This window comes from Klebsiella sp. BIGb0407 (genome assembly GCF_024807845.1).
Lineage (GTDB): Bacteria > Pseudomonadota > Gammaproteobacteria > Enterobacterales > Enterobacteriaceae > JGM124.
Map to the genome: position 1 here is coordinate 692,059 of NZ_JANUEQ010000001.1, position 461,373 is coordinate 1,153,431.

The window sequence follows — 461,373 nt, forward strand, 5'->3', positions numbered from 1 at the left end:
ACTTATCATACCTGGATTCAGTAATTTAGAAAAATCGCTATTGACAATTAACCGCTGAACCAGTTTACTAGTACGAAAGTTCACTTGGATTAAAAAGGTATCTGAAATGAAAGCGATGATTTCTGTAACTCGTGGTTGGCGTACTTCCTGAATCAGGACGGCGCGCGCATTCATGCTATTTGCTAGCACAGATATCAGCCCGCCCTATTGCGGGCTTTTTTTTGAACAAAATTTGAGAAATAACATGCAACCACAAAAACCAACACTTGAATTATTCAGCAGCGAAGCAACTTATTGTGAAAATCCTACGGCCCTGTTCCATAAACTTTGTGGAACCCGTCCGGCAACGTTATTGCTGGAGTCTGCGGATATTGACAGTAAAAACGATTTAAAAAGCCTGTTACTGGTCGACAGCGCTTTACGAATTACCGCTATGGGTCAAATCGTTACTCTGCAAGCCTTAACCGTTAATGGCGCAGCCCTGCTTCCTCTGCTGGATGCCGTTCTGCCCGATGAAGTGACGAACGAAAAACTGTCTGATGGCCGTATCCTGCGTTTCCCTGCCGTCAGCGCACTGTTAGATGAAGATGCCCGTCTGTGCTCTCTGTCAGTATTCGATGCTTTTCGTTTACTACAAGAGCTGGTGATTGTGCCAGCAGCCGACCGCGAGGCAATGTTTTTCGGCGGGCTATTTGCCTATGACCTGGTCGCCGGTTTTGAAGACTTACCGGCATTGAAGCAAGATAACAGCTGCCCGGATTACTGCTTCTATCTGGCTGAAACCTTACTGATTATCGATCATCAGAAACAACAGACTAAAATTCAGGCAAGTCTGTTCACACCGATTGAAAGTGAAAGGCAGCGTCTGCAGGAACGCACGTCTCAGTTACGCCAGCAAATGGCTGAGCCTTTAGAGGCAGTTCCGGTGCAAGTCGTGGCAAATATGCGCTGTGATGTGAATCAAAGCGATGAAGCCTTTGGTGCCGTGGTGCGTCAAATGCAGAAGTCGATTCGTGCCGGAGAGATTTTCCAGGTCGTCCCGTCACGCCGTTTTTCACTGCCCTGTCCGTCGCCATTGGCTGCCTATCAGACGCTGAAAAAGAGCAATCCAAGTCCTTATATGTTCTTTATGCAGGATAATGATTTCACCCTGTTTGGTGCCTCTCCGGAAAGCTCACTGAAATATGATGCCAGCAATCGCCAAATTGAAATTTATCCGATAGCCGGTACCCGTCCTCGTGGGCGTCGTGCTGACGGTTCTTTAGATCGTGATCTCGACAGTCGTATTGAGCTGGAAATGCGTACCGACCAAAAAGAGCTGTCTGAACATCTGATGCTAGTTGACCTGGCCCGTAACGATCTGGCACGTATCTGTACGCCAGGAAGCCGTTACGTCGCTGATTTAACCAAAGTAGACCGCTACTCTTTTGTTATGCACCTGGTATCACGCGTGGTGGGTGAACTGAGCCACAACCTGGATGCCTTACATGCCTATCGCGCCTGTATGAATATGGGTACCTTAAGCGGCGCACCTAAAGTTCGCGCGATGCAATTAATTGCTGAAGCGGAAGGCGTTCGTCGGGGCAGCTACGGCGGTGCTGTAGGTTATTTCACAGCAGCCGGAACACTGGATACCTGTATTGTTATTCGTTCAGCTTATGTTGAAGCAGGCGTGGCAACCGTTCAAGCCGGAGCCGGTGTCGTACTGGACTCCGACCCGCAGTCAGAAGCCGATGAAACCCGTAATAAAGCGCGCGCGGTATTGCGTGCGATTGCCAGTGCCCACCATGCTCAGGAGAGTTTCTAATGGCTGACATTCTGCTGCTCGATAATATCGACTCATTTACTTATAACCTGGCAGATCAGCTGCGTGGCAGCGGGCACCATGTGGTGATTTATCGCAACCATGTCCCGGCACAACTGTTAATTGACCGCCTGGCGACGATGAATAATCCTGTGCTGATGCTTTCTCCGGGCCCGGGCGTGCCAAGTGAAGCTGGCTGTATGCCTGAGCTTCTGACGCGTTTACGGGGGCGACTGCCTATCATCGGCATTTGCCTGGGGCATCAGGCCATTGTTGAAGCCTACGGTGGCTATGTGGGTCAGGCGGGTGAGATCCTGCATGGTAAAGCCTCAGCGATTACGCATGACGGAGAAGCGATGTTCGCAGGCTTGCCTAATCCGCTCCCGGTGGCTCGTTATCACTCCCTGGTGGGAAGCAATATTCCTGCCGGACTAACGATTAATGCTCAGTTTGACGGCATGGTCATGGCGGTACGTCACGAAGTGGATCGTGTCGTTGGTTTTCAGTTCCATCCTGAGTCTATCCTGACTACCCAGGGAGCTCGCTTACTGGAACAGACGCTTGACTGGGCGTTACTGAAACTCAAACAGACCAATAGCACACAGCCTATTCTTGATAAGCTATATCAAGGACAAACGCTGGAACGGGAAGAAAGCCATCAGCTATTTTCTGCAATTGTGCGTGGCGAATTAAAGCCAGAACAATTAGCCGCAGCCCTGGTCAGTATGAAAGTTCGTGGTGAGCATCCACTTGAGATAGCCGGTGCTGCCAGTGCATTACTGGAACATGCTGCCGCATTCCCGACCCCGGACTATGAATTTACCGATATTGTCGGCACCGGTGGCGACGGCAGTAACAGTATTAATATTTCCACCGCCAGCGCCTTTGTTGCAGCGGCAGTAGGAATGAAAGTAGCGAAACACGGCAACCGCAGCGTTTCCAGCCGCTCAGGATCGTCCGATTTACTCGCAGCATTTGGTATTAATCTCGATATGAGTGCTGACGCATCACGTCATGCGCTGGATGAACTGGGAATTTGCTTTTTATTCGCCCCTAAATATCATTCAGGTTTCCGCCATGCGATGCCGGTCCGCCAGCAGCTGAAAACCCGCACGCTGTTCAATGTGCTGGGGCCATTGATTAACCCGGCACGTCCCCCGCTCGCCCTGATTGGTGTCTATAGCCCGGACCTGGTACTGCCGATTGCTGAAACCTTGCGTATGTTAGGCTATAAACGTGCCGCCGTGGTCCATAGTGGTGGGATGGATGAAGTTTCACTTCATGCTGATACCCAGGTTGCTGAGTTGAATAACGGCGAAATCAAAAGCTATACCCTGACGGCAGAGGATTTCGGGCTGGAGCCTTATGTTCAGGAAGCGCTGGCTGGCGGCACACCAGAAGAAAACCGTGATATTCTAACCCGACTGCTGCAGGGCAACGGTGAACTCGCCCATGAGTCAGCGGTCGCTGCCAATGTGGCGATGCTAATGCGTATCCATGGTCATGAAGATTTACGAGCAAATGCCCGACAGGTTCTGGAAGTGATTCGTAGTGGAGCGGCCTACTCAAAGGTAACTGCTCTGGCTGGAAGAGGATAAGCCAATGCAAGAGACTGTATTAACGAAAATCGTTGCGGATAAAGCGCTATGGGTCACCGCACGGAAAGAACAACAGCCACTGGACAGTTTTAAGAACAAGCTGGTCGCGACCGAGCGTGATTTTTATCGGGCGCTACGCGGGCCACGTACGGTCTTTATTCTCGAATGTAAAAAAGCGTCACCTTCTAAAGGCGTTATACGTGAGAATTTTGACCCGCAGCAGATAGCAAATGTCTATAAGCATTATGCCTCGGCAGTGTCCGTCCTGACGGACGAAAAGTACTTTCAGGGCAGCTTCGACTACCTGCCGATTGTCAGCCAGGTGGTCACGCAACCGGTTCTGTGCAAAGACTTTATTATTGACCCGTATCAGATTTATTTAGCGCGTTTTTATCAGGCAGATGCTTGCTTACTGATGCTCTCAGTGCTCGATGATGAACAGTATTTAGCCCTGGCTGCCGTTGCTCACAGCCTGAATATGGGTGTGCTGACTGAAGTCAGCAACGAAGCTGAGCTGGAACGCGCCATTGCGCTTAAAGCAAAAGTGGTCGGTATTAATAACCGTGATTTACGCGATTTATCAATCACCCTTGACCGTACTCGTCAACTGGCTCCGCGCCTGCCACGTGATGTCACGGTTATCAGTGAGTCCGGTATTAATCATTATGCCCAGGTCCGTGAACTCAGCCATTACGCGAACGGCTTTTTAATTGGCTCAGCATTGATGAGCGAACCCAATCTGACCCATGCCGTACGTCGTGTGTTGCTGGGCGCGAATAAGGTCTGCGGCCTGACCCGCGCTGAAGATGCCATGGCTGCCTACAGTGCCGGTGCCATTTACGGTGGTCTGATTTTTGTTCCCACATCACCGCGTCTGGTGAATGAGCAACAAGCCGCTACCGTTATTGCTGCTGCCCCGCTCAGTTATGTTGGTGTGTTCCGTAATCAATCAGTGGAAGACATTGTAGAGAAAGTTACCACGCTCGGACTGTCAGCTGTTCAGTTACATGGTACCGAAAACCAGGCCTGGATCACCGCCCTGCGCCAGGCTCTGCCAGCGACGGTTGAAATCTGGAAAGCACTCAGTGTCGATAACAGCTTGCCAGAACGCAACCTGCAGTACGTTGATAAGTATCTGCTGGATAATGGTCAGGGCGGAAGCGGTCAGCGCTTTGACTGGGGCCTGCTTGCAGGTCAGTCGCTGGACAATGTTCTGCTGGCCGGTGGACTGAATGAAAGTAATTGCTCGAGCGCGGCACAAACAGGCTGTGCCGGGCTGGATTTCAATTCTGGTGTTGAAACAGCGCCAGGTATTAAAGATGCTAACAAGCTGGCAGCCGTCTTCCAGACGCTGCGGGCTTACTAAGGAAACCAAGCGATGACATTACTGAATCCCTATTTTGGCGAATTTGGCGGTATGTATGTACCGCAGATCCTGATGCCCGCTTTGCGTCAGCTCGAAGAAGCTTTTGTAGCTGCACAATCGGATGCTGAATTTCAGGCCGAATTTACTGACTTACTGAAAAATTACGCCGGTCGCCCTACCGCACTGACCAAATGTCGTAATTTAACCGCTAACACTCGCAGTACGCTGTATCTTAAACGTGAAGATTTACTGCACGGTGGTGCGCACAAGACTAACCAAGTGCTGGGACAGGCACTGCTGGCAAAGCGGATGGGTAAAACTGAAATCATCGCTGAAACGGGCGCCGGTCAGCATGGCGTTGCCTCGGCACTGGCTTCGGCGCTGCTGGGCCTGAAATGCCGTATTTATATGGGCGCTAAAGACGTCGAGCGTCAGTCACCGAACGTATTCCGTATGCGTTTGATGGGGGCTGAGGTTATTCCGGTTCACAGCGGCTCCTCCACCCTGAAAGATGCCTGTAATGAAGCCTTACGTGACTGGTCTGGTAGTTATGAGACCGCTCACTACATGTTGGGTACCGCAGCGGGTCCACATCCTTACCCGACTATTGTGCGTGAGTTCCAGCGCATGATAGGTGAAGAAACTAAAGCGCAGATCCTCGAAAAAGAAGGTCGCCTGCCGGATGCGGTTATCGCCTGTATTGGTGGCGGCTCGAATGCCATTGGTATGTTCGCAGACTTTATCGATGAAACTGCGGTTAAGTTGATTGGGGTTGAACCCGGTGGTCACGGTATCGAAACCGGCGAGCATGGTGCGCCTCTGAAACATGGTCGTGTAGGTATCTATTTCGGTATGAAATCACCGATGATGCAGACCGAAGATGGCCAGATTGAAGAGTCTTACTCTATTTCAGCCGGTCTCGACTTCCCGTCAGTCGGCCCTCAGCACGCCTATTTGAACAGTATCGGTCGGGCTGATTACGTTTCAATCACCGACAATGAAGCACTTGAAGCATTTAAAGCGTTATCTCGCAAAGAAGGGATTATCCCGGCCCTCGAGTCTTCACATGCTTTGGCCCATGCCCTGAAAATGATCAACGAGAATCCGGAAAAAGAACAACTGTTAGTGGTGAACCTCTCTGGTCGCGGCGACAAAGATATTTTCACCGTCCACGACATTCTGAAAGCACGAGGTGAAATCTAATGGAACGTTATCATCAACTGTTTAAGCAGCTAAAAGACAAAAAAGAAGGCGCGTTTGTTCCCTTTGTGACGCTGGGGGATCCTAATCCTGAGCTGTCATTGCGGATTATTGATGCGCTGGTTGAAGGTGGTGCTGATGCCCTGGAACTGGGTATTCCTTTCTCCGATCCGCTGGCAGACGGTCCGACGATTCAGGATGCCGCCTTGCGTGCTTTTGCATCCGGCGTCAATCCGGCCCAGTGCTTTGAAATGCTGGCTGCTATTCGCCAAAAATACCCGACAATCCCAATTGGTCTGCTAATGTATGCCAATCTGGTATTCAGCCCGGGTATCGAGGCTTTTTACGCCAAATGTGCCGCTGTCGGCGTTGACTCCGTTCTGGTGGCCGATGTCCCTGTGGAAGAGTCGAAAGAGTTTCGTACTGCTGCTCTGGGGCATGAGGTTGCGCCTATCTTTATCTGCCCGCCAAATGCCGATGATGCTTTACTTCGTGAAATAGCTTCACATGGTCGGGGTTATACCTACCTGGTTTCCAGGGCTGGAGTCACGGGTGCTGAAAGCCGCGCTCAACTGCCGCTTCATCATCTGATAGACAAGCTGACCGAATACCATGCAGCCCCTCCTCTCCTTGGTTTTGGTATTTCAGAGCCATCACAGGTACGTGAGGCTATTCAGGCGGGAGCTGCGGGCGCTATTTCTGGTTCAGCCATTGTGAAGATTATTGAAAATAACCTTGATAATCCTGAGCAGATGCTAACCCTGTTAAAACAGTTTGTGGTTGAGATGAAAGCGGCAACCCGATAGTTAATCTTTCAGATTCTATAATAATAAAGCGGGTAAAAGAGACAACGTCACTTTTACCCGCTTTAACAAGAGAAACAGTACACTTTTCTTCTTATATTCAGAAACCCTCCCCCCCCCTCATTAATAAGCGCGCTAAATAATTCTCGTTACTTATAGTCGTAAAACATCGATAATTATAGACTCACTCTATGACTCTGTTTCTGCTCGTCAGTAATACCAAAACTTGAAAACATAACAGGTGTTAATGTCCTCAGAATCAGCGTGTGCGCAACAGAATGGCATGCGAGTTTCATATCGGCGGCAATTTCTCATTTAAGATAAATAATCGTAAGCATTTGGGAAAAATATTAATGAATGATAGCTCAGATGTAATGTATCGACTTCTGGTTCAGAGCGTAGTTGACTATGCCATTTATATGCTAAAACCGGATGGTACTATTGTTAACTGGAATACAGGCGCACAGCGTGCCAAAGGCTACCTGCCGGAAGAAATCATTGGTAAAAACTTTAGCTGCTTTTACAGTGAACAGGAACAACAAGAAGGCCTGCCTCAATATGGTCTGAGTATCGCACGCAAAACCGGGCGTTATGAGAACCAGGGCTGGCGTTACCGTAAAGATGGCAGCACCTTCTGGGCACATGTTGCTATTGATGCTATCCGTAATGACCAGGGCGAACTGCTAGGATTTGCCAAGGTAACCCGAGACTGTACTGAACTACACGACTACGAACAATCGTTGCGTGAGGCCCGAGAACTGGCGGAAGTTTACAGTGAAAAAATGGCCTCACTGTCTATTTTTCACGATACGATAGTCTCTCATATTCCTTCCAGCGTGATCATTGAAGATGTCATGACCCGGAAGATTTTACTGATGAATAACCGGGCACAGCGTCTGCTTGGTGGAGAAAAAAACGATTTTATCGGTAAGTCACTGTCAGAATCGATGCCTTCTTCAATCGGCGAGTATTTTGCGCAGCTTTCAGATGTCGCACAGCGTAAAGAAGGCACTCATCGAAACAAATGTCTGTTAAATAGCACTGAGGGTGACCGTGTTATCGATACCTCAGCTTCAGTGATCCGTGGAACAGATACCAGCCATAATTATGTATTACTTATGACGGATGATATTACCGAGCAGCATGCCGCCGACTCGCGTATTCGCCATATGGCCTACCACGACAATCTTACTAATCTTCCTAACCGCGTGCTGTTTAGCCAGCGACTAAATGAAGCTCTGGAAATTGCTTTACAGACTCGCACAATTTGCGCGGTTCTTTGTCTCGATCTGGATCACTTCAAACACGTTAATGACACGCTGGGTCATCATGTCGGTGATATGCTGCTGCGTGCTGTCGCAGTACGTCTGCGGAGTACGCTTCGTGAACAAGATACACTGGCGCGTACAGGTGGAGATGAGTTCTCCGTGGTTCTGCCCAATCTTAATCAAAGGGAAGAGGCTGACAGCGTAGCCAGCAGGCTGATTGAAATCATCCGCGCGCCGTTTGATGTCGAAGGCTATATGCTTTCCGTCGGATTAAGTGTCGGTATTGTTATCGTCGAGCCAGGAAATTGCGAACAAAGTCGTCTTCTGCGCTGCGCCGATATGGCGTTATATGAAGCCAAACGTAACGGGCGTAACCGTTTCGAGTATTTCACTGAAACGCTGGAAGAAGAGGCTGAAAAGCGTCATCTGATTGAGAACGACCTGCGAGAAGCGATTCATAGCGGTCAGTTTAAACTTTACTACCAGCCAATTACTAACTGTCAGAATACCGAGATTATTGGTTATGAAGCGCTTATGCGCTGGCACCATCCGGAAAGAGGTCTCATCATGCCGGATGACTTTATCCCCGTAGCAGAAGAAACGGGCCTTATCCATACTTTAGGCGCATATGCTTTGCATGAAGCCTGTCGTGAAGCCGCCAGTTGGCCGACGACGCAAAGCGTCGCCGTTAATCTTTCGCCATTACAGTTTAAAAGCAATACCCTGCTTTCAGTCATAGAAGCCGCATTAAGAAAATCGGGGCTGGCACCCGAGCGTCTGGAAGTGGAGATAACAGAATCAGTCCTGCTGGATAATTCCTCAGATAATATTGATGTTCTGAAACGGCTGAAAGCACTCGGGGTACAAATAGCCCTGGATGATTTTGGTACCGGTTATTCATCGCTCAGTTATATGCGTTCCTTCCCGTTCGATAAAATTAAAATCGATAAATCGTTTATTAGCGATATGCACTATAGCCGTGAATCTCTGGCTATTATTCGGGCGATAACCGGTATGAGCAGCAGCCTGGATATTAAAATAACCGCAGAAGGTGTGGAAAATATTGAGCAGTTTGAACAACTGAAAAAAGAAGGTTGTACTCTGTTCCAGGGTTACTACTTTGGTTATCCGCAGCCACCGGACAGACGTTTAGAAATGTTATGATTTGTTTATCCGGATACGTTTTGAGCAAAAAAACATTAACCTGATATTGCTAAAAAGGTCGCATTAGCGACCTTTAAAATTCATTGCGATATTAATTCAAGCGAATTTATCAATATGTTCGCTATATCTTGCGGATTGCTCAGCTAAACCATTTAATGCAGATGGCGATGGCATTTTTACCCATATTGAGGCAAAAATACGAGACTCCTCCACGGCCTTTTCAGCATGAGAACGCAACTCCGGACTCATGATATCAAGGATTTCTTGAACAGTTCTCATATTAATCTCCTGCTGATGACTTAGTTCGTTTACAGACTTCTACGAAAAGATTCTATGATTGCAGAACATTATTGACTGCTCGCCTGAACTGACTGATTTTGAGATCAGCTATTACGCTCTGTCTGAGCATGTCATGTTGCGCGCTCGCCTCACCGATAGCATGGCCGGTGTTCCGATGTGGCCCATCAAAGAATTCCCCGAAAACGATCTGCTTGTCTCGTCGCCAGGCTGAGAATCTTTTCCGCGAGCTGAAAAAGGCTGTCGACTCTATTGATGCGGGAATTGAACATACCGCCATTAGGTTTATTAGCTGACGCTTCATATCGGCCAGTTTAATGCATGGGAAAATACCGACGATTGGTTGTTCTGATGCTTGCATGTCACTGGGCTGACTTGGATTAACCTGCCAGCCGATGTGACGGAGAATTACATTGATTACTTTTATTTAATTATCTGATTGTAATATAGAAAAGCCATTTTCTTAGAGATTCCATTACCTCAAACCACCTCTTTTAAGCCTATGATTTCCATGTCTATTACTTTAGTTTTGGAGAATGACTTTGTGAGTGTACCGCAAGCATTGTTCAAGATATCGTGAGCAAAGAGCTGATGTTATAAAAACTCGAAAATGAATTCGGGCATTATTATCAGTCAAATTTTTTCCTGATTAACACGTGCAGAAAGCTCCTGATGGTTTTCTTTTCTTTCGCTATAGCGGTCGGCCAGATAGTCAGTATGTCCTTTAAGGAGTAACGTAATTTTGAACAACTCTTCGACAACATCAACAATCCTGTCATACCAGGCTGACGGTTTCATACGCCCCTCGTCGTCAAACTCCTGCCATGCTTTCGGCACAGATGACTGATTGGGGATCGTGAACATTCGCATCCAGCGACCAAGTATGCGCATTTGATTTACCGTATTGAATGACTGCGAACCACCACAGGCCTGCATCACGGCCAGGGTTTTCCCCTGTGATGGACGAACCGCACCTTCACTCAGGGGTATCCAGTCAATCTGTGCCTTCATCACCGAGCTCATGGCTCCATGCCTTTCTGGAGAACTCCAGACCATTCCGTCACACCACCTCACCAGTTCGCGCAGCTCGAGCACCTTGAGATGACTCTCGGGTGCATCATCAGGTAGCGGCAAACCTGAAGGGTTAAAAATTTTCACTTCTGCGCCCATCTGTGTCAGTAATCGCCCGGCTTCTTCGGCAGCAAAACGGCTATAGGATCGCTGCCTTACCGAACCGTACAGGATGAGAGTACGTGGCATTGTTTCAGTATTGCCCGACAGCTTGCTGGCAATCGCATTATCAAAACATCCCAGTTTGATTGCTGGTAAGTACATCATAAAAACCCATTTTATAAACCGTGCTTTAAATAACATCACATATGAAATATCATATGTGATGTTATTTAAATTGAGGTTAAGCATGATTCAGCCTGTTCAGCTTTTTAAACTGCTCGCCGATGAAACGCGTTCGACTATCGTGATGCTTCTCAGGGAATCCGGCGAGATGTGCGTCTGTGATATCTGCGGGGCAACAGCTGAGTCTCAGCCCAAAATTTCACGCCACATGGCACTATTGCGTGAGTCAGGGTTGGTCATCGACCGCCGGGAAGGAAAATGGGTACATTACCGACTGTCGCCACATATGCCTGCATGGGCGGCAGGTATTATTGATACAGCCTGGAATTGTGAACGAGAAAATATACGTAAGAAAATCAGTAGCGCCGTATTGGTTTCCTGCTGAAATAATATGCATATGAATAAACATATATAATGAGGTCCTGATGTTACTGGCAGGTATTATTTTTTTGTTCACTCTCATACTGGTTATCTGGCAACCCAGGGGACTGGGGATCGGCTGGAGCGCCATGTTGGGTGCAGGTCTGGCATTACTCTCTGGGGTTGTTCATCTGGGAGATATTCCGGTGGTCTGGCAGATTGTGTGGAATGCGACTGCCACCTTCATTGCTGTGATCATTATCAGTCTACTGCTTGATGAATCCGGTTTCTTTGAATGGGTCGCGCTGCATGTTGCCCGCTGGGGAAATGGTCGGGGACGATTGCTTTTTACCTGGATTGTGTTGCTTGGTGCTATGGTCGCGGCGCTCTTTGCCAATGATGGTGCAGCACTGATCCTGACACCTATCGTCATTGCCATGCTGCTTGCCCTGGGATTCAGCCGGGCGGCAACCCTGGCGTTTGTTATGGCAGCAGGATTTATCGCCGATATCGCAAGCTTACCGCTGATTGTTTCAAACCTGGTAAACATTGTCTCTGCGGATTTCTTTAAGCTTGGTTTCTCTGAATATGCAGCCGTGATGGTGCCAGTTAACCTGGTAGCGATTGCAATAACATTGGTAATGCTACATTTGTTTTTCCGCAGAGACATTCCCGCCGTTTACGACGTTTCTCTGTTGAAAGAACCGAAAGATGCGATACGTGATATGAATACCTTTCGAGCCGGCTGGCTGGTTCTGGTATTGCTTCTGCTGGGTTTTTTCGGATTAGAGCCTATGGGGGTTCCGGTCAGTTTGGTCGCTGCAACTGGCGCATTTATCCTGTTTGTCGTTGCAAAAAAAGGCTATGCCATTGATACGGGAAAAGTGATGCGCAGTGCACCCTGGCAAATCGTTATCTTCTCGCTTGGGATGTATCTGGTGGTCTACGGCTTACGAAATGCCGGTCTTACCCACTATCTCTCGTCCTTGCTGAATGAGCTGGCAGAGCATGGATTGTGGGCAGCTACGCTGGGAACCGGCTTCCTGACAGCCTTCCTGTCATCGGTGATGAATAATATGCCCACTGTGCTTGTCGGGGCTCTGTCGATTGATGGCAGCGCCGCAACCGGTGTTATCAAAGAGGCGATGATTTATGCCAATGTCATAGGCAGCGACCTGGGCCCTAAAATTACACCTATTGGCAGTCTGGCTACGTTGCTGTGGCTTCATGTACTGGCACAGAAAAATATCAAAATTACCTGGGGATATTACTTCCGGGTGGGCATTGTGATGACAATACCAGTGCTGTTTGTCACTTTGGCCGCGCTGGCAGTGCGGCTTTCCGTCACTCTGTAATGAGATACTGATATGAGCAATATAACCATCTATCACAATCCAGCCTGTGGAACTTCACGCAACACGCTTGAGATGATCCGTAATAGCGGTGTTGAGCCAACAATTATCTATTACCTGGATACCCCGCCGTTGCGCGGTGAACTAGTAAAGCTCATTGCGGATATGGATATTTCGGTACGAGCAGTGCTGCGAAAAAATGTTGAACCCTATGAAAAACTGGATCTTGCGGAAGACCGGTTTACTGACGACCAGTTAATCAATTTTATGTTGCAATATCCTGTTCTGATCAACCGTCCCATCGTAGTGACCCCACTGGGAACCCTGTTATGCCGACCTTCTGAAACAGTGCTGAATATTCTTCCTGATGTACAGAACGGCGCGTTTACAAAAAAAGGACGGTGAGAAAGTTACGGATGAAAAGGGGCAAAGACTTAACTAAATATCATCCTGATAATGAAGGGCGCGTGGACTCGCCCTTTTTACAACAGTCATCCGGGTATTAGTAAGCCACGATATCCTAGTCTTCAACTTCCGTATTCTGTTCTTAGATGTGTGCTTTTGGCTCGAAGCTGACACGTTGAATGGGCTGAAAGTCCGCTGTGAGCGAAAAGCGGACATTGCTAACAAGCAGGCTTTAAATCATCGTTATTAAAAGGCCTGTCTACATCTCCGTAACCCGCGTATCAGCAATGGTTTCTGCAAAGCCCTTTCCAAATAATCCGGCTGGCGTCTGGAATCCAGGAGACGATTCTCCGGCTAAGATACGGCGTGCCGCCTCAGCAGCAGCCATTGCAGTAAAACTGTAGCCATTTACTGTATCCAGCAGGAGGCGCAAGGTGTTGCCTTCAGCATTCACAATTTCCGCTACAGCCTGATAACGGTTGTTTTCACGCTCCTGAACGGTCGGCCCATCCGGAAGTTCTGCCTGAACTCCCTGCGGGAAACCTTCTCCGGTGACGTGTACAAAGGTTTCGATATCAGCGATGCCTGTTGCTTTCCAAACAGTGATGAGATCAGGCAGTGTAACGGGAAAACAGGCTTGTGACCCTTTGCCAAAATCGATGTCTTTAAGCTCAGAGGACTCGCGCTGCAGCAAGTGGCCTTTCCGGCGAACCAAGCACTCAGTTGAGACATTCTCTGTTGCACTAACCACCGATCCGCGCGACATCGATCCGGTGACATTCAATGCTAGTGAAATGTGGACAGGTTTATTGATCCTTGCAGCGGCATGAGCAGCCAGACATCCCAGCATCGCCACGCTCCCTCCACAGCCGGGTAGCAGCATCACGCCTGCTTCAAATGCCGGCTTATCCAGTGTTTCTGCAAGCTGATAGCTGTCCAGTTCGGCCGCCACATCCATATAATGACGCTTTTGACGGATTGCGGCTTCCATCAACGGCCGTGCGGTATACATATACGGACCGGCGCAGTTAATAACAGCGTGAATGTCGGCCAACGCCTTATCAATGAGGTCAGGATCATCCAGCCCGAATACGCGAAAGGGGAGGTTTTTCTCTGATGCCATTTCTGCAAGTTTTTGCTGGTTGCGACCGGCAATAATTATCTGAAGTCCAGCGTCTAATGCGTGCTGCACGATCATGCTACCGGTATAACCTGTTGCGCCATAAATCATCAGTTTTTTCATTTAATCATTTTTCCTGACTGAGGTGACAAAGTAAGAGGGACCTGAAGCTATTATCATTCCTGATTAACGATTGCTGTTACTACCCGTGTTGCCAGCTTTTATAGACAAACTCGAGGCTGTAACCATCAGGATCCCTGACCTGGGTTGCGTAATAGCGTGGGTCATAGTGCAACTGCGCACCCGGCGGATGAATTTCTGTAGCACCCGCTGCGATAGCCTCTTTGTAAGCCTGATTTACCATGGCTTCAGAATCCGCCACGAACCCTATATGAACAGCATCCGGGGAGGGTGTGCCCGATCTGAGCCAGAAAAAAATTCGTCCGTTGGCACCGAATCCCTTTAAGTCAGGATGACCCGAGGGCCCTTCGCTGCCTTCATAGTCGTGGCGGTTGACGATGCCCAGTACAGGAAGCACTGTGTTGTAGAAGGCAACCGAACGATTAATGTCACTTACGGTAATAAAGATGTGGTCCAGCATAAAATACTCCGTGATCAGATGTTATAGCCGCCAGACACTTCAATGCTTTGCGCATTGATCCAGCCACTGTCAGAAGAAAGCAGGGATACAATCACTCGCGCGACCTCTTCAGGTTCGCCAACACGTCCCAGTGCGGTTTGTGAGGCGAGTAAGTTTTCAAATTCATCATTAAGCCCGCCACCCAACTCTGTGCGAATTGCCCCCGGAGAGACGGCATTAACCCGAATGCCGCGCTCACCAAATTCTTTCGCCATATAGCGGGTCAGGACTTCAAGGCCGCCTTTGAAAGTGGCGTAAGGTGCAACACCCGCAGTAGCTACTCGTGTGGTAGCACTGGTGATATTGACGATGGCGGCATCGTGACGCAGTAAGGGAAGTAATGTCTGCGTGAGGAAGAAAGGTCCTTTTAGATGCACAGTCATCAGGTTGTCGAACTGCGTTTCAGTCACGTTCTCAATTGGAGCATATAGCCCATATCCTGCATTATTAACCAGACCGTCAAGACCCGCATCACGCCAGCGGCTTAGCATGGTCTGTTTTAGATCTGAACAGAAACCTGCAAAGCTGTCAGAATTGCCCACGTCCAGCTTTAACGCGATGGCTTCTCCACCTTCCGCCTTGATTCGGTCCACAACCTTGTCAGCGGCTTCCGGCTGGCTGTTCCAGGTCAAAATCACCCGGTATCCACGACTGGCGCAGGCTAAGGCGGTACTGGCACCAATACCACGGCTGCCGCCGGTGATCAGGATATTTTTCATAAAAACCTCTTCGATATCAGGATGTCGAAGTACAGGTTACTCGTATGTGGTGTGTCTGGCTGATGCGATCCTCTTTCGAAGTTGCCTAATCCTGCCTGTCTCTTGTTGTCTTCGGGGGGACGTGTTATCAATCGGGCATGGAAACACAATTACAAAAATTACGCTTGCTGACTTCCGGCGCGGATAATCAACGCACCGAGACTGGCATTCCACGAGTGGCAATGGTGCAGGGAGAAATCCCTGAACACAGATTGTCTGCCGTATATGAACCGATGATTAATCTCATTCTGACGGGCTCAAAAAGCATGACGGTTGGGGACAGAACTCTGCGCTATGATCCAGCGACTTACTTTGTCATGTCAGTGGATTTACCGGCGGTAGGCCAGGTCTTTGCCGATGAACATACCCATGCGCCCTATCTTGCCGTCAGCCTGACCCCTGAACCGGAAATACTCGCGACTTTGCTGGCAGGTTTTCCAGATTCTGGTATTTCAAATCACTGCCATACCGGATTTTCAGTCGCGCCAGTGACGCCAGAATTACTGGATGCGTGGTTACGAATGCTCAGCCTGATGAATAAGCCGGACGAAATTATCGCTCTGGCCCCGGTTTATGAACGCGAAATTCTGTTCCGGGTTCTTCAGGGGCCGCTGGGCTGGATGCTACGTGATATCGCAACACCGGACACTTATCTTGCACGCATCCACAAAGCGATTAACTGGTTAAAGCAGAACTATATGCAGTCGGTTCGGGTTAAAGAACTGGCAGAAATGGCTGCGATGAGTGTTTCTGCATTCCACAGACATTTCCGTTCGGTAACAGCGTTAAGCCCGGTGCAGTATCAAAAAAGAATGCGCCTGATGCAGGCACGGCTCAGACTTTCCTCTTCAGGTGAGAGTGTAACGACAATTGCTTTGTCTGTGGGGTATCAGAGCCATACTCAGTTTAGCCGGGAATACGCGCGCCAGTTTGGCCGCTCGCCCACCGCCGATATACGCTATCTATTTCGCGGCAGTCAATCTGAGTGAGGTTGTAAAACACTGAGGTTATTATCTGGAAAAGTTTACTCCAGGTTACGGCTGTCATATTCAATCTGTGCATCTGTAACAGCCGGGCTGTATTTAACAGTCCAGTTATATAAAGCCTGAAAGGGTATTTCAAGCGTTCGGCCGAGAGGTGTAATGCTGTACTCAACCCCGACCTGAGAGGTCGGGATAACACGACGCCCGACAATGCCGTTGCGTTCAAGTTTGCGCAAACACTGTGTTAACGATTTTTGCGTTATACCGTCCATGTTTCTTTTTATCTCATTGAAGCGAAGGGGTTCCTTGCAAAGTAATGAGAGAATGAGAATGGACCATTTATCTGTAATCTGGTCCAGCAAAAGACGGCTGGAAATCTGGTCTTCACATAGCAAACCAGAGACTACCTTTGAGTCTGTTTGTTTACTTTTTAACGGTGGCATGCAGTTTACCTCAGTATACCTGGTTGATACTTAGTGCCTGATTGACACTAAGTATCCATTGTATACCATCATAACTCCATTAAATAAGGAGTTAACTATGCCATCGAAAACACTGACTGAGAGTGAAAGTAAAACTGCGATCACAGAATCCCTGTATCAGTACGCTGCAGGAATTGATATGAAAGACCCGATCCTGATTGCTTCGGTTTTTACACCGGATGCGGTATCTGATTTCAGGCCAGCTGCAGCAAAAGCGGATTTTGATTATCCCGTTCTGAAAGGAAGGGAGACCATTACTTCGGCTCTGATGAGTTCCCTTAGCTCGCTTTTGACGACCCACTCGGTAAGCAATTCCCGCGTCTTCATTGAAGGAGACAAAGCAAAAATTGACGCACTGGTCGAAGCACAGCATGTCCCTAAATCAGATGCATCCCGTCATTACTTAATGAAAAATCGATACGACGTTGAGCTGGAAAAACATAACGGACAATGGCTCATCAGTTGCATTACGGTGGATAATATCTGGAGGAGTGGCGATCCTGCGGTTTTGGCGGAGATTTGAGCCGATAGCGTGGGATATTATCGTCGGTTAGAAAATTGTAATTGACAGACTCGTGTTGACTAATCCCCTTAAGAAGGTTGATGGTGAGAAATTTTTCCTACCATCAATATTCTTTTTCAGATATGGCTTGGTTCTTCGCATAGAATGCGTGACCTGCTCTCCGTTGACCCACACAAACTGTGATTAGCTACTTCCGCTGTTGGCACAGAGCAGACTTTTAAATAAAACTGCGGCTACATCAATGTGTGATACTTTTCATCGAAACATACTAATTCTTTTTTACAGAAAATTTGTTGTACAAACTACACACAGCCACATCATAAACGATCGCAACCTGTTTTCTATCCACTCCATTAGCGATTAGCCTTCCGCTCCGATCCCATTGTTCTCTCTACAATCAGCTCGTGCTCCATTTCTGCCAGTGCACCATGATATGAAATATAAATCTCCCCATAAGGCTGGATGTATCAATGCTGTCGGTAAGACCACGAAAGTGAATATTTCGGTTGCGGAGTTCATCCACCAGTAATACTTACACTTGGACACAGCTCAAAAACGATGACCGATCGGCACAATGATACGAGAGGAAAAGAATGGAAAAAACTGGCCGTTTTGTGACCAGTTTTACAGAAGAGTTTTGCAGAAGACCTTAGAAGGTATAACCCGCACCGAACATAAACACCCAAGGATTGATCTTGGTATCAATGCTTTGGTGATTATTCGGGCCCGCATCAAAGCGTACTTTGGTGTCGATATTGATATACCAGACCGACATGTTCAGCATCCAGTTTTTATCCAGCATATAGTCCATACCGACCTGACCCGCAGCGCCCCATGAGTTTTTAACACTCAGATTGGTTAAACCAAGATCTTTACCCGTTTCGTTGAATTTATTATCAAAGAACATGGTGTAGTTGATACCGGCGCCAACATAAGGGCGTAATTTACTGGTCGCGTCACCAAAGTACCATTGCGCCATCAAAGTCGGCGGTAACTGACGTACGGTCGCAATGGTACCGGTCGGACCGAGGCCCACTCTGTGACGGAAAGGTGTTGCTGCTAATAACTCGACACCAAAGTTGTCCGTCACCATGTAATCGAAGGTCAGACCCAGTTGGGTGTTATTGTCGATATTGAATTCACCCAAGCCCAGTACATTGTCTGAGCTGGCGCTTGGACGTACGGTCGCCGTCCCTGCACGCATAAAGAAATCACCAGCCTGATGCGCTTCAGCTACACCCGATAAACCCATCAACGCCACTAATGCCAAAGACAACTTTTTCATATCCATCCCTTTTATGTGGTTATTTTAAGCGCCCCCAATATACGGATAAACATATGTAAAGTGATCTGACAATCGTCACACTTTATAGTCTAATTTAACATTCATTGATCCAGGTTAATTTACCCGCAAACTCAGCGGACCAGGAACATATGACCAGGATCAATAAACGGCATCTGTTGGCATCCTGGCGATAACTTTTTTCGTCTTTCGCGTGATGGATATATAATGGAAAGGATTTATCGGTATCGGCGTGCTATCCCGAACAATATTTACACCTGCTGACAAAGCGCGAATAAAACCTGAGATAAACTGTGCCAGAGGATATTAACCGGCGACAAATGCAGTAAATTTAACTGTACAGAACAGGGGGTTAAGGATGTCAGCGCCCCTCAACCAGGGTACAATTACCCGTTGATTTATAACCGCAAGCTATACCGAGGAGAGTGCATGTCTATCACGGCAGGTTCTGTGTACCGTGACACGGGAAATTTCTTACGCCATCAGTTCATAACAATTCTACTGATTGCACTACTTTGCGCCTTGATATCGGTGTTATTCGGCAATGCTCTTTCGCCCGGAGAACAGCAAATGGCCATTCTGAGTGAAGGCGACAATTTATCAGGTAGCGGTGGTCTGTTTGACCTGATTCAGAATATGACACCCGAGCAGCAGCGTGTGCTATTAAAAGCATCCGCCGTGTCAACGTTTTCGGGTCTCATTGGTAACGCTATTCTGGCAGGCAGTATGCTGGTATTAATGCAAATTGTCTCTGCGGGTCAGCGAGTCAGTGCATTACGTGCCATTGGTGCTGCCGCACCGGTGCTGCCAAAAATGCTGATCCTGATCTTTATCACCACCTTACTGGTACAGATTGGTATTATGTTTGTGGTGGTACCAGGCGTCCTGTTTGCCATTGTATTGTCACTGGCACCGGTCATTCTGGTTCAGGACAAAGCGGGTATTTTCCAGTCAATGCGTCAGAGCGTTAAGCTGGCATGGGCTAATATGCGTCTGGTAACACCCGCCGTTGTGCTCTGGTTAGCCGCTAAGACAGCACTATTGTTAATGGTCTCATCTTTTGCTGCGTTTTCACCGGAAGTGGGTGCTGTTATCGCCAATACCATAAGCAATTTGATTTCTGCCGTTTTGCTTATCTACTTATTCCGCCTGTTTATGCTGATTCGCCCCTAATCTTTTCGACGCCTGACTTCTTTCAGGTCAGGCGTCATCTGTTAACGGAACCTATTTATGAAGCAGTTTCTCGACTTCCTGCCGCTAATCGTTTTTTTTGTTTTCTACAAAATGTACGATATCTATGCTGGCACCTGGGCCCTGATCATCGCCACCGGTATTGCTCTGATTTATAGCTGGTACAGATACCGTAAAGTAGAAAAAATGACGCTGGTCACTTTCATTATGGTGGCAGTATTCGGCAGTCTGACGATTTATTTCCATAATCCTGAATTTATCAAATGGAAAGTCACTATCATCTACGCGCTGTTTGCCATCGCTTTGCTGTTTACTCAGTTTGTGATGAAGAAAGTGCTTATCCAGAGCATTCTCGGCAAAGAGTTAACCCTGCCTGCCCAGGTATGGGCTCGGCTTAACGTCGCCTGGTCACTGTTCTTTATCTTCTGCGGCCTGCTTAATATCTATGTCGCTTTCTGGTTATCGGAGAGTCTCTGGATAAACTTCAAGGTCTTTGGCTTGACGGCAATGATGCTGGTATTTACGCTATTAAGCGGAGTTTATATTTACCGTCATATGCAGCCACAGGATAAGAAAGAATGACTGATGAATTACCGCGCGGCGATTTAGTTCTACGCACCCTGGCAATGCCTGCCGACACCAATGCCAATGGCGATATTTTTGGCGGCTGGCTGATGTCGCAGATGGATCTCGGTGGTGCGATTCAGGCTAAAGAGATAGCGCACGGGCGTGTCGTTACCGTACGTGTCGACGGTATGACATTTCTCAAACCTGTCGCCGTCGGCGATGTGGTGTGCTGTTATGCCAGCTGTATTAAACGCGGAAAAACCTCGATCACTATCAATATTGAAGTGTGGATCAAAAAAGTCGCCAGTGAACCTATTGGCCAGCGTTATAAAGCGACTGAAGCGGTGTTTATCTATGTCGCGGTAGACCATGAGGGTAAACCACGCCCTCTGCCAGCCGTCAGTTAAGCTTAACGCCCAAAGCGGGTTGTACCTTATCAGTACAACCCGTTTATTTCCCCCACTACTCTCATAAAAAAAGTCACATAAATAAAATGATATCAGCCGCACTCAATAACGTTAAAATAATAAGGTTATTATCACGCTGATTGTAATACCCTTAATTATAATATGTTGATACAGTATGAATTAACATTAATTAATTTTTCTTAATATATCTTTATTAAACTATTATCCCACTCTGTTTTAGACAATAATTACATTTTTCGAGTAAGTAATTAACGGGTTTGATAATGACACCCTCTGCGCGTTGTTTTTTATTATTAGGTTCCTCACTGATAAGTTTTCCAAGCGCTGCGAGCCAGCTGTCTGATATCACCATCCTAACGCCCACTGAAACCCGACAAGTGAAGTTTTCAGTAAATGACAAGCAGTCTGATTCACGCCCGGGTAAACACTACAATCTGGCTGAATTAGAAAAAAAAGGGCTGCGGGTTAAAGTCTCTGCCGGTCAGCAAATTAGCGCTGTTTCAGGAACCACATCATCAAGTAAAGCGCTGGTTCGCACCGGGTTACTCAAAGAAGCCAGGCTTCAGAAAGTTGCGATGGCACAGCGCCCGGAGTCCTCATTCAGTCAGCAGATTCAGCGTTCAGGTCAGGATGTTGAAATATTACTTCGTCGTCTGACCCAGCGCCCGCTCTATCATGACAGATATCTGCGCACGCGACAGATTGCCCTGAATACCTTAATGGAACAGTTAGGTAAACCCTATCTCTGGGGTGGCGCTTCACCTCTCAGCGGTTTTGATTGTAGCGGACTTATTTATTTTGCTTATAAAGATCATATTAAGCGCCCTTTCCCACGAACAGCCAGAGGCATGTTTCATCTGACCGACGCCAAAATTATTCGTTCCAGCGAACTGGAACCCGGTGATTTAGTCTTCTTCCAGATACGCCAGGATTATGTTGATCACGTTGGTGTCTATATTGGCGATAATCAGTTTATTCAGTCACCCAGAACCGGGTTAGATATCCGTATCAGCAAACTCAGTGATAATTACTGGCAAAATCATTATGTCGGTGCCCGACGGGTGATGACGCCAGATAATATCTATTAATCATATTATTAATCAGTTTATTTACCACGCAGAATATTCAGCAGATAATTACTGACAGCGATTCAGACAAAGATAAACACAGAGTCCCGGATGAGTATTTTCAAACTTAATCTTCCCTCCGTGTAATTCGGTTATCGCCTTTACTAGTGAAAGTCCCAGTCCGTAGCCGTTACTTGAATAACGCTTATCCAGCCGCTCAAAAGGTTCAATCGCTTTACCTTGCAAGTCGTCAGGAATACCCGGCCCCTGGTCTGATACATATAAGGTTAACCAGCCATGATAGAAACGATATCCCAGGGTGATGACTCTGCCATCCGCCGCATATTTAAGTGCATTTTCTATCAGATTAGCGAGTGCCTGAAAAACCAGACTTCTGTCGATAAACAGCCGGATATCCGTCTTCGGTTCAATCACTAATGAACAAAAGCGATTTTCCGCCAAGGGTTGATAATACTCGGCCACATCCTGCAATAACCTGTGGGCTGAACAGTCGCCCAGTTGATGGATACAGCGTCCACTCTCGATTTCGCTAATGCGCATCACATTTCTGAATAAGGTCAAGATAGTTTGTACCTCATTCACCGCACTATCTATCTCAATCCTGCTTTGATCGGTTAAATCTTCTCTTTCTGACAGGGAATAAAGTCGGTTATGAAGATGCGTTAACGGGGTGCGTAGTTCATGGGCAATATGCCCGGCATTGTTCCGCACCTGCTCCATCAACCGTTCAATGCGTTCCAGATTCTGATTAATATCGGCACTCAAGGCATCAAAGTCATTACGATAAGCAGACTGTGGCATACGCACATGTTTATCGCCGTTACTGTATTTGTTCAGCGCCTCGCGTATTTCCCGGGCGATATGCAAGCTCCGCAGACTGAACTGACGGCTGACATAAAGACAAATCAGTAAGACAATAAATACGCCAGCTCCGGCAACCAGCGGGATGGTTTTGACCCTTTCGAGCATAGGTAAGATATGATAACCACGAAATAAGATACCGCCGTCATCAAGCAGCACAGAAAGCCCGACTAAATTATCATGGTCGTCTTGCTGAATGATTTTTTTCAGGCAGGAGACATCCATCCCGCAGCCACCAGTATTCTGTTGCTGGAGCGCCATTGAGTGGTAAACAATGTTGCCGTGAGGGTCAATCAACAATACCTGCGCCAGATTATCGCTGTGCTCCAGAGATTCGCGACTAATCTGAGCCTGCATTAGCGGAGTACTTTTTAATGAGGACTTGATGGAGTAATCATAAATATCATTAACAATGACATCGTGGACATGGCCGCGAATCAGAGACTCAATCAATTTACTTGAGCCCATCATACTGGCTATCGCCACGATTAAAAAAAGAAAGACAATCGTCATTCCCTGACGGAAATTAGCCGTTTGCAAGAAATCGGGATAATGACTGGCGCCCAGTACCTGCCACTGACGTACTTTCAGGGTACAGTAACGCATACAGGTCCGGCAGCCATTACAAAGGGTTAATACTTTTGTGGACATATTCAGCGCTTCTCGACGTGTTCCAGATAGTACCCTACCGATCTCAGGGTTTTAATCAGAGGAGTGTCAAAGCCCTTATCCACTTTGGACCGCAGTTTAGACATATGAACATCAATAAGGTTAGTTTGCGGGTCAAACTGATATCCCCATACCCGCTCAAGCAGATGAGTACGGCTGGCAACTTTGTCGGGGGTTTCCATCAGTAATAATAATAACTTAAGCTCTTTATCTGTCAGATCGATGGGTTTCCCTGCGCGCCATACTTTACGTTCAAGGCAATCAACGGTTAAATCAGCAAAAGTTAACAACGTACTTTTAGGCGTATTACGCTTATCACGACCGACGATAATATCTAATCGCAAGCGTAGCTCGTCAAAATTGAATGGTTTACCCAGGTAATCTTCCGCGCCCAGCTCAAGGCCCATAACTCTGTCAATATCCCGATCCAGGGCTGACAGTAACATTACCGGGGGATGGCTCATCACCTGTAATTCGCGAAGGACCGTAAAACCATCCATTCCAGGCAACATCCTGTCTAACAGAATAACGTCATAGGTCGCGTCCTGAATGGCCGTTAAGGCATGCGTTCCATCATGAATTATCTGGCAGCTGTGTCCATGCGTATGTAATTTTTCATCCAGCCAGCGACAAAGAATTGAGTCATCGTCAACTATCAAAACACGCATATTATCCCCAAATAAATAAAGTGTTTTCGATATCTAAAACACTGATGCTATGCAGAGCCGTTTGATAACGACTTTGCTAATTTGATTGTATTATTATGGAAAGGATAATAACAATCATTATCACTTAATAGCAAGATGTAACATTTCCATTACGCCTTCGCTATATACAAAACTTAAAACGCCAGCTCCCGCACCACCACCGCAGAGAGATATTTCCATAAACTCCAGGCAAGGATCTGCGATTGACCTTCCAGCGCCAGGGTTCCGGGCTGAACCTGAAGCGGTGCTTTCGTTCCGGGTTCGAGGCGCAGTAACACCCGATATACCGCCTGCTCAGGGACAATTTCACGCTGCTGATTAGTCAGGGCTGCAATATCGCCGCCATATACTGAGGCCAGTTCCGCAACAGAACGGAGATCGGTGACTGCGGTCTGTTCAATCTCGACCACCTCACCTTGCAAACCTGGCAGAGAACTCTGTTTTGAATAGAAAGTTCCTTTCGCGCCAGGGCTCAGGCGAAGCCAGTCTTTTTCTCTGACCAGGGCTTCAACCATTGCACCTTCAGGATGTGTCACCGTTGCCAGCCATTCTCCCTGCGCCAGCCATTCACCCGCACTGAGTGGATTAGCCAGATCGGCCACGCGGCCATCAAAGGGGGAGCGAATAATCAGGGAATCCTGTTGTTCAGAAAGCACCTGCTGATGTTTTAGCGCGGCTTCACGTTCCTTTCTGATGCGCTGATGCGTCTGCAATGTCTGGCGGTTAAGCGTCTGATAATCTTGCTGCCAGCCAAGGGTTTGTAGCTGTCTTGTCAGGTTTTCATTCTGCTGAACCATATCATCTGTATGCAGAATAAACAGGACATCGCCTTTCGCGACCTGCTGTCCTGGCAACACCTTGATCTGTTCAATTTTTGCCGGCATCGGCATATATAAACTACCCTGCTGTTCGGCCCGTATCAGGCCTGGCGCATAGACCGTATGCTGCCAGGGAAAGAGAAAAATCAGCAGCAGCAAACTCGCCGCGCTGAGGGTCAGTATCATCTGACGGTTCATACGATAATCCTTACGACGCCCATGCCAGGCCCGCAGTTCATTGATAATCGGGACAATAACGAAGTAACCAATTTCAACGGCAAATAACAGAATACCCAGCACCTTGAAAGTCATGTGATAGACCAGCAAGGCAATCCCGGTAAACAAAAAAAGTCGGTAAACCCAGGTCGAAAATGCATAGCACGTTAGCGACCGCCTTAACCAGTCCGGCATCGCTTCAGGAGGTTCATCCTTGAGGCCAAACAGCAGTTCTCTGAGTTTCCAGCGACCAACAGCAAACCCCCTCTGCTGCAGGTTGCCGACCCCTAAGGCATCTGAGAGCAAAAAATAACCATCAAAGCGCATCAAAGGGCTGAGGTTAACCGCCAGGGTCATTATCCAGGTGGTGGTCGCCAGCATAAACGCCGCGCTGCGTAACATGCCATCAGGCAGGAAACTCCATGCCAGAGTCGCCCAGGCGGCAATCGCCAGTTCGGTCATCATGCCCGCGGCACCAATGGCTAACCGCTGTTTACGGCTGGCGAGTTTCCACGCTGACGAGGTGTCGGTGTACAAGACAGGCATCATCACCAGCAGTGCAATGCCAAGACTACTGACCTTACCTCCGTAGCGTTTGCAGGTATAAGCATGCCCCAGTTCGTGAATAAACTTCGTCAGGCTGAGGGTTATCCCCGCTAACAGCGCCCCTTCGAGGGTAAAAAAGTGGAGAAAAGTATGGCGAAAGGTTTCCCACTGGCGACTGGCAAACAGCAGCCCGGTTAGTCCGGCAAAAAATGTCGTTAACCAGAAAAATTTGCTATAAAACAACGATACCCATGGCAGGCTACGTTTCAGAAAAGCGTCAGGGTGCAAGATAGGAATGCGTAAAAACAGATAATTATGCAGCGCATAGCTCCACCATGAACGTTTTGCCGCGGCTTTCTGTCGCGTGAACTGAGCAACGGTTTCATCATCCACCTTCCAGGTCAGAGCGTGGGTCTGAAGAAACTCTGAAAATGAACGAATATCCTCGCGATCGATTTCAACCGGCAGTTGCTGATTAACCCGCGTGATAATGGCGTTCGCATCCCCGAGTGACCAGTGGGAAAGTAACGCTTTTTCCAGCCAGCCAATACGGTAATAACGATCCCGTAAAGGATCCTCCAGGGTCCAACTGGGTGCCCCCTTCCAGTCTGTCGGGCCAGGGTGAAGAATTAACTCATCCCTTAATGGAGCAACGAGCAAAGCGTCAGCGTTCATGCTCAGACCCCAAGCCAGACACGTAACGATGACCAGGGTTTACGCATCAAGTAGGCAATCAGTACCGTTCTTTCGCCATAGATTTTTGCCGTCCCTTTCAGACCCACTCTGACTACCGATTCTGGCTGATTAAACTCCGCCAGAAGGCGATACGCCATCACATTCTCAGCGTCAGGCGTTGCACGATAGCCAATCTGAGTTAATGCGGCATTTTGTGGTGAGTTCGGTGCAACATTGAGGAATAAGCGCACTTCTGCGCCGTTTTCCAGCGCGATGGCATCCCCGGCTGGCAGCTGTATTTCAAGCTGGGTATCACTTGGGTCGGCAACCATCATAATTCGCTCCCCGACCGAGACTGATCGTCCCAGTAAATCCGTGGCATTATCAAATATCACTATGCCGTCACGGGGTGACTTAAGTGCCATACGTGCCAGTTGAGATTCAACAAACTTCATTTCACTCTGCATCTGCTGGCGACGGCTGGCAAGTACCGCGAGCTGAGCCTTGGCATCTGCATCACTTAGCGCCATCTGCTGGGCCTGACGATACTGGGCCTCGGCGCTGGCAAATTGCTGACGGGCGTTTTCTCGCTGGTTGAGTAATTCACGGGCATCGAGGCTGACCAGGACATCACCCTTAGCAACAGGTTGATTAGGTTTAACCTCAAGAACATCCACCACGCCAGAAAGCGGCGCACGCAGTATGGTGGGTTTATTCGCCACCACTTCCGCGGGTGCCAGTACCGATTGCCGAACCGGGATCAGCATGATTAAAGCCAAAGCAACGCCAATTACCAGCCCCTTTCGCTTTATCCGGGGGCCGGTTCTGCTACTTTTTGGCTGACGAGAAAGACTCTGCCAGGCATGACCATAGGCATCGGCTAACTGCTCCAGCAGGAGTTTTTCAGGCTCCGACCATAGCGCATCTTTTAGCAGGACTAAGCTCAGTTCCCCGCCTTTCCCCTGATGGGGAAGCGGTATCCAGAGTCCGTTTTCTGGCAAATACTCCTGCCAGAATTGACCGTCCTCAACGGAAAGGTCATTCGCCCTGACGGCGGTTATTTTGTGGAAAGTCTGCTGCCACTGACGACAAAGTGCGGAAAAGCCACGACAAAACGGGGCGTGACTGTCCACGCTGGAAACCCCTGAAGCCGCCACTATTTTACCCGCGACTCCGTCCCAGAGAATCGCCTGACGATAGTTCGTCAGGCGATGGGTCTCATTGACCATAAAAAAGGCCAGACTCTCGCGGCTGTCCAGCGCCCGCATGCGGCGCTGGAGCTGTAAGAGTTCCGCAAGCGGCTGTAGAGGATTACTCATTCACCGATGACTCCGCTGGAACGAAACGCGCTTCACCACTCATACCGGGAAGCAGCCCTTCACTGGCATGGGTGATTTTACCGAAGACTTTCACTGACTGACTCACCGGTTCAATAGAAGACGAGATACGGCTTATTTCAGCGCTGTAGGTTTGTCCGGTTTCGTCCAGGGTGACGGTAAACGGCGTGCCTGTTTTCAACCACACCAGCCAGCGTGACGGCACAATGGATTCCAGTTCAAAAGCGCTGTCGTCATAGATAGCCAGCAGTTCTTTACCTTCAGGAACGGTTTCCCATTGACGTACGCGCGCCTCTGTCACCCGGCCATTGAAAGGAGCGACGATGTTACAACGCTTTAGCATTGCACGGTTCACGCCACCTTCCGCCTGGGCCATCGACAACGCCGCACGCGCCTCATCGACATCAGACACGCTGATAGCATTGAGTTTATCCAGCCGGTTAGCAACAGAGACTTTTTTACGTGCGGCCTGTTCGGCCGCGTTTGAGTAATTAAGTTTCTGCTGTAATACCGTGCAGTCGAAGGTCAGCAGGGTTTGCCCCTGCTTAAAACTGTCACCTTCTTTGACATGAAGCTCATTGACGCGAGCGGCGATACCACTGGACAGCATGGTCTGTTTCACGGCACTCAACTGGACCCGAACGGGATCCAGTTGAGACTCAGCCAGACCTGCTATCGGCAGCAAACAGGCTGCCAATATCAGAAGTCTCATTCCGCGACTCCGGAAAGCGACTCAAGGTTATTCCACATATCATCGATGCGGTTAACCTGATTGGTGCGCGTTGTGGCCTGCGGCCTGCTCATAACAACAGGCTTATTGGCAGCAACAGGCAGGCTGACCGGTTGCTGACCGATGAGCAACGGCTGACTTACCGCTACCGGCGCGGTACGGGCGACTGGCGCAGGTACGGTTACCGGTGCAGCCAGGGTTACCGGTGCGCTGGAGAGCTGCATAGAGACTTTTGCCAGCTGACCTTTTTCAATCTGCTGCGTGGTACTCCCGATGCTGGCGCTCAATGAGGCAAGGCTAGTGCCATTGATATTATCCGGCAATACATCCAGCCCGGCTGCCTGATAGACGGTGCCCAGCGCATCCTGCATGCTGGCAAAACTACGGTCACGGGCACGGGTGGTCAGAATGGTTTCAGTGCTGATTTGCACTTGTTCCATCTGCGTCGCCGCCTGGTTACGGTAGCTTTGATCGGTCTGGTTCAGAATACCCCTTTGTACCCGTGCCAGTTCCTGATAACGCTCGAACATCTGAGTACTCTGCTGGTATTCCTGCCAAGCCACGTTCACTTGGGTCAGAACCGCCATGCGTAATGCCTGACGTCTGACTTCTGCCAGTGACTCACCTGCTTCACCGGCATTTTTGACCGAAGACCAGGAGAGAACATTCAGCAAGTTGCCGCTGACCTGCACACCGGCGCTTGCCCAGTTACGGTTAACCAGGTAATCGTTGCTGTCGCCGTTAATACCGGCAAACAGTGACACGCCTGGCAGTAAGCGGGTTAATGAGCGACGGGTATCGAGCACGGCATTACGGGCTAAATAGGTCTCTTCACGAATTTCAGGTCGTTTGACCATCGCAAAGTTCTCTAAGTCACCCAGGGTGTAAGGCAGCTTGATCTGAACCAGACTGCTTTGCTCAGGAGAAACCACGGTAAAACTGCTTGCTGGCGGCAGGTTCATCAGCGCAGCCAGACGTGATTTCGCCAGCACCAGATCGCTGTCAACCACTTCCAGCTGACGGACCATCTCCAGCATATTTTTCTGGAAACGCAGTGACTCCACCGGCGGCAGCAGACGCTCACGTTCAGTTTGACGGGCAAAGGCCAGTGACTGACGCGCTTTAACTAAAGCCTGGGTAACTTCAGGTTGCAAACGCTGGGCCGTAGCGGCTTCCCAGTAGGTGGTGCGCACCTGACGGGTAATATCTGCCACCACTTTACGACGGCGTTCTTCTGCCGCTAAGGTTTTGTTCGCCTGTATTTTGGCATTAAAGTAGCTAATACCAAAGTCCAGCACGTTCCAGCTCATGGTCAGGTCTGCGGTACGCAGTGTCATATCCTGGCTGGTTGATGCCTCCAGTGACTGCTTACCGGTGGTCACCGACTGGCTACTCGATGCCGCGACATTGCTTCGCGTGACCATACCTGCCTGTGCAGCCAGTTTAGGCAGCATATCCAGTTGAGCGATGCCCAGCAGGTTATCTTCAATCGCTTGTTCCATCAGGGCAACGCGCTGCTGAAGGTTGTATTTTAATGAGCGAGCCAGCGCCTCATCGAGCGTAATAACACCGCGAACCGGCTCTTGATCGGCATACATTTGTGTCCGATCGCTGAGCGCCTGGCTAATCTGCTCATCCATCGTCACAGGTTCAGGACGCACGGCGCAGCCTGCCAGGAATAAAGCACTGGCTATCGCTGTCATTTTAAGACCGCGTTTTGCCCAGCCGTTTGCCTTATGTTGTTCAAACTTAGAATGACCCACCAGAGTACTCCCTATTATTGTTTTTAAATTAATCATGATGCTTGTGCAGGTTGTGCTGCGGAGGCTGACATTTCCAGAGAGGCTTTAAGTAAAGCGTCACTGTCCCCTTGTCCCGCGGCGAGTGTTTTAGAAATGGCATCTTTAGCAGGTAAGACTGCCTCAAAAGTCGCCCGTACCTCGTGGGATACAGTATCTTTAGGTAATGCAGACTGAATTGAAGCGACCGACAACGGCTCTCTTAAGGTCAGTAACAGAACAGATCCATCAGCACGAATCAGTCTGAGCTGGATTTGCCCAACCTGAGGCGCTTGCGTCTTGTCCATTTTCAGCTCGCCCGTAGCCGGGTCGAACTGAAGCCACTCGGGTAATGGGCGACCATTCGCCAGACGGGCATCGATAAACTCCCCCTGACCGGCAACAGAATGGATCTGAATATTCGCAGTCACAGGCTCCCAGTAATCAACCGTCCCGGTGCTATGCGCTTTGTGGGTTAACCCTTTGAAGTCGACTTTTTCAAGCTCGGGTAACTGACCAAACTGAATCGGGTTTAAAGACCAGGGAGACGCGGCTAAATCCAGCGGACCTGTGGCTAAATGCGTTGTACGGGACAGGTCAGTGATCTCAGAGGAGGCCACATTGAGGCCAAGTGACTCTGCAAGTGAGGCATAAATACTGTCTGTACCCCCTGTTGCTGTCGGGAATAATCCGACGGTCGAGGTGAACTCAACATGACTGACGGGCCGGGTCTCAACGTCCAGAGTCAGAACGATACTGGCTGACTCACCCTGAGCATCAGTCGCCGTGAGCGTCATGGTATAGCTACCATCGGTAGTCGGTGTTCCTGATAAGGTATGCGTCGCTGGATTAAAGCTTAAACCTTCAGGTAAGCCATCAATCTGCCATGTCAGCGTTTTATCCTCGACATCAGTGAATAAGTCTTCCGGGAAGGTCAGACTATAGTCCGTGTCTTGTGTCGCGCCCGGTAAAATCAGACTATCAACGCTTGCTTCTGGTGGGCTGTTTACCGCTATAACGGTTACCGCTGTTTTCAGGTCAGGCTGGGTGCTGTCCTGACCACCGCCACTGTCCTGAACCGAGCTCAAGGTGATATTTCTTACACCTTCTGTCGGGTTATTGCTGGTATGGGAATAGCGGATACCTTCAATCACTGATGCTGGGGCAGAGATACTGCTCGCGCTGCTCAAGGTGAGCGTAGCGTTGCCGTCAACGACTGAGACCGTCCAGGCATAGCCGCTGGACGTGGTGCCGCTGCCATTGACTAAGGAAATAGCGGTGCCATCGAGGTATAACTGTTCGCTCGCACCGTCTTTCAGACCACCGACGGTGACGCTAATACTGCGAATAGCCTGGCCCGCTTCAACCGTATCAACGCTGACATCGGTGTAAAGCGGCGTCGGCGTACCCCCTTCAGTAAACTGGGTATCGCTCCCGGTTCCGGTCACGACTGGCGGGTTATTGACCGCCTGAACCGTCACGGTTGAGGCAAGATTCAGAACGCTGCTGTCTTTCCCCCCCAGGTCAGTACCGCCATTATCCTGAATACTGGTCAGGGTAACGGTACGCGTCCCGGCAGTCGGGTCATTACTGTCATGGCTGTAGGTTAATCCGTCCACCAGAGAGGCTAATGCCAGACCCTCGCTGTTGCTGACGGTGACAGTAACGACATCCCCTTGCACAGTTACCTGATAGTCATAGCCATTAACGGTTTTACCGTTACCGGCAATCAAAGCGATTTCCGTGCCATCAAGCGTCAGTTTTTCATGCGCACCGTCAACCACACCTGAAACCGTCAGGGTCGTATTGATAAAGGTCTGCCCGGCTTCAATGGTGCTGGCCTGGCTATCTTTAAAGATACCGGCAGGCGTGCCGCCTTCAACATAGGTGCCATTCACTGGCGTGGTGGTCAGGGTTGGCGCATCGTTAATGGTCGTGACCGCCAAGGATAAAGTGACACTGTCACTCGCACCATAACTGTCGGTAACCTTCAGGTTTAAGGCAATCGCATTCCCGGGATCGGCACCCGCATGGGTATAGGTAATTTGCTGCAGAACCTGGTTCGCCAGCTCGGTGCTGACGCTGGAGGTAAAGACCAGGGTCAGTGTTCCCTGGCTATTCACAAAATCGGCTATTGCTTTGCCATCAAACATGACTTTCCCGTCTTGTAACGAGAGACCATTAGCTTCACTCAGACCAAAATTATCGTCTGCGCTGGCGTTGTCGCGGCCCAAAGTAATGGTGGCACCCTGATAGTTTCCTTTACCTTCATTCAGCTCGTCATATTCAGCATCATTAAGCGTAATACCCCCGGTCAGTGGCAGCGTTTCGCCTTCGGTATACTCAATAGCAATAGCGTCAACTAACCGATCAGACAGCGAAACAACGCTGTTGTCGCCAAGGACGATAAGGCTGCCATTTTTACCGGAGATAATCAGGCCGGCATCTTTAAGTCCCGGAGTCTGGCTGCTGTCTATTGTCTGTTTTAAGTTCAGGCTGCCATCACTTTCCACCAGGTAACGGCTGACGCTGCCAGTGGACTGGGTGACATAGAGGGTCTTTCCGTCTTCAGACAAGGCCACAGAAGCTATCTGGCTAAGGTTGGTTTGCTGGCTGACAAAATCCAATTTGCCCGTCGCCGAGTCGAAGCTATACAGGCTAATACTGCTGCCAGTGGTAACCACTATCTGCTTACCGTCAGCTGAGACCGTCAGACTGGCGTTATCATTAATACTGGCAGATCCCTGACCATCACGAATATAAGCCACGTCTTGCAGGCTGCCGTTATCCTGAACCTGATAGACAATCAGAGTATTAGCAACAGTTTCGGAAGCCGGATCGGTTAACACATAGACGTAGTTGCCGACGGCTTTAATCTCAACGGCGGTAAACAGATAAGGTGCTGTCCCGGTGGCACCGGAAATTTCCTGAGTCCGGGTATATGCCCCTGACTCGCTATCCTGGGTATACACTTTCAGGCCTGAGTAGTTACCATCGACGACATAGACCGTTTTACCATCAGCTGAAAGGGCAAAGTCGCTGACATTCTGGGTTTCGAGGGTGCCGACTTTAGTCAAACCTTCGGTGGTGGAGAAAATCGTCAGGCTATTGCCTGAATCGGCCAGCACCAGCACATGACTGCCATCCTGGCTGACTTCCACTGACTCAATCGCGCCCGACGAGACTTCAACCGTTTGCTGATAAACCCATTTGCCGTCTGTCGTCTGGCGCTGGAATACCGCCATATTGCCGTCACTGCCAGCGACATAGAGCGTTTTACCATCCTGACTCAACGCGCTAGTGACAACGTCACTAACACCCGGGATATCACCGATGACTTCACCGCTGACCAGATGGCTATTATCCAGACCCGCGCCCAGAATCGGGGCCGCGTTATCAACAATCGTCACCTTCGCCGTTGCCGCTAACAGGCTGGTATCATCCCCGCCGCCATTATCCTGAACGCTGACGGAAACGGTGCGCACACCCGCAGTTTTGACCTCATTACTGTTGCTATAGCGCGACTGTTCAATCAAGGCAGCGGTTTGTGCTCCGGTGAGTCCTTCCTTAAAGGTCAGGCTCAGCGTGGTGGCGCCATCCTCAACGGTTACGGTGTAAGCATGGCCGCCTGACGTGGTGCCGCTGCCTGCGGTCAGGGCAATCTCAGTGCCGTCGATGGTCAGGCGCTCATTGCTGCCATCTTTCACGCCGTCAATATTAAAGGTCACGCTCGACATCGACTGGTTTTTCTCTACCGCCGAGATAGCAAGGCTTCCAAATAATTCAGCCTGATTACCGCTGACGGTATAGTTACTGCTGACGCCTGAGCCATTAATGACAGGTGCGTCATTGACACCCACCACCTTGACCGTGCCCTTAATACTGAGTTCGGTCTTATCCTGGCCGTCATCCGCGGTACCGCCATTATCCTGGATTGACGTCAGGGTAAGGGTACGTGAACCTTCGGTTGGATCGTTGCTGGTATTGGTATAGGTGATTTCTGACAGCATTTTGGCTGTCGCTTCAGTGGATAAACCACCGTCAGAATAAAGCTCTACCGTTGCAACACCGTCTACCACAGAGACGCTGTAGGAAATGCCCTGCTGAGTAACAGCGCTATTCCCATCAGTTAACGCAATGGTCGTGCCATCGATATGGAGTACTTCGCTGCTGCCATCCTGAATACCTGAAACAGTCAGCGAAATAGAGGTAATCGCCTGGCCGTTTTCACCGGTCGAGACCACCACATCTTTAAACACCACCGCGCCATCACCTTTTTCAGTGTACTGGCTCTGATTATCCCCGGCGGTTAAGGTTGGGGCTTTGTTCGTGAGGCCGACTTCCACTTCGCTACGAATAGAAACAGCGGTGGTATCGACCCCATTATTTGCCACACCACCGTTATCTTTGACCGCGGTGATCGTCACGACACGTGTGCCCGCCGTGGGCGTTTCACTGTAATCAGAAGCCCCGTTGCGATAAGAAATACTCTGTACCAAAGCGGCCAGCGCCTCGGACGGTATTTCATTGCTTTCAATCGTTACGGTGGCTACACCATCAACCACTGAGACGCGGGTATTGACGGAGTAATACACCGTCTCAACCGTGCCATCTTCACCCGTGACCTGATATTCCACGCCGCCGGAGCCCGTTGCGCCATCAGTTAATACAGTATAAGCGCCGCCAATCACCAGTATTTCGCGATCGCCGTCCTGAATATTGTCTACGGTCAGGGTGATTTCGCTGATAGTCTGCTCGGTTTCACCCGCAGAAAGTTCTACATTATCAAACAGCTTAGTCGGACCACCGCCGCTGATATAAGTGACATCTTTCCCTTCTGCCACCAGAGAAGGCGGGTTATTGATTTCAGTCACATTCAGCAGCAGGCTAATACTGCTGGAGACATATTTATCGGCAACCGACAGGGTTAAGCCAATTTTACTGCCCGGCATATCGCTGGTATTGGTATAAGTGAGGCGCTGTAGTACTTCATTCGCGGTGGCGGTATCAACATCTGCGGTATAGGTTAAGACCAGCTTGCCGTCAGTCGTTATAAAGGTCGCTATCTGGTTACCATTCAGGGTCAGAATACCGTTTTCCAACGCAAGTCCGTCGCCACTGGTAAAACCAAAGGTATCGACCGCCTGGTTCCCTGTCGTTCTTTCCAGGGTCAGCACCGCACCGTTATAGTTACCCTTCCCGCTATTCAGCACATCATATTCAGCATCATTAAGCTGGATAGCCTGAGTAATATTGACGGTTTCCAGCTCGGTATAGTCAACGTTAACGCTGCCCGCACTGGCCATACTCAAGCCCATAGTGCCGAAGAACAGATGGCGTCCACCATAAATCGACTTACCGTCCGCACTGACAACAAAGCGCGACATACCGTCAGCTACCGTGACTTTTTCACTAAACTGGGGGATGCCACTGGCATCAATTTTATAGATAGCCAGCGTGGTCGACCCGGCACCTGCCATAAATAAGGTACTGCCATCGCCGGACAACACCAGCGTATGGGGGTACTGGTTAAGCACCTCGTAGGCATCAGAGGCATTAACATACTGAGCGCTGTTGCTGGTACTGTCATAATGCAGTGTGGTGAGGAAGCCGTTACTGGTGGTGAGGTAGATATATCCGTTATCCGAGACTTCAAGACCATTAATACCATTCATGGCATTGCTGTTGATATTGGTCGCCAGCGTCTCAGTGGTACCTGATGCATCGGTCCAGGCGACTGTGGTACCGGTACGAATTATCTGACCGGCGTAGCTCAGTTCCCCGTTGGCGTCCGGCTGATAAATACTGACGCGTGAAGCGCCGATAATATAGACATTTCCCCGAGCATCGACTTCCACCTCGATGGCGGTACCGAGCCCGGTGGCTGGCAGATAGTTATCAATAGCCGTGAGTTCGCCATTATCGCCGATCTGATAGCTATAGAGCGTGGTCGCCGATAAGGCATATAACCTGTTGCCTTGTTCTGATACTTTCAGATCGAGCACTTTTTCGGGAATATCAGCAACCGAGCCAATAAATGTCAGGCCACCCGACTCATTGACACTGAAAACACTGACCGAGTAAGCAGTCGCACTTCCCGTATCGGTATAACCCGTCATATACAGCAGACTGCCATCTGCCGAGGTGGTGATAGAGGTAACGTTTTTTAAACCATCAACTTCAATACCGTTACTGTCATCACCATCGTTGACGGTGCCTTGAGTAAAGGCCTGAATTTGCGTCAGCTCACCGGTTTTCGTATCACGGCTGTAGACAAACAGAGTACCGGTACCATTCGGACCATTCACATTACTGCTGCTATTTGCTGCAACAATCAGCAGACTGCCGTCTTTTGATAGCGTGATACTGTTAACATACTGATTAAACCCTTCGAGTTTGCCATCGCTGGTATAGGCCAGGGTGCTAACATCGGCACTCAGATTCGGCGCCTGGTTGTTTGCCTCTTCAACCGTGATGACCCGAAGCGTGACGTCTCTTGAGGTAGAAACATTAGACTCGTCGGTAACGGTGACGGTGACGGTGTAATCCTTCGCAACCGAGGAGGTTCCCTTCAGGGTTAAGGTCTCTGCGTCAAAGACTATTCCCTCAGGCAAGCCCGAGACTGACCAGCTCAGACTATCGCCATAGAGGCTATCCGGGTCGGTGAACAGGCTGCTATTCAGCGTGGTGCTATAAGCGCTCCCTACAGTGGCATTACTGAGTTGTGAAGAGACAGCCTCGTTTACCACCGGTGCCCGGTTATCGATCTGGGCCACTTCTAAACTACGTTCAATCGTCGCACTGCCGCCCGAGGCATCGGTGACGGTGATAGTCAGCGTAAAGGTGCCGGTTTCCAGCGCCTGTCCTGACAAAGTTCGCGTATCCGGGTCAAAGGTAATCCCTTTCGGCAAGCCCGTGACGCTCCAGGTCAGGTTATCGCCATCTTCATCACTGAATAATCCGGAAAATAGCGTAAAGCTGTAGCCGGTTTCACTGATGGCTTTGTCCAGATTATAGCCGGTCGCCGCGTCAGTATTCACTTGCGGTACGGTGTTAACGCGAACCGTGGTAACCAGCGCCTGGCTGGTGAGCTCACCGTCACTGACCGTTACGCTGAGCTGAATAAAGCTCCCTGGCGTTGCGGCATTATTGCTGTAAGTCAGCTGCTGAAGAACCTGATTGGCGACGTTTTTGGTGACATCACCGGTGAAAGTGATAGTCACTTTACCTTCACCATTAGTCGCTACCGTGGCGATAGCTTGGTTATCAAGCGAAATCACGCCATTGCTGTAGTTCAGATTATTGGCATTAGTAAAACCAAAGGTGCCGCTATTGCTGTCGGCACTGACTGTAATCTGACTGCCAATATAATTTCCCTGTCCATCACTGAGAACATCATTATTACTATCAGAGAGAGTCATACCCTGGGCAAACTCGACCGGACTTCCCTTGGTCATGGTCTGAGCCAGGGTGTAACGGGTGATCCCATTTTCCTGGGTTATCAGTACCGAAAGCCCGTCTTTAGAGACGGCAATATCTTTTCCTTTAATATCGGACAGCGTATTCAGTGCGGTCAGCCCGCCACTCGCCGCCACCGCGTAGGTATGCAGAGTGCCACTATTGTCATTAACATACAGTAACTTACCATCAGCACTCAGGGCAATACTGCCAATATCATCAAATGATCTTGACTCAACCTCTGTGAGCGTTGTTCCACTCAGTTGATAAACGCTGAGGGTATTCTCATCAGGGTTAGCCACATACAGATACTGCCCGTCAGCTGAAACTGCCAGACTAAAATCGACACTCTGGTAACCAAAGCCATCAACAATCAGTGAGGCAACGGTGGTTAGTCGACCGTCCGCCTGACGCTGATAAGCATAAATAGTGTGATCCCCTGAGGAATAAGCGACATAGACCATATCGCCGCGGCTAATAATAATCCCGTTGCGATCGTTACTACCTGAAGAGCCTGGCGCTCGGTCTAAATAACTCAGTTCACCGGTGGTGGTATCGCGGGTAAAAATAGCGACGTCGTTCCAGTGGGTGCCAACGTAAAGATAAGCTCCATCATCAGATAAGGCCAGTCCGCCGCTAATCTCTCCATTGCTACTACTGTAGGTATTACTGAGAACCAGATTATTGCTGGCATCAAGGCTAAACATATAGATGTTTTCGCCGCCATCAATCGCATATACCCCCTGCCCACTCGGTGCAGTGACCAGTTCAGTCACCGTCCCCATCCCCTCAACCGCTAAAGTTTTCACCAGTGACAGATTGCCGCTGCCATCCACCATAAACAGCGAGATATTCCCTTTCCCGGCAACATAAGCATATTGTCCGTCTGCGGAATAACTCACCTGTCCCTGCTCGCCAATGCCTGGCAAGGCTACAGTGCCACCGGACTCAAGACCATGTCCGTCATTCACCACCGGCGCGACATTAATTTTACTGTCAATATCAACGGTGGCAGAAATGCCGATATCGGTGGTATCGAGCTCATCACTCAAGGAGACCAGCGTGACGGTTACCGAACCACTTTCCACCGTGGTATCCAGGGCTTTATAGGCGATATTATCGATAAGTTTGGCAATATCATCCGGACTATAGGCTTCAGATGAAGCGATACTGAGCGTCAGGGTCGTAACTCCGCCGCTGACAGACACCTGATAGGAATAGCCATTGTCTGCGGTTTCAGAGGTGCCCGTCTGTAAGGCAATAGTCGAACCATCAATCACTAATGCCTGATTACTCCCGCTGGTACTGACCTTAATCACCAGCTCAGTCAGCTCTTCTTTATCTCCGGCACTGATCACCTTTACGCCGGAAAACAGATCGACATTTTGCGGCGAACTGCCTTCATTAATCGTCAGGGTGCTCTTCGAGCCCGTAGCAACAATGCCAGGATTCCAGTCAGTTGCATCAATCACTTGCTCTGCTGTCGCCACGGCGGCAGCATCAAACATCATTCGGGGTTCCAGCGCCCAGGCTTGCAGCACAGAACGACGCTCAGCGCCGGTTTTAGAACGGGAATAACTCATAGTCTGATATCCTGTAAGTCAATAATCGTAATAGCCATTACTTTACGAGCCGGACAAAACTGCTCTGCTGCTGAAGCTCTTCCACAATGGAGGCTAAACGTTCGGTCATTTTATTTTCTGATTCGACAAAGTTAGCGCCGTTGAAATAACTCAGATCGCTACTTTTAACCGCACACTTATTCAGTCCGGTACCGGCGATACGACGGAAGGCTGAAGCGCTAGGTACCTGACCATCCTCATCTTCTGCATCATCAGTACCGGTGACTATCAGGAAAAACCGCAGGTCGCGTGCCCGGAAACTGTCACAGAGATCGGCGAAGCGCTGAGTGATTAATGTCTCATCATTACAGCCATCAGTTTCTCCCTGACAGCCATCAACCGCCTGACCGTTGTAAGCGTTGTAGCCGTCACTGTCGAACCAGCGCATATCCGTGGAGTTCACCAGCAGAACAATGGCTTTCACTCTGTCGCTTTTGCCTTCACTGAAATCTTTCGGCAGGCTGTCAGGCAGTCCCCAGCCTTCTTCACCGCGGAAATTGGGTGCCAGAGCCATAGCCGCCCAGCCCATCGCGATGGCAAAGTTGACGTTAAACCCGGCGGTCATTTCGCTCAGCCGTTCGGAGATTTTATTCAGATCGTTACTCAGCGGTAGCAGTGGCGCGACCGGACAGCCATGGTCAACAATCAGGAAACGGGTGTCGTTAACACCGCCCGCCTGACCAAACATCGGGTTAGGACCGACCCAGGAAATGTTGTAGTTAATCGAGGAGTTAACCGGCAGATCGTGGCGGTAATAGATACCAAACTGACCACCAGGCGCTTCGTCCCAGAAGTAATTGTCTTTTCTGTCCAGCCCGCGAAACAGACAAAGTCGGTTATAGCGACGGTCAGGCATGCGACGATCCGCCAGGCTACCGTAACCGGCCTGGAATAAGGTAGTGAGTTCGATAGGATTCAGAGCGCCAGGTTGCCCCCACTCACGAATGCGGTTGGTATGATCCGGGTCATAAACGTTGACGCTTTGGCTATAGGGCACCAGCGATAGCCAGGCATTGTCATTACTGTTGACTAACGCCTGGGCAAAACTGTTTCCCATGCGGCGTAGTGCGGCCATATTGGCGCCATTTTCAGTTAAGGTATTAGGTATTGCCAGAGCCACTTCCAGCGAGGCGGTACGTACCTCCGCCTGAGAGAGAATTTCCTGCATCACACTGTTAAATTTGAGTAAGTCAGGAGCAGAATTAAATGATACCGACACGGTATAGGTCTGCTTTGCGCCGTCATCTTCACCGCGAACCACAGTGACATTCTCTCGCGTTATCTGAGAGGAGAGCTTCGTGTTCATCCCCAGATTATGGGCAACATACTGATACGCGAGCTCAGCCATATCCTGCTCGTCAAAGGTTTGGTTCTCAGTATGGCTCACGACCACCTGATTGCCGATGGCCCATGCCGCGGCATCGGTTGCACGCTTGATTTGCGCCGCATCACCGGTGGCATTGATGGTATCAACAACAAAGGCACCACTCAGCAGTAATCCCATAGTGCCTAATACCAGAAAGGCGGTACCTGCTCCCTCTTCCTGGCGATACAACTGTGCTATTGAACGACGTATTTTGCTTAAGCGTTGTCTGATGGCCATCACTCGTTCTCTCCCAGCCCGGCTTCCTGAGCCAGGGTCTCATCTAACTTAATTACCCCAGCCGCAACACGATTAGTGGTAGAAGCATCAAGTAATCCGCTGAGTGTCAGTCCACCGAGCAGGCTGACGTCGCTGCCCTGACGGCAGATTTCAACGACAATCATCGAAATATTGGGGCTGCCTTTCTCAGCATCACGTTCAGGTAAACTTCCCGGCCACTGCATACCGTTAATCGCGGTATTGCCCTGGCATAAATCGGTAGCGTTACCGCGTGACAGTTGCCAGTAAACCTCACCGTTCTGCCTGACGTTACTGAGCAACATTTGATAGCTGTGATTAGCATCGTCAGGCATCACTGAATCCTGTAGTCCCTGGAGCCCTTTTTCCGTCAGCTCTGACTGATAGCTCAATACTGAGGCTATTGCGCCAACCCGCTGCTCCATACGTTCCCGTTCCAGACTGACGGTGTAGAGATCGGCGAACACACCCGCCACAGCAAGAATGATGGGAAAGGCCAGAGCGGTCTCTAAGGCGGTAATTCCCCGTTCGCGCCTTAAAAACTGTTTAATCTTGCTCATACATCAATTCCGTACCGAAGACATGTTTGTACTGATAGCGAAAGGCTTCACCCAAGGAGAGCACTTCCGGCAGTGGCGTCAGAAACGATTTTTTGATCTGCACGGTCACAGACCACACCGGCAAATTACTTTCCGTCTCTTCTTCCTCTTCCTCTTCTTCGGTCGCAATAGCCAGGCCACCAAGGTGACTGAGATTGTCAAAATGCAGCACGCTGACCGTCAGGTCTTCGTTGTTGAGATAGCCATACGACGAATCAACAATGCGTGACTTCAGGTTATCGGCCATTTGCGTGGTGGTGCTGGCTTTCAAATCATCCAGGCGGAAACTCTGTACCGACTTATCCAGCGCAACGCTGCCGACGCCTACCACTAAGCCCACTCTGACCAGCTCAAACAGCATCATCACTCCAACGAGTACCACCGGGGTGAGAAACGCCACCTCCGTTGCTATAACGCCCAGGTTTTGCTGCCAGCGCTGACGTAGATTCCGGACAATCATTGCTTGATGTCGCTTAACTGCAACGGACTGCGGCTGGCGAGCAGCAAGCTACTGCCGCGGCTCTGAGGCTGTTTTAACTCATCTGCACGCTGACTTAAGGTATTCATCAGCCCCTCAACGCGATCGGGGCTGGCAATGGCTGATAAGGTGTCGTGAGCCGCCTCAGTGTCGCCCTGGTAGAGATACGCGAGGGCTAAATTCAACTGAGCACCGGGGGTTGAACTGTCCGTGGTACGCAACAGCTCAATCGCTTTAGCCGGTTCCGCGCTGTTAAGCCAGGAAAGCGCCATATTATTCAGAGCGGAGGTATTCGACGGGTCACTCTGCAAGGCTTTATCAAACTGAATGCGCGCTTCAGGGTGTTTACCGCTGGCATCCAGCACCACCCCGGCACCGTTCAGCGCTATGGCATTCTGCGGGTCCAGCTTAAGCGCACAGTCAAGATCGCGCTGGGCAAGCTGGGTACGTCCTAAGGCTATTTGCGCGCGCGCCATTCCCAGGCACAGAGCCAGTGATTCATTTTTTTCCATTTTTTGGGTATCACCACTGAGTTGCTGGCGAGCACGCGAATAGATACCTAAAGTTTCTTGCGGCGACTTCACCGCGCTGGCAACGCTGCCATACTCAATCAGTTCTTTGCCCGCGAGGTTCCCCCGGCTGTCGAGGCGCGCGTAAACTTCCGTCGACGCTTCCAGACGCCCCTGATCGCGCAGTAAACGGGCCAGTTTCAGCCCTTCTTCTTTTGACCCTTGCTGAATCTGACTGCCCGCACAACCTGCCAGCACAACACCACAGATAAGCAAGGAAAATGCCCGGACAATGCTCAATTTATTCACTCTTTCTATCCTCTGGGTAATAAGGGTCTTAACTTGACATCAGACGGATGACCCGCAGTAATGCAGGGGCCGCCATGATGGCAATAATAGGGGGGAGTATCAGTCCCATGAGCGGGACGCTCAGCTGCGCGGGCAGCTTTCCAGCTTTTTCTTCCAGACGGAGAATCAAGGTTTTACGACTTTCATCGGCGATGGTTCTGAGTGCCTGTGAAAGCGGCGTACCGTAACGTTCCGCTTGCAGCAGGGTCGCCACCATGTTTTCTATTTCAGGAACACGCGTTCTCTCAGCCAGGTGCGATAAGGCCAGAGTTCTGTCGGACAGAATTTGCAGCTCTGCCGAGGTATAGCGCAGTTCATCCGCCATTTCCGGGGCGGAAAGCCCGAGCTCTTTAGACACCACATGCAATACACGTCCGATAGGCAAACCTGCTTCAGCGCAGACCACCATCAGATCCAATGCATCAGGAACGGAACGTCCAAGCTTTGCCCCTCGCGTCACAGCGCGATGTCTGAGCCACCATTCAGGCGCCAGGCTACCGACCAGGAAACCAATCAACCCTCCAGCAAGCCCGGTTAACCCCATGCGATCGGCCGGTGCCACAAAACCAAAAACCAGTATCAGTACGGCGAATAATCCACAGGCAAATTTACCGATAACAAACCAGCCAACCGCTTCACTGCGACGAAAACCGGCCAGGTCAAGCATCTGACGAAATTTTTTACGGTCTTTCTCGGCACCCGCCAGACGTTCGCCCTGCTCTGCCAAAGGGAGCAGTATTTTTTCAAGCGCTGGCGACAATTCGGTTCCCTGTCCTCTGAGAATCGAATCCTCAATGCTCTCTTGGGCAGCCTCAGTTTTGGGTAAGTGAGGCGCTAATCTCTGATGTAATTTACGTACACGCTCTTTACTTCCCAGACGTCTGGCAAACCACAATCCGGCAATAATCAGAAGTACAGCTAATATCAATAGCGGGTCATTTAGCAGCATTGTCTTTTCTCTTACGCTATCCGTTTAACCATGAAAAATGTCACCAGCATGCCTAAGCTGACGCTACATACCGCGTAGATCAGAACCGATGTCCCGACCGGGTCGGAAAACAGAAAGGTAAAGTCCTCGGGTGATTTGAAATACATATAGGTCAGACAGCAGGGAAACAGCGCCGCGACTATTTTTGCGGAAGCGCGAGATTCTGAGGTTTTTGACAGTACCTTCAGCCCCAGTTCACGCCGTTCACGCAGAGTCGTTGCCAGACGTTCAAGGGTATCGCCCAGACGCCCACCCGCTTCCTGGTTGATAATCAGAATCACCACAAAGAAGCGGAACTCTGCCATCGGCACGCGTTCTGCTGCGGCCTGAATCACCTGGCGGAAGGGAATGCCCAGTTTCAGCCAGTTATCGATGGTACGAAACTCGTGAGCCAGAGGGCCGGTAAGATGCTCGGCCACCATGGCAAAGGTATTGGCGACCGGTACACCGGCGCGGGCGGCCCTGACTATGGCATCGATAGCATCAGGTAAACTCTCACGCAGCAGGCGCAGATGTTTCTGCAAGGCGGCGCGGAACAACAGCCAGCCTGTCACACCCGCAAACAGTAGCGAGAACAAGAGTCCTGCCGTCAGCGGTAAGGGGGTACGCTGACCGACAGACATGCCAATAGCCAGGCTGATAGCACCGAGAACAATCAGGCGAGGACGCAAGGTGCTGCGCCAGCCGATAAAATCCAGTTGATCCCAGATAACCGACAAACTTTGCCCAATCAGCGGTACGCGACTGAAAGGCGAAGTCTGCGACTCTTTGAGAATAGACAACGGTGAGTCCTGACCTGAATCCAGCGCACTGTCCTGCAAAATTTGACGCAATCTACGCTCACGCTGTAGCCGTAGCTGGCGCTGATTACGGACATAATTCAGCGTCAGACACAGAAGCAATACGCTTAGAAAGACTAAGACTGTCAGTATATTAATAAGATTCAGAGTCATGAAAGCATCCTTATATCAGGCATCTAACAGATGAGCCTTGTCAGTAAAGAACTGAGGACGCTGCACATGCTGGATATATTCTCCCGTTAACAGACCTGTAGCCGCATTGGTGCCCGTCACCTGGAAAGTGAAAAGATCCTGCATCTGGATAATTTCTTCTTCCATGCCGCAAAGTTCACTGATTGAGACCACGCGTCTGATACCGTCACGCATACGCTCAATCTGCACTATCAGATGAACAGCACTGGCGATTTGACGTCTGATAGCCATCAGCGGAAGTTGCATACTGGCCATCATCACCATGTTTTCCAGACGCTGAATGGCATCACGCGTGGTATTAGCGTGAACCGTACACAGCGATCCATCATGACCGGTGTTCATCGCCTGGAGCATGTCAAAACACTCGCCTCCCCTGACCTCACCCAGGATGATACGGTCGGGACGCATACGCAGGGCGTTACGCATCAGGTCACGCTGATCGACTTTACCGGAGCCTTCAGCACTCACCGGGCGCGTCTCCAGACGCACCACATGCTCTTGCTGTAATTGCAGTTCAGCGGCATCTTCAATGGTAATTATGCGATCGGTGGTACCAATTTTTTGCGATAACGCATTGAGTAGCGTGGTTTTACCGGCACCGGTACCGCCAGACACAATCACATTCACTCGCGCCTGCATCGCTTTATTCAGCACACTCGCCATAGCAGGAGACATACAACGCGCATCCGCCAGGGATTCCAGCGAGAGATTGCGACGCATAAACTTACGAATCGATATCGTCGTACCGTCGATGGCTAAGGGATAAGTGATCACGTTGACACGGCTGCCATCAGGCAGACGCGCATCCACCATGGGGCTGGCTTCATCGATGCGTCTTCCTACCGCAGCAGCAATACGTTGCGCGGTATTAAAAACATGCTCTTCATCGATAAAGGTGATTTGTGACAGTTCAAGCTTGCCAAAACGCTCAATAAAGACCTGATTAGCACCGTTAACCAAAATATCGTTAACCGTATCATCAGCCAGTAATGGCTGAATCGGGCCGATACCGGTCATTTCGTCGAGCATTTCATGGCTCAGCGCCAGCTCTTCCTGGCGAGAGAGCTGGAGACGCTCAGCATCACAAATGGTACGGATTACCGACTGTATCTGAGTCAGAAGACCGTCACGTCCCATTCCTGCGGCTTTACCCGCATCAATTTGATCGTAAAGCCGGGCACGAATAATTCTGCGCTGGGCATTACGGCTTTCATTCTGCTGAACGCTTGCAGCCGTGGCGGATGCCCGGGATTCGCTCACCTTGCTCTCAGAGACGGGTGCCGCAGTGGTCTCCGGGTTGGCAGCTGTCGTTTGTGTCACAACTTCACGGACAACTGCCTGATTTTTACGCCTTAACATGACTTATCTTCTCCCCGGATACTTAAGCGCGGCGCAGCAGCGTAGAGAACCAGTGCTTTTTAGCCGGTTCCAGGCGCTGACCACAGGCCAGTTGACTTAACTCTCTTAACGCTTGTAACCAGGGTTGAGAGGCATGAATATCCAGCGCACCTAGCGCCAGACTGCGGGCAAGGGTATTACCAGCATGGGGCAAGGTAATATCGATGGGACGACCAACAATTTGTTCAAATTCCGTCTTGCTCAAAGGTGGGTTGTTTGAAAAATGGCACTGATTATTGACCAGCAGTAAACGCTGACCTTCGCTTTCATCGCCAATATCATGAAGAATACTGCGCAGATTACGGGCATCTTGCAGAGTCAGTTCAGTGACCAGAATACGCAAGTCGGCATAGGTCAGTACGTCAAGCGCACCAGCCGGGAATGAGCAAGGCAGATCCCAGACAACCTGGTTAAACATCCGGCACAAAGCACCGCCAAGATTGAGTACCGTATCAGCATCAACCTCATTGTCAGTCCGACGGACGGGTTTTTGCGCTAACAGATGAAGGCGATTATCGACCTTAATCATGGCACGCTGTAATAACTGGCTATCCAGCGCCTCGGTAGTGAGTACCGCAGCCAGCCCCGCATCTTCATCCTGACCCAGCAGTAACAGCTGGTCGCCATTACGTCGGTCGAAATCAACCAGGCCAGTCGGTAAATGGCGCTCAGTCGCCAGCAGATAACTTAACCCAGCCGCCACAGTACTGGTTCCGACGCCGCCACTGACTCCGGCTATCGCGACGGTTCTTCCCAGACGGGCATATTCTGAACCGGTATGCATCCCTTTACACTTTGCCAAGGCTGCAGACAGTTGATCCAGCGCGTAAGGCTTAACCAAATACTCGGTAATACCCAGTTGCAGCAATGAACGGTATAGACCTACGTCCTGCGCATTACCGGTGACAATGACCTGGCACTCTGGTCCGCAAATAGCCAGCAGCACTTCCAGAGCGGGTAGCGGCCAGGGCTCACCCTCAATATCGACAATTAACATCTGCGGCGGCAGATTCAACTCACACCAGGCGCGGGCCGCATTAAGACCGCCGCTGGCGACCGGCGCTTCCGGATATTTAAGTCGTGACAGCGAATCGCGTAATGCCACTGCTTCTGGCTCACTGAAAGCAAATGCAGCAATCAGCGGACCCTGTTCCTCACTGCTTATTCCGGAGGAAACTTTTACATCACTCATATCGTCTCCCTGGAATTAGTCTTCGCTAAAATCAATGTTGATCAGAGTCTTAACTCTGTCAGTCTGATAGCGTTCAATGGCATTAACCGCAGCAACGCCATCAGCCCCATCAAGCGTACGAGCCTGAATCAGGTCCTTCGGCTCTGCGACCATCATCGCGAGGTTATTTTGTGTAGCACAGCCCAGATAGCCAACGCTGTCGTAGGGTTTAACCATCAGTAATCCCGGGTCATTAATCTGGCAGCGTGAGGTTTGCACCGCGATGGCCTGGGAAATAACTTGTAAATCACCCTGACCAGTGCCCGCAGTGATACGACGCTCTATCTTAATTTTTTTAGGGTTGGCACCCGCACTCTCCAGCGCCTTCGCTAACCGACCGGCGAGCTGCTCACCGCGGACAGAATAAGGAGTCAGAATCAACGTCTGGGCTGTCAGTCGTCCCTGTTTACTCAGTAGCTCGTTAAGTGCACTCAGCGAGGCAGGCTTCAGGCCCTGCCCGTTGGTGGCAGCCTGTAGATTTACCGATAAAGCACTAGGTTTGGCAGTAACCGGGGCGACTACCGGCTGATCAAAACGCTGCATACGGATATCGTTTAACGCTCTGTCAGTACAACCAGACAGAATGATAACCATCAGCCCGCCCGCTAGCGGCGCGGCAAATTTCTTGTTCACTCGCAGTATGGAGTTCATGACGTTATCCTGAATCATTAGTAGAGGTAACCAACAGCGCCATAGCTCGGCGTAACCGCATCAAGGGCTTTAATTCCCTGGCCTGGGGTTTGCAACTGCCCGGCATTCACTGGCTCAACGACATAGGCCGTGGCGATAATGACCAGTTCAGTTTCCTCATGTTTGGTCGCTTCGTTATCGAAGATCTTGCCCATCACCGGAATATCACTGGCCCCCGGAACACCGGTGACCGTCTGGCTGTTGGAACTACGTAACATGCCCGCTAAAGCAAAACTCTGGCCACTGGCTAACTCAACGGTCGTATCAGCGCGGCGTACGGTTAAAGCCGGAATGACCGATCCCCCTTCGAGGGTGACTTGTCCCACAGAGGTCAGCTCACTGACTTCCGGTGCAATGTGTAAGCTAATACGGTTGGCTGATAACAAGGTCGGCGTCATACGCAAAATTACGCCATATGATTTATATTCGATGCTGACGTTATTATTGGTTATCAGAACGATAGGCACTTCACCACCGGCTGCAAATGCAGCAGTTTCACCTGAGATTGCGGTGAGATTAGGCTCAGCTAATACCGTCGCCATATTCTGCTGAACCATGGCAGACAGCAGGCTGCTTAATGAACCGTCAGCCCCTGAGGTGTTAAAGCCCAGCGCACCACTTCCTTCTACACCGGTAAATTTATTAGTGCTGGAGTCAAAGAAATTAGACAGCGTGCCGGAATTAAAGCCGATGGTTGAATTACCGAGATTCAGGGATGAATTCCAGTTAAAACCCAGCTCGTGGGTTAATTTGCGGGAAACTTCAACCACACGAACACGGATATTAATCTGAGATGGGGTTCTAATTTTAAGCTGATTAACCACGTTTGGAGAGCTTTCGCTCGTACCGCCAAGGTCGCTATTTCCGCCGCCACCTCTGCTCCCACGTCCGATCGAGGTTTTGATATAGGTCTGAACGCTATCGATAACCTTTTTGGCATCCTGCGGGGTATCCACACTGCCCCGAACGATCACACCACTTGGAATACCGGCTTCAAGTGAAATATCGGCCTCCGGGAACTCACGCTTTAGCCGCTCAGAGAGTGCTTTTAAATCGTGTTCCACGACAATGCGAATAGCCGTAATCACGTTGCCATTTTGGTCTATTGCGTACAGCGTTGTAGTACCAACCGACTTGCCATAGACAAACAGGTTACCCGGTGATGGAAGTTCAAAGCTTGCCACTTCAGGATCTGCAATAAGAATACTGTCAGGTAAGTCCTTGAGCTGTAACATCCGTCCCTGGTTGACGATAAGTTTAACAATAGTGGACTCTTGTACCTCTGCGATATTCCTGGATGCAGCAGGCAGGCTCCATCCGGCCAGCAGGCAGGCGCTCGCCAGCAGTAAAACTGCTGTGCAAACGTCTCGTCTGAAAGCAAAAAACATTTTCATCTGGGCATTTCCATTTAGGGTTTAATTTGTTCACACAATTTCAGAGCGACGTTCACCACTCGATATCGTTTACTGAGCGGGAAAAACTTTATTTTCTTTCTTCTCACCACGGAATAATTTCACTTCATAGCCACTGCCTACTCCGTTGTAGATATCGGTACTATCGCTAAGTGTGGTCACCCTGCCCGCTTGCTGGTCTTCGGACTCGCTATCAGCGCCACTTCGTAGCGACAAATGCAGTAAACCTATCTCTTTAGCCACAGCCAGCACCTCTGCTTGCTCCGGGGTGACTTCTACCGTTACCGTCTGGTAAAGCGCCTGACGAGGTCTGGAACTATTATTGGTGTTATCGGGATTATCGACGTCCTGGCGGGGGCGAACATCGGCATTACTGTCGGCATCATTATTCAGTGCCAGTACGCGCAGATCGTTCACAATCGTTTGCGCGGCAAGTCGCGGTAGAGCCGCTGAATTACTTGGGCGTGATGTTTCCTGTTGGTCGGATTTACGCAGGCTAAGAATAATGTCGACACGATCTCCTGCATTCACTAAACCTGAGTTACTGGCTACCGCATTAGTCGGAATAGAAATGGCACGCATGCCTTTACCCAGTACAGCGGAAATAAAACCGGGTTCATTCGGTCTGACGACCAGGCTATTATTTAACGCAGTTCCGGCAAGTACCGGCTTACGTACTGTGGCACCAAAGAGTTGTGACTCTTTATCCTGACCATTGATAAAATAGAAGCTCCTCGAGACAGGTTTTTCCGTTTCTTCCCAGCGTACTGAGGCTATATCAATAAAATCGCCGGGATTAAGGTCTTTATCCGCCACTAAAACCATTTTTTTAGGTACAGGTATTTGAACCTGTTGTTGGACTGGCGCTGGAGTAGATAATTGACTACGCACAAAAAGAGCAACAATAGCGGCAAAAATACATGCCCCTGACAATAATATTGTCGAGTTTATTTTCTTCTTCATATTGTATTCTAGTGTTCCCGGTCAAACAGTAAGGCTATTTAGAGGTACTCATCATAATTGAAACCACCTGCATATTGCCGTAGCTATACCTTCCCTGCTGCAGAGATTATCTGCATCACTTATAGGGCTTTATAACCGGCCTGCAAATAGACTTAATTATTCAGGATATATAAGGCAAAATTAAAATATAAGCGGCTCCGGCACTGATCGCTATTCCATAAGGAATACCCTGAGCAAGTTCAGGTGATAGCACTGGTGGTAATGCTAATTTAATTTTGAATTTTTTATTAATACCGTTTATTCCTGTGGTTATTATGGTGGGGAGTATATTCAACAGCGGTAACGCTATCGCTAATACACCGCCAACTAATGCGGTTACCATAATAAAGGTTATCTGCTGACCATAACCTACCCAGAGGCAAAGCACTGCCATTAATTTGACGTCTCCGGCCCCCAACCTTCCAGTAAGAAAAAGCAGAAACCCCACCAGAAATACTATGCTGGCACCTGGTAAATCTTTATAGATAATTGATAGCGGCGCATTATTAATCGTGATATCCCAAACTCTGATAGCAATCCAGCCGAGTAAAATAATAAATACTGCTCGATTTGGTATACGGCGCCCTAAAAGGTCACTGAAAGAACACCATATTAAACAACTTGCCAGATACAGAATTTGAGCACTAAGCCCTAAGTCCGCCATTACTTATTGGTAATAGAGCCAGGAGCTGATGTTCCTGAACCAGAAATCTGATCGGCAATCTGACGGAATTTTTCAGTCAGCGCTGTAACAAATACTCCGTCACTACCAAAAATAGCGCCGATAGCGGCGGCCATTGCTGCTGCTAAAATGCCGTACTCAATCGCGGTGACGCCACTTTCGTCTTGTAGAAACGCTTTCAGTTTTGTTATCCCGATTTTCATCTTATGACCTCACGATTAGTACACCCTTAGCGGGTAGATTAAAGGCTAATATTAGCGATGCGTAATAATGAGAGTAATTATCATTAACATCAAGTTAAATTACATTAACTTTTTTTAATCTTTTTGAACCTAAGCGATAACGAGTAACCCTATATTTTTTAAAGTTTTTAAACATAGCAATGGCTATATTGAACGAACTCACAGCGTTAAACGTTAAGGATTACAGGGGTATGATTTGGTTATTTTATCGCCTGCGAGCAGCATTACTCTTCAGACACCATTGAACCAAACTGAATTTCTCGGAATGAATGAAAGATTACGGAGGGGAAAGTTAAAGCAAACCCGCACTGCAAGCCAATGCGGGTTCAGGTTGTTATTCTAAGGAAGAGCCGCCATCGATACGGAAGACAATATTCACAACGATACCCTGAGCAGGTTTTCCACTTTCATAGCGCCACTTTCTCATGGCCTGCTTCACTTCACGTTCAAACATATTGCGTGGTTTGGCGGAGAGGATCTCCACATTACGCACGCCACCGTCTGCATCGACATCAAATTTAACACTGACCCGACCTTCCTGACGTAAGGCAAAGGCACGTGGTGGATACTGGGGCTCATTGCGTGACACTGCACGCGGACCACTGGTGACAGAAGCTGATGGTGCCTTAGCAGCTGATGGAACTGGAGCCGCTGCCTGTGCTGGTGGCGCCTGGGTAACCGGAGCTGTCTGAGCGGGTTCAGCCGCTTTTGGCGTCGGTTTAGTCACCGGTTTTGGCGGTACCACTTTTTTCACGGGCTCCGGTTTAGGCTTTGGTTTTGGCTTCGGCTTTTCGATAACCACAGGCACCTCTTTCGGCGGCTCCGGTATCGGTTCGGGTTCCGGCTCTGGTTCTGGCTCTGGTTCTACTACAGGCTCCGGTGGCGGTGGCGGCTCCACGACTTCGGGTGCTGGGGGTTCCAGAGCTGACGGTGCTACCATACTGACACTGATAACCTGCGCCGGTGCCTGAGCGGGTAGTTCAACGACATGATTCACCGAGACATAAAGAAGCCCGGTGATAACGGCACCGTGAAGGGTGACGGACAGTACAGTTGACCACGGAAAGCGGTGAGGTAAATCAAGGTGCATTGACGTCATAATGTTTTCAATTTAGCCAGGAGAAGGTAATTCTAAATGCAAATAGCAATCATATTCAACAACGCAGAGATTAAAACATGTTTCTTTGTTCCTCTCCGGGTGATAAACCAGCATATGACCGATGAAATTTAACAGGCCGTTTATTTTTTATTTGCAGTTCAGTTACCATTAACTTACTGTATTTTCATCTCTAATCGACTCTGGAACTGCATATGTTATACGTTATTTTTGCTCAGGATACTGCGAATTCTCTGGAAAAGCGTCTTGCAGCCCGCCCCGCTCATCTGGCGCGTTTACAATCACTGCGTGATGAAGGTCGTTTACTGACCGCAGGTCCACTTCCCGCGGTAGACAGTAATGACCCAGGTGCAGCAGGTTTTACCGGTTCAACCGTAATTGCAGAATTCGCGTCACTGACCGAAGCTCAAGCCTGGGCTGATAGCGACCCTTATGTTGACGCAGGCGTTTATGAAAGTGTAGTGGTAAAACCGTTCAAAAAGGTTTTCTGATAGCACAATAAAAAAAGGCCTATCATTACGATAGGCCTGCGATTAGCTCGGTTATATATGCGTTCATTCTATTGGCTCACCCTTCTCAGCCCATTTTCGCGTTACTGCAAGTAGTGCCAGTAGCTGGTCTTTATCAATCTCAATATATCCGCTGTTATTAGACAGTGAGATAACCTCCCCGTCTTGCATTACGCTAAAACCAGGCGCATTTTCAGTGTCAAATATAGTCATAATTCCACCTCTGAACGGTCATACAAACAAAATAACCATACCAATCTAAAGGATATTACAGCTTCCACAATCAGACGCTTCTTATGTTCAGAATATTTTTTAGTAAACCATTAACTCCTTGCCTCTCAGAGCGTCTCTCATTTTCCACAAACTGTTTTAGCTTTAAAACTGGAACAGTTCTGAATTCTCTGTAAACTACCGGTCTCTCGTACTAGCTATGTGGACTAAAAAATGAATTTCTCGTCAATTGAAGATGTCAGAAATCGTATTGATCAAATTGACTGTGATTTGGTTAAATTGGTAGCAAAACGGGGTGAATGTGTCAAAGCCGCTTCGGTGTTCAAAACCGATAGTTCAGCTGTTCGTGCTCCAGAGAGAGTTCAGCAGGTAATAGATAAAGTACGTAAGCAGGCAGCTGACGAGGACCTTTCTGAAGACATCATTGAAAAAGTCTATCGAGCCATGATCGATGCATTTATCGATTATGAGCTCGAGCAATATAATCAGCTACAACAAGAAAAGAGCTAATATCGTCGGTCTGACAGGTAAGGTACGCTATGACCTGTTAGAGATGTACACTCAATATTTTCAGAGAAAAACGATGCCACTTATTTCACAACGCGTAGAGTCTGCCCGCAACGGCACCAATGACAAGGTCATTGGTCGAATGAAATCAGGCTGGGCCGTTATGGGCGATGTACAATTTCTGCAGGGCTACTGCCTTCTTTTACCCGACCCCGTGGTACCGAGCCTGAATGATTTGGATACCGAAGCGAGAAAACAATATCTTCTTGATATGGCAAGCCTGGGCGATGCCGTTCTGGCGGCAACCAATGCACTGCGAATGAATTACGAAATTCTCGGGAATTCAGAACCAGAACTCCACTGCCATATATTCCCGCGTTATGCCTCTGAAGAGGAACACAGAAGAAAGATGCCGGTTTGGTTTTACGACTGGAAAACGGCAACGCCCTACTCTGAACAGCAACACGGGGAATTACGACAGCGCATTGCCCGACAATTAGACGAATCAGGTCATTAATAAAATTACAGCTTATAATATAATAGAAATGAATATTCTTCCAAAACTGGCGATGATTACATGGTTCCTTTAAAATTATCACGCCAGGTTTTTGGCGATACTTTGTATTTTTCTTTGAATAATTTACTGAATAAAGAATGATTCACAAAGCCACATAGCCAGGATATTTGTTCTATTCTTAACGTTCTGTTATTTTCTAATAGTTCCCGCGCTGCATTTAAACGTACACTTTTAATCACCAGCATCACCGATGTACTCTGTTCATTAAATGCCCGGTCAAGACTGGCTCTTGAACAACGGAGTATTTTAGATATTGAATCTGGTGATAATTCATGCTGACCGAAGTGCTGTTTAATATACGATTTAGCGCTATTGAAAATATGATTCTGTTTGCCTTCTGAAATCATACCTCGTTCTTTAGCCACATCTGCCATCATCAACAGCGCCATATGGTGAAGGTTATCAACGATGAGCGCTGTCTCTTTAGAATTTAAACTAGCTCGTTGGTTATCCAAAAGTAACATATGGGACTTCAGAAACTTTGCCAGATGATGATTATCCAGAGAAATAGCATGCTGGTCCAGTTTACTGGTAAGAATTGTTTTTATCTGATCACTATGTGGAATAATATAAAGCTCTTTGACCTGTGTAGACTGATACTGGCAATAATCATCACGCAGATGCAGTATTAATTTCCCCTGATCAACTTGAGTATTTTTGTTGTGTTCCCGACCATTAATTATTTGGTTCCCTTGAGTAATCATGGAAATATAAATCATCGGGTCCTTCGCTTTGTGGGGATCGAAGATAATGTCATTCTTTGAACCAAAGGCGCTGCAATAATGTCCCATTACTCCGGATATTGTTTTATGCACCGCAATAATATCTTCTGGCCGTCTATTATCTACTACATCGATACCATAGCAGCTAAGATTAGCGGCTATCTGGCTAACGCGCTCTTCTGGTTCAATATCTTTAGCATTCAGGACATGTGGAACGTAAAGCGCCGAAGGTCTGGGCATAGTGGTTTGCTATCCAAAGTTCTTTTCAGGTGAAATGCATTGTCCCTTCAATATAAGAATAATCTCACTGAAAATCTACGGAAACGAATCCGGATAGCAATAATTTTACATACTTTTTTCAAATAACGATAATTTCGTTGTTTATCAAATAGTCAGGTTATTTTGGTTTTCTACGCCCCCTCTGTAAAGCATTCCCGATACAAGTAACGCGGAATACCCGCGACGTCGGGGCGAAAAACATATAAATCCCCGGCATCCGGAAAGTCAGCCAGTTCCGAGGGGGTCATAGCGAAACGTGCGGTGGTAATAAATAAGGTATCCAGATTCGCCCCACCAAAACAGCAACTGGTAGGCCGTGGTACCGGCATCAGGAGATGATTGCTCAACTGCCCTTCGCTGTCATAGCGTAACAGGCATCCGCCATTAAACTGACATACCCACAATCCTCCAGCCCGGTCCAGAGCTATGCCATCCGGGCGACCGAGTTCGGCAGGGGTCCGGGCAAAGAGCATCACTGCGCCGAGCTCTCCCTCAGCTGAATAGGTGGTGCGAAAGATTGAGCGAGCAATAGAATCGACAAAAAATAGCGTGCCCCCATCTTCCGACCAGGCCAGACCATTGGGTAGCGCCACGCCCTGGAGAATAATTCGGGCATTGAGTTCACTGTCATAGCGGTACAGCGCGCCCGCTCTGCGATTCGGACCTTCATCCATAAGGCCGGTGACAAAGCGTCCCTGAGGATCACAAGCGCCATCGTTGAAGCGATAACTTGCCCCTTCACATATGGCAGGTGTGCGCCAGTATACCTCTTTGGTTTTCACATTAAGCATGCCAGTACTGGTATTTTCTGTGAAGATGAGATTACCCGTATCAGTCAGACTCAAGGCACCGATTCGTGCCGCCGATTGATAAAGGGTTTCAACCCGAGCCTGTGGGCGTAACACCTTAATCTCTCCTCCAGAGATATCGATGAAGTACAGAAGTCCGTTACGCTCATCCCACACCGGACTCTCACCAAGAGAGGCGCGAATTGATGCGACCTTGTGTACGTCTCCTTGATTATTCATCACCGAACTCCTTGATAAGCGGCCAGTTCCGGGCTATGTCGTCAACGCTATCACAGGCGACCCGGCCCAGATTGACAGGATAATCCACGCCCGGGTTCTCACAAAAACGCGTTGCGGTGAACTGACCATTGCTGGCCCGCAGAATGACGCCCGTGTCATGGCACAGAGCGCTTGCGAGATACAGTACGCCAGGCGCTACCCACTCAGGCTTAAGGTTGTCGGGGGGTTGAGTGACTCCCCACATACGGGTTTTGGCAACAGGTGATATCGCATTGACCAGTATCCCGTGCGGTGCACCTTCCATACTTAAGGCATTCATAATGCCCACTTGCGCCATTTTGCTGGCGGCATAAGCCGTCAGACCTGGCTGGGCATACTGCTGGTACATAGCGCGATCGGATGTATTCAGCACGACTCGTGCGGACGAAGAGTTTTTGAGGTGTTCCCAGGCATGCTTGCAAAGCCAGACAGGTGCACGCACGTTAATGCCAAGGGCGCGCTCAAGAAAATCACTCTCCTGCTCCTCAATAGACTGATAACCAACCCAGCCAGCATTGTGGATCAGAATATCCAGCGCGCCAAAGTGCGTAATGGCCAGACTGACAAGTTGCTGGCAGCTAGCTTCATCATCAAGTTGTCCACTGTGTGTTATGAGTTGTCCGTTAGCGGCCAGCAGACTGTTCGCCGCTTCAGCGATAATGCTATCGTCAGCCCCCTCACCCACTCTGTCAGTACCGAGATCGCTGGCAACAACATTCACTCCACGGTCGAGCAAAGCTTGGACATAGGCTAGTCCTAGTCCCTGCGCGGCACCCGTGACGATAGCAACCTTACCCTTGAAAATCCCGTCTGTTTGAAATTGGTCCGACACCATCTGGTTTCTCCTTCAATCTGAAAACCATGATGATGGAAGCACTGCTCTCGCAGGTAAAATATATTATTTATACTAAATTAAGATCTAAATTGTCTTAATTGGCATGGATGATGCCATTGAAGTACGTACTTCATCGATAAGCCTGTCCCGGATAACGCAGGAATCATGCTCTCGCCATCCCATCAGCAACTCTACATAGCGCAATTCATCAGGAGCATCTACCTCAATGGGCCTGAACATCACGTCCTTGCGGCTATCCTGTGCCAGTGAAGCGGGCAAGAGTGCAATACCGAAATCACCCGCTACCAGCGCTATTAGCGTCTGGAGTTGACGTGCCTGCTGGGCAATACGCGGTACGAAGCCTGCTGCCTTGCAAAGTTCAATAAGCTGATCGTGAAAGCCCTGTCCCAGATGCCGGGGTGATAAGACAAAGGCATCGTCTTGCAAAGCGGCCAGTGGGATAGTTTTACTGCCTGCAAGACGATGGCTTACTGGCAACGCCACAACAATCGGCTCACGGAAAATAGTCTCAAATCGTAAGCCCGGTGCTGTTCTGCCGGATAACCTCATAAATCCGATGTCTGCACGGCCATCTTCGAGTGCTTGTACCTGCTCTTGCGTTGTCGCCTCGTGCATTGTGAAAGCGATGGCTGGGTATATGTTGCGGAAACGTCGCAGAACATCCAATAGTGCACTGTAGGGCGCGATATTGATGAAGGTCAGGGTAAGATGTCCTTCAATTCCTTGTGAAATTCGCCGGGTCTGCTCCACACTCTCATCAAGTAGATTCAATATCTTCCGTGATGACTCCAAAAAAGCCGTGCCTGCAGGTGTAAGAGATACGCGCCGATTGGTACGTTCGAACAGCGCCGCACCTATCCCCTCTTCCAGCCGGCGAATAGCCTGGCTCAAAGGGGGTTGCGCCATATGCAGCCTTTTCGCCGCACGGTTAAAATGCAGCTCTTCTGCGACGGCAATAAACTGGTGAAGCAGTCGGGTTTCAATCATAAGAGTGACATCATGTGATTATTAATATTTAATCCCGGGCGACTATTCACCGGGGCGGACACGGTAGGTTTTATAGGTTCGCTCCCGATGCTCCTCTTCGGTTCTTTCAGGATGAAGGTGATAGCTGGGTGCCAGTATTTTACTGACTTTCTCAACGGTAAGCAGAATGATGTTTCTCACCACGTATTCGGCGGTAAGCCTGTGGGATAATGACGACTTGAGTCGCAGGTAGTTTTCATCATCCGGAGTATATAACCGTGCGGTTCCGGTGATTTTAAATCCGCTCTGACTGAATATATCAACGAGACTAAAACAAACCGCCGGGTTATTTTTTATATTTCTTACGCTGACCGGTGAAGCAATATCCGCAATAACAATATGCTCGTCATCATATAAAGAGAAGATCTCTTTAGGAGAGACGTTGGGTTTTCCTTCTTTATTTGCTGTCGCCAGCCAACAGAGTACGGATTTGTCTACACAAGACTTAACATCTGCATTCATTTTCATAGCAACTCGATTTTTATCAAAAAAAACATAATAGTAGTACTACATGTCTTTAACAATACGGTATTCCTCGAGCTCCTGCCTAAGACAAATTTTCGTCACTATTCGGCATCATCAGGTTTATTGGTTGATGATTTATGTCATGCTTCACTTGCCAGCCACTTTGTCACAGTTTAACTTGATAACAATGCCGGAAGGCTGAAGGCTCAGAGGAACGCTGGAAAGGATTTAAGAAGGCAAAAAAGACGTTTAACGATAAAAGCCACACAAAAACACGGCGTTTAGCCGGTTTTTGTGACAATTATCGATCATGGATGGCAAACAACAACGAATTACGCTGATGGTTGATTGAGTGCTTACGAATAGCGTAAATACGCAAGTTACGGCGGGACTGACTTTCCAGCCAGCGTGCTCTGCGGCGTTGATTTTGACGCTGCATACGCCAGCGCCCGACTTCAGTTCTGCTACGTCTCATTTTTATAACTCTATTTTTCGAAGAAGACCCGCTATTATAGATCCATCCATCGGGCAAGCCACTCGTTTTAGGTATTATTTTGATATATAAAAGAGACAACTCTGCCTGTTCGCTTGTTTTTCACGCTTTAACGGGATTTTTTAGCGTATGACAACTATTTTTAGCATAATAAGCTGGCTCATCATTCTGGGATACTGGCTGATCATCGCTGCTGTCACGGTGCGCATCTTGATGAAGCGTCGTCAGGCGACGTCAACCATGACTTGGTTGCTGATTATTCACATTCTGCCCTTGGTCGGAGTCGTGACTTATTTGCTTATCGGTGAACTTCATCTGGGCAAAAAACGTGCTGAACGCGCCCGGGCCATGTGGCCGTCAACTCAAAAGTGGCTTCAGGATCTGAAGGAATACGATCGTATTTTCGCCAAAGACAACAGCGACGTTGCCAGCAATCTCTTTAAACTCTGTGAACACCGCCAGGGAATTGCCGGTATTAAAGGCAACCAGCTGCAATTATTCACTGAGTCAGAAGACACCATGAACGCGATGATCCGGGATATTCAGCTGGCCCGGCATAAAATCGAGATGGTGTTTTATATCTGGCAACCCGGCGGTATGGCAGATCAGGTGGCAGAAGCGCTGATGGCAGCGGCCAGAAGAGGTATTCACTGTCGTCTGATGCTCGACTCAGCGGGAAGCAAAGACTTTTTCCGTAGTCCCTGGGCGAAAAAAATGCGCACCGCGGGAGTTGAAGTGGTCGAGGCATTAAAAGTGAATCTGATGCGTGCTTTCCTGCGCCGTATGGATTTACGTCAACACCGTAAAATGGTGATGATAGACAACTTTATCTCTTATACCGGCAGTATGAATATGGTTGACCCTCGCTACTTTAAACAAGATGCGGACGTCGGTCAGTGGATAGATTTAATGGCCCGTATGGAAGGCCCTATCACTAGCGCAATGGGGATTGTTTACTCTTGCGACTGGGAAGTTGAAACCGGTCAGCGTATCCTCCCTCCACCGCCAGACCAGAATATTATGCCGTTTGAAGAGGCGACCGGACATACTATTCACACTATTGCTTCAGGCCCTGGTTTCCCGGAAGACCTTATTCATCAGGCGTTGCTGACTGCCACTTATTCGGCGCGGAAATATTTAATTATGACCACGCCTTATCTGGTTCCGAGTGATGACTTACTGCATGCTATTTGTGCCGCGGCACAACGTGGTGTAGAAGTCAGTATCATTCTGCCACGCAAAAATGACTCCGTTCTGGTGGACTGGGCAAGTCGAGCCTTCTTTGGCGAATTACTGGAAGCGGGCGTAAAAATTTATCAGTTTGAAGGCGGGCTGTTACATACCAAGAGTATTCTGGTCGACGGTCAGCTTAGTCTGGTCGGAACGGTTAACCTCGATATGCGTAGTTTGTGGCTTAACCTGGAAATTACCCTGGTCATTGATGATACCGGTTTTGCCAGTGATTTGGCTGCGGTACAGAGTGACTATATTTCTCGTTCACGACTGCTTGACCCGGAAGAGTGGAAGAAACGGCCATTCTGGCACCGCGTCACCGAGCGACTATTTTACTTCTTTAGTCCATTACTGTAGAAGTGGCAACCAAAGCATCCGAATAAGTGAGTATAGAGATGGAATCCGATATGGACTTAAATAACCGCCTGACTGAAGACGAAACATTAGAGCAGGCGTACGATATTTTTCTTGAACTGGCAGGTGATAATCTCGATCCGGCAGATATCATTTTATTTAACTTACAGTTTGAAGAGCGCGGTGGCGCTGAGCTGTTTGACCCAGCAGAAGACTGGAGCGAACATGTCGATTTCGACCTAAACCCGGACTTCTTTGCTGAAGTGGTTATCGGCCTCGCTGAAAGTGACGGTGAAGAAATTAATGATATCTTCGCGCGCGTTCTGTTATGCCGTGAGAAAGATCATAAGTTATGCCATATCCTGTGGCGTGAATAACGACCCGCAGATACCCGAAGGGGGAAACCATGGTTTCCCCCTTCTCTTTTGTACGTCTTATTTCTTCTCCGGCACCGGTAAATGTTCACCGCAGGTTTTACAGTAGTGTGCGCTGGGCTCGTGTTCATCCTCATGGCAGCGGACACAAGCTCTGAGACGATTTTTCTTCTGCATGTCTTGTGACATTTGTGCCGTCAGAATACCTGTCGGGATCGCCACCACTGAGTAACCCACTAATATCAGCACTGATGCCATAAAACGCCCGAATGCGGTATGGGGAACAATATCGCCGTAACCTACCGTTGTCACCGTGACTATCGCCCAATAGACCGATGCCCCCAGACTATCAAAACCGTTGGTCTGCCCTTCTATTCCAAACATCATCGCACCTGATGCTACCATCACCACAATGATAAACGAGAAGAACAGGATCAGCTGGTGGCTGGCGTTAACAATGCTTTGCTTCAGGCTTTGCAAGGCTGGCATATAACGGAGCAACTTCAGAATACGTAACACACGGATGGCACGCATCGAGCGCCAGGCAAAATAATAATGGACCGAGAATTCTGGCCACAACCACAACACATAAAGCGGTATCGTGGTGGCGAGATCAATAAAGCCCCAGAAGCTAAAGATATACCGTGCGGGTTTAGGCCAGCTGATCACCCTCAGAATATATTCAAGCGTAAACATCAGGGTAAAAAACAGTTCTACGCCAATAAAAATGTACCATTCATCCAGACTAAGGGAGGTATCTTTACCGATACTGGATTCAATAAAAATAACCACTACACTCAGTAGCGCCAATACGCCACAGAAGGCTTCCACGCATCGTCCTGAGCGTGTTGCCGGGTCAAAAAGATAACGATACATCAGATGGCGAAGTGATGAAAAATGCCTGCGCACAGGGGGCCTCACAGATAAAAAGACCAGCGATAATGACTGGTCAAAGATGTCCAGTAAACGGAATTGATGTGAGGGTTATTAAACGCTGAAAAACAACGGATTGGTAGTGATTATTAGTATGTGGCTCAGTGTGGCATAAAGTGATGCGCTGTTCAGGATATATCATCGAACCCTGAGGGTATATCCCTTGAATATACCCTTAATCAGTAGCGATTTATACGACAGGATCTTTATGTGTCATCGTCATCAGCGTTTTATCATTAAGGCTGTATTTGCGCATAATGACGACCAGTAAGGCGACCAGCACCGCCGGGCAAACGGTGAATAGCAGTCTGATCATCTCCAGTGCAGAATCAGATTGTGCTGTCGCCCCGCCCACATAGTTGCCCCAGGCAAGCAGGTAACCAACCAGCGCCCCACCAATAGCAATACCTAATTTAATCGCAAACAGATTGGTCGAGAAGACGATACCACTCAGTTTCTTGCCACTCTTTTTCTCTATCGCATCAACAATGTCAGACAACATACTCCACTGCAAAGGTGTCGCAGCCAGCTGGATAATATTAATAATAATAACCAGGGCAAAGATGGTAATGACATTGCTCCCCGGAATAAAATACATCCCTAAAAGTAATAATGCTTCAAGTAACATCGCGGCCTTGAAGCCTTTCACTTTATCGATATTCTTAAACACACGCGCAGAAATCATGGCCCCAAAGACACCTGATGCTAATGTCGCAGTCAGCAACATGCTGGCGAGTTCTGGCCGATTCATGACGCTGTTCACAAAGTACAGCGTGGTACCGCCCTTGAATAATACCGCGACCAGATTAACGACATTCAGAGCAAAAAGAATGCGCCAGTCTTTATTTGCGGCCAGGGTTTTAAGATCATCGAGAATACTGTTCTTTTTGGCTAATTCAATATCGGTAGTAAAGCGTTCTTTGGTCAGACCAAAGCAAATGAAAAAGAGGATGATACTGAGTGTTCCCATCACCATCATGGTATAAAAATAGCCATTTTGTAGATTGCCTTTGCCGAGATAAGCAACCAATGGCAAAGCCGTGATAGAAACAATCAGTCCACCAAAGGTACTGAGAGCAAAGCGCCATGATTGCAAAGAAACACGCTCTCTTGAATCATTAGAGATATTATTGATCATGGCACAGTAAGGCACATTAATCGAAGTATACACCAGCGATAATAAGGTATAGGAAACATATGCATAAATAAGTTTCCCGCCGTAGCTCAGATCCGGTGTATAAAAGGTTAAACAGCACAGAACACCAAAGGGAATAGCAAACCATAATAAATAGGGACGGAACTGACCAAATTTAGTTTTGGTTCTGTCGGCAACCGCACCCATTAATACATCCGTAACCGCATCCACAACACGCACTACAAGAAACATCGTCCCCATATGCGCGGGGCTCAAACCAAAAATATCGGTATAAAAATAGGCCATAAATAGCATGACAGTCTGCCAGACTAAATTACAACCGGTGTCGCCAAGACCATAGCTTATTTTTTCTTTTACACTTATTGGCGTGCTGTTCATAAAGACTCCATCGGGTCATCGGATAAAAATAACAAACTCACTTTTTACGTTTTATAAGTTATTGCTAAGTCTGTTTTCGTTATGTATAAATAATCCCGTCTAATATAAGAAGAGTGTACTCAGTGAGTGACGAATCTCCCGTTTTTGAAAAAATACCCGTCAGGACCGGCGAGCTGTTTACTTTCCGCGCCGACTCTCTCAATGATTTCAATGGCATAGAAGTTGTTCCCCATTATCATATGATGCACGAGTTAATGTGGTTCAGACAATCTGGGGGTAGCTTCACCCTGGGTAGTGAAAAAATAACAATTAAAAACAATAGCCTGGTCTTTGTTCCTGCGTTAATGATCCACGAAATGAGCTTACCTGCACAAAGCCAGCATGTCCGTTATCTGCTGCAGTTTGAAAAAGAGTGGCTGGAAGAGTACGACCTGGCGTCCGACTCATTACAGTGCGGCGCGGTCGCGATCCTTGGTGATAAAGATGCCGATCGCCTTGAAACCTTGTTTAACTGGTGTGGAGAATTCACGGATTTTACAGACCCCCTTTTCCGCTCATTAATTAAAAACATCTTACTGCATGCCTTCAATGAACTGAAAACATCGGTTCACATCACTGAAAGAACCAATAATGATCATCTTGCTGAACTGATTAACTTCTTGAAGGACATAGATAAAACAGAAAATTATGAAATCACCACCGAGGCCGCTGCAATAGCCTGCAACTGGTCGAAGTCCTGGTTTTCAAAAATATTTAAAATGACCTTCGGCATTAGTTTTAAAAAATTTATGCTTCTGAGGAAACTGAATATTGCCATAACCTTATTGACGAATACCGACCTGCGAATAAGTGATATTTCTGAACGCTCAGGTTTTACCGATAGCGCTTATTTTTGCCTCAAATTTCGTGAAATGATGAACAATACCCCTCTTTCTTTCCGTGAAAAAGTAAGAACCACGACTCAGGTAGGTAAAGAACGAATCGCTCATAAAACGCTATAATTCATTTTTTCAGGATTATTTAATCCGTCATGATATTAGCGATTCTTTTTTCTGTGAATATGATCACCTGTTGTGTAGACACTTCTTATATTATGCGACCGGGTTTTATATACCGACTCATCATCAGCGACGCTAAAATTTCTGGTATCAAAAATCGTTAATTACAGCTAAGAGTAATCACGTATGATCCAGAATCCTATCTTTAAAGGCTTTAATCCCGACCCCTGTATTTGTCGTAAAGGTGATGATTATTATGTCGCCGTCTCCTCATTTGAATGGTTTCCTGGTATCCCGGTTTATCATTCGAGAGATCTGAAAAACTGGCAGCTTTTGACTCACGTGTTATCTGACGATCTGAAACCCAATCTTCGTAACCTGCCGTCCGCGAAAGGCGTCTGGGCACCCAGCCTGACCTGGTGCGAAGCGGAAGAATGCTTCTACGTCATTTATGGCGTGATGAACTCGATGAACTCCCGCTATTTTGACGTCGATAACTATTTAATTACCGCCAAAGAGATAACCGGTCCGTGGAGTGAACCCGTTTATCTTCATTCTGCCGGGTTTGATGCTTCAATATTGCACGATACTGATGGCCGAAAATGGATTGTTTCACTGGAATGGGAAACTCGCCCTAAATATGAAAAACCCGGTGCCATTTGCCTGGTGGAATATTCCCCCACCGAGCAGAGCATTGTTGGTTTACCTCAACGCATCTGGCACGGAGGAACGGACCGCGGCTGCATTGAAGCGCCTCATCTCACCAGACGGGGTGATTATTACTATTTGATGACCGCTGAAGGGGGAACCGGATACGGACATGCGGTGACAATGGGGCGAGCAAAAAACGTCCGGGGTCCCTATGAAAGTGACCCGCAAAACCCTATTTTAACCTCCTGGGGAGAGAATTTTAATGAGCGGCATGATGCTAACCACCTCAAGCCTCATTATTTTAATCCTGAAACCTATCTGCAAAAGGCCGGACACGGCAGCTATATTGATACCCCGGAGGGTGAAGTCTATCTGGTCCATCTTTGCAGCCGCCCGTTCCGCGAGGAGCTATGCTGCACTCTGGGGCGGGAAACCGCAATTCAGGAAATGGAATGGACAGCGGATAACTGGTTAAGATTAAAAGGCGGCGGAAATATAGCCCGGCATTTTGTCAATGAATCAAATTTACCGTTCTACCCCTTCCCGGTGAAAGCAACCACCGATGATTTTGACCAGGCCGAATTTGATGTGAGTTATTATTCACCGCGCATTGATTTCAGGCGCTTTGCCTCACTGCAGAAATGCCCGGGCAGCGTGACATTAACAGGCCAGGAATCATTAAGTTCAACGCATTCCGTCAGCCTGCTCGCAAAAAAATTAACCTCCGTTTACAGTACTATCACCACTAAACTGACGTTCTCGCCACAGATCTATCAGCACAGTGCTGGTCTCGTGCTGTATTACGATAATATGAACTATCTCTTTCTGCATCAGACCTGGCAGGAGTCCACCGCAGAGTCAGTATTATCGGTGATTCATATCAATAATGGTCAGAGGCATGACATCAGCATTCCTGTCCCGATAACTCAGGAGCCTGTTTATCTCCAGATGCGTATTGAGGGACGAGAAATTACCTGTTATTGGTCTTATTCTGACGGGAATTTCAAGCCGATTGGAGAGTACTACGATACCCGGGTCTTTTCAGACGAACATAGTCAGTATGGTGAGTTTACGGGGGCATTTTTCGGTCTTGCCTGCGTGGATTCGATGACCCATCAAAAAGAAGCCCGGTTTGATTTCTTGCGCTATGAGGCTGATGAAACCCGCCTTATCGACTAAAGACGGTGAATAACGCAGTTCAATAACAAAAACCCTTGCCTCTGCGAGCCTGAGACAAGGGTTTAATTAACAGATTTTCTTCGCGCCTTTCAGGCTATAACGGATCAATCTTCAGACAAGAAACCGCATGGCGGAAACTACCTTCCAGCACCGGGCGGGTGATTGCACATTCCGGCCCGGCTATCGGACAGCGGGTGCGGAATACACATCCAGATGGGGGATTAATCGGTGAAGGTAATTCCCCCTCCAGTAGCTGGATAACCTTATTCTTCTCTAAATCAGGATCCGGTATCGGCACCGCAGACATCAGGGCTTTGGTGTAGGGGTGAAGCGGATTACGGTAGACCTCGTCATAGGTTCCCAGCTCCACCGCATGCCCCAGATACATCACCAGGACGCGATCTGAAATATGTTTTACCACAGCCAGGTCATGGGCAATAAAAATTAACGATAAGCCCATTTCACGCTGCAGCTGCTGTAACAAGTTAACCACCTGGGCCTGAATTGAAACATCCAGGGCTGAGACAGGTTCATCACAAATAATCAGCTTAGGTTCCAGAATAAGCGCGCGGGCAATACCGATACGCTGACACTGACCGCCAGAAAATTCATGCGGATAGCGGTTAATCAAGTTAGGCAGCAGACCCACTTTCATCATCATCGCTTTTACGCGCTCTTGTACTTCTTTGCGCGGCATATGCGGATGATAGGTCATCAGCGGTTCGGCAATGATATCGCCGATATTCATACGCGGATTCAGGGACGCCAGCGGATCCTGGAAGATCATCTGAATATCGCTGCGCACTTCACGCCATTGCGCAGGATTCATACCCAGTAAATCTTTACCGAGCCAGGCAACTCGCCCTTCGGTGGCTTTTACCAGACCGATAATCGCACGGGCAAAGGTTGATTTACCGCAACCCGACTCCCCTACTACTCCGAGAGTTTCACCTTCATACAGTCGTAGCGAGACACCATCAACCGCTTTCAGCGTTTTGGCGGGTTTCCAGAACCACTGTTTACCGTCTTTGATAGTGAAGTGAACTTTTAAGTCTTTGACTTCCAGCAGCACTTTTCTTTCTTCGGCGAGGGTACTCATGCTAACTCCTCCACGGTTCTAAAGCAGGAACGCAAACGACCTTCACCAAACATTTCTAATGGCGGAGCGGTGGTGCATTTTTCCATCGCATACGGACAGCGAGGCTGGAAAGGACAACCTGAGGGGAGACGTAATAAATTCGGTGGATTACCCGGGATGGTCTGTAATGCTTCGCCTTCAGTATCAAGACGCGGTACGGCATTGAGCAGACCAATAGAATAAGGGTGTACAGGGTTATAAAATACCTCCCGCGCAGTACCGTATTCCATGGTACGGCCAGCATACATCACCAGCACTTTATCGCAAATCCCCGCAACTACCCCTAAGTCATGGGTTATCATAATAATCGCAGTATTAAATTCACGTTTTAGCTCATTCAACAGCGTCATGATTTGCGCCTGAACGGTAACGTCCAGCGCCGTTGTCGGTTCATCCGCAATCAGCAGTTTTGGCCGGCATAATAGCGCCATGGCTATCATGACACGCTGACGCATCCCGCCGGAAAATTCATGCGGGTACATCGCCATACGCTTACGGGCTTCCGGCATTTTTACCGCATCGAGCATTTGCAGCGATTCTTCAAATGCCTGAGCCTTGCTCATTTTTTTATGCAGTATCAGGACTTCCATCAGCTGTTCACCGACCCGCATATAGGGGTTTAGCGACGTCATCGGATCCTGGAAAATCATGGCTATCTGCTCAGCACGCAGACGGTTCAACTGGGCTTCGGGAATATTAAGCAGTTCACCGCCATTAAATTTAGCAGAGCCACCCACATGTCCATTCGCCGCTAATAAACCCATTAGTGCAAACGCGGTTTGTGATTTACCGGAACCCGACTCGCCAACAATACCCAGCGTTTCGCCTGCCGACAGACTAAAATTCAAATTATTAACTGCTGTGACATCACCGTCAGGAGTAGAGAAACTGACCCGGAGATCTTTCACATCCAGTATTACGTCTTTTTGATTAAGCAAAGTGGTCTTCGCTGAGGTGTTTATTATGCTCATAGCGGACCTCCTTATCTGTCTTTCGGGTCGAGGGCATCACGCAAGCCATCGCCGATAAAGTTGAAACAAAACAGTGTCACGACGAGGAAACTTGCCGGAAACAGCAGTAACCATGGGGACACTTCCATCGAGTTTGCACCATCACTGAGTAAGGCTCCCCAGCTACTGAGTGGCTCCTGTGTTCCCAGACCAAGGAAGCTCAGGAAAGATTCAAACAGGATCATGCTCGGCACCAGCAGAGAGGCATAAACCACTACCACACCCAGTACGTTAGGAACGATATGGCGCACAACAATCTTGAAGGTGGAAACGCCACCAACCTGCGCTGCTTCAATAAACTCTTTGCGTTTAAGGCTCAAGGTCTGACCGCGGACAATACGCGCCATATCCAGCCAGGAAACCATCCCTATTGCCACAAAGATCAGCAGGATATTTTGTCCAAAGAAGGTGACGAGCAAAATGACAAAGAACATAAACGGGAAAGAGTTGAGTATTTCCAGCAAACGCATCATTACCGAGTCAGTTTTTCCGCCTACATAACCGGCCAGCGAACCGTAAAGGGTACCGACCAATACAGCCACTAACGCTGCAGCCACGCCGACCATCAGAGAGATACGTCCGCCAATAGCGACGCGCACCAGCAAATCACGGCCTGATGAGTCTGTACCAAAATAGTGCCCGCTTTCCATCTCGGGTGCCGCCGACATCATGCCAAAGTCTGCATCAAAGTAAGTGAATGATGACAGCATCGGGGCAAAGGTGACAAACAAAGCGATGAGAAATAAAATCCCTAAGCTGGTCACTGCCGCACGGTTATGGATAAAACGACGGCGAGCATCTTGCCAGAGACTACGTCCCTCTACCTCCAGCTGTTCGCTGAAGTTACCGACAGCCTCGGTATTTTTCTTGATTAACATTATTGCCACTCCAGCATTAGTATCGGATTTTCGGATCGATAACGGCGTATAACACGTCGACGATAGCGTTAAACAGAATCGTCAGCGCGCCGACCAAGATGGTCAGGCTTAAAACCAGTGAGTAATCACGGTTTAGCGCACCGTTAACAAATAGCTGGCCGATACCCGGCAAGCCAAAGATAGTTTCAATAACCATCGAACCGGTAATAATACCGACAAATGCAGGACCTAAATAAGAGAGGACTGGCAGTAAAGCGGGTTTCAGTGCATGACGCAAAATGATGCGCCGCATGGGTAAACCTTTCGCTCTTGCCGTTCGTATGAAATTAGAGTGCAGCACTTCTATCATTGAGCCACGTGTAATACGCGCAATGCTCGCGATATAAGCCAGCGACAGTGCGGTCATCGGCAGAATGATATATTTCGTTGCGCCACCGTTCCAGCCGCCCCCGGGGAGCCACTTAAGATCGATAGCGAATATCAGTACCAACAGCGGTGCGACGACGAAACTGGGAATAACGACCCCCGTCATGGCAAAGCCCATCACGGTAAAATCCCATTTCGTATTTTGCTTCAGCGCGGCCACCACCCCAGCCGAGACGCCGAGCACAAGAGCCATTAAGAATGCAGCCAGCCCAAGTTTAGCGGAGACCGGGAAACTCGCAGCGACTAAATCATTTACTGAATAGTCTTTGTATTTAAATGACGGCCCAAAATCACCGTGCCCCAGCTGTTTTAAATAACTGAAATACTGGAGATAAACCGGATCATTTAAATGATACTTCGCTTCAATATTCGCCAGTACTTCTGGCGGCAGCGCGCGTTCGCCGGTAAATGGACTTCCCGGAGCCAGACGCATCATAAAGAAGGAAATAGTTATAAGAATAAAGAGCGTCGGAATCGCTTCCAAACAACGACGTAGAATAAATTTTAACATTGCCCGTACCTTCCGGCCTGTGCCTTTTTATACCTTAAATAATTCGAGTTGCATGTAGGCGCTGAGTAAATTTTGTCGATGAGCATAGTTACCCTATGTGATTCGGCAAAATTTATGAAAGCAACACCCAGGCAACTTGAAGTATAACGGGTATAGTGCGATGTAAATAAGACACGATGGGATAGCCTGAATTCCCGTGTTTAAATACACGGCAGACTATCCCACGATTTGCCATTAATGTTTGATAATGTACAGATCTTTCACGTAAACATTATCTTGTGGATCCTGACCGGTGTAACCACCAACCCAAGGCTTAACCAGGCGGGCGTTGACATAATAGAATACCGGAACAATGGCAGAATCTTTATCCGCCTGCTGTTCGGCTTTGTTATAGAATTCTGAACGTTGCTCTTCAGAAGTTGCGGCCAAGGCTGATTCAACCAGCTTATCGAATTCAGCGCTCTTATAACCGGTGAAGTTATTAGAGCTATCAGATTTCAGCGCATTCAGGAATGAAGTTGGTTCGTTGTAGTCAGCACACCATGCTGCACGGGCAACATCATAGTTACCTTCACGACGGGAAGAGAGGAAAGTTTTCCATTCCTGGTTCTCAAGCTTCACATCCACACCTAAGTTCTTCTTCCAGATAGCAGATGCGGCAATCGCCAGCTTCTTATGCAGATCCGAGGTGTTATACAGAAGGTTGAAAGTCAGCGGTTTATCTTTGGTGTAACCCGCTTCAGCCAGCAATTTCTTGGCTTCTTCGTTACGTTTTTCTTGTGTCCAGCCAAACCACTCTGGCTCAGTCAGAGTCGCGCCATCGATATAAGGAGGCGTGAAACCATAGGCCGGTAAATCGCCCTGATTTTTAACTTTATTCACGATGATATCGCGATCCATGGCCAGTTTCAGCGCGGTACGAACACGCGGGTCAGTAAATGGCGCTTTGGCGTTATTCACTTCATAGTAATAGGTGCACAGGTATGGAGATACGCGCACCTCTTCAGGAATTTCTTTTTTCAGCTTCTGGAACAGTTCAATCGGCATATTGTTATACGTCATGTCGATTTCGCCGCTGCGATAACGGTTAACATCCGTCACTTCCGAAGCGATAGGCAGGTAAGTCACCTGGTCAATCACGGTTTTAGCGTTATCCCAGTATTCCGGGTTACGCTCAAGTACGATACGCTCGTTAACAACCCAGTCTTTTAATTTATAAGCGCCGTTAGTAATGATATTCCCCGGCTGGGTCCATTTTTCATTGTATTTTTCAACTGCGCGTTGTGGCACCGGAGACATTGATGGGTGAACGAGGAGTTTATAGAAATAAGGAACGGGCTCATCCAGTGTGACTTCAAGAGTATGGTCATCAATAGCTTTTACACCGAGATCGCTGATCGGTTTTTTACCAGCAATAATATCATCGATATTCGCAAGATGGCCGTACTGTAAATAACTGGAATACGGAGAAGCGGTATTTGGATCCGCCAGACGACGCCAGCTATAAACAAAATCATTAGCGGTAACAGGCTGGCCGTCAGACCATTTAGCATCTTTACGCAGATGGAAAGTCCAGACCTTACCGTCTTTATTTTCCCATTTCTCGGCTACGCCGGGAACAGGTTTTCCATCCAGACCGCTGAGAACCAGGCCTTCAAAAATATCACGGCTGATATTGGACTCTGGTACACCTTCAATTTTATGCGGGTCAAGAGACTGAACCTCGGATCCGTTGTTACGCACCAGAGTTTGTTTCTCAGCCAGAGTGACACCTGCCGGAACGTTGGCAGCCATCGCTACATTGCCAGTAATCAGCGCACTCACAATGCTCACTGCAATTAAGCTTTTTTTAGAAATAATTGTCATATTGTTGGTACCCCACTCATTATAATTGTCGATCAATTCGTCAACTTGTTGTTACCCATTTGGCGTTACCTTTCGAAAAGATTTACCTTAAGTAAGGATAACTGGCCGGTACTGCTTGCTATCATCGACTTTATTTCCGGGTCGTTCTTATGACGACCTCATCGTCAATATCTTGTTACCCATCGATTGCGTGGTCGCGGATAATAAATAGACTATTCCATAGACCAAAAAGCGTCTGAGGTATCATTCTCAACCAAAAAGCAATCATTTCGGAGAGAATTATTTTGCACGAAAAGTACCAAAAGCATGGCGTCGTCGCCAATACAATTTGCAGATTTGTTAAGTAATTCTCTTTATTTTTCTTGTAAGGAGAGATGATAAACAACGAATAAGTTTAAATGTTATTTAAAATCAATAATATATGAAATATTTTCTAATGTAAAAAAAGTAACATGGCTGAATAGCCTAATATTGGCGAATTTCCCGAAACGGTTATTTTTTAGCATTTTGTGTCGTTATAACAGATGAATCACTTATATCATTTCAGCCTGAAATTATTTACTTCCGGATGCTACGCAGAGGCAGCATCCGGAAGACCGCTAATACGAGAGGATAATCACCTGAGCCCTGTCACATTACCCTACCAGTCCCGGGAAAATAGATTTTACCCCAGTCACGATAAATTCAATGCCCAGTGACATCAGCAATAAGCCCATAATTCGGGTTATTACGTTGATACCTGTCTGCCCTAACATGCGAACCAGCCAAGGGGCTATGCGGAACAGCGCCCAACAGCTAAAGGCGAACAGTGCAATCGCCAAGGTAAAGCCCAGTAAATGCCACCAGTCGTTATAACGGACACCCCAGACAATGGTTGAGCTAATCGCCCCCGGTCCTGCCATTAAGGGCAAAGCAAGCGGGACAACGCCAACGCTGTCACGAATGACGCTTTCCGACTTCTCCTGTTTGTTCTGTTTATCCTCTCCCAGCTTACCGCTGATCATTGACATCGCAATGGTCACCACCAGGATGCCACCCGCAATCCTGAACGAATCAATTGAGATACCAAAAAGTTGCAAAATACCGTTGCCGAGAAATAACGAGGTCCAGAGTATTATCGCCACTGAAAGGTTGGCAGTGAGATTGGTTTTATTTCTGGCCGCTGCCGTCTGGTAGCTGGTCATACTGATAAAAACCGGAATAATACCCACCGGGTTGACTAAGGCAAACAGCCCGATAAAAAATTTAACATAAGTGGAAAAATCTAAAACAGATTCTGTCACACGTAACTCCACATAGTGAAAATGGCTGTAAAGACTCGCGTAATGTAATAGAAAACACCCACCAGGGCTATATCCTTAATTATATATAGCCAGGCGCACTCCGATCATAAGCAGATAGGATACATTTGTTGCCACAGCGTTAAATTCTAGCCGCGAAAAGTTAATCAATTTGTAATCATTTTTCTACGCTTTTTCAAAGACCTGGATAATGGCTGCTGAATGGAGTCAGCAATATGATTATGTGATTTAGATCACATAATGTGTTTCAAAAAATCGCTAGTCTTGATAGCAAGTTAAAGGGAATAACAGAGTGAGTATCCTAATCCACTGAATCGAGCTTTTTTAGTAAATACGCAGAATATTTAATAAAATTTCATTAACATTTTTTTATTAACACATTATCTTTGTTTGCTGACTATACTTTCGGTTTGCACTGCTTATTGACTAAAAAAGTTTAACAAAATCAGGAGAGCATTATGGCTGTTACTAATATCGCGGAACTGAACGCCCTTGTAGAGCGCGTGAAGAAAGCTCAGCGTGAATATGCCAATTTCACTCAAGAACAAGTTGATAAAATTTTTCGGGCAGCTGCACTGGCCGCAGCGGATGCGCGTATCCCACTGGCAAAACTTGCCGTTGCAGAATCAGGCATGGGTATTGTTGAAGACAAGGTTATAAAAAACCACTTTGCTTCTGAATATATCTACAATGCCTATAAAGATGAAAAAACCTGTGGTGTACTGTCTGAAGATGACACTTTCGGTACTATCACTATCGCTGAACCTATCGGCATCATCTGCGGGATTGTTCCAACCACTAACCCAACCTCCACCGCTATCTTTAAATCTTTAATCAGCCTTAAAACACGTAACGCTATCATCTTCTCTCCACACCCACGTGCTAAAGATGCGACCAATAAAGCCGCTGATATCGTACTGCAAGCAGCGATTGCTGCAGGTGCGCCAAAAGATCTGATCGGTTGGATCGACCAACCTTCTGTTGAACTCTCTAACGCTCTGATGCACCACCCGGATATCAATATGATTCTGGCTACCGGTGGTCCTGGTATGGTTAAAGCAGCGTACAGCTCTGGTAAACCAGCAATCGGTGTAGGTGCAGGTAATACCCCGGTAGTGATTGATGAAACTGCGGATATCAAACGCGCAGTTGCGTCTATTCTGATGTCAAAAACCTTCGATAACGGCGTTATCTGTGCTTCTGAGCAGTCAGTTATCGTTGTTGATGAAGTCTATGCAGCAGTGCGTAAGCGTTTTGAAGAACACGGCGGCTATTTACTGCAAGGTAAAGAGCTGAAAGCTGTTCAGGATATCATTCTGAAAAATGGTGCACTCAATGCCGCTATTGTTGGGCAACCGGCACCAAAAATTGCTGAACTTGCAGGCTTTACAGTACCAGCAAACACCAAAATTCTGATTGGTGAAGTCACTGACGTTGATGAATCTGAGCCTTTTGCTCATGAGAAACTGTCACCAACACTGGCAATGTATCGTGCGAAAAACTTCGATGATGCCGTTGTGAAAGCAGAAAAACTGGTTGAGATGGGTGGTATTGGCCATACTTCTTGCCTGTACACTGACCAGGATAACCAGCCAGAGCGCGTGAAATTCTTTGGCGATAAAATGAAGACTGCACGTATCCTGATTAACACCCCTGCTTCTCAGGGTGGTATCGGTGACCTGTATAACTTCAAACTGGCTCCTTCTCTGACACTGGGTTGTGGTTCCTGGGGTGGTAACTCCATTTCTGAGAACGTAGGTCCAAAACACCTGATCAACAAAAAAACCGTGGCTAAGAGAGCAGAGAATATGCTGTGGCATAAACTTCCGAAATCTATCTACTTCCGCCGTGGTTCATTGCCAATCGCGCTGGACGAAGTGATTACTGACGGTCATAAACGTGCTCTGATTGTTACCGACCGTTTCTTATTCAATAACGGTTATGCTGACCAAATCACTTCTGTCTTAAAAGCAGCTGGTGTTGAAACTGAAGTCTTCTTCGAAGTAGAAGCTGACCCAACGCTGACAGTCGTCCGTAAAGGTGCTGAATTAGCGCATTCCTTTAAACCAGATGTGATTATCGCTCTGGGTGGTGGTTCACCGATGGATGCCGCTAAAATCATGTGGGTAATGTACGAGCATCCGGAAACTCACTTTGAAGACTTGGCGCTGCGCTTTATGGATATCCGTAAACGTATCCATAAATTCCCGAAAATGGGTGTTAAAGCCAAGATGATTGCCGTGACTACTACTTCAGGTACCGGCTCAGAAGTGACACCGTTTGCCGTAGTAACCGACGATGCAACCGGACAAAAATATCCACTGGCTGACTACGCGTTGACCCCAGACATGGCGATTGTTGATGCCAACCTGGTTATGGATATGCCAAAATCACTGTGTGCCTTCGGTGGTCTGGATGCCGTGACTCACGCCCTGGAAGCTTATGTTTCTGTACTGGCGAGTGAGTTCTCTGATGGTCAGGCACTGCAAGCGCTGAAATTGCTTAAAGAAAACCTGCCTAACTCTTATAAGTTTGGTGCTAAAGATCCTGTTGCACGTGAACGTGTTCATAGTGCAGCGACTATCGCCGGGATTGCGTTTGCTAACGCCTTCTTAGGGGTATGTCACTCAATGGCGCATAAACTGGGTTCACAGTTCCATATTCCTCATGGTCTGTCGAACGCCCTGCTTATCTCAAACGTTATCCGCTATAACGCGAATGATAATCCAACTAAGCAGACCGCTTTCAGTCAGTACGACCGTCCACAAGCCCGTCGTCGTTACTCTGAAGTGGCTGACCATTTGGGTCTGACAGCACCAGGTGACAAAACTGCAGTCAAAATTGAAAAACTGCTCGCCTGGCTGGAAGAAATTAAAGCAGAACTGGGCATCCCTAAATCTATCCGTGAAGCGGGTGTTCAGGAAGCTGACTTCCTGGCCCATGTCGACAAACTGTCTGAAGATGCATTCGATGACCAGTGTACCGGTGCGAACCCACGTTATCCGCTGATTTCTGAACTGAAACAGATACTGCTGGATACCTACTACGGTCGTGACTTTGTTGAAGGTGTTGAAGAGGTTAAAGAAGCCGCTCCTGCCCCTAAAGCTGAGAGAAAGACCAAGAAATAATGCCTGATTAATGGCGATGGCGATGTCGCCATCATAGTTAAAACCCCGAATATCGTTTACGGTATTCGGGGTTTGTTGTTTCTGAAGTTCAAGAAACTGTCACCGGATAATATCTGCGTCACCAATGGTCAGGTAAGAAAAAAATCCTCAACGGGCGCAACACGGGCAGGTTTATTCATCCGGATATCCCATTAGCTCGACATCAGTTACTGGAACGCCATAACCCCGCACATCGCCTCTGACAGGCAGTCCTACCTTTCCCTGACATACAGTCAAGTATGGGGGTAATAAAACTCAGAATTAGATACGGACTGATATACCGATACAGGGGTCTCAGGTAACCGTAGCCTGCATTACAGCTATTCTTATAGGTATCAGTAGAGACCTTCTGAAGGCCTCTCCTTATACTGTACAGCGCTCTTTAGATAACCATTAGCCTGAGAGAAGGGAGGAGAAAACAGTGCGACCACACTCCCCTCAATCTCCTTTACGGCCTGTCTCAATCTGAATATCACGCAGAGAACCTTTAACCAGCGCTTCTTTATAATGTTTACGGCATACAGAGACATAGCGCTCGTTACCGCCGATGACCACCTGTTCCCCTTCATTATAAGGACGACCTTCACTGTCCAGCCTTAATACCATCCCTGCTTTACGTCCACAGAAACAAATGGTTTTAAGCTCAACTAACTTGTCAGAAAGCGCTAACAGATAGTGGCTGCCAGTAAATAGCTCACCACGGAAATCAGTCCGTAATCCGTAGCATAAAACGGGAATAGATAATTCATCGACTACATCAGACAAGGAATAAACTTGCGAACGGGTTAAGAACTGACATTCATCAACTAATACACAGTGCAGCGGCGAGGATAAATGTTCAGCACGGATCTCAGCATATAAGTCGGTTGTCTGATGATAAAGTTTAGCAGGCGAAGCAAGACCAATACGTGAACTGACTTTACCGATACCAAAACGGTTATCTATCTCGGCGGTATAAACCAGTGTTCTCATACCTCTTTCCTGATAATTGTAAGAGGATTGTAATAGTGCCGTCGATTTACCGGCATTCATTGCCGAGTAGTAAAAATAGAGTTGTGCCATTACGCTTTTCACCTGAGTCTAAATTGAAATGTCTTTGTCAGATTGTATCACAGCGTTTATCGCCTAAATAATGCGGCGTGCCCACATACGCAGAGTTTAGCCAGATAATGAGTATAGATAACCACCAAGCACTTGAGGGTAACGGTAAGTTACTTGATTCACGAAGGCCGGACTCGGGTGTTCAAGTATTGGGTCACCCCAGGATAAATCATTCTCTGATATATAAATCCGGGGTTATCGCGCTCATTATACAAAGCCAGTAATTATGTTGAATTGTAACAATAACTAAAAAAGGGTTTAATTTTAAGCTCCCAGCATGAGGAATTAGCGAAATTCTTTTCTTTTGTAAACGGTTTCCAGTTCTCTATTCCTATAATAGTTCAGTATTATATTTATCATCCAATGCTAAATTCAGTCACATGTTTTGCCCTGTAGTTCAAAGTCGTAATGGTTAAAAAACGCATTCTCCGAGCAGCTGATTCAGGAAAACTCCTGGCAATTTAAGTTATCGACATTTAAAAATGGCGTATATATCTGTTTATTTTTATCCAACGCCATTATTTCCTATTGCAGAACTGAAATTAAGGCTCTATTATTATCCCAACAAACCCCAATAAATGATCTAGAGATAACTAAAATGAGCGAAGCACTTAAAATTCTGAACAACATCCGTACACTGCGTGCACAAGCAAGAGAATGTACTCTTGAAACTCTGGAAGAAATGCTGGAGAAATTAGAAGTTGTTGTTAATGAGCGTCGTGAAGAAGAAAACGCTGCAGCAGCTGAAATTGAAGAGCGCACTCGTAAATTACAGCAATATCGCGAAATGCTGATTGCTGATGGTATTGACCCGAACGAATTACTGAACAGCATGGCTGCAGTTAAAACTGCCGGTAAAGGCAAACGTGCTGCTCGTCCAGCTAAATACCATTATATCGATGAAAACGGCGAGAACAAAACCTGGACTGGCCAGGGTCGTACTCCTGCTATCATCAAAAAAGCAATGGATGAACAAGGTAAATCACTGGATGATTTCCTGCTCTAATATCCTAAGTGCTGCTTATTAAAATCCCGCCCCGGCGGGATTTTTCATTTTCAGATATACCTGCAAGAGACTTCCTGAAACAAACCAGAGCACTCAAAAAACCACTGCGTTATCAGCCTGCCAGACGACTACTGAGCCCTCACCTCTCTTGCCACATCCCCCTCTGATTAGGTTTCCTCAATAAATACTCTCCCACCGGGCATTTATCAGTCAGTTCTGTGTAGAAATAATAATACGAAGATAGAAACAATAAGTAATATTTATCACGCGATCTCTCTCCAGCATTTTATCTTTTATATCCGAATTTCCGTTGATGGCAGCCCTTGTATCCCTACTTATTATCTGGATAATTATGATTATGACTACTTTCCAGACCAAATTATCCTCAGCAAACACCGATATGAGAGCCAGATTCTCAGACATAATGATGAAATCAGTATCACAAAAGTAATATCAGGACGCGTTGAAATATGCCGGCATATTGGATATCAGACAATTCTTCATAACAGCACAACATTCAGATAACATCCTATGAGAGGTAGCGAACCCTTCCCTTAGCCTCAATACTTTTGCCAGGAGCCACTTTTTCACTCATGAAGAGCTAATCGTTGTCAGGCTATTATTCCTCACTCAATGAATAGAAATAATAATCCCCGCACTGAAAGCAAACAGCCGGAAATCTAACTAATAAGTGGTATTTTTAGATAGGATATCCTGACTGCTAATGATTTTGACAGATGTCAGGATCCAGCAAACTTTACAAAAGTAGAACTCTGGCAACTTATGTATCACTGATATATAACTTTCAATGCTAGTTTTTCCCGCTACTAATTACCTTTTACTATGATACCTGCTACTGATAATAACCCTGTAGCTGGCTATCAACCAACTTGGGTTACCGATACAACTGTGGAATATCATGACATATAACGTCAGAATAATCCGTAAAGCTTAAAATATGACGGATATAACATTGGTGCTGAAAATGTTATACCCGTCATATTGATTCCGGCATAAGTCAGGAGAATTCTCTCTTACCTGTAAAAATTGAGCAGGCGCACAGTTAATGGGAAGGATACCAGGAATGACAGAAACTACCGGCCAGGGCATATCGACGGCTGTGGTCGCTACAGAGCGGTTTTTCGCCCGGTTACAGCCGCTATGGTAATGAGATGTTACTTCCCCGCACATCCGGAACAAATAATAGCTTTTTTTCTGCAGCAGTTTTTACACAACAGTAAACTTTTAAGGTGAATAAGCAGTCTCTTTTATTCACAACTTTTTAGAAATAGCTCCTTGAATCAGATAATGCATTTATCCATCATCGTTTCATACTAATAACGGTTTATTTAATACACTGACAGGCAAGCCATCACATACAGGGTGACAATTTTAGGGTGCAGCGGTGCTGAATGAGAGAACGACGACATGACGGGTAAAAAAAACGTGGTCAGCCTTCACGGACTAACCACGTTATCGATTCAAGTTACCTGCGGAGGTTTAACGCGGGTGACTTGAAGAGAGACGGGGATACTTAACTTACTTCTGGCTGCCCAGAGTAGTTTTCAGCCAGGCTTTAAAATCTTCACCCAGCGTTTTGTGACGAATACCATACTCAACAAAAGCCTGCATATAACCTAGCTTATTACCACAGTCATGGCTGACGCCTTTCATGTGATAGGCTTCAACGGTTTCTTTCTCCATTAACATCGCAATAGAGTCAGTCAGCTGAATTTCATCGCCTGCGCCAGGAGGTGTTTTCGACAGTAGCGGCCAGATACCCGCGCTCAGGACATAACGCCCGACCACGGACAGATTAGAAGGTGCTTCATCTGCTTTAGGTTTTTCGACGATACCAACCATAGGTACGCTGTCACCGGCAGAAAGCTCTGCGCCCTGACAATCGACAACACCGTATGCAGTAACATCAGCCACTGGCTCAACCATTATCTGGCTGCGTCCACTTTCATCAAAGCGACTGATCATCTCTGCCAGGTTATCACGGGACAGATCGGATTCAAATTCATCTAAAATTACGTCAGGCAGGATCACCGCAACCGGCTCATCACCGACAACCGGATGAGCACATAAAACAGCATGTCCTAATCCTTTAGCCAGTCCCTGACGGACCTGCATGATGGTGACATGTGGTGGACAGATAGACTGAACTTCTTCCAGCAACTGGCGCTTAACGCGCTTTTCAAGCATGGCTTCCAGCTCAAAGCTGGTATCAAAATGGTTCTCAATGGAGTTCTTTGATGAATGAGTAACCAGGACAATCTCTGTAATACCAGCTGCAATACACTCATTCACTACATATTGAATTAGCGGTTTATCCACCAGAGGCAGCATTTCTTTAGGAATTGCTTTAGTTGCTGGCAACATACGCGTGCCTAATCCCGCTACAGGGATAACAGCTTTTGTTACTTTAGAATTAATCGCAGCCATCAAAAATCTCCAGGACCGTTTAAGTTTTTAGGCTTGGTATAAATATCAAAAAGACATGTGATTATATCAGTTTTCGCGTTAAACGCTGCCGTTAATCCATGTCGCTATTAATTTAGGATAAATACGAAAAAACGTCGCAGATATTACCACCCGCTCATAAGTCCGTATAAGACTAATTACGCTTTAGTGTCTGACCGTTCACTCTGTAGACAACATTAAGCGTAAATGCCCCCCGCTACCCCAAATCTGACAGTGCCAGGAGTCACATTGCTGACTCATTTGGTTGGGATAGGCATTATTCAGCGTCCCCAGAGGGAGCCCGCTGGTTAACTCTGAGTGTTGATTATCAATACTCAGAGTGGCATTCAGCCCCGCAGAGATGAGTATTAAATTACGTTGCTCGCGATGATAATAGCCGATTAAAAGTGGAAACTGCCCAGTCAGATTCGCCTGACGCAGCAACATATTAAGCTGTTTCAGTAGCCGTCCTAATTCTGGTAATCGCTGATGCCGTTGCACTAACTGATCTTGTAATACCCGGTTAAACAAGACCCGGAGTAATAGTGCCGCTAATACGCCATTATCGCCACTGCGGGTAACATCGAGGCAATAAAAGGCTAAGTCGACTTCAGAGAGTGGAGCAATATCAAGCACTAACCCAGGTTTATCAATGGAGAGCAACTGCCGATAGTTAATTCGACACTGGGCAACAATTTGCTGCACCGGAGGCTGAAGCTCTTTCAGAAGTTTAGATGCAGCTATAGGATCCCGGGCCAGAGCATCCCAGTCTTCAAATAACCGTTCTTGTTCATCGAGCCTGGAACCAAACATAATCGGATAGAGACAAGAGAAAACCGCCTCCCTTAATCGGTCAAAGTCACTCAGCGGCCTTAATAAAACATCCTGTACTCCCAGACGCAGAGATTTCGCTATTTCTGACATATTACTGGCCGAAGAAATCACTAAAATGGGGAGTTCAGTATCGAGAAGACGAATTTGCTCTATCAACTCGAGGCCTGACATTTTTGGCATCGCGAGATCGCAAATCAGTAAATCAGGTTTTTGTTCGTGAAATAACGCCAGAGCACTGACCCCCTCTGATGCGACCCGAGGTATCGCACCCAATGAAGAAAAATAGTTCTCCAGCACTAAGCCGAAGGCGGTATCTCCATCGGCTATGAGGATCTCTTTTCCTTCTAGTGGCCGTCGCATGAGTTATCCTCAGGGTGAAAGTAACTCGGCTGACGCATAACGCAGTACTCACTTTCATTGATACTGACAGGGCCAAATGTGAAACCAAAAAATCCAGTCATGAAGACAGACACAAAAACATGCTCATTTTCTATTTTCCCCTGTGCCCCGCATATTGACATTACTACGCCCATTCTGAATACCACAGGCACGTTTCCCGTGGGCAAATGCCTGCTGAGGAAATGCCACAGGCCTGGCCCCAGTATAAAAACAGGAAAGGTCTGTCGAAGCAGTATAATGATTGTAGTACTAAATTGACTCTCAAGTACGTCTGATAGCGTAAACAACAAAAAATCTACGGCACGGCCGTGAGCAGGGCGAATATTTTTATCGTATACAGCGGGGGTGGGTTCAATTCCTGGATAAATTAATAGCGCCAGCAATAAATAATCAGACGTATCTGTTTTACAGCAATGGAACAAATGAGAATGAGAGCCGTTATGCTTTATAATATCATGCATAGGGGCATGAAAAAACCACTGTGAGTCTTTCAAAATGGGAAGCTCCTTGCTAAATAACACACGCATCCTGCGTATCAAGATTAAGAAATAGCCCGAGTCCAGATTTTGTACGGAAACTACACTAAAGCTGTCAACTTCGTTAATCTTATTGTAGTTATTATTGACTACAGTCACATTTACCAGGTTTTGTTTTCCGGTTACAACCACTGGCGGGTAAAGCCAGTCATCTCTCACCTGTCTCATTATGTCTCAGTTATTTTTCTTGCTAATCATTCAGTGACGGCAAAGTCACTGCTCAGTTAATATAGTGTCTGCCATTGTCTGTAAATAACTTTATCCAGGAGATGCAATAATGCGACTGTGTCCATGTGACAGTGGTTTAGAGTATAGCCTATGTTGCCAGCCTTATCTCGATGCCAGCCAGCTACCCGCGCAGGCTGTGCAGTTAATGCGCTCCCGTTATACGGCGTTTGTTCTACATAATGCTGGTTATTTAGTCACTAGCTGGCATCCGGCTCGCCGTTACTCGAGCTTAGAATCAGAACTTTCCGAGGGCTTTGGTTCTGCAGAATGGCTGGGTCTGACCATCTATGAAGAAGCTTGTGGTAAAGAGGATAATGAAGCTTATGTCAGTTTTGTTGCCCGTTTCCAAGAAAACGGCAACCTTACAGCCATAATTGAACGTTCTCGTTTCCTTAAAGAAAACGACCGATGGTATTATGTCGACGGCATACGTCCGTCTTTTGGTCGTAATGATGCCTGCCCATGCGGTTCAGGCAAAAAATTTAAAAAATGCTGTGGGTAGTTATTTATGCTCTGAAACATTCATCTTGCCAATAGAGACAAAGTGAAATGCGACAATAATGCCTTCATTGGGCTGAACGCACGTAACACCCTGGCAACCTGATGTATCACGGGTATAATCCCATCAAAAGTATTATCGTTTTGCAGACACTCTAACAGGACTTACCATTCCATGCAGGCATTACAACGTAAAGTTCTCCGCACTATCTGCCCTGACCAAAAAGGTCTGATCGCGCGTATCACGAACATTTGCTATAAACACGAACTGAACATCGTGCAAAATAATGAGTTCGTTGATCATCGTACCGGGCGGTTCTTTATGCGCACCGAACTTGAAGGCATTTTCAATGACACAACATTACTTGCCGATCTCGACAGTGCATTACCAGAGGGTTCTGTTCGCGAACTGACACCTGCTGGCAAGCGCCGTATTGTGATTCTGGTGACAAAAGAAGCGCATTGCCTCGGCGATTTAATGATGAAAGCCATCTACGGCGGTTTGGATGTTGAAATCGCTGCGGTTATTGGCAACCATGAAACTCTGCGTACCCTGGTTGAGCGTTTTGATATTCCATTCCAGTTAGTCAGCCATGAAGGTATGACGCGAATTGAGCATGATGCCCTGATGGCAGAGGCGATTGAAGCCTGGAAACCTGATTATGTGGTACTGGCTAAATATATGCGGGTGTTATCACCTGAATTTGTTTCTCGCTTCCCGAACCAAATCATTAATATTCACCACTCGTTCTTACCAGCCTTTATCGGTGCACGTCCGTATCATCAGGCTTATGAACGCGGTGTGAAAATTATTGGCGCTACTGCACACTACGTAAATGATAATCTGGATGAAGGTCCAATTATTATGCAGGACGTTATTCATGTTGATCACAGCTATAGCGCTGATGACATGATGCGTGCCGGTCGCGATGTAGAAAAGAACGTCCTCAGCCGTGCACTTTATCAGGTTCTGACTCAGCGGGTCTTTGTCTACGGTAACCGTACGATTATTCTGTAACCTCTTTTATAGCGAACTGTTTATACGGGCAGCAGTCCGGGCAAAAAAACGGCAAACAGTTCATTTTATTACTATAAAGTCTTTACAGGGGCGCATCGTTTGATATGATGCGCCCGCTTTGCAACGTGTCTGGCCTGTAAAGTGCATTACCCTGTGGTGGGGTTCCCGAGCGGCCAAAGGGAGCAGACTGTAAATCTGCCGTCATCGACTTCGAAGGTTCGAATCCTTCCCCCACCACCATTCCTTTTGTTACTCACTTCTCTCTCCGACCGTTTATCAAATTCAATCGTGCTTTTGCGCAATACTATGTCATCGGTAACCTATTATACTTCTTAGTTATTGAGCTAAATAAGAGGGTTACCCGTGCAGAAAATCGTCATTATTGCCAATGGTGCTGCTTATGGCAGTGAATCGCTGTTTAATAGTTTACGTCTGGCCATTGCGCTCGGGGAGCAAACCCCACCTCCGGAAGTAAAACTATTTTTAATGTCTGATGCTGTCACTGCCGGAATAGGCGGGCAAAAACCTGTCGAGGGTTACAATATTCAGCAGATGCTTGAAATATTAATCGCACAAGGTGCGCAGGTAAAATTATGCAAAACCTGCGCCGATGGCCGTGGTATCACCGCCCTGCCGCTTGTCGATGGTGTAGAAATTGGAACCCTAGGAGAGCTGGCTCAGTGGGTTGTTGCTGCTAATAACGTATTAACGTTTTAGACAACATTAGCGGGATTTCAGGTCATCATCTGCTTTATGCCGGGCAATCAGTGCCCGGTCATCACAGCGAATCTGGTATTAAGGGAGCTGCGTTATATGGTTACGTACTTCTCTCGCAAGTTCAGTCACCCCTTCGTCGTGCATTCCGCGTTCTTTCAAAGCCTCTTCAAGTGAAAATAAATATTGTGCATTACTGCCCAGCGGGCCAGTAGCTGTGGCAATCAGGGGAGCAATTGTCTCGCTACGTGAGTCCGCCGCATATAGCGGGTGTTTTGAGTCCATAATAAAGACCAGAGCGTTCACCTGCCGCCCATCGTCCAGCTGAAGCGGACACCAGGTTGGCAGATAACAGCCGGTTATCATTTCACGCTTCCAGACCAGAGCCAGTTCATCTTCCAGTTCGTTATCAGGAAGGCGAAACGCCAGCCCGGTTGTTTCCCCGCCTGCGGTCAACCCAAGCATTCTGCCTGGAAGGCATGCCGTTCCGCGTCCGGCAGTCAGACGTAAGCAAAAATCACGATGCCAGCCGGTAAGCGTTGCAGGTTCTGCCTCTTCGTATTCAAACGCTGGATTCCATATTAAAGAACCATATCCAAACAACCATATCGGCCCCTGGTCAGGACGCCCGGCAAGGGTGGCAGCCAGAGAAGCTGACCGTTGCTCAGGGCTCCATAATATTGATTCCTCAATGTCACCAAAAGCGGTCTTACAATCTGCTTTCATTAAGAAATCTCTGGTTAACACGCGACGCCTCCATCACAACAAATATCCCTTTACTGAAAGGTATTGAACTATCCTGCTCAATTGACTGATAAAATGACCATAATCAATTAACTGGTGAGAATCAATGTCAAATATGCGCTATATTTCAATTTTCGCACATTAGGATCCGGTAAACTATTGCTCCCGGCAACAGATTATTCCATAGCCGTCTGGCCAGCGCATGAAAATAATGCTATTCCTGAAAAAGAGTGAAATATTCGGGTATTTATCTGCTGCTACACTTCAGTCATCACCCTGCGGACCACCTTAATCAGTACAGATAGCAGCTAAAGTAAGGACGAATTCGCTTACTCCGGATTCAATTCGCGTCTTGTCAGAAGACACCAGAAACGTTCTTATTTTGCGTTAATAAAAAACATATCATTATGTTTTAATTGAATTAATAATCAAACATTAGTGTTTATAGCGATTTAATTTAAAAACCATGCAAAAGCAGTAAAAAAAAGTAAATTTTTGAGTAAAAAAGTCCTTTTTTTGCTATATTGTTACACTTAAAAACACAGATACAGCAAACAAACTCGTTATCATCTGCAGAAATGGAGTCGTTTAATGTCAAAAACACAACACGAGCCGGTAAAAACCCGCCACAAGGAGAGTTCTCTCATTTTCCCGGTACTCGCCCTGGCAGTGCTGGCAATGTGGGGTTCGAGCCAGTCTCTGCTAGCGGTCGTTGGGATCAACATTTTAGCCCTGGTCGCTATTCTGACCAGTGCCTTCAGCGTAGTACGCCATGCGGATGTTCTGGCACACCGCCTTGGTGAGCCCTATGGGTCACTTATTCTTAGCTTATCGGTGGTTATTCTTGAGGTCAGCCTGATATCAGCTCTCATGGCGACCGGTGATGCCGCTCCGACCTTGATGCGTGACACGCTTTATTCCATCATTATGATTGTTACCGGTGGTTTAGTCGGCTTTTCCTTATTACTGGGTGGCCGTAAATTTGCCACACAGTATCTGAACCTGTTTGGACTTAAGCAGTACCTGATAGCCCTATTCCCACTCGCTATTATCGTCCTGGTGTTCCCTATGGCTCTGCCAGCAGGAAACTTTTCGACGGGCCAGGCACTGTTAGTCGCCTTAATTTCTGCGGCTATGTATGGCGTGTTTCTGTTAATTCAGACCAAAACTCATCAGAGTTTATTTATCTATGATCACGAAGATGAAAGTGATGACGGAGACCCGCACCACGGTAAGCCGTCAGCCCACAGTTCAAAATGGCATACTGCCTGGCTGATTGTACATCTGATTGCGGTTATTGCCGTTACCAAGATGAATGCTAACCCTCTGGAGTTTTTACTGAGCAGCCTCAGTGCGCCTGAGCAGTTTACTGGCTTCCTTATCGCGTTACTGATCCTCTCTCCTGAAGGTCTTGGTGCCCTGCGAGCCGTACTGAATAACCAAGTACAGCGTGCAATGAACCTGTTCTTTGGTTCAGTACTGGCGACGATTTCACTGACAGTCCCGGCGGTAACCATTATCGCGATGATAACCGGGAACGAAATAGTCTTCGCATTAGGTAACCCACAGATGGTCGTGATGGTATCAGCCCTGGTACTGTGCCAGATTTCATTTTCAACAGGCCGTACCAACGTCCTCAATGGTTCAGCGCATTTAGCGTTATTTGCCGCTTACCTGATGACTATTTTTGCCTGATTAGTCCGACGGGCAAAAAAAAGCCCTTGTCATATATTATGGCAAGGGCTTTTTTGTATCATCAGCGAACAGAATTAGTTGCTGGTATCCAGCTCATCAAAGTTTTTTACCAGGTCATCGATAGCTTTAATCTGGCTCAGGAAGCCTTCCAGTTTCGCAAGCGGCAGAGCAGAAGGACCATCACACAGGGCATTTGCTGGATCAGGATGCGCTTCAATAAATAAGCCAGCCAGACCCGTAGCCATACCGGCTCGTGCCAGTTCAGCAACCTGTGCACGACGACCGCTGGACGCCGCACCGAACGGGTCGCGGCATTGCAGCGCATGGGTAACGTCAAAAATGACTGGCGCACCGTTAGAAACCTGTTTCATCACGCTAAAGCCCAGCATATCAACAACCAGGTTGTCATAACCGAACTGTGTACCACGGTCACATAAAATAACCTTGTCATTACCGCCTTCAGCGAACTTATCAACGATATTACCCATTTGTCCCGGGCTGACAAACTGAGGTTTCTTAACGTTAATCACCGCGCCAGTTTTCGCCATAGCTTCTACCAGGTCTGTCTGGCGAGCCAAAAATGCGGGCAGCTGAATGACATCAACGACTTCAGCAACAGGTTGAGCCTGTGAACTTTCATGTACGTCGGTGATGATTTTCACACCAAAGGTGTCTTTCAGTTCCTGGAAGATTTTCATCCCTTCTTCCAGGCCCGGACCACGGTAAGAATGAATTGATGAACGGTTAGCTTTATCAAATGACGCTTTAAATACGTACGGGATACCCAGTTTCTGCGTTACCTGGACATAGTGTTCGCAGATGCGCATCGCCAGGTCACGTGACTCAAGCACATTCATCCCGCCAAACAGGACAAATGGCAGGTCGTTTGCGACTTTGATATCACCAATGTTAATCACTTTCTGTTTCATATCTTCGCCTTAATTAGGTGTGCGCTTAATGAAGAGTTATCTGCTTATGTGCAATAGCATTAATTTGCACTTTGATCATGTCACTGATCGGGTCTTCGGGGCATTGCTCAATAAAATAGTTTAAATCATTAAGCGCTACATGTTCGCAGTCCAGCTGCGCATAAATCAGACCACGATCGCGAATTTCATAGGGATCTTCAGGATTGAATTGCAGCAATACTTCACTAACGCGAAGAGCCTGCTCCATCTGTCGTTCTTCCATCAGTGAGGATTTTAACGTATCCAGTAATTTGCGGATCACTTCTGCGTTATCCGACTCTTCGAGGTCTTCTTCATATAATTCAGCTGTCGGGCTGACATTGCCTTTCAACCAGACTTCGAGTGTGTGCTCATCAAGCGTATCGCCGTTAAACGGATTAATCAGCCACATTTCGCCGTCCATCCAGTCTGCGCGCAAAATGAGCTGTGTCGGGAAAATAACCGGCATAAGCGGGATATTCAGCTGATCGGCGACCCATAATAAAATAGCCCCCAGCGATACAGCACTGCCCTGTCGCTGTTTTAATACATTATCCAGCCATAACGCATCCGAGAGGCGATAAACGCCACTCGCATCTTTAAATCCCCACGAGCCATAAAATAGCTCAAGCAGTTTTTGAAGTTGTATATCCGGATGCTGACCTTCACAGATTTCTTCACGTGCCAGTGCAACCAGCTGACTGAGCTGCCGATTAACCTCGGCGACTGGGAAGTCATCACGAATCAATTGTGAAACTAAAATCATGCCTTCACAAAGTGGAGCCTGATTAAATTCGAAATCGGCTAACGACTTCATACTTACCCCAATAACGATATTTTAGTGGTGGTGAATGCAAGGAGGACGTGTGCACCACCGGTCCAGACAAATAGCAAACCTGTACCCTGCGGGTATATATACCTATTGGTTTTACTGATATTTGCTGACCAATAAATTCCAAAGTAGCATAAATAATAACGCTAAATACTTCGTCAGTCAGCTAACAGCAACGTAATCACGATAAACCAATAGCGAAAGCCAGTATTTCTGGTCTAAAAAGCACATTTGGTTTAATGATCTGTCTTTATTATGGAATATATCGCCCAGATGTCAGACGCTCATTATCCCCATAATCTTTGCCAGTACTTACGTCTTCAAAACCGGCATTGAGAAACAACTGACGCACAACTGCACCTTGCTGCCACCCATGTTCCAGAATCAACCAGCCATTCGGTTCAAGAAAATCACGCGCCTGACTGACCAGAATTTCAATATCAGCCAGACCATGATTCTCAGCAACCAGCGCACTTTTAGGTTCAAAGCGCACATCGCCCTCTGAAAGATGAGGATCGTCACTGTCAATATAGGGCGGATTACTGACTATCAAAGCAAACCGTTCAGCCCCAAGCGCGCTAAACCAATGGCTTTGTAACATCTTTACGTTGGTGACAGCCAGAAATTCGGCATTACTCTGTGCCAGAGCGACGGCTTCAGGCACAACATCTAATGCTGTGACCTGACAATCCGGACGTTCAGTCGCCAGCGCCAACGCTATCGCCCCGGTGCCGGTTCCTAAATCCAGGATATGACAAGGATGAGAAGGCAGGCAGGTTAACGCATGCTCTATCAGGCATTCAGTGTCAGGGCGTGGGATCAGGGTTGCAGGAGAAACGCGCAAAGGAAGTGACCAGAACTCTCGCTCCCCAATCAGATAAGCAACAGGCTCTCCCTTAATCCGACGAGCCAGCAAGATTTCCAGCTGGCTGTACTGCAAATCGGTCAGGGCCGTTTCCGAAAACGCGAGAATAAATGTGCGGGATTTACCTGTCACAAACCCCAGCAGAATTTGGGCATCACGTTTTGGGCTGTCACTGCCTTCAAGCTGCGTAACCGCATTGGTTATCCAGGTCTGAAAATCCATTAGTCCTGCTCGGACAATGCGGCCAGCTGGTCTGCCTGGAATTCCTGGACTATCGGCTCTATCAGGGGATCGATTTTCCCTTCCATCACTTCATCAAGACGGTAAAGCGTGAGGTTGATACGATGGTCAGTAACCCGTCCCTGCGGGAAGTTATAGGTCCGGTTACGGTCTGAGCGGTCACCTGAACCTAACAGATTCCGGCGTGTGGATGCCTCTTCCTGATGACGTTTTGCCATTTCAGCAGCATGAATACGCGCCCCTAATACCGAGAGTGCTTTTGCTTTGTTTTTATGCTGAGAACGTTCATCCTGGCATTCCACCACGATACCGGTCGGTAAGTGGGTAATACGAATAGCTGAATCGGTGGTGTTTACGTGCTGTCCACCCGCGCCTGAGGAGCGGAAGGTATCGATACGTAAATCGCCCGGATTGATATCCGGTAATTCTGCTTCAGGGATTTCTGGCATGACAGCAACGGTACAAGCAGAGGTATGAATACGCCCCTGTGATTCAGTCGCCGGAACACGCTGAACACGATGACCGCCTGACTCAAACTTCAGCCGGCCATAGACGCCATCACCGCTAATTTTAGCGATCACTTCTTTAAAGCCGCCGTGTTCACCTTCGTTGGCACTGATGACCTCGACACGCCAGCGGCGAGCTTCAGCATAGCGGCTGTACATACGGAACAGATCGCCCGCAAACAGCGCGGCTTCATCGCCCCCGGTACCGGCTCGAACTTCGACAAACGCATTACGCTCATCATCAGGATCTTTTGGCAGTAACAGTACTTGTAACTGTTGCTCTAATTCCTCACTGCTGGCTTTAGCCTGGTTCAATTCTTCCTGCGCCATTTCGCGCATTTCCGGATCGCTGAGCATGCTTTCAGCCGTCTCAATGTCTTCCTGTACTTGACGCCATTGCAGGAAACAAGCAGATACGTCACTTAACTGTGCATATTCACGCGACAACGCACGAAAACGATCCTGGTCGGCGATAGTTTTCGCGTCGCCCAGCAGGGCCTGAACTTCTTCGTGGCGTTCTTGTAAGGCTTCCAGTTTAGCAACAATAGAAGGCTTCATAGGCGGTGTTTCACCTTGTAATAAGAGTTATTGGATTAATCCAGCCCGAGGCTGTTACGCAGGATTTGCAGACGCTCATGGTCACCGTCACGGGCGGCCTGCGTCAGGGATTTTGTTGGGGTATGAATCAAACGATTGGTCAGTTTCCATGCCAGTTCCTGAAGCACAGCTTCAGCATCGCCGCCTTGCTGTAAGGAGGCAAGAGCCCTGGCAGTGAGATCGTCGCGAATCTCTTCAGCCTGCTGACGATATTCACGGATGGTCTCAGACGCATTCTGCGCCCGTAACCATGCCATAAACTCACCGGATTCCTGCGCCACAATCGTTTCAGCTTGCACGGCGGCAGCCTGGCGCTGGGCGAGGTTAGTCTGAATAATAGCCTGCAGATCGTCCACGCTATAAAGGTAGACGTTAGGAAGTTTACCCACTTCAGGCTCTACGTCCCGAGGTACGGCAATATCCACGAGGAGCATTGGCTGATTGCGACGCGTTTTTAATGCACGTTCAACCATGCCTTTACCCATAATAGGTAACGGACTGGCTGTTGAGCTAATTACGATATCTGCATCAGCTAAACGCACATCTATTTCACTCAAGCTAATAACCTCAGCCCCGACTTCGTTTGCTAAAAACTGTGCACGATCGCGTGTACGGTTAGCAATAATCATTTTTTTGACATCATGCTCACGCAGGTGACGAGCAACCAGTTCAATGGTTTCCCCTGCGCCGACCAGCATGACAGTAACCTCTGAGAGTGACTCAAAAATTTGTCGGGCCAGAGTACAGGCAGCAAAAGCAACGGATACCGCACTAGCACCAATATCGGTCTCGGTTCTGACGCGTTTGGCCACCGAGAACGACTTCTGGAACATGCGTTCGAGTTCACCTGAAAGGGCTTGTCCTTTCTGCGAGTCAGCGAAGGCTTTTTTTACCTGCCCGAGGATCTGCGGCTCACCGAGAACCAGTGAGTCCAGCCCACTGGCAACACGCATTAAGTGGCTGACGGCATCATTGCCTTTATACCAGTACAGGCTTTTACGTACTTCATCTTCATTGAGGTTATGGTAATTACATAGCCATTTAACCAGTTGTTCATGAAGGTTTTCTTGCTGTTCAACGCTCAGATAAAGCTCTGTTCGGTTACACGTAGACAGCACTACCCCACCCTGCACCAAAGGCTGGGCAAGCAGACTTCCCAGCGCCTGGTCGAGCGTATCCGGCGAAAACGTGACACGCTCTCGCAGCGATACTGGTGCTGTCTTGTGGTTAATTCCTAGTGCTAACAGGCTCATATCGCAATCTGAGTAAGACTTAATGTTGATAAGGATTTCTGAACGCATCATACAGGATGCGCGCGACCAATAAAAGAGAACAGCACATAGCAGCACTCTCCGCTTATTTATGATTTAAGACAATATGATGGTAGACGCACCCTATTACTGTCGTTAGCATAAATGATATTCGCCCAAATGTATTAATGGATGAGCTGACAATATGTTAATTACAGAACTTCGTCTGAAACACCTTCTGCCCCTCGCCAGTTTAATACTGACGGCTTGTACAATTAATTCACCGACTGGCCCCGGCAAGAGCCCTGATTCACCCGAATGGCGACAACATCAGCAAGAAGTACAGAAAATTACGCAATATCAAACGCGGGGTGCTTTTGCTTATCTGACTGATGACCAAAAAATCTATGCCCGCTTTAACTGGCAGCAAACCGGCCCGGAACGCTACCGCTTACTGCTGACCAACCCATTAGGCAGCACCGAGCTTGAACTGAATGTTCAGCCAGACCTGGTGCAGCTCACTACAAGTGATGGTAAACGCCACACTACTGAGGATGCCGAACGCACTCTGGCACAACTGACCGGGATGCCGATTCCATTGAACAGCTTACGCCAGTGGATACTCGGCCTGCCCGGCGAAGCAACAGATTATCGTCTCGATGACCAATATCGTTTAAAAGAGCTTAGCTATAAACAAGAAGGAAAAAACTGGAAGGTGGTTTATAGCGGCTACGACAGCAAAATATCACCCGCCCTACCCTCAAATATGGAACTCAGCACCGGTACAGTGCGTATTAAATTAAAAATGGATAACTGGACGGTTGCCCCATGATAACGCGCTGGCCATCACCGGCCAAAATAAATCTGTTTCTTTATATCACCGGGCGGCGTGAGGATGGTTACCATAATTTGCAGACCTTGTTTCAGTTTCTGGACTACGGTGACACCCTGACTGTAGAACTTCGTCAGGATGGTAAAATTTGCCTGACCTCGCCATTACCCGGCGTGGATGATGCTGATAACCTGATTATCCGCGCAGCGCAGCTGCTGATGGCTTTTACCAAGGCAAAAGGAACGCTTCCCAAGGGGGCGGGCGCAAGCCTTGGGGTTGAAAAACGGCTGCCGATGGGCGGCGGGCTGGGCGGCGGTTCATCCAACGCGGCCACCACCCTGGTGGTATTGAACAGACTCTGGAATACGGAATGTAGCGAAGATGAGCTGGCTGAATTAGGCCGTCAGCTAGGCGCAGATGTTCCGGTATTTGTACGGGGTCATGCAGCCTTTGCCGAAGGTGTCGGTGAAGAGCTGACACCCGTGAACCCGGAAGAGAAATGGTATCTGGTTGCCCACCCTAATGTCAGTGTTTCTACCCCGGCAATTTTCGCCGATCCTGACTTACCGCGCAAAACGCCCGCCAGGTCAATCGATACCTTACTAAATTGTGAATTTAGCAACGATTGTGAGGTTATCGTAAGAAATCGGTTTTGCGAGGTTGATGCACTGCTTTCCTGGCTGTTAGAATACGCTCCGTCACGCCTGACTGGTACCGGCGCTTGTGTGTTTTCAGAATTTGACACCGAGCACGCTGCAAGACAGGTGCTTAAGCAGGCCCCGGCTTGGCTACATGGGTTTGTTGCGCGAGGTGTTAACCTTTCGCCACTGCACCAGGCTTTATCCGGGCAGGCTAAGCATTGGTGACAACGTCACCTTGTTTCAGACGTTGCATCGTGCTTTTTTAAATACATCGCATGGATGGGTGCTACCCTTCCCGCACATTTTGCGGTAGTCACCATCCACCACTGGACGCATCTGAGGTTCTTCTCGTGCCTGATATGAAGCTTTTTGCTGGTAACGCTATCCCGGAACTAGCACAACGTATTGCCAACCGCCTGTACACCTCTCTTGGTGACGCCGCCGTCAGTCGCTTTAGCGACGGTGAGGTAAGCGTACAAATCAATGAAAATGTACGCGGAGGTGATATATTCATCATCCAGTCCACTTGTGCTCCCACAAACGACAACCTGATGGAATTAGTTGTCATGGTCGATGCTCTGCGTCGCGCTTCGGCCGGCCGCATCACCGCCGTTATTCCGTATTTTGGTTATGCCCGTCAAGACCGCCGTGTGCGCTCTGCTCGCGTTCCCATCACCGCGAAAGTTGTGGCTGACTTCCTGTCAAACGTCGGCGTTGACCGCGTACTGACAGTGGATTTGCACGCAGAGCAAATCCAGGGTTTCTTTGATGTCCCGGTTGATAACGTCTTCGGCAGCCCTATTCTGCTGGAAGATATGCTACAAATCGGTCTTGAGAACCCAATCGTTGTTTCCCCGGATATCGGTGGCGTTGTGCGTGCTCGTGCTATTGCGAAGCTGCTCAATGATACTGATATGGCTATCATCGATAAACGCCGCCCGCGCGCCAACGTCTCCCAGGTGATGCATATCATTGGTGACGTTTCTGGCCGTGACTGCGTACTGGTTGATGATATGATTGATACCGGTGGAACACTGTGTAAAGCCGCTGAAGCCCTGAAAGAACGTGGTGCAAAACGCGTATTTGCTTACGCCACACACCCTATCTTCTCTGGCAATGCAGTGCACAATCTGCGCAATTCAGTGATTGACGAAGTTATTGTCTGTGACACTATTCCGTTGTCAGCAGAAATTAAAGCTCTGCCTAATGTTCGTACTCTGACCCTGTCAGGTATGCTGGCCGAAGCTATTCGCCGTATCAGCAACGAAGAGTCTATCTCTGCGATGTTTGAGCATTAATCAAACGGTGTTTAAGCCCGCTACTTTGTAGCGGGTTTTTTATTTCCGCCTGCCTGCAAATAAAATCCCTTGCTGTTGTATTTCTTCCAATCTGAACTTATCGTCTGGGTCATCATATTCGTTTTCAGAATAAGAGTGAGCCTGCGTGAAATTTATCGAGTCTAGTATCCGGGACGTAATCTATGGCGAGAATGTCAGCATCGTCAGACCTGCCAATATTTATGAATGCGAACTCGGTGATAACGTTTTTATCGGCCCTTTCGTTGAGATTCAGAAAGGATGCGTGATAGGCAGCGGCAGCCGGATCCAGTCACACACCTTTATCTGCGAAAATGTCACTCTCGGCCAGAATTGTTTTATTGGCCATAACGTAACTTTCGCAAACGATCTGTTTCATTCAGGCGCACCGGACCCTTCCCCCCAGAACTGGCTGGCTATTTCTCTTGGGGATTCTGTGACAGTCGGAAGCGGTGCAACGATTCTGACACCCTTTATATGCAGTGGAACGGTAATAGGTGCAGGATCTGTGGTGGTAAAACCCATTAAGATAAAGGGTATTTATGCAGGTAACCCGGCAAAACTCATCCGTACATTATGAAAAAACGTAAAAATCCGTAGCCCCGACCAGCGAGATTACGGATTTTTGTAACAGCCACGTGTTTTGCTGATCAATGCGCTCAGTATTGCTACTGACGGGAAGCTCAATCAGTGACCGTTTCGACGACAGCGTTTATCGAAGTGACGAACCCAGAAATAGCGATCGTTGATTTGTTCACGACCACCAATACGTGCCCCTGCGAGCCACACAACTGCGCCAACAAAGATGGCTAATACTGCACCAGAAGCCACCTCTGGGGGTAAACTAAACTGCGGTACATGGTTCATAACGGCTCCGACAAACCCAAGAACCATTACCACCAGGCCCAATCCCATAAAGATATTGCCACACATTGATGCACTTTGACGTTTCATAACCCACCTCCGTTAAATACCGGGCTGACGGACTAAACAATAATGTCTTTAATAATCTTTACAGTAGTATAGCCGAGGTCAGACCTCAGGCTTGCGGGACAGATCACAGTTACGGGCTAAACTAAATTTATCTTTCTGTGCTCTAAGAGAACCATTATTGCACTTTGTCAACCGGACGCCAGCACAGTAAACTATCCGGCTCTGAACCGTTTTGTCAGGAAGTTAATGTGAGCATTAAATTAATTGTTGGTCTGGCTAACCCGGGCGCGGAATATGCGGCCACCCGGCATAATGCTGGGGCATGGTATGTCGATTTACTGGCAGACAGACATAACCAGCCGTTAAAAGAAGAAGCTAAATTTTATGGTTACACGGCGCGCCTTAATATTGATGGTGAAGATGTCCGCCTGTTAGTCCCTACCACCTTTATGAATCTGAGCGGTAAAGCCGTCAGTGCCATGGCGAATTTTTATCGTATTCAGCCAGAAGAGATCCTCGTTGCCCACGATGAGCTGGATTTACCCCCGGGTGTGGCAAAATTTAAACTGGGTGGCGGACACGGCGGTCACAACGGGTTGAAAGATATCATCAGCAAACTGGGTAATAACCCCGGCTTTCACCGCTTACGCATCGGTATTGGCCATCCGGGTGATAAAAACAAAGTCGTCGGCTTTGTGCTCGGCAAACCGCCACTCAGTGAGCAAAAGCTGATTGATGATGCGATTGATGAAGCAACGCGCTGTACCGATGTCTGGCTAAAAGAAGGCTTAATCAAAGCTACTAACCGTTTACACACCTTTAAAGCCCAGTAAATGCGCTGTTTAGTGACAGAGAAAAGCATTTCTGCGCCCGATTATCCGGCTTTAAGTGTATAATAGATAAAGTTGACTACATTTCTTCAATGAAAACAAACTAATTCATTGATTATAAATATATAAAGGTGATTTAAACCATGGGATTCAAATGCGGTATTGTTGGTTTACCAAACGTCGGTAAATCCACCCTGTTCAACGCGCTCACTCAAGCTGGCATCGAAGCAGCCAACTTCCCTTTCTGTACTATTGAGCCGAACACCGGTGTAGTACCTATGCCGGACCCGCGTCTGGACAAACTGGCTGAAATCGTGAAACCACAGCGTATTCTGCCAACCACCATGGAATTCGTCGATATCGCCGGTCTGGTAAAAGGTGCTTCTAAAGGTGAAGGCCTGGGTAACCAGTTCCTGACCAATATCCGTGAAACTGAAGCTATCGGCCATGTGGTTCGCTGCTTTGAAGATGACAATGTCATTCACGTTGCCGGTAAAGTTGACCCAGCTGAAGATATCGACATCATTAATACCGAACTGGCACTGGCCGATCTCGATACCTGCGAACGCGCCCTGCACCGGGTTCAGAAAAAAGCCAAAGGTGGCGATAAGGACGCAAAAGCCGAGCAAGCTGCGCTGGAAAAATGTCTGCCACATCTGAGCAATGCCGGTATGCTGCGATCCCTGAATTTGACTGAAGAAGATAAAGCCGCCATTCGCTATCTGAGTTTCCTGACTCTGAAACCAACGATGTACATCGCCAACGTCAACGAAGATGGCTATGAGAACAATCCATTCCTCGATAAAGTGCGTGAAATTGCCGCCGCTGAAGGGTCTGTAGTGGTTGCTGTATGCGCGGCTGTTGAGTCTGATATTGCCGAACTCGACGATGCCGATCGCGCAGAGTTCATGGCTGAAATGGGTATCGAAGAACCTGGCCTGAACCGTGTGATCCGTGCCGGTTACGCCCTGCTCAATCTGCAAACTTACTTCACTGCTGGCGTTAAAGAAGTCCGCGCCTGGACCATCCCTGTCGGCGCTACCGCACCACAAGCCGCAGGTAAAATTCATACCGACTTTGAAAAAGGCTTTATCCGCGCCCAGACCATCGCCTATGAAGACTTTATCACCTACAAAGGCGAACAAGGTGCTAAAGAAGCCGGTAAAATGCGTGCAGAAGGCAAAGAGTACATCGTTAAAGATGGCGATGTGATGAACTTCTTGTTTAACGTCTAAAAATCAATAATTTGATAATAATCAGTGCGTTAATTTAGAAAGAATGCCGTTTTTTTATTTCCGCGTACAAACCCGCGTACAAACTGGGCGGCGCTAGAAAGGGAAAACGGTAGCGATTAAGAGAAAGCTGGCTCTGTTATGGGGTCGGCTTTTTTATTGGCCTTTCTGTCTCAATTTTTGTGTGTAAACCTCATCAGTGCGTCTTACTCTGCACTTCAACAAAAACCAAGATTTACCCCACTACAAGCCCTGCCCTTTTACCCGCTGCCACACTCTATCTCCTGTCCACTCCCCCATTAAATAGCTTCAGACTGAAATAGGTATCTATTCCTGATGCCAAGGGAAAACTCATTGCCCAGCACCTGAACTCGATACAAAACGCCATCAACTGTATTTCAGTGAAACAGCATAAATAATTTCATATCGCTTGGTTCGCAAATCACAAACTGCCGATGATTAACGCGATGAATACTCATCGAACCTTAAAGAGGGTAATGAAATGAATTTTGATAAAAAAATTGAGATCGCCAAACATCATCAAGCACTTCAGGCTAAAAAGAATGCACACTATATTACTGCTGTAAAATTATTAATCGTACTGATTCAAAGATATCCTGAGCTCGATTCAGCTACTATCAAAAAAATTATCGTTAATTTGTTTTTTGAGAGTAATGTGAAAATTTACAAAAGACACTCCTTAAATGGCGATTGGACACATCTCTCTCACTTAACTTGTTTAGAGTTAGGTGCTAAAGAATTCGTACCGGGGCTATTACTCATAGACAAACAGTACTTTGAAGAAATCTTTACTGAGGCAGCGGATCGGCTAACCGAACCTGATTATTTCTGCAATATCGCGTTTAATCTTGCTGAGGCAGAGAAAACAGTAGGATTTGAACTGACCTCTGAATCGCCGGTATCTGGAAGTCAGGAGTTGATCATAAAAGATAAAAGAATTGCTGAACTTGAAGTTCAGAATGAAAAATTAATGTTGCAAACCAAAACACTACCTGAAAGTTCAGCTAATTATACAAAAATCAGAGAAGAAATAATCTCCGTTGGATTCACTTTATTACTTAATCAGCGCATTAAAATAAAGCACTCTGATATCAGTAAATTAACTGCTCCAGATATAACAAATGCAATCTTCGAGAACGCTAATTCTTACTGGCCCGTGAATGGCGTCCCTAGAGAGTACGACACTGCACTAAACATAATAAGAGATGTATTCAGCATTGGGGATCTTAAAAAACCTGTAAATCTCGAGATAAAACGGACAACCCCGAGAAACAAAAGAAAAACAAGAAAAAAAACACTTTAATTTCATAACAATAAAGAAGGTCACTAGTGACCTTCTGAAGGTACACACGACATCTGAGTCCTCCTTGATTACTCTTTCTCCACCTTGTTACCTCTGATTTCAGGAGCCTTTATGGAGTATAAAAGTAGCTTTTCCGACAACGTGCCCTTTTTCCATGAACCACAACGTATTATTCGTATTAATGCCATGCTCATACTACTGGCTGTGAGTCGGACAACTCTTTGGCGATGGGTTAAACAAGGTTATTTTCCCGAACCTCACAAAATGCAAGGAAAAACACTAGGCTGGACCGTCAAGCAGTACCATGACTGGCTGAGCAAGCAGCTATGAGGTTTATCGCTTTCATTACAGCCGGTTTTTAACCGGCTTTTTTATTGATAAAAAAGAATGCAACAAGTTTAAACAAGAGTACTTCAATCAAACGGTACTGAGACGAAGAAAAATGACAGCTAACACCGTGAATAATCCTGAAAAATTAAACATACATCAGCCGTCAGACGCATCGGTAATTAATAATATATACCCTTTTCGCTGTTCTGAGGGGTATATCAAGGCCAGAGGGAAATACCCTTACAACGGTGTTCTCTGGAATGTGCTTCATCCTGAGAGTGAATACCTTCCGAATATCATGAAAGCCATTTTTGACTGTGTAAATCAGGCTTACCAGCTCAGTTCCAGAATACTTGCCATACGCTATGATTTACACCTCCACAAATATTCTGATGATAATCAGGTTATATCGGATTTTTGTAAGCAGCTCAGAAAACTTGTCAGATCCCATTACCCTAAATCCTTTTTCAGCATATTCTGGGTTCGGGAACAAGACAAATCAGCATCACAACATTACCACTGTGTTGTTATAATGGATGGAAACCATATTAGAACCCCATACTATCTAAGCCAGTTGGTGTCAGAAGCTTGGCAAGTTGTCAGTCAAGGTAAAGTTTGGTTTCCTGCTGACTCATACTATCTGGTTGATAGAAAAAAGATGAATACACTGAGTAGGTTATTACTGAGACTCAGCTATTTTGCCAAACGAAAAAGTAAAACTCAGATAAAAAGTTATATCCCATTATTTGGGCAGAAGTATTATCGCTGTTTAAAAAAACGGCACTCAAAGAGCCAGCGCTTAAAAAAATGCCAGCCTCCGGCAGGAATTCACTCGCCTTTGCCGGGAGCACTAGATGTTTTATTTGAAGATGAATCTAAAAGCCCTGTGATATCACAAGATAAAATGCAAATGGTTGTGGGCAGTCAAAACAAAATATCGTATATCCGCCGTCTGCTTGCTCTTTACAAGTTTAAAGAATTACCTCGAAAGCCCGCTCTCTCTGCTCATTGGCTAAGACATTTTGACAGCTACTACAGTAAATATTGGCCCTGTGGTATCAGCGTTGCACAATATGCCCACTGGCATTATCTCAACCCTGCTACAGCAAGACGCTATCTTTGTAATTATCCGGCAGCCCTAGTCTCTCCTGCTGTATTAAGACACTTTCTACAGAGGGTCTCATGATGAATTATTTGCACCTCGTCAACAGCCTGCGCCTGGCAAAAATGCCCAAATACTGGAGGCCGAAAAAATGGCCTAGCGAGTACCGGGTCGATGAAATCACCGGTTTGGAATATCGCCCGTTAACTCCTACTGAACAAAAACTCAAACATCAGCATATTCATCCCCTGCCCGACTCTTTAGAAATGCTTTTTGCCAGCTTTCTAAAACCAGCCATAAAGCGCGACAGAAGAGCACAAGACTATGATCGAAAACGTGGCACCTGGCGGATTGACTGGCCGTATCATAAACAGAACTATCGTCGGGAAGCGATTCTCTATGGCACAACCCAAACTGAATATGCTGAATGCCACCATCTTTGCCAAAGACGGGCCTGGGCTATGCTCCACGCGTCAGGTGGCGCATCAATAAAAGCATTATTCTGGGTCTATCACCGCCACCAGCTACAACTCGAACAGCATGAAAATGGTATGGATGTGGAAACCTATATTGAAAAATATCAGTTGTCACAACGTTCAGCTGCTCGCCAATTATTGCGTAAGCCAATGGGCGAATACTGGTCACGTTGCTTCGATATTTATTACCAAGGCTGGTGGCCTAAAGGCTATACCGTCAGTGATTTTGCCTGTGCTGCCAAATTGAAACAAACAACAGTGAGACAATATTTATTTGATTTCCCACCGGGGCTTTTTGATCCCATGTTGGTTAAACCCTATCTGTAGCCCCCGACTAAGAAATGCTCCCTTTGAGAAGAACGTGATACAACAAAATGAAGGTCTCTTTTTTACGATATTACGCAAAAAGTGAATATAAACGACAGAATAACAGGGATAAATCTGTTTATTGCGCTAAAGATGGTCCCCCTCTTTTTTTACTCTATCCCCCGAAAAATAGACAAAACGGTAAACATCGTATATCCGGATAGAGGATTATTTTGTTAATGCATTAAATTTTATTCATTATTTTTACTTTCTAAACCAAAGTGGTCCCCTAAAAAATGGACCATGATTAGCGGAAGGAGGGATCATTTTACTGAGGGAGTCCTAACAACCAATGACGATGACCAATCTCAATATCATGGATGCAATCTTGTACTATAGTTTGAGTCATTACGGGAAAGGTTGCAGGATTCATTTCATGATAATTGCGTAATTGGATCTGACTTGACTACCCATTTGCATTTTACTTGGCGATCGCTTGCAAAATCTGAACGTACACATTTACAGGCGTGAACGTCTGTTGTGTGCCAGTAGCGAATTTTTCTAACGTCGCTGATGTATTAAGCAATGGAGAACAGGTCATATTTATAAATTGACTCGTACGCTAAATTTTACAGGAACATTTCCGATAATCATTACTACCTCCATTGATCTTTTGAGCGCATGTCCATTTGTACGGCTGGCGGCAGTGCCGGTGACCTTTTCCGAAACTGTCCTCGATGTCACAGGGCCCGAAGGACCTTTGAAAGGGACGTTACTCACTCAAAGTTCAAAACCAACCGTCGTAGTCCTTATCGCTGCAGGCTCCGGGCCAACCGATAAGGATGGAAATTTAAGATCTGTCAAGGATAACAAATGACAATGGAATCACCTGAAATCCAGCTCAAAGCGCTGAATAATGCTTTACGTCGTTTACGTGGGGCCTGTTCCGCACTTGATGGCGAGGAGCTTGATGAAAAATTACTTGAGGTCATGCGACGACTGCTGCTTGCAGAGGTACTCGCAGATACCTGGATTGTGGCGATAGGCGGCTCGCAAGGGGCGGGTAAAACGACGCTGATGGCGAGCCTGTATGACCTGAATCATGACAGTAGCGGCTGGTTACGCAGCAATGAAGGTCGCGGCGAGAAAATGCCGGTACTGATCCTCGAGAGTCGTGAGACTAAAGTGGCGCAGGGTTATGTTCGCCGCCTGATCGAAACTGGAAATGATTTGATGCTGGAGGATGTCAGCGTCGACGTCAACGAGTTTCAGCGCGCGGTCTGCGATCCTGATGCCGGGGATTTACTACCGATATTGAAAGTACCTCAGCGTTATTTTATCCGCAATAACCAGGCCTGGTTACTGCTGCCTGGCTATGAAAAACAAGAACGTGAGAATCGTGAATGGCAGGAACTGATGCGTCAGGCGATGATCGCGGCAGGCGGTTGTATCATCGTGACCGACGAGACTCGATTAGCAAACCAGCAGCAGCTAGAAATCGTCAAAGATATGCTGGAAAAAGAGCTTAAGAATTGTAAACCTTATATTGTCATCTCCAAGACAGAAGCGTATCGCCATAATCCGCAACGGCAAGCTGAATTAAGAAAAAGCGCGGCTGAAACCTTCAATGTCTCTGCCGAATATATGGATAACAACATTATTTTAACCGGCACCGATGATCCGGAATACATAACAGAATGGATGCCGCACCTACGCCGGGCCATTGACGACCTTAACTTTTCCGGACAAACCAACCGCTCTCTCCAGTTAACCCACCTTACTGGGATTGTCAGTAAGGATCTGCCGCGCGTTATGAATATGATCCGCACCCAGTCACGTCTGTATTATCACAGTGATAAAGGTGGCCAAGACGATGGCAGTCAGGTGCTGGCCGAGGCTCTGGAAGTGTTTGACAGCGCCGTGCAGGAACTGCGGGAAGAGCACACCGAAAAGGTGAAAACGTGCATCGCTAAAACCTTTGAAGCAGCGAAGGAGAATATGGACCGCAGGCTAGTCAAGGATCATGAGGGATTTGCAAACTGGCTATCGAATGCATTTGATACCACCAGTGAGACGAAAGGTAAATTGCAGAAACTGGTTCAGAATTCATGGCAGGACGCATCAACTGATTTCTTCGACGACTATGTGAACAGTCTGCAACAATTGACAGCGGCAAAACTCAAGCCCATACCAAACGGCAACGATCGCCAAAACTTGCCTGCATCACCGAAGCTGGAGAAGCTGGTAGCACTTGGCTATATGAATAGCGCCGGACAGCCAGTGCAGCACGAACAGCTGGATGCGGAAAAAATAATTAATATCAAAATGTTGCTAAATCATGGCGCTACGTCGAATACGCAAAACACCACGGTGATGAATAAACAGTTCAGGAAAAGCGTGGAATTGATCCCGGTGCTCTCACTGGAGTACACCCGCCTTGTGTACGCCATGCCTGAGATTTGCAAAGAGTTGCGGCCCTACGTCACGTTTGAGCAGGACGATGGCGAGACATACGCAGGTAACGTCGCAGCAGAAGGGATTCAAACCCTCAATGCAGGGGTTGATCTTGGCAAGACCGCAATAAAATCACTGGCGGCGGTGCTGGTGATTGACGTTGTCAGCGACGGCAATTCCGATATACTCGGCGCGTTATTTGGAGAGGATCAGCCTTCCATTGACCCGACGGATTCATCTATTCCCCCAGCACCGGTGATAATGCATCCTGTTGCCATTGCGGTAACCGCTGTTGTGGCGGCAGCCTATGTGACTGTGGCTGCGGTAACGCGAATGCGCACCTTCGAAAAAAAAGCGAGCACCCAAGCACACGTCATGCTTGCCAGCGTTCATGACCACCATATTGAGCATTTACGCAATCAGTTCGATGATACGATGAAAGCAGCGCGTAAGCGGATTAGCGAAACGTTACGTGCGCGTTATCATATGGATGAAATGCTGATGCGCAAAGATCGGCTCGCGAAAGCTATTGCCGACGTCAATGCACTTGCCGACGACCTACGTACTGAACTAGGATCATCGGCTTCGGGTCTGCAAGTGTTAATCACCAGTCATGGTGAGTAAGATGACGTCTGGAAAGGCTATCGATTACTGGCAGCAGTTAGAGTCACGACAGTTGGAATGGGCTTTTCGCGCCTACGATCGGCTGATTAAGACATTAAGTCATGACGTTCAGGAAAGGATACAGCTCAGGGAAAGGGAAAGCGATGCCAAGCCGTATGTAGTCATCTTCGGTAAGACGCAGGTCGGAAAAACCACCTTACTGCTTGATCTGATGGGAATCGATCTGCAGCAGATGGTAACGCTATCGCACGTGCTGCGTGGCGGGAGGGAAGCCGGGAAATCGGCCACCGCCACCGCCATGGAATATTGTCGTTCAACGGACCAGCGCTGGGGATTGTTTATACAATCTAAAACACGCTGGTTTGTCTCTGACAGCGATATGACAGAAGCCTTAGCGCAGCTCAGAAAGCAGATGGAACAAGGCAAACTGGTTATTAATTCCCCCTGTATTGTGCATATTCCGGGGCGTTTTTTCAGGATACAAACTTCGGGGGCGCCCAGCGTGCGCATTCTGGATCTGCCTGGCGATAATCCCGCGAATGCACAAGAGCAAAAGCATGTCAATCAAATGGCGAAGACCTATCTTCCCTTCGCTGATTTGGTGCTGTTGATTGGTCGTGGCGACGATTTGAGTTTTCTTCAGCCAGAGGTTATCACCCTGCCGGGTATCGAGGATTGGCAAGCGATGCCGCACCGGTTTCGCATTGTGACCACCTACTCTTACTCTGCCCAGTCGGTGAAGACTCTGATTCGCAATGATTCAGCTTTCGATATCGCGCAGTTACGTCAACGTCTTATCGAACAGATCGAACGTTTTAACAGCCTTAGCGATGCAGCGAAAAACCAGAACCTCTATTTCCCACTTGAGTTTGGCAGCAGCTGGTTGAGTATGGCAGAAAAAGATAGCGTTCTGTATGCCCGGGTTGCCCCAATGGTTAACCGCTTGCGTAGCGAACTGCTGGAACAGATTGCGGCATCGACCAGTCCGCTCGGACGGCTGCGCAGCACCCTGGATACCCACCTCAGCGTTAAATATATTCAGGAGAAAAAAACAGAGGTAATCGAAAGAGAACTTTTGGGGCTAAAAAAACAGCAACAAGAGACAGAAACTACACTGACGACCTGGGAAAAGGCGATGGCCCGGTCGCAAGAAAAAATAGACCAAACGGGCAGGTTATTAAAAGATAACTCGTTATCTATCAGCCGACGGCTTATCGATAAAACCGCGGAAAAGGCCGCTGTAATTAAATTGTCAGCAGAGTACAAAAGCGAAAAATGCACGACTCTACACCGTATGATTGCCGACTATTGCAGTGAAATTAAAAATATCCAGTTGGCCGTAGCAAGTCAGTCAATATACTGGCAAAAAGTGACCCGCAAGAATATTGAACCTACGCGGCAGGCGGTGCAGGAGATTCTTGATGAAAAGTTCAGTGCTATTCGCTATACGCTCAATGACTATTGGATCGACGCCTATCTAAGTTCGGATAATTATTCATCGGATAAAAACAGAGTCATCCATGCCGCCGATAATGCCAAAGCGGAAGTCATTCGGTTGTGGACGTCACAATGGATGGCGGCCGCAGAGAACGTCTTGAATGAGTGCAAAAGCGAATTCACCAAGGAAGAGAGGACTCTCGATATGTTGCAGGTAGAGAAAGATAAATCCATACGGCGAAAGACATCGCTTGAGCAACAGCTCACCTCGCACAAGGATGATTTAAAGAAAATCGCTACGGACTCAAAGGAGGATCTTGCTCGCTGTAAGAGGTTTGTACACTTTCTTGATGAAGAGTATCTCAACACCTTAAATGAGCGACTGGATTCAGCCTTTCAGGAACGTGACGACTGTGATGCGCTATTACAAATTTTATCCTGCGTAGCGTTGAAAAATCAGCGGGAAGATTTAATGAATTTAACTGAAAAGTATTCTGGATAAGACATGAACGTGAACAGTGAAATAAAAAATAAAGAAAAATCGCTCGCCGAGTTAATGGTAAAAATACTTAAGGAGCCGCTCAATCCCCTTGAGAGTTCGTTAAAAAAACTCAATACAGACGTTCTGGATACCAAAGATAAAGTTGAAGAAATCAATGATGCCATTAATACGATAGGCGCAAACACTGAAGAAATCATTAATCCGCTAAAAAGATCGTTACGTGAGCTGCAAGATGACGATATTCCTGGGGTGATAAGTAAACTGCGGGAGTTTATTTCGACGCAGGTCGAAGAAAAAAAACAGGATATTAGCGCCGTGCTTAGCCAACAATCGGCGCACTATGATAGCCAGCTGAAAGCCGCGACCGGTGAGGTTTTTGAAAAACTGTCGGATGTTCTTGGACAGCAAAATGAGAGTGTCCAGGTAGCAATACAGCAGTATCAGCAAACGGGTATCGACAGCACTGAGGTCTTGTTGCAGCAACTGCTGACTGCTAACCACTCCCTAGAGAAGGCCTGCGCCGCGAATGCCAGCGAGCAACAGTCGACGCGAGAGCGTGACCAGCGGTTGGCTGAATGGCTGGAAAGTGTCATTCTAGCCCAGCAACAAATAAAGCAGTCGATAAGCGAACTTGACCAGCAGCTAAAGGGCATGAGTCAAGGTGTACAAACTATGCGGGCCACGCTCGCGGAACGGCTGGAAAGTGATCGGCGGGAAGTGTTAAGCAGCCTTGAAACGCTGTCCACCGACGTCCAGGCAGCATTGGTGCAGCATTTGACCCCACCAACCCAGGCTATTGAGTCTCTGCAAACCAGCCAGCAGGCGTTGACCGAGGCAGTGAGTCAGCAAAAGAGCTATCTGGAAGCGCAAATTGCCGCAAGTCAGGGCAGATTTCGCTACGTTGTCATCATTTTTGCATTATTTACCACCTCGACGCTGGCGTATATTGGCTATGACATCTGGAAGAATTTAGCTCCCTGACAGGGCGAAAGAATGCATGGTGTCTAACGCGACAGAGCTATTATATTTTTAGTTGTGTATAGGGTTAGACAAGCCCTTTATTTAATGTTAGAAAATCAATTGTTTAATATTAATTGGTGTTAAATTAGACAAAAGCCGTTTTTTCGTTCCACATATTAACTGGGCGGCTCAAGGAAGGGAAAAACGGTAGTAATTAAGAGGAAGCTGGCTCTTTATGAACTGAACCCCAAAACCTGGACGGTTTATTTAATAAGTAGCCTGACACTCAGTCGGTAAGCCATCTGACAGAGCCATCCGAGACCCAATTTTATTCGACCTGTGTTCCAGCACGTTATATACGTTTCAACATCCTTTTCCAGATCCTCCACCGTCCTGTAGCGCTTCCGGTACTACATCTCTGTCTTCAGGTAGCCGAAGAAATTCTCCATCACAGCATTATCTAGGCAGTTTCCTTTGCGTGACATACTCTGTTGTATGTAAGCGTCACTGGTCTAAAATATCGCCCGCTAACCCTTGCCCGACTCTTTAGAAATGCTGTTTGCCAACTTTCAACAACCAGCCATTAAGCTCAACAGAAGAGCACAGGACTATAACCGGAAACGTTGCACCTGGTGGATTGACTGGCCGTACCATAAACAGAACTATCGTCGGGAAACGATTCTCTACGGCATAACTCAGGCCGAATATGCTCAATGTCATCATCTTTGCCAGAGGCGGGCATGGACTATACTTCACAGCTCTGGTGGCGCGTCTATAAAAGCACTATTTTGGGTTTACCATCGCCACCAGCTACAAAGGGAACAGTGTGAAACGGGCTCGATGTTGAGGCTTATATTGAAAAATACCAGTTATCACAACGTTCAGCATTTCGCCAATTATCACGAAAGCACATGAACGCATACTGGTCTCGCGGCTTCGATATTTATTACCATGGCTGGTGGCCTAAAGGCTATACCGTCAGTGATTTTTCCTGTGCTGCCAAACCGAAAGAAACTACCGTCCGCCAATACCTGTTTGACTTCCCACCCGGTCTTTTTAACCCCATGCTGCTAAAACCTTATCTATAATCGTCTCACCTTTAGAAGTGATCCCCTAGTGCAGAACATAATGCGACACAATAGTGGGCGTTTTTTATAATTTTGCTCTAATAAAATGAATGTAAGTGACTGAATAATTGATGTATGCATACTTGTTTATATCAAAGTGATCCTCTTTTTATTTTAACCCATAGTCTAAAAAGTAGAGTAGCGGTAAACAACGCAGTTGATTACAAAGGGGATCACTCTCTTAATTAATTGAATTAATTTGATAATATTCATTTTATGGCAAAAGTCTTCCGCTAAAAAACACAGTGACATTGAGGGGATCACGGATCACTCGGTAAGAAGTATTCCGCTGTAAGAAAGAATGGGTTATATGGGTATCAGAAATGTCACTTTTGCAATCTTGTACTATAGTCTGAGTGATCATGGTAAAGGTTGCTCACATCAACATCACTGTGAATATCGGCTGAATAAACCAGCGTTAGCTGTACGGAAAAATGGTAAACGGATAGTTTGATCCATAAAGAGACCGTGCAATATAGCAATATTATATTTCCTTTAACGCCTCCTGTTACTTATTAGCGGCCACCAGGATTTTCATATGAAAAAAAACCTTATCTTTCTGTTACTTGCAGTATCTTCTGCCCATGCAGCGAGTTTTGATTGCACAAAAGCATCCAGTAAGGCTGAAAAACTCATTTGCAGCACTCCCTCACTCTCGCAAGCCGATGATCGGTTATATCAAGATTATCTAAAGGCAAAACAGCTCACAGGGAATAGCCCTGAATTTAAAAATCTCACTAAACAGAATTGGAAAAAGCGCGAGCAATGCACAACCGTGACATGCCTCGCTGATTGGTATACCGACTCATCCATGAAATATAAGCAGTTATTATCAGATGAAAACAGTAACGTCTGTATCGATACTGGTGACAGTGTAACGTTGAATGGTTTAATGATAAGAATGACCTACCCCGGGCCACCTAATTATGAAAGCATTGAAGATGGGGATGAACCAGAAACCTACTTTGTCTTAAAACCTGACACACCTATCGATTGTGCGATTGATTCCCCCCAGTACGGCAGTAAGAAGCTTATGCAGCTTGTGGTGAAATCTGATGATTATAAAAAGTATCAGCATCTTGTCGGAGGAAAAGTCACCGTCAGCGGTATACTTTTATATGCAGAAACTGGACATCACCATACGCCTTTAGTGATTGAGGTAAAATCAATCAAAGCGGCTGGCAGTTAATGGGACGCACTTTCTACGAAAGTCATGCCGTTCGCCCGATATCGATTTCTATAAAAAGAAATGATGATGTGATAACGACCGGTAACACCAGCAAAGAAATATAAGTTAGCGATACCGAAAAATGGCAGACTCTGATAGATATTAATTTTCTCATCGTTTTCTAAAACATCGTTTCAGGACATTACCTGACGTACTATTCTGCGTAAAATCAGAATTAACTCAATATGGTGGAATGCTTTGCTATGGCTGGTGTAAAAAAAACGCACCTGACTGAAACCGATATTATCAGTAAATTTATCCTTCCGGCAGTTAAAAAGGCGGGTTGGGATGATTTGACGCAAATCTGTCAGGAAATAAAACTACGTAATAGCAACACCCCCTATTATAAAGGTTAACTGATCGCAATGAGCAAGACACCAGAACGAACCTCAAGGACAGCATATCGTACCCCATAGCTGTTAGTCACAAACAATGTACTGGTCGACCTAGTATTCTCTCTGTTTACAATACGGCGACGCCGTACCATATCCTCTGAATCTCTTGAGATGGCAGAAAGATGACAAACTTAATCGCCAATATAATTACAGAATCATAGAAATCAGACGAAACGCTATGACTGAACAATCCAGCGTTCATACAAGTGGAATATATGGCCGCACTAAATGCTGCGAATCAGAGTATCACCGTTAATGTTACAAACATGACACCTCCGACAATTGGCTGCTCAGTTACTTACAAGGTTCTAAAAGTACGAGTAAAGTAAACATTCAGCTTCTTTATCGGAACATTAATGCTGATGTCTTTATTCTGGCTACCCGAAACATTACCTGCTGAAAAACGCTCGCAAGCCTCCGTAACCAGAGCCTTTCACTACTACTATGCATTACTCACCAACGCCAGATACATGCTGTTTACGCTATGCCTGACGTTCTACTACGTTGCAGCCTACGCCTTTATCACCGGCTCTCCGTTTGTGTACATCACGGACTTCGGTGTTGACCCGCAGCATTACGGTTGGCTGTTTGCAGTAAACATTGTTGGATTGATGGCGGTGAGCATGGTCACCAGACGTCTGGTTCACCGCTATCTACTGGAAGCGTTGCTCAGGAATGCCGTATTCATCGCCACTATTGCCGCAATAGTGCTGGCGGTCACCACCGGCCTGGGTGTGGGTGGAATTACCGTGATTGTCGGCGATATGTTCATGTTCTTCTCTATGAATGGTATCATCGCGGCGACATCCACGGCATGCGCTCTGGACGCAGTGCCTAATGTGACTGGCTCCGCGTCGGCGCTAATGGGGGTATTACAATACGGCAGCGGAATCATTTCTTCACTGCTTCTCGCTCTGTTCAGTGACGGCACACCATGGACGATGGGCTGGATAATTGCGTTGTTTACAGCAGCCAGCGCCCTGATGGCACTGACCGTTCAGATAAAAAAATAAAACGTCGTTATTGATGCCAGACGACACTTTCGTCCAGAGATACCCGCCCTTCCCTGTAGCTCAGGGAGGGATGAGTTTTATCTGGGATCCCAAAAGAAATACCGTAAAGCAGCCTGAAACCTTCAGGCATATTCAATAGCCTACGCACCGTTTGGGCAAAATAACTCAGCACTGCCTGTGGAACGCCTGCGTAACCTCGAGCTGCCAGAGAAAGCAGGAATGTCTGCACATACATACCGGCGTCCGAGGCTACGCGAACGTTGTCCCCTACAGCAAGAATGAACAGCAGGGCAACATGAGGCGCGCCGAAAAACCTCACATTACGCTCGACCACTTCTGAGCGACTTAAGTTATCCCCCCGCGCCGCGCCCAGTGCCTGATAGTACGAGCGCCCCTGCTCCGAAGCCCGTTGCCTGAATAGCTCGGGATAAGCTTCTTTATCAAACGTAAAATCAAGACTGTAGTTCCCCGCACTCAGATCTTCCGTCAGTGCGTGGCTTAATTCACGAAGTTTATCTCCTGCAACGATATGCAGGGACCAGGGTTGAGTATTGCAGTTGGATGGTGCGCATTGCGCTTCGAGCAAAATGTCTTTGAAGATATCGCTGGGGATAGGAGATGGAAGAAAGGCTCTTGCCGAGTACCTATTTTTTACTACCTCGCTAAATGTTGGCTCTTGCGAACTCATTTGCTTCTCCGCCTGAAAGTAATTTGAAGTGAATGATTCACACTCTCCCGATCCATCCTGTCATATCAGGCTCATCGTTTTCATTCCCGGTTCCAGATTAGGTCTATGAATTCCATTCATAGCGTCTATTTAAGCAGCGTAATTATCTTTAACCGCAACTTCGTTAATCTGGGTTTATCGCGTGAATACGCAAGCGGAAAGTGGTTACAGCTGATGGACACACCCCAGCCTGTACGGCTGGGGTGTCATCGGAGGCTAACTAAATATTCTTATTGAAGAAGACGTCTAACTTTTGCATCGCCTGGTCAACGTATTTTGGCACCCAATACGTCTCGATATGGGTAGCGCCATCGATCAGGAAGAGTTCTTTGTCCTTCGTACCGGTGGCCTTCGCGAACGCATCTTCAGTCATATAGAGCGTATCCGCTTTTGAACCGGCAATCATCAGCAGCGGTTTATTGATGAGATTGATATGGTCCGTTACGTCAAAGCTCATCAAATCCAGAAGACTGCTGGTGGTGTATTTAAACTTGGAGTTCGGGTGCGCGTGGGTTTTCCATTAGTACTCGTAGTCCTGGCGATACAAGGCAAAAGGTAATTTAGCAATCTTTGCATCAGTCAGGTTGGCATCGCCGGAGTAAAGCACTTCTCCTCCGGCTGCTTCCTGAGCACGTGCGTCAGAAGCCTACTGAAGACGCTGCTGGATAGTATCCAGCTGTGAATCCTGCATACCGTTGCGGCGCACAAGGCCTGAATTAAACATGCTGATGGTTGCTATCGATTTGAACCGCTTGTCTGTTTCAGCCGCAACAACTGAATACCCGCCGCCTCCGCAAATACCCAGCAGACCAAGGCGGGCGGTATCTACACCAGGAGACTGACTGATGTAGTCAGCCATGCAGTGGATATCCTCAATGCGATCAGCGGGTTTATCCACGCTGCGAGGCATCCCACCGCTGGCACCATGATAAGCCGCGTCGGCGGTAATAGTGATGTAGCCCTGCTCGGCGAGACGCTGGGCATACAACCCGGCGACCTGCTCTTTTACGCCACCATTAGGATGTGCAACTACCCTGACACTGAGGGCTCACTGAGCGTGGCAGTTTCGACTATCACGGCAAAGCGCGATTCTGCTGACCACTGATCTGTTGTTTTGTCTGCTCCGGGCACCGGTTTTCCCTCTGATTTAGCCTGATTACGCCAGTTATACAAGGTAGCTTCGGATATTCCTTCCATCTGTGCAACAGCAGTGACGGTCATATTGTAGGGCGGTAGCAGTTTTGCCAGTATTCCGGTTTTTCGTTCAGGGGAAACACGTTTCATTTGTTACTCCACACCCTCAAATTGTTTTTTAGAGAGATGGGCAACTACCCTGACACTGAGGGGCCCCGTTCAGGGACAAAATCGTTATCGCCACCAAGTTTGGCTGGAACATTGACCAACAGACGGGGAAGCGTCTACCTAGCCTTAATAGCAGGCGAAGCATATCAGGCAGAGCGTCGACAATATGCTCAAACGCCTGCGTACCGATCGCATCGATTTACTGTATCAACACCGGGTTGAGGATGTTGCTGCGAGAGCAGGATACTATAGGTGGCATATTCAGCGGATTTTTGTACATGTAAATAAAATAGTAAAAGGAATGTATATTCGAGATAAAAAAGGGATGTTGTAAGATTATACAACACACCCTTTATTTCCATCGTAATAACTGAACCCACTAAATTTCATTACTATTTATAATCAGCTCTCCGCTTCCAATTTTTCGGAATGAGGGCCTCTCCAGACTCTCTAGTCCAACGTTGTTTAGTTGCTTTAACATAGCGCGTGTCATCTACAAAATATGCGTGCTCTAATAATATAACCTGTAAACCTTCCTCCCTATTGACCTCCTCAAAAAGAAAATCAATATGTTTTCTCATTGCTCGGAAATCTTCATCATTAGAGTCAATTTCAGTTTCATCGATACCATTTATTTCATCGTCTGTGTCATCGCTGATGCGTATTCCTCCAGTTGAATTAGAGAAATAGGGTCTGCTCAACTGATCTAAAATCAGTATACCAGGCACGGGACGTTCTTCTTTTGAAAAATAACGTTGCAAACCAAATGATAAAGCTATATGTACAGCTAAGTAATTTTGGTCAGACCCAACATCAGCCATTGATAATATCGATCCATAAGGGCCTTTTTCTACAAGACTAACTTTAGGCTCTCTGGAGGAGAATAATATTTCAGCATTTGTACACGGTTCTTCTTTCGGTAGCATTTGAAATGCTAGATTAGAAAAATTTGAAATCAAATTCTCTGCTCTTTGTAATCTTACCCTTCTGTTATCCGCATCAACAACAGACTCTAAATTATATATCTCATCTTGCAAACTACTTACGTCTTTTGCTGGTTGTAATAATCTATCATCTAAAGTCTCAAGAAAATAACTGGCTTTGCCTCGAAAATAAGCATGCACTTGAGCTAAATTAGTTAATTTTTCTCCATCTTGTATTTGTGATAGTTTTGATGCAATTGTCGCATCAAGTTCCCTAAGTTTTAAACTTAGATTAATCTCCTCTTCAGAAAGACTATCCATCTGCAAATTAAGATGAGGCTTGATTCTTCCAACCTCACTGCTCTCAGTGTTTAAAACTTCTAGTGAGTGTTTTATCTTTTGAGCAACTTCGATACCTTTAGTAGTTTCAGATTGACAGATAGGGCATTGTGAAGGGATTTCTAACAAATTTAAATGCTCGGCTATCTTTAACTTCTCGTGCTGTTTTGAAATGGTATATTGATAATCGTTAGATTCTTTTAATGTCATCAACATTGCACGTTTTTTACGTTTTGTTTGGTTGAGCTCATGTAGAATATTTTTTCGGACTTCATGCAATTCTGAAAAATTACTTTCATCTGGATAATTTAAGTCATCACGAGAAGCGGCCATAATATTATTTAATACAGAAATAAGTTCATTCTCGTCTGCATCAAATAAATCCCTCTCAGATAACAATCCTATTTGATGAGCTTCACTTAAAAGAACCCGTAGACGTTGCTTTAGTAAGCTATCTTTTGAACGGCGAGCTTCTTCTCTGCTAGTTTCAATTTCAAGAATTTTACGAAGCTGACGTAACCGTTTTTCAGCAGTGACCGAAGCCTCTGAACTTACCCCTAAAAAATAAGGAAGAGTTGAAATAATTGCTTGAGATTTTTTATTATCATCTAAGCCATGAAAAAGTACAGTTTCACTATCTATAACTTCTTTAGTAACAAAGATGTATGGTGTAATATGCCGAACTGTAGCTTTCTCCGTAGCATATCTATTATCTTTTAAAGAGTTTTCCAAATCACCAATTTGAAAAGCACGCTCTAAACTAGCCTTTGCTGCAGATACTGTTGTACGCCCTTCAAGTTCTTTAATATTCTTTGGTATTGAAAGATCTCGCCCCGACGTGATATACATACAATCACTTGTTTTTTTACCCACGGGAGGGATTTGGCGGCACACGATTAATTGGTCATTACCTTTTGACCATCTTACTCCCACAACAATACAGTGGCGCTTAATATAAGCTGGCAATTCACATGAAGAAGATCCAAGACAGTAATCAATTGCTTTTATTATTGCAGATTTTCCTGTTCCTGAAGCACCAGTAATGATATTAACTTTCCCAACATCAAGCTGAATCTCCCGAAATAAATCATCAACTCCAAAAAAAAAGATCCTTTCTATATTCCATCTATTCATAACGTAAGTCCCATAGCTTCAAAAGTAGCCCTTGTAGATCCCATTTCAGAAAACCAATATGATAATAATTTTATTTTCTTTAAGGATAGACTATTATTTTTAATTAAACGTCCCACGTTGATTGTCTTTCCATCAATTGTTCCATCAGCATTTAAACTCAATAGACTTGAAATACATCCAAATCTAATAGCTTCAGTTGTAATACCTAATGTAGAGTTTACCCGCTTAGTTAAATCATTAAGAACGGACGGGTTGCGTTCCAACCAAACAAGCAATCCAGTCTTTATATTACATCCTAAAAATGTTGAATTTAAGTCTTCTGATAAAACGATAGGAAGAACTAAATAAATCAGAGGAATTTCAGGATTTTTACCAACGGAAGAATTATATGATTCACAAAATCCTGACAATAGAAATGAGCAAAAAGCAGGATTTGTCTCAGCATATATGTCGTGAGCTATAATCATTTTCCATCCCTTAATAAACCTTTATAATCAGGATGCCACCCAACTTTTAAATCTATGGATAATAGTTGATAAGTTCCACGTACATAATAGCTGGCGTTCCAGTTTGGTGCAAAAGAACGTATCTGGGTATGAGCCATGTCAAAAGACCATCGAAACAACTGATAACCCTGTTCTTCTTTATAATGACCTTCACAATCTTCACATTCCTCTGCCATTCTTTCATACCTATCCGACCATGTTTCGAGTAATAATCTATCGTATTGATCTATTCTGGCCGCCATATCCAATCTTTCAATGCACCATTTATGCCGTTGAGATCTTGCTCTCCACTCTTCACGAGTAGCTTGTGAAATATCGACTTTCTTTCCTTTGATAAGCTCTATTTGGTTTACAATCATTGAATGCGGTTTATAGTCATTAGGCAAAAGTACATTTTCAAAATCGACGCTTAACTCATCCCTTTCAAGCTCACCAGATATTTCTGATAACCTTTGTTGAACTTCAAGTTTATATATAATTCTTTCTCTTTTGCCGCACAAAGAGAATATTACCTGAAGATCCCACCACTCCAATAATTTTTGACATATTAAATCACGTTTATGCGGGGGGAAATTTGTTAATTTGCTAGCTATATCTTCACTAATATTTGATATATTTTTTTCATTTTCAAATATAAAAACCTTACTCAAAAACTCTTTCTGCATATCTTTTTGTAGTTCTAAAAATGACTTACATTCATTATACCGCTGAGCATGAGCTAATGGCATTTTTTTTTGAGTTAATGATCTTTCATGCTCTTCTTTAACTCGAGCCGCTTCCTCTAAAAGTTTTACTAGTAATAATTTGCGGTTAGAATTTTCTTGAGTTAAAACAAACAACTCACTTTTATTACCTATTGGTGCAACAGTAATTAATTGAAGTTTTGTTTCATCTAAATTTATTTTAGGTAAAAGATCTATCCAAACCTTAAATGTTTTCCATAACAATGTAGATGATATCGTTACTGAGGCTGGATTTGGCTTAATAGAATGCTTTAACTGAGTTAAAAAATTTTCACCATTGGCTGAAATCTCAACGTCATCTAAACGTTCAAGACAAAGAGCGGCATCATCATGTTTGTTATCGAGTATTGCTTTAAGGGCATAGAGAGACTGGTAATAAAAACCAAGTGCTGCTCCTTCTGCAGCATGGTTCACTGCTTTACTCATACTCTTCCTCCCTCCTAAAACCTAAAACCTTCTATATCCCTAATGAAAAGCTTTATTGAAAGAGTTCAGAAAATTTTAGTTTTAGATATATATGAAATGAGCTAAGACATAATGGCATTGATGATAACTCAGCATACTAACTAAATGTACTTGATTTTAGTAATAAGTTGATATTGCTCCATAAGTTCACCATTTTTTACGATTTATCATAGAAGCAACACTACCTTAACGCTTTCAAAAAAAATGTTAACCTGTTGATTGTATTTTATTTTTATGATCTATGCTGTGCTATAGCCCTACCTTAAGGGCCAGACTAAAATCGACTCTTAGTGTTTACGCTTGCAAGCCTCTATTGATGATTTGGTGAACTTTATCATGCTCTAACTTATCTATACTATCCCCGTACCATTGCATCATCTTCCTCCGCCCATCCAGACACAACGCATGGTTGTACGTCCCATATATCGCGTTCTTATCGACATGCGCAAGCTGGGTTTCAATCCATGCCGTATTGAACCCTTCCTCATGCAAAATCGTACTCATCGTGTGGTGGAAACCATGCCCCGTTACCTTCCCTGTATATCCAATCCGCTTGAACACCTGATTAATACTCGCTTCGCTCATCGTTTTGCGAGGATCATTACGCCCAGGAAACACCATAGGATATAGCCCAGACATCACTTTAAGCTGCTGTACGATCTTTAGCGCTTGGGTAGAGAGAGGTACAAGGTGAGGCCGTTTCATCTTCATTCGATCGGCAGGAATTTCCCACACCGCTTTCTCAAGATCAAACTCACTCCAGAAAGCCCCTCGAAGCTCGCCGGTGCGAACTCCCGTAAGGATCAGCAAACGTGCGGCAAGAACAACTAACGGGCTGCCTGTATAGTCTGAGAGAGCTTTAAAGAAGTCTGGTAACTCCTCAACTGTAAGGAAGGGATAATACTTCGATTCATGTCCTGACATCGCGCTGGTTAGATCCGCTGCAGGATTGTATTCCGCACGACCAGTAACGATGCCGTAACGAAAGACTTCGCTGCAGCGCTGGCGAACCTTCTTGCCTTCTCTGTCGCACCACAGCTTTCCATTCGGCGCAGCACATTCAGCAGAACAAGAGGCTTAATTTCGTCGACAGGTCGCTGACAGATATAGGGGAAAATATCTTTATTAAAGGCCTCCAGAATGTCAGAAGCATACCCTTCTGACCATCTGCTCACCTTCGTACGGTGCCACTCAAGCGTTACAGACAGGAACGTATTATTGAGTTGCACATCGCGAACCAGCTTTTCTTCTTTCTTGGCAAACGATGGTTCGATACCCTCAGCCAGCTTTTTCTTGGCTTCATTACGCAGTGCCCTCGCTTGTGCAAGGGACACTGCTGGATAGACCCCAAAAGCCATACGCTTCTCTATTCCATTGAAGCGATATTTTATCTGACAGTATCGTGAACCAGAGGGAACAACCTCAAGATACAAACCAGCACCATCTGCCAGCTTGTAGGCTTTCTCTCTAGGTTTAGCTGCATCTACCTGTCGCACATTTAGCTTCATTGGGGGCATCGCCCTGGACCGAACACAGAATTCCCCCAGTTATGTCCCCAACTGTAACTTGATTCCGGTTGAGTCCAGTTTGATAACAGGAGATAAAATACAGGCTAGAAACAGCATGATACGGGCTTTAAGTTGATTTCGGTAGACTTGGGAAGAGTTTGAACTGGTGCGATACTAGGAACAAAACACAACCAATCAGATTATTGAATTATATGTAATTTTCCATGTTATTCTTTGATAGACATCCCCAAAAGTACCCCCGTAAGATTTTCTGCTCCACCACCAGATCACAAAAAAGCTTTGGCGTGGTAATCACACGCTTACGAGGTACCTATTAGGTCGAAATTCTAAGTTACAGAAGATACTTACAAACAATTAAACTCATTCAGCAGAAGAATTCACCAATATGTATATAGTTAGTCTCTTTCATCAGCATTCTTTGAGATCTTCTACCAAGGCTTGATTATACAGAGCAAACCGTAACAGCTTTACAACAACCAGTTCTAAAAATTCATTAACCTGCTCAAAGTTTTTAAGACTACTATCAATTTCATAGTTGTTACCATGTGCGATATTGCTTCTCAAAGCATATAATTTCGACCATAGTTTTTTACTGTTCATATTTCCAAAGAATGAAGCATGGTCAACAGCCCCATTTAAATTAAATAATAAACTAATCTTTCTCTCAAGTTGTTTTGTAATACTTAAACCATCTTGGTTTGTTAATAATGCCTCAAGAATAGAGAAATAAGAAAGAGTTAGCAAGCTACTGTTCCTTATTATATAAGTTGTATTTTTATACAACTCAAGAATTCGCTTGTAATGGTTTTCACCCCCCAATGAAACCACACAATTAAATATCTTAGACAATTCGTCTAAATCTTTTTTATAGTAAGTTGTTGTTTCCCTTTGAGTTTGTTCCCCCATCCAGTATAGCCCTTCATTCGACATCATTGAATACATAGCTAGGGAATTATGATTTGTATCAGCATAAACACCATTCATGCCCAATAAAATTTTGGGCTGCATCAATGCACAAGCCAACTCTAAATCTGGTATTAATTTATTAAATCCATTATACAATATAATGTAGGGTGTAAAGGTTTCATCAGATTGCCATGATACCGAACCATCGATTTCTGAAACGCTTTTCTTCGCTCCTAAAGGAATAATCAATTTAGAAAAATACCCGGCATCCTTTATCATTTTCTGGAATGCAGTCTTTTCAAACTCAGTGCCTTTAGAAATTGTTATAGTTTCAGAAAGTTTAAAAGGAAGGCATTCTTCAGCAATAGCGATATTTGATGTTATTATTAGAAATCCAGTATCATTCATTTATAAAACCCCTTTAGAATGTTTCATTATTTCACAATGCATCATAACACTAAATGAATAAAAACAGGAACTCCCAAATGAACGTAAATATTGCTTAGCACTGCGAAAATTAGAATGCCGCCAGAACACGGCCTTCATGACATACTAAAAATGTAGTTGACCTATTTTGTATACCTGATAGACATTAAATACCTTAGAAGCAAGAAATCATCTGGTGCTTGTATATCTAAGTAACCATCTTCTTTCATATAACATTGAGCAATTCGCTCATGTCCTAACGCTTCTGGAGGTAACGGGTGAGTCGCGAATGAGTTATGGAGCACATATAGCCCATCCAGAAGGTGCTCTCTGTATTCATTTTTTTGAGCCGTGTTGACTTTTGGAAAAATAGAATCCTCCGCAGGTGTGAAGGTCTGAAAAACAATAGGTGCAGATGGATTATCTGCTAGAGCCCTTAATTTCCCCCAAGTAGCCAAACTGCTATAAATCACAGCGCTAACATCCGAGAATTCTGGTGTACAAAATAACCCCATGTCAATTTCAGTATTTTCATTTTTTATAGCTGTATTAACATTATAAGAAATTACTTCTTTTGCATTGGTTGCTATCGTTGCTTCTTCATCATGATATAAACCGTACATTGCAGCAAAAATCGGTCTACTGGCTGCAAAATGAGAGAAAGGTCTATCAAATGATGCAATTGCAATTACAAACGGTTTATTCTTACAATGCTCTAATTTTGAATAACGGTCTCTTAACTTCCTCACTTTACTCATAAAACTATTTGTTAATCGAATAGCTGCCTGAGAGTTGAATTCGTTAAAATCCCCAGGCTTGGCATTACTATCAAAACTATGGGCTGGCTGCCCTCCTGCTGCCGGTAATGCAATAGTTGCTTCAATACAAAACTCATGTTCTTTGACCATTACAAAATCAGGTGCGTCAAATGAAAAATCAGAAACATGCCCTAATTCTTTCATGTATGCGTGCAAGTACAGTTCCCATAGACAAGGCTCAAAAGTAGTCTGGAATTCTTTTACAAATTTATTATCTCTGTCCTGAAAATCTCTTGCCCACTCACTTAACACATCACGTTCAGCCCAATATTCTTCTTCTTTTATTAATTTATATATTGGGTGCTGTTTATCTAAATCAACCACATCTGTAAATAAATTCATTTTAATTCCTTAGAAGAAACGCAGCGAATGAACTGTAAATTCATATAGGTAATTTATAAATCTGTGATAATTGCCTGTGTATACTCATCAACTGTACTGCTATGTTTCATTCATTTCCATTACTATCTCTCCTCATTTTTGCGAAAAAAAGTACTGTAATGTGTTACACAAATTAGCAAATCATACCGTTCTCTATGAAATAAAATTCTCTTAACAATTTACTTTTCCAAAATTGACTCTTTACATGGCTGGTCAAGGTTCAAAGGGATAACGCTTAAGTTACAGATGGAAGCAACTGTAACTTAGAGCGCGTACACAAAAAAAACCCGCTGGCGGTGCCGGTGGGTGACAAGTTTTGACAGGTGCATCCAACGATGCTGTACCTGAAGTTTTCTGAAGCGGTAGCGGTTGACACTTTCTCTTGGTAAGCCATAACAAGCTGAAACCTGCCCTGCTTCGCATCAGGACTAACAAAAGCTAACCGCCGGGTTCAACAAATCTCAACTGCAACCTTTACACATTGGCTTCAGCTTTTGCTTGTGGGCGTTAGGATTCATTAGGTTGGATTGACACTTTTCCCTGTTTCTCGCGAAAAAGTGTCAAGTTAAAGGGGTTTAGTCTGGAGGGGTTTACAGTTTTTCGCCTGCCAGCAGACAGAGCGACATTAACCCTGTTTCGTTCCAGTCGTCATGGATATCGGGACGCACTGTGGCAACATAGGCCAGCTCGGAACGGAGGAAACGTAAAGCGCCCGCTACACAGTCTTTGCCATAGGAATCGAACTTAACACCTTAATGCGACACGAAATAAACAAAACTCGCTAGACCAGATAACATTCTGTGTCGAGCATCAGTTTTCTAGCGTCACTTGTCGACATTCACACTATCTTTCCTCTGATTAAGTTGGTTGTATTGAGCATAAAAATAACATCCAAAATAATTACCGTCCCACCCCAAAATCAACCTGAACCACATTTCCCAAGGCAACCTGCTCCGGCTGGACTAAATGCTGAATAAAGTCCCCCCACTCCAGAAATAACTGTTCGACTTTGGCTGCGCGTTTTCCCGCTTGATAAGTGGCCACCAACCGATCGCGTTTAGCATGGTTTAAGGCGAGTTCAATAATAGATTCATTGGCATCCAGATACTCGCCGCAGCCGCTGGCAAAGGTGCGGCGTAAATCGTGGCAAGTGAACGGCTCCGACTGCGGCATATACAAGTTCTTTACCCGCTCCAGCAACCAGCGCAGACTATTGCCGTCAATATGCCCTTTTCCATTGTCATGGGAGCGAATGGCTTCAAAAACAAATTCACTGCCTGTGCTGATAGTTCTTTGCCGGGCAATAATGCTCAAAGCTAGGGGATGAAGCGTTATGGTATGGCTTTTGCCATTTTTGCTACGTTCAGCGGGAATAATCCATTTATTACCAATAATTTCCTCCCACTTTATCTCGCAGGCTTCACTTCTTCTGGCCCCGGTCAATAAAATCAATTTCAGGCAATTTGCCTGAGCGGGATGCGCAGCGGTTTCGCTCAAGCCATGCCACAGATCCGCCACTTCTTCTCGTTCCAGCCACCGTTGGCGGGGGGCCGCCGCAGTCGCTCCAATATCACTGGGGCGTATTGTTCTGGATGGATTAATGCTTATCACGCCGGTATTAACCGCGTAGTCCATACTTTGTTGCAGAATAGTGAGTGCTTTTTTAGTGCCTGAAGTGGTACGTTTTCTCAGTTTGGTGAGATGGTTAAACAGAAGACTTCTACTCAAGTCAGTCACCCGTAATTTATGAAGATCGACCATATAAACAGCATAGGTGTGATTATAGGCTTCGGCGCTACGGAATTTAAGGGGTTTGGCAATCGCCTTCCAGGCCATCCACTCACTATACAATGCGGCAAAAGTTGGGACAGTACTGGCTTTGAATTTATCCGCGCGCATAACGGAAATAGGATCTAAACCGGCTTTAAGAACCGCCATCGCCTGGGTATGGGCTTTACGGGCATCGGTCAGTGTCATGGAGGGGTAACTTCCCAACGTCATCTTTTTAGCTTTGCCTGCATACTGAAAACGATAGAGCCACGTCTTGGCGGCACAGTCTGGACGCACTTCGATGTACAAGCCAGCACCCGCCCCGCTGGAGACGACTAGCACCTTACGTTTGTCGTCCTCAGATTTCAGATTAGCTATCTCTCTATCAGTTTTCAGTGCCATAAATTCACCTGTATATGTACCCACAAAAAGCCCGTTTTACGCGTACAAACTGGAGTACAAAATAAACGTGGCTAGGGGTGATTATCGGTGAAACAGCATGAGATAACAAGAGACATCAACTTATTGATAGTTAATGTTTTTATTAAACAATTTGAGATATTACGCAACAGGGTGAAAATGACTAAATTGCAACTTCTTGTTCAACGTTTAAGAGTTGATAACTTAAATACTATCAGTGTGTTGAGTTAACGAAAGCTAACCCTGTTATGGGGTTAGCTTTTTTATTGGTTTTTTGCCACGATTTCGTGCGCAAATCCAATCCTTGACGAAGCGGAAGGCTTAACACTGATATTATAGCCGCCGATTGACGGCAATAATCTGCTTGTCATGTTCAAATGTATGGGGTTTAAGCCGGGTTTGACGAAAATCATTTTCGGCGATTTTATTACAGTGTGCCAGCCAGCTACAGGATTGACAGGCTGTGCGTATCTCGCCGGATAAAAATGCCCGGCGCAGACGTTTGACATTGTTGGCATCAAACACAATCCTGTGCCCCGGGCTGAGATCCTCATCTAACAGTCGGCCTATATCGGCTAATGCCTGACCGTCAATTTCACTGGAATGGTCGTCCGCACAGTGGAAATCAGGCTGGCAGAGCATGGGCTGGCAAACATCATCGGCTCCGGCCACAATCACCGCCTCTTCTCCACGCGACAGTCTGCGCACAATACGATTAAAGTTAAGCGAAAAGTCCGGAGTGTAGCCGTTTCCTTTATAGGTTAAAAGGCAGAGTAAATGATGGCCACGCAGTCGAATTGTCATTTATCTGTCATCCTGGAGGTCAGGAGAGCGGGCTCGAATAGCCTCAGAAATCTGGTCACCCGACTTGAGGATCCTGACAATAAGTGGAACCAGTAACGCGAGTAAATTCTTGTCCAGACCTCGTGCACGTTGCGCCATGCGCACCTCGTCAAAAAGGGTGCGGATCATCGGAATAAAACGCAAAGAAAGCGAGATAGCCAAAGCAATTTGCGCCGCGGGTACCCAGCGTGGTGCAGAGCGCAACAGCCTCATAATACCCTCGACAAACTCGCTTGACCGGGTCGTGGTGGTCACAAGGTGGGCTGCCAGAATAAGGCAGGCGAAGCGGATGAGAATAAAGATAGCCAATGAGAGTTCAATAATGAGCCACTGGAAAATAAATATGGCTGTCAGAACAGGTATTGCAGGTCGGATCCCTTGTAAAATCTGGCGCCAGCCTAAGCCTGCCGCCCAATAGCCCAGTAAAAGAAGGCCGCTGGCCGCGGCTAACCACTCCCAGCGTTCAAATACAAATACCACGGAACAATAGACGGCTAAGCAGACGATTTTTAAGGCTGGTGTCGCCCGATGAACAGCGCTGCTGCCTGGAAGATAGCTATCGGATATCACGCATATTCCTCAATATAGCTATCAAGCACGGTATCTGGCGAGCCATCGTGCTTGATTCCGCCCCCGGCGATATGGATAACTCTGTTAAACCGGCGCAGCAGCTCCAAATCATGGGTAATCATCACGACCTGCTGAGAAAGGCTATCAATAGCGTCAATCAGCATTCGTTTATTTTTCAGGTCCAGAAGCGTAGTCGGTTCGTCAAAGACAATCACTCGGGGCTTCATAACCAATACCCCCGCCAAGGCAACCATTTGACGTTCCCCACCGCTGAGCTGATGGGCAAAACGGTTAAGCAGAGGGCCAAGTTTGAAACGCGTGACCACTTCATCCAGGCGTTGGTTCATTTCTGTCGGCGATAAGCGCAGATTTTTAAGGCCGAACCTGAGGTCTTCCTCCACGACAGGATAGACGATTTGATTGTCGGGATTTTGAAAAACAAAGCCTACCTCGCGGCGACGCGCCTTGACGTCCTGCTGACCATTGTAGTTAATGTGTCCGGAGGTCGGTATCTCTAGCCCATTGAGTAATTTAGCAAAAGTGCTTTTACCTGAACCATTTAACCCGATGATACCGACGCGTTTTTCATCAATTGTGGTGGATATGTTTTGCAGTAAAAAACGATGGTCTTTTTTTACTGCGACCTCAGTAAACTCAAACATACCCAGTTTTTCTCGTGTTATTCATTATTCCTGCCAAATATCGGTATTCAGGACTTAGCGCTGATAAGGGGGTAAGACCGGCGTACCGAAAGGGTCACACCCGCGGCAATCGTAGCTTTAATAATATCGCCGATTAAAAATGGCGTACTGCCCAAGGCAACGACGCCGACCGGAAGATGAGATACCGCAGCATTCCATGGAATACCAATCAGATAGATAATGCCTATTCCACCTGTGCAGATGGCGACAAAGGCGATAGCAAAGTTCAGCCGCAGCCAAAAACGCTCAACCAGCCAACCCACTACCGCGGCGCAGAAGATCCACCCGAGTAAATAACCTCCGCTTGGACCAAAAAAGACCCCAAATCCTCCTCGACCACCGGACAACAGCGGTAAACCCACGCTGACCAGGACAACAAAAAGCACCATAGAGAGCGCGCCACGCCGCGCACCAAGAATACTTCCCGCAAGCATCGGGCCCAAGGTTTGCGCCGTAATCGGCACGCCGATAGCCGGTAGCTGAATCGGGGGGAAAATACCGAGCACGGTAGTCAGTGCCGCAAACATAGCCATAAAAACAATATCCCTGGTATTCACACCGACACTCTCTTATCTCTCATCATATTTTTATGTTCCTTAACCTAACCAAGGGACAATTCAGCTACGCTGCGATCGGCTAGCCAAATGTTACTTTGCCTTTTCCCCATCAGGTAAGAGAAAAGTATGCAAACAATCATACATAGTTGTAAACTAATAAATCAATATTAGGTTTACAATATAGCCCTTCCCTTTTAACTGGCAAACGGCTTTATGGCCATTAAGTAGAATGACTGTCTATGGATATCCAGCATCACCCCTTTTCCCAGTTGCTGTTAAATCGCCACTCGTGTCGGGATTTTTTACCTGAGGCTGTTCCCCAAAGCGTAATAAAAAAAATGATAGCGCTGGCGCGAGCAGCTCCGAGCGGCGCTAACTTGCAGCCCGGCAAATTTCATGCATTGACAGGTGAACCCCTGGGACACCTAGTCAGAGAATTGGCCGATTTTAGCGCCAGTAACCCACCTGAACCCGTCTCTTATAGCTATTTCCCTCAGCCTATGCCGGGCGAGTTGAAGCTGCGCCAGCGGGAAGCGGGCTACGCGCTTTATGGTGCTTTAAATATTCAACGTCGTGATATCGCCGCACGTAAACAACAGTTTGCCGCAAATTACCGTTTTTTTGATGCGCCAGTGGGCATAGTAGTGACCATCGACAAAGAGATGGGATCAGGATGTTTTATGGATCTAGGCATGTTTATGATGAGCTTCTTGATGCTAGCCGAAAGCGCCGGCTACAGCAGTTGCGTGATTGGTGCATTGAGCAACTATGGAGCAGCAATCCACCGGTTATTGTCTTTGCCTGCCGATGAACAAGTGGTGTGCGGGATTGCTTTAGGCCGAGCCAACCACCAGGCCGCGGTCAATCAATTCCGCACCAGCCGAATAGCGCTGGAAGATTTTGCCACCTTTCAAGGATTTAAGCGTCGGGAGATACAGTGACAAGCTTAATTCACTATCACGGCCTGCCGATTGAACAGGCTCATGGCGATACACCCCGGGCTCTGCAATTACTTGCAGAGCTATGCGACAAGCAACGCAGCTTTCGCGCTCTGCAGCAGTCACCCTGGATAACCCCTCTGGAAGGCTATCACTATATCGAGTGTTCCACCGGGGGTACCAGTGGTGCAGCCAAAATTATTCGTCGTCACTGGGATTCATGGCAATGCTCTTTCAGGGTTAACCAGAGCCACTTTAATCTCAGCATCGACGATCGTTATGCGGTATTTGGCGAGTTAAATCATTCTCTGGCGCTGTATGCAATCTGCGAGTCAATCGCGTTAGGTCTTCCCGTAGAGGTTCTTAGCCGTATGCGCCCACGCTCCCAGCTAGCCCGGCTTATCGGGAGCGGCGTTACAGTACTCTATATTACGCCGACTCAACTGCGTTTATTAATCGCGGCCGGTGAACCTTGCCCTCATGTACGTCTGATCCTCTGCGGCGGGAGTAAGCTCGATGTCCGACTGCTTGAACAAACCAAGCAGAACTTTCCAAATGCGCGTATTCATGAGTTTTACGGTGCCTCTGAAACCAGTTTTATCACGCTCAGTGACAGCAATACGCCGCCGGGCTCAGTAGGAAAAGCCTATCCCGGCGTGGATATTATCATCAAGAATATCTCTCAGCAGGTCGGGGAAGTTTGGCTGAAAAGTCCCTATTTATTTGAAAACTATGCACAGGGAAGCAGCGATGAAACCCGCTATTGCGCAGGCTATATCACCGTCGGGGAAATGGGGCGCCTCGATAGCTCAGGCAATCTGTGGCTTTATGGCCGTAAAAGCCGCATGGTCACATCCGCAGACAGTAATGTTTATCCCGAGCGGGTTGAAGCCCTGTTAAGTCAGCTAACAGGCTCTTTATGCGCCGTGATTGCCCGTCCGGACAGGCTACGAGGGTGGGTATTATGGGCTTATATACAAGGCACCCTGAGTGACGGACAAGAGCAAAGCCTCCGTCAGGCCATTCGCCAGCAGCTAGGCAGCATCATGGAGCCGAAAAAGTTCTTTGGGCTGACGTGCTTTCCACAGTTACCCTCAGGCAAGCCTGATTTGCAAAAACTTGAGGCAGGGTTAACTTTATGAGCGTGATCATTGCCGCCCGCAGAACCGCTGTGGTGCCGCGCGGAGGGGCATTTCAACATCTTTCCGTCTACCAACTAGCCGCGCCTGTTATCCAGAGCTTACTGGAACAGAGCGGTATCGCCCCCCAGGAGGTTGATCAGATTATTGTCGCCAATAGTCTTGCAGGTGGGGGTAACACGGCCAGACTGGTTGGATTAGCCGCCGGGATCCCGCAGGTATCGGGTATCTCGATTGATACCCAGTGTACCGGAGGGCTGGAGGCTCTGAGGCTGGCCTCAGCATTAGTGGATGCCGGTGCTGCCGAGATTGTCATCGCTGGTGGCGCTGAAAGCTACTCACGCAGGCCGCTGCGGGCGAAAACCTTTGCCGATGGACGTACGCCTGAGTTTTATTTACGTCCCGCTTTTACCCCGTTTCCCGACAGGGATCCCGATATGACCGAAGCGGCTGAGGCCCTCGCCGCCCGCTTTGGTATCACTCGCCAACAGCAAGATGACTATGCCATCGCCAGCCACAGTAAAGCGCTGTCATCCCGAGCGGATCTGACCGCTGAGATAGAACCGCTGGAAGCAATAGACATGGATGTTTACACCCGCAAGTTGGGGAGTAAATTAGCCGCCCGTTCACCCATACTGGCGGGCAGCGTCAGCCTGGCCTCCACGGCGATTGAAGCTGATGGAGCAGCTTTTTGTCTGGTCGTTTCCCAAGCCGTGGCTAAAAAACTCAACATCGGTTTTATGGCGGAAATTAGCCACTACGTCAGTGTTGGTGCCGATATTAATCTACCGGGCCATGCACCCGTCGCCGCGATAAACCAGCTCTTTGCAGACCGGCCACAAACGGACAGGCGGCGCTGCATCGTTGAGATGATGGAAGCCTATGCCGTGCAAGCTATCGTCTGCCTGAATGAAACCAGGTTAAATCATCATCGAGCGAATCTTGCGGGCGGCGCTCTGGCGCGCGGCCACCCGATTGGTGCCTCCGGGACTATTCTGGCCTGTCGCCTGTTCCATGGTTTAAAAACCGCCGACTATGGGCAGGGGATCTGCGCGATTGCCGGTGCCGGTGGGCTGGGAGCAGCCATGTTGCTCACGGCTAAAAACTGACTACCCCCCTTCATTCAGCACAACCGTAATGACAGAAAATATCGGCAGATGTAGGTATTTTTAATATTTCTGTGGGCTAACAGGGGCAACCTGCTCCTGTTCGATCCAGGGTAGATTCGCCAGATCGTTGTAGAGTGCTAAAATAGCTGGATAGTGTCTTGCTGATTCAAGCGCCTGCATTAATTCAACTACCGGTTTATCAACGAGTTCGTCATCAGCCTGAATCCGTGCTTGCACCTCCACCCCATAAGGTATGGCTGGGTAACCCTGATACTGAGTGGGAGCGGATGATCGAACTTGAACTGAGGCCTAATCCACTGATAGTTGATTCTCTTCTTCACCAAGTCAAACTGTCTCAATTAATCATTTTTTTGAGACAGTTTGTATGCCGATTAAATCCCCTCTTAACTGCTCCAATTTAGCGATTTCGCTAGCGAGTGGCGGTAGTATCCGTGTGCTGGAAGATAAGGGCGCAATCTACGGTTTGATGTATTCCAGTACCGGGTTTGAAACGGGCAACAAACTGCTTATATTGCCCAATTCAATCTATGATTATGTCGCTTCCCTGCCTGCCGAAGCAGACAAACACAAATTGACTTGAGCCCTACCAGCCCTTATAGATAAGCGTAATGCTATAAAATTTCTGGAAAGTTAGCTTATGCACTCGCAGGATCCTCTTCAGCAAGCCGTTAGTGCTTCGGTAAAAAAATCACTGACTTTCGATGTGTTGTATCAGGTTATCAGGCCGGATATATCAGCCTTTGTCGCGGTTAGTGTGAAGCTCCCTTTAAAAAATCTGGATGACTGGGAACGGGCGATCCGCTACGCGATTTCATCCTCACTGCAAAGCGCTCGTTCTTCACGGGCACGGTTTAATCATGTCACGATGGGTTCTCTCCGCTGGCTGGATATCTGCAGTGCTGATGGTTTCAGGCGGGAGGCAGCATTACGAACATTATCAGGTGGGGCACCCGGCAGTTTTTTATTTGCTCTGGTGGTTCGCAGGCTTAATGACTGGGTTCCTCAGGTAAGGGAAGCGGCACGTGACGCATTACCTCTACTTGCTGAATATTCGGATCCGGAGATTATCGTTGATGTCCTGTTTGCCATATTTCCCTGCTGGTCTTCATGGGGAAGAATGGGGGATGCAGAAAAAAATACTCTGCTACACATTCTCTTAACAGAGAAAGTGGCCGAGTCTCTTACAAGGCGGTTGATCTCGTCAACACAGGGGCCTGCTGCCAGGGTATTTATGCAAGCCGGCCGGACAACTGCCCTGGATGCCTTTTTGACTGAGATCGCGGGCTCAGCGGTTCAACCTTCTCTGCGAGCCAAAGCTTATCGCTGCCAGTTTGAGAGAAGATTTGTCTGGGCTGAGGGAGTGACCTGGCAGTGGATTGATAAAGCCTATGGTATCAAACGTAGTGTCCCGGTTTTAAAAGAGCGAAGGATAGACACCGTAAAACCATTTATTGAGAATTTAAGAATGGCAGCAACTGACCGCTCGCCTGTAGTACGTCGTATCGCGGGTGAAATGCTCATTAAAGAACTGGCTAATATCGGAGATGAGGCGTTCAGACTGGCAACATTGCTGGCATCGGATACATCACCCTCAGTCGCAGAACGTGGAAGGTATGCGCTGGCCGATTTAGAGAAGCAGATTTAATTCGGTAATACTGACATTCTATTATTTAATATAAAATCCCGTTTCATTTTAACTATCGAAATGAACTCGATATTACCGCTCATCAATATCATGTTAGATTTTCCGGAATATTCACATTAAGGCTGCATATTTTCTTATTGGTTATTCACGTTACGCAACCGTTTACTATAATCAAATAGTTTGAGTATAAAACCTTCAGGCTCACTCAATGCGACCTGAAGGCTGTTTCAAAAATCAGAAACCCGGCTCGTAATATGAGGGTTTACACTGGATATAATACAAACCTTAAGCACCAAAAAATCAAAGCGCATTGTTTAAGATCATATCATTTAATTAATGCGTTATAGATGACTAACCCTTTTCCACTCCCTTCATTGAAACCTATTATAAGATCTTTCCAAAACATATAAGAATATTTCTTAGTATTTGTATGAATACTTCCTGTATTCACAATAGCAATAACCCACACCATGATTACGAAAATATTGATATTCTTTAGGTTATCAATAGGTTTGAGGTATCAGATGCAGGAAGCTGAGGTTAAACAGGGTCTGTCTTTATAGTAAAAGCATCGCTCTTGTATGATGATGATTTTTAATCATTATGTTTATTAAAGAAGTACCATTTATGATGTTTACCCACTTTGATTCTAATCACCTGACCACACTCCTCAAGGGGTAAGAGCAAGTGCCTGACTTTATATATCGACATTTCACATTTATCGGCTAGTTCACGTGTCAGAAGCCCATCAGGTTGATGTTCCTTTAGTACGTAAAGAATATCTTCTTGTTCTGGTACATTTACCCCAGAGAAATCATTGATGCCCATCGCGTTCATTAATGCCTTTAAACTTTCAATAGCAGTACCGGAACTTTGATGAGAATCAAAGTTCGAGGATGCCGTAGCAATTTTCATGAGCCTATACCTTACGTCATTCAACCAAATTAATAATAGTATAAATTGCTGCAATCTAAACAGCAATATAAGCTTAGTATTTTGATTTATATAGCACATTCATCTGTTTATTAACTTTGCCATCACAATTACTTTTGAGATATAAAAATTATTTTTTTATTCCTCATAGAAATAAAAACGATTAAACACCACTCTTAGATGCATGATCTCTTTGATTGAAAAAAAATAAAACATGTCAGAACGACAATAAAAAACCTAGCATACAGTAAGTTAACTTCCAATGTCGTACATTACATTTCATAAATCTTCAGCAGACAATCTGATAGTGCTGTTTGATAATTGATGATCATGACGGTATTACAAATCAAAACAGCCATAACAAGCGTAGTTTTTACAACCAAAAAAACAATAAAATGCAGAACAAACACAATGTCAGGGAATTTAATTTATTATCAACAATAAGAATATTTAACAATATTTAAAACAGCTAGCCCCTGCCTTTACCAAAACTATATGCGATAATAGCATTTAATCACACCATCTTAGTAACAAAAGTCATAAAAATGTTATCCGCACCGCTAAAATTTAAAAACATATTTTAATTTAACGCGCAAACGGTTACTTACTATTATAGTGGCCAGGAATATTCAGTTTATTAATCGCGATTTATCTTATCGCCTAAGATAACTTTTCATTGGTATCGATATATTAACTTCCGATATTATTTTTCATAGCAACATTCATCATTAAAATTAACCGTAAAGTTAAGCAATAACCGGACGAGTGAACCGCTGTCAGCCATTCACTCATACTTACGGTTCTGCTTTATGCAGACGGTTCTCAGACACTCAGCCCCCCATCCAGCACCAAAGTTTGCCCGGTCATATATTGACTCCCCTCACCGATTAAAAAAGCCACGGTCTGGAGCACATCGTCAGTTTCTCCCAGTCGGCGCAAAGGAATGGACTGGCGTAGCTGTTTTAATTTTTCTTTCGGGATATCGTCCAGCATCTCAGTGCGGATAAGTCCTGGCGCGATACAGTTCACCCTGATGCCAAAGCGCGCTACTTCCAGCGCCAGTGAACGGGCCATTCCGCTCATCGCTGCTTTACTCGCAGCATAGGCGGTCTGGCCGATATTCCCTTTCAACGCACTGACCGATGACATCAGCACAACAGAGCCTCGTTTCTGCATCAGCATGGCCGGGAGCAGGATGCGGTTCCAGTTAATCAGCGAGATAACATTGGTTTCCAGCACTTCACGCCAGAGCGCGGCATCCTGATGAATATGCAGTCCGTCCCGGGCGACACCGGCGTTATGGATTATCGCTTCCGGTGCCCCCCACTTCGCCAAAAACGTTTGCGCCAGTAGCTCGACGCGCGACTCATCATTACCGTCACAGGATACTCCCTGTACCCAGTGATGGGTATTACCCTCAGCAGCCTGAGCCTGAGTCTCGTGGATAGCGCCTTCGTTACGGCCGGTAAACACCACGTTGTAGTTTTCCCTTAACCCTGTGACCAGCGCCCGACCAATACCCTTACTGCCTCCGGTAATCAGTATCCATTTTCTGTCCATATTAGTTGCCTGACTCATTAACGATATGCTGACAGAGTTCACCTACGGTGATAGCCGGGTTTTGGATAAACCAGTCTGCTTCGAGGGTTACGCTGTATTCACGTTTTGCCAGTACCATTAGTTCAACGTAGTCGAGACTGTCTAATTTCAATCGCACCAGCGGCGTCTTTTCATCGACCTCATCAGGCTCCAGATCTTTGGCATCACAAATCATTTCACAAACTTTTTCCACAACTTCATCATATACAGACATAAACTTTCCTTAATTATCAATGTTTAATTGGACCAACTTTTAACGTAACGACATTTGTCATCACCAAGTCATTCAGCTGTGCGCAAGCAGCAATTCGCACGATCGCCCCCTGCTCAATCTCACCAACTACCAGTGAGGGCAGTAGCCAGAGTGAGAGCGATTCGGGTGAAACAGGCAACTGCTGTTCAAGAAGACGCGTATCGAATACCACTTCCTGATGCGTTTGCAGTACCGGATAATGCGTAAAAATTTGCTGCAACGAGGTATCTTCCTGACCCAGCAACGCCGCGATATTCTCCTGGCGTAGCAGCGCGCTATCGCAAATTAACTGGCGAAAAAGCAGGGCATCGAGAAACTGCCATAGCCCCAGATCAGGCCAGGCTTTGCTGAAGTGGGATTGCAGCGAGAGTAGTGTCTCAGCCGTTATTTTTCCGGGCTGTTTGCCCTGCAAGGGTTCTGGTGCAGCGGCAAGACTCATCTGACATGACATACACACATCATCGCTGTGCGAATGGCTGACTGATGCGCTCGCCAGGATCCGATTTTTTGCGACTCCCGGCGTGAGCTGCCAGTCCGTCTCGCACCAGAGTGGCTTGCGCAGGCGAACCTGACACTTCAGATAACCTTTAGTGTCCATTAGCGAGTGGGGTAACCCCGTCTGAACAGCGCGCTTCACATCCAGCAGCGCACGCATCCCGTGGACGCTCAGCTTGCTCCCCCCCATGGCGCGCGCAGCCTCAAGGCTGAAATGAATAGGATTGTTATCACCCGAAAATGCCGCCCACTGCTGGGCATCGGTAAGGGTGTAGGGCAAGGTTCTCACGCGTGTTTCTCCAGAATCAGCGCTGCGTTTGCACCACCAAAACCGAAGCTAAGATTCAGCGCCCGACGAATTTCTCCCTGACGATGGCCTTCGGAAATATAGTCCAGATCGCATAGCGGGTCGGGTTGGGTTAAGTGTGCTGTCGCGGGCATGATGCCGGTTGCCATCGCTTGCAGGCAGACGATGGTTTCAAAACTTCCTGCGGCAGCAATCAGATGTCCGGAGTAAGCTTTAGTGCTGGAAATCGGGATCCGATAGGCTTCTTCCCCCAATGCCTTTTTCAGCGACTGGGTTTCATTAGTGTCGTTAAGTGTGGTCGACGTACCATGAGCGTTAATATAGTCAAGATCCGCAGGCTTAAGGCCTGCACTGTCTAGCGCCCAGCGAATAGTCTGCTCACGTGCCACGCAGTCTTCTGCCGGAGAAGTGAAATCTACCGCGTCCGAGAAATTGGCATAACCGGTCACTTCTGCAAGGATAGTGGCTCCACGCTCGAGTGCACTTTCACGCTCTTCCAGGCACAGTACCGCGCCGCCCTCAGACAGGACAAAGCCACTGCGGTTCAGGCTAAACGGGCAACTCGCCTGCTCCGGCGATTCCGTTTCCCGGCTCAGGGCGCCTAGCACATCAATATTCCAGATAGCACAAACACTGGTTAATGACTCCCCGGCACCTGCCAGCATCATACTGGCGCGCCCTGAACGAATGGCCTCAAAGGCCTCACCAATCGCAATAGTACCGGTGGCACACGCCGCGACCGGCGTATTTTGATATCCGCGTAAATTCCATAGCTGACTACAGGCTGCGGTGGTGACATTCGGCATAGAGAAAAAACAGTTAAACGGAGAAGAGACGCCGGTCCTGTCGAATTCGGGTGCAGCCAGATAGCTTTCATCCAGACCCGCCCAGCCAGTACCGATGATGGCACCGCACATCAGAGGATCGTAGAACGCAGCGGGTAATTCACCGGCGAAAGCCATCGCCATGGCTTCCCGCGCGGCAGCCAGAGCCAGACGAGCATGGCGTGGCAGACGTCGACGAATCACGGCAGGAACTCCCTTAAGGCTGGGTTCGTTTTCCACCAGCCCAAGAAAATGGGTGTGGATATCATGGGACGACAGATCGACATAACTGTAGCCATGACGATAATCCATAATGGCCTGCCAGCTTTCGGCAGCATTATTACCAAGGGGAGTCACCGCGCCATAGCCGGTTATCACCACGCGATTAGGAGATTTACTGTGACGCATTCTGGGATGTCCTCTGTTGTGAATTATTGCCGCCCTGCGCCAGCCATAGCTGTAAAGTGGCATAAAGGTAGTCGTACTGGTTTTGCGCAAGACTATTCTGCACATCAAGCAGTGCATCCTGGGCATTAAGTAGGGTCTGGTAATCCACGGCCCCTGCACGGTAGCGACTTTCGGTAAGGGTCAGACGCTGCTGGCCCAGTAATAGTGACTGCTGGAGGCTTTCACGCTGCTCGTTAGCGCTCAGTCGTTTTTCCATCGCGTTATCCACTTCTGACAACGCGGTATAAGCCGTACGACGGAAATTCACCGCCTCTTGCTGCACCTGCAAGCTGGCTTGCTCCACAGTGAGCTGTACTGTATTCCACTGAATAAAGGGGACACCAACGCTGCCGCCGACAACCCGTAGCGGATCGTTAAACCACTGGTTAAAAATCTGACTTCCGGCACTTAACGTTCCCTCTAATGAAAGCGTCGGATAGAAGCTCAGGCGCGCCGCGTCCGATCCTGCTAATGCTGCACGCAAACGGGACTCTGCGGCCTGCAGGTCAGGCCGGCTGGCAAGTACCACCAGCGGTGTGACAGTATCAATGGCAACCTGCTGATGCAGATCTAAAGTCTGAGCCTCATCGCTATGCTGGGCCGGAGGACGATTAAGAAGTAGTGCCAGCGCATTGCGCGAAATCGCGAGCTGTTGCTTTAATTTCAACAACGTATTCTGGCGATTAATGACAACCTGCCGGGACTGCAGGACATCCAGCAGACTAATTTTTCCTGCTCGTTGCCAGGACTCTATTTGAGTCAGCGTCAGTTTCGCTATCTCCAGACTGCTTTTCTGGTAATCAACCTGCTGATTAAGCATGGCAATATTCCAGTAAAGCTGAGCCGTGGTATCAATAGTGGACAGAATCGTTGCCTGGTAGTCCTGTTCGCTGGAAATCGCATCCCATTCACTTTTCTCACGCACCCGCGCCAGTTTTCCCCAGAGATCCAACTCATAGCTCAGGGACAAAGAAGTACTGTAATTTTCCCGGGAACTGCCACTTTTTAACGACTGTGAACTGGAGCCCGTACTGCTAAGGCTGACATCCGGGCTGATATTGGTTTGCGCTAATCCGGCCGCAATTCGTGCCTGTTTAAGGGTCAAGGCAGCAGTAGCCAGATCGTTATTTGTTTCCAGCACCTGCCCTATGACTCTTGAGAGTCTTGGATCGTCGAAACGATCCCACCAGCGGTTATTTATAGTCTCTGAGGAGTCTCTGCCAGGCTCTTCGCTACGCTGCCAGTTGTCAGGAACCGACAGCAGCGGACGCTGGTACTCGCTGCGCGTCAGATTTCCGCAGCCAGCCAGCAAACCCATGAATATGAATAAAATCAGCGGTTTCATTCTCGTGCCAGCGCCTCCGTAGGATTCAGGCGTGCCGCCCTACGCGCCGGGAAATAGCCGAAACTCAGACCAATCAAGGCGGAAAACCCACAGGCCAGAGCAACGGGTTGCCAGGTGAAGGCCAGGGAAAACTCCTGCGTTAACAGGGCAAACAGGCTACCGACCGCCCAGGATCCTAAAACACCTGCCAGCCCGCCAATCGAGCAGATCATGACTGCCTCAATTAAAAACTGATGCATAATATCGGAGGGGCGTGCGCCTACGGAGAGTCGGATACCAATCTCGTGGGTTCGTTCGGTCACCGAAACCAGCATGATATTCATCACCCCGACGCCCCCAACCAGCAGGGAAATCGCCGCAATGGCTGTGACCAGTAGCGACATAGAGTCGGAGGTTTTTTGCAGTGCCTTGGAGAGCTGATCGTCGGTTTGAACAAAGAAATCTTTTTTACCGTGTTCACGGACCAGATGCCTTTCCGCTCTTTGTGCTGCCTGCTGTGGTGACAAAGTATCCTGAAAACGCAGGGTCAGTGCCTCCAGCGGTTTATCGCCAGAAATACGCTGGAGCAGTGAAGTGTAGGGGATCCATGCCGACATAAAACCACCGACCACCTTCGGTCCCGGCTTACTCGCGACACCAATCACTCGCCAGGGCGCACCGGCGATTTGAACTATTTTATCCAGCGGATCTTCATTTCCAGGGAATAACGCCTCTTTGCTGATTCCATCCAGTACCAGTACGGGTTCCCGGTCATCGACATCGCGTCCCGTAAAACCGTTACCGTGGCTAAAGCGAACACCCTGTAATGAGAAATAGTCGGCCGAAACGCCGGTCAGCAGAATGGAAGACTCAAGTCCGTTACTCACGATAGTCGTCATACTAGTCACTATCGGCGATACGCCGGATACCCATGACTGTTTATCCAGGCTACTGACATCATCCAGCGACAGGGCACGTTCCATATCGGGTCGGTTACTGCCCCAGCCGGTACCGGGGCGAATTTCGAGGGTGGTATTACCGAGTTTGCCAATTTCGTTCATGATGGCCTGTCGGGCCCCCTCTCCTACCGCCATTGAGGAGACGACGGATGCGATACCGATAATAATTCCCAGCATTGAAAGAAAGGCACGCATACGGTGACCCAGTAACGAGCGCCACGCCATGCGTAGCGACTCTCCCACGCTGCGTAATAATGAAGCACGGCCATTATCCTGAACCTCGGGCAAACGCTGAATATGACAACTTACAGCCTGGCGCTGCACATCATCAGCAATAATGTTCCCGTCGCTAATTTCAACGATCCGCTGTGCCTGACGAGCCACGTCACGATCGTGAGTTACGATGATAATCGTGTGTCCGTCAGCATTAAGCTGGTGCAACACATCCATCAGAGCCCGGCCACTGGTACTATCCAGGGCTCCGGTAGGTTCATCAGCAAGAATAATTTGCGCACCATTAATCAGTGCCCGGCAAACGCTGACTCGCTGTTGCTGTCCGCCTGAAAGTTGGGCCGGTTTATGCTGCAGACGGGTTTCAATCCCCAGCTTTCCTGCCAGCAGGGCAATGCGTGCATGACGTTCAGCTGCAGGCATCGCGGTGTAGAGCGCCGGGATAGCAATATTCTCTTCTGCCGTTAAATAAGGCATCAGATGATAACGCTGAAAAATAAATCCAAGCCAGCGGCTGCGTAGTTCAGCGAGCGCCGCGTTATCGGCCTGATGGATAGCAATCTCGTTAATATAAACTTCGCCACTACTGGGTTTATCCAGACAGCCAATAATATTCATCAAGGTTGATTTGCCTGAACCGGAGGCGCCCATGATCGCAACCATCTCACCGGGCATCACGGTCAGAGAGACTGATTTGAGCACCGGGATCGTCTGCATCCCGGCAGTGAAAGAGCGGGTGACATCTTTCAGTACGATAATTGGCTTAGTCATCAGGCCGCCCCCGCATCCTGAAGAATAACCACGCGTTCACCGGGCTCAACGCCCTCAAGCACCTCAGCATACTGACGATCGTTAATCCCTATACGGACGGTTCTTTCCTCACTCCCTTTCTCATTTTGTACCCTCACCTGATAGAGAGCATCTCCCAGAGAGCGTCCGAGGGCAGCAACCGGTATACGCGTCACCTGATTTGCCTGGGCGATACGAATAAACACCTGAGCGGTCATGGAGGTTTTCAGTAAGCGCTGATGATTATCAACTTCAAAGGTGCCGTTATAATAAATAGCGCTACTTTGCTGATTGCTGGCAGCACTACGGTTATTTTGTTCTTCAAGTGCCTCCAGGGGGGCGGGCTGAACATAACCAAGCTGTCCTTCATAGCGTGTTTTAGGATCGGCGATAACGTAAAACCAAAGCGGCTGGCCCGGATGGATTTTCTGAATATCCGCTTCAGAAATGCGCGTTTGCACCTGCATTTTATCAAGATCGGCAAGCACCAGAATCGTGGGTGCAATTTGCGAGGAGACGATGGTTTGTCCTTCATGCGTGACAATACCCAGTACTTCTCCGTCCACCGGGGCAACAATTCGGGTATAACCGAGGTTGGCGCTGGCAGTTTGTACACTCATTTGCGCCTGGATAATCTGCGCTTCATTGACCGCTATCTGCTGAACCTGCGCGTCATACTGGGCCTGAGCCTGTTCGAAATCGCTGTTAATCCCCGAACCATCGCGTTTCATCGCTTTTTCACGTGCCAGTGCTTTGCGGTACTGCACCAGGCTGGCCTCAGAGGCCAGTTTCTGCGCTTTGGCTATAGAGAGTTGCGCGGTGGCATTACGTAGCTCCGAAAGTTGCAGAGTTGGGTCAATTTCGGCTAATAACTGCCCTTTTTTTACCCGTTCCCCCTGCTGCACGTACAGCTGGCGTAGCTGACCGCTGACCTGGGCACCGACACTGACCTGAACGGCAGGTTTAATAATACCGCTCGCCAGTACCACCTTCTCAATATCACCTCGATCGAGAACCGTAGTATCAAGTGATTCAGCGGTAACCGGCTGCGCTCGCGGGTAAAAAATGGTAGTGATAATCGCCAGGATAACAGCCAGCACAAACAGCAATATCTTAGGGCGACGCAAAAACTCTTGCATTATTGACACTCCACTTCCTGCCCGACATCGCGCAGTTCACCTTCACTCAGGCGATAAATGCGACTGAAGTGGTGCAAAATCGACTCGCTGTGTGTCACTACAATCAGGGTTTTACCCTGCTCACGGCAATGCTGACACAATGAATCAATCACTGCCTGTGCGGTTTCATCATCCAGATTGGCGGTGGGTTCATCGAACAGCAAAATAGGACGCGTGCTGTAGAGAGCTCTTGTCAGCATCAGGCGCTGACGCTGGCCCAGAGATAGTGCCGAGTGGCTTTCGCGGATCAACGCTTCCATTCCGCCAGGCAATGCCTGAACCACCGGTTGCAGGGACATTTTACTGACCAGCGCTTCCACTCGACTACGGTCGCTGTCACTGTACCAGGGATCAAACAAAGTAATGTTTTGCAGGACGGAGGCGTTAAACAAAATGTCTTCCTGGCTCTGCAGCCAGATTTGTGACGCCAGCTGCTTGCTGCTCACTTCGTTATCGTTCAGTAAAATTTGTCCACTCTGCGGATTAAAAAGTCCGGCCATCAGTCGCAGTAATGTACTTTTCCCGGCACCCGAATCACCAATGATCGCAATTTGCTCTCCGGGTTCGAGAGTGAGATCAATGCCATTTAATACTGGCCTTTGTGGGCTATAGTGAAAACTCACCCGATCGAATCTCAGCCGAGGAGTACTGTCCCCGCAGCGAGGCGTGAAAACGGGTAAATCAAACTTCTGCTTCATAAACAAGCCCTGTGCACGCGTATCAATCACATGTAACTGTGATTTGCTGATCACCGCATAGAACATGCGCGTAACATAAGAAGCAAAGATCTGGCGTAAAAAACTGTAGGCGAAGAAGTCACCCAGCGAAATCTGTTTAGCCTGCACAAGCGGCAATACCACCAGCATAAAGACCACCATTTCAATACTGCCGGTCAGCTGGTACAGGCCTTCTTTAACTTGCTGATAGACTTTCTGGCGCTGGAGGCAGGTGAAAAAATCATGGGATAACCGGGCAAACTGCGATTTACGCTGCATCTCCAGCCCGCCGGTTTTGATGGTTAATACCCCCTGCAGGGTCTCCATAAAGAAATCATTCAGTGTTGCACTTTTAAGCTGTAGCTGTTGTGTGTACCAGCGATCGCGGAATATCGCCCAGACGCTAATCAGCCCCATTACCATCACTCCGACCACAGAAATCAGTGCCAGAACCGGGGAAATCCAGAACATGATACCGAGAGCGATGACACAAATAATCCAGTCCGAGCGCAGGCCGTTATCCAGCTCGATTTTTTGTAGCATTCCGCTCTGCCAGGCAATAAAGCGGCTGAAAATATCCCCTGGCGCTCGTTTTTCAAAAAAGTGCAGCGGATTATTCAGTAACCGGGAAAATCCAATGTTGCTATTTAACAGAACAAAGCGCCGGATGAAGCGTTCGCTAATGATCCTGACCCCTAATGCTAATAGCGTGGAGACAACAAAAGCTAAAATAAACCACAGATAAGGAAATGGCGTATTTCGGGTGTCAGAGAACGCATCGTTGATTGCACTACTGACCATGGTTGGCATCAAAAATAGCGTGAGCGACACCAGGAAAGTTAATAGCATCAGCTTATAAATGCCGGGTACCGCCGCAGTCTCTTTCAGACTCATCGCCCGGGGCATTTCTTCCTGTATCCCAGCGAGAACAGGATCCGCGTTTGTGATTGCTGCGGCGGGGTCTTCAAGGATCAGCGCATAACCGCTAATCTCTTTTTTTAATGCCGAGAACGGTAACCACTGCTGGCCAATCGCCGGATTCATCACGCATACGTAGTCCCCTTTGCGCCAGGCCAGCAAAACATAGTGACTGGCACCGTAGTGCAAAATAGACGGGAACGGCAGCGCATGGAGTTCATCGTGATCGAACAAAACCGGGGCGGTCGCAATACCGACCTGTTGCAGAATGACGGATAAATCACTCAATGAAGTCCCATGATCGGAGGCAGGGAAAATTTCCCGCAATGCCGGGAGAGAGCAGGCTATATTTTGTGTTTGTGCCAGCATTGAAATACAGGAGAGACCACACTCATTGGTCTCTTCCTGAAATACCATATCAGGGATAATTGTGTTCATCATTATGCGTCAGTGATTAATAAAATAGAGCGAGTGACTGTGCCATAACAGCCAATCCTGCGGATAATCACGCAGGGTGTTTTCGATAATTACAGGTAAATTTTTTGTGACTTCTTTAGGCGTTAACGGGGAATATATTTTTATTTTTATTCCTTGCTGATAATAGAGGTGATAAAAAACCACCTGTGCCGAGACAATACGTGAAAATCGCTGTACGCCGTTGTGTAATTTCGCAGGACGACCAAATATCCGGCAGGCTATTTTTCCGGACTGAGCCTCGTGGGTCTGCACGGTATAGTCGGCAGGAATATCCGGAAAAATAATCATATTTTCCTGCCCCTCCGAGACGTTAGCCATTAATGTCATTAAAGTACTGGCCAGTGAGGTATTATCCTGATGGATAGAGCAATACGAGAGCGCAACGCCGCCCAGATGACGACTGGCAAGGGTATAGCTTTCAGCACTGGAAGAGACCACTACACTGGCTTTTCTTGCCCCGACTCCGGCACCGACTATCGCCGCCAAAATATCTGAGACACAATGCAATGGCGCGAGAACAATCGGTGTCTTTTGTGCCGCCAGAGGGGCAACGACAGTATCAAGCTCTGTGATACAAGCCTGTATCTGAGCCAGTGCAGCAGGATGTTGTCCCCAGGTTGCTCCCATCTCCAGCAGCTGACGGCGCATCGCTATCCATCCGGCATCAATTTGTCCTTCAGCACCGGTCAGGCAACGGTAGTTTTGTGTTGCCACAGCAGTACGTCCACGGTATTTGCGGCCCACTAATCGCAACTGACACAGGACATGCACGACGTTGATCAAAAGCGGCATAGGTATATAACGCATCATCCTGCGCATCGTTTTTTGGCTGACATCCGTCAAAGGTAAGTGATAGCTGGTAAGCTTTGCGCACCATTTTCTGACGCTAAAGACGCTCCAGACCACCAAAAAACGTATCAAGATCACTCCTTAGTCTGAGTGAGTAGCTGACGCATATAGTCGCCAAATTCAGGAAACTGACGATCCTTCGCGACAACGACTTTTTTATTAATAATAAATAGCGGTGTCGCATTGATTTCATAGAGTCTGGTGATACTTGCCATATATTCCAGCCGATCGGTAACGGCTTTGCTCTGGCGAGTCTGATGATATTTCGTAACATCAATATTATTTTTTTCCAGCCAACTGTTGAGTTCATTATCATCAGTTAAGTTAATCCCCCGAGTCATCACGGCATTAAATGCCCGATCGCGCATTTCGCGCTCCAGACCCATCACTTCGAGAGTGGCAAAAACCGGCGCATACACTGCAAGGCCATTTCTTTCAGCATTAATATGAATGACTTCAAAAGTAATATCTTCTGGAAGCGTGGCGGCGAATGTTTCAATATCCTCTTCATTCGCTGCACAGTAGTGACAGCCATAGGACATCACTTCAATAATACTGTTCTCATTTTTTATTGGACTACTGGCAACGGTTGCGCTATCAATTTTGCGCAGCATTTCAACCGAGTTATTCGCCTGTGAAAAGGTGTTAAATACAAAAACATGGTAACACAGCACGGTAATCAGTGACGAAATTAACGCCACCAGAAACGTGTAACCAACAGCGGTAATAGGTTTGATCTTCATACTGGTAATTGATTCTCAAAAATAATATTTATACCCTGAATAATTCAAGGTGCTATACAGGTTAAAAAAGACTGTCGATGGGTATAAATACACGACTGATTTAACGTGATAAACGCCAGCAAGACTAAGGTGTAGCGAGCATTAATATATGGAGAGTACTCTCTCCATATATTAAGCTAGCTGCGTACTTAGTTTGGTATTACACACATACCTTTAGCAGCATTTTTCATGGTCACTGTAGAGTTACCATGTTTATCAACACAGGTGGTCACTTCTTTACAAGAATTAGCACCACCAACGCCCACTAGTTCGTAAGAACTGGTACAAGTATCTTTACAAGTTCCACCAATAATAGACGCTGCTTCAACCATACTTAATTTTTTCATTTGTGATTTCCTTAACCTTTTATATTAAAATACATTAATTTAATTGCACTTACCTACTGGCTTAATTATTCGCCAGTAATTCTTTCGATGTCATCTTTCACGCAAGATTATGCGCTAGGCGTCTCAATGATCTGTTTGAAAATACTAAATAACTCGACATTATTTTTAGCATTCAATTTTTTCATCAGTTCCCTTTTACAGCGACTCAAGCGACGAACATCAATTTCTTGCTCAGCGGAAATCTGTGATAATGACTTCCCTTTGAGTATTTCTTCCATTAACCACCAGTCATCACCAGAGATACTGTTATTAAAATCTCTCTTCAGCCAGGCCTGGCGGGTATAATTAATTAATGAATGGCTAAAGAATACTTTTTCTTCTGCCGAAGAGTCAGTGTTCTGAATAAATCTTAACAAATCATCCAGTGATTCATGCTTCAATAACCAGCTTGCCTCAGGGAAAATAGTATGCAGTGCAAAAAATAGCGAAATATTATTTTTCCCCAATAACAGAACCAGCTGCTGATTTTTCTCGCAGTAGCACTCTTTAATGGTATGCAATGCGTTAATACGCTCATCCGGTAAACTATCAATATCACAGAGGATACAACGTTGTTCATCTTCCTGTGCGGGCAGACGGAGTGTATCGATTAATTGAGAAAAAGCTTCAAATTTTGAGAATGCAAATTTTTCTTCACATGGCGAAAAATCGGCTACCATAGAGCGTACACCTTCAGTGAAAAAGATGTTTTTTGCGTAAATAAAAAAATGGCGGCTCATATTTAACCAACTTAATTCTGTGTTACTGATAATTTAAGGTGTAATTCGCGGTTGCGCGAAAAGCACCAGTTTGTAAGGTTTTATTACTCAAAGCATCCGGTTCGCCTTCCACAAAAGCCTTAAAATTTAACTGCATATGACCGTCAGAAATAGCCAGAGCAGTGGTCGGTGTATTCAACAAAATGGCTGTACCATCATTTTCTTCAAAACCAATTCCAATCCCACTGGCAGAATTGGGTGAGACCGGCGTTATCGCCAGGCGATTGGCCATAGAGCCATTTTCCATGCCACTAAAGGTTACCGTGACAGAATTAAAGACCGCCTTACTGCAACCTTCTAACTCAATAACAAATTCTTCAGGTGCTGATTTCTCATACGTATAAAGCGTACGGGTTGATATCTGATTAAAATCCACCGTAATACTTTTCGACGAAGGGACAATGCTGCAACTCTGGGCAACCACGACGCCCTTAAACTTTAAATCGCCACCAATCAGATCGCCGATAGCCTGCACCGGAGTCGCCATTGATATTGAATAGACAAATATTATTGATGCGATTATCTGACGCATATTGCCCCCTTACTGAAACTCAGCGACCACGGTGGCCGATGCCTGAAACTCACCTTCAAGAACATCGGTTCCGGAGTTCGCAATTGGTGCAGCGGTCAGATTCCAGGTACCCTGGTTATTTACAAAACCCGGGATATCATAAAAGGTATTCGCAGCAACTAATTTCCCCGCTGAATCTTTCATGATAATTCCAAGATTTGAACGATCGACGCTTCCAGTCGTACCCAAATAGTCGTGATTAAAACTGGCAGTATCTGCCTGCTTAATTCCCATGCGAATATTCAATTTGCCTGTTGCGAAACTTCCACCTTCGCACTTAACTTTTATGGGTACAGCCTGACTGTAATTACTGCCATTAAGCAATGAGCCCGATCCTGGGATGGTCTTAAAATCAACCGTGATAGGTGAACCTGAATTGACAATGCATTTATCCGGAACCGTAATAACACCAGAGTTTATCGAAACAATGGCCATAGGCGTTGCACTCATTGCTGTGGTGTAATTTCCCACACGACCATAAAGTTTAGCGAGTTCAGCCCCACTCAGGTTGATACCATTGATAATGGGTTTGGTGATCATAAACGTCACTTTACCCTTAGCACCGGAAGCAAACGAATCGTCCATCCTTACGCTTGGTGGTGTACAGGCATTCTGATTCACAGCGTTCGACAGATTATTAAAGGGTACTGAAATGTCACGCTGTACGTTACCGCCAATGTAAATATCAATTTTCACATCCATATAATCATTGAGTTTTAAATAACCTGCGGTCTTTCCCGGCTGAAGTATCGAAGCAGTCGCCGTATAATAAACCGGCTCTTTAGTCATATTTCTTGAGCAACTGATCACAGCGGAATATACCGTACCTAAATCAAATTGGTTAAGAACCGTGGCCCCAGCCCTGTTATTCGTAATATTCGTATTGCTGATATTAATGTTATACATTTTAGGACCACCTACCGGCGTAATTTCTCCTTCAATCACGGCACTGCTTTGCAGAGAGAATAAAACGCCACAGAGAAAAATAGCGACGCGAGACTTCCGCCCGATCATTATTGTCGCCATTACTGATACTCCATTTTTAAACGTAGCAGCCCGTTAAAATGACCGGCAGTCACGGTTTGGCCGGTTGACTCCAGCGCCGCATGAAAAATCTGACTACTATCTCCGGATTTCACCAGAAACGGCGACTGGGTTTGGTTAATATCCATCGCTCGCTGGTTAGTGTCCAACAGACGAATACCCGCGCCTGATGTTGTCCCTGTCAGGTGCAATAGCTGAGAGTTGTTCTCGTCAGAATCGCCGACCATCGTCATCTGCACAGCCTGTTCGGCATTGTTGGTGTAGCTGTGTTTATTGTCGCCGATGGTTTTTGCCGAGCCGCTGTCGCGCGCCTGAGAGGCACCTTTCAGACAATCTCTGAATTCAACACGAACCTGCGCAGGCAGGCTACGGTCACCTGACTGATGAAAAGTACCCGCACTCATTTCACCCAGATCTACCGTTTGCAAACGACTCTCGGGAGCCAGTACACAAGGAGAAGCATAAACAGAACCATGGAAAATCACGTTACCGCTATCTTCGCTTTGATGTGTCTGATCCTTATGCTGAGGTAATGTCGGAACATTAATATCGGCCATCGTGGACTGACTGGTACTGAACAGAAACAGAGCTAATAGCGTTAAACGTATTTTCATCATCAGGTTCCTCTCTTTACTCTTGCTGTGCTGGCGGTAAAGCTTTACAAGTATTGCCTTCACAGTGATATTTCAGTTCAGGGTGACCGCCGTAGTCATTGACGTACATCATGGTAAAATCACCAATGCCAGCATCGGTTACGCTAAATTCCAGGTCAGATTTTGGTGCAATCATGATTCCCGGAAACTCCGTTATTTTGTCGCCCTTGATGCGGTTCAGGCTAATAATGGTGATGTGGTAAGGTGTCGGGTTTTGGGCATTCATCTTGTTACCCATTTTTTGAAACACCACCTGATCCTGCCAAACCTCACTTTTGCTTTTTGGTATAATTGGCGTCGGACGATAAAACAGCTTAATCCGCGATTGCATTGCTAATTGCAGTACGTTCGGCTTATCTGGTTTCGGTGGGATCTCACGCACGTTTAAATAAAACAAACTTTCGCGATCCTGAGGTAACTGGTTAATACCATCAGTTTTAGTGACGCGCGCAACGCCCTTCTGGCCACCATTAATTCGCTGTAACGGCGGTAACACCAGCAGTGGAGAGGTAATTTTATTACCTTTGCTGTCTTCCACCCATGACTGAGCCAGGAAAGGAATATCCGGGCTGGTATTGCTCAAATTCGCGCTCGCCGAGCTGTCTTTACCGGTGATCACTAACCGGGTACGATCCAGTGATACCCCTGCCTGTGCGCTACTACTTACGGCTGCCAGTATCAGAATCCCCATCCAGCAGCGCTTATTATTTGCTATGTTCATTTTTAGCCTTTAATTACAGTGACTGTCATTTACAGGGCAATAATGCTGCTGTCGAACGACGTTCTATAGTAGGAGGAATGGTTACCTGGCACTGTGTTTTCCCGTTCCAGATAACTTTTAACGCTTCAAGCGGATTAATCCCTGCCAGCCATGTTTCCCCGCCTTCCATGACCATTCCCACGCTTACACCATCGGCATTGAAAACCTCAGCACCAAATGGTGGATAGGTACCGTCAGCCAGACGAATAATCCCCATCATTTTCTCACCTTTCGCCATACCGAAAGCCTGATAACCGATGGCTCCCTCTGTCAGGGTCGAGGTACTGATTGCTTTTGCCGGTTCAATCGAATCGGACATAGCGTCAACGTCAACACGGGTATCAAAACTATTATAGCTAACGATGTCAGGAACAACGGCGATACCAAAATTATTGGTTCTTGATTTACCATCATTCAGTGGAACATCTCCGACACCGTTGGTATTAACCATCACGCGCGCGGTATTAAGTGTGGCCCCACCATTGTGAAGAGCTGCACCGTGGCGCGTCGCTGTGAAGCCACCTCGCAGAGTCGTACCCAGAGATGCATAGCCATTCTGCTGATAGCTGGCGTTGCTGTTGATCTCAGCATATTGCGCGCGGCGTTGGTAATAGCCGTCGAAATTGGCATTGCCGCTTTGACTTGCACCGGCACGCACCTGCCACAGATTGTTGTAGTCGCTATTATCGGCATAGGACAGCATCGGGCTGCTTTTGCCGTTATTGGTCTGGATATCCAGTCCTGCCCATCTACTGTCGCCAACCGGAATAGAAAGTGAGAGCGAGATAGAGTCGTCTTTACGCCCCTGATAATAAGAACGGTAGGCCGAAATATTCGTCGTTATTCCACGGATATCACCAATATTAAATGCGCGCCCCACGGAAACACCGTAACGATTCTGGCTTCCTTGATTCCAGTAGTTCTGGTGGGTATAGGTCAAGAAGACCGTGGTCGCTTTACCCGGCTCATTAGCCCAGAACGTTTTATTCCCGGTAATGGTGTAGACTTCTTTTTCACGACCCAAGCCGTCATATCCTTCATAGCGTTCGTTCAAATATTGCGAGAAAGAACGAAAATCTTGCTCAGCAAAACGGTATCCTGCAAAGGTAATCGAGCTGTTATATTCGTCGAACGTTTTCGCATAACTGAGCTTATATGCCATACCTTTAATACGGTTTTGCGTAGGCTGCCGACTAAAGGACTGAATGACATCCGCAGAGATAGCACCGAGCACGCTAAGATCCCGGCCAAGACCGATGGAAATAGCGGAATAGTTAGACCCGGCAGTTTGTAATCCACCAAACAGCGACCAGGCATTGGTGAGCCCCCAGGAGAAATCACCGGATGCAAATCCCGGTCCCTGTAATTTATGGCTATAGCGCGACGGTGCGCCCATGGCCAGGTTATAGCGAACATAACCCGGACGGGTAAGATAAGGAATATTGGCGGTGTTGACCTGGAAGGTAGACACGGAACCGTCCTGATCTTCTACCTGAACATCCAGTGTCCCTCGCACAGAACTACGTAAATCCTGAATATTAAACGGCCCGGCGGGAACCGTTGTTTCGTAAATAATACGTCCGTTCTGGCTTACCGTAACTTTGGCGTTAGTTTTAGCTACACCACGAATTTCCGGCGCGTAGCCTTGCAGATTTGGGGGCAGCTGACGCTCGTCTGTGACCAGATTAAGCCCGGTAAAACGCACCGTATCAAAGACTTGGGAATTGAGATAGATCTCACCTGCCGTCAACTTCGCTGCCATCATTGGCAGCGGTCGATAAGCGTAGATCTGATTCATATTAAAATCGAACTGATGCTGTGCACTGTAATAGCTGGTCTGGTATTCACCTCGTAAACGCCAGGGGCCGAGGTTCGCCCCAGTCTGCCCATAACCACTCATGCTGCTGTAGTTTTCGTGTGCGTCAAATTGCCGGGTATATTGCCCGGTCAGACTATAATCAAATAAAAAGCCACCTATCCCCTGGTCCCAGCGTTCCGGAGGCGTCCAGTTTGGATCGTTATATTTCATCCAGGCTTGCGGAATAGAAATATCCAATTCTCCAGCATAGTTAGTCAGAGTACTACCAGGAAGACTGAGCACGTTATAGCAATCGGTATGCGGCTGCTCTACTTTTAATAATGCCTCTTCTTTTAAGGCTAATTTTGACAGTATTTCACCGTTAATACAGGCCTGGGTATGCTTATCATCTTTCGTTGCCAGATAACGAACCTTTTTCTGTCCTATTGCCTGGCCATTGACTTTTATATCCAACAGATATTCACCCGCTGGTACATAGTTATCGGTTGCAAAACGTGTTAAATCGACATTACCGCGATCGGCAGCATCCAGGACATCAGTATTGAACTCCACATCTGCTGCGGCATAAGCCATAGGAGAACAACAGAATATAAGGATCTGAGAGAGGATTATATTTATTGTTATTTTTAGTTCTGCGGACATAACTATTCATCCCCGATCATTCAATAAAATATCGCGTGCAGTGAACACATTAAAATGAGAATCAATGCTTGTTTTTAGTTATAATCCATAAAGAAATTGGTAACAGCATAAAACTCACCGGCTTTAATATGTCTGTGAATAGGTACCAGTGAAGCGGTAAACCTCAGAGTATTATTTTTATCGCTAAATAAATATCCCGAAGAACGCTCACCAAAAGTTAACAGCTCTCCACGTTGATCGTAAATCTGTATTCCAAATCCTTCACCTTCACCTGAAGGCATAAGCACTGTCGAATCATTGATTGAAACATTACCGTTAAAAGTAATAGTGGCAAAAGCAACAGAGGTTGATGGATTTTGACTACCAAAAGACTGGCAGCCCACTAAATGAATTAAAAAAGGGCGGGTCAACTTAGTCTCTTGATTCAGGTTAATATCGCGAGCGGATACATTACCAAACTCAACCCACAAATCTCGTGACTTTGGATCTATATCACAGGCGGCAGCAACCAGTTCGCCGGAAAGAGCTAATTCCCCGGGAGTTGTAATATCAGCACTCAAAGCATGTCCGGAAAAGAGCAGTACGGATATAAATAATGCCAGCCGTTTATTTTTCTCTGTACCCTTAGCCATACTCAGAATTCCATATAATATGGTATCTAGCTTACAATGCGGGGAATACACCCCGCATACGATATTTCAAAATCGATTATTGATAAGCGATAGTGAAATTGATAGTTGATTTAAAATCACCGGCGGTTACAACAGGTGCTGTACCGTCAGCTGATTTAGCTTCAGCTTTCAGAATAGCAACGAAAGGAATAATACTATTACCGTTAACCAGGGTAACAGGAGTTGTAGCTGCGCCCCAAGTTACGTCCTGGCTCGCGCTGTCTTTCAGAACGATACCTGCACCAGCTGCAGAACCAGAAGTAAATGCTGCCAGGCTAGCATCAGCAGGGCTAACAACAGTTGGGGTATAAGAAACAACAGCTGTTTTAGCTACAGTAGTATCGCAATACTGTAGTTCGATATTTTTAGTTTCAGTTGCCTGACCGCCATTCTGCAGCAGAGAAACTGGAACCTGACCGAAATCAACAGTTACCGGGCTTGATGATGGTGCTAAACCGCAAGCGGTATTAACCAGTTCACCTTGAAGTTCAATCACGCCAGAGGTGGTATCAGTAACAGCAGCCATTGCAGACATAGAGCCAAGAACCGCAGTTAATGCAACAGCCATAGCAACTTTATTCAGTTTCATAGAGAATTCCCGCATTTAAATTTTTTATCATAAAAGAGTAAGGAGCTATAACATTATTTCGGTATATTCCGGCAATAATCCTCAACTCTCTACACCCTCGAAAACCCGTTTCAATAATTACGTTTGTTAATATTAATTATTGCCAGATCCCCTTGTCGAAATAAATATTACCAAGCATTTCCTTACGTAAAAAGAAATAGATTTACCAGGGAATAAATAAAAAATTTAACCTCGCGAACCTGGTGAGCCCAGAAAATTAACTCGCGGCCAATTGGGATATATCCTAAAAACAACCCTGTTAGTTAAACAATAGCGAAACAAATTTCAGATTTATGGGTTAAATAATTGTGAAACAGATCTCCACTTATTAACAAACCACCCCGCCACTCAAGAAACATAAAAAAAACCAAAGCAGTTCAAAAACTTCATCATATTTATAACATACTGACGCAGATCAACAATTATGACATTAATTAATAAAATAATCACAAACTACTTAGCAACTCATTAACATCTCTCTCTGGCCAATCGTTAAATTCCGTCTGTTACTGATGGCTTTTAAATAATAACCCGGGCAATTACCGGTCGTATTCCGAACACATAAATTCAATGCGAAAACCAATTAAAAAACATTAATTTCAATATGATAGACAATATCCGACAATTCAATTATCACAATTGCCCTGCTACGTTCACCTGGCAACTCCAGCTCATTACAGCGGTATGCTCCTGACCGTCTATTGCCGCCATAACTCCGCTCAAAAACCTGAAAAATTGATCTAATCATTGTTATGGGCTTAATAGATTAATTCCTCTATTTGGCAAATTTGATTCAGTTCGGCCCACCGTCAGATGTCCATACAGAAAAAACCACTCTCACGACAATCTGCGCCGGGAAAAATCATGTTTAATCACCAGAGATCAGAAAACTATTGGCAACATATTCGCAAGACGATTGTCCGCAGGGAATCAAAGAGAAGTAAATCCGGAAAGTACTCATAAAGGAGGGCGTTAAATATGTCGTTGATAGCGTTTTAGCCGCCAATAACGGACTCATTCCATAATAATGCGGAGTGAGTCCGTTATTTAAGTGAGAAAATACAAACCTGGAATATTGTTCCCCTGCTCTCGTTAACGGCTACATCAGGATGTTAGCCAGCCAAGTGGCACCATTACCAGTTGCGGGAACAGCACCAGCAGGAACAGCACGATAAACTGCGCCAGCACAAACGGCCAGACGCCCATAATGGCCTGATTCATCGGCAGCTGTGCTATCCCTCGCACCACATTGAGCACATTCCCTGCCGGCGGTGTGAGTAAGCCAATCGCGTTATTCATGATAAACAGAATACCGAAGTAGACCGGGTCAATCCCCGCCTGAATCACCACCGGCAGTAACACCGGGGTCAGGATCAGAATGGTCGGGGTAAAATCCATAAACATGCCGATAAGAATGATAATACCCATCATCACCAGCAGCATCAGCGTCGGGCTGTCGCTCAGCGGTAACAGCATCTGGGCAAAGGCCGCCGGAATATTGGCCACGGTTATCATATAAGCCGACAGCATGGCAGCCGCCACCATCAGCATAATCACCGCCGTCATATTGGCAGCATTGGCAACCAGCTTATAGAAATTATGAAGTTTGATTTCACGGTAGATAAAGCAGCCGACAAACAGCGAATAGACTGAAGCCACTACCGCTGCTTCGGTCGGGGTAAATATCCCCATCCGCAGGCCGACAATAATAATCACCGGCAGCATCAGAGCCCAGATACTGCGTCCGGTCTCTTTTAAACGCTCGCGCATCGGCATTTTAGGGTAGACCTTCAGGCTGCCCTCTTTGCCGGACTTACGCATCAGGATATTCCAGGTGACAATTAACGCCAGTGCCATCAATAACCCTGGCACAATCCCGGCCATAAACAGCTTGGTGATAGAGACGTTGCCAATGATCCCGAACAGAATAAGCCCTACCGAAGGCGGCAGTACCGGGGCAATCACGCCCCCGGCACCTATCAGCCCGGCAGATCGTGCCGGGTCATAGCCTCCGGCTTTCATCATCGGTAACAGCATCGCGGCCAGCGCCGCGGTATCGGCCACCGCTGAACCGGAAAGGCTGGCCATAATCAGCGCGGCAAAGACCACCACATAACCCAGCCCGCCGGGAATATGCCCGACCCAGGCAACGGCGAGGTTAACAATACGTTTTGAGATCCCGCCCGCCAGCATAAACTCACCGGCCAGCAGGAAGAAGGGAATCGCCAGCAGCGCAAAGTTATCGGCTCCCGGAATAATGGTCTGGATGATAATCTGCGGGTCAAACATCCCCTGCGCCAGCATCAGAACCACGCCACTGAGTAACAAGGCAAAAGCCACCGGAACCCCGAGCGCCAGAGTCCCCAGCAATGTAATGACAAATAATCCGATAATCATAGTTTTTCCTGCTAAAAGATAAGGAAGCAGTCGGGTAATCAGACAGATAGCGGTGCGCTATCGTCAGAGGCTATTTATTGCGTACGGCCATGGAGTATTCAGCCTCATCAACGCGGCCCATTAGCAGGCGGACAATATTGTTCAGGCAGATAATGCCCATGCTGGCGGAGGAGAGATAAATCACGCCGTAGACCATCAGCAGCGGGATCTCACTGACGGGCGCGGGGTCGTCGGAAAAAATATCGTGCTGCATCCAGAAGCCATAAAACATCAGCGCGCAGCAGATAAAGACCAGCAGCTGGCTGACACCCCAGCAGACTTTTCTTGAGCTTTTCGGCAGCAGGACCTGGACGGTATCCACGCTCAGATGCTTCTGGTTGCGGGAGGCGACAATCGCGCCGAGGAAAATCACCCAGAAAAAGCAGAACCGGGAGAGTTCGTCTGAAATAGGAAAACCGGAATGAAAACCGTAACGCATAATCACGTTACCAAACACCATCACCATCATGCAGACCATGCACAGCACCATGACCGCTTCCAGTGCTTTAAAGAAAAGATTAATCAGCCACTGCATACTCTCTCCGGGAATATTATTCCGTCACACCCATCCCTGAGACGCCGCTATCTGCTGACGTCTCAGGGCAGAATTACTCAGACTTTTATTTTAAGGACTGGCGAACCTTGTCTCTTTCGGCAACGAAGTTTTCCACAAACTCAGCGCCGATAATCTTGGTGTGCTTGTCGAATACCGGCTGTACCACGGCGCGGATTTTTTCCATTTCTTCAGGGGATAAGGTGCTGATTTTCATGCCGTGTTTGGCCAGTTCCGTCAGGGCGTTATCCACCTGGCTTATCTCCTGCTCACGCTGGAAGGTCCGCGTCTCTTCTGCGGCTTCTCTGACTATCGCCTGCTGTTCCGGGCTAAGGGAGTCGAACCATTTTTTGGAGACCACCAGCGCAACCGGGGTATAGACGTGGTTAGTGGTGGTGAGGTTATTTTCCACTTCGTAGACTTTGTTCTGGTACATATCCACCACCGGGTGCTCGTGTCCGTCAAGAACGCCGGTCTCCAGGGCGGTAAACACTTCCGAGTAAGCCAGCGGCACCGGGTTAATGCCCATTGCCTGGAAGCTGTCGATAGCCACTTTGGTTGGCATCACGCGGATTTTCAGGCCTTTCATATCTTCCAGTGAGTTCACCGGATGCTTGTTATTGGCCAGGTCACGGAAAGCGCCGCCACTCCAGGTCAGGGGGTACATACGCATGCTGTAGAGGCTTTCGAGCATTTTCTGCCCGACCGGGCCATCGAGGACTTGAGCGGCTTCCGCATCGCTCTGGAACAGGAACGGGAAATCAAAGATTTGCAACTCTTTCTGACGTCCGGCTAACGGCGATAAGGCCCCCATATAGAATTGCTGGGTGTCACTCTGGATTGCCTGGAGCATCTGCTGTTCAGACCCGAGGGTGCCGGAGCTGAAGACATCGATCTTAATCTCGCCGTTACTTTTTTCTTTCACCGTATCGACAAAACGTTGCATGGCGATACCGCGTGGATGCGTGTCGGTGAAGGAGTGTCCCAGACGGGCGGTCTTAACGTCATTCGCAGAGACCGTCATGGCCGTCATCAGCGTGCTGAATGCCAGACCGCCTGCCAGAACCCACTTATTAATATTTTTATAGTTTATTAACGACATAAATAACCTCGGATTTATTGAATATATTTTTCTTAAATGACTCAGATACAATTAATATATGAGCCATAAACTCATTATCTTTTTATAAATGACAGGGATGAGTGAATAGTTAATTAACCAATACTAAGGCCTTGACGCCGTGCCATCCGGTGTTCGGGCCATTGTCCAGGACGGAATACCGCCTTCACAGGGATATTTCGCGGCTTTAGCTTCATCAATATCAATGCCAAGGCCGGGCTTATCGTTCAGATAAGCATAACCCCGGTCAATTTCCGGACAGCCCGGGAAGACATCACGCAATGCCTCATTCATTGGCGTGTATTCCTGAACACCGAGATTAGGAGAACTCATATCCAGATGCATATTGGCGCAGACGCCCACAGGAGAGATATCCCCCGGGCCGTGCCAGGCTGTACGCACGCCATTCAGTTCGCTGTAAATCGCGAGTTTCTTCGCGGGCGTAATACCGCCGATAGTACTGACATGACAGCGGATATAATCGATCAGTTTATTATCAATCAGTGGCTTCCACTCATTGACGTTAACAAACAGCTCGCCCATTGCTATCGGGGTTGAGGATTGCTGACGTAGCATTTTCAGCCAGTCGATATTTTCCGGTGCGACCGGATCTTCAAGATAGAAGAGCTGATATTGTTCCAGTGTTTTTGCCAGATTAATCGCCGTCACGGGTGTGACGCGTTCATGGACGTCATGAATAAACTCGATACCGAAACCCAGTTTATTACGCAGATGGTCAAATAAACGTGGAACACTTTTGGCGTAGGCGTCCGGGTCAAAATAGATACCCGGGGTTTTGCTGCGTGGTGAGCGTTTTGGCAGAATATTTTTCGCACGCGCCAGTTGAGTGGCAATCAGTTTAAGATCGTCAGTGCCAGCACCGCCGTACATCCCCATCTGACAGCGGACATACTGGTAGCCCTCTTCCATTCTGGCGCGAATATTATCTTCTACTTCGATTTCATCGCCACCATCGGTATGACAGTACAATGGAATACCGTCACGACACTTGCCACCTAACAGGTCATAAACCGGCATTCCTGCAAGTTTACCTTTGATATCCCACAGCGCCATATCTACGCCAGACAGGGCATTATTCATAATAGGTCCGTTACGCCAGTAACCACTCACCGCCGCAGACTGCCAGATATCCTCAATACGCGTCGGATCTTTGCCCGTCAAAAATGGTGCCATATATTCATCAATAGCACTTTTCACGGCAAAAATGCGCTGGGTAAAGGTTGCACATCCCAGACCATAGAGACCCGGCTGGTTGGTTTCGACTTTCACAATGGCCAGATCGATCCCACCGGGTGCTGTCAGAATCGTTTTTACATTGGTAATTTTCAGGTTACTCACTCGCATTCCTCAGTTCTGCAAATTGACTGCACACCACATTTGTTGTGAATTAGATTACAACAACCTGTAAGTCGTCCTACATATTTACGCTTTTATATCACGCTTAATCTTAGGAGGAATGTTAAATATTCTATTCTGTGACATGGATCAACAGAATCGATAAGTCATAATTATTACCATATAAATCATATACGTATATTTTTTATTGTACGTTTCACAGATTTTTTATTATCATAAATGTGAAATTATCAGTATGATATTTCTTTTTATTTCACATAAAAACAAGAAAGCTGTCATACATATTTTTGGCGGGGGAGTAAGAAGAGATATGCAGTGGGTATCTGGCCTGAACGGCCGGTGTACTGACAGCTAAGCGTTCAGGTATACTTGTCCTGACAGGCCGTTTATTGCTTTAAATGATATATTTTGTGGTGTTTCATCACCTACAGGGATGCCTGAATTGAGTATAAAATCCATTCAAAAACAAAATGTCGTGAATGAAGTTTATGAGCAGATAAGCGCAAAATTACTGGATGGCAGCTGGATGCCCGGCAATCGTCTGCCCTCTGAAGCTGAACTGACCGTTTCCTTTAATGTCAGCCGAGTTAGCGTCCGCAGTGCGGTTCAGCGCTTTCGCGATCTGGGTATTGTGGTGACTCGCCAGGGTAGCGGCAGCTATGTCAGCGACAGCTTCACTCCCCAGATGTTGAGCAAAAATCCTCGCCCGGTTATGCATCTCAGTCGCGAGGAGTTTCACGATATGATGATTTTTCGCCAGACCGTCGAATTTAAATGCGTTGAACTTGCCGTTATTCATGCCACCGATGAGGATATTATTCAGCTTGAACAAGCGCTGAATAATATGCTTATCAATAAAGGCGACTATAAAAAATACTCAGAAGCCGACTACGAGTTTCACCTGGCTATTGTCCGGGCATCGCACAATAGCGTGTTTTACAACGTGATGAACTCGATTAAAGATATCTATTACTATTACCTGGAAGAGCTTAATCGCGCCCTGGGTATTACACTTGAAAGTGTGGAAGCCCATATCAAAGTATACCGGTCAATTAAAGAGCGCGACGCCAGTGCCGCGGTAAAAGTTCTCAATGAAGCGATGTCAGAAAATGTCACAGCGATTGAAAAGATAAAGTCTGAAGTCACTACTCAGCCAGATACGCAGCAGATGAAAAAGGCATAGCAATAGGCTGGGAGTGATACCCGAAATCTATTGCTTGCCCGCCCGCTTTTGTCCTTCATCTCTTCCCGGCGACATCTATGTCAGCCTGAGCTGCCTATACGGCAGCTTAGAAATATGCTTAATAAAATCAAGCCACACAATTACGGTTAAACAGAATAAACTAGAGCCTGGTGAATGAAGACAGCTTGTGTCCCTGACCCAATATAAAATTGACAGGTCAGTGTCTGAAAAAGTAGCCAGAGACCTACAGAACTCACAGACTGACTAAAAGGATATTTCAGTGCAATATAGCAAACTGGGTAACAGCGACCTGAACGTTTCACGCATTTGTCTGGGCTGTATGGGGTTTGGTGACGCACTTACCGGACAGCATAGCTGGACGCTGAATGAAGCAGAAAGCGCGGATATTATTCGCTATGCCCTTTCTAAGGGGATCAACTTCTTTGACACCGCCATCGCTTATCAGGCAGGTTCCAGCGAGCGCTATGTCGGTAAAGCTTTACGCTCTATGGCAAAGCGCGAAGAAGTGGTAGTCGCGACAAAATATCTTCCCCGCTCGGCGCAGCAGATTGCTGAAGGGGTCAGCGGCAAGCAGGCAATAGCCCTCTCACTCGACCAGAGCCTGCAAAATCTGGGTATGGATTATATCGATCTCTATATCTGTCATATGTGGGACAACAACACCCCGATACTCGAGGTGCTTGAAGCCCTGCACAATGCGGTGAAATCCGGTAAGGTGCGCGCTATTGGTATCTCAAACTGCTACGCATGGCAGCTTGCCAAAGCCAATGCGCTGGCAGTGCATGAGGGCCTGACGCCCTTTGTCTCGGTCCAGAGTCATTACAATTTGATTATGCGTGAGGATGAACGCGAACTGTTTGGTTTATGTGCGGAAGAGAATATCGCCATGACCCCTTACAGCGCGCTGGCGAGCGGCCGTCTTTCCCGCCTGACACAGACCAGCACCAAACGCGCGGATGAAGATAACTTCGCCAAAGGGAAATACGATAATACCGCCGAGCAGGACGCGCCGATTATCCAGCGGGTTGCCGAACTCGCCCAACAACGCCAGGTGTCCATGACTGAGATATCGCTGGCGTGGTTGCTGACGAAAGTCACAGCACCCGTAGTGGGGGCAACCAAAAAACATCATATTGACGGTGCGGTTAAAGCCGTTGACCTGATACTGAGTGAAGAAGAGGTTCGCTATCTGGAAGCCTGTTACCAGCCACATTCTCTTACCGGTGTGATGGCACAAAACCGACCTCAGGCCACTTTGAAATAATCAAGGCTGCGTCTGACTGGTTCAGTAACACCAGTCAGACTCTATGCTGTCGACAATAAACTCGATAAACGCACGGGTTTTAGCTGGAATGAGTTTGCCTGGCGGCATCAGCGCATGGAGACTGCCTTCCTCGATACTCTGCCATTCCGGCAATATGTGCACCAGGTTTCCCCGACCGATCTCTTCCCGTGTCAGCCATGCGGGTATAAGGGCAATACCCAGGCCATCTGTTGCCGCCTGTAGCAGGGCTTCCACATTATCAGACTGAAGCGGTCCTCGTGGCCGGATAATGCTTTTCTGACTGCCATTGCTCAGCACCCAGTCAGGCCAGTCCGCATGATTAACATAACCCAGACAACTGTGGGAGAGGAGCAGATCCGGATAGTCAGGAATGCCATGAATCCTGATATAGTCTGGTGAGGCAAAGAGCTGATAGCGGAACCGTGCCAGGCCTCTGGATACCAGCGTACTGTCAGTCAGCTTACCGGCACCGATAACCATATCGAAGCCTTCCGCCATGATATCCACCTGACGATCGCTAAAACGGATATCCAGGTGGATATCAGGATAACGGCGAATAAAACTCCGTAATCGGGGAACCAGCCATCGCCGGCCAAATGTGGCAGGAAGAGAGATTTTCAGACTCCCGCGCGGCATAGCCGCCAGCTCACTGACTTCAAGCCGGGCGTTATTCAGTTCATCGAGCAGGCCTTTAACGCGTTTGAAAAAAAACTCACCCGCTTCGGTCAGAGCGACATGGCGCGTGGTTCTGGCAAGCAGGCAGATACCCAGCCGAGTTTCAAGCTGTCTGATACGACGAGAAATCACAGTAGCGTCTCTGCCAAGCGCCCTTCCTGCCCCGGCAAAGCCACGATTCTCAACCACCGCAATAAAGGCGGTCAGCTCTTCGATATTCAGCGTTTCATCATATCCCTGCATTTTTTGCATTAAACTCATTCATCTGATGGTGATTATCAACCTCGGTACGGGTGATAAAATGCTGACAACAGAGACAGTATGGGTAAGGTTCCTGGAACCTGTCAAACTGGACTGTTGAGATGAACGATATCGGCTCATCAAGATACAAGCCTCCGAACGGAGGTTTTTTTATGAATGATGGAATAGAGCATGCCATCCCTGTCAAACTTTTTATCGAGCCCTCTCACTGTGTGAGTTGCTACGGACATGAATGCGATTAAAACTGCTTCACAGCTGATGGTTTACATCGGTCTTTTTCTGATAGCACAATTCCTGGTACTTCACCTTACCCTGCCCTTACCTGCCAATATTGTCGGTATGATGATGATGCTGGTTTTTCTGGTCTCCGGTATTCTTCCGGTACGCTTTGTCAAAGCGGGGTCAGCCTGGCTGCTGTCTGAAATGTTACTATTTTTCGTTCCGGCAGTGGTTGCTATTATCAATTACTTCAATGTGTTAGAGAAATTCGGCATCAGAATTTTTGCGGTCATCATTCTCAGTACGATTCTGGTGCTGGGCTGTACTGCGTTTGTCGTCGATAAATTGTTCATCTATGAGAACCGTAAAGCCCATGACTGACTTGATCTTGCAGTTCGGTTCTCTGGCCGTAACGCTGGTTGTCTATTATATCAACAAAAAGATATATAAAAGGTACCCCAGGTTATTGTTGATGCCGCTGTTACTCACGCCAGCCGTGTTGATAGGGATCATATTAGCCTCATCGCTGCCCTGGCGTGATTATATCGGCGAGTCGCACTGGCTTCTCTGGTTACTCGGACCGGCCACCATCGCATTTGCCGTCCCGGTCTATGAAAATACCCGTATGATCCGCAAACACTGGCTATCAATAACCGCGGGGGTTTTTACTGCCATTATCGTAGCATCCACCAGTTCGGTCTGGCTTGCCAGAGCCTTACAGTTGCCCGATGAGCTACAACGTACCCTGGTGGTTCGTTCGGTGACCACCCCCTTTGCGCTGTCGGCGGTACAAACCTTCGGTGGTCAGCCCGATCTGGCCGCTTTTTTTGTCGCGCTGACCGGAGTATGTGGATTTGCCGTGGGTGATTTTATCTTTCTGAGGTTAGCCATACGAAGTGGCGGTGCGATTGGGGCCGGATTTGGCGCGGCCTCTCATGGGGCGGGCACAGCGCGCTCTTATCAACTGGGTCAGGAACAAGGGGTTGTCGCAAGCCTGGTCATGATGTTGTCCGGTATCCTGATGGTAATAGGCTCCCCTCTGCTCAAAAACCTACTCTTTTAACCCGGAGGCCCGAAAACAGGCCTCGCGGTAACAATAGAGATAACGCGTTATATCAGCAGATAACTGAGTCCCGAAAAGGCCACCATACCAACAATTATCGTGGCAAACAGGCTGCGGGTGATAATACCTGCCAATATCGCAGCAATAGCTGCCAGCAGTGAAATACTGAGACCTCCACTGGTCAGAGCCGGTTTACCGAGCAGTTCAGCAGTAACAATCGCCGCCATCATCGCTGCGGGAATAAAACCCAGCCACTGCTGTAGGCCCGGAGCCAGTCGGAAGCGGGATAACAGTAAAATCGGGACTGTGCGCATCAAGGCGGTGACCAGCGCTGAAATCAGAATTGCGAGGAGAATATTTCTTTCCATCTTAGGATCTCTCTTTGCCGGATAATCTTAAACCCAGGGTCGCCAGGCTTGCAGCCACCGAGGCTGCGACAATCACTACGATGCTCATATCCGTTTTACCCGCCATCACTAATGTTATCAGCACGGCAACAATGATACTTAATGTTTCCAGCATCTTACGCTGACTGGCATACCACATAGCCAGCACCAGACCGATAAACATTGAGACCAGGCTAAAACTTAGCCCTTCCATTAAAGAGGCGGGCAATGATGAAGCCAGTTCTGCCCCAATCACACAGGCAAGGATCCAGTTCAGCCAGGCCGCCAGGTTAAGTCCGGACATCCAGGAGCAGGAGACTGAACCTCGCTCACTCCCTTGTTGCACCGCGACGCCGAAAGTCTCATCAGTCAGCAGTAGCCCGCTGGTTATTTTTTGCAACGAGGTATAGTCGCGAAAAAAGAGACTCATGGCCGAGCTCATTAACAAATAGCGGAGATTCACCAGCAGTACGCTCAGAACTACCGAGGCCACTTCAGCGCCAGCAGCCCACAATGAATAAAACATTAACTGCGCCGATCCGGCATATAACACACCGGCCAGTAACGCGGTATCCAGGGTGCTAAACCCTGATAATGTACCTATTGCACCAGCGGCAAAACCAATACTCCAGTAGCCGGGAATAGTGGGTAGACAAGCTACCACTCCCGCTCTGAATTCCGCCCTGCCCTTATCATTCGGTAGACTTTTTGTTATCAACATCAAATAATCTCATTCTGGTTACTGAAGGGTAATATTAAGAAATTGCCAGAACCGTGATAGTAAAATCCTGCGCATTGGTGAAAATTTTGATGATTAAAGGATGTCTGTTTGATGAAAAAAGTGCGGGATAAAATTAATCTCTGGCATGACAGTAAGCTGTATGGCGGGATGGAGATCCTGCGAGCGTCCTGCTATGAACACAGCTATCCCGCGCATTTTCATGATGAGTATGTGATTGCGGCTTTTGCGCGAGGCTCACAGCGAACCCGGATTTGTCGCGAGCGTGGCGTGGCCTCCGCCGGTACTGTGATGGTCATAATGCCCGGTGAAGTTCATACCGGCGAGGCAGTCCAGCGTGATGAAGGCTGGGATTACTGTGCCTTTTATCCGTCAGCTACTCTGATTAACGAAGTCGCCGAAACGGTCATTGGCGGGCGCGGTGAGGTCAATTTCGGTGGCGAGGGGATGCGCCACGATCCGCTGATGGCACAAAAAATGTTACAGGCTTCTGCCCGGCTGAGTGCGAATAGCGACCCTTTAGAAAAAGAGTGTCTGATGTATCAGGTACTGAATATGCTGGTCGGGCGTTACGGTGAACGTAACACTCATGGCGAAGTCACCAAAATACTGAGAGCGGATATTCGCCGGGCAATCGAGTTTTTACATTGCGCATACCAGCAACCTCTGATCGTCAAAGAGATTGCCGATGTGGCAGGACTGAGCGAGTTTTACTTTATGCGGACCTTTCAGGCTCAGACCGGCTTATCGGTCCATCAGTATCTGACCCAGATCCGTCTGGTAAAAGCCAAAGGATTACTGGCCAGAGGTTTGGATGCCGCTCAAGTCGCGACCGATGTGGGTTTTTACGATCAAAGTCACTTGATTAAATATTTTCGTATGCACTTTGGTACCACGCCGGGAGTCTTTGCGACAGCATCACTTTAGGGGCTAACCCAGCCTTTCAAATAACGTATTAATATGAATATCAACCACATCGAGTGCCGGAATAGAAAGCTCAGCGTCCGCGAATATCAGTGGGAGCTCAGTACAGCCAAGGATAATCGCCTCGATGCCCTCATCCTGATACATCCGCTCAGTAATCTCCAGGAAACGCTCGCGGGTTTGAGTGTTTATGATGCCTCTTTCAAGCTCATCGTGGATCTTCTGTGCAATAAAGTCGATTTCATCGCTGGCGGGAATAATGACCCGGATACCGGCGTCAATAAACGGCTGTTTGAAAAAATCAGCCTCCATCGTAAACCTTGTCCCCAGCAGCCCGACCTTTTTTAATTTCTGAGTTTTAACTTCGGTACAAGTGGAATCGATAATACTGACCAGCGGCACGGAGGTTGTTGCCTGAAGCTCATGGAAGACGATGTGGGGTGTATTTCCCGTCAGGGCAATGACTTCAGCGCCAGCAGCCTCGAGATTAGCCACGGCTTTTGCCAGGTAATTTGTCAGCGCGACGTAGTTTTTCTCCGCACACATCGCCAGCACATCATAGACGTTGATGCTTTCGATAGTCAGGCTGGGGAAAAAATGCTCACCTTTGCGTGCATTTGCCTCGTAGACAAATTTACGGTAGTACAGCAGGGTTGATTCAGGGCCGGTGCCACCGATAAGTCCGAGTTTTTTCATTTTCACCTCAATAATTGTCTGCACACTGACGACGAAAAATCGCCGCCAGGATCGATGAGTAAAATAAAAAACATGCAGTTTCTTTTCAATTGAATAAAATAGAATCCAGCTTTCAATTTTGGTGAATATATGGATATATCAGACTTTAAAACCGTTATTGCTCTGACTGAAACAGGCAGTATCACCTCTGCCGCCAGAGAGCTCTGTCGCGTCCCCTCGGCTATCACTACCCGGATACAAAACCTGGAAAGTAAACTCAGTACCGTGCTGTTTATCAAAGCGGAGAGGCGGTTTATTCCCACGCCGACAGGACAGCAACTGTATGAACATGCCCTGAAGATAGTGGAGCTGGTAAACCAGGCCGAGCAGCAGGCGGCAAAGCCGCAACCCGGTGGTCGATTCAGGCTGGGAGCACTCGACAGTATGGCGGCCACACGTTTACCCGCCCCGCTTTCAGCGCTTTATCGTCAGTATCATGGCATGACTATTGAACTGGTGACGGGCATTAGTCGGGTATTGCATGAGTCGGTAATAAACCACGAGCTGGATGCGGCATTTATTGCCGATGTTCCTGCTGATGAACGACTTGAACGTCTGGCGGTATTTACCGAAGAGTTAGTGATTATTGCCCCGGCTGGTTACCCGCCTATCCGGACAGCCGGTGCCCTGAAGGAAAGTACCCTGCTGGTTTTTCGCGATGGCTGTTCCTATCGTGACAGGCTGACAAACTGGCTCAGAAAAGCAGAGGTTAAGCCGTATCGTCTGGCTGAAATGTCGTCCTATCATGCGATTCTTGGCGGTGTAAGCGCGGGAATGGGCGTCGGAATCGTACCCAGAACGCTACTGAGTACATTCCCGGCACTGGATTTAATTACCCTGCATCCTTTTGAACAGTCAAGCAGCCAGGTGACCACTGAACTGGTATGGCGTAAAAAGGGAATGACCGCCAATACCCGGGCGCTAATCGATGTCATCGCTTCACAAGGCTTCCCTCAGATAGCCACTCATCAGGAGTAAAGGGCTTCCCTGCCCGGACCCTCTATCCCAGGCGATACTTCATCACCAGAACAGGCAAAGCAAAAAGCAGTGTGAGGAGATTTGCCGCACTTATCGCCAGATCGTTAATCAACAAGCCATAGCAAAACCACAGTGTCAGGCCGCAGACAAACATGGCGTACATCAGACCTGAAATACCCTGAGTATTACGGGTTTTTATCACCTTAATGGCCTGCGGTAAAAATGATAATGTCGTTAAGCTTGCTGCTACATAACCGATGACAGAAGTCCACTCCATGTTTACGCCTTGAGTTCAGAATTGCTTTTGATATGAAGATTAACCGGCTCAAGATCTGCCGGAGTCTCACGTTTACGGTATTTATCCAGCAGATGGATCTGTACTTTTCTCAGCATATCCCCATTCAGTTTATAGAGCCGGAAATAGAGGAATAGCGTGACAAGGAAGAAAAATGCCGGTAAGGCAATCATCAGAAACTCCATACCGAGAACCGTGCTGGCACTTTGTTCGATATTCGGCACATAGCCAATCAGGCCGAGTACCAGGGCTATAAAAAAGGCCGCGACTGCCGATCCGCCTTTAACCACCATGGTTTGCACCGAGAAAGCGATACTTTCACAGCGAACATTAAGCTTGTACTCACCGTAATCGACAGTATCCGCCACCATAATCACCTGCAATACCCAGAACAGCGCCGTGCCGACATTGAGTAAGATCCCTGCCAGTGAAATCAACCAGATACTGTAGTTCCCTGAGAGGGCTATCCATAATAATACGCCGCCGCCCAGAATCGGCAGTATCGAGGCTCCTGCCCACAGAACCCGCCGCGATAAGGTTTTTACCAGGCGGGTGAAAAAGACCAGTGTCAGTAAGTTGGCGGCTCCCGCATAAGACATGTAATACGGGAATAAATCAGCATTACCAATAACATAGGTGAAATAATAAATTGCAAAACCAGAAATAATATTTGACGCTATATTGTAAGCCAGTGCCATTCCCAGCAGGCAAGAAAGCTGATCGTTTTTATAGATCAACGCCACAATGGCTTTTAATCCCAGCTGGCTGCTATCCGCAGTCGCATCATTATCCGATGAATAGACTTCTTTAACGTTACGCAGTGTGATGATGGTGGAAACCACAAAGAAGGCGATCAGCACCAGGGTAAACATCTGGAAACCGAACCCCCTGTCTTCTCCCCCGACATAGTGAACAAAGGGTAAGGTGACGCCCGCCGTGACAAAGCCAGCAAGACTGGCAAAAAAGCGTGGAAAAGGAACCAGTTGTTCTCTCTCGCGTTTATCCAGCGTAATGGTCGGCACCATCGACCAGAAGGGAATATCCATCAGCGTGTAAGTCATACCCCAGAGAATATAGGTGACACAAACGAACACTACTTGCGTGGTGCCTTCAAACAGATGAGCGCTGAACAGTAAAAAAAGGACGATGGAGTTAGTAATAGTCCCGAGCAGTATCCAGGGTTTGAATTTTCCCCAGCGAGAACGGGTGCAGTTAACTATCCAGCCCATTATCGGGTCGGTTACCGCATCCCAGATTCGTGCGACCAGGAAGAGCCCTCCCACCAGACCGACGGATAAACCAACAATATCGGTGTAGTAGTACATCAGGTACATGTAGACAATACCTATAGCGAAATCTTTACCAAACGCCCCAAATCCATAACTGAGTTTTGTTGTAATTGATATGCTCATATAGGGTACAGGGTCGCTGTTACCAGCGCCCTCCTTCTGTTATTAGATATGTCAGGTGCCGGGTAATCTACCCGGCGTTTGGTCATTATGCGCGATGCAGCCATGCGGGGAGCCAGTCCCCGTGTGCCGCAATCAGGTCATCGACCAGAGCATAGATCTCTTCAATACCCAGCACTGCAGAGGTATGAGGGTCAAGCATCGTGGCATGATAAACACGGTCGCGATTTTCGGTTAAAATGGCCTCTGTCAGTAATGTTTGCACATTGATATTGGTTTGCATTAATGCCGCCAGATGAGAAGGCAGAGTGCCAATATGGGTCGGTTGAATACCATTGGCATCCACCAGGCAAGGCACCTCAACGCAACATCCTTGCGGCAGGTTTTCGATCAGATTGTCGTTGCGCACGTTACCGTAAATAACGCTTGGCTCCCCGGTCCACAGCGCATTCATAATTGTGCTGGCATATTCCCGGGAAGGTTTGATATCGATACGCTCTGCGGTTTTGTACTCTTCCAGCTCTTTGCGCCAGGTGGCTAACTGCTCAACGCAACGTTTCGGATATTCGTCCAACGGCACTTTATAGCGCTCAATCAAATCCTCGCGCCCCGGTTTAATAAACCACGGCGTATATTCGGCAAAGTGTTCAGAAGACTCGGTAACAAAATAGCCCAGCTTTTTAAACATTTCATAGCGAACGATATTTTCACAACGCGGATTATCGTGGATATTGGGTTTCGGCGCCTGGCCGGATTCGTAGGCTTGCAGCAAATCAGGATAGATACTGACATACTCACCCTGGTCATTTTTCTTCTCAAGGTAGAGATAAAAAGCCATATGGTTGATTCCCGCGCTTTGATAACGTAGCAACGCCGGATCAATAGCTAAATCACGAGCCAGTTCCTCGGCGGTTCCCTGGACTGAGTGACACAGGCCTACCTGTTTAATATGCGGATAGCGGGCATACATCGCCCAGGTATTCATCGCCATCGGGTTTACATAATTGAGCATGGTGGCATCCGGGCAGACTTCGGTCATGTCTTCACAGATCTGCCATAAGTGCGGAATGGTACGTAACGCTCGCATGATACCGCCCGGGCCTAAAGTATCGGCGATAGTTTGCTCCAGCCCATGCTGTTTACAGACAGCAAAATCCGTCACAGTGCAAGGTTCATAGCCGCCAATCTGGAAAGCAACGACCACAAAATCGGCACCTTGGAGCGCGGCTTTTTGGTTCGTGTGACAGGTGATTTTCCCATTCGCGCCAGAGGAGTCCATCAACTTACGAACCACAATATGTGACTCTTCGAGGCGGGTTTCATCAATATCCATCAGGGCAATATGAGCTGATTTCAGTGCCGGGCGATGAAAAACATCACCGAGGATATTTTTAACAAAAATAGTTGAGCCTGCGCCGATAAAGGTAATTTTAGGTGCTGACATTTTCTTTCTCCGAGTGACAGATTAACCATCTCAGAGTGGCATGCAAACGGATGCTTCTCTTCCCTGTTCTGGACTGAGCATTCCGGAAAGTTCAGATTAATTTCACTGGGAGGGTTTATCTGAACTTTCCGGAAGTTTTAGCCAGGAAAGAAGAGAATTCAGAATATTTAGATGAATAATAAGCCTGAAACTCAGCCAGGTTCACAACGTAGTTCTCTTACCTGTGCGACAATTCCTGATGATTCAGGAATCGGAGAATAGAATGGATATCAGCTCAGCCGCCCTGCCGCCCGACCCGCATATGTGCAGTAGCACCGATAGCCACACCCGCAGCCCCATGTCGCTCTATTCCGAATACCAGCGCATGGATATTGAGCTACGCGTGCCCCATCTGATGGAGTCCTGCCACTGGCATGGCCAGGTCGAAGTGAATGTGCCTTTTGACGGTGACGTGGAATATCTGATTAACAATGAAGTGGTGCGGATCAAACAAGGACATATCACACTATTCTGGGCCTGTACCCCCCATCAGTTAACGCGCCCTGGCGACTGCCAGAAGATGGCGATTATTAACCTGCCGATGCACCTGTTTCTCTCCTGGCCACTCGACAGACAGCTTATCAATCATATTACCCATGGGCTGGTGATTCGCTCACTGACCGCGCAGCAGTTAAGCCCTTTTGAAGTCCTGCGCTGGCAGCAGGAGCTAAACAGCCCGAATGCGCAAATCCGTCAGTTAACGGTCGACGAAATTGGCCTGATGCTGAAGCGCCTGAGTTTGTCGGGCTGGGAACCCATTTGCGTCAATAAAATGACCCGGATCCGCAGTAAAGGTAATAATGTGTCGCGCCATGCGCAGTTTTATGTCAGTCAGATGCTGGAGTTTATTGGCGCCAGTTTTGATCAGGCACTCACCATTGAGCAAGTAGCCGAACATGTAAAACTGAATCCCAACTATGCCATGGGCATTTTTCAGCGTGTCATGCAGTTAACCATGAAGCAATATATCACTGCGATGCGCATTAACCATGTGCGCGCCCTGTTAAGCGATACTGACAAATCCATCCTCGATATCGCCCTGACGGCAGGATTTCATTCCAGCAGCAGTTTCTACAGCACCTTTAATAAATATGTCGGTATGTCACCACAGAATTATCGCAAGCTGCGGCAGCTAAAAAATACCCGATACACGGCAGAGCAAGGGTTTAGCGAGTCTGATTGATAAATTGATATAACAAGCGATAAAAGACAGTCGCTATAATCTATTTATGTTCTCCGTAAAAAAGCCGATAATGGGGAAAATATTCAAGACACGAAGACATATGCCAAGAAAAAAACTGCATCTGCGCACGCTCATGCTGATGTTATCTGTCGGAGGAATTCTGCTTACGTCCCTGTTATTACTCAGTGGACTGACGCTTTTCCAGAAGGGCGATATTGAAAATCGATTACTCGAGAACAACTTGGCTTATGCTCGAAAACTGGCAGATACCACTGACAGATATCTGGCGACTGCTCAGCGAGAACTGGCTTTCAGCGCCAGTCAGATAGGCTCGCTTAACGACCGGGAGCATTTGAAAAGTGAAGCCGAAAGACTACGCTTGCAGTCAGGCTTTTTCAATTCAGTTGTGATAGTAGATGACAAGGCAGTTATTGCTGCCGCCTCTCCTGAAAGCCTGCAATTGGTCGGGGTGAAACTGCACTCGAATGAGTCAAAGAAAGCCCTGACAACGAGAAAACTTTTTATCTCTGAGCCCTTCTTCTCCGCTGCGGGTAATTATGTTGTCTTTATCTCGCAGCCTTTATTCGATAAGGCCGGTGACTATATCGGTTTTATCGGTGGCAGCATCTATCTTCAGAAAGAAAGTATGCTCAGTGATATTCTGAGCATGCATTTTTATGAGAAAAGTACCGATGTTAGCGTTATCAATAATGACGGCAAGGTGATATTTAATCGTGACCCGACATTAGTGAAAGGCGAGCTTGATTTTATTCCCGGTTTGCAAACCCAGAAAATCACCGACCCAAATGGCCACTTCTTCAGCGAGGATAAAAGTGGCAGCAATCTTGTCGGCTATGCCAGCCTGAAACAAGCGGACTGGAAGGTCGTTATCTCGGGAGCCTCAGAAAGCGTCTCGCGGATCCTGATGCAGACAGCCGTCAATTCATTCTGGTTTACCCTGGTGATTGTCTTGATAACTATCACCGTGGTGACCATTTTTGCTGCCAAAATTTCCACACCGCTGGAAAAACTCGCAAACTTAACGCAAGAAGAAGATAGCGAGACCGCAGCAAAAAAACTGGCCAAAATTAAAGTCTGGTACCAGGAAGCGGAACATCTCAAACAGGCTCTCAATCAGCATCTGTCGAACATCACCAAGAGGGTAAATGCCCTCAACGATGAAACCATGACGGACACCCTTACCGGTCTGTATAACCGTAAAGGGTTTAGTACGCTATTAAAACGCTATGCGAACTCCAGCGAGCATTGCGTTATCGCTATTGATATTGACCATTTTAAGAAAGTGAATGACCAGTATGGTCATGATGGTGGGGATGCGGTGCTGATTAAATTCAGCGAAAGACTCTATAATCTGAGTACCCGTAAACAGGTAGTCTGTCGATTTGGTGGTGAAGAGTTTGTTATATTGCTGCCTTATACCGAACTTGAAGACGCGGCGGTAATTGCTGAACATATTCGTGTTGAGATCGAAAACACTGAGTTTCCGTATCACCATAAAGTCACTGTTTCATTGGGCGTAGCCAGTTTTACTGATAACGAAAATGATGTATATACCGCACTGCGTAAAGCTGATTTAGCCCTGTATGAAGCTAAGTTTTCGGGTAGAAACAAAGTTGTCGTCAGTAAACCTCAAGGTTTTTTCCACGTATGAAATAGAGTGACGGGAAGGACCATGGTACAGTGCAGTTTCGAGACTGGGTGACAGGCCCTTTTGCAAATCAGGCAATCGTTAATGCCCTTCAGGACAACATATGAGCAATGAAATCCCATTAAAATTTTATGATATTGTCGACGAATACGCGACCGAATCGGCGAAACCCGTTAGCGAAGAAGAACGTGACTCTCTGGCACACTATTTCCAGCTATTGATCACACGTTTAATGAATAACGAAGAAATCAGCGAAGAAACTCAGCAAGAGATAGCGAGTGAAGCGGGTATCAATGACCAGCGCATTGATGATATCGCGACCTTTTTAAATCAATGGGGTAATGAATAGTTCCCGTTGGTGACAATGATTACTCGCTCCCCCGCTACTATCAAATAACAGCGGGGAAGCCTCTCACCACTTAGTGATTACTCGAAGAATGCTTCAGGGTTATCAGCCAGTGAGATAAAGTTTTTACTGTTTTTATCCAGGGTGCGGATCCCACCACTTTCAATATCATAGACCCAGCCATGTAACCGGATGGCATTGTTACGCAGGCCCACAGCAACACAAGGATGGGTTTTAATATTATTCAGCTGCGCAATGACGTTTTCTTCCACCATGGCGTTAACTTTATCAGTTTCATTATCCCAGTGTTTTTTGTCCACCACCGCTTTTGCGGCATCGGCATAGTGTAACCAGTGAGCAACAGCAGGCATTGGATCCAGGCACTGACAGGATGCAATCGCTTTCATCGCACCGCAATTCGAGTGTCCGCAAATCACAATATCCGTCACGCCCAGAGCAACAACCGCATACTCAATCGTTGCCGATACGCCACCGGGTTCAGGTCCGAATGAAGGTACAATATTACCGGCATTACGTATAACAAACAGCTGACCAGGATCTTGCTGGGTCACCAGCTCGGGAACCAGGCGGCTATCCGAACAGGAAATAAACAGCGCTTTAGGGTTCTGACTGGAAGCCAGACTGCGGAATAGCTCTTTACGCTCCGGGAAGACCTCTTTTTGAAAATTGAGGAAACCTTCAATGATATGTTGCATAGCACGTTCTCTTTTTTTCAAATTTCGGTCTTATCATAATGCTAACATTCTGCCCGGCAACCCTTCCGTGTGAAAAAATCCATTTGCAGAGCACCGACAGGCTATGTATTCGCATCCAATGACAAATATTCTGCCTGTCAGTGCGCGGTAACGGGCGCAGATTTACTGTTGTTTTACCCACAATAACTCTTCGGTCGCAAATCCTAGCTGACTGGCGATGCGCAGATAATTAAGCTTTACCGTATCCGGGATTGTCGGCGTACGTGACAAGATCCATAAATAATCACGATTGGGTCCGCTCACCAGCGCATACTGATAGTTGTCGTCCAGCGCGATAATATTATAGCCACCATAGAATGGGCCGAAGAACGAGACTTTCAGTGCACCAGTGGTAGCGGCTCCGGTGAAGTAAGCTTTGCCTTCACTTTCACTCCATTTATTACTTTTTGGATTGTAGCCACGGTTCAGAACGCTGATACCGCCATCATTCCGCTCGCCATAAGTGGCCGTCACCTGTTCCAGCCCACGTTCAAAGCGATTTTCAAGTCGGGCTATTTCATACCATTTACCCAGGTAGCGGCTGGCATCAAACCCAGTAATCGGCTCGACACCTTTTGGTGGCGTCGGTGATTTACAAGCTACCAGCGACAGCGCAATAACCCCTGCGGTCAATACAGGCCATAACTTCATATGAACTCCTTTAATTAACACTCTCGGGCATCAGTAAAGGATATTTTTACCCTTTAGCCAGTCCGTGTGGACAGTATAGGGGGAAAAATGCCCCTGCTGTGTCGCCTTTCAGAAATCTTACCAGGATTATTGCATTTAAACTTAGACAAATTAAATTGTTTGTGTAAGTTTTGAAGGAGTGATTACGCCGCACTGTCCGTAACGAGGGTGAGACTCATGAGCACAATGCCATCCATCATCACAAAATTTACTGAGTACTACGCTGAGCTGGAAAATCAACCTCCTCTGGCGTTGACAACGCTCTATCACCTTGATGCAGAGCTCACCGACCCCTTTGGTAAACATCAGGGGCTGTTTGCCATTCAGACCTATTTCGCTCAACTGCTGACCCATGTCAGACACTGCCACTTTTCTATCAATAGCCTGATTCACAACGACCAACGGTTTACTGTCACCTGGACCATGAGCTGGTCACACCCGCGGATATCAGGGGGCAAAACGCTGTTGCTGGAGGGATGCTCAATAGCAGAGATAAAGGACGATCTGATTATTCGTCAGAGGGATTACTATGATGCCGGGGAAATGCTCTACGAACATCTGCCGCTACTGGGCTGGGCCATTCGCCGGGTAAAACGGAGACTACGCTCATGATGACCGTGCTGATTACCGGTGCCAGCTCAGGTATTGGTGCCGGGCTGGCAAAATCCTGGGCCAGCGATGGCTGGCATGTCATCGCCTGTGGGCGCGATAGCGAGAGGCTCAAGGCTCTGCAGACATTCAGCCCTAATATTACTCCGCTCGAGTTTGATATGACCGACAGACAGTCTTGTCACCAGGCACTCTCTAAGCGTCAGGCCGATTTAGTTATTCTTTGTGCAGGAAGTTGTGAGTATCTGGAGCACGGCCTGATTGACGCAGCTCTGGTTGAACGTGTGATGGCAACCAATTTCCAGGGTCCGGTAAACTGCCTCGCCGCGCTGCAAGCACAGCTGGTACCCGGCAACCATGTGGTACTGGTGAGTTCGATGGCTCACTGGCTCCCCTTTCCACGCGCCGAAGCCTATGGTGCATCAAAAGCAGCCCTGAGCTGGTTTGCCAGTAGCTTACGTCTGGACTGGGAGCCCAAGGGTATTGCTATTACGGTCGTATCACCCGGTTTTGTCGATACGCCGCTCACCCGTAAAAATGATTTTCCCATGCCTGGTCTTGTCAGTATTGAACAAGCCGTGAAAGCAATTCGTCGTGGTATTACAAAGAAAAAGACAGATATCGTTTTTCCGACCACGCTGGGTCTGCCGCTTCGCCTGTTATCCGCGCTTCCTGCCCTTATGCAGCGCGCAATATTACGCAGGATGGTGCGATCATGAAGATAGCGATTATTGGCAGCGGAATTGCCGGTCTGACCTGTGCATGGCGGCTGGCAGGTCATCATCAGGTAACGCTTTTTGAAGCACAAAGCACCTTGGGCGGGCATACGGCGACGGTTGATGTCACAACGCAGCAGGGAGTTTTTGCCATTGATACGGGATTTATTGTCTATAACGACCGTACCTACCCGCGCTTTATGGGTTTACTCAGTGAACTGGGTATCCGCGGGCAAAAGACGGAGATGAGTTTCTCGGTACATAATCCACAAAGCGGGCTGGAGTATAACGGCCATACACTGTTATCACTGTTTGCCCAACGCCGGAATCTTTTTAATCCTGAATTCTGGCGGTTTCTGAAAGAGACTCTGCGCTTTAATAAACTGGCCAAAAAGACGCTTGCCGAAGGTGTCGATGACTATGCCACGCTGCAATCATTCCTCGACAAGCATCATTTTAGCGCCTTTTTCGCACGTCATTACATCCTGCCAATGGGCGCGGCTATTTGGTCATCTTCACTTCAGGAAATCCGTAGTTTCCCTCTGCCGCTGTTTTTACGCTTCTTTGAGCATCATGGCTTGCTGGATATTACTCAACGTCCGCAGTGGTACGTGGTGCCTGGGGGTTCCCGCGAGTATATTCGGGCTATCCAGACGCAACTGGGTGACCGTCTTACCCTGCACCTCAACTCACCGGTTAAACAGGTTATTCGACATCCAGACGGTATCGAGATCAAGCTGGCGGGATCCACTCAACAATTTGAAGGGGTTATCTTCGCCTGTCACTCGGCACAGGCGCTGGCGATGCTGGAACAACCCAGCCTCGCTGAGCAGGAGATCCTTGGCGATATTGGCTGGCAGCGTAATGAAGTGGTACTGCACAGTGATGCCGGCTGGCTTCCGGTTCGTAAGGCGGCCTGGGCAAGCTGGAATTATCGGCTGAGTGAACAAGACCAGGCCAGCGCCTGTGTCACTTACAACATGAATATTTTACAGGGGTTAGCGAAAGAAGCGCCGTTGTTCTGCGTTACGCTAAATCCTGATGCCAGGATTGATGAAAGCAAAATCTGGCAGCGCTTTGTCTACGAACATCCGCTGTTTAATCCGACCAGCTGGCATGCCCAGGCCAGGCGCGGCGAGATTAACGGCCAGCAGCGTAGCTGGTTCTGTGGGGCTTACTGGTATAACGGATTTCATGAGGATGGCGTCCGTAGCGCCCTGGATGTTGTTCAGGCGATAGCCTCGGTAAAGGGACAGTAACATGAACAGTTGCCTCTATCAGGGCGTTTTACGCCATCGACGTTTCAGCCCTAAAACACACTGTTTCCGCTACCGCATGTTTATGGCCTGGCTCGATCTGGATGAACTGGAGGGGCTGAAATCGGTTGGCATCCGCCGCAATCGATTTGCCGCAGCGTCATTTTATGATGTTGACTATCCCTTGGGTAGTCCGCTTAAAGAGCAGGTTCTGAACCGTCTGGAAAATCTGACCGGTGAGCGCCCGGCAGGTCGGGTCATGCTACTCACTCAGTTACGCTATTTTGGGTTTCATTTTAACCCGGTCAATTTTTATTACTGCTACGAGCCATCCGGGCTATTACGCTGGATACTGACTGAGGTTCGCAACACGCCCTGGAATGAACGGCATTATTATGCTGTCGATGGCCAACAGGCAAAGCCTATGGAAAAAGCCTTTCATGTTTCGCCCTTTAATCCGATGGATATGGTTTATCACTGGCGTTTCAATAGTCCCGATAAAACGCTGCAGATGCATATCGAAAATCATCAGGAGAGCAAGGTATTTGACGCAACCCTGGTGCTCACCCGTGAGCCGCTGACGCGCATGACACTGCGGGCATTACTGCGACGCATTCCCCTGATGACGCTAAAAACCGTCTTCGCTATTTACTGGCAAGCGCTGCGCCTGTGGCTCAAGCGCGTACCTATTCACAGCCACCCTAAGAGTAAGAGTGAACGCTTATGACTAACTCTAGCTTTGCGTTTGAACCCGCCGTTGCGCGCAACGTCCGCGTCGCCCGCCGCCTACTCTTTCGTCTGTTAAACGATATTCGTGGGAGCGCTGTTACGGTTTATGAAGGAGAGCAGACATTTGAATTTGGCGAACGTTCTGCGGCACTGCATGCGGATATCCGCATTCTCGATCCGGTGGTTTACTGGCGGCTGTTAACCGGAGGGAGCATTGCTGCCGCGGAAACCTGGATGGAGGGCAAATGGGACTCGCATCAATTAACGCAGTTATTACACATTTTAGCGCTTAACAGCAAAGTAATGGGACGTCTGGAAAGTGGTTTTCGACTATTAGGCCGCCCGATTGAGCTGATACGTCACTGGATGCGACGTAACCATCGCCAGCAAGCACGGGAAAATATTGCTGCTCATTACGATCTCGGCAATGCGTTTTATGCCTCTTTTCTTGATGATGAATTGCTCTACTCCAGTGCACTTTTCACGACAAAAGAACAAAGTCTCGCCGATGCGCAAAAAGTCAAAATGGATCGTTTGTGCCAGCAGCTGGATCTCAGTTCTGAGGACCATTTACTAGAGATTGGGACTGGCTGGGGGGCAATGGCAGAATATGCTGCGCGTTACTATGGCTGCCGGGTAACCACCACCACATTATCCCGTGAGCAATATATCTGGGCAACTGACAGGATTGCCCGGGCGGGTTTACAGAACCAAGTGCAGGTCTTACTGTGCGACTACCGTGACCTGACCGGAAAATATGACAAGCTGGTATCGATAGAAATGATTGAGGCTGTAGGAAAACGTTATCTGCCCGCCTTCTTTCAGACTTGTCAGGAACGCCTGAGACCGGGTGGGAAAATGGCTATCCAGGCCATCACCATTCAGGATCAACGTTACCGCGACTACAGTAAAAGCGTTGACTTTATTCAGCGTTATATCTTCCCCGGCGGTTTTTTACCGAGTCTCACGGCGATGAACCAGCTGATGACCCGACACACCGACTTTGTGGTTCGTAATCTGTTTGATATGGGACCTGACTATGCCCGGACGCTGGAACACTGGCGGCAGCGTTTTATTCAGGCCTGGCCGGAGATAGAAAAACTCGGCTTTGATGAGCGCTTCCGGCGGATGTGGCTCTACTACTTAAGTTACTGCGAAGCCGGGTTTAATGCCCGAACCATCAGTGTCGTACAACTGACTGCAGAACGTGTATGAAACGCCCGGGCCAACTGATACTGGTCACGATTGGATTCGATATCTACTGGACGCTGGTAGTGATATTTCGCGAGCGAGGCCTCTTTTTATGGCTGGTTCTGGCGATACTGGCCTTTCTTAAGTTATCCCACAGACAGCGTCGTTATGCCTTGCTGCTGACAGTATGTGGCTGCGCCCTCGACATCGTCTGGGTATTGACCGGGCTGATGACATTTAACAGCGAAGCGCTGCTCCCTCTGTGGATGGTGGCGCTATGGTTAATGTTCTCAACGGTCTGGACCTGGCTTTCCAGCATCAGCACGTTATCCTGGAACAAACTGGTGCTGCTAGCCACCCTCGGGGGCCCGATAGCCTATGCTATCGGTGAACATCTTGGGGCAATTACCTTTCTGATGCCGGTCTGGCAGGTATTCAGCCTGATGCTAGCTGGATGGCTGATTCTGATGCTGTTTTTTCATCTGCTGATGAGGAGAACATCATGCGCACCTTAGCCCTGACTCTGTTATGGCTGGTGGTTGTGAGCCCATCAGCCCGGGCTGCCGACTGGTTAAACTGGCGCTCTGTGGGCAGCGCGACTTTTAGCTGGGGCCCCTTTACGCTTTATACCTCTCAGTTGCTCACGCCCTCGGGGCACTATGACGGTCCTGACCAGCACCAGGCGCTGGTTATTACCTATCAGCGGGAGATCGATGGTGAAGATCTGGTCGATGCCACCCGCGACCAGTGGCAGGCCCTGGGTATTCTGAAGCAAGAACCTCAAAGCGAATCCTGGCTAAGCATGCTGAAAACTCTCTGGCCTGACGTGAACCCGGGTAGTCAGCTGGCTTTTGTTTTTAGCTCTCAGCAAGGGCAATTCTGGTATCGCGCCAGTGCAGCACAAAAAACCTTTACCCCATTGGGCCCGCACCAGTCCGCGTTGTTTAGCCGCCAGTTTCTGGCTATCTGGCTGAGCCCACACACACAATACCCTGAACTGCGTAAGCAACTGATCGGAGGCGAAAAATGAAGCGTATTCTGAAGTCTGGTCTCGCAATGATAATGCTGCTGGCGGGTTGTAGTACCGAGGTCAAAGAGTACCAGGGCCAGCAGCCCGAGCTTGATATCTTCCACTATTTTCAGGGTAAAACAGAAGCCTGGGGTATGGTGCAGGATCGAAGTGGTAAACAGCTACGCCGCTTTCATGTGGATATTAAGGGTGAAGTCGTCGGTGATACCCTGACGCTCAATGAGCAATTTGTTTATAACGACGGTGAGAAGCAGCAGCGAATATGGCGTATCCAGCGTACCGGCACCGATAGTTTTCAGGGTACGGCTGGTGATATTGAAGGTATAGCTATCGGTCAGGCTGCAGGGAATGCCTTTAACTGGCGCTATAGCATGAATATCACGGCTGACGGTAAGACCTGGTTGCTTAACTTCGATGACTGGATGTATCTGCAAGACGATAAGCATTTGTTTAATAAAACAGAAATGAAGAAATTTGGTGTGACTGTTGCCACTGTCACCTTATTCTTCACCCGCAAAGGATCCTGAGAGGTGCATATCATGAGTACTCAGCCTGTTATTGGAATCAGTGGATGTCTGACCGGCTCTACCGTGCGTTTTGACGGCGGGCATAAACGTACCGGCTTTGTAATGGATGTGCTGGCACCCTGGGTGAGTTTTAAATCCGTCTGTCCGGAAATGGCGATTGGACTGCCCTCTCCTCGCCCGGCATTACGCCTGGTTCAGGACAGTCGCGATGCAATATCTATACGCTTTACCCAGTCACCTCATGAAGATTTAACCGACAGAATGCAGGCTTTCACCGCTTCGTATCTGCCACAACTTGAGAGTATTGCCGGCTTTATCGTCTGCGCGAAATCCCCGAGCTGCGGTATGGAACGGGTCCGCCTCTATGATGAGAAAGGCAATCGCGGTCGCAAAGAAGGAACCGGCCTGTTTACTCAAGCCCTGCTGGAAGCCTATCCCTGGCTACCGGTAGAGGAAGACGGTCGTCTGCATGACCCGATGCTGAGAGAAAACTTTATTGAACGTGTTTTCGCCCTGCACGCGCTGAATACGCTGCGTAAAAATGGGCTTACCCGAAGTTCACTGCTGGACTTTCATAGCCGCTATAAACTTCAGCTTCTGTCGCATAACCCGGCGGGGCAGCGTGAACTAGGTGCCTTTATCGCCTCACTATATCAGTGGTATGATCTGGGGGCATTTTTCGTGGCCTATCGTGACAAGCTAATGACATTGTTGAAAAAAAATGCTTCCCGGAAAAGCCACACGAATGTCTTAATGCATATTCAGGGTTACTTCCGAAACCAGCTGAATTCACGTCAACGAAGCGAGTTAAGCGAGGTGATCCTTCACTATCGCGCCGGATTTTTACCGATACTCGCGCCGATTACCTTGCTGAAGCACTATCTTGCCGAATATCCGGATGACTATTTACTGACGCAAAACTACTTCGATCCCTACCCGAAAGATTTAGCCTTGCGTCTCACTATCAATTAAACACCGACTCAGCCCCTGGCAACGACCACCTTGCCGGGGCTTCCTCCGGCCTCCACCAGACGATGAGCCTCAATCAGCTGTGCGGCATTAAACGGGCTCAGAGTATGCGAAACCGTGGAGCGTAAAACTCCGCTGTCCACCAGGGCAGCCACTTCATTGAGGATCTGATGCTGGACTATCAGATCTGCGGTACCCAATAGCGGGCGGGTAAACACCATTTCCCAGTGGACAGAGACACTTTTCACCTTGAATGGGGTGATATCCAGGCTATCGTGATCGTCAATGATCGCTATCTGACCGTGAGGGGTGATGATTTCAGCCAGCTCCAGCAAATGGACGGCTGTGTGCGACAGGGCAGCAATATTATTCACAGGAGGAATAGCCAGCGCCTTAATTTGTTCAGGTAATGGCTGTCGGTGGTCAATCACATGGTGGGCACCTAATGCCAGGCACCAGTCGCGGCTGGCTTGATGTGAGGCCGTGGCGATTACCGTCAGGCCCGTTAAGCGCCGGGCAAGTTGAATAAGCATGGATCCCACGCCTCCGGCACCGCCAAGGACTAACAGACTCCCGGCACCCGCAGGTTTACCTGGCACAACACCCAGACGCTCAAAGAGCAGTTGCCAGGCCGTTAATGAAGTGAGCGGCAGCGCTGCTGCTCCGCCAAAACTGAGTGTCTCAGGCATATGACCAACAATACGTTCATCCACTAAATGAAACTGAGCATTACTCCCACTGCGGTTAAAGGTTCCCGCGTAATAAACCTGCTGCCCAGGTTTGAATAAAGTCACGCATTCCCCGACCTCTTCAACAATGCCTGCAGCATCCCAGCCCAGGATATTGACGCTATCAGGGACACTCACCAGCCCGACACGAATTTTCGTATCAACAGGATTAACGGAAACCGCCTGTACCGCCACCAGCACGTCATGAGGCCCCGGCAGTGGACGAGGAAGCTCAATACCGATCAGGCAGTCAGCATCAGACAGTACCGAGTGACGGTAAAAACCAATTGCGCTCATGGAAAGCGATGAGGTTGTCATACTTGAGCCTCCAGCACCTGCTGCACGATATTTTCGATGAATAGAGCGGGTTTATACTGCTTGTGAAATGCAAAATAGGTCATGACATACTCCTGAGCGATCCCGGTGATATGTGCAGACAATATAAATACTCTGATTAAAGAAAAAGTAGCCTTAAGTTCCTTGATATACGGAACTTATTGTCCGGAATTAAAGCTAAACACCAGGTGAGAAGAACGGACTTGAGAGAGAGGATAATCAGTGAGGAACTGACCAGCGCAGCGGCTGGTCAGCAGGTTTATCGGTGTTCAGGGCTGTTTCAGGTATTGCAATAGCACCAGACGCCCGTCGCTCCAGGTATTATCTGGCACAGGGAGAGCCAAATCGTCGAGTTTTTCCCCCTTTGAGAGCAGTAAAACCAGAGCAACGTTACCGGTACGGCGATGTTTATCCAGCCACTGGGGAAAATTTTCTGCCGTCGTGAAACGGTTTTCGTTACCCGGATAGGCCAGCCCGTATTCCAGTTCACCCTGGGAGTCATATAAATCGATATCACTGCGTTTCATCTGCCAGGCAATGCCGGAAGCAACCCCGGTATTATCGGCCAGAATATACTGACTCTCTGCCAGCTGCGGACGTATCACCTCAATAAATGCCTGCGGTTGCTTTGAGTGCACCACTGTATCCGGAATAACGGATCCGACTAGCAACGCAATGCCCAGCGGACAACAAGAAGCCCAGAACCAGCGACGTTCACTGTGAAACAGCGTCACCGCCCCGACCATCGCCCAGATAAGAAACGCCAGGCCACCGAGCATGACTTTATTCACCTCACGGGTATCATAAAGGGCAAATTTCGCCGGTCCCCAGGGAGCCAGAGCAACGAGCACAATAACGAAACAAATAATGCCAAATACCAGATTCAGCCAGCCATTAACCCGTAAGGTTCGCGCCTTATTTTTGGCCAGTATTACCGCATGACGTGCCATTAAAATCGACAGCGGCACAAAGCAAGGCAGGATATAGGTCAGGAGCTTGCCTTTAGCGATACTGAAAAATAGTAACGGCATGATGACCCAGCCGAGTAAATAGAAGGCAGCATTTTGTGTACTACGCTCCTGAAATCCGCGTTTCAGCGCCCCGGGTAATAAGCCTAACCACGGCATACAACCGACAATGAAAATAGGAAGGTAATACCAGAACGGCGATTTATGCTGAGCATCATCCTCAGCAAAACGCTGGATATGCTCAACCCAGAAGAAATAATGCCAGTAATCAGGTTCAGCTCTGGCAATGGCCAGAGCCCAGGGTAAGACAATCAGAACCGCACAGATCACGGCTATCGGGCCAAATAAGAACAGCTCCTTCCAGCGCTTCTGCAGTACGACCCAGGGCAATACGCTAATAACCGGGATAGCAAGCGCGAGAAATCCTTTACTCATCACTCCTAATCCACAGGCAAAACCGAGCAGAATATAGCCTCCGACCTTCTCTGCTGTGGTACTTGCAGTACTGGCAGCCCAAAAACAGCACATTGCTGCCGTCAGGCATAAGGTCACCATCGGATCGAGCACCGCATAAGTTCCGACGCTATACACCAGGAAGAACGTCAGGAAAATGACAGCGGATAATACCGCCACAGCCCTGTCACGCCACATACGAAATGCAAGCCCAGCAATCAATATAGCGCTGAGAGAAATGCAGAATACTGACCCAAAACGGACAGCAAAATTATTATGTCCGAAGATAAACTGGCTCAGTGTGTTTATCCAGTAACCTAAGATGGGCTTTTCAAAATAACGGAGGTCCAGAAAATGGGGCACAACCCAATTCCCTGATAGCAACATTTCGCGGCTGATCTCTGCATAGCGTGTCTCATCCGGCTGCCATAATCCTCTGGCATCCAGGGGCACTAAATATAATAAGGCAAAGCAAAGACCAAACGCCATTCCATACTTGACTAAGGATTTCATCTATCAAAACTCGATACGTTATTGTCAGCCTGGTCGTCCCTGCCAGGAATAAAAAAAACAGCAGCCATAAAACGTCACTATCGCCAGGGTATAAAGTAACCACTGCCAACAGGCACTAAGCATCTTATTTTTCGCTATTATGGACAGGTTACTACTAATATTGTTCCGCCAGAAAATAAAAAATATTTTTTTACAACCTAAGGATGAATTAAGAATAAAAAATAATTTTCACTCATATAGTACCGGGGTTTATTACCCGGCGTCTGCGGACAAAATAATATGATTCACTGAGAGTAATTTAAACGGTTGCTAAATAAACAGCAGGATAATAAATATTATTTTTATTTGCGCTGGATTTTTACTGAATAATAGACTACGTAGAATTTTCTCAAATAAAGCTCTTCACCTTGATGGTGAAGAGCTTATTCTTTCTATTTTTTATCGACTTGGTAGAAAATATGCTTCCCGAACGGATCAATTTCATACCCGGTGACTTCAACCCTGACCGGTTCAAAAATAGTCGAGTGCGCAATCATCACCGCGGGCATTTGGTCATGCATCATCTGTTGCGCCTGCTGATAGATAACCGCCCTTTTGCTTTGGTCGCTTTCGGTTCTGGCTTCTTCAATCAGTTTATCGAACGGCGCATAACACCATTTCGCTGAGTTAGACCCACCTTTTGCCGCCGTACAGGTAAACAGAGGTCCAAAGAAGTTGTCCGGGTCTCCGGTTGCGGTGGTCCAGCCCATTAAGGCCGCCTGGTGATCACCATTCTTCAGACGCTGTAAATATTCACCCCATTCATAGGTGACAATTTTGGCATTCACGCCGACCTTCTTCCAGTCTGCCTGAATCATCTCCGCCATACGACGAGCGTTAGGATTATAGGGCCGCTGAACCGGCATCGCCCAGAGATCAACCGTTGTCGCCGGGTCATAACCCGCTTCGATTAATAATGCTTTCGCGCCCTCAGGGTCGTAGGCATAGTCTTCCAGTTTATCATCTGCACTCCACACGCCTGGCGGGAGCAGGTTTTTAGCCTGAGTGCCACTGCCATTAAATACCGCTTCAATTATCGCCGGTTTATTGATTGCCATTGCCAGCGCCTGGCGAACTTTCACATTATCAAACGGCGCTTTTTGGGTATTAAAAGATAAGAAACCGGTATTCAGGCCAGACTTACTCATCAGATTAATATTTTTGTTTTCCTTCATCCGTGGTAAATCCGCAGGATTCGGGAAGGGCATCACCTGGCACTCATTTTTTTCCATTTTTGCATAACGAATAGCCGCATCAGGTGTGATAGAGAAAACCAGACGATCGAGTTTAGCTTTACCTTCCCAGTATTCCGGGAAAGCCGTATAGAGAATACGCGAATCCTTTTGATACTGTTTGAGCTCAAAAGGCCCGGTACCAATAGGCTCCATATCGACACGCTCCGGTGCCCCGGCTTTCATCATCTCATCAGCGTATTCTGCAGAAAGAATAGAAGCAAAATACCATCCCAGCGCGGCAATAAACGGTGAGTCAGGTCGCGATAAGGTGAAACGCACGGTATTATCGTCAACTTTATCGATACTGGTAATCAGCTTAGCAAATTCCATACTGTTGAAATTTGAATAGTTCCCATTTGAGACTTTATGGTACGGGTGCTGAGGATCTTTTTGTCGCATAAACGAGAAAATAACGTCATCGGCATTGAAATCGCGAGTCGGCTTAAAAAATTTATTGCTCTGGAACTTCACATCTTTACGCAGGTGGAAAGTATATTCTTTACCATCCTCGCTGATATCCCAGCTTTCAGCCAGGCTCGGAATTAATTCTGTGGTACCGACTTTGAAGTCCACCAGCCGATTATAAATCGGTACTGCGCTGGCATCGACGCTGGTTCCAGAGGTATATAGCTGTGGATTAAAGTTTTCCGGCGAACCTTCAGAGCAAAAAACCAGAGTATTAGCAGCAACACTGGCGCTGAATGTTAAGGCTGTTACGGTCATTGCAAGAGTAGTTATCTTTGTTCTCATCTCTGTCCCTAATTCTGTAATCCACAAGAAAAAAATAAAAGTCCTTGCCATAAATAACATTAAATTCAGATACTGAGGTACTGCTATTTTTAATAAGGACCCAATTATGTCGTCTCCGTTACAGTTTCAGCTGACACAACGCTTCTTTCGTTATTTAGCCATAACCAGTCAGAGCGACCCGCGGGTTAATACGTTACCCAGCACTCCAGGCCAAAAAGAAATGGCAAAATTACTGGCAGAGGAATTACAGGGTCTGGGGCTGGACGATATTATTATTGATGAATTTGCCACGGTAACGGCAGTAAGAAAAGGTAATGTTGTTGGCGCGCCAAAAATTGGTTTTATAACCCATATTGATACCGTAGATGTAGGATTATCAGCTGAAATTCATCCGCAAATATTGTCTTTTACCGGCAGCGACCTCTGTCTGAATCCACAGGAAGATATTTGGTTAAAAACCGCTGAGCATCCGGAAATATTGCGTTATAGCGGCGAAGAAATTATTTTCAGCGATGGCACCAGCGTACTGGGTGCAGATAATAAAGCCGCGGTCACCGTAGTCATGACATTGCTGGAAAATTTAGCCGCAACCGATAAGGTCGGGGATATTGTTGTAGCCTTTGTCCCTGACGAAGAAATCGGTTTATGTGGCGCTAAAGCGCTTGATTTGGCAAGATTTGATGTCGATTTTGCCTGGACCATTGACTGCTGCGAAATAGGCGAAGTGGTCTATGAAAACTTCAATGCCGCCCAGGCTGAAATCACCTTTACCGGTGTCACCAGCCATCCGATGTCAGCCAAAGGGGTGCTGGTTAACCCTCTGCTGATGGCCACAGATTACATCAGCCACTTTGACCGCCAACAAACGCCGGAACACACTGAGGGCCGGGAAGGTTATATCTGGTTTAATGGGCTGGTAGCCAGCCAGAGCGAAGCTGTACTCAAAGCCAATATTCGTGATTTTGATTTAGCGCGTTTCGCTGAAAGAAAGCAGCAAATTATCGACCTGGCAGAAAAATTTGCCTCACAGTATCCTACTGCTGGCGTCAAATATACGATAAGCGATACCTACAGTAATATCAGCAATGCTATTACCGATGATCGCCGTGCTATTGATTTGATATTTACCGCGCTGGATGAACTGAATATTCCGGCTAAAGTTATCCCAATGCGTGGAGGAACGGATGGCGCCGCGCTGTCCGCGAAAGGTTTATTAACGCCAAACTTCTTTACCGGTGCACATAATTTCCACTCGCGCTTTGAGTTTCTGCCTCTCAGTTCTTTTGAAGCCTCTTATCAAGTGGCACGAAAACTTTGTTTGTTAGCGGCTAAATAAAAAATCACCTGCTCTGTATTCTAATCCAGAGCAGGTGTCTTATTTCATCTGAGCGTAAATTCCCAACCACTTTCCCCGGCCACCAGCCAGTGCGTCAGCCCTATCTGATTAAGAAACACGTCGTCATGTGAAACCACCAGCAAGGTGCCTGAGTACTGGTTCAGCAATAGCTCTAATGCTTGCAGAGAAACCAGATCGAGATGGTTACTCGGCTCATCGAGCAGTAAGCAGGATGCAGGCGGATCGGCATAAATCACGGTCGCCAGGGCGGCTTTAAGCTGCTCTCCGCCACTGAGCTGGCCGCAAGGTAATAAAATGCGCGTGGCATCAAGCCCGAGCTGCGCCAGTTGCATACGTAGCTGAGACTCCCCGGCCTGAGTATTAACGGCAAGTAACTGTTCCAGCACATTCAGCCTTGGGTCAAGCAGCGAGAGTTGCTGGTCAAGACAGGCGATAATTCCCCGAATATCGCATTCCCCCCGAACAGGGCTTAACTGGCCTGCGAGGATTTTGAGTAACGTCGATTTGCCACAACCGTTCGGTCCCCTGACCCCTATCCGCTGCCCGCCATAAATCGTCAGGTCCAGCTTATCGTATGGCGCGGGGGCAAAAGGCAGCCGGATATCGGTGAGTCTGGCAACCTGATGTGACAAACCCGAAAAGGCGGAATAGCCGTGCATCACAATCTGGGGCGCTTTCTCAATATTTTGGGCGGCATTCTGCACCTGCAAATTGAGCTGAGATTGTGTTTCTGCCGCCTGTTTCTCTTGCTTACCGCTTGATGCCTCACTGCGCCCCTTTTGGCGACCGAGTAAAATCTTCGCCTGATTGGCCTCTTTACCGAGACGATTGCCGCGGGACTGACGCTTTTCAAGCCGTTCACGTTTATCGCGTAACCCTTGTTCTTGCCGTTTACGCTCGATTTTAAGATGTTCCAGCTGCTGTACCGCTGCGGCAGTTTCCCGGGCTTTTATTTGCTGGTAAATATCATAGTTACCGCCGTAACTGTTTAACCCGAGCGAGGAGAGTTCAACTATTCTCTCCATCTGCTGGAGTAAGCGCCTGTCATGGCTGATGACCAGCAAGCCACGGGGCCAGCAAGCTAACTGCTGCATCAAGGCCTCACGGCTGGCACTGTCCAGATGGTTAGTCGGCTCATCGAGAATTAAAAAGTCCGGGTCAGAGAGCATGGCACCGCTTAAGGCCACCCGCATGGCTTCGCCACCGCTGAGCCTGCTGGTAGCCGTTTCGGGTGAAAGATAATCCAGCCCTGCTGCAGCAAGCTGAATTTGCAGGCGCGGCCGGATATCCCAGTTATCTGCCACTAAATCAAAATCAGTCTGACAGGTACTCCCGGCCTCAATCCGGGTCAGGGCCGCAAGCTGCACATCAACACCGGCCAGCATCGCCACGGTCTGATAGTGCTGCGGTGACAGATGCTGCGCCAGATACCGGACCTTCTCTGCGCCATAGCACGCCCCGGCGGTCGGCTTAACGACGCCTGCGAGAATTCGCGCAAGCATACTTTTACCGACGCCATTGCGCCCCACCATACCGGTATGGCGAGCATCAAACTGAGCATTGAGATGAGAAAAAAGAGGCTTGCCGTCCGGCAAAACCAAAGAGACGCCTTCCAGCGTCAGCAACGTATTCGTCATGGGATAACCCTAAAATTAATGCACCAATTCAACTCCCGAAAGGAGCGGAGAACAGACCGTCAAGGCTGACGGTGGGCATTAATTGCGCATTGGACGAATACCTCTGAGGAAAAGTGATGACCCGGTGATGATAAAAGATTCAATATCCACTCGTCAAATGATGGGTAACTGAAAATCTGTCAATACAGCTCACCAGTACCGTTTTTTCCTGGATGAAACGGTACTGGTTAAAGGGTAATCGGCCTGGCTATTTGTCCTTTAACGGGAAATGTGGTCTGCCACTGTTATAAAACCGCCAGCCAGCCACCGTCGACATAGATGATCTGCCCGTTAACATAGTCTGATGCCGAAGATGAGAGGAAAATCGCTGCGCCGATTAAGTCTTTTGGATCGCCCCAACGCTGGGATGGATTACTGCTTTTCACCCAGCGATCGAAGTCCGGATCCTCAACTAAAGCCTTATTCATGTCGGTCTGAATGTAACCCGGACCAATCGCATTGGTCTGAATATTAAACTGCGCCCACTCGGCAGCCATGGCACAGGTGAGCATTTTCACCCCACCTTTTGCTGCCGTATAAGGTGCCACGGTTGGACGCGCGGCCTGACTGGTCAGTGAACCCATATTAATAATTTTGCCACCCTGGCCACGGGCTATCATCCGTTTAGCCGCTGCACGCGCGACAATAAAGGCACTGGTCAGGTTGGTATCTATCACTTTCTGCCAGTTTTCCAGCTCCATTTCCACCAGCGGTTTGCGGTACTGAATACCCGCATTATTGACTAAAATATCAATCTCAATTCCCTGAGCATCAAATTCGGCAAAAACGATTTCCACTGCGACTTCATCCGTGACATCAAAAACGGATCCCTGAACGTCATAGCCCTCACTACGAAGCTGGTCAACGGCATTTTGCAGTCCGACGCCCTTTGAATTATTGAGGATCACGCGTGCTCCAGCCGATGCCAGTCCCTGGGCATAAGCCAGACCAAGGCCACGAGCCGACCCGGTAACCAGTGCGGTTTTGCCCTTGAGATCAAATAATGCATGCATAGCCTTTCCCTCTTATATTTATTATAAAATATGTATGACAACTTAGGGTTAAGAGCATGATTTCCGCCGGGTAAAAAATCAACGTTCCGAATTGATTTCTGCAAACAGGATCACAAAATAGATTTCCGCATACAAAAAAACACATTAACTTAATGATTTTTAAATATTTTAATTCCATGGGAGAATAAAAATTTCACTCACATATAAATTCACGCCATATGACAGAGACCAGAAAACCCATTTAATATGTAGGACAACATGAGTTTTTTCATGGTCGCCTCTCTGCTGTTATATACTGGCATCACGCAGTCTGAAATCTCGATACAGGATAATTCTGGTGAACATGAAGTCCACGCAAAAACAGAATGTTGTTAATGATGTCTTCGAACAGTTACGGCAACAATTAATCGACGGAAACTGGGCTCCCGGCAGCCGTTTACCCTCGGAACAGGAGCTATGCGCTACGTTAAATGTCAGCCGGGTCAGTGTTCGTAGCGCGGTGCAACGATTACGGGATTTGGGGGTGGTTATCACTCGCCAGGGCAGCGGGAGTTATATCAGCGAAGATTTTACCCCGCAGACGCTGAACAACAGATTGCGTCCAGTGATGAATCTCAGCAAAGAAGAGTTTCACGATATGATGGTATTCCGCCAGACGGTGGAATTTAAATGCATGGAGCTCGCGGTTATTCATGCCACGGCCGAGGATATTCTTGCCCTCGAACAAGCGCTTAACCGGATGCTGGTGAATAAAAATGATTATAAAAAATATTCAGAAGCCGATTTCGACTTTCATCTGGCGATTGCCAAAGCATCACAAAACAAAGTGTTTTATAACGTGATGTTGTCGATAAAAGAAAGCTATTACTACTACCTGGAAGAGTTGAACCGTGCGCTGGGTATTACTCTGGAAAGCGTTGATACCCATATACAGGTCTACCTGGCCCTGAAGAACAGAGATGCCTCAACCGCGGTACAGGTTCTGGGTGAAACGATGGCAGAGAATCTTATCGCGATTGAAAGAATCAATCAGACGGAACCCACGAATAACCGGGGCTGATAAGCCCCGGCGATTAAATCAGGCAAGTGAACTTAGAACTGCCACTGTGCACCGACATTGTAGTGAGTCTGAGCGCCATCTTTATGCGCGAAACGGCTGCCCACTGAGGTATAAAGGTTAACATTCTCGGTCGCCAGCCACTGAACGCCAACGGTTGAACGACCAAAGTCTTTATCCGCTTTACCGACATTAACGCTACGGCTGACACCATCGGCCTGGTCTTGAACGGTAAAGCTGGATTTCAGACCGTCACCCATTTCACGTACCCAGGCAACTGTCGCATAAGGCTGGAGTGACATGGTGTTGCTGAAGTCAACTTTGCCATATAAACGCCAGCCCAGACTCGCTTCTACAGAGTTCAGATTCTGTTTCTCATAACGGACGCCGGTGCGCAGGTCACCGTTATCGTTAAAGCCGTTGACGCGGTAGTGAGCATAGTCCAGTCCGACCGTCGGGCCTGCACGAACCGCGCTATAGGAGAAGTCATATCCGCCACTGAGGCGAGCGGTAAAGAACTGTGCATTGGTATGCGCATCCAAATGGTTATCCAGCAGGACCGGGCCATTGTTTGCTTGTAGGAAGACCGAGCGGCGAGTATCGATAGATGATGTTCCCGCGCTCACTTCACTGCCTAACCATGTCGGGCCAGCTTGATTATATAAACCGTAGAGACCGACCTGCCAGGTATCGCTGTCCAGGTGACCATCGCGATCCAGTTTATCTTTGTTACGCAACAAACTTAAAGAACCACCGACCGTCAGCTCTTCTGCCAGCTGGTAATCCACCAGCCCATAGAGCATTGCCTGGCGGGAACGTTGCTGAGGTTCTTTATCAAAACCACTTGATGGATACGCGGTTCCTTCGACACCGACAACGGTATCAAGCGTACCGACACTGCGGGTGCCATTTTGCAGTACCAGCCAGCGCTTATCGGTTAAGTCTTTGACCGACTCACGTTGACGTTTCAGGCTGTCCTGTAAGGCATCCTGCATCGCGGCTGCAGAATAGGCAGAGTGCAGCAGATCGGTATTGGATGATTCCAGTAACAGGCGGGTGACCAGGCGAGAAACATCGCGCAGACGCTCACCAATACGCTCCTGGCCTAAGGCACTGTTCAGGAAAGCTTCATTATCACGCGTCGGATTGTGCCAGGTTGCGCCGCCGGGGATAGCCGGGTTATCGGTTTGGGTATAACCGTCTAAGTCGCCGAGATCCCAGTTGGTTGCTTCCAGGTAGAGAACCGGAATATCAAACGCGTTATTAAAGCTATCGCCGTCACTACAACAACCGGTTCCGGCAGGATAAGCAGGGTCACCGCCCGGGTTGGTGGTGATATCGATATTTAACTCTTTGCCAATCCGCAGCATTTGATCGCGCAGCTTGCCTAGCTCAGGATTAGCCACACTATTGTCACCAGCATGAGCATAGAGTTTATCGCCCGTCACCATACTGTCGATATTGATCATCCCTTTCAGGTTATCAACGCCGTTTTGGGCAATCAGTTCCCGAACCATGGCTTCTGAGCCAATCAAGCCTTCTTCTTCTGCACCAAAGGCGGCAAAGACCAAGGTTTTTTCAGTCTGAATACCGCTCAGGTTACGCGCCACTTCGGTCAGGACCGAGGCACCGGATCCATTATCATCGACACCTTGCAGTGTCGGGCGACCGAAATAGGTATCAAAGTGAGCCCCGGTAATAATGTAGTCGCTGCTCAAGCCGGTATTATAGGCGAGGACGTTTTGCGATGAGCGCACGGCTCCGCCACGAACAGTATAGCTAAAGTCCTGACGTGTGGTGGTATAGCCCACTCCCATGCGCTCTTCCATCCAGTTTGCCGCACCCGCAAAGTTTGCGGTACCGCTATAACGCCCCGGATAATCATTAATCAGGGTATCTAAGGTCTCACGAGCATAACTGCCATTTTCATACGCCAGGGCAGGTAAAGACGCACAGGCTAACCCTACTGCAACAGCCACTTGCTTCAACATTATTGCCACTCCATTTCTTTTTATTTTGTTTAAAAATCACAAATATCACAAACTTTATCCTTAATTGTATATTTTTTACATATGGACACACAATCGAAACAAATGTGTGCTGGTAGATATGCAAATCATGAAATATCAATAGTTTAAGTATGTTATTTCAGGTTTAATCATTCAAGTTGGCGTTCTATCTGGTTTTCATCAGAAAGAGCAGTGATATTGGCTGCCGATAAGAAGAAGTGACGGATGGAGTGAGTCAGAAAAAAACTTTTTCGCGGTTAAATCCTGCGTATAAACTGCATAAAAATGGCGAGTCATTGTGCTAAAAAATTCAAAAAACCGTTTCATCTACTTGATAATCAATAATTTCTCTTCATGGTATTAAATATACTTATGATGCATTAATTGATAGCAGAACAGCTTGAGTAATTTAAACCTTTTACTGACGACTTCCTCGACCATCAGGCCCAGGTCAGCTTATTTCTCAGATTGGTCGTAGTGGCTAATTGCCCGTCCAGGGTAATCACAATAGCCTCCATACCTTCTATATTATTGACGGTTTCCAAAATACGTCGCGGATCCTGGCCAAAGAGTCTGGTGGTGTAGATATCACAATCCAAAGATTTATCAGCAATAATGGTTAAGGAAGCCACATTGTTGTCGACAGGATAGCCAGTGTGGCTATCAAAAATGTGGTGATACTGATTGCCGTTATGCTCAAACGTCCGTTCATAGATACCGGAAGTCACGACCGACTGGTTTCTTATTTTTACGCTGGCAATGCAGTGGCCCCTTGGCAGAAAAGGGTTTTGTATACCGACATCCCAGTTCGGGTTTTGTTTGGGTGAGTTGCCATAAACCAGCAGGTTGCCACCAATATCGATCATCGCGGAAACAGGGTCTTTTCCTTTGAAAAAATCCATCACCTTATCGCTGAAATATCCTTTGGCAATGGCACCTAAGTCTATTTCCATGCCGTTTCTGGCAAAAAATACCGACTGACGGCCGTCGTCCAGCAGGATACTGGCGGGATCTAAGCGGCCCAATACTCGCCCAATCTCTGCCTCGCCGGGAACCCTTGCTTCCTGAAAGCCAATACGCCAGAGCTTAATTAACGGGCCAATCGCAATATTTAAAAAACTATTGGGTTCGAGACTATGCTCTCTGCCTGTTTTGATTAATTCATACAGGTCACTATCAACGGCTACAGGTGCATGCATTGCCGTTTTTTTGAGATCTGATAATTGCGACAGATCCGAGTTAGCACTAAAAACCTGTTCGTAATGTTTTAACATGCAACCCGCTTCTGCTAACCATCTCTCAGCCTGATGTCCCTTAAAATAAAGGCGAATTTTGGTTCCCATCATATCTAATACTTGGGTGCCCTCTGTCATTAATCCCCCTTTCCATACCATGCGTGCTCGGTGGTATCTTTGTAGCGCACAAATGAATCCAGTAATTCTTGCTCCATAGTGGAAAGAGCCCTGCTACTGTGATGTGCGATAAAATAATCTAAGTTCAATTGTTCAATCGGCAAGGCATAGATATTGTATTTCGCAGGGCAAGGCTCGACAGCCAGACTTTCAGGAACAAAAGTCACGCCAACACCCGCCATGGCAAGATGTTTTACGGTGGTGATTTCACCACTTTCTAAAATAATAGTGGGTTTTATTTTATAAATATTCAATAAGTGATCGACTTGCGCCCTGATGGAAGATCCTTTCGACGTTAACACCAGTTTTTGCCGTAATAAGTCTTCCAGCGCAATACTCCGGGGTGCAATTACCGCGGTATTTTCCTGGAAAAGTTCGCAGGATGTGGGAATAACCGCAGAATATCCATGCTTTCCCCAAGTAACCACCAGCAGATTTTCAGCAATATTGCTCGAGTTTTGCCCAATCAAAAAATCTATCTCGCCTTTTAAAAGCCGCTGTTCGTTATTTTCCTGTATATCTTCTATCAGCTCTATCTGACATTCGGGATGATGGAGCAAAAACTTTGGCAGAAAAAGCGGGATAAGATAGGTGCCGATACTGGCTAATATGCCAATTTTCAAAGTCTTTTTATGCAAATCTGTAATAGCCGTGATCTGCCGACGCATATTGGCGTGAACGCTCTCGAGTGAACCCAGATAATCATAGTAAATCTTGCCCTGTTCAGTTAAACGATAAGGCAGTTCATTGCGGTTGATAATCTGGCAATTTAATTCGTTTTCAACTCGTTTAATCACCTGGGTTAAATAAGGCTGAGAAATATAGAGGGACTCGGCAGCCTTGGTGTAATTACTAAATTTTAACAAGGCATTAATATAATATAAGACATGTTGATTATAATATTTTGACATCTTTTCTTCGTCTCACTCCCTCATTTATGCATCATAACAAATTACTTATTAAGTATTAAAATATAGCTATTAGATAGCTTTTTCATACTGTGTTAAAACCATAATCAGAAAGTGAATATTATTTTTACAGTATAGGAAATCCTAAATATGAACTACTTAGCCATTGTTGGCACCAACTCGAGGGTGTCAACAAACCGCCTGTTACTGCAATTCATCAAAGAGCACTTTAAACAAGAGGCTCAGATTGAACTATTTGAAATCAAAGATCTACCTGCTTTTTACGAAGCAAAAGATAACCAGACTCCTCTAGAAGTCGAAGCGCTGTCGGCAAAAATCGCTCAGGCTGATGGCGTGATTATTGCGACCCCGGAGTATGACCATGCTATCCCGGCAGTGCTGAAAAGTGCGCTGGAGTGGATCAGTTATACCAGTCAGGCGCTTACCGACAAACCCGTCCTGATCGTCGGGGCTTCCCATGGCGCCTTGGGTTCCTCACGCGCACAGGCCCATCTTCGACAGATCCTCGACTCCCCGGAACTTGCGGCGCGTATTATGCCGAGCAGCGAATTCCTGTTAGGTAAATCACAGGTCGCCTTTAATGCCAGCGGTAACTTAATCGATGAACAAAAGCGGGCTGAACTCGATGAGATTTTTAGAGAATTTGTGCTGTTTACCCGACTGATAACAAAACTCTTATCGGAAAAAGTTGCGATAAAAAAAGCTAAAAAATACGCATGGCAAACTCAGGAGGCGTGAAAAAATGAAATTTACCGCGATCGTTGGAACCACGTCTCCAAAGTCCTATAACCGGACTCTGCTTCAGTTCATGCAAGCGCATTTTAAAGACAAAGCAGAAATTGAACTGTTAGAAATCCAGGATGTTCCCCTATTCAACCAGGATAATCCCTCAAATAGCCCGGCTCTGTTAAATATTAACCAAAAAATTATGGCCAGTGACGGGGTGATTATTGCTACCCCGGAATACAACCACTCTATTCCTTCGAGCTTAAAGAGCTTGCTTGAATGGCTGAGCTACGAGCTTCACCCTCTTGATGGTAAGCCTGTGATGATCCTGGGGGCTTCCATTGATTCCCAGGGCTCCTCCCGTGCTCAGCTGCATCTACGGCAGATACTGGATGCGCCGGGGGTTAATGCGAATGTGATGCCCGGATACGAATTCTTACTTGGCCATGCTCAACAGGCTTTTGATGATAACGGCCAGTTGAGCAACCAGGGCACTATCGACTTTCTGGAGATCTGCTTCTTACGCTTTATGCGTTTTGCCAGAATCTCGAACCAGCTCAATGAAGAAGAGGACTTCTCTTTCGCACCGGGCACCTATGAAGTCCAGGCCCTTGGCCACGGTGGCGCGCTGCCAATGAAGGTTTCCTTCAGCGAAAAGAAAATTGAGCGCATTGATATCGACACGGCCGGTGAGACAGAAGGTCTGGCCGATGTGGTGTTTATCAGGATCCCTGACAAAATTATCGAAGGGCAAACGCTTAATGTGGATGCACTGTCGGGTGCCTCGGAGACCAGTAATGCCGTGATTGATGGCGTTGCCAGGGCGGTTAAACTGGCCGGTGTGAACCCTGATATCTTAAAAAAACGCCCGAAACCCGCCAGCAGTTTGAATCGCGGTGATGAAGAGTTTACCTGTGATGTGGTGGTGATTGGCGGCGGCGGCGCGGGTTTAAGTGCAGCGGCAACCGTCTTACAGGCAGGCAAGAGCGCCATCGTCCTGGAAAAATACCCGGCCGTGGGGGGCAATACTATCCGTACCGGGGGGCCTATTAACGCCGCTGACCCTGAGTGGCAGAGAACCTTTGACGAAAACCCTGGTGAAAGACATACCATTGAGACCTTAATCAGCACGGATGAAAATGAGATTCACCCGGAGTATCTGGCAGATTTCAGGGCTCTGAAAAATGAATTCGCTCGCTACCAGCAACAATTTGGCAGCAATAAAGGGTATCTGTTTGACTCTCACCTGCTTCACAGAATGCAGACCTATTTCGGCGGTAAGCGTACTGACCTTGAAGGAAATAGCATTTACGGGCAATACGACCTGGTTCGGGTGTTAACAGACCATGCGCTGGAAAGTGTCAAATGGCTTGAGAGTATCGGCGTTGAGTATGACAAGGATATTGTCTTTGCCCCGGTGGGAGCACTCTGGCGCCGCGGTCATAAACCTGTCAAAAAGTATGGCACCGCGTTTATTCTGGCACTAAGCAAACATATAGAAGCGCTGTCAGGAACTATTCTGACCGATAGTCCGGCAAAGGAATTTCTTATTGAAGAGGGAGAAATAAAAGGGGTAATTGCTCGCGGTGCGAACGGACAAAAAATTACCGTTCATGCCAAAGCGGTGGTCCTGGCGTCAGGGGGTTTTGGTGCGAATACGCAGATGCTCAAACAGTACAACACCTACTGGAGCCATATTGCCGATGATATCAAGACAACCAATTCAAGTGCCATGACCGGGGACGGAATTCTTCTTGGTCAGTCTGTCGGCGCAGGCTTAACGGGGATGGGCTTTACTCAAATGATGCCCGTCGCAGACCCGAATACCGGTGAGCTCTTCAGTGGTCTTCAAGTTCCACCGGAAAATTTCGTGATTGTGAACAAACAAGGAAAGCGTTTCATCAATGAATTCGCCGGGCGAGACGTGCTGACCAAAGCGGCACTCGCCGAAGGTGGCCTGTTCTATCTGATTGCTGATGATGAGATAAAGAAAACCGCGGCAAATACCAGCCAGGAGAAAATTGACCGCCAGGTTGAAGCCGGTACTCTGTTTAAAGCCGATACACTTGCAGAGTTAGCGCTTAAGGTCGGCATGGTTCCTGAAGTGCTGATAGATACCGTTAATAAATATAACAGCTATGTAGAAGCAGGAGCTGACCCTGAATTCCACAAAGATACTTTTAGTTTAAAAGTGGAAAAAGCCCCTTTCTATGCCACACCGAGACAACCCGCGGTTCACCACACAATGGGCGGACTTAAGATTGATACCGCTACCCGGGTTCTGGATGACAACAACCAACCCATCAAGAACCTGTATGCTGCGGGTGAAGTCGCCGGCGGCATTCATGCGGGTAACCGACTGGGCGGTAATGCGTTAGCCGATATCTTTACTTTTGGCCGAATTGCCGGAAAAACGGCGATAAATGAAATGAAATAGCGCATAACAAATAGAGTCAGAGAGGCCGAGTAATACCCGCCCTCTCTGACTTCGTAGACATGTACGCTCTTGCATTTTAATCGGCTAACACATTTTGCCTTTTCAGCTCTTCATTAACGCTGTTATTAATCCCGACTAAATCTGCCGCAATATCTCCTTTACAGTTGGCGAAAATTTTATTAAAGCCATCGGCGGTAATTTGTCTTACCGGGATCCAGTTGGGGATTTGTGGCATATAACGCCCATCCCGGGCATAGGTTTCGGCAAATACTTCCCAGCCGGGATCTTCCCGGTAATCTTTAATATTCAGTTTTTTATTCACCGGCAGTCTGACAATCGGCATCGATGTACTCCCAGCTGCCATACCTATTTCCTGTCCTTCCGGTGAAATAATAAATTCGAGAAATTTATTAGCAGCAGATTTATTTTTACTGGTTTTCATTAAAAAAGCCGTAGTGCCTTCAGCCATTGAAATACTCCCGTCCGGTCCCGCTGGCGGAGCAATAACCCGGTATTTTCCTTTGCCCGGATCTTTATCAAACAGCGCAATATGATAGGGTCCGGATGAATACATACCAGACTGCCCGGAACGGAATGAAACGTTCGCATCAGCGGTAGTATGGTTAATCGCGCCCGGCTGAGCGGTACCCTCGCACACCATACCACGTAAGAATGCCATTGCTTCTGCGGCTTGCTTACTGTCCAGTGCCCCTTTAAATTTACCTGGCTGGGTTTCAGTTAAATAATGTCCTCCTGCCTGCCAGAGATAAGAAGAAGAAAAAGAGCTGGCATAACCTCGGGTTGTCGACAGCGGCATGGTAAAACCATAGGTATCATTTTTGCCGTTGCCATCCGGGTCATCAAAGGTAAAAGCATAGGCAACTTTTTTAATCTCATCCCAGGTTTTGGGCGGCTGCAAACCTAATTTATCCAGCCAGTCGGTACGAATAAACAGGGCATAGGTATGGGCGGAAGTCGGCACGCCGTAATATTTTCCATCTGGTAACTGAGTCGATTTCCAGGCCGCCGGATAAATATCATCTCCGCCCTTTAATTTAGAGGGATCAATTTCATCAATAATCCCCAGCTGGGCTAACTGCCCGACGACAATCGCATCATTAAACACCACGTCAGGTAAAGCGTTGCCCGTTGCGGCCCGTGCCAGTCGCTGATCAAAATCAGTCACGGCATTAAAATAATTAATGGTAATGCCGGTATTTTCTTTAAATTTATCGGCGAGTTGCTGGTAAATAACTTTTGAGTCGTTACTCGCTCTGATCCAGACACTCAATTCTTCAGCTACTGTTACAGGGGAAATAGATAATGCTACGGCGATTCCAAGCGCTTTCGTTTTTAATTTCATCATGTCATTCCTGTTTTCCGTAAATAACAAATAAATACAAGATCGGAAAAATGATAAAATTGCATTTCATATTTATCAATATGCTGTTTTATAAATATGAATTTAATACCAGGCACTGTGCTTTGAATCACTATTAATTTTTTGGCTGATTTTTTAACTCACTGATATGAATACTTATACCCTATTAACCCCTTTTCCCCGACTGAAGGTTACCCTGAGGAAAAAGGGCTTATTCTGTGATGGCGGTTACATCGCTACCTGTCTGGCACTTTCCGCACGTAACCAGTTATAGAGCAGCTGACCATCCTGCGTCATTTCACTGTCCGAGCGAATACAGAGGTGGTAATTACGCCCGTCATCCAGCGGCAAGTCCCAGAGTTTAACCAGTTCGCCGCTTTCAAGGTAAGGGGTTATCAGCGGCTCACGCATCAGGGCACAGCCCAACCCAGCCTGAACCGCAGCCAGTGTCAGTAAGCCATCTTCAAACATTGGCCCGCTGCGACGAACGGGGCGACGAACGTTTTGTTGAAGAAACCACTGATTCCAGCTGGTACGCTCCTCATCATGCAGTAATGGCATTTGTAGTAACTGTTCCGGCGTATCGATATGACCATGTACGCGAATAAACTCGCGGCTGGCAACCGGAACCATTTTCCCGGAGATCAAGGGTTCTGTCTGATAGCCTGTCCACTGCCCGCTGCCAAAGCGAATCGACATGTCTGAAGCATCACTCAGGTAGTTACGGTGATTAGCGTAAATCACGTTGATCTCAATTTGCGGATTAGCACGCATAAATACCGGTAAACGAGGGATAAACCAGCCCATACCAAACAGCGGGATCAGGCTGATGGTCACTTGCCGGGTTTGAACCTGCTCCACCAGATGCTCTGTCGCCTGCCGCAATACGCTAAATGCAGTCCGGATCGAACGGTAGTACTCCCGTCCCTGGACACTCAGCACCAGCCCACGACCGTGACGTTCGGTCAGGGGTAATTGCAGGAAATCTTCCAGCATACGTAGCTGATGACTGACCGCCGAAGGCGATATATCCAGCTCTTGTGCGGCAAGGGTTATGCTGCCGGTGCGCGCAATAGCTTCAAAAGCACGTACCGCACGCAGAGGAGGATCGTTGGCCAGTTGGCCTTCCTGACGTAAACCTGGTGCCGCTGATTGTTCTGTTTTTTTCATATGATGACTTCATTAAGGTTAATGAGTTGTATCATGATTTTAAAATACCTTTAAAATCAATAAAGTAATAACCATACAAAACATAATAAGAAAGAAGATATCCGTATTTCACAATTTAATTCAATTATCGGATGGTAGCCGAAAATAGAGCAATTCTGTGAGTCAATTTTGGATACGTTAATACAACAACTCATCAATGGCATCATGCTGGGTAGTATTTATGCCTTAATAGCCCTTGGCTACACCATGGTCTACGGCATCCTGCGCATTATTAACTTTGCTCATGGCGATATTTTAATGGTGGGGGCGCTAACCACCCTTTCGACAATGCATATGCTGGAAAGCTATTTTCCTGCCTTGTCGCCGCTGGTTCACCTGATTCTGGCACTCCCCATTGCCATGCTGGTCTGTGCCTTGCTGGCAATGGCGGTGGAACGTTTTGCTTATCGGCGGCTGCGTAATGCCCCGCGCCTGGCTCCGTTGATTTCGGGGATTGGCGTCTCCGTCCTGCTGCAAACCATCGCCATGATTATCTGGACGCGTAATCCGCTGATGTTTCCGCAAGTCCTGTCCATGGATCCTATTGCTATCACATCGGGTAGTGAAGGACACCCCCCGGCCATTATCACCATTACCGGCATAGTCACTATTAGTCTGGCTCTCCTGGTCATGGTTGGTCTGTGGCTGCTGGTGGAATACACCCGTCTCGGTCGCGGTATGCGTGCGGTCGCGGAAAACCCTCGGGTTGCCAGCCTGATGGGGGTTAACCCAAACCGCATTATTAGTCTGACTTTTGCAGTTGGCGGTATTTTCGCGGCGCTGGCGGGCGTGATGATGGCCAGTAATTACGGCAGCGCCAACTTTTCCATGGGCTTTTTACCCGGCATAAAAGCTTTCACCGCCGCGGTACTCGGCGGGATCGGTAATATTCGTGGTGCCATGGTAGGCGGTATTTTACTAGGCGTGATTGAAGCCTTAGGAGCAGGTTATCTCGGCCAGCTCAGTAATGGCGTGTTCGGCAGTAATTATCAGGATGTTTTCGCTTTTATCGTCTTGATTCTGGTACTGGTCTTCCGCCCTGCGGGCATTCTGGGTGAGCGCGTAGCGCATCGGGCATAGGATTTTAGATGACAACATTATCAATCAAGTCTGCAACGCCATTCTGGCGTCGTCTCAACGTCGGACTCGCACTGTTTATTATTGCTGTAGCTGTTGCCCCGATGGTTGCCGGGCAGCTAGGCGGCAATTACTGGGTCAGGGTCATTGACTTCGCCCTGCTCTATATCATGCTGGCTCTCGGGTTAAATATCGTCGTCGGCTATGCAGGCCTGCTGGATATGGGCTTTGTCGCCTTTTATGCCGTCGGTGCCTATATCGCAGCATTACTGGCTTCTCCGCACTTACTGGACGCCTTTCCCGCCCTGCAAGCCTGGCTGCCGGATGGCTTACATACCTCTTACTGGATAATCGTGCCGGTCGCCGCGGTGCTGGCAGCAATCTGTGGGATCCTGCTCGGTGCTCCGACGCTGAAATTACGCGGTGATTATCTGGCGATTGTCACGCTGGGCTTTGGCGAAATCATCCGCATTTTGCTACGTAACCTCGATCGCCCGGTCAATATTACCAATGGTGCTAAGGGGATTTCTGGCATTGATACGCTTTCACTGTTTGGCGTCAAATTCAGCGGCGTACAGCACTGGTTTGGTTTCAAAATTCCGTCGCTGTGGCTGTGGTACTACCTGCTGGTTCTGCTGATTGTCTTGATTATTTTTATCTGCCTGCGCCTGCAAAATTCCCGAATTGGCCGCGCCTGGCATGCTATTCGTGAAGATGAAGATGTCGCTCGTGCAATGGGGATTAACGTCCGTAACTACAAGTTACTGGCGTTTGCCATCGGCGCTACTTTTGGCGGCGTGGCGGGGGCATTATTCGCCGCGTTCCAGGGCTTTGTTTCACCGGAATCCTTCACCCTGCAAGAATCCATTGCGGTTCTGGCGATGGTTGTCCTCGGAGGCATGGGGCATATACCGGGCGTGATCCTCGGCGCCATATTACTCACCGCCCTACCTGAACTGCTGCGCAGTCAGGCGGCTCCACTCCAGCAGACGCTGTTTGGTAGCGTACTCATTGATCCTGAGATTTTACGCCAGTTGTTCTACGGCCTGGCGCTGGTACTGGTGATGCTCTATCGCCCGGCGGGGATCTGGCCGGCACGTTCCGGAGGGATTAAAGCATGAGTTTATTAACCATTAATGGCGTCAGCAAACGGTTTGGTGGAGTCCAGGCGGTTGATAACGTTTCGCTCAATATCAAAGCCGGTGAGATTTATGGCTTGATTGGCCCCAATGGCGCAGGAAAAACCACCTGTTTTAATCTTATTACCGGGCTGTACGCCGCGGACAGTGGCAGTTTTTCCCTGGATGGCAGTGCCTATTCACCCAGGAATGTTGAGAAAGTCACACAGGCCGGAATAGCCCGAACCTTTCAGAACGTGCGGTTATTTAACCAGATGTCTGTGCTGGAAAATGTCATGGTCGGTCGCCATGTGCGTACCCGTAATGGCCTGTGGGCTGTACTGACACAAAATAAACAGGCACGCCTGGAAGAAGCCGAGACCCGCGAACAGGCCTGGCGCTGGCTGGAATATACCGGTATTGCCAAATTTGCTGACTACCGGGCCTGCGATTTGGCCTATGGCCACCAGCGTCGCCTGGAAATAGCCCGCGCGCTGGCAACTGACCCGCTATTACTGGCGCTGGACGAACCGGCTGCCGGAATGAATGCCGCGGAAAAAGTCGCCCTCGGCGAACTGCTGAAACATATTCGTGATGACGGTAAGACACTGCTGATGATTGAGCATGATGTCAAACTGGTGATGAGCATTTGTGACAGTGTCACCGTGCTGGATTATGGCAAAGTCATTGCCAGCGGTACGCCTGATGTCGTGCGCCGCGATCCGCTGGTGATCAGCGCCTGGCTGGGAGGACAAAAACATGACTAAGCCTTTACTCCAGGTTCAGCAACTTGGTGTGCATTACGGCGGTATTCAGGCGGTACGTGATGTCTCTTTCACTCTTAATGAAGGAGAACAAGGCACCTTGATTGGCGCCAATGGTGCCGGGAAAAGTTCGACCGTACGTGCGATTACCGGTCTTGAACCCTTTAGCGGTGAGATCTGGTTTCAGGGCCATGCCGTCGCCCGCCAAAAACCTGAAGACTTATTACGTGACGGACTGGTGATGGTGCCGGAAGGTCGCGGGATTTTTGCCCGTATGACGGTGATGGAAAACCTCCAGATGGGTGCCTGGTTGCGCCGTGATAGTCATGCAGTGAAGGACGAAATCGAGGCTATTTTTAGCCGTTTCCCGCGTCTGGAAGAGCGTCAGCATCAGCTGGCAGGGCTGTTATCCGGTGGGGAGCAACAACTGCTGGCGCTTAACCGTGCCCTACTGAGTCGCCCACGATTATTGATCCTCGATGAGCCATCGATGGGGCTGGCGCCGGTGATGATAGAAAATATTTTCAAGGTGATAGCCACCTTACGCGAACAAGGCGTGAGCTTATTACTGATCGAGCAAAATGCCCGTCTGGCGCTGGAAGTAACGGACAGAGCCTGGGTGATGGACAGCGGTTCCATTGTTCATCATGGCGACTCGCAAACCCTGCTTGCCGACGACAGCATTGCACAATATTACCTGGGCGAAATACCTGCCTGACCTCCAACAAATAGCAAGGACACATGATGAAAAAATTAACGCTTAGTGCATTAAGTGCAGCCATTGTGGTGGCCGGGTTTACCACCTTCCCCGCCATTGCCCAGAACGAAACCGTGATTATTGGTTTAGCCGGGCCGCTGACCGGGCCTTCTGCCCGAATCGGTAAAGATCTGGAAAATGGTGCCCAGCTGGCAATCGATGACATTAATAAGCAAAAACCAGTGATTGGCGGCAAAAATATTACCTTTAAATTACAGTCGGAAGATGACCAGTCCGACCCGCGTACCGCGGTTGCGGTAGCTCAGCGCCTGGTCGATAGCGGCGCAGCAGGCGTCGTCGGTCACTGGAATACTGGCACCAGTATTCCGGCAGCACGTATTTATCATGATGCGGGGATCGCTCAGGTCGCCCCTGTAGCAACCGGACATGCTTATACCCGTCAGGGCTTTGATACCAGTTTCCGGGTGATGGGCCATGACGATGATGGCGGTCAGTTAGCGGGTCAGTATGCCCTTAATAACCTGAAAGCTAAGCGTATTGCGGTTATTGATGACCGGACAGCCTTTGGTCAGGGTCTGGCTGATGAGTTTATTAAATCCATTGAAGCCCAGGGCGGGACCATCGTTGATCGTCAGTATGTGGATGATAAAACCGTCGATTTCAGCCCGGTACTGACCGCCATTCGCAGTAAAAATGCCGACCTGATTTTCTTCGGTGGTGTCGATAGCCAGGCAGCGCCGATGGCACGTCGAATTAAACAATTGGGGATGGATGCGACCCTGATGGGCGCGGGCGGTTTTGTCAGTCAGACTTTCCTGCAACTGGCGCAGAAAGAAGGTGAAGGCGTAGTCGCTCTGGAACCCGGCCTGCCAATTGACCAGATGCCTGGCGGTAAAGCCTTTGAGCAAGACTATCAGTCGCGCTATCACACCCATATTGAACTCCATGCGCCGTTTGCCTATGACGCCACCCGAACACTGGTTGCCGCCATGGAAAAAGCCGATTCTGTTGAAGCGGATAAATACCTGCCAGCCCTGCGAGCTATTAATTATGCCGGTGTCACAGGGCCGATTGCATTTGATAAAGAAGGCAACCTGAAATCGCCATCATTCACCGTCTATAAAGTTGTCGACGGTAAATGGCAGCCACAAACCGTACTTGGCGGCGATGTTAAGAAATAACAGACTGAGGCAGTGTGATGAGTGATAAAAATGAACTGGGCATCCTCGCCCGGCGTAAGATTGAAGCTGAAATAATTAAACCTATTTACGACATTATGGTACGTGAGCTGGGCAAACAGCAGGCACAGGCGATTATCGGCGAAGCAATTGAAAAAGCGGCTATCGATGCCGGGGCTGATTTTGCCCGCAAAGAACCCAATGGCCCGTCGCTGCGCGGTTTTGTCGACCTGCAATATCTGTGGGAGAAAGATAATGCGCTGGACATCAGGATTATCGAAAACGATGACCAGCAGTATAACTACGACGTGACCCGCTGCCGTTATGCCGAGATGTACCATGAAATGGGACTGGGTGAAATTGGCCATCTGCTTTCTTGTGCCAGGGATGACAAGTTTATTGTCGGTTATGCTCCCGATGTGGAGCTGACCCGCACCACCACTATTATGGAAGGTTCCAAATGCTGTGATTTTCGTTATCACCTCAAGAAGGAGCCCTCATGAGTGCGACTCTGACTGTTAATGCCGGACGACTTTGGACGACGCTTGAAGATATGGCGCAAATCGGGCGCACTGCCGCCGGGGGCGTTACCCGCCTGACGCTAAGTGAAGAAGACCGGCAGGCACGCGATAAGTTGCGTGCCTGGGCGGAACAGGACGGTTTTAGCTGTGATATCGACCGGCTGGGCAATATGTTTATCCGCAGACCGGGACGTAATCCTCACCTCCCCCCGGTGCTGACCGGGTCACATGTCGACTCCCAGCCCCTGGGTGGACGTTATGACGGGATTTATGGCGTGCTGGCCGGGCTTGAAGTACTACGAACGCTGAACGATCGCCAGATTGAAACCGCTCGCGATATCGTGCTGGTGAACTGGACCAATGAAGAAGGTGCGCGCTTTTCCCCCGCTATGCTGGCCTCCGGAGTCTGGACAGGTCAGTTTAGCGAAGCCTTTGCTTTATCCCGTGAGGACGCTGAAGGCATTCGTCTGGGAGATGCGTTAACCGCGATTGGCTATCAGGGAACGATGCCCGCAGCCGCGTTCCCGGTTCATGCCTGCTATGAAGTGCATATTGAGCAGGGACCGATTCTGGAAGCTGAAGGCATCGATATTGGCCTCGTCCATGCCGCCATGGGGCAACGCTGGTATACCCTGACCATTGAAGGTTTTGCCGCTCATGCTGGCACCACGCCGATGAATAATCGTCAGGATGCGTTAACCGGTTTTGCGCAATTTGCGCTGGCGATAGAACAGGTGGGTATTGAACATGCGCCAGATGGCCGGGCGACTATCGGTCGGGTTCAGGTGTTCCCGAACTCCGGTAATGTGGTGCCGGGGAAAGTGGTCTGTAGCCTGGAGTTTCGCCACCCACAAACAGCAGCGCTGGACAGTATGGAACGCGCATTATACCAGGCGGTAGATGCTCTCTCTGCACGTCAGTTAACCGTGGAAGTAGAACCGATTTTCGACTATGCGCCAATCGCCTTTAATCAAGACTGTATTGCCCGTTCACAACAAGCCGCTGAAATGCTGGGGTACGCCTGGCGGCCGATGGTCTCAGGTGCCGGACATGATACCTGTTATCTGAATGCGATTGCCCCCGCCAGTATGATTTTTATTCCCTGCGTCAAGGGAATAAGCCATAACGAAGCGGAGAATATCCTGCCACAGTGGTCAGAGAAAGGGGCGAATGTGTTGCTCAACACGTTAGTGCTTGCGGCTTCTGAAGAGAGCTAAAATTAATTCGGTGCAATGCCAGCCCCTGTTAACGGGCTGGCCTGTTATCAGTTGTTAGTCGTAATATTCCGGCGCATGGCGGAAGGTTGGCCAGGCATCAGGGTCATGGCCCGTCACGACCAGGGCCTGAGTACGGTCGACAATCGCTTTCATTTTTTGCACTGAACGTACCGCTTCAACGGCAGATGACATAAAGCCCGGCAGCGCCTTCTCATCCCAGTGGTCGGTGGTATAGGCGGCATCAATCGCCAGCAGCAAGCTACCGCTATTCGGCAGTGTCACCAGAATCGACTGGTGCCCCGGCGAATGGCCTGGGGTAAAGATCGTTTTTAAGGTTCCGTCGCCATACAGATCGTAGAGATCGGTATTTTCACCATCAAGGAACTGCCATTTCAGGTTCGGCTTATCAAAATCATTGCGAATATAGCCCCCGGCGGCAAACCAGTCTGGCGTAAAGGCATATTCATATTCACGGCGCTGAACAATGTGGGTGGCATTCGGGAAACGCCCCACGGCTCCGGTATGGTCAAGATGCAGATGCGACTGGAGTACATAGCGCACATCTTCAGGATTAATCCCCATCTTCTTGAGCTGCGCCACGCAACCTTCATCTTCGCGCATCACCGGCCAGTAGACCTCTGTTATCCCGCCCCAATAACCGACCGGGTCAAGTGCCGCTTCAATCGCAGTACCGCCATCAATAATCGTGTGACCATCCGGATGAGTAATCAGATAAAAAGGTACCGGGATTTCATAATCCGCGCCGTTACCCTGGTTCATTTTAATGTTGTGCACTTTGCATTTCAGTGAACCGGTTTGAAACATATACAGGCGAATATCAGTCATTTTTATTATCCTCAGACAAGGTTGTAGGGTATCGCTTGAGATAAATCGTCTTAAAATGCTTCTCTGTACAAGGCCAGTGCATCCGCCTCAGTGACTTCAACGGGATTATTCATTAATAAACGGGTCTGCTTCATGGCATCACTGGCCAGCAGAGCCAGCGAATCTTCTGTTACGCCAACATCACGCAGGCGTCTTGGCGCGCCGCTGTCATCCATGATGGTGGTGAGCGCGGCAATGAAGGCATCTGCCCGCTGCTGAATACTCCCCTCTCCTGCGACTTTCAGAACATCGGCCAGTTCGGCATATAACGGTGCAGCAGCCTGACTGTTGTAACGCAGAACGGCACCCAGCATCAGCGCGTTAGAGAGGCCATGGGGAATGTGATAGTGCCCGCCCAGTGGATAAGCCAGCGCATGCACTGCGGCAACGGGCGAGTTAGAAAACGCCTGACCTGCCAGGGTCGCACCGAGCAAAATAGCTTCGCGGGCTTCACGGTTACTGCCATCACGACAAGCCGTCACCAGGTGCTGACTAATCAGACGCAGGGCTTCACGGCTGAGGTTATCCGACAGCAGGTTTTTTTTATGTTTACCGGTGTAAGCCTCAATGGCATGGACCATCGCGTCAATACCGGTTGCCGCAGTATGTATTGCGGGTAAGCCAAGGGTAAGTTCAGCATCCAGCAGCACAAAGTCGGCATAGAGCTGACGAGAAACCACACCCATTTTGGTGGTTTCACCGGTGGTGAGGATCGAAATATTCGTGACCTCTGACCCGGTACCGGCGGTCGTCGGGATCTGGACTAACGGCAGACGGCCTCCCTGCACATTCCCAATCCCGTACAGCTCAGACAGCGGCTGGCTTGACTGCGCCAGCACCGCCGCCAGTTTTGCCACATCCAGCGAGGATCCGCCGCCAAGACCAATCACCAGCTCAATTTGCTGTGCCCGTGCCAGCGCCGTGGCTTTCAGGGCTATCGCCTCTGGCGGATCGGCAATCACTTCGTCAAAGACCGTCACACTAAAACCGTGCTGACGCAGAGAAGCTTCTACGGGTTTCAGTAATCCGGCCTTAACCAGGCCCGCATCAGTCACTACCAGAACCTGGCGTTCACTGAATCGGGATGCAAGAATTTCGCCTAACCGCTGGGCACCAGACCACTCCACCAGCATGGAGGGCACGGTATTAAATTCAAAGGGTTGCATACCAGTCGTCATGTTAAGTTCCTCTGCTACAGAGTGATTGCTTGGTGAAAATAAGGGGCCGTCGGCTTAACCCACCGCGGTGCAGATATATTTACTCTCCAGGTATTCTTCGATGCCGGAGCGTGATCCTTCGCGACCAATACCTGACTGCTTAATTCCCCCAAACGGTGCCACTTCATTGGATATAAGACCGGTATTGTGCCCCACCATGCCGTACTCCAGCGCTTCAGCGACACGCCACATCCGCTGGTTGCTGTCGGTATAAAAATAAGCGGCCAGACCGAATTCAGTATCATTGGCCATGGCAATAGCCTGTTCTTCAGTGTCAAAACTAAACAGGGGTGCTACCGGGCCAAAGGTCTCTTCCCGGGCAATTTTCATCTCCGGTGTTACATGGGTCAGTACCGTAGGTTCAAAGAAATAGCCGCCCAGCGCATGACGTTTCCCGCCGGTTAAAATCTGTGCCCCAAGAGCCTCGGCATTCTCGATATGGTCAATCACTTTTGTTACGGCATTTTCGTCAATCAACGGACCAATAACCACGCCCTCATCACGGCCGTTCCCTACCTGTAAGGCCTTAACCCGTTCCGCCAGACGTTGGGCAAACTGCGGATAAATCCCCGACTGCACCAGAAAACGGTTAGTACAGACACAGGTTTGCCCGGCATTACGGAATTTTGACTGCACAGCCCCTTCAACCGCGGCATCCAGGTCTGCATCATCAAAGACAATAAAAGGCGCATTTCCGCCCAGTTCGAGCGAAACACGTTTAACCGTATCAGCACACTGGGCCATTAATAAACGGCCAATCCCGGTCGATCCGGTAAAGGAGAGTTTTCTCACCACATCGCTTTTCGTCAGGACGCCACCAATCATTTTCGCGTCACCGGTGACGATTTGCAGTACGCCTGCCGGAATTCCTGCACGTTGTGCCAGCTCACCGAGCGCCAGCGCTGTAAGAGGAGTTTGCTCGGCGGGTTTAACGATGATGACGCAGCCTGCTGCCAGCGCAGGGGCCGCTTTACGGGTGATCATTGCAGCCGGAAAATTCCATGGCGTAATCGCGGCACAAACACCCACGGGTTGTTTGATCACCAGCAGTCGTTTATCGGCCTGAGGAGAAGGAATGATATCCCCGTAAGTCCGCTTAGCTTCTTCAGCAAACCAGTCAATGAAAGACGCGGCATAACTGATTTCACCCCGTGCCTCTGCGAGGGGTTTTCCTTGTTCCGCCGTCATTAATGCCGCAAGATCTTCGGTATTCTCAACAATCAAATCAAACCAGCGGCGTAACAGGGTACTGCGTTCTTTAGCCGTTTTTTTGCGCCAACTGACAAGCGCCTGCTCCGCGGCACGTATCGCCAGCTCAACATCGGCTTGTTCAAGGCGGGTAACTTCAGCCACGGTTTCGTGGGTTGCTGGGTTCAGTATGCTGGACGTACTGTTATCGCGTGAAGTACGCCATTCCCCGTTAATCAGACTCGCCTGTTTAAATAAAGCGGGATCTCGTAGGTCTGTCATAGGTTCTCCTTGGAATTCAGTTGACAAGTTCTATATGCTGAACTAGATTCTATACATTGAACTGTATCACTCATTTTAACTTATCGTCAATTTTCTGTTAGCAAAGTGAGATCAAATGCCAAAAATTTCTTCCAGTGAAACTGCCGCGGTTAGCGCCCCTGCTCTCAGACGGGCGGTACAAATACTTGATCTGGTTAGTGAATTGAAAACTCCACCCACGTTTACTGATATTGTCACCGCTCTGGAGCTTCCCAAGAGTTCAGTACATGGTTTATGTGCCACACTGGTGGAGTTAGGGCTATTGCATCGCTCTGAAGCGGGAACCTATCTTTTAGGCTCACATACCATGTCCTGGGCAAATGGTTTTTTACGCCAGACCGACCTGGTGGCGGAGTTTCAGCAGTTACTCAATGAGCGGCGGGAATTAAATCAGTTCACCGTCACGCTGACGGTGCTGGAAGGAACCCAAGTTATCTATCTGGCTTGTGCTAATAGCAATACTGCTCTGGGCTTTACCTTCCGGATTGGTATGCGCCTGCCCGCCCCGTTTACCGCCACCGGAAAAGCGATGCTCAGCACCCTCAGTGACCATGAGGTCAGTCAGCGTTTTAGTCCTCAGTGGCCTGAACAGTTAACGCCGCATAGCGTGACAACGCGTGATGAACTTTTGGCTGAACTGGCGACAACCCGCAAGCGAGGGTTTTCAATTGATAACGGGCAAATACGTGATGGCATGTTGTGTATCGGTGCACCGGTCTATGATTTTTCGGGCAAAGCAATTGCCGGGCTGGCGGTGAGTATGCTGGAAATAGAGGCGACTGCTGAGGCTATAGAGAAAACCGGGCGTGCTTTAATGGATATTTCCAAGTCTTTGTCAGCAAGGATGGGAAACTGAGGTTAGACACAAAATTCTGTATCAGTGAAAAAGAGAAACCGGAAAACGTGAATCAGTTTTCCGGTTTTTTTATGGGTATTACAGTGCAATATCTGCTGGCTGTTTTTCAGGAGTCGCCACGGCTTGCGGCTGAGCCTGGTGTTCCACTTCCAGACTACCCGGGATCACTGGCGGCGTCGTCAGTTGCAGCGTCGCCGCGGTGTCATTCCACACCTTCTGCGTCAAAGCCACATTACCGTTCAGCGTCTGACCATAGCTTGGCACTATCTGATGGATTTTATCCTGCCAGTCTGCGGTCTTAAATTGCTCCGGGAACATTTGTTTCAGTACATTCAGGGCAATCGGTGCCGCAGTGGATGCGCCGGGTGAGGCACCGAGCAGGGCCGCAACGGTTTTCTCTTTATCGATAACAATTTCTGTACCGAGTTTCAGAATGCCACCCTTCTGTTCATCTTTCTTGATGATTTGTACACGCTGTCCTGCCTGAATCAGTTTCCAGTCTTCTTTACGTGCGTTCGGATAATACTCTTTCAGCGCAGCAAAGCGGTCTTCGTCATCGAGCATCACCTGACTGACCAGATATTTAACGAGGTCAAAGTTATCGATACCGACATTACTCATCGGCAGTACATTACCGAAGGTCGTGGTGCTGAGTAAGTCAAAAACAGAGCCATTTTTCAGGAATTTGGTCGAGAATGTCGCAAAGGGCCCGAATAAGACTACCTGCTTACCATCAATCACACGGGCATCAAGATGGGGAACCGACATCGGAGGTGCCCCAACGGAAGCCTGACCATAAACTTTTTCCAGATGACGTTTAGCAATATCCGGATTTTCGGTCATCAGGAAGGAGCCACCTACCGGGAAACCAGCATAGTTTTCCCCTTCTTCAATACCGGTTTCTTGTAGCAGTTTTAATGCACCACCTCCGGCACCAATAAAGACATATTTAGCATCAATCGCATGCTCATCGCCGCTGACGACATCCTTGATGGTGACATGCCAGGAGTTGTCTTTATTACGTTCAAAATCAGTGACTTCCGAAGAGGTCTGGAGTGAGAAGTTAGGATTTTTTTTCAGGCTGCCAATTAACTGACGGGTGATTTCACCGTAGTTAACATCTGTGCCAACCGGAGTCCAGGTTGCCGCCACTTTCTGGTCGGCAGAACGCCCTTCCATAACCAGCGGTGCCCACTGTTTGATTTGCTCGTGATCGGTTGAGAACTTCATGCCCTGGAATAGCGTGGTATTCTGCAAAGCAGCATAGCGTTTCCCCAGATAATCAACATTCTTATCACCCCAGACAAAGCTCATATGCGGTGTAGAGTTAATAAATGAATGTGGTGAGTTCAGCACGCCACGCTTCACCTGAGCCGTCCAGAACTGACGAGAAATCATAAACTGCTCATTGATTTCCAGCGCTTTACTGACATCAATAGAACCATCCGCGCGTTCCGGAGTGTAGTTCAGTTCCATATTAGCAGAGTGCCCTGTTCCGGCATTATTCCAGCCATTAGACGACTCCAGAGCAACTCCATCAAGCTTCTCAACCATCACCTGTGTCCAGTCAGGCTCAAGTGCATGAAGCCATGTTCCCAGCGAGGCGCTCATGATCCCGCCACCAATTAACAGGAAATCAGTTTTCTGGGTTGTCTGGGTTTCGGCATAGCTAGCTGAGCTGACTAATAACGCACATGAAGTCAGCGAAATAAGGACTTTTTTCATAACAGGCATAGTCTTTTAATTTCATTGTGAGTGAGTGTTTTCACGTTATTTTAACCATGCTTTACTTTATTTTAAAATCTTCACTACATTTCTATACGCTATATCTGACGCTTTTTTTAATTAAAAAAAGAAACATTGCATTCAGTGTGGAATTAATCACAGCAATAAAAAAATATTCTATATAATAACCAATAAGATAATAAATTGACGCATTCTGGAGTTATTAAGATTTAGTTACAATATAGTGACTAAATAATGTTAACAGTATTACTTTTCAGACATTTCTTCAAAAAAAGTGGATTGAGAGAATGATTTACTCTATCCGGGATAGCTTGATGCATCAGGATGTACAGGAAGATTAAGCCTGAGATAACGGACAGGATATCTCAGGCTAATGAGTAGCAGATAATTTAACGGGTCTGGACTGACGTCTCGAATGATTCGTCGCTTATCACCATACTTATAATTTTACACTCAACAGTCAAGTTACTTTCAATGATTCTGGCAAAAATTAATCATTCTTCACATTATTAATTTTCACTTATTTATTATCTGATAGTTATCTATTCAATTGCTAAATAATTTGGTGATATCAGCAGCCAATAAAATTACGGAACAATAGCCGTTAACTGATAGTAATACAGGCTCAGTTATTATTTTATAACCTCCTCTCATTAAAAAGGAATTCACTATGCCAGTATCATCAATACAACACAGAGCATCATCCGGGGTTTATCAAAATAAGCAGCATGATAATATCAATAATAATACAAATCCGGTTCATAAATTAATATCAAATCACTCAGCCCTCCCGGATGAAATAATCCATTTTGGAAAAAACATTTGCAGAATAATTAACTCTTCTGAAAAACAACCTGCGTTATCCTCTCTGCACAGAACCCAATCACCGAGTGTAATCGTTCCGGCACTATTACTCCTCAGTCAGATCAGGCTTACCGGTGGCCCGTCTGATAGACCTTCTTTTATATCTGACAGAGATAACTCTCTTCTCTCTTCTGAAAATAGAATTTATTCGGATAACCGCGATAATGGTTTTAACGCCCTGCTTAATCCTGTCGTTAATGCATTATATAAAACGGGTGAGATGATCTCTCGATATGATCCACTAAAATTCCCCTGCGCTGATGCAACATCTTTATCTGCAAAGACTACAGGATCGGAAACAACGCCAGATAGACATTTTTTATCTGAACATCTGACTAAAAAGATAAATGAACTGATGTCCACTATCTCCGATGGTAAACAAACAGAAGTAATAAAAAAAATGATTGATGAATTAAATAATATAACGATTGAAGCAGAAAAGGAGTTTCCTTCAAGTCGTTCAGGACATAAAAGTATCGAGAATCTAATTTACTTAATAGATAAATCAAAACATACTATAGATAGTTTTGAAATAAAACATAGTCAAGATACACTCTGTGATACGCTTCGCTTACAAATAAAGGATTATGTTAAAATAGCAAGTAATATGTGCGGTGAGATAAGTAAATTCAAATGGAGAAATTATCTTGAGGCGCAGCTGCCACTCACTTTTACTCCAGATGCAAGAGGAGATTCCTTCCCATCAGTGGAAAGTCAGATTGCAGGTAATCTTGTCAAAAATGTTTTTGGATTCAATGATGAACAGGGGAATACTAGCGTATATGGCTCTCGCTATGATGCATATAGCTCCCTGCTGACAATTTTATTAGCCGAAAAAAAAATTAATAGTATCAATTTTCTTCCTGATGGAGGAGACCAAGATGCTGAAAATATCCGTCTGGTAAATCTACTTCTTCGTGATTTAGAAATTAATATAAATAATAAGGGTTCGAATTATCTTTTAAAAGCAGCAAAAATATTTTTTGATTCATATCATAAGGCTCTTCGCAGAGACCACAAGCTATCAGCTGAAGAAGTAGAAGATAAAATCATATTGTCTGATAGTGACAAAGAACAACTGCATATACTGAGACATACTCTCAGGCAACCAATAGAGATTAACTATAATCAATACCCTGACAGCCCAAGATTTGTTAAGTTACTTGAATTATTTGTTACTATACAGTGTATAACAGAGGCAATGCATCGGAATCATCTCCCCGAAGGAAGAAGAGATGGCAGTGACCATCATTATAACCCAAGAATTGATACTCACAATATACGAAGTTACCTGCAGTGTAAAAGTGTAGCAAATTTAGAACTAATCTATAATGAAAGCAATCATGAATTACAAATAGTTCCGACCAGTGGAAGAAGCCATCATGTTATAAACAACAACGTAATGATGGGAAATATCCTCAAAGAAAATAAAAAAATAGATAAAATAAAATTCAAGCCAATCACATCATTAAGACATGTAAAAAATCACTCGTCTCTATCTACAGAATTCGAAGAACTAATAACACCAAAAATGTACTTGGATAATAAAGAACAATACGCATTCTCTATACCTAACGCATTGGGTTTAATAACTGATGGTAATAGTTTTGACATTCATGAATATGTAGAATTTAACCACGAATTCATTAAAATAAAACACATTCCATACCCTCCATTCGTTAATAACAGATATGTCATTGAGGGGGATAATAATTTGTATTTAAGGTATAGAAAAGATGAAAAACTCCATCCAGAAACACATAATGAACGACTTAATGTTGATAAGATAGTAGATTTTATAGAAATAAAATCTAACGTTGAACCACTAACCTTAGATGAGCGATATGCATTGCGTACATATAATCGCACTACCTACAATAATATCCACAATATCATGCCACGTGACAAAGATGAACTCATAATAAGTGACATAGATGAATTCATAATAAAAGGGATGCCAGAAAACTATTCCCCCCCTGAATTAAGAAAGTCCATGGCAAAAATCATCGATAATATTGAACATGCCCTACCCAGAACGAAGCCTTATAACGGAACCGTTTATAAACACACTATTATAAGCAAAGAAAAATTTAATAGTCTAAAGAAAGATCAGCTACTCACCAGCAAAACATTTTTATCTTTCACAAAAGATAATACGATACCAATATATTTGCTCAAGAAACATATAGCCTCTCACAACCTTACTGATACTCACACTCCAATACAATATACATTTAATATCAAAAAATCGGGTCACTCTCTGGAATGGTATACTGAGAAATTTTATGACGGTGATGTCTTTATAGAAAGCAATAAAATATTTAGAATTAAAAATATTGACTCACTAGAAGTGACTGCTGACGAAATAAATAGTTCAATCTTAAGTGATGAAGAAAAATCTCTCGCCAAAAATATTGATTATGAACTTTAACCGTCAGAAGATGGAGGCTGCCAGGATATTTTAACAAAAATGTTATGTGTTCACTGGTTTAATCATTTTCTGTTAGCCTCTATTAATTAAATTCTATTGACATCAGTAGCCCATGATTTTTCTGAGTAATAGCAGTTAACTGAAAGTCATTCAAACGAAAACATCTTTTTATTAAGTCTCTTTACTTTTAAAAAGGAATTAACTATGCCTGTATCACCAACTCAGCACAGAGCTTCATCCGGGGTTTATCAAAATAAGCAGTATGATAATATCAAAAGTAATACCTCTGAAGTTAAGCATATAATATCAAATCATTCAGCGATTCCGGATGAAATATGTCATTTTGGAAAATATGTTAACCAGGCAATGAACTCTTATAAACAGCGGTACGTGCTGACGCCTCAACATAGAGTCTCATCACAGAATGTAATCGTTCCAGCACTGCTACTTCTCAGTCAGATCAGGCTTACTGGTCACCAATCTGACAACTCTTCTTTTATATCTGATAGAGGCATATCACTTCTTTCTTCTGAAAATAAAGTCTATTCGGATAGCAGCGATAATAGTTTTAACACCCTTCTTAATCCTGTCGTAAACGCATTGTATAAAACAGGTGAAATAATATCCCGATATGACCCACTAAGATTTCCAGGCGCTGACGCTGCATCTACATCTGCAACGCCCCTGGAGCCGATAACAATTCATGATAAATATTTTTTATCTGAAAACTTGGCTAAAAAGGTAAACGAAATTCTTTCCACCATCACCAATAATAAAGAGTCAACAGCAATCAGTAAAATGATTAGTGAATTAAATAACATGACAACTAAAGCAGAAGAAAAATTCCCTTCAAATCCATCAGGGCACAAAAACATCCATCATCTTATTTTCTTAATAGAGGAGTCAAAATATATTATAGATAAACTTGAGATAAAATATGGACAAGAAGCTCTCTGTGAAACGCTTAGATTTCAGAGAGAATATTATATTGAAATGGCAGATAGCATATCAGATGCTGAGAGTCAGTGTACCTTTCAATATTATCGGGAGGGGACACCCCGGACATATCTTGCTATGGAAAGAAGAACCGGTAACTATCCGTCATTCGGAAGTCATATTGCAGATAATCTTGTTCATAGTGTTTTTGGGTTTGGTGACACGCAAAGGAAGACTAACGTATATAGTTTTCAACATTATGCATATAAAGCCCTGTTGACAAATTTATTAGCCGAAAAAAAAATCTCTCATATAGATGACCTTCCCGAACACTGGGACAAAAATGATGAAGATATCCGTCTGGTAAATATACTTCTTCGGGATGTAGAACTCAATTTAAATAATCAGGGATGGCGGTATCTTTTAAAACCAGCAAAGATGTGTAGTGAATTCTATCACGATGCACTTGGCAACGACAAATCGCTATCAGCTGAAGAAAGAAATGAAAAAATCTTTAAATCTATTTCCCTCAGTCAACAATTCTCTTTACTGATAAGAAAACTCGAGAAACCAATTGAAATCAAATTTAATCAACGGCCTGATAATCCAAGATTTTTAAAGTTACTTGATTTGCTTGCCACGATACAGTGTATTACGGAAGTAATGCACTTCGCCCATGCCCCCATAATAATAAATGATATCTGCGGTAGTTATCGATCACGAGAACATTATTCAAGTAACATGCCGATTTTTATAAAATCAGATTACGAAGATTATCATCATAAACCAACTGATATTAATCCCATACGTAGTTATCAGCAGTGTAAAAATGCCAAAAACTTGAAAGCTGAATATAATAGTACCACTCATGAATTAATCATAACGCCAACGAGTGGAAGAAGCAAAAATATTAAAGAAAATAATTTGGAAATGGAGAAAATCATCAAAGAAAATAAAATAATTAACAAAATAAAATTCATACCAACTCCATCATTAAAGAGTATAAAAAACCATTCTTCTATATCCGAGAAGGTTAACTCACTGATAACTTCAGAGATGTATGTGAAAAGCAAAGATAATTACACTTTCTCCGAACCTGATAGATTCGGTTTAATACATGACGATTCTGGAAACAAATATTTAAAAATCGATGAAGGAATCGTCAGGATACAACATATAGCATATCCCCCTGAGATTAATAATAGATATGTTGTGGAAGATAAGGGAAATAACAATTTGTATTTAAGATATCGAAATGATGAGAGATTCCACCCAGAAGATGTTACTGAACAACAGGCTGCCAGTCAGATTATAGATTTCGGTGAAATAACATCTGACGTTGAGCCACTCACCTCAGATGAGCGACATGCATTGCGGACATATGGCCGCACCGGCCCCAATGACATCAACAATTTCATAATTAAAGGAGTTGAAAAAAACTCAACAACATCCATGATAAAAACTATCGATGATATTCAACATGCCTTGGATAAAATAACGCCTTATAAAGGAGTTGTCTATAAATATATTATAATGAATGCCGAGAAATTTAACAGTTTGAAGAACGACCAGCTACTCACCAGTACAATATTTTTATCTTGTACAAAAAATATCAAAGTGGCAAATAGAGAACTTAAAGCGCTTAGCCTTTCGCCCAACCTTGCCAATCCTTTAAATGATTCAGATATCTTAAACATAATAAAATGTGAATTTAATATCATAAAATCAGGGCACTCCTTAGAGTGGTATACAGAAAACTTTCATGATGAAGAGGTTTTGATTGAAAGGAATAAATATTTTAAAATTAAAGATTTCTGTTCAGATGATAGAAAGATAGTTCTTGACGAAATAGGTAGTTCGCTCTTAAGCAATGAAGAAAAAGCTCTCGCCAAAAATATAGATTTTGACATTTAACCATCAGAACATGGTGGCCCGTATAATGTTTTAATATGAAATCGATATTGGTAGTTAAAATACCTCTGAGAAACAATAGTTAACTGATTAATATCCAGACGTGATTTTATTGTTATTAAACGCCTTCATACTAAAAAAGGAATTAACCATGCCAGTCTCAGCATCACAGCACAGAATAATCTCTGGATCTTACCAGAATAAACTTCATGCCAGTATCAATAGCAACACCTCTTCAGTTCAGAGCAGAGGCCTAACCCAGTCTACTCTTCCGGATGAAATATATCGCTTCGGAAAAAATATTAGCAGAATAATTAACTCTTATGAAAAACAGCATGACTTGTCATCTCAGGATCAAGTTTCATCACCGAGTATCGTCGTTCCAGTGTTACTACTTCTCAGCCAGATCAAGCTTACCTGTAAACCATCATTTATCTCTGACGGAAAACTATCTCTTCCTTTTACCGATAATATAAATCGTCAAAATAACAGAAACAATCACTCTAACACCCTCCTCGATCCTGTGTTAAATATACTATATAAAACAGAGGGGTTTATCTCACAATACGACCCACTGATATTTCCAGGCGCTAGCGTCGAATCTTTATCTGTAGCCACTCCAGAATCAGTAATAATTAAGGACAACCCATTTTTCTCCAAAGAAATTTTCCAAAAAGTCACTGAACTCATATCCAGTCTAAGTAATGATAAAGAATCAATAGCAATAAAAGAAATGATAAATGAATTAAACAGCATTACCGTTAAAGCAAAAAAAGAATCCCCATATAATTCCAACACGGATAATAAAATAAATTATTTAATTTCATTAATAGATGAATCAAAAAATATCATAGATAAATTTGAGATAAAGTACGGACAAGAAAACATCTGCAAAATGCTGAGTTCACAGAGGGAATATTATATTGAAATGGCACATAATATATCTGATATAGAAAGCCAATCAATATTTTACCGATATATTGAATCACTACCTCCGCTGATTTTTACTCCGGACTCGAGAGGCGATCCTTATCCATCAGTCCAGAGTCAGATTGCTGACCGTCTTGTCAGAAGTGTATTTGGATTTGAACATATTCTGGAGAATATCATTGAATATGGTTCTCATTATGAGGCATATAAATCCTTGCTGATATGCTTATTAGCCGAGAAAAAAATTGATAGCGTAAATAATCTTCACGCTGACTGGGACAAAGGTGATGAAGCTCTCCGCCTGGTGAATCTACTTTTTCGGGATTTAGAATTTAAGCTACAAAATAAAAGAGCGATGTATCTTTTACCATCAGCAGAGATATTTTACCAGTCATATCGTGAATCACTTTTCAAAGACAGCACGCTATCAACTACAGGCAGGAAACTCCTGCTAAAGGATGCCGACAGAAATAGATTACTTTTCCTGAGAGAACATCTTAAGAAACCTATAAATATAGAATACAATCAAAAACCTGATGGCATGAGATTTATTAAACTACTTGATTTACTTGTAACAATACAGTGTATAACGGAAGTCATGTATGACAGTCACCTGCCGGACAGGAGAACAGATAGTCACGATCAGAAATGCAAAAGCACAGAAAATTTAAAACTTGAATATAACAGTAACACTCAGGGATTAACTATTCATGCGACGAGTGTAAAAATAGGGAAACTTAAAGAAAATAACGTAAAAATGGCAAAAATTATTAGTGAAAATAAAATGATAGGAAATATTAAATTCAAACCAATATTATCATTAAGGCGTGTAAAAAATCGTTCTTCTACTTCTAAGGAATTAAAGAACAGAATAAGACCAAGTATGTATGCAAACAATATAAAGAGAAACCATATTTGTGGGGTTGACGATATGGGGTTAAGATATGATAACAAGGGCAATACATACTTAAGAATTAATAAACACTTCATTCAAACAACACACATAACACTCCTTCCAGACATAAATAATAGATATTATATCAAAGCAAATAAAAACAAAAATTTGTATTTAAGATTCAGAGAGGATGGGAAATTTTATCCAGAAAACATCACTGAGAGACTTAATATTAATAAGATAATTGATTCCGTTGGAATAACCACTAATGAACGACATGCACTGTATACATATGGTCTTGCCGACCATAATGACATCAAAACATTCATTATGGAAGGAATGCCAAAAAATTACCACTCTCCCGAATTAAGGGGGTTCATAGTAAAAACAATCGATGATATTCAAAATGCTTTGCCTAAGATGCCTCTTTATGAATCAAACGTCTTTAAATCTATTTTTATAGATAAAGAAACATTGAATAGCCTTAAGAAAAACCAGCTAATCACCAGTAGAATATTTTTATCTTGCGCAAAACGTCCAGAAAAAGCAAGAAAACTCTCTCGCTCGTTAACAAAACCTCAGAATACTGATAAGAATCACCACTTGCTGATTAACTTTAATATCAATAAATCGGGCCATTCCATAGAATGGTATACAGAGAAATTTGATGAGGAAGAAGTTTTGATTGAAAGCAATCAATTTTTTAATATCAGAAAGATCAAGCTAAACTTTTCCGGCGAAAGTCTGGTTATTCTTGACGAAATAGATAGCTCACTTTTAAGTGAAGAAGATAAAGTTTTAGCCAAAAATATAAATTCTTAAAGGCTCACGAGTTCAATTTTCTCCTGCTGTTCTCCCGTTGTTTAAAAACAGGCATCAAGATATAAAACACCACCACTTTTAAAAACATCCATTCAACATATATAACATTATTATACCAGCAGTTCATATGTTCTCTGAATAAAGGCTGGTAGCTGATAGTCATCCAATTGAAAATATTTTTTATTACGCCCCATCAGTTTAAAAAAGGAATTAGCTATGCCAGTATCATCAACACAACATAGAGTATCATCCGGTACGTATCAATATAAAAATATCAAAAACAACACTATTTCGGCTCAAAATATAACATCTGAGCATTTATCTGTTCCGGATGAAATATGCAGTTTTGGAAATAATATTAGTCAGGCAATAAATTATTATGGCGAATGGCGTTCACTATCATTTCAGCACAGAGCACCATCCCAGAGTGTGATCGTTCCTATGCTATTACTCCTCAGCCAAGTCAGGCTTAACGATGCACCATTAGATAAGCCTTCTTTTATCTCTGGCAGAAATGTTTTTCTTCAGCCTTCTGGCAATACAATTCATAGCGATGATGATTTTAACACCCTTCTTAGCCCTGTCATTAATGCATTGTATAAAGCAGGTGATATTTTCTCCCGGTATGACCCACTAAAATTCCCAGGTGCTGATGCTGTATCTTTATCTGTAAAAAACTCTGAATCGGTAAACACTCCGGACAGGCATTTTTTATCTGAAAATCTTACGAATAGCACAAATGAACTAATTTCCACTATCACCAATAGTAAAGAGAAAGCAGCAATAAGAGAAATAGTAGATAAATTAAACAACCTTGCCATTGAAGCAGAGAAAACATTTCCTTCAAGTCCATCGGGTACCAGAAGCATCGAACATTTAATTTACCTGATAGATAAATCAAAACACCTGATAGATAATTTTGAAATTAAATACGGCTACGAGAATGTCTGTAACACATTTAAATTACAACACGATAACTATATTAAATCAGCAATTGATAGATCTGATTATAATAGTAAATTAACATTCAAAAATTATGTAGAATCGCTACCTGTACTGACATTTACACCAGACTCCAGAGGTGAAGGTTATCCATCAGTGGAAAGTCAGATTGCAGGCAATCTTATCAGAAGTGTTTTTTGGTTCGAAAATGAACAAGGACATTCTGCCGTATATGGTTCTCGTTATGAGGCACATAAATCCTTTCTGACCTCTTTATTAGCCGAAAAAAATATTGGTGGTATGCATAATCTTCCCGAAGGCTGGTACAAAGGTGATGAAGCTATTCGCCTGATGAATCTACTTTATCGGGATTTAGAACATAATCTAAAAACTAAGGGTGAGAAGTATCTTCTACGCTCAGCAGAAATGTTTTACCAGTCACTTCGCGGAATATATACCACAGACAGCACGCTCGAAATCGAAGGATTACAAAAAAAGACCTTAGTATCCTACTCAGATAAAGATAAATTAGCTGTACTGAGACACTACTTCAACCAACCCGTAGAAATTGAATATAATCAAGAGCCCAGGGTTATGAAGTTTTTTAAACTTCTTGATTTATTCATCACAATACAATGTATAGCAAAAGTTATGCATCCGGGTCATCTGCCTTCAGGTAAAAAAAATGGTTATGGTCATCATTACCAGACAAAATCTGGTTCCTACAGAACACTCAGCCATCAGCACCGTAAAAATATAGATAAATTAAAACTCGAATATAACAGTAATAATCATGAATTAACCGTCCGTGTGAATACGGGAAGTAAGCACAGAATTAAAGAAAATGATTTTGAAATGAAAAGTATTCTCGATGCAAATGAGAAAATAGAAAAGATCACATTTAAAACAAATCCATCACTAGTCAATAAAAAACAACCCTCTTACATGTCAAAGGAGATGAAAAATAGAATAACCCCCGGAATGTATGCCGGGGATGTAAAAATAGATGACCTTTCCCTGCCCGACAAAATGGGGTTAAGGCATAGTCCGAGTGGGGAAAAATATTTAAAAATCAATGGTAACCTTGTTGAAATACACCATATAGCATCTCACCCTGATATTAAAAATAGATATGTTATTAAAGATGAAAAAAATAAGAGTTTGTATTTTAGATTTCACTCTGATGGCAAATTTCATTCAGAAACGCCTGGCGAACTCCGTTACGTTAATAAAAAAATAGGTTTTGGGCGGAAACCCCCTAAAGTCACCCCACCTACTGAAGCTTTGACCTCCAATGAACGCTATGCTCTACATACATATGGCCGTACTGGCTCCGACGATATTAACGAATTTATGAGCGAAGGAATGCCTGAAAATCACCTGACTCCTTTTTTAAGAGCTCCCATGGTAAAAATCATCGATGATATCCACGATGCCTTGAAGAAAATACCGCCTTACAAAGGCGTGGTCTATAGAGGGACAACTTTAACTAATCAACAATTTAACAGCCTGAAGAAAGACCAACTGGTCACCAGTAAAGCCTTTTTGTCTTGCTCAAAAAATAAAGAGGTTGCAACAAGATTTTCCACTCCCTTCATTAACACCCGCAGACCAGTAATATATGAATTTAATATCAAGAAATCGGGTCATTCCATTGAAAAATATACGGAAAAATTTTATGAGGAAGAGGTTTTAATTGAAAATAATCAATATTTTAAAATCAGAGAGATCAACTCAAAAACCATCATTCTTGACGAAATGGATAGCGCACTCTTGAGTGACGCAGAGAAAGCGATAGCAAAAAACATAGACTATAAAATTTAACGGCGAGGGCTGAGGCTAGCAGAGGTTTGAATCAAAAGGTCAGGATTTCACGGGTTCAGTCTCTATCTGCTGACCTCCTGAAACTCAAAAAGCAGTCTGATGAGAAATAATATCTGATGAATGAGAAAATACTTTGAAGATTAGTGACATTTTGCCGATATTATCTCTTGGTCATCTCATTTGCAGCAATTTAAGGGCGTTAGTCTTGAGTCACTATCACGAGCAGTTTCTGAAACAATCTCCGCTCGCCGTTATGGGCGTACTTCGTGACCTGCAGCGGAGTCAGGTTGCCATCAGGCTAACATGGCCACTTGGCCAGTTTATCAGTAAAATTCTGGATGTGACTCCAGAGCGCTTTATCCTCGACTTTGGAAGCCAGAACAGCGAAAACCAAAAAGTGCAACAAGCAATGTATATCGATTTTTCTGCTGAAACTGCCGGCGCAAAAGTTGAGTTCTCGCTACCGGGTTTAAACATAGAAACCTTTCAAAACTTGCCTGCATTCAGTTCGGCTCTGCCCTCTTCTCTGTGGTTTGTTCAGCGCAGAGAGTATTTTCGTATCACTGCGCCAATGCAACCGCGTTATTATTGCCGCACCCTGTTGCCTGACAATGAACCCTTTATATTTCGTCTTTGCGATCTGTCTCTGGGCGGTCTCGGTGCCTTGGTTGAAGGTACCGTGCCTGAGAGTCTGACTGAGGGTACAAACTTTACTCAAGTCGAAATGGATCTGGCGCAGTGGGGAAAATTTTATTTTGATATGAGGCTGGTGACTATTTCAGAACGCAAGGTGGTGGACAGTAAAAATGAAACTATCACCACCCCACGTCTGAGTTTCCGTTTCTTAAATGTTAACTCAGCCCTTGAACGGGAACTGCAGAAAATCATCTTTTCCCTTGAGCATACTGCTCGCGAAAAAGCGAATCGCGTTAAATAATCACAGCGCTTCCATAGCACGCGTTATTTTATATAAGTAACGCGGAGCCTGGGGCGCAGGATGATTTTTTTCGATATGACGCATAAACTGATTAACGTTCAGTCGATTAATCTTAGCGATAGCGGTTGGACGGTCATTATCAAAAGTACGTAACATAGCTCCGGCACCGTTAACATAAGAGACCACCAGCGCGTATTGCATCACTTCCGGGTCATTAATGCCTTTGAGAATGCCATTTTCCAGTACGCTTAAATAGGCGGTTCCGATGGTAATATTACGCACCGGGTCTTTTAACTCAGCGTCGGAAGGCTGCCCGGACAGTCCCATATGGCGATAAACATCTTTACCTGCTGTCGAGGCTTTAATCTGCATCAGTCCGATGGCATTTGAGGCACTGACCAGCCGCGGGTTACCGCCCGTTTCAACGGCAATAATGGCCGTGATCACCCGCGGATTTACTCCCCATTCCTGCCCGGTTTGTTCGGAAACAGGCATCCAGGTCAGGGCACCTCGGACTGGCACAGTCGGATCCCATTCAGCCTGTTTGGTGGGGGTATTGCTGGAGCATCCGGCCAGAATAAGAATCAGAACAAGTAATCCCGTTAGTTTCACGTCATATATCCTTAATTGCGGGTCGATGCCCTGAATCATTGTGTATGCTTGTTGGTACTGCCAGAGAACAGTGTCAGATGACTTAAAATTTGATAATCAGACCTATGCCGTCATGACAACGTTCACTGTTCCCGGCATGATAACGAATTCATTTTCAGTAAGGAATGTTAATGTCTCTGATTCAGCTTATTGCCCCTTCTGGTTACTGCATTAATCAAGCTGCCGCCACGCTCGGAATACAACGTTTGCAGCAAGCCGGGCATCAGGTCAGTAATCCACAGGTTATTACCCGCCGTTTCCAGCGCTTCGCCGGAAGTGATGAACAGCGATTAGCAGAAATTGACGCTCTTTCCCGTCTGCCGAGTCAGACGGATATCGTGCTGGCAGTACGTGGTGGTTATGGCGCCAGCCGATTGCTGCAACATATTAATTATCCAGAGCTTGCTGCAGCGTTACACGCCCGAATGCCCGTAATCTGCGGGCACAGTGATTTCACCGCTATTCAAGCTGCACTACTGGCGAAGTGCGAAGCCATTACGTTCAGTGGCCCGATGCTTGCTGGAAACTTTGGTGCTGAAACCCTGGATGATTTTACCTGGCATCATTTCTGGCAAGCCATCAGTAGCCCTCGCTTTACGGTGAGCTGGACGTGCGATGCTCAAGCATTGCAGACCAGTGGTACGGTATGGGGGGGGAATCTGGCTATGATTTGTTCCCTGATAGGCACGCCATGGTTACCTGATATTGACGGTGGCATTCTGGTTCTGGAAGATATTAATGAGCATCCGTTTCGTGTCGAACGAATGTTACTCCAGCTCTACCATGCCGGTATTCTTGATCGTCAGAAAGCACTTATTCTGGGCAGTTTTAACGGTGCGACGCTTACTGATTACGATGACGGGTATGATTTTGCTGCCATGTGCCAGCTCTTACAACAACGTCTGACGATCCCCGTTTTATCCGGTTTATCTTTTGGGCATGAACCCAAAACGGTCACTCTGCCACTGGGTGCCCATGGGGAGTTAGTTCATGATGGAAAACAGGCTTCACTCACGTTAAGTGGCCACCCGGTTTTAGCTGTATAAGCCAGCATTTAAAGCCTTTTTTGATACGCTTGATTATTGTTTTTAGTGATATTATTTATAACAACATATAAAAATACGTTATGGGGGATTCAATATCTTGGATGCAGGAACAATCATTAGTCTGTTTATTTTAGGTTCCGTTCTGGTCACTTGCAGTATCTTGTTAAGCTCTTTTTCCTCGCGCCTTGGTATTCCCATTCTGGTGATTTTTCTGCTTATCGGCATGCTGGCCGGTATTGATGGGCTGGGAGGGATCCCCTTTGATAACTATCCGCTTGCTTATCTGGTCAGTAACCTCGCGCTGGCCGTTATCTTACTGGATGGCGGCATGCGAACGCAGGCCAGTTCATTTCGTGTCGCATTAGGGCCCGCCCTCTCACTCGCCACGGTCGGGGTACTGATAACCTCCGGACTCACGGGTATGGCCGCTGCCTGGCTGTTTCATCTTCACTGGCTGGAAGGTTTACTGATTGGTGCCATTGTCGGGTCGACCGATGCTGCTGCCGTTTTTTCACTACTTGGCGGTAAAGGGCTCAATGAACGTGTCAGCGCCACGCTGGAAATTGAGTCAGGAAGTAATGATCCTATGGCCGTTTTTCTGACGATTACCCTGATAGAGATGATTCAGGCTCACCAGGTTGGGCTAGACTGGATGTTTTTAGTTCATATCATTCAGCAGTTCGGACTTGGAATATTATTGGGTATCGGTGGCGGCTACCTGTTACTGCAAATGATCAACCGCATCACTGTCCCTCAGGGTTTATATCCTATGCTGGCATTAAGCGGTGGCATTATGGTCTTTGCCGTGACTACCGCCCTGGAAGGTAGCGGTATTCTGGCTGTTTATCTCTGTGGTTTTGTCATGGGTAACAGCCCTATTCGTAACCGCTTTGGTATCTTACAAACCTTTGATGGCCTGGCATGGATGGCACAAATCGGTATGTTCCTGGTTCTCGGGCTACTGGTGAATCCTTCCGATTTACTGTCGATTATGGTTCCGGCTCTACTGCTTTCTGCCTGGATGATTTTCTTTGCTCGCCCTCTCTCCATTTTTGCCGGGCTACTGCCCTTCCGGGGATTTAATTTTCGCGAACGGGTCTTTATTAGCTGGGTTGGGCTGCGGGGTGCAGTACCGATTATTCTGGCGGTATTCCCAATGATGGCAGGGCTGGATAATGCCCGCTTATTCTTCAATATCGCCTTTTTTGTGGTGCTGGTTTCTTTACTGCTACAGGGTACCTCACTGGGCTGGGCCGCTAAAAAAGCCAGAGTTGTGGTTCCACCTGTAGGGCTGCCGATTTCACGTGCGGGAATAGATATCCATCCTGAAAGTACATGGGAGCAATTTATCTATCAGATCAGTGCTGACAAATGGTGTATCGGTACAGCCTTGCAAGATTTACCCATGCCTCCGGAAACCCAGGTCGCTGCGTTGTTCCGCCATGATAAGTTATTACATCCCACGGGCAGAACGCGACTTAAAGAGGGCGATATTCTCTGTGTGATTGGGCGTGAACAAGACTTGCCGGTACTGGGTCAGCTGTTTAGCGAGTCTCCTCCAGCAGAGCTTCAGCAATCTTTCTTTGGTGATTTTATTCTTGAGGGCAGCGCGCCTTTGGATGATGTTGCCACGCTTTACGGCCTGGAACTCACCGATGATATTAACCGCCAGCAATCATTAGCCGAGTTTATTCAATTTATGCTGGGATCGGCACCTGTCGTTGGCGATCAGATTACCTTCGCGGGTATGGTCTGGACGGTCGCCGAAAAAGAAGAAAGCCAGGTGCGTAAAATTGGTTTACGAATGATGGCAACCGAAGATTAAACTGGCTGGGGCAGAACTTCACTGCCCCAGTCTTTTTAGTGTGTCACAACCGGGACACGTAGTGCCAGGGCGCACATTAACTCGTAGCCTACAGTACCGGCGCTGGCAGCAACATCATCAATCTTAATCTGCTTACCCCATAATTCTACCCGGCTACCAATACCCGCGTGTTCACAAGATGTTAAATCCACCGCCAGCATATCCATTGAGATTTTACCCACCGTCCGGGTACGTACACCCTCTACCCAAACCGGCGTGCCATCAGGAGCCAGACGCGGATAACCATCTGCGTAACCTCCGGCAACGATACCAATCCGTAGCGGCTCTGTGGCACTAAAACGACCGCCATAGCCCACTCTGCTCCCTGTATGTAATTGCTGGATACCAATTATCTCACTTTCCAGACTCATCACCGGCTGAATGCCGGTAGTCGCGACATCCTGCCACTGACCGCTGGGTGAAGCCCCGTAGAGAATAATACCCGGTCGTACCCACTGATAATGGGTCTCAGGATGCCACAGTGTTGCGGCAGAATTTGCCAGCGAGCGCGGGCAATCGAGTCCTTCTGCTGCCTGATTAATACACTGTAATGGCGCGGTTACCCCTTCCGGCGACTCCGCATCGGCGAAGTGTGTCATCAGGGTTATATGCCCGGCATTGGATGTGTTTTCAAGTTTCTGCCATAAGGTTGGCAACAAGGAGGGAGAAAATCCGAGGCGGTTCATGCCACTATTGATTTTCAAATAAACATCAATTGGCGCGGACAATTTCGCCGTTTCCAGCGCTTTGAGCTGCCAGTTACTGTGTAGCGCTGTAGTAAGACGATATTTATCAAATATTCTTAGCTCATCGGGCTGAAAAAAGCCTTCCATCATCAGTATCGGGCCTTTCCAGCCGCGCTCTCGCAATAGGATTGCATCCTCAAGATTCAGCATCGCAAAGCCATCCGTCTGGCTCAGCGCTGACCAAACCCTGTCGAGACCGTGGCCGTAAGCATTCGCCTTCACCACTGACCAGATGCGTGCGTGCGGGGCTGCACGACGTACGACAGCCAGATTATTACCTAACGCACCCAAGTCAATCCGGGCAACAAGTGGACGGGCCATGCCTGCTCCTTACTGATAAATTCGCGATAAAGAATGCGGATGTGCAGAGGTAAAACCGGGTGAATAGCGCGCTATCGCTAAATCATCAAAGGCAATCGCAGGTGTTATCCCTGTCATTAAGTCACTCAGCAACTGGGCTGAACCGCAAGACATCGTCCAGCCAAGCGTGCCGTGGCCGGTATTAATCCACAAATTGTTATAGGGGGTCCGGCCGACAATCGGCGTACCATCCGGAGTCATTGGGCGTAATCCACTCCAGAACGTCGCCTGTTCAACGGATCCACCGTTGGGGAAAAGGGAGTTAACAACCATTTCCAGCGTCTGTCGACGGGCTTCCAGCAACCCCTGGTTGAAACCCACGATCTCCGCCATCCCGCCAACACGAATGCGATTATCAAAACGAGTAATAGCCACTTTATAAGTTTCATCTAGCACGGTTGATACCGGTGCAGCAGCGGCATTTTTAATCGGCAACGTCAGAGAATAACCTTTGAGAGGATAAACAGGAATATCGGCGATATCCTTCAGCAACTCTGTGGAATAAGCCGCCAGCGCGACTACATAGGCATCTGCTTTCACAATTTCATCGCCGCACTTTACACCGTAGATTTTCTGATTTTCATATAACAAGCGATCAATCTGGCAGTTAAAACGAAATTTAACGCCTGCGGCTTCAGCCATTTTTGCGAGGTTTTGGGTGAAGAGCTGGCAATCTCCGGTTTCATCATTCGGTAAACGGAGCCCGCCGGTAAGTTTGTGGGTGACTTCCGCTAAGGCAGGCTCAGCGCGACTGAGTTCATGAGCCGCTAACAGCTCAAAAGGAACTCCCGCCTCTTGCAGAACCGCTATGTCCTTGGCGGCATTGTCAAACTGCTGAGTCGTGCGAAAGAGTTGGAGCGTTCCTCCCTGGCGACCTTCATACTGAATATTCGTGTTATGACGCAGGGTCTTCAGACAGTCGCGGCTGTACTCTGCCAGTCGCACCATCCGACTTTTATTTTCTTTGTAATGCCGGGCATCACAATTGCGCAGCATCTGCCAGACCCAGTGTAACTGAAAAGGGGTGCCATCAAGCCGCATGGCAAGAGGGGCGTGGCGCTGAAACATCCACTTGATGGCTTTGAGTGGTACACCTGGTGCGGCCCAGGGGGCAGCATAGCCGGGTGAGATTTGACCCGCATTAGCGGCACTGGTTTCAAGGGCCGGGCCTGCAGCTCTGTCAATGACGGTCACATCGTGTCCGGCCTGGTTTAAATACCAGGCGCTAGTCACACCGATAACACCACTACCCAGTACGACAACTCGCATCTCGACCTCATGGTTTTCTAAAGAATAATAATCTGATTACAAATTGATAACCCAGATGAAAATGTTATTCAATATCTATAGCCATTTCGGTGAGCAAACTCACAGCCTACGCAGTGATAAACATCATTATTATGTTGGATTTATAAACCAGTAAAAGTCACTCATCCAGTTTATTATGCCAGAAAGGTAATCAAACAAACCCGCCTGGCATTGATGCGTCTCGTATTTATTGATTATCAGAAGCCAGTCATACGCTTTATCCTCCCGCTGAGGTTAACACCGCTTCACTGGCAATAAATTCTCTCAACTCAGGTGCAATCAGATTAGCCAGTACATCGATATTATTCTGCACCAGCTCGAACGGTAAGGCCCCGGTATCCACATGAGCCAGGAACTGTTGTTGCTGGTACAACTGATATTGATATTTCATCTTGGCAAGGATCGTTTCGGCTGAACCAATCATCATGGCATTATCAACGGCCAGTGACTGGTAGAGAAAATCAATCGGTACAGAATCCGATCTCAACTCTTTCATCATCCCGTTAAAATACGGATAGAACCCTTTAACCGCCTGCTCATCCGTCTTCGCGGTATGAAACCAACTGGTCGTGGTCACCGGCATATCCTTTAACTGATAACCAGCGGCCAGTGCTGCCCGTCGGTATGCTTCAACGGTTGTTTTAAAGTTCAGAGAACTTCCGGCAAGCGTCGTCAGTACCATCGGCATGCCTCGGTTTGCTGCCGCAATAGCACTGCTGCTGTGGCCGCCAACCGCATGCCATATTTTAAGTTTTCCACGTAGCGGCTGCGGGTAGACGCGAGCATTGGTCAGCGGTGCCCGGAATTTTCCCTGCCAGCTAAGGGGAAGTTGCCCTGCCGTAGCCTCATTTATCATGGTCAGCAGTTCCAATTTTTCATCAAACAGCGCTTCATAATCATTGGGCGAATAGCCCAGCAGACCAAAACCGCCGATCCGCGAACCGCGGCCAGCCACTACTTCCGCACGGCCGTTTGAGATGAGATCCAGGGTGCTAAAATCCTCAAACAGTCTTACCGGATCGAGGGTACTGATTACGCTAACAGAACTCATCAGCGTTATATTTTTCGTCGCCTGAGCGACAGCGCCCAATATCACGGTATGCGCAGCGCTGACAAATCCCTTCTCGTGACTTTCGCCCAGAGCATAAATATCAAGGCCTGCAGCTTCAGCCTGAACAGCCATATCAATTAAATTCCTGACGCGTTCCTGCTCTGTGGATTTCTTACCGGTGGTCGGATCGGTCAGATGGGCACCAATAGACGAGATGCCGATTTTGAAAGGTGATGTATTGTTTTTCATAGTTATTTACTCACTTTTTCTTGCTGCTTAATGACAGATGACGGATAGCTCACGTCATACCACGACAAAAAAACAAACTATTAAATTAATCCAAATAATTTGATGTTAAATGTCGGTTCAATGCTTTCAACAAACCCTTTTTCAGGGCCGAATCTATTGCATAACAGAAGAGTACTTGAGTTCTCATTCAAAAAAAATGCTAAATATTTGCCTTAATCATTCAATTAAATTGAATCAAAGTATTCAGTATCGAAACCCGATTATTTATGAGATGCCGACAGACCTGTAATCCCACGAAAAAAATTGAGACATGCAGGAAAAAGATGAGTCTTGATAGAGATAATAAAATGTGAAGAAAAAAATACAGAACAGGTATATCTTCAATAGGTTGTCTATTCTTTAAACTGAGACTCTTGATTTGAGAGTCGATAATAAAGAGGGTGCGCTGATGGTGACTGTAACTGATTCTGCCGCTAAGGATGTGGACCGTCTGAGTGACGGACCCGACTGGACATTTGAGCTACTCGAAACATATCTTGCCGAGATAGACAGAGTCGCAAAACTGTATCGACTTGATACCTACCCTCACCAGATAGAAGTGATTACCTCAGAACAGATGATGGATGCCTACTCCAGTATTGGCATGCCTATCAATTATTCTCACTGGTCGTTTGGTAAAAAGTTTATAGAGACCGAACAGAGGTATAAATATGGTCAGCAAGGATTGGCCTATGAAATCGTGATTAACTCTAATCCCTGCATTGCCTATTTAATGGAGGAAAACACTATGACGATGCAGGCACTGGTCATTGCCCATGCTTGTTATGGTCATAATTCTTTCTTTAAAAATAATTATTTATTTCGCAGCTGGACAGATGCCAGCTCGATTGTTGATTATCTTATCTTTGCCAAAAATTACATCAGCCAGTGTGAAGAACGCTATGGGGTTGATGAGGTCGAGCGCCTGCTGGATTCCTGCCATGCCTTAATGAACTATGGTGTCGATCGCTATAAACGCCCGCAAAAAATATCGCTGGAACAAGAGAAAGCCCGTCAGGAAAGCCGTGAAGCTTATCTGCAAAGTCAGGTAAATACATTATGGCGGACGCTGCCACGTCGCGAAGAAGAAGTGACTATCGAAACAGAACGCCGTTTTCCCACAGAACCACAGGAAAACCTGCTCTATTTTATGGAAAAAAATGCCCCGCTGCTTGAACCCTGGCAACGTGAAATCATGCGTATTGTGCGTAAATCCAGCCAGTATTTTTATCCCCAAAAACAGACACAGGTAATGAACGAGGGCTGGGCAACATTCTGGCACTATACCCTGCTCAACCATCTCTATGATGAAGGGAAAGTCAGCGAACGTTTTATGATGGAGTTTCTCCACAGCCATACCAATGTGGTGTTCCAGCCGCCTTATAATAGCCAGTGGTACAGTGGTATTAACCCTTACGCACTGGGCTTTGCCATGTTCCAGGATATCAAACGTATTTGTCAGTCACCAACCGAAGAGGACAGATACTGGTTCCCGGATATTGCGGGCTCAGACTGGCTGGAAACACTGCATTTTGCCATGCGTGATTTTAAAGATGAGAGTTTTATCAGCCAGTTTTTATCACCGAAGCTGATGCGTGATTTTCGTCTGTTCACGGTACTGGATAATGATAAAAATAATTATCTGGAAATAGCAGCAATTCATAACGAGGAAGGTTATCGCCAGATCCGCCATCAGCTTTCAGCCCAGTATAATCTCAGTAATCTGGAACCGAATATACAGGTCTGGAATGTGAATTTACGCGGCGATCGTTCGCTAACTTTACGTTATGTCCCGCATAATCGCGTTCCTCTGGATAGCGGATACAAAGAAGTGCTGAAGCATGTCCATCGTTTATGGGGATTTGACGTCGTGCTGGAACAACAAAATGAAGATTCAAGCGTGGATTTACTGGATCGTTGTCCGAACCGGAATCTGACATAAGAGATTCAGGCTCGTTATCTGTCAGCTACCCTGGAAACCAGACTCCAGGGTAGTCTTTCTGTTGTAACATAAGTGTCTTAACGGCCGAGCATGACAACGTCACTGGGTAAATTCTTCTGCATGCTATGCCAGATCTCACCACTTTCACGCCCGTAATTTCTCACCACTTCGAATACGTTATCGTATAAACCTTCCTGGCAAAGCTTACCTAGCTGATGATAGAAATCCAGCGCAAGGCGACGCGCAGCGGGGTTGGAGAAATATTGACGGCCAATCCGGGTATACAAACCTTTCATGCCATTAATAATTAAACCGTAAACAGGATTGCCAGAAGCAAAAGCCAGCCCACGGAAAATATTATAATCCAGCGCGGCAAAAGCATCGGCGCTATCATCAACCGAAGCGACTTGGGACAAGACTTCCTGTGTTTTTTCAGGATGCTGGCGTATTGCCGTGCGGATGAAAATGGTTGAAATATTGGTTCTGACCGACAATAAGTTATCGATAAGCTGCGGCACGCTATCATGATCGAGTCGTGCCAGGGTCTCCAGAATATTCAGTCCGGAGGTTTCCCAGAAATTATTCACACGGGTCGGTTTACCATGCTGAATGGTCAACCAGCCATCACGAGCAAGACGTTGCAGAACTTCGCGCAACGTGGTTCTGGTTACTCCAATAAGCTCTGACAGTTCACGTTCAGCGGGAAGAATAGATCCCGGCGGAAAACGACTATTCCAGATACTTTCTATAATATACTCTTCAGCGAAACCCGCTGGGCTTTGTGCCTTGATGACCATGGTAAAATTTCCATTACGCAGGTTTTGCCAGTTATACTCATCATACCAGATAGCATGAATTCCAGATAGCGTCCAAATTTACGTTCTCTATCCAAAATATTTCAAGTTGCTGATAGGCGCTGAGCTCAGAAAAACGATGAACATAAATAAATGATCCGGGGCTCATAATACAATCGAAAAATCTAATGGACGTGCGTTATAACGCAGTTTTTTATCTTAATAAGCTAATATCAGTAAACGCACGGCCTGTATTCGGGATTACGCTCCGACGATTATACGAGTAGAATGCCCTTCAGCTCTTGTATCCGGGATGTCGTTATCCAGGGCAATACGTTAGCGATTTTTCAGGCAGTCACGGGTTTTGTATCACCGCTCCCTCAGTGTTTAGCGCGCTGTTGCTGGCTGAGCATGATACAACTGTACACAGATTATCTATGTAAACAGAATCATTGTTATCTTGCCGGTACGCGTAAACGGAATTTTACTACTCCAGCGAAGAAAAAAACAATAAACCATTGATTTTAATTTATTAATTTAATTACACTAATTCTGTACAGATATAGAAGCCAGATGAATGTCTTCGTTTCACTGACGACAGCCGACCCTTGATGCTCTCAGTCCACGAGTTATTTTCATCTATCCTACTAGCACAAAAAACTTTTTCGTTTACACTGCCGACTCTAGGCATGTTGCAGGGATCCTGATTATGTTGCAATACTTAAACCAGTGCTCACGTGGACGCGGAGCTTGGCTGTTAATGGCGTTTACTGCTTTCGCTTTAGAACTAGTCGCATTGTGGTTTCAGCACGGCTTAGGCCTGCATCCCTGTGTGATGTGTATCTATGAGCGTAGCGCATTGTTCGGTGTGATGGGTGCGGGCCTGTTGGGCGCAATCGCTCCTAAATCACCGCTACGCTACGCTGGGATTGCACTCTGGCTTTACAGTGCAGGGAAAGGTTTGCAGCTGGCCTGGGAACATACAATGATACAATTGCACCCGTCCCCGTTTGCTACTTGCGATTTTGCTGCACGTTTTCCTGAATGGTTACCGCTTGATAAATGGCTACCACAAGTTTTTGTCGCCAGTGGTGACTGCGCTGAATTACAGTGGTCATTCTTATCACTTGAGATGCCACAGTGGTTAATTGGTATTTTTGCGGCGTATCTGATTGTTGGCGTGCTGGTGCTGATGGCGCAGTTCGTTAAGCCAAAAAAACGCGGCCTGTTTAATCGCTGATTGCCGATCCACATTGATTAAAAGACTTACCTGCTGGTGAGTCTTTTTTTTGCTGAATACCCTGAAAAATAAAAAACCCATCGGTATCAACACAATGGGTTTTTAAAACAGATGACTTAAGTGTCATCTTTCAGCGATAAATTATTTAAGGCGCATAGAGTTAATGACGGTTCTCACACCCGGAACTGTTTGAGCAGTTTTCACTGCCAGAGCTGCTTCCTGGTCACTGGAAACAAAACCACTTAATTGCACACGGCCTTTAAAAGTTTCTACAGAGATCTGAGTTGATTTAATATTTTTTTCGCCCAGCAGTGCAGCTTTTACTTTAGTCGTGATAACAGAGTCATCAAAATAACCACCGGTACCTTCCTGGGTTGGTGACGGGGCGCAGGCAGTTAACGTCAGACCCAGTGACATCACAACGCAAATCATCATAAAAAATTTCTTCAAGTTCATTCGGCTTTCCTTACATTATAATTAGTACGATCACCCTGAGCTGGTGATACCCCTTTAAGAATTGTCCATTTTTCGCGATGCTGCAAGTAACTCCCCTGCTGATTGCGATAAAATACATTAATTTAACCAACAGATAACAGTCAACAAACGTTCTGATGCTTTATTGCAGAAATATTTTCGACTCATCGGGAAAAGCACTAACCATCGACACCATATTGAAATATATTTAGAGTGTTGGCACTTTCTGAATAATAAATGCGAGTACGTTAAAAATGAAAATACTGATTTGGATCCTCACATGGATATTCGGCATCGCCTGCGGATTATCGGTAGCCAGCTGGCTTATCGCTAATGAAAAAATAGGCGATGCGATTGTGTTTCTCTATGTCACGAATGGTTTTACATTTGTTGCCTTTGTCGCGCTGGTTTACATGTTAATCAAACATCGCATTCATTTGTTCAAAAAATAAACGACCCTTACTACAGACAGAAGATAGCGCAAGACGAATCGACACTCCAGGTGGTTTTGAAGTTCTTTTGCGCTAATTTTGTTCCCCCTGTTTACCCCCAAGGATTCTCACCCTCTCTCAGTACTTCGTTACTTTGAACAACAGAAAGAGCACCGATCCCGTTTTGAAGGAACGTAATAAGTCATCCGGTATCCATTCGGTATTCCTGTATTGACTGTGGAATAACCAGTATGAAAGCTCCTTTGACTGTGGAAATGAGGAAACACGTGCCGGTTGCGGGTAAACATCCCGGCACTAATATCACTGAGGGTGAGATTTATTCATATCCAATCGTTCGTGAGAACACGCGTTTATAGACGGCGCGTCTCGCTGCAATATGTTCGGGGTTTTCGTTTACTCCTGAGCTTTCAAGTGCCGATGCCATTGATTCTATATAGTTTTTAATTAACTCAACTTGATACTCTGGGGATGTGGCAGCGGTCGCGAGAAGTATTACCTCCAGGGCGAGCTTCTCGTTATCAATTGCTCTGACTCTATCCTCCAGATATTCAATTTTTTGCTCAAGTTCGGCAATTCGATCATTGGTAGCGATGTCATTCATATTTTTATCCCGGAGCATAATCTTTATGAAGATAGTGAATTATTAGTTGTATTAAAAATTACTCATTTCCACAAGTAACTAATACTGGTCGCTGATGAAATAATAAAAACACCTGAGGGGAAGTGAAGGTATTCAGATGCGTAGGGATGAGGTTTGCCATCGTAACGGATAGAAGGGGTTATCAAAGAGCCTGAGGTGGAAGACTGTTCTTGCCATGCTGTCTCGATACCGCGTCGCTGAACTTGTCCCACATATACCTCAGGCCATAAATCATTAGCCATTAGTCTCTTTCATATCAGACAATTAATCAGCCCATTCCGGCTTATTCATAATATGATCCTGCCAGTCGACCACTTCAGACTCTCTGACAGCAATATGACGAACAGAAATACGCTCACCATGCATTGCTGCTTTAGAGCCGGTTAGCAGCGGATGCCAGCCAGGCAGCGGTTCACCCTCAGCCAGCAGGCGGTATGCGCAGCTGTGAGGAAGCCATTCAAAGGTAGGCAAATTATCCCGCGTCAGCTTGATACAATCAGGCTCATACTCAAAGCGGCGCTCATAATTTTTACACTGACAGGTTTTGATATTGAGCTGCTTGCAGGCCACATTGGTGAAATAAATTTCATCAGAGTCTTCATCCATCAGCTTGTGAAGACAGCATTGCCCGCAGCCATCACACAGCGACTCCCATTCGGCATCACTCATTTCATCAAGGGTTTTACTTTGCCAGAAAGGGACTGCGGTCATAACGGTTCCTGCACGAGAGAATTAAAAGGATTTCAGGTGATTTGAAAAGCATGTTTATACCCAAGAACCTTGGGTATAAACAGTATACCTTAAGACGGTAAATATTGCCGCCAATTGACGGCAATAGAGTTATAAAACCCGGGTCGTCAGGCTCTTATCAGCAAAAGTGACTTCCAGTTCATCATTTTTAGCCAGCGGTCCGACACCTTCAGGTGTCCCTGTCAGAATGATATCACCGGCACGCAGGGTAAAGAATCGGCTGGCATAGGCAATCAGCGGGATGATTTTATGCAGCATATCAGCGGTAGAACCTGACTGACGGGTCTCACCGTTAATAATAAGACTGAGGGGAATATTCTGCGGATCCTGGTGAAATTCACGCGCGGAAATAAAACCAGAAATGGGGCAGGAATTATCAAATGCTTTGGCCTTTTCCCATGGACGTCCCGCTTTTTTCAAGCCACTTTGCAAGTCACGTAACGTCAAATCCAGTGCAACACCGTAGCCTGCTATCGCCTTGAGCACATGATCTTCAGAGGCCTGTTTTAAGGTTGAACCTATTAACACGGCAAGCTCGACTTCATGATGTACTTCACCCAAACCTTGAGGTAAGGCAAGAGGCTGACGGATATCGCATAATGCGGTTTCAGGCTTAATAAATAACACCGGCTCTTCCGGCGTCTGGCTCCCCATCTCTTTAATATGTTTAGCATAATTACTGCCAACACAAACGACCTTACTCGCCGGATAATCCAGGACCGCCCCTTGCCAGTTACGATGTTGATACATGATGTCTTTCTCCACCTTGAAATCGTCGTTAATTATGATGTCTGAGTGTCAGCCTATCACGAGCCGCTGTAGCGAAATGAATAGAGAACATAATACTCATTCTGATATTTCTGGCGCTTGAATAGCTTTCACCTATGATTTTTTCGGAATATTTTCCAAGTGCATAGTAAGCAAACTTTCTGGCGGCGGCGGGATCTGTAAATAATAGCCGTCCTGCTCGAGCGCACTTTTCAATTTATCCAGAGAGGTATGAGCAAGTTTTTTACTGCCATCCAGCGGTAGCATCATAGCGAGTACTGGTGTGCCAAACCCTTTCATCAGCTCTTCAGGTACCCGCGAAAAATCATCTTTTTTCTCAACATACAGATATGTCTGGTCACGCTTAGTACTTCGATAGATCACACAATACATGTTTTTTACTCTATTTTAGCCCGTCTGTGGCTTGCCTGAATATATTGAGAACTATAACATGCCTTGCGTAGTTCGGAATATCGTCCCACAATTGTGGGGATTGAAACTGAATTGGGTAAGGTCAGGATGTCAAATACGCCAATCGAGTTAAAAGGGAGCAGTTTCACACTCTCTGTCGTTCATTTACACGACTCCAGACCAGAGGTCATTCAACAAGCTCTGGAAGAAAAAATAGCCCAGGCGCCGGCTTTCTTAAAACATGCGCCAGTCGTATTAAATGTGGCAAGCCTCGAAGGCGCAGTTAACTGGCAGCAGATCCAACAGGCGGTAATATCGACCGGGTTGCATGTTGTAGGGATCAGTGGCTGTAAAGATGAGTCATTGAAAGCTGCAATTGCTCTCGCCGGGTTACCCCTCCTGAATGAAGGCAAAGAAAAAGTGGCACGGGAAACTGTGTCTGCAACACCTGTTCCGGCTCCGGATATTGTTCCGGTGGCTGCGCCATCCACTCAAACACGCTTTATTGATACACCTATTCGATCCGGACAGCGCATTTATGCACAAAATAGTGATTTGATTGTCGCAAGTCATGTCAGCGCAGGTGCAGAATTAATTGCAGATGGTAATATTCACATCTACGGTATGATGCGTGGGCGAGCGCTTGCAGGCGCAAGCGGTAATACTGATACTCATATATTTTGCACTCATCTGCATGCTGAGCTAGTTTCAATTGCAGGAGAGTATCGGCTGAGTGATGAAATTCCGGCTGACTATTATGGAAAAGCGATTCGCCTGAATCTGATTAAAGGCGCGCTTTCCTTTCAACCTTTATATTAGGCCCTTTATAACAAGGAACTCCTCATGGCACGCATTATTGTAGTTACATCGGGTAAAGGGGGCGTTGGTAAGACCACGTCTAGCGCAGCCATCGCTACGGGATTGGCTCAGAAGGGACATAAAACTGTCGTTATCGACTTTGATATTGGCCTGCGTAATCTGGACCTTATTATGGGTTGCGAGCGCCGCGTAGTCTATGATTTTGTTAATGTTATCCAAGGTGATGCAACATTAAATCAGGCGCTGATCCGTGATAAACGCACTGAAAATCTCTATATCCTGCCAGCCTCACAAACGCGCGACAAAGACGCACTGACCCGTGACGGCGTCGCCAAGGTGCTGGAAGACCTTAAGGCAATGGATTTTGAGTTTATTATTTGTGACTCACCAGCGGGTATCGAAACAGGAGCGCTGATGGCGCTCTATTTCGCTGACGAAGCAATTATTACCACCAACCCTGAAGTCTCTTCAGTCCGGGATTCTGACCGTATTCTGGGTATTCTTTCCTCTAAATCATTACGTGCTGAAAAAGGTGAGAGCCCAATAAAAGAGCACTTACTTCTGACACGTTATAATCCGGGTCGGGTCAGTAAAGGGGATATGCTGAGTATGGAGGATGTGCTGGAAATTCTGCGCATTCCACTAGTGGGTGTTATCCCTGAAGACCAGTCTGTTCTGCGGGCATCTAACCAGGGTGAGCCTGTAATTCTTGATGCCGAGTCTGACGCAGGTAAAGCCTATGCGGATACCATTGAGCGCTTACTCGGAGAAGAACGCCCTTTTCGCTTCATAGAAGAAGAGAAGAAAGGATTCCTCAAACGCCTTTTCGGAGGATAAGTTATGGCACTTTTAGACTTTTTTCTTTCGCGAAAAAAGAGTACTGCTAATATCGCTAAAGAACGTTTGCAGATTATCGTTGCAGAGCGACGTCGGGGTGATAGCGAACCCCATTATTTACCACAACTGAAACGCGATATTCTGGAAGTCATCTGTAAGTATGTTCAGATAGATCCGGAAATGGTTACCGTTGCGCTGGAACAAAAAGGCGATGATATCTCTGTTCTGGAACTGAACGTGACATTGCCTGAGACCGATGAAGTATTGAAGCCTGACTAAGCGACTGTGACTTTATAACGAGTAAAAATAAGTTACCGGAATACGATTACCGATTCCGGTAACTTATCTGTTTTAATGGCCTGCCAGCTGCTGATGTAACTTATCAGCCATCAATTCCCTACGCCAGCCGCTTACCAGTTCCGGCTGTAACGACTGTGGCTTCAATTTCCAGTGCCAGTTCAGTAACTGGTTAATCTGGCGACGAGAAGCCAGCAGTTCCACGCTTAACCCACTCGTTTCACTGACGGTTTGAACCGTCGCCTTAATCGCCTTAAATAATCCGCGATAACCCGGCATATCAACCAGATTCACCAGAGGGGCCGGTAGTTCACTCTCAGGTAACGCTTCGGCTTCCGCCACCAGAGCTATCAATGTTTTGCCGTGGAAACGGATCTCGGTGCCACTGAGTCCCAAATTAGCCAGTTCACCGAGAGAGCCTGGCAGATAACGTGCAACCTGCCAGAGATTTTCTTCCCGTATGACAAAATTCACCGCCATATCCCGCTCGCGTGCGCAACGCAGACGCCAGGCGGCCAGTTTTTTCAGGCATGCCAGCTGACGAGGTCGTAATTGCCAGGCCTGGCTAATCTCACGCCAGGCTTCTTCGGGTGCAAGAATATCCTGACGCCGGGCCTGCATCAGACGGCATTCACTCAGTGCGGCTTGTAACCAGCCCGCCGTTTCAGCCTCGGCCACCAGTTTGTGGGCAATCGGCAATAAATAGAACACATCCGCCGCCGCATATTCACACTGGCGCTCTGACAGTGGGCGTGCCAGCCAGTCAGTACGTGACTCGCTTTTATCCAGCGCAATACCGGTGAAGGATTCAACCAGGGTGGCAAAGCCACAAGACAGAGGCCTGCCGGTGAATGAAGCCAGAATCTGAGTATCAATAAAAGGTTCTGGCATCATGCCGAAGGCATTAAGAAAAACTTCCAGATCCTCGCTACCCGCATGTAAGAATTTTTGGATACCGGTGTCCTGTAGCAGCGCTTTAAAGGGAGACCAGTCACTGATTGTCAGGGGATCGATCAGTGAAATGGTTTCGCCATCATACATTTGCAACAAGCCAAGTTGCGGATAATAAGTACGTGTACGAACAAACTCGGTATCCAGCGCTAACGCAGGATACTGCCGGGCCGCTGCACAAACAGCAGCAAGTCCGGCATCAGTAGTAATCATCTGGTAATTCAAATTCTATTCTCTTAGATTTATGCCCGAAGGCAGACTCTACGCTTAGACTGTATTGTTACCTGTCACACTCGTCTCGTCACGTAGTTCTCGTCGTAAAATTTTTCCAACATTGGATTTCGGCAATTCAGTACGAAACTCAATCAATCTTGGTACTTTATAGGCGGTAAGATGGCGTCGGCAAAAGATAATCAGCTCCTGCTCACTGAGGTCAGGCGACTTTTTAACCACGAAAATTTTCACGGCTTCACCTGTGACACCCGCAGGGACACCTACTGCCGCCACTTCGAGCACACCTTCGTGTTGCATCACCACTTCTTCAATTTCATTCGGGTAAACGTTAAAACCGGAGACCAGAATCATATCTTTTTTCCGGTCGATAATACGCATAAAGCCGTTTTCATCTATCTCCACGATATCACCGGTTTGCAGCCAGCCATCTTTAAGCACTTCTGCAGTGGCTGCGGGTTGCTGCCAGTATCCCAGCATCACCTGCGGGCCTTTAACACAAAGCTCACCCGGTGAGCCGGGAGAGACTTCAAGGCCATTATCATCAATCAACTTAACATCGGTAGAAGGAACCGGTAAACCAATAGAGCCACTGTGATAATCCATATCATGTGGGTTCGCACTGACTAAAGGTGAGCTCTCCGTCAGACCGTATCCTTCAAGCAGGAAACGTCCGGTCAGCTTTTCCCAGCGTTCAGCGACCACATGCTGCACCTGCATACCGCCTCCGGCAGAGAGATGCAGAGAGGAAAAGTCCAGCTGTTGAAAGGCTTTGTTATTCAATAACGCATTAAACAGGGTATTCACGCCGGTCATCGCGGTGAAACGATATTTACCCAGTTCTTTCACAAAACCGGGAATATCACGAGGATTGGTAATCAGCAAACTACAGCCGCCAAGTTCAATAAAGAACAGGCAGTTCACCGTCAGGGCGAAAATGTGATATAGCGGCAGCGGCGTGACCACCAGCTCTTTGCCCTCTTCAAGTAGCGGACCATAGGCCGCTTTCACTTGTTCGAGGTTAGCCAGCAAATTGCGATGAGACAGCATCGCGCCTTTAGCCACACCGGTTGTACCGCCGGTATACTGTAAAAAGGCCAGATCGGTACTCACAATATCTGGCTTGAGGTACTGCAAATCTTCGCCGCTTTGCAAGGCCTGACGAAATGAAATAGCTCCTGGCAAATGGTATTTTGGCACCATACGCTTGATGTATTTAACCACCAGGTTTACCAGCGTACCTTTCGCCAACGAAAGCTCATCACCCAGTCGAGTCAGAATCACATGTTTTACTTGGGTATGACTGACGACTTTTTCGAGCGTATGCGCAAAATTAGAGACAATAACAATGGCACTCGCTCCACTGTCACACAACTGGTGCTCCAGCTCACGCGGGGTGTACAGTGGGTTCACATTCACCACCACCATACCGGCTCGTAAGATGCCAAATAAAGCCACCGGATACTGAAGCAGGTTAGGCATCATTAAGGCAACACGATCGCCTTTTTTCAGCCCCAGCCCTTGCTGTAGATACGCGGCAAATGCCCGACTCCGCTCTTCCAGTTTACGGAAGCTCATGGTTTCACCCATATTGATAAAAGCGGGCTTGTCGGCATAACGTCCAACGGCCTGTTCAAACATATCAATCAGAGACTGATATCTGTCGGGATTAATTTCTGCCGGTACATCGGCTGGATAGCGCTTAAGCCAGACCTTATTCAAAGACACACCTCTAATCGTACTGTTCATTGTCATCGCACACCTCGGCGCACCACTTCATTAACATTATATTAACTCAGCGTACCAGTTTGTTTATTAGCCCGTTCAAAGGTTGCGAAGCGCATCACTCATTTTTTTATGGGCGAAAATGACAAAAAATCACGGGGTGAGCCGTGATTTAAAACAACAAACAACAATAAGTTATCAAAAGAAGGCCCGACATCTCGAGCCTGAAGCGGATATCTGCTTACTTTATCAGCAGGAGAGCAGAACATGACTTTCGATGGTTACTCACGACCAGGCAGTTTTTTCCAGGTCACTTCATTGCGTAAATAGACAGGTTCTGATTCTTCAACTGCGACCGCTTGTCCGGCGTTAAAAGCCAGAAGAGCCAGAGGTAACATATCTTCTGCTTCGGGTAAGGTTGTTTCACCGTCACGGATCTGTAACCCACTTTGGCTGGCCATATCAGGCCAGGCCTGCCAGCCCGTGCCGACGATAGCCCACTCACCGGTTAACCCGGCTAAACGTTCAGCTACCGCATCAGGTTTTAATACCGCTTCACTCGCTTCGCCCTGCCAGACACCCGCCTCATCCCGAACATATTCCGCCCAGTAGACTTCACCCATGCGGGCATCTATTGCAGCCAGAACCCGAGTGGCTCCGGTACGTCGCCATGCTCCCTGCGCCATGGTTGCCAGCGTCGAGACACCGACCATTGGCAGTTCAGCGCCAAGAGCAAGCCCTTGGGCAATGCCAATACCAATGCGCACACCCGTAAAGCTTCCCGGCCCACGCCCAAAGGCCAGCACGTCGATATCCGCTAACCGCGTTTCAGCACGCTCAAGGATTTCCTGCACCATTGGCAGGATACGTTGCGTATGTTCACGCGGGCAGAGTTCAAACTGGGCGTAACACGCCTCAGGGTCTTGCAGCGCAACAGAACAAGCTTCAGTTGCAGTATCGATGGCTAAAATGCGCATGGACTGGCGAGCCTCTGACATAGATAAGTTCAAAAAACGGCGCATAGTGTATCACAGGTTGATGATATTTACCGTTCAGGGAGGGTGTTAAGGAACGCGACAGCTCGATTAATATCCCGGGTCCGGGGGGCTGGCGGCAAACTATTAAGAAATACGCCGCCATAGGGCCGCATCACCAGCCGGTTATCACAGATAACAATGACTCCACTATCCTCAACATCACGAATCAATCGCCCTACCCCCTGCTTTAGCTGAATCACCGCATCCGGTAGCTGAATATCCGTGAAAGGATCGCCTCCGCGTAACTGGCAGTCTTCCATCCGCGCCTTCAGTAATGGGTCATCGGGCGAGGTGAAGGGCAGTTTATCGATAATCACCAGTGACAGCGCATCACCCCGAACATCCACCCCTTCCCAGAAGCTACTGGTCGCCACCAGCAGCGCATTACCCGCCTGAACAAACTGCTCAAGTAACTGCCCTTTGCTGGTTTCACCCTGCAACAATACCGGTAGCGTCATGGTGGCACGAAACTGTTCTGCTAAATCGCGCATCATGGCATGCGAGGTGCAGAGCATAAAACAGCGCCCATTATTGGCTTCGATTAGCGGACGTAATAAATTTGCCAGCTGCTTTGCGCCATGAGGACGATTCGGCTCAGGTAAACCGCGGGGAACACAGAGCAATGCCTGTTTTTCATAGTCGAACGGACTGGCCAGTAACAGGCTTTCCGCCTGCTCAATGCCGAGGCGCTCGGTGAAATGGCTGAGTTTATCGTTCACCGATAAGGTGGCAGAGGTAAATACCCAGCTGGCTGATTTCTCTCTGATAACTTCTTTAAACTTGTCAGCCACGGAAAGCGGCGTTAATGCCAGCGTAAAATGGCGGGCATTGCACTCATACCAGTAGCTATAGCCGGGCTGATTAACCTCTTTCAGCCGTTTGATGCGCCCGCGATAGATAACCGCCCGTTCAAAGGCTGCATCGAGTAAAGCGGAGCGCCCGAGTGAAAGTTTTGCTACGTCATGACAAAGCTCAAGGGCATCGTCCAGTAACAGTAACGAACGCTGAATCGCGGGATCCGCCAGTAGGGTACGGAGATTTCCCCGGTAACCCGGATCGCCCAGTTGCAGGCGAAAATCCTGGGCACGCATTGCCAGGCTGTCGGCACTTTTTTGCAGCTGCTGCACGTCACGGACTTCGGTTCGGTAAGCAATAGAAATATCTTTGGCGAGGTCGAGAAGCTGTCGGCTGGTCAGTGACTGGCCAAAATACTGGCTGGCAATATCGGGAATTTGATGGGCTTCATCGAAAATCGTGACGTCTACTTCCGGGATAAGTTCTGCAAAACCGCTCTCTTTTACCACCATATCGGCCAGAAATAAGTGGTGATTGACCACCACTAAATCCGCATCCATCGCTTTTTTACGCGCCTTGACCACGAAACAGTCTTTATAGACCGGGCAGTCCTGACCGAGGCAGTTGTCATTGGTGCTGGTCACTAACGGCCAGACCGTAGAATCCTCAGCCACCGCGTTACAACTGCTAATGTCGCCTTCTTCTGTGGCACTGGCCCAATGGCGTAAATGCGCTATATCACTCAGTAATTCCTGCGCCAGACCGCCTCCTGCCAGCATTTGCTGTTCGAGCCGCTCAAGGCAGAGGTAGTTAGCCCGCCCTTTCAGTAGCGCAATTCGACCGGTAAAAGAGAGTGCGCTGGCAATAGTGGGTAAATCACGGGAATAGAGCTGATCTTGCAGCGCTTTAGAACCCGTGGAAATAATAACTTTTTTTCCGGAGCGTAATGCCGGAGCAAGATAAGCGTAGGTTTTACCCGTTCCGGTACCCGCTTCTACCACCAGCGTACCGCCCTGGGCAATGGTTTTCGTTACCGCTTCCGCCATCTGCCGTTGCGCTTCGCGTGGCTTAAACCCCGGAATAACATTCGCCAGCTGGCCATCTTGCGCAAAATCGTCCGTCACATTACCCGCCTTGTTAAATTGCCAGTGATTATGTCAGTCATAGCAAGTTTAATCCAGTTACCCTGTAGAACCAGGACAAAGGTTATGGCAGTCTGTGTGCCGTGATTTGTTTACTATCAAGGAGAAACCATGAGCATTACGCGCATAAAACCCGAAGACCGTTGGTCTGATGCGGTTATCCATAACCAGACCGTTTATTACACCGGGGTCCCGGAAAATCTGGATGCCGATGCCTACCAGCAAACCGCGAATACTCTGGCACAAATCGACCAGCTGCTGGCCTCATTGAAAAGCGATAAAACGCGCATTCTGGATGCCACCATTTTTCTGCCAAACGGTGAAGATTTTGCAGCCATGAACCGGGCCTGGGATGAATGGGTGGTTGCCGGTCATGCGCCAGTACGATGCACCGTACAGGCGGGATTGATGAATCCACAGTATAAGGTGGAAATAAAAATTATCGCTGCACTGTAAATTGTGCAGTAACAGGCCTGCTATTCCTCTTCTTCGTCGTCATCTTCAAACATGGCGACAATATGGTCTCCAGTATGAGTAGCGCGAATTTCATTTGCCACGAGGGTGATTGCTTCGCCGCTACTCATTCCACCACTCATCAACTCTTGAATACGCTCGACCGCTTGTTGCTGCTGCTCATGACTAAGCGCAGGTAATCCTGAAATCATGTTAAACTCCTCCGACAAGATTGAATGTTGTTATGGTAATCGGTTCCCATTAAATGAAAGCTACCAAATCCCCTGTTTTTCATATTCTCCCCTGGCAAACAGATGCCGTACAGCACTACTTTAAAATGCTGTCTCATCAACCTTGGGCGATGATGTTACATTCTGGTTGCTCTGACCATCCGTACAGTCGTTTTGATATCATGGTCGCAGACCCACGGGCGACACTGGTCACTGAGGGAAAAACAACGACAATAATACGTGAGGGTATATCTGAATCTAGCGACCGTGGGCCTCTGACGCTGCTACAAAATACGCTCGAGAGCTACGGGCTAACCTGCGCCCCACAAACAGACTACCCCTTTTGCGGCGGTGCGCTGGGATTGCTCGGTTATGATTTAGGCCGTCATTTTGAGACGCTCCCCGAACAGGCAGAAAAAAGTCTGTATACGCCGGATATGGCAGTCGGAATTTATGACTGGGCCTTAATCGCGGACAACCAATTGCAGCGTCTGACACTGGTTAGCTGGGGAGATATCAATCAGCGCCTGGCCTATCTTGATTCCCTCAGTCAGCCATCGCCGACTCCGTTTCATCTGACCAGCGCCTGGCAGTCCAATATGAGCCGTGAGCAGTATGGGGTAAAATTCAATAAAATTCAGGAATATCTGCGCAGCGGTGACTGTTATCAGGTTAACCTTGCTCAGCGTTTTAGTGCCAGCTACCGGGGTGATGAGTGGCAGGCCTTCGAAAAACTCAATCAGGCGAACCGTGCACCTTTCAGCGCTTTTTTACGATTACCGGGCAGTGCGATATTAAGTCTGTCGCCGGAACGTTTTGTACGCTTGCAAGATAAACAGATCCAGACCCGTCCCATAAAAGGCACCTTACCCAGGCTCGCAGATCCCAAATTAGATCGGGAACAAGCGTTGAAACTGGCATCATCCCCGAAAGACCGGGCAGAGAATTTGATGATTGTCGATCTGCTGCGTAATGATATTGGCAGAGTCGCGCGGCCTGGTAGTGTCAGAGTGCCGGAGCTCTTTGTGGTCGAGCCCTTTGCCGCGGTGCATCACTTAGTCAGCACCATCACAGCCGAGTTACCCGATGACCTGAATGCTTGTGATTTACTCCGGGCAACCTTCCCTGGCGGTTCTATCACCGGAGCACCAAAAGTACGGGCGATGGAAATTATTGAAGAACTCGAACCGCAGCGGCGTAACGCCTGGTGTGGATCCATCGTCTATATTAGTTTTTGCGGCAATATGGACAGCAGTATCACCATTCGAACCCTGACCGCAGAGCAAGGCAAACTTTACTGCTCTGCCGGAGGAGGTATCGTTGCCGACAGCGATGTCAGTGCAGAGTACCAGGAGACGTTTGACAAAGTGAATCGTATCCTGCCCTTACTGGAGAGTTAATTGATGACGCTGGATAATTTTCTCGCTCGTTTTCAGCTACTACAACCGGATTTTCGTCCCCCCGTCAGCCATCAACGTGAAGCCGCGGTACTGGTGCCTATTGTTCGCCGACCTCAGCCCGGACTATTGCTGACTCAGCGCTCGCTGACATTGCGTAAGCACCCCGGTGAGGTGGCATTTCCGGGCGGTTCTGCCGATGAGACCGATGAATCATTAATTGCCACTGCACTTCGTGAAACCTATGAAGAGATTGCTATCCCACCACAGGCTGTGGAAGTCATTGGTCGTCTGCCCAGTATTGATAGTGTCACTGGATTTCGAGTCACACCGATCATTGGCATTATTTCCCCTGATGTCCCGCTTCGGGCGAGTGCGGATGAAGTCGCCGCGATTTTTGAAATGCCACTGGAAGAAGCGCTGACGACCGGGCGGTATCACCCTCTGGATATTCAGCGGCGGAAAATACCGCATCGTGTCTGGCTTTCCTGGTACGAGAGCTATTTTGTCTGGGGGATGACTGCCAGCATTATTCGCACCCTGTCCTTACAGGTAAACTGCAATACAGATAACACTTTCAGGCGCTAAACTGGACTATATTAAGTAGATGTTTTGATCACTTTTTGTTGATATTAGGTGATTTATGCTAACGGATTAGTTTAATTCATGTGAATAGTTTACCTGTGTAACCAATAAATTTTTAAACTATGACATAGCAATTTCAAAGCATCATGTTCGGTGACGGACGCCTTAAGAGGAGTTTTACTGTGATTAGTATATTCGACATGTTCAAAGTCGGCATTGGCCCTTCCAGCTCGCACACCGTTGGCCCAATGAAAGCCGGTAAACAGTTCGTCGATGACCTGGTCGAACGTGGGCTACTGGACAGTACGACGCGCATAGCCGTGGATATCTACGGCTCTCTCTCATTAACCGGTAAAGGTCACCATACCGATATCGCGATTATCATGGGTCTGGCAGGTAATCGTCCTGATAATGTGGTGATAGACTCCATACCTGGTTTTATTAAGGATGTAGAGTCCCGTGGCCGCCTGCTGTTAGCCAGTGGCGCTCATGAAGTCGATTTCCCGGCTGATAATGGTATTCGTTTCCACAGCACCAATCTCCCTTTGCACGAAAATGGCATGTCCATTCATGCCTACAGTGGCGAAAAAGAGATCTACAGCAAAACCTACTACTCCATCGGCGGTGGTTTTATTGTTGATGCCGAGCATTACGGCAAAGAAGATGCGTCTGAACTTGCGGTGCCTTATGCCTTCAAATCCGCTGAGGAACTGCTGCAATTTTGCCAGCAAACCGGACACTCTATTTCAGGTCTGGTGATGGAAAATGAACTGGCGCTGCACAGTAAGCAAGAAGTTGAGCAATACTTTGCCGATATCTGGAACACAATGCGTGCCTGTATTGACAGGGGCATGAATACCGAGGGCGTGTTACCGGGTCCGTTGCGCGTTCCACGTCGCGCTTCCGCTTTGCGCCGTATTCTGGTTTCCAATGATAAATTGTCAAATGATCCAATGAACGTCGTGGACTGGGTGAATATGTTTGCCCTTGCGGTGAACGAAGAGAATGCGGCAGGTGGTCGCGTAGTCACGGCTCCGACTAACGGCGCCTGTGGCATCGTACCCGCTGTTCTGGCCTATTACGATCACTTCATTGAGCCTGTGACTCCGGAAATCTATATTCGTTATTTCCTCGCTTCCGGAGCTATTGGCGCATTATATAAAATGAACGCCTCTATTTCGGGTGCCGAAGTCGGTTGTCAGGGAGAAGTGGGTGTTGCCTGCTCTATGGCGGCCGCTGGTTTAGCCGAAATTCTTGGCGCCAGCCCCGATCAAGTCTGTATCGCGGCAGAAATCGGCATGGAACATAATTTGGGTCTGACTTGTGATCCGGTTGCCGGACAGGTTCAGGTTCCTTGTATCGAGCGTAATGCGATTGCCTCTGTAAAAGCCATCAATGCCACTCGTATGGCGATGCGCCGGACCAGTGCACCACGCGTATCGCTGGATAAAGTTATCGAAACAATGTACGAAACAGGTAAAGATATGAACGCCAAATACCGTGAAACTTCCCAGGGAGGATTGGCGATTAAAGTGCAGTGTAACTAACAATAGCGCTTCCTGCAGATCTGAGTCCAGGCAGGCGATAAACACAGATACCTGTGTCATTCGCCTGGCTGGAAAAAGCAATACTCAAATGACATGAAATATGGCGGGAATACACTCAGTTATCTTATTTTCTACCAGATACTCGTGCTGTTATTCCTGTGTTTACCATCAGAATCACTCCCCGGGAAACTGATTGCCATTTTTAGCGCTACTGGCTGTCTGATTTTTAGTTTTTTTATATATATTACCGTAATTTACTCGTCTCTATAATAATCGCCCACTACAATGTTAACAAAGCGCATTTAGGGTATGCGAAGGCCAACCGAGGTGGTTTGGAATGCAAACAGCACAACGGGTTATATCTGACTATCGGCGCAGAAGGCTGATTGTCTGTATTTTATTCACAACCCTGGTATTTGTGCTGACCCTGACAATAAAATTTTTTACTGAGCGTCAGTTAAATGAACAGCGTGTTTTACACTTTAGTGAACGTGCCGTTTCTACCGTTGAAGCCTTGCTCGCTCCTTTTGATATGTTATTCCAGGATGCTTTGCCGCTCATGATTCTGCCCTGCGAAAATGTTCAACGGACATTAAGGGAGCATACGGCAAGAGTGCCCACGGTACGATCTATCTCGCTGGTAAAAAACGGCGTCATCTATTGCTCCAGTGTCTTTGGTTCAACTAGCTATGATATCCGCTCGATACACCCCCGGTTACCTACTCCGACTCCCCTGTTATTATTAAGTACTGACAACTTAATTAATAAAGGCTCACCTATTTTACTCTCATGGCGGCCTGTTCCTGCGCATAGTGATGACGGAGTAATGCAGGTTATTAACTTAGGCATGCTGGCAGGGTTTATTCAGTACACAGATGGTCCCTGGGTAGATAAAACGATTCTTAATATTGCCGAAGCACATTTTGAATATGCTCATGGAATAGTCACGACTATTGAGATTTCCGCAGGCCAGGTTCGTCAGGATATTATTTCGACAAACTATCCGTTTTCAATTACAACTGTAGGCCCCTCTTCAAGTATCCTGGCACTTAACAACTTACCTTCGCAACTTCCCCTGGCTATTGTACTTAGTCTGCTGACAGGAACCTGCGCGTGGTTTATGACAGCAAAGCGTATGAGTTTCTTTCATGAAATTCATATGGGCCTGGCTGCTCGTGAATTTGAGGTTTACTGCCAGCCACTGATTAATGCTAATAGCCGGGAGTGTGCCGGTATTGAGCTGCTGCTGCGCTGGCATAATCCACGACAGGGTAATATTTCACCTGATGGTTTTATTCCTCTGGCGGAACAGCTCAATTTAATTATTCCACTGACCTGTTTTGTATTACAGGAAACCGTTAAATATCTCGATCATTTGCCGAAGATGAACGGATTTCATATCAGTATTAATGTGGCAGCACGTCATTTTAAAAATGGCGCAATTATTGAAGACCTCCGGCGTTACTGGTTTCCAGCACATCCCCAGCAGAGCCTTATTCTTGAGCTCACTGAACGCGATGCACTGCCGGAGCTCAGCCATCATGTGGTAAGGGATTTGCGTCATTTAGGGGTCAGACTGGCAATTGATGATTTTGGTACCGGACACAGTTCTCTGGCATACCTGGAAACACTGAGTCCGGATATATTGAAGATAGATAAGAGTTTTACTGCGGCAATTGGTACTGATGCGGTTAACTCAAAAGTGACCGATATGATTATTGCTCTCGGTCATCGATTAAATATTGAGTTGATTGCAGAGGGAGTGGAAACCCCGGAACAGGCTGATTTTTTACGTCAGCAGGGTGTCTGCCTGTTACAAGGTTATTTCTACGCTAAACCCATGCCACTTACACAGTTTTCGTACTGGCTGGAGAGCCATAATATGGATCTCTCCAGCCAGTACCAGCCACCTGTCAATAACCTCACCTGACTTAAAGTTCTTCGTCCTCGTGAGTCGGGGACTCTTTGACAACGCGAACTAAGTCAACACGATAGTTATTGGCTTCAATGATTTGAATTTGTAACGGTGCCACTTCCACTACATCGCCAGGCTGGGGGATCTGACCATTTACCGCAATCACTAATCCTGCAATCGAGGCAATATCTTCATCAACATTAACCAGCGTGTTGATATCAAGGCGTTGCTGTAAAGCATGCAAGTCAGTCGTCCCTTTTACCAGCCAGCCATCGCCATCACGAACAATTTCGGGTGTTTCATCAGCATCAGGGAACTCACCGGCAATCGCTTCCAGTACGTCCAGCGGCGTTACCAGACCCTGCACCATACCAAATTCATCGTTCACGATAACGAAACTACCACGTGCCCGGCGCAACACGCCTAACAGATTAATAGGATCTAGCGTCTCAGGAACAACAATCACCGGGGACTGAGCGGCAATAGATGCCACATTATCACCTTTATCCAGTGCCACCAGCAGTTCTTTAGCACGTACTACACCAATGATCTCATCCAGCTCACCCCGACATACCGGGAATAAGCTGTGTGGTGATGCCAGCAATTGTTCACGGATCTCTGCTTCAGTTTTCAGGGCATCAACCCAGGAAATATCTCCGCGAGGTGTCATGATGCTGCGTAAAGAACGCGAGGCAAGCGTCAGCACACCGTTAATCATATAACGCTCTTCTTCAGCAAAGGTTTCAGCTTCAATCGGTTTTATCGCATTGTTGCCTTCCTGGCCGGGATCGTTGCCTTTGCGTTTACTGCCAATCATGCCGAGGATCGCATCAGCAGTACGCGCACGCAGCGGCTGCCGTGACTGGTTGCGAATAAAGTTACGAAGCGCGATTTGGTTGAAAAACTCAATAATAATCGAGAAGCCAATCGCTGCGTACAGATAACCTTTCGGAATATGGAAACCAAAGCCTTCAGCAACCAGGCTCAAACCAATCATCAACAGGAAGCTCAGACAGAGCACGACAACCGTCGGATGTTTGTTGACAAAATTCGTCAAAGGTTTCGATGCAACCAGCATCACAATCATGGCAATAGTTACTGCAGCCATCATCACTGGAAGATGGTTCACCATACCGACGGCCGTGATAACGGCATCCAGAGAGAACACGGCATCAAGTATAACTATCTGCGCAACGACTACCCAGAAACTGGCATAGCCTTTCCCGTGACTACCGTCATGTTGTTTGTTTTCCAGCCGTTCGTGTAACTCTGTTGTTGCCTTGAACAGCAAAAACAGTCCCCCGACCAGCATAATCAGTTCACGCCCTGAGAATGTGAAATCGCCCACTGAGAAAAGCGGTCTTGTAAGCGTTACCATCCATGAAATGACCGACAGCAGGCCCAGTCGCATTACTAAGGCCAGAGACAGGCCGATAAGACGAGCTTTATCTCTTTGTTTTGGCGGTAATTTGTCAGCAAGAATGGCGATAAAGACCAGGTTATCTATACCCAGTACAACTTCCAGCACCACCAGTGTAGCCAGCCCGATCCATATTTGCGGATCCATTAGCAGTTCCATGTCTTACTCCTGTCGCAGACAGCACAAGATCTTGCCTGATAAGTAGCAAGAACAGCAGGAAGAGTGGAATGATTTTTCGGGCCTGGCGCGCCGATACAGGATGGGAACATTGAAGTCCCGGTTGTGAAAAGACGTCGGTGACGATCCATAGGGTGGGCTAAAGCCCTTTACTCCTTACAATTATACGAACTCTAACAATACCAAAGCTTAATAGGGTTTGGCAAAGATTTAGCTTTCTTTACCAAACATGACGATTTATTTGATTTATTTCACGCTGCGAAAATATTATGCAACAACAGTTCTAAATTACGGATCTACATCACATAATTTATTTTTTTCACGGCCTAAAATAAATTATGTGAGTCATTAGTTACTTTATTGACCACGCAACTTGAATCGTTTCGCTACACTTATTATGAACATTGGTGCCCATTATGGGCTACGTCATCGCAACAATAGGAGGTAGCAAGTGACTATTGCTATTGTTATAGGCACACACGGATTTGCAGCAGAACAATTGCTCAAAACTGCTGAAATGTTACTAGGCGAGCAAGAAAACGTCGGCTGGATAGATTTTGTTCCTGGGGAAAATGCCGAAACGCTGATCGTTAAATATAACGCTCAACTGGAAAAACTTGATACATCTGGAGGTGTGCTGTTCCTGGTGGATACTTGGGGAGGAAGCCCATTTAATGCCGCCAGCAGGATTGTTGTTGATAAAGACCGGTATGAAGTGATTGCCGGGGTCAATATTCCCATGTTAGTGGAAACACTCATGGCTCGCGATGATAACCCTTCTTTTGACGAGCTCGTTGCACTGGCAGTCGAAACAGGCAGAGAAGGCGTAAAAGCCCTCAAAGCCGCGCCAGTAGAAAAAGTCACACCGGCTCCAGCTCCGGCAGCCTCAAAACCAGCAGCACCTGCTAAGCCGATGGGACCTAATGACTATATGGTTCTTGGCTTAGTCCGTATCGATGACCGTTTGATCCATGGACAGGTGGCGACTCGCTGGACGAAAGAAACCAATGTTACACGGATTATTGTGGTCAGCGATGAAGTGGCTGCCGATACCGTACGCAAAACATTACTGACTCAAGTCGCGCCTCCGGGAGTGACCGCGCACGTTGTCGACGTCGAGAAAATGATCCGCGTTTACAACAATCCTAAGTACGCAGGTGACCGCGTCATGTTGCTGTTTACCAACCCGACAGATGTTGTGCGTCTTGTCGAGGCGGGGGTAAAAATTACTACCGTAAATATTGGTGGCATGGCATTCCGTCAAGGCAAAACGCAGGTCAATAACGCAATTTCTATCGATGCTACAGATATTGAAGCTTTCAAGAAATTAAATGCGCGTGGAATTGAGCTTGAGGCACGTAAAGTATCATCAGATCAGAAGCTTAAAATGATGGATCTTATCGCTAAAGTTAACTAACGATATATTAATCAAATAAGTTACTCAGACTTCACACTTAAGTCATCACCAATAGGAGAAGTACAATGGAGATTACGATTCTTCAGATTGTGCTGGTGTTTATCGTCGCAAGTATCGCGGGTATGGCATCCATACTTGATGAATTTCAGTTTCACCGCCCGCTGGTTGCCTGTACCTTAATCGGTATCGTTCTTGGAGATATGACTACTGGTATTATTATCGGTGGTACTCTGGAAATGATAGCCCTGGGCTGGATGAATATCGGTGCTGCTGTAGCACCTGATGCCGCACTGGCTTCCATTATTTCCACCATCCTGGTTATTGCCGGCCATCAAAGCATCGGTGCCGGTATCGCTCTCGCCATTCCTCTGGCGGCTGCAGGTCAGGTATTAACCATCATCGTTCGTACTATCACCGTTGGCTTCCAGCACGCGGCGGATAAGGCCGCTGAAAGCGGTAACCTGTCTGCAATATCCTGGTTGCATGTGTCAGCTCTGGTACTTCAGGCAATGCGTGTTGCTATTCCTGCGGTTATCGTGGCTATTTCTGTGGGCACCAACGAAGTACAGTCAATGCTCAACGCCATTCCGGAAGTCATCACCAGCGGTCTTAATATCGCCGGTGGCATGATTGTGGTGGTGGGTTATGCGATGGTCATCAATATGATGCGCGCAGGCTACCTGATGCCGTTCTTCTACTTAGGATTCGTTACCGCGGCCTTTACCAACTTCAACCTCGTTGCACTGGGTGTTATTGGTACTGTCATGGCTATTCTCTACATCCAGCTTAGCCCGAAATACAACCGTTCAGCTGGCGAGCCGTCCCGCGCCGCTACTGCGAACGATCTCGATAACGAACTCGACTAAAGGTGAAAGAAATGGTTGATACCACTAAAATAGCGACTGAAAAGAAACTAACACCAAGTGATGTTCGTGGCGTAATCTGGCGTTCGAACTTGTTCCAGGGTTCATGGAACTTTGAACGTATGCAGGCACTTGGATTCTGTTATTGCATGGTTCCGGCGATTAAACGTTTATACCCGGAAAATAACGAAGAACGTCGTCTGGCGATTAAACGTCACCTTGAGTTCTTCAACACCCAGCCATACGTAGCAGCACCGGTTCTTGGTGTTACCCTGGCTATGGAAGAGCAGCGCGCCAATGGAGCACCCATTGATGATGCTGCAATAAACGGCCTGAAAGTCGGTCTGATGGGACCACTGGCTGGCGTCGGTGACCCGATTTTCTGGGGTACTGTTCGTCCGGTATTTGCCGCACTCGGTGCGGGTATCGCGATGAGCGGAAGTCTGCTCGGACCTTTACTGTTCTTTGTTCTGTTTAACGTTGTTCGCCTGTTAACCCTTTATTACGGTGTGGCTTACGGTTACCAGAAAGGCGTCGATATCGTTAAAGATATGAGCGGTGGCTTCCTGCAAAAACTGACGGAAGGAGCGTCCATTCTCGGCCTCTTTGTCATGGGGGCATTGGTTAATAAATGGACCCATGTCGATATACCGCTGGTGGTTTCGACAATTACCGATCCGACCGGCGCTGTACATGTCACCACCATACAAACAATCCTTGACCAGTTAATGCCAGGTCTGGTGCCGTTGTTGCTGACCTTTGGCTGTATGTGGCTTCTGCGCAAGAAGGTCAATGCGCTGTGGATTATCATGGGCTTCTTCGTACTGGGTATCGTCGGTTACGCTATCGGCCTGCTCGGCGTGTAATGACAGTAAACTTCAAGGGTTTTAACCCCTGTTGAGTCATCAATAAAGAGGGAGACACTGTCTCCCTCTTGTTCGTTTCTTATTCCCTGAGAAGCTGGTCAAATCAGAAAATCATCACAGGGAATTTGAGGTTATGGGGCACTGGTGTCCTGATAATAGTTCTGTCAGGGATGTATGCTATGACATTAACTGATTTGGTTTTGATTGTTTTTATCGCTTTATTACTTATCTGGGCGATTCATGATGAATTCATTATGGATAAACGCCATGGAAAGACATTACTCTGTGTTCCCCTGCTGCGTCGCAACCGTATTGATGGTTCTATCTTTGTGGTGCTGGTAGCCATTCTTATCTATAACAATATTTCGACACAAGGAACCTTACTCACAACATGGTTACTTTGTGCGCTGATGCTGTTAGCTATTTATATTTCGTGGATAAGAAAACCAAAATTATTACTTAAATCTGAAGGGCTTTTTTTCGCCAATGTCTGGATAAGCTATAACCGTATTCAGGCTATGAATTTATCTGAAGATGGTGTTTTAGTTATCCAGTTAGAGCATAGACGCTTACTTATTCGCGTCAGAAATATTGATGACTTAGAGAATATTTATAAAATAATGATTAAAACTCAATGATTTAAAATTATAGCACTGTCTATATTAGCGGAGCATTTTTCGGCACTTAAATATAGACAATGCTATATTTAACCTGGTGTTAATAAGCGTATTAAAATACAGCAACATGCCTGTCAATTTATAATTAAATAAAACTCAACGGTTGTTTTAAAGATAAAAAATATGTTAAGGTTGCGCCCGTCAGTGGGGAGTAGCCGATTTCCAGTTATGGATTTGTACATGTCAACATACTCGTTTTTACCAGCAGGTGATAAAACGTGGCATGTACGCCTCAGAGTTCTGAGTAGGCGAGACCATAGGCGCGCGCCATCGTAAGTTGGGGATGGACTGCGTGCATATGGATATTCCCAGCTGAGGTTGTTTCATGAATTTTTCCGCCACAATACTGCTCGCCTTTGGTATGTCGATGGATGCCTTTGCGGCCTCCATTGGTAAAGGAGCAGCACTTCACAAGCCCAAATTCTCTGAAGCTTTGCGCACCGGCCTTATCTTTGGCGTGATTGAAACCCTTACGCCACTCATTGGATGGGGACTCGGCTATCTGGCCAATGAAGTTGTGATGGTTCTGAATAATTGGATTGCCTTTATTCTGCTGGCTTTTCTTGGTAGCCGGATGGTGATTAATGGTTTTCGTCATACTCCTGAAGAAAACACCCCCAAAATACACCGCCATGGATTCTGGCTGCTGGTGACTACCGCTATTGCTACCAGTCTGGATGCAATGGCTGTCGGCGTTGGCCTCGCCTTCCTGGAGGTTAATATTATTGTCACAGCACTGGCTATCGGCTGCGCAACGGCGATTATGTCAACCCTGGGGTTAATGATTGGACGCTTTCTCGGCCCGATGTTTGGTAAACGTGCAGAAATTCTCGGTGGTATTGTTCTGATTGGTATTGGTGCGGAAATCATCTATAGCTACTTAACCGCCTAGCCACCCTACCCTGATATTTAAGAATAAAGCGACGGTTGTTACGTCGCTTTATTCTTTTCAGATGCCCCGGGTTTATCGGCTAGTGATTTTCTGGGTTATCCCCCACTCGTTCCCAAACCCGCACCACAAAATCGGTTTCACAAGTAAAATGATTCGCTTGCTTAAGCTGCTCCCAGACATCAGGGCGCGCACGCCAGGCAAACGGGGTCATTTGCAAAAGAGTCACTGCCTGTTCACCGGTTAGCGTCATATTCCATGCTGGCTGCAAAGTTTGTTTCAGCACGAAATCAGGCATATCTTCCGGTATTTCATGATGCAATTCGACTTGCTGATAGATAAGTTCTTTTAGCTGATATAAATGGCGTGGCCCTGGCGTCGCAGTAATGACTACACCACCCGGTTTCACCACACGTGCCAGTTCCGTGGCATTACAGGGGGCAAAAATCCGGATAATGGCATCCATACTATTATCAGCAAAAGGCAGGCGCTGACTGGAGGCGACACAAAAACGGACGTTATGATAGCGTTTCGCAGCATAGCGTATAGCAACTTTTGAAACATCCAGACCGTAGGTCTCGCCGCAGGCCTCTGCCCTGACTTCGGCAAATGCACCGGTGTAATATCCTTCACCGCAACCAATATCCAGCAAAGTTTTTGGCGAGAGCTGCTGCAGCATATTGCAAATAACCTCTCTCAACGGCAGGTAATGTCCGGCGTCCAGAAATGCGCGACGAGCCTGGATCATTTCGCTGCTATCTCCAGGTTCTTTTGAGCGCTTATGTTGCACAGGCAATAGATTAAGATACCCCTCTCTGGCGACATCAAATTGATGTCTGTTACCGCAGCAAAAACTATTTGCCACCTGAACAAGTGGGGAATGGCATAGAGGACAAAGCCAGGACATCAGAAACTCCAGAATTCATAAAGTAACCCAAGTGTACAGCCGAATGCCCTGGACGCAAACTACAATACCCGGTGGCATGGAGTATGACGAATATACAACTGCATCCGATTAATAAGGATATACTAAGACAATGAATGGCTAAGGTGTGAATGCTGAAGACAAGATTATACACCCTGATAACGCCGGGCTATTCAATATTTGTACAATTCTAATACGCGTTGTTGTTACGTGTTATTATGCGCAATGGCAAATAGATAAGTTGTATCAATGTTAATATTGTGGGATCCCTCACCATACAACACTTTCATATTTGTCATATCTGTGTAATAAATCACAGAATAAAGTATAACCTGTTCTTCTGGCATTATGAAACAACGTCAGAACTTGATGAAAACTCGCGCATTATTTCATGCGGCATCGGTTCCCTGACGCAGGAATCTCGCGTTATTATGTAAATAATACTTATATATAAATTTAATAAATATTTAACACAAAAATAAAAAAAGCCCCATTTAAATGGGGCTTTTATCTTAGCTCTGGACTATACCGTCATAGTTTAAATGATTAGGGTATGTGCAGACCAAAGATACAATTAGATAGCAGTTACGTTAACTGCAGCAGGACCTTTCTGGCCGTCCTGGATTTCGAACTCAACGTTCTGGCCTTCAGCCAGGGTTTTGAAGCCATTACCCTGAATTGCAGAAAAGTGTACGAATACATCCTTGCTACCATCAGCTGGAGTAATGAAGCCGAAACCTTTGGATTCGTTGAACCACTTAACTTGACCTTTAATCTTTGCCATTTTGCAAATTCCTTAGAGTGTTTTTTCGCCCGCAGGCATACTATATAAATAAAACAACGATATTACTGCATGAGGCACTGATATAAGGCTCGGCAGAGAAGCGGTATTCAACGACAACGTTTTTACTCAAAACTTCTTTACTGAAAATGCCACACATAACCAGAAGTGACCTCGTTTGACCAAACGTGTTATCACATACAACGTTAACAATGGCAAGCCATTTTTAAACATGTATCGATCTGATGCACAAACTCATAAAAATAAGTGATGTTTTAGAAAACAACTCGCTTTATTTGAATGCACACTTACCAAAAAACTTGCAGCAACAACGTCTGCCACCTGCAAATTTTGACAACAATATAACCATAACTTAAAGCATTGTTTTCGTCTAGAAAAAGACACAAGAAAATTAGATTATTATCCTGAATCTTTATGATTATTAACTCTTGTCTAAGAAAAAATCTTGCTAAGCATAACGATTACCTATTGGTTCATTTATCGGCAATAGAATAACCTTCCATAGACTACAGAATATATTTAACGTTAATAAAAATGTTTTACCATTTTCTGCTAAATTAATACCTGATAAATAGCGATGCTATTATGTACTATCAAACGCAGGGTTTATCTGGACTAAATAATACCTGCTAGCGGAATGCTAACAGGCATTGGTCATATTATGGTCAGTCGGGTGTTTTCGGTTTTATCTCCTGACAAGCCCGTGGCTTTCAACAAAAAATCCTTCAGGCCCTATCAGGGCAACAGACACATAACTTTTCACGAATCTCGATCACATTTATCAGATTAGCGCTCAGCCACCATTCGAACCAGGTCATCATCCTCATCCGGAATCACTTCACTGATTTTCTCAACTGCAGCAGGTTCTGGTTCATTGGCTTCACACAGACGCCGTAACAAGCTGTTTTGCCGTTTCTGCAAATCAACAAGCTCTTCGAGTAAAGCAATATGCTCATTCGATCTCAGGCTGGCACGATTCATAAAAAACCATAACAACAAGACTAAAAGTAACACTACAAGAGACACTGCCAGTGACACAACATTGATTGCGTCAGCAGGCAGCCAAGCCAGTTCGTTCATCTCAACCACCTCAATAAAAATGCTATTCTACACCTCAGGTGGAAAGAGAAAAATCGTTACCAGGGAATAAATTTATTGATCTTGCAAGAACCGGTGAAAAATTCCACATCCTGGTCGCACATCACATTTAGCATCTGAGTCCACAACAACACACAGACAACCAGTATGACTAATACAATCATCCACTTGTACTTTTTCACAATTCACTCCACGTTTTACAACGCCCTCCCGGTAATGATTCTGCTGATAATCGTATTTTATCATCAGCAAGGCGGTTTCTGACCTTGATGCGGACAAAATGATAGTGAAATAAATAAAGTGAATAGATTAGTCGGATAAATCATAAGAAAAAACCGCAGTTCAGCATGTGAGCTGCGGTTTTGTTACTAGAAAGGATAGTCGTGATAGCCCATCTGCTCAGAAATAGCGCGCGCTGCGTCATGCAGCATTTTTACGTACTCATGAAGTCGTTCTTCAGAGAAACGAATTGTCGGGAACGAAATACTCAACCCGGCAATAACCACACCAAAACGATCAAAAACCGGCACGGCAATGCAGCGCAGACCTTCTTCCTGTTCTTCATTATCTTCACCAAAGCCTTGCTCGCGAACGGTCTGCAGCACCACGAGTAGTTCTTCGGTACTCGCAATAGTACGTTCCGTGCTACGGGTGTATTCTACATCCGCAAGAATTTCTCTCACTTCTTCAGGATTACGCCAGGCGAGTAACACTTTACCGATAGCGGTGCTGTGTAATGGATTACGACGTCCAATACGTGAATACATCCGCAAGTTATACATAGAGTCAATCTTGTGGATATAAACGATGCTGTCTTCATCCAGGGCACCTAAGTGAATAGTTTCCTTGGTCAGACGTGACAATTCACGCATCTGAATATCAGCGCTACGGATTAAATCCACATTCTGCAAGGCTCGAGCACCCAGTTCAAACAGCTTGAGAGTCAATGAGTATTTTTCAGACTCCCCTTCCTGAGCGACATAACCCAGAGATTTCATGGTTTGCAAAAAACGGTATACCGTGCTTTTTGACATCATCACGCGTTGCGATAACTCGGTGATACCAATCTCGCGTTCTTCTCCAAGCGCTTGCAAAATACCAAAAACTTTCAGCACTGAAGATACAGAATCAGGTTGTTTATCCAGATCTGTAAGAGCCATTTATCACCTCGGTCGCATGTGTTTTATAAAAATCAGAACTCTTTTTTATTATAAAATGCAGCGGCTGTCATCGCAATAACTCTGTTGTTTATACGTACAAAACTGCGACAGATTTCTTATATTTTAGTGCTAAACTGATATCTTTACACTGAGCTTACAAAGAAATCGTCGAATATGGATAAAACCCCATTAGATGGATTACCTGTACCACAGCGTTATGGCGCAATACTGACTGTGGGTTTAGGGATTACCATCGCCGTACTTGATGGCACTATTGCAAATGTTGCCTTACCGACCATCGCTCATGATCTTAATGCCACTCCCGCAGAATCCATCTGGATTGTGAATGCCTATCAGATAGCCATTATCGCCTCGATGTTATCGCTTTCATTCCTCGGCGATATTTTCGGGCACCGTCGGGTGTATCAGTGCGGACTCGCTGTCTTCTGTATGACATCCCTTCTCTGTGCCGCCTCCACTTCGCTGTCGATGCTCACTGTCGCACGTATTCTGCAAGGTTTAGGGGGCGCTGCGCTGATGAGCGTCAATACCGCGCTGATTCGCCTGATTTATCCACAAAGTCTGCTCGGCCGGGGTATGGGTATTAACTCCTTTGTCGTTGCCGTCTCTTCAGCTGCCGGACCAACCGTTGCTGCTGCTATCCTCACCTGGGGTTCATGGCACTGGTTGTTTCTGATTAATGTCCCTATCGCCCTGGTCGCTTTGGTAATCTCATTACGCTATTTGCCTGCCAATAACACCGTAACCAAACAGCGCTTTGATATTCCCAGTGCCATAATGAACGCTGCAACCTTCGGCCTGTTGATTTCAGCGATCAGTGGTTTCTCTCAGGGACAGTCGCCAGAATTAATCGCGGCAGAAGTGATTGCGTTCTTAGTGATTGGTTATTTCTTTGTGCGTCGGCAGCTACAACTTCCGGTGCCTTTGCTCCCTGTCGATTTATTACGTATTCCTATTTTCTCTCTCTCAATGGCAACTTCGGTCTGTTCCTTTGCCGCACAAATGCTGGCTTTCGTTTCGCTACCGTTTTTTCTGCAAAGCGTGCTGGGACGAAGTGAAGTCGATACCGGCCTGCTGCTCACCCCCTGGCCGCTTGCAACTATGGTCATGGCGCCAGTAGCAGGGTATTTAATTGGCCGGGTTAACTCAGGACTAATGGGCTCCGTCGGAATGCTGGCGATGGCAGTCGGTTTATTCTCTCTCGCCCTGCTTCCGGCCAACCCGAGTGACAGTGAAATTATCTGGCGTATGGCACTGTGCGGTGCCGGGTTTGGACTTTTCCAGTCCCCCAATAACCACACCATTATCTCTTCTGCACCTCAGGGACGTAGCGGCGGTGCCAGCGGTATGTTAGGTACTGCCCGGTTACTGGGCCAGAGTAGTGGCGCAGCCCTGGTTGCACTGCTGTTTAATATGTTTATTCACCATGGTACGCACGCCTCGCTGATTCTGGCTGGTGTTTTCTCCGTACTGGCCGCGATTGTCAGCGGTCTACGAATTAGTGAATCCAATAAAAATGTCAGGCGTTAAATAACTTAAAAAATATAACTCTGTTTATCCACTACTGTGGCCACAACTTTCAGTGTGGCCTTTTTTATAACAGACCGCACTGATGATTATATTTTTTCAATAATACAGTGGAAATGGAAAGGGTTTTAATAGAAACAAGAACAGCCTGACAAACAATGAGAAATATCTGTAAAAAATAATTCCAGAAAAATAATTAAAACCAAAGTTACAAAAGAACACACATAAATATTCTGAGTCCGCTATAGTTAAATTGTCATTTAGCAAAACCCGTGACAATTTAACTTTGGAGAATATTATGAATCAGGATCGTATAAGCGGAAACTGGAAACAATTCAAAGGTAAAGTGAAAGAGCAATGGGGCAAACTAACTGATGATGACCTGAATGTCGTCGAAGGTAAAAGAGATCAACTTGCCGGTCGCCTTCAGGAACGTTACGGTTATACTAAAGAGCAAGTTGAAAAAGAAATGAAAGACTGGGAAGATACCGGTAAGTATAAGTGGTAAATATGAATGGCCTGCATACATGCAGGCCTTTTTTTATCTCATCACGCTAAACAACCTCTCAACATCACCGCACTTAAAGTCGTAGTGATACAAAATCGTCGCCCCCTTTCAGCTTCCTTTCTAAAAACAAACAGTAACCCCCGGTATTATCTGAAAAACAGTTTTGACAATACAAAACCAAAGCCCATTTATTGAAAAAGCCTGAATATCATTGACAGATATTCAGGCTTTTAAATTTACCTCATCAGATGAACTACCCTGCGTGAACTTTTGACTATCGCACAGGGTCATCTCATCAATGTACAAACAAGGCAATCAGGATAATGATTGGGATAGGGATCCCTAAAAAATACAGTATTATTGAACGCATAGAGTTCTCCTGCTAAAGAATAATTATAAGTCTCGTTGACGGCCACCAAAGGTCGCACACAAACTGGCCACAAAAGCACCGATTAATAATGAGATAAATGACCAAAGTGTCACGTAACTTGTTGTTTTACGTGCTTCATCAGCAGCTTTCTGAGCTTTATCCTTCGTCTCTTTTAACTGAGCCTGAACTTTATCAAAAATAGACTGCACCTGTTGTCCAGCCTCATTCTGACTAAGACCGGTATGCTGAGAAATCATCTGTGCCAGATACTGACGATCGTCATCAGGTAATGAGCCGGTTGTTATGCTGTGTGTGAAGATACCTGCCACCTCACTCATTTCCTCCGGTGTCGGTGGGTTACTGGCGAGTGAATTATTCTCTGTTAAGGGTGCCGCATTACTTCTGAACAGTGAATGCGTAAGGTACTGCATTGAGGAGTCTGAAAGTGTTGACGATGCATCACCCATATTTGTTGCACCATTGACAGTAGCGGCCGTAGCACCACCCGCAACTGAACCAATCACTTTCGCACTCCCTCCGACAATCGAGCTAACAGCCGTGGTTAATAATGTTACGGAAATCAATAAAGCGAGCGCCCATGTAAGAAAACCATGTGCGGTATCACGAAAGTAAACTTCGTTGGTATGCGTATCCACCCATTTGGTACGTAAACGCCCGGCTAAATATCCTCCCATTCCTGATGCAGCTATTTGTGTAAAGGTCAGCCATGCGATCGCAGCAATACCAAAAGTACCCGCATCAATGCCATTATTTTCAAAAGCAGAAATAGAAGTCAGACCTAATCCTGCTCCCAACATAAGCAATATTAACGCCAAAGATGCCGCAGCTACCGCACCGGCAAATATTGCTCCCCATGATACCGCGCTGGGACTATTCACAGTGGGCACAAGCAGATGTTTATCAGAATTTTGTTTACTAAAATCGGATTGTTCGTAAATATGACTCATTTTAATTGTCCTTTCATTAATCTTATGCTCTGACGCAGATTAATTATTAACGTTAAAAGAGAGAATGGATTGAGTAAGGAGCAAACAATATCAATCTCAACATTTGCCGCTGTTTAAATTTACGATTGCTATCCTTTTTATAAGAGCATCGCGTGAGAAATAAAAAAACAAGAATCCATAAAATCTGAATACATAAACAAGTAAAAACTTACACTGACTATTTCATGATAGTTGATGATTAATGACTAGCCACATTCATCGCCCAAAAAGATAAGTATAGATTGTAATAATTTATAAATGACTCTCAAAAAACTCAGTTTTTTACCGTATTTTTCCTTGGCAAAATACAGCTATTTGGCTCAATACAAAGCAGTATATTTTTCAAATTTTAATTCATTATTAAATACAGGGTTATTAAAAAACGGAACTGCCACCTTAACGTCGTCTGTTAATATCCAGGACTGTCGACAGCCCCTCAATAGGCTACATTCCATATTAAATACATAAAAAAAACGTGCCCTGTGGACACGTTTTTTGGGGCGTAAAGAGAAAAAACACGACAGCTCTCCTCATTACGCTATTACCCGCCTCTGAGGCGAGTAACACTATAGATTACTTCAAATACTCACCAGAACGCAGCGCTTCAATACGCTTATCCAACGGTGGGTGAGTCATAAATAACTCACTCATTGATTTTGCTTTGCCGTTAATGCAGAACGCCATCATGCTACTGGCTTCCTGAGGTTCATAGCTGGTTTTCAGACGCTGTAACGCAGCAATCATTTTGTCACGCCCCACCAGTTTTGCCGAGCCTGCATCAGCATGGAATTCACGATGACGTGAGAACCACATCGTGATAATACTGGCAAGAATACCAAACACCAGCTCAAGTACCGTGGCTACTGCAAAATAGATAAGCGGATTACCGTTGCTGTTTTCACCCTCATCGCGGTTGCCAGACATAAAACCAGAGACTATCTGGGCGATAATACGTGAGATAAAGATAACGAAGGTGTTCACTACCCCCTGGACCAGCGTCATCGTCACCATATCGCCATTCGCAATATGGCTGATCTCGTGCGCAATAACCGCTTCAGCCTCATCACGGTTCATATTTTGCAGCAAGCCGGTACTGACCGCTACCAGCGACGCATCACGGCGTGCACCCGTAGCAAAGGCATTAATGTCGGGAGCATGGTAAATCGCCACTTGCGGCATCGCTATCCCAACTTGCTGGGACTGATGACGAACAGTTTCCATCAACCAGCGTTCAGTTTCGTTACGTGGCTGTGTAATGACTTCGCCACCTACAGAGCGCAATGCCATCCACTTTGACATCAGCAACGAGATAATCGAGCCGCCGAAACCAAATAACAGCGCCATGATCATCAAACCTTGCACACTACTTGACTGGATACCTGTCAGGCTAAGAACCAAGCCAAAAACGAGCATGACTGCAAGGTTAGTTAACAAGAAAAGACCGATACGCATCATAATTCTTTTTTACCTCGGTTAAACGCACTTTCACTACCCCACATCGTAGGGGCGCGTTGTCTATTTTCAAGCATCAAAGCTCGCCAAGTCGTTAATAATACATAACTTTACATTTTGCATTCGTTTTGCTTACCAATTCTAAGGAAAGCCGACCAGAAAAGAGATAACCACTAATTGCTCAGTCGTTATAAATACATGATGAATGGAGAGAGGATACCTGAAAAGACGTCGATTCCCTTCTACAGGGAATCGACGACATAGAGCTAGTTTGCAGCTTTAGGTTGTTCTGCAGCACGAGCTTGCTCAATGGCGGCAAGATCAAGTGCAATATTTACCGTTTCATCGAGGTAAGGATCGGGTTCCTGATAACTCTTCGGTAAATCGTCCAGTTTCTTAATAGCCGGTTTACCGTCACGTTTTAAGCGTTCATTGATGCGTGACAGACGTAAAGCTTCGTCTTCCTGGTTCTCTTTTTCACGTTGAGCAAAATTGAGGGAAACGATATTACGTTTTTCTTTCAATGCATTAAAACGCTCAATATCCTTGGCGATATACTGGAATTCAGAATCTTTCGCGATACGCTGCTCATGTTTTTTCAGCAATTGCGGCTCAAACTGGGTGATATCGCCAGTCTTGCTGTAAGTTGCTGCCTTGATGCTATCCCACGGAAGCGCATTATCTTCAAACTGCTCGCCGGTTTCAATTTCCTGATTTCCGGTTGGCATCAGAATATCAGGCGTGACACCTTTACGCTGCGTACTGCCACCATTAATACGATAGAACTTCTGGATGGTGTATTGTACTGAGCCTAAAGCGGGCCATTCAGGGCTGAGCATCTGGTCATAAATGCGGTTTAGCGAGCGATATTGCTGAACTGTTCCTTTACCAAATGTCGGCTCTCCTACTACCAGAGCACGCCCATAGTCCTGCATTGCGGCAGCAAAAATTTCCGATGCCGAGGCACTGAAACGGTCAACCAGAACGACCAGCGGGCCCTTATAGTAGACTATTCCATCAGTATCGCTGTCTTCACGGACTTTGCCATTATTGTCGCGAACCTGAACTATCGGTCCGTTTGGAATAAAGAGTCCTGATAAAGCAACAGCCTCAGTTAGCGCACCGCCACCATTAGAACGTAAATCGATAATGACACTTTTCACGTTCTCTTTTTCCAGCTTCTGCAGCTGAACTTTAACATCATCTGTTAAACCGACATAAAAACCGGGAATATCCAGTACCCCGACTTTTTCTTTGCCAATTGTTTTAATTGACATTTTCACTGCGCGGTCTTCGAGGCGGATACGTTCACGCGTCAGAGTAACGATGCGAGTTTTTGCGCCTTTAGCTGCAGGTAAAATCTCAAGCCGAACTTTGCTTCCTTTCGGTCCCTTAATCAGCGCAACAACATCATCCAGGCGCCAACCGATGACATCAACCATGCCTTTTCCAGTCTGACCGATACCGACAATTTTATCACCTACCGCAATATTTTTACTTTTTGCTGCCGGTCCACCCGCCACCATAGAGTTAATAACGGTATAACCATCATCCATTTGTAAAACCGCACCAATACCTTCCAGAGACAGGCTCATTTCGGTATTAAACTGTTCAGTATTACGTGGTGAAAGATAGTTGGTGTGGGGGTCTATTTCGCGGGCAAAAGCAGTCATCGCCAAAGTAAACACGTCTTCACTGTTGCTCTGCGCCAGACGGCGAATGGCAAACTGATAACGTTTTTTTAGTGCTTCACGAATTTCCGCATCGGTTTTACCGGCCAGTTTCAGGCTCAGCTCATCAAATTTGACCTTGGCGTCCCACAGCTGGTCCAGTTCAGCGACACTGGTAGGCCATGATGCCTTACCGCGATCCAGATCAATGGTATCGTTGCCGGTAAAATCCATCGGTTTTTCCAGCACTTTCAACGCATATTCATAACGCTCAAAGCGCCGTTTTTGGGCCAGGTTATATAAATCATAAAATACCGTCAGTTTTCCGGTACGTAGTTCATCACCCAGTTGGTTTTTTTTCGTGGCAAATTCAGCCACATCGCTTGCCAGCAGCACATTGTGGCTGTAATCAAGCAGATTCAGGTAACGATCAAATATCTTTGCCGAAAAATCGGCATCGAGATCAAACTGACGATAATGAGAACGGGTAAAGCGCGATGTCACGCGCTCACTGACCGTAGAATGCTGATTTTCTTCCGTTAACTGGGGAATCTGATCGGCTTTCGTAATATCAGTTAATGCCAGGGTGTTGCCTGCTACAAAGAGCAGACAAGCAACGGCCGTAAGCTTAAAGAGTTTGTTCATGCCTGTACCAGGCCTCCGTTTCAGAACTGTAAGTGTTCTGCGCGTACGATCATTGCCATACCAGAAGTCAGCTGTACACGGACGCCATCTTTGGTAATTTCCAGAACAGTTGCGTCCATAGCGTTGTTACCCGCTTTGACTTTAAGAGTCTGTCCAACCTGTAATACTGAAATATCCGTTACCGGAGTACGACTTTCTTCACGAGGTGCTTTTTCAGCCGGTTTTTCAGCCGGTTTGTTGACCGGTTTTTCTGACCGTGCTTTACGTTCAGCACCTTCCTGACGGCGTGGGGCCGCAGGTTGCGGTTTACGCTTACGACGTGGAGCTTCTTCTGTTACTCCCGCAGCAGTAGCAGCTTCACGTTTTTTAGCTTGCTGTTCGGCACGTTTTGCCTGAACGCGTGCTTTCGCTTCCTCAAGCTGCACACGTGCATGTTCAACATGCTGCTCATCGAGCTCACCACAAGGGTTACCGTCAAGGTCAACGCGGATAGCACCCGCTTTGATTCCATGCAGATAACGCCAGCTTGAAGTATAAAGACGCAATGCTGAACGCAATTGCGTTTTGCTGAGACTCAACTCACCTTCTACACGCGATACCAAATCCTGAAAGATACCAATCTTTAAAGGACGTGCTTCGCCTTCGGCACTAAAGCAAAGCGGGAAACGCTCTGCCAGAAAAGCGATAACTTCTTTACTGCTATTCAACTTAGGTTGATTTTCCATGAAATTTCCTGATTACACCGGAATTGCCAATAAGCGCAGGCATGAACACGCCACATTATAATGACGCTATCGTTAAATGCCACGGGATCCGTTGTTTATCATGCTATAACGAGACGATTTTTTTAAAATCTGTGCTGTGCAATACCTCTGACAGCCTTGATACGAGGGTTTTTAAACCAATTTCGTCTTGTTGTGAAAAACGTGCGTACTGGGTGCTGTCGATATCCAGTACACCAATAATGCGCCCGTCCACACTCAGTGGCAGGACAATTTCAGAATTACTGGCAGCATCACAGGCAATATGCCCGGCAAAAGCATGAACATCATCCACCCGCTGCACCGAGGCGCTGGCAACAGCAGTTCCACAGACACCTTTGCCCACAGGAATACGTACGCAAGCTATTTTTCCCTGAAACGGGCCTAATACTAAGGTATCCCCTTCCAAAAGATAAAATCCTGCCCAGTTAACTTCCTCCAGACGCTCAAACAGCAAGGCACTGGTGTTTGCCAGAACCGCCAGAAAGCTGGTTTCACCTGTCATTAAGGCGCTAAAGTCGCGATTCAGATCCGCGTAAAACTGTTCTTTACTCATTACCCAGCCATTTTGATGTCATTGTTAATTTCATAGCATACTATACCCTAAATAATTCCAGTTAATTGTAGGCGTTGCGTTTACCCCATCGCCAGGTACAGATAAACTGAGTGGCTCGACGAGCGTGACGCAGGCAACACCGGGGCAACTTGAAGTATGACGGCTATAGAACCTAACGCAGTGAGCTGATGATGACAATAGATGAAAATAGATAACATAAGCCAAACACTGCCCTCAGCACGCTATCAGCGCTGTCCTGAATGTGATGCATTGTTTTTGCTTATGCCAGTGAAAGCAACACAAAATGCCTATTGCCCCAGCTGTGATGCCAAAGTTCATAATGGACGAGATTGGTCGCTCACTCGCCTTGGGGCAATGGCTATTACCATGATAATGCTGATGCCACTGGCCTTCACAGCCCCGCTGCTGAGCATTCTTATGCTCGGATCGCGTGTTGACGTCAGTTTGTGGCAGGGTATCTGGCAGATGGCAGTAGAAGGAGATGCGATTACCGCCGCAATGGTATTGTTTTGCCTGATAGGTGCACCCGCTATTCTGGCATTGTCCATTATTTATCTCTGGCTGGGTAATATTTTAGGGATGAATTTGCGTCCCGTGCTATTGATGCTAACCCGATTAAAAGAGTGGGTAATGCTGGATATTTACCTTGTGGGTATCGGTATTGCCTGTATTAAAGTCAGTGATTATGCCTTTATCGATGCGGCCTACGGGCTGATTGCCTTTGTTGCGCTGGTTATCCTGAGTTTACTGACCTTAATTCATCTTAATGTAGAACAGTTATGGAATCGTTTTTATCCTCGCCGCCGCAAGTATACCGATCCAGAGCATTTACGTATTTGTCTGGGCTGTCATCTTACGACTCTTGCAGATGAACGGGGGCGTTGTCCACGTTGTCATACCCCGTTACGCTTTCGGCGTCGGCATAGTCTGCAAAAAACCTGGGCGGCACTGATTGCCTCTTTTATTTTCTTGTTACCCGCTAACCTACTGCCTATCTCGATACTGTATGTTAATGGTGTGCGCCAGGAGGATACTATTTTTTCAGGCATCATCAGCCTGGCTAATAGTAATATTGCCATTGCCATCATCGTGTTTATTGCCAGCATTCTGGTGCCATTCACGAAAATTATTGTCATGGTAACGCTGTTGCTCAGCATTCATTTAGACTGCGGTCCGGGACTCAAGACGCGGATGAAAATGTTGCGTTTTGTGACCTGGATTGGTCGTTGGTCAATGCTGGATTTATTTGTTATAGCATTGATGATGACGTTGATTAATCGGGATTTATTGCTCGCTTTTACTATGGGACCTGCTGCCGTTTATTTCGGTGCTGCAGTGATTTTAACTCTGCTTGCTGTCGAGTGGCTGGATAGTCGACTGCTTTGGGATGTACATGCCTCAGGAAACACCCGCTTCTGTGAAGGAAGCCCGGATTAAAACCAAACGTCGGATCTCACCGTTCTGGCTGCTCCCCTTTATCGCCCTGTTAATTGGTGGCTGGTTGATGTGGACCGCTTATCAGGAGCGAGGGGATACGGTGACTATCGACTTTACTTCCGCCAATGGCATCGTGGCGGGCAGGACCCCTGTCCGCTATCAGGGTGTCGAAGTGGGAATGGTGAAGAGTATTAGTCTGAATGATGACTTACGCAAAATTGAAGTCAAAGTCAGTATCAAGAGCGACATGCAGGATGCGCTTCGGGAAGAGACCCAGTTCTGGCTGGTCACGCCCAAGGCCTCCCTGGCCGGCGTCTCCGGGCTTGATGCACTCGTTGGTGGCAACTATATCGGTATGATGCCGGGTGGCGGCGCTTCTCAGGATCATTTTACCGCCCTGGATACCCAGCCCAAATACCGACTGGATAACGGCGAGTTACTGATACATCTTCAGGCTCCGGATTTGGGATCACTGAACAGCGGTTCCCTGGTCTATTACAGAAAAATTCCGGTCGGCCGTGTTTATGACTACGAGATAGACAATACTAAACAAGGTGTGGCTATCGATGTCCTGATTGACAGACGTTTTGCTAATCTGGTCAAAACTAACAGCCGTTTCTGGAACGTTTCTGGTGTTAAAGCAGATATCAGCCTTAGCGGAGCGCAAGTTCAGCTGGAAAGCCTGGCAGCATTAGTTAATGGTGCAATTGCGTTTGACTCTCCGGATGATTCAGAAAAAGCCAGCAGTAATGAGAACTTTACCCTGTTTGAAGACCTGGCCCACAGCCAGCGCGGGGTGAACATTACCCTGACTCTGCCCGGAGGCAATGGCCTCAATGCCGGGTCAACCAAGCTGATGTATCAAGGTCTGGAAGTGGGTGCGCTGACCAGAATGACGCTGAATCCTGACAGTACCGTGACGGGAGAGATGGTTATCGACCCAAGCGTTGTCAATCTGATGCGTACTGATACACGTATTACTCTGGAACAACCTAAAATATCTTTAAATAACCCTAGTATCAGCCGTTTACTAACTGGCTCAACGCTTGAGTTAATTCCAGGTGAAGGCGAACCACAGCACCATTTTACCGTTCTTCCTGGCGCAGAAAGCCCGCTACAGCAACCCAATGTGTTGACGCTGGCCCTCACAGCACCTGAAAGCTACGGTATTGATGTCGGACAACCGCTTATTCTGCGCGGTGTGCAAGTGGGGCAAATTACCGAACGTACACTGTCGGATAAAGGCGTCAGCTTTGTCATTGCTATCGACCCTCAATACAGAGCATTGATTCAGGGTGACAGCAAATTTGTCGTGAACAGTCGCTTTGATGTGAAAGTGGGCATTGATGGCGTGGAAATGCTCGGAGCCAGTGCCAGTGAGTGGCTATCGGGCGGCATACGTATTCTTCCAGGCAGCAAAGGTGAAATGAAAACGACCTATCCTTTGTTTGCTAACCTGGAAAAAGCCCGTGAAAATAGCCTGACCCCACAGCCAACCACTACGCTGACGCTAACAGCCACCAGCCTGCCGGATATTCAAACGGACTCTGTGGTTCTGTATCGTAAATTTGAGGTAGGTAATATTACCAGCGTTCGTCCGCTGGAAGATAATTTTGAAATTAATGTTCATATCAAACCGGAATATCGTCATTTACTGACCTCAGGCAGCGTATTCTGGGCTGAGGGTGGCGCGAAAGTTCAGATAAATGGCAGCGGTCTGAGCGTACAGGCAGTACCGCTATCCCGGGCCTTAAAAGGGGCGATTAGCTTTGATAATCTGAAAGGCGCCGGGGAAGGTATTGCCAAAAACGGTAAACGCATTCTGTTTGCTTCTGAAACCGCCGCCCGCGCAGTGGGAAGTCAGATCCTGCTGCGGACTTTTGATGCGGGCAAACTGTCAGTCGGTATGCCGATCCGTTATCTGGGGATCAATATCGGTCAACTGGACACCATGGAGCTTGAACCCTCGCGTAAAGAAGTGGTCGCTAAGGCCGTCTTATATCCCGAGTTTGTGACGAGTTTCTCCAAAGCGGGAACACGTTTCTCAGTCGTCACACCGCAGATTTCTGCCGCTGGGGTCGAAAATCTTGACACTATTATCCAGCCTTATATCAATGCTGAACCCGGTCTTGGCAATCCACAGCGTGTTTTTGAGCTGCAGGCTGCCTCTATCAGTGACTCTCGTTATGCTGATGGGTTGAGTATTGTGGTAGAAGTACCGGAAGCTGGCGCCCTAAATATTGGAACCCCAGTACTGTTCCGTGGCATTGAGGTGGGCACGGTTGCCGGAATGAGACTAGGCGATCTGTCTGACCGGGTAATGGTGAATTTACGTATCAGTACCCGTTATCAGCACCTGGTTCGTGACAGTTCGGTATTCTGGCTGGCTTCTGGCTACACCCTTGATTTTGGGTTAATCGGAGGCGTGGTTAAAACCGGCACCTTTAATCAGTTTATTCGCGGAGGCATTGCTTTTGCCACGCCGCCGGGCATTCCACTTGCCCCGCGCTCTAAGGCCGGAAAGCACTTCCTGCTGGAAGAAAATGAACCGAAAGAGTGGCGTCAGTGGGGTACTGCTCTTCCACGTTAAATCCTGGTTAATGCGAATAACCAGAGCTTTATGCTAAACTGCGCCCCTTATTCTTCCATGGGGCGCCTTTATGGCTCAATCCAGCTCAGCTTACCTGCCACAACCTTTTCTCGATATGATAAAACAGGCTATGCCTGCTGCTCTTTCCCTTGATAGTTTTATTGCTGCCTGCCATCGCCCGCTACGCCGTAGTTTGCGTGTTAATACGCTAAAAATATCTGTCAGTGACTTTCTTCTGCTGGTTGAACCTTACGGCTGGCATCTGACCCCTGTGCCCTGGTGCCCTGAAGGTTTCTGGATTGAGCGCGATAATGACGAGCTGCCTCTCGGGAGTACCGCTGAACATCTGAGTGGCTTATTCTACATTCAGGAAGCCAGTTCAATGCTTCCGGTTTCGGCGCTATTTTCCGGGACTGACTCGCCACAACGTATTATCGATATGGCGGCGGCACCAGGATCGAAAACCACACAGATTGCCGCCCGCATGGGTAATCAGGGAGCCATTCTGGCCAATGAATACTCTGCAAGTCGGGTAAAGGTTCTGCACGCGAATATCAGTCGTTGTGGGATCAGTAATGTCGCCCTGACCCATTTTGATGGGCGTGTTTTTGGCGCTGCCACACCTGAGGCTTTTGATGCCGTACTGCTCGATGCCCCCTGTTCAGGCGAAGGGGTTGTGCGTAAAGATCCCGATGCTCTGCGTAACTGGTCATGCGAAAGCACACAAGAAATAGCCGATACACAAATGGCCCTGATTGATAGCGCCTTTCATGCCTTACGCCCTGGCGGAACCCTGGTGTATTCAACCTGTACGCTGAACCCGACAGAGAACCAGCAGATCTGTTTATGGCTTAAATCCCGCTATCCGGATGCAGTAGAGATAGAGTCTCTCAAGGGTTTGTTCCCGGAAGCAGAACAGGCAATCACCCCCGAAGGATTTCTGCATGTTTTCCCGCAAATCTATGACTGCGAAGGTTTCTTTGTCGCCCGCCTGCGTAAAATGGCTTCGGTTGAGCCATTAGCTAAACCCGGCTATAAACTCGGTAAATTCCCGTTTATGCGCATGAAAGGAGCCGCTGCTGAACAAGTTACCCGGGCTGCGGCCAAATCAGGGTTACGCTTTTCAGACGCACTGACGCTCTGGCAGCGCGATAAAGAAATCTGGTTATTCCCTGCTGAAATAGAGCCACTGCTTAATCAGGTCCGTTTTTCACGTATTGGCTTGAAGCTCGCCGAACAACATAATAAAGGTTATCGCTGGCAGCATGAGGCCGTGATTGCACTGGCAAAAGGTGATGACCCACTGTGTTTTTCCCTGACGACAGCAGAGGCTGAAAGCTGGTATCGGGGTCAGGATATTTATCCCGAAAGCACAATTTCAAACGATGAAGTGATTGTTACCTTTCAGGGACAACCCTTAGGGCTGGCACGAAAAGTCGGTTCACGTCTGAAAAACAGTTATCCTCGAGAACTGGTTCGTGATGGCAAATTATTTGCCACCAGTATGGCAGGATAAAAATTAGCATTTTTTCCTTGTTATCCTGACGATTGCGACCAGGCTAAAAGAAGGCATCCGGCCTGGTTGCCACTTTCTTCGCTTACCCACTCAAGCATAGCGAGATGATAATGTTTGCCTTGGTTATTTTTGTTTGTTATTTGCACGGCGGTTGCGATGATTTTGTCGTCGAGATCCTCAAAACCGAGGAGCAGTGCCTGGCGGTAATGGATGAGCAGCGTATTCGCCGTGGCGGCTGCTATCCATTGGATGAAGTGCATGACAGTTTCTGGCTGCCCGCGCAGGAGTATGCTGATTTTTAATCCGCTGATGGACGCACCAGCATACGGACCTTTTTATTATGGTATTCCACATAATGCCTGAACCGGAATCCCATACGTTCAGCCAGACGAATCGAAGGTTGGTTTTCATCATCGATAATGCAGCATACCGGTCCGGCAAAGGTGCTGTCTGCCCATGTGAGGACAGCCGTCAAGGCTTCTGTCGCAAACCCCTGCCCGGTGGCGGTCGGGCTAAGTGTCCACCCTGCTTCCGGATATTCCAGAGCAGGTGTCAGATTTCGCTTCTGGTTCTGAATCCCCACAGTGCCGATAAGCAGACCACTGTCTTTTTCACAGACCGCCCAGTAGCCATATCCGAGAAGCTGCCAGTGTCCGATATAGCGCAGTAATCGTCCCCAGCTCATCTCACTGTCCTGCGGCTGTCCGCTACCAATATATCTGACGGTGTCCGGGCTCGCCCAGCACGCCACCAGCGCAGCATAATCATCGAGGGTTAACTGGCGTAACCGTAATCTTGCGGTTTCCAGAGTCGGGGCCTGAGTCAGCATAAACTGTTCCTTTTAGGGTTATTCCTGAAGTCGTTTTTGAATGCCGGTACGCGAATAGAACATAATTATTCCCAGCAACGAACTGAAGAATAATGTACCCAGAAATACGCCGGAGCCCGTTAAGGTAAGTAATACCCCACCGATTAAGGGACCGATAGCTATTCCCAGCGTCTGGAGCGATGAAGCGCCCATATAAGCACCCCGATGCTCAGCGGGGGCCAGTTGATCCAACAGAATATTGAGGTTTGGCATCAGAATAGCCTCTCCGATACTGAAAACTACCGTGACACTGAACCATAACACCGGATCAGTATTACCGATTGCCAGAAAGCCCAGCTGTGACAGTGCAAAAATGCTGCTGCCGAGTAAAATACGTTTCGATATCGCCATCTGAGCCAGTAGGCGGACTAAAAATAGCTGTGCTATCAATACAGTACTGGCATTCGTCACAAGAATTAAGGTTATCAGTGGAACCGCTGACTCAGCATCAAGCATCATCAGATAAAGCGGCACTACCGCCTCATAATGGACAAAAACGATAGAGCACAAAATACTACACAGCAAAGCGGCAATAAACAGTTTGTCACGGGCGATTACCATTAGCACGACACGCAACGGCACCGGAGCTTCAAGACTGCCACCCGCAGAAGCCATTCTTCCCTTAGGAACAAACAGCAATAACCAGACCAAAAAGGGTAAATAACTTAATGCGGTGATCAGAAAGGTTCCTTTCTGGGATGTCAGTCCCCAGGCGATACCCACCAGTGGTCCGGTCACAGCTCCGAGGTTAATCAGGTAATAACGAATTTGCAGCGCCAGCGCGCGACGTCGTTTATCACCCAGCAAATCGCTCATTAAGGCACGCATCGGCGGATCAACCCAGGCAAAACAGACGCCAACTGTCAGCAATCCAGCAATAAATAGTCCCATATTGCTGGCCAGTGCCAGTAAGGCATAACCCACAAAGGAAAAAGCACAGCCAAGGGATAAAATACCCCGTCGCCCCAGACTATCCGATATTTTCCCACCATAAATACCCAGAACTACAGCCAGTAAGGCACTACCTGTCATCGATATACCAATAGATATCGGAGACATTTGATAGTCACGGGTCATAATAATGCCGAGAAACGGCCAGGCCATAAAATAGCTGAAACGGATAACCAGAGTAAAAAACAGTAGCATCACAACAGTGACTGGAAAAGTTTTTACGGTTTGAATAAATGTCGGTGCTGCAACGCTAGCGCGTGCAGATTCAGTGCTCATAGGGCATCCCATTGCTGATTAAATCGATTAATCCTCCCTTATCTGGCAGGTCGTATAATAGATTTAAAATGTTTAGCAACAGATCGCAATATAAATATAATGACGTTGTTTAATTCGCCAGCTTCGGGGTTTAATGGTTGTTAATTCAGCTAAAAATATTAATTCTTTGTTACCTGGATCTCATTTTTAGCGATTAATACTGCTATTACAAAAAACCTTGGCCGACTGCCGGGAAAAATGGCTGTCAGCCAAATAAAAATCGGGTTATTTATCCACGTTACGCGAATAAATAACCTCCGTTTATTATAATTTACCGGTTAAGCGCTGATGGAAATCGGTACTACGGTTATCAAGACCTATTATTTCTACCTCGGTCTGATAACGCTTATAACGCGTGGTGACTGTATCGAGTATAGCCACGGTTGATGCATCCCAGATTTGCGCATGAGTCAGATCAATAATTACCCGCGATGGGTCATCGGCATACTGAAAGTGTTCAACCAGGTCGTTGCTACTGGCAAAAAATAGCGGGCCACGAATTTCATAAGTCACCGAGTCACCCTCTGGCGACAGCTGACGCTTCGCTTTTACAACATGAGCAATACGGCGAGCAAACAGTATCATGGCAAAAATAACCCCACCGAGCACGCCGAGCGCCAGGTTATCGGTAGAGACCGTAATCGCCACCGTGACCAGCATAACCAGCGTCTCTGAGAGCGGCATCCGACGTAACATCGACGGGGCAATATTGTGCCAGTTGAGTGTTTTCACCGCGACAATCATCATGATCCCGGCCAGTACCACCATCGGGATTTTGGCCATGACTTCACTTAATGCGGTAACCAACAGCAGTAATACAATGGCAGCAGAGAGCGTGGACAGTCGGGTTCGCCCTCTCCCCAGTTCGACGTTAACCATCGTCTGGCCTATCATCGCGCAACCCGCAATCCCCCCATAGAATCCGGCAAAAATGTTTCCCACCCCTAAGCCCCAGCATTCACGCCGTTTGCTGGAAGGCGTATCGGTCATGGCATCAACCAATTTGGCGGTCAATAGTGACTCCATCAAGCCGACAAAGGCGATACTCAGGGCGCAAGGCCAGATGATACTCAGAGTGGTTAAGTTGAGCGGTACCAGTAACTCAGTGAACCCTGGCAGACCCGGTTTCATCCCGCCAATATCTTTTACCATCGGGACTGTCCAGCCCATAACAAGGACGACAGTGGTTATCAGCACCACGGCAACGAGCGGAGCAGGAATAGACTTCAGAACTCTGGGCAACAGTAAAACGATGACCAGCGTGACCGCCAGAAGCCCCCAAATAAGCGGCCCTTTTCCCCAGACGTGCGGCATTTGGGCAAAGAAGATCAGAATCGCCAGGGCATTCACAAATCCGTTCATCACTGAGAGGGGGATGTAGCGCATCATTCGCGCCAGCCCTGTGATACCAAACAGTATTTGAATCACCCCGGCCAGTACCACGGCGGGTAAAATATAGCCGACACCATGAAGCTGTACCAAAGGAGCAATCACCAGTGCGACGGAGCCGGCAGCAGCCGTCACCATCGCCGGGCGTCCACCCAGTATTGATAGGGTAAAACACAATACAATCGAGGCTATCAGACTCACCTTAGGGTCAACGCCTGCAATCACGGAAAAAGAGATAACCTCAGGGATCAGTGCCAGGGCAGTGATGACCCCAGCCAGTATTTCCCGCTGTATCAAACGCGGCGAACGTAACACACTGCGGAGACTATTCTCTTCGGCATGCCGGGTAGTAATGTGGGCGTGTTTTGTCATAATTAAATACAGCGTTAAGGTGTCAGATACACGCCCCACAGGGCAGTGTATAAAGAAGGAAACAGAGTGTAATACCCGCCCTGTTTTGAAGCGAGCTTTTCAGCACGCGAAGGCATTTTGTGGTAGCACGAGGTGATGTTTTTTTAATCCTCGGCTATTTTTCAGAGTTTGTTATACTCAAACCAGGACAAAATATTTACTAGTACAGGAGCAGGATTATGCAAGAAGGCATTCGTCGAAGTTGTCACAGAATCGGACTGGCAGTCGGATTCTTATGTTTTCTGTGTTTTTCATTACTGTTAATGGGTGAAATTAATGCCGGTGCGCCGGGTAGTATCTCACCCTGGTATTTTGTACTGGCCGCGACATTATCTATTTTTGTCTACTGCGCTTTCCGTTTGCTTGGGTGGCTAATCCAGAGTTTTTTCCCACAACATGGTCGTTAGCTGACAGCAACATTCGTTTTTTTAATAAAATTATTTTATAAAAAATATAAATTTTTCGGGTAATACAATATAAATAAGTGCGTGTTCACATCAACCCGACGGTTTCTGGAGAGGAAAAAATGAAAATCGGATATCTGTTCCCGGCTGCAATTATCGTGGCAGCTGTAGTATTTATTGCATGGTTCATTATTGGCGGCTACGCAACTTCACGATGAGTCATGGAAACGAAATATGGCTGGTTTAGATTGAGTATGAAAATTTCGGGGATTTTCGCGAGCTGATGAAAAACACCAATAAAAACAATAAATAAAAAAAAGACCAAACACGAGTCCTGTGTTCGGTCCAGGGAAATGGCTCTTCTGAGAGCCGTGCGCTAAAAACTGTTTGTATCCGTCAGACTTGAAGTTGCAAGTACCCTGGCGGATATAAATACATTTCGTCGTTCATAAATAAAGCATAGATGAACAATGTAATTTTTCCAGTTTCCGAAGAAAATAACGCAAAAAAAACCATTTCCACTATTTTATCAGTCATGGAAACAGCAACAGATTCCTGAGCTTAGTGCTGTTTCCCGACAAGAATTTTTAGCTACGCTTTTTTGCACAGCGTCTGAGCACGCTCAACAAAAGGCTCCAGGCTCATTTTCTCCCCCGGATTATCAGGCGAGTCGATAAGAATAACGGATATCGGTTGCCCTTTCGTCATGCCACTCAGCATCTGTTCTTCCGCGACTTCATTAAGCGGGTATTGCATTAAGGTGCCCGGATTAATCACAAATAGAGCATTACCGCCACGGCAAGTTAACATGACCTCCTCGCGATTAAAGGCCCATTTATCCTTCCCTATCTCGAAGCGACTTACAGTAATGACATTCGGTGCTGCCAGTGCTGTACTGGTGCTGGCAAGCAGGGCTAAAGCTAAAATAATTTTTTTCATCAGTCTCTCGTATACCCTAAGTTACTATCAGAATGGTTCCTGGGTTGCAAACAGGCTAACCAGCAGTAATACCACTGCTGATAATATGATTTCCAGCCAGGTCAGCCGGATAAACCGCTGCTTTGCCAGGGCTGAATGGTTAAACTTCGGTACCAGCCAGTAACGATTAATCAATGCCAGAATAACCATCACCCCAACCAGTACAATCTTAAGCAACAGAAAACGAAAATAGTTACTCTCTAAGGGAATATTCCAGCCCAAAATTAGCAAACTATTCATGATGCCACTCATGATGACAGCGGCAACAGCCAGATGACCATAACGGGAAAATCGCATCATGGACTCAATAGCGGTATCACTCCAGGCGATTTTACGCGCCAGCCACATACAGACTAATAATGGCAGCAGCCCACCCACCCAGAACGCGGCACTCAGCAAATGAACCGCATGGTTAACCCGGTGAAGAATACCTGTTAAGCCAGTATGCAAGGTGGAATGCCCGACACAAGCCAGTAAAATTAGCTGCAAAAAAGTCAATAACAGCAGATATTCTTGCATCTTCCGCGGGCGAACAACTGACACCACGGCACTTGCCAGAGCAAAAGCCAGAAGCCAGATCCAGACGCCGCCAAATTGCGTCCCCAGTACGGCTATCCAGACAGCAGGACTTATCACATCCATCCAGCCATCGCCCATCAACCCTGCCTGCAGACAAAGTAACAGGCAGGCGCTCATCAGTGAGATATCAACTGCAAGACGCCAGACAGCCTGTAGACGTTGTACTAGCATCTCTCGCAAACGCCCTGGCGCTAATAGCACACTATAAGTTGTGCAGCCAAATAACAGCATCAGTGACGTAAAGTGGACAAAACGCAGCCCAATATAGCAGGCGGAAAGCATCGTCATTATTTCACAGTGAACTGATAGTTGCCCTTGGTTTTATGACCGTCTACTGAGACAACATGCCATTCCACCTGGTAGGCACCAGGTGTTAATTTCTCTTCAACCGGGACTATCAGTTGCTTTTCATCCTGAGCACTACGCTGTGCCTTGGCGGTTTTCACTGTTTTCTTTTCAGGCCCGGTGATTTTGATACCACTAAATCCGGGTTCAATACCTTCAGAGAAATCCAGGGTAATAACTTGCGGGGCAGATGTGACTACCGCATCAGAAGCAGGATAATGGCTTTTTAAATGTGCATGGGCGAGCACTTGCGCTGATGTGCCCAGTGCAGTCAGAAAGAGTGCAATCGAAACAATACGTTTAGTGGTGACAGCCATATTAACAACGCCTTTTTATTATCAGGTGAAGCGGTGAGAATAACTTCACGGGGATAGCAAGTCGAGTCTGAGAGCATTTTTGGTACTCAGTATTGTTAATGTTATCTGAATGTTATATTCGGTAAATGGTTCCTGGTCTGGTGTCTGTCTGCATGCTATCTATTACATTTTTACCTGGGTAGCTGCGTTTATTGACTGACAAACCTTGTTATCTCTGGAATAAAGCAGTAACTTTTGCCCAGCCTATGTCGGAGAAAATAATGAGCTATAATCTCGCGGAACTACCATCAGATGAGATGGATAAGCTAAACGTTGACCTGGCCGCAGCAGGTGTCGCGTTTAAAGAACGCTATAATATGCCGGTCATTGCAGAAGTGGTTGAGCGTGAGCAGCCGCAACCATTGCGTGACTGGTTCAGAGAGCGGCTGGCGATTCATCGCGCAACCTCTGTGAACCTATCCAGACTGCCTTACGAGCCAAAATTTAAATAATTCTCATGAGCGGCTGGTTCTGTTTTTTATTTTGCCAGTGACCAGGACGCTCAACGCCTGACAAGGATAGCAGGCCATACATAGCAAACGGGAACCAACCATGCTACGTGTTATTGATACCGAAACTTGTGGGTTACAAGGTGGAGTTGTTGAAGTTGCTTCTGTTGATATTGTCGACGGAAAAATTGTCAATCCAATGAGTGACTTAGTCCGCCCTGACCGCCCTATCAGCCATCAGGCGATGGCTATCCACAACATCACCGAACAGATGGTGGCGGATAAACCCTGGATAGAAGAAGTGGTTCCACGTTATCAGGGTAGTGCCTATTATGTGGCACACAATGCCAGTTTCGACAGGCGTATGCTGCCGGAGATAAGCGGAGACTGGATCTGTACAGTTAAACTGGCTCGCCGTCTGTGGCCCGGCATAAAATACAGCAATATGGGGCTGTATAAGTCGCTCAAGCTGCAAGTCGATACACCACCCGAATTACACCATCACCGGGCATTGTTCGACTGCTATATCACCGCGGCGTTGTTACTGCGTATTATGGACGATTCAGGCTGGTCAGCCGAGCAGATGGTCGATATTACCGGTCGGCCTGCACTGGTGACGACGCTGACATTCGGTAAATATCGGGGTAAATCGGTCTCTGATATTGCACAGCAGGATCCGGGCTATCTGCGCTGGATGCTAAATAATATTAAGACATTAACGCCTGAGTTACGCCTGACGCTAAATCACCACCTGGCACAAATCACCTCGTGATAACAAACAAACCTGAGGGGCCAAATGCTGACGCCTCGGGTTTGCAGACAACCACAACCAATAACGTTTTATGCAACATCGCGTTTTTTGCGGCTGGCATGTTCACTGATATTTTCTACTGCCGCTGTTTCACTGTCTGATGGCTGGGGTAATTTGCCGTTTTTCAGAATAGTAGTGAGGTTGTCTTTATTTTCAGCCATCCACATACCCAGTTGCTCACGGGCTTCATCTTCAATTACCGTGGTACTGGTCTGTAGCCAGTCAGTTAACGCATCGGCCAGGTCCAGCATTTTGTCGTAAGCATCGGCATCTTTTTTACTGGTAAAGGCCATTTTTTCCTGCCCCTCTCTCACAACAATATATTTAATCTCAACGGCCATTTTGCGGCTCCCGTTAAACTGTTTATTTATACAGTATATTGAAAAAACATGCCCCTGACAAGGCTATTTTATTTCAACGCAAACGTTTTCGTTTATACTGCGGCGATCTTTTTATTCATTAAGGCCTACCGCTATGTCAAATTTAGGAACTGCCCTGCGTCCAGCCGCTACACGAGTCATGCTGCTGGGTTCAGGTGAACTGGGTAAAGAAGTTGCTATCGAATGTCAACGTCTGGGCGTCGAAGTTATTGCTGTCGACCGCTATCCTGACGCACCCGCTATGCATGTCGCCCATCGCAGCCATGTGATTAATATGCTGGATGGCGCTGCACTCAAAGCCCTGGTGGCGCTCGAAAAGCCCCACTTTATTGTTCCTGAAATTGAAGCGATTGCTACCGATGCTCTGCTGGAACTGGAAGCTCAGGGGCAGCATGTTGTTCCTTGTGCCCGTGCAGCCAAACTGACCATGAACCGGGAAGGAATACGTCGTCTGGCCGCAGAGGAACTGAGTCTCCCGACTTCCAGTTACCAGTTTGCTGATTCCGAAGAAGCCTTTCGACAGGCTGTCAGTGAGATTGGCTATCCCTGCATTGTTAAACCTGTGATGAGTTCTTCAGGTAAAGGTCAGAGCATGATCCGTACCCCAGAACAGCTTTCACAGGCCTGGGCTTATGCTCAGCATGGTGGACGCGCAGGTCAGGGACGTGTGATTGTTGAAGGCGTCGTAAACTTTGACTTTGAGATAACCCTGCTGACCATCAACGCAGTCGATGGCGTACATTTTTGCGCGCCTATCGGTCATCGTCAGGAAGACGGTGATTATCGTGAGTCATGGCAGCCGCAACAAATGAGCGATATAGCACTCAGTAAAGCCAAGGTTATCGCTGAGCAGGTGGTCACCGCTTTAGGGGGTTATGGCTTATTTGGTGTCGAGCTGTTCGTTTGTGGCGACGAGGTTATTTTCAGTGAAGTCTCCCCTCGCCCGCACGATACCGGCATGGTCACGCTTATCTCGCAGGACTTATCTGAATTTGCCCTGCATGTTCGCGCCTTTCTTGGATTACCTGTTGGTGATATTCGTCAGTATGGCCCTTCTGCCTCGGCGGTTCTCCTGCCACAGTTAGATAGCCACAATGTGAAGTATTCTAATCTGGCGGCCGCGAACGGCAGCGGATTGCAGCTGCGTTTATTCGGCAAACCTGAAATCAGCGGTAAACGTCGGATGGGGGTGGTTCTGGCAACGGCATCGAATGTTGATGACGCAGTAGAAAAAGCGGTAAATGCTGCAGCACAGATTCAGGTTACAGCTGAGTAAGCCTGTCAATACAGGTGCTTAGGATTTTATCCCTGGCACCTGTCAATCAAGGCCTCATTCCACCATTAGTGTAATGAGGCTCCTGCTATTACGCAGTTGCGCCTTCTACGGCTTCGCGCGCTAACTGAGTAATACGGTCGTAATCACCGGCTTCCAGCGCATCTTGCGGCACCAGCCAGGAACCGCCGATACACAGCACGCTTTTCAGTGCCAGGTAATCGCGATAGTTAGCCAGAGAGATACCACCGGTTGGGCAGAAACGAACCTGAGAGAAAGGACCTGCAATAGCTTGCAGTGCTTTCGTGCCGCCGTTGGCTTCTGCCGGGAAGAATTTAAACTCTTTCAGTCCATGGGACATACCCAGCATCAATTCTGATACGGTGCTGATCCCAGGGATCAACGGAATAGTGCCTTCCGTTGCCGCTTTCAGTAAAGCATCAGTGAGGCCCGGGCTAATCGCAAACTGTGCACCAGCGGCGGTAACTTCGGCTAGCTGCTGTGGATTAATCACGGTACCTGCCCCGACGATAGCTTCAGGGACTTCTTTCGCAATGGCACGAATCGCATCCAGCGCACAAGGGGTGCGTAAGGTCACTTCCAGCACACGAACGCCGCCTGCAACCAGCGCCTTTGCCATCGGAACGGCATGTTCCAGTTTATTAACTACGATGACCGGGACAACGGGTCCTGTTGTCAGGATCTGTTCCGCAGTGGCTTGCCAGTTTTTCATCTGAATACCTCTTTTACCCACGTTAAAATCAGTGAACCGGTATAATCGCCAGAGCTGTGAAGAACCGTTTTTTTGTGAGATTCACAGTCAAAAAACTAAACCGGTGAAAAATTTTCGCTAACAATCAAAAACATCAGCAATAAATATAAAAAATGAAATAACGGTTCAATAATACATTAAGTTCATCCATAAGTTTATGGAATTCTCACTCAAAGAGGATTTTTTTGGCCTGAAGGGTGCCGGTGAGTCGGAATGAAGGTAACCCACCTTCTGCTCCTCAGGATTTGCAATTATCAAGGTAGCCACAACCCGACTACAGGCCTTCACTCCCCCCATCAGCCTGCCGGGGACAATAAATACTGCCTTTGAATGTAGGATTAACAGAATCAATCAGCCATTTACCCTGGGTTTTTACTAAACCAACAGCATACAGAGACGTATTTTTTCCATAACCTAACTTTAAATTCACCAGTGCTATATGGTCATTGATAGCATCCGTTTTTGTATCGATATTGTTTTTCCATTCCGTACAGATATCCTGAGCATCAAGAAAAAAATCAGCATCTGAATCATTATTATCTCGCACTGCTCTAAGATGCTCGGTGGTGTATTTAGCAACGACTTTAAGTGAAAAGTTATTTGCAGACTCCATGTCATACATCTCTCCTGCGACCAAATAATCATGGTAGAACATACTTACAACTTCCTCTGGTGATAAAGTTCTCTCATTTGAGGCTAGCGTAATATAAGGTACACAAAGTAAATAACAGGCAAGAAACATTCCTTTCAACATAAAACTCCTTCAAAAAACTTAGTTTCAATATTTTGTTCTAATCAAATAGTAAAAAATCAACGCCTTTACAGATTCAATTAACCATAATTAAATTTTTATTGTATTAGATACAATGAGCACGATAACAACACAATCGGCTGACTCTATGGAGTATTTTCCATCTACTGCTGAGGCCTTCAAGCATGCTACCGCCCATCGCCATAAGCCGAGGTACATAAAGTCAAATATTTTCTTTGCTAAGTCGCCGCAGCCCGTCATTTCAAATTTTAAAAAAATCGTTCAAGCTCTGATTGTGGAAGTCTAGAAATAATACCGGGGGGAAAGGAAATTTAAAAATGTAACATAGTTATACTGAAAGAATTAAAACCAACAAAAACATAAAACTGATTAATAAGATATTACCCACAATAAATAATATATCCCTTAAATACTAAAGACATATACATTGCTAGCAATAATATTATATCTAAAATGATAAATAATGCAGGTGATAACATGAAAATACTGAATTTTATTTTTATTAAAAAATGACGCCATGCATGATTGAAATGAAAGAGTTATCTGAACGAAATAACTAAGAGGGTTTTGTTAGCGCCAGTAAAATAGGACGATAGCTGTAAAAATACCCGACAACACATGTGCTGTCGGGTCATGATCAAAGGTTACTCAAATTCATTCCACGAGTGACCATCACGAGTAATCATCGCCACAGAGGCAACTGGCCCCCAGGTTCCTGACTGATACGGTTTAACACCGTCACTTTCGTTTTCCCAGGCTTCAGTAATAGAGTCAACCCATTTCCAGGCTTCTTCCACTTCGTCACGGCGTACAAACAGCGCCTGAATTCCACGCATGGTTTCAAGCAGCAGACGTTCGTACGCATCCGCAAGATGCGTCTGGTTAAAGGTTTCTGAATAGCTTAAATCAAGCTTGGTGGTCTGGAGATTATGTTTATGCTCAAGTCCAGGTACCTTGTTCAGAACCTGGATATCAACCCCTTCATCCGGCTGCAGACGAATAGTCAGTTTGTTCTTCGGCAGTTCCTGCCAGGTATCTTTGAACAGGTTCAGCGCAGGGTTTTTGAAATACACCACCACTTCAGAGCATTTGGTTGGCAGACGCTTACCGGTACGCAGGTAGAAAGGCACGCCGGCCCAGCGCCAGTTGTCAATATCAACCCGGATAGAAACGAATGTTTCCGTAGAGCTGGTTTTGTTCGCGCCTTCTTCTTCCAGATAACCTGGAACTTTTTTGCCCTGAGCAAAACCGGCAGTGTACTGACCACGCACGGTTTTCTCACGTACGTTGGTGCGATCAATACGGCGCAGAGCCTGCAGCACTTTTACTTTTTCGTCACGGATACTGTCAGCGCTAAGATTGGAAGGAGGAGACATCGCAATCATACAAAGGATTTGCAGCAGATGGTTTTGGATCATGTCGCGCATCTGGCCCGCTTTATCAAAGTAGCCCCAGCGCCCTTCAATTCCCACTTCCTCAGCTACCGTAATTTCGACATGATCGATTGTACGGTTATCCCAGTTATTGACGAACAAGGCATTAGCAAAACGCAGTGCCAGCAGGTTCAGTACCGTCTCTTTACCCAAATAATGGTCGATACGATATACCTGGCACTCTTCAAAGAACTCACCAACCTGGTCATTAATTTCCTGAGAGGTTTCCAGCGAGGTTCCTAGCGGTTTTTCCATTACGACACGTGCTGGTTTAGCATTCAGTTTCGCTTTGCCCAGACCGCGACAAATAGCACCAAAAGTACTCGGTGGCATCGCGAAATAGTTAATGGTCACACGATGAGTCTGATCCAGCATCTTACCCAGTTTGCTAAAGCTTGCGGTATCTTCAACATCAAGGTTACAGAAGTCCAGGCGCGCGCTGAGTTTTTGCCACAGAGTCTCATCAATAGACTCTTTCATAAAGGTTTCAAGCGCTTCGCGTACCACCAGGGTGTATGCCGCTTTATCCCAGTCAGCACGACCAACACCCAGAATACGGGTATCAGGGTGGACTTGGCCTGCCTTTTCTAACTGATAAAGCGATGGCAACAGTTTACGACGTGCCAGGTCGCCTTTTGCGCCAAAAATGACCAGGTCACACGCCTGGGCTGTTTGCGTTACCGCCATGTCTATCTCCTCGTGTCCGATATTCCGGTTAGTGCTTAAAACCCCTGATTGGGGGAGTGTTAACCGGAGCTCTCATGTAATTTAATTACATGCAATGTACTTCTTTTGCTAATTTGTCGTAAACCTTTAAGCCTGATTTGCGCATTTTATTCTGCATTTTTCGACAAACGGGGTGCTGTGACGCAATATTAACGATGATTTCTGAACGATTTTTGTCATTATAGACGTTAGGGGTTTATCATAGGCTCTAAATAATTCGTGTAACTTGCCGACACTAAGTTAGTAGGCGGAGAAAAAATGCGGTTATTCAGCAAGCTTCATACTTGCCATGGAACAAAGCACCAGAAGTATGATGGCGATTACAGGAAATGAAAATTAACCAGGAAATCTCACCTTAATGTGGATATCTTCAATTTTCGCTGGCCTGTATTTTGATTGAACCAGACGGCGATTTCTCCTTTTTCTGAAATCACTGAAACCGATGGATATCTGACTTTATGAATATACTGGATAAAATTCAGTCCCAACTGACGTTACTGAGTAAGTCTGAACGTAAAGTTGCCGAAGTCATCCTCGCTGAGCCACAAGAAACGATGCACTCCAGTATCGCCATACTCGCTCGCCGTGCTGATGTCAGCGAACCCACCGTCAACCGATTCTGTCGCCATCTGGAAACGAAAGGTTTTCCGGACTTTAAATTACACCTGGCGCAAAGTCTGGCGCAGGGTACTCCCTACGTAAACCGTCACGTTGAGGAATCTGACAGCGTTGAGTCTTACACGGATAAAATCTTCGAGTCATCAATGGCGGGTCTGGCACGCGTACGCCAGGGACTGGATATCAGTGTCGTCAATCGGGCAGTAGATCTTCTCACTCAGGCCAGAACTATAGCGTTTTTTGGTCTGGGCTCATCCGCCGCCGTTGCCCACGATGCGATGAATAAATTTTTCCGCTTTAACATTCCAGTCATTTATTCCGATGATATTGTTGTCCAGCGAATGAATTGCATGAATTGCAATGAACAGGATGTTGTAGTGCTTATTTCCCATACCGGGCGTACCAAGAATTTAGTACAGCTAGCACAACTGGCGCGAGAAAATGGAGCTGTAGTAGTGGCGATTACATCGGAGGATAGCCCGTTGTCTCGTGAAGCGACACTGTCTCTGTTGCTGGATGTTCCGGAAGATACCGATATTTATATGCCTATGGTTTCTCGTCTTGCCCAGTTAACCGTTATTGATGTCCTGGCGACAGGTTTTATCTTACGCCGCGGGGCAAAATTCAGAACTAATTTAAAACGCGTTAAAGAAGCATTGAAAGAGTCACGTTTTGATAAATAACGCTTTGCTGAAAAAGTCAGATACGGGAATTTTTTCATCCCGAAGCTGTCACTTAGCAACGCATTCGGTTAGTTTATTCGTTAAGTTATTATTACGCTTATTAATTGCGTCATTGTTCACACAACACACAGTTGTTTAAGTCAACGGAGTAATACATGTCCAGACGGCTACGTAGAACCAAAATCGTTACCACTTTAGGCCCGGCAACCGATCGCGATAATAACCTGGAGAAGGTTATCGCTGCAGGAGCCAACGTGGTTCGAATGAACTTCTCACACGGTTCTGCTGAAGATCACCAGTTACGTGCCAATAAAGTGCGCGAGATTGCAGCAAAACTCGGGCGTCATGTCGCGATTCTGGGAGATCTGCAGGGTCCTAAAATCCGCGTTTCTACCTTCAAAGAAGGTAAAGTATTCCTTAATATTGGCGACAAATTTTTGCTGGATGCTGATTTAGGTAAAGGCGAAGGCGATAAAGAACAGGTAGGTATTGACTACAAAGGTCTGCCTGCTGACGTCGTACCAGGCGATGTACTGTTACTCGACGACGGTCGTGTACAGCTTAAAGTTCTGAAGGTTGAAGGACTAAAAGTCTTCACCGAGGTCACAGTCGCCGGCCCGTTATCGAATAATAAAGGCATCAACAAACTCGGCGGAGGCCTGTCAGCCGAAGCACTGACAGAAAAAGACAAAGCCGATATCCTGGTTGCCGCCAAAATTGGTGTCGACTATCTTGCTGTTTCCTTCCCGCGCTGTGGCGAAGACTTGAATTATGCTCGTCGACTGGCGCGTGAAGCGGGTTGCAATGCAAAAATCGTCTCTAAAGTTGAGCGTGCCGAAGCTGTCGCCAGTGAAGCGGCCATGGATGATATTATCCTCGCCTCTGACGTAGTGATGGTAGCCCGTGGAGATTTAGGCGTTGAGATCGGCGATCCTGAGCTGGTTGGGATCCAGAAAACGCTGATTCGTCGCGCTCGTAAGCTGAATCGTGCCGTCATCACTGCCACGCAGATGATGGAGTCGATGATAACTAACCCGATGCCAACCCGCGCTGAAGTCATGGACGTTGCTAACGCCGTGCTGGATGGTACTGATGCAGTGATGTTATCTGCTGAAACTGCAGCAGGTCAGTATCCGGCTGAAACGGTTGCAGCGATGGCGCGTGTTTGCATGGGTGCAGAAAAAATTCCTAGTATCAATGTCTCTAAACACCGACTGGATGTTGAGTTCGATAATGTGGAAGAAGCCATCGCGATGTCTGCGATGTATGCCGCAAACCACCTGAAAGGCATTACCGCGATTATTACCATGACCGAGTCAGGTCGGACTGCGTTAATGACTTCCCGTATCAGCTCCGGCTTGCCTATTTTTGGTCTGTCGCGTCATGAAAGTACGCTGAATCTGATTTCACTTTATCGTGGCGTCACGCCTGTTCGTTGCGAGATGAACACTGACGGTGTGGCTGCAGCGAATGATGCGGTAATACTGCTTCGTGATAAAGGTTATCTGCTGTCTGGCGATTTAGTTATCGTCACTCAAGGCGATGTGATGGGTGCTATCGGTACCGCTAACACCACGCGTATTCTACGCGTTGAATAAATCGGTCTGAAGGGTTTATGACGTCTAAAAGGGGAAAACAATTTTGTTTTCCCCTTTGTTTTTATGGGTATTATTTCTTTTTCGGGTAGAGCTCGTCACGCTCGTAAGGTTCTCTCTCACCTTCTTTGCGTGTTTTCAGGAGCTTCAGGATCCAGGTATATTGTTCCAGGTGCGGTCCGACCAATAACTCGACTTCCTCATTCATGCGGCGCGCAATAGTATGGTCGTCCGCATCAATCAGGTCATCCATTGGCGGGCGAATATACACATCCAGCCGATGCGTTGTACCGTTATAGACCGGAAATAACGGCACCACACGCGCCCGGCAGACTTTCATCAGCCGGCCTATAGCTGGCAGTGTTGCTTTATAGGTGGCAAAGAAATCGACGAATTCACTGTGCTCGGCGCCATGATCCTGATCCGGTAAATAATAGCCCCAGTAGCCCTGACGTACCGAACTAATAAAAGGCTTAATACCGTCATTACGCGCATGCATACGCCCGCCAAAACGGCGACGGACGGTATTCCAGACATAGTCAAATAACTGGTTGCCTTGGTTATGGAACATCGCAGCCATTTTCTGCCCCTGAGAGGCCATCAGCATGGCTGGGATATCTACTCCCCAGCCATGCGGGACGAGGAAAATCACATTCTCACCGCGTGCCTGTAAATCGTCGATAAGTTCTTTGCCGTGCCAGTCGACGCGTTGCATAACTTTTTTGGGGTCACGTAACCCCAGTTCTGCCATCAGCACCATTGCCTGTGGCGCTGTCATAAACATCTTATCGATAATCTGCTCACGCTCTGCTTCTGAGCGCTCAGGAAAGCAGTAGAGCAAATTGATTTGTGCGCGTCGTCGGGCGCTACGTGCCAGGCGCCCTGCCATTCGACCTATCTTACCCAGTAACGGGTCCCGCATGCCCGGGGGTAATAATGCCAGGCCTGCAAAAGCCCCGACACCTAACCAGGCACCCCAGTATCGCGGGTGAAAAAAGGATGATTTAAATTCAGGAATAAACTCACTGTGATTTTTTTTATTCTTTTCCATACAGATACTCGTCGGTCGTCAGTCAGCTGACGAAAAAACATTACCATTATCATAGCGACGTGCAGGCCGTCGCACAAAATAAAAAAGCCGGTAACAAGTACCGGCTTTCCAAAAAGAGAACCTTAGTTGAGCGTTAACTTAGGTACTACATCACGAACCTGGGCCAGGTAATCACGCCGATCGTTTCCTGTCAGCCCCTCAGAACGTGGCAGTTTCGCCGTCAGAGGGTTAACCGCTTGCTGGTTAGACCATACCTCATAGTGTAAATGAGGACCTGTAGAGCGGCCTGTGTTGCCAGAGAGCGCTATATGGTCTCCACGCTTCACTTTCTGCCCGGGCTTAACCAACAGTTTCTTCAGATGCATATAACGCGTGGTATAGGTACGGCCATGACGAATGGCAACCATATAACCAGCAGCACCGCTATGTTTCGCAATCACCACTTCGCCATCACCGACAGCCATAACTGGCGTACCTTGCGGCATGGCAAAGTCGACACCTTTGTGCGGTGCAATACGGCCGGTTACAGGATTCAGACGACGCGGGTTAAAGCCAGAAGAGACACGGAATTGTTTAGTGGTTGGAAAACGCATAAAGCCTTTCGCCAGACCGGCACCATTCCTGTCGTAGAATTTACCGTCTTCAGCACGAATAGCGTAATAATCTTTACCATCACTACGCAGACGGACACCGACTAATTCACTTTGCTCACGCTTACCATCCAGCATTTCACGCGACAGTAAAACCGAGAAAGCATCGCCCTTCTTCAGTTTACGAAAATCCATCTGCCACTGCATGGCTTTGATAACAGAATTAATTTCTGTGTTGGTGAGTCCGGCTTGTCGGGCACTGGCGATAAAACTCCCCCCCACAGTTCCTGTCAGAACACGGTTAACCCATTCACCCTGCTGAATAGCGGTACTCAGTTTAAAACTGTTACCGGTACGGTCATAGGTACGTGTTTCGCGGCGGGAGACTTCCCAGGTTAAACGCTGGAGATCGCCGTCATCAGTGAGGGTCCAGGAAAGCTGCTGACCTATTTTAAGGTTACGCAGCTCTTTATCGATGGCAGCAATCTGGCTGATATCGCCCATTTCGATACCATACTGATTAAGAATACTACTGAGCGTATCGCCCGATGACACCACATATTCGTGAACACCCGCTTCATTGGCTGTTTTTTCGTCGAGTTCATCCTGAGGGATGATGTCGTCATCAGCATTCGGCGCTTGTTCCAGTGGTTCACTGGCTTCAGGTAATAGCGTACGGGACTCGGTTTTGTCTAGCTCGATAACCTTACTGACTACGGAAGAGCCTACCGGGTGGTAGACACTTGGACGCCATACTGCGACCGCGAGAGTAAGAACTGTTAACGACCCCAGCATAACGCGGTGGGGTCGTGACAAATTATCAAATGCCTTGGCGACAGAGCGGGCTATCTGTTGCACGTAGTAAATTCCTCATTATTCTCCTTTCAGACAGCTCGCATACTGGTCAGATAACTGGGTCAAAAACTGCATATAGCTGTTCTTACCCAACACAACCCCGATGCCCAATGGGTCCAAGCTGCCTGTGCGCACTTGCGTTCCCTGAGCAACGGCATGGATTACCGCTGGCCTGAATTGTGGTTCAGCAAAAACACAAACGGCTTTATGCTCAACCAACTCTGTTCTGATTTTATGTAAACGCTGCGCGCCCGGTTGGATTTCAGGATTCACGGTAAAATGACCTAGCGGTGTCAGGCCATAATGTTTTTCGAAGTAGCCATAGGCATCATGAAAAACGAAATATCCTTTTCCTTTTACCGGCGCGAGCACGGAACCTACCTGTTTGTCTGTCTCGGCGAGACCAGAGGTAAAATCACGCAGGTTGGCATCAAGTTTGGCTCGATGTTCTGGCATAAGTTCCACTAATTTGTCGTGGATTGCAACCGCTGACAGCTGCGCCACTTCAGGTGAAAGCCAGATGTGTAAATTATAGTCTCCATGATGATGATCTTCGTCACTTTTTTCACCCGATTTATGCGCGTGGTCATGGTCATGCTCATCATCGTCACTGCCCTTCATCAGCAGAGGTTTTACCGGGGCAAGCGCGGACAATTCGAGCTGTTTTTGCTCCGGTAACTGACGTACCGACTTCTGCATAAAGGCTTCCATCTCAGGGCCAACCCAGACGACTAAGTCTGCGCCGTGTAAGCGTTTTACGTCAGATGGCTTGAGTGCATAGTCATGTTCAGATGCACCATCTGGCAGTAAAACTTCGGTATCTGTGACCCCATCTGCAATGGCTGAAGCGATAAAGCCTAACGGTTTAATTGATGCGACAACAGCGGCATTTGCACTCAATACAGGAGCCGCAGTCAGCACCGTAGACAATGCAGCAAAAAGAAGTGTTTTTTTATGTAACATAATGAAAATTACCATCGTGACAAGGTGAGGAGTTGTGATATTATAACATTCGTTAATTTCTGCAACCCCTAAAATAGTCATGACAAATTTGGTTGAGCTCGAACATATTTCTGTTTCTTTCGGACAACGGCGCGTCCTGAATGATATCTCTCTGTCGTTAACGGCCGGGCGGATCATGACGTTACTGGGGCCCAATGGTGCGGGTAAATCTACTCTGGTACGCGTGGTCCTCGGGCTGGTCAAGCCTGACACCGGGGTTATCAAATGTGATAACAACCTGCGTATTGGTTATGTCCCCCAGAAGCTGCATCTGGATATCACCCTTCCCTTAACCGTCGATCGTTTTATGCGTTTACGTCCAGGCGTTAAAAAAGCCGATATTCTGCCTGCTCTACAGCGGGTACAGGCAGCGCATCTGCTCAACGCGCCGATGCAAAAGCTGTCTGGCGGTGAGAATCAGCGCGTGTTACTGGCACGTGCCCTGCTCAATAAACCGCAATTACTGGTACTGGACGAACCCACCCAGGGCGTGGATGTGAACGGTCAGCTATCGCTGTATAACCTGATTGATAAACTGCGGCATGAGCTGGATTGTGCGGTACTGATGGTATCGCATGACCTGCATCTGGTGATGGCTAAGACTGATGATGTACTGTGCCTGAATCATCATATTTGTTGCTCAGGTACCCCTGAAGTAGTTTCGACTCACCCTGAATTTATCTCTATGTTTGGCCCTATGGGAGCCGAGCAGCTGGCGGTATACCGCCATCATCATAATCATCGTCACGATCTGCAGGGTCGCATTATTCTGCGCAAAGGAAAGAGTCAGTCATGATTGAGCTATTACTGCCCGGCTGGCTGGCCGGTATTTTGCTTGCCTGTGCCGCAGGCCCTTTAGGCTCATTTGTCGTCTGGCGTCGAATGTCCTATTTTGGCGATACGCTGGCGCATGCTTCACTACTAGGTGTTGCCTTTGGTTTGTTGCTTAACGTTAATCCGTTCTATGCAGTTATCGCGGTAACCCTTTGTATGGCGTTAGGCCTTGTATGGCTGGAAAGACGCCCTCATCTGGCTATTGATACTCTGTTAGGCATTATGGCCCACAGCGCCCTCTCCCTTGGCTTAGTTGTCGTCAGTCTGATGGGTAACGTACGTGTCGATTTAATGGCTTATCTGTTTGGCGACCTGTTATCGGTCACGCTGGACGATATCATTACCATCGCCTTAGGCGTTGCTATAGTCTGCGGAGTCCTCGCCTGGCAGTGGCGTAATTTACTGGCCATGACCATTAGCCCTGATTTAGCACATGTTGATGGGGTTAATCTGCAGCGCACTAAAATGATACTGATGCTGATTACCGCCCTGACCATCGGTGTGGCAATGAAGTTTGTCGGTGCCTTGATTATCACCTCATTACTGATAATCCCTGCTGCCACCGCCCGGCGTTTTGCTCGTACGCCAGAGCAGATGGCTGCTATAGCGGTATTAATTGGTATGATTTCGGTAACCGGCGGACTAGCATTTTCAGCCCTGTATGACACACCCGCCGGACCTTCAGTAGTACTGGCCTCCGCTGTGCTATTTATACTGTCGATGTCAAAAAAACAGAGTGCATAAAGCGCAGTCATAACGGTTATTTTAAGGGAAATACATGATTAAGTTTCGCCCAATGCGTGAAGATGAATATCCTGGTTATCTGGCGTATTTTATTCCCGATTATGCCCGGGAAATTGCCTCAAATTATCAACTCTCTGTTGATGATTCTTTGGCCCGGGCGAAACAGGAGATAGCGGAAGATCTTCCGGGTGGAGTGAATACACCGGGACACGTTTTACTCTCTCTGATTGCCCACTCGGCGCAAACAGAACAACACGTGGGATATCTCTGGTATAAGCCAGATACCATCATGCGAACCGTGTTTATCTATGATTTTCATATTTTCAATGACTGTCAGGGGCAAGGGCTGGGTAAAAAGGCGCTTGCTGCTTTTGAACAGGATCTGCGGGAACAACACTTTCAGCAAATTCGACTGCGCGTTGCCGGAGACAATGCCCGGGCTCAGCATGTCTATGAAAAGAGCGGTTTTGGCGTTACGGGGATCAATATGAGTAAAACCATTACTGGCTAAGAGAAAAGTGAGCGCAGGTACGCGCTCACCAGACTAGCTCAAGTCTGCCAAGTGGTTCGGTGAATTGAATTCAGTATCATGGTGGGAATGGCTGGCGACAAAATGGATAAAATCGACCACGCTTATTGGCCGTGAAAACAGAAAACCTTGAAAAACAGTACAGCCATACTCTTTCATCATTGCCCATTGATAGGGTGTTTCTATCCCCTCTGCAACCACTTCTAAACCTAGTTCAGTTCCCATTCTGGCGATATTTTTTGCAATAACGGCACCCTTGATGTTGATACTGGCACCGGTAACAAAACTGCGATCGATTTTAATCTGATTAAGCGGTAGTCGACGCAGAGTACTCAGGGAAGAAAAACCGGTCCCAAAGTCGTCGAGAGAAAATCTGAATCCGGCAGCCGATAATTCATCCATTTTAGCGGCAACAATTTGAGGTTCAGAGACAAAGACACTTTCCGTCAGTTCCAGACGAACCTGCTGACAAGGTATATTTTTAATCAGTACCTGATGAAGAAGTTTACGCACAAAATCAGGCTGCATAAAATGATCGGCCGTAATATTAATTGATACCGTTAAATGACGAGTATCTGCACTTTCTTGCCAGCGCAGTAAATCTTTAAAAGCCTGAGCGATAACCCACTCGCCTATCATGGGCATCATTCCTGCATCCTGAGCATCAGGGATAAATACCGCCGGTGTTATTAATCCGGAGGATGGGTGATTCCAGCGGATCAGGGCCTCTGCCCCTGTTACTCTGCCTTTAAGGTTAACTACCGGCTGATATAAAAGAATAAACTGATCGTTGTATAAAGCGTTCTGTATCTCCTTAACACTCTTTTTTCTTTTAGAAAAATCGGTATGCATAGCCACAATCACACCAACAAATAATGCCGTGGCAAGCAGGGGATTAATCTTTGAACCCATTGCCTGAAAATACTGCACATTGGTATTATTAATCGATAAGAAATGAACGTTACTGCTGAATAAAATAAACAGTAGCAAGCTGATTAAAATAATAGCTATCTGAAATTTAGACTTGGTTTGCTGATAAGTAATATAACCCACCAGGGCTATCACAGGAATATATAAGTGGGTGGTACGCGGGAAGAGATGATTCGACACATCATAGCGGTAGCAGAAAAAAACCACATATATTAAGCAGGCAATTTGCGCAATCATCAGACTGCGAAAAAAAAGGCCTCGCATTGCGAGGATCCAGCAGGGAAGTGTAATAATTGCCAGTACAATTAACGAAACGGCCGGTTCCCACTGCTTTAACCAGGTAAAATAACCCAGCCAGCCCAAACCAATCACCACCGCTGTATAGGCCGCAAAGCGGCAAAGATAAGTTGCATGAGCAGTTGCAGGGATAAAGGCTGATGAAGTGTGAGGCATTATATTCTTCGCTCCTTATACGCTTACTCGTATTTGTTGGTACTCGTCAGCCGTCTGAGCCCAACCTGGAAATAACTGGAATCTTAAAGCTCATACACCCGAAATGATTCGAATGACGTGTAGATGTCAGGCTCGAACACAAAATAAACATAAAAAAATTATGGGATTCAATCGTTTTGATCATTAACAACGCCCAAACGATCTGAAGTATGGCAAGTAGAATTGTTAAGTACTGAGGATACTTACAATTACTACAGACTTAAAGATCTTAGCAACGATTTCTGAAAACAGAATGGAAAAAATATCAGAAACGTAGCATCAGGATTGATGCCACGAATAATGAGAAAAGGTCTTTTTTCACCCTCAGTCAGGGTAACAATGGAGGGATAATGCCAAAGTGGGACCAGGCTCTTGGGGTAGCCATTCGTCCTCTGGGGGTACGCTGTAAGAACCCCTGCTGGATCAAGAAGGGTTCCAGCACATCTTCAATGGTTTCCCGTTCCTCACCAATTGCTGCGGCAAGGTTATCCAGACCCACCGGACCACCAAGGAATTTATCAATTACCGCCAGCAGCAGTTTACGGTCCATGTAGTCGAAACCTTCGCTGTCGACATTGAGCATATCGAGTGCCTGGGAAGCAACTTCGGCGCTGATGCTTCCGTCATAACGAACTTCGGCAAAATCACGTACCCGGCGTAAAAGGCGGTTAGCGATACGCGGAGTGCCGCGCGCGCGACGGGCTATTTCCAGAGCCCCCTCTTCGCTCATCTCCAACCCCAGCACCGTGGCACTACGCCCGACGATATGCTGGAGATCGGCAACCTGATAGAACTCGAGCCGCTGTACGATACCAAAACGGTCACGCAGCGGTGAAGTCAGGGAACCGGCACGAGTGGTCGCACCGACCAGGGTAAAAGGCGGTAAATCGATTTTAATCGAACGTGCTGCCGGGCCTTCACCAATCATGATATCCAGCTGATAGTCTTCCATCGCCGGATAAAGGATTTCCTCAACCACCGGTGACAAACGATGAATTTCATCGATAAACAACACATCATGGGGTTCGAGATTGGTCAGCATCGCCGCCAGGTCACCGGCTTTTTCCAGTACCGGGCCCGAAGTGGTACGCAAGTTAACGCCCATTTCGTTGGCTACAATATTCGCAAGCGTAGTTTTACCGAGCCCGGGCGGGCCAAATATCAACAGATGATCGAGTGCATCACCGCGCAGTTTTGCAGCCTGAATAAAGATTTCCATCTGCGAGCGCACATGTGGCTGGCCCACATAGTCAGACAGCTGCTTAGGGCGAATGGCACGGTCTATTAACTCATCAGGGGTTACAACCTCAGACGAGACCAGGCGGTCTGCTTCAATCATTCTTTACCTCACATCGCCGCACGGAGCGCGTCGCGGATCAGCGTTTCGCAATCAGTGCCATTACGTGCAACTTTGCTTATCATACGGCTGGCTTCCTGTGGCTTATAGCCTAAGGAGACCAGGGCGGCAACGGCTTCAGCTTCGCTGTCATCAGTAATACCGCTCTCTGGCGCAGTCAGTACCAGTTCACTGGCCGGAGTAAACAGGTCACCATGCATACCTTTAAAGCGGTCTTTCATTTCCACCACCAGACGTTCGGCAGTCTTTTTACCGACACCTGGCAGTTTTATCAGCGAAACAGAGTCTTCACGCTCTACAGCACTAACAAATTGCTGGGCTGACATACCTGAAAGAATTGCCAGCGCCAGCTTCGGGCCGACACCGTTGACTTTAATCAGCTCACGAAACAGGGTTCGTTCTTGCTTGTTATTGAAGCCAAACAATAAATGAGCATCTTCACGTACCACAAAGTGGGTAAAGACTAGCGCTTCGGTGCCAAGTTCGGGGAGTTCATAGAAGCAGGTCATTGGCATATAAATTTCATAGCCCACACCACCAACTTCGAGTAATACCAGCGGGGGCTGTTTTTCCAGAACGAGGCCTCTGAGTCTACCTATCACATTATGCTCCTGCGAATTGCCAGTTTAAGGATATTTATCCATCATACTGTATGATATAAAAAAGGCTGGATGAATATCCAGCCTTTTTTATTTTAATCGTCCCCGCGCCAAATTCAGTCGAGATGGACTCATTTGCGCAGCATTCTGCGTCACATGACAGTGTGTAATCGCGATAGCAAGCGCATCTGCGGCATCTGCCTGCGGATTAGCTGGGAGTTTTAGCAGCATACGCACCATATGTTGCACCTGGCTTTTTTCCGCACTACCGGTGCCGACCACGGTCTGTTTTACCTGACGGGCGGCATATTCAAACACCGGTAAATCCGCATTGACCGCAGCAACAATAGCCACCCCACGCGCCTGTCCCAGTTTCAGCGCTGAGTCCGCATTTTTGGCCATAAACACTTGTTCAATGGCAAAATAATCCGGTTGAAACTGCGTGATTATTTCACTCACCCCGGCGTAGATAATCTTTAAACGCGAAGGTAAGTCGGTGACTTGTGTGCGAATACAACCGCTGCCCAGATAGCTCAGTTGTCGCCCGGTCTGACGAATAACGCCATAACCGGTGATACGTGAACCCGGATCGATACCGATAATAATCGCCATCACTCATCACCTTCAAGCGGGCATCTTGCCCAGGCAGGCCCCATTAAAGGGTTGCCGCCACCTCGTCAGAAATTTCACCGTTATGGTAAACTTCCTGAACGTCATCACAGTCTTCCAGCATATCGATTAGACGCAACAGTTTCGGCGCGTTGTCAGCATCGAGATCGGCTTTAGTTGATGGGATCATAGAAACTTCGGCGTTATCCGCTTTCAGACCCGCAGCTTCCAGCGCATCTTTCACGGCACCCATGTCTTCCCAAGCGGTATAAACATCAATCGCGCCATCATCAAAGGTCACAACATCTTCAGCACCGGCTTCGAGAGCGGCTTCCATAATCTGATCTTCATCGCCAGCATCAAAGGAAATAATTCCCTTTTTGCTGAACAGATAGGCAACTGAACCATCAGTACCAAGATTACCACCACATTTGTTGAAGGCGTGACGGACTTCAGCAACGGTACGGTTACGGTTATCGCTCAGACACTCAACCATGACCGCAGAACCACCCGGGCCATATCCTTCATAGATGATGGTTTCCATGTTGGTATCATCATCACCGCCGACACCACGCGCGATGGCACGGTTAAGGGTGTCACGTGTCATATTATTAGACAACGCTTTATCTACGGCCGCGCGCAGACGCGGGTTAGAACCTGCGTCACCGCCACCCAGACGTGCCGCTGTTACCAGCTCACGAATGATTTTGGTGAAAATTTTACCGCGCTTGGAATCTTGCGCAGCTTTACGGTGCTTTGTGTTGGCCCACTTACTATGACCTGCCATAAAAATCTCCAAAAACGCCTGTATCAGGCGGCATCAATTATAAATTCTTCTATCGCCATCCGGTTGCTCCATGACTTTGTCATTTGAGCAGCCTCGGGTGCTGGCACCCATTTCCAGGCCAGATGTTCGCTAATGATAATCGAGCGCTCATGGGGAAGTGCCAGCGCAAACCACGATTCTGTGTTGCGTGTCACACCCGGCGCGTAGCGATGACGTAAATGCGTAAAAATTTCAAATTCCACGCTGCGCTCGCAATCAACCAAAGGCAGCCGCTCTTCGACAACATCGATAGCGACCTCCTCTTTTACCTCACGCTGAGCGGCAAACAGCGCGTCTTCACCCTCTTCAATACTGCCGGTAACCGACTGCCAGAATTCAGGATCGTCGCGCCGCTGTAGCATCAGCACCCGTTTCGTGTCTTGCGCAAAAATAACCACCAGAATAGAAACGGGACGCTTATAACTCATTAGTTTTTCTCAGCTTTTTTTATCACTTCAATACCCAGTTCAGCCAGTGAAACTGTGTTAGCAAAACTCGGTGCTTCAGTCATCAGGCAGGCTGCAGCAGTCGTTTTAGGGAACGCAATCACGTCACGGATGTTCTCGGTGCCGGTTAACAGCATGGTCAGACGATCCAGACCAAACGCCAGACCAGCATGTGGCGGGGTACCGTATTTCAGGGCATCGAGCAGGAAGCCGAATTTCTCACGCTGTTCTTGCTCAGTGATACCGAGGATACCAAAGACCGTCTGCTGCATCAGTTCATGGTGGATACGCACTGAACCGCCGCCCACTTCATAGCCGTTAATTACCATATCGTAAGCATTGGCAATCGCGGTTTCTGGTTCAGCCGCTAACTCTTCAGCCAGCATATCGCGTGGCGCGGTAAATGGATGGTGCATTGCAGTCAGTCCACCTTCGCCATTTTCTTCAAACATCGGGAAGTCGATGACCCACAGTGGTGCCCACTTGGTTTCATCTGTCAGGCTCAGGTCTTTACCAATTTTCAGACGCAGAGCACCCAATGCATCGGATACTACGCGTTTTTTGTCAGCACCGAAGAAAATCATATCGCCGTCGGCGGCGTTAGTACGCGCCAGAATGGCTTCTACGATAGTGGCGTCAAGGAATTTAGCCACCGGGCTGGTAATACCTTCCAGGCCTTTCGCGCGCTCGTTGACCTTAATATAAGCCAAACCTTTGGCACCGTAAATTTCGATAAATTTGCCGTAATCGTCAATCTGTTTACGACTCAGCTGTGCGCCACCTGGGACACGCAGCGCCGCAACGCGGCCTTTCGCGTCATTTGCCGGGCCAGAGAAGACTTTGAATTCAACGTCTTTAAGCAGGTCTGCAACGTCCACCAGCTCCATTGGGTTACGCAGGTCTGGTTTATCAGAACCATAGCGACGGTCCGCTTCGGCAAACGTCATGACCGGGAAATCACCGAGATCGACGTTTTTGATATCCAGCCACAGATGACGAACCAGTTTTTCCATAATTTCACGCACCTGAGGTGCGGTCATAAAGGAGGTTTCAACATCTATCTGGGTAAATTCAGGCTGACGGTCAGCACGCAAGTCTTCATCACGGAAGCATTTTACGATTTGATAGTAGCGGTCAAAACCAGACATCATCAGCAGCTGTTTAAACAGCTGTGGAGACTGTGGCAGCGCGTAGAATTTACCTTTATGTACGCGGCTCGGAACCAGATAGTCACGCGCACCTTCCGGCGTGGCTTTGGTCAGCATCGGGGTTTCAATATCAAGGAAACCGTGGTCATCCATAAAACTGCGCACTTTGCTGGTGATTTTAGCGCGAGTTTTCAGTCGATTCGCCATTTCCGGACGACGCAGGTCAAGATAGCGGTACTTCAGACGCGCTTCTTCGGTATTGACGTGGTTGGAGTCCAGCGGCAGTGGCTCTGAACGGTTGATAATAGTCAGTTCAGCCGCTAAGACTTCTACTTCACCGGTCGCCATATCTTTGTTGATGTTTTTCTCGTCACGCGCACGAACGGTGCCGGTGACCTGAATGCAGAACTCATTTCGCAGTTCAGCAGCACGCGCGAGAGTATCCTGGCTATCCGGGTCAAAAAACACCTGCACGATGCCTTCACGATCGCGCATATCAATAAAGATAAGACTACCCAGGTCACGGCGACGGTTAACCCATCCACAAAGTGTTACTTGTTGTCCCACATGAGTGGCATTAAGCTGCCCGCAATATACTGTACGCATTAGATATTCCTTAGTTAGCTGCGCGCGACCCGTCACCTGCGAAGCAGGTGCTTTGGTGGCAACTCTGTCAACTATCACGACTGTCTGAAAAAAGGGGGCTATTATACTGGAAATAATGGCGTACGATAAGCCCGAAACCGCCACGCAGAAAGAATCATCCCGGTAAGCTGATAATTCTCATAAATTTTAACAAATTTTGCCAGGATAACTCCCCTCATCAGGGGTAGTGTCTTGTTTATTCAGAATCGAACTGGAGTAAAAGATGACGATTTTTAATACAACCAACAGAGCACTGGTGGTCATTGATTTACAGGAAGGCATTTTACCTTTTGCTGGCGGCCCGAGATCTGCCAGTCAGGTGGTTGATAACGCTGCTGCTCTGGCGAAAAAATGTCGTGAAACCGGTGCGCCGGTTTTTCTGGTGCGCGTAGGCTGGTCGCCTGATTTTGCCGAAGCCCTGAAACAGCCGGTTGATGCACCTAATCCCGCTCATGCCCTGCCGGAGAACTGGTGGGTGCCTCCTGCTGATCTTGGGCAGGAAGCCACTGATATTGTGGTGATCAAACGTCAGTGGGGCGCCTTCTATGGTACCGACCTCGAACTTCAGTTACGTCGTCGCGGTATCGACACTATCATTCTATGTGGTATTTCGACCAATATTGGGGTTGAGTCCACCGCCCGCCACGCCTGGGAACTGGGTTTTTCACTGGTGATTGCCGAAGATGCCTGTAGCGCCGCCAGTACCGAACAGCATCAGAGCAGTATTAATAATATTTTCCCGCGTATTGCCCGGGTGCGCAGCTGTGAGGAGATTATTGCCGCATTATGATCTATGTAGGCCTTCCACAATGGCAGCATCCTAAATGGGCGCGTTCAGGGATCTCATCCCTCGCTGACTATGCCCGTTATTTTAACTGTGTGGAAGGCAATACCACGCTATATGCCCTACCCAATCAGGAGCGTGTTTTACGCTGGCGGGATATGACCAGCGATAGCTTTCGCTTTTGTTTTAAATTCCCGGCAACTATTTCGCATCAGGCCGCGCTGAGTCACTGTGATGATTTGCGCGATGCCTTTTTTACTTGCCTTGCGCCGCTGGCAAACCGCATTGGCCAGTACTGGTTACAGTTACCCGCCACCTTCTCTCCCGCTGATTTGCCGAAGTTATGGCACTTTCTTGACCATCTGCCTGAGGAGTTTACCTATGGGGTTGAAGTGCGCCATCCGGCTTTTTTTGACAAAGGTGAAGATGAACGGGCATTAAATCGGGGCCTGCACCAACGACAGGTCAATCGAGTGATCCTGGACAGCCGCCCTGTACATCAGGCGATAGCGCGGAATGAAGCAATGCGTGAGGCGCAGCGTAAAAAACCTAAACTTCCGGTACATGCCATTATGACGGCCAGCAACCCTTTAGTTCGTTTTATTGGCAGCGACGATAAAGAACAAAGTAGCGAGTTATTTACTATCTGGTTAGATAAACTCACTGACTGGGCAGCTCAGGGCACCCCCTACCTGTTCCTTCATACCGCCGATATTGGTGAAGTCAACGCCCTGCTCCATCGCTTATGGCCCCAGTTACAGCAGCGCTTTCCCTTCCTTAATCCGCCACCGGCTTTTGCTGAACAGGCTTCTCTTTTCTGAGTTCAGGCGCAAGCGTTGCACTTAAGTCTTTGACCTGTGTTTCCAGCAAACAAGTCGACTCGGAAAGTGTAAAAAATAGCTGTTCAATCAGGGAAACATTGCCTTTAAGCAGCGCTTCCTTGAGTGTCTGCTCATTCGATTCCAGATTATCAATAAAAGAGAGAATACAGGCATAAGGCGCTCTATCTGTGAAGAATGCCCTAAGCTCTGCGCGGGACGTGGGATAAATGCCGGTAAGTCGTTTTTGCAGCGGACGTAAACCGCCATGATCAATAAGTTTCGTCATGATGGCAGCGATATAATGCGCCCGGGGTCCGTAGCTTCCTTCAATAAGATAAACCCGGGCAACCTTCCGTACGGTAAAAATATTAATGATGATTCCTGCGATATCGTCATGAATATCTGGCTTAAAGCGAAGGCACCAATCCCCACTCACCCATTTTATGCCATGAGATAATCCATATCGACGAAACTCAGGATAGTGATTTATCTCAGCCAGGCTGTAGACCAATATCGTAAAAGGCGGGTTATCAGACTGAATATCTTTCACTGTGTCCAGAATATCCCGGCTGACCTTATCAACAATAATAAAGCTGTCGATATCGGAGCCCGGGCGCATTTCCCCTCTGGCAGCGCTTCCATTTAAATAGAAAGAGAGGAGTGATGAGCCCATTTCACGGGCAAGTCTTTTTTTTACCCCGTTCACCACAAGTGCGATGTTTTCAGGAACGGTATCATGCACCGAACCGCTGACAAGGACACTCGTGACCGGATGAGTCCTCTGAAGCCCTTCTGCCCTGCGACTGACAATTTCACTCAGGTGACTGACAGCATCTCTGAATGCGTCCTCAGAACAGGTCAGTTTTCCCTTATGCTGCAGCCAGTGATGTTGAATATCTATCAACCAATTTCGGTCAGAAATGTCTTGTTCACTAAACGAATGCCCATGGTCAGGGTTAAACAGGCAATTCAGAGCGTAGCGAACAGACCAGCCAAACTGCCGGACGCCCCATATATGGGTCTTCAGATTAAGGTTTCGAATATAGTACAGGCGGCAAAGATGATAGCAGGAAAAAATAGCTTGCCTGCTTTCCTCCAGTACATTTCTCTCCGGCATGGTTATTTGGAAATTATTCTTTTTATAAAGCCATTCAGAACACTGAAACTGCCATATAACCTGAGATGGGTAGTCCACTAACTCATGCTCGTAAATATAATTAAAAGATGACTCAGGAAACTCTCTTGATATATACCTTATTATCCGGATATCCTCCTGCGATACCGTACCGGCAAGAATTAAGTAGTAATGGCTCTCAGTTCTTGATGAATAGTCGGGCTGTCTTAAGTAAGAGTCTGTCGCAACAATGCCTGTTAGCCTGTTGTCCAGGTATTCAAGAGCAACGGAAACTAAGTAAGCACTTAAACAATCCTTATGCCTTAACATATCAATTCCCTTGATGACTTCTGTCCAGGCTCAGTATTAGCAGTGAATACCTATCGCTACAATATCCATTTTAAAAATGACCGTTATTTGATATATCCCTTTTCTCGCTATCCTGCCAGGCTGGCACAGTAATATGCCAGCACGTCCGTTCAGATAACTTCATTATAAAAAAATGCTCCTTACTCAGTCGCACGTTCAACTTTTGGGGAGCACTTCGCATGCTGTGACTTTTTACTGATTAATGAGGAAGTTCTGATATCTCTTTGACTTCCTGATTATTGATCTGCTGTTTAACCCCGTTGGCGTCGGTATAACCCAGCATGCCTGTCTCTGCTTCTTTTGGTTTTCCGTCACTGACAATGGTCCGACCGTCAGTGGTGTGAATGGCATAGCTGGTTCGGGTACAGCCGGTCAGGGCTGAGAGTGTAATTATCGCGACTACCGTTGAAAATACTAATTTTTTCATAGCAATTTCCTCATCAGTTATCCAGTTCACTCATATTGCTGATCTGATCCCGGTTTATCTGCTCGGTTTTTCCTGTCTGGGCGTTCTTATAGGAGACCAGTCCGGTTTCCCTGTCTATCTGTGGTTTTCCGTCGGTAACGATGGTGTGTCCATCCGTAGTCTTAATGGATTGATTCGAAGAACAGCCAGTGACTGCGAAAGCAAAAGATGAAGCCACTAAGATAAAATACAGACTTTTCTTAGACATTAAGTATTCCTTATGTTGGGGAAAAATTTGTATGACTCATTAAGCATAGACAGTATTAAGCCTTCCGCCTCTAAGCAATATCCTAAAAAACACATACCAGGACGATGGTCTCGCCTCTATTCCAGCGCCAAAATTCACTGTACTTCTACAACGTAAGCTTCTCTTTTCTAAGCCCTGGCGACAGCGGAAGCGTTGCACGCTATGATAGGAGGGCGAACGCTGTGTTTATGGGGTCTCTATGATTTGCGCGCTGTATGCCGTGATTACTGCTTTAATGCTGATTAAGTTCTCGTTTGATGTTGCTCGTTTGCGTATGCAATACCGCGTCTCCTACGGGGATGGAGGTTTCAGTGAGCTTCAGAGTGCCATTCGTATTCATGCCAATGCGGTTGAATATATTCCTATCGGCCTGCTGCTGTTACTGTTTATGGAAATGAACGGGGCTTTGGCCTGGATGGTGCATGTTTGTGGCATTTTGCTGGTGGTCGGTCGGCTGATGCACTACTACGGTTATCACCATCGTCTACTGCGCTGGCGTCGCTCCGGTATGAGTGCAACCTGGATTTCACTGGTACTGATGGTACTGGCAAATTTATGGTACATGCCGTGGGAGTTGGTTTTCTCCGTTTATTAACGCAAAATACGCCTTTAGAATTTCCGGATTAACCTTATGTCAGACCGCGATATGCTCTTTTCTGCCCCGATAGATAAACTGGGCGACTGGACTTTTGATGAACGGGTAGCCGAAGTCTTCCCGGATATGATCCAGCGTTCGGTTCCCGGCTACTCCAATATTATCTCTATGATAGGGATGCTGGCGGAGCGCTTTGTGCAACCGAACAGCCAGGTTTATGACCTCGGGTGCTCGCTTGGGGCAGCAACGCTCTCGGTACGGCGTAATATCCGCCACGAGGGGTGCAAAATTATCGCCGTTGATAATTCACCGGCCATGGTCACGCGCTGCCGTCGTCATCTTGATGCCTTTAAAGCCCAGACTGTGGTTGAAGTGATTGAAGATGACATCCGTAATGTCGTTATCAAAAACGCTTCACTGGTGGTATTAAATTTCACCTTACAGTTTCTGGTTCCTGAAGACCGGCAGCGCTTACTGAATACTATCTGGGAAGGCTTGAATCCCGGTGGGGCTTTGGTGCTGTCAGAAAAATTCAGCTTTGAAGACCAGGACGTGGGTGAGCTGTTATTTAATATGCACCATGACTTTAAACGCGCCAACGGTTACAGCGAACTGGAAATCAGCCAGAAGCGTAGCATGCTGGAAAATGTCATGCTGACCGACACGGTGGCAACCCATAAAGCACGGTTAAAACAAGCTGGCTTCGAACATGCTGAACTGTGGTTTCAGTGTTTTAATTTTGGTTCATTAGTGGCAGTAAAGTCCGGGACAAATGTATGATTGATTTTGGTAATTTTTATCAGCTGATTGCTAAAAGTCCGCTGGCCCCGTGGCTTGAAACTTTACCTGCACAGCTCGCTTCATGGCAGCGCGAATCCCTGCACGGTCAGTTTAAACAGTGGTTTAACTCCATTCATCACCTGCCTGACATCCAGCCTTATCAGCTTGATTTACTGCACCGAGTCCATGCTGAAACTCAGGAGCCACTGAGCCCGGGTCAGCAACTCGGTATTGAAAAACTGCTGCGTAATCTGATGCCATGGCGTAAAGGGCCTTTCTCTTTATACGGTGTAGATATCGATACCGAGTGGCGATCTGACCTGAAATGGGATCGCTTACTGCCCCATATCTCCCCTCTTGAAGGCCGTACTATTCTCGATGTCGGCTGCGGCAGCGGTTATCACCTGTGGCGGATGATTGGTGCAGGCGCACATCTGGCGGTCGGTATCGATCCGATGCAGCTGTTTTTATGCCAGTTCGAGGCGGTGCGTAAATTACTGGGTAACGATCAGCGCGCGCATTTACTGCCGCTCGGTATCGAACAACTGCCTGAACTCAATGCCTTTGATACCGTATTTTCAATGGGCGTGCTGTATCATCGCCGCTCCCCGCTCGACCATCTCTATCAGCTAAAAAGTCAGCTATTACCTGAAGGTGAATTAGTGCTGGAAACTCTGGTGGTGGAAGGTGATGAGAACACCGTCCTGGTGCCGGGTGAGCGTTATGCCCAGATGCGTAATGTCTATTTTATTCCTTCTGCGCTGGCGCTGAAAAACTGGTTAGAGAAATGCGGCTTTGTCGATGTCAGAATAGTCGATAGCAGTGTGACGACTTCTGAGGAACAACGCAGGACCTCCTGGCTGACCACCGAATCACTGTCTGACTTCCTTGATCCTAATGACGTCAGTAAAACCGTTGAAGGATATCCGGCACCGGTACGCGCGGTGCTGATAGCACGTAAGCCTTAATAGCAGAGTACTGGGGGTCAGGTTATGTTAAGCCCCCAGGCTTTAAGAAAAAGGAATCACGGCCAGGTGGAAAAAGTCGAGAATCTGATCCCGATGGCGGTTTTTGCCCGCGTCGTCGAGACCCTGAGCTTCACCGAAGCCGCCAAAAGTCTCGGCATGTCAAAGTCCTCGGTCAGCCGGGATATTGCCCTGCTGGAACAGCGGGTCGGCGGCATGCTGTTAAAACGCACTACCCGCAAAATCACGATTACGGAACTGGGGCTGAGCTACTACCAGCACTGCTTTAAAATCCTCAACGAACTCCGTTCTTCCGAACTGTTTATCAAAGAGTACTACCAGGAGACAACGGGAACGATCGCCCTGCTAGCTCCGGTAACTTTTGGCACCCAGTATGTGGTTCCGGTTCTGAATTCATTTCTGGAAAAAAATATTCACGCGACTATCGATCTCGATCTCTCGGATAAAGAAGTCGATATTAAAGACAGCCCCTATGATCTGGTAATTAGCGTGTCGCAAGACCCTCCCTTACATGAACATACCCAGTTTTTATGTTCTATTCAGTGGGGATTATTTGCCGCACCTGGTTATCTGGAAACGCTTAAACCACTACTGACACCGAAAGACTTACCCACCCGGGACTATATTTTATTGCGCGGCATCGCCCGTTCGATTTCACTCCCCTTCCGCAAAGATAAACAGAAAATCAGCATCAGCGTGCAAAGCCGTTTTCGCAGCAATAACAGTATTGCTTTAGTACAGATGGCGTTGTCCGGCCGGGGTATCGCCTATCTGCCAACCTATGTGGCGCGTGAAAGCGTTGCCGCCGGGAAACTGGTCAGAATTTTACCCGGCTGGGTAATGGACGAATATAAAATCTGGCTGTTATTTAAAACGAAAGACCGTGTAACATCAGGTATTAAACGCTTTAGCGATGAATTACAGCAACGGATTGCTGCCGCCGAATCTAAAGAAAACCGCTGAGTCACGCTCCCCCCTCCAGCCATAAAAACCCCTTCAATACCTCAGTGTCTCCGACGTGATGGGGCCCTGTGGTTAACTGGTTAATGATCAACCAAAATCAATCGTAATAATAAAAATTAATGAATAATTGTGAGCATTAATAGAAATGATTATCATTATGTTTATCATTTAGCTAATGTAATGATAACATTTCGTATGACTAGTAATGACGGTGGATGGCGGTATCAACACAATCATCCCCGCATAAAAAAAAACAAAAAATAATTATCTAACGGAGTTCACATGCATTTCCATCCTCCGCGATTTCAGATATCGCGCCTCAATAAACTGATTCTTTCTGGAATTCTCAGCAGCGTAACCTTAACGAGCTATGCTGCAGAAGATGGCCAAAATACGACGACTGAAGCAACAGAGGCTTCCCAGAAAAAAGCAGCAGCAACCGCAGATCAAATGACCGTCTGGTCACAAAGAATTGACCCTGGTAGCAAGGTTGCAATCAGTGCTGAGGAGATGCAGAAAAACGGTGTAAATGATTTCAGTAACGTTATGCGTTACCAGCCGTTAATCAGTGCAAATGGTTCTGCAGGTGGGTCATCCGCCGGAAAAAGTTCATACGATCGCGGGGGCTCGACCGGCTACAATATCCGTGGTCTGGATGCAAACCGTGTATCCATAGATGTTGATGGTGTGGAGTTGCCAACGGCGACTGACCGCTCCACCTCGCAAACTAACGGTCGTTCAGAGTATGGAAGCTACGGGATTGGCCGTGGTGACTATCTGGATCCGTACATGTATGGCTCTGTTGATATTGTCTCGGGCACTACTGAAGTCTCTAACCCGAATAACGCACTTGGCGGTTCAGTTTCCTTCAGACAAAAATCACCTAATAGCTATTTAAAGCATGATAAGTACAACTATTTCGGTTATCAGACGGGCTATGACTCGTCTAATCACAGCTGGCACAATGGTATCACCGCCGCCGGTGGCGATAACGACTTACGCGGTATTATTGTCATCAGCCGCAGAGACGGAAATCAAACAAAAAATCATGACGATGCGACGGTAAAGACTCCAGATGCTAACTGGCACTCTAACGCTGTACTTGCGTCAGGTATCTGGCAGGCGACCGATAACCATCAGTTAACCGCCTCTGTGGATTATTACCACAAAACCAACCATACCCATTTCCCTACCTGGAGTGGCTCGAGTTTCTCCGGGTATTCTATCACCGGCACCTCTTACCAGAGCAGCCAGACCCGACGCTACGGAACCAGCCTGGAAGATCTCTGGACGCCGGATGATTTTGCCCTTTTCGATGCCTTAAAAACGAAAGTTTTCTATACCAAGACAGAAGCGCATGATGCGACTTATGAAACACCGTCGACCATGACATGGACAAATAACGACACGCAAACTGTCGGTATAGACGCGAATGCGAATAAAGACTGGGGCCGCCATCAGTTCAGTTATGGCGTCAATGCAAGAACCACTAAATCCGTTCGTCCATTAACCCAGACAGGTAGCTCCATCATTCTTGGTCAGCCACAGGCTGATAGCGATGTGGCGAATCTGGGTCTGTACCTTCAGGATACAATGACATGGGATTTGAACGGACATGACTTCTCGGTAATTCCTGGGGTTCGCTGGGCATATCAGCGTGCCAAACCGAAGCACCAGGAAAACCTGATGTCAAATAATACCAATGTCACCGATACCAGTAATCTTTACGGTACGATGGCAGAAAATAAAATCCTGCCATCCATTAGCTTCCAGTATAAGCTGAAGCCGGATTTGGCTGCCTATGTGCAATATAAGCGGGGTATACAGTTCCCAACGCCAGGACAACTGTACGGTGCCTGGAGTCTGGGATACGGCGGAGGCTTCTCAAGTCCTTACGCTATCCTGAGTAGCCCGGAACTGAAAACTGAAACCAGTAATAACTATGAACTGGGCTTAAAAGGCCAGCTCATTGAAGGTGTTACGTTTGGCGCATCAACCTTCTACAACGACTATCAAAACTTCATTGGTATTACCCGTTACTCCTGCGCAACCAGCGGTAAGTGCGATGGCTACCCAAGCGGGATAAGTACGATTTATCAGTATGAAAACCGCGACAAAGCCTATATCTACGGTGCAGAAGTGAGTGCTAAATTTGCATTAGGCACATGGTTCAGCCAGGTTGATGGTATGAGCACCCGTGTGGCATTTGGTTATTCAAAAGGCGCAGCTAAATCCAGCTTCTCTGGAGATCAATACGTAGACCTGGATAGCGTGGCACCAATGAGAGCCATCCTTGGCGCTGCCTATGATGACCCAGCAAAAGTCTATGGTGCGGCAGTCACTGCAACCTTTAACAAAGGTAAACGTGCAAGCGATACCGGTCGAAATACCTACAGCAATGGGGCTACGCCTGTTAGCGGTTCAACCGAGTATATGAATGCGCCAGGTTATGGCGTGGTTGACCTGACCGCTTACTATAGTCTGACTAAAAACGTCAGAATCAACGGTGGAGTATATAACCTGACTGACCGTAAATACTGGGATTATCTGAGTGTCAGAGATATTGAAGAAGCAACAAGCACTAATGCCGGTACGGATCAAAATTACTATAACCAGCAGCTCGCTATCGCGCCTGGTCGTAATTTCCAGTTAGGCGTAAATGTCGATTTCTAAATCAGTATAGTTTTATATTATTTGAACCCGGCTTAAAAGCCGGGTTCATTCATGAATAGCAAGGACAGTCAGTACCACCATCACCGCACACTGAAAACAGTGCGGATAACAAGAGTTTACTACTCCTGTCATTTTTCCATTTAACCGTTTCTGATTTTCCGATCTATATCAGGCTGAGGTTTACCAAACAGATAGCCCTGTGTGAAATCACATCCCAGTACCTGAAGTTTTTCCAGCTGCTCCTCCGTTTCAATACCTTCCGCAACAACCTTCATATTGAGGGATTTCGCCATGCCGATGATTAGCCTGATGACATTAATAGTGTCTTCTTGTGTCGATATCGAATGTACAAAAGATTTGTCTATTTTGATTTTATCAAAGGCTATTTTGCTGAGGCGCGAAAGAGAAGAATAACCGGTACCAAAATCATCGATAGAGATTTTCACCCCCATAGTCCGCAGCCTGTTAAGCGTATTTATCGGCGTATTGTTCTCAGTAAAGAGAGAGGATTCCGTCAATTCCAGTTCAAGGCGCTCAGCGGGAAGTCCCGTTTCATTCAGAATGGACTGCACTATTCCGGCAAAGTCTGTGCTGCTTAGCTGGACAGGAGAAACATTAACTGAAATTTTAGCCGGAATCATCCAGGAAGCGGCCTCCCTGCAGGCCATTTCAAGCACCAATCTCCCCATCTCGTTAATCATGCCTGTTTTTTCAGCCACGGGAATAAAACTGTCCGGCGATAAAAGCCCCTTCAGCGGATGTTTCCAACGAATAAGGGCTTCATAGCTGTAAATTTCCCGGCTGAAGGAATCGACAATCGGCTGATAATAGACCACGAATTCTTTATTCACTAATGCCAGTGCCATATCATGCTCAAGGACCCGTCTTTCTTGCAGCTTTTTAAACATCGATTGCCGGAAAACTTTGATCCTACCCGCACCTTCATTTTTGGTTTCATAAAGGGCCAGATCGGCAAATTTATAGAGATAGTCCGGGCGGCGTTCAGTGTCTGAGATAACAATACCGACACTGCTCGTGATATCGATAATCGTGTTATCAATAGTGTAGGTCTGGTTGATAACCTTGCATATATTTTGGGCTTGTAAAACGGCACAGTTTTCCGTCAGGCCACTCGTGAGAAACGCAAACTCATCGCCGCCTAAACGATAAAGCGTACCTGAAGTCAGGCCCATTGAGATCAGACGGTGTGATATCTGCCGTAATAACTTATCACCAACATCATGGCCATAGGTATCATTGACCTCCTTGAATCCATCTAAATCAAACAACATCACAACCACAGAATGATTGCTTTTTACTGCGTTCCCGATGGTTTCATTTAAATTTGCCCAAAAGAAATGACGGTTATTCATTCCTGTCAGAGAGTCATGGTAGACGTCATACTCCAGTCTGGCATTCTGGACTTGCAGTCTTTCAGTTGATTCCTGCAGTGCCTCAGCAAGATTCTTTACCTGAAGATGTGCCTTCAGAATATTTCTGTTTTGATAAAATATCAGCACCCCCAGTATCGCACTCATTATTATCAGCAATACGGACGTCGCGGAGTAAATATAGTACAGGGTTTTAATTTTGAGGTTGGCATCATTAACCAAGTTGATATCCCTGTCTAAAACGCCGGACGACAGACGCCCCAATTGTGGATCAAGTCTGTGCATTATTTTGAGGTATGCCTGGAGTTCTGGGCGGTTCATACTCTCAAGATGAATATCCAGGTACTCAAGTGTCTTTTCAATCTGTAGAGCCAGTGCATCATGGGCCTTATTACTTTCTATGTAATTCCTCAGTGAACCTTCTTTCATTAAATCACTCTGGCTGAGCATAATATCGAGACGCATACGCACATCATCCAGCGGTATTGTCTCATCAATAATGTAAAGACCGAGCAACGATTCGAACCGGTAATATTCTGATTCCATCTGTGCCGCTGACCACGCAGCCTCATAGTGAGTCAGTTTCTGTAACTCTTGTTGTCTTTCATGCACGAGGAAAGAGATATATCCGGTAGAGATAAACAGGAGAGAAATGATGCCAGCCAGAATTCTGTTCATGTTGGTTTTCTGATCCCTTACTCAACATCCATTCCACTGACCTGCCAGGCTGACCTTGAATAATAAACATGATTATTCAGTTCAGGCTTGCTGTCATAGGGATAAACTACAAACAACGGGCCTTTATCGCGGATACGCATATATTTCCCGTTGATTTTTAAAGCAAGGATAACGTTGTATTTTTTAAAATCACTGAGGGGGATTTCAGTGGTGTAGTCATCGAGCGCAGTAACCTTAACGACAGAACCTTTCGCCCCGACATAATCCATAAGCTTTTGCAGAGGAATACCTTCAAAGGTCGTGATGCGGCCATTATACCAGGGAGAAATGGTCTGAAAGCTGACCATACCTAGTTTTTCAAGGCTTGAAAGATCAAAAATGGCTTTTCCAGCTTCATTGGTATTTTCGATATTACCAGACAGCGTTAAAATGATTTTACCAGCAGGTCTTGACAGTTTATCTGCCCAGACAGGTGTGGAGAGCGCAAAGCTTAACATCATGATAATTAAACGCATTATGAACTCGTATGTTAGCTGAATGTTAAATAATTATAAGAGATACAGCCTAGCACAAAGTTGCCTGTCAGTTTAGGTTATGCTCAGTGTAGTAACAGTACCTGCTAACATTCCTCGCAGTAACTGCGTTATATAGAATAAATAGGGTGCAGGGATTATTTTTTATAGAAGTAGAATTCTGTGACTGACTGACTGACGCAAAAAAGGGAGCCTGTAGCTCCCTGTCTGAATGACTCTATCGCGTTCTGTCCCGAATTCTTTGCATCCGGCGAAATTAGTAGTAGTCGCCATGACGGTAATCCCACGAATTAAAGTGCTCCGCCATCAGGTTGACAATACGGTCAACGTCCAGACCTTTACGGATTAATACCGGACAGGGCGTGACCTTGCGTTCTCCGTGCTGTTCAGGCACCAGCTGTCCCTGGTTATCGACCATCGATACCATCACGCCCTGCTCGTAACGTGCTTCTTCACTTTTCCCCGCCTGGATCGAACTGACATAATCATTGGCAGAGATGATTAAATCAGCCCGCTGTTCAATGCGCTCGCCAATATTTTCTACCCGGCCACGGTTACCTTTACCTGAAGGGTTTGCGGAGCTGGCAAAGGAGAACTTGCCCTCTTCTTCCCACAGGGTTTTCGCCAGCATCTCACCCGGTTTACCAAACTTAATCACAAAGCAGCTGGTCTGACGTCCATCCATCATCAGCTCTTTTAACCCGTCATCCGGTAAGGCATCCAGCGCCTGTTGCTGCCAGGGCAGGATACAGCCCAGCAAAATATCGGCATCCCAGTGAGCCTGATAAAATGCGGTAATTTCCGGGGTCAGCTGTGCCAGTTGTTTTAACTGTTCCATACTGCCGCACAATACCACTCCGGGTTTATTACGTTTACGCTGCTTGGCTTCGAACTTGCGCTCCAGCCCCTGTTTATCCGAGGTCATAATGATATAGCCCACTTTTGTCGGACAGACAATCATCCCGCCTTCTGCCGATAAAATAGTCATGGCTTCTGGCTGTACCGCACCATTCCATGTGATTGTTTTGTTGTTCATGCTGTTACCTTTAGGCGGTGAGGAAGTGGTTTCAGCATGCCGAGTTGTGTTGTCGGGCGCAATCAATCCGGCCGTTCAGGCCTGATTGTGCCGCTGTTGGAACAATACGCTACCAGCATTATTCAATCTTCGATGACATTGCAAGTTGATCAACAAAATGTTGATCACATCTTCTACTGATGCTATTTTTCTACAAAATGTAGAGGTAATCCTGTTCCGGGGTTATGGAATAAGGTTAAAAACATGTCTCAGTTAACTGAACATCAGCACCTTGATGAATTAATGGTCATGCTGTCAGCCGCAGTACGGGTGATAGGCAGCGTCGTCTCCTGTCAGACGGAAGTGGTTCTGCACGATCTCCGAGCGCCGGAATATTCGATTGCGGAAATAGCCAATGCGGGGGTGACAGGGCGTAAAAAGGGGGACTCGGTACTGGCGGGCATGCGCACGGACAAAGCCTTTATCAGTGCCATGTCGCGACGAAATGAGCCTGTTTCATTACTGCTGGACTACGTCACTTATAGTCGTGAAGGCAAGCCGCTTCGCAGCAGTACCGCAATTTATCGCGATCGCCATCACCAGCCTTTCGCCGCTTTATGTATCAATGTCGATAACACGGGAATTGAAGAGGCACTACGTGTGCTGAACTCACTGGCAGGGATAGTTGCACCTGAGCACAATCCTGGACCACCAGAGCCTGCGGCAGAAAATAGTCATACCAGTATTGAAGATTTGATGCATGAAATCATCAGTACTACCGATATGTCAGGCGCTAAAGGTAACCGGGCAGAGACCAAACGGACAAATTTGCTCGCGGTAAAAAACATGCAGGAAAAAGGTATTTTTCTGATTAAAGGCGGAGTCGAGAAAGCGGCAACCGCCCTCGGAGTCACACGCTATACCATCTATAACTATCTCGATGAACTCAACAATGAACCCTGAACAGGGTAGTAACCCAGAGGAAATTACGCGCATGGCACTGAGTATTAACACCCCGCTGTTGGAATCCCTGGCGCTCAGTCAGTTAAACCGCACCCGCGTCTGGTTAAAAATGGAAGCCTTGCAACCTTCAGGCTCATTTAAAATGCGCGGTATCGGCCATGCCTGTGAAACTCATGTTGCTCGTGGTGCCCGACGTTTAATCTCCTCATCAGGCGGTAATGCCGGTCTGGCAGTCGCTTATGCCGGACGTAAACTGGGCGTTCCGGTGGTGGTAGTTGTTCCTGAAACTACCTCAGAACGTGCCCGTCATTTACTGGCACTGGAAGGTGCCGAAGTCAGAGTACAGGGAAAGTCCTGGGCGGAAGCCAATGAGCTGGCGCTATCGTTACTGACCGAGCAGGACGCCTTTATTCATCCCTTTGACGACCCTCTGTTATGGGAAGGACATGCCTCAATGATTGATGAGGTGATAGAGGCAGGTCTCCGTCCTGATGCCGTCGTACTCTCCGTAGGCGGTGGCGGGCTATTGTCGGGCGTTGACGAAGGGCTGCTACGCTATGGTCTGAATAATGTCCCCATTTTTACGGTTGAAACAGAGGGTATGGCTTCTTATCGCGCCGCGCTGGAAGCGGGAAAACCGGTCACGCTCCCTGCCCTGTCGGGTATTGCCACAACGCTGGGCGCACGTCAGGTCTGTCAGCGGGCTTATGATGTGATTCAGAATCGCCAGGTGTTCCCATATACCGTCACGGACAGTGAAGCGGTTAATGCCTGCCTGCGTTTTCTTGATGACCAGCGCGTGCTGGTTGAGCCAGCATGTGGCGCCGCGCTGGCGTTGCTCTATCAGCAACAGCCTGCGCTTGCTGAATACCGGAATGTGCTGGTGATTGTCTGCGGAGGATCAACCGCAACGACCTCTTTCTTACAGACATTTGAGGGGTAATATTCTTACCCGATGCAGATCGATGACGCCCTGAGAAGATAAGACTCTCAGGGTGTTTGACTTGGCCACTTTATAGTGGCTGTATCGCCCTGCGGGGGGTGCGCTCTGGCAGCGTTTTTGTCAGGGTAAAAGGCACTGGTGCAGACTACCCTCTATTTTAAACACTATTTGCTTAATCCGCTGCCATCCGATTCAAAGGCAATAATCAAACCAACGACCATAGAGACTCCCCAGACGACCTGGGAGAGAGTATGTATCCACACATTGCTCTCTGAATATATCAAACTGGCCAACTGAATAATTATAAGCAATGTACACATGAGAATTATCCGGCCTCCTGTGCGTTTTTTTTGTGCCGGAGACATTCTTTTCACCGCGGGATAATTTGCAACCTTACGCCTTATAAAACTCCACACCACGACTTCCTTTTAATGCCAAATAATGGAACAACCTGCATTATAGTGGCAAAAATAGCGTTTTGCTCAACCTGCAACTTTGCGGCAGGTCAATTTAATGGGGATCATCCAGTTGCCAGACAAACACCGGACTCTCTTTTGCCTGCGCATCAGATTCAATCATCAATCGCCAGAACGGATCCCAGCTCTGCGAAAATCACCAGAACTTCAGACTTTTCGCTATCATTCTTGACTGGTCTTACCTTATTATCTGTACAGACATAATTACTGCCTCTGTAAGTATTAATTATTGTCTGCCGGGCAGGCCCAAAACTGCCCGGCATCCCTTACTGCTTAATACGGCTTATTTCACATTCAGCATTCGTTCTTAACTATCACTCCGCATTTAAAAACCTTCACCCGTTTGAGAACCCTCGCCGCAAGGGCGTAAACCAGCGCGAGCCAGTGCAGCTGTCCAGGCGTGAGCGGGAAATTTTTTCTGGTCAAATGGAGCTTGCGAAATGGCTGGAAACAAATTTATTGCGAAAGGCGTGCCGTCCCTGGACAGCCAGACGGATTGTGCTTGTCTCAGCCCAGGCGAAGAGACTTAAACGGCAAAGAGGTATACGAGGAGGAATGAGCAGGGTTCAGCTGCAACGTCGTGATGCGGCACGAGAAACGGCGTTGCCCTTTACATCCCGGCGAGTGTTTTTTTCGGTGGGATGCAATGAGCGCAGGCCACGGCGCGGTAAAGCGGCGCATTAGGATAGAATGCTGCAAGCAGGGATAGAAACCATCTGATTCAGAGAGAATAAGGCATGGAAAAACGGCTCCGGAGAGCAGTTCACGACTGATTGGGTTACTACGGCCTAATTGGTAGCGTTAATTCCGACTACAATTGATGTTGACATACACAATCATATAGAAATTAAAACCGTTTTGTTCGAGATGATTTGTTAAGATATATCAATGAGTTCAAGCAATTGTAGGTCGGATAAAATATCTGTTTTGTCGTCTTCCGTGACATTCTCAAGCATATTACTCAGATTATTTATGGATAAGATTTTTGAAATTTTTTCTTTATGGTAGTTCACCGTTTTTTGGCTACCTCTTCCAGCCATAAAAATAAGTGTAAACAGCTCGAGCATAAGATCTTCTACGGGTTCAGAATATGCACCCTCCCATGCTTCATATGCAAATGTCTGATCAGAACCCTCAGGCATAACATATTGAGGATCATTTTTTAAATTTCCAATAACATGCCTACAATAAGAGTAGCTAGAATAGGAAAAACCACTCCTGGCTTCATCATAACTCATTATGCTCATTGTTATTTTATTTCCCCTAGTATGAGACGGATATCGTCATTATCTAAAATATCAACTTTAACTCTTGGATATCTACTCTGGAATTGTTGAACAACTCACAGGTAACTATCACAAGCAGATTTTTCGGGGAATATAGTAACTGAACATTTTTCAGAGTAGTTAGCACCTGATTAACCAGCCAAGTTATCCAGCATTTAAATAACCATAACACCGAGCTTTTATCTATAAATATACAACATAGCCCACGTTCCACCTAGATTCATTTATCATTGTTAGGCTATTAGCTCATTTTATAGAATGGAGATAACTTAACTCAATCACTTCGTCATCCCCAGCCTCAAAAAAACCTTAACTCTTAAATATTAAAGAACTCCTATCTAAATATTTTTTCCAATGATTAATTAAATGATTGATATTCTCTTCCTTAGTATGAGCCAATGAATTATGTCCATCAGTAACCGGCATATATCTGACAAAACTTTCTATTTCTGAAGGATAAGAAAAATCAGCATAAATATTTTCAACCTGAGCTAATGGTTCATTGAAATTATTACGATTATCCCACAACCAACTAAGTGTAATAAACAACCACTTCCTCTTAATCATCGATTCATCATCCAACTCACATATAGGGCATAGCTCCTTTAAAAAAGGAATCACATCAGAACAATCAGGTGGTTGGAATGACAATTCAAGTTCAGCAGTAGTATAAATACCCGTTAGCACTGTGTCTTCTGCTTTTTTTATAGGTATGCTTTGGGTTATAAACTTACATTCATAGCCCCATTTAATATCACACCATGACAGTGAAGTAATGCTGTAAATAAAGTCTGATGGTATTGGATATAAATTCATATTATTAACCTTTAACTATTTTTTGATTAGGTTGACCAGTAACGCGACCATTCTCAATAAATCGCTGATGTGTTACGCTTCCTTCTTTCTCGTATATATATTCAAATATACCTTTTTTATCATTAAAGGAACCTTCAACCTGAAGTAATTTTCTTTTTATGCCACCACCGCCTGTAATAGTGAAAACTTTTCCATCCATTAACTGCTCATAATTGAGATAACTAGAGTCTCTGAGAGAAGGATCAGGTTTTAGACCACTACCAGTACGGTTTGCTTCAAGTATTTTATTAACAACAGAAGATTTTAGTCTCTTTTCAACAAAAATAGAGGCTTTTTCAACTAGTTTACCCCCTCCTTTTGCAATACCCGCTCCCCCTGCAAAAGCGGATGGAACATCAACATTGATCACCTTATCAAAACCGGCCAGTGCCCCACCGATAGCCATGGAGGTCGCCAGCGATTTGACTGAGCTGCTGCTGCCCAGTACAGCCAGGTTTTTTGACAGGTTACTACAACGTGTGCAGACCTCATCAGTACAACGCAGGCCTGACACTCGATGAATCAAAAAGAAGAGTCTGGATAACACACAAATTCGTGGCCAGTTTTACCTGACCACTTCAGGTCACTTTTTCATAAACGCGACCGGCGCAGTTAAAGTTATCGGTTTTTTATCCGGTGGAGCCGGTAAAGGGGAAGCGCGATAAGCCAGCGCCACCACTTCTTTGTCGAGCTCCGCAAATCCCGAAGACTTTGCCAGTTCCGCTGATATGACATTACCCGTTGCGTCCAGGCTAAAGCGGACAAAAGCAATCCCCTGATGGCCTCTTAACTGAGCCGATGAAGGATAACGTTTATTTCGTTCCAGCTGCGCCATCACCCGGCTTTTCCAGGTCATCACCGCCTGGGGGGAAGCCTGAACGCCGGCAGTAGCCTGGGGGGCGGCATTTTGCGTGGACAGTGTCACCTGAGCCTTGGCCTCGGTTGCTGCCCTGGATGCCGCCTGAGCCTGAAGACGGGCGGGTGCTTCGGCCGGTTTCTCGACTTTTTTCGGTACAGGGGCAGGTTTCTTCGGTGGCGGAGGCGTTTTCTTCACCGGCGGCGGTAAAGGGATCTCTGCGGGCTGAGGCTCTTTTTCAACCACGGGCTCCACCGGCTCCTCTACCGGCGGCGGCGGTTCAGCCTCGGCCTGTTCTTCACTGGCCTGTGCCTCTGTGGTCTCAGCAGAAATATCGTTTTGTTCCGTGTTCACCGCCTGGGGGAGTTCGGCCAGCGTCACCATTAAGGCAGGAGGCGGTAACGAAATATTCTCCGCATAAGACGGGGTCCAGATTAACCAGCCGATAACGGCGCCATGCAAGGCGGCGGTACATAATACCGCCCCGCACCAGCGCCGGTATTCCATCGCTTTCGTTTCCATGGCAAGCACAGGGCGCCAGATGGCACCCTCCGCTCTTTTTTCATCCTCTGTTTGCACGTTCACTTACCAGGAAACGCTTAACGAGCCATAAAGGGTACGGCCAGGACCTGGGACATTAGACACACTGAGCGGGTCGACATAATAACGATCGGTCAGATTTTCCAGGGTCATCGACGCGGTCAGGTAGCTGTTAACTTTATAATCAGCATACAGATCAATTAAGGTATGCGGTGTCCATTTGACCTGGCTGATAAACTGACTCATACCCTGGTCAGTGACCCGGCCATGACCGATAGCACGTTTTCCGGTATAGGATACCCTTGAACCGACGGTCAGTTTGTCATCCAGTAGTGCCTGCGACAGGGTTAAATTAACCTGATATTTTGGCGGCACCTGATTCGTGGCGTAATCCCCGTACATCGACTTACTTTCACAGCCCCCCTGCTTCTGACAGAATTGGACATCCAGATAATAGTTAGCCGCCAGTTCTGCGGTAAAGCCGCTGTATTCATAGCGCGATGACCACTCAAGCCCGGAGAATTTCGCTCTGTCAATGTTATGCACCTGCATACCCGTCCAGGTTAAGTCAGGGTCAACAAATGTCCGATAAGAGCGGGAGATATAGTTTTTTACCGTCCAGTTAAAGTAGCTTAGCTTGGTCATCGCCTTATCCTGGTCGCTGAACAGTCCGCTATTGTGGTAATTCACCCCCAGTTCCCAGTTACTGGCACGCTCTGGCTCAATATCCGGGTTAGGGATAATGGTAAACGCCGCAACGGATTCAAACAGACTCGGGAAGCGCTGAACATTAGAGTAGTTAATAAACAGCTGGGTATTTTCCTGCGGAATAAAGGTCAACCCGACAGAAGGGCTGAATCCCCCTTCAGAGCGCTCAGGTCGGCTATTTCTGCTCTTACTGCTCTCTTCAGCAGGATCTCTGTCGTGAGACCAATAATGGCCATAACGCAGCCCGGTATTAACGATTAACCAGTCTGACGGCTGATATTCCGCCTTGGTAAATAACGCGCCTTCTTTGCGTTTAGCATCTCGATGGTTAAGCCAGCCGCCCACTTCCCTGGTATAAGTCGTTGGCCGGGTATTTTCTTCTTTCCAGGTTCCTCCGTAAGTCAGCCCCAGACTGCCATAATCGGTTATCCACTGGGATTTATTGGTGGCATCCCCACCCCACGACTGTGTATTAGACCCGGTTCTTTCATCCCCATAGGTATAGCTGAAGTCATTCACCGGATTACGAAGCTGCAAGTGAGTCATCCACAGATGGGTGTCGAGGTTAACCAAGGCATTGTTCGACGGTTTAACGCTATAGCCAAGGGTTGCGCTGTTAACTCGCGTTCCCGTGGTTTTGTTTTGCTGAGTTTCCTGCGTGGTATTACTCGCACGCTGGGATGCCATTAGCTCACCCGCCTCACTGTTATAGTGGGTATAGCCCAGCTGCAAACGCTGACCATCACCAAAACGATAAATCCCTTTTGCCAGCCAGCTTTCCGTTCTCAACTGGGTATTAAGGACTTCTTCTCCGGCGCGATAAATCGTTGAACCGTGATTTTCAAGATAGTTGTTATAGGCAAGATGCGGATAACAGGTGCCATTGCTGATGCAGTAGGGTTTAGTGCCGGTATCAACGATCCTCGCGCTATCCCCATTTTTACCCGCATAATAATTACCGCGATTTCGGTAAGCATAGCCTCCCAGCAGTTCAAATTGCTCACCCTTGGTCGCGGCGACCATACTGATTGAACCCTGAGTCGGTTTTAATAAATTAGGCCGTCCCATGGTGTCATCAGAGGCGATAGCGGATGAAGGCGCGGCATTGACTCCTGGGTTATTGACAATACGGTAACCGGCTTTATCTCCCGCATGGGGGGATGTGGTGTTCCCGCCGCCACCGCCTTTCAGGCGAAAACCAAAAGTATTACCTTCTTTGATAATGTCAGAAGGGTTCAGGGTTCGCATACTTACCGAACCCGCAATGCCCCCGGAAGAGACATCTGAACCTTTGGTAATATCAATACCCGCCAGCAAGTCAGGATCGACGAAGGTGCGGTTAGAGATCCCCTGATAGCCCTGATAAACCTGTGACGAGTTTTCTGCTCCATCAACTGTGGTTTGTACTCGCCCCATACCCTGCATGCCACGAATATTAAGATCGATCGACCCGGCACCATTACGCGCCTCCCCTGAAGCAACGCCAGGGGTACCACGAAAAATGTCAGCCGGACTCGAACCGCGAAAATGTTGAATATCACTGGCTGAAATATGTGCCGTCGGGGCTGGAGTCAGATAAGGGGCCTCAACCGGGTTGACGCCTGCTACTGCCGAAACCGTGATGGTATCCAGTTGCAGTGAATTATCCGCTCCCAGACTGGCACTATCAGGGGTTGCACTCAGGATAATGGTATTAGGGTCAGCATAATGCCAGCTCAGATTGCTGCCTTGTAAAAGCGTTGCCAGCGCCGCCTCTGATGTCATTTGCTCTTTTAACCCGCGCGTTGATTTACCTGCCGTCAGCTCCGGACGATAGGTCACCTGCAAACCTGACTGGCGGCCATACTCCATCAGCGCCTGGGAAAGCGACCCGGCATGAATATTAAATGTTGTGGGCTGAGCCGTGGTTGCAGCAAAGGCAACCTGTGGAATCGCAGTTATCGCAGAAGAGCTAAGGGCAAGCGTGATTAACATGCTGAGTCGTTGCCGGGCAACGTTATTACTTAACTTCATCATTTTCCCTATTTATTTTTATGTTTTATTCGCAGGTGTCAGGCCAGTTAATTCTGACCTGAATGCCACATCTGCGTATTAAGACGAACAAGGGGGAAAATTTTTTGCGAAAAAAGAAAAATATTTTATGCGGCGGTAATTACCGTCAACCACGGGGACAATTGATGGACGTTTCCACCATAGGGACGTACAGCGGCTTTCAGAGCATCAAGAGGGTTATTCAGATGATAAAGCCCGTTAACACGCTGGGCGGCAAGCTGGGAACTGGTAATCAACACTTTGCCTGGCTGCCAGCGCGCAATCCGGGATATCACCGCTTCGAGAGGCTCGTTATCCGCCACCACCATTCCGTCGCGCCATGCCGCGACTTGCCCGGTATCACTCTGGCCCCGAGTAATCTCATCATTCCGGAGATTCAGTTTCAACCAGTCGCCCGCCGTTAAGCTGTCATAGCGCGTTTCTGTACGCGCAACCTCGAGACTACCCGCCCCCGCCTGAGTACGAATAAAATCGGCATCACGACTGATATCAAACCGCCCACCGGTGGTCCGGATATTAAGTTCTCCGGCATTAATCCTGAGTGGTAAAGCGTTATCTGGAGAGACCTCAAAATAAGCCAGCCCCGTCAGCAGTTCGACCTGCCGTTCCTGTTCGGTCACCCGGCAATTTATTGCGCTATCCGGCCCGAGCAGAATACGGGTCCCCGTTCCAAACGGAATTTCCCGGGTCTGTGCGGTAGTGGTGGTAAAATCCGCCCCCGCCTTTAACAGAAGCTGAGGCCCAAAAGCAGTACTGACACCCACGGCCGCAAGCGCCGCGGCACTGCCCCAGAGGATCTGGCGACGAGAGAATCTGCGTGACGCAAGCGGGGTGACTTGAGTTGATACCAATGATAGTGGCGCAGGGGATGCCAGTGCTTCACCGGCGAGCTGATGAATATCCAGTATCTCCGCCCACATTGCGGCATGCTGCGGGCTCTGACTTTTCCACTGTTCAACCGCCGCAATAACCGCCGGGTCATGTTGCCCGGTCTGCCAGAGGATCATCAAGTCGACGGCTTGCTGAAATAGCGCGTCGTCCTGTGGTTTGTCTTCGGTCATGGATGATAACGTCCTGTAAAACTACCACTTGTAATAATTTTTCTCACCCTACCATAGCCTGAAAATTCATGCTGCTTAATCATCACCCAGACTCTCGCGCAAGTGACTATAAGCCTGACGGATTAATGTCCAGCAGCGGGAGACAGTGATATCCATCTCCTCTGCCACGGCATTCAGCGTCATATTACCCATACGGTGGAGCTCAAATGCCCGCCGGGTTTCTGAAGGCAGCTGCGCCAGAGCCTGGTTTACGATCTCCAGTCTTTGCTGACCGTTTACAATGCGATGCGGCCCCGGCGTCCCTTCCACGGCGTTGAGATCCTCATCATTAATAGGCTCCGGTTTACCCAGACAGCGATCGCGACGATAGAAATCAACCGACAGATTTCGCGCGACCTGAAATAGATAGGCTCGGGGATTAACTGAGTTCTCAGCTGAAGATGAAGACAAGACCCGGACAAATACATCCTGAGTCAGATCGGAAGCCGCATCAGCATTGTGTCCCTGTCGTCGCAGAAAACGTTCGATTTCCCGGGCATGAGAGACAAAAAGTGATTTGATATCCCGCATCACTCAGCCTCAATGATAGTTAACTCAAAAGCCAAAGTAGCTGAGCAGCAATGTGCCGGGTTCTGGCCTGCCGCGAACTCACGATACGTCATTGAATGAATACCCAGAAGCACAGACCCTACCCCGCCAGGTTAACTGACCTGATAATGAGTCAAGAGAAAATGATGTTAATGAAAATAGTAATAATTAACATTCTCATTTTCAAGCATTCAATTTAATAACCTGAGATTTAATCAATCAAGAGGAAATAAACGGCTAAAGACAGGATTAATTGCAGGGAAATGAGAGAGATAGATATGAAGGGATAACAGCGTAAGACCTTTATGCCAGTCAGTTACTTAGTCGTTTCTGACTGGCGGGTGCGGTTAAATTTCGCTCAAAGTGATACTCAGAGGTAAGCGTGATTTTGGTAACGCGGCATTAAAGTCATTTTCACTGCGATAGCCGATAGCCACAATGACAACGCTGGTAAACCCTTTTTCGCGTAAGCCAAATTCGCTATCCAGAATTCGCGCATCGAAGCCTTCAATCGGAACCGCATCGATCCCCAGTGATGCAACACCCAGCAGGAAGTTACCCACATTGAGATAAACTTGCTTTTCCATCCAGTGCTGCGCATCTTTATAATCAAAACGATGCATATTGGCGAAGAAGCTACGGCCTTTATGCTGACCTGCCATCACTTCATCGTTCACAAAACGATGATCGGACTGCTCTTGCTGTAACACAACATTCAGATACTCTTCATCGAGCGTCGTTTTGGCGCAAAATACCACGACATGAGAAGCATTAAGGACTTTAGGTTCGTTAAAGCTATAGGCACCTGAAGTCGCCCTGGCGATACGCGCTTTACCTTCATCAGTACCTGCCAGGATAAAATGCCATGGCTGTAAGTTGGTACTGGACGGGCTTAAGCGTAATAATTGCTTCACCTTTTCAACTTGCTCAGCGGGGATTTTCTTGCTGTTATCGAAAACCTTGGTGGTGTAGCGCGAGTTAGCAACATCAATAATGGTCATGCTGGTGTCCTTAAAGGGTTCAAGCAAACAAAATGATTCGTCTGGCAGCGCATTTATTCCGTGCTGTCAGAAAACAGGTCAATGACCATAGAATACAGGCAGGCGTGCTGTCCGAAAACTACCGCCAACCGATAACACTTATACTCAGGGAGGATAAATGCTCAGATTTGAAGACCTCCAGCTATTTGCCAGAGCGGCCGCATTAGGAAGTTTTAGCGCCACCGCGCGTGAGGCAGGCATTCAGCCGGGCCAGGTCAGTACCGCAATCAAACGGCTGGAAGAGAATTTACAGACTCGTTTATTTGCCCGCTCCACTCGTCATCTGCGCCTGACGCAGGAAGGCGAAAGCTGGCTGCCCTACGCTATTTCGGTTCTGGAAACCCTCGAGGCGGGATATCGGCAGATCAAGCCATCTGGCGATGAAATCAGCGGCTTGCTACAAATTGCCGTCCCTTCCGATTTAGGCCGTCATCTGCTGCTGGAAGTGTTTCATGTATTTCGTCAGCAACACCCGGCGCTACAATTAAAAATATTATTCTCAGACCAAGTGAGCGATGTCTTTAAAGACCCGGTGGATATCGCTTTTCGCTACGGTAACACCCATGATGCCTCCTATGTTGCGCTCCCGCTGGCGGCCAGTAATCGCCGGGTGCTGGTGGCATCAGCCGAGTATTTATCCCGGACTGGCACACCGCAGACGCCAGAGCAGCTTAAACAACATAATGCCCTGACCTATACCTTACAGGGGCGGACCTATGATAACTGGACTTTCCGTCGCCATAACGAACAGTATCAAGTGGCGGTGAAAGGTACAGTAACCAGTAACGATGCCGAAGTGATTCGCCGCCTGGCGATTAAAGGCGAAGGTATCGCCTACAAATCATGGATTGATGTCAGCGAGGATGTCGAGGCCGGTGATTTACAGGTTTTACTGCCACAATATCAGGGAGATGATTTACCACTTAATTTAATCTGCCCGCACCGACAGCAGCTCTCGCCAGCGGTACGTTTATTACATGAAGCCGTAAAAAATCGCTGTGAAACAGCACTGAGTACCCTGCCTGCTATAGTACAGTGACAGGAAAGTAACACACAGATAACGCGAAGTATGACGAGTACAGAGTTAGTGACATGGAGAAAGAATGAGTAATAACATCACACAGGTCGGCCTGACACCCACTCAGGCACTCGATAAGCTTGAAGCTCTCTATAATAATTCAGTTTCTGCTCTGCGCAGCGCCATTGCGGACTATACCCAAAATGGCACCCTGCCTGACGTTGATGCCCGTATTGAAGGGTTATTTGTTTATCCGCAATTACGCGTCAGCTGGGACGGTATTCCCCGCAGTAGCAATAAAACCCGCGCTTATGCCCGTTTTACGCACCCGGGCAGCTACGCCACCACCATCACGCATCCGGAGTTATTCCGCTCTTATCTGGGCGAGCAGCTCGAGCTGTTACATCAGGATTACGGTATTCAGATCCACGTTGAACCGTCGCTGCATGAAATACCTTATCCCTATGTGATTGATGGTTTGAACCTTGACCGTACTATGAGTGCAGGTCTGACCCATCATTTCCCCAGCACCGATCTGGCACAAATTGGTGATGAAAATGCGGATGGACTGTTCCACTCGACCGAAGAGTGGCCCCTGTCGCATTTTGATGCGCGCAGAGTCGACTTCTCACTGGCCCGCTTACGTCATTACACCGGTACGCCTATCGAGCACTTCCAGTCATTTGTGCTGTTCACCAACTACAGTCGCTATGTGGATGAGTTTGTGCGCTGGGGTTGCGAACAAATCAATGACCCCGAGAGTCCATATATTGCCCTCTCCTGCGCGGGTAATATCTTACTGACTTCGGAAACCGAGTCTCCGGAAGAGGCTATCTCAGATCTCGCCTGGAAGAAGCACCAGATGCCTGCCTGGCACCTGATCAACACTGATGGTAGCGGGATTACACTCATTAATATTGGCGTCGGGCCGTCAAACGCCAAAACGATTTGCGATCATCTGGCGGTATTACGTCCTAATGCCTGGATGATGATAGGCCACTGCGGCGGTCTGCGGGAAAGCCAGCAGATTGGTGACTATGTTCTGGCCCATGCTTATTTACGCGATGACCACGTACTTGATGCCGTTCTGCCGCCAGATATTCCTATCCCGAGCATTGCCGAAGTTCAGCGCGCGCTTTATGACGCCACTAAACAGGTCAGCGGCATGCCTGGGGAAGAGGTTAAACAACGGCTGCGTACCGGTACGGTCGTGACCACCGATGACCGTAACTGGGAGTTACGCTACTCAGCCAGCGCACTGCGTTTTAACCTGAGCCGGGCGGTGGCCATTGATATGGAAAGCGCCACTATCGCAGCGCAAGGTTATCGCTTCCGGGTTCCTTACGGCACCTTGCTGTGCGTCTCGGACAAGCCCCTGCACGGGGAAATCAAACTCCCGGGCCAGGCAAACCGCTTTTATGAGGGTGCTATTTCGGAGCATCTGCAAATCGGTATTCGAGCCATCGACTTACTGCGTGCTGAAGGAGATAAGCTGCATTCCCGCAAATTACGCACCTTCAATGAGCCGCCGTTCAGATAATCACTGCCGGTAAAGAAACAGTATCACCATAAAAAGTCGCATAAAATGCGGCTTTTTTAACAAATTTGCTGGATAAATCGGCAGTCGAACTTCATTCATGAAAACAGCCTTTGACAAGCTCCCCGCCCCTCGCTAATATTCGCCTCGTTCACACGATTCCTCTGTAGTTCAGTCGGTAGAACGGCGGACTGTTAATCCGTATGTCACTGGTTCGAGTCCAGTCAGAGGAGCCAAATTTAAGAAACCAGATGTCTGATGACGTCTGGTTTTTTGCTTTGTATCAATCACCTATCCTTCCCGTCTATCTAATCACGTCCCATAAGAAACATTCAAAGCTACCTATGCCCTTTTACGGGTAAACCGGCTGGTAAATTAGAGCCTGCCTTAACAACAACTGGCAACGTTTTATTTCCAATCTATACTCTATTAATACAAACACTCAATATAGTACATCTTACAATCGCTTTAGTACGTCAACATAAAGCTGGAAGAAATTAACTCATATGATATAACCATAAAGCCATCTTCATTAAATATGATGATATTAATTCAGTCAATCGGAGGAATTTAAATGCCTGTGAATGATAAAGATGTAGAAGAAGATAAAGAAACCACAGAATCGCACGGCACAGCTTTTTTGCAAAATAAACTACTTTCTTCGCGTTCGATAATTATTTCGGGAGAAATCAACCAAAGTTTAGCTGAAAAAGTCGTTAGTCAGTTAATACTTTTACAAAGTATTAGTAATGATCCTATTCGCCTGTATATCAACAGCCAGGGCGGTCATGTTGAAGCTGGCGATACCATTCATGATTTTATTAAGTATATAAAACCTGATGTGCATATAATTGGTACCGGCTGGGTGGCGAGCGCAGGTATTACCATTTTCTTAGCCGCTAAAAAAGAGCACCGTTACTCCTTACCCAATACCAGATTTATGATTCACCAGCCAATGGGCGGAGTAAGAGGACCTGCTTCAGATATTGAAATTGAAGCTAAAGAAATTATTAGAATGCACGATCGTATAAATAAACTTATATCAGAGGCAACCGGACAACCTCTTGAGAAAGTAAAAAAAGACACAGACCGTAATTACTGGATGTCGCCAAATGAAGCGATTGATTATGGAATCGTTCATAAAATAATCACACATTATGACGATTTGTTGATAGCGTGATTTTTTCTACAAACTCTGATGCCAGATTAAAAATATCATTTTAATGAGTCTGGCATTTAGAGATCTTCCGATATTGACCTTCCTCAATATCCGCACCTTGCTAAATCAGCTACGTTGCGGCCACCAGCAAACATTCGGCGTTATTCATCATTCTATTAAGGCTCCTGAAGCGACGTACCAGCAGGCCAAACATCACTCTGATAGTAGATACTCCATCATTCATAAAAGTCATGTGACACAGAACTGTAGGATGGCAAAAGTGTAGCGTATAGGCTCAGCCACCCTTGTATCTAAATGTGTTTTTTGTTAGCTTATGTAAATTAATGTATTTTAATAATTACCTATTATTTATTTGAATCATACTCACTCGATTTAAAACATGACAGGACGTTATATGAAATCTTTTCTGTATGTTAGTGTATTGTTAACACCTTTAGTCCTTACTGGATGTAATACTTCCTTTTCGCCACCTAAGCCAGAATATTATACTCCCCCTGTAGTTGATTCTGAGATTGCAAAGATTCGTCTTATTGGCGCACCAATATCGTATGCTATATATAGCATCAACAGTTCTGGACATAAAACGGGCGGTTGGGTAGAAAAACGCGAGCTTTCTTATCTTTTCACTGATGGTCCAACCAGAGATATTGGACTACCTAAAGTAACAGGTAAGGTGTACGAAGAAAAATATTTCGAAACTTATTTGAAGCCAGATACAGTCATATTAATTTATAACTCAACTGACCTTTGCGTAGTCAAGACCATACTGGTTCCTGAAAAACAAAAAATTTATGAAGCACGTATAAGTTACACGGATAAAACAGGATACTGTGTTCTTTATCTAAAAGAAATTGTATATGACAAACATAATGATATTTATATCGAAAGGAGTATCGCGAAATGAAAGCAGTACTCAAAGGTATAACCTTACTTACATGTGTTCTATTATCCTCTTGCGTATCCATCGATAAAACAAAAGCAAGTAGATTAAGTGAATATTCAGAGACAGAAATCAAAAACAAACTAATTCTTAACGTTACTACACGGAAAGATGTACTTATAGTATTTGGTCCTCCAGAAAATACCACCAACTACAATGCAGAAAACAAATGGGTATATACATCAGAAATCATTGATCATGGATTGTATATAATCGTTCCTGTATCTAATGATAGAAAGCAGCATCTATCACTTGATTTTTCGGATAAAGGGTTATTATCCGACTATAATTATCAGGAACAATAATTCTTAGAAAAACTAAAGTTTATTTATTAATAAATATTATACAGGACAAAAATTGCTCGAATATGGCTCGCTTCAATTCTAGCCGAGCCGGAACGCCTGTGACTGGACTGTACCCTGAGCATGGCGTGAGCAACACCTTTTTTATAAGTAGCATTTACGTTTTGGTGGGATAGATGCGTCCACTATGACCCGTCTGAAAGAGCAGAAAGAAGAAAAGGAGGCCATTGCCGTCTGTGGCCTCTCTGTATCACTGACAGTCAACGCAACCGCGGATTTGGCCTTTTTGTCCCTTCGCAACGTCAAAGGCTCCGCTTCAGCCACAAAAGGGGTTACCGGGTTTACTGTGGCCTGTCGCTGAACAAGCGCATCAAACCCAAAAATCGACTAAAAGGAAAGTAGTGATAAAACTAAAATATTAAACAGAGTCGTAGGTTAGTTATAACTGATATCAATATCTAACGTTGCATTAGCATTTCCCTCAGTTACCGCGCCTGTCGCTATATAGGCAGCATAAAAAGTAAAAATATTACTGATGTTTTTTGAGATGGATTTTCCTGCTGTTTTTATATTCGGTGCTATCAATGTTGTTTTATCCTCTTCATATAAAACAATGCCGACATTTGTTGCACCGTCAGGATCTAAAGAGAAATAATCATTATTCACATTCATTGATTTCCCATTAAATGTAAACTGAATATTATCAAGACTATTCGGGCAATTAGATAAACCTATATTAAATTTTATTAAATCTGTTTTATCACCAGGCTTTATAGCCGAGGTTGAATACGTCCCCATATTAACCGCAGAGTCATTGTTTATAATAGTAGTGTTACAGGGAGGGTTTATTATCTCTCCTGTTATAATAAATGATACATCTGCTCCCCAGGCAATGAATGGGGAGAAGGAGAAGAACAATAATATTATGATTTTATTTTTCATTAAATCTTTCTCACTGGTATGAGAATGTAATAGATGCAGCTGCATTCGCGCTACCTGCAATAACATTTTCACTTATTTGGATATACTGAAAAGCTAAAGGAACATTAATATTCTGATTTGCAACAGTTGTTGCATTTCCATTGTTAAGGATAATCTGGTTAGGATTGTTTTTGGAGCTGCTATCTAACCCTAATCGTTTAGCCTGTCCATTATAAAATGCCTGAACGCCAATTCCGCTAGCAGTGGAATCAGGAGAGAGTGTTATAACATCAGTGGTATTGGCGTAATTACTGGTATCACTGATGGTCATGGCTGGAATGACGCCTCTGTCACAGGTTAATCCTACAACCTGTTCAGCTTTGTTACCAAAATTTTGGTTCACTCCGGCTAGATCAGCAATACTAACCGAACCCAATGTAACAGGGACAACACTATCAGTCGTGACTCTACAAGCTAAAGATGCAATATTAATGGTAGTGCTATTCAAGGTGATCCTGGCGGTCTCAACCTGCCCCGTTAATAAAGTACAATTAAACTGTGCTACCTGCTGAGTCGTAATAGCATGTGCCCCTGCTGGCAATTTTCCCGGTATTTTAACAAAAGAAAATTTTATCTCAGCACCCAATGTTGTCGATGTGGGATTACTGCCACTAAAAGGAAATACCTGCGAGGCTGTTGTTGTTAATGCAGTCCAGACCTTAGCATTCCTGTCTTTCACCCCCATAATCCAACCAATTCCATCCACATTTGATTTAAATATGGTATAGCTCATACCGTCTATAACAATAGAGTTACCGGTAGATGCTTGTACTGATGAGAGAGTAGATTTGTTGTAAAATGCTCCCGTCACATCTGTAGCGTTACACATCTGATTCTGAGCGGGTGATACATAATCCCATTCACCTGTTAATAATGAAAAATCCGGAACAGAATCCTGAGGATTAGAAAATGTAATATTATTGACATCTATGTTTCTGTCAATAGCAAAAGCATTTACCTTATCAGATAAAGAAAACAGTAAAAATGCTGAGCATATTAATGATATGATTGATTTTTTCATTATAATTCTCTTTTATTAAATACAGGTCAACGTATTACGATAAACAGATATTTCATCATCAGGTTTAATGGAATAGGATGCGGAGCATTGTTGATCCTTAGATTCCCCCCATTTGATCTGTATTTTGCCTTTTTCGGGCATTCCGCTCATATATGTCTCACCGTTATGGCCTACTATTCCAGTGACATCCATTTCTTTATCACCAGAAAGTGATGATATTGCACCAAAAGGGATAGGATTATTCAAATTCGTTATATTGAACAATACTCTGTAGCCAATTTTGGTTTTGAATTCATGAAAAGCAACTGCCCCTCTGTTTGGAATTAATGTCGCTGAGTTTTGCTCAATTTCGGTATTGTCACCTAATGTTGATACGTTTAATGTAATATTGTTTTTTTGGAATGCTGACAAATAAGGAACAACTGCATAGCCATTACTATCCGTTTTCAGATTGGTTCTGTTGTTGATTGTAACATTCGGAGAATCCGGAACTTTTATTAACCCCATTGTTTCCCCGGTATTCTGTGATAATGTAACTCCTTCAGGATGAATAACTGCTCCCCCCTGAACCCCATAATATAGCCTTGATGCGTTCTGGGAATAATTATAACCGGAGTTTATTACACCATATCGCGCTTTATGGGAAAGCGAAATACTGCTTGTATTATTATTATTCTTTTCATAGCTTTGTTGTAAATTATAATTTAATACGTTATCAAAACCAGAGCCACTCAACCCGGTCATAAGGCTACTGTCACCTTTGTTATTTGTGTTAAAAGATGATGTTATTCTTGACGGTGAGTCAAACGCATCAAAGGGCAAACTAAAATTCATCGCCAACAAATGGTCTGAAGACCTTTCATTAGGTGAACTAATATAACTATAGTTTAGTCCGTATGACACCTTACCAGCATAGCCATTATATCCGGCAATAATGTTTTTTTCACTGCCGTTTTTATTCCAGTAGTTTTGACTGTAAGCAGATAAATATACAGAACCATAATCAAGTAAATTTTGATTCAGTGTAACCTGAGCCCTGGATTTTTTATTATAACCATTATTTATTCCATAAGGATCGCTTACTTCATCAAAGCTATAATATTCTCTTGTAGAGTATCTGTAATTGGCTATTGAAACTGAAGTTCCACTCCCAAGAATATTTTTAGAGTATTGTAACTTATAAGACTGACCGTTACTGGTTTCATCTCTTTCTTCGAAGCGTGCAGATGCTAATGTTGCATCCACTGATACAGCACCAATATCACCTAAGTTCATGCCGAAGCCGAGCAGACCTGAATGATAGTTTTCAGAGTATATTCCCCCGCTAAGCAGCGTCATATTATACGGCAGACCATAAATAAATGTGCCTGACATAAATTTAGGTTGCCTATTTTTTCTATGCTGACCGGCGGTTAATGTATATCTAATATTCCCTTCTCGCTGAAGCAGGGGAACCGTAGAAAATGGGACAACAAAATCTTGCGTACTGCCATCGCTTTCTTCAATAGTGACATTTAAGTTTCCACTAGAAGGCGTTGAATAGAGATCATTTATTTCAAAAACTCCCGGAGATACATAGGTTTCATAAATGATATTATCATTCTGCCTTACGATAATTTTGGCATTACTTTTTGCAATCCCTTTAATAACAGGAGCAAATCCTCTCATGCTAGTTGGCAACATTTCATCATCTGAATATAGTTGTACGCCTCTAAACTGAAAACTGTCAAATAGCTGGTTATTCGTTGAACTCTCACCGATTAACAGTTGAGATTTCAGAGCTGGAATGGAGCGCTGTCCATAGGAATTTATATTATTCCATTTGTTATCCCCATTCATGTAGCTATAGGTAGAATAGTTAACAATATTCCAGTTGAAAAAATGCAAACCACTCTGTAAATTAAGATAGTGAGAATTATTATCTTTATTATTCAAACGATAATTAGAGCCACTATAGGTATAGTTTAGCGTTGCAGATTTAATGCTATTATCCCATAATTCAGGGTTATAATTTTTTTTGCTATTATCTACAGCGGCCTGAGGAACACTAATGTTCAGCAGTAGTTTATTGAAATCAAAGTTATAAGCCGCATCGTCAATATATTCATTGATATTCAAGATAATAGCATCTTCATCTAATGCATTAAATCTGGCTGATGATTCAGTTTTTACTCCCCATGCGATAAGTTGTTTTTTTGTTATTTCCGGTACGAGTTTATTATCTTGCAGAATAAAACTGACATTTTTTAACCCAACTGAATCCCGGTTAAACTGTATATCTACGGAATACTTTCCAGGCATTTGGCCATTTGTCGTGGAAAAAACAGACAGATCTGCGGCATTGATATTTGATTGGTTGGTTCTTTTATCTAGCGCCAGACTATTAAAATAATCAGCTGGAAAACTTTTTCCACTATAAATCGACAAAGACAAAACCGATGAAATTACCGCAAGGTTTTTTTTATTTGTTTTATACAAAATCATACTGTTAAATTTCCACATGACTGTTCAGGCTATGTTTTTACGCTTAGAGACTTTGTCATTCCACCGAAATCATTTATGGCATTCCAGCTAATGTTATTGTCAGATTTCTTTAATTTTACATCCCAATTTAATTCACTGTTTGGGGCAATCATCCCAGGGTTTTCTATGGCCTTACCGTTAATATTTAACTCACCAAATGAAACATAATATGGCGTTGGGTTTTTAGCCGTCAGTACATTACCCTTATGCCTGAAATTTAGTTTCTCATACGCTAATGACGCATCTTTTTTATTTAATGACTTTGGCCGATAAAAAATCTTAATCCGATTATTGATCGAGATATGAAGCTCATTTTTTGCATCCGGATTACTCGTTGGTATCGATTTTATATTTAACCAAAAAGCTGTCTCTTGCTCTTGGTTTAACTTGTCAACGCTAACAATTCGCAAAGCATTACCATTTTCAGGCTCAATTTTAAATAGTGGTGGAGTAACAATTAATGGCATTTCATTTTGAACTTTACCATTAACATCCTCGATCCAGGATTGAATTAAATAGGATTTCTTATCCGGGTTTTTTATTGATATACTGCTTTCTTTATTAATTCCATCATAAATAACTCGGGTTCCACCTATAAGAACGCCAGAGAAACAACTGATACTAAATGACATCAATGATATCAGTAAAACAATATTATTCATTTTTCTATGACTGCCTGTATAGAGAAAAGCCTATTAACCGTGTAATAGTTGACAGGCTTTCTGTTGATTAATTATATGAAATATCGAAAGTTACATTTGCATTAGCGTCGCCTGGGACTGTTTTTCCAAATGTATTGTAGGCCGCATAAATAGTTGCCGTGGTTGTATTACCATTATCCAAATCGACACTGAAATCTCGTGCATTCGGTTTAATCAAAGAGCTATTACTTTGTGCTGTATACAGACCAATACCGACCAGATCGGTTAACTCCTGCTCTTCAACTGAGAAGTAATCTGCATTATCTGTTACCACGTCCCCGCTAAATAAGAAATTAGCTTTAGTCGCGGCAGGACAGTTTGATAATGTGATTTCAATGGGTACATAATCAGTCATCTTACCCGCATCGGTATAATTGGCGGTATTCCAGACGCCCATATCAATAGTATTATTCTGTTGACCATTGATAGTAACTTCACATGGACTGTCAGTAAAAGAACCTTTAAAGTTTAATGAACCATCAGCAGCAAAAGCAGAAGAAGTCATCATTACAATACAAGCGGGGAATAAAATTTTCTTTAACATTTAAGTAGCCTAATATAATTTATTTAGTGTTTTAGTCTCATATTATTTGGAGCTCAAATACGAGAGGTGCGCATCTTACATAAGAGATAAGTAATAAGATATACGTCATAAGTTAAATAAAACTCTTTAAATGTAAAAGAAACCCCACCCTTCAAATGAAATACTTACAAATAAAAATAAAAAACCGGATAACGGCACCCATTGATAAAACAAATTATTAAAATAAAACATAATACTGATACATTAAAACAACAATTACTCATAGTAATAAACAAAAAACAGGGGTGTTTATATTATAAAGTAACCATATTCATTAATACGCAGAGAGGTAGTAGCGGCTGTGTTAATTTATAACTAAGCTATTTCTTAGATTAGTTTATTAAGACTTTTTTTAATAGATATATTAGCTGCGTGTAAGGTTTTGTATTTATTATTAAGTCCACGTAGCCCTTAAAGCATCAGGATATCCCTCCAGGCAGGCTGATGTTGTGCGAGGATGGATTATATTTGGCATGCAATAGCGTCTCGCTCACGCGAGACGCTATGATTAAAATAACGGATAGGTACAACAACGGTGTCAGAACGACCTGCAAAACGGAAATTTTGTTCAGCCCGCTATAGTTCTGGCAGCTGAGGGTTATTTGCCCGGTACTGAATTAAATCTGAGCCAAGCCGCCGTCTACATATATTTCTGCTGCGTTAATAAAACTTGCATCGTCTGATGCCAGAAACGCCACGGTTTTACCTAACTCTTCCGGTTCACCCAGGCGCCCCAGCGGGACACCGGCAGCCAGTGCGTCAAACAATCCCTGGCGATGATCTTCAGGAACCAGGCCTCCCAGACCGGGCGTGCGAACGGGCCCCGGGCTAACGACGTTGACCCGGATACCACGATCCTTCAGATCAAGCGCCCAGGAACGAGCCAGGCTACGCACCGCGGCTTTACTGGCGCTATACACGCTAAAACTTGCTGTTCCTTTAACCGCAGCCGTCGAGCCCGTAAGTATAATAGAAGCGCCCTGGGTCAGTAGCGGAAGTGCCTTCTGAACAGTGAACAGCACACCACGTACGTTGGTGCCGAAAATACGATCAAAGTGCTCTTCCGTTATAGCACCTAACGGCATCATGTCACCGCCACCGGCATTCGCGAAAACAACATCAAGTTTGCCTGATTCGCTCGCAATCGTGGAAAACACCGTATCGAGATCGCTCAGGACAGAGGCATCCGCTCGAATACCGGTCGCCGAGGCTCCGATGAAAACCACCGCGGCATCCAGCTCTTCCTTACGGCGCCCGGTGATATACACTTTTGCACCCTGCTCGGCCAGCTCCTTCGCTGATGCCAGGCCAATGCCAGAACTGCCGCCGGTGACTAACGCTATTTTGCCTGAAAGCTTTTTATTCATAGTAACCATCCTGAAATTAAATAATTAAGATAAGACCCTTAAACCCTGCGATGTCATTCTTTACTGAGAAAAACACGTGCGCTCGATAACCTGTCTCCGCTGAGCGTAAAGATGTCTTCTCCACGCACCCGATACGGATTGTCTTTCGGGCCATAACCCCAGGTCACACGGGCCATTCCGTGATTCCACTCGACAGGCGCTGGCGTAAAGATAAAACCGGGGTGCTGCGCCTGCACTTCACTGATAGCGGCATTCACGCGATCTGTGCCCTCATTCAGTCCATGATTGTCGGCAACGAAGAAGTTGGGCATATAAACCGCAGCAAAGGCTTTTGCCCGCTCTGACGCATCAGTGTTATTCCAGATAGCGAAGTGGCTATCGATGAGCTGTTGTAAATCTGAAGGTGCGACCGAGGTCGTTGTGATGTTCATGGTTGTGTTCTCCGCCAATACATTCTTCGTTCCAGCCAGTAGTACAGTCAGTACCAGGGTTTTGGTGAGTATTCTCTTCATCTCCCTACCCTGTCAGCTTGCGGTTCTGGCTTTACCTACCAGCTCAATCTGCGAACCCCAGGGCGTCAGAAAGTAAAACCACTGGGTACCATCGGCGTTAGTCACAGGCTCATTCAGCGTTTTCAACCCGGCCTGTTGTATAGCCTTAAAACTCGATGCTACATCTCGCGTTTTCAGCGCAATATGCGTTGCCGCATCGTCATCCTGATGAGGATGGTCATGGCCAATTTGTTCCCCGCTGTACTGGAAGAGCTCCACTCCCGTACCATCCGGTAATCGCATCATGACAAAACGTTTGAGGTCGCTGGACTGATGCCAGTTAAAGGCCGTTTTCCACGCATCAGGAATCGCTCCCGGAACGATATCTGATTCCAGTTCAGCACCAAAAGTGGTCTGGAAGAATGCGATGGCTTTATCCAGATCGGGGACGTTTATCCCGGCGTGATCCAGTCCGGAAATAACCACCAGCGGGGTCCGGACTTCACTGAAAGCCGGTGTAACGATACTGGTAGCACCCAGCAACAGTGAAGAAGCCAGGAGCGTTGAAGCGATGCGGTAAGTTTTCATGTCTGTGTTTCCGTGATGAGTTAATGACCTAAACCAGCACCTTTGGTAACAGCGGCTGTTGTCATGATGAGAGAAGCATATCGACGGGCGATGAATTTCAAAATAGAATGATTTGAAATTCATCATTGCAGATTTGAAATGACCAGATTTCCCGATTTTGAAGGACTCGCCATGTTTTCGAAGGTGGCAGAGGAAGGCTCTTTTGCGGCAGCCGCCAGGGTGATGGGAGTCTCTGTTCCTACCGTTTCGCGTGCTGTAGCAAGACTTGAAGAACGACTGGGCGGTCGACTGTTTAACCGCACATCACGTCAGCTTGCTTTAACAGAGTTCGGCTACAGCATGGTCGAGAGCGCGTCAGATATGTACCGTCAGGCGGAGAAAATGGAAAGCGAAGCCCATGAACTGTCTGTACAGCCCCGCGGTCAGGTGCGTTTAGCGGTACCCATGTCCTTTGGTTTACGCTGGGTTACCCCTCTGTTGCCAGAATTGATCCGCCAGTTCCCGGAACTCAGTGTGGATTTACATCTGTCCGATGCGTCAGTCGATCTGATAGCGGAGGGCTTTGACGCCGCGTTACGTATTGCAGCGTTACCAGACTCGTCGCTGGTCGCACGCAGGTTATGCGCGGTGACACAGTACCTGGTGGCTTCACCCGCTTACCTCGCCGACCAAGGTATGCCGCAACATCCGCGCGATCTGGCTTATCGACAATGCTTTAGCTATGCCTATCGTGCACGGAGCCAGGTATGGCGGTTCACTCATACTTCCGGTGCGAAGGAAGATATTGTGCCCCAGGGCCCGCTGCGGGTAACCAACTCTGACGCCCTACTCCCTCCTCTGCTTGCAGGCCAGGGGATAGCTGAACTACCGGAGTTTATTGCCGCAGAATATCTGAAAGATGGGCGTCTGATACATCTGCTCGATGAATGGTCGATGACCCAGGGAGGGCTCTATTTTGTCACCCCCACCTCGCGCAGCAGACCACTGAAAGTCAAAGTACTTTCAGACTTCTTTGCGAAGCATCTTAGTGAGCCTGAATGGCGCTGGCCGGTCTGACCCTATTCTCCTGGCACACAGGACATTACATTTATGCAATGATGGTTTTCATTCTTTGCTGTTTTGATTATCTCTGGATGCCAGTATCGTTGTTTCACGTCATCAATCGAGGGTCTGTAGCAAGCTCTCAGGCTGAACTTGATCTGCATCTGGCTACACCTATCTGGAGAGAACAATGAATCTGTACAGAACCAATCTCAGTATTTCTTCCGCGGGGGATCATGATAAAACCCTGGCTACCGAAATTATCGTCAGCGCGTACTATCGCGTACACCCCGATGATCGGCAAACCTTCATCGATGCGGTAAAACCAGAGATGCTGGCTGCACAACAGCTGCCAGGCTGCGTGTTTTATGCTTTTTCTCAGGATCTGGTCAATCCTGATACTTTTCATCTTTCCGAAGGCTGGGCCAGCCCCGAAGCCTATGAACGCCACGAACAGTCAGAAACGTTCTTGAAAGCGCTGGGAACGGTGGTGAAACATGTCCGCATCCTGAACCGCGAAGGCATTCGCTATGATGTTGCAAAACAGCATATTGATGATCCACGCGATAAAGTCGCGTCCTGATTCCGGAGTAGTTCCCTGATACCTTTTTCAGTGACTGTGGGCAGATCGGTTTCTACTAACCCTCTGCTTCCACTTTAAAGTCCTTATGGTAATACTCTTTATCTTTGTCGGTAATGTCCCTGATCACTTTGCACGGGACACCAGCAGCAACCACATTAGGGGGAACATTCTTTGTCACTACGCTTCCCGCGCCGATGACTGAGTTCTCACCTATAGTAACCCCTGGATTGATAACGACCTGACTACCGATCCACACATTATTTTCTATTGTTACCGGAAATGAGAACATTTCTCCGGATTTTCTCAATTCATGATGAACAGGGTGCCCTGTTACGGAAATCGTGACGTTTGGCGCAATTAAAACGTTATCGCCTATGGTCACAATATAATCATCGACTACGGTCAAATTGAAGTTTGCGTAGAAATTATCGCCAATGTGAATATTAGACCCGTAGGAAAAATAGACAGGAGGTTCTATCCAGGCATGTTTTCCTACCGTTCCAAACATTTCACCAACAAGTTTCGTCCTTTTTTCAACCTCTGATGGACGTGTATGGTTAAATTCATACATTAACTCTTTTCCATGTAATCTCTCTTCCGGCAGGCCTTCGCACATATCGGTATACAATTTGCCTGCTTTTATTCTGTCTCTCATAGAAATGCCCATCGAAGATACTCCATCATTGTCATTCAAACGTATTTAACGGCTTTCCCTAAAAATGTGAGCGAGTAATATAAAATGTAATTTTCAGTCGATAGAAATCTCTGACGGGATTCAATTACAGAGATTGTAATCCGCTCACATTTCATTAATAAAATAAGAGTATGACGTTATTCCTGTAAAGAATAAGATGAGCAATGGGTGAGCTAACTCACACAATTGTCCCTGCTGCTGATGGCCTGGCTGCCATCGCATTAACCAAGGAAGAGGCTATAACAGATAACAGCCCCCCGCCAGAAGCGGACCTTACTCAGTCCGCACTCTGGTCATCATCAGGGAACTGACCGGCTTTTAATGCCCCGATTTCATCATATCCAGCGTCAGTAATTTCAGATCTTCGCCTTGCTTAAAATGACTGCTCACGTTCCCGGAAATCCCGTTCTCCAGGGTGAGATCATTCACCAGATTCAGTTTGGCCTGCGGAGATGAGCTGGAGAAATCAAGCTCGTCAAAATTAACCCAAACGATATTTGGCCGCGTGGTGGACTCAAAGACATAACGACGGTGGGTTAAATCCATCACTACCTGCCACAGCGTTTGTGAAGCATCAGGTTTGCCCGGATCCGGGATACGGAAAGGCTGAGCAGCATTACGCATCACGCTCAACATTGCAGCGATAGCTTCAACTTGTGTTGCTGGCTGACTGAGACGGCTGACATAGTAGCTGGCTCTGGCAAAGCGATCGCTGGCCAACGTAGAGCCTGGCAGCGGCAGCTCTCCACCCAACCCAGTGAAAGTTTGCGCCAGAGCGAGTTGTTGATCATAGGTTGGTGAGTTTGTCATCACGCGATATTCCCGGCTGTGATAGACCACTGGCTTACCGGCGCTGTATTCAATAATGCATGAATCGCCTTTGGCATCGTCCAATGCGAGATGGATAGCCGGAGGGCTTCCGCCGGTAGGGTCTTCCATTTGCACAACTTGCACCCCTGATTTCTCTATCCAGTCAACCGCATCAGCGACAGATGAAAAATTATCGAGAAAATACTGCAACCAGACCGCCTGGCTAAGCTGCGTACGGGAAGCGTCTGGTGCACCGTAGTCAGATTCCGCAAGCCATAAGATATGACCTGCCAGTCCGGCTTCATTCATACCATCAACGGAGATCAGATCAAACGCCGTGGCCACCAGGCTTCCGTAACGAGAAGTCCACGTCAGCTCGCCATTGACACCATCATTTCGGGTGATGCCTCGTGGCTGCATCCACAGGTTTGTCATCAGATCCTTCTGGAAGTCCATATTACGGCCTACAATAACGGCACCATTTGCATCCGGCCAAACAACGCGTGTACACATTCTTATCCCCTTTTCTGCTGTCGACGAGAATATCCTCTGCCCAAAGTATAATGGGGGATATTCTATTGTCATAGGAAGATGGTTTTACACACCCGTTCCCGTGGCGTTTCAGCTAAGAGCGAATCAAAACACTGCGATGCTGGCTCCACGCTTGCCACATTTCGAGCACTTGAACCGAGTTTTCAGATCTTCCAGAGAGATCCCCATTGCAGCATAGCGTTTAAGGTCGTTTAAAGTGAGGATTGCGGGCTTACGACAAAAAAATCCTGAGGTGCAACGTACCAGCATCTCCGAGTCGCTTTTTATCCAGTCATCAAGACTGTCGTACGATCTCGTTCGCCACTGATTAACTTCATCACTGTGCCAGCCTATCTTCAGCTCAGCTCAGCTCAGCCCAGGCAGGCAGTAGAGATTCAGCTGGAGGCTTTATCATAACCTTCCTGGATCGCCTGGTAATGTCTGCTCGTTTCAGAAGCGGCTATTTTTCTTATATGCAGGGTCCTGTAGCGCATCCGTACATCATAAACAGTGGAAACAAGGGAACTAAAGGGATCAGGGCGACGGTTCCCAAAGTGCTCAGCGTTTTGGTCTTATCATTAATGGATACCACCACTGGCTGTTCCAGCTGGTAAGGCACGGCCAGTTCTGGAGCATAGGATGAGGACCAAAATCCTGACGCTTTAAACAAAACACCGAGTCGGTCGTTATCAATCGGCATCGCATGATACTCATTGTTCAGCACCGCATGCTGCCCGGCATCCAGTTTTCGTTTATCGATCACAACCAGGTACTCTGCCGTCACTTCATGTTGTTCTACCATAAAGTTAACCCGTACTCCGGAGGCCTGTTGATGAAAGCGTTCATAAAATGTCTTATAACGCTGATATTCCTGCGGCACGCCGCTACGAAAAAATCGGTAACTGTATTTAGCCGAGCTGGCAATAATACCGGACTCAATAGGTTTAACGGCTACAATGGTATCGGTAGGCGGCAAGTTTGGTGCACTTGTACAGCCTGCCAGAAGCATCACTATCAGCAGTGATAAATATCTCATCATATCAACTATTCCTGTGCACTATTTTATCCATGACATCCGATAATTTCATTTAAGTCCAGACTTACAAATGTCCATATCTGTTTATCATAATTTCTGAACCAGCTTCAATCATTCGATCTATCATTGTTGGGTAACAAGCCTATAAAAAAATAAGAATATTCGTGTGATCCACACCCTATTGTGGTTTCTCACCTTTATTTTTAAAATAATTCAAATATGCGTATTCGCTTTTCCCTCAAACTCATTCCGGGCGATTTGATTGCTATAGCAGCCCTGCTATCGTTGTTTAAATTAGAAACATCATCCCTCACTGGTATACTTTATTTTTAACTTGTGCCCTAAGGACATTGGACGATGGAATTACTATTTTTGGGGACATCTGCAGGCGTCCCTACCCGCACGCGAAATATGACGTCGATAGTGCTGAACTTGCAACAGCCAACAGGGGCTGAGATGTGGCTGTTCGATTGCGGAGAGGGTACTCAGCATCAGTTTCTTCGTACGCCGTATAATCCCGGTAAACTGAATAAAATTTTTATCACCCATTTACATGGCGATCATCTGTTTGGTCTCCCCGGCCTGCTGTGCAGCCGCTCAATGCAGGGGGCTTCGCTGCCACTGACACTGTACGGACCCAAAGGGCTTGCAGAGTTTGTAGAAACCGCGCTGCGCCTTAGCGGCTCCTGGATCGATTATCCACTCACCATCGTCGAAGTCGTACCAGGGTTAGTTTTTGACGAAGCTGGCTACAGGGTCACCGCCTGGCCGCTAAACCATCCGGTCGAATGCTACGGTTATCGTATTGAACAGCATGATAAGCCAGGCTCTCTGGATGCCTCTCAGCTTATTGCCGACGGAGTGCCCCCTGGTCCATTATTCCACCGCTTAAAGCAGGGTTTAACCATTGAGCTGGAGGATGGTCGTGTAATTGATGGCAGCAAATATCTTGGCCCCCCCACTCCGGGTAAGAGACTGGCTATTTTTGGAGATACAGCACCCTGCGCTGAGGCTCTGGAGCTGGCACGCGGCGTGGATGTTATGATTCATGAGGTCACTCTCGAACAGGCTATGGCAGAAAAAGCCAACGGACGAGGACATTCATCCAGCCAGCAAACGGCGGAACTGGCGCGCGATGCGGAAGTCGGCGCCCTAATTGCAACCCACTTTAGTTCTCGCTACGATGCCGAGGGTTGTCAACAGTTGCTCACAGAATGCCGGGAAGTATTTCCGTCTACCGTACTGGCAGAAGATTTCCTCGTTTATACCGTAGAATAAAAAAAGGCGTAACGCGGAAAATAAAAATAGTCGCGATTACGCCAACAATTCCTATTCAATATAATGGTCATAACGCAAGATAGATTGGCGGTGTTAATGGCTACTTTCAGTATTCTGGCGGTATCTCGCACACCACTTAAACAGCCTGTGCTCGTTTTTCCCGCATAATCCTAACTAAGAGTGCGTCTTTTCCTCCTGAAAACAACTAAGAATGGCGCTGATGCTTTCGGAGGCCATGCACAAGCGTGTGAATAACGCGCCGGTGAAGCGCAGTTTGGGTCCTTAATTATCACCTGAAAATTGCTCTATATATAGATATTGAGTCGTTCCTTTAATTAATCACTGAATTTTAGAGACAAATAAAATCTTAAGAAAACATTAAACTGTCATTAAAAAAAGATATGAAGATAATATTTATTTCCTCTTCAAGGCATTCATTGTTTTTTCTACTCCTTTATAACTACCAGCTGTATTAGCCACGCTAATGTAAAAATATATTTCAAACTCATAAATCTAAATTATAATCAGTTTCATTCTGAATGAAAAATAACATAACAAATTGATTGATATAGAATTTCACTTCTATATGGGGTGTTTCATTTAATTGTCAATCTCTTTTTAATTGGAAAGGCAGATCAATAACCAAGTATTGATAGCTTTTGACTATCAAAATTTAATCATCGATCGTTTTAAACTATTTCTATTTGTAAATATTCCATGTCATGATTAATAAAATTCCTATTCGGTATTAAATGATCAATAACAGATGCCACTGACTATGAAATGATACTTACATCATCGATGAAGAGAATAGGATTTTTTTCTTACATGGTTATTAACAACAATTTAACATTCGTAGAATGGTATGATTTTTAGTATACAAACTCAGTTCTAGCTAACTAATTTGATAGTTTAAAAATTCATAAGGATATTTAAAAATTTCATATTAAAAATGCAACCAGACATATTAAAAAATATCTCAACCATATGCTTAAATAATTTACAGGAGTTCATTCCTGGCTGGATTTATAAATCTATTTTTTATCTTTCTCAACAACTGAAATACTTGAAAGGTATTCATGATAATAAAAAAATTTAATATAACTTTATAAAATTATAAAACGACAACATACCTAAGGTTAAAAGTGGAAAATTTATTCTTCATTATGTTAGCCATAGTGCTATCTATTGCCGCGATTGTATTTATTATATCCTATATCATAGATGCAAGAAGCGCCAGGCTTCCTGTAACTAAGCGCAAACGATAGTTCACACAACAGTCTATTTAAACATTGTGAGTATTACAGCTTACAGAAATCTCTCTGAGTAATTTCCTGTTAACGATTTATATTATTTATATATGGGATTCAAATGAACATCGAATTCGTTGCTGAACCAATAGTAAATATTCATGAAAATCTGCTTGGAGTGGAGCTGCTTACTCGCTTTGTTTTGAATACAAACAAACCATTACACCCGCAGTTTGTTATTTCTGGCTGGGATATCGAAAGGAAACGGGTCTTTCTTTATGAACAGTGCGATAATATAGCCTCAAAACGGCACTGGTTTGAAAGCAACGGTTTGTTCTGCACAGTCAATATTGAGAATGATATGGCAACCATTCTCACTAGTGATGAGTTTTTAAAAAAACGTTTTGCGTCAATGCCTTTTGTGAAATTTGAGATATCTGAACATTTTCATGACCGGGACCCGGAATTAAAAAATCCTCTGCTGAAGTCACTTAAGCAAGGCAGTAATGGACTCTGGCTTGATGATCTTGGTGCCGGGAATGCAAATATCACTTGCCTGCTTAACGGCTACTTTGAAGTGGCAAAAATTGATCGCTATTTTTTTAAAGAAGAGATACAAAAAAACACTTTCCCTTTATTAATTAAAAATATCAGAAAGTACTGTGATAAAATTGTCGTAGAAGGTGTAGAAAGTAAGCAGTATTTACCTGTTTTACAACAAGCTAATATTTGGGGTTTACAAGGATATCTTTTTGAATCAGCGCCCTTTCATGAGGTTGAATCATTGTTATAAAGATCATTATTTATTTTAAGCTGAGCTAGCCGTTTATCTTCTGACCGTTGATATATTCCACCCTCAATCATTGACACTTTTTTGTATTCAAACATAATGTTATGCATATATAACATACCCTGCCTGTTCTGCAGCACAATGGCCTCCCCTTCATCGCAGATGACTATTTCTCAGACATTTCCACTTCAAAACACACCAATATGTATGCTGTTATTCCTGCGCCATACAAGATAAAACAAATTCCTAATTAGTCAGCAGAAATCACTTTGAATCAATGATTAAAAATAATTCATGACATCCATAACAACATTAAAAACCAATATAAAAAGGATTTTAAGTTGAATAAACCAAAATCTATGTTTATGCAGACTGTTTTCTCTGTTTCAGCCTGTACAGGGTGTTGTCCGCAAGTAAAAAGTCAGAACAATATCTGGAGCATTCGTTTCAGACCCCTCGGGTTACTTCTCCACGGTTTTATCTTACCTAATAGCAATTTTAAACCATGGTGTAAAAAATGAACTTAACATTAATCATCATATTGATATTAATACTAATTACCGGAGGATTAGCCATACTATTCTCATATTTTACTCGGCCACGATTCAGGTCAACCAAGAAAAAAAGAAAAGATTAGTCGCTGACTTAAGCAGCCCGTTTCTGTTCAGGGTTCAGGCTGCTGTTTTCTACTCCGTTTCCCCCTGATTTATTCATTCCCCCAACCTCTCTCGTCGATAAATAGGAATTTTTACCTATCGCAACATCGTTGTAACACGTAAATTTTATCTATCAGGCTCAGGGATGGTGCAAAAGCATCATAGAAACCCTTTTTGTATTCCATTATTACTGATGGGAGTGAGGTTAATCATGCTCTTAAAACGTAGCGTTTCTGTCGCAGTCGTAGTAGTGCTCACCCTTTCCATCACTGCCTGCGGAAATATGTCTAATCGCGGTCGTGATACAGCTGTTGGTGCAGGTATAGGTGCGGTTGGCGGTGCAGTGCTGACCGGAGGAAGTGCAGTAGGTACCGTTGGTGGTGCTGCTGTAGGGGGCGTTATCGGCCATCAGATCAGCCGCTAACTTATCCTGAAAAACCGCTGTCGACATAGGTTTACAGCGGTTTACTCACCTCTGCAATAATATCATCTCGCTATAACCAGCTTCTTCCCTCTCCCCTGTGACAACCTGTTATCTCCTGCAACCATTTGCTATCTGCAAGACAATTTTTTCGTACAGGCAAACTGGTGTTATTGTTAGTTAAGTTCCAATATATAGAAAAGGTAATATTGTGCAGCCAGCAATAAAGAAAAAGATACTGAGTATTTGCGAGGCAAAAATAGCGGCTAAAGGTAGTAATGTCGGACTCTCGTTCTATGCCTTTTTTGCCAACAAAAATGATGAGCCCGAGCAGTTAATGGAAGTCGCCCAGTGGTGGATTATGGAGATGAAACTCGATCATTTTGAGAAAGCAGAGAAGATAAAATCGCTGGTACTGGCGATGTAAAGCCTTTACCTGACTCATCACTTTCAGCAACTCTGGTAGTAAGGTCCATAAATCAGTAAAAAATACCTCAATTGACGACCTGAATCCTGTTCCAGGACGCCCTGATGCGGTGCTTCGTTGTATATATCGTACCTGTTTTAAATATAACAACACACTTCATCACTACAGGGTCATCCAGATGTGTATACGTCATATTCTTTTCTTATCTGCTTTATTGTTCGCAACCCAGGCGAATGCCAGTCCCGGCTTTCGTCAGGTTACATCTTCGGCGTTAAATATTTCTGTGTGGTATCCCACCGCTTCTCAAGAGGCAGTTGAATCTGTCGGCGAAAACCCGGCTTTTTTCGGTGTCAACGTCATCCGCGATGCGCCCACTTTACCAGGGCTACATCCCCTGCTGATTATTTCGCATGGCTATAACGGGAACTGGCGTAATTTGTCCTGGATTGCAGCGGCGATGGCAGAGCAAGGCTATATTGTTGCCGCCCCGGATCATCCGGGTACCACAACCTTTAATCAGGATCCCGTGGCGGCAAAACAGCTCTGGAGACGCCCACAAGAGCTGACCCGGGTTATTGATTTCATCATAAATGCGCCCAATTTATTCGGAAAAACTGATCAGGAACGAATTGCCGCTTTAGGACACTCACTAGGAGGCTGGACGGTTATGTCGCTGGCAGGCGCTCGCTTTGAACCGACACAACTGATTCAAGACTGTCAGCACTATCCACAACGGGGTGACTGTAAATTAATAGAAAAATTGGGTATTGATAAGACACTATCTCAGGAAAAACTCGCCGCAAGTCACAGAGATCCCCGAGTTAAAGCCGTGGTTTCTCTCGATTTGGGATTAGCGCCAGGTTTTACCCCTCAGAGCCTGCATGATATTAACCTGCCAGTACTTATTCTGGCGGCCCGAATGGACAAGCTGGCCTCATTATCCGCCGAACAGGAATCAGCCTATCTTGCCGCCAACATACCTCAGAAATGGCAGCAGTTTACTGTTGTGGAAGGCACCACACACTTCAGTTTTATGCAGCTGTGTAAACCCGGAGCAGAAGTGCTCATTAATGAAGGATCGCCTGGCGATGATATTGTCTGCAAGGATGCCCCTGGCGCTAAACGAACAGATATCCATCAAGGTCTTATTAAGAACATTAGCTTATTTCTGAATTCATCTCTTGGCTATCACCCGCCTGCTGGCGAAATAATGTTGGAGAGGCGCCAGTAATACGCTGAAATTCCCGGTTAAAATTAGATTTAGTGATAAAACCAGATTCCAGCATAATTTCGGTAACGGGCATTGGAGTGCTGAGCAACAGCTCTCTGGCCCGTTCAATCCGGAACCCGTTAATCCACTGGGATAAATTGCACTGAGCTTGTGAGTTTATTGCCGCTGAAACTTGTCGGCCGGGAATACCGGTTTTTCTCGCCAGGAGATTAAGCGTTAACTCGGAATTAAGGTAAATTTGAGTTTCACGAACGTATTTATCAAGTCTGAAATAAATCTCTGCTAATTCACCCGGTTCGATAACAGTGCTTACAGGCCGGGCCACTTTATAAGTATCCATCACTGGTAGTGCAACGTTTTTTCCCGCTTTCAGAAGTAACACACCAATAAGGGGTAACAGTGTGACCTGGAAAATAACAATAATAACCGGAGCCAGTTTTCCGTCAGCAATACTGAAATCAAGGCTAACAATAAGATCGGTCAGCCCTGAGATACAGAGAAAACAGCCAGCAAAAAAGGTCATTCTGGTGATATTAGATGCATCGCCCAGTCGGCTAAGAATAAAACTATCCTCGCCTCGCTTTGCCATTCGTAGCAAACTCAATCCGTACCCGGAAAATATCAAAAAAAGAATAACGTCCGTTGCGGCAGGCCAGACTATACGCAATAAGAGGGCACCGGCTGGAGGCAGGTACAACAGCAGTGAGCGGCGCTGTCCGCTGATATCAGTCATCGAGGCAAAACTATGCCAGGCCAGAGGCGGTAAAAATATCGCCAGGCCTGACTGAATATTCCTCAGAAGAGTTGAATCATATTCCCAGCGTAAAGTACTGACAGAAATAAGAACGATACAAGCAATAAGAAAACGCACAGTACCACTGTGACGCTGTTTTTCAGGAAACAGTGCCATTGCCAGCAAATAAATCAGTGTGAATAACGTAACGACCGGAAAAGGAACAGAAATCATAACAGCAGTACCAGTGCTAACAATGACCTCAGATGTTGGCACAAACAGAGCACCGCTGTCTCTTTTAAATCAGGGATATTCCCATCAGAGCGGTAACCGGTACTCAATCACGCCGGGTTTGACCGCCACCCAGTCATAAAGCCGCTGTGCGGTGCTATTTTTTTCCTGGGTATGCCAGTACAAGCGACCACACTGCCGCTCGCTTGCCTGCTGCTTGACGTGTTCAATCAGCTGTTTACCGATATTTTTACCCCGGCAATTTTCTGCTACAAACAAATCTTCCAGATAACAGAAATCATTAACTGACCATGTTGAACCATGAAAAACATAGTGCACAAATCCGAGTAATGTTGCCCCTTGTTTAGCCACCGCACAATACAGGGCCTGGTCTGTATTGAAAAACCGCTGCCAGGTTTTAAGGGTGGTCTCTTCTGATAACTGAACTTCATAAAACTGCTGATACTTTATCCACATCGGGAGCCACTGGAGATAATCATCTTCTTGTACCGCTACTACTGAGATTTCTTCATTATAATCAGTCATATCAATCACCTTACTGGTATTTTATCTATTGCGTGGTGAAAGAGTAACGCCTGAGGTGGTATCATATAAGATACACTTATTAAATTTTATAGGGATCCACTTTTTAATGAAAAAAAATGTGGCCAGCTTTCCTGGATTATTGCTTCAGAAAGGTAAAATCAAAGACCAGTTTTATTTCGCTATTAAAGAACTGATATTGAGCGGCCAGCTTCAGGCCGGGAAAAAAATCCCTTCCAGCAGAACCCTCAGTGAAATGATGTCAATTTCACGAAACTCTATTTTATCCGGCCTCGACAGGCTGATTGATGAGGGGTATTTGCAGACGAAAAAGGGGTCGGGAACCTATGTTACGTCGATAATTCCGGATGAGATGATTGAGATTAAATCGCCATCACCCCATAACGATAAAAACCCTGAACAGAAAAACGCGAATATTAATCCCCAGATAAACGCCATAAAAGAAATATGGGATAAGACCTTACCCTATGCCGGTCACAACAGAACTTTTAATATTGGTGTCGGTTGTACAGACCTCTTCCCCTATGAACTCTGGGGGCGGCTTTCCGGGCGAGTCTGGCGTCAGTTTCGTCATCAGGACTGGAAACTTAATCAGCCAATGGGATACCTGCCATTACGCCAGGCTATCAGTAAATATGTCCGCACGACTCGCGGCGTTGATTGTAGTGATGAGCAAGTGCTTATCGTCAATGGTACCCAACAAGCCATGAATCTTGCCGGCCAGGTTCTGTTGCAAAAAGGGGATCAGGTTTGGTTAGATGAGCCGGGTTATGATGGCGCTTTAGGCGCATTTACGGCTCTTGGTGCCAAAGTGCGTCCGGTTATCAGTGATAAACAGGGAATGAATATCGATTATGCGATACGGCACTGGCCGGAGGCTAAAATGATGTTTACTTCCCCCTCGCATCAATTTCCCCTTGGTGGAACCTTAAGTTTATCCCGAAGGATGGCGCTGCTTGACTGGGCCGCTGATAATAAGATGTGGATTTTTGAAGATGACTATAATAGCGAGTTCAGATACACCTCCCAGCCACTGCCCGCCCTGCAAGGTTTAGATAAACACCAGCGCGTTATCTACGCGGGAACCTTTTCCAAGATGATGTTTCCCGGATTTCATATCGGGTTTCTGGTGATACCGGAAAGTCTGACAGAAGCATTTAAAATAGCTAAATACTATACCGATACCCGAACGCCTTATTTAGACCAGGCTATTCTGGCAAGTTTTATTTCGCAAGGCCATTATGCACGCCACGTCAGAAGAATAAGAAAAGCCTGCCATGAACGCCAGCAAGTCATGCTGGATGCGATACAAACTTACTTATGCGGAATAATGACGGCCGAACCGCTAGATTCAGGTATTCATCTGGTTTGCTGGTTATCCGCTGACATTCAGGAATCTGCTGTGATTGAGGAGTGCCGTAAAGCCGGGTTAGGTGCTCAGCCATTATCACGTTACAGTCAGATAAAGCCAGAACGTCAGGCTATTCTGTTAGGTTTTGCCGCGCATTCACCTGACGAAATTATTGCAGGGGTAAAGAAACTGGCTCAGGTTTTAGCCCACTGAATAACGATATCTGATGACGAAGCGAGTTGTTTTCCCTCGCCAACTCGCTTCGTAAAGTAGCGTTAATAATACCGTCTATCCACTACTTCCCGTCTTTTAAGGAATAGCTCAGGGTCACAGGACTGTCCGGGATCTGAGTAAAGTTCTTAATAATATGATGATAATCGGCTTCCGGATTAAGCTGCTCTAACGCCTGCGGATACAAATCTTTTGCCAGCACTTCCATACCAATAATATTGTAAGGATGGTTATAGAAGTGATGATAGACGCCGAATACGTTACCTTTTTGCACCGGTTCTATGGTTTCAAATGTCGGTCTGGACAGCAGTTCATTGAAGACTGGCGTCACTTCATCCTTAGTGACGTTATAACCAAAGGGTAAGACATTCTGATTAGCACGCTTAGAGCCGGTCATAATGTAGACATCCGGTTTCATCGCAATAATCTTCTCGATAGAGATAAACCCGGTACTGCCCGGCAGCAGTTCTGAACCGATATTTTTACCGCCAACGGCTTCTACCAGCCCACCCCAGCCGTTATGTCCGTGGGTAAAGCAGCAGTTCTCACTATTACCGGCAATAGGTTCAATAAACACCGTAGGTTTATTTTTTTCTGCTTTGGTGACCTTCTGCAGTGCATTCAGTTGCTGCTGATAGTAATCCGTATACTCTTTAGCGCGCGATTCCTGATTCAGAACTGTTCCCAGTAAATCAACGCTTTTTGCCGTATTTTCTAGCGGATGTAATTCATAATCGACAAAAATAACCGGAATATTGAGTTTCTTTAAGGCCGCTATCACACCCGATTGTTCCAGGGCTGGCTTAGCACGCAACTGCGCTATCATCACATCAGGCTGTTTTGCCAGTACGCTTTCCAGATTCACTTCACCCTGGTCACTGAACCCCATATCAATAATGGCTTTTGAATCAGGCCATTTTTCGCTCAGCAATGCCCAGCTCCGACCATCCTGCTTTTTCAGTAAATTATTCCAGGCAACAACACGTTTAAAAGGCATTTCCCGGTCAAGCAGCGCCAGCGCCATGATGTCACGTCCGTCTTGCAAGATAACGCGCTCGGGTTCTTTCTCTAACGTGATTTTTTGGTTATCCATATCGGTGATTGTCACCGGATAGGTCGTTGCAGCACAACCAAGAGAAGTCAACAGCAGTCCGGACAGGATAAAACGTACTTTCATTGCAGGCCCCATGATAAAGAGATTGTTAATCATTTTCATTCAGGAAAATTTAACGCAGATCTCTATGTCACGTCTTACTAAACTTACACTTCGTTTAAGAACTATATACATAAGCATACAAATTTTGCTTGTCGGGAGCTCATTGCATACTGCCCGGCAAGCAAAACGAGCATAATTTAACTTACCCTTTATTATATATTGCATAAATTGACATAATAAATCATCATCGAGCAATACCAGATAATCAGGAGAGTGTTATTATGCCAATCACCAGACCCGATACCCAGTTTCTGCACCAGCTAGCCGAGGTGGCTGAAAAACGCACCCTCGAAAGCTACCTGGAATCACATCATATTGATATATCTACTAAACCTAAAGATGGCTTCCGCTTTGATCCGGTGACTAATGTTGATCGCGAGACGGAGATATTACTGAGAGATCTGATTACACGTCACTATCCTGACCACGCCATACTCGGCGAGGAATTTGGTCAAAGTGGACAAAATCACTTTCAGTGGGTGATTGATCCGATTGACGGAACGCGGCCGTTTTTATGCGGGCTCCCGGTCTGGGGATGTCTGATTGGTTTGCTGGAACAGGGAAGAGCAACCATGGGCATCATGAGCCAGCCCTACACCGGCGACCGTTTCTGGTCCGACGGCGAACAGTCCTGGTTTTCCGGTCGTCTGGGTGAAAAAAGAATACACACGCGACAGCATGTAGAAATCCATCAGGCCATTCTTCATACCACATCACCCGAGTCCGTTGATTTATATCCCGATAATCATTTTGACCTGCTGCATGATAAAGCCCTGATGACGCGGTATGGCGGAGAGTGTTATGCCATGGCTATGCTGGCGGCAGGCCACATTGATATTTGCGTTGAATACTCACTACAGCCTTACGATATTGTCGCTCTGATCCCCATTATTGAACATGCGGGTGGCGTTGTCACAACGATAGACGGTGGCCGGGCAGAAGGTGGCGGTGCCGTTGTCGCCAGTGCCAATGCCAGACTTCACTTCGATGTTCTGAATATTCTTAATGCCTGATAAGAACCTTCAGGCAGCCCTCTGCCTGAAGGTTTGCAAATACCGATACTGGCCGGACAAAACCATGAATGACAGAGTTTCCACGCGTATTATTTTTTTCGTTGCCGGGTTAGTGACCGCCACCTGGGCAGTGATTGTTCCCTTTGCCAAAACCAATACTGGCGTTAATGACGCACTACTGGGCACTTTATTACTGTGCCTTGGCTTCGGAGCCATGGTGGCTATGCCGGTGACAGGAATACTCACTTCCCGCTATGGCTGCCGCAAAGTTATCTCTGCGGCAGTAGTGATTATCTTACTGTCTATTCCCTTTCTTTCGGTGGTGACGTCTCCACTGTTATTAGGGCTATCCCTGCTGATTTTCGGTATCGGGGTGGGAATAACGGATTGCGCGATGAACGTGCAGGCTATTCTGGTTGAGAAATCTTCCGCAAAGCCGCTCATGTCCGGATTTCATGGCATGTTCAGTGTCGGCGGTATTGCGGGCGCAGGAGCCATGACGGGGCTGATGAGCCTTGGCTTCGGCGTCGTCACCTCTACACTGATAATCGCCGCACTGGTTCTGTTCTTACTGCTGGCAAGCTTTAAGGGAATGCTACCCTATGCTAATCCCGCTGAAGGCCCGGCCTTCGCTATCCCCAGAGGTACCGTTTTAATTATTGGTATGATTTGTTTCATTATCTTTTTAGCCGAAGGCACGGTGCTGGACTGGGGAGCACTCTATCTGGTGGAGAGCCGTAATATTCCTGAAACTCTCGGCGGGCTCGGTTTTGCGACCTTTGCTATCGCGATGACTTTTGGCAGACTCACCGGGGATTATATTGTTACCCGCTTTGGCGCACTGAAAGTGGTCATACTGGGTAGCGGTGTCGCGGCTATTGGCTTTTTGATGCTGATCAACAGCTACGCCCTCCCCCTGGTGCTGACAGGCTACCTGTTAATTGGCCTCGGCTGCGCCAATATTGTACCCGTGATGTTTTCTCAGATAGGCAAGCAAAAAAGTATGCCACAGATGGTGGCGGTACCCGCTGTGACGTCTGTCGGCTATCTCGGTATTTTAGCTGGCCCGGCAATCATCGGTTACATTGCCTGGCATAGCTCAATTGCCCATGGGTTTATTTTTGTCACCCTGCTCGTCATCGTGGCAGCCTTACTGTCATTCAGCATCAGAAACCTGCTGAAAGCCAGTATCTGAATAATTCTATTAACCTCTTTTCTTATTTGCACTGAGTGTGTTTCCCCATCGGTGGAACACACTCACCTCTTAAAAATGCACTAAATCACACTCAAGGTGACAGAATGATAAAGCTAATCATCACAGATTTAGACGGAACCTTCCTTAACAGTCAGGGTGACTATGACAGAGCTCTGTTTGCAGAAGTCAGCGCTATTATGGCGAAAAAAGGCGTTCAGTTTGCCGCTTGTACAGGTAAACAGTGTGAAAGAGTGGAAGAGTTATTTGGCGACTTCAGTGAAAACCTGTGGATTATTGGTGACAGTGCGACCCGAATCAAATTCAACGGCGAGTTTATCTTTCAGTCTCTGATCCGCAATGAAACAGGTCTGCGCATTATTGCTACTTTACAGCAGGCAAATCAGCAGCATGTGATCATTGCCTGTACCAACGATGGCGCGATTATTCGCACCGATACGCCACAATATCTTAAAGAGAAAATTCGTCGCTCATATACGAAGATGATTGAAGTGGATGACCTTGCGACTCTCAGTGCCGATTTTGTGAAGATAAGCGTTTATGATGAAAACGGGGGTTGTCCTCAGACTCGCCCGAGCCTGAAACCTTATGAAAGTGAGGTCTATATCGTGGTCTCGGAAGCGGCCTGGATTGATATTGCCGACTACGGGGTACACAAAGGTACGACTGTACAAAAATTACAGGAGTTACTGGGAGTAGGCCCTCAAGAGACGATGGCCTTTGGTGATGGCTATAATGATCTCGAGCTGCTGGCAGCAGCCGAATACAGTTTTGCTATGCGTAATGCTTTTGAGGAAACCAAAGCTGCCGCTAATTTTGTCACCGGCAGTAATGATGAAAATGCGGTTCAGGAAACCATCAAACGTATCCTGGCGTTACAATCCTGACAACAGACTCACCAAAAGCGGAACCTGCTCCGCTTTTGGTGACTGATAAAGAGTACTATTCCGCCACTTCAATACGCATACTGATATGGCTGAAATCACTGATATTGGTCTGCTGGCTCACGACAGCAACATCAATTTCTTCACAGGTTGCGACTTTATATCTGGCGACCTGAGGCATTTTCTCTGCGGTTACCGCAGCAATGACTTCGCTACTCTGACTGAGAACCTCTTTTTTAAAACAAGCGTCCTCATAATAAACCGCCGTCAAACCCGCCTGGGGATCCAGCCCACAGACACCGATAAATGCCTGATCAAAGGTAATGCCATTAATCTGCTTAACCGTATCAGATCCCATCGTACTGCCGGTCAGCGGGTTCACCTTACCGCCCAGTAAAATCAGTTCCCCCCGGGTACGACTACTCAGGGCTGCTGCAATCTGTGGGGAGTTCGTCACTATGGTTAATGCAATATCTTCGGGAATGAACTCCACCATCGCCAGATAGGTTGACCCCGCATCAATAAAGATGCAGCTATCGGCTTTGAGCATTTTTGCGCAATGTCGGGCAACTTGCGATTTTTCCAGCATATTCTGAGATGCGCGGATCTCAAAACTGGCCGACTGCATAATCTGACTGACGGCACCGCCGTAGACCTTTTTACATACGCCCCTTCTGGCAAGTTCCTGCAAGTCACGGCGAATAGTGTGCTCGGAAACACCCAGTTGTTTCGCCAGATCGGTACCAATCACCCGGCCTTTATCGGTAAGCATTTGCTGGATTAACGCCTGACGCTGGTCCGGAAATGCATCATAATCTGTCACGATGCGTCCTCAATCAAAAAGAATATTTCATAATGAATCATAATCTATCATAAATGAGGGATATCTGTCAGGAACTCCCCGTAGCCGCTATAGCACGGGGAGTCGGTTGCTATAAGGGATTAAACACGGCGGACTGATTATCAACCCGTACCGGCATTCCGGAACGACGCGTCAGAGCTTCATTAAAGGTGGTGGCATCAACCGTCGGTTCAGCGGACATCTTCTGTAATGTCTGTGCCATTGGCAGCGGAACCTTTTTATTTGACTCAAACTCGGCCCGGTTACGTGACAGAGGTTCATGTACTTCAATCCAGCGACTGCCGTCTGCCTCAAGGGCAATTTTTACCGGCTGATCGATAATCTGTACCCGCTCGCCTTCCCGGACCTGGTTAAACAGCCATTCAATATCCTCATTACGCAGACGAATACAGCCCTGGCTGACTCGCAGACCAATACCGAAATTGGCGTTAGTACCGTGTATTGCATAAAGCTTTCCGATATAGATGGCATACAGCCCCATCGGATTATCAACACCCGGTGGGACAAAAGCAGGAAGCTCTCTGCCTTCTCTGGCATATTCTCTGCGCGTATTGGCGGTCGGAGTCCATGACGGGCCCTCTTTTTTACGCTCAATTTTCGTTACCCAGTTACGCGGGGTCTCGCGTCCGGCCTGGCCAATACCAATAGGTAATACTTCGACAGTATTTTCCCCCGGTGGATAGTAATACAGCCGCATTTCGGCGACATTCACCACAATGCCCTCACGAACGGTATCCGGCAGAATAATTTGCTGAGGAATAATCAGCGTTGTTCCTCCGGCAGGCAGGAAAGGATCGACCCCAGGATTCGCCTCCAGAATATTGCTCAGTCCCTGGCCATACTTGGCAGCATAGTACTCAAGCGGCTGCGTGTTACCCTCTTCAACCGTGATAGTCAGTGGTTCTCCGACCAGACGGCTCCCCTCCGGGGGCAGTGGGTAGGTTACGGCCCATGCACTATGGGTCAATGCCGTCAGTACCAGGATAAAAGAAGATAGATACTTCATCATATTCTGCTTCTCGTTACAGTTAGTCTGTATTAATCATAACGTGCTTTGAGATTTAAGGCAGGAACTTCTGATTGAATTCCCTCTGAGGGTTGCGTCTGTCAGGGGCAATATGCATGATACCTGCTGTATTTATTAAAGGAGGTATTATGAAGGCACTGATTTCCGAACTCGGAAAATACGGTATTACACCCGACGAAACCCCCTATCTGGTCGTGATGACAGTCATTATTTTATTGACTGCAATTATTGTGCACTTTATTTTGCATCGGATAGTTTTAAGAGCCATTGAAAAACGTGCTCAAGTCAGTTCCAGTCTGACGCTGCAAGTTTTTACTCAGAATAAGCTTTTTCATCGTCTGGCCTTTATGCTGCAAGGCATTATTGTCAATGTCCAGGCCGTACTATGGTTGAAATCGGGTTCTGATGAACTGGTAATTCTCAGCACCTGCGCCCAGCTCTGGGTGATGCTTTACGCTCTGTTATCTATTTTCTCTCTGCTCGATGTCATTACCGGGCTGTCGCATAAGTTTGCCACCGTCTCGCATTTACCTTTAAAGGGTGTTTTCCAGAGCCTTAAGCTTCTCAGCTCGCTGGTTGTTGGCATCATGATTATCTCCTTGCTGATTGGGAAATCGCCGACCATTCTCATCAGTGGACTGGGTGCGATGGCCGCCGTCCTGATGCTGGTCTTTAAAGACCCAATTCTTGGACTGGTAGCGGGAATTCAGTTGTCTGCAAATAACATGCTGAAACTGGGTGACTGGCTGGAAATGCCAAAATACGGTGCGGATGGTGCGGTTATCGATATTGGTTTAACCACGGTTAAAGTTCAGAACTGGGATAATACCATTACCTCAATGCCTACCTATGCTCTGGTCTCTGACTCCTTCAAAAACTGGAGTGGGATGTCTGCATCCGGCGGACGCAGAATTAAACGCAGCTTGTTTATTGATACCACCAGCATCCATTTTTTGTCGGAGGAAGAACAAAATAAATTACAGGAAGCGAACTTACTGTCCCCCTATATTAATGAGCGCAATAGCGAGATTAAAGAGTACAACCAGCAAATTAATAGTCGCTCGGTGCTGAATCAACGGCAGATGACCAATATTGGGACCTTCCGTATTTATCTTACGGAATATCTGCGTAATCATCCCAAAGTGCACAAAAATATGACCATGATGGTGCGCCAGCTCGCCCCTGAGTCACAAGGTTTGCCGCTGGAGATTTATTGCTTCACCAATACTGTGGTATGGCTGGAATACGAAGCTATCCAGTCTGATATCTTTGACCATATTTTTGCCGTTATTGGTGAATTTGGTCTGCGTGTTTATCAGGCGCCAACCGGCAATGATGTCCGTTCTCTCGCCAGTATTATCACCCACTGATCCTGCTCAACCAGAGGTTGTCGTTACCAGCCACCTTGCGTGGCTGGTAACGAGATACCCGGGAATTTATTTCTGTGGCCGGGGATACTTCTGTAACCAGCGACCACTGGCCATACGCCAGTAGAAACAGGCACCGCGCACAGCCCAGTCCAGGAACATACCCAGCCAGACCCCCACCACACCCATACCAAGGACAATCCCGAGCGTATAACCGGCAACCACCCGACAGCACCACATACCGACCATCGCCACCCACATGGCATAGCGGGCGTCACGCGCCCCTTTCAGCCCGGCCGGGAGCACCCAGGAAGCGGCCCAGATCGGCATAAACGCGGCGTTCATCCATAAGAGAATGACGACAACATGAATAACTTCCGGATCGTCGGTGTAAAACGAGGCAAAAAGCCCGGCAAAAGGTGCGGTTCCCCAGGCTATCATTGTCAGCACTACGGTTGAGAGCCAAAGGATATGGCGTAACTGACGTTCTGCCTGCCCTATTTCCCCTTTGCCTAACCGCCTGCCAACAATAATGGTGGATGCTGAACCGAGTGCGTTACCTGGCAGGTTGATTAATGCGGCGACCGAAAAGGCAATAAAGTTACCGGCAATAACGCTGGTTCCCATCCCGGCAACAAACATCTGGGTCAGTAATTTACCGCCATTAAACAGTACCGATTCGACGCTAGCCGGAATACCAATTCCGAGAACTTCACGCAAGATACTGGTATTTAAGCGGGTAAAGTAACTTCTGAAAGTAATGCGAAGTGCCGGGTTAAAACCGCTCATCAGCACCAGAATGATAGCAATTGCGCCAATATAGCGGGAAATAGTCAGGCCCAGTCCGGCACCAATAAAACCTAATCCATCCCAGCTGAAGACACCATAAATCAGAACACTACTGAAGAGAATATTCAGAATATTCATACCACCGTTAATCAGTAACGGTAACTTAGTATTGCCAGCACCACGTAAAGCCCCACTGGCAATCAGCGTAATTGCAGCTGCCGGGTAGCTCCAGACGGTGGTTTGCAGATAAGAGAGAGCCAGGTCTTTAACCTGAGGAGAGGCCTTACCGGCAATAATTTCGATAATATGCGGACCAGCAAGGTGGATAACCACAGCCAGCACGATAGAAACAAGCGTCATCAGTACTAATGACTGCCTGGCCGCAGCACGCGCACGCTCAGGATCCAGCTTACCAAAACTAAAGGCCACTACGACGGTGGTACCCAGGTCTACGGCCGCAAAAAAGGCAATAATCACCATATTAAAGCTGTCAGCCAGCCCGACGCCAGCCATCGCATCCTGACCCAGCCAGCTGACGAGGAAAGTACTGAATACCCCCATCAGTAATACACAGGCATTTTCTAAAAAAATAGGCACCGCAAGCGGCATAACCTCACGCCACAACAGTACACGATGCGCTTTTCTTTTAGCACCCCAGGGCGATTTTTGTACCCCACGACGCAGTACTTCAGATATGTTCAAGCCAAAACCCGGATAATTAATGAAACATTATTTCAATATGATGGGCCAGGTTAGCAGTTCCTGCAAAGTTTTTTCAGTTAACGGTACTAAAAAACAACAAGATGTTGGTTGTTTAGGCAAAAGGACATTTTCTGCTATTTTGTCTTTGACAAACCTGTAGCAAAAGCTAAGATAGCGCCCAACAAAATTCCTCTGTAGTTCAGTCGGTAGAACGGCGGACTGTTAATCCGTATGTCACTGGTTCGAGTCCAGTCAGAGGAGCCAGTTTAGAAAATCCCGCATAAGGAAACTTACGCGGGATTTTTGTATTTATAGCTAATAAAACAACAAGCTGGAATAAGAAGAGGGTTTGATACGTTTTCCGCTATCTCCATGCGACTGCGGAATTTGGGGGTCAGATTTGGGGTCAGTTTGGTTCGATGACGGCGTATCCCGCAATGTCTCTTGATGATACAAAAATCGTCGGTTAAAACCTCTTGCTAAAATCATCAAAATCACCGGGAGCAACAAATGCTTTTTAGGTAGTGAATATCTTATTTGTAAAATATTAAAAACGATCATACCCGCATATAAAAAACCTGTTATTTGTGAACAGGATAGTATTAGCCGTTAATAATATTTACCTTTTCCAGAAAGGCAAGTCTCCCTCAGATAATCTGTCGTATTCCTCAATCGGCCTCATAATATCTTCTGTTGCAGATTTTATCGAAGTACCTCCCAAAAGCATCGGAGAATATACACCGTATTTATCATTTAATGAGAGAGTCATAATGTATGCTGTATTAAAACCTTTGAAAAACCTATCAAAAAAACTGCTTAAATTATCGGTATGAATATTCCATGCTGTTTTATTCATATCAATATCGAGTTCAGAAGACAATTTACTATTCAAGATAGTTTGGGAGAATTTTAATTGAATATCATCAACTTCTATTTTGGCTTTTTTTATCTCTTCCAGATTTAGTGATTTTTTGTACAGTTTCAACATCACTATGGGATAACAACTTCCCCAGCGGTCTTGCTCAAGAATTTTTGATACTGACGTAAAAAAGAGATCAATATCCTCAGAAGTACCTAATCCAAAAATAGTTGAAGTCCCTAAAATTCCAATTTGCTCCAATTTTCTGCACACCTTATATTGATGGGATTTATCCAGATACAAGATCTCCGATATTAAGTCCCCATACAATGAGGACCCCTTTCAGCTTTTATTTACAACAAATTTTTCAGCGCATTGCTGATGGAGTCTGAGCCGCTATAAAGATCGGCTCCGCTGATAGCAGACGTTTTTCCCGCAATTGTCACCAGCAATAACGGAACGCCAGATACCCCGATTGAATGCATCAGCTGTTTCACGCTGTCAGTGCGTCTGTCTGTTATGTCAGAGAGTTCATTTCCTACAGCAAAAGGATCCCCGTGGGTCGGGAAGTGTATTTCGAGCTCCTTCGTCGTGGCGTATTTATTACTTATTTCGGCTACCACTTCACTGCTGGAGGTATCAAGGCCACGCACATAGCGTGCAATCTGCAGTTCATGTAACAGGCCCGCTTCAGCCTCAGGCACAATTCTTTTATAAGCTGTCAGAGCACAATTCATAGCATGTGAATCAAAACTGCCTCCTGAATTCAGAAGCTGGTGATATTCTTCGCTGAAACGCTGGCCTGTCAAAGAGGCTATTCGCTGGTCATTGCTCCAGGCGTAAGAGGCAAACTGCGCGGAAACAGGCCGTGCGCCCTCCCCTGAAAAAAGCCCGGACGGCAGCAGTTCCAGAACGTCCGGATAGGTCTGTGCCAGCCAGGACAGTGCAGGGGCACTTGCATAGCACCAGCCACACAGTGGGTCAAAAATATACTGTAATTTTTCGATTTTCATTATTGTCGCCATGGCCTTAACTTAAGTGGTTTTATCATATCGAGAATGTACTGAGTACATATCACTTTAAAAGTATCATAAATGACACTTTTATCAGATATAACGGACTTTAGATAAACTATCTGCTACCTATTCACATAAAAGGTTCAAAAATGAACCTTGATAAGGTTAAATCCTTAGTGGATAGTCTTTCTGAATCAGATACACAGTTGATTAAAGATAGCGTTACTGGCTATGACTAACCTTTCGTATTAACAAAATTAAAAAAGAGATATATATGGATTACCGCTGGATTGGATCATTTCATTTAATAGCTGCTGTAGTCTGGGTCAGCGGCTTACTGTTGCTGGCAATAGTGGCAGGCGTTTATGCAGGTAAAAGCCCTGAGCAGGCCAACGATGTCTCTTTCCTGAATGCTATCCGCTCCTGGAACCGGAAAGTGACTTCCCCAGCTATGCTTCTGTTATGGCTGTTTGGTGGAATATTAATCGTTAAAAGTGGGGATCTGTTTCAACCCTGGCTGGTGATGAAGCTTGTGGTTCTGCTCTTCCTTTCCGCCGTACATGGCAAGCTATCGAAAACGATACGTATCCTGGCCCCCCATCAACCAGCACAAACCAGCCTGATGACCAGACAGAGTAAAGGTCTGATAGTCTGCTCGGTTGCCGCGATTATTCTTTTAGCAAAATTTAGGACATCATTAGTTTAATTCTCGTGGTCACCTTAATCCAGACAGATACCGGCTAGCGGGTTAATAGAAAATAAGCTGTGGCTAAAGAATTCCGATGTTCCCGCGTTAATTAAAAGCTGTGTATTCCATTACGAATTTGAGTTTATTCATCCTTTTGCCGATGGAAATGGGCGTATGGGGCGCTTATGGCAAACGTTAATTTTAAGCCAATGGCAGCCAGTTTTTATCGACATTCCGGTAGAAAGTTTAATCTATCAGCACCAGGAATCCTGGTATCAAGCTTTACGAGCCAGTACCGCCAAATCAGACAGTGCGCCATTTATTGAGTTTATGCTTGGTATCATTGCCCGAACACTGCAAGAAGTTAATCCCCCTGCTACTACGGTATTAACCCCGTCACAGCAAAAAACGCGGGTAGAAACGCGGGTAGAAATGAAGATAAAAACGCCGCAACAGATTCTGACTTTATTAGCACAAACACCTACTCTGACGCTGGGTGAAGTTGCCCAAATACTGGAGAAATCACCCAGCACTATTGAACGCGCCGTTGCGCAGTTAAAACAGCAGCAAAAGCTTTCGTACATTGGGCCGAAAAAAGGAGGATTCTGGCAGGTACTTTAGTACCTGGATATCAGTCACATATCCCCCTCTCCTTTGCTCATTTTCTATCTAATATAATGCTTTTTATGTATAAATATTTCTCTGTTCGCAACGTATGCTGTTTCTAAAAGCAAAATAATTCGCGCGGCTTTGCGAAGGCATAAACCTTGACTATCGGCACACCCACAGAGACCCCTTTATGAAAATAGAATCACTGGCCTTACACCACGGATATGAATCAGAAGCGACCACAAAATCTGCGGCAGTCCCTATTTATCAAACCACCTCTTACACTTTTGATGATACCCAGCATGGCGCTGACCTGTTTGACTTGAAAGTCGCAGGAAATATCTACAGCCGAATTATGAACCCGACCACCGCGGTGCTGGAGCAACGACTCGCGGCTATCGAAGGTGGCATTGGTGCACTGGCGGTCGCGTCTGGTATGGCTGCTATCACCTATTCTATCCAGGCACTGACTGAAGTCGGCGATAATATTGTCAGCACCAGCCAGCTCTATGGCGGTACTTATAACCTGTTTGCTCATACCTTACCGCGCCAGGGTGTTGAAGTGCGAATGGCCAGTTTTGATGATTTCGAGGGGCTGGAAGCGCTGATTGATAACAGAACCAAGGCACTGTTTTGTGAATCAATCGGTAACCCGGCGGGTAACGTAGTCGATATTGCCCGCCTGGCCGAAATAGCTCATCGCCATGGTGTGCCCGTTATTGTCGATAATACCGTGGCGACGCCAGTATTATGCCGCCCCTTCGAGCATGGAGCCGATATCGTGGTGCACTCCCTGACCAAGTATATTGGCGGTCACGGTACGACAATTGGTGGCATTATTATCGACTCAGGTAAATTTGACTGGGTAGCTAATAAAGCGCGCTTTAGTTTACTGAATGAACCCGATGCCTCTTATCATGGCGTGGTCTATACTGAAGCCTTTGGTCCTGCGGCTTATATTGGCCGCTGCCGGGTCGTTCCGCTCCGTAATACCGGTGCTGCGCTGTCGCCGCACAGTGCCTTTTTACTGCTACAGGGGCTTGAAACACTGAGCTTACGGGTAGAGCGACATTGCAGTAACGCAGAAAAACTCGCCGCATTCCTCCAACAACATCCCTCCGTCAGCTGGGTTAACTATGCCGCACTCCCTGACAGCCCGTTTAAAGCCAATGCGGATAAAATCACCGCAGGCAAAGCCTCGGGGATTGTCAGTTTTGGTATTAAGGGCGGAAAGGAAGCTGGCGGGCGTTTTATCGATGCGCTGCAGATGATTTTACGCTTAGTGAATATCGGTGATGCCAAGTCCCTGGCCTGCCACCCTGCAAGTACCACTCATCGCCAGTTAAACCCCGAAGAGTTAGCCCGGGCCGGTGTCAGCGAAGATCTGGTGAGAATTTCTGTCGGTATTGAGCATATTGACGACATTATTAATGATGTTTCTCAGGCGCTGGAAGCGGCTCAGAAATAGTATCTGGGCGCTATAAGAATAACCAGCACCCATGAGGTGCTGGTTTCAGAAATTAATGCAGCTCTGGCCAGTAATCTTTATTGGCAATAATCAAGTCATCAAGAATAGATTTAGCGACGGATGCACTCGGTACCGTTTTCGATAAAGTTATCGCCTGCCAGAGTTTCTGATAGCTGTGTTCAATCCAGGCTTCAACCACCAGTTTTTCTACTGCAACCTGTTGTTCCATCAATCCTTTCTGGAACAGTGGTATTTTACCCATAGCCAGAGGCTCCGGGCCATTTGAACCCACCAGACAAGGAACTTCCACCATCGCAGTTTCATCAAAATTAGCGACAGCACCGTTATTTTCAACAATGAGCAGCATTCTTTCCTGAGTATTGAAGGCAATCGCCCTGGCTAAATCAACGATAAAGGTGGCATGGGCCCCGGCATGGAAACTGACCTCTTTTGCCGTTTGCTGCTCGACAATAGAACGCGCTTTATCAAATACCTCTTTCTCGCGGCCAATAATGATTTCATTCGCCCGCGTAAATTCTGGGTTTGAATGCTCCACCACATAATCAGCATGTAGGTAATATTTTAAATAAGTATTAGGCAGCGTTTCAGGATCCAGAGCAAAAATATCTTTCGCTTTTTTAAAGGTCTCTATCCAGCTCGGTGCTTTATGCTGAAAATCTTCAGTCTGGCTACAGTAGCCGTGCTCTGCGACGTGTTTCTTCAACGCGGGCATTAAGTCATTACCTGCTTTATCGGTAATACTTGTCCACCAGCCAAAGTGATTCAAACCGTAATAACGAACATTCATCTCTTTGCGCGATGACATTCCCAGGATATCGGCAAAAATACCTTCAATAGCGACTGGCATATCGCAGATATTGATTATTTTTGATGTCGGACGTAGACGTCGGGTTGCTTCAGCCACAATTGCGGCGGGATTAGAGTAATTCAGCATCCAGGCATCAGGTGACCAGGTTTCCATATAATCAAGGATCTCTAAAACACCGGCAATAGAACGCATACCATAGGCAATGCCCCCCGGACCGCAAGTCTCTTGACCGACGACACCATATTTTAGCGGGATCTTTTCATCCTGCTCGCGCATTTCATACAGACCGACTCGAATATGAGCCATCACAAAATCAACCCCGGTAAAGGCACTCTGAGGATCGGTGGTATAACTAAAGGCCACTTGCGGATAGCGCTCCCTGACCATAATCTGACACGCCTCGCCGAGCTGACGTTGCCTTTGTTCATTATTGTCATAAAGACGAATTTCTTTCAGTGGCAGGCTGTCCATATTATCTAACAGCATTAATACAATCCCTGGCGTATAGGTACTGCCGCCACCTGCAATAGTTACTACAAATTTATTTTCCACAAACCACCTCTTTATTCGGTTATGCCTAAAATATCGTTTACGTTATTTTTAATCTTGCTGACTTTTAATCCGTAGATTATCTGAATATGGTTGCCTTTAATTATCACGGCACTTCCGCCTGTTTCTTTCAATAATGACTGCTGAATTAAAGCCGGATCCCGGACATCAACACGCAGGCGGGTAAAACAGTTATCCACAGTGCAAATATTCTCTTTTCCGCCCAGTCCCTGAATAATGTCGTTCCCGATATCGCTGTCAGCAGAAGCCTCAACAACTGGAGGGGATGATGGTTCATCTGCTTGCCTGCCCGGTGTCGGCATATTGAATCTGGTTATCAGGAATTTACCTGCCCAGTACATCGTCAGAGTTTCGCACAGGCCCAGCATGACAAAGAGCGGCCAGCGAGTTCGTGCCATACCTGAAGGAATGTTGTAGACAATAAAATCGATGATTCCATTCGTGGCGCATACTCTGACATCCACCATCCAGGCGAGCATTTGATAGAAACCATCAATAACCGAGTAAACCAGCCATAACAGTGGTGCAGCAAAGATAAATAAGAACTCAAAGGGTTCGGTAATGCCCACCAAAAATGATGTGATAACCAGGGGAACTAACAGTGCTTTTACTTTAGGTTTATTTTGCGGCTTTGCGGTTTTATAAAATGCCAGCGCTAAACCTGCGGTACCAAAAATTTTAACCATGCCATAAGTCAGAAAACGCGCGGAATCACTGAAAGCACTGTCCGTTGCCATCTCAGCTAAAAATATAGGTTTCGCGCCGACAATAACCTGACCGTCAACCAGTAACTGTCCCCCGACAGAGGTAAAGACAAAAGGAGACCAGATAAGATGGTGCAGGCCGGTCGGGATTAAAAAGCGATTCAGGAAACCATATAAGAAGACGCCACCAGAGCCAAAAGCTTTCATAAATTCAGTGAGCGCAGAAATACCCTGCTCGACTACCGGCCAGATATAGACGGTTGCAATAGCAAACAGCCCGATAACCGGCAGCATAATAATCATCACCAGCTTGCTGTTTCCGTAAATTGAAAAAGCACCTTTAAATTCTTTATTAACGAATCTGTTATGCACCCAGGCAATCATAGCGCCCAGAATAATGCCGAGAAAAACCCCCATATCGACGACCTTAAAGCCGAAGATAAAGATTTGACCGCTGCCGTATAACTCACCGTTAGTGGTTCCTTCAGCCAGTCGCTGCGTTAATGTCAGCCAGGAGTTATTCGCCGCCAGGTACATCAGGTAAGACATCGCAGCAACAAAAGTCGCCTCTGCTTTCCTGCTTTTCGCCAGGCCACTGGCAAGGCCAATACAAAAGAAGAAACCGAGATTATTCATAACTGCCCAGAGCAAACTGGAACAGTATTTACCGATAATCCACAACGTGCTCCCTTCAGCCACCCATAATTTATTGGTAGCCATACTAAATAATGCAATTAACAGGCCTATTGCAGGTAAATACAGCACCGGGCCTATCATCGCTTTGGAGAAGTCTTGTAGCTTTTTTAATACGACCATCTGACACTCCCGCCATTTTTGTTGTTATTTTTCAGTGGAAACTTCACTTTCACCTTCACGTGCCGCCATCCTATGAGTTAATTGACGCTGGGGGATTTAACAAAAAAGAGAGTTGTGAGCCAGGTCATATAATTGCTATCAAGCCACAGATATGATATTCATTCAATTTGTAGATGAGTTATCTAATTTTTACGCATAAAATTTTTTTATATATTAAATACAATGAGTTAATAACCTACCTGCAACCACTAAAATCGCAAAGAGATATAAAAGTGATCTACCAATCTATTGCTAATGAACTGAAAATTCGTATCAACAGTGACGAATTTAAGGTTGGTGATATCCTGCCAAGCGAAAAAACACTGGCAAAAGAACTGAAGGCCTCAGTGATGACCATCAGAAAAGCGCTGGCCGCTCTCGAAAGTGAAAAGTTGATTATTAAGCGCCACGGCAGTGGTTCTTTTGTCGCCCGTAAAATCAACTATCATGGCGGTGAACTGGATGGTTTTAACTACCAGATGAATATCGGTGGAATTGAGAATTATAAAAACAGCGTAATAGAATTTCGTATGATGGATGCGCCACCGGCTATCGCCCAGCAGCTAAAAATTAATCCTGGCGATAAAGTCTATTATCTCAGGCGAATTCGTATTATCGACGAAGTTCCCGTCCTGATTGAGAATAGTTATATTCCTGTCGCGCTTTTTCCCTGGCTGAGTATGGGGGATATGGAGAAATCAAAATTTAATTATTTTAAAGAGAAGTGCAATATCACCATTCTGGAAAGTCATCGTAACTATGCCCCGGTACAAGCGACCCGGGAACAAGCTGAACTATTACAGGTTGCTCCCGGTAGCCTGCTACTCCGGGTACAGTCAATCAGCTACTCACACGACAATAAGATTGTTGATTTATCTGATAGTTACCAGAATACCCATAAATATATCGTCAATCATATTATTCGACGCTAGTTGATCCAGTCATCGGCTACAGGCAAGGCCCCACGGCACAGCCATACATCATCACCAGCGGAAAAATAGGTACCAGAGCAATCATACCTGCGGCATTCAGGGTCTGTGTTTTATCATTTATCGACACCACAACGGGCTGAGCCAGACGGTAAGATTCGTCTATATCCGCAGGATCCGCTGGTATCCAGAAACCACTTGCTTTAAACAAGACCCGGAGCTGGTCATTATTCCAGGGCTGTGCTTTATATTCGTCAGTCAGAATGGATTGCTGAGCAGCGGTCAGCTGGCTCTTATTTAAAATAACCCAGTACTCGGCCACCACTTCGTTATTGTTAACCTGAAAATTCACCCGAACCCCAGGTACAGCCTGATGATACCGATCATAAAATTGCTGATAACGCTGGTATTCCAGAGGCGTTCCCGTGCGATAGAAACGGTAACTGTATTTTTCTGAGTTTGCGACAATCCCGAGTTCTGTTGGTTTTACTTTAATGATGGTATCGGTAGCAGGTAAATTGGGTGCAGCACTACAGCCCGCCAGTATCCAAACCATTAATGCCAGTAAAATCAGTCGCATTTCTCACCTCTTTTGCCCCACAGGTATGAAAATAATCACAGCGCTATCCCCCTCGCGAATATCACGTTGAAGGAGGTTATCAGTCACGGATTTAATTTCAACCTGAAGTTCAGCCCCGGCAGATTAAGCGCATCATGTTGCTGACTGTCAGAGTGGATAATTTTTGACATAAAAAAACCGCCTGATACCGGGACCTCAAGAGGGGGGCATCAGGCGGCTATAGCTGAGCTATCAGGCTTTTTCGGCCTTCGCTTCAGCTCTTTTTTGCTCGCCAATAATTTTCAGCTTAGCAGAGATTTCACGACGTTCTTTTGAGAGTTCCGCATTTCTAATAATGTGATCATCAACGCGATCTTCATAGTCCGCTTTCATGCTGGCAATAATTTCTTGCACAGCGTCAATGCTCATACCCGGCTTAATGTATTCACTCAGGTTATCAAGCAGTAACACACGTTTTTGGTTGTCACGGATTTTCTTCGCTTCATCCTGAATTTCACGTTGCAGCTTGTTCTTGCGACGATACAGACGAACAAAGTCAAGAACGTCCTGGAAGGATGATTTAATATTTTCCATTTTCACACCTTATAAATTGGCAATCGGATTCAGCTTACTACTACATTAAGTTATAGCGTACCTGAATGGCAATGCGTGACTAACATTAAAAACACACTGCCTCTATCTTAACCTTAATTGCAGCTGAATCGAAACAAGCAGACCATTATTTGCTGTAAAAGACCCGGCTGGACGAAAATAGCGCTAATTGACTGTCAGGTTTCGCGTAACCAGGGAGTAATGGTCAGCCCTACCAGTAGCCCTTCCGGACTCAGTAAACGGGTCACGGTTTGCCCCCAGGGTTCCTGACGATTATCCACCAGCAGCTGGTAGCCCTGCTCTTTAAGCGCATCGCTGGCAACCTCCAGAGAAGCCACTTCAAACTCTATCCAGCTCTGGGGAAGCGCTTTATCTTGCGGCCAGCTGGCAGTGCTAAAGCAGGACTGGGCTGCCTGCTCCAGAGGCCAGATGGCAAAATGCTTGACCCCTTCCAGTTCTCCCGCTTCCAGCGAGAGATAGGTTTCGTTTCCGTCCATGCCTTTTAACGGCAAATTCAGCGTCTGCTGATAAAATGCCTGGCTGGCGGCACTATCAGAGGTAATCGGCCCGAAGCCTGCAATAAACAGAATAGTTAAGCCGGTTGTTTCATCGACAATCATGGTTTACTCCTGCATAGGTTTAACGGGAATCAACATTTCGAGCTGCCACTCGCCAGACAGAATACCGTCGTTAAGATAGCGTTCATAACAGGGTTTACCGGTTAGCTGATAACGCCCGTCCGCCTCGACTTGATCAAATAGCTTTTCCCAGGCCTCAAAGAAAGCGTTGTTCTGAACGCTTGCCAGCCCTATGGCGTAGAGATCTTCAGCTATGGTCATCACTCTGACATTTTTCTGCGCGTCTTCTGGCAGGACAAAATCGTCTGGCACAGACATCACCGTATCACAACGCAGTTGCTCAGCAGGCACCACATCCGGGTCATCATAGTAGACGGCAAGTAATTCCCCATCTAAATGATGATTTGCGGCCCAGTGAACCAGTTTTTCAAAACCCAGGGGGACCGTCTCTTCCCAGGGACCAAGCCAGTGAAAGCCAACGACTTTACGTGCTGCAACCTGCTGTACGCTAAACATAGTGCCTCTCCGGTTGATAATTAGACCACTGTATGTTTATACACTAAAATAATTACCTGTACATTTCAGTGCAGCCCTTTTTATCTGATTTGTGCTGTATCCCGAAAAACCAGGATAAAAATATCAGCCCGTTATACTTCATTGCTCACGGCAGCCGACCGGAGGTGCTATGTTGTCGCACAATAATAAGAATGATAATCTTTACCATCTTATTCTCTCCCGACAAGAGACAGGCTGAATTCTGTGAGACTTCAAGAACCAAATGCGCTGGTTCCCGCGAAAAAAAAATTCATCTTAATGGAAGATTTTCAACGTTATGGTGAACGCTATAATATCGATTATCACTTTCCGCTGCATAGTCAGGAAAATGCTCTGCATATTCCCGTGCTGCATGGTGATGTCGAGGAGATGACGCTGGGTTCAGGCATCAGTCTGACGCAATCTGATGTTCAGGTTCTGGAACCTTATGAAACCTTCTCCTGTCATGATTCCCCGCTCTATATGCTGGTGGTACTCGAAGGAAATGTGGTTATCTCTCACTATGGCCAGCAATATAGCATTCGCTCGGGTATGACTTATGCCACACGGCTGTCGAGCCATCATGCGATGACGGTTCGCCATGTTGCCGGACATAAACTGAGAACCCTTTCTCTGGGGGTCTACCCCGGCGAGGCCTGGCACAGCAGTCTGCTTAAAACGCTGTTGCGGGAGTGGCAATCCAGCAATGCACCATCAATGGCCTGGCAAGTCCCTGATTATCTGCTGGCCGGTTTAGCCCGTGCGCAGCATGGCAGTGGTACCGGAGTAGCACGTCAGCTAATCCTCGAAGGGCTGATTATGCAGTTGCTGGGACACGGGTTGAGTCAGCAGGAAGTTATCACCCGCCCCAACGAGTTTGCCCAGCGTTGTGAGCATCAGCGGCTGGATAATATTCGTAAGCTACTCGAACAAGCCCCTGAAAAAGAGTACACCCTGAATGGCCTGGCACATCAAGCCGCCATGAGCCCGAGCAGCCTGCGCAGTAAGTTTCGCCTCGCCTACGGCTGTACTATTTTTGATTTTCTGCGCGACTGTCGTCTGGCACTGGCACATCGCTACTTACTGGAAGGCCATAGCGTCCAGCAAGCTGCCTGGATGTCGGGTTACCAGCACGCCACCAATTTCTCTACCGCCTTTCGTCGCCGTTACGGTATGCCGCCAGTCGATATTCGCCGTTCCCGTTAATCTGAGCGAAAGATGCCGGTGCCAATAGTTTGTCATTGCGCATATGCAACCTGACATTACGCATATCTGTTTACCGTTTCAAAAAGGTAATAATTCTTATTAACAATTAGAAAAGGCCTTTGGAGACTTTAATGTTGACTAAAACGCGTCTGGCACTGCTGGTGGGATTGGCCACCGGTAGCCTCACTTTCCCGGCACTTGCACAGGAAACAGCAAAAAACGATACCCTCGTTGTCACTTCAAAAGTGCAAAGTGGTGCAACTAAACTGGAAACTCCGGATATCGAAACCCCGCAGGCGGTATCGATAGTTACGCGGGAGCAGTTTGAAGAGCAAGGCGCGACCAGCGTACATCAGGCGGTCACCTATACGCCGGGTGTCTACAGTAACCAAATCGGTGCCTCAAATCGTTTTGACTATATTGTCATGCGCGGTTTTTCCGACGGAAGCCTGGACAATATCTATCTTGACGGGCTGAAAATCATGGGGGATACCAACTCCCATAGTTCACTGGTGGTTGACCCATGGTTTTTAGAAAGCATTGAAGTGGTTCGTGGCCCGGCCTCGGTACTCTATGGCCGTTCTTCACCTGGCGGTATTGTTGCCCTCACCTCTCGTAAACCGTCCTTTGATAACAGCGGTGAAATTAAGCTGTTTGCCGGTAACAATAACCAGCGTGGCGCCATGTTTGATGTCACCGGCGCACTGGACGATAACGACAGAGTCGCTGGCCGAATCAGCGGTATGACCCGTTATGCCGACTCTCAGTTCGACCCGCTGAAAGAGGAACGCTATGCAATCATGCCGAGCCTGACCTGGCGGATAACCGACAATACGCGTCTTGATTTAATGGCCTATTTGCATCGCGATCCTGAAGGTGGCAGCCATTCAGGCCTGCCTTATGACGGGACTGTAGTACCCCATAATGGCCAGAAAATCTCTAACACCTTCTATGAGGGTGAGTCAGACTTTGATAAATATAACCGCCAGGAAAATATGGTCGGCTACGATATCGAGCATCAGTTTGATAGCGGCTGGTCAGTACGTCAGAAAGTGCGTTACCTGCATACCAAAGTCGAACTGAATCAGGTTTATGCGGCAGGCTGGGCAAATGAGACCCAGCTTAATCGGGGTTATTCCGGCTCTGAAGAACAGATGAATGCCATCACGCTGGATAACCATGTGGATGGTAGCTTTGATACCGGCCCACTGAATCACCGAGTCCTGATTGGTATGGACTACCAGGATCGTAGCAACCATACCACGGGTTACAGTGGCTCATTCCCGGCGCTTGATGCCTTTAATCCTGTCTATGGTGCTTCCCCAACGAATATAAGCATGTGGGGGAAAGAACAGCATAAACTGCGCCAGACAGGTTATTACCTGCAGGATCAGATTTCACTGGATCGCTGGCGTATGACGCTGGGTGGTCGTCTTGACCAGGTTAAAATTACCAATATCAATAAATTGAATGGTGAATCCAGCGGGCTGGATAAAAATAACTTCAGCAGCCGTGCAGCCATGATGTATCTGTTTGATAATGGCATTGCACCTTATGTCAGCTACTCCACTTCATTTACCCCAACCAGCTTCGTTGATGATGCGGGTCAATTGCTGAAACCGATGACCGGTAAGCAATGGGAAGCAGGCTTGAAGTATGAGCCGGAAGGCGCCAATACTCAGTACAGTGTTTCAGTATTCCGTATCAATCAGAAAAACATCGCCACCAAAACAGAGCCGGATTCTCCGTATCGTTCAATCGGTGAAATCGAGTCTGAAGGGGTGGAGCTGGAAGCGGTCGGTGAGATAACCGAAAACCTGCATCTTCAGGCAGCCTATACTTATACCGATATTCGCTATAAGAAAAGTAGCCCGGAAGAGCAAGGCAAACGCGCGGTTTATGCGCCTCGTAATATGGCCAGTACCTGGCTGAGCTATGATGTTAAGACCGGCCCGCTGGACGGCCTGACCATCGGCTCTGGTGTACGTTATGTCAACGGTGTCACCAGTGACCGCGAAAATACGCATACCCTGCCTTCCTATACTCTGGTCGATATGGCGGTGGGTTATGACTTGTCTAAAGTGGGCATAAAAGGGTTAAGCGCTCAGGTTAACGTCAATAACCTGACGGATAAGAGCTATATTGCAGCTTGTAACTCGCTCTCTTATTGCTACTTTGGTGCAGAACGCAGCATCGTCGGCAGTGTTTCCTGGAAGTTCTAATCGCTAATACCCCTCACCTGCTGGTTCTCTGGCAGGTGAGGAGTTCACTTCATAAAGTATTAATTAAATTAGCCATTGACGACATAGCAAAAACGCCTAATACTGTATATTAAAACAGTATAGCGGAGATAAACCATGTTCGTCGAACTCGTCTATGATAAACGTAATGTTGCTGGCCTGCCTGGCGCTCAAGAGATAATCCTGGCGGAGCTCACCCAGCGCGTACAGCGTGTGTTTCCTGACGCTGCGGTACGGGTTAAACCGATGCAAACCAATGCGGTGAACAGCGACTGCACTAAGTTTGAGAAAGAACGCCTCAACCGTTTAATTGAAGAGATGTTTGACGAAGCCGAATTCTGGCTGGTTAACGAGTAACGACTATGGATAATATTATTATTTCCGGCGTGCGTATCTATTTCCCCCGCCCAGGCGAAGGCCTGCCGACACCTTCAAGTGATATCCGCACTTTTGCGATTAAAAATACCATTGATGCTCGCTGCTGCCTGCTGGCCTTTCAGAATGGCCAGTGGCGCGTGTTATCGCTACCAGAATACCAGAACTCCGGGAAAGCGATTATGGAAGCGGTGAAACAAGGGCAGGTTAAGTGGCAGTGAGTGAAGAACGGCCTGATGGATATCAGTTTGGTTTAATGAGTTGTGTTATGGGGCATCCGGATCAGGGCAGGTAATCAGCGGTCGATCCGTGCCAGATCGTCTGCTGTCAGGCCGGTTATTTTTATGATGCTACTGTGGTCATAACCGTTCTGTAACATGGCTCGGGCTACTTCGAGTTTATGTTCATTACGACCTAGCTGGATACCTTTCTCGATACCCTTCTCTATTCCTTTCTGTTCCAGCTGTTGTGCGATGGTCATCAGTTCATCCCCATATTGCGGCACTCGCTGTGCCAGGTCACGTACAAAGGCCTCTGCGTCTGAAGTTTCGCCTGCCTGTACAAGATAGTTTATCAGTGAGTCCAGTTGCTGTCTTGTCATGTGTCCCGCCAGTAGCAGAGTAGACAGATTATCGAGAAGATCTGCTATATCCCGTCGGCGAATGTGTTTCTGCAGTAAGGTCAGGGCTGCCATACGACGGTGCCCCATGATCTCTTCGTCCGGTATAACAGTAACATCGACCAAGGGAAAATGACCGCTGTACAGCTTTTCAGCTAATCCTGGATCGTTAAATTCGTCCAGCCAGCGGGTTGAATACGGATACGGACTGCGTTTGCCGTTGTAAAACAAAACGGGTATTACCAGCGGCAATTTTTTATGCCCTGCATCCAGGTGACGCTGCATGGCCGCAACCGAGTAACGAAGAAGCCGGAACGCCATATGTTTGTCAGGCGAAGACTGATGTTCGATAAGTACATTAATATAACCCTCATCCCCGGCCGTGGTTTTCAGGCTATAGAGCACGTCGCTGAAGTAGGGGCGTAAACTTTCCTCGACAAAGCTGCCAGACTCAAGCTTCAGGGTGCTGAAGTCGCAGATGGTCTGCAGTTCAGCGGGCAGATGAAGTTGCATAAAATCCCTGGCGGTATCGGGATGGGTGAGAAACTGTTTAAACGTCAGATCGTGTGGGGTGGGTGTTCCATTCACGCTGCTCTTGTTTTTCCTGCCAGACATATCCTTCTCCGCGGGTTCCTTCCTTGAAACAAGGCTACCCGGCAGCACATCTTAAAACTACCAATAAACGTTCAAAAATTATTGCGATACTGAAACAGGATCTTGTTTTGATGAGATGGGTGCTTACAGCCCATCAGCATCCGCTACTTCTTGTAAGCCCGAATATGGTTTACCATGTCCGGAGAGAATTTTTGTGTCACTGAGAATCATAATAATATTGGGTACACACCGGGATCTAAGGTTGGTACATCAAGGGTATGGACTCATGTGAACAATACTGTATATACAAGAGCGGATTGTTTATTAGATATGCAGTTTAATATCAGTGAGTTAGACAACACAAGTGGACGTAAATAAACATTGAATAGCTTATCACAGCAACCCATGCTTTTGTTTCATGACTATGTGAAACACATCCTAAGAACGTGATTTACATACCAATATCAAATTAATCGCCGCCACTTGGTACGTATGCTAACTTATTACACCGTTCGTCTCTCAGCAAATCTCCTTCAACCTACACCAAAAACCAACATACAAACACTAACCGCGAAATAATTCGGTGGTAGAGTTGGGTGGATTGATGGATAAGCCAATTTCTGGCTAGCCTCCCTACCCTGCATTACAGCTGAACCCAGAGCCCATTAGTTAAACAATAAAATTGATGCAAACCACGCGCCTCTGTCGTTGTCACAGAATCAACCAAGGTGCCTGCCGGTGTTCTGATTTTATCCCCTGAGTTTCCTCGGAAAACAATTTGAGCCGTTGACCCATGCCTCATAATGAAGTGCACTGTAGAATCAATCATGTTTTCAGCCAACGGAAGCGTCATATCCTGCGATGTTCCAGGCACAATTGGCATGAGAATAATATTTACACCTTCACCATAGTTGTACGCATCATTTCCGAATAAACTTCCCGTCATGGGAACCTCGAGGTTTTTTCCCTCATATCTTGCCCCGTACATTCTCCAGAATAAATACGGCCCGTCAGCTAATCGGATGTTTGTTTTAAAATCCCGTACCATCAACCATTCACTGACATTTGTCATCGGTTTGTCTGACATATTCAGGAATGGTCGTTTAACTCTGTGATTATTATATGTCGCAGTGGGACTGAAAGTTGTACCTTGTGAATCATGATAAGTCAGACCATTAATCACCACTCGCCCTTGCTTGTAATTAGGAGATAACGGCATTTTACCAGATCGGAATCCAAATTTTACAAGCCCTGCAGAGGGGATTTCCTCGCCAGGTTGCAAGTAGTGGCAAATATCCTCAATATAACCATTATTCAAGAAAATGGGGACACATTCAGAGTAGTGGTCATCAATCGCTATCGCACCATAGGCAGGGCGAATGATGTTGTAATTGTTAATGGTAATTTTGCCAACTAATCTATTCGTTAACACGGCTTTGTCATAATCAATAGGTCCGGAAACAATCCTTAATGCTGTATCTGTTTTATATCCTCTTGTTCTGTTCTCAAGAATATAAGGGGAGTCTATGACAATGTTAATATCAACAACGGTTTTACCTTCCAGTAAGGGCGCAACAAATGCATGTTGTAAAGCAATCAATATCCCTGCACCATTATTATTTCTAAACGTCGAACCGATTATTTTAACATCTAAATCAGCTGGCATATTTGGCTCCGGCTCGATATCAATACCGGACATCGGGTCTGTCCCGTTAGTAAAATCAAATTCATTATTGATGACGGTAACCTGACCACCGATGATGCTCAACCCCTGCCTGCCGTTATTCCATGCGCGGCATTCGTTTAATGTTATATGCTCGTTAGTCTTTCCGGGATAGGAGGTATCCATTGCAGTAATGAATCCATCACCGTGAAACTCTCGGGCAGTACAGCGTACAAGCTCGAGATTTTTGTAGGCGCGAGTAAGAAATCCATATCCCCATTCTGCGCCGGATTTATTCACTTTCCTGTCACCGACCAAATTCAGATCATATATACGCGCATGCTCTCCACGAGCTTTAAAATGAATGAATGAGAAGTGAGTTAGACTATTTGTATTTAATAAATACCAATGAGAATTATTAGCGTATATTTTTTTATTGTTCCTAATTAATAAAACGGAGGCTAATACAGCCCGATCCTGTAATGCGAAAGTTGCATGACTATTACCCGGAATGGTTAATTCATCACAATAATCCACGGCTTTAAGTAAGCCTGGAGTATTATTGTACCCTCCAACTATAAGATAATCCCCCAGTCCAGTCTCGCTATTATAGAAGCGGTAACCCCAGCCTCTGATATCACCTTTCTTGGGGCCTTCAAACTGCCCCCCTCTCAATTTTTCAACTTCTTCTGTTACGAATGTAAACTTGCCTTTGTCTGTCGTTAAAACATATTCATTAAAATCATTTTTTACAGGCTCGGAAAGTAAAGTGTGAGATGTTGAAGAGAAATCACCATCAGCAATCCAGTTTATAAGCTTATTGCCCCGATAACTTATGGCACCCACCCCAACAGGAGAACGAACACCAATCAAGCTTGAAAGAGTACCTACTGGTGGCAACACTGACACTCGCTCCGATGATAGCTTGCTCCTTAGTGAAGCATTACCTACGCCTCCCCACTTGCCTTGTCCTATCCCGCCAATACTCTCTGGTGTAGAGCTGGCGGGTACTACTTTGGGTACCGGCCAGTCCCTATCCCAGAGGTAGAGCTCGCCATTAAACCGCCACTGCAAAACAGTGTTAGGAATGTCGAGGGTATTACCCTGCTCAAAAGATGCCTTCTTGATATAGCCATAGGCGGATATTGCTCGCTGGATTGTTTCTCAATTCCTTACCATGTTAATCTCTTAACGCCTAAACGGTCATCAGCATATTCTGTATTTCTATCGTTGGTAAAAACTTCTAGGTTCTCAGCGTTGTCGTACAGATTTTTAAGCGATGCAGACTCCACCGGTGTCACCAGTGTTGTATGTAGCCATAAACCTCATAATGAAAAAAACACCGAAGCGGGTTGCGAGTTAACTAGTAGGATTAAATGATATCTCTAGGATAAATATCGTAGTCATCCTGACACAGCATGGGTGAATATTGGACAGCATTAACAGCGGTGGTTCCGGCAGACGATGACCCTATTGGTGAGAGCGGTGCGTCATATCCGACCCGCTCAGATGAGCAAAATATCAGTTTGAGAAACTCAATCTCACTGTCATTCATTTCCCATTCATCCGGTCTCAGACCAGGAAGCAGGGAGAGTCAGCGTATAGTCATACTTAAAGCATTCCGCGACATAGATATGTTGCTGGTCGGTTAGTCCATCGTCATCTATCAGCTCATCTGCGCTCTTTTTTATCTGCGCAGTGCACACTTTCTTGCGCTATTCTCGCGGTAGGATTTTGGATATATCGACTGGCTATTGCGTAGTTATTGCCTTGCGACTCACACCAGCTTTTCGGGGAAATGTTTGATTTGGCGTGATCGGCGAGGAACTGTTTTTGTATGGCTCCCAATCCAGCCTTGCTATGTGCTACACCTTATTAAATATTAATTAAACGTATCAATACTATTGTTTTAGCGAAAAAGGATTACGAATAGTTTATTTACATTCAGGAATGATAATATATCCTCCAGGAAGAAACATAATTCCCTATAGTTTGTTAAATATTCATATTGAGAATGAAGCTCTGCTTAACGGTAATATTTGCTATCTCTACTTGCTTTACTGACTTAATTTTAGCTGCAACACCAGCTTTCTGCACAACTGTGATATATACTGCATTCGTCGAAAATGAATGAGTTTCTACATGAAAAATTTGATGGGGGAGGCCTGATGGCAACTGAATTAGTTCAACGGGTTTTCGAGATTGTTAGCCCCCTTAAAGCTGACTTTTAGCAGGTATGTAGTGAGCAATCGCTTTACTTCATGCGAGAGTCTGAATGTGCATACAGAATTTTTCCAATAACGATTATTTAGCTGAGGTAGCCGCCAGTAATACGGTATCAACCCGTGGCGTAATTATGAATGTCACAGCCATTGGTATAACACTTAACCCAGCTCAAAAACTTGCCTACTTATTGCCTTGGAAGTGCTCTATCTGTTTTGAAATTAGTTACATGGGGCTAATGCACATAGCCCAGCAGCTTGGCGCTATTAAGTGGTGCCAGTCGGATATCGTCAGGAAGAACGATAAACTTCGCCTGTTCGGCATTGATAAAGCACACTCTCATGAATACAACGAGCTCGATAACTCCTGGAGAAGTAGCTGCTGTTACATATTCAACTTCATCGATGATGCCCCGAAAGATAAAGAATTTAACTGTTGCCCTAAGTGTGGAAAGCCGATCAAAGAAAGCTAGCATCCGACCCGCCGAGTGCGGTTTTTTATGCCTGGAGAAAAATATGCTTAGTAATGACAGACCGTTAATGCAAGAACCCGAAGTAATGGGGGATCTTAGGTATCTCATCTAGACAAACTATCTGGAACTACACCAATCACTCCAACCTCTATAAACCAGTTCGAACAAGGCAAAAGGCTTTTCCCTACGAGGCTGTTAATTAGTGGATGATTATAGGAGGTATCAGACAAGTGACTAACGTGTCGGAGCAATTCATCAGCATGCAACTCATAACTCTTCCCTTGGTCATCAATGTAGTCACGCTTATTTTACGCAGTCCTCACACTACCAAGTTCATGCTCGAACATTCTTTCAGTAACATGCGACGTGATACTTTCTTCAGAAAGTCGAGTAACCAACGCTCGCCTGAAATAATGTGCTCGCCAGTATCCAATATCAATACCATCTATTATGAGCCCAATAAACCTCTTAGCGGCAGCGATGCAGACCGGCTGATTGATATTTTCATCCGGGAAAAGGATTTTCTTATAAATCATCATAGACTTTTCAAGCAACGGATCTATTTGCTCAAAGATAGGGCGTATGATGATACCACACATTTTGCTATGCTCTTTATGACCAGACCGTCCCATTCAGATCAAATTCACCACGCTCCGAAAGCCTCAATTCTGAAACCCTAGCCCCCATAGCATTAGCATCTGGTGTAATAGCTTATTAGATGTTGCAGCTCTGCTTCTCTCTATTGCCAGCAAAATCTGAGCTAACTCCGAGTACGTTAAAACTCTAGAACCGACTTCAGCCCTGGTACCAAAATCCCGCGGCTGGATACTCATAATTGAGCAGCTATCGATAACCTGTCGCCTCATGCACCAACTCATAGCAGATCGCAACTGAGACAGCATTTGCCAGGCCCTTCGGCTATTAATTTTTTCGTCCTGAGTGTAAGCATCAACCCGCTGTTTAACAGCTATTGAGCCAATCGAACTACAGGGAAAAGTATTGCGCATATTCTTAATAACAGTGGACTGGTACAGATTGATTGTATTCTGCTTCAGCGTAGCTTTGACGTAGTTCTCTTCCCAATAATCCAGGCAGTCAGCAAGAGTTAAAATATCAGATGCCGATTTTTCAAAATGCGTCCTCGGATATATACCCTTGTCATATAGGATCCTTGGGTCAGAAGTTATACTTCTGACTTCTTTAAGCTACAGCTCAGGATAACGCCTAGGCTAAGTCGCGGTTCTTTTGAGTACCATCGGTAGCAATACTCAACAGGATCTCTCTTTTTGATGAGATGCGTGCTACAAGCCCATCAGCATCCGCTACTTCTTGTAAGCCCGAATATGGTTTACCATGTCCAGAGAGAATTTTTGTGTCACTGAGCCCCCATAATATTTGGTACACACAGGTATGGACTCATGTGAACAGTGAACAGTGAACAGTGAACAGTGAACAGTGAACAGTGAACAGTGAACAGTGAACAGTGAACAGTGAACAATACGGCAGTATCAAAGAACGGATTATTTATTAGATATGCAATTTAATATCAGTGAGTTAGACAACACAAATGGACGTAAATAAACATTGAATAACTCAGCGCAACAACCTACCTTCCTCTTTCATGATTACGAAACTTTCGGTAAGAGCCCCTCTCTGGATCGTCCGGCGCAGTTTGCCGCCCTGCGTACAGACAGTGAGTTTAATGTCGTTGGCGAGCCAGAGGTGTTTTTTTGCAAGCCAGCAGATGACTATTTACCTCAGCCAGAAGCGGTGATGATAACCGGAATAACGCCGCAGCAGGCGCTGGCGCAGGGGGAAAATGAAGCGGCGTTTGCCAGACGTATTCATGGGCTGTTCAGCACGCCGAATACCTGTATTGTCGGCTATAACAATGTGCGTTTTGATGATGAAGTGACGCGTAATATTTTCTATCGTAACTTCTACGATCCTTACGCCTGGAGCTGGCAGAACAGAAATTCGCGCTGGGATTTACTGGATGTCATGCGGGCCTGTTACGCTTTACGCCCGGAAGGCATCGTCTGGCCAGAAAATGATGAGGGTTTCCCGAGCTTCAGGCTGGAACACCTTACTAAAGCCAACGGGATAGAACACAGTAACGCCCACGATGCCATGGCCGATGTCTACGCCACTATCGCGATGGCGCAGTTGGTTAAACGCCAGCAGCCACGTCTGTTTGACTATCTCTACAGCCATCGCAGTAAGCAGAAACTACAAACGCTGATTGATATTCCGCAGATGAAACCGCTGGTGCATGTTTCCGGAATGTTTGGTGCATGGCGCGGGAATACTAGCTGGATAGCGCCTCTGGCCTGGCATCCTGATAATCGCAATGCCGTGATTATGGTTGATCTCGCCGGGGATATCTCAAGCCTACTGGAACTGGAAACCGACCTGCTGCGTGAGCGTTTATATACCCCAAAATCACAGCTGGGCGATACCCCTGCGGTGCCGATAAAGCTGGTTCATCTCAATAAATGTCCGGTACTGGCCGTGGCTAACACCCTACGACCAGAAGATGCCGAACGCCTGGGAATCGACCGCAAGCATTGCCTGGAGAATTTAAAAATTCTGCGGGAACATCCTCAAGTGCGTGAGAAGGTGGTTGCCCTGTTTGCTGACGCCGCCCCCTTTACACCCTCAGAAGATGTCGACGCCCAGTTGTACAACGGTTTCTTCAGCGACGCTGACAGAACGGCCATGAATATTGTGCAGCAGACGCCTCCGGAGCGCTTAGCGACCCTGGATCTGACTTTTGTTGATGGGCGGATTGAGCCCCTGCTGTTTAACTACCGGGCACGTAACTGGCCTGAGACACTGGACGCCGCCGAACAACAACGCTGGGCTCAGCATCGCCAGGAGCGCCTCAGCCATGAAGCTGTTCAAGCTTACGTCCTGGAGCTGGAAGCACTGTATAACCAGTATGAAGGGGATGGCGAAAAACTGAAACTGCTGAAAGCGCTGTTTGATTATGCCCGGAATCTGGTGGGGTAAGTTATATTTAGCACCAGGGAGAAAATTGCACACACAGGAGGAGTCATGTGCTACGAACGCCGAAATGCTACTAATCCCAGTGCCGCAATGCAGGCAGCATCAGATAAACGCGCTGCTCGTATGCTCCTGGCCCATAAAGCACGTATCAATGGCGAGATGGTTGATGCGACTCAAAGCCAGGTTGATACCATGCTGGACACCATTAAACAGATGACAGTTCAGGCCTCTCTATCCAATATGAAAAAACAGCTGGCCTGATATCACCCGTTATAGTCTTTCCAGACTCAGATTATTCAGCATACAGAAAAAACAAAAGAGGGGAAAACGTCAGTTTTCCCCTCTTTTCGTTAGCGATTTATCAGGCACCAGCAGGTGCCTTTTTTAGTACTCGAGCAGTGAAGTGATTAAAGGCTATCTTCGCTGTACTGAGGAACCGGGTTACGGAAGCTTTTGGTCACGCAAGCCACGTAAACAAAACCAATTGCCGCCCAGATAAGGCCGAGGATCATTGAGCTTTGCTCCAGGTTAATCCACAGCGCACCTACTGTCAGCGCACCCATCATCGGCAGAATCAGATACTGGAAATGGTCTTTCAGCGTTTTATTACGCTTTTCACGGATCCAGAACTGAGAGATAACGGACAGGTTAACAAAGGTAAAGGCGACCAGTGCACCAAAGTTAATCAATGCTGTTGCCGTCACCAGGTCAAAATCAATCGCCAGTAAGGCAACTGCACCAACCAATATCACGTTAAATGCCGGGGTACGCCATACTGGGTGGATATAGCCAAAGAAGCGGTTCGGGAACACGCCATCACGGCCCATAACGTACATCAGACGAGAAACGCCCATATGCGCGGCCATACCGGACGCCAGTACCGTTACTGTAGAGAAGATCAGCGCGCCCACCTGGAAGGCTTTACCGGCCACAAAGAACATAATTTCTGGCTGTGAAGCTTCCGGATCGGTGAAGCGAGAGATATCCGGGAAGTACAGCTGCAAGAAATAGGTCGATGCGATAAAAATAGTACCGCCGATAATCGCCGTCAGAAAAATAGCCAGCGGAATAACACGCTCGGCATTTTTGGTTTCTTCCGATAACGTACTGATGCTATCAAAACCGGTAAATGAGAAGCAGAGAATAGTCGCCCCGGTAACCAGTGGTACTAAATGGGCATTTTCTGACCAGAATGGCTTGCTGCTGCTCAGCGTAGCCTGACCTTCGCCACCGGCAACACCGTAGATAACCATGCCGATAATCACGGCAATCAACGCAAGCTGCATAACCACAATGGTACCGTTAAAGTTAGCCACTGTTTTGACGCTACGCAGGTTGGAAACCGTCATAAAACCGACCAGCACGATAACGAATATCCACGACGGGATCCCGGGAACCAGGGCTTCGAAGTAGATTTTTGCCAGCAGGATGTTGATCATCGGCATAAACAGATAATCAAGCAGCGACGACCAGCCGACCATGAAACCCACCAGCGGGTTAAATGATTTCTGGGCGTAGGTATAAGCAGAACCGGCAGACGGGAAACGACGTACCAGCTTGCCGTAGCTCAGAGCGGTAAATAATATCGCTATCAGAGCAAAGGCATAAGCCATGGGTACATGGCCGTCGGTCAGCCCGGAAACAATACCGAACGTATCAAACAACGTCATGGGCTGCATATAAGCAAGACCTATCATGACAACGGGAAGTAACGTTAAGGTCTTTTTTAACCCTACGCGATTGTTTGTACCTGCGGTGACGTTAAGCGACATGGCAACTTCCTTCTGATTCAGTGAAAGTCCGCGCAAAAGCAAAAATCTGCCCCATCTTAATTTCCTCGGCGACACAACTGTCGTTTTTTAAAAGCTAGTATCTATCCGGTACGAAGCCCGGCCTCTTGTTTTTTTGGCATAATGCCGTTTGTCTGACTTAATTGATTGCAAAAAAATAACCGACGTCTCTTAAACGTCGGTTAGTGTGCATATTTGTGTGCATTTTTGCAGTACCGCTATTTTGCCTCAAACGCTTGCCGGATGACAAGACAATAAAGCCTTTACGGGGACTTTTTTTTCACTAAAAGTGTCTAAAAAAGCATTAGCCTTCTGCTCTGCATGCCGCGCCAGCTCTGGGATGGCTCAAATTGTTGATCTGCTTTGATTAATCCGTATACAAATTGTGTCAATTAGGTTACAAAAAGACATATTTATTACCAAATTCAGAGCGGCATAAGAAGCGGATCCGGGTACTGATAAACCATGCCTAGCTCACGACAAATCAGACTGCCATCCACCAGCTTTCCGGAGCCTGTTTTCTCTTCGCTGAGAAATTGCGGCGGCGTTAACCCAAGCTGTCTGGCCATCTGCGGATAGAAAACGGCGCGGGAAGGATGCCCGGGAGCACAGAGATTATAGATATGCCCGCCTTTTGGCGCCTGCAACAGTAAGTTCAGCGCTTCAATAACATCATCCAGATGCACCAGATTCACGCCGCCGTGCCCATTGGTGAGCTGGGTTTTATTCGCCATAAAACGCCCCGGATGCCGCTCCGGCCCGACGAGCCCGGCAAGGCGTACAATATCCACCTCAGTACCCGGCAGGCTATGAAGCCAGCTTTCCAGCTCTTTTAACACCCGGCCACTGTGGGTGACTGGCTCCAGCGGACTGCTTTCATTCACTATGCCGTCGATTTCGCCATAGACGGAGGTCGAGCTGGTAAAAATAATCCGCGGCACGCCGTGCGCCAGGGCGGTATCAACCACCTGCTGCACAGCCTGAAAATAGAAGTTCTCGCCGTCTCCGCTGCGACGAGCAGGTAATGTCAGTATCAGTGCATCCACATTAAACAATGCATCCTGAGCTTCACTATCACACTCCATCAGCGGTTCTAACAATAACGGATAGCTTTCGATACCACACATTCTGGCGGCTTCAACGCCATCCGGTGTGGTTTTACTTCCCAGCACCTGGTAACCTCGCGCCAGCAGCGATAAAGCCAGCGGCATACCTAACCACCCTAACCCGATGATTGCGACCTTTTTCATGCCCTGTCTCCTGGTGTTGCAGTGTTATGTTCTGTGATAGTGCCGATACCTTAGCAAAGGCTACTCCTGTCAGGTTTAGCACACAAATGACAAAACGCGACAGAATATGAATATTAACCAAAAAAGCCCTTGCGCCCATCAGGTAATCTGGTTTAGGTTAGTTTACAGAAATCAATAAACCTTGATACCAGAGAATTTTATGACACGCGCTCCAGTTAAAAACCACCACCATCACCATCATCCTGACTAGTCTTTCAGGCGATTGGTGCTGGAAGACGAAAAGTTCTTCCAGTGGTGCTAAAGCGCGAAAAAAGCCCCCGGAAGAAGTCTTTCGGGGGCTTTTTTTTGGACGTCATAATTAATAAATCTAAGGAGTAACCAACAATGTCAGACATCAACCGTTTACGCATCGCCATTCAAAAATCAGGCCGTCTCAGTGACGAATCACGCGAACTGCTGGCTCGCTGCGGCATTAAAATTAACCTGCACACCCAGCGCCTGATTGCTCAGGCTGAAAACATGCCGATTGATATCCTGCGTGTCCGTGATGACGACATCCCGGGCCTGGTCATGGACGGTGTCGTTGATCTCGGCATTATCGGCGAAAACGTGCTGGAAGAAGAGTTGCTAAACCGCCGCGCTCAGGGCGATGACCCACGCTATCTGACTCTGCGCCGTCTTGATTTCGGTGGCTGTCGTCTGTCAATGGCTACCCCGGTGGATGTCAACTGGGAAGGCGTGGAAAGTTTACAGAATAAACGTATCGCTACCTCTTATCCGCACCTGCTGAAGCGCTACCTGGATAAAAAAGGCGTGCAGTTTAAATCCTGTATGCTGAACGGTTCCGTTGAAGTGGCTCCGCGCGCGGGTCTGGCTGATGCGATTTGTGACCTGGTTTCCACCGGTATGACGCTGGAAGCGAACGGTTTACGTGAAGTTGAGGTGATCTATCAGTCCAAAGCCTGCCTTATCCAGCGTGATGGCGAATTAACCTCCGCCAAACAGCAGCTGGTTGATACCCTGATGACCCGTATTCAAGGGGTGATTCAGGCACGTGAATCCAAATACATTATGCTGCACGCGCCAAGCGAGCGTCTGGACGACATTATTGCCCTGCTGCCAGGCGCCGAGCGCCCAACTATTCTGCCACTGGCGGGTGATAAGCAACGTGTTGCCATGCACATGGTCAGTAGCGAGACGCTGTTCTGGGAAACCATGGAAAAGCTGAAAGCGCTGGGTGCCAGCTCGATTCTGGTGTTACCAATTGAGAAGATGATGGAGTAGGCCGGCATGTCGAGTTTTAATACCCTGGTAAACTGGAACGACAGCGATGAGCAGACCCGGCAGGCGCTATTAACCCGCCCTGCTATCTCCGCATCGGATAACATCACGCGTATCGTCAGCGAAATAATCGATAACGTAAAAAACAATGGCGACGCTGCCCTGCGGGAATACAGCGCCCGGTTTGATAAAACCGAAGTTCAGTCACTGCGTGTAACCGAAGACGAAATTGCTGCCGCAGTGGCGCGTCTGGGCGATGACGTTAAACAGGCGATGGCGGTTGCCGTCGCCAATATTGAAAAATTTCACCTCGCCCAGCAGCTGGCGGTAGTGGATATTGAAACGCTGCCGGGCGTGCGCTGCCAGCAAGTGACCCGCCCGGTCGCGTCAGTCGGGCTCTATATTCCCGGCGGTTCAGCGCCGCTATTTTCCACCGTGCTGATGCTGGCCACGCCAGCACGCATTGCCGGCTGCCGCAAAGTGGTGCTCTGCTCACCGCCGCCGATTGCCGATGAAATTCTCTATGCGGCATCACTCTGCGGCGTGCAGGAAGTGTTTCAGGTAGGGGGTGCGCAAGCGATTGCCGCTCTGGCACTGGGTACCGAATCGCTGCCGAAAGTGGATAAAATTTTTGGCCCGGGCAACGCCTATGTCACCGAAGCCAAGCGCCAGGTCAGCCAGCGTCTTGATGGGGCCGCCATCGATATGCCAGCCGGTCCGTCGGAAGTACTGGTGATTGCAGACAGCGGTGCGACCCCTGATTTTGTTGCCTCGGACTTACTCTCTCAGGCAGAACACGGCCCGGACTCACAGGTTATTCTGCTGACGCCTGACGCCACTATGGCCGAAGCCGTTGCCCTTGCCGTTGACCGTCAGTTAGCCGAGCTGCCGCGCGCCGAAACCGCACGTCAGGCTCTGGCCAGCAGCCGCCTTATCGTGACCGAGTCACTGGCACAATGTATTGAGATCTCTAACCGCTACGGCCCGGAACACCTGATTATTCAGACCCGTAATGCCCGCGATTTAGTGGATGATATTACCAGTGCGGGTTCAGTGTTCCTCGGCGACTGGTCACCGGAATCCGCAGGCGATTACGCCTCAGGTACCAACCATGTGCTGCCGACCTATGGCTACACCGCAACCTGTTCAAGCTTGGGCCTGGCGGATTTCCAGAAGCGTATGACGATTCAGGAACTCTCCGTTGACGGTTTTTCCTCACTGGCGAAGACCATTGAAATACTCGCGGCCGCTGAACAACTGACCGCCCATAAAAATGCCGTTACCTTACGCGTTGCGGCTCTGAATGCCCGTCAGCAAGGGGATAAAAAATGAGCATTGAAGCCTTAGCCCGCGACAACGTCCGTAAACTGGTGCCTTATCTCTCGGCCCGCCGTCTGGGTGGCAACGGGGATGTCTGGCTGAATGCCAACGAATACCCAACCGCCGTAGAGTTTCAGTTAACCGCCCAGACGCTGAACCGTTACCCGGAATGCCAGCCAAAGCAGGTTATCGAGCGCTATGCCGGTTATGCCGGAGTCCAACCGGAACAGGTTCTGGTTAGCCGAGGTGCAGATGAAGGGATTGAACTGCTGATCCGGGCCTTCTGCGAACCGGGTCAGGACGCGATTATGTACTGCCCGCCGACCTACGGGATGTACAGCGTCAGCGCTGAGACCTTCGGTGTCGAGTGTCGTATCGTCCCGACGCTGGCCGACTGGCAGCTTGATTTACCGGCCATCACAAGCCAGCTTGATAACGTCAAGGTGCTGTACGTTTGCAGTCCGAATAACCCGACCGGTCAGTTAATTAGCCCGCAGGATTTACGTGCTCTGCTGGAACTGACGCGCGACAAGACCATTGTCGTGGCGGATGAAGCCTATATTGAGTTCTGCCCGCAGGCGACCCTGACCCAGTGGCTGGCTGAATATCCGCATCTGGTTATCCTGCGCACCCTGTCAAAAGCCTTTGCGCTGGCAGGCCTGCGCTGCGGTTTCACCCTCGCCAATAAAGAGGTGATCGGTCTGCTGCTGAAAGTGATTGCCCCTTATCCGCTCTCCACCCCGGTGGCCGATATTGCCGCCCAGGCACTGAGTGAGCAAGGGCTTGCGGCGATGCGTCAGCGTGTGGCTGAAATCATTGAGAACCGCACAACGCTTGTCGCCGCTCTGGAACAAGTACCTTGCGTTGAGCAGGTGTTTACCAGCGAAACCAACTATGTTCTGGTCAGAATGACCAATTCCAGTCAGGTGTTTAAATCCCTGTGGGACCAAGGCATTATCTTGCGTGACCAGAATAAACAACCGTCATTAAGCGGCTGCCTGCGTATTTCGATAGGCACCCGCGCTGAATGCCAGCGCCTTATCGCTGCACTACAAGAACAACCCGGCTGCCAGGCCACGGAGAACAAATGAGCCAGAAAATCCTTTTCATTGACCGCGACGGTACCCTGATCAGTGAACCCCCGGTTGACTTCCAGGTTGACCGTCTGGACAAACTGGCCTTTGAAGCCAATGTCATTCCCGCCCTGCTGCAGCTACAAAAAGCGGGCTATAAACTGGTGATGATCACCAATCAGGACGGCCTGGGTACCGACAGCTTCCCACAGGCTGACTTTGATGCCCCGCATAACCTGATGATGCAGGTCTTTACCTCTCAGGGGATTGCGTTTGATGAAGTGCTGATTTGCCCGCACCTGCCTGCGGATAACTGTGCCTGCCGCAAACCTAAAACCGCGCTGGTAACCCGTTATCTGGAAGACGGCGTGCTGGACATTGCTAACAGCTATGTGATTGGTGACCGCGCCACCGATATCACACTTGCTGAGAATATGGGTATTCAGGGCCTGCGCTATCACAGCGAAAATTTAAACTGGTCCCATATCAGTGAGCAGCTGACTAAACGCGACCGCTATGCCCACGTTGCGCGCAATACCAAAGAGACGCAGATCGACGTTAAAGTCTGGCTGGATCGCGAAGGTGGCAGCAAGATCAATACCGGTGTTGGCTTCTTTGACCATATGCTGGATCAGATCTCCACCCACGGCGGCTTCCGCATGGAAATTGCCGTTAACGGTGACCTGTATATTGACGATCACCACACGGTGGAAGATACAGGCCTGGCGCTGGGTGAAGCCTTGCGTCTGGCGCTGGGCGATAAGCGTGGTATCACCCGCTTTGGCTTTGTATTGCCGATGGATGAGTGCCTGGCGCGCTGTGCCCTGGATATCTCCGGCCGTCCGCACCTGGAATATAAAGCCGAGTTTAACTATCAGCGCGTCGGCGACCTGAGCACCGAGATGGTGGAACACTTCTTCAGCTCCCTGTCTTATACCATGGGCGTGACGCTGCACCTGAAAACCAAAGGCAAAAACGATCACCACCGGGTAGAAAGCCTGTTTAAGGTGTTTGGCCGTACGCTGCGCCAGGCTATCCGTGTTGAAGGTGATGTCCTGCCTTCTTCGAAAGGGGTTCTGTAATGAACGTGGTCATCCTCGATACCGGCTGCGCCAACCTGCACTCGGTAAAGTCGGCCATCCAGCGCCACGGCTATGAGCCTGTGGTCAGCCGTGAGCCGGATGTGGTGCTGCATGCGGATAAACTGCTGTTACCGGGTGTCGGTACCGCCCAGGCCGCAATGCAGGAAGTGATTAATCGCGATCTGGTGTCATTGATTAAAGCCTGTACCCAGCCAGTACTGGGTATTTGCCTCGGCATGCAGCTGCTCGGCAGCCGCAGTGAAGAAAGCAATGGTGTCGAGATGCTGGGTATTGTTGACCAGCCTGTCGTTCAGATGAAAGACGTTGGTCTGCCGCTGCCGCATATGGGCTGGAACCGCGTTTATCCTAAAGCGGGTGACCACCTGTTCCGTGGTATTGAAGAAGGGTCTTACTTCTACTTCGTCCACAGTTACGCCATGCCGGTCTGCGAGAATACTATCGCCCAGGCCAATTACGGCGAAGCCTTCACCGCTGCGGTACAAAAAGATAATTTCTGGGGCGTGCAGTTTCACCCGGAACGTTCCGGTGCCGCAGGCGCGCGGCTGTTGAAAAACTTTCTGGAGATGTAACCATGATTATTCCGGCACTCGATTTAATTGACGGCACCGTGGTACGCCTCCACCAGGGAGATTATGGTCAGCAACGCGACTACGGCCGCGACCCGCTGCCAAGACTTCAGGATTATCAGGCTCAGGGCGCAGAGGTTTTACATCTGGTGGATTTAACCGGTGCTAAAGACCCCGCCGCACGCCAGATCCCACTGCTGCAAAAGCTGCTGGCCGGGGTCACTGTTCCGGTTCAGGTTGGCGGCGGTGTCCGCACCGAGCAGGATGTGGAAGCCCTGCTGAATGCAGGCGCGGCCCGTGTGGTGGTCGGTTCTACTGCGGTTTCTGACCCGGCTAAAGTACAAGGCTGGTTTGACCGCTTTGGCGCCGATGCCATCGTGCTGGCGCTGGACGTACGCATTGATGCCGCAGGTCAAAAGCAGGTTGCGGTCAGCGGCTGGCAGGAAACCTCCGGCACTACGCTTGAGCAACTGGTTGAGCAGTTTTTACCTTTTGGCTTAAAGCACGTGCTCTGCACCGATATCTCCCGGGATGGCACTCTGAGCGGCTCTAACGTCGAGCTCTACAGGGAAGTCTGTGCCCGTTTTCCGCAAGTCGGCTTCCAGGCTTCAGGCGGTATTGGCGGGCTGGACGATATCGCCGCGCTGCGTGGCAGTGGTGTCACCGGCGTGATTGTCGGGCGGGCATTACTGGAAGGTAAATTCACAGCAGCGGAGGCAATTTCATGCTGGCAAAACGGATAATTCCTTGTCTGGATGTACGTGACGGGCAAGTGGTCAAAGGGGTTCAGTTCCGTAACCACGAAATCATCGGCGATATCGTCCCGCTGGCACAGCGCTATGCGCAAGAAGGCGCTGATGAGCTGGTGTTCTATGATATCACTGCCTCCAGCGATGGCCGGGTCGTGGATAAAAGCTGGGTGACCCGCGTGGCAGAAGTGATTGATATTCCTTTCTGTGTCGCCGGGGGGATTAAGTCGGTGGAAGACGCCGCGCAGATCCTCTCTTTCGGTGCGGATAAAATTTCCATCAACTCCCCTGCCCTTGCCGATCCTGAGCTTATCACCCGCCTGGCGGATCGCTTCGGTGTACAGTGTATCGTGGTAGGGATTGATACCTGGTTTGACGCGCAGACCGGTAAATACCATGTTAACCAGTATACGGGGGATGAAAGCCGTACCCGGGTCACCCAGTGGGAAACCCTCGACTGGGTGCAAGAAGTTCAGCGCCGCGGTGCCGGTGAAATCGTACTGAATATGATGAACCAGGACGGGGTGCGTAATGGCTATGACCTGGAGCAGCTCAGCAAAGTGCGCGCCGTGTGCCGGGTGCCGCTGATTGCCTCTGGCGGAGCCGGTACCATGGAACACTTCCATGAAGCTTTCCGTGACGCAGATGTGGACGGTGCGCTGGCCGCGTCCGTGTTCCATAAGCAAATTATTAATATTGGTGAACTGAAGGCCTATTTAGTTCAGCAGGGTGTGGAGATTAGAGTGTGTTAACCGAACAACAGCTAGCCCAGTTAGACTGGGAAAAAACCGCTGACCTGATGCCCGTTATTGTTCAGCACGCCCAGTCGGGCGAAGTCCTGATGCTGGGGTATATGAACCAGGAAGCGCTGACTCAGACAATCGACAGCGGCAAAGTGACCTTCTTCTCCCGCAGCAAACAGCGCCTGTGGACCAAAGGGGAAAGCAGCGGCCACTTTTTAAACCTCGTCAGCATCACCCCGGACTGCGATAACGATACCCTGCTGGTCCTCGCCAACCCGATTGGCCCGACCTGCCATTTAGGCACCAGCAGCTGCTTCGCGGATACCCACCATGACTGGCACTTCCTTTATCAGCTGGAACAGCTGCTGGCCTCGCGTAAAAACGCCGACCCGGACAGCTCCTACACCGCCAGACTCTACGCCAGCGGCACCAAGCGCATTGCCCAGAAAGTCGGGGAAGAAGGCGTTGAAACCGCACTGGCCGCGACCGTCAATGACCGTACCGAGCTGACCAACGAAGCCTCTGACCTCGTCTACCACCTGCTGGTCCTGCTGCAAGACCAGCAGCTCGACCTCAGCGCGGTGATTGAAAACCTGCGTCAGAGACATCAGAGTAAGTAATCTGTAACAACAGAACAGGCCACAATCGTGGCCTGTTAAAAAGCAGTACATGGCAGATGCGCTGATATGAGTGAACAGGATGTTTACCGTATATCTGAAAATACAGGGAGAGTAAAAGATGAGAACATTAGAACAAGTTATTGCCAGCCGTTCCCCAGAGAGTCAGGCCCGTATTAAGGCACGCACGACTGAAATCCTTCGGGAAGTTATCCTCGCCAGATTATGCAAAACGTTAAAGATATCGCAAACACAACTTACCGCCGCGCCGGGCATTAAACAGCCAGTCGCGATTAAAACTAAGAAAGTCGAAAATACCCCAAACTCTCAACCTTAAAACGTTATGCCACGGCCCTGGACGGCGAACTGACGCTGGTTGTAACTTTGGCGGATGGTGAGCGTATTGCGCGGACTTTATAATCGGTAGGTAGGCAAATCCCGATGCGCTGACTCCAGTCAGTGATTCGGGTAAGTGAGCGCAGCCAAGGCGACTGCAGCTCGAAGTATGCAGGGTAATTTTAGCGAGAGGCTTTATATTCCCTTACCGCATTACGCGCTAACACCACACCACCACCGATCATCCCCCCCAACAATACGCCTAGAATCAGCACCAGCGCCGTTTTAGGGCCATCCCGATGCACCGGCAAGGTTGGCTCAAGGATATAGCGATAGGTACTGATACTGGTCTCGTCGCTCTTAAGATCCTGTATCGCCAGTAACTGCTGACGGGTTTGAAAATAGTCGTCATTAAAGACCAGCGGGCGCATGGACTCACGCTGCACCATGGCGCTTAGCGCCTCACTGCCCAGTAAAAATAGCGTGTCCTGAGTGGCATTATCGCCCTGGCGCTGCTGGGGATGCACGATATTGGCCGCTTCGGCAAATTTTAACGCCTCTTTGATCTGCTCAATGCGCAGGTCTTTTTGCTCCTGGGCGATTTTCTCTTGCGCCGCCAGCAGGCTATTCAGCGCAACAACTTTCTGCTGCAGGCTCTCGCGTAAGTTAGATTCCAGTTCGCTGGCAATGCGGGTGTTAGTCTGTTCAATATACGCGGTTAGCTGAGCCTGAGCAGCTTCAGGGCTGCTGGCCTGATAGCTGAGTTTAAGCGGTAATGGCTGCCCTTTCTCTGAAGGGGCAATCGTCAGGCTCTCCGGACGACTTTGATTACGCAAACTTTCAGCCAGTGCCGAAAAACTCGAAGAAAAACGGTTAACCAGCCGGGTTTCAATATCCCTGACATCAAAAGCCGGGGTACCGTCCAGCACCCCCACCGCAAAGGTATAACTGGCAATCTGCGCGTTATCCGGCCGGGTAATAGTGGCGGTAGAGATCCATTTCTGAGGGGAGTAAACAACAAATGCTCCGCTGAGTGCAAGCCCCAGTAAGACAAACAGTGAAATCAGCCACTTACTGCGCCATAGCTGCAATACAATATCAATTAAATCAATCTCGTTCGGATCCCGTTCCTTAAGATCCATGTTACTTTCAGCGTTCATATGCGCTCCATGCGGTAGATAAAAATCAAACAATAGACTGTCTGTGATGCTACAGGTTTTCTTAAATGATTCTCGAATAGTAGACGGAATTCTTGATTAATCAGGTTTTTCCTGGTTACATGGCGATCTTTTAAGCAACCTAACTGACTAACAAGCCAATATAAACTCGATGAATTAAAGACAAAAATTATTTTAACTCAGAATAATCACCTGTTAAAGGTATTACTTCTAGAGTTAGAATCCTAATTATGTTTGAATGATAACATATGTTACCAGTGTAGCCCTATCAACAGGCTCTTTATTAGAGTGCTGTAATAATATCGTGATTTTGCTTATGGAACAGATAGCGGTATTATAGAAGCCATATGTGCATCAAAGAATAATATGAATCTTAAAAGGAGCAGTATGAAATTTCTGGTCACGGGTGCTGCTGGCTTTATTGGCTCGCAGGTAAGCCAACGCCTTCTGGATATGGGACATCAGGTAGTCGGTATCGATAACCTGAACAGTTATTACGATATAACGCTAAAACAGGCTCGTCTTGATGCGATATCGAATGAGGGATTTTCTTTCTACCCGATCGAGTTAGCTGATAAAGAGAATATGGCTGAACTGTTCAGCAATGAGAAATTTGATCGTGTGATTCATCTCGCAGCTCAAGCAGGGGTAAGATATTCTTTAGAAAACCCCCATGCTTATGCTCAGGCTAATCTGATAGGGCATTTAAATATACTGGAAGGCTGCCGCCATAATAAGGTTGCTCATCTGTTATATGCCTCTTCAAGCTCGGTTTATGGCCTGAATCGTAAGATGCCGTTTTCTACCGATGACTCAGTAGATCACCCGGTTTCCTTATATGCGGCAACTAAGAAAGCCAATGAACTGATGTCGCATACCTACTCCCACCTCTATAATTTACCCACTACAGGTTTGCGTTTCTTTACCGTCTATGGCCCCTGGGGCCGCCCGGATATGGCACTATTTAAATTCACGAAAGCGATGCTGGAAGGTAAACCTATAGATGTGTACAACTACGGGAAGATGAAAAGAGACTTCACCTATATCGATGATATCGTTGAAGCTATTGTTCGTCTGCAAGATGTAATCCCCCAGAAAAATGATGCATGGACAGTAGAAACTGGCTCACCCGCATCCAGCTCCGCCCCCTACTCGGTTTATAATATAGGCAATAGTTCACCGGTTGAATTAATGGATTATATTACTGCCCTGGAAGAAGCGCTGGATATTAAAGCTGAAAAAAATATGATGCCAATGCAGCCGGGTGATGTGCATGAGACCAGCGCCGATACGGCAGCACTGTATGAAGTGATAGGATTTAAGCCAAAAACTTCGGTAAAAGAGGGAGTGAAAAACTTTGTCGCCTGGTATCGTGGATATTACAATGTTTAATTTGCAATAAGTTAAAATTGAACACATAGAAAAGAATGGAAACAAAATGCAAGGATGCATTAATACTGTCAGCTATGCAAATATAAAAAAGCTGCATCCCAATGAGAGATTACGAGACCGGCAGCTCGCAAAGGTTGATGTAAGGTACTTATTGGCCATAGTGGTACTGCGTAGTTCTGCCTTAAAATCTTTATTTCCCGATGGAATATTTACTACTATAAGTCTAGCCCTCAAAATAATTCCGTGGCATATCTTCTTCATATTCAGCAATTGTCTTCACTCATTCCTGCATCTAAATACCAGTGTAATCTTGTCTCTACCGCCCGATACCCTCGCATCGCTAAGGTAAATCTCTCTGCAAAAATATTCGATGAGTTAATATAATAATGAAGGGACCTTTTGGGTTCTTTATCGTCATTTATTATTTCCGCGCTAAAATAACCTGCCATGCCCACCTTCTATAAATTTTCCAGGCAACGGTAAAATCAATCAGTTTATCCGGGATATCACTAACTATATAAAATCTGGTTTCATGCCTTCCATGACTTTTTTCTTACGTCACAAAACTTTCAAATTGCGGATAATTTATGTATTTGGCTGGAAATATGTCTTATAATGCTGGGTATAATTTACGCTGATTTTCTTTTACAGACAGCGGATAACTGCCTCCCCCCTTAAAGATCTTTTCAACTATATTTTACTGACATCCCATTGCGTCTGTCTTGACGATTTTACCTTTCAAATTGAGTATTTTTAGTAACTCAAACATCACCGTTTTTTCATTACTCTTTTCTGCCGTTTTTAACTTGCCGGGGGTAAAACCAATCATGATAGAAAATGCATTGACAACATGTATTACTATGCATCTTCTACATTTATCATAAGATCTACGTAGTGTTTTACCATCGTTCACAATAACGTCTTCATCGACTGTATGACATTCTTTCATCTAGTGAATAAACATACGTGGAATTTATTAGAGCTTATATTACTCACTACTCTGACTATCATATCATGTACAGGAATGCCATTTTCAAAATCGCCGTAGAATTTCAAAAAATCCAGATGAACACGTCCAAAATCCTCAATATCTTATCCCATCCGAACCTGAGGTAATAGAAAAAATATTGAGAAGAAAAATATAAGATAATTTATTCTTAATTTCACATGAATGCAAAAAATCCAGGATAATAGTGATATGTTTCATTAAACATACAAGATTCAATACACCACTTCCATTTGCTTTTTAATTAAAAAGATTTGTTCACATTTAGTTCTGTTGAAATATCACTGAATGATTGTCCTTTATAATCTAACAATAAACACACGATTTATTGTATAAAAAAGCACCTCCCGTGACCTTTCCCTGATGTTAAAGTAGAAAACCTCATTATAGTTATACCATTTAAAGATAGTGGAAAACATGAATTTACATAACCATTTTTCACCATCAATACACAATCAGTTTTCTATCCAAGATTATTCAGATATATAGATAACAATATAGTGTTACGTATTTAATGATAGAAGAATATTTTAAATATTATAATTGTAAAACCCCAAAGAAAATCAACTTTATAATACATTTTAAATACTCAAATAAGCATTTATTTAACCATGAAGAATACAAATATTTACTATAATGCCTACGTTTAACTCATGATTAAAGCGGAATTGTAACATCAACAATGATTTTAAATCATCATTTAAAATTATTAAATATTTTAGACCCTACAATATTAGAACCAAATTTAGACAAATGACCATGATCAGTGTAAATAGATTGTCCATCTTTTACTGTAAAACAGTTTTCTGCATCACACAATGATTCAGAAATATCTAAAAAATGATAATTTAGGTTTGAAACATTCGCATCTAAAATATTCCCCATTGGATTATTTTTTCTAGCCTCTTTTATATCAATAATACTTTCGCCAGAGAGAAATTTTTCGGCCATAGCTTTAAATGGAATGACATCTGCACCTTGATCATTACCAATAACATAGACTGCACTTCCATTCTGATTAATTATACTTATAAACTCACCAAGTTGTTCAACAATAGTATCTTCATTGATTATAGTTTTTTCATTGGAATTTCTATTGAACATTTTAAAACCAGATCTATTCCAGTTTTGCGATATAATAACAATTTTATTTTTATTATTCTTTATGAACTCTAAAACATCATCGTATCTATTTTCACACAACGAATTATTCTCGTTATAAAAATCACGAGTGGAATAACAACCATTGACTGCAAAGCTGACAACTTTAAAACCATTTGTTTTAAGGAAGGAATAGTAATGCCTAGCAAAACTATCTCCTATTAAAATAAAATCAAAATCTTTTTTGTTTGAATTTATATAGACAGGTTCTGAACCTTTTCCATAAAGTCCCATATGGCCTTCATACTGATCTCTAATTTGTCTTTTAGTTAATTTATACTCATCTGGCAAACTATTTAATCCATTAGTCATAGATAACACATAACCAAGAATGAATACGCTAATTAAATATAGGAAAGGTTTGAATTTTAAAACATCTGAAAATTTCATTACAGATGAATATCTTTTATTTTCAATTATCTGATAACTTAGAAAACCCATCAAAACCGAAAGAGGCATTCCGAACAAATACCAATTGTTAATTGAAAAATAAAATCCAAAAATAACTATTGGCCAATGCCACAAATAAATGGAATATGACCACTTTCCAATATATTGGAAGAGTATATTATTAGTAATTACACTTTCCTGTTTATTGGCTATAATCATTAAATAAGCGCCAACCACAGGAAATAAAGCAAGATATCCCGGCCATGCTGTATCACTTGATGCTAAAAAATATGAACCTATTATGAGACTAATACCGATAAGCTCATAGTAATTATTCAGCTTTTTAGATGAATGTAAAGGATAAAGAAAAGCTAATCCACCTATCATCATTTCCCATGCTCTAGTTGGGAGTGAGTAGTAAGCAATAGTAGGCCATTTTATAGTGACTATTATACTTATAACTAAACTTATAACCGTTCCAATAAAAACGAATATTTTCAAATTAGATAAAGAAACAAACCGCTTCAATATGATAAGAGCTATTGGATAGAAAATATAAAATTGCCATTCAACAGAAAGTGACCAAGTATGAAGTAACCACTTTTCATGTGAAGTAACATCAAAATATCCAGATTCCCTAAGATAAATGAAGTTAGAAAAAAATCCCAAACTCCCATTAACGTGTCTATGAATATCTATTTGGTCTAAGACATTAATGAAAAAATAGGAAAACAAGAGCAAAAAGACACATACAACCGCAAGGGCTGGGATAATTCTATTTGCACGATCACTATAAAATTTAATTAAGTTAAACTGATTCGCTTCAATTCCTTTAAATATTATTGCAGTCATTAAGTAACCTGAAATAACAAAAAAAACATCAACACCAGCAAAGCCACCAGGAATCCAAGTTGGTTTAAAATGAAATAATACTACAGCAATTACAGCTATAGCTCTTAACCCATTAATGTCATGTCTGAATTTCATATTTTCTCATTAGAGTTATAAATATCTAATAGCCTGAAGGGTTAGATTGATTCAATATAAATTGTGTAAGCATGCAAAATTTCATCTCACTCACAACATTTCAATATCATATTTCTACGTAATTCAATATAACAAATCTGATAATAGTATTTGTCCAGCAAGCGATAATAGTAACTCTTTGGTGCTTCATAAGAGTACTATCAAAAGAATACTACATGATTAACCAAGTCATTTTTTATGACTGGATATAATTACAAACAGAATAAATTCATTAGATAATAGGCAGCACTGAAATCTTGCCATTTAGTATTTTGAATCTAAAAAATCTCACTAGACATCAAAATAATCTTTTAGGGCAATGCTACTATCTTGAATTTATTATTTGTGAACTAATCAACATTATGGCTATCTATCTTTATGATATATTAAAATTCTTTGACTCCTAAAATACCATAATAATAAATTACATATCATCTTAATTGATTTTTTCCTGTAACTCTTTAAATTTTGTAGTTTTCTCAAAATATTTTGCTGATGACTTAGAACCCAATATACTCAAATGATCACCATCAATACTGTATGGATAACCTCGTTCAGTTAAATGATCGTTTGAATAAAGTTCATTTTCATTTAGGAAAATTACATTTTTGTATTTTTTTGAAATAATCTCAACTAATGAATTAGATTGTTTTCTAGAAGAGTCATAATCATCATTAATATAGTTAGATATATTAAAAGTCTTACTATTCCAAATGGAATTTTTATATAGATTGCCAATATTCCTACTAAAAGAATATGGAGAAGCCATAATTATTACTGGAATGTTAAGCTTATTTGCCTCAGCTAATAAAAAATCAAAACTGTTCATCTGATTCTTTTTGTTTACACTATCCCACATACCAGAAAAAATCAAATAATCGTACTTTTGCATATTTTCAGATAAATAGCCTCTGTTAAATTTACATTGTTCATATGCTGGTGATGATTTTCTACCTGTGAATTCATCATCTAATGCTGGGTAACACCAATTTGTTGTAACAGAATGAATCTGTGTCTCTAATTTTTTCCCAATAATATCCCAAAATGGAATGTTATGACCTGCAAACGAATCACCAAAAAGTAAAGCTTTATGTTTGAAATCCTTAGACTTACCAACATAACAATTAAGACCATTCTCTCCTACAGTAAGAGACCTAATCGTATCTATACTATAGAAACACCAACCGTTACTTGGTAATGGCATAGCGATATCCTTACTCTTAATATAATAATCTTGATTAGCCCTCCCAGGAAAACCATTAGTCAATATAATTAATGTAAAAACCAATGTTAATGAGATTGTGGTCATCATCAAAATAGCACAACTCTTTCGTGATGAGATATTTGTCAAATAACTACGAGTTGGTGTTTCAACAAAGCGATAACTCACCCAGCCTATAACAATAGAACTAGCAATCCCAGCCCCCAGAATAAAGCTATTGTTTTCCATACTGAAGTACAGTATAAAAAATATAATGGGCCAGTGCCATAAATAAATCGAATATGATGAACTACCAATAAATTGAAGTACATTAGGTTTTGTAAATATCGAGTTAACTCTATTCGATACTAAAATAAGCATAGAACCAAAAACCGGTAATGCAGCATTAATACCAGGCCATACGGTGGTAGAATCAAATATAATAAGACTTATTATAATAAGAGAAAATCCAGTAACCTCAATTAATTTTTTGAATATTTCGCTAATGATAATATTGCTAAAGTAAGCATAAACTAATCCACCAGCAAGCATCTCCCAGGCTCTAGTTGGAATTGTATAAAATGCCACCGTTGGTTTATACTGACTGATCTTATAAGAAAGAATCAATGATATAATGAAGCCTAATAAAATAACTAAATTAAGAATGCTTCTATCTTTTTTTATTTTACTTATACATAAGAGAACAATTGGAAGAATTATGTAGAATTGCCACTCTACCGATAGAGACCAAGTATGAAGGAGGATGTTATCATGAGCAGCAGGAGAAAAATACCCTCCAGATTCCTTCCAATAAAAGATATTTGATAAAAAAGTAATACTTGAAACTGCATGCTTGCCGTAAATTGTGTATTCTTCAGGGATTATTAAAAACCATCCTATTAAAGCCATTGTTAGCGTTAGCAACAATAAAGCCGGTATAATTCTAATTCCTCGAGCTAAATAAAATTTCCATATTGATAACTTTCCTTTGATAATACCGTCAGTAATAATTTTAGTCATCAAGTAACCAGATATTACAAAAAAAATGTCCACACCAATGAAGCCAGCGGAAAAGCCAACAATTTGAAAATGATAAAGGACAACTAAAAGTACGGCATAAGCTCTAAGCCCATTGATATCATAACGAAACCGATTTGTATTCAGCATTTTCAACCTTGCATGATGTTTTATAATAAACTTTGTTGTTTTAGTAATCAATTCTATTTTAATAGATAAAACTTACGGAACACTATAGAACGCCTAACCGTGTACTAGTTATTTTATATAAGACATTTGAGTTCTGCCTTAATAAGGTTAGTTTAATATTTGCAACATACCCCCTGGGAAAAATAAATTGTCTGTCGACAATAAATTTATTGATTAGAATCTTATATGATACGAATATCACTCCTCTAAACCAACACTGATGTTAACATGATCAATTGTTTTTTTATCTGATTGTATATTTCTGGCATAAAAAAAGCAGAAAATAAACAAAAAGCCTAGATAGCTAGGCTTTAAAAAGAATGACGAAAATATGCTTATATTTAATCGAAGTTAATCATTTCCGAATAGATCGCGAGTATAAACCTTATCAGCCACATCTAATAACTCTTCAGCCATACGATTCGAGATAATGACATCTGACTCTTGTTTAAATACATCCAAATCACGAACAACTCTGGAGTGGAAAAACTCATCTTCTTTCATCACTGGTTCATAAATAATAACCTGAACCCCTTTGGCTTTAATGCGCTTCATAATGCCCTGAATCGATGAAGCACGGAAGTTATCAGAGTCCGTTTTCATAATTAAACGATAAACGCCCACCACTTTAGGCTGACGCGACAAAATCGAGTCGGCAATAAAGTCTTTACGGGTACGGTTGGCATCAACAATAGCCGAAATCAGGTTATTGGGTACCGACTGGTAGTTAGCCAGCAGCTGCTTGGTGTCTTTCGGTAAGCAGTAGCCGCCATAGCCAAAGGAAGGGTTGTTATAGTGAGTTCCAATCCGAGGATCGAGACTAACCCCTTCAATAATCTGCTTACTATTCAGCCCCAGGCTTTCCGCATAGCTATCCAGCTCGTTAAAATAGGCAACGCGCATTGCCAGATAGGTATTAGCAAACAGTTTAATGGCTTCTGCTTCGGTTGAGTCAGTAAACAGAACATTGATATTCTGCTTAATAGCCCCTTCCTGTAACAGCGCGGCAAAACGCTCGGCACGCTCTGATCGCTCACCAATCACGATACGGGAAGGATGCAGGTTATCGTACAATGCCCGGCCTTCACGCAGAAACTCTGGCGAGAAGAACAGGTTATCGGTACCCAATTTTTCTTTCATACTCTGGGTGAAACCAACCGGGATAGTTGACTTAATCACCATCACCGCGGTTGGGTTAATAGCCATCACATCTTTAATCACCGACTCAACGCTATTGGTATTAAAGTAGTTGGTCTTAGGGTCGTAGTCCGTCGGGGTGGCGATAATCACATAATCCGCACCAATATAGGCATCTTCTTTATCTGTGGTTGCCCGAAAGTTAAGCGGTTTATTGGCCAGATAAGACTCAAGCTCTTTATCCGCAATAGGCGAACGCTTATTATTCAGCAATTCGACTTTAGCCGGGACAATATCTAACGCAACCACTTCGTGATTCTGAGCAATCAGAATACCGTTTGACAGACCTACGTAGCCGGTACCGGCAATAGCAATTTTCATTCTGTTCACTTATAAAATTAGGGGGATAGATAACATAAAGCTAACATCAATAATAACAATGACGATATTTAACGCCAGTTATTACTATATTTCAAGATGAGTAGCCTGAGAATGATATAGAAATGAATAACCATCACTGAGAAATATGAGATAGTAGATGATAATGTTATTTATTTCGATACGAAAAAATAGCCCGGCAAAGCCGGGCCTTATTGCAGCAAAATACTACTTCTAGTCTTGCAGCCACTCGGTGTGGAACACACCTTCTTTATCAGTACGCTTGTAAGTATGCGCCCCGAAGTAGTCACGCTGCGCCTGGATCAGGTTAGCAGGCAGGACCGCAGCACGGTAGCTGTCGTAGTAAGTGATTGCGGCAGCGAAGGTCGGTACCGGGATACCGTTCTGTACAGCGTAAGCCACAACGTCACGCAGCGCCTGCTGGTACTCATCAGCTATATTCTTAAAGTACGGTGCCAGCAGCAGGTTAGCAATCGCCGGGTTCTGCGCATAGGCATCGGTGATTTTCTGCAGGAACTGGGCACGAATAATGCAACCCTCGCGGAAAATCTTCGCGATTTCACCGTAGTTCAGATCCCAGTTGTGCTCTTCAGACGCAGCGCGCAGCTGAGAGAAGCCCTGTGCGTAAGAAACGATTTTACCCAGGTAAAGGGCGCGACGTACTTTCTCGCCGAACTCAGCTTTATCGCCTTCAACGGCTTTAACCTGTGGACCGCTCAGCACTTTAGAAGCAGCAACGCGCTGATCTTTCAGCGAGGAGATATAACGGGCAAAGACGGATTCGGTGATCAGTGACAGCGGCTCACCTAAGTCCAGTGAACTCTGGCTGGTCCATTTACCGGTGCCTTTGTTCGCGGCTTCATCCAGAATCACATCAACCAGGTAGGTGCCGTCTTCATCTTTTTTGGTGAAGATATCTTTGGTGATGTCGATCAGGTAGCTGCTCAGCTCGCCCTGGTTCCACTCGGTAAAGGTGGTTGCCAGCTCTTCATTGGACAGACCCAGACCGTGTTTCAGCAGGGAGTAAGCTTCTGCGATCAGCTGCATATCGCCATACTCGATACCGTTATGCACCATCTTCACATAGTGACCCGCGCCGTCCGGACCAATATAGGTCACGCATGGCTCACCGTCTTCAGCAACAGCAGCAATCTTGGTCAGGATCGGGGCAACCAGCTCATAGGCGTGTTTCTGTCCACCCGGCATGATTGAAGGCCCTTTTAATGCGCCCTCTTCACCACCGGAAACACCTGTACCGATAAAGTTAAAGCCTTCAGCAGACAGTTCACGGTTACGACGAATGGTGTCCTGGAAGAAGGTGTTACCGCCATCAATAATGATGTCGCCTTTTTCAAGGAAAGGTTTCAGGGAATCAATCGCGCTGTCAGTACCTGCGCCCGCTTTCACCATCAACAGGATACGGCGTGGGGTTTCCAGAGACTCAACAAACTCTTTAACCGTATAGTAAGGAACCAGTTTTTTACCCGGGTTCTCGGCAACGACTTCTTCGGTCTTATCGCTGGAGCGGTTAAAAATAGACACAGTATAACCGCGGCTTTCGATATTCAGCGCCAGATTGCGCCCCATTACAGCCATTCCGACAACGCCGATTTGTTGCTTGGACATTCTTTACTCCTGTCTGGTGATATCAATAGTTCTTATATTGAACTCACAAAAAATGTGATCCGTGTGGCAATAAAGATATCAAATGAAATATATGTCATGGTTCGTAAGAACTCCTGTATTTTAACTTTCATTAAAAGAAAACATGTACAATTCAAACCGTAATCTTATACGATAAAATAGAGCCATTTATTTATAATAGAAGTTCAAATTCATAAATTAACATTCAGAACAATTTGCACAGTATACAATCATTAAAATTAATTTTGACAGATTTTTTTAGAATGCTTAATATGAAATTAATTTTTATCGTTGAGACAATCCTTCACAGCAAGAAGATATTTATCAATAATGATTTTTTCATTGAATTCACGTGCCATTTTATTACGACTCGCCAGTCCCATCTCTAAACGCTCTTCATGGGACATCTGAATAATCAATTCCATAGCTGATACCAAACTTTCCGTCGAACGAGGCTGACACAAAAAACCGTTAACACCATGATCTACTGTTTCCCTACATCCTACATTATCAGTCGTCACTATCGGTTTGCCCATAGCGCCAGATTCAAGTAAAGACTTAGGAACCCCCTCACGATAATAAGAAGGCAATACCATGCAATCAACTTGAGCAATCTCTTGCTCTACGGTATCCGAAATGCCTAAATAGGTTACTATCCCCTCAGATACCCACGATTGCATTTCAGCTTCGGAAACAGCAGATGGATTGTTTACTCCCAAAAATCCAAGCAGTCGAAACTCAACCGACTGGTTATATTTTTGTTTTAATACTCTTGCAGCCTCAATATAGTGTCCGATACCTTTTTCATATAACATTCTAGCTATCAATAAAAATCGCACAACATTATCATTCGGAGCTGGACAAACTGTGAATCGAGTTAAATCAACCCCCGACCCTGGTAACCTATCAGTTATTTCTTTTCTAGTGTAACCACAGCTTAAAAAAATATTCCTGTCATCTTCATTTTGGAAAAAAATCTTAGTAGCATTTTTTTGGCTTATTTTATAAAGTAGCCTAGCTATTTTGGAAGAAATATTTTCCTCTATGAATAAAGTACCTAGACCTGCAATATTATTAATCGATTGTATTTTCAAATATGAAGCCGCTAGGGTGCCATAGATATTATTTTTGGGGGTAAAGTTAAGTATACATTGAATATGGTATTTCTTTAATATCTTATAAAAATTTATTATGGTTTTGACATCTTTAAAAGGATTAGTCCCTCCCTGATCAATATTTATATCTATGAATGTACACCCTAGTTTCTCTAACCGTTCTGAATACTCATCCATAGGTGAGATAGCCAGTACTTCATATCCATCATCGATAAGGCTTTTAATCGTATTCTGTCTAAAATTATAGAGATACCAACTGGTATTTGCAGTAATGGCAATCATTAAAAAAACCTATTTATTGTAGTGTACGGAATTTTATTTAATAAGCAGAAATATAATTCATGAAAAGCAATATAAACACTTACTATGTATCCTTGCCTAGGAATTTTTTCCAAGTCCTTTTCCTAGGATAAAAGACTTTACTTAAACATCTATCAGCATAAAGTATAATCATTTTATATTACAATTAGTTGATTATTAGCGTTAGACCAGAATAACATAGTTTCTAGAAACTCAACAATCATGAAAACCTTTGCTAGTTATCGAATCGAATACATACAAGTTAAAATACTACAGATTAAATCATAAACATCAATATTTAATAATTATATTCTCTCCATAAATTTCCTAACATTAAATCTGCATGCTTCGATGATATAGGCTCCCAACCACTACCATGGCAAAAGGTCATTTCACCAAAATAAATATGTCCGTCTATACTATACATATCAACCCTTACATATGAAAAACCATCAGATAACGTCTTGGCGAGATTAATTAACTTCTTAATATTCTGTGGAAAACAATAATTAGCATCAACCTTTTTATATTTTGGCTGAATATTAAAACTCTCGACCTCTAGACTTTCATTATATATAGATCGTTTATGGTCACTAAATCTATCAGTGTCAACTTGAATGAAAATATTTCGCTTTTCATTTATATCGTTGAAAATATGAATTTTATAGTCAGAAGGATAGCTTCCATCTTGATGTTTCATTAACCTCTCGATTATAATGCATGGCTTTTCTATATCATAAAACTCCTCATCAATTGCCTTGCCTATCTTTATTTTTAAATAAGAGTTAAATTGGATGCAGATTTTTTCTAAATCAAGTTTTGATTTATCTTCAACAATCAATACGTTTTCGCCACCACCACCATTACTAGTTTTAATTACAAATGAATTTGGATATTCGTTGAAATCATCAACTTTTAGAAAATTTTTTTTATCTATAATAGGAATCAAAAACTCATTGCCTATAGTTCTAGCCACATACTCTCTGACTACATATTTATCCACAAATGTGGAATATTTTATTGATTCATTATCAAATTTTCTTGCGATAATTTTTTCAGAAAATGTTTTTGGTGACTTGAGATTAAGAAAATATCCATGTACTATGTAAAATCTAATCCGGGTATAATTTTTTTTTCCTAAGATAAACCGAAGAGAATCTCTGATACAAGCTTTCAGTTTTTTATTCATAATTGCCCCCCTCAAATAAGGCTTTTTTATAATCATCAGCAATAACATCAATTAAAACTTTTGAAAGAAACTCATCTTTATTAACTTTAAATAATGAACGTAAAGTAGATGAATTCTCTTTTGCATATATTATTGCGTTTGAAGCACCAATTATATCGCCAACAGTAAATAATATACCTCGTTCAGCAATGTAAAACTCATTATGTTTTATTTTAACTTTTTTATAATTAGAAGAAAGGATTTCTTTAGGCCCAGAAATACAGTCAGCGTGAATAGGTATCGCATCACAAAATAAGGCCTCTACTAACGCATTAGGAAAACCTTCAGATTCGGATGTTGATAAATAAAACCCAAAATGCTTAATATATTTAAATGGATTTGGTGATCTACCGTGAATGAATACATTATTAATAGAATTTTTTTCTATTTTATCTTCGATAATATTTCGTAATGGACCATCTCCATACAAATGAAAGTTTATACCACTACAGAGCTTAGCTATTTTTAATATATCAAAGATGCGTTTAGATTGATTCAATCTACCTACAATCGCGATATTAGTTATAGCATCATCTGCCTTATCAAAATCATTCTTTTCATTTGCGAGTTCAACTATATTTTTTCCATCATATGGATTATAAATAACAGTATAATTCTTTGGTTTCCAACCAAATGTATTTTCAAAATCATCGATCATTTCATATGATTTAAAAATATGAAATGAGCTTCTTTTCAGGATAAATGAAAAAATAATTTTATATAACTGTCCCTGTGTCTTTTTTCTTTTAAAGAAACCGCTATAAGCAAAACAGTGCACAGCTTGGAATTTTAAATTCCACTTCAATATACTAGCAATTCCACATGCTAAAATTGATTTATTTAAGTGAGCCTGAACTATATCTGTTTTTTTTAATTTTAATAAAGAAAATAAGGTTAGGAAAAAAGAAAAAAGAGGGTTATGTTTGAAAAAACATTTATAATTTTTAGCCTCGCTTGTATAAAAATTTTTATCACTCATAGTCCATAAATGAGTCGTATCACGAATTGAAGGCATTGAAAATAAGCGAGAGACAACTCGTTCAGCTCCTCCTAGTCCTAAATCATTAATTAAAATTATTTTCATTACCACGGTTCCATTTATTTTCCATTACAGAGTTAATAATATTGTTTAAAATATATCCCGGCTCGTAGTTTTTCTTTAGCTCATCACTAACGATGATATATTCCATTGATAAAAAACACTCAATTTGTTTCTCAGATAAAGAATCGAAATCATCTATAATGAATATATTATTTTCATCATAGAACGGATATTCTCTGACACTTTCATTATTTGTTATTATTTTTTTATCACTAAGTAATGCTTCGATAACCCGCATTGTCAACCCAGTCTGTCCATCTTTTGTTATATCAATTATTACTTCGGATTGTAATAGAAAATCTAAATTTTCACGATAAGGTAACATTCTTATACTTTTGATAGGGTAAACTAAGTTCAATAATTTTTTGGTAATTGTACCTTTTTCTTTTAGTATTATTAAGTTTTTATATTTTTTGATTTTCTCATAAATTTTATCAACATATTTTTTACGTCCTTTATTTAAACCTAAAAAATAAAAATCATAAACTTTATCACGGCCTTTGTTTTTTAAAATATAGTCATAGCCAGAACAGTATTGATCATAATGATTTATATTTAGTCTTTTACTATCATTGAAATCAAATGTAAAAAAATAAATATGTGGTCTATTTAAAATAAATTCACGGTCGTTAAATGAATTTCTTATAATCATAATGTTATGTTTATTATACTCATTTACTATATCTGAAGCTAATTTCCCTATTACATTATCATTTAGTAAAATTATTGAATTTTCACAAAATTGATTGAAGTTAAAAACGTAATTCTTAATATATAGACCAAGTATAAATAAAGATATTTTTGGACTGAGTTTATTTATATTGATAATCATAATTTTCAACAGCCAAGGTATTCTTATACTTTTAACCTTGTGATATTTTCTTAACGACGCAATGTCAAGTTTAGAATAGTCATTATCAAAATCCATTGCAAAAATATCATATTCTTCATTCATTTGACTATAAGTTCTCCAATATATTTGACCATAAATCAAGCTGGATATTTCTGAATACAAAAGGTATTGAGTATAATATTGTAATTAAATAAAAGAACACTTTAGTCACGGTAGATCTGTTCTTAATATTAGTAGAGCAAAGTGTTAATAAAAACAAAAACTGACCAATTTGCATCAATCTAAATGAAGCAACAACAACAACTGGCGATAATAAAAATGATATATATAAAATCACAAACGATATATAAAACGTAATTTTATTAAAATCATCAATTTGCATTGCATCCATTTTTCTCATAATTACTTTCCAATACAATATGGAAGTAAGAACACAAATTAAAGGAGGAACAATTGCAAAAATGCTACCATTAATATTTAAATATGTTTGTGAGTTAGAGAATTGCGACAATAATAATTTACCCAATACAGGTATTGTTATTGTTAGTACAACAAATATTAAATACTTAAATCTGATGATAAATTTATTTACTATTTTTAGCGACAGTAAAAAAGGAACTATAATCGAAATATGTGATAACATAGCAATTGTGCTAAGAATTAAAAATTGCACCCTCCCATTATTATAATACGCAAGAGCTGCACCCAAAAAAGATAATCCAACCATGCTTCGGATAGCTGCATAGTCTAAACTTGGTGATAATAAAATTATATAAATAATCAAAAAATAAAAGACATGATCTTTTATCTTATTTAGGAAAAAGAGTTTACCTATAAAACCTAGGATAGATATTGTTAAAAATACATATTTATAATCATATTCATAAACTGGATTAATAACACCTACGATAAGCCCGAATAATGGATCTTTTGCAAGAAAAATTTTATCTATTAATGACTCCCCCTTCATCGTATTTCTAATCATAACAACATATTCTGAATAGTCAAAACTATCCGTTCTTAATCCAGTTATGATACTAAATATAAAAAGAAGTAATACACAAACTAGAATATATAAGTTATTTTTTTTGATCTTCATATGCAATTCATTTGTTAAATTAAAAAATTAATTATGCAGTATACAATTTAAATTAATGAAAAATACCAAATAGCTATTTCATTTAGTATATTTTTATTTACGAAATACTACTTCATAATTACATGGTAAGTAATGTGGGATTATAATAGTTTAATTTTCTTTGCAAACACAAATAATAGCAACAATAAAAACAACTCACTAAGCACTAATGAAATTGCAGCACCAATATATGAGTAATAATAGCATAAACATGTTGCAATAATAAGATTGAAAAAGCCAGTTGATATTATACACTTTGAATAAAGATTTGAGTATCCATTAGAAGTCAGTCCTAGTATTGCGATCAAATAATTCATCCCCCCAAACAAAAAACCTAGTGACATTATTTCAATTGCAAGTTTAACCTCAGTATTAAATACATTGCTTAGTAAATTAGAAAGAAAACCAGACATCATAAAAATAATTAATGATGAGAAACCATAAACCAAAATAATAATAAACGAATACTTTTTAGCAGTTTTTTTATAAAAATCTTTGTCCTGGTGTGATTTTTTTGAAAATATTGGGTAAAGAACATCGCCTACTACATTTTGTAGCATCTGAATTCCTCTTATTGCTTTTTCAGCAATGGAGTATACCCCGACTAAAGTGGGCGATGCAAAAAAGCCTAAAGCTAGAATATTGTAGTTTTTATATAGTCCAGATACCAACTTCGCCAAGAAGATTGAAAAACCATCTTTAATGTAGAATATTATTTGATCGAACTGAAAACAATATTTAAAGTTACATTTTATTTTTAGAAAATATGAGCCAAGTACTAAAGAAACAAAGGTTCCAGCAAAATATAAAAACTGAACCTTCCAAACATCATCTTCATCCCTAACGAAGTAAAAAATTAGCAGTGCAAATACCACTTTTGGTATTACATTACTAATCGATATATACTTCATTTCCTGTATACCTTGAAAATGCCATACAGGGAAAAAAGATCTAGCGACTATCATAGCTACAGAAAAAAAATAAACTAAAAAATTATCTTTTATGTAGTCAATGGCATAATAAGCTGGAATGGATATAATAATAATAATAGCTAATATCATTATTTTTATATTAATCACTGCGCTCGTAATTGATGACGTTTTTTTATTATCATCGGAGAACTTTGCTATATCTCTTGTGGCAGTGAGATTAAACCCATAATCTATAACAAGTTGAAAATAAGCTGCTATCGCAGTCATGACTGCGATCAAACCAACATTATTGATACCAATTTTTTTGACCAAAAATGGGATTAATAAAAGTGGAAGTATATAGTTTACAACTTGTAATACGCTAAGAGATGTTAGATTTTTTAAGAACTTTTTTCTAGACATATTGTTCCATTAGTATAATCAAATCAATGATCTAGACCCTATAAACATATTGAGCCTAGATATTATTCAATGATAACGGATGATTCCTATCTTTATCTGAAAGCAAAAAATCTTTTAATATATTAGGCCATTCTATATTTATTGCGATATCATTCCACATAATTCCCCTGTCACTTTCCGGATGGTAATAATTTGTTGTCTTATAAACAAATTCCGCTGATTCGCTTAATACTAAAAAACCATGAGCAAAACCTTCAGGAATCCATAGCTGACGTTTATTTTCTGCTGACAAATTAGCGCCAACCCATTTTCCAAATGTAGGTGATGATTTACGGATATCAACTGCCACATCAAAAACTTCACCAGCAACGCAACGGACTAATTTTCCTTGTGCGTAGGGCTCCGCTTGATAGTGCAACCCACGTAGCACGCCTTTACTAGATTTTGAATGATTATCCTGAACAAATTTGACTTTACGGCCAACAGCCTCTTCAAATATTTTCTGATTAAAACTTTCGAAGAAAAAACCCCGGTCATCGCCAAATACTTTGGGTTCAAAGATTAAAACATCAGGGATTTCTGTTTGAATAACATTCATTATTAATAACCCTTAATCATTTTTAGAAGATACTGACCATAAGCATTTTTCTTTAATGACTCGGCAAGTTTTTTAACCTGCTCCGCATCAATAAACCCTTTCCGGTAGGCAATTTCTTCCGGGCATGCAACTTTTAGCCCCTGCCGCTGTTCGATGGTAGCAATAAAATTACTGGCTTCAATCATACTCTCATGGGTCCCCGTATCCAGCCATGCATAGCCACGCCCCATCATCGCAACAGACAGGCGCCCTTGTTCAAGATAGATGCGGTTAATATCGGTAATTTCTAACTCACCGCGCGCAGATGGCTTGAGATTTTTTGCCATCTCAACTACATCATTATCGTAGAAATAAAGCCCTGTAACTGCATAATTACTTTTAGGTTCTAGTGGTTTTTCTTCCAGGCTTATTGCCGTTCCTGCTTTATCGAACTCAACCACACCATAGCGCTCAGGATCATTAACATGGTAGGCAAATACCGTTGCTCCATCACCTTTACTGATTGCTAACTCCAGCTGTTTTGGCAGGTCATGACCATAGAAAATATTGTCACCGAGTACTAAGGCACAATTATCAGAGCCAATAAACTCTTCACCCAAAATAAAGGCCTGAGCAAGTCCATCAGGACTGGCCTGAACTTTATATTGAAGATTTAATCCCCATTGGCTCCCATCACCCAGCAGTTGTTCAAAGCGCGGAGTATCCTGGGGGGTACTGATAATTAAAATATCTTTAATACCCGCCAGCATCAGTGTGGTAAGCGGGTAATAAATCATCGGCTTATCATAAATAGGCAATAACTGTTTACTGACAGCCATTGTTACTGGATAAAGACGAGTCCCGGAACCACCAGCGAGGATAATACCTTTACGTGTTGTCATGTTTTCTCTTCTATTTATTACCCAAAGGTGGGTGTTTATTCTAATGATTAATTATTTTGTATAGCGAAGAGTTCCGCCAGCATACGTTTCACGCCAACATCCCAGTCAGGCAAGACTAAATCAAAATTCCTCTGAAATTTTTCAGTATTTAAACGTGAATTGTGAGGACGTTGTGCAGGTGTCGGATAGGCCGTTGTTGGCACAGCATTCAATGTCGTTAATGCCAGTTCCATTCCCGCTTCACGTGCTTCAGCAAAGACTAATGCAGCATAGTCATACCAGGTTGTTGTTCCAGAGGCAACAAGGTGATACAGCCCGGCAACTTCAGGCTTATTTTTCGCGACACGTATAGCCTGCGCGGTGCAATCAGCAAGAAGTTCAGCACCGGTTGGGGCACCAAACTGATCGTTGATTACTGCCATTTCAGCTCTGTCTTTAGCCAGACGAAGCATAGTTTTAGCAAAATTATTGCCCTTGCCGGCATAAACCCAGCTAGTACGGAAAATAAGATGATTAGCACAGTACTTCTGTAAGGCTTGTTCGCCTGCTAATTTACTTTTGCCATAAACATTTAATGGGGCAGTAGCATCTGTTTCTTTCCAAGGGGTATTACCATTACCAGGGAATACATAATCTGTCGAGTAGTGAATAACCCATGCACCAATTTCATTTGCAGCTTTAGCAATAGCCTCGACACTTCCCGCATTCAATAGATAAGCAAATTCAGGTTCTGACTCGGCTTTATCTACTGCGGTATGAGCAGCAGCATTAACAATCACATCGGGCTTAATACTGAGGATAGTTTCAGCAATCCGGTCTGGATAACGAAAGTCTCCGCAATAGTCAGTAGAATTAGCATCCAGTGCAATAAGATTACCTAATGGGGCTAACGCACGTTGTAATTCCCAGCCAACCTGACCAGTTTTGCCGAATAACACAATATTCACGCTTTACGCTCCGTATAATTCTGCTCAATCCACGTCTGGTAGGCACCGCTTTTTACGTTAGCCACCCACTGCTGATTGCTAAGATACCATTCCACTGTTTTTCGAATACCCGTTTCGAAGGTTTCTTGTGGTTTCCAGCCCAGTTCACGGCTGATTTTATCTGCGTCGATTGCATAGCGACGGTCATGTCCCGGTCTGTCTGTGACATACGTCAACTGGTCACGGTATGACCCTTGCTTCGGAACTATTTCATCCAGCAGGTCGCAGATGGTATGCACAACCTCGAGATTCTTTTTCTCGTTATGACCACCAATATTGTAGGTCTCCCCTACTTTTCCCTGGGTCACTACGGTATAGAGCGCACGGGCATGATCTTCCACATAGAGCCAGTCACGGATTTGATCCCCTTTGCCATAAATTGGCAGCGGTTTACCTTCCAGTGCATTTAATATCACCAGAGGGATAAGTTTTTCCGGGAAATGGTAAGGACCGTAGTTATTAGAACAGTTGGTTACCAGCGTTGGAAAACCATAAGTACGTAACCAGGCACGTACTAAGTGATCGCTGGAAGCTTTTGAAGCTGAGTAAGGGCTGCTTGGTGCGTAGGCCGTTTCTTCAGTAAATAATGGCAGCTCACTTCCCGCAGGGACTTCATCCGGATGCGGCAAGTCACCATATACTTCATCGGTAGAGATATGGTGAAAACGGAAAGCCGCTTTCTTGTCAGTCGTTAATTCCGCCCAGTAGTTACGGGCAGCTTCCAGCAGAATATAGGTGCCGACAATATTACTTTCAATAAAGGCCGCAGGCCCAGTAATAGAGCGATCAACATGGCTTTCAGCGGCAAGGTGCATGACTGCATCGGGTTGATGCTCTGCAAAGATGCGCGCCATCGCGGCTGCATCACAGATATCTGCCTGTTCAAAAGCATAGCGCTCGTTGCTGTCGATAGTTGCCAGTGACTCAGGATTACCTGCATAAGTCAGTTTATCAACATTAACTACTGAATCTGAGGTCTGATTAATAATATGACGAACCACTGCAGAGCCAATAAACCCCGCTCCACCCGTAACAAGAATTTTCACTTAAACAATCTCTCTTTATATTTGGTTTAATATGTTCCCGTTATACTGTCTATTATCCGGGTATTATCTTTATTCGGGACTAATATCAGATGAAATGGTTCAACTCAGTTCAGACATTACTGACACGCTACCGCCCCTGGCTCAACAGCTACCAGTGCACTGTACCGCTTTGTCTGTTTTATTAGCCCTATAAATAGTGCAGGTTATCACTCGTCTTGATGTGACAACTGATATCTATATAAGACTAAAGTTTTCCCACATATCGCCGATAAACATATGACGATTTCATTAAATTTAAGTCGAAAAAAAACGGCAGTTCGCATCTCAGTCAAGTACTATCAGGACGCATAACTACCGTTGTCTGTCTCTTCTCTACCCTCTGCCTTACCTGAAAATCAGTCTAACAGCGTCAGCAGATGTTCGCGGAATTTCCGCCCTTCTTTACGGTTACGCAGTCCGTACTGAACAAAGGCCTGCATATATCCCAGTTTCCTGCCGCAGTCGTAGCTTTCGCCGGTCATCTGCATGGCTTCTACTGGCTGGCTTTGATTTAACTCAGAGATGGCGTCAGTGAGCTGGATACGCTCCCAGGCACCTGGCAGGGTTTTCGCGAGTATTGGCCAGATATCGGCAGACAGTACATAGCGGCCCACGGCCATTAAGTCGGAGTTCAGGATCTGCGGTTGGTCTGGTTTTTCCACAAAGTCGACAATACGGCTGATATCCGCTTCGTTGACTAATGGTTTCTGTGTGGTGATAACAGAGTACTCAGATAAGTCGCCTTCCAAGTGTTTTGCCAGAACCTGGCTGCGCTGGGTTTCATGGAAACGCTCAATCATGGCAGCAAGGTTATAACGCAGCGGGTCAGCGCTGGCGTCATCGATAATCACGTCAGGCAGTACTACAACAAAAGGATTCTGACCGATGATGTGGCGTGCGCACAGGATGGAGTGGCCCAGGCCTAATGGCTGTGGCTGGCGCACGTTCATAATGGTCACGCCCGGCGGGCAGATAGACTTCACCTCGGCCAGTAACTGGCGTTTTACGCGCTGTTCCAGCAGAGTCTCTAATTCGTATGAGGTATCAAAGTGGTTTTCAACCGCATTCTTTGATGAGTGGGTGACCAGCACAATCTCTTTGATGCCAGCAGCGACGATTTCATCAACAATATATTGAATCATCGGTTTATCAACGATTGGTAGCATTTCTTTAGGGATAGCCTTAGTCGCTGGTAACAGCTGCATACCCAATCCCGCTACCGGGATCACCGCTTTTAAATTCGTCATTTGTCATCCCACTTTGTAATTAACGAAAGATTATAATCATTTCGTGTTTCGATGCCAGTAACAATTCACAGAATACTCATACAAAAAATGACTCTCAACCCTTGAACGCCGGATAGTGTTTATTTCATCTACACTTAGAGCACAATTTTTTTATCGGTCATTGATAATTTAGCGTTCATTATCTGAACTTCATCTTGCTGTCATATTTAAAATATAACACTGGAAGATGCCATTAAGTCAGAGTTTCATATCAGCAGTGTGTTAATGACAGTTTTTTATATTATAAACTGAAATGTAAGTTATTTTTCATATAGATAGCAAAACCAAGGGCTCGCGCTTATATTTTAAGAATAGTCCGGAGTTATAAATCGCGCTAGCAATTTCATCTGGCAACTAAGATTAGCAATTAAAATTTCTTTGTATCTGGCGCTGAGTGGCAGAGAACAGTTTTTTGAGGCTGGCTGTTCTGTTTCATAAATATAGTTTTTGCCAGCGCCTGCCTGGTGCGCAATACCAGGGAATAGTCCTGGATATTGTTTTTTCGTTTTCTGACGATAAGAACAGTCTGCTTTTATTTTTTCCGGCGCTATTTTCAGATATTCCATGAGCATTAGGATAATTCTTAATAGCTTATAAAAAGGCCGTCAGAATCTGGTGACGGCCTTTTTTATTATTGCGAGTCCAGAGTACGACCAGGCGCTAAAAATCGTTCAGCAGGCGTTTGAGGTCATCAACGCCTTCCCGCTCTACCCGGTTGTCCAACCACTGGTTGACGCGCTGTTTTACTTCGCCTTGCAGCAAGTCACGCAGTACCTTGTCTATCGGCAGGCTGTAGCTCAGTTGCTGCCACGGGCCGTAAACCCGCAGAGGAATGTAAGCGCCTTCCAGCAGCTGAATCAGTTTATTGTTACTGCCCTGCCAGCCATTCACTCTGACTTTGAACATCACATCACAGACCTCATTGACGATGTTCAGGGTACCGCTGCCGGTTAAAGCCAGAATACGCGACTTACCGGACATAGAGTTAAGCTGTAAATTGCCGTTATTTAAACGCACCTGAGCGCTCAGGCTGTCCAGTGCGGTAGTATTTTCGTCATTACCGAGAATAGAAATGCCGTTTGCAGAGCGACTCACGGCCTGCTGGATCAGCTGCTGAAAGTTCATCCCCTGGAGCAACGCCTGAGTCAGGTTGATTTGCGCATTGCCCTGCCAGTTTTCACGGAAGGCACTTGCCGTCAGGGCATTACCGCTCAGTGTTCCGTTCAGGGATAACAGACCGGTGACCACCACCGGATAGTTAAAGGCGTTTAAAATCGTGCCAATTTCAATCTGATTAAGCTGCGGCTGGAAACTGTACACCGGTTTCGCACCGCGGACATCAAGGGAGCCTGGCAGAGATAAATTACCGTTACCTATCTGGCCATTCAGCGTCTCAATCTTCAGCAAGCCTTTACGGTTGCTCAGCGCGGTCTGGAGCCCGGTGATATTGAGGCCGCGCCACTGGAGCGTATCGGCGATAAGACTGATATCTGCCTGTGTGGTACGTAGTGTCTGGTAATCAGGCTCAGGGTGTTCCGCTATCACAGGCCGGGGGGGATTAGTGACTACCGCCGCGGCGCTATTACGGTTATCCGCCATCAGCAGGTTATCAATATTCAGTTTCTGTGACTGCAGATTAACCGCCAGTACTGGCGCATCGCTCAGGGTATAGCTTATCGCACCTTTCACATCACTATCGTTGGCGGTAAACCGGGGGATATTCAGGTCGAATTTTTGGGGCTGTGCGCCGTCTTCTTCCTGCCAGTGCAGGGAAAATTCGCCGTTCCCTTTAATGCCATCCGCCAGTAAACCCGCGCCCTGAAGCTGATAATCGAACGATGACACTTTAGCAATTAGCTGCTGAGGGTAATCACTGAGGTCAACATCAGCCTGCAGTGAAAAGGTTAAATCCCGCTGATCGCGGGTAATACGGCTGCTCAGTTCGATTTGCGCTTGTTTGCTTTCGTCCTGTTGCAGATCAAGATTGATATTACGGACGGTAATCTGTTCTTTGTCAGCCCGCTGGAACACCAGCACGCTGTCAACAACCCGGAGTTTATCAATAGCAAATGCCCAGCCTTTGCTGGTCGGTGAGGAAGAATAGCTGCCTTCCGGTGCTACAGGGGAATTTGCCGGACGCTGGGACTGGCTCTCGGGGATAAGCTGTACCACCGCGTCTTTAACCATCACCTGCTTCACCTGAAGCTGATGTGACAGTAGTGGATACAGTGCAACATCAAGGCGCATATTTTCAGCGCTGACAATAGGCTGGCTGGCACCGGGTGCAGTTAATGACATCCGCCCGGATAAAATACTGAGCTGGGGCCAGACGTGCCAGCGCAGAGGGCCTTCGATATTAAGCTGATAGCCGCTACGGTCTTCGACTTGCTGTACCATCCAGCCACGGAAATCATTGGGGTTAACCAATAAAATCAATGCCGAAAGGCCCGCAACTACCACCACGAGCAAAATCATCAATGTGGTCAGGAGTCGTTTCATAGCATCCTCAGAACGATGATGAACAGGTTTATACCCTTGGGTATAGCGCTTATCTTAGTTCAAATTGCCGATAATGGTAATAAAGACTAAAAAGATAAGCTTCTGTTGTCATTAGTCTTTATCTATGCGGCTAGCGACAGCGCCTTGCTGATCACGGTACTTGGCATCCTGGCGGCGGTTATATGGCCGGGCCGCGGGTCCGCTCAAGGGCTCAAAGCTGAGCGCGCCGATCAGCATGCCAGGGCGTAAAGCCAGGGGCAGCTTACCTGAGTTATAGAACTCTAACACGATACAGCCATGCCAGCCGGGATCAATACGGTGCGCCGTGACATGCACCATTAAACCGAGCCTGGCAAGCGAGGAACGGCCGTCTAACCAGCCGACTAAATTGGCCGGAATAGTGACTGACTCCAGGGTGACGGCCAGCGCCAGCTCGCCCGGGTGGAGGAAAAAGGCCTCGCCCTCGGCAAGCACGATTTCTTCGCTCATTACACGTTCAAGCGCCGCGCTGACTTCGTTTTTGGGACCACTCAGGTCGATAAAAGGGGCGGTATGACCGCTAAAAGTCCGGAATTTATTGCCCAGACGCACATCAACTGTGGCACCACTAATGCGTTCAACCGGAGGACGTGGCGTAATAGTTAAACGGCCATCGTCCAGCCAGGCTTCAATATCTGTGTCACACAAACGCATTATGGGCTCTCCTTATCAAATTTAATCAACCGTCAGTCAAAGGGCGTTATGCCCCCCAGGTTGTCCGGATATTACCTATACCCGTCATACTTCAAGTTGCTTGGGTGTTGCCGGCGCTCAGGCCGCGAATCACATAGTTATCTATGCTCATCGACGGCCTTCTCTTTGCGCCTGGGAGCAACTCGAATTATTTTGGGTATATATCTCTGTTATTCAAAAAACTGAGAAATCTTCGCTTTCAGGATATCAATGGCAATACGGTTTTTCCCACCGCGCGGCACAATAATATCGGCATACTGCTTCGATGGCTCAATAAATTGCAGGAACATCGGCCGTACGGTTTTCTGGTACTGAGCCATTACCGAGTCCATTGAACGCCCGCGCTCGTTAACATCACGCTTCATTCGGCGCATCAGACAAATATCCAGCGGCGTATCAACGAAGATAGAAAAGTTCATCTCCTGACGTAACCGGGCATCGGTCAGCAGCAAAATGCCTTCGAGGATAATCACCTTTTTAGGCACCAGATGAATGCTTTTTTCCATCCGCGTGTGTTCTACATAGCTGTAGACCGGCAGTTCAATCGCCTGACCCGATTTGAGCATTTGCAAATGCTGGAATAACAGGTTGTGATCCATGGCGCTGGGATGGTCGTAATTGGTCTTGACCCGCTCTTCCATCGACAGATGGCTTTGGTCTTTATAATAACTATCTTCCGGAATGACACCTATGTGCTCATCACCTACTTGTTCACGCAGTTCTCTATAGAGTGTACTGGCAATAAGGCTTTTCCCTGAAGCCGATGCGCCGGCTATTCCTATAATGACGCATTGATGAGACTGTTCAGTCATGTTTTTACGGCCTGAATACAAAAGTTATATGGGAGGATGCGCTATACCCGTCATACTTCAACTTGCTTGGGTGTTGCCTGCGTTCAGCCAGCCGAATTACATAGTTTGTCTATGCTCATCGCCTGTCTGAACTTGGCGCCTACAAGCAACTTGAATTATTTGGGTATATACCCGTCATACTTCAGTGAGCGGGATATCTACGCTAAACGCCGCAAGTATAGGGTTAACAGCTAGCTGATACCAGTCCGTTGCCGGGCATATTTACCATAAAATGCCGGAATACCCTTTTTTTCTTACTCTCAAGCCTTCTTGCTTTAAGCTGCCTGAACGGGATAAACATCGCAAATTATTTCGGACATAAAGGGTATATTTAACAAAACGTTCGTATGAATTATAAAAAGTTTGTACTAGCATATAACCCGCCAAGCTTAAGTTACCTGGATGTGACTGTCGTGAAACGCGTTAAATTACAGTGTCTGTCTATGCCTGAAGGTGCCCTTTGCGTTGTACCTGATAGTCATTTTAATGCGTTAGAGTCTCGTTTAAATTCTTTTTTATTTACTTCGCCCGGGCCTGTAGCCTGGCGTATGGGCAGTAATGAAGCAAAACAATAAACCAGCAATATTCGCACAGAGTTCGCTGACACTATTGCTCAGCCTGGGGCTCCTCAGCTTTATTTTCACCCTCTATACGCGCACGCTGACGGACGGCTACGCGGCAGTAGCTCCGCTGTGGTTAGTCACCGGATTAATGATGGCGGCCTTCTATCGCAACCCCATTAACCTCTGGCCTTATATTGCACTGGTCTGCGCGACGGGCTGCTTTATTGCCAGCGGCCTCTGGCATAACCTGAGCCTGGTCTCTTTTACTTTCACCCTTATTAATGTCATTGAAGCGCTGGCAGGCGCATTACTGTTACGCCGCTTGCTGCCCGCCGATAACCCCTTAGCCAGCCTCAACGACTGGGGTAAAATGCTGCTCTGTGGCACGGTTATCCCGTCGGTGCTTGGCGGAATACTCGCAAGCCCTCTCGCCGGTGCTATCGATCTGTCTGCAATAAAATTATTCTCAATCTGGGTTTCGGCAGATGCAGTGGGAATTCTGGCATTTTTACCTATTGGTCTGCTATTTAAGCCCTCGGCATTGCCTCAGAGTTATCACCTGCAGTGGCTGACGGAGAGCGCTATCACTCTGGCCGTCACCTTATTACTGGGGTATTTAGCGCTGAGCTACCTGCCCTGGCCGTTAACCTTTATCATCGTTATCTTAATGTGGAGTGCAATCAGGTTACCCAGACTGCACGCCTTTATGCTGTTTTTTGCCACCGTGATTATCATGTCCACCGTAATTGCAACCGGCTATTTTTCACTCGACACGGTCAAACATAGCGCCAGTTCCAGCGTGCTTGCTTATACCCCCTGGCTGCCGTTCCTGATGTTACTGCTCCCGGCCAATACCATGACCATGGTGATGTATGCCTTCAGGGAAGAGCGTAAATTAATTGCCGCCAGTGAGACCCGGTTTCGTAATGCGATGGAATATTCCGCAATCGGAATGGCCCTTGTCTCGCCGGAAGGAAAATGGCTTCAGGTCAATCAGTCTTTATGCCGTTTTCTGGGGTACTCATCTAACGAATTACTGGCGTTAACTTTCCAGCAGATTACCTGGCCGGGCGATTTAAAAAGTGACCTCGAAAAACTGGAAAAACTGGCTACCGGTGAAATCAACAGTTATTCGATGGAAAAACGTTATTACACCAGCGAAGGAAATGTCGTCTGGGCGCTGCTTACCGCCTCCGTAGTACGAGACGCGGACGGTGAACCGCTTTATTACATCGCCCAGATTGAAGATATCAATGAGCTGAAGCATAGCGAACAGGTTAATCGGCAGTTGATGGAGCGTATTACCCTGGCTAACGAAGCGGGCGGCGTCGGGATCTGGGAGTGGGATGTCATCGATAACTCCCTGAACTGGGATAAGCGGATGTATGAACTCTATGATGTTCCACCGCATACTCCCCTGACTTACACCGTCTGGCTGCAATGTGTAGTGGAAGAGGACAGAGCCGCTCTCGATCTGTTTGCCCAGCGCATTGCTAAAAATAATGAGCATTTCAAACAAGAGTTTCGTATTCAGACCTCAGAGGGTATTCGCCATATCCGTTCATTTGCCAATCGCGTGCTGGCCAGAAATGGCGAGACAGAGCGCTTTTTAGGCATCAATATGGATATGACCGAGGTAAAAGAGCTCAATGAAGCCCTTTACCAGGAAAAAGAGCGTCTGCATATCACCCTCGACTCTATCGGTGAAGCGGTGATTTGCACCGACGTTCAGATGAAAATCACCTTTATGAACCCGATTGCGGAACGCCTCAGCGGCTGTTCCCATAAAGACGCGTTAGGCCTGCCGATCCAGAGCGTGCTGCATATTACCCTCGGGGATACCGGGCCAATTCTGACGGATATTTATAACGGCATATTCTCACACCCGCTGATTGAGCAGGATATGGTGCTGCATTCGCGCCATGGCGATCACTATGATATTCATTACAGCCTGACGCCACTGACCACCCTTGATGGCCATAATATTGGCTCGGTGATGGTTATTCAGGATGTCACTGAGTCGAAGAATATGCTGAAGCAGCTAAGTTACAGTGCTTCCCATGACAGCCTGACCCAGCTGGCTAACCGCTATAGTTTTGAAAATCAACTGCGGCAGTTACTGCAAGAGGCCATCGAGCATCGTCAGCAGCATGCGCTGGTATTTTTTGACCTCGACCGTTTTAAAGCCGTCAATGACACCGCGGGCCATGCTGCCGGAGATGCCCTGCTGCGGGAACTCTCCGCCATGGTACTCAGTATGCTGCGTACCGGCGATCTGCTGGCCCGTTTAGGCGGGGATGAGTTCGCGCTGATACTGCCAAACTGTTCTATCGACAATGCGTTCCACATTGCCGAGGCGATTATTCGTAATATTAATCACTATGATTTTGTCTGGGAGGGGGTGCAGTACCGGATTGGTGCCAGCGCCGGGATAACCCGTATTAATAGTGATAATGCCGTGGCGGAGGAAGTGTTATCCCAGGCGGATCTTGCCTGTTACGCCTCAAAAAATAGCGGACGCGGCCGGGTTACTGTCTATGACCCACATCAGCTCCAGGCTTCAGCGGGGAATAACAGCCTGCAGATAAAAGAAATACGCGAGATTATTCATCAGAATCAGATAATGATTGTTGCCCAGTCTATTGCCCCGGTACGGGTCTCGGCGACCACCAGCTTCTATTTCTTATCCCTGCGTTTCTGGCGCAATAACTCAGAAGTCATTAATGAAGAGACGCTCAGATCCCAGTTACAAGACCCGGGATTACAGTACGATTTAGATCTGCGGGTGATTAAAGAGTTCTTTAGTCGCTTTGCCGGCACACTGACCTGTAAAGGCTTTGGGGTGACGCTGCCCATTTCAGCGGTAGGACTCTCAAGTAAAAGCTTAGTCAATGAACTGCTGAATGCCTTGGCCAAATATAAAATGCCAGCCCGTTTGCTGCATTTATCCATTTCCAGCGAAGTCCTGTCTCATGCCTCGACCCAGTTGAATGATAATCTGCAGAAGCTCAAACAGGCAGGGTGTAAGCTACTGATTAGCCATGTTAATCGTGCACCTGAAATGTTAAACACCGTGAATCGTCAGTTATTTGACTATGTGGTGATTGACTCCGAGCTGATGGTGAATATTCACGAAAATGTGATGAATGAAATGATGGTGTCGATTATTCACGGCCACGCGCATCGCCTGTCATTACGTTCGATCGCCGGGCCTGCTGAAACTCAGGCGCAGTTCGATGCTGTCTCGGCACTGGGCATTGACTTAATGTTTGGTGAATCTGTGTCCCCTGCTCAGCCGCTGGACTCACTGCTCAGTCATAGCTACTTCGCGATTAATTAAATCCTTATTCTGGCATGCCCTTGCTGGTGTCATCCGTCGTCAGTCCCTGGCTGGCGACGGTTCATGATGCGCTCCGCGCTGACTTATCCCTGACATTCTCTTTTACTCAGCGACAGCTTAGGATGAAATTTATTCCATCAGCTGCTCAGTTGCAGTTATTCGGTTGCCGAGCGGCGTTCATTCCGCTAAAGTCGCCCGCTTCTCAATGGCATGGGGATGGATAATTAACATGAATATTGGTTTTGACTACGGCACTGCAAACTGCTCTGTCGCGATAATGCGTGAAGGTAAACCGCAATTACTGGAGATGGAGCAAGGCTCTACATTTCTTCCGTCGATGTTATGTGCACCGACTCGTGAAGCGGTCAGTGAGTGGTTATATCGCCATCATGATGTTCCGGCTAACCGGGATGAAACCCAGGCGTTATTACGTCGGGCGGTGAGTTTTAACCGCGAAGAGGATATTGAAGTTCTGCCCGGCAGTGTGCAGTTTGGCTTACAGTCACTGCGCCAGTATATGGAAGACCCTGAAGAGGTGTACTTCGTGAAATCGCCGAAGTCGTTTCTCGGCGCTACCGGACTAAAACCTCAGCAAGTTGCGCTATTTGAAGACCTGGTCTGCGCGATGATGGTACATATTCGCCAGCAAGCCGCGACGCAGATGAACGACCAGCCGACCCAGGCCGTGATTGGCCGGCCGATTAACTTCCAGGGTATGGGGGGCGAAGAAGCCAACCGTCAGGCGGAAGGTATTCTGGAACGTGCTGCTCATCGCGCCGGGTTTGACCAGGTCGTCTTTCAGTTTGAACCGGTCGCGGCGGGTCTTGATTTTGAAGCCACGCTGCAAGAAGAAAAACGCGTGCTGGTAGTGGATATCGGCGGCGGAACTACCGACTGTTCGGTACTGCTGATGGGGCCTGAGTGGCATACCCAGTCAGATCGTACCGCCAGTTTACTCGGCCACAGTGGTTGCCGGGTCGGCGGTAATGACCTGGATATTATGCTGGCCTTTAAACAACTTTCACCGCTGCTCGGGATGGGGGGTGAAATGCAAAATGGCAACGCTCTGCCGGTACTCCCCTGGTGGAATGCGGTGGCGATTAACGATGTTCCGGCTCAGAATGAGTTTTACGCCAGCGCTAACGGGCGTGCACTGAATGAGATGCAGTATAATTCCAAAGAACCCGAAAAAGTGGCCTACCTGCACCAGGTCTGGCGTCAGCGCCTGAGCTATCGTCTGGTTCGCGCGGCGGAAGAGAGTAAAATCGCCCTGTCAAACGCCGGGCAAGTCGCGACTTTACTGCCCTTTATTGCCCCGGGTCTCGGGTGTGATATTAGCCAGCAGGCACTGGAAGCGGCCATCAGCCAGCCTCTGCAACGGATCATGGAGCAAGTGACTCTGGCGATGAACAGCAGTGATGTACAGCCGGATGTGATTTATCTGACCGGGGGCAGTGCGCGTTCTCCACTGTTACGCGCCGCACTCAGCCGTCAGCTGCCGGGTATTCCGATTGCCGGCGGAGATGACTTCGGCTCGGTAACTCAGGGGCTGGCGCGCTGGTCTGAGATTATTTTCCGCTAGCCGTGAGTTTATTTGTTCTCAATATAGCCCCTGTTTAATGGGGGCTATATTCTCCGCTTAGGGTTCAACACCCTCTTTTTAGTGCAGTTTTTTCCATTCAAGCGTAGTATCCATACAGTACTTCTTATTTCCTCCATTATTCCCCGGCTATATTTAATTACACTAGCCCTAATAGTTTTAGAAAGAGAATGATTCTCCTATGACAGGCAAAAACAGGAAAATTTCACGCGGATTATGGCTGGTCGGAATCGTTATTATTCTGGTGGCAGCCGTATGGTTCTGGCGCAGTCAGCAAGCAGCATCGACATCCGCGCCTCAGGCAAGTCACCGTCAAGGCCCGCCTGCTGGAGGCCCTCGCGGTATGCGCGGTCCATTGGCACCGGTTCAGGTTGCCACTGCCTCGCAACAAACTGTCCCGCATTTCCTTAATGGCTTAGGTACCGTCACGGCGGCCAATACCGCAACGGTTCGCAGCCGGGTCGACGGGCCGTTAATCGCGATTCATTTTCAGGAAGGTCAGCAAGTCAGCGCCGGTACGCTGCTGGCTGAAATCGACCCAAGTTCATTTAAAGTCGCCCTGGCCCAGGCCCAGGGGCAGCTGGCTAAAGACCAGGCGTCACTGAATAATGCCCGCCGGGACTTAACCCGTTACCAGCAGCTGGCTAAAACCCAGGTAGCTTCACGCCAGGAGCTGGATGCCCAGCAGGCACTGGTTTCCGAGCTCACCGGAACCGTCGCTGCCAGCCAGGCCTCTGTCGCTAGCGCTCAGCTTCAGCTGGACTGGAGCCGTATTACTGCGCCCATCAGCGGGCGCGTCGGGTTACGGCAAATCGATGTCGGGAACCAGGTTTCCAGCAGCGATGCGATTGTGATTATTACCCAGACAGACCCGATTGATGTGGTCTTTACCCTGCCGGAAAGTGATATCAGTACCGTGGTAAAAGCCCAGGCTACCCAGCCTGCCCTGCCGGTTGAGGTCTGGGATCGTACTAATCGGCAACAGCTGGGTCAGGGAACCCTGCTCAGCCTGGATAATCAGATAGACCCCACCACCGCCACAATTAAACTGAAAGCGCGCTTTGCTAATCAGGAAGGCTTGCTGTTCCCGAATCAGTTTGTGAATACGCGTATGCAAGTCGCAACGCAGGAAGATGCCATCGTTATTCCGGCTTCGGCCTTACAGATGGGCAGTGAAGGCCACTTTGTCTGGGCCGTCAGCGCGGACAATAAAGTCAGCAAACAGCTGGTTACGCCTGGTGTACAGAACAGCAGGACGGTAGTGATTCAAACTGGCCTCTCGGACGGCGAGCGCGTGGTTACCGATGGGCTGGATCGCCTGACCGACGGTGCGCAGGTTGAAATCGTCGAGCCTGTAGATGCCAGTGCTGCAGCGCCAGCTGAGCGTAAACCACGCAGAGCACAGGCATCATGAGTGCTTTACCGCCGAGCCTGCCCGGTGGCCCTTTCCGGCTGTTTATTCTGCGCCCGGTAGCCACTACCCTTCTGATGGTGGCGATTTTACTGGCCGGGATCATTGGTTATCGCTTTTTACCGGTTTCCGCCCTGCCAGAAGTGGATTACCCGACGATTCAGGTCGTTACCCTGTACCCGGGTGCCAGCCCGGAGGTCGTTACCTCCGCGATTACCGCGCCCCTGGAACGGCAGTTCGGCCAGATGTCAGGTTTACAGCAGATGTCGTCCCAGAGTGCGGGCGGGGCCTCGGTCATTACCTTACAGTTCCTGCTCAGTCTGCCGCTCGATGTCGCGGAGCAGGAAGTCCAGGCGGCGATTAACGCTGCGACTAATTTACTCCCCAGCGATTTACCAAATCCGCCGATTTACAGCAAAGTAAACCCGGCTGACCCGCCGATTATGACGCTGGCGGTCACCTCCAGCGCCCTGCCGATGACCGATGTTCAGGATCTGGTGGAAAACCGTATTGCCCAGAAAATTTCCCAGGTCTCAGGCGTTGGCCTGGTACAGTTATCCGGTGGAATGCGCCCGGCCGTGCGTATTCAGCTAAATTCTCAGGCGCTGGCCGCGCTGGGGCTGACCAGTGAAAATGTCCGCACCGCAATCACCGGGGCCAACGTCAATTCGGCCAAGGGGAGCCTCGACGGGCCGGAACGCTCTATTACCCTTTCCGCCAATGACCAGATGAAATCAGCCCAGGAATACCGGGACTTAATTATCAGCTGGAAAAACGGTGCGCCGATTCGTTTGGGCGATGTCGCCCTGGTTGAACGTAATGCGGAAAACCGCTGGCTGGGCGCCTGGGCGAATAAACAGCCTGCGGTGGTGCTTAATATTCAGCGCCAGCCGGGAGCGAATATTATCGCCACCGCCGACAGTATTCGTGCCCTGCTGCCCACCCTGACCAGCAGCCTGCCGAAATCGGTAGAGATGACGTTACTGAGCGACCGCACCACCAATATTCGGGCCTCTGTCAGCGACACCCAGCATGAGCTGATGCTGGCCATCGCGCTGGTGGTAATGATTATTTATCTGTTTCTACGCAATGTCCCCGCGACGATTATTCCTGCTGTGGCGGTGCCGCTCTCGCTTATCGGGACTTTTGCGGTGATGGTATTCCTCGATTTCTCCATCAATAACCTGACATTAATGGCGCTCACTATCGCTACCGGGTTTGTGGTGGATGATGCGATTGTGGTTATCGAAAACATCTCCCGCTACATAGAAAAAGGTGAAAAACCATTGGATGCGGCGCTGAAAGGAGCGGGTGAAATCGGTTTTACCATTATTTCATTAACCTTCTCACTGATCGCCGTGCTGATCCCTCTGCTGTTTATGGGGGATGTGGTCGGGCGCTTATTCCGCGAGTTTGCCGTTACTCTGGCGGTTGCCATTCTGATTTCTGCGGTAGTGTCGCTCACCCTGACGCCGATGATGTGTGCCCGGATGTTAAGCCACGAATCCTTGCGTAAGCAGAATCGGTTCTCACGCGCCTGCGAGGTGATGTTTGACCGGGTGATTGCCGCCTACGGGCGTTTTCTGACGCCGGTATTGCGCCACCCCTGGCTGACGCTCAGTGTCGCTTTTGCCACTATGGCGCTGACGGTAGTACTGTGGATTTTTATCCCCAAAGGGTTCTTTCCCCTGCAAGATAACGGCATGATCCAGGGCACCCTACAGGCACCCCAGTCGGTTTCGTTTGCCAGTATGGCGGAACGCCAGCAGCAGGTGGCGAATATTATTTTGCAGGATCCGGATGTTGAAAGCCTGACCTCTTTTGTCGGTGTCGATGGCACCAATCCGTCGCTGAACAGTGCCCGCCTGCAAATTAACCTCAAGCCGCTCAGTGAGCGGGATGCGCGAATGCCGCTGATTATTGAGCGCCTGCAACAAAGCGTCGATCGCCTGCCCGGCCTGTCACTCTATTTACAGCCGACCCAGGATTTAACTATCGATACCCAGGCGAGCCGGACCCAGTATCAGTTTACCGTCCAGGCCACTTCTCTGGACCAGCTAAGCACCTGGATTCCGAAACTGGAAAGCCAGTTAAAAACGCTGCCGGAATTGTCAGATGTCAGCAGTGACTGGCAGGACAGAGGGTTAATGGCCTATGTCAATGTTGACCGTGACAGTGCCAGCCGCCTGGGGATCAGTATGCAGGACGTGGATAACGCTTTGTATAACGCCTTCGGACAACGGCTGATTTCCACCATTTACACCCAGTCGAATCAGTACCGGGTAGTGCTGGAGAATAATACCCAAAATACGCCGGGGCTGAGCGGGCTGGATAATGTCTACCTGACCAGCAGTGAAGGTAAACCGATCCCGTTAAGCAGCATCGCGCAGGTTGAACAGCGTTTTACCCCGCTGGCGATTAATCATCTTGACCAGTTCCCCTCCGCCACTGTGTCGTTTAACGTACCGGAGTCTTACGCTCTGGGTGACGCGGTTAATGCGGTTCTGGCAACAGAAAAAGCGCTGAATTTACCGAGTGACATGACTACCCAGTTCCAGGGCAGTACCCTGGCATTCCAGGCGGCGCTCAGTAGTTCAGTGTGGCTGATCCTGGCCTCCGTGGTTGCGATGTATATTGTGCTTGGGGTGTTATATGAAAGCTTTATTCACCCGATAACCATTCTCTCTACCCTGCCCAGTGCCGGGGTCGGGGCATTGCTGGCGCTGATGCTGTCGGGGGCCGAGCTGGATATTATCGGGATCATCGGCATTATTCTGTTGATTGGTATCGTGAAGAAAAATGCCATTATGATGATCGACTTTGCGCTGGCCGCAGAGCGTGAGCAAGGCATGACGCCGTACGATGCTATCTACCAGGCTTGCCTATTGCGTTTTCGACCGATCCTGATGACCACCATGGCGGCGATTCTCGGGGCACTGCCGCTGATGCTGGCAACCGGCGTCGGGGCGGAGTTACGTCAGCCGCTGGGCATCGCCATGGTCGGCGGGCTGCTGGTCAGCCAGGTACTGACCCTGTTTACCACTCCGGTGATTTATCTGTTATTTGACCGTCTTTCCAGAGCAACACGTCACCGTTCTGATAAGTCGCTGCCGGAGGCGTAAATGAAATTTTTCGCTTTCTTTATTTCACGCCCGGTCGCCACGTTACTTCTGACTCTGGCAATTGTTCTGTGCGGGATTTTGGGGTTCCGGCTACTGCCGGTCGCCCCACTCCCCCAGGTTGATTTCCCGGTGATTATTGTCAGCGCCTCGCTGCCCGGCGCCTCACCCGAAACCATGGCCTCATCGGTTGCGACTCCGCTGGAGCGTTCATTAAGCCGTATTGCCGGGGTCAATGAAATGACCTCTTCCAGCTCGCTGGGCAGCACGCGCATTATTCTTGAGTTTAATTTTGACCGGGATATTAACGGCGCGGCGCGTGATGTGCAGGGGGCGATTAATGCCGCCCAGAGTTTACTGCCCACCGGCATGCCGAGCCGTCCTACCTACCGTAAAATCAACCCGTCCGATGCGCCGATAATGATCCTCACCCTGACCTCGGATACCTTGAGCCAGGGCGCGCTGTACGATGTCGCCTCCACACAGCTGGCACAGGCGGTGTCCCAGATAGAAGGTGTCGGTGATGTTGATGTGGGCGGCAGCTCGCTTCCTGCGGTTCGTATCAGTCTTAACCCGATGGCGCTGTTCAACCAGGGCGTTTCACTGGATGCCGTCCGCACCGCGATTAGCAGTGCCAATGTGCGTCGCCCGTTAGGGGCTCTGGAAGATGACCACCAGCGTTTCCAGGTGGAAAGTAACGATGAACTGAAGAAAGCGGCAGACTATCAGCCGCTGATTATTCGCTACCAGAATGGCGCAGCTGTGCGACTCAGCGATGTGGCCGAGGTGGTGGATGACGTAGAAGATTACCGTAACGCGGGGATGGCCGACGCGAAACCGGCGATTTTGCTGCTCATTCGTAAAACTCAGCAAGCCAATATTATTGCCACAGTCGACCGGGTACGCGACAAGCTGCCGATTTTGCAGCAACTGCTCCCGGCTTCAGTCAAGCTACAGATTGCCCAGGACCGGTCTCCCACTATCCGCGCCTCGCTGGTTGAGGTCGAAAAAGCGCTGGTGATTGCCGTCGCGCTGGTGATTCTGGTGGTGTTTTTATTCCTGCGTTCGGGGCGAGCCACGCTTATCCCGGCGGTTGCAGTGCCGGTATCATTGATAGGCACATTTGCCGCCATGTATTTATGCGGCTTCAGCCTGAATAACCTGTCGCTGATGGCGCTCACCATCGCCACCGGCTTTGTGGTGGATGATGCCATTGTAGTGCTGGAAAATATTACCCGCCATCTGGAAGCCTCAATGAAACCGATGCAGGCAGCGCTGATTGGCGTGCGCGAGGTCGGTTTTACCGTCTTCTCAATGAGCCTGTCCTTAATCGCCGTTTTCCTGCCACTACTGCTGATGGGCGGATTACCAGGGCGATTATTCCAGGAGTTTGCCATTACGCTGTCGGTGGCGATTCTGATCTCACTGGTGGTGTCGCTGACGCTGACGCCGATGATGTGCGGCTGGTTACTGAAAAGCCGCCCGGCGCATGCCCCGCAGGCCCCGAAAGGCACGGCGCGTTTGCTGGCCGGGGTTCAGGCCGGTTATGCCCGCTCTTTACGCTGGGCGCTCAATCACAGTCGTTTTATCGGCATGGTGTTTCTCGGGACTATTGCCCTGACGGTCTGGCTGTATATCGCTATTCCGAAAACCTTCTTCCCGGAGCAGGATACCGGCCGTTTAATGGGGAATATCCGTGCTGACCAAAGCATCTCCTTCCCGGCGATGCGTGAAAAGCTGCAAGATTTTATGAAAATTATTCGTGAAGATCCGGCGGTCGATAACGTTACGGGCTTTACCGGGGGTTCCCGGGTGAATAGCGGGATGATGTTTATTTCACTCAAACCTTTGTCTGAACGCAGTGAAACCTCGCAGCAGGTGATTGACCGGCTGCGGGTTAAACTGGCCAAAGAGCCAGGCGCCAGCCTGTTCTTAATGCCGGTGCAGGATATTCGTATCGGCGGGCGTCAGGCGAATGCCAGCTATCAATATACCCTGTTATCTGACGATCTTAACTCCCTGCGGGAATGGGAGCCGAAGATCCGTACCGCCCTGGCGGCATTGCCTACCCTTGCCGATGTGAACTCAGACCAGCAGGATAAAGGGTCAGAGATGGCGCTGACCTATGACCGGGAGGCCCTGGCCCGGCTGGGCGTTGACGTTGCCGAAGTGAATAGTTTACTGAATAACGCCTTTGGTCAGAGGCAAATCTCGACGATTTATCAGCCACTGAATCAGTACAAAGTGGTGATGACGGTTGACCCGCGTTACGCCGAAGATGTCAGTGCGCTGGATAAGATGTTTATCATCAATAAAGACGGCGCCCCTATCCCGCTCTCTTATTTTGCCCAATGGCGGCCAGCCAATGCCCCGCTGTCGGTTAATCACCAGGGGTTATCGGCGTCCACCACGATTTCGTTTAACTTACCGACCGGGGTCTCATTGTCCGAGGCCAGTGCCGATATTGACCGGACTATGACGGCGTTAAGCGTACCTAATTCAGTGCAGGGAAGCTATTCCGGCACCGCTCAGGTCTTCAAGGAATCTCAAAATTCACAGGTGATTCTGATTCTGGCGGCGATTGCCACGGTCTATATTGTGCTGGGGATCTTGTACGAAAGTTATATTCATCCGTTGACCATTCTTTCAACCTTACCTTCGGCAGGCGTCGGGGCCTTACTGGCGCTGGAGCTCTTCCAGGCGCCTTTCAGCCTGATTGCCCTGATTGGTATTATGCTGTTAATTGGTATAGTGAAGAAAAACGCCATTATGATGGTCGACTTCGCGCTTACCGCACAGCGGTCTGACAATCTCAGCCCCAAAGAAGCGATTTTCCAGGCCAGTTTGTTACGTTTCAGGCCTATTATGATGACGACGCTGGCGGCGCTGTTTGGCGCGCTGCCCCTGGTACTGACTCATGGTGATGGCGCAGAGTTACGGCAACCGCTGGGTATTACTCTGGTGGGCGGTCTGGTAATGAGTCAGTTGCTGACCCTTTATACCACCCCGGTGGTGTATCTCTTCTTTGATAACCTGAGAGCCAGATTTACTTCCCGTACCAAACCGGATCTCAGTGTTGAGGTCAAGGATAATTAATGCATGAATGACCTGCCCCCGGCGGTGCGCTGGCAGTTATGGATTGTTGCTTTTGGCTTCTTTATGCAAGCCCTGGATGCCACGATTGTTAATACCGCGCTGCCCAGTATGGCCCAGAGTCTGGGTGTCAGCCCGTTGCAGATGCACTCGGTGGTGGTCGCCTATGTCTTAACCGTCGCGGTGATGCTGCCGGCCAGCGGCTGGCTGGCTGATAAAGTCGGTGTACGGAATGTGTTTTTTACCGCCATTGTGCTGTTTACGTTCGGATCGCTGTGCTGTGCGGCAGCCTCGACGCTGAATGAGCTGGTTCTGGCCCGCGTTATCCAGGGGGTTGGCGGCGCAATGATGGTGCCTGTGGGGCGCTTAACGGTGATGAAGATTGTCCCGCGCGCGCAATATATGGCGGCCATGACTATGGTGACTATTCCGGGACAAGTGGGCCCACTGCTGGGCCCGGCGCTGGGCGGTGTACTGGTGGAGTATGCCACCTGGCACTGGATCTTCCTGATCAATATTCCGGTAGGCATTGTCGGCGCTATTGCGACGCTGAAACTGATGCCCAATCACAAGCTACAAACCCGCCGTTTTGATATTGCCGGTTTCTTATTACTGGCTTTTGGCATGGCACTGTTGACGATTGCGCTGGAAGGCCAGCAAGACCCTGACCTATCCGTCTGGTTACTGAGCACAATGGTTGTTACCGGTCTGAGTGCTCTGCTGATTTACCTGCGTCATGCTTTCGGTAATCCTGACGCGCTGTTTAATCTCGATTTGTTTAAAACCAGAACCTTTTCTATTGGCCTGGCCGGGAGTCTCTGCGGGCGTATTGGTAGCGGTATGCTGCCCTTTATGACACCGGTATTTCTGCAAATTGGTCTCGGTTTTTCGCCCTTCCATGCCGGGCTAATGATGATCCCGATGGTGCTGGGCAGTATGGGAATGAAACGTATTGTGGTTCAGGTCGTTAACCACTTTGGCTATCGCAAAGTACTGGTCGCTTCGACCTTAGGCCTGTCAGTGCTGAGCCTGGTATTTGTCACCACCGCCATGATGGGCTGGTACTGGCTGCTGCCTTTGGTGCTGTTTTGTCAGGGTATGGTTAACGCCATGCGCTTTTCGTCCATGAATACCTTAACGCTAAAAGACTTACCCGATACCCTGGCCTCCGGTGGCAACAGCTTACTTTCGATGGTGATGCAGCTGGCGATGAGTATTGGCGTCAGTATTGCCGGTATTCTGCTGGGAATGTTTGGCCATCCACAGGGCGTCAGCGATCCGGGAATACTGCACCATATCTTTATCTATACCTACAGCTGTATGGCGGTGATTATTGCCCTGCCAGCACTGATATTTATGTGGGTTCCCACCGATACCACACAAAATTTTGCGATTACACGACGGAAAAGGAATGAGCCATGAAACTCTGGCGACCTGGGGTAACCGGTAAACTGTTTTTTGCCATTCTGTCGACCTGTTTAATGGTACTGGCCATTATGCACTGGGGCGTGCGCCTCAGCTTTGAGTATGGCTTTATTGATTATATTAAACGAGGTAATGAGCAGCGCCTTGAGTGGTTAAGCAATGGGCTCAGTGAGCAGTATGCCGAACATGGCAACTGGAGGTTTTTGCACCATAATGAACGGGTAATGTTTCAGATATTACGATCCTTTGAACAAGACCCGGATCATGAGAATGCTAACCCGCCTCCTCCGCCACCACCTCATGGCTGGCGGACTAAATTCTGGGTGCTGGATCAGAATAAAAAAGTGCTGGTAGGACCGCGTGAAGCCGTGCCGGCCGACGGCATTCAACGTGAAATCAACGTTAATAACCGCCGGGTCGGCTGGGTGGTAGCTTCATCCGTCGAACATCTGACGCAAAACGCCGATATTAATTTTGACCGCCAGCAGCAACGTACCAGCTGGATTATTGTCGCCCTGTCATCATTACTGGCCGCCGCGGTGACGTTCTTCCTGGCGCGAGGATTGCTGGCTCCGGTCAAACGCCTGGTTGAAGGTACCCATCGCCTGGCCGCCGGGGATTTTACTACCCGGGTAACACCGGGTAGTAATGATGAGCTCGGGCGGCTGGCACAAGATTTTAATCAGCTCGCCAGTACGCTGGAAAAAAATCAGCAGATGCGGCGTGCCTATATGGCCGATATTTCCCATGAACTGCGTACGCCGCTGGCAATTTTGAACGGGGAGCTGGAAGCCATTCAGGACGGGGTTCGCAAATTCACCCCCGATTCGCTGACCTCATTACAAATGGAAGTTGCCACGCTCACTAAACTGGTGAATGATTTACATCAGCTCTCTTTATCCGATGAAGGGGCGCTGGCCTATCAGAAACAATCGCTGGATATTATTACCCTGCTGGAAGTGGCTGCCGGGATTGTCCGGATGCGCTTTGCCGAACGCGGCTTAAACTTGCGTCTTGAACTTCCGGAGCAAGCACAGGTTTTTGGCGATAGCGACCGCCTGATGCAACTGTTCAATAATTTGCTGGAAAACAGCCTGCGCTATACCGACCCGGGTGGTGAATTACTGATCCAAGGGCAATTTAGTGATAACAGCCTGATACTCCGTTTTTCCGACAGTAAACCCGGGGTAAATGATGAGCAGCTGGAACATCTGTTCAACCGTTTTTATCGCGCTGAAGGTTCACGTAACCGCGCCAGCGGCGGTTCCGGCCTCGGTTTATCCATTTGCCAGAATATTGTTACCGCCCACGGCGGCACATTACAAGCCAGTCATTCACCTTTGGGTGGTGTGATGATGACAGTGATATTGCCACTGGAAACCAGTTTACCGAGAATATTATGACCGAAACTCCTGTTGATGACCTGGCACCGCGTATTTTAATCGTTGAAGACGAACCTAAACTCGGCCAGTTACTGATTGATTATTTACGTGCGGCAAACTTTAACCCGACGCTGATTAATCATGGCGACTTAGTTATTTCCTATGTCCGTCAGACGCCCCCTGATCTTATTTTGCTCGACTTAATGTTGCCCGGTACTGATGGTCTGACTCTCTGTCGGGAAATTCGTCGTTTCTCCGAAGTCCCGATAGTTATTGTGACCGCGAAGATTGAAGAGATAGACCGGTTGTTAGGGCTGGAGCTGGGTGCAGATGATTATATTTGTAAACCCTACAGCCCACGCGAAGTCGTCGCACGCGTAAAAACCATTTTGCGCCGCTATAAAAAGACGCAAAACTTCAGTATCGATGCAGATAGTAGCCCGTTAGTCATAGATGAAGGACGCTTCCAGGCGAGCTGGCGTGGCAAACTGCTGGAACTGACACCGGCCGAATTCCGCTTGTTAAAAACCCTCTCCAGCGAACCCGGTAAAGTGTTCTCCCGCGAGATGCTGCTCAATCACCTTTACGATGATTACCGGGTGGTAACCGATCGCACTATCGATACCCATATTAAAAATCTGCGCCGTAAACTGGAGGCGCTGGATAGCGAGCCCTCGTTTATTCGTGCGGTCTACGGCATGGGTTATCGCTGGGAAGCGGGAATGAGTACCTTGCTGTAAAAGTAGTTTCCCGTCACAATTCGCGCTACAATCCCACTCAGTAACTGTGGAAATTATTTCATCCCAAACCGCCTCATTCAGTGAGGCGGTTCTGACTTGATATCAGACTGAGACCAACATGTTTAAACCAGAACTCCTTTCCCCTGCGGGAACGCTGAAAAATATGCGTTACGCTTTCGCTTATGGTGCCGATGCCGTTTATGCGGGCCAGCCGCGCTACTCGCTCCGGGTACGTAACAATGAATTTAATCACGAGAACCTGCAGACTGGCATTAATGAAGCCCATGCGTTGGGTAAGAAATTTTATGTGGTGGTCAATATTGCCCCCCACAACGCCAAGCTAAAAACCTTTATTCGTGATTTAAAACCGGTGATTGATATGGGCCCGGATGCCCTTATTATGTCCGATCCCGGACTGATTATGATGGTTCGCGAAGCTTTCCCGCAGATGGACGTTCACCTGTCAGTGCAGGCCAATGCCGTCAACTGGGCAACGGTAAAATTCTGGCATCAGATGGGACTGACTCGCGTTATCTTGTCTCGTGAGCTTTCCCTGGATGAAATAGCAGAAATTCGCGCTCAGGTGCCAGAAATGGAGCTGGAAATTTTTGTCCATGGCGCACTGTGCATGGCCTATTCCGGGCGCTGCCTGCTGTCGGGTTATATCAACAAACGTGACCCGAACCAGGGAACCTGTACTAATGCCTGTCGCTGGGAATATAAAGTGCAGGAAGGTAAAGAGGACGACTTGGGTAATATCGTTCATATTCATGAACCTATTCCGGTGCAGAACGTAGAGCCGACTTTAGGCGTGGGTGCCCCGACAGACAAAGTCTTTATGGTTGAAGAGGCCAAACGTCCGGGCGAGTACATGACGGCCTTTGAAGATGAGCATGGTACTTATATCATGAACTCAAAAGACTTACGGGCGATTGAGCATGTAGAGCGCCTGACGAAGATGGGTGTACATTCCCTGAAAATCGAAGGTCGCACCAAATCACACTATTACTGCGCGCGCACCGCTCAGGTCTATCGCCGGGCGATTGATGATGCGGCTGCCGGTAAGCCTTTTGACCCAACCCTGATGCGTACTCTGGAAGGCCTGGCTCACCGTGGCTATACCGAAGGTTTCCTCCGCCGTCATACCCATGACAGCGCCCAGAACTATGACTATGGCCATTCCATTTCGGACACCCAGCAGTTTGTCGGCGAATTTACCGGTGAACGCCGTGGAAGCCTTGCCGCGGTTCAGGTGAAGAATAAATTCAGTGTCGGTGATAGTCTGGAATTGATGACCCCTCAGGGCAATGTAGTATTTACGCTCGAGCAGATGGAAAACAAGAAATCAGAACCCACCTCAGTCGCACCAGGTGACGGCCATACGGTCTGGTTACCGGTTCCTGATGATATGGATCTGACTTATGCCCTGCTGATGCGTAATCTCAACGGACAGACAACACGCAGTTCACAGATTGCCAGCTAAATCAGATTATTCTTTCTATATTAGAATCTGATCACATATCGCTCGGTCAGATAGCGCTATTATCGCCGGGCTGAAAAAACGTAACAATAAATGAACAGCGTTTTTTGAAACCACCTCCTTAGTCTGCGCAATCTCCCTTGCGCAGACTTTCTTTTTTGTAATTCCATCCTTCCAGCCTGACTTTTACTTTTCGCTATTCAGGTTAGTTTTAGCCGAATTTCCTGACAGCAGGCCGTTTTTTTATCCACGAGTACTGAAACGACTTTGCCTCTTCTCTGTGCGCTCGCCTGCGGTAACTCCCATAACCATAGGCAGAGCAATAGGTGCATTGACTTATTGATTCAATATTTGAAGGGCTGACACCTTCTTCCGTAAGCAGGTGATGACACCAGCGGGCCAGGCTTAAATAGCGGGAACCGTTATCTCTCACTTCGCTGAAAGGCGTGATATCACATTGATTAGATGATGTTTCTTTTATCGATTGAATCAGGTCTTCTTTAATCTCATAGCAACAGGGCAGGATATGCGGCCCGATACAAAAAAACAGCTCAGACTGGCTGACATTCAATTTTTGTATTTCTGTCAGGGTATTTTTTATAATGCCTTGCGCCAGCCCTTTCCACCCGGCATGCACCACTGAAATTATCTCAGCATCGCTTGAGGCAATGATTAAAGGAATGCAGTCTGCGGTGATGATGCTTATCGTCTTATCTTCTGAATGGCAGACTATGGCATCGGCTTGAATCTTTTTTGAATGTTCTGGGGAGATATTATCATCACATACCCAGACATCAGAGCTATGTATCTGTTTAATCGATATATAACCTCCTTTGGCGACAAAGCGTATTGATTCCTGATGGTTTAGAAAAGCATGAGTAATCCCTTCAATTTTACTGAGCAACACAGAGTGAATCATCATTTCGATACCCCAGATATCTGCATCTGACTGTAACCATTGACTTCTTTATCGGAAATCAGGTGGATTCACAGACGTTATTTTTTACAATGTAATTCTGCCGCCGCCCTGAATCTTGCCTAAACTGAATATATACTCATAATAATTCGAACAACGGACAAGCCAGAGGTGACTAATGACATTTCCAGTTTCATTAATAATACTTAATGGCAAAAGTGCCGAAAACGAACCCCTGCGTGATGCGGTGAACGCCTTGCGGGGCGAAGGTTATACTATCCATATTCGCGTCACTTGGGAAAAAGAAGATACGCCTCGCTATGTGAAAGAAGCCTTAGCGTTACAGGTCGATACGGTGATTGCCGGTGGCGGAGATGGCACCATCAATGCCATTGCTACCTGCCTTGCTGAGCTGGAACCCAAAGTTCGCCCTGCCCTGGGCGTTTTACCGCTAGGTACTGCCAACGATTTTGCTACCAGTGCTGGCATTCCGGAAGAAATTGAACCGGCCTTACGCTTAGCCATTGTTGCCAAGCCGGTCGATATTGACCTGATTCAGGTTAATCACGAATTCTTCTTTATTAATATGGCCACCGGTGGCTTTGGAACGCGCATCACCACAGAGACCCCGAAGAAAATGAAATCCCTGCTCGGAGGGCTTTCCTATTTTATTCACGGCCTGATGCGTATGGACACCCTGAAACCCGACAGCTGTGAAATTCGCGGGGAAGATTTTCACTGGCAAGGTGATGCCCTGGTGATTGGTATTGGTAATGGACGTCAGGCTGGCGGCGGTCAGCGACTCTGTCCTGATGCCCTGATCAATGACGGGTTACTGGATATCCGTATATTTACCGGGGAAGAATTATTACCGGCAATAGTGACTCAGCTGACTGATGATTCAGAGTATTACGAGTTTACTGAAGGAAGATCCAAGTGGTTTAGCATCACCGCAAAGAATGAGATGACCTTTAATCTCGACGGCGAACCCTTAAATGGTAGCGAGTTTCATCTTGAGGTTCACCCTCATGCCCTGGCATGCCGGCTGCCACCTGACTGTCCGTTGATGAAATAGACCGGATTAACGTCTCTCCCTGTTCGGGGAGAGACGTCCTGATTGCATCAGGCGATAGTGACTTTTTTATCCAGATAGACATCCTGCACGGCGTTAATCAATTTCACACCGTCGGGCATCGATTTTTTAAAGGCTTTACGTCCCAGAATAAGCCCCATTCCTCCGGCACGTTTATTGATAACCGCAGTCCGTACGGCGTCACTCAGGTCTGTGGCTCCCCCCGACGCACCGCCAGAGTTAATCAGCCCCGCACGTCCCATATAGCAGTTAGCCAGTTGATACCGGACTAAATCAATCGGATTATCACTGGTGAGTTTGCTATAAACTTTCTCATCGGTATAACCAAAGTCCACCGCATTATAGCCGCCATTATTTTCGGCCATTTTTTGCTTCACGATATCAGCGCCAATAGTCGCTGCCAGATGGTTAGCCTGCCCCGTCAAATCCGCACTGGCATGATAGTCAACGCCATCCTGCTTAAACTCCGGATTACGCAGGTAGGCCCACAATACCGTGACCAGGCCTAACTCATGGGCGCGCTCGAAAGCCGCTGAGATCTCTTCAATCTGGCGACGTGATTCGGGCGATCCAAAATAAATGGTGGCTCCCACCGCAACCGCTCCCAGATTAAAGGCCTGTTCAACACTCGCATACAGTGTCTGATCGTACTGGGTCGGATAGCTTAGGGTTTCGTTATGGTTGAGTTTTACCAGAAAAGGAATGCGGTGAGCATAGCGGCGCGATACTGAAGCCAGCACGCCATAGGTTGATGCCACGCAGTTACATCCCGCTTCAATCGCCAGTTCAACAATATTCTTTGGATCAAAATAGAGCGGATTTGCCGCAAAGGAGGCACCTGCGGAGTGTTCCACCCCCTGATCCACCGGCAGAATAGAAAGATAGCCGGTGCCCGCAAGTCGCCCGGTATTATAGAGCGTCTGCATATTTCGCAGTACCGTTGGCGGACGGTTATTATCAATCATCACCCGGTCAACGTAATCATGCCCCGGTAAATAGAGGTTATCTGCGGGAATCGTCATACAACGGTGTTCGAGTAAGTTAGCGGCTTCTTTGCCCAGTAACTGTACAATATCAGTCATTATTCATCCTCATGGTCTGGCACAGTGAAATATGAATTTAATAATCTGAACATCTTGTTACTTCTTCCCTGGCTGCACCCTGTGAGCTGCAGACAGTATTTGCTACCCGCTACTATTCTGGCACATTCTGGGAAATTTGACGATTTTGTTGAGAAGAATTCTCACATCATTTAAAGGATATTTTTATCGGTTATTTGTGAAATATTAAGCCATTATTTTGATATCACTGTTTATTTTTATTCCGGCCCGAAGGTGAAAATATTTTTCCATCTTTTTCATAGACTTGCCCGATATTAAACTCGGGCAAAAAAATTACTCAGCGGCAATTTCTTGAGGAACCTGCTCTACAGGGTTATTTTCCTGTCTTTCGGCATGCCGGTTTGAAGACTGCGCTAAAGCCCCCGCAGCGACTAATGTCATACCGATGGCTACAGCGGGAACGTTTGCCGTTATTCCGCCGATGAGCGTTGTAATCAGACCTGTTGCGATAATCGCCTTAGGGTGTTTTTTTACGAATTCAGTCGGTGCATTAGCTACTTTTTTCACGAAATTGAGTATCGACAATACTATTTTTCCTGACTTCGTTTCAGAAAATTTATTGTATTGTGTTTTCGTTGCTTCTTTTAAATTATCTACAGCGGATGATATTCTGGCGTAATTCAATGTTTTTGAAATGTTCATATATTCTCTTTATGATAATTATTCAGATTGCCTGAAATATTCTGGCGCTTAATTCTAAATAAAAGCATGGATTATATATTCCAGAAATCGCTCTAAACCTGAAAAGCAATGTGCAAGTGCGGTTTTATAATATTATCCGTAGCGCGATCAGGAGGCGAAGCGCAACGTCCGGTAATGACACAGCATCAGTCATTATTCATCCTTATGCATTATTTGTAAAATAATAAACCATTTTTTCGCTATCAGCCTTTATGTTTTATCATCATTATCAATAAGCTATGCCATATATTTTCTTATGAAATAACACTCTATGTTATTTACTCTAATTATTTTAATGCGATAAATAATATCGGCACACTCAGTTTAAATTACTGTTTTAAGATTTTTTAAGGATAAATAATGTCTCCACAGTCACCTACGCCTTTTTCAACCACACGTTTCCTGGCGTTACGCTTATTACCCGGAGAAGATGTGCTGCCTGCATTACGACAGTATGTGCAACAGCATAATTTACAGGCTGCATTTATTGCTGGTTGTGTCGGGAGTTTAACCAATGTGGCCTTGCGCTATGCCGGTCAGAGCTACGCGGGCGAGAAAGGCATTGATTTACTTCAGGGTAAGTTTGAAGTGGTCTCATTGATTGGTACCCTGGATGCAAAAGGTGAACATTTACATCTCGCTGTATCTGATGAAAAAGGCACCATGACAGGGGGCCATATGATGGACGGCTGTACTGTCAGAACCACTTTAGAACTGGTTATCGGTGAGCTGGAGCAGGTGACATTTCAACGTGAAACCTGTGCGCTTTCCACTTATGAAGAGTTAGTGGTTACCCTCCGATAAACCCCTTTAAATAACAGTTGATTATAAATGAAAATACAACTTTCCAGCAGTACTCTGGTGCTTATCGTTATTTCAATAGCGATTAACATTATCGGTGACCAACTGAGTTCAATCGTTAAATTACCTATTTTCCTCGACTCAATTGGCACCATTATTAGTGCGTTAGTTGCCGGCCCCTGGATTGCCTTATTAACGGGTTTACTGAGTAATCTACTCAGTGGCCTGATAAGCGGCCCGATTGCTGTCGCTTTTGCTCCCGTTTCAATGGTGATTGGTTTAACCGCAGGCTTTCTTGCCCGTGCAGGTTTCTTCCGAACGTTACCGCGCGTTATTTTATCCGGTGTGATTATCACTCTGGTATTAACGGTGATTGCCGTACCGATCCGCGTGTATTTGTTTGGCGGTACCTCAGGGAGTGGCGCAGACTTCTTTATCGCCTATCTGACCGCCGTGGGTGAAGACCTGTTTTTATCCGTCTCTTATACGGTTATTGGTGCGAATCTGGTCGACAAAATTCTATCGGCGATTATTGCCTGGTTGCTGATCCGCCGCCTGCCGCAGCGCACGCTACGCAATTTCCCGCAGATTGCCCGAGTGCGTTAGGTATGCACCCTTTTACCTCATTTACGCTTTGGATCTGGGTTTGTGCCAGCTCACTGTTTTTACCCTTGGGCTGGCCTCTGGTACTCCTGAGTAGCACTCTGTTTATTGCCCTGCTATCCTGGCCAGCCGCGCGTTATCGCTGGCGTTTTGTTGCCTGGCTATTGATTCCAATGGCTCTGGGATTATGGATGGTACACAGCGGCTGGCTGGCGCACTGGCTAACCGGTGCCCCCCTGGACACCAGCCGCCATGCTCATGCCCTGACGCTCTGGATACGGTTGCTGGCAATTATCAGCAGTGCACAGCTCTGGCTCCAGTATGTCAGTACTGAACGCTTTATCAGCGCCCTGTTTGCCAGCCGTTTACCGGTCAGTTTCGCCTATTTGCTGGCGGGTCCGTTATTACTGGTGGAACAACTACGTCTGCAGCTGGCTCATATTCGTGAAGCACAAATCGCGCGTGGTGTACCACTCGACGGCAATATCTGGCAACGTTTCACTGCCCTGCCCGCCTTGATTTTACCTCTGGCGGGCCAGGCACTGAGCGATTTATCCATACGTGGTGCCGCTCTTGATCTGCGTGCCTTCAGGGCGGTAAGGCGACGCACAACGTTAAATGCTCCCAGCGATAGTCGCATTCAAGTGATTATACGCTACGGATTACTGGTATTGATTCTGATTGAAGGAGGCGTTCGCTGGTGGTGGTAAATTTACAGCAATTTAGCTATACGCCTAAGGGCGCATCTGAGTCACTGCTCGGTCCTCTGGATTTACAACTTGCTGCGGGTGAATGGCTGACCGTACTGGGCGGGAACGGCAGCGGTAAAACGACACTGGCACAGTTATTATGTGGCGGGCTCGGCAGCCTGTTACACGGGCAGGTAAATGGTCATGGGGAAGTCCAGGGTATCACCCTCTCTGAAGGGACGCTGACCACTTATGCTGCTCAGCGCCAGTTGGTACAACAATCACCGCAGCTACAACTTTCAGGCTGCGCATTTAGCGTCGAGCAGGAAGTCGCATTTGGTCCGGAAAACTTAGGTTTACCCTCTGACGAAATAATCGATCGGGTGAATGAGGCACTGATATTAACCAAAACCGATACGCTACGTTTGCGTCATCCGGCCACGCTGTCAGGAGGCGAAGCACAACGCGTGGTGATTGCCAGCGCCCTGGCAATGAGACCGCAGCTGTTATTACTGGATGAAGCTTTCAGCCGTATGACTCCCAGCATGACACAACGGATCCTCGAGCAGTTAACGCTCGACTCACAACGCCATGGATATGCGGTTATTCTGTTTGAACGGAGCTTACTGCCCGCAGCCAGTCACGGCAAACAATTACTTTTACTGGAACAGGGTAAGGTTCTGGCGTCAGGATCATTACAAGAGGTATTTGTCCCGGCGTTAGCAACCATTAATGCCCCGGACGCCTGGCGTGCTCTGGGCAAACTTTCCGAACTGGAGGATTGGCCGCTGCCTGTTCCAAAGGATGAACTCAGCTTACTGAAAGCCTTTCGGGAGCATTATGCTGCAACTCGATAAAATTAGTTATCGCTGGCCTCAGACCAGTAACAATTGTATTTCACAACTGTCATTACACCTGAGGCCAGGTGAATCTGTCGCACTCGTCGGTGATAACGGTGCCGGAAAATCAACCTTACTACGTCTGGCGGCAGGACTATTAACACCCGACGAAGGACAGGTTCGGTTAAAAGGAAAGGAACTAAAAAAATACAGTGCACCAGATCGGGCAAACCATATTGGCGTGCTGTTTCAGGAGGCTGAACGACAGATTTTCTATAATAGGGTATTTGATGAAGTCGCGTTTGGGCTACGCCGTCAGAAACTACCCGCAGATGAAATATCTCGCAGAACCTTGCAGGCTCTGGTCGACTGCGGGCTGGAGGATGTGGCTGAACTTCATCCGTTAGATCTTCATGCTGGTCAACGTCGAATGGTGGCAGTAGCCAGTCTCTCAGCCGTAGCCCCGTCGGTTCTGTTGCTTGATGAGCCAAGCCGTGATTTTGATGCTAAATGGTTATCACGATTTGAATTCTGGCTGGAGAATCAACGTACTGTGGGCACCGCTATTCTTGCCATCAGCCACGATCTGGATTTTATTGCTCGTCATTTTCCACGTGTGGTTCATCTTGAGGAAGGTGAGCTCATTGCCGAAGGTTCACCTGAAGAGGTGTTACGCAGCCCGGCCCTACAGCCCCCCTCTGCATTACCGGCACCAACCTTATACCCGCTCAGCGAGATATATAGCCTGCCGCTGGAAAGTAATCCACAACGCTGGGTTCAGAACTGGCTGGAAAAGTTAAAAACGACGTCATAACCTTCTGTATTATCATGCTCCCATAAAAATACCGGGAGTATGATCACTAATAAAGCGCCCCTTTGCTGAGAGTGAGCTACACTTAACTTATCAGTTCGGTACTGATTTATTCTTAACCTGCTAATAATTAAGCACCATTAAGAAACCACAAGTTCAATAAAATCCTATTAAATCCATAAATAACGATATATTAGCCTGTTATTTGTAATATAAATGTATAAATTCAGCCCGTCAAAACACAAAACAAAGATAAGGCAGGATTATATCCTATTTCCTGAAAGAAGGGATATACTTTTCTAAATACCACAGATATAGTATTTCCTGATAGCGAATAGATAAAGTTTATTTCGTCTGTCTGTCTGCCTGAAAAATTAAACATTTTATTTACTAGTGAATAAATTAGCACTAGATCACTGTCAGTTCATGACGTTTTGTTTTTTTTGAAATGATTTAATCATAAACACACATCAGAAAATTAATAAAACCACCCCAATCAAATTCATCTATTGATTGCGCGGGTTGATTATGTATCTTCCTTTAATAAAACATTAATATCATTAGTTCCTTTCTATTTTTTTTGAAAATTGTCTTTTAATGTTAAACATTAAACTACCAGAGGATTTCTTAATGAATAGTAAAAGTACTGAACAGCATAAAACTATACCTCCCGCTATTATTAAAAACGCTATTAACAATAAAGCCTCGCTCTATGAAACAGGGTTAACCGTCATCATTCCTGCCGAAGCAGGGCTGAAACATTATGATTTACTGACTATTTACTGGAAAGGAAAAGAGGGAGTTAATAAAAGTCACCCGAAAGCTATAACACAACAGCGTGAAGGGAAAAAATTTACTTATCAAATACCACTCAGACAATTAGAAAAAAATTCACTTCTGGAGGTATGGTATTCCTTTCATAGAGTCGGGGCCGATGATATTAAAACCTCTCCCGTGACAACTATAAATATCTCCATAACTGAAGAAACAGCATCAATCATCGCTAAAGAATCAGTTAAAAAAAAGCTGTTTCAGAAATTCAGCATTACAGAGCCGGAAAGTCATTCTCAATTATCCAGGGTCGATGATCAAAACAAAGTCGACCACATTGTTTATGCTAAAATACATCCAGCTATTGGTATCGGTCGTGTGGGGAACAGTGAAGATGAATATTATATTGGACCTGAGTATTTACATGAACCTCCACCACCTTTTGGAGCAACTCGCGATGATACCGGAGCTATTAAGCGACAAGCTGCCAAATTCAGAATTATTGGTTATAACAAACATGGCATGGCGGTGGCAGAATTAACCGCTGATAATGCAGATATTACCTGGGAAGTTGAACTCGCAAATAAAAAAGCCTCCTGGTACTGTTTTGATAATGCTATGGATCAACCTGCGGGTGAATCAGTAGAACGCCGTAATCCATTAATTACCGGTAACCAACGTAAAACGCTGGAAATCACCCCAGCAGCGCAGAAAATAAGCGGTGCAGAACAGAGCGGTGTCTATTTTGATGACGGCGCATTTAAAGATGTCTCTGTTGATTTAGGTGAATTACTGACTGACGAAAAAGGTCATCTATTAGTGCTGGGGGGCCATGGCATATCAGCCTCTCCGAGTGGTGCGCCATTATTGCTTACCGATTCCAAGGGTAATGAAATTAACTTCAATAACTCAGCCGACTGGTATGACGATACTTCTGATGGCCCGGTTTCGGCTGAGGTAAATATTGACGGAAGAAAAATTCCGGTAACCGGTGCCTGGGTCGTTATCGGACCACCTGATTATGCTCCGGGCATTGTTCCCTTCCGTTCAATGTACGACATGATTAGACACGCAACGTTAGAAATGGATCATAATACCTCTTATACCCTCGATATTTTGCCATTACTGTTCAACCTTTCTAACCTGCAATGGGTTAATGTCGGTTTCGCGCGCGTATTCGGCGAGGGCGGTTTATATCCAATCGATTCAGAACTGATTAAAACACTCGCCGAACCGGATAGCTATCTTGAGCGTTTTGAGATCTTCGAACGATTTCGGGCCCCTGATGATGATAGCAACGAAGGTGGCGATGAAATGCTCTGGCCGCAATTGTATGGTGATGCGTTTCATGGGCCAATCGAAGGTGGCGAAAATGACGTGCTTCTGCCTGTTGCTCCGGAAAGCTATGAGCATCTTGTTAATTTCGTTCTGGGTAATTTTATCGACGATCTCGATTATAGTAGCCTATTCGGAGATGCAAAATTTCCAACCCATTTCCGACCGTTTACTAACCCTGCTGTTCCTCTTCCCTCTCCTTCTGACTGGTTTTATCTCCAAATCAAAGCAAATCTTCTGGATATGGGGCCCTTATCCTACTGCTGTGCGGACGCCTTCCATCCTGGCTGTGAGCTAACCTGGCCGATGAGACACCCGACGCTATACGATGATTTTCTACGGATTAGACGCCGCGAAGAAGACGACCCGGAACGTGATTATGGCGATATCCTGACGCCTGATGAAGCGTTGTCAGAGGACGGGCCTCTGCATGCACAAACACCAGGTGGACTTAGCCGCTGGATGGCAGTTCCCTGGCAGGGCGATACCGCCCGCTGCCGCTCAGGTTACGACAAAGATTTTCACCCCTACTTACCGTCGTTCTGGCCTGCCAAGGTCCCAAATGAAGTCCTCTCTGAAGCGAACTATGACATTTACATGGATAGCCGACATAGTGCAGAAGAGCGAAAGGAAGCCTTTCAGACCAGGGACTACTGGCAACGAGGTTTCCTGCTAGAAGGTCTTGATAATGAGGCCGTAATGCAAATGACCGTTGAGCGCTTTGACGAGTTAGGCATTGTGCAGCAATGCCCGGCCTCCGATGAGGATGAGGAAATAAGAGAAAGTGTGTTTGTTGAGCACTTAAAACCCGGGGCTGAACCCTTCCCTGCCGCAGCTGCCGCTTTCAGTACCCGTATAGACGGTAGCCCAGTGGGTGACAGAGAAGCTCTCTTAAAACAACTCGGATGGACTCAAGAACAATGGGACAAATTCAGACGAACACGCTAACCCATATGCATTGCGATGCAGTGATTGTCGGGGGAGGACCCGCAGGTGCCGTTGCGGCCAGGGGACTATCACTCGGCGGGAAGCAGGTTGTATTACTGGATCCGGGCCACACCATTGAGCAAAA

409 protein-coding genes, 3 tRNA genes, 13 pseudogenes, 1 riboswitch and 2 other annotated features (1 of these 428 only partly in view) are annotated in these 461,373 nt (G+C 46.6%); of the genes and pseudogenes, 187 read left to right on the forward strand and 238 right to left on the reverse strand.

The annotated features are described in order from the left end of the window. Positions 1-130: 130 nt before the first annotated feature. Positions 131-223, forward strand: a sequence feature (Trp leader region). A gap of 21 nt (positions 224-244) precedes the next feature. From M2387_RS03310 to M2387_RS03335, 6 genes are all read left to right on the forward strand, one after another. Then, the gene (locus M2387_RS03310) at positions 245-1,807 is read left to right on the forward strand and encodes an anthranilate synthase component 1 (protein ID WP_259047154.1); all 1,563 of its coding nucleotides are present in this window, start codon (positions 245-247) and stop codon (positions 1,805-1,807) included. Continuing rightward, on the forward strand, positions 1,807-3,402 hold the full coding sequence (gene trpD, locus M2387_RS03315) for a bifunctional anthranilate synthase glutamate amidotransferase component TrpG/anthranilate phosphoribosyltransferase TrpD (protein WP_259047156.1): 1,596 nt from the start codon (positions 1,807-1,809) through the stop codon (positions 3,400-3,402). Before M2387_RS03310 ends, trpD begins: the two co-directional genes overlap by 1 nt. A gap of 4 nt (positions 3,403-3,406) precedes the next feature. Further along, positions 3,407-4,768 (forward strand): bifunctional indole-3-glycerol-phosphate synthase TrpC/phosphoribosylanthranilate isomerase TrpF, encoded by a 1,362-nt coding sequence (gene trpCF, locus M2387_RS03320; RefSeq protein ID WP_259047157.1) that lies wholly within the window; start codon positions 3,407-3,409, stop codon positions 4,766-4,768. A gap of 12 nt (positions 4,769-4,780) precedes the next feature. Then, positions 4,781-5,971, forward strand: a complete 1,191-nt coding sequence (gene trpB / locus M2387_RS03325) for a tryptophan synthase subunit beta (RefSeq protein WP_259047158.1) — start codon at positions 4,781-4,783, stop codon at positions 5,969-5,971. Continuing rightward, on the forward strand, positions 5,971-6,774 hold the full coding sequence (gene trpA / locus M2387_RS03330; protein WP_259047159.1) for a tryptophan synthase subunit alpha: 804 nt from the start codon (positions 5,971-5,973) through the stop codon (positions 6,772-6,774). The genes trpB and trpA overlap by 1 nt, the downstream gene beginning before the upstream one ends. 350 nt (positions 6,775-7,124) lie before the next feature. Then, a complete protein-coding gene (locus M2387_RS03335; protein WP_259047160.1) occupies positions 7,125-9,203 on the forward strand; it encodes a sensor domain-containing protein in 2,079 nt (692 codons plus the stop codon). A gap of 96 nt (positions 9,204-9,299) precedes the next feature. Here the strand turns inward: M2387_RS03335 and M2387_RS03340 are convergent, their stop codons facing one another. Together M2387_RS03340 and arsH are read right to left on the reverse strand one after the other, a co-directional pair. Beyond that, complete coding sequence (locus M2387_RS03340) at positions 9,300-9,482, reverse strand: hypothetical protein (RefSeq protein ID WP_259047161.1); 183 nt, start codon at positions 9,480-9,482, stop codon at positions 9,300-9,302. A 651-nt stretch (positions 9,483-10,133) separates the two neighbouring features. Beyond that, positions 10,134-10,838, reverse strand: a complete 705-nt coding sequence (arsH, locus tag M2387_RS03345) for an arsenical resistance protein ArsH (protein WP_259047163.1) — start codon at positions 10,836-10,838, stop codon at positions 10,134-10,136. Positions 10,839-10,920: 82 nt separating this feature from the next. Between arsH and M2387_RS03350 the strand changes: the two genes are divergently transcribed. The 3 genes and pseudogenes from M2387_RS03350 (at position 10,921) to arsC (ending at position 13,010) form a co-directional block, all read left to right on the forward strand. Next, on the forward strand, positions 10,921-11,241 hold the full coding sequence (locus tag M2387_RS03350; RefSeq protein ID WP_259047164.1) for a metalloregulator ArsR/SmtB family transcription factor: 321 nt from the start codon (positions 10,921-10,923) through the stop codon (positions 11,239-11,241). Positions 11,242-11,281: 40 nt separating this feature from the next. Continuing rightward, positions 11,282-12,571 carry an arsenic transporter gene (locus M2387_RS03355; protein WP_259047166.1) on the forward strand — a complete coding sequence of 430 codons (1,290 nt, stop codon included), beginning with the start codon at positions 11,282-11,284 and terminating at the stop codon, positions 12,569-12,571. Between the two features lie 12 nt (positions 12,572-12,583). Next, a pseudogene (gene arsC / locus M2387_RS03360) lies at positions 12,584-13,010 on the forward strand (glutaredoxin-dependent arsenate reductase). A gap of 222 nt (positions 13,011-13,232) precedes the next feature. On the opposite strand, the gene M2387_RS03365 reads toward arsC, so the two are convergent. From M2387_RS03365 to M2387_RS03375, 3 genes are all read right to left on the reverse strand, one after another. Continuing rightward, positions 13,233-14,216 carry a saccharopine dehydrogenase family protein gene (locus tag M2387_RS03365; protein ID WP_259047168.1) on the reverse strand — a complete coding sequence of 328 codons (984 nt, stop codon included), beginning with the start codon at positions 14,214-14,216 and terminating at the stop codon, positions 13,233-13,235. A gap of 79 nt (positions 14,217-14,295) precedes the next feature. Next, positions 14,296-14,694 carry a VOC family protein gene (locus M2387_RS03370; RefSeq protein WP_259047170.1) on the reverse strand — a complete coding sequence of 133 codons (399 nt, stop codon included), beginning with the start codon at positions 14,692-14,694 and terminating at the stop codon, positions 14,296-14,298. 14 nt (positions 14,695-14,708) lie between these two features. Beyond that, positions 14,709-15,452, reverse strand: coding sequence for an SDR family NAD(P)-dependent oxidoreductase (locus M2387_RS03375; protein ID WP_259047172.1), 744 nt, complete (start codon positions 15,450-15,452; stop codon positions 14,709-14,711). Positions 15,453-15,589: 137 nt separating this feature from the next. On the opposite strand from M2387_RS03375, the gene M2387_RS03380 reads away from it, so the two are divergent. Then, on the forward strand, positions 15,590-16,480 hold the full coding sequence (locus M2387_RS03380; protein ID WP_259047173.1) for an AraC family transcriptional regulator: 891 nt from the start codon (positions 15,590-15,592) through the stop codon (positions 16,478-16,480). Between the two features lie 35 nt (positions 16,481-16,515). Here the strand turns inward: M2387_RS03380 and M2387_RS03385 are convergent, their stop codons facing one another. Further along, positions 16,516-16,917, reverse strand: coding sequence for a winged helix-turn-helix transcriptional regulator (locus tag M2387_RS03385; RefSeq protein ID WP_259047174.1), 402 nt, complete (start codon positions 16,915-16,917; stop codon positions 16,516-16,518). Positions 16,918-17,014: 97 nt separating this feature from the next. Between M2387_RS03385 and M2387_RS03390 the strand changes: the two genes are divergently transcribed. Further along, positions 17,015-17,479, forward strand: a complete 465-nt coding sequence (locus tag M2387_RS03390) for a nuclear transport factor 2 family protein (RefSeq protein WP_259047175.1) — start codon at positions 17,015-17,017, stop codon at positions 17,477-17,479. A 268-nt stretch (positions 17,480-17,747) separates the two neighbouring features. Here M2387_RS03390 and M2387_RS03395 read toward each other — a convergent pair. Together M2387_RS03395 and ompW are read right to left on the reverse strand one after the other, a co-directional pair. Beyond that, positions 17,748-18,011: pseudogene (locus tag M2387_RS03395) on the reverse strand (recombinase family protein); the annotation flags it as partial. Between the two features lie 117 nt (positions 18,012-18,128). Beyond that, on the reverse strand, positions 18,129-18,764 hold the full coding sequence (ompW, locus tag M2387_RS03400) for an outer membrane protein OmpW (protein ID WP_259047177.1): 636 nt from the start codon (positions 18,762-18,764) through the stop codon (positions 18,129-18,131). A gap of 447 nt (positions 18,765-19,211) precedes the next feature. On the opposite strand from ompW, the gene M2387_RS03405 reads away from it, so the two are divergent. The 4 genes from M2387_RS03405 to M2387_RS25800 all read left to right on the forward strand — a co-directional run bounded on the left by M2387_RS03405 (position 19,212) and on the right by M2387_RS25800 (position 22,056). Continuing rightward, positions 19,212-19,955, forward strand: coding sequence for a YciC family protein (locus tag M2387_RS03405; RefSeq protein WP_259047179.1), 744 nt, complete (start codon positions 19,212-19,214; stop codon positions 19,953-19,955). Between the two features lie 57 nt (positions 19,956-20,012). Then, entirely contained in the window at positions 20,013-20,555 is a 543-nt protein-coding gene (locus tag M2387_RS03410) for a septation protein A (RefSeq protein ID WP_259047181.1), read from the forward strand. After that, positions 20,552-20,947 (forward strand): acyl-CoA thioester hydrolase YciA, encoded by a 396-nt coding sequence (gene yciA, locus M2387_RS03415; protein ID WP_259047182.1) that lies wholly within the window; start codon positions 20,552-20,554, stop codon positions 20,945-20,947. Before M2387_RS03410 ends, yciA begins: the two co-directional genes overlap by 4 nt. A 398-nt stretch (positions 20,948-21,345) precedes the next feature. Further along, the gene (locus M2387_RS25800) at positions 21,346-22,056 is read left to right on the forward strand and encodes a C40 family peptidase (RefSeq protein WP_310572754.1); all 711 of its coding nucleotides are present in this window, start codon (positions 21,346-21,348) and stop codon (positions 22,054-22,056) included. A gap of 48 nt (positions 22,057-22,104) precedes the next feature. Here the strand turns inward: M2387_RS25800 and M2387_RS03425 are convergent, their stop codons facing one another. The 21 genes from M2387_RS03425 to M2387_RS03525 all read right to left on the reverse strand — a co-directional run bounded on the left by M2387_RS03425 (position 22,105) and on the right by M2387_RS03525 (position 52,755). Then, positions 22,105-23,568, reverse strand: coding sequence for a sensor histidine kinase (locus tag M2387_RS03425; protein WP_259047183.1), 1,464 nt, complete (start codon positions 23,566-23,568; stop codon positions 22,105-22,107). A 2-nt stretch (positions 23,569-23,570) separates the two neighbouring features. Continuing rightward, entirely contained in the window at positions 23,571-24,254 is a 684-nt protein-coding gene (locus M2387_RS03430; RefSeq protein WP_259047185.1) for a response regulator transcription factor, read from the reverse strand. A gap of 173 nt (positions 24,255-24,427) precedes the next feature. After that, positions 24,428-26,548 (reverse strand): HlyD family efflux transporter periplasmic adaptor subunit, encoded by a 2,121-nt coding sequence (locus M2387_RS03435; RefSeq protein WP_259047188.1) that lies wholly within the window; start codon positions 26,546-26,548, stop codon positions 24,428-24,430. Between the two features lie 2 nt (positions 26,549-26,550). Then, entirely contained in the window at positions 26,551-27,867 is a 1,317-nt protein-coding gene (locus M2387_RS03440; protein ID WP_259047190.1) for an efflux RND transporter periplasmic adaptor subunit, read from the reverse strand. Next, positions 27,860-28,597 carry an efflux RND transporter periplasmic adaptor subunit gene (locus M2387_RS03445; RefSeq protein WP_259047192.1) on the reverse strand — a complete coding sequence of 246 codons (738 nt, stop codon included), beginning with the start codon at positions 28,595-28,597 and terminating at the stop codon, positions 27,860-27,862. Before M2387_RS03445 ends, M2387_RS03440 begins: the two co-directional genes overlap by 8 nt. Next, positions 28,594-30,318: a TolC family protein gene (locus M2387_RS03450; RefSeq protein ID WP_259048270.1), complete on the reverse strand. Its 1,725-nt coding sequence runs from the start codon at positions 30,316-30,318 to the stop codon at positions 28,594-28,596. The genes M2387_RS03445 and M2387_RS03450 overlap by 4 nt, the downstream gene beginning before the upstream one ends. A 92-nt stretch (positions 30,319-30,410) precedes the next feature. Next, complete coding sequence (locus tag M2387_RS03455) at positions 30,411-39,434, reverse strand: putative Ig domain-containing protein (RefSeq protein WP_259047194.1); 9,024 nt, start codon at positions 39,432-39,434, stop codon at positions 30,411-30,413. A 37-nt stretch (positions 39,435-39,471) separates the two neighbouring features. Next, on the reverse strand, positions 39,472-41,076 hold the full coding sequence (locus M2387_RS03460) for a Tad domain-containing protein (RefSeq protein WP_259047195.1): 1,605 nt from the start codon (positions 41,074-41,076) through the stop codon (positions 39,472-39,474). Next, complete coding sequence (locus M2387_RS03465; protein WP_259047197.1) at positions 41,076-41,654, reverse strand: TadE/TadG family type IV pilus assembly protein; 579 nt, start codon at positions 41,652-41,654, stop codon at positions 41,076-41,078. Before M2387_RS03465 ends, M2387_RS03460 begins: the two co-directional genes overlap by 1 nt. Continuing rightward, entirely contained in the window at positions 41,641-42,153 is a 513-nt protein-coding gene (locus M2387_RS03470) for a hypothetical protein (protein WP_259047199.1), read from the reverse strand. The genes M2387_RS03465 and M2387_RS03470 overlap by 14 nt, the downstream gene beginning before the upstream one ends. Continuing rightward, a complete protein-coding gene (locus M2387_RS03475) occupies positions 42,150-42,989 on the reverse strand; it encodes a tetratricopeptide repeat protein (RefSeq protein WP_259047201.1) in 840 nt (279 codons plus the stop codon). Before M2387_RS03475 ends, M2387_RS03470 begins: the two co-directional genes overlap by 4 nt. Positions 42,990-43,017: 28 nt before the next feature. Continuing rightward, positions 43,018-43,977 (reverse strand): type II secretion system F family protein, encoded by a 960-nt coding sequence (locus tag M2387_RS03480; RefSeq protein ID WP_259047203.1) that lies wholly within the window; start codon positions 43,975-43,977, stop codon positions 43,018-43,020. An 11-nt stretch (positions 43,978-43,988) separates the two neighbouring features. Further along, positions 43,989-44,969 carry a type II secretion system F family protein gene (locus tag M2387_RS03485; protein WP_259047204.1) on the reverse strand — a complete coding sequence of 327 codons (981 nt, stop codon included), beginning with the start codon at positions 44,967-44,969 and terminating at the stop codon, positions 43,989-43,991. Positions 44,970-44,984: 15 nt separating this feature from the next. Beyond that, positions 44,985-46,367 (reverse strand): CpaF family protein, encoded by a 1,383-nt coding sequence (locus tag M2387_RS03490; RefSeq protein ID WP_259047205.1) that lies wholly within the window; start codon positions 46,365-46,367, stop codon positions 44,985-44,987. A 22-nt stretch (positions 46,368-46,389) separates the two neighbouring features. Further along, complete coding sequence (locus M2387_RS03495; RefSeq protein ID WP_259047206.1) at positions 46,390-47,598, reverse strand: hypothetical protein; 1,209 nt, start codon at positions 47,596-47,598, stop codon at positions 46,390-46,392. Positions 47,599-47,613: 15 nt separating this feature from the next. After that, positions 47,614-48,288: a CpaD family pilus assembly lipoprotein gene (locus M2387_RS03500; protein WP_259047207.1), complete on the reverse strand. Its 675-nt coding sequence runs from the start codon at positions 48,286-48,288 to the stop codon at positions 47,614-47,616. A gap of 17 nt (positions 48,289-48,305) precedes the next feature. Then, on the reverse strand, positions 48,306-49,721 hold the full coding sequence (locus M2387_RS03505; protein WP_259047208.1) for a type II and III secretion system protein family protein: 1,416 nt from the start codon (positions 49,719-49,721) through the stop codon (positions 48,306-48,308). A gap of 69 nt (positions 49,722-49,790) precedes the next feature. Beyond that, complete coding sequence (gene cpaB, locus M2387_RS03510; RefSeq protein ID WP_259047209.1) at positions 49,791-50,702, reverse strand: Flp pilus assembly protein CpaB; 912 nt, start codon at positions 50,700-50,702, stop codon at positions 49,791-49,793. A gap of 160 nt (positions 50,703-50,862) precedes the next feature. Beyond that, positions 50,863-51,405, reverse strand: coding sequence for an A24 family peptidase (locus M2387_RS03515; protein ID WP_259047210.1), 543 nt, complete (start codon positions 51,403-51,405; stop codon positions 50,863-50,865). Next, a complete protein-coding gene (locus M2387_RS03520) occupies positions 51,405-51,626 on the reverse strand; it encodes a Flp family type IVb pilin (RefSeq protein ID WP_259047212.1) in 222 nt (73 codons plus the stop codon). Before M2387_RS03520 ends, M2387_RS03515 begins: the two co-directional genes overlap by 1 nt. Positions 51,627-51,999: 373 nt before the next feature. Then, positions 52,000-52,755 carry an energy transducer TonB gene (locus tag M2387_RS03525; protein ID WP_259048272.1) on the reverse strand — a complete coding sequence of 252 codons (756 nt, stop codon included), beginning with the start codon at positions 52,753-52,755 and terminating at the stop codon, positions 52,000-52,002. Between the two features lie 221 nt (positions 52,756-52,976). On the opposite strand from M2387_RS03525, the gene M2387_RS03530 reads away from it, so the two are divergent. Further along, complete coding sequence (locus M2387_RS03530; protein WP_259047214.1) at positions 52,977-53,273, forward strand: YciI family protein; 297 nt, start codon at positions 52,977-52,979, stop codon at positions 53,271-53,273. Positions 53,274-53,336: 63 nt separating this feature from the next. Here the strand turns inward: M2387_RS03530 and M2387_RS03535 are convergent, their stop codons facing one another. After that, positions 53,337-53,504 carry a hypothetical protein gene (locus tag M2387_RS03535; RefSeq protein ID WP_259047215.1) on the reverse strand — a complete coding sequence of 56 codons (168 nt, stop codon included), beginning with the start codon at positions 53,502-53,504 and terminating at the stop codon, positions 53,337-53,339. Between the two features lie 231 nt (positions 53,505-53,735). On the opposite strand from M2387_RS03535, the gene M2387_RS03540 reads away from it, so the two are divergent. Further along, complete coding sequence (locus tag M2387_RS03540) at positions 53,736-54,032, forward strand: chorismate mutase (protein WP_259047216.1); 297 nt, start codon at positions 53,736-53,738, stop codon at positions 54,030-54,032. A 73-nt stretch (positions 54,033-54,105) separates the two neighbouring features. Beyond that, complete coding sequence (locus tag M2387_RS03545) at positions 54,106-54,546, forward strand: HIT family protein (protein ID WP_259047218.1); 441 nt, start codon at positions 54,106-54,108, stop codon at positions 54,544-54,546. 56 nt (positions 54,547-54,602) lie between these two features. Here the strand turns inward: M2387_RS03545 and M2387_RS03550 are convergent, their stop codons facing one another. The 6 genes from M2387_RS03550 to M2387_RS03575 form a co-directional block, all read right to left on the reverse strand. After that, positions 54,603-55,568, reverse strand: a complete 966-nt coding sequence (locus M2387_RS03550) for a helix-turn-helix transcriptional regulator (RefSeq protein ID WP_259047219.1) — start codon at positions 55,566-55,568, stop codon at positions 54,603-54,605. A gap of 170 nt (positions 55,569-55,738) precedes the next feature. Further along, on the reverse strand, positions 55,739-56,635 hold the full coding sequence (locus tag M2387_RS03555) for an SMP-30/gluconolactonase/LRE family protein (protein ID WP_259047221.1): 897 nt from the start codon (positions 56,633-56,635) through the stop codon (positions 55,739-55,741). Continuing rightward, a complete protein-coding gene (locus tag M2387_RS03560) occupies positions 56,628-57,509 on the reverse strand; it encodes an SDR family NAD(P)-dependent oxidoreductase (protein WP_259047223.1) in 882 nt (293 codons plus the stop codon). Before M2387_RS03560 ends, M2387_RS03555 begins: the two co-directional genes overlap by 8 nt. A gap of 84 nt (positions 57,510-57,593) precedes the next feature. Beyond that, positions 57,594-58,517, reverse strand: coding sequence for a LysR substrate-binding domain-containing protein (locus M2387_RS03565; RefSeq protein WP_259047224.1), 924 nt, complete (start codon positions 58,515-58,517; stop codon positions 57,594-57,596). 42 nt (positions 58,518-58,559) lie between these two features. Beyond that, complete coding sequence (locus M2387_RS03570) at positions 58,560-59,024, reverse strand: pyridoxamine 5'-phosphate oxidase family protein (RefSeq protein ID WP_259047226.1); 465 nt, start codon at positions 59,022-59,024, stop codon at positions 58,560-58,562. 298 nt (positions 59,025-59,322) lie between these two features. Beyond that, on the reverse strand, positions 59,323-59,496 hold the full coding sequence (locus M2387_RS03575; protein ID WP_259047227.1) for a YciY family protein: 174 nt from the start codon (positions 59,494-59,496) through the stop codon (positions 59,323-59,325). A 147-nt stretch (positions 59,497-59,643) separates the two neighbouring features. Between M2387_RS03575 and cls the strand changes: the two genes are divergently transcribed. Both cls and M2387_RS03585 read left to right on the forward strand, forming a co-directional pair. Continuing rightward, positions 59,644-61,104, forward strand: a complete 1,461-nt coding sequence (gene cls / locus M2387_RS03580; RefSeq protein WP_259047228.1) for a cardiolipin synthase — start codon at positions 59,644-59,646, stop codon at positions 61,102-61,104. Positions 61,105-61,154: 50 nt separating this feature from the next. Further along, positions 61,155-61,478, forward strand: coding sequence for an HI1450 family dsDNA-mimic protein (locus M2387_RS03585; protein ID WP_211990858.1), 324 nt, complete (start codon positions 61,155-61,157; stop codon positions 61,476-61,478). 57 nt (positions 61,479-61,535) lie between these two features. On the opposite strand, the gene M2387_RS03590 is transcribed toward M2387_RS03585, so the two are convergent. Both M2387_RS03590 and M2387_RS03595 read right to left on the reverse strand, forming a co-directional pair. After that, positions 61,536-62,384: an ion transporter gene (locus M2387_RS03590; RefSeq protein WP_259047229.1), complete on the reverse strand. Its 849-nt coding sequence runs from the start codon at positions 62,382-62,384 to the stop codon at positions 61,536-61,538. A 214-nt stretch (positions 62,385-62,598) separates the two neighbouring features. Next, on the reverse strand, positions 62,599-63,942 hold the full coding sequence (locus M2387_RS03595; protein ID WP_259047230.1) for a glycoside-pentoside-hexuronide (GPH):cation symporter: 1,344 nt from the start codon (positions 63,940-63,942) through the stop codon (positions 62,599-62,601). A gap of 122 nt (positions 63,943-64,064) precedes the next feature. Here M2387_RS03595 and M2387_RS03600 point away from each other — a divergent pair, with 122 nt between their 5' ends. Further along, positions 64,065-64,943, forward strand: a complete 879-nt coding sequence (locus tag M2387_RS03600) for an AraC family transcriptional regulator (RefSeq protein WP_259047231.1) — start codon at positions 64,065-64,067, stop codon at positions 64,941-64,943. Positions 64,944-65,126: 183 nt separating this feature from the next. Further along, complete coding sequence (locus tag M2387_RS03605; RefSeq protein WP_259047233.1) at positions 65,127-66,770, forward strand: glycoside hydrolase family 43 protein; 1,644 nt, start codon at positions 65,127-65,129, stop codon at positions 66,768-66,770. 94 nt (positions 66,771-66,864) lie between these two features. On the opposite strand, the gene oppF is transcribed toward M2387_RS03605, so the two are convergent. The 6 genes from oppF to M2387_RS03635 all read right to left on the reverse strand — a co-directional run bounded on the left by oppF (position 66,865) and on the right by M2387_RS03635 (position 73,882). Beyond that, positions 66,865-67,869: a murein tripeptide/oligopeptide ABC transporter ATP binding protein OppF gene (gene oppF, locus M2387_RS03610; RefSeq protein WP_259047235.1), complete on the reverse strand. Its 1,005-nt coding sequence runs from the start codon at positions 67,867-67,869 to the stop codon at positions 66,865-66,867. Then, a complete protein-coding gene (oppD, locus tag M2387_RS03615) occupies positions 67,866-68,879 on the reverse strand; it encodes an ABC transporter ATP-binding protein (RefSeq protein WP_259047236.1) in 1,014 nt (337 codons plus the stop codon). The genes oppF and oppD overlap by 4 nt, the downstream gene beginning before the upstream one ends. An 11-nt stretch (positions 68,880-68,890) precedes the next feature. Then, positions 68,891-69,799 carry an oligopeptide ABC transporter permease OppC gene (gene oppC, locus M2387_RS03620; protein WP_259048274.1) on the reverse strand — a complete coding sequence of 303 codons (909 nt, stop codon included), beginning with the start codon at positions 69,797-69,799 and terminating at the stop codon, positions 68,891-68,893. A 13-nt stretch (positions 69,800-69,812) separates the two neighbouring features. Beyond that, positions 69,813-70,733: an oligopeptide ABC transporter permease OppB gene (oppB, locus tag M2387_RS03625; RefSeq protein ID WP_259047238.1), complete on the reverse strand. Its 921-nt coding sequence runs from the start codon at positions 70,731-70,733 to the stop codon at positions 69,813-69,815. Positions 70,734-70,967: 234 nt separating this feature from the next. Then, positions 70,968-72,599, reverse strand: coding sequence for an oligopeptide ABC transporter substrate-binding protein OppA (oppA, locus tag M2387_RS03630; RefSeq protein ID WP_259047240.1), 1,632 nt, complete (start codon positions 72,597-72,599; stop codon positions 70,968-70,970). A 635-nt stretch (positions 72,600-73,234) separates the two neighbouring features. Then, positions 73,235-73,882 carry a YchE family NAAT transporter gene (locus M2387_RS03635; RefSeq protein WP_259047242.1) on the reverse strand — a complete coding sequence of 216 codons (648 nt, stop codon included), beginning with the start codon at positions 73,880-73,882 and terminating at the stop codon, positions 73,235-73,237. A 476-nt stretch (positions 73,883-74,358) separates the two neighbouring features. On the opposite strand from M2387_RS03635, the gene adhE reads away from it, so the two are divergent. Next, positions 74,359-77,028 (forward strand): bifunctional acetaldehyde-CoA/alcohol dehydrogenase, encoded by a 2,670-nt coding sequence (gene adhE / locus M2387_RS03640; RefSeq protein WP_259047245.1) that lies wholly within the window; start codon positions 74,359-74,361, stop codon positions 77,026-77,028. 477 nt (positions 77,029-77,505) lie between these two features. Here adhE and tdk read toward each other — a convergent pair whose 3' ends face one another. Continuing rightward, entirely contained in the window at positions 77,506-78,129 is a 624-nt protein-coding gene (gene tdk, locus M2387_RS03645) for a thymidine kinase (protein WP_259047247.1), read from the reverse strand. 637 nt (positions 78,130-78,766) lie between these two features. Here tdk and hns point away from each other — a divergent pair. Further along, positions 78,767-79,174, forward strand: a complete 408-nt coding sequence (gene hns, locus M2387_RS03650) for a histone-like nucleoid-structuring protein H-NS (protein WP_259047249.1) — start codon at positions 78,767-78,769, stop codon at positions 79,172-79,174. Positions 79,175-80,713: 1,539 nt separating this feature from the next. On the opposite strand, the gene galU is transcribed toward hns, so the two are convergent. The 3 genes from galU to M2387_RS03665 all read right to left on the reverse strand — a co-directional run bounded on the left by galU (position 80,714) and on the right by M2387_RS03665 (position 83,577). Then, positions 80,714-81,622, reverse strand: coding sequence for a UTP--glucose-1-phosphate uridylyltransferase GalU (gene galU / locus M2387_RS03655; RefSeq protein ID WP_259047251.1), 909 nt, complete (start codon positions 81,620-81,622; stop codon positions 80,714-80,716). A 198-nt stretch (positions 81,623-81,820) separates the two neighbouring features. After that, the gene (rssB, locus tag M2387_RS03660; RefSeq protein ID WP_259047252.1) at positions 81,821-82,834 is read right to left on the reverse strand and encodes a two-component system response regulator RssB; all 1,014 of its coding nucleotides are present in this window, start codon (positions 82,832-82,834) and stop codon (positions 81,821-81,823) included. After that, positions 82,819-83,577 carry a hypothetical protein gene (locus tag M2387_RS03665; protein ID WP_259047254.1) on the reverse strand — a complete coding sequence of 253 codons (759 nt, stop codon included), beginning with the start codon at positions 83,575-83,577 and terminating at the stop codon, positions 82,819-82,821. The genes rssB and M2387_RS03665 overlap by 16 nt, the downstream gene beginning before the upstream one ends. A gap of 106 nt (positions 83,578-83,683) precedes the next feature. On the opposite strand from M2387_RS03665, the gene M2387_RS03670 reads away from it, so the two are divergent. From M2387_RS03670 to M2387_RS03685, 4 genes are all read left to right on the forward strand, one after another. After that, the gene (locus M2387_RS03670; protein ID WP_259048276.1) at positions 83,684-84,139 is read left to right on the forward strand and encodes a YchJ family protein; all 456 of its coding nucleotides are present in this window, start codon (positions 83,684-83,686) and stop codon (positions 84,137-84,139) included. Between the two features lie 171 nt (positions 84,140-84,310). Beyond that, positions 84,311-85,153, forward strand: a complete 843-nt coding sequence (purU, locus tag M2387_RS03675; protein WP_259047255.1) for a formyltetrahydrofolate deformylase — start codon at positions 84,311-84,313, stop codon at positions 85,151-85,153. A 155-nt stretch (positions 85,154-85,308) separates the two neighbouring features. After that, positions 85,309-85,393 (forward strand) — tRNA-Tyr (locus M2387_RS03680). 123 nt (positions 85,394-85,516) lie between these two features. Further along, entirely contained in the window at positions 85,517-85,870 is a 354-nt protein-coding gene (locus M2387_RS03685; RefSeq protein ID WP_259047256.1) for a DsrE/DsrF/TusD sulfur relay family protein, read from the forward strand. 78 nt (positions 85,871-85,948) lie between these two features. Here M2387_RS03685 and M2387_RS03690 read toward each other — a convergent pair whose 3' ends face one another. Continuing rightward, positions 85,949-86,614, reverse strand: coding sequence for a gamma-glutamylcyclotransferase (locus M2387_RS03690; protein ID WP_259047257.1), 666 nt, complete (start codon positions 86,612-86,614; stop codon positions 85,949-85,951). Between the two features lie 588 nt (positions 86,615-87,202). On the opposite strand from M2387_RS03690, the gene chaA reads away from it, so the two are divergent. Beyond that, a complete protein-coding gene (gene chaA / locus M2387_RS03695; RefSeq protein WP_259047258.1) occupies positions 87,203-88,306 on the forward strand; it encodes a sodium-potassium/proton antiporter ChaA in 1,104 nt (367 codons plus the stop codon). A 74-nt stretch (positions 88,307-88,380) separates the two neighbouring features. On the opposite strand, the gene kdsA is transcribed toward chaA, so the two are convergent. From kdsA to hemA, 5 genes are all read right to left on the reverse strand, one after another. Continuing rightward, entirely contained in the window at positions 88,381-89,235 is an 855-nt protein-coding gene (kdsA, locus tag M2387_RS03700; RefSeq protein ID WP_259047259.1) for a 3-deoxy-8-phosphooctulonate synthase, read from the reverse strand. A 25-nt stretch (positions 89,236-89,260) separates the two neighbouring features. Then, on the reverse strand, positions 89,261-90,070 hold the full coding sequence (gene sirB1, locus M2387_RS03705) for an invasion regulator SirB1 (RefSeq protein WP_259047260.1): 810 nt from the start codon (positions 90,068-90,070) through the stop codon (positions 89,261-89,263). Positions 90,071-90,338: 268 nt separating this feature from the next. Further along, positions 90,339-91,172 carry a peptide chain release factor N(5)-glutamine methyltransferase gene (gene prmC, locus M2387_RS03710; protein WP_259047261.1) on the reverse strand — a complete coding sequence of 278 codons (834 nt, stop codon included), beginning with the start codon at positions 91,170-91,172 and terminating at the stop codon, positions 90,339-90,341. Further along, positions 91,172-92,254: a peptide chain release factor 1 gene (prfA, locus tag M2387_RS03715; RefSeq protein ID WP_259047262.1), complete on the reverse strand. Its 1,083-nt coding sequence runs from the start codon at positions 92,252-92,254 to the stop codon at positions 91,172-91,174. Before prfA ends, prmC begins: the two co-directional genes overlap by 1 nt. Before the next feature lie 35 nt (positions 92,255-92,289). Further along, positions 92,290-93,546: a glutamyl-tRNA reductase gene (gene hemA / locus M2387_RS03720; protein ID WP_259047264.1), complete on the reverse strand. Its 1,257-nt coding sequence runs from the start codon at positions 93,544-93,546 to the stop codon at positions 92,290-92,292. A gap of 202 nt (positions 93,547-93,748) precedes the next feature. On the opposite strand from hemA, the gene lolB reads away from it, so the two are divergent. The 4 genes from lolB to M2387_RS03740 all read left to right on the forward strand — a co-directional run bounded on the left by lolB (position 93,749) and on the right by M2387_RS03740 (position 96,912). After that, positions 93,749-94,375: a lipoprotein insertase outer membrane protein LolB gene (gene lolB, locus M2387_RS03725; protein ID WP_259047266.1), complete on the forward strand. Its 627-nt coding sequence runs from the start codon at positions 93,749-93,751 to the stop codon at positions 94,373-94,375. Next, positions 94,375-95,241, forward strand: coding sequence for a 4-(cytidine 5'-diphospho)-2-C-methyl-D-erythritol kinase (gene ispE, locus M2387_RS03730; RefSeq protein WP_259048277.1), 867 nt, complete (start codon positions 94,375-94,377; stop codon positions 95,239-95,241). Before lolB ends, ispE begins: the two co-directional genes overlap by 1 nt. 125 nt (positions 95,242-95,366) lie before the next feature. Further along, the gene (gene prs / locus M2387_RS03735; RefSeq protein ID WP_259047268.1) at positions 95,367-96,314 is read left to right on the forward strand and encodes a ribose-phosphate diphosphokinase; all 948 of its coding nucleotides are present in this window, start codon (positions 95,367-95,369) and stop codon (positions 96,312-96,314) included. 145 nt (positions 96,315-96,459) lie between these two features. Further along, positions 96,460-96,912, forward strand: coding sequence for an acyltransferase (locus M2387_RS03740; protein ID WP_259047270.1), 453 nt, complete (start codon positions 96,460-96,462; stop codon positions 96,910-96,912). A 107-nt stretch (positions 96,913-97,019) separates the two neighbouring features. Here the strand turns inward: M2387_RS03740 and ychH are convergent, their stop codons facing one another. Then, positions 97,020-97,286 (reverse strand): stress-induced protein YchH, encoded by a 267-nt coding sequence (gene ychH / locus M2387_RS03745; protein ID WP_259047271.1) that lies wholly within the window; start codon positions 97,284-97,286, stop codon positions 97,020-97,022. Between the two features lie 227 nt (positions 97,287-97,513). Here ychH and pth point away from each other — a divergent pair, with 227 nt between their 5' ends. The 9 genes from pth (at position 97,514) to M2387_RS03790 (ending at position 108,863) form a co-directional block, all read left to right on the forward strand. After that, positions 97,514-98,098, forward strand: coding sequence for an aminoacyl-tRNA hydrolase (gene pth, locus M2387_RS03750; protein WP_259047273.1), 585 nt, complete (start codon positions 97,514-97,516; stop codon positions 98,096-98,098). Positions 98,099-98,238: 140 nt separating this feature from the next. Beyond that, on the forward strand, positions 98,239-99,330 hold the full coding sequence (gene ychF, locus M2387_RS03755; RefSeq protein WP_259047275.1) for a redox-regulated ATPase YchF: 1,092 nt from the start codon (positions 98,239-98,241) through the stop codon (positions 99,328-99,330). Between the two features lie 499 nt (positions 99,331-99,829). Beyond that, complete coding sequence (locus M2387_RS03760; protein ID WP_259047277.1) at positions 99,830-100,651, forward strand: hypothetical protein; 822 nt, start codon at positions 99,830-99,832, stop codon at positions 100,649-100,651. Between the two features lie 111 nt (positions 100,652-100,762). Continuing rightward, the gene (locus tag M2387_RS03765; RefSeq protein WP_259047279.1) at positions 100,763-100,981 is read left to right on the forward strand and encodes a helix-turn-helix transcriptional regulator; all 219 of its coding nucleotides are present in this window, start codon (positions 100,763-100,765) and stop codon (positions 100,979-100,981) included. 112 nt (positions 100,982-101,093) lie between these two features. Continuing rightward, a complete protein-coding gene (locus M2387_RS03770) occupies positions 101,094-102,167 on the forward strand; it encodes an inovirus Gp2 family protein (RefSeq protein WP_259047281.1) in 1,074 nt (357 codons plus the stop codon). Then, entirely contained in the window at positions 102,164-102,886 is a 723-nt protein-coding gene (locus M2387_RS03775; RefSeq protein WP_259047283.1) for a hypothetical protein, read from the forward strand. The genes M2387_RS03770 and M2387_RS03775 overlap by 4 nt, the downstream gene beginning before the upstream one ends. An 852-nt stretch (positions 102,887-103,738) precedes the next feature. Beyond that, positions 103,739-105,943: a hypothetical protein gene (locus M2387_RS03780; protein WP_259047285.1), complete on the forward strand. Its 2,205-nt coding sequence runs from the start codon at positions 103,739-103,741 to the stop codon at positions 105,941-105,943. A gap of 1 nt (position 105,944) precedes the next feature. Beyond that, positions 105,945-107,882 carry a P-loop NTPase family protein gene (locus tag M2387_RS03785; RefSeq protein ID WP_259047287.1) on the forward strand — a complete coding sequence of 646 codons (1,938 nt, stop codon included), beginning with the start codon at positions 105,945-105,947 and terminating at the stop codon, positions 107,880-107,882. A 3-nt stretch (positions 107,883-107,885) separates the two neighbouring features. Further along, positions 107,886-108,863, forward strand: a complete 978-nt coding sequence (locus tag M2387_RS03790; RefSeq protein WP_259047288.1) for a coiled-coil domain-containing protein — start codon at positions 107,886-107,888, stop codon at positions 108,861-108,863. A 242-nt stretch (positions 108,864-109,105) separates the two neighbouring features. Here M2387_RS03790 and M2387_RS03795 read toward each other — a convergent pair. Continuing rightward, positions 109,106-109,333, reverse strand: a pseudogene (locus M2387_RS03795) (IS3 family transposase); the annotation flags it as partial. 55 nt (positions 109,334-109,388) lie between these two features. Continuing rightward, complete coding sequence (locus M2387_RS03800; RefSeq protein WP_259047289.1) at positions 109,389-109,565, reverse strand: hypothetical protein; 177 nt, start codon at positions 109,563-109,565, stop codon at positions 109,389-109,391. Between the two features lie 188 nt (positions 109,566-109,753). Between M2387_RS03800 and M2387_RS03805 the strand changes: the two genes are divergently transcribed. From M2387_RS03805 to M2387_RS03820, 4 genes and pseudogenes are all read left to right on the forward strand, one after another. Next, entirely contained in the window at positions 109,754-109,930 is a 177-nt protein-coding gene (locus M2387_RS03805; protein WP_259047291.1) for a hypothetical protein, read from the forward strand. Between the two features lie 577 nt (positions 109,931-110,507). Continuing rightward, positions 110,508-111,158, forward strand: a complete 651-nt coding sequence (locus tag M2387_RS03810; RefSeq protein WP_259047292.1) for a DUF4431 domain-containing protein — start codon at positions 110,508-110,510, stop codon at positions 111,156-111,158. 242 nt (positions 111,159-111,400) lie between these two features. Then, positions 111,401-111,553 carry a hypothetical protein gene (locus M2387_RS03815; protein ID WP_409039540.1) on the forward strand — a complete coding sequence of 51 codons (153 nt, stop codon included), beginning with the start codon at positions 111,401-111,403 and terminating at the stop codon, positions 111,551-111,553. Positions 111,554-111,936: 383 nt separating this feature from the next. Then, positions 111,937-112,605 (forward strand): annotated as a pseudogene (locus tag M2387_RS03820) (MFS transporter); the annotation flags it as partial. Between the two features lie 7 nt (positions 112,606-112,612). On the opposite strand, the gene M2387_RS03825 reads toward M2387_RS03820, so the two are convergent. The 3 genes and pseudogenes from M2387_RS03825 to M2387_RS03835 form a co-directional block, all read right to left on the reverse strand. After that, on the reverse strand, positions 112,613-113,293 hold the full coding sequence (locus M2387_RS03825; RefSeq protein ID WP_259047293.1) for a nitroreductase: 681 nt from the start codon (positions 113,291-113,293) through the stop codon (positions 112,613-112,615). A gap of 259 nt (positions 113,294-113,552) precedes the next feature. Beyond that, positions 113,553-114,365: pseudogene (locus tag M2387_RS03830) on the reverse strand (alpha/beta hydrolase); the annotation flags it as partial. Positions 114,366-114,367: 2 nt separating this feature from the next. Then, a pseudogene (locus M2387_RS03835) lies at positions 114,368-114,616 on the reverse strand (transposase); the annotation flags it as partial. 62 nt (positions 114,617-114,678) lie between these two features. Between M2387_RS03835 and M2387_RS03840 the strand changes: the two are divergent. Further along, a pseudogene (locus M2387_RS03840) lies at positions 114,679-114,866 on the forward strand (aldo/keto reductase); the annotation flags it as partial. Between the two features lie 160 nt (positions 114,867-115,026). On the opposite strand, the gene M2387_RS03845 reads toward M2387_RS03840, so the two are convergent. The 12 genes and pseudogenes from M2387_RS03845 to M2387_RS03895 form a co-directional block, all read right to left on the reverse strand. After that, positions 115,027-117,030: a DUF3732 domain-containing protein gene (locus M2387_RS03845; RefSeq protein WP_259047294.1), complete on the reverse strand. Its 2,004-nt coding sequence runs from the start codon at positions 117,028-117,030 to the stop codon at positions 115,027-115,029. Further along, complete coding sequence (locus M2387_RS03850; RefSeq protein WP_259047295.1) at positions 117,027-117,497, reverse strand: three component ABC system middle component; 471 nt, start codon at positions 117,495-117,497, stop codon at positions 117,027-117,029. Before M2387_RS03850 ends, M2387_RS03845 begins: the two co-directional genes overlap by 4 nt. Next, positions 117,494-118,705, reverse strand: coding sequence for an ABC-three component system protein (locus M2387_RS03855; RefSeq protein WP_259047296.1), 1,212 nt, complete (start codon positions 118,703-118,705; stop codon positions 117,494-117,496). Before M2387_RS03855 ends, M2387_RS03850 begins: the two co-directional genes overlap by 4 nt. A 333-nt stretch (positions 118,706-119,038) precedes the next feature. Next, positions 119,039-119,668 carry a tyrosine-type recombinase/integrase gene (locus M2387_RS25865; protein WP_409039517.1) on the reverse strand — a complete coding sequence of 210 codons (630 nt, stop codon included), beginning with the start codon at positions 119,666-119,668 and terminating at the stop codon, positions 119,039-119,041. Positions 119,669-119,731: 63 nt separating this feature from the next. Next, positions 119,732-120,261: pseudogene (locus tag M2387_RS25870) on the reverse strand (tyrosine-type recombinase/integrase); the annotation flags it as partial. Positions 120,262-120,681: 420 nt separating this feature from the next. After that, positions 120,682-121,587, reverse strand: a complete 906-nt coding sequence (locus tag M2387_RS03865) for a HEPN domain-containing protein (protein ID WP_259047297.1) — start codon at positions 121,585-121,587, stop codon at positions 120,682-120,684. A 161-nt stretch (positions 121,588-121,748) separates the two neighbouring features. Further along, positions 121,749-122,765: a glycosaminoglycan attachment site gene (locus tag M2387_RS03870; RefSeq protein ID WP_259047299.1), complete on the reverse strand. Its 1,017-nt coding sequence runs from the start codon at positions 122,763-122,765 to the stop codon at positions 121,749-121,751. Between the two features lie 939 nt (positions 122,766-123,704). After that, positions 123,705-124,976, reverse strand: a complete 1,272-nt coding sequence (locus tag M2387_RS03875) for a tyrosine-type recombinase/integrase (protein ID WP_259047300.1) — start codon at positions 124,974-124,976, stop codon at positions 123,705-123,707. 351 nt (positions 124,977-125,327) lie between these two features. Beyond that, entirely contained in the window at positions 125,328-125,798 is a 471-nt protein-coding gene (locus M2387_RS03880) for a DUF1284 domain-containing protein (RefSeq protein ID WP_259047301.1), read from the reverse strand. Then, positions 125,799-126,407: an energy-coupling factor transporter transmembrane component T family protein gene (locus M2387_RS03885; RefSeq protein ID WP_259047304.1), complete on the reverse strand. Its 609-nt coding sequence runs from the start codon at positions 126,405-126,407 to the stop codon at positions 125,799-125,801. Continuing rightward, positions 126,404-127,069, reverse strand: a complete 666-nt coding sequence (locus M2387_RS03890) for an energy-coupling factor ABC transporter ATP-binding protein (protein WP_259047306.1) — start codon at positions 127,067-127,069, stop codon at positions 126,404-126,406. The genes M2387_RS03885 and M2387_RS03890 overlap by 4 nt, the downstream gene beginning before the upstream one ends. A 47-nt stretch (positions 127,070-127,116) precedes the next feature. Then, complete coding sequence (locus tag M2387_RS03895; RefSeq protein ID WP_259047307.1) at positions 127,117-127,641, reverse strand: biotin transporter BioY; 525 nt, start codon at positions 127,639-127,641, stop codon at positions 127,117-127,119. Positions 127,642-127,904: 263 nt separating this feature from the next. Between M2387_RS03895 and M2387_RS03900 the strand changes: the two genes are divergently transcribed. From M2387_RS03900 to M2387_RS03910, 3 genes are read left to right on the forward strand one after another with little or no spacing between them, the layout of a single operon-like run. Further along, positions 127,905-128,606, forward strand: a complete 702-nt coding sequence (locus M2387_RS03900; RefSeq protein WP_259047308.1) for a nitroreductase — start codon at positions 127,905-127,907, stop codon at positions 128,604-128,606. After that, the gene (locus M2387_RS03905; protein WP_259047309.1) at positions 128,603-129,745 is read left to right on the forward strand and encodes an AMP-binding protein; all 1,143 of its coding nucleotides are present in this window, start codon (positions 128,603-128,605) and stop codon (positions 129,743-129,745) included. The genes M2387_RS03900 and M2387_RS03905 overlap by 4 nt, the downstream gene beginning before the upstream one ends. After that, positions 129,742-130,851 (forward strand): thiolase family protein, encoded by a 1,110-nt coding sequence (locus M2387_RS03910; RefSeq protein WP_259047310.1) that lies wholly within the window; start codon positions 129,742-129,744, stop codon positions 130,849-130,851. The genes M2387_RS03905 and M2387_RS03910 overlap by 4 nt, the downstream gene beginning before the upstream one ends. Before the next feature lie 60 nt (positions 130,852-130,911). Here the strand turns inward: M2387_RS03910 and M2387_RS03915 are convergent, their stop codons facing one another. Then, positions 130,912-131,088, reverse strand: a complete 177-nt coding sequence (locus M2387_RS03915) for a hypothetical protein (RefSeq protein ID WP_259047311.1) — start codon at positions 131,086-131,088, stop codon at positions 130,912-130,914. Positions 131,089-131,236: 148 nt separating this feature from the next. On the opposite strand from M2387_RS03915, the gene M2387_RS03920 reads away from it, so the two are divergent. Then, a complete protein-coding gene (locus tag M2387_RS03920) occupies positions 131,237-131,452 on the forward strand; it encodes a hypothetical protein (protein ID WP_259047312.1) in 216 nt (71 codons plus the stop codon). Between the two features lie 57 nt (positions 131,453-131,509). Next, on the forward strand, positions 131,510-132,517 hold the full coding sequence (locus M2387_RS03925) for a hypothetical protein (protein WP_259047313.1): 1,008 nt from the start codon (positions 131,510-131,512) through the stop codon (positions 132,515-132,517). Positions 132,518-133,111: 594 nt separating this feature from the next. Here M2387_RS03925 and M2387_RS03930 read toward each other — a convergent pair. From M2387_RS03930 to M2387_RS04045, 24 genes are all read right to left on the reverse strand, one after another. Continuing rightward, positions 133,112-133,432, reverse strand: coding sequence for a FaeA/PapI family transcriptional regulator (locus M2387_RS03930; protein WP_259047314.1), 321 nt, complete (start codon positions 133,430-133,432; stop codon positions 133,112-133,114). Positions 133,433-134,272: 840 nt separating this feature from the next. Then, entirely contained in the window at positions 134,273-135,010 is a 738-nt protein-coding gene (locus M2387_RS03935) for an SDR family NAD(P)-dependent oxidoreductase (RefSeq protein ID WP_259047315.1), read from the reverse strand. A gap of 1 nt (position 135,011) precedes the next feature. Next, positions 135,012-135,263, reverse strand: coding sequence for an acyl carrier protein (locus M2387_RS03940; RefSeq protein ID WP_259047316.1), 252 nt, complete (start codon positions 135,261-135,263; stop codon positions 135,012-135,014). Between the two features lie 16 nt (positions 135,264-135,279). Further along, positions 135,280-136,086, reverse strand: coding sequence for a MaoC family dehydratase (locus tag M2387_RS03945; protein ID WP_259047317.1), 807 nt, complete (start codon positions 136,084-136,086; stop codon positions 135,280-135,282). Further along, positions 136,083-137,336, reverse strand: a complete 1,254-nt coding sequence (locus tag M2387_RS03950; protein ID WP_259047318.1) for a beta-ketoacyl-[acyl-carrier-protein] synthase family protein — start codon at positions 137,334-137,336, stop codon at positions 136,083-136,085. Before M2387_RS03950 ends, M2387_RS03945 begins: the two co-directional genes overlap by 4 nt. Beyond that, entirely contained in the window at positions 137,323-138,720 is a 1,398-nt protein-coding gene (locus M2387_RS03955; protein ID WP_259047319.1) for a TolC family protein, read from the reverse strand. Before M2387_RS03955 ends, M2387_RS03950 begins: the two co-directional genes overlap by 14 nt. Continuing rightward, entirely contained in the window at positions 138,717-140,660 is a 1,944-nt protein-coding gene (locus M2387_RS03960) for an ABC transporter permease (RefSeq protein WP_259047320.1), read from the reverse strand. The genes M2387_RS03955 and M2387_RS03960 overlap by 4 nt, the downstream gene beginning before the upstream one ends. Next, positions 140,660-141,820 (reverse strand): efflux RND transporter periplasmic adaptor subunit, encoded by a 1,161-nt coding sequence (locus M2387_RS03965; protein ID WP_259048278.1) that lies wholly within the window; start codon positions 141,818-141,820, stop codon positions 140,660-140,662. Before M2387_RS03965 ends, M2387_RS03960 begins: the two co-directional genes overlap by 1 nt. Further along, complete coding sequence (locus M2387_RS03970; protein WP_259048280.1) at positions 141,817-143,928, reverse strand: peptidase domain-containing ABC transporter; 2,112 nt, start codon at positions 143,926-143,928, stop codon at positions 141,817-141,819. Before M2387_RS03970 ends, M2387_RS03965 begins: the two co-directional genes overlap by 4 nt. Before the next feature lie 9 nt (positions 143,929-143,937). Continuing rightward, positions 143,938-144,888, reverse strand: a complete 951-nt coding sequence (locus tag M2387_RS03975; RefSeq protein ID WP_259047321.1) for a lysophospholipid acyltransferase family protein — start codon at positions 144,886-144,888, stop codon at positions 143,938-143,940. Positions 144,889-144,890: 2 nt separating this feature from the next. Then, entirely contained in the window at positions 144,891-145,559 is a 669-nt protein-coding gene (locus M2387_RS03980; protein WP_259047322.1) for a DsbA family protein, read from the reverse strand. Between the two features lie 188 nt (positions 145,560-145,747). Next, positions 145,748-145,945 (reverse strand): DUF4762 domain-containing protein, encoded by a 198-nt coding sequence (locus M2387_RS03985; RefSeq protein ID WP_259047323.1) that lies wholly within the window; start codon positions 145,943-145,945, stop codon positions 145,748-145,750. Between the two features lie 107 nt (positions 145,946-146,052). Next, complete coding sequence (locus M2387_RS03990; protein WP_259047324.1) at positions 146,053-146,664, reverse strand: helix-turn-helix domain-containing protein; 612 nt, start codon at positions 146,662-146,664, stop codon at positions 146,053-146,055. Between the two features lie 82 nt (positions 146,665-146,746). After that, the gene (locus tag M2387_RS03995) at positions 146,747-147,295 is read right to left on the reverse strand and encodes a fimbrial protein (protein WP_259047325.1); all 549 of its coding nucleotides are present in this window, start codon (positions 147,293-147,295) and stop codon (positions 146,747-146,749) included. A 9-nt stretch (positions 147,296-147,304) separates the two neighbouring features. Then, entirely contained in the window at positions 147,305-148,360 is a 1,056-nt protein-coding gene (locus M2387_RS04000; protein WP_259047326.1) for a fimbrial protein, read from the reverse strand. Then, positions 148,360-148,992 (reverse strand): fimbrial protein, encoded by a 633-nt coding sequence (locus tag M2387_RS04005; protein ID WP_409039520.1) that lies wholly within the window; start codon positions 148,990-148,992, stop codon positions 148,360-148,362. Before M2387_RS04005 ends, M2387_RS04000 begins: the two co-directional genes overlap by 1 nt. Before the next feature lie 16 nt (positions 148,993-149,008). Then, on the reverse strand, positions 149,009-149,752 hold the full coding sequence (locus M2387_RS04010) for a fimbrial biogenesis chaperone (protein WP_259047328.1): 744 nt from the start codon (positions 149,750-149,752) through the stop codon (positions 149,009-149,011). Positions 149,753-149,777: 25 nt separating this feature from the next. Beyond that, positions 149,778-152,252: a fimbria/pilus outer membrane usher protein gene (locus M2387_RS04015; RefSeq protein WP_259047329.1), complete on the reverse strand. Its 2,475-nt coding sequence runs from the start codon at positions 152,250-152,252 to the stop codon at positions 149,778-149,780. Between the two features lie 74 nt (positions 152,253-152,326). After that, on the reverse strand, positions 152,327-152,884 hold the full coding sequence (locus tag M2387_RS04020; protein ID WP_259047331.1) for a fimbrial protein: 558 nt from the start codon (positions 152,882-152,884) through the stop codon (positions 152,327-152,329). 76 nt (positions 152,885-152,960) lie between these two features. Continuing rightward, positions 152,961-153,512 (reverse strand): fimbrial protein, encoded by a 552-nt coding sequence (locus M2387_RS04025; RefSeq protein WP_259047332.1) that lies wholly within the window; start codon positions 153,510-153,512, stop codon positions 152,961-152,963. A 1,143-nt stretch (positions 153,513-154,655) separates the two neighbouring features. Continuing rightward, positions 154,656-155,948: a TRAP transporter large permease gene (locus M2387_RS04030; protein WP_259047333.1), complete on the reverse strand. Its 1,293-nt coding sequence runs from the start codon at positions 155,946-155,948 to the stop codon at positions 154,656-154,658. A 70-nt stretch (positions 155,949-156,018) separates the two neighbouring features. Continuing rightward, positions 156,019-156,522: a TRAP transporter small permease gene (locus M2387_RS04035; protein ID WP_259047334.1), complete on the reverse strand. Its 504-nt coding sequence runs from the start codon at positions 156,520-156,522 to the stop codon at positions 156,019-156,021. Positions 156,523-156,607: 85 nt separating this feature from the next. Further along, positions 156,608-157,642, reverse strand: a complete 1,035-nt coding sequence (locus tag M2387_RS04040) for a DctP family TRAP transporter solute-binding subunit (protein ID WP_259047335.1) — start codon at positions 157,640-157,642, stop codon at positions 156,608-156,610. 123 nt (positions 157,643-157,765) lie between these two features. Further along, positions 157,766-159,019 carry an enolase C-terminal domain-like protein gene (locus tag M2387_RS04045; RefSeq protein WP_259047337.1) on the reverse strand — a complete coding sequence of 418 codons (1,254 nt, stop codon included), beginning with the start codon at positions 159,017-159,019 and terminating at the stop codon, positions 157,766-157,768. Between the two features lie 460 nt (positions 159,020-159,479). Here M2387_RS04045 and M2387_RS04050 point away from each other — a divergent pair, with 460 nt between their 5' ends. Beyond that, positions 159,480-160,220 (forward strand): FadR/GntR family transcriptional regulator, encoded by a 741-nt coding sequence (locus M2387_RS04050; RefSeq protein WP_259047339.1) that lies wholly within the window; start codon positions 159,480-159,482, stop codon positions 160,218-160,220. A gap of 280 nt (positions 160,221-160,500) precedes the next feature. Continuing rightward, positions 160,501-161,505 (forward strand): aldo/keto reductase, encoded by a 1,005-nt coding sequence (locus M2387_RS04055; protein WP_259047340.1) that lies wholly within the window; start codon positions 160,501-160,503, stop codon positions 161,503-161,505. Between the two features lie 21 nt (positions 161,506-161,526). On the opposite strand, the gene M2387_RS04060 is transcribed toward M2387_RS04055, so the two are convergent. Further along, a complete protein-coding gene (locus M2387_RS04060) occupies positions 161,527-162,453 on the reverse strand; it encodes a LysR family transcriptional regulator (RefSeq protein ID WP_259047341.1) in 927 nt (308 codons plus the stop codon). 237 nt (positions 162,454-162,690) lie between these two features. On the opposite strand from M2387_RS04060, the gene M2387_RS04065 reads away from it, so the two are divergent. After that, positions 162,691-163,062 carry a CidA/LrgA family protein gene (locus M2387_RS04065; protein ID WP_259047342.1) on the forward strand — a complete coding sequence of 124 codons (372 nt, stop codon included), beginning with the start codon at positions 162,691-162,693 and terminating at the stop codon, positions 163,060-163,062. Continuing rightward, complete coding sequence (locus M2387_RS04070; RefSeq protein WP_259047343.1) at positions 163,055-163,744, forward strand: LrgB family protein; 690 nt, start codon at positions 163,055-163,057, stop codon at positions 163,742-163,744. Before M2387_RS04065 ends, M2387_RS04070 begins: the two co-directional genes overlap by 8 nt. A gap of 47 nt (positions 163,745-163,791) precedes the next feature. Here M2387_RS04070 and M2387_RS04075 read toward each other — a convergent pair whose 3' ends face one another. After that, positions 163,792-164,112, reverse strand: a complete 321-nt coding sequence (locus M2387_RS04075; protein WP_259047344.1) for an AzlD domain-containing protein — start codon at positions 164,110-164,112, stop codon at positions 163,792-163,794. A gap of 1 nt (position 164,113) precedes the next feature. After that, positions 164,114-164,851: an AzlC family ABC transporter permease gene (locus tag M2387_RS04080; protein ID WP_259047345.1), complete on the reverse strand. Its 738-nt coding sequence runs from the start codon at positions 164,849-164,851 to the stop codon at positions 164,114-164,116. 111 nt (positions 164,852-164,962) lie between these two features. Between M2387_RS04080 and M2387_RS04085 the strand changes: the two genes are divergently transcribed. Further along, the gene (locus M2387_RS04085; protein WP_259047346.1) at positions 164,963-165,796 is read left to right on the forward strand and encodes an AraC family transcriptional regulator; all 834 of its coding nucleotides are present in this window, start codon (positions 164,963-164,965) and stop codon (positions 165,794-165,796) included. A gap of 3 nt (positions 165,797-165,799) precedes the next feature. Here M2387_RS04085 and M2387_RS04090 read toward each other — a convergent pair whose 3' ends face one another. After that, positions 165,800-166,489, reverse strand: a complete 690-nt coding sequence (locus M2387_RS04090; RefSeq protein WP_259047347.1) for an aspartate/glutamate racemase family protein — start codon at positions 166,487-166,489, stop codon at positions 165,800-165,802. 129 nt (positions 166,490-166,618) lie between these two features. Between M2387_RS04090 and M2387_RS04095 the strand changes: the two genes are divergently transcribed. Further along, positions 166,619-167,506 carry a LysR family transcriptional regulator gene (locus M2387_RS04095; RefSeq protein ID WP_259047348.1) on the forward strand — a complete coding sequence of 296 codons (888 nt, stop codon included), beginning with the start codon at positions 166,619-166,621 and terminating at the stop codon, positions 167,504-167,506. Between the two features lie 22 nt (positions 167,507-167,528). On the opposite strand, the gene M2387_RS04100 is transcribed toward M2387_RS04095, so the two are convergent. From M2387_RS04100 to melA, 3 genes are all read right to left on the reverse strand, one after another. Then, complete coding sequence (locus tag M2387_RS04100) at positions 167,529-167,783, reverse strand: SemiSWEET transporter (RefSeq protein ID WP_259047349.1); 255 nt, start codon at positions 167,781-167,783, stop codon at positions 167,529-167,531. 2 nt (positions 167,784-167,785) lie between these two features. Continuing rightward, positions 167,786-169,213: a melibiose:sodium transporter MelB gene (gene melB / locus M2387_RS04105; protein ID WP_259047350.1), complete on the reverse strand. Its 1,428-nt coding sequence runs from the start codon at positions 169,211-169,213 to the stop codon at positions 167,786-167,788. 85 nt (positions 169,214-169,298) lie between these two features. After that, the gene (melA, locus tag M2387_RS04110) at positions 169,299-170,654 is read right to left on the reverse strand and encodes an alpha-glucosidase/alpha-galactosidase (RefSeq protein ID WP_259047351.1); all 1,356 of its coding nucleotides are present in this window, start codon (positions 170,652-170,654) and stop codon (positions 169,299-169,301) included. Between the two features lie 262 nt (positions 170,655-170,916). Between melA and melR the strand changes: the two genes are divergently transcribed. The 3 genes from melR to M2387_RS04125 all read left to right on the forward strand — a co-directional run bounded on the left by melR (position 170,917) and on the right by M2387_RS04125 (position 173,894). Continuing rightward, a complete protein-coding gene (melR, locus tag M2387_RS04115) occupies positions 170,917-171,876 on the forward strand; it encodes a transcriptional regulator MelR (protein ID WP_259047352.1) in 960 nt (319 codons plus the stop codon). Between the two features lie 100 nt (positions 171,877-171,976). After that, complete coding sequence (locus tag M2387_RS04120) at positions 171,977-173,548, forward strand: sensor domain-containing diguanylate cyclase (protein WP_259047353.1); 1,572 nt, start codon at positions 171,977-171,979, stop codon at positions 173,546-173,548. A 100-nt stretch (positions 173,549-173,648) separates the two neighbouring features. Then, positions 173,649-173,894 (forward strand): YmjA family protein, encoded by a 246-nt coding sequence (locus tag M2387_RS04125; RefSeq protein ID WP_259047354.1) that lies wholly within the window; start codon positions 173,649-173,651, stop codon positions 173,892-173,894. 77 nt (positions 173,895-173,971) lie between these two features. On the opposite strand, the gene M2387_RS04130 is transcribed toward M2387_RS04125, so the two are convergent. Both M2387_RS04130 and blc read right to left on the reverse strand, forming a co-directional pair. Then, a complete protein-coding gene (locus tag M2387_RS04130; RefSeq protein WP_259047355.1) occupies positions 173,972-174,607 on the reverse strand; it encodes a carbonic anhydrase in 636 nt (211 codons plus the stop codon). Between the two features lie 162 nt (positions 174,608-174,769). Then, positions 174,770-175,297 (reverse strand): outer membrane lipoprotein Blc, encoded by a 528-nt coding sequence (gene blc, locus M2387_RS04135; protein WP_259047356.1) that lies wholly within the window; start codon positions 175,295-175,297, stop codon positions 174,770-174,772. Between the two features lie 216 nt (positions 175,298-175,513). Here blc and M2387_RS04140 point away from each other — a divergent pair, with 216 nt between their 5' ends. From M2387_RS04140 to M2387_RS04180, 9 genes are read left to right on the forward strand one after another with little or no spacing between them, the layout of a single operon-like run. After that, complete coding sequence (locus M2387_RS04140) at positions 175,514-175,948, forward strand: nuclear transport factor 2 family protein (RefSeq protein ID WP_259047357.1); 435 nt, start codon at positions 175,514-175,516, stop codon at positions 175,946-175,948. Further along, positions 175,945-176,664, forward strand: a complete 720-nt coding sequence (locus M2387_RS04145) for an SDR family NAD(P)-dependent oxidoreductase (RefSeq protein WP_259047358.1) — start codon at positions 175,945-175,947, stop codon at positions 176,662-176,664. The genes M2387_RS04140 and M2387_RS04145 overlap by 4 nt, the downstream gene beginning before the upstream one ends. Further along, complete coding sequence (locus M2387_RS04150) at positions 176,661-177,920, forward strand: NAD(P)/FAD-dependent oxidoreductase (RefSeq protein ID WP_259047359.1); 1,260 nt, start codon at positions 176,661-176,663, stop codon at positions 177,918-177,920. The genes M2387_RS04145 and M2387_RS04150 overlap by 4 nt, the downstream gene beginning before the upstream one ends. A 1-nt stretch (position 177,921) precedes the next feature. After that, positions 177,922-178,644, forward strand: a complete 723-nt coding sequence (locus M2387_RS04155) for a DUF1365 domain-containing protein (RefSeq protein WP_259047360.1) — start codon at positions 177,922-177,924, stop codon at positions 178,642-178,644. Further along, positions 178,641-179,861 carry an SAM-dependent methyltransferase gene (locus M2387_RS04160; RefSeq protein WP_259047361.1) on the forward strand — a complete coding sequence of 407 codons (1,221 nt, stop codon included), beginning with the start codon at positions 178,641-178,643 and terminating at the stop codon, positions 179,859-179,861. Before M2387_RS04155 ends, M2387_RS04160 begins: the two co-directional genes overlap by 4 nt. Further along, positions 179,858-180,352, forward strand: a complete 495-nt coding sequence (locus tag M2387_RS04165; RefSeq protein ID WP_259047362.1) for a DUF2878 domain-containing protein — start codon at positions 179,858-179,860, stop codon at positions 180,350-180,352. Before M2387_RS04160 ends, M2387_RS04165 begins: the two co-directional genes overlap by 4 nt. Next, positions 180,340-180,867: a chalcone isomerase family protein gene (locus M2387_RS04170; protein WP_259047363.1), complete on the forward strand. Its 528-nt coding sequence runs from the start codon at positions 180,340-180,342 to the stop codon at positions 180,865-180,867. Before M2387_RS04165 ends, M2387_RS04170 begins: the two co-directional genes overlap by 13 nt. Continuing rightward, positions 180,864-181,394 carry a DUF3833 domain-containing protein gene (locus M2387_RS04175; RefSeq protein WP_259047365.1) on the forward strand — a complete coding sequence of 177 codons (531 nt, stop codon included), beginning with the start codon at positions 180,864-180,866 and terminating at the stop codon, positions 181,392-181,394. Before M2387_RS04170 ends, M2387_RS04175 begins: the two co-directional genes overlap by 4 nt. Before the next feature lie 12 nt (positions 181,395-181,406). After that, positions 181,407-182,366 (forward strand): YbgA family protein, encoded by a 960-nt coding sequence (locus M2387_RS04180; RefSeq protein ID WP_259047367.1) that lies wholly within the window; start codon positions 181,407-181,409, stop codon positions 182,364-182,366. 8 nt (positions 182,367-182,374) lie between these two features. On the opposite strand, the gene M2387_RS04185 is transcribed toward M2387_RS04180, so the two are convergent. The 3 genes from M2387_RS04185 to M2387_RS04195 form a co-directional block, all read right to left on the reverse strand. Then, entirely contained in the window at positions 182,375-183,388 is a 1,014-nt protein-coding gene (locus M2387_RS04185) for a zinc-binding alcohol dehydrogenase family protein (protein WP_462442473.1), read from the reverse strand. Between the two features lie 308 nt (positions 183,389-183,696). Beyond that, on the reverse strand, positions 183,697-185,361 hold the full coding sequence (gene arnT / locus M2387_RS04190) for a lipid IV(A) 4-amino-4-deoxy-L-arabinosyltransferase (protein ID WP_259047370.1): 1,665 nt from the start codon (positions 185,359-185,361) through the stop codon (positions 183,697-183,699). 431 nt (positions 185,362-185,792) lie between these two features. Next, positions 185,793-187,385, reverse strand: a complete 1,593-nt coding sequence (locus tag M2387_RS04195) for an ABC transporter substrate-binding protein (protein ID WP_259047372.1) — start codon at positions 187,383-187,385, stop codon at positions 185,793-185,795. 106 nt (positions 187,386-187,491) lie between these two features. Between M2387_RS04195 and pepT the strand changes: the two genes are divergently transcribed. Next, entirely contained in the window at positions 187,492-188,721 is a 1,230-nt protein-coding gene (gene pepT / locus M2387_RS04200) for a peptidase T (protein ID WP_259047373.1), read from the forward strand. Positions 188,722-188,765: 44 nt separating this feature from the next. On the opposite strand, the gene M2387_RS04205 is transcribed toward pepT, so the two are convergent. Together M2387_RS04205 and M2387_RS04210 are read right to left on the reverse strand one after the other, a co-directional pair. Continuing rightward, on the reverse strand, positions 188,766-190,379 hold the full coding sequence (locus M2387_RS04205; protein ID WP_259047375.1) for an ABC-F family ATP-binding cassette domain-containing protein: 1,614 nt from the start codon (positions 190,377-190,379) through the stop codon (positions 188,766-188,768). 284 nt (positions 190,380-190,663) lie between these two features. Continuing rightward, positions 190,664-191,431, reverse strand: coding sequence for an SDR family oxidoreductase (locus tag M2387_RS04210; RefSeq protein ID WP_259047377.1), 768 nt, complete (start codon positions 191,429-191,431; stop codon positions 190,664-190,666). 337 nt (positions 191,432-191,768) lie between these two features. On the opposite strand from M2387_RS04210, the gene M2387_RS04215 reads away from it, so the two are divergent. Then, complete coding sequence (locus M2387_RS04215) at positions 191,769-192,491, forward strand: FadR/GntR family transcriptional regulator (protein WP_259047378.1); 723 nt, start codon at positions 191,769-191,771, stop codon at positions 192,489-192,491. Between the two features lie 32 nt (positions 192,492-192,523). Here M2387_RS04215 and M2387_RS04220 read toward each other — a convergent pair whose 3' ends face one another. The 3 genes from M2387_RS04220 to M2387_RS04230 all read right to left on the reverse strand — a co-directional run bounded on the left by M2387_RS04220 (position 192,524) and on the right by M2387_RS04230 (position 196,820). Beyond that, positions 192,524-194,479 carry an autotransporter domain-containing protein gene (locus M2387_RS04220; protein WP_259047379.1) on the reverse strand — a complete coding sequence of 652 codons (1,956 nt, stop codon included), beginning with the start codon at positions 194,477-194,479 and terminating at the stop codon, positions 192,524-192,526. A gap of 458 nt (positions 194,480-194,937) precedes the next feature. After that, complete coding sequence (locus M2387_RS04225; RefSeq protein ID WP_259047380.1) at positions 194,938-195,870, reverse strand: FAD:protein FMN transferase; 933 nt, start codon at positions 195,868-195,870, stop codon at positions 194,938-194,940. Next, positions 195,870-196,820 carry a LysR family transcriptional regulator gene (locus M2387_RS04230; RefSeq protein WP_259047381.1) on the reverse strand — a complete coding sequence of 317 codons (951 nt, stop codon included), beginning with the start codon at positions 196,818-196,820 and terminating at the stop codon, positions 195,870-195,872. Before M2387_RS04230 ends, M2387_RS04225 begins: the two co-directional genes overlap by 1 nt. A gap of 147 nt (positions 196,821-196,967) precedes the next feature. Between M2387_RS04230 and M2387_RS04235 the strand changes: the two genes are divergently transcribed. Together M2387_RS04235 and M2387_RS04240 are read left to right on the forward strand one after the other, a co-directional pair. Next, positions 196,968-197,576 (forward strand): NADPH-dependent FMN reductase, encoded by a 609-nt coding sequence (locus M2387_RS04235; RefSeq protein ID WP_259047382.1) that lies wholly within the window; start codon positions 196,968-196,970, stop codon positions 197,574-197,576. 4 nt (positions 197,577-197,580) lie between these two features. Beyond that, positions 197,581-200,001, forward strand: a complete 2,421-nt coding sequence (locus M2387_RS04240) for a flavocytochrome c (protein ID WP_259047383.1) — start codon at positions 197,581-197,583, stop codon at positions 199,999-200,001. A 76-nt stretch (positions 200,002-200,077) separates the two neighbouring features. Here M2387_RS04240 and M2387_RS04245 read toward each other — a convergent pair whose 3' ends face one another. Both M2387_RS04245 and M2387_RS04250 read right to left on the reverse strand, forming a co-directional pair. Then, positions 200,078-201,367 carry an ABC transporter substrate-binding protein gene (locus M2387_RS04245; protein WP_259047384.1) on the reverse strand — a complete coding sequence of 430 codons (1,290 nt, stop codon included), beginning with the start codon at positions 201,365-201,367 and terminating at the stop codon, positions 200,078-200,080. 243 nt (positions 201,368-201,610) lie between these two features. After that, a complete protein-coding gene (locus M2387_RS04250; protein WP_259047385.1) occupies positions 201,611-202,552 on the reverse strand; it encodes a LysR substrate-binding domain-containing protein in 942 nt (313 codons plus the stop codon). Between the two features lie 168 nt (positions 202,553-202,720). On the opposite strand from M2387_RS04250, the gene M2387_RS04255 reads away from it, so the two are divergent. From M2387_RS04255 to M2387_RS04285, 7 genes are read left to right on the forward strand one after another with little or no spacing between them, the layout of a single operon-like run. Then, positions 202,721-203,671, forward strand: a complete 951-nt coding sequence (locus M2387_RS04255; RefSeq protein WP_259047386.1) for a branched-chain amino acid ABC transporter permease — start codon at positions 202,721-202,723, stop codon at positions 203,669-203,671. Between the two features lie 8 nt (positions 203,672-203,679). Continuing rightward, positions 203,680-204,789 (forward strand): ABC transporter permease subunit, encoded by a 1,110-nt coding sequence (locus M2387_RS04260; protein WP_259047387.1) that lies wholly within the window; start codon positions 203,680-203,682, stop codon positions 204,787-204,789. After that, complete coding sequence (locus M2387_RS04265) at positions 204,786-205,553, forward strand: ABC transporter ATP-binding protein (RefSeq protein WP_259047388.1); 768 nt, start codon at positions 204,786-204,788, stop codon at positions 205,551-205,553. The genes M2387_RS04260 and M2387_RS04265 overlap by 4 nt, the downstream gene beginning before the upstream one ends. Then, positions 205,546-206,268: an ABC transporter ATP-binding protein gene (locus tag M2387_RS04270; RefSeq protein ID WP_259047389.1), complete on the forward strand. Its 723-nt coding sequence runs from the start codon at positions 205,546-205,548 to the stop codon at positions 206,266-206,268. Before M2387_RS04265 ends, M2387_RS04270 begins: the two co-directional genes overlap by 8 nt. 26 nt (positions 206,269-206,294) lie before the next feature. After that, positions 206,295-207,449, forward strand: a complete 1,155-nt coding sequence (locus M2387_RS04275; protein ID WP_259048283.1) for a branched-chain amino acid ABC transporter substrate-binding protein — start codon at positions 206,295-206,297, stop codon at positions 207,447-207,449. Positions 207,450-207,466: 17 nt separating this feature from the next. Beyond that, positions 207,467-207,949: an L-2-amino-thiazoline-4-carboxylic acid hydrolase gene (locus tag M2387_RS04280; protein WP_259047390.1), complete on the forward strand. Its 483-nt coding sequence runs from the start codon at positions 207,467-207,469 to the stop codon at positions 207,947-207,949. Then, on the forward strand, positions 207,946-209,184 hold the full coding sequence (locus M2387_RS04285) for a Zn-dependent hydrolase (protein WP_259047391.1): 1,239 nt from the start codon (positions 207,946-207,948) through the stop codon (positions 209,182-209,184). Before M2387_RS04280 ends, M2387_RS04285 begins: the two co-directional genes overlap by 4 nt. 54 nt (positions 209,185-209,238) lie before the next feature. Here M2387_RS04285 and attM read toward each other — a convergent pair whose 3' ends face one another. From attM to M2387_RS04300, 3 genes are read right to left on the reverse strand one after another with little or no spacing between them, the layout of a single operon-like run. After that, complete coding sequence (gene attM, locus M2387_RS04290) at positions 209,239-210,030, reverse strand: AttM family quorum-quenching N-acyl homoserine lactonase (RefSeq protein ID WP_259047392.1); 792 nt, start codon at positions 210,028-210,030, stop codon at positions 209,239-209,241. A gap of 50 nt (positions 210,031-210,080) precedes the next feature. Beyond that, entirely contained in the window at positions 210,081-211,247 is a 1,167-nt protein-coding gene (locus M2387_RS04295; RefSeq protein WP_259047393.1) for an iron-containing alcohol dehydrogenase, read from the reverse strand. Positions 211,248-211,301: 54 nt separating this feature from the next. Continuing rightward, positions 211,302-212,756, reverse strand: coding sequence for an NAD-dependent succinate-semialdehyde dehydrogenase (locus tag M2387_RS04300; RefSeq protein ID WP_259047394.1), 1,455 nt, complete (start codon positions 212,754-212,756; stop codon positions 211,302-211,304). A 115-nt stretch (positions 212,757-212,871) separates the two neighbouring features. Between M2387_RS04300 and M2387_RS04305 the strand changes: the two genes are divergently transcribed. Beyond that, on the forward strand, positions 212,872-213,651 hold the full coding sequence (locus tag M2387_RS04305) for an IclR family transcriptional regulator (protein ID WP_259047395.1): 780 nt from the start codon (positions 212,872-212,874) through the stop codon (positions 213,649-213,651). 78 nt (positions 213,652-213,729) lie between these two features. On the opposite strand, the gene mqo is transcribed toward M2387_RS04305, so the two are convergent. After that, positions 213,730-215,385, reverse strand: a complete 1,656-nt coding sequence (mqo, locus tag M2387_RS04310) for a malate dehydrogenase (quinone) (RefSeq protein WP_259047396.1) — start codon at positions 215,383-215,385, stop codon at positions 213,730-213,732. Positions 215,386-216,067: 682 nt separating this feature from the next. Here mqo and M2387_RS04315 point away from each other — a divergent pair. The 5 genes from M2387_RS04315 (at position 216,068) to ycgR (ending at position 227,889) form a co-directional block, all read left to right on the forward strand. Further along, a complete protein-coding gene (locus M2387_RS04315) occupies positions 216,068-218,692 on the forward strand; it encodes a hypothetical protein (protein ID WP_259047397.1) in 2,625 nt (874 codons plus the stop codon). Between the two features lie 204 nt (positions 218,693-218,896). Beyond that, the gene (locus tag M2387_RS04320; RefSeq protein WP_259047398.1) at positions 218,897-221,542 is read left to right on the forward strand and encodes an ADP-ribosyltransferase; all 2,646 of its coding nucleotides are present in this window, start codon (positions 218,897-218,899) and stop codon (positions 221,540-221,542) included. Between the two features lie 148 nt (positions 221,543-221,690). Further along, the gene (locus M2387_RS04325) at positions 221,691-224,186 is read left to right on the forward strand and encodes a hypothetical protein (RefSeq protein ID WP_259047399.1); all 2,496 of its coding nucleotides are present in this window, start codon (positions 221,691-221,693) and stop codon (positions 224,184-224,186) included. 216 nt (positions 224,187-224,402) lie between these two features. Next, entirely contained in the window at positions 224,403-226,952 is a 2,550-nt protein-coding gene (locus M2387_RS04330; protein ID WP_259047401.1) for an ADP-ribosyltransferase, read from the forward strand. 205 nt (positions 226,953-227,157) lie between these two features. Further along, positions 227,158-227,889: a flagellar brake protein YcgR gene (gene ycgR / locus M2387_RS04335; protein ID WP_259047403.1), complete on the forward strand. Its 732-nt coding sequence runs from the start codon at positions 227,158-227,160 to the stop codon at positions 227,887-227,889. Here ycgR and emtA read toward each other — a convergent pair whose 3' ends face one another. Then, positions 227,890-228,501, reverse strand: a complete 612-nt coding sequence (gene emtA, locus M2387_RS04340) for a membrane-bound lytic murein transglycosylase EmtA (protein WP_259047404.1) — start codon at positions 228,499-228,501, stop codon at positions 227,890-227,892. A gap of 170 nt (positions 228,502-228,671) precedes the next feature. Between emtA and ldcA the strand changes: the two genes are divergently transcribed. Then, positions 228,672-229,586, forward strand: coding sequence for a muramoyltetrapeptide carboxypeptidase (gene ldcA / locus M2387_RS04345; RefSeq protein ID WP_259047405.1), 915 nt, complete (start codon positions 228,672-228,674; stop codon positions 229,584-229,586). A 97-nt stretch (positions 229,587-229,683) separates the two neighbouring features. Then, the gene (locus tag M2387_RS04350; protein ID WP_259047406.1) at positions 229,684-231,411 is read left to right on the forward strand and encodes a potassium/proton antiporter; all 1,728 of its coding nucleotides are present in this window, start codon (positions 229,684-229,686) and stop codon (positions 231,409-231,411) included. A 35-nt stretch (positions 231,412-231,446) separates the two neighbouring features. Here M2387_RS04350 and dadX read toward each other — a convergent pair whose 3' ends face one another. The 3 genes and pseudogenes from dadX to M2387_RS04365 all read right to left on the reverse strand — a co-directional run bounded on the left by dadX (position 231,447) and on the right by M2387_RS04365 (position 235,164). Next, positions 231,447-232,517: a catabolic alanine racemase DadX gene (gene dadX / locus M2387_RS04355; RefSeq protein WP_259047407.1), complete on the reverse strand. Its 1,071-nt coding sequence runs from the start codon at positions 232,515-232,517 to the stop codon at positions 231,447-231,449. A 9-nt stretch (positions 232,518-232,526) separates the two neighbouring features. After that, a pseudogene (locus M2387_RS04360) lies at positions 232,527-233,840 on the reverse strand (D-amino acid dehydrogenase); the annotation flags it as partial. A gap of 241 nt (positions 233,841-234,081) precedes the next feature. Then, positions 234,082-235,164 (reverse strand): LLM class flavin-dependent oxidoreductase, encoded by a 1,083-nt coding sequence (locus tag M2387_RS04365; protein WP_259047409.1) that lies wholly within the window; start codon positions 235,162-235,164, stop codon positions 234,082-234,084. A 448-nt stretch (positions 235,165-235,612) separates the two neighbouring features. On the opposite strand from M2387_RS04365, the gene M2387_RS04370 reads away from it, so the two are divergent. Beyond that, entirely contained in the window at positions 235,613-237,145 is a 1,533-nt protein-coding gene (locus tag M2387_RS04370; protein ID WP_259047410.1) for a SpoVR family protein, read from the forward strand. Positions 237,146-237,222: 77 nt separating this feature from the next. On the opposite strand, the gene fadR is transcribed toward M2387_RS04370, so the two are convergent. Continuing rightward, positions 237,223-237,942: a fatty acid metabolism transcriptional regulator FadR gene (gene fadR / locus M2387_RS04375; protein ID WP_259047411.1), complete on the reverse strand. Its 720-nt coding sequence runs from the start codon at positions 237,940-237,942 to the stop codon at positions 237,223-237,225. 706 nt (positions 237,943-238,648) lie between these two features. On the opposite strand from fadR, the gene dsbB reads away from it, so the two are divergent. Then, entirely contained in the window at positions 238,649-239,179 is a 531-nt protein-coding gene (gene dsbB / locus M2387_RS04380; protein ID WP_259047412.1) for a disulfide bond formation protein DsbB, read from the forward strand. A gap of 141 nt (positions 239,180-239,320) precedes the next feature. Here dsbB and M2387_RS04385 read toward each other — a convergent pair whose 3' ends face one another. Next, positions 239,321-239,635 carry a BON domain-containing protein gene (locus tag M2387_RS04385; protein ID WP_409039423.1) on the reverse strand — a complete coding sequence of 105 codons (315 nt, stop codon included), beginning with the start codon at positions 239,633-239,635 and terminating at the stop codon, positions 239,321-239,323. Positions 239,636-239,907: 272 nt separating this feature from the next. On the opposite strand from M2387_RS04385, the gene M2387_RS04390 reads away from it, so the two are divergent. Continuing rightward, positions 239,908-240,105: a hypothetical protein gene (locus M2387_RS04390; RefSeq protein ID WP_259047414.1), complete on the forward strand. Its 198-nt coding sequence runs from the start codon at positions 239,908-239,910 to the stop codon at positions 240,103-240,105. A 316-nt stretch (positions 240,106-240,421) separates the two neighbouring features. Here the strand turns inward: M2387_RS04390 and M2387_RS04395 are convergent, their stop codons facing one another. The 4 genes from M2387_RS04395 to M2387_RS04410 form a co-directional block, all read right to left on the reverse strand. After that, complete coding sequence (locus tag M2387_RS04395; RefSeq protein WP_259047415.1) at positions 240,422-240,706, reverse strand: hypothetical protein; 285 nt, start codon at positions 240,704-240,706, stop codon at positions 240,422-240,424. 303 nt (positions 240,707-241,009) lie between these two features. After that, positions 241,010-241,456, reverse strand: a complete 447-nt coding sequence (locus M2387_RS04400) for a YcgN family cysteine cluster protein (protein WP_259047416.1) — start codon at positions 241,454-241,456, stop codon at positions 241,010-241,012. Positions 241,457-241,585: 129 nt separating this feature from the next. Further along, on the reverse strand, positions 241,586-242,245 hold the full coding sequence (locus M2387_RS04405) for a fumarylacetoacetate hydrolase family protein (RefSeq protein WP_259047417.1): 660 nt from the start codon (positions 242,243-242,245) through the stop codon (positions 241,586-241,588). A gap of 132 nt (positions 242,246-242,377) precedes the next feature. Beyond that, positions 242,378-242,656 carry a YcgL domain-containing protein gene (locus M2387_RS04410; RefSeq protein WP_259047418.1) on the reverse strand — a complete coding sequence of 93 codons (279 nt, stop codon included), beginning with the start codon at positions 242,654-242,656 and terminating at the stop codon, positions 242,378-242,380. A 126-nt stretch (positions 242,657-242,782) separates the two neighbouring features. Here M2387_RS04410 and minC point away from each other — a divergent pair, with 126 nt between their 5' ends. The 3 genes from minC to minE are packed head-to-tail and all read left to right on the forward strand — an operon-like array spanning position 242,783 to position 244,609. Continuing rightward, positions 242,783-243,493 (forward strand): septum site-determining protein MinC, encoded by a 711-nt coding sequence (gene minC / locus M2387_RS04415; RefSeq protein WP_259047419.1) that lies wholly within the window; start codon positions 242,783-242,785, stop codon positions 243,491-243,493. A gap of 24 nt (positions 243,494-243,517) precedes the next feature. Beyond that, entirely contained in the window at positions 243,518-244,330 is an 813-nt protein-coding gene (gene minD, locus M2387_RS04420; RefSeq protein WP_259047420.1) for a septum site-determining protein MinD, read from the forward strand. A gap of 3 nt (positions 244,331-244,333) precedes the next feature. Further along, positions 244,334-244,609 (forward strand): cell division topological specificity factor MinE, encoded by a 276-nt coding sequence (minE, locus tag M2387_RS04425; protein WP_259047421.1) that lies wholly within the window; start codon positions 244,334-244,336, stop codon positions 244,607-244,609. Between the two features lie 72 nt (positions 244,610-244,681). On the opposite strand, the gene rnd is transcribed toward minE, so the two are convergent. From rnd to M2387_RS04445, 4 genes are all read right to left on the reverse strand, one after another. Beyond that, entirely contained in the window at positions 244,682-245,803 is a 1,122-nt protein-coding gene (gene rnd, locus M2387_RS04430; protein ID WP_259047422.1) for a ribonuclease D, read from the reverse strand. A gap of 42 nt (positions 245,804-245,845) precedes the next feature. Next, a complete protein-coding gene (gene fadD, locus M2387_RS04435; protein ID WP_259048285.1) occupies positions 245,846-247,531 on the reverse strand; it encodes a long-chain-fatty-acid--CoA ligase FadD in 1,686 nt (561 codons plus the stop codon). 284 nt (positions 247,532-247,815) lie between these two features. After that, the gene (gene tsaB / locus M2387_RS04440) at positions 247,816-248,511 is read right to left on the reverse strand and encodes a tRNA (adenosine(37)-N6)-threonylcarbamoyltransferase complex dimerization subunit type 1 TsaB (protein ID WP_259047423.1); all 696 of its coding nucleotides are present in this window, start codon (positions 248,509-248,511) and stop codon (positions 247,816-247,818) included. 68 nt (positions 248,512-248,579) lie between these two features. Further along, complete coding sequence (locus M2387_RS04445; protein ID WP_259047424.1) at positions 248,580-250,490, reverse strand: ATP-dependent DNA helicase; 1,911 nt, start codon at positions 250,488-250,490, stop codon at positions 248,580-248,582. Between the two features lie 129 nt (positions 250,491-250,619). Here M2387_RS04445 and M2387_RS04450 point away from each other — a divergent pair, with 129 nt between their 5' ends. Continuing rightward, complete coding sequence (locus M2387_RS04450; RefSeq protein ID WP_259047425.1) at positions 250,620-250,964, forward strand: RidA family protein; 345 nt, start codon at positions 250,620-250,622, stop codon at positions 250,962-250,964. Between the two features lie 20 nt (positions 250,965-250,984). On the opposite strand, the gene M2387_RS04455 is transcribed toward M2387_RS04450, so the two are convergent. Beyond that, positions 250,985-251,173 (reverse strand): YoaH family protein, encoded by a 189-nt coding sequence (locus tag M2387_RS04455; protein WP_259047426.1) that lies wholly within the window; start codon positions 251,171-251,173, stop codon positions 250,985-250,987. A 53-nt stretch (positions 251,174-251,226) separates the two neighbouring features. Here M2387_RS04455 and pabB point away from each other — a divergent pair, with 53 nt between their 5' ends. From pabB to M2387_RS04475, 4 genes are all read left to right on the forward strand, one after another. Continuing rightward, positions 251,227-252,591: an aminodeoxychorismate synthase component 1 gene (pabB, locus tag M2387_RS04460; RefSeq protein WP_259047427.1), complete on the forward strand. Its 1,365-nt coding sequence runs from the start codon at positions 251,227-251,229 to the stop codon at positions 252,589-252,591. A 3-nt stretch (positions 252,592-252,594) separates the two neighbouring features. Next, positions 252,595-253,176, forward strand: a complete 582-nt coding sequence (locus M2387_RS04465; protein ID WP_259047428.1) for a CoA pyrophosphatase — start codon at positions 252,595-252,597, stop codon at positions 253,174-253,176. 179 nt (positions 253,177-253,355) lie between these two features. Continuing rightward, entirely contained in the window at positions 253,356-254,720 is a 1,365-nt protein-coding gene (gene sdaA, locus M2387_RS04470; RefSeq protein ID WP_259047429.1) for an L-serine ammonia-lyase, read from the forward strand. Between the two features lie 337 nt (positions 254,721-255,057). Next, positions 255,058-256,650 (forward strand): EAL domain-containing protein, encoded by a 1,593-nt coding sequence (locus M2387_RS04475; RefSeq protein ID WP_259047430.1) that lies wholly within the window; start codon positions 255,058-255,060, stop codon positions 256,648-256,650. 1 nt (position 256,651) lies between these two features. Here the strand turns inward: M2387_RS04475 and yoaE are convergent, their stop codons facing one another. Next, positions 256,652-258,214, reverse strand: a complete 1,563-nt coding sequence (gene yoaE / locus M2387_RS04480; RefSeq protein ID WP_259047431.1) for a CNNM family cation transport protein YoaE — start codon at positions 258,212-258,214, stop codon at positions 256,652-256,654. A 469-nt stretch (positions 258,215-258,683) separates the two neighbouring features. On the opposite strand from yoaE, the gene manX reads away from it, so the two are divergent. The 5 genes from manX to mntP all read left to right on the forward strand — a co-directional run bounded on the left by manX (position 258,684) and on the right by mntP (position 262,947). Then, entirely contained in the window at positions 258,684-259,649 is a 966-nt protein-coding gene (manX, locus tag M2387_RS04485; protein WP_259047432.1) for a PTS mannose transporter subunit IIAB, read from the forward strand. 65 nt (positions 259,650-259,714) lie between these two features. Beyond that, on the forward strand, positions 259,715-260,515 hold the full coding sequence (locus tag M2387_RS04490; RefSeq protein ID WP_259047433.1) for a PTS mannose/fructose/sorbose transporter subunit IIC: 801 nt from the start codon (positions 259,715-259,717) through the stop codon (positions 260,513-260,515). Between the two features lie 11 nt (positions 260,516-260,526). Further along, positions 260,527-261,378, forward strand: a complete 852-nt coding sequence (locus M2387_RS04495) for a PTS mannose transporter subunit IID (protein WP_259047435.1) — start codon at positions 260,527-260,529, stop codon at positions 261,376-261,378. Between the two features lie 179 nt (positions 261,379-261,557). Then, the gene (locus tag M2387_RS04500; RefSeq protein WP_259047437.1) at positions 261,558-262,016 is read left to right on the forward strand and encodes a DUF986 family protein; all 459 of its coding nucleotides are present in this window, start codon (positions 261,558-261,560) and stop codon (positions 262,014-262,016) included. Positions 262,017-262,189: 173 nt separating this feature from the next. After that, a riboswitch (yybP-ykoY riboswitch) is annotated at positions 262,190-262,375 on the forward strand. Between the two features lie 5 nt (positions 262,376-262,380). Further along, complete coding sequence (gene mntP, locus M2387_RS04505) at positions 262,381-262,947, forward strand: manganese efflux pump MntP (RefSeq protein WP_259047438.1); 567 nt, start codon at positions 262,381-262,383, stop codon at positions 262,945-262,947. A gap of 79 nt (positions 262,948-263,026) precedes the next feature. On the opposite strand, the gene rlmA is transcribed toward mntP, so the two are convergent. The 6 genes and pseudogenes from rlmA to kdgR form a co-directional block, all read right to left on the reverse strand. Next, on the reverse strand, positions 263,027-263,851 hold the full coding sequence (gene rlmA, locus M2387_RS04510) for a 23S rRNA (guanine(745)-N(1))-methyltransferase (RefSeq protein ID WP_259047439.1): 825 nt from the start codon (positions 263,849-263,851) through the stop codon (positions 263,027-263,029). Between the two features lie 592 nt (positions 263,852-264,443). Beyond that, positions 264,444-264,653, reverse strand: a complete 210-nt coding sequence (cspE, locus tag M2387_RS04515) for a transcription antiterminator/RNA stability regulator CspE (protein WP_001062678.1) — start codon at positions 264,651-264,653, stop codon at positions 264,444-264,446. A gap of 20 nt (positions 264,654-264,673) precedes the next feature. Next, a pseudogene (locus M2387_RS04520) lies at positions 264,674-264,810 on the reverse strand (DUF2627 domain-containing protein); the annotation flags it as partial. Positions 264,811-265,457: 647 nt separating this feature from the next. Next, positions 265,458-265,751: a YebO family protein gene (locus tag M2387_RS04525; protein ID WP_259047440.1), complete on the reverse strand. Its 294-nt coding sequence runs from the start codon at positions 265,749-265,751 to the stop codon at positions 265,458-265,460. A gap of 56 nt (positions 265,752-265,807) precedes the next feature. Then, on the reverse strand, positions 265,808-265,951 hold the full coding sequence (gene mgrB, locus M2387_RS04530; RefSeq protein WP_259047441.1) for a PhoP/PhoQ regulatory lipoprotein MgrB: 144 nt from the start codon (positions 265,949-265,951) through the stop codon (positions 265,808-265,810). 186 nt (positions 265,952-266,137) lie between these two features. Next, the gene (gene kdgR / locus M2387_RS04535) at positions 266,138-266,929 is read right to left on the reverse strand and encodes a DNA-binding transcriptional regulator KdgR (RefSeq protein ID WP_259047442.1); all 792 of its coding nucleotides are present in this window, start codon (positions 266,927-266,929) and stop codon (positions 266,138-266,140) included. 174 nt (positions 266,930-267,103) lie between these two features. On the opposite strand from kdgR, the gene M2387_RS04540 reads away from it, so the two are divergent. Together M2387_RS04540 and M2387_RS04545 are read left to right on the forward strand one after the other, a co-directional pair. Further along, positions 267,104-268,480, forward strand: coding sequence for an MFS transporter (locus tag M2387_RS04540; protein ID WP_259047443.1), 1,377 nt, complete (start codon positions 267,104-267,106; stop codon positions 268,478-268,480). A gap of 295 nt (positions 268,481-268,775) precedes the next feature. Further along, the gene (locus tag M2387_RS04545; RefSeq protein ID WP_259047444.1) at positions 268,776-268,985 is read left to right on the forward strand and encodes a CsbD family protein; all 210 of its coding nucleotides are present in this window, start codon (positions 268,776-268,778) and stop codon (positions 268,983-268,985) included. A 393-nt stretch (positions 268,986-269,378) separates the two neighbouring features. Here the strand turns inward: M2387_RS04545 and M2387_RS04550 are convergent, their stop codons facing one another. The 5 genes from M2387_RS04550 to M2387_RS04570 form a co-directional block, all read right to left on the reverse strand. After that, entirely contained in the window at positions 269,379-270,323 is a 945-nt protein-coding gene (locus tag M2387_RS04550) for a hypothetical protein (RefSeq protein WP_259047445.1), read from the reverse strand. A gap of 612 nt (positions 270,324-270,935) precedes the next feature. Continuing rightward, the gene (gene htpX / locus M2387_RS04555; protein WP_259047447.1) at positions 270,936-271,817 is read right to left on the reverse strand and encodes a protease HtpX; all 882 of its coding nucleotides are present in this window, start codon (positions 271,815-271,817) and stop codon (positions 270,936-270,938) included. Between the two features lie 263 nt (positions 271,818-272,080). Continuing rightward, a complete protein-coding gene (gene prc / locus M2387_RS04560) occupies positions 272,081-274,129 on the reverse strand; it encodes a carboxy terminal-processing peptidase (protein WP_259047449.1) in 2,049 nt (682 codons plus the stop codon). 20 nt (positions 274,130-274,149) lie between these two features. Continuing rightward, positions 274,150-274,854 (reverse strand): RNA chaperone ProQ, encoded by a 705-nt coding sequence (gene proQ / locus M2387_RS04565; RefSeq protein ID WP_259047450.1) that lies wholly within the window; start codon positions 274,852-274,854, stop codon positions 274,150-274,152. Between the two features lie 103 nt (positions 274,855-274,957). Then, positions 274,958-275,446, reverse strand: a complete 489-nt coding sequence (locus M2387_RS04570) for a GAF domain-containing protein (RefSeq protein ID WP_259047452.1) — start codon at positions 275,444-275,446, stop codon at positions 274,958-274,960. A 201-nt stretch (positions 275,447-275,647) separates the two neighbouring features. Here M2387_RS04570 and yebS point away from each other — a divergent pair, with 201 nt between their 5' ends. The 4 genes from yebS to M2387_RS04590 all read left to right on the forward strand — a co-directional run bounded on the left by yebS (position 275,648) and on the right by M2387_RS04590 (position 281,312). Then, complete coding sequence (gene yebS, locus M2387_RS04575; protein WP_259047454.1) at positions 275,648-276,904, forward strand: membrane integrity lipid transport subunit YebS; 1,257 nt, start codon at positions 275,648-275,650, stop codon at positions 276,902-276,904. Next, complete coding sequence (locus M2387_RS04580) at positions 276,861-279,494, forward strand: PqiB family protein (protein WP_259047455.1); 2,634 nt, start codon at positions 276,861-276,863, stop codon at positions 279,492-279,494. The genes yebS and M2387_RS04580 overlap by 44 nt, the downstream gene beginning before the upstream one ends. 70 nt (positions 279,495-279,564) lie before the next feature. Beyond that, positions 279,565-281,010: a 16S rRNA (cytosine(1407)-C(5))-methyltransferase RsmF gene (gene rsmF, locus M2387_RS04585; protein ID WP_259047456.1), complete on the forward strand. Its 1,446-nt coding sequence runs from the start codon at positions 279,565-279,567 to the stop codon at positions 281,008-281,010. Between the two features lie 110 nt (positions 281,011-281,120). Then, a complete protein-coding gene (locus tag M2387_RS04590) occupies positions 281,121-281,312 on the forward strand; it encodes a YdfD/YebW family protein (RefSeq protein WP_259048287.1) in 192 nt (63 codons plus the stop codon). Here M2387_RS04590 and M2387_RS04595 read toward each other — a convergent pair. From M2387_RS04595 to M2387_RS04605, 3 genes are all read right to left on the reverse strand, one after another. Next, positions 281,309-281,839: a GNAT family N-acetyltransferase gene (locus M2387_RS04595; RefSeq protein ID WP_259047457.1), complete on the reverse strand. Its 531-nt coding sequence runs from the start codon at positions 281,837-281,839 to the stop codon at positions 281,309-281,311. The genes M2387_RS04590 and M2387_RS04595 overlap by 4 nt on opposite strands. A gap of 18 nt (positions 281,840-281,857) precedes the next feature. Next, positions 281,858-283,105, reverse strand: coding sequence for an MFS transporter (locus M2387_RS04600; protein ID WP_259047458.1), 1,248 nt, complete (start codon positions 283,103-283,105; stop codon positions 281,858-281,860). Between the two features lie 303 nt (positions 283,106-283,408). Further along, positions 283,409-284,905 carry a SulP family inorganic anion transporter gene (locus M2387_RS04605; protein ID WP_259047459.1) on the reverse strand — a complete coding sequence of 499 codons (1,497 nt, stop codon included), beginning with the start codon at positions 284,903-284,905 and terminating at the stop codon, positions 283,409-283,411. Between the two features lie 218 nt (positions 284,906-285,123). Here M2387_RS04605 and M2387_RS04610 point away from each other — a divergent pair, with 218 nt between their 5' ends. Together M2387_RS04610 and M2387_RS04615 are read left to right on the forward strand one after the other, a co-directional pair. Continuing rightward, complete coding sequence (locus M2387_RS04610; protein ID WP_259047461.1) at positions 285,124-285,351, forward strand: hypothetical protein; 228 nt, start codon at positions 285,124-285,126, stop codon at positions 285,349-285,351. A gap of 119 nt (positions 285,352-285,470) precedes the next feature. Continuing rightward, positions 285,471-285,566 carry a YoaK family small membrane protein gene (locus M2387_RS04615; RefSeq protein ID WP_259047463.1) on the forward strand — a complete coding sequence of 32 codons (96 nt, stop codon included), beginning with the start codon at positions 285,471-285,473 and terminating at the stop codon, positions 285,564-285,566. 373 nt (positions 285,567-285,939) lie between these two features. Here M2387_RS04615 and M2387_RS04620 read toward each other — a convergent pair whose 3' ends face one another. The 3 genes from M2387_RS04620 to yobA are packed head-to-tail and all read right to left on the reverse strand — an operon-like array spanning position 285,940 to position 287,567. Next, positions 285,940-286,290, reverse strand: coding sequence for a YebY family protein (locus M2387_RS04620; protein WP_259048289.1), 351 nt, complete (start codon positions 286,288-286,290; stop codon positions 285,940-285,942). A gap of 24 nt (positions 286,291-286,314) precedes the next feature. After that, positions 286,315-287,187 (reverse strand): copper homeostasis membrane protein CopD, encoded by an 873-nt coding sequence (copD, locus tag M2387_RS04625; protein ID WP_259048291.1) that lies wholly within the window; start codon positions 287,185-287,187, stop codon positions 286,315-286,317. Between the two features lie 5 nt (positions 287,188-287,192). Beyond that, positions 287,193-287,567 carry a CopC domain-containing protein YobA gene (gene yobA / locus M2387_RS04630; RefSeq protein WP_259047465.1) on the reverse strand — a complete coding sequence of 125 codons (375 nt, stop codon included), beginning with the start codon at positions 287,565-287,567 and terminating at the stop codon, positions 287,193-287,195. 260 nt (positions 287,568-287,827) lie between these two features. Between yobA and M2387_RS04635 the strand changes: the two genes are divergently transcribed. After that, the gene (locus M2387_RS04635) at positions 287,828-288,058 is read left to right on the forward strand and encodes a DNA polymerase III subunit theta (RefSeq protein ID WP_259047467.1); all 231 of its coding nucleotides are present in this window, start codon (positions 287,828-287,830) and stop codon (positions 288,056-288,058) included. Between the two features lie 100 nt (positions 288,059-288,158). After that, positions 288,159-288,827 carry an exodeoxyribonuclease X gene (exoX, locus tag M2387_RS04640; RefSeq protein ID WP_259047468.1) on the forward strand — a complete coding sequence of 223 codons (669 nt, stop codon included), beginning with the start codon at positions 288,159-288,161 and terminating at the stop codon, positions 288,825-288,827. A gap of 68 nt (positions 288,828-288,895) precedes the next feature. Here the strand turns inward: exoX and M2387_RS04645 are convergent, their stop codons facing one another. Beyond that, positions 288,896-289,207, reverse strand: a complete 312-nt coding sequence (locus M2387_RS04645; protein WP_259047469.1) for a YebG family protein — start codon at positions 289,205-289,207, stop codon at positions 288,896-288,898. Positions 289,208-289,340: 133 nt separating this feature from the next. Between M2387_RS04645 and purT the strand changes: the two genes are divergently transcribed. Further along, positions 289,341-290,522 carry a formate-dependent phosphoribosylglycinamide formyltransferase gene (gene purT / locus M2387_RS04650; protein WP_259047471.1) on the forward strand — a complete coding sequence of 394 codons (1,182 nt, stop codon included), beginning with the start codon at positions 289,341-289,343 and terminating at the stop codon, positions 290,520-290,522. An 88-nt stretch (positions 290,523-290,610) separates the two neighbouring features. Here the strand turns inward: purT and M2387_RS04655 are convergent, their stop codons facing one another. The 3 genes from M2387_RS04655 to zwf all read right to left on the reverse strand — a co-directional run bounded on the left by M2387_RS04655 (position 290,611) and on the right by zwf (position 294,183). Next, positions 290,611-291,252 (reverse strand): bifunctional 4-hydroxy-2-oxoglutarate aldolase/2-dehydro-3-deoxy-phosphogluconate aldolase, encoded by a 642-nt coding sequence (locus tag M2387_RS04655; protein ID WP_259047472.1) that lies wholly within the window; start codon positions 291,250-291,252, stop codon positions 290,611-290,613. Positions 291,253-291,565: 313 nt separating this feature from the next. Beyond that, on the reverse strand, positions 291,566-292,045 hold the full coding sequence (locus M2387_RS04660; protein ID WP_259047473.1) for a YbjP/YqhG family protein: 480 nt from the start codon (positions 292,043-292,045) through the stop codon (positions 291,566-291,568). 662 nt (positions 292,046-292,707) lie between these two features. Continuing rightward, positions 292,708-294,183, reverse strand: a complete 1,476-nt coding sequence (gene zwf, locus M2387_RS04665) for a glucose-6-phosphate dehydrogenase (protein WP_259047474.1) — start codon at positions 294,181-294,183, stop codon at positions 292,708-292,710. 497 nt (positions 294,184-294,680) lie between these two features. On the opposite strand from zwf, the gene M2387_RS04670 reads away from it, so the two are divergent. Both M2387_RS04670 and pyk read left to right on the forward strand, forming a co-directional pair. Further along, positions 294,681-295,523 (forward strand): MurR/RpiR family transcriptional regulator, encoded by an 843-nt coding sequence (locus M2387_RS04670; protein WP_259047475.1) that lies wholly within the window; start codon positions 294,681-294,683, stop codon positions 295,521-295,523. A gap of 155 nt (positions 295,524-295,678) precedes the next feature. After that, positions 295,679-297,121, forward strand: a complete 1,443-nt coding sequence (gene pyk / locus M2387_RS04675; RefSeq protein WP_259047476.1) for a pyruvate kinase — start codon at positions 295,679-295,681, stop codon at positions 297,119-297,121. 70 nt (positions 297,122-297,191) lie between these two features. Here pyk and lpxM read toward each other — a convergent pair whose 3' ends face one another. From lpxM to znuA, 3 genes are all read right to left on the reverse strand, one after another. Next, positions 297,192-298,169, reverse strand: a complete 978-nt coding sequence (lpxM, locus tag M2387_RS04680; protein ID WP_259047477.1) for a lauroyl-Kdo(2)-lipid IV(A) myristoyltransferase — start codon at positions 298,167-298,169, stop codon at positions 297,192-297,194. Between the two features lie 122 nt (positions 298,170-298,291). Further along, a complete protein-coding gene (gene mepM, locus M2387_RS04685; protein WP_259047479.1) occupies positions 298,292-299,617 on the reverse strand; it encodes a murein DD-endopeptidase MepM in 1,326 nt (441 codons plus the stop codon). Between the two features lie 15 nt (positions 299,618-299,632). After that, positions 299,633-300,577, reverse strand: a complete 945-nt coding sequence (znuA, locus tag M2387_RS04690; protein WP_259047480.1) for a zinc ABC transporter substrate-binding protein ZnuA — start codon at positions 300,575-300,577, stop codon at positions 299,633-299,635. Positions 300,578-300,656: 79 nt separating this feature from the next. Between znuA and znuC the strand changes: the two genes are divergently transcribed. Genes znuC through M2387_RS04705 form a run of 3 tightly spaced genes read left to right on the forward strand, consistent with a single transcriptional unit; the run spans position 300,657 to position 302,705 of the window. Further along, complete coding sequence (gene znuC / locus M2387_RS04695) at positions 300,657-301,412, forward strand: zinc ABC transporter ATP-binding protein ZnuC (RefSeq protein WP_259047482.1); 756 nt, start codon at positions 300,657-300,659, stop codon at positions 301,410-301,412. Further along, on the forward strand, positions 301,409-302,194 hold the full coding sequence (gene znuB, locus M2387_RS04700) for a zinc ABC transporter permease subunit ZnuB (RefSeq protein ID WP_259047484.1): 786 nt from the start codon (positions 301,409-301,411) through the stop codon (positions 302,192-302,194). The genes znuC and znuB overlap by 4 nt, the downstream gene beginning before the upstream one ends. A gap of 34 nt (positions 302,195-302,228) precedes the next feature. Beyond that, positions 302,229-302,705 (forward strand): GNAT family N-acetyltransferase, encoded by a 477-nt coding sequence (locus tag M2387_RS04705; RefSeq protein ID WP_259047486.1) that lies wholly within the window; start codon positions 302,229-302,231, stop codon positions 302,703-302,705. 33 nt (positions 302,706-302,738) lie between these two features. On the opposite strand, the gene M2387_RS04710 is transcribed toward M2387_RS04705, so the two are convergent. The 7 genes from M2387_RS04710 to aspS all read right to left on the reverse strand — a co-directional run bounded on the left by M2387_RS04710 (position 302,739) and on the right by aspS (position 309,736). Further along, positions 302,739-304,106, reverse strand: a complete 1,368-nt coding sequence (locus M2387_RS04710) for a putative bifunctional diguanylate cyclase/phosphodiesterase (protein ID WP_259047487.1) — start codon at positions 304,104-304,106, stop codon at positions 302,739-302,741. 367 nt (positions 304,107-304,473) lie between these two features. Continuing rightward, entirely contained in the window at positions 304,474-305,484 is a 1,011-nt protein-coding gene (gene ruvB / locus M2387_RS04715) for a Holliday junction branch migration DNA helicase RuvB (protein WP_259047489.1), read from the reverse strand. 8 nt (positions 305,485-305,492) lie between these two features. After that, positions 305,493-306,104 carry a Holliday junction branch migration protein RuvA gene (gene ruvA, locus M2387_RS04720; RefSeq protein WP_259047491.1) on the reverse strand — a complete coding sequence of 204 codons (612 nt, stop codon included), beginning with the start codon at positions 306,102-306,104 and terminating at the stop codon, positions 305,493-305,495. Positions 306,105-306,191: 87 nt separating this feature from the next. Further along, positions 306,192-306,713 carry a crossover junction endodeoxyribonuclease RuvC gene (ruvC, locus tag M2387_RS04725; protein ID WP_259047493.1) on the reverse strand — a complete coding sequence of 174 codons (522 nt, stop codon included), beginning with the start codon at positions 306,711-306,713 and terminating at the stop codon, positions 306,192-306,194. A 43-nt stretch (positions 306,714-306,756) separates the two neighbouring features. Beyond that, positions 306,757-307,497 (reverse strand): YebC/PmpR family DNA-binding transcriptional regulator, encoded by a 741-nt coding sequence (locus M2387_RS04730; RefSeq protein ID WP_259047494.1) that lies wholly within the window; start codon positions 307,495-307,497, stop codon positions 306,757-306,759. Between the two features lie 23 nt (positions 307,498-307,520). Continuing rightward, on the reverse strand, positions 307,521-307,964 hold the full coding sequence (gene nudB / locus M2387_RS04735) for a dihydroneopterin triphosphate diphosphatase (protein WP_259047496.1): 444 nt from the start codon (positions 307,962-307,964) through the stop codon (positions 307,521-307,523). Continuing rightward, positions 307,964-309,736, reverse strand: coding sequence for an aspartate--tRNA ligase (aspS, locus tag M2387_RS04740; protein WP_259047498.1), 1,773 nt, complete (start codon positions 309,734-309,736; stop codon positions 307,964-307,966). Before aspS ends, nudB begins: the two co-directional genes overlap by 1 nt. Positions 309,737-309,998: 262 nt before the next feature. Between aspS and M2387_RS04745 the strand changes: the two genes are divergently transcribed. Further along, entirely contained in the window at positions 309,999-310,565 is a 567-nt protein-coding gene (locus M2387_RS04745) for a hydrolase (protein ID WP_259047499.1), read from the forward strand. Beyond that, on the forward strand, positions 310,562-311,380 hold the full coding sequence (locus M2387_RS04750) for a DUF72 domain-containing protein (RefSeq protein ID WP_259047500.1): 819 nt from the start codon (positions 310,562-310,564) through the stop codon (positions 311,378-311,380). Before M2387_RS04745 ends, M2387_RS04750 begins: the two co-directional genes overlap by 4 nt. On the opposite strand, the gene M2387_RS04755 is transcribed toward M2387_RS04750, so the two are convergent. The 3 genes from M2387_RS04755 to M2387_RS04765 all read right to left on the reverse strand — a co-directional run bounded on the left by M2387_RS04755 (position 311,337) and on the right by M2387_RS04765 (position 313,537). After that, entirely contained in the window at positions 311,337-312,497 is a 1,161-nt protein-coding gene (locus tag M2387_RS04755) for a nucleotidyltransferase domain-containing protein (protein WP_259047501.1), read from the reverse strand. The two genes, M2387_RS04750 and M2387_RS04755, sit on opposite strands and share 44 nt — an antisense overlap. Before the next feature lie 565 nt (positions 312,498-313,062). Beyond that, positions 313,063-313,290 (reverse strand): YgdI/YgdR family lipoprotein, encoded by a 228-nt coding sequence (locus tag M2387_RS04760; protein WP_259047502.1) that lies wholly within the window; start codon positions 313,288-313,290, stop codon positions 313,063-313,065. A gap of 13 nt (positions 313,291-313,303) precedes the next feature. Beyond that, on the reverse strand, positions 313,304-313,537 hold the full coding sequence (locus tag M2387_RS04765) for a YgdI/YgdR family lipoprotein (RefSeq protein ID WP_259047503.1): 234 nt from the start codon (positions 313,535-313,537) through the stop codon (positions 313,304-313,306). 238 nt (positions 313,538-313,775) lie between these two features. Between M2387_RS04765 and M2387_RS04770 the strand changes: the two genes are divergently transcribed. From M2387_RS04770 to M2387_RS04790, 5 genes are all read left to right on the forward strand, one after another. After that, positions 313,776-314,171: an MAPEG family protein gene (locus M2387_RS04770; protein ID WP_259047504.1), complete on the forward strand. Its 396-nt coding sequence runs from the start codon at positions 313,776-313,778 to the stop codon at positions 314,169-314,171. A gap of 36 nt (positions 314,172-314,207) precedes the next feature. After that, on the forward strand, positions 314,208-314,951 hold the full coding sequence (gene cmoA, locus M2387_RS04775) for a carboxy-S-adenosyl-L-methionine synthase CmoA (RefSeq protein ID WP_259047506.1): 744 nt from the start codon (positions 314,208-314,210) through the stop codon (positions 314,949-314,951). Further along, a complete protein-coding gene (gene cmoB / locus M2387_RS04780; protein ID WP_259047507.1) occupies positions 314,948-315,919 on the forward strand; it encodes a tRNA 5-methoxyuridine(34)/uridine 5-oxyacetic acid(34) synthase CmoB in 972 nt (323 codons plus the stop codon). The genes cmoA and cmoB overlap by 4 nt, the downstream gene beginning before the upstream one ends. 66 nt (positions 315,920-315,985) lie before the next feature. Further along, a complete protein-coding gene (locus M2387_RS04785; protein WP_259048293.1) occupies positions 315,986-316,900 on the forward strand; it encodes a LysR family transcriptional regulator in 915 nt (304 codons plus the stop codon). A 282-nt stretch (positions 316,901-317,182) separates the two neighbouring features. After that, positions 317,183-319,573: a TonB-dependent hemoglobin/transferrin/lactoferrin family receptor gene (locus M2387_RS04790; protein WP_259047509.1), complete on the forward strand. Its 2,391-nt coding sequence runs from the start codon at positions 317,183-317,185 to the stop codon at positions 319,571-319,573. 140 nt (positions 319,574-319,713) lie between these two features. On the opposite strand, the gene M2387_RS04795 is transcribed toward M2387_RS04790, so the two are convergent. From M2387_RS04795 to M2387_RS04805, 3 genes are all read right to left on the reverse strand, one after another. Beyond that, on the reverse strand, positions 319,714-321,642 hold the full coding sequence (locus tag M2387_RS04795; protein WP_259047511.1) for a putative bifunctional diguanylate cyclase/phosphodiesterase: 1,929 nt from the start codon (positions 321,640-321,642) through the stop codon (positions 319,714-319,716). A gap of 17 nt (positions 321,643-321,659) precedes the next feature. Then, positions 321,660-322,157, reverse strand: a complete 498-nt coding sequence (locus M2387_RS04800; protein ID WP_259047513.1) for a putative pterin-binding protein — start codon at positions 322,155-322,157, stop codon at positions 321,660-321,662. 274 nt (positions 322,158-322,431) lie between these two features. Then, positions 322,432-323,211, reverse strand: a complete 780-nt coding sequence (locus M2387_RS04805; RefSeq protein WP_259047515.1) for an L-threonylcarbamoyladenylate synthase — start codon at positions 323,209-323,211, stop codon at positions 322,432-322,434. Between the two features lie 243 nt (positions 323,212-323,454). Here M2387_RS04805 and M2387_RS04810 point away from each other — a divergent pair, with 243 nt between their 5' ends. After that, entirely contained in the window at positions 323,455-324,153 is a 699-nt protein-coding gene (locus M2387_RS04810; RefSeq protein ID WP_259047517.1) for a helix-turn-helix transcriptional regulator, read from the forward strand. A gap of 31 nt (positions 324,154-324,184) precedes the next feature. Then, positions 324,185-325,096, forward strand: coding sequence for a pyridoxal-phosphate dependent enzyme (locus M2387_RS04815; protein WP_259047519.1), 912 nt, complete (start codon positions 324,185-324,187; stop codon positions 325,094-325,096). Positions 325,097-326,447: 1,351 nt separating this feature from the next. Here M2387_RS04815 and M2387_RS04820 read toward each other — a convergent pair. The 8 genes from M2387_RS04820 to nfsB all read right to left on the reverse strand — a co-directional run bounded on the left by M2387_RS04820 (position 326,448) and on the right by nfsB (position 334,519). Then, entirely contained in the window at positions 326,448-326,810 is a 363-nt protein-coding gene (locus tag M2387_RS04820; protein ID WP_259047520.1) for a hypothetical protein, read from the reverse strand. A gap of 357 nt (positions 326,811-327,167) precedes the next feature. Next, positions 327,168-327,674, reverse strand: coding sequence for a DUF2247 family protein (locus M2387_RS04825; protein WP_259047521.1), 507 nt, complete (start codon positions 327,672-327,674; stop codon positions 327,168-327,170). A gap of 4 nt (positions 327,675-327,678) precedes the next feature. Then, the gene (locus tag M2387_RS04830; protein ID WP_310572755.1) at positions 327,679-328,260 is read right to left on the reverse strand and encodes a DUF637 domain-containing protein; all 582 of its coding nucleotides are present in this window, start codon (positions 328,258-328,260) and stop codon (positions 327,679-327,681) included. Positions 328,261-328,296: 36 nt separating this feature from the next. Beyond that, positions 328,297-329,148 (reverse strand): cell envelope integrity TolA family protein, encoded by an 852-nt coding sequence (locus M2387_RS04835; RefSeq protein ID WP_259047525.1) that lies wholly within the window; start codon positions 329,146-329,148, stop codon positions 328,297-328,299. Positions 329,149-329,154: 6 nt separating this feature from the next. Continuing rightward, a complete protein-coding gene (locus tag M2387_RS04840; RefSeq protein ID WP_259047527.1) occupies positions 329,155-331,833 on the reverse strand; it encodes a TonB-dependent receptor in 2,679 nt (892 codons plus the stop codon). Positions 331,834-331,955: 122 nt separating this feature from the next. Continuing rightward, complete coding sequence (locus tag M2387_RS04845; protein ID WP_259047529.1) at positions 331,956-332,930, reverse strand: FecR family protein; 975 nt, start codon at positions 332,928-332,930, stop codon at positions 331,956-331,958. A gap of 75 nt (positions 332,931-333,005) precedes the next feature. Beyond that, positions 333,006-333,500 carry an RNA polymerase sigma factor gene (locus tag M2387_RS04850; RefSeq protein WP_259047531.1) on the reverse strand — a complete coding sequence of 165 codons (495 nt, stop codon included), beginning with the start codon at positions 333,498-333,500 and terminating at the stop codon, positions 333,006-333,008. A gap of 365 nt (positions 333,501-333,865) precedes the next feature. After that, complete coding sequence (nfsB, locus tag M2387_RS04855; protein WP_259047532.1) at positions 333,866-334,519, reverse strand: oxygen-insensitive NAD(P)H nitroreductase; 654 nt, start codon at positions 334,517-334,519, stop codon at positions 333,866-333,868. A 157-nt stretch (positions 334,520-334,676) separates the two neighbouring features. Here nfsB and M2387_RS04860 point away from each other — a divergent pair, with 157 nt between their 5' ends. The 6 genes from M2387_RS04860 (at position 334,677) to M2387_RS04885 (ending at position 339,538) form a co-directional block, all read left to right on the forward strand. Further along, positions 334,677-335,597, forward strand: a complete 921-nt coding sequence (locus M2387_RS04860; RefSeq protein ID WP_259047533.1) for a LysR family transcriptional regulator — start codon at positions 334,677-334,679, stop codon at positions 335,595-335,597. A 64-nt stretch (positions 335,598-335,661) separates the two neighbouring features. Beyond that, complete coding sequence (locus M2387_RS04865) at positions 335,662-337,116, forward strand: AMP nucleosidase (protein ID WP_259047534.1); 1,455 nt, start codon at positions 335,662-335,664, stop codon at positions 337,114-337,116. Positions 337,117-337,273: 157 nt separating this feature from the next. After that, positions 337,274-337,349: transfer RNA gene (locus M2387_RS04870), tRNA-Asn, on the forward strand. A gap of 338 nt (positions 337,350-337,687) precedes the next feature. Beyond that, positions 337,688-338,293: an ATP-dependent Clp protease proteolytic subunit gene (locus M2387_RS04875; protein WP_259047535.1), complete on the forward strand. Its 606-nt coding sequence runs from the start codon at positions 337,688-337,690 to the stop codon at positions 338,291-338,293. Positions 338,294-338,687: 394 nt separating this feature from the next. Continuing rightward, complete coding sequence (locus M2387_RS04880) at positions 338,688-339,197, forward strand: hypothetical protein (protein ID WP_259047536.1); 510 nt, start codon at positions 338,688-338,690, stop codon at positions 339,195-339,197. Further along, positions 339,194-339,538 carry a hypothetical protein gene (locus M2387_RS04885; RefSeq protein ID WP_259047537.1) on the forward strand — a complete coding sequence of 115 codons (345 nt, stop codon included), beginning with the start codon at positions 339,194-339,196 and terminating at the stop codon, positions 339,536-339,538. The genes M2387_RS04880 and M2387_RS04885 overlap by 4 nt, the downstream gene beginning before the upstream one ends. A gap of 432 nt (positions 339,539-339,970) precedes the next feature. Here the strand turns inward: M2387_RS04885 and M2387_RS04890 are convergent, their stop codons facing one another. The 8 genes from M2387_RS04890 to M2387_RS04925 form a co-directional block, all read right to left on the reverse strand. Then, a complete protein-coding gene (locus M2387_RS04890) occupies positions 339,971-340,477 on the reverse strand; it encodes a fimbrial protein (RefSeq protein WP_259047538.1) in 507 nt (168 codons plus the stop codon). 10 nt (positions 340,478-340,487) lie between these two features. After that, a complete protein-coding gene (locus M2387_RS04895) occupies positions 340,488-341,537 on the reverse strand; it encodes a fimbrial protein (protein ID WP_259047539.1) in 1,050 nt (349 codons plus the stop codon). Positions 341,538-341,552: 15 nt separating this feature from the next. Next, complete coding sequence (locus tag M2387_RS04900; protein ID WP_259047540.1) at positions 341,553-344,021, reverse strand: fimbria/pilus outer membrane usher protein; 2,469 nt, start codon at positions 344,019-344,021, stop codon at positions 341,553-341,555. Between the two features lie 29 nt (positions 344,022-344,050). Beyond that, complete coding sequence (locus M2387_RS04905) at positions 344,051-344,722, reverse strand: fimbrial biogenesis chaperone (RefSeq protein ID WP_259047542.1); 672 nt, start codon at positions 344,720-344,722, stop codon at positions 344,051-344,053. A gap of 67 nt (positions 344,723-344,789) precedes the next feature. Beyond that, the gene (locus tag M2387_RS04910) at positions 344,790-345,305 is read right to left on the reverse strand and encodes a fimbrial protein (protein WP_259047543.1); all 516 of its coding nucleotides are present in this window, start codon (positions 345,303-345,305) and stop codon (positions 344,790-344,792) included. A 656-nt stretch (positions 345,306-345,961) separates the two neighbouring features. Then, positions 345,962-346,711: an SDR family NAD(P)-dependent oxidoreductase gene (locus M2387_RS04915; RefSeq protein ID WP_259047544.1), complete on the reverse strand. Its 750-nt coding sequence runs from the start codon at positions 346,709-346,711 to the stop codon at positions 345,962-345,964. A 53-nt stretch (positions 346,712-346,764) separates the two neighbouring features. After that, positions 346,765-347,223 carry a nuclear transport factor 2 family protein gene (locus M2387_RS04920; protein WP_259047545.1) on the reverse strand — a complete coding sequence of 153 codons (459 nt, stop codon included), beginning with the start codon at positions 347,221-347,223 and terminating at the stop codon, positions 346,765-346,767. A 12-nt stretch (positions 347,224-347,235) separates the two neighbouring features. Beyond that, the gene (locus M2387_RS04925; RefSeq protein WP_259047547.1) at positions 347,236-347,790 is read right to left on the reverse strand and encodes a VOC family protein; all 555 of its coding nucleotides are present in this window, start codon (positions 347,788-347,790) and stop codon (positions 347,236-347,238) included. Positions 347,791-347,961: 171 nt separating this feature from the next. Here M2387_RS04925 and M2387_RS04930 point away from each other — a divergent pair, with 171 nt between their 5' ends. Both M2387_RS04930 and M2387_RS04935 read left to right on the forward strand, forming a co-directional pair. Further along, positions 347,962-348,846 carry a LysR family transcriptional regulator gene (locus tag M2387_RS04930; RefSeq protein WP_259047548.1) on the forward strand — a complete coding sequence of 295 codons (885 nt, stop codon included), beginning with the start codon at positions 347,962-347,964 and terminating at the stop codon, positions 348,844-348,846. Between the two features lie 175 nt (positions 348,847-349,021). Beyond that, positions 349,022-349,414, forward strand: a complete 393-nt coding sequence (locus M2387_RS04935) for a putative quinol monooxygenase (RefSeq protein ID WP_259047549.1) — start codon at positions 349,022-349,024, stop codon at positions 349,412-349,414. Between the two features lie 55 nt (positions 349,415-349,469). Here the strand turns inward: M2387_RS04935 and lacA are convergent, their stop codons facing one another. From lacA to M2387_RS04950, 3 genes are all read right to left on the reverse strand, one after another. After that, the gene (lacA, locus tag M2387_RS04940; RefSeq protein WP_259047550.1) at positions 349,470-350,081 is read right to left on the reverse strand and encodes a galactoside O-acetyltransferase; all 612 of its coding nucleotides are present in this window, start codon (positions 350,079-350,081) and stop codon (positions 349,470-349,472) included. A 345-nt stretch (positions 350,082-350,426) separates the two neighbouring features. After that, positions 350,427-351,431: a linear amide C-N hydrolase gene (locus M2387_RS04945; RefSeq protein ID WP_259047551.1), complete on the reverse strand. Its 1,005-nt coding sequence runs from the start codon at positions 351,429-351,431 to the stop codon at positions 350,427-350,429. 487 nt (positions 351,432-351,918) lie between these two features. Further along, complete coding sequence (locus tag M2387_RS04950; RefSeq protein WP_259047552.1) at positions 351,919-352,488, reverse strand: hypothetical protein; 570 nt, start codon at positions 352,486-352,488, stop codon at positions 351,919-351,921. A 354-nt stretch (positions 352,489-352,842) separates the two neighbouring features. Between M2387_RS04950 and rnz the strand changes: the two genes are divergently transcribed. From rnz to M2387_RS04975, 5 genes are all read left to right on the forward strand, one after another. After that, positions 352,843-353,763 (forward strand): ribonuclease Z, encoded by a 921-nt coding sequence (gene rnz, locus M2387_RS04955; protein WP_259047553.1) that lies wholly within the window; start codon positions 352,843-352,845, stop codon positions 353,761-353,763. Positions 353,764-355,134: 1,371 nt separating this feature from the next. Next, positions 355,135-355,806: an EAL domain-containing protein gene (locus M2387_RS04960; RefSeq protein ID WP_259047554.1), complete on the forward strand. Its 672-nt coding sequence runs from the start codon at positions 355,135-355,137 to the stop codon at positions 355,804-355,806. Positions 355,807-356,670: 864 nt separating this feature from the next. Next, entirely contained in the window at positions 356,671-356,883 is a 213-nt protein-coding gene (locus M2387_RS04965; RefSeq protein ID WP_259047555.1) for a glycine zipper 2TM domain-containing protein, read from the forward strand. A 208-nt stretch (positions 356,884-357,091) separates the two neighbouring features. Next, a complete protein-coding gene (locus tag M2387_RS04970; RefSeq protein ID WP_259047556.1) occupies positions 357,092-357,307 on the forward strand; it encodes a DUF6500 family protein in 216 nt (71 codons plus the stop codon). 178 nt (positions 357,308-357,485) lie between these two features. Next, positions 357,486-358,538, forward strand: coding sequence for an alpha/beta hydrolase family protein (locus M2387_RS04975; RefSeq protein ID WP_259047557.1), 1,053 nt, complete (start codon positions 357,486-357,488; stop codon positions 358,536-358,538). Here the strand turns inward: M2387_RS04975 and M2387_RS04980 are convergent. Further along, on the reverse strand, positions 358,465-359,505 hold the full coding sequence (locus M2387_RS04980; RefSeq protein WP_259047558.1) for a helix-turn-helix domain-containing protein: 1,041 nt from the start codon (positions 359,503-359,505) through the stop codon (positions 358,465-358,467). The two genes, M2387_RS04975 and M2387_RS04980, sit on opposite strands and share 74 nt — an antisense overlap. An 84-nt stretch (positions 359,506-359,589) precedes the next feature. Then, the gene (locus M2387_RS04985; RefSeq protein WP_259047559.1) at positions 359,590-360,048 is read right to left on the reverse strand and encodes a GNAT family N-acetyltransferase; all 459 of its coding nucleotides are present in this window, start codon (positions 360,046-360,048) and stop codon (positions 359,590-359,592) included. Positions 360,049-360,154: 106 nt separating this feature from the next. On the opposite strand from M2387_RS04985, the gene pdxR reads away from it, so the two are divergent. Then, positions 360,155-361,630 (forward strand): MocR-like pyridoxine biosynthesis transcription factor PdxR, encoded by a 1,476-nt coding sequence (pdxR, locus tag M2387_RS04990; RefSeq protein WP_259047560.1) that lies wholly within the window; start codon positions 360,155-360,157, stop codon positions 361,628-361,630. A gap of 82 nt (positions 361,631-361,712) precedes the next feature. On the opposite strand, the gene M2387_RS04995 is transcribed toward pdxR, so the two are convergent. Further along, a complete protein-coding gene (locus M2387_RS04995) occupies positions 361,713-362,825 on the reverse strand; it encodes an ABC transporter substrate-binding protein (protein WP_259047561.1) in 1,113 nt (370 codons plus the stop codon). A 260-nt stretch (positions 362,826-363,085) separates the two neighbouring features. Here M2387_RS04995 and M2387_RS05000 point away from each other — a divergent pair, with 260 nt between their 5' ends. The 3 genes from M2387_RS05000 to M2387_RS05010 all read left to right on the forward strand — a co-directional run bounded on the left by M2387_RS05000 (position 363,086) and on the right by M2387_RS05010 (position 365,977). Next, positions 363,086-363,877 (forward strand): inositol monophosphatase family protein, encoded by a 792-nt coding sequence (locus tag M2387_RS05000; protein ID WP_259047563.1) that lies wholly within the window; start codon positions 363,086-363,088, stop codon positions 363,875-363,877. Between the two features lie 64 nt (positions 363,878-363,941). After that, on the forward strand, positions 363,942-365,072 hold the full coding sequence (locus tag M2387_RS05005; RefSeq protein ID WP_259047565.1) for an MFS transporter: 1,131 nt from the start codon (positions 363,942-363,944) through the stop codon (positions 365,070-365,072). A gap of 104 nt (positions 365,073-365,176) precedes the next feature. Next, positions 365,177-365,977 carry a Cof-type HAD-IIB family hydrolase gene (locus M2387_RS05010; RefSeq protein ID WP_259047566.1) on the forward strand — a complete coding sequence of 267 codons (801 nt, stop codon included), beginning with the start codon at positions 365,177-365,179 and terminating at the stop codon, positions 365,975-365,977. A gap of 55 nt (positions 365,978-366,032) precedes the next feature. On the opposite strand, the gene M2387_RS05015 is transcribed toward M2387_RS05010, so the two are convergent. Together M2387_RS05015 and ldtA are read right to left on the reverse strand one after the other, a co-directional pair. After that, positions 366,033-366,797 carry a DeoR/GlpR family DNA-binding transcription regulator gene (locus tag M2387_RS05015; RefSeq protein WP_259047567.1) on the reverse strand — a complete coding sequence of 255 codons (765 nt, stop codon included), beginning with the start codon at positions 366,795-366,797 and terminating at the stop codon, positions 366,033-366,035. Positions 366,798-366,906: 109 nt separating this feature from the next. Beyond that, positions 366,907-367,845: a L,D-transpeptidase gene (ldtA, locus tag M2387_RS05020; protein ID WP_259047568.1), complete on the reverse strand. Its 939-nt coding sequence runs from the start codon at positions 367,843-367,845 to the stop codon at positions 366,907-366,909. Positions 367,846-367,991: 146 nt separating this feature from the next. On the opposite strand from ldtA, the gene M2387_RS05025 reads away from it, so the two are divergent. Beyond that, positions 367,992-369,233, forward strand: coding sequence for a mechanosensitive ion channel family protein (locus M2387_RS05025; protein WP_259047569.1), 1,242 nt, complete (start codon positions 367,992-367,994; stop codon positions 369,231-369,233). Between the two features lie 66 nt (positions 369,234-369,299). Here the strand turns inward: M2387_RS05025 and M2387_RS05030 are convergent, their stop codons facing one another. Further along, the gene (locus tag M2387_RS05030) at positions 369,300-370,721 is read right to left on the reverse strand and encodes an EmmdR/YeeO family multidrug/toxin efflux MATE transporter (protein WP_259047570.1); all 1,422 of its coding nucleotides are present in this window, start codon (positions 370,719-370,721) and stop codon (positions 369,300-369,302) included. Positions 370,722-370,909: 188 nt separating this feature from the next. Between M2387_RS05030 and M2387_RS05035 the strand changes: the two genes are divergently transcribed. Beyond that, positions 370,910-370,985 (forward strand) — tRNA-Asn (locus M2387_RS05035). A gap of 355 nt (positions 370,986-371,340) precedes the next feature. On the opposite strand, the gene M2387_RS05040 is transcribed toward M2387_RS05035, so the two are convergent. Together M2387_RS05040 and M2387_RS05045 are read right to left on the reverse strand one after the other, a co-directional pair. Next, positions 371,341-371,841 carry an immunity 70 family protein gene (locus M2387_RS05040; protein WP_259047572.1) on the reverse strand — a complete coding sequence of 167 codons (501 nt, stop codon included), beginning with the start codon at positions 371,839-371,841 and terminating at the stop codon, positions 371,341-371,343. Positions 371,842-371,933: 92 nt separating this feature from the next. Next, positions 371,934-372,593 (reverse strand): DsbA family protein, encoded by a 660-nt coding sequence (locus M2387_RS05045; RefSeq protein ID WP_259047573.1) that lies wholly within the window; start codon positions 372,591-372,593, stop codon positions 371,934-371,936. A gap of 277 nt (positions 372,594-372,870) precedes the next feature. On the opposite strand from M2387_RS05045, the gene M2387_RS05050 reads away from it, so the two are divergent. The 3 genes from M2387_RS05050 (at position 372,871) to M2387_RS05060 (ending at position 375,361) form a co-directional block, all read left to right on the forward strand. Next, complete coding sequence (locus tag M2387_RS05050) at positions 372,871-373,302, forward strand: CopD family protein (protein WP_259047574.1); 432 nt, start codon at positions 372,871-372,873, stop codon at positions 373,300-373,302. 57 nt (positions 373,303-373,359) lie between these two features. Continuing rightward, the gene (locus M2387_RS05055; RefSeq protein WP_259048295.1) at positions 373,360-373,905 is read left to right on the forward strand and encodes a Fic family protein; all 546 of its coding nucleotides are present in this window, start codon (positions 373,360-373,362) and stop codon (positions 373,903-373,905) included. A gap of 178 nt (positions 373,906-374,083) precedes the next feature. Then, the gene (locus M2387_RS05060; protein ID WP_259047575.1) at positions 374,084-375,361 is read left to right on the forward strand and encodes an O-acetylhomoserine aminocarboxypropyltransferase/cysteine synthase family protein; all 1,278 of its coding nucleotides are present in this window, start codon (positions 374,084-374,086) and stop codon (positions 375,359-375,361) included. A 52-nt stretch (positions 375,362-375,413) separates the two neighbouring features. Here M2387_RS05060 and M2387_RS05065 read toward each other — a convergent pair whose 3' ends face one another. After that, complete coding sequence (locus tag M2387_RS05065) at positions 375,414-376,742, reverse strand: 6-phospho-alpha-glucosidase (protein ID WP_259047576.1); 1,329 nt, start codon at positions 376,740-376,742, stop codon at positions 375,414-375,416. An 11-nt stretch (positions 376,743-376,753) separates the two neighbouring features. Then, entirely contained in the window at positions 376,754-378,280 is a 1,527-nt protein-coding gene (locus M2387_RS05070) for a PTS transporter subunit EIIC (RefSeq protein ID WP_259047577.1), read from the reverse strand. A gap of 272 nt (positions 378,281-378,552) precedes the next feature. On the opposite strand from M2387_RS05070, the gene M2387_RS05075 reads away from it, so the two are divergent. Then, the gene (locus tag M2387_RS05075; protein WP_259047578.1) at positions 378,553-379,251 is read left to right on the forward strand and encodes a GntR family transcriptional regulator; all 699 of its coding nucleotides are present in this window, start codon (positions 378,553-378,555) and stop codon (positions 379,249-379,251) included. Positions 379,252-379,267: 16 nt separating this feature from the next. Here M2387_RS05075 and M2387_RS05080 read toward each other — a convergent pair whose 3' ends face one another. The 4 genes from M2387_RS05080 to M2387_RS05095 all read right to left on the reverse strand — a co-directional run bounded on the left by M2387_RS05080 (position 379,268) and on the right by M2387_RS05095 (position 381,513). Further along, complete coding sequence (locus tag M2387_RS05080; protein ID WP_259047580.1) at positions 379,268-379,828, reverse strand: hypothetical protein; 561 nt, start codon at positions 379,826-379,828, stop codon at positions 379,268-379,270. Positions 379,829-380,059: 231 nt separating this feature from the next. Continuing rightward, complete coding sequence (locus M2387_RS05085) at positions 380,060-380,401, reverse strand: DUF496 family protein (RefSeq protein ID WP_259047581.1); 342 nt, start codon at positions 380,399-380,401, stop codon at positions 380,060-380,062. Positions 380,402-380,595: 194 nt separating this feature from the next. Further along, the gene (locus tag M2387_RS05090; protein ID WP_409039524.1) at positions 380,596-381,036 is read right to left on the reverse strand and encodes a VOC family protein; all 441 of its coding nucleotides are present in this window, start codon (positions 381,034-381,036) and stop codon (positions 380,596-380,598) included. A 6-nt stretch (positions 381,037-381,042) separates the two neighbouring features. After that, positions 381,043-381,513 carry a GyrI-like domain-containing protein gene (locus M2387_RS05095; RefSeq protein WP_259047584.1) on the reverse strand — a complete coding sequence of 157 codons (471 nt, stop codon included), beginning with the start codon at positions 381,511-381,513 and terminating at the stop codon, positions 381,043-381,045. A gap of 297 nt (positions 381,514-381,810) precedes the next feature. Here M2387_RS05095 and M2387_RS05100 point away from each other — a divergent pair, with 297 nt between their 5' ends. The 4 genes from M2387_RS05100 (at position 381,811) to M2387_RS05115 (ending at position 385,573) form a co-directional block, all read left to right on the forward strand. Then, positions 381,811-382,737 carry a helix-turn-helix transcriptional regulator gene (locus M2387_RS05100; protein WP_259048298.1) on the forward strand — a complete coding sequence of 309 codons (927 nt, stop codon included), beginning with the start codon at positions 381,811-381,813 and terminating at the stop codon, positions 382,735-382,737. Between the two features lie 131 nt (positions 382,738-382,868). After that, positions 382,869-384,959, forward strand: coding sequence for a ferrioxamine B receptor FoxA (gene foxA / locus M2387_RS05105; RefSeq protein WP_259047586.1), 2,091 nt, complete (start codon positions 382,869-382,871; stop codon positions 384,957-384,959). Between the two features lie 135 nt (positions 384,960-385,094). Further along, the gene (locus M2387_RS05110) at positions 385,095-385,334 is read left to right on the forward strand and encodes a DinI family protein (protein WP_259047588.1); all 240 of its coding nucleotides are present in this window, start codon (positions 385,095-385,097) and stop codon (positions 385,332-385,334) included. A 5-nt stretch (positions 385,335-385,339) separates the two neighbouring features. Beyond that, the gene (locus M2387_RS05115; protein WP_259047591.1) at positions 385,340-385,573 is read left to right on the forward strand and encodes a hypothetical protein; all 234 of its coding nucleotides are present in this window, start codon (positions 385,340-385,342) and stop codon (positions 385,571-385,573) included. 74 nt (positions 385,574-385,647) lie between these two features. Here M2387_RS05115 and M2387_RS05120 read toward each other — a convergent pair whose 3' ends face one another. From M2387_RS05120 to M2387_RS05145, 5 genes and pseudogenes are all read right to left on the reverse strand, one after another. Beyond that, positions 385,648-386,586, reverse strand: coding sequence for an Rpn family recombination-promoting nuclease/putative transposase (locus M2387_RS05120; protein ID WP_259047592.1), 939 nt, complete (start codon positions 386,584-386,586; stop codon positions 385,648-385,650). A gap of 622 nt (positions 386,587-387,208) precedes the next feature. Beyond that, complete coding sequence (locus M2387_RS05125; RefSeq protein ID WP_259048348.1) at positions 387,209-389,137, reverse strand: hypothetical protein; 1,929 nt, start codon at positions 389,135-389,137, stop codon at positions 387,209-387,211. Positions 389,138-389,233: 96 nt separating this feature from the next. Beyond that, positions 389,234-389,302: pseudogene (locus tag M2387_RS05130) on the reverse strand (hypothetical protein); the annotation flags it as partial. Between the two features lie 1,384 nt (positions 389,303-390,686). After that, positions 390,687-390,926 carry a hypothetical protein gene (locus tag M2387_RS25805; protein ID WP_310572756.1) on the reverse strand — a complete coding sequence of 80 codons (240 nt, stop codon included), beginning with the start codon at positions 390,924-390,926 and terminating at the stop codon, positions 390,687-390,689. Between the two features lie 218 nt (positions 390,927-391,144). Further along, positions 391,145-392,318: pseudogene (locus tag M2387_RS05145) on the reverse strand (tyrosine-type recombinase/integrase); the annotation flags it as partial. A 189-nt stretch (positions 392,319-392,507) separates the two neighbouring features. Between M2387_RS05145 and sbcB the strand changes: the two are divergent. Together sbcB and M2387_RS05155 are read left to right on the forward strand one after the other, a co-directional pair. Then, a complete protein-coding gene (gene sbcB, locus M2387_RS05150) occupies positions 392,508-393,935 on the forward strand; it encodes an exodeoxyribonuclease I (protein WP_259047593.1) in 1,428 nt (475 codons plus the stop codon). A gap of 45 nt (positions 393,936-393,980) precedes the next feature. Then, positions 393,981-394,193, forward strand: a complete 213-nt coding sequence (locus M2387_RS05155) for a hypothetical protein (RefSeq protein ID WP_259047594.1) — start codon at positions 393,981-393,983, stop codon at positions 394,191-394,193. 146 nt (positions 394,194-394,339) lie between these two features. On the opposite strand, the gene M2387_RS05160 is transcribed toward M2387_RS05155, so the two are convergent. Then, positions 394,340-395,704, reverse strand: coding sequence for an APC family permease (locus tag M2387_RS05160; protein WP_259047595.1), 1,365 nt, complete (start codon positions 395,702-395,704; stop codon positions 394,340-394,342). Between the two features lie 443 nt (positions 395,705-396,147). Continuing rightward, entirely contained in the window at positions 396,148-396,972 is an 825-nt protein-coding gene (locus M2387_RS05165) for an SDR family oxidoreductase (RefSeq protein WP_259047596.1), read from the reverse strand. 199 nt (positions 396,973-397,171) lie between these two features. Here M2387_RS05165 and hisL point away from each other — a divergent pair, with 199 nt between their 5' ends. From hisL to M2387_RS05210, 10 genes and pseudogenes are all read left to right on the forward strand, one after another. Then, positions 397,172-397,222, forward strand: a complete 51-nt coding sequence (gene hisL, locus M2387_RS25875) for a his operon leader peptide (protein ID WP_409039526.1) — start codon at positions 397,172-397,174, stop codon at positions 397,220-397,222. Next, positions 397,198-397,319: a sequence feature (His leader region), on the forward strand. (Overlaps the previous gene by 25 nt.) Positions 397,320-397,356: 37 nt before the next feature. Continuing rightward, on the forward strand, positions 397,357-398,256 hold the full coding sequence (hisG, locus tag M2387_RS05170) for an ATP phosphoribosyltransferase (RefSeq protein ID WP_259047597.1): 900 nt from the start codon (positions 397,357-397,359) through the stop codon (positions 398,254-398,256). 6 nt (positions 398,257-398,262) lie between these two features. Beyond that, positions 398,263-399,585, forward strand: coding sequence for a histidinol dehydrogenase (hisD, locus tag M2387_RS05175; protein WP_259047598.1), 1,323 nt, complete (start codon positions 398,263-398,265; stop codon positions 399,583-399,585). Beyond that, complete coding sequence (gene hisC, locus M2387_RS05180; protein ID WP_259047599.1) at positions 399,582-400,664, forward strand: histidinol-phosphate transaminase; 1,083 nt, start codon at positions 399,582-399,584, stop codon at positions 400,662-400,664. Before hisD ends, hisC begins: the two co-directional genes overlap by 4 nt. Beyond that, positions 400,661-401,728 carry a bifunctional histidinol-phosphatase/imidazoleglycerol-phosphate dehydratase HisB gene (gene hisB, locus M2387_RS05185; protein ID WP_259047600.1) on the forward strand — a complete coding sequence of 356 codons (1,068 nt, stop codon included), beginning with the start codon at positions 400,661-400,663 and terminating at the stop codon, positions 401,726-401,728. The genes hisC and hisB overlap by 4 nt, the downstream gene beginning before the upstream one ends. Beyond that, complete coding sequence (gene hisH, locus M2387_RS05190) at positions 401,728-402,318, forward strand: imidazole glycerol phosphate synthase subunit HisH (RefSeq protein WP_259047602.1); 591 nt, start codon at positions 401,728-401,730, stop codon at positions 402,316-402,318. Before hisB ends, hisH begins: the two co-directional genes overlap by 1 nt. Before the next feature lie 2 nt (positions 402,319-402,320). After that, on the forward strand, positions 402,321-403,058 hold the full coding sequence (gene hisA / locus M2387_RS05195) for a 1-(5-phosphoribosyl)-5-[(5-phosphoribosylamino)methylideneamino]imidazole-4-carboxamide isomerase (RefSeq protein ID WP_259047603.1): 738 nt from the start codon (positions 402,321-402,323) through the stop codon (positions 403,056-403,058). Next, positions 403,040-403,816: an imidazole glycerol phosphate synthase subunit HisF gene (hisF, locus tag M2387_RS05200; protein WP_259047604.1), complete on the forward strand. Its 777-nt coding sequence runs from the start codon at positions 403,040-403,042 to the stop codon at positions 403,814-403,816. The genes hisA and hisF overlap by 19 nt, the downstream gene beginning before the upstream one ends. Then, positions 403,810-404,427: a bifunctional phosphoribosyl-AMP cyclohydrolase/phosphoribosyl-ATP diphosphatase HisIE gene (hisIE, locus tag M2387_RS05205; RefSeq protein WP_259047605.1), complete on the forward strand. Its 618-nt coding sequence runs from the start codon at positions 403,810-403,812 to the stop codon at positions 404,425-404,427. Before hisF ends, hisIE begins: the two co-directional genes overlap by 7 nt. 118 nt (positions 404,428-404,545) lie before the next feature. Beyond that, positions 404,546-404,844: pseudogene (locus M2387_RS05210) on the forward strand (helix-turn-helix domain-containing protein). Between the two features lie 98 nt (positions 404,845-404,942). Here M2387_RS05210 and wzzB read toward each other — a convergent pair. Beyond that, positions 404,943-405,920: an LPS O-antigen chain length determinant protein WzzB gene (gene wzzB / locus M2387_RS05215; RefSeq protein WP_259047607.1), complete on the reverse strand. Its 978-nt coding sequence runs from the start codon at positions 405,918-405,920 to the stop codon at positions 404,943-404,945. Positions 405,921-406,325: 405 nt separating this feature from the next. Between wzzB and M2387_RS05220 the strand changes: the two genes are divergently transcribed. Then, positions 406,326-407,330, forward strand: a complete 1,005-nt coding sequence (locus M2387_RS05220) for an NAD-dependent epimerase (RefSeq protein ID WP_259047608.1) — start codon at positions 406,326-406,328, stop codon at positions 407,328-407,330. 697 nt (positions 407,331-408,027) lie between these two features. On the opposite strand, the gene M2387_RS25880 is transcribed toward M2387_RS05220, so the two are convergent. From M2387_RS25880 to udk, 21 genes are all read right to left on the reverse strand, one after another. Next, positions 408,028-408,279 carry an ISAs1 family transposase gene (locus M2387_RS25880; RefSeq protein WP_409039424.1) on the reverse strand — a complete coding sequence of 84 codons (252 nt, stop codon included), beginning with the start codon at positions 408,277-408,279 and terminating at the stop codon, positions 408,028-408,030. Beyond that, positions 408,276-408,419 (reverse strand): hypothetical protein, encoded by a 144-nt coding sequence (locus M2387_RS25885; protein ID WP_409039528.1) that lies wholly within the window; start codon positions 408,417-408,419, stop codon positions 408,276-408,278. Before M2387_RS25885 ends, M2387_RS25880 begins: the two co-directional genes overlap by 4 nt. Positions 408,420-409,032: 613 nt before the next feature. After that, positions 409,033-410,874: an acyltransferase family protein gene (locus M2387_RS05225; protein ID WP_259047609.1), complete on the reverse strand. Its 1,842-nt coding sequence runs from the start codon at positions 410,872-410,874 to the stop codon at positions 409,033-409,035. A 475-nt stretch (positions 410,875-411,349) separates the two neighbouring features. Next, on the reverse strand, positions 411,350-413,281 hold the full coding sequence (locus tag M2387_RS05230; protein ID WP_259047610.1) for an acyltransferase family protein: 1,932 nt from the start codon (positions 413,279-413,281) through the stop codon (positions 411,350-411,352). 390 nt (positions 413,282-413,671) lie between these two features. Further along, on the reverse strand, positions 413,672-414,838 hold the full coding sequence (gene ugd / locus M2387_RS05235; protein ID WP_259047611.1) for a UDP-glucose 6-dehydrogenase: 1,167 nt from the start codon (positions 414,836-414,838) through the stop codon (positions 413,672-413,674). A 231-nt stretch (positions 414,839-415,069) separates the two neighbouring features. Then, positions 415,070-416,482, reverse strand: a complete 1,413-nt coding sequence (gene gndA / locus M2387_RS05240) for an NADP-dependent phosphogluconate dehydrogenase (protein WP_259047612.1) — start codon at positions 416,480-416,482, stop codon at positions 415,070-415,072. A gap of 296 nt (positions 416,483-416,778) precedes the next feature. Then, positions 416,779-417,897 carry a glycosyltransferase family 4 protein gene (locus M2387_RS05245; protein WP_259047613.1) on the reverse strand — a complete coding sequence of 373 codons (1,119 nt, stop codon included), beginning with the start codon at positions 417,895-417,897 and terminating at the stop codon, positions 416,779-416,781. Positions 417,898-418,213: 316 nt separating this feature from the next. Next, positions 418,214-419,104 (reverse strand): ATP-grasp fold amidoligase family protein, encoded by an 891-nt coding sequence (locus M2387_RS05250; RefSeq protein ID WP_259047614.1) that lies wholly within the window; start codon positions 419,102-419,104, stop codon positions 418,214-418,216. Next, complete coding sequence (locus M2387_RS05255; protein ID WP_259047615.1) at positions 419,097-420,227, reverse strand: glycosyltransferase; 1,131 nt, start codon at positions 420,225-420,227, stop codon at positions 419,097-419,099. The genes M2387_RS05250 and M2387_RS05255 overlap by 8 nt, the downstream gene beginning before the upstream one ends. After that, the gene (locus M2387_RS05260) at positions 420,208-421,200 is read right to left on the reverse strand and encodes a hypothetical protein (RefSeq protein WP_259047616.1); all 993 of its coding nucleotides are present in this window, start codon (positions 421,198-421,200) and stop codon (positions 420,208-420,210) included. The genes M2387_RS05255 and M2387_RS05260 overlap by 20 nt, the downstream gene beginning before the upstream one ends. Positions 421,201-421,204: 4 nt before the next feature. Beyond that, positions 421,205-422,197 (reverse strand): EpsG family protein, encoded by a 993-nt coding sequence (locus M2387_RS05265; RefSeq protein WP_259047617.1) that lies wholly within the window; start codon positions 422,195-422,197, stop codon positions 421,205-421,207. 140 nt (positions 422,198-422,337) lie between these two features. Beyond that, entirely contained in the window at positions 422,338-423,570 is a 1,233-nt protein-coding gene (locus tag M2387_RS05270; protein ID WP_259047619.1) for an oligosaccharide flippase family protein, read from the reverse strand. Between the two features lie 55 nt (positions 423,571-423,625). After that, positions 423,626-424,168, reverse strand: a complete 543-nt coding sequence (gene rfbC / locus M2387_RS05275) for a dTDP-4-dehydrorhamnose 3,5-epimerase (protein WP_259047621.1) — start codon at positions 424,166-424,168, stop codon at positions 423,626-423,628. A 2-nt stretch (positions 424,169-424,170) separates the two neighbouring features. Beyond that, complete coding sequence (gene rfbA, locus M2387_RS05280; protein ID WP_259047622.1) at positions 424,171-425,049, reverse strand: glucose-1-phosphate thymidylyltransferase RfbA; 879 nt, start codon at positions 425,047-425,049, stop codon at positions 424,171-424,173. Positions 425,050-425,096: 47 nt separating this feature from the next. Beyond that, positions 425,097-425,996: a dTDP-4-dehydrorhamnose reductase gene (rfbD, locus tag M2387_RS05285; RefSeq protein ID WP_259047624.1), complete on the reverse strand. Its 900-nt coding sequence runs from the start codon at positions 425,994-425,996 to the stop codon at positions 425,097-425,099. Further along, positions 425,993-427,081, reverse strand: coding sequence for a dTDP-glucose 4,6-dehydratase (gene rfbB, locus M2387_RS05290; protein WP_259047626.1), 1,089 nt, complete (start codon positions 427,079-427,081; stop codon positions 425,993-425,995). Before rfbB ends, rfbD begins: the two co-directional genes overlap by 4 nt. Positions 427,082-427,476: 395 nt before the next feature. After that, entirely contained in the window at positions 427,477-428,367 is an 891-nt protein-coding gene (gene galF, locus M2387_RS05295; RefSeq protein WP_259047627.1) for a UTP--glucose-1-phosphate uridylyltransferase GalF, read from the reverse strand. Positions 428,368-428,711: 344 nt separating this feature from the next. Beyond that, positions 428,712-428,972, reverse strand: a complete 261-nt coding sequence (locus M2387_RS05300; RefSeq protein WP_259047629.1) for a hypothetical protein — start codon at positions 428,970-428,972, stop codon at positions 428,712-428,714. A 94-nt stretch (positions 428,973-429,066) separates the two neighbouring features. Beyond that, on the reverse strand, positions 429,067-430,905 hold the full coding sequence (gene asmA / locus M2387_RS05305; RefSeq protein ID WP_259047630.1) for an outer membrane assembly protein AsmA: 1,839 nt from the start codon (positions 430,903-430,905) through the stop codon (positions 429,067-429,069). A gap of 111 nt (positions 430,906-431,016) precedes the next feature. After that, on the reverse strand, positions 431,017-431,598 hold the full coding sequence (gene dcd, locus M2387_RS05310) for a dCTP deaminase (protein WP_259047631.1): 582 nt from the start codon (positions 431,596-431,598) through the stop codon (positions 431,017-431,019). A gap of 209 nt (positions 431,599-431,807) precedes the next feature. Then, the gene (gene udk / locus M2387_RS05315) at positions 431,808-432,449 is read right to left on the reverse strand and encodes a uridine kinase (protein WP_259047633.1); all 642 of its coding nucleotides are present in this window, start codon (positions 432,447-432,449) and stop codon (positions 431,808-431,810) included. A gap of 597 nt (positions 432,450-433,046) precedes the next feature. Here udk and M2387_RS05320 point away from each other — a divergent pair. From M2387_RS05320 to trhP, 9 genes are all read left to right on the forward strand, one after another. After that, the gene (locus M2387_RS05320) at positions 433,047-436,391 is read left to right on the forward strand and encodes a diguanylate cyclase (RefSeq protein WP_259047635.1); all 3,345 of its coding nucleotides are present in this window, start codon (positions 433,047-433,049) and stop codon (positions 436,389-436,391) included. A 229-nt stretch (positions 436,392-436,620) separates the two neighbouring features. After that, a complete protein-coding gene (gene yegD, locus M2387_RS05325; RefSeq protein WP_259047636.1) occupies positions 436,621-437,973 on the forward strand; it encodes a molecular chaperone in 1,353 nt (450 codons plus the stop codon). A 199-nt stretch (positions 437,974-438,172) separates the two neighbouring features. Next, positions 438,173-439,405 carry an MdtA/MuxA family multidrug efflux RND transporter periplasmic adaptor subunit gene (locus M2387_RS05330; protein WP_259047638.1) on the forward strand — a complete coding sequence of 411 codons (1,233 nt, stop codon included), beginning with the start codon at positions 438,173-438,175 and terminating at the stop codon, positions 439,403-439,405. After that, entirely contained in the window at positions 439,402-442,524 is a 3,123-nt protein-coding gene (locus M2387_RS05335; RefSeq protein ID WP_259047640.1) for an MdtB/MuxB family multidrug efflux RND transporter permease subunit, read from the forward strand. The genes M2387_RS05330 and M2387_RS05335 overlap by 4 nt, the downstream gene beginning before the upstream one ends. After that, positions 442,525-445,617: a multidrug efflux RND transporter permease subunit MdtC gene (mdtC, locus tag M2387_RS05340; RefSeq protein ID WP_259047642.1), complete on the forward strand. Its 3,093-nt coding sequence runs from the start codon at positions 442,525-442,527 to the stop codon at positions 445,615-445,617. A gap of 3 nt (positions 445,618-445,620) precedes the next feature. After that, positions 445,621-447,036: a multidrug transporter subunit MdtD gene (gene mdtD / locus M2387_RS05345; RefSeq protein ID WP_259047644.1), complete on the forward strand. Its 1,416-nt coding sequence runs from the start codon at positions 445,621-445,623 to the stop codon at positions 447,034-447,036. After that, positions 447,033-448,442, forward strand: coding sequence for an envelope stress sensor histidine kinase BaeS (gene baeS / locus M2387_RS05350; protein ID WP_259047646.1), 1,410 nt, complete (start codon positions 447,033-447,035; stop codon positions 448,440-448,442). Before mdtD ends, baeS begins: the two co-directional genes overlap by 4 nt. Beyond that, on the forward strand, positions 448,439-449,161 hold the full coding sequence (gene baeR / locus M2387_RS05355) for an envelope stress response regulator BaeR (RefSeq protein ID WP_259047647.1): 723 nt from the start codon (positions 448,439-448,441) through the stop codon (positions 449,159-449,161). Before baeS ends, baeR begins: the two co-directional genes overlap by 4 nt. A 118-nt stretch (positions 449,162-449,279) precedes the next feature. Continuing rightward, positions 449,280-450,644 carry a prephenate-dependent tRNA uridine(34) hydroxylase TrhP gene (gene trhP / locus M2387_RS05360; protein ID WP_259047649.1) on the forward strand — a complete coding sequence of 455 codons (1,365 nt, stop codon included), beginning with the start codon at positions 449,280-449,282 and terminating at the stop codon, positions 450,642-450,644. A 208-nt stretch (positions 450,645-450,852) separates the two neighbouring features. On the opposite strand, the gene M2387_RS05365 is transcribed toward trhP, so the two are convergent. Then, positions 450,853-451,563, reverse strand: coding sequence for a purine nucleoside phosphorylase YfiH/LACC1 family protein (locus M2387_RS05365; protein ID WP_259047650.1), 711 nt, complete (start codon positions 451,561-451,563; stop codon positions 450,853-450,855). 172 nt (positions 451,564-451,735) lie between these two features. Between M2387_RS05365 and yegS the strand changes: the two genes are divergently transcribed. Beyond that, complete coding sequence (yegS, locus tag M2387_RS05370; RefSeq protein ID WP_259047651.1) at positions 451,736-452,632, forward strand: lipid kinase YegS; 897 nt, start codon at positions 451,736-451,738, stop codon at positions 452,630-452,632. 47 nt (positions 452,633-452,679) lie between these two features. Here the strand turns inward: yegS and fbaB are convergent, their stop codons facing one another. Both fbaB and M2387_RS05380 read right to left on the reverse strand, forming a co-directional pair. Then, positions 452,680-453,732, reverse strand: a complete 1,053-nt coding sequence (gene fbaB, locus M2387_RS05375) for a class I fructose-bisphosphate aldolase (protein ID WP_259047652.1) — start codon at positions 453,730-453,732, stop codon at positions 452,680-452,682. A 312-nt stretch (positions 453,733-454,044) separates the two neighbouring features. Beyond that, positions 454,045-454,413 carry a hypothetical protein gene (locus tag M2387_RS05380; protein ID WP_259047653.1) on the reverse strand — a complete coding sequence of 123 codons (369 nt, stop codon included), beginning with the start codon at positions 454,411-454,413 and terminating at the stop codon, positions 454,045-454,047. A gap of 399 nt (positions 454,414-454,812) precedes the next feature. Here M2387_RS05380 and M2387_RS05385 point away from each other — a divergent pair, with 399 nt between their 5' ends. From M2387_RS05385 to M2387_RS05415, 7 genes are all read left to right on the forward strand, one after another. Then, positions 454,813-455,256, forward strand: coding sequence for a PPC domain-containing DNA-binding protein (locus tag M2387_RS05385; protein ID WP_259047655.1), 444 nt, complete (start codon positions 454,813-454,815; stop codon positions 455,254-455,256). Between the two features lie 27 nt (positions 455,257-455,283). After that, positions 455,284-455,859, forward strand: a complete 576-nt coding sequence (locus M2387_RS05390; RefSeq protein WP_259047657.1) for an ECF transporter S component — start codon at positions 455,284-455,286, stop codon at positions 455,857-455,859. A 2-nt stretch (positions 455,860-455,861) separates the two neighbouring features. After that, positions 455,862-456,566, forward strand: coding sequence for an energy-coupling factor transporter transmembrane component T (locus M2387_RS05395; protein WP_259047658.1), 705 nt, complete (start codon positions 455,862-455,864; stop codon positions 456,564-456,566). Continuing rightward, positions 456,557-457,402, forward strand: a complete 846-nt coding sequence (locus M2387_RS05400) for an energy-coupling factor ABC transporter ATP-binding protein (RefSeq protein WP_259047660.1) — start codon at positions 456,557-456,559, stop codon at positions 457,400-457,402. Before M2387_RS05395 ends, M2387_RS05400 begins: the two co-directional genes overlap by 10 nt. Further along, positions 457,386-458,198: an energy-coupling factor ABC transporter ATP-binding protein gene (locus M2387_RS05405; RefSeq protein ID WP_259047661.1), complete on the forward strand. Its 813-nt coding sequence runs from the start codon at positions 457,386-457,388 to the stop codon at positions 458,196-458,198. Before M2387_RS05400 ends, M2387_RS05405 begins: the two co-directional genes overlap by 17 nt. Positions 458,199-458,825: 627 nt before the next feature. Next, the gene (locus tag M2387_RS05410; RefSeq protein WP_259047662.1) at positions 458,826-461,249 is read left to right on the forward strand and encodes a LodA/GoxA family CTQ-dependent oxidase; all 2,424 of its coding nucleotides are present in this window, start codon (positions 458,826-458,828) and stop codon (positions 461,247-461,249) included. After that, positions 461,222-461,373, forward strand: partial view of a tryptophan 7-halogenase gene (locus M2387_RS05415; RefSeq protein WP_259047663.1) — the start only. 952 nt of this gene lie beyond the right edge of the window; 152 of the gene's 1,104 nt are visible here — the first part of the coding sequence; its start codon is at positions 461,222-461,224; its stop codon lies beyond the right edge, outside the window. The genes M2387_RS05410 and M2387_RS05415 overlap by 28 nt, the downstream gene beginning before the upstream one ends.

Bases quoted from the DNA above. Each gene is read 5' to 3' on its own strand.
- pyk (WP_259047476.1), top strand. From the start codon at position 295,679: ATGTCCAGACGGCTACGTAGAACCAAAATCGTTACCACTTTAGGCCCG.
- M2387_RS04705 (WP_259047486.1), top strand. From the start codon at position 302,229: ATGATTAAGTTTCGCCCAATGCGTGAAGATGAATATCCTGGTTATCTG.
- udk (WP_259047633.1), bottom strand. From the start codon at position 432,449: ATGACTGAACAGTCTCATCAATGCGTCATTATAGGAATAGCCGGCGCA.
- M2387_RS04925 (WP_259047547.1), bottom strand. From the start codon at position 347,790: ATGAAAACTTACCGCATCGCTTCAACGCTCCTGGCTTCTTCACTGTTG.
- M2387_RS03350 (WP_259047164.1), top strand. From the start codon at position 10,921: ATGATTCAGCCTGTTCAGCTTTTTAAACTGCTCGCCGATGAAACGCGT.
- M2387_RS05230 (WP_259047610.1), bottom strand. From the start codon at position 413,281: ATGCTGAATACAAATCGGTTTCGTTATGATATCAATGGGCTTAGAGCT.
- M2387_RS05410 (WP_259047662.1), top strand. From the start codon at position 458,826: ATGAATAGTAAAAGTACTGAACAGCATAAAACTATACCTCCCGCTATT.
- rfbC (WP_259047621.1), bottom strand. From the start codon at position 424,168: ATGAATGTTATTCAAACAGAAATCCCTGATGTTTTAATCTTTGAACCC.
- M2387_RS05060 (WP_259047575.1), top strand. From the start codon at position 374,084: ATGAAAATAGAATCACTGGCCTTACACCACGGATATGAATCAGAAGCG.
- M2387_RS04540 (WP_259047443.1), top strand. From the start codon at position 267,104: ATGGATAAAACCCCATTAGATGGATTACCTGTACCACAGCGTTATGGC.
- hisH (WP_259047602.1), top strand. From the start codon at position 401,728: ATGAACGTGGTCATCCTCGATACCGGCTGCGCCAACCTGCACTCGGTA.
- M2387_RS04210 (WP_259047377.1), bottom strand. From the start codon at position 191,431: ATGCATGCATTATTTGATCTCAAGGGCAAAACCGCACTGGTTACCGGG.
- M2387_RS04450 (WP_259047425.1), top strand. From the start codon at position 250,620: ATGAGCATTACGCGCATAAAACCCGAAGACCGTTGGTCTGATGCGGTT.
- M2387_RS04130 (WP_259047355.1), bottom strand. From the start codon at position 174,607: ATGCAACATATCATTGAAGGTTTCCTCAATTTTCAAAAAGAGGTCTTC.
- M2387_RS05115 (WP_259047591.1), top strand. From the start codon at position 385,340: ATGGATAATATTATTATTTCCGGCGTGCGTATCTATTTCCCCCGCCCA.
- M2387_RS03595 (WP_259047230.1), bottom strand. From the start codon at position 63,942: ATGAACAGCACGCCAATAAGTGTAAAAGAAAAAATAAGCTATGGTCTT.
- M2387_RS04760 (WP_259047502.1), bottom strand. From the start codon at position 313,290: ATGAAAAAATTAGTATTTTCAACGGTAGTCGCGATAATTACACTCTCA.
- M2387_RS05300 (WP_259047629.1), bottom strand. From the start codon at position 428,972: ATGGAATATCTGAAAATAGCGCCGGAAAAAATAAAAGCAGACTGTTCT.
- lolB (WP_259047266.1), top strand. From the start codon at position 93,749: ATGTTAATTACAGAACTTCGTCTGAAACACCTTCTGCCCCTCGCCAGT.
- M2387_RS03775 (WP_259047283.1), top strand. From the start codon at position 102,164: ATGATGAATTATTTGCACCTCGTCAACAGCCTGCGCCTGGCAAAAATG.
- znuC (WP_259047482.1), top strand. From the start codon at position 300,657: ATGACAAATTTGGTTGAGCTCGAACATATTTCTGTTTCTTTCGGACAA.
- arnT (WP_259047370.1), bottom strand. From the start codon at position 185,361: ATGAAATCCTTAGTCAAGTATGGAATGGCGTTTGGTCTTTGCTTTGCC.
- M2387_RS03340 (WP_259047161.1), bottom strand. From the start codon at position 9,482: ATGAGAACTGTTCAAGAAATCCTTGATATCATGAGTCCGGAGTTGCGT.
- dadX (WP_259047407.1), bottom strand. From the start codon at position 232,517: ATGGCCCGTCCACTTGTTGCCCGGATTGACTTGGGTGCGTTAGGTAAT.
- M2387_RS05165 (WP_259047596.1), bottom strand. From the start codon at position 396,972: ATGAAAAAGGTCGCAATCATCGGGTTAGGGTGGTTAGGTATGCCGCTG.
- M2387_RS03370 (WP_259047170.1), bottom strand. From the start codon at position 14,694: ATGCTGGACCACATCTTTATTACCGTAAGTGACATTAATCGTTCGGTT.
- prfA (WP_259047262.1), bottom strand. From the start codon at position 92,254: ATGAAGCCTTCTATTGTTGCTAAACTGGAAGCCTTACAAGAACGCCAC.
- M2387_RS04985 (WP_259047559.1), bottom strand. From the start codon at position 360,048: ATGACTGATTATAATGAAGAAATCTCAGTAGTAGCGGTACAAGAAGAT.
- M2387_RS05070 (WP_259047577.1), bottom strand. From the start codon at position 378,280: ATGGTCGTATTAAAAAAGCTACAAGACTTCTCCAAAGCGATGATAGGC.
- minE (WP_259047421.1), top strand. From the start codon at position 244,334: ATGGCACTTTTAGACTTTTTTCTTTCGCGAAAAAAGAGTACTGCTAAT.
- M2387_RS03780 (WP_259047285.1), top strand. From the start codon at position 103,739: ATGACAATGGAATCACCTGAAATCCAGCTCAAAGCGCTGAATAATGCT.
- M2387_RS03335 (WP_259047160.1), top strand. From the start codon at position 7,125: ATGAATGATAGCTCAGATGTAATGTATCGACTTCTGGTTCAGAGCGTA.
- M2387_RS03935 (WP_259047315.1), bottom strand. From the start codon at position 135,010: ATGGACAGAAAATGGATACTGATTACCGGAGGCAGTAAGGGTATTGGT.
- M2387_RS04995 (WP_259047561.1), bottom strand. From the start codon at position 362,825: ATGAAAGTACGTTTTATCCTGTCCGGACTGCTGTTGACTTCTCTTGGT.
- trpA (WP_259047159.1), top strand. From the start codon at position 5,971: ATGGAACGTTATCATCAACTGTTTAAGCAGCTAAAAGACAAAAAAGAA.
- M2387_RS04825 (WP_259047521.1), bottom strand. From the start codon at position 327,674: ATGAATTTATATCCAATACCATCAGACTTTATTTACAGCATTACTTCA.
- M2387_RS03875 (WP_259047300.1), bottom strand. From the start codon at position 124,976: ATGGCACTGAAAACTGATAGAGAGATAGCTAATCTGAAATCTGAGGAC.
- M2387_RS03365 (WP_259047168.1), bottom strand. From the start codon at position 14,216: ATGAAAAAACTGATGATTTATGGCGCAACAGGTTATACCGGTAGCATG.
- M2387_RS03810 (WP_259047292.1), top strand. From the start codon at position 110,508: ATGAAAAAAAACCTTATCTTTCTGTTACTTGCAGTATCTTCTGCCCAT.
- M2387_RS04245 (WP_259047384.1), bottom strand. From the start codon at position 201,367: ATGATGAAATTAAAAACGAAAGCGCTTGGAATCGCCGTAGCATTATCT.
- M2387_RS04595 (WP_259047457.1), bottom strand. From the start codon at position 281,839: ATGCTGACTCAGGCCCCGACTCTGGAAACCGCAAGATTACGGTTACGC.
- yegS (WP_259047651.1), top strand. From the start codon at position 451,736: ATGACATTTCCAGTTTCATTAATAATACTTAATGGCAAAAGTGCCGAA.
- M2387_RS04295 (WP_259047393.1), bottom strand. From the start codon at position 211,247: ATGACGACTGGTATGCAACCCTTTGAATTTAATACCGTGCCCTCCATG.
- M2387_RS03930 (WP_259047314.1), bottom strand. From the start codon at position 133,432: ATGAAAATTGCTACGGCATCCTCGAACTTTGATTCTCATCAAAGTTCC.
- M2387_RS05255 (WP_259047615.1), bottom strand. From the start codon at position 420,227: ATGAAAATAATTTTAATTAATGATTTAGGACTAGGAGGAGCTGAACGA.
- mdtC (WP_259047642.1), top strand. From the start codon at position 442,525: ATGAAATTTTTCGCTTTCTTTATTTCACGCCCGGTCGCCACGTTACTT.
- M2387_RS05225 (WP_259047609.1), bottom strand. From the start codon at position 410,874: ATGAAATTCAGACATGACATTAATGGGTTAAGAGCTATAGCTGTAATT.
- M2387_RS03770 (WP_259047281.1), top strand. From the start codon at position 101,094: ATGACAGCTAACACCGTGAATAATCCTGAAAAATTAAACATACATCAG.
- M2387_RS05320 (WP_259047635.1), top strand. From the start codon at position 433,047: ATGAAGCAAAACAATAAACCAGCAATATTCGCACAGAGTTCGCTGACA.
- M2387_RS03845 (WP_259047294.1), bottom strand. From the start codon at position 117,030: ATGAATAGATGGAATATAGAAAGGATCTTTTTTTTTGGAGTTGATGAT.
- M2387_RS04320 (WP_259047398.1), top strand. From the start codon at position 218,897: ATGCCTGTATCACCAACTCAGCACAGAGCTTCATCCGGGGTTTATCAA.
- M2387_RS04400 (WP_259047416.1), bottom strand. From the start codon at position 241,456: ATGACCGCAGTCCCTTTCTGGCAAAGTAAAACCCTTGATGAAATGAGT.
- galF (WP_259047627.1), bottom strand. From the start codon at position 428,367: ATGACGAATTTAAAAGCGGTGATCCCGGTAGCGGGATTGGGTATGCAG.
- M2387_RS04805 (WP_259047515.1), bottom strand. From the start codon at position 323,211: ATGAACAACAAAACAATCACATGGAATGGTGCGGTACAGCCAGAAGCC.
- M2387_RS03880 (WP_259047301.1), bottom strand. From the start codon at position 125,798: ATGACAATTCGACTGCGTGGCCATCATTTACTCTGCCTTTTAACCTAT.
- M2387_RS04095 (WP_259047348.1), top strand. From the start codon at position 166,619: ATGGATATATCAGACTTTAAAACCGTTATTGCTCTGACTGAAACAGGC.
- zwf (WP_259047474.1), bottom strand. From the start codon at position 294,183: ATGGCGGTAACGCAAACAGCCCAGGCGTGTGACCTGGTCATTTTTGGC.
- M2387_RS03850 (WP_259047295.1), bottom strand. From the start codon at position 117,497: ATGATTATAGCTCACGACATATATGCTGAGACAAATCCTGCTTTTTGC.
- mntP (WP_259047438.1), top strand. From the start codon at position 262,381: ATGAATTTTTCCGCCACAATACTGCTCGCCTTTGGTATGTCGATGGAT.
- M2387_RS04890 (WP_259047538.1), bottom strand. From the start codon at position 340,477: ATGAAAAATAAAATCATAATATTATTGTTCTTCTCCTTCTCCCCATTC.
- M2387_RS04065 (WP_259047342.1), top strand. From the start codon at position 162,691: ATGAATGCGATTAAAACTGCTTCACAGCTGATGGTTTACATCGGTCTT.
- blc (WP_259047356.1), bottom strand. From the start codon at position 175,297: ATGAAGTTATGGCCTGTATTGACCGCAGGGGTTATTGCGCTGTCGCTG.
- baeS (WP_259047646.1), top strand. From the start codon at position 447,033: ATGAAACTCTGGCGACCTGGGGTAACCGGTAAACTGTTTTTTGCCATT.
- M2387_RS03555 (WP_259047221.1), bottom strand. From the start codon at position 56,635: ATGAATAATCAAGGAGACGTACACAAGGTCGCATCAATTCGCGCCTCT.
- M2387_RS04710 (WP_259047487.1), bottom strand. From the start codon at position 304,106: ATGCCTCACACTTCATCAGCCTTTATCCCTGCAACTGCTCATGCAACT.
- M2387_RS04030 (WP_259047333.1), bottom strand. From the start codon at position 155,948: ATGATTATCGGATTATTTGTCATTACATTGCTGGGGACTCTGGCGCTC.
- M2387_RS04945 (WP_259047551.1), bottom strand. From the start codon at position 351,431: ATGTGTACACGCGTTGTTTGGCCGGATGCAAATGGTGCCGTTATTGTA.
- M2387_RS03440 (WP_259047190.1), bottom strand. From the start codon at position 27,867: ATGAGTAATCCTCTACAGCCGCTTGCGGAACTCTTACAGCTCCAGCGC.
- M2387_RS04220 (WP_259047379.1), bottom strand. From the start codon at position 194,479: ATGTTGAAGCAAGTGGCTGTTGCAGTAGGGTTAGCCTGTGCGTCTTTA.
- M2387_RS03425 (WP_259047183.1), bottom strand. From the start codon at position 23,568: ATGTCCACAAAAGTATTAACCCTTTGTAATGGCTGCCGGACCTGTATG.
- hisF (WP_259047604.1), top strand. From the start codon at position 403,040: ATGCTGGCAAAACGGATAATTCCTTGTCTGGATGTACGTGACGGGCAA.
- M2387_RS05380 (WP_259047653.1), bottom strand. From the start codon at position 454,413: ATGAACATTTCAAAAACATTGAATTACGCCAGAATATCATCCGCTGTA.
- nudB (WP_259047496.1), bottom strand. From the start codon at position 307,964: ATGAGTTATAAGCGTCCCGTTTCTATTCTGGTGGTTATTTTTGCGCAA.
- aspS (WP_259047498.1), bottom strand. From the start codon at position 309,736: ATGCGTACAGTATATTGCGGGCAGCTTAATGCCACTCATGTGGGACAA.
- hisC (WP_259047599.1), top strand. From the start codon at position 399,582: ATGAGCATTGAAGCCTTAGCCCGCGACAACGTCCGTAAACTGGTGCCT.
- M2387_RS03990 (WP_259047324.1), bottom strand. From the start codon at position 146,664: ATGGTAGCCGATTTTTCGCCATGTGAAGAAAAATTTGCATTCTCAAAA.
- M2387_RS04125 (WP_259047354.1), top strand. From the start codon at position 173,649: ATGAGCAATGAAATCCCATTAAAATTTTATGATATTGTCGACGAATAC.
- M2387_RS03545 (WP_259047218.1), top strand. From the start codon at position 54,106: ATGCCACTTATTTCACAACGCGTAGAGTCTGCCCGCAACGGCACCAAT.
- M2387_RS05390 (WP_259047657.1), top strand. From the start codon at position 455,284: ATGAAAATACAACTTTCCAGCAGTACTCTGGTGCTTATCGTTATTTCA.
- M2387_RS04965 (WP_259047555.1), top strand. From the start codon at position 356,671: ATGCTCTTAAAACGTAGCGTTTCTGTCGCAGTCGTAGTAGTGCTCACC.
- oppA (WP_259047240.1), bottom strand. From the start codon at position 72,599: ATGACAATTATTTCTAAAAAAAGCTTAATTGCAGTGAGCATTGTGAGT.
- cpaB (WP_259047209.1), bottom strand. From the start codon at position 50,702: ATGAAGAAGAAAATAAACTCGACAATATTATTGTCAGGGGCATGTATT.
- oppB (WP_259047238.1), bottom strand. From the start codon at position 70,733: ATGTTAAAATTTATTCTACGTCGTTGTTTGGAAGCGATTCCGACGCTC.
- M2387_RS04755 (WP_259047501.1), bottom strand. From the start codon at position 312,497: ATGCCGGAGAGAAATGTACTGGAGGAAAGCAGGCAAGCTATTTTTTCC.
- M2387_RS03460 (WP_259047195.1), bottom strand. From the start codon at position 41,076: ATGGCCATCAGACAACGCTTAAGCAAAATACGTCGTTCAATAGCACAG.
- M2387_RS04820 (WP_259047520.1), bottom strand. From the start codon at position 326,810: ATGAGTTATGATGAAGCCAGGAGTGGTTTTTCCTATTCTAGCTACTCT.
- M2387_RS04570 (WP_259047452.1), bottom strand. From the start codon at position 275,446: ATGAGTAAAGAACAGTTTTACGCGGATCTGAATCGCGACTTTAGCGCC.
- M2387_RS04165 (WP_259047362.1), top strand. From the start codon at position 179,858: ATGAAACGCCCGGGCCAACTGATACTGGTCACGATTGGATTCGATATC.
- M2387_RS04160 (WP_259047361.1), top strand. From the start codon at position 178,641: ATGACTAACTCTAGCTTTGCGTTTGAACCCGCCGTTGCGCGCAACGTC.
- mdtD (WP_259047644.1), top strand. From the start codon at position 445,621: ATGAATGACCTGCCCCCGGCGGTGCGCTGGCAGTTATGGATTGTTGCT.
- M2387_RS04120 (WP_259047353.1), top strand. From the start codon at position 171,977: ATGCCAAGAAAAAAACTGCATCTGCGCACGCTCATGCTGATGTTATCT.
- M2387_RS04850 (WP_259047531.1), bottom strand. From the start codon at position 333,500: ATGCGGGATATCAAATCACTTTTTGTCTCTCATGCCCGGGAAATCGAA.
- M2387_RS03355 (WP_259047166.1), top strand. From the start codon at position 11,282: ATGTTACTGGCAGGTATTATTTTTTTGTTCACTCTCATACTGGTTATC.
- M2387_RS04910 (WP_259047543.1), bottom strand. From the start codon at position 345,305: ATGTTAAAGAAAATTTTATTCCCCGCTTGTATTGTAATGATGACTTCT.
- M2387_RS04770 (WP_259047504.1), top strand. From the start codon at position 313,776: ATGATTTGCGCGCTGTATGCCGTGATTACTGCTTTAATGCTGATTAAG.
- M2387_RS05080 (WP_259047580.1), bottom strand. From the start codon at position 379,828: ATGCGACTGATTTTACTGGCATTAATGGTTTGGATACTGGCGGGCTGT.
- M2387_RS05335 (WP_259047640.1), top strand. From the start codon at position 439,402: ATGAGTGCTTTACCGCCGAGCCTGCCCGGTGGCCCTTTCCGGCTGTTT.
- M2387_RS03445 (WP_259047192.1), bottom strand. From the start codon at position 28,597: ATGAGACTTCTGATATTGGCAGCCTGTTTGCTGCCGATAGCAGGTCTG.
- M2387_RS03450 (WP_259048270.1), bottom strand. From the start codon at position 30,318: ATGACAGCGATAGCCAGTGCTTTATTCCTGGCAGGCTGCGCCGTGCGT.
- wzzB (WP_259047607.1), bottom strand. From the start codon at position 405,920: ATGAACGCTGAAAGTAACATGGATCTTAAGGAACGGGATCCGAACGAG.
- M2387_RS03520 (WP_259047212.1), bottom strand. From the start codon at position 51,626: ATGAAAATCGGGATAACAAAACTGAAAGCGTTTCTACAAGACGAAAGT.
- M2387_RS03410 (WP_259047181.1), top strand. From the start codon at position 20,013: ATGAAGCAGTTTCTCGACTTCCTGCCGCTAATCGTTTTTTTTGTTTTC.
- M2387_RS03970 (WP_259048280.1), bottom strand. From the start codon at position 143,928: ATGAACACAATTATCCCTGATATGGTATTTCAGGAAGAGACCAATGAG.
- M2387_RS04495 (WP_259047435.1), top strand. From the start codon at position 260,527: ATGGTTGATACCACTAAAATAGCGACTGAAAAGAAACTAACACCAAGT.
- M2387_RS03455 (WP_259047194.1), bottom strand. From the start codon at position 39,434: ATGAGTTATTCCCGTTCTAAAACCGGCGCTGAGCGTCGTTCTGTGCTG.
- M2387_RS03435 (WP_259047188.1), bottom strand. From the start codon at position 26,548: ATGAACGCTGACGCTTTGCTCGTTGCTCCATTAAGGGATGAGTTAATT.
- M2387_RS05385 (WP_259047655.1), top strand. From the start codon at position 454,813: ATGTCTCCACAGTCACCTACGCCTTTTTCAACCACACGTTTCCTGGCG.
- M2387_RS04895 (WP_259047539.1), bottom strand. From the start codon at position 341,537: ATGAAAAAATCAATCATATCATTAATATGCTCAGCATTTTTACTGTTT.
- ruvB (WP_259047489.1), bottom strand. From the start codon at position 305,484: ATGATTGAAGCAGACCGCCTGGTCTCGTCTGAGGTTGTAACCCCTGAT.
- M2387_RS04365 (WP_259047409.1), bottom strand. From the start codon at position 235,164: ATGAAAAACAATACATCACCTTTCAAAATCGGCATCTCGTCTATTGGT.
- M2387_RS04580 (WP_259047455.1), top strand. From the start codon at position 276,861: ATGCCTCAGGAAACACCCGCTTCTGTGAAGGAAGCCCGGATTAAAACC.
- M2387_RS03530 (WP_259047214.1), top strand. From the start codon at position 52,977: ATGTTATACGTTATTTTTGCTCAGGATACTGCGAATTCTCTGGAAAAG.
- M2387_RS03490 (WP_259047205.1), bottom strand. From the start codon at position 46,367: ATGTTAAGGCGTAAAAATCAGGCAGTTGTCCGTGAAGTTGTGACACAA.
- M2387_RS04070 (WP_259047343.1), top strand. From the start codon at position 163,055: ATGACTGACTTGATCTTGCAGTTCGGTTCTCTGGCCGTAACGCTGGTT.
- M2387_RS25880 (WP_409039424.1), bottom strand. From the start codon at position 408,279: ATGAAAGAATGTCATACAGTCGATGAAGACGTTATTGTGAACGATGGT.
- minC (WP_259047419.1), top strand. From the start codon at position 242,783: ATGTCAAATACGCCAATCGAGTTAAAAGGGAGCAGTTTCACACTCTCT.
- M2387_RS04790 (WP_259047509.1), top strand. From the start codon at position 317,183: ATGCATTTCCATCCTCCGCGATTTCAGATATCGCGCCTCAATAAACTG.
- M2387_RS03785 (WP_259047287.1), top strand. From the start codon at position 105,945: ATGACGTCTGGAAAGGCTATCGATTACTGGCAGCAGTTAGAGTCACGA.
- M2387_RS05025 (WP_259047569.1), top strand. From the start codon at position 367,992: ATGAAGGCACTGATTTCCGAACTCGGAAAATACGGTATTACACCCGAC.
- M2387_RS04275 (WP_259048283.1), top strand. From the start codon at position 206,295: ATGAAAAAATTAACGCTTAGTGCATTAAGTGCAGCCATTGTGGTGGCC.
- M2387_RS04370 (WP_259047410.1), top strand. From the start codon at position 235,613: ATGGTGACTGTAACTGATTCTGCCGCTAAGGATGTGGACCGTCTGAGT.
- M2387_RS05095 (WP_259047584.1), bottom strand. From the start codon at position 381,513: ATGTTTAGCGTACAGCAGGTTGCAGCACGTAAAGTCGTTGGCTTTCAC.
- M2387_RS04270 (WP_259047389.1), top strand. From the start codon at position 205,546: ATGACTAAGCCTTTACTCCAGGTTCAGCAACTTGGTGTGCATTACGGC.
- M2387_RS05270 (WP_259047619.1), bottom strand. From the start codon at position 423,570: ATGTCTAGAAAAAAGTTCTTAAAAAATCTAACATCTCTTAGCGTATTA.
- rssB (WP_259047252.1), bottom strand. From the start codon at position 82,834: ATGCGACGGCCACTAGAAGGAAAAGAGATCCTCATAGCCGATGGAGAT.
- M2387_RS04615 (WP_259047463.1), top strand. From the start codon at position 285,471: ATGAAAATCGGATATCTGTTCCCGGCTGCAATTATCGTGGCAGCTGTA.
- melA (WP_259047351.1), bottom strand. From the start codon at position 170,654: ATGTCAGCACCTAAAATTACCTTTATCGGCGCAGGCTCAACTATTTTT.
- M2387_RS03910 (WP_259047310.1), top strand. From the start codon at position 129,742: ATGAGCGTGATCATTGCCGCCCGCAGAACCGCTGTGGTGCCGCGCGGA.
- M2387_RS05120 (WP_259047592.1), bottom strand. From the start codon at position 386,586: ATGTCTGGCAGGAAAAACAAGAGCAGCGTGAATGGAACACCCACCCCA.
- nfsB (WP_259047532.1), bottom strand. From the start codon at position 334,519: ATGACCATTATTGATGTTGCTAACTCGCGCTACACCACCAAGGTTTTC.
- trhP (WP_259047649.1), top strand. From the start codon at position 449,280: ATGTTTAAACCAGAACTCCTTTCCCCTGCGGGAACGCTGAAAAATATG.
- M2387_RS03570 (WP_259047226.1), bottom strand. From the start codon at position 59,024: ATGAAAATGAATGCAGATGTTAAGTCTTGTGTAGACAAATCCGTACTC.
- rfbA (WP_259047622.1), bottom strand. From the start codon at position 425,049: ATGACAACACGTAAAGGTATTATCCTCGCTGGTGGTTCCGGGACTCGT.
- arsH (WP_259047163.1), bottom strand. From the start codon at position 10,838: ATGATGTACTTACCAGCAATCAAACTGGGATGTTTTGATAATGCGATT.
- M2387_RS03920 (WP_259047312.1), top strand. From the start codon at position 131,237: ATGCCGATTAAATCCCCTCTTAACTGCTCCAATTTAGCGATTTCGCTA.
- M2387_RS04185 (WP_462442473.1), bottom strand. From the start codon at position 183,388: ATGAGCGCAATTGGTTTTTACCGTCACTCGGTACTGTCTGATGCTGAC.
- M2387_RS05260 (WP_259047616.1), bottom strand. From the start codon at position 421,200: ATGAATGAAGAATATGATATTTTTGCAATGGATTTTGATAATGACTAT.
- purU (WP_259047255.1), top strand. From the start codon at position 84,311: ATGCAGGCATTACAACGTAAAGTTCTCCGCACTATCTGCCCTGACCAA.
- cmoA (WP_259047506.1), top strand. From the start codon at position 314,208: ATGTCAGACCGCGATATGCTCTTTTCTGCCCCGATAGATAAACTGGGC.
- cspE (WP_001062678.1), bottom strand. From the start codon at position 264,653: ATGGCAAAGATTAAAGGTCAAGTTAAGTGGTTCAACGAATCCAAAGGT.
- M2387_RS05250 (WP_259047614.1), bottom strand. From the start codon at position 419,104: ATGAATAAAAAACTGAAAGCTTGTATCAGAGATTCTCTTCGGTTTATC.
- htpX (WP_259047447.1), bottom strand. From the start codon at position 271,817: ATGATGCGTATCGGTCTTTTCTTGTTAACTAACCTTGCAGTCATGCTC.
- mqo (WP_259047396.1), bottom strand. From the start codon at position 215,385: ATGCCTGTTATGAAAAAAGTCCTTATTTCGCTGACTTCATGTGCGTTA.
- M2387_RS03540 (WP_259047216.1), top strand. From the start codon at position 53,736: ATGAATTTCTCGTCAATTGAAGATGTCAGAAATCGTATTGATCAAATT.
- M2387_RS04235 (WP_259047382.1), top strand. From the start codon at position 196,968: ATGAACTACTTAGCCATTGTTGGCACCAACTCGAGGGTGTCAACAAAC.
- dcd (WP_259047631.1), bottom strand. From the start codon at position 431,598: ATGCGTTTGTGTGACACAGATATTGAAGCCTGGCTGGACGATGGCCGT.
- M2387_RS04085 (WP_259047346.1), top strand. From the start codon at position 164,963: ATGAAAAAAGTGCGGGATAAAATTAATCTCTGGCATGACAGTAAGCTG.
- ugd (WP_259047611.1), bottom strand. From the start codon at position 414,838: ATGAAAATTGCTATTGCCGGTACCGGCTACGTAGGTCTGTCAAACGGT.
- M2387_RS04260 (WP_259047387.1), top strand. From the start codon at position 203,680: ATGACAACATTATCAATCAAGTCTGCAACGCCATTCTGGCGTCGTCTC.
- copD (WP_259048291.1), bottom strand. From the start codon at position 287,187: ATGCTTTCCGCCTGCTATATTGGGCTGCGTTTTGTCCACTTTACGTCA.
- M2387_RS03515 (WP_259047210.1), bottom strand. From the start codon at position 51,405: ATGGCGGACTTAGGGCTTAGTGCTCAAATTCTGTATCTGGCAAGTTGT.
- sirB1 (WP_259047260.1), bottom strand. From the start codon at position 90,070: ATGAAGTCGTTAGCCGATTTCGAATTTAATCAGGCTCCACTTTGTGAA.
- M2387_RS04730 (WP_259047494.1), bottom strand. From the start codon at position 307,497: ATGGCAGGTCATAGTAAGTGGGCCAACACAAAGCACCGTAAAGCTGCG.
- M2387_RS04265 (WP_259047388.1), top strand. From the start codon at position 204,786: ATGAGTTTATTAACCATTAATGGCGTCAGCAAACGGTTTGGTGGAGTC.
- M2387_RS04005 (WP_409039520.1), bottom strand. From the start codon at position 148,992: ATGAAAATACGTTTAACGCTATTAGCTCTGTTTCTGTTCAGTACCAGT.
- M2387_RS03955 (WP_259047319.1), bottom strand. From the start codon at position 138,720: ATGAAACCGCTGATTTTATTCATATTCATGGGTTTGCTGGCTGGCTGC.
- attM (WP_259047392.1), bottom strand. From the start codon at position 210,030: ATGACTGATATTCGCCTGTATATGTTTCAAACCGGTTCACTGAAATGC.
- znuB (WP_259047484.1), top strand. From the start codon at position 301,409: ATGATTGAGCTATTACTGCCCGGCTGGCTGGCCGGTATTTTGCTTGCC.
- M2387_RS04920 (WP_259047545.1), bottom strand. From the start codon at position 347,223: ATGAAGAGAATACTCACCAAAACCCTGGTACTGACTGTACTACTGGCT.
- M2387_RS03585 (WP_211990858.1), top strand. From the start codon at position 61,155: ATGGACTTAAATAACCGCCTGACTGAAGACGAAACATTAGAGCAGGCG.
- trpD (WP_259047156.1), top strand. From the start codon at position 1,807: ATGGCTGACATTCTGCTGCTCGATAATATCGACTCATTTACTTATAAC.
- M2387_RS03375 (WP_259047172.1), bottom strand. From the start codon at position 15,452: ATGAAAAATATCCTGATCACCGGCGGCAGCCGTGGTATTGGTGCCAGT.
- M2387_RS04810 (WP_259047517.1), top strand. From the start codon at position 323,455: ATGTCTCAGTTAACTGAACATCAGCACCTTGATGAATTAATGGTCATG.
- M2387_RS04385 (WP_409039423.1), bottom strand. From the start codon at position 239,635: ATGAACTTGAAGAAATTTTTTATGATGATTTGCGTTGTGATGTCACTG.
- M2387_RS03505 (WP_259047208.1), bottom strand. From the start codon at position 49,721: ATGAAAATGTTTTTTGCTTTCAGACGAGACGTTTGCACAGCAGTTTTA.
- M2387_RS03535 (WP_259047215.1), bottom strand. From the start codon at position 53,504: ATGACTATATTTGACACTGAAAATGCGCCTGGTTTTAGCGTAATGCAA.
- M2387_RS05395 (WP_259047658.1), top strand. From the start codon at position 455,862: ATGCACCCTTTTACCTCATTTACGCTTTGGATCTGGGTTTGTGCCAGC.
- M2387_RS04145 (WP_259047358.1), top strand. From the start codon at position 175,945: ATGATGACCGTGCTGATTACCGGTGCCAGCTCAGGTATTGGTGCCGGG.
- M2387_RS04090 (WP_259047347.1), bottom strand. From the start codon at position 166,489: ATGAAAAAACTCGGACTTATCGGTGGCACCGGCCCTGAATCAACCCTG.
- M2387_RS04750 (WP_259047500.1), top strand. From the start codon at position 310,562: ATGATCTATGTAGGCCTTCCACAATGGCAGCATCCTAAATGGGCGCGT.
- yebS (WP_259047454.1), top strand. From the start codon at position 275,648: ATGAAAATAGATAACATAAGCCAAACACTGCCCTCAGCACGCTATCAG.
- M2387_RS04600 (WP_259047458.1), bottom strand. From the start codon at position 283,105: ATGAGCACTGAATCTGCACGCGCTAGCGTTGCAGCACCGACATTTATT.
- M2387_RS04875 (WP_259047535.1), top strand. From the start codon at position 337,688: ATGCCTGTGAATGATAAAGATGTAGAAGAAGATAAAGAAACCACAGAA.
- M2387_RS05220 (WP_259047608.1), top strand. From the start codon at position 406,326: ATGAAATTTCTGGTCACGGGTGCTGCTGGCTTTATTGGCTCGCAGGTA.
- M2387_RS03815 (WP_409039540.1), top strand. From the start codon at position 111,401: ATGGCTGGTGTAAAAAAAACGCACCTGACTGAAACCGATATTATCAGT.
- pabB (WP_259047427.1), top strand. From the start codon at position 251,227: ATGAAAGCTACCAAATCCCCTGTTTTTCATATTCTCCCCTGGCAAACA.
- M2387_RS04960 (WP_259047554.1), top strand. From the start codon at position 355,135: ATGAACATCGAATTCGTTGCTGAACCAATAGTAAATATTCATGAAAAT.
- M2387_RS04225 (WP_259047380.1), bottom strand. From the start codon at position 195,870: ATGACAGAGGGCACCCAAGTATTAGATATGATGGGAACCAAAATTCGC.
- M2387_RS04410 (WP_259047418.1), bottom strand. From the start codon at position 242,656: ATGTATTGTGTGATCTATCGAAGTACTAAGCGTGACCAGACATATCTG.
- M2387_RS04900 (WP_259047540.1), bottom strand. From the start codon at position 344,021: ATGATTTTGTATAAAACAAATAAAAAAAACCTTGCGGTAATTTCATCG.
- M2387_RS04325 (WP_259047399.1), top strand. From the start codon at position 221,691: ATGCCAGTCTCAGCATCACAGCACAGAATAATCTCTGGATCTTACCAG.
- prc (WP_259047449.1), bottom strand. From the start codon at position 274,129: ATGAACAAACTCTTTAAGCTTACGGCCGTTGCTTGTCTGCTCTTTGTA.
- ychH (WP_259047271.1), bottom strand. From the start codon at position 97,286: ATGAAACGTCAAAGTGCATCAATGTGTGGCAATATCTTTATGGGATTG.
- proQ (WP_259047450.1), bottom strand. From the start codon at position 274,854: ATGGAAAATCAACCTAAGTTGAATAGCAGTAAAGAAGTTATCGCTTTT.
- yegD (WP_259047636.1), top strand. From the start codon at position 436,621: ATGAATATTGGTTTTGACTACGGCACTGCAAACTGCTCTGTCGCGATA.
- lpxM (WP_259047477.1), bottom strand. From the start codon at position 298,169: ATGGAAAAGAATAAAAAAAATCACAGTGAGTTTATTCCTGAATTTAAA.
- M2387_RS05330 (WP_259047638.1), top strand. From the start codon at position 438,173: ATGACAGGCAAAAACAGGAAAATTTCACGCGGATTATGGCTGGTCGGA.
- M2387_RS04490 (WP_259047433.1), top strand. From the start codon at position 259,715: ATGGAGATTACGATTCTTCAGATTGTGCTGGTGTTTATCGTCGCAAGT.
- cls (WP_259047228.1), top strand. From the start codon at position 59,644: ATGACAACTATTTTTAGCATAATAAGCTGGCTCATCATTCTGGGATAC.
- asmA (WP_259047630.1), bottom strand. From the start codon at position 430,905: ATGAAACGACTCCTGACCACATTGATGATTTTGCTCGTGGTGGTAGTT.
- rnz (WP_259047553.1), top strand. From the start codon at position 352,843: ATGGAATTACTATTTTTGGGGACATCTGCAGGCGTCCCTACCCGCACG.
- M2387_RS04075 (WP_259047344.1), bottom strand. From the start codon at position 164,112: ATGGAAAGAAATATTCTCCTCGCAATTCTGATTTCAGCGCTGGTCACC.
- M2387_RS04230 (WP_259047381.1), bottom strand. From the start codon at position 196,820: ATGTCAAAATATTATAATCAACATGTCTTATATTATATTAATGCCTTG.
- M2387_RS03890 (WP_259047306.1), bottom strand. From the start codon at position 127,069: ATGTTTGAGTTTACTGAGGTCGCAGTAAAAAAAGACCATCGTTTTTTA.
- M2387_RS04195 (WP_259047372.1), bottom strand. From the start codon at position 187,385: ATGAGAACAAAGATAACTACTCTTGCAATGACCGTAACAGCCTTAACA.
- M2387_RS04845 (WP_259047529.1), bottom strand. From the start codon at position 332,930: ATGACCGAAGACAAACCACAGGACGACGCGCTATTTCAGCAAGCCGTC.
- M2387_RS04655 (WP_259047472.1), bottom strand. From the start codon at position 291,252: ATGAAAAACTGGCAAGCCACTGCGGAACAGATCCTGACAACAGGACCC.
- M2387_RS03525 (WP_259048272.1), bottom strand. From the start codon at position 52,755: ATGCACCTTGATTTACCTCACCGCTTTCCGTGGTCAACTGTACTGTCC.
- znuA (WP_259047480.1), bottom strand. From the start codon at position 300,577: ATGTTACATAAAAAAACACTTCTTTTTGCTGCATTGTCTACGGTGCTG.
- M2387_RS04610 (WP_259047461.1), top strand. From the start codon at position 285,124: ATGCAAGAAGGCATTCGTCGAAGTTGTCACAGAATCGGACTGGCAGTC.
- M2387_RS04280 (WP_259047390.1), top strand. From the start codon at position 207,467: ATGAGTGATAAAAATGAACTGGGCATCCTCGCCCGGCGTAAGATTGAA.
- M2387_RS05265 (WP_259047617.1), bottom strand. From the start codon at position 422,197: ATGAAGATCAAAAAAAATAACTTATATATTCTAGTTTGTGTATTACTT.
- M2387_RS04300 (WP_259047394.1), bottom strand. From the start codon at position 212,756: ATGACAGACCTACGAGATCCCGCTTTATTTAAACAGGCGAGTCTGATT.
- M2387_RS04015 (WP_259047329.1), bottom strand. From the start codon at position 152,252: ATGTCCGCAGAACTAAAAATAACAATAAATATAATCCTCTCTCAGATC.
- M2387_RS04915 (WP_259047544.1), bottom strand. From the start codon at position 346,711: ATGAATAAAAAGCTTTCAGGCAAAATAGCGTTAGTCACCGGCGGCAGT.
- M2387_RS03980 (WP_259047322.1), bottom strand. From the start codon at position 145,559: ATGAAGATCAAACCTATTACCGCTGTTGGTTACACGTTTCTGGTGGCG.
- foxA (WP_259047586.1), top strand. From the start codon at position 382,869: ATGTTGACTAAAACGCGTCTGGCACTGCTGGTGGGATTGGCCACCGGT.
- M2387_RS04455 (WP_259047426.1), bottom strand. From the start codon at position 251,173: ATGATTTCAGGATTACCTGCGCTTAGTCATGAGCAGCAGCAACAAGCG.
- M2387_RS03605 (WP_259047233.1), top strand. From the start codon at position 65,127: ATGATCCAGAATCCTATCTTTAAAGGCTTTAATCCCGACCCCTGTATT.
- M2387_RS04140 (WP_259047357.1), top strand. From the start codon at position 175,514: ATGAGCACAATGCCATCCATCATCACAAAATTTACTGAGTACTACGCT.
- M2387_RS04550 (WP_259047445.1), bottom strand. From the start codon at position 270,323: ATGAGTCATATTTACGAACAATCCGATTTTAGTAAACAAAATTCTGAT.
- gndA (WP_259047612.1), bottom strand. From the start codon at position 416,482: ATGTCCAAGCAACAAATCGGCGTTGTCGGAATGGCTGTAATGGGGCGC.
- M2387_RS04060 (WP_259047341.1), bottom strand. From the start codon at position 162,453: ATGCAAAAAATGCAGGGATATGATGAAACGCTGAATATCGAAGAGCTG.
- M2387_RS04885 (WP_259047537.1), top strand. From the start codon at position 339,194: ATGAAAGCAGTACTCAAAGGTATAACCTTACTTACATGTGTTCTATTA.
- yciA (WP_259047182.1), top strand. From the start codon at position 20,552: ATGACTGATGAATTACCGCGCGGCGATTTAGTTCTACGCACCCTGGCA.
- M2387_RS25865 (WP_409039517.1), bottom strand. From the start codon at position 119,668: ATGTCAGGACATGAATCGAAGTATTATCCCTTCCTTACAGTTGAGGAG.
- galU (WP_259047251.1), bottom strand. From the start codon at position 81,622: ATGGCTGCGATTAATTCTAAAGTAACAAAAGCTGTTATCCCTGTAGCG.
- chaA (WP_259047258.1), top strand. From the start codon at position 87,203: ATGTCAAAAACACAACACGAGCCGGTAAAAACCCGCCACAAGGAGAGT.
- M2387_RS04930 (WP_259047548.1), top strand. From the start codon at position 347,962: ATGTTTTCGAAGGTGGCAGAGGAAGGCTCTTTTGCGGCAGCCGCCAGG.
- trpCF (WP_259047157.1), top strand. From the start codon at position 3,407: ATGCAAGAGACTGTATTAACGAAAATCGTTGCGGATAAAGCGCTATGG.
- trpB (WP_259047158.1), top strand. From the start codon at position 4,781: ATGACATTACTGAATCCCTATTTTGGCGAATTTGGCGGTATGTATGTA.
- M2387_RS04100 (WP_259047349.1), bottom strand. From the start codon at position 167,783: ATGGAGTGGACTTCTGTCATCGGTTATGTAGCAGCAAGCTTAACGACA.
- M2387_RS04660 (WP_259047473.1), bottom strand. From the start codon at position 292,045: ATGTTGAAAGGAATGTTTCTTGCCTGTTATTTACTTTGTGTACCTTAT.
- M2387_RS04465 (WP_259047428.1), top strand. From the start codon at position 252,595: ATGACGCTGGATAATTTTCTCGCTCGTTTTCAGCTACTACAACCGGAT.
- M2387_RS04815 (WP_259047519.1), top strand. From the start codon at position 324,185: ATGGCACTGAGTATTAACACCCCGCTGTTGGAATCCCTGGCGCTCAGT.
- M2387_RS03480 (WP_259047203.1), bottom strand. From the start codon at position 43,977: ATGCTGCTAAATGACCCGCTATTGATATTAGCTGTACTTCTGATTATT.
- M2387_RS03960 (WP_259047320.1), bottom strand. From the start codon at position 140,660: ATGACTAAGCCAATTATCGTACTGAAAGATGTCACCCGCTCTTTCACT.
- oppD (WP_259047236.1), bottom strand. From the start codon at position 68,879: ATGAGCATAATAAACACCTCAGCGAAGACCACTTTGCTTAATCAAAAA.
- hisG (WP_259047597.1), top strand. From the start codon at position 397,357: ATGTCAGACATCAACCGTTTACGCATCGCCATTCAAAAATCAGGCCGT.
- rsmF (WP_259047456.1), top strand. From the start codon at position 279,565: ATGGCTCAATCCAGCTCAGCTTACCTGCCACAACCTTTTCTCGATATG.
- tdk (WP_259047247.1), bottom strand. From the start codon at position 78,129: ATGGCACAACTCTATTTTTACTACTCGGCAATGAATGCCGGTAAATCG.
- M2387_RS04975 (WP_259047557.1), top strand. From the start codon at position 357,486: ATGTGTATACGTCATATTCTTTTCTTATCTGCTTTATTGTTCGCAACC.
- M2387_RS03665 (WP_259047254.1), bottom strand. From the start codon at position 83,577: ATGAGACAGGTGAGAGATGACTGGCTTTACCCGCCAGTGGTTGTAACC.
- M2387_RS05110 (WP_259047588.1), top strand. From the start codon at position 385,095: ATGTTCGTCGAACTCGTCTATGATAAACGTAATGTTGCTGGCCTGCCT.
- kdsA (WP_259047259.1), bottom strand. From the start codon at position 89,235: ATGAAACAGAAAGTGATTAACATTGGTGATATCAAAGTCGCAAACGAC.
- M2387_RS04980 (WP_259047558.1), bottom strand. From the start codon at position 359,505: ATGATTTCTGTTCCTTTTCCGGTCGTTACGTTATTCACACTGATTTAT.
- M2387_RS04000 (WP_259047326.1), bottom strand. From the start codon at position 148,360: ATGGCGACAATAATGATCGGGCGGAAGTCTCGCGTCGCTATTTTTCTC.
- M2387_RS03765 (WP_259047279.1), top strand. From the start codon at position 100,763: ATGGAGTATAAAAGTAGCTTTTCCGACAACGTGCCCTTTTTCCATGAA.
- M2387_RS04545 (WP_259047444.1), top strand. From the start codon at position 268,776: ATGAATCAGGATCGTATAAGCGGAAACTGGAAACAATTCAAAGGTAAA.
- M2387_RS03805 (WP_259047291.1), top strand. From the start codon at position 109,754: ATGAACGCATACTGGTCTCGCGGCTTCGATATTTATTACCATGGCTGG.
- M2387_RS03380 (WP_259047173.1), top strand. From the start codon at position 15,590: ATGGAAACACAATTACAAAAATTACGCTTGCTGACTTCCGGCGCGGAT.
- baeR (WP_259047647.1), top strand. From the start codon at position 448,439: ATGACCGAAACTCCTGTTGATGACCTGGCACCGCGTATTTTAATCGTT.
- M2387_RS03405 (WP_259047179.1), top strand. From the start codon at position 19,212: ATGTCTATCACGGCAGGTTCTGTGTACCGTGACACGGGAAATTTCTTA.
- M2387_RS04525 (WP_259047440.1), bottom strand. From the start codon at position 265,751: ATGAACGAACTGGCTTGGCTGCCTGCTGACGCAATCAATGTTGTGTCA.
- M2387_RS04860 (WP_259047533.1), top strand. From the start codon at position 334,677: ATGCTCAGATTTGAAGACCTCCAGCTATTTGCCAGAGCGGCCGCATTA.
- hemA (WP_259047264.1), bottom strand. From the start codon at position 93,546: ATGAGCCTGTTAGCACTAGGAATTAACCACAAGACAGCACCAGTATCG.
- M2387_RS05085 (WP_259047581.1), bottom strand. From the start codon at position 380,401: ATGGAAAATATTAAATCATCCTTCCAGGACGTTCTTGACTTTGTTCGT.
- melR (WP_259047352.1), top strand. From the start codon at position 170,917: ATGGATATCAGCTCAGCCGCCCTGCCGCCCGACCCGCATATGTGCAGT.
- cmoB (WP_259047507.1), top strand. From the start codon at position 314,948: ATGATTGATTTTGGTAATTTTTATCAGCTGATTGCTAAAAGTCCGCTG.
- M2387_RS04800 (WP_259047513.1), bottom strand. From the start codon at position 322,157: ATGCGTTTAATTATCATGATGTTAAGCTTTGCGCTCTCCACACCTGTC.
- M2387_RS04025 (WP_259047332.1), bottom strand. From the start codon at position 153,512: ATGAAACTGAATAAAGTTGCTATGGCTGTTGCATTAACTGCGGTTCTT.
- dsbB (WP_259047412.1), top strand. From the start codon at position 238,649: ATGTTGCAATACTTAAACCAGTGCTCACGTGGACGCGGAGCTTGGCTG.
- yoaE (WP_259047431.1), bottom strand. From the start codon at position 258,214: ATGGAACTGCTAATGGATCCGCAAATATGGATCGGGCTGGCTACACTG.
- M2387_RS05365 (WP_259047650.1), bottom strand. From the start codon at position 451,563: ATGATGATTCACTCTGTGTTGCTCAGTAAAATTGAAGGGATTACTCAT.
- M2387_RS04765 (WP_259047503.1), bottom strand. From the start codon at position 313,537: ATGTCTAAGAAAAGTCTGTATTTTATCTTAGTGGCTTCATCTTTTGCT.
- M2387_RS03385 (WP_259047174.1), bottom strand. From the start codon at position 16,917: ATGCCACCGTTAAAAAGTAAACAAACAGACTCAAAGGTAGTCTCTGGT.
- M2387_RS03950 (WP_259047318.1), bottom strand. From the start codon at position 137,336: ATGCGTCACAGTAAATCTCCTAATCGCGTGGTGATAACCGGCTATGGC.
- M2387_RS04395 (WP_259047415.1), bottom strand. From the start codon at position 240,706: ATGAATGACATCGCTACCAATGATCGAATTGCCGAACTTGAGCAAAAA.
- hns (WP_259047249.1), top strand. From the start codon at position 78,767: ATGAGCGAAGCACTTAAAATTCTGAACAACATCCGTACACTGCGTGCA.
- M2387_RS04315 (WP_259047397.1), top strand. From the start codon at position 216,068: ATGCCAGTATCATCAATACAACACAGAGCATCATCCGGGGTTTATCAA.
- hisD (WP_259047598.1), top strand. From the start codon at position 398,263: ATGTCGAGTTTTAATACCCTGGTAAACTGGAACGACAGCGATGAGCAG.
- ldcA (WP_259047405.1), top strand. From the start codon at position 228,672: ATGTCTCTGATTCAGCTTATTGCCCCTTCTGGTTACTGCATTAATCAA.
- M2387_RS05155 (WP_259047594.1), top strand. From the start codon at position 393,981: ATGTGCTACGAACGCCGAAATGCTACTAATCCCAGTGCCGCAATGCAG.
- hisA (WP_259047603.1), top strand. From the start codon at position 402,321: ATGATTATTCCGGCACTCGATTTAATTGACGGCACCGTGGTACGCCTC.
- M2387_RS04010 (WP_259047328.1), bottom strand. From the start codon at position 149,752: ATGAACATAGCAAATAATAAGCGCTGCTGGATGGGGATTCTGATACTG.
- fbaB (WP_259047652.1), bottom strand. From the start codon at position 453,732: ATGACTGATATTGTACAGTTACTGGGCAAAGAAGCCGCTAACTTACTC.
- M2387_RS03575 (WP_259047227.1), bottom strand. From the start codon at position 59,496: ATGAGACGTAGCAGAACTGAAGTCGGGCGCTGGCGTATGCAGCGTCAA.
- M2387_RS03995 (WP_259047325.1), bottom strand. From the start codon at position 147,295: ATGCGTCAGATAATCGCATCAATAATATTTGTCTATTCAATATCAATG.
- pdxR (WP_259047560.1), top strand. From the start codon at position 360,155: ATGAAAAAAAATGTGGCCAGCTTTCCTGGATTATTGCTTCAGAAAGGT.
- M2387_RS04905 (WP_259047542.1), bottom strand. From the start codon at position 344,722: ATGAATAATATTGTTTTACTGATATCATTGATGTCATTTAGTATCAGT.
- ompW (WP_259047177.1), bottom strand. From the start codon at position 18,764: ATGAAAAAGTTGTCTTTGGCATTAGTGGCGTTGATGGGTTTATCGGGT.
- M2387_RS04020 (WP_259047331.1), bottom strand. From the start codon at position 152,884: ATGGCTAAGGGTACAGAGAAAAATAAACGGCTGGCATTATTTATATCC.
- M2387_RS03560 (WP_259047223.1), bottom strand. From the start codon at position 57,509: ATGGTGTCGGACCAATTTCAAACAGACGGGATTTTCAAGGGTAAGGTT.
- purT (WP_259047471.1), top strand. From the start codon at position 289,341: ATGTCAAATTTAGGAACTGCCCTGCGTCCAGCCGCTACACGAGTCATG.
- M2387_RS04745 (WP_259047499.1), top strand. From the start codon at position 309,999: ATGACGATTTTTAATACAACCAACAGAGCACTGGTGGTCATTGATTTA.
- pepT (WP_259047373.1), top strand. From the start codon at position 187,492: ATGTCGTCTCCGTTACAGTTTCAGCTGACACAACGCTTCTTTCGTTAT.
- tsaB (WP_259047423.1), bottom strand. From the start codon at position 248,511: ATGCGCATTTTAGCCATCGATACTGCAACTGAAGCTTGTTCTGTTGCG.
- M2387_RS05100 (WP_259048298.1), top strand. From the start codon at position 381,811: ATGGAAGATTTTCAACGTTATGGTGAACGCTATAATATCGATTATCAC.
- M2387_RS03855 (WP_259047296.1), bottom strand. From the start codon at position 118,705: ATGAGTAAAGCAGTGAACCATGCTGCAGAAGGAGCAGCACTTGGTTTT.
- oppF (WP_259047235.1), bottom strand. From the start codon at position 67,869: ATGAGTACCCTCGCCGAAGAAAGAAAAGTGCTGCTGGAAGTCAAAGAC.
- M2387_RS03825 (WP_259047293.1), bottom strand. From the start codon at position 113,293: ATGAGTTCGCAAGAGCCAACATTTAGCGAGGTAGTAAAAAATAGGTAC.
- prmC (WP_259047261.1), bottom strand. From the start codon at position 91,172: ATGGATTTTCAGACCTGGATAACCAATGCGGTTACGCAGCTTGAAGGC.
- M2387_RS04405 (WP_259047417.1), bottom strand. From the start codon at position 242,245: ATGTATCAACATCGTAACTGGCAAGGGGCGGTCCTGGATTATCCGGCG.
- M2387_RS04670 (WP_259047475.1), top strand. From the start codon at position 294,681: ATGAATATACTGGATAAAATTCAGTCCCAACTGACGTTACTGAGTAAG.
- M2387_RS04865 (WP_259047534.1), top strand. From the start codon at position 335,662: ATGAGTAATAACATCACACAGGTCGGCCTGACACCCACTCAGGCACTC.
- M2387_RS25805 (WP_310572756.1), bottom strand. From the start codon at position 390,926: ATGCTAGCTTTCTTTGATCGGCTTTCCACACTTAGGGCAACAGTTAAA.
- M2387_RS03485 (WP_259047204.1), bottom strand. From the start codon at position 44,969: ATGACTCTGAATCTTATTAATATACTGACAGTCTTAGTCTTTCTAAGC.
- M2387_RS05160 (WP_259047595.1), bottom strand. From the start codon at position 395,704: ATGTCGCTTAACGTCACCGCAGGTACAAACAATCGCGTAGGGTTAAAA.
- hisB (WP_259047600.1), top strand. From the start codon at position 400,661: ATGAGCCAGAAAATCCTTTTCATTGACCGCGACGGTACCCTGATCAGT.
- M2387_RS04205 (WP_259047375.1), bottom strand. From the start codon at position 190,379: ATGACGAATACGTTGCTGACGCTGGAAGGCGTCTCTTTGGTTTTGCCG.
- M2387_RS03430 (WP_259047185.1), bottom strand. From the start codon at position 24,254: ATGCGTGTTTTGATAGTTGACGATGACTCAATTCTTTGTCGCTGGCTG.
- M2387_RS03495 (WP_259047206.1), bottom strand. From the start codon at position 47,598: ATGAGTGATGTAAAAGTTTCCTCCGGAATAAGCAGTGAGGAACAGGGT.
- M2387_RS03895 (WP_259047307.1), bottom strand. From the start codon at position 127,641: ATGGCTATGTTTGCGGCACTGACTACCGTGCTCGGTATTTTCCCCCCG.
- ruvC (WP_259047493.1), bottom strand. From the start codon at position 306,713: ATGGCGATTATTATCGGTATCGATCCGGGTTCACGTATCACCGGTTAT.
- M2387_RS04180 (WP_259047367.1), top strand. From the start codon at position 181,407: ATGAGTACTCAGCCTGTTATTGGAATCAGTGGATGTCTGACCGGCTCT.
- M2387_RS04635 (WP_259047467.1), top strand. From the start codon at position 287,828: ATGAGCTATAATCTCGCGGAACTACCATCAGATGAGATGGATAAGCTA.
- M2387_RS03800 (WP_259047289.1), bottom strand. From the start codon at position 109,565: ATGATGACATTGAGCATATTCGGCCTGAGTTATGCCGTAGAGAATCGT.
- M2387_RS05000 (WP_259047563.1), top strand. From the start codon at position 363,086: ATGCCAATCACCAGACCCGATACCCAGTTTCTGCACCAGCTAGCCGAG.
- M2387_RS04250 (WP_259047385.1), bottom strand. From the start codon at position 202,552: ATGAAAAAAACAGAACAATCAGCGGCACCAGGTTTACGTCAGGAAGGC.
- ychF (WP_259047275.1), top strand. From the start codon at position 98,239: ATGGGATTCAAATGCGGTATTGTTGGTTTACCAAACGTCGGTAAATCC.
- M2387_RS04935 (WP_259047549.1), top strand. From the start codon at position 349,022: ATGAATCTGTACAGAACCAATCTCAGTATTTCTTCCGCGGGGGATCAT.
- M2387_RS04795 (WP_259047511.1), bottom strand. From the start codon at position 321,642: ATGAACAGAATTCTGGCTGGCATCATTTCTCTCCTGTTTATCTCTACC.
- adhE (WP_259047245.1), top strand. From the start codon at position 74,359: ATGGCTGTTACTAATATCGCGGAACTGAACGCCCTTGTAGAGCGCGTG.
- M2387_RS03870 (WP_259047299.1), bottom strand. From the start codon at position 122,765: ATGAATTTATTTACAGATGTGGTTGATTTAGATAAACAGCACCCAATA.
- M2387_RS04840 (WP_259047527.1), bottom strand. From the start codon at position 331,833: ATGATGAAGTTAAGTAATAACGTTGCCCGGCAACGACTCAGCATGTTA.
- rlmA (WP_259047439.1), bottom strand. From the start codon at position 263,851: ATGTCCTGGCTTTGTCCTCTATGCCATTCCCCACTTGTTCAGGTGGCA.
- M2387_RS04390 (WP_259047414.1), top strand. From the start codon at position 239,908: ATGAAAATACTGATTTGGATCCTCACATGGATATTCGGCATCGCCTGC.
- M2387_RS03550 (WP_259047219.1), bottom strand. From the start codon at position 55,568: ATGCCCAGACCTTCGGCGCTTTACGTTCCACATGTCCTGAATGCTAAA.
- M2387_RS03925 (WP_259047313.1), top strand. From the start codon at position 131,510: ATGCACTCGCAGGATCCTCTTCAGCAAGCCGTTAGTGCTTCGGTAAAA.
- exoX (WP_259047468.1), top strand. From the start codon at position 288,159: ATGCTACGTGTTATTGATACCGAAACTTGTGGGTTACAAGGTGGAGTT.
- M2387_RS03465 (WP_259047197.1), bottom strand. From the start codon at position 41,654: ATGAGCAAGATTAAACAGTTTTTAAGGCGCGAACGGGGAATTACCGCC.
- fadR (WP_259047411.1), bottom strand. From the start codon at position 237,942: ATGGTCATCAAGGCACAAAGCCCAGCGGGTTTCGCTGAAGAGTATATT.
- M2387_RS04035 (WP_259047334.1), bottom strand. From the start codon at position 156,522: ATGCAGTGGCTGATTAATCTTTTCTTTAAAGCACTGGAAGCGGTCATG.
- M2387_RS05050 (WP_259047574.1), top strand. From the start codon at position 372,871: ATGGATTACCGCTGGATTGGATCATTTCATTTAATAGCTGCTGTAGTC.
- M2387_RS04590 (WP_259048287.1), top strand. From the start codon at position 281,121: ATGTTTGCCTTGGTTATTTTTGTTTGTTATTTGCACGGCGGTTGCGAT.
- M2387_RS03865 (WP_259047297.1), bottom strand. From the start codon at position 121,587: ATGAATGATACTGGATTTCTAATAATAACATCAAATATCGCTATTGCT.
- M2387_RS04330 (WP_259047401.1), top strand. From the start codon at position 224,403: ATGCCAGTATCATCAACACAACATAGAGTATCATCCGGTACGTATCAA.
- M2387_RS05010 (WP_259047566.1), top strand. From the start codon at position 365,177: ATGATAAAGCTAATCATCACAGATTTAGACGGAACCTTCCTTAACAGT.
- M2387_RS04475 (WP_259047430.1), top strand. From the start codon at position 255,058: ATGCAAACAGCACAACGGGTTATATCTGACTATCGGCGCAGAAGGCTG.
- melB (WP_259047350.1), bottom strand. From the start codon at position 169,213: ATGAGCATATCAATTACAACAAAACTCAGTTATGGATTTGGGGCGTTT.
- M2387_RS03310 (WP_259047154.1), top strand. From the start codon at position 245: ATGCAACCACAAAAACCAACACTTGAATTATTCAGCAGCGAAGCAACT.
- ldtA (WP_259047568.1), bottom strand. From the start codon at position 367,845: ATGATGAAGTATCTATCTTCTTTTATCCTGGTACTGACGGCATTGACC.
- M2387_RS03760 (WP_259047277.1), top strand. From the start codon at position 99,830: ATGAATTTTGATAAAAAAATTGAGATCGCCAAACATCATCAAGCACTT.
- M2387_RS04080 (WP_259047345.1), bottom strand. From the start codon at position 164,851: ATGTTGATAACAAAAAGTCTACCGAATGATAAGGGCAGGGCGGAATTC.
- M2387_RS05045 (WP_259047573.1), bottom strand. From the start codon at position 372,593: ATGAAAATCGAAAAATTACAGTATATTTTTGACCCACTGTGTGGCTGG.
- M2387_RS04645 (WP_259047469.1), bottom strand. From the start codon at position 289,207: ATGGCCGTTGAGATTAAATATATTGTTGTGAGAGAGGGGCAGGAAAAA.
- M2387_RS03500 (WP_259047207.1), bottom strand. From the start codon at position 48,288: ATGAACTCCATACTGCGAGTGAACAAGAAATTTGCCGCGCCGCTAGCG.
- M2387_RS04170 (WP_259047363.1), top strand. From the start codon at position 180,340: ATGCGCACCTTAGCCCTGACTCTGTTATGGCTGGTGGTTGTGAGCCCA.
- M2387_RS04500 (WP_259047437.1), top strand. From the start codon at position 261,558: ATGACATTAACTGATTTGGTTTTGATTGTTTTTATCGCTTTATTACTT.
- M2387_RS03470 (WP_259047199.1), bottom strand. From the start codon at position 42,153: ATGATTGTCCGGAATCTACGTCAGCGCTGGCAGCAAAACCTGGGCGTT.
- M2387_RS04240 (WP_259047383.1), top strand. From the start codon at position 197,581: ATGAAATTTACCGCGATCGTTGGAACCACGTCTCCAAAGTCCTATAAC.
- M2387_RS04285 (WP_259047391.1), top strand. From the start codon at position 207,946: ATGAGTGCGACTCTGACTGTTAATGCCGGACGACTTTGGACGACGCTT.
- minD (WP_259047420.1), top strand. From the start codon at position 243,518: ATGGCACGCATTATTGTAGTTACATCGGGTAAAGGGGGCGTTGGTAAG.
- kdgR (WP_259047442.1), bottom strand. From the start codon at position 266,929: ATGGCTCTTACAGATCTGGATAAACAACCTGATTCTGTATCTTCAGTG.
- M2387_RS04175 (WP_259047365.1), top strand. From the start codon at position 180,864: ATGAAGCGTATTCTGAAGTCTGGTCTCGCAATGATAATGCTGCTGGCG.
- M2387_RS04950 (WP_259047552.1), bottom strand. From the start codon at position 352,488: ATGATGAGATATTTATCACTGCTGATAGTGATGCTTCTGGCAGGCTGT.
- M2387_RS03565 (WP_259047224.1), bottom strand. From the start codon at position 58,517: ATGATTGAAACCCGACTGCTTCACCAGTTTATTGCCGTCGCAGAAGAG.
- M2387_RS04305 (WP_259047395.1), top strand. From the start codon at position 212,872: ATGCCAAAAATTTCTTCCAGTGAAACTGCCGCGGTTAGCGCCCCTGCT.
- M2387_RS03390 (WP_259047175.1), top strand. From the start codon at position 17,015: ATGCCATCGAAAACACTGACTGAGAGTGAAAGTAAAACTGCGATCACA.
- M2387_RS05245 (WP_259047613.1), bottom strand. From the start codon at position 417,897: ATGATTGCCATTACTGCAAATACCAGTTGGTATCTCTATAATTTTAGA.
- M2387_RS04155 (WP_259047360.1), top strand. From the start codon at position 177,922: ATGAACAGTTGCCTCTATCAGGGCGTTTTACGCCATCGACGTTTCAGC.
- M2387_RS04040 (WP_259047335.1), bottom strand. From the start codon at position 157,642: ATGTCGTTAATAAACTATAAAAATATTAATAAGTGGGTTCTGGCAGGC.
- M2387_RS05405 (WP_259047661.1), top strand. From the start codon at position 457,386: ATGCTGCAACTCGATAAAATTAGTTATCGCTGGCCTCAGACCAGTAAC.
- M2387_RS04880 (WP_259047536.1), top strand. From the start codon at position 338,688: ATGAAATCTTTTCTGTATGTTAGTGTATTGTTAACACCTTTAGTCCTT.
- M2387_RS05005 (WP_259047565.1), top strand. From the start codon at position 363,942: ATGAATGACAGAGTTTCCACGCGTATTATTTTTTTCGTTGCCGGGTTA.
- M2387_RS04150 (WP_259047359.1), top strand. From the start codon at position 176,661: ATGAAGATAGCGATTATTGGCAGCGGAATTGCCGGTCTGACCTGTGCA.
- M2387_RS04605 (WP_259047459.1), bottom strand. From the start codon at position 284,905: ATGACAAAACACGCCCACATTACTACCCGGCATGCCGAAGAGAATAGT.
- lacA (WP_259047550.1), bottom strand. From the start codon at position 350,081: ATGGGCATTTCTATGAGAGACAGAATAAAAGCAGGCAAATTGTATACC.
- M2387_RS03985 (WP_259047323.1), bottom strand. From the start codon at position 145,945: ATGAAAAAATTAAGTATGGTTGAAGCAGCGTCTATTATTGGTGGAACT.
- yobA (WP_259047465.1), bottom strand. From the start codon at position 287,567: ATGGCTGTCACCACTAAACGTATTGTTTCGATTGCACTCTTTCTGACT.
- M2387_RS03790 (WP_259047288.1), top strand. From the start codon at position 107,886: ATGAACGTGAACAGTGAAATAAAAAATAAAGAAAAATCGCTCGCCGAG.
- M2387_RS03940 (WP_259047316.1), bottom strand. From the start codon at position 135,263: ATGTCTGTATATGATGAAGTTGTGGAAAAAGTTTGTGAAATGATTTGT.
- M2387_RS03900 (WP_259047308.1), top strand. From the start codon at position 127,905: ATGGATATCCAGCATCACCCCTTTTCCCAGTTGCTGTTAAATCGCCAC.